The organism is Paracoccus fistulariae, assembly GCF_028553785.1.
Taxonomy (GTDB): Bacteria; Pseudomonadota; Alphaproteobacteria; order Rhodobacterales; family Rhodobacteraceae; genus Paracoccus; species Paracoccus fistulariae.
In genome coordinates, this window is the sequence record NZ_CP067136.1 from 57,672 (window position 1) to 510,713 (window position 453,042).

Genomic DNA, 453,042 nt, shown 5'->3' on the forward strand with positions numbered 1-453,042 from the left:
CTTCGGCTCGCCCGGCAGAACGTGCAGGATCGCGTCGATCCGATCTGTCGGCGCGTGCAATTCGGGCGACAGGATCATGTCGCCGCGATGGATCGCCTCTTTCGTGATGGCATCGCCCGCCAGATTGAGCGCGCAGCGCTGCCCGGCAAATCCCTGCCCGGCGCTGCGGTTCTGCGCATGGATGGCGCGCACCCGTGCCGACAGGCCCGAGGGGCTGACCGTCACCCGGTCCCCGATGGCGACGGCGCCGGTCAGGACGGTGCCGGTGACGACGGTTCCGGCGCCTGACAGGGTAAAGCAGCGATCCACGGCCATGCGCAACGGCCCGGCGGCGCGGCGCAGGGCGGTCTGCGCCTCTGCCGCGATCAGGGCGTCGCGCAACTGCGCGATCCCTTCGCCGGTCACGGCCGAGACGGGGATGACCGGCGCGCCCGCGATCGCCGAGCCGGCCAGAAGCGCTTCGACCTGGCCGACCACCTCTTGCCGCTGCGCGCTGTCGGCCAGATCGCATTTGGTCAGCGCCACGATCCCGCGATCCAGCCCCAGCAGGTCAAGGATCGCGACATGTTCGCGGGTCTGCGGCATGACCCCGTCATCGGCGGCCACCACCAGCAATGCCAGATCGATGCCGCCCGCACCGGCCAGCATGGTGTGGATCAGCCGCTCATGCCCCGGCACATCGACGAATCCGGTGATCGCCCCGCCGCCCAGATCGGCATAGGCGAAGCCCAGATCGATGGTGATGCCGCGGGCCTTTTCCTCGGCCAGCCGGTCGGCATCCTGTCCGGTCAGCGCCTTGACCAATGCGGTCTTGCCGTGGTCGATATGCCCCGCCGTGCCGATGATCATAGCGCGCGCAGGGCCTTTATCAGGTCGTCATCGGATTGCAGGCAGCGCAGGTCCAGGATCAGCGCGCCGTCATGGATATGGCCGATCACTGGCAGCGGCAGGGCACGCAGCCGCGCCGCCAGCCTGTCGGGCGCGTCGCCGCCCGGTCCGGTCAGGCGCAGTCCGGCCGAAGGCAGGGTATCGGTCGGCAGCGCGCCCGAGCCGATCTGGCTGGCACAGTCGCAGGCGCTGACCTGAAACCCATCGGGCAGCAGATCCTGGACCAGCGGCACCAGACGCGCGGCCATCGCTGCGATCTGATCGCGCGGGCGCGAAAGATCACGCAGTGTCGGCAGGCTCTGCGCCAGCCGGTCCGGATCGCGGTAAAGCCGCAGGGTTGCCTCAAGCGCGGCGATCCGGATCTTGTCCAGCCGCAGGGCGCGTTTCAGCGGGTTCTTGTTGATCGCGGCAATCAGATCGCGCCGCCCGACGATAAAGCCCGCCTGCGGTCCCCCCAACAGCTTGTCACCCGAGAAGGTGATCAGATCGGCGCCCTCGGCCACGGCTTCGGCGACGGTGGGTTCGCGCCGCAGCCCGTAATCGCCCAGATCGATCAGCGAGCCCGCGCCCAGATCGTTCAGCAACGGCACCCCCGCCGCAGACGCGATTGCGGCCAGTTCAGGGGCCGCAACCTCGGCCGTAAAGCCCTCGATCCGGTAATTCGAGGTATGGACCTTCATCAGCAAGCCGGTTTCGGCGGTGATGGCGGTTTCATAGTCACGCGGATGGGTGCGGTTGGTGGTGCCGACCTCGACCAGCTTTGCCCCGGCCCGTGCCATGATATCGGGCATGCGAAAGGCGCCGCCGATCTCGATCAACTCCCCGCGTGAGACGATGGCCTCGCGGCCCATGGCCAGCGTGTTCAACGCGATCAGCACGGCGGCGGCGTTGTTATTGACGATGGTGGCGTCCTCGGCCCCGGTCAATTCGCAGAGCAGGCCGCGCAGGTGATCGTCACGCTGGCCGCGCCCGCCGGTTTCAAGGTCGAATTCCAGCGCCAGCGGGGATGCCATCGCGGCGCTCGCGGCAGAAATGGCCTGATCGGATAGGATAGCACGACCCAGATTGGTATGCAGCACCGTGCCCGTCAGGTTCAGGATCGGGCGCAATTGCGACCGGCTGTCCAGGTCCAGACGTTCTGCCACGCGGATGGGCAGGGCGTCGGCCAGGGCCTGCGCCTGCGCGCCGTCACGGATCGCCGCGCGCGCCGCATCCAGTTCCGCACGCAGCGCGCCGGTCACCATCTGGCGACCATGCATCTCGATCAGCGCCTGTCCGGGATCCGATTTCAGGAACTGATCGACTGCGGGAAGCCGTCGAAATCCCTGCATCAATAGCCCGCGATAAAGGGATCGAACCCGCCACGGCGATAATCGCTGTCCTTCATCAGCAGATCCAGCCCAAGGCTGCCGACATTATCGGCGATCGGGTCCAGGCTGTGGTTCTTGACCTGATACAGGATCTTGACCCAGCTGTTGCATTCGCTGCACAGCTCGGCCTTGACAGTCGCCTCATCGGTTTCGACCGAGCGATAGCTGATCCCCTTGGTCGATCCGCAGCACAGGCATTTCACCCGCACCTCATTCCATTGCGTCGCGCAGCAGCCGCAGGTCGCATAACGGGCGTTATCGACACCCGCAGCCCCCGCGATGACCGAGGATGTCGCGGGTTTGCCGCCGCAGGCCGGGCAGACGCCGGTCTTGATGCGCACCAGCTGTCCCGCATCCAGCAAGGCGGCGATCCGCGCCAGATGCACCTGCACCGCCGCCGCCACGAACAGATGCGGCGCGATGCTGTCTTCGGGAATGCGATCCGACAGGATATTGTCCAGCAGCCAGTGGCGATCCGCGATCCCCGCCGATTTCAGCGCCTGCAGCGCAAGGCGGGCAGGTTCGGGCATCTTCAGTGCCTCGGCCGCGTCGATGAATTGCGACAGGGTGTTGTACAGCGCCTCATCCGTGGCCAAGGCAGCGCGGTCGATGGGCGGCATGCGGCTGGCGCGCGCCAGTTCAATCCGCTGAGGCGACAGCGGGGCAGGGGCGGGCAACTGATCGGCAAGACGGGCCTGCAACTGGCTCAGATCCGCCAGAAAGCGCAGATAGGGCGACAGGTTGCCATCCTGCGCCGCCAGAAAGGCAAAGCGCTTGGCGCGCCTGGTGAAAAGTTCGGCGGGTTTGGGTGAAAAAGTCAGCGGCGCCTCTGGGACGCCGCCGATAACACCGGGATCGGGTTGAACTGTGGTGTTCATGTTGTCTCCGGGCCGCACGGGCCACTGCTTTGGATGTTGCGGCTATTTTGCCGGACCGTTGCGCTGGCGTCCAGCAACCTCGCGCAGCCATTTGCGATGGTGCCGCCAGGCCCAGCCACCGGTGACATCGCCCCGCGTCATGGCCCGCAACGTGCCGCGGACCCAGAAGGCCGCATAGACATGCATGATAAAAACCAGCACGATGGCGACCGCCGCCAGCGCATGGATCAGCACGGCCCAACGGCGCACCGGGATCGAGACCAGATCCGGGAAATATTCCTGCCAGATCATGATGCCCGACCCGATCAGCACGACGATCAGCGCGGACATGGCCCAGAAAACGAATTTCTGACCGGCATTGTATTTGCCAAGCTCGGGCAGGTTTTCCTCGTTCCCCTTCACCACCTCGTCGATATTGGCCACCCAGGTCGTATCCTCGGGCTTGGGCAGGTTCAGCCGCCACATCTGCAGGAACAGAAGCAGGAAGCTGAAAAACAGGACGACGCCCACGATGGGATGCAGCCAGCGCGCCGTCTGTCCGCCGCCGAACAATCCCGTCAGGAAGTAGAGCGAGGGCGAAAAGAAGGCCAGCCCGGACAGCAGCAGGATGATCATGCAGCCTGCCGTGACCCAATGGTTCAGCCGGGTGATGCCACGATAGCGGCTGACGCGGACCGGATCGGTGCTTTCGATATGATCACCGGGTTCGGAATAATACGGTCTTGGCATCAGACATCCCCCCGACGGTCATGAAGATCGGCATCGACCAGCGCCTCGGCCTGTTCGGTATCCTCCTCGGTCACCTTGTTCCCGCGAGAGAACAGCCCGTGCAGCGCCACGCCGACAGCCGCGATCCCCATTGCCGCCAGACCGGCGGTCTTGGTGACGCCCTTCCAGCCCTCCACGATCGGAGAGATCCGCGGATTGTCCGGCAGGTCGCTGTAGATCGAGGGCTTGTCGGCATGTTGCAGCACATACATCACATGCGTGCCGCCGACGCCTGCGGGATCGTAAAGCCCGGCATTGTCATAGCCGCGCGATTTCAGATCCGCGATCCGCTCATCCGCATGGGCCTTCATATCCTCCTTGGTGCCAAAGACGATGGCCTGAGTCGGACAGGCCTTGGCGCAGGCCGGCCCCTGACCCACGGCGACACGGTCGGAACACAGGGTGCATTTATAGCTTTTGTGATCCACCTGGCTGATGCGCGGGATGTCGAAGGGACAGCCCGTTACGCAATAGCCGCAGCCGATGCAGTTTTCATGGATGAAATCCACGATCCCGTTGGAATATTGCACGATGGCGCCGGGCGCCGGGCAGGCTTTCAGGCAGCCCGGATCCTCGCAATGCATGCAGCCATCCTTGCGGATCAGCCATTCCAGATTATCGGTTTCAGGGTTCACCCATTCGCTGAACCGCATCAGCGTGAACATCGCCGGTGTCAGGTCATGCGGGTTTTCGTAGCTGCCGATATTCGTCCCGATCTCGGGCTTGGTATCGTTCCATTCGATACAGGCCGATTGGCAGGCCTTGCAGCCAATGCATTTCGAAATGTCGATCAGCTTGGCCAGCTTGTCCAACTGGCGATCGGGCTGCGGCACATCCGAGGTGGCCGAGATGCGCACGACGTCGCGCGCATCAAAGCCAACTTCCAGCGGTTGAACAGGCGGGTTCGAAACCGCGGTTTTGGGTTGAGCTGCGGTCTCGCTCATGCCACCGGCTCCTCTGCTGCGGGTTCAATATTGACAAGGAAGGCCTTGAATTCAGGCGTTTCCACATTGGCGTCGCCGACAAAGGGCGTCAGGCTGTTCGGCCCGAAACCTTTCTTGGCGGCCCCCATGAAGCCCCAATGCAGCGGGATGCCGACGACATGCACCGTCTTGCCCCGCACCGTCAGCGGCTGGATCCGCTTGGTCACGACCGCCTTGGCCCAGACCTCGCCCCGTTTGCTCCAGACACGGACGCGACCGCCATTCCGGATGCCCTTTTCATTGGCAAGTTCCACGCTGATCTCGACGAAGAATTGCGGCTGAAGCGTGGCGTTGACCGGGTTGTGCTTGGTCCAGTAGTGGAAATGCTCTGTCAGGCGATACGAGGTGCCGACAAAGGGGAACTCATCGCTGGTGGCGAATTGTTCGGCATCGTCAACGAAGACCCGCGATGCCGGGTTGCCCCGCATCTTGGCGTTGAAGACGTTTTCCACCGGGCTTTCGAACGGTTCCATATGCGTCGGGAAAGGTCCGTCACGCATCATGCCACGCGTGAAGAGCCGAGAGGTTCCCTCGGGGTTCATGATGAAGGGCATGACCTCGCCGGGTTTCGCCGTGGGCGAGATATCCGGCACGTCCGGACCTTCCCAACGTTCGCCGTTCCACGCCAGCAAAGCGCGTTCCGGATCCCAGGGCCTGCCCTGCATATCCGCAGAGGCGCGGTTATAGAGGATGCGGCGGTTCACCGGCCAGGCAAAGGCCCAGTCGGCAAAGACGCCAAGCCCGCTTGGGTCGCTGTTGTCGCGGCGCGCCATATTGTTGCCGTCTTCATTCCAGCAGCCGGAATAGATCCAGCAGCCGCACATGGTCGAGCCGTCGTCGCGCAGCTGGGAAAAGTTCTTCAGCTGCTTGCCCGCCTCGACCACCACCTTGGTCGGATCGGCCGTGTCGTAAACGGGCGTCAGGGCGCGACCGTTCATCTCGCGGGCCAGTTCGTCCGGCATCGGCTCGTCCGGATCGGCATAGTTCCAGGTCAGGTTCAGGATCGGATCGGGGAAAACCCCGCCCTCTTCCTCATAGAGCTTGCGCACGCGGCGGAAGATCTGTGCCATGATCCAGGTGTCATGCTTGGCCTCGCCCGGCGGGGTCGCCCCGGCCCAGTGCCATTGCAGCCAGCGTCCCGAATTGACCAGCGCGCCTTCATCCTCGGCAAAGCAGGTCGTGGGCAGTTCCAGAACCTCGGTCTGGATGCTGGCCGGGTCCACGTCATTATAGATGCCGTGGTTCTCCCAGAAATGCGACGTTTCCGTCGCCAGCGGATCCATGACCACCAGCATTTTCAGCTTGGACAGCGCCTCGGTCAGCTTGCCCCGGTTGGGGAAGGACAGAAGCGGATTGAAGCCCTGGCAGAAATACAGGTTGATCTGGCCCTGGTTCATCAGTTCGAACATGCGCAGGACGTCATAGGTCGGCACGTCCAGCTTGGGCAGGTAGTGGAAGGCCCAGTCATTTTCCGCCGTGGCCGCATCCCCCCACATGGCCTTCATGAAGCTGACCATGAATTTCGGGTAATTCTGCCAATAGCTGGTCTGGCCCGGCCGCAGCGGCACGAAGCTCCGCGACGAGATATAGGTCTGCCAGTCGGTTTCCTTTTCGGTCGGGATGTTCAGATAGCCCGGGATCAGGTTCGACATCAGACCGATATCGGTCAGGCCCTGGATGTTGGAATGCCCGCGCAATGCGTTCATGCCGCCACCGGCCATGCCGATATTGCCCAGGATCAGCTGGATCATCGCCATGCCGCGAATGTTCTGCGCGCCCTTGGAATGCTGTGTCCAGCCAAGCGCATACATCGAGGTCATGACCTTGTCCGGCGCGCTGCATTCCCCGATCATCTCGCAGATATGCAGGAACTTTTCCTTCGGCGTTCCGCAGATATCCTCGACGAATTCCGGCGTATAGACATCGACATGGGCCTTGAGCAGGTTCCAGACGCAGCGCGGATCCTTGAGGGTCATATCGACCTGCGCGTAGCCTTCGGCATCCTTCTTGTAGTCCCAGCTTGACTTGTCGAAGTCGCGCTTTTCCTCGTCATAACCGCTGAACAGCCCGTCGCTCCAGCCGAACTCATCCTTCACCAGGAAGGCTGCGTTGGTGTAGTTGGTGACATATTCCCAGTTGACCTTGTCGTTTTCGATCAGCCAGCGGATCACCCCCATCAGGAAGCTGATATCGCTGCCCGGACGGATCGGGGAATAGTAATCCGACACGGCGGCCGTGCGGTTATAGCGCGGATCGACCACGATCAGCCGCGCGCCACGATGGGCCTTGGCCTCGGTCACCCATTTGAAGCCGCAGGGATGCGCCTCGGCTGCGTTACCGCCCATGACGATAACAAGGTCAGTATTCTTGATGTCGGTCCAGGAGTTGGTCATCGCTCCACGGCCAAAAGTCGGGCCCAAACTGGACACCGTGGGGCCGTGTCAAACGCGCGCCTGGTTATCGAATCCGACGATCCCCATGGAACGGACCGTCTTATAGGTCAGCCATGCGGTTTCGTTTGTCGTTGCCGAAGCAGCCAGGAAGCCTGCGGTCGTCCAGCGATTGACCGGGGTGCCGTCCTCGTTGACCTGCACCATATTGGCATCGCGGTCGTCCTTCATGGCACGCGCAATCTTGTCCAGCGCTTCGTCCCAGCTGATCTCGACCAGTTCGTCCGAGCCCGCGGCGCGGTAGCGCGGCTTGGTCAGACGAGTGGGGGCCTTGACGAAATCCTTCAGCGCCGCGCCCTTGGGGCACAGCGTGCCGCGGTTCGTCGGGTGATCGACATCGCCTTCGATATGCAGCAGGTCGGCCTGCTCGCCCGCTTTCACGTCGCCCTTGGAATACATGATGATGCCGCAAGCGACCGAGCAGTAGGGACAGGTATTGCGGGTTTCCGTGGTGGTGGTCAGCTTGAAGGCGCGCACATGCGCGGTTTCCGCCGCCTCAGCCTCGCCGAAGCCCATGGCCCCAAGCGACGTTGCCGCAACCCCCGCACCCGCCAGCTTCAGAAAGCCGCGCCGCGAAAGGTCGATATTCATAGAAGACCCTCCTTTTGCCTGTCGAATAGATAGGTACGCTGCGATGTTGCGCCGCAGGTTTTTCAAAGTCAAGCTGAACGGGCATGTGCGGATTTGAAGGGAGTTTTTGTACTTCCTTGTAAACAAAGGGAATTTATGCCATTTTCTGAACCGGCCTTTGCAGGGGAAGTTCGTATTTATCAGTTCTGCATCCCGTGCTTACCCTTTGACTTCGTGGGCGTTCCTTTCTAAGGATATCCGGCGTGCGCGATTGGCGGAATTGGTAGACGCAGTTGGTTTAGGTCCAGCCGCTTCGGCGTGGGGGTTCGAGTCCCTCATCGCGCACCATAGCCGAAAGAAAAATGGCCAGCAAAAGCTGGCCTTTTTCGTTTTTCAGTTGCGGCGGTTCCCCACATCGTCCCCCCCATCCTGTCACATGTCGGCATTCAGCCGTCCGTGCGACGTTCGACAAAATTCTTATGCCGCAGCGATGCGAATGAACCTTCGGTTCCGCGCGTTTGGTCCGCGTTGCAGAGTTACCCTAACGAAAAAAGAACGCAGATCGCGCAACCGTTGAGTTCGCGCCCCGTGAGCAATATCAATCTTGCCAGACCTGACTTTTCACGATGATGAGATCATGGATATTGATTCAAAGACACGCTTGGCAAGAGTGAACGATATGAGCGTCGAGGCGAGCGCAATCAGATTGCGCGCCGCCTTTCTCGTAACGGGCCTTGATCGGCGGAACGCGCTGGCGAAAGCCGCCGGGGTGTCGAAAACTGTCTTGAGCAATGCTATGGCCGGATTGACCTATCCCAATCGGGACCTGATGAAATATCTATACCTAGCACATCGAATAGATTTCAATTTCCTCATGAACGGTGACTTTTCCCAACTCCCTGGCGATGTCCAGGACAAGCTGTTCCCCGCACTTTTGACCGCAACCAAGGCCTGGGGCCAGACAGAGGATTGAGATCGAACCCGACTTTCGCCAGCCCATGCCTTTTGCGCGCGTGCAGGACGTGGAACACCGTTTCCTCCGACATGCGCGCGTTTCTCGACCCTGTCTCGACATTCGGTCTGACGACGATCCGGCCGCACAGGGCGATGAAGAGATCCTCTGCGCGAAGTGGGATTCCAGCAGCGAAAACATGGGAAAGTCCGTGCCGTCAGTCCAGCGGCTGATGTGCGTCGCTTTCGCCAAGCAGCCAATAGCCCGAGGCCTTAAGCCATTCCTTCGGGTGGCCGAGCTCCGACAGCACGTGGTCGCGGGCGGCGCGGGCGACGCCTGCTTCGGCGGCGATCCAGATAAAGCCCTTGCCCGGCGGCAGGGTGATCTGGCGCAGCGCCTGCAGCAGGGGTGCGGGGTCGGCGGCAAGGTTCAGCGGGCGATGCACCCAGATCGGCTGATGGGTGGCGGCGGTGTCGAACTGCTGCTGCTCGGCCTCGGATTCGACCGTCGCCAGAGAGGTGACATGGGTTCCCGCAGGCATTTCCTCGATCCAGCGGCCGATGGCGGGCAGGGCGGTTTCATCGCCGATCAGCAGATACCAGTCAAAGACCGGCGCCACCACGGCAGAGCCGCGCGGCCCCCCGATATGCAGCAGGTCACCCGGTTTCGCCGCCTCGGCCCATTCCTGCGCCGGACCCTCGCCATGCACGGCGAAATCCAGCGTCAGCGTTCTTGCGGCGGTGTCGAAGGCGCGCGGGGTGTAGTCGCGCATCTCGGGCTTGTCGCCATCGCCCTGAAAGAACAGCTTCACGTGGTCGTCGGGGCCAAGGCTGACAAAATCGCCCAGATCGTCGCTTTGCAGCGTGATGCGGATCATGTTGGGGGTGATGCGGCACGTCTCGGTGACGGTCAGCACGCGGCGTTTCAATTCGTGCCGGTGGCGGGTGATGATCTGGTCCATATGGCCTCTTTCTGCCCTACTGCGAATGGCTGGGTCAGGGGGCAGATGGTCCCGTCTTACCTGGCGATACGGGGCCGGTGCTAACGGGAATTCGGGGCCAGATGCAAGCCCCGGGCGCGGAACCGAGCTGGCGTCAGCCGCCTGCGACGAAGGGCAGGCGATAGCTGATCGCCTCGGCGATATGGGGCGCGCGCAGATCCGCCGCGCCATCCAGATCCGCGATTGTGCGCGCGCTGCGCAGGATGCGGTGATAGCCGCGCGCCGTCAGGCCCAGCCGTTCCGAGGCTTTCAGGATCAGGTCCCGACCCTCGGCATCCGGTGTCGCGATCTCGTCCAGCACGCGCCCCGAGGCGTCGGCATTCACGCGGATATGGGGGTGGTCGCGAAACCGCCGCGCCTGGATATCACGCGCTGCCGCCACCCGTTCGGCGATCCGGGCCGAGCTTTCGCCGCGTTCGGGCAATTCAAGATCCAGAAAGCTGACCGCCGGGACCTCCAGCCGCAGATCGAAACGGTCCATCAGCGGCCCCGAGATGCGGCCCAGATAATCCCCGCCGCATCCGGGCGCGCGGGAACAGGCCTGCGCCGCATCCGCCAGATGGCCGCAGCGACAGGGATTGGCCGCCGCCACCAGCAGGAAGCGGCAGGGATAGCGGATATGGGCATTGGCGCGGGCCACGACGACCTCTCCGGTCTCGATGGGTTGGCGCAGCGTCTCCAGAACCTGACGGGGAAATTCGGGAAATTCATCCATGAACAGCACGCCGTTATGGGCCAGGCTGATCTGCCCCGGCCGGGCGCCGCGCCCGCCTCCGACAATCGCAGGCATAGAGGCGGTGTGATGCGGCTCGCAAAAGGGTGGATGGCGCAGGATGCCACCCTGATCCAGCGTCCCGGCCAGCGAATGGATCATCGAGCTTTCCAGCGCCTCGACCGGGGCCAGCGGCGGCATCAGGCCGGGCAGGCGCGCGGCCAGCATGGATTTCCCCGCGCCGGGTGGGCCGACCATCAGCAGATGGTGCCGACCTGCGGCGGCGATCTCCAGCGCGCGTTTGGCGCGTTCCTGCCCCTTTACCTCGGACATGCAGCCATGGCTGGCGCCCGTGCCGATGCTGCCCGGCGCGGCACGCGCAAGGGGCGCGCGATCGGTCAGATGGTCGATCACCTCGCGCAGATGGCGGGCGGCCAGCACCGGCACGGCATCGACCCAGGCCGCCTCGGCCCCGCAGGGCTGCGGACAGATCAGCGCGCGGTCATCCTCGGCGGCGGCCATGGCGGCGGGCAGGGCACCCGTCACCGGCGCCAGCCGCCCGTCCAGAGCCAACTCTCCCAGACAGACGCAGCGCGCCAGCTCATCGCCCGGCAGGATCTCCAGCGCCGCCAGCACGGCCAGCGCGATGGGCAGATCGAAATGAGAGCCCTCCTTGGGCAGATCGGCGGGCGACAGGTTCACCGTCACCCGCCGGTTCGGCAGCGCAATGGAGAGCGCGCCAAAGGCGGCTTTGACCCGTTCCTTTGCCTCGCTGACCGCCTTGTCCGGCAGGCCCACGATGGCGAAACCGGGCAGGCCCGCGGCGACCGAACACTGAACTTCGACCAGTCGCGCCTCGATCCCCTCGAAGGCGACGGAATAGGCGATGGCGACCATGGCATTTCCGGTATCCCTTGCCCGGAAATGGTTAACGCTGGCGCTGTTAAGAAATGGTTAACATCCCGGGTGCAGCTTTCCTTGCGACTTGGCCGTTGCGCGACTATTTCTGTGCCAGCACAGCCCGGGGGCGATAATGGACGGAAAACGCATCCTTTTGATCATCGGCGGTGGCATTGCCGCCTATAAGATCCCGCAGCTGATCCGGCTGATCCGCGCCGAGGGCGCCCATGTCACGCCGGTTCTGACGCAGGCGGGCGCGCAGTTCACCACGCCGATGACGGTGTCGGTGCTGGCGGGCGAGAAGGTCCATGACGGGCTGTTCGATATCGAGACCGAGGCCGATATCGGCCATATCCAGTTGTCGCGCGACGCCGATCTTGTGGTCGTGGCCCCGGCCACCGCCGATATGATGGCCAAGATGGCCAATGGGCTGGCCGATGATCTGGCCTCGACCCTGCTGCTGGCCACTGACAAGCGCGTGCTGATCGCGCCCGCGATGAATGTGCGCATGTGGCACCACCCGGCGACGCAACGCAATCTGGCCACGCTGAAGGATGACGGCATCCTGATGGTCGGGCCGGATGATGGCAGCATGGCCTGTGGCGAATTCGGCACCGGTCGCATGTCCGAACCCGACCAGATCGTCGCGGCCATCCGCGATGCGTTGCAACAGCCTGTCTGGCCCAGCCTGCCGCCGACGCGGGCGCTGACATCGGAAATTCCGCTGACCCTGGCGCGGCTGAACGGGCGGCATGTCATCGTCACCTCGGGTCCGACGCATGAGCCGATTGATCCGGTGCGTTATATCGCCAACCGCTCTTCCGGGTCGCAGGGCGCGGCGATTGCGGCGGCGCTGCGCGATCTGGGCGCGCGGGTCAGTTTTGTCACCGGCCCGGCCAGCGTTCCCCCACCCGCGGGCGTCGAGGTGATCCGGGTCGAGACCGCCCGCCAGATGCGCGACGCGGTCGAGGCCGCCTTGCCGGCCGATGCCGCCGTCATGGCCGCCGCCGTGGCCGATTGGCGTGTCACCAATGCCTCGGACAGCAAGATGAAAAAGGACGGCTCGGGTCGGCCGCCCGCGCTGGAAATGTCGGAAAACCCCGACATTCTGGCCTGGATCAGCCATCTGGAACAGGATCGTCCGCGCCTTGTCGTGGGATTTGCCGCCGAAACCAACGATGTGTTGCGCCATGCCACGGAAAAGCGGCTGCGCAAGGGCTGCGACTGGATCGTGGCGAATGATGTCAGCCCCGAAACCGGCATCATGGGCGGTCAGGAAAACGCCGTCACCCTGATCTCTCAGCACGGCCCCGAGGAATGGCCGCGCATGTCCAAGGCCGAGGTTGCCCGCCGTCTGGCCGACCGCATTGCCGAGGAAATCGGATGAGAACCTATCTGGACTGGAACGCGACGACCCCTCTGCGTGACGAGGTGAAGGCCGCGATGCGCGCGGCGATGGAGATCAGCGGCAACCCCTCTTCGGTGCATAGCGAGGGGCGGGCGGCCAAGATGGCGCTGGAGGCCGCGCGCGAAGAGGTTGCGACCGCATTGGGGGCCGAGGGTGCGGATGTGATCTTCACCTCGGGCACGACCGAGGCGGCGGCCATGGTGCTGGCGGGCAAGGGCGTGCATTGCGCCCCGGTGGAACACAGCGCCATCAAGGCCTGGTGCGACGACGATCTGGCAGTCGATGGTGATGGCATCGTCACCGTGACCGACCCGGCGAATTCGACGCTGCAGATCGCCAATAACGAAACCGGCGTGATGCAAAGCTTGCCCGCCGGTCTGGCCTCGTCCGATCTGACGCAGGCCTTCGGCAAGGTGCCCTTTGCCTTCAACTGGCTGGATATCACGGCAGGCTTTGTCAGCGCGCACAAGCTGGGCGGGCCGAAGGGGATCGGTGCGCTGATCCTGAAGAAGGGCACCGATATAGAGGCCTTGATTCGCGGTGGCGGGCAAGAGCAGGGCCGTCGCGGCGGAACGGAAAACCTGATCGGCATCCTTGGCTTTGCCGCCGCAGCCACCGCCGCGCAACGCGATCTGGAGGCCGGGTTGTGGGATCAGGTGGCCGAACGCCGCGACGCGCTGGAGGCCAGGCTGCTGGCAGCCGCGCCGGGATCGCGCATCGCCGGTCATGGGGCCAGACGGTTGCCGAACACGACCTGCATTCTTACATCGGGCTGGAAGGGTGAAACCCAGGTGATGCAGATGGATCTGGCAGGCTTCGCGATCTCGGCGGGCTCTGCCTGTTCCTCGGGAAAGGTCCGGGCCAGCGGGACGCTGCAGGCCATGGGATTTGACGATAAGGAAGCGCAATCCGCGATCCGAATTTCCATAAGCCCCGATTTGGCTGAGGATCAGATGAACCGATTTGCGGATGCATGGGAAACCGCGTATGGACGCTGGCGCGACAGAAATGGCTAGGCAATCTGGCCGGCCTTAGGAAGGACAAAGGATGAACTCGACCCCCGATCTTGAAGTGCGCGAAGGTGTCGACCGCGAGACGGTTGAAACCGTGCAGAACATGGGCAGCTATAAATATGGCTGGGATACCGAGATCGAGATGGACTATGCCCCCAAGGGGCTGAACGAAGATATCGTCCGCCTGATCTCGCAGAAGAATAACGAACCGGAATGGATGACCGAATGGCGGCTGCAGGCCTTTCGCCGCTGGCTGACCATGACCGAACCGAAATGGGCGATGCTGAACTATCCCGAAATCGATTTTCAGGATCAGTATTACTATGCCCGCCCGAAAAGCATGGAAGAAAAGCCGAAATCGCTGGATGAGGTCGATCCCAAGCTGCTGGCGACCTATGAAAAGCTGGGTATCCCGCTGAAAGAGCAGATGATTCTGGCAGGCGTCGAAGGCGCGGGCGAGGTCCCGGCCGAGGGCCGCAAGGTCGCCGTGGACGCCGTGTTCGACAGTGTCAGCGTGGGCACCACCTTCAAGGATGAACTGGCCAAGGCGGGCGTCATCTTCTGTTCCATCAGTGAGGCGATCCGCGAACATCCCGAACTGGTCAAGAAATATCTGGGCAGCGTCGTGCCGCAATCGGACAACTTTTTCGCCACGCTGAACAGCGCGGTGTTTTCCGACGGCTCATTCGTCTATGTGCCGCCGGGGGTGACCTGCCCGATGGAGCTGTCCACCTATTTCCGCATCAATGCCGAAAATACCGGGCAGTTCGAACGCACGCTGATCATCGCCGACAAGGGCAGCTATGTCAGCTATCTGGAAGGCTGCACCGCGCCCAAGCGCGACACCAATCAGCTTCACGCCGCCGTGGTCGAGATCGTGATTCTGGAAGATGCCGAGGTGAAATACTCGACCGTCCAGAACTGGTTCCCCGGCGATGAAGAGGGCAAGGGCGGCATCTATAACTTCGTGACCAAACGCGCCGATTGCCGCGAGGATCGGGCCAAGGTGATGTGGACGCAGGTGGAAACCGGCAGCGCGATCACCTGGAAATACCCGTCCTGCATCCTGCGCGGCCATGAATCGCAGGGCGAGTTCTATTCCATCGCCATCGCCAACAACTTCCAGCAGGCGGATACCGGGACCAAGATGATCCATCTTGGCAAGAACACCCGCTCTCGCATTGTGTCCAAAGGGATTTCGGCCGGTCAGGCGCAGAATACCTATCGCGGTCTGGTGACGATGCATCCGCGCGCCACCAACAGCCGCAACTATACCCAATGCGACAGCCTGCTGATCGGCGACAAATGCGGCGCCCACACCGTGCCCTATATCGAGGTCAAGAACACCAGCAGCCGCGTGGAACATGAGGCCACGACCAGCAAGGTCGATGACGACCAGATGTTCTATTGCCGCCAGCGCGGCATGGATGAGGAAGAGGCCGTGGCCCTGATCGTCAACGGCTTTGCCAAGGAAGTGCTGCAGGCGCTGCCGATGGAATTCGCCATGGAGGCACAATCGCTGGTCGCGATCTCTCTGGAAGGTTCGGTGGGATGATCGTCACCACCACCCCATCCGTCGAAGGGCGCAGGATCAGCGCCTATCACGGCGTCGTCACCGGCGAGACGATCCTGGGCGCGAATATCTTCCGCGATATGTTCGCCGGGATCCGCGACATCGTCGGCGGGCGTTCGGGCAGCTATGAAAAGGCGATGTCCGAGGCGCGCCAGACGGCGTTGAAAGAAATGCAGGACCGCGCCCAGGAGCTGGGCGGCAACGCGGTCGTCGGAGTGGACCTTGATTACGAGGTCATCAACAACATGCTGATGGTGTCGGCTTCCGGCACCGCCGTCACCATCGACTGAGGTAAGAATTATGCTGAAAATCAATAATCTGCACGTCAAACTTGAGGACGAGGATAAGCAGATCCTGAAAGGTCTTTCGCTGGAGGTTCCGGCCGGTCAGGTGCATGCCATCATGGGGCCCAACGGCTCGGGCAAATCGACGCTGTCCTATGTCCTGTCGGGCCGCGACGGCTATGAGGTGACCGAGGGCGAGGCGGCGCTGGATGGCGAAGACCTGCTGGACATGGAGCCCGAGGAACGCGCCGCCGCCGGGCTGTTCCTGGCGTTCCAGTATCCGGTCGAGATTCCGGGCGTTGGCAACATGACCTTCCTGCGCACCGCCGTGAATGCACAGCGCAAGGCGCGTGGCGAGGACGAACTGTCGGCCGGCGAATTCCTGAAAGTCGTGCGCGCCAAGGCCGCCGATCTGAAGATCGATGCCGAGATGCTGAAGCGTCCGGTGAATGTCGGTTTCTCGGGCGGTGAGAAAAAGCGCAACGAGATCCTGCAAATGGCCATGCTGGAGCCGCGCATGTGCATCATGGACGAGACCGACTCGGGCCTTGATGTCGATGCCATGCGTCTGGTGTCGGACGGCGTGAATGCGCTGCGCAGCCCCGATCGCAGCTTTCTGGTCATCACCCATTATCAGCGCCTGCTGAATCATATTCAGCCCGACGTGGTCCATATCATGTCGAATGGCCGCATCGTGAAGACCGGCGGTCCCGAACTGGCGCTGCAGGTCGAAGAAGAGGGCTATGGCGATCTTCTGTCGGAGGCCGGCTGATGGCGGAGAGCGCAGTGAAGACCGCAGAGGTCACACCGCAGGTGACGGGCACCGCCAAGCCGGCTGATGCGCTTGGCGCGCGGCTGTCGGCGCTGGATTTGCCCAACGGCGGCTTTACCGCCGCAGCCCGCAGCGATGCGCTGTCGCGCCTGCAACAGATGGGCCTGCCCGCGCCGCGCGATGAATATTGGCGCTATACCGACCCGAAACCCTTCAACGCCGCGCAGCCTCAGCCGATGGCGGTCGATGCGGCGGCCGGGGATTCGCCGCTATTTACCGATCTGGACCGGCTGAATCTGGTCTTTGTGGACGGCGCCTTCGATGCGGCAGCCTCGGATGATCTGTCGCTGGAGGGCGTCGAGATCGAGATTCTCTCCGCCGCCGATACCGGGTCCGATCACTGGGCCGCCGGGATCTATGGCGCTCTGGAAGCCTCGGGTCAGGTGCCGGTCAAGCGTCCCTTCGCGGCGCTGAACACGGTTGCGGCGCGCGACGGCGTGCTGATCCGGGTGACGGGAAAACCCTCGAAACCCGTGCATATCACCCATCGCCGCGCGGCTGACGATGCCGATGCGATCTGGCACCATGTCATCAGGATGGAGCCGGGCAGCGAAGTGACCGTTCTGGAAACCGGCATGTCGGGCGCACGCTCGAACGGGCTGATCGAGGCCGATGTCGCCCAAGGTGCGAAGCTGCATTACATCGCCTCGAAGCGCGCGAACCATCAGACCGTGGGCCTGTCGCACCTGTTTGCGCGCGTTCACGCCGAGGCGCAGTTGAAGGCCTTTACCCTGTCGGTGAACGGGTCGGTCATGCGTCAGGAAGGCGTGATCGAAATCGTCGGCGACGACGCCGTGGCCCATATCGCGGCGGCGGTTCTGGGCGATGGTCATGTCGGTCCGTTCCACCATGACGACACGGTCTTCATCACCCACGCGGCCGAGCGCTGCGAAAGCCGTCAGGTGTTCAAGAAGGTGCTGAAAAACGGCGCGAAAGGCGTGTTTCAGGGCAAGATCCTGGTCAAGCCGGGTGCGCAGAAGACCGACGGCTACCAGATCAGTCAGGCGCTGCTTCTGGACGAGGACAGCCAGTTCCTGGCCAAGCCAGAGCTGGAGATCTATGCCGATGACGTGATCTGCTCGCATGGCTCGACCACGGGTGCCATCGATGAAGAGGCGCTGTTCTATCTGCGCTCTCGCGGGGTGCCGCATGACCGGGCGATCATTTTCCTGGTCCTGTCCTTCCTGGCCGATGCGCTGGAAGAGGTCGAAAGCGACGAATTGCGCGACCAGATCAATGGCAGGCTGGAAGCCTGGCTGACCGACCGGTCGGGAAAGTAAGCCGTGTCGGGGGGGATCCTGCCGCGGGTTCTGAAAAGCTGGTGGGCGCCGCGCCCTGTGGTGCGGAGCCTTGCCGCGATGAGCGAGGCGCAGAAGGTCGTCCTGCTGATGGTCGCGATGCTGATCTTTCTGATCGCGCAGATGCCGTCGCATTCGCGTGCCGCGACCCTTGACCCCTCGATCCCCTTCGAGGCGCGCTTTGGCGGCGCGCTGCTGGCGGTGATGTTCGTCATGCCGCTGATCGCCTATGGGCTGGCCTGGCTGGTCTCGGTCCTGTCGCGGCTGACGCCCTGGCGGATCAGCGGGCCGGATTCGCGGCTGGCGCTGTTCTGGGCCTTGCTGGCGGTCGCGCCTGCGATGCTGTTGCAGGGGCTGGTCGCGGGCTTTGTCGGGCCGGGCCCGGCGCTTGGGCTGGTGCAGGTCATCTGCGGCCTGGGCTTTCTGTTCATCTGGGGCGCGGGCCTTTCGGCTTTGGCGAGGCGCAAATGACCTTCGAAGATCTCAAGATGCTGTTCCTGTCGACCTTCCGTGACCCGCAGGGCACGGCCAGATGGCTGATCGGACAGAATTTCCCCATCGGCGCGCGCTGGATTGCCATGCTGCTGATGGCGGTCGTCTCGGCCCTGCTGGGCTTTCTGTGGAATGCGATCCTGATGCTGCGAATGCCGGTCGAGGTGACGGCGGTCGCCGCCGGATCCTCGCCGCTGGATAACCCGCTGATGATGGCGGCGATCCAGATCTTTGCCATTGTCCTGTCGGCCGGCGCCATGGCCTATGTCGGGCGGCTGTTCGGCGGCAGGGGCCGGTTCGAGGATGCGATGGTCCTGACCACCTGGATCGAGGCGGTGATGATCCCGGTCGAATGCATCAATCTGGTGATGGTGCTGATCCTGCCCGCGCTGGCCTCGATCACCGGGATCGTGGTGATCGCGCTGTTCTTCTGGCTGACCGCGCAATTCGTCATGGCGCTGCACGGGTTCCGCAGCGCGGGCAAGGTGGCGCTTGGCATGTTCGGCACGCTGCTGGCGCTTGGCCTGTTGCTTTATCCCCTTGCCGCGATGCTGGGAATGCTGCCGGAGTTACCGCAATGAGCTTTGATATCGACAAGGTCCGCGCCGATTTTCCGATCCTGTCTCGGCAGGTGAACAACCGCCCGCTGGTCTATCTGGACAGCGGCGCCAGCGCCCAGAAGCCGCGTCAGGTGATCGGCGCCATCACCCGCGCCTATGAGGGCGAATATGCCAATGTCCATCGCGGTTTGCATTACCTGTCCAACCTGGCGACCGATCATTACGAGCGTGTGCGCGGCATCATTGCCCGTTTCCTGAACGCCCCGCATGAGGATGAGGTGATCTTTACCAGCGGCTCGACCGAGGGGATCAATCTGGTCAGCTATGGCTGGGCCGCGCCCCGGTTGCAGGCGGGGGATGAGATCCTGCTGTCGGTTCTGGAACATCACGCCAATATCGTGCCGTGGAACTTCCTGCGTGAACGTCAGGGCGTGGTGCTGAAATGGGTCGAGCCGGAACCCGATGGCAGCCTGCCCGCGGAAAAGGTCCTGGCTGCGGTCGGGCCGCGCACGAAGCTGATTGCCCTGACGCAGATGTCCAATGTGACCGGCACGATCATCGATGTCGCTGCGGTGGCGCGGGGCACCGATGTGCCGGTGCTGGTCGACGGGTCGCAGGGCGCGGTGCATATGCCGGTGGATCTGGCCGAGCTGGGCGTGGATTTCTACTGCATCACCGGGCATAAGCTCTATGGCCCCTCGGGCTCGGGCGCGATCTGGATCCGGCGCGACCGTCAGGCCGAGATGCGCCCCTTTATCGGCGGCGGTGACATGATCCGCACGGTGTCGCGCGACGGTGTCACCTATGCCGATCCGCCGCTGAAATTCGAAGCAGGCACCCCCGGCATCGTCAACCAGATCGGTCTGGGCGCGGCACTGGAATATCTGATGGGCCTGGGCATGGAAAATGTCGCCGCCCATGAACGCAAGCTGCGCGATTACGCCCGCGACCGTCTGCGCAGCCTGAACTGGTTGCAGGTTCAGGGCGATGCGCCCGACAAGGGGGCGATCTTTTCCATGACCATGCAGGGCGCGCATCCCCATGACATGTCGACCATTCTGGACAAGCGCGGCATCGCCGTGCGTGCCGGATCGCATTGCGCCATGCCACTGATGGATTTCTATGGAATCACCGCCAGCGCCCGCGCCTCTTTCGCGATGTATAATACCATCGAGGAAGTGGATGCTTTGGTCGAAGGATTGACCTTCTGTCGCGAGCTTTTTGGTTGAATCTTGCAAAGATTCAGCCACTCGCCGAAGAATGCCCGAAAATTCTTGCCCGACGCGGTTCATTTCTGCACAGGGTGGCCTCGATTTACCAAGGGGGGCAGGAATGGCTGAGATTCTGGTTCTGGGCGCGGGGATGGTTGGTGTCAGCACCGGGCTGGCCTTGCAGGCGCGTGGGCATCAGGTCACGATTGTGGAACGCGGATCGCCGGGGCGCGAGACCAGCTATGGCAATGCCGGGCTGATCCAGACCGAGGCGGTCGAACCCTATGCCATGCCGCTGTCGCCCTGGGTTCTGGCGCAGATCGCGCTGGGGCGCGGCTATGACGTGCGCTGGAACATTCCGGGCCTGATGTCGCAGGTGGGCGCCGTTCTCAGCTATGCGCGCAACTCTCTGCCCTCGGCCCATCGTCGGGCGACGATCACCTGGGGCAAGCTGATCCGGCAATCGACGGAACGCCACGCGCCGCTGGTGCAGGCGGCCGGTGCCGACAACCTGATCCGCCGCGATGGCTATATCGAGATCCACCGCACGCCCAAGGCCATGGCCAAGGCGCGCATCGCGGCCAAGCGTTTCCTGGATGAATTCGGCGTCGAGGCCAAGCTGATGGACGGGGCCGAGTTGCGTGGTCTGGAACCCGCCATCAAGGTCGAGGTCGAGGGCGCGACCCATTGGCGCGATGCCTGGGCCTGTTCGGATCCGGGCGGGCTTGTCGCGGCCTATGCGAATCTGTTCGAAAAGCAGGGCGGGCGGATCGTGAATGGCGATGCGGGCGATCTGCATCGCGATGGCAACGGCTGGCGGGCCGATGACTATACCGGCGAACATGCGGTCATTGCGCTTGGCCCCTGGTCGCCCATGCTGCTGGCGCGCTATGGGCTGAACGTGCCGATGGTCTACAAGCGCGGCTATCACCGCCATTACCACATGGAAACGCCGCCCAATCACCCGATTGCGGATTTCGGCAATTCGGTCGTGCTGTCGCCGATGCGGCGCGGTTTGCGCATCGCCACGGCGGCGGAACTGACCTCGCATCCGCGTCTGGCGCCGCCGCAACTGCGCCACGGGGAAGAGGCCGCCCGCGAATTGTTCGACATCGGTGCCCCGGTCGAGGCCGAACCCTGGACCGGCCGCCGCCCCTGCATGCCCGACATGCTGCCGGTGATCGGCAAGGTTCCCGATCAGCCGAACCTGTGGGCACATTTCGGCCATGGTCATCAGGGCTTTACCCTTGGCCCGGTCACGGCGGAAATTCTGGCCGACGAGATCGACGGGGGCGAAGGCTGGGCCGCCTTGCAGCCGGCGCGGCTGAAGCATTAGGACCGACACGGCGCGCCCGGCTCAGCTTTCGGCGAAAGCGATTTCCTGCAGCTGGGCGACAGAGCTGATCCGGGCCTGATTATGGTCGATCTCGACCCCGAATTTCCGCAATCGCCCGAAGGCCCGGCTGAGGCTTTCGGGCTGCATTCCCAGCCGTCCCGCGATCAGCGCCTTGTCATAGGGCATGGTCACGACGGCGCTTTCGACGCCCTGCGGGCACAGTTCCAGCAGAAATCCCGCAACGCGCTGCGTGCCGGACCGGGCTTTCAACTGCTCGATCTGTTCGACAAGGCCCTGCAGATGGATCAGCATCGAGGCGATGATCGAAATCGCGACCTTGGGATGCGCGTCCAGCGTCGATAACAGCGCATCGGCGGGCACGCAGATCACATGGCAATCGGTGGCCGCCTCGGCCGAGACGGGATAGGCCGACCGCTGCAGCGCGATCGGCTCACCAAAGGACTGACCCCGGCTGAAGATATGCACCACCGTCTCGGTCCCGTTCTGCGTGATCCGGTACAGCTTGACCCAGCCATCGGTGACGATATGCAACGCGTGCGCCTCATCGCCCTGATAGAAGATGGCCTCGCCGCGCTGAAAGTGAACGACCCGTGCGGCGTCCAGCAGGGGCTCTCTCATATCTATCGGCAGCGTCGCCAGAAAGCGGGATTGCCGCGCGATCTGGCGCTGATTGTCGGTAAGGGTCTCGGACATGTGGGGTCGGATGCAGGACGGTCAGGAAAGGGGCATACGGAAAAGGCGCGCTGTGGCCAGCTTACGCCGCGCCGCGCCGCTTTACCATCGTCCTGATGTCGCAGCCATGCCATCGGCGGATCAGAACAGTCCGTGCGATCCGCCCACCGCGCCGATCAGGGCGATCACGGCCAATGTCAGAAGCACCCGATGCGCGATCATCACGACGCGGAAGGCACGGGGTGAGATCTGGGGCTTTCCGCGCCTGATGCGTCTCAGAACGGGTTCGATCACGAACAGGATCAGCATGAAGATCAGCCAGACCAGCAGCATGGCATGCATCCACCAGAAGCCCGGTTCCTGAAAACGCGACCACATCTGCCCGCGCCAGACCATCCAGAAGCCGCTGATCCCGGCCAGCAGCACCCAGATCCGCGCCTGCGGGGCGAAATGACGCTCGATCCGGCCAAAGCTGGCCAGCCGGTCGCCCTGCGCCGCGCTGTCGCGGATCGCGGGCATGATGACCAGCGTGACAAAGCCGACGCCGCCGATCCAGAAAAGGACGGCGGCGACATGCATGATCCGGGCGATGGTCATGTCAGCCATGCGCGGTCTCGAATGCCTGCGCCATGTGATCCCGCGCCGCGTCGCGACAGGCGGCAAGGCACCATTCGGTGATTGCCTCGGCACTGGCGGGCAGGGGGGTGGCCAGTTGCCCGGCGAAATCCAGAAACGGTTGCAGGTTCAGCCCGTTGACGCCGACCAGAACCGGGATGCCCTGTTCCAGAGCCTTGGCAATCGCGGTTGTCAGGCCACGGCCCTCGGCCTCTTGCTTGCCGAATTTGTTGACGACCAGCAGATCGGCGCGCCTCAGCGCGGCTTCGGTCCACATGACCGAGCGTTCCAGCGCATCCGCGTCCAGCCGACAGCCCCGGGCCTCGGGGCCGCGATCGACGCTGATCCGCACCTCTGGCCCATCGGGCAGAAGCCGCAGGTCCATATCGCAGAGCGGTCGGTCAGCGCGGTCGATATTGGTCTGCACCGTGCCCGCCAGCGCAAGGCCCGCGGCCTCCAACTGGCCCACCGCCTGGGCCAGCAGGCGGTCGATGGCGCCGCGACCCGAAAGCGTGACATAGGCGATCTGCATGCTCATCCCTCCTGCCGGGCAAAGGGAAGGGCGCTGTCGGTGTCGATGGTCAGGCCGATGATCTTTGCCTTGCGGATCAGCCCGGCGATGAAGGCGTGACAGGCGCGCAGCCATGCGGCCTTGTCATGGGCTTCGCGCAGCCGGGGCAGGACGGTGTCGAAGGGCAGCACCTCGCCCCGGACCATCGCGTCCAGCCGAACGACATGCAGGCCATAGCGGCTGCGCACCGGCTGATCCGCGATGCTGTCTTCCTGCATCCGCGACAGCGCCGCTTCAAATTCCGGCACCGTGTCGCCCGAACTCAGCTGACCCAGCACCCCACCCGCGTTTTTCGACGAACAGGCGCTGTATTCTTCCGCCATCGCGGCGAATTTCTGCGGTGCGGTCTTCAGGTCCGCGATCAGGGAGCGGGCGGTGTCTTCGGCCTCGGCCCGTGCCTTGGGATCATCCGGCGCGACCGGCAGCAGGATATGCGCCGCCTCATAAAGCGACGGGGCGCGAAAGCGGTCGGGATGGGCGTCATAGAGCGCACGCAGCTGGCCCTCATCGGCGGGCTCGGGGGTGATGGCGGCGTCCAGCAGCGCGGCGATCCGGGCCTCATCCTCGGTTTCCCACTGGCCGGGCGCGATCTCGGCCGGGGTGGCGTCAAGGTCGCGGCGGGCGACCTCTTGCAGCAGCAATTCCCGGATGGCCAGCGCACGGGCGGCGGCTTTCCACGCCGCGCCGGGCTTGCCCTTGGGGGCAGGATGGTTCTGCGCCTCGGCCGCGATGCGGGCGGGGTCCAGCGTGACGCCGTTGACGATGATCGGGGGCAGAAGGGGTTTGATCTGCATGGCGCACCTATTCGGCCGGATGTTGCGGGGCGGGGCTGTCTTCGGGATCGTGACGCTTGCTGCGCACGATCTGATAGCCGGGTCGCCACAGATAGCGGATCGGGGCCGAGGCCATATGCACAAGCCGCGTGAAGGGCACCAGCATGAAGATCGTCAGGCCCAGCAGGATATGCAGCTTGAACAGCCAGTGGACATCCTGAACGCTAAGCCAGGCATCGGGCCGGAACAGCATGATCGCATTGGCCCATTGCATGAACTTGACCATTTCTTCGCCATCCAGATGCTGCATCGACACGATGATCGTGGCCAGCCCCAGCAGAAGCTGGACATTCAGCAGCACGAGGATGGCGATATCGGCAAAGCTGGAAATCGCCCGGACGCGCGGGTTGAACAGCCTGCGATGCAGAAGGATCAGCCCACCCGCAATCGCCATCAGCCCGGCAATGCCGCCGATGACAATGGCCATCACCTGTTTGAAGCCATGGCCGATATGCAGGAAGTCGAAAACCTGGATCGGCGTCAGCATCCCGACCAGATGGCCGAAGAAGATGATGATGATGCCGACATGGAACAGCACCGAACCGATCACCAGCTGGCGGCGGGCCAGAAGCTGGCTGGATTTCGATTTCCAGGTAAAGGGATCGCGCTCGTAACGGATGATCGAGCCCAGAAACATGACGGTCAGCGCCACATAGGGCAGGACCTGAAAGATGAAGAATTCCATAACTTATCCTTTCTGGCGTTCAGGGCGGGCTAGCGCGCGTCCATACGGGCAAGAAGATCGCGGCTGACGGGGCAGCCGGCATTCGGGTCGGGGCCGAAGGTGACCTGGGCTTCCTCCCAGACGGCATCCAGCGCGGCCAGATCCTCGGGGTCGTCATCGGGGATCCCGGCCAGTTCGGCGGGCGGCTCGGCATCGGCTTCGGACAGCGCGACCAGCGTGGTCATCACCGCCGCATAGGCCGCCTCGCGCCGGTGCAGGCGTTCGGCCAGCGCGGCGATGATATGGGCGGCATCGGCCAGAATGGCGCGGGCCTCGGGCAGGGGGCGGGTGGACAGGTATTCCAGCAGCACCGGCAGATGATCGGGCAGTTCCGGACCGGCCAGGTCAAAGCCGCCCGCGCGATAGGTTTCCAGCAGATCGACCATCGCCCCGCCCCGGTCGCGGCTTTCGCCGTGAATATGCTCGAACAGGTTCAGCGACAGCGTGCGCGAGCGATCGAACAGCAGCACATAGCGTTCCTGCAATTCGTACAGATCGCGATCGGCAAGCTGATGCAGCAACGTGTCAAGCTCGGCCAGGCGGCGCGGGCCGATCAGCCCTTCCTGATGCAGCACGTCGCGGATCTGGGGGATGGCCGCGCAAAGCTCGGCCGAGGGATAGCTGAGAAGGGCAGAGAGCGCCTTGAAACTTTTCATGCCAGAAACTCCTGCGGACTGCGGAATTTCTTGTTCCCGAACAGCGAGCCGCCATCGCCCGAGGAACAGCCATGCCCATCGGTAAAGCCGCAGCCGCCGCGCAGGTCATAGGCGTCCTCGACCAGTTCGCGATGCGTCGTCGGGATGACAAAGCGGTCTTCGTAATTGGCGATGGCCAGCAGCTCATACATCTGATCGATCTGCAGCGGGGTCAGTCCGACGCGCTGCGCGGCGCCAAGATTGATGACGCCGTCGATGGATTTGGCCCGCATATAGGAGCGCATCGCCATCATCCGTTCCAGCGCCAGCGCCACGGGCGCCTCATCCCCGGCGGTCAGCATATTGGCCAGATAGCGCAGCGGAATGCGCAGGCTGCGGATGTCGGGCATGTCGTCCTGCGCGGCGATCCGGCCCGCCTCGGCCGCGTTCTGGATGGGCGACAGCGGCGGCACATACCAGACCATCGGCAGGGTGCGGTATTCGGGATGCAGCGGGAAGGCGATCTTCCATTCCATCGCCATCTTCCAGATGGGCGAATTCTGCGCCCCGGTGATCCAGTCTTCCGGCACGCCCTCGGCGCGGGCGGCGGCGATCACCTCGGGATCGTTCGGGTCCAGAAAGATGCCCATCTGCGCATCGTAAAGCTGCTGTTCATCCTCGACGCCGGCGGCCTCTTCGATCCGGTCCGCATCGTACAGCATCACCCCAAGATAGCGGATCCGCCCCACGCAGGTTTCCGAACAGACCGTCGGCTGCCCGCTTTCCAGACGCGGATAGCACAGCACGCATTTCTCGGATTTGCCGGTCGACCAGTTGTAATAGATCTTCTTGTAGGGACAGCCCGAGACGCACATCCGCCAGCCTCGGCACTTGTCCTGATCGATCAGCACGACGCCGTCATCCTCGCGCTTGTAGATCGCGCCCGAGGGGCAAGAGGCGACACAGGCCGGGTTCAGGCAGTGTTCGCACAGGCGCGGCAGATACATCATGAAGGTGTTTTCATATTCTCCGTAGATCTCTTTCTGCACGCCTTCGAAGTTGTAATCCTGAGAGCGTTTTTCGAATTCGCCGCCCAGGATCTCTTCCCAGTTCGGGCCCCATTCGATCTTCTCGATCCGCTCGCCCGAGACCAGCGAACGCGGGCGGGCCGTTGGAAAGGCCTTGCCCTCGGGCGCGGATTTCAGGTGGTCGTAATCGAAGGTGAAGGGCTCGTAGAAATCGTCGATTTCCGGCAGGTCGGGATTGGCAAAGATATTGGCCAGAATGCGCCATTTGCCGCCCTGTTTGGGTTGCAGATGGCCCGCGCTGGTGCGGGTCCAGCCGCCCTTCCAGCGCTTCTGGTTTTCCCAGTCCTTGGGATAGCCGATGCCGGGCTTGGTTTCGACATTGTTGAACCAGGCGTATTCGACCCCTTCCCGAGAGGTCCAGACATTCTTGCAGGTGACCGAACAGGTGTGACAGCCAATGCATTTGTCCAGGTTCAGGACCATGCCGATTTGTGCGCGTACTTTCATTCTGCTGCCTCCGGGCTTGGGGTGGCTGACGCGGCTTCATCCGTCTGATCAAGCCAGTCGATCTTGTTCATCTTGCGGACGATGACGAATTCGTCGCGGTTCGACCCGACCGTGCCGTAATAGTTGAAGCCATAGGACAGCTGCGCATAGCCGCCGATCATATGGGTCGGCTTCAGGATCGTGCGGGTGACCGAGTTGTGGATGCCGCCACGGTTGCCGGTGATCTGGCTGCCGGGCGTGTTCACGATCTTTTCCTGCGCGTGATACATGAACAGCGTGCCTTCCTTCATCCGCTGGCTGACCACGGCGCGGGCGGTGATGACGCCATTGCTGTTAAAGACCTCGACCCAGTCATTATCGGCCAGCCCGGCTTTTCTGGCGTCAGTTTCTGACATCCAGACGACCGGGCCGCCCCGGTTCAGCGTCAGCATCAGCAGGTTGTCGGAATAGGTCGAATGGATGCCCCATTTCTGGTGCGGGGTGATGAAGTTCAGCACGACATGCTTTTCACCCGCCTGCAGCGACCGCGTCGCATCCTCGCCCACGGTTTTCAGATCGACCGGCGGGCGCCAGGTCACGAAAGCCTCGCCAAAGGCGCGCATCCATTCGTGATCCTGATACAGCTGCTGTCGGCCCGACAGGGTGCGCCAGGGGATCAACTCATTCACATTGGTCCAGCCGGCATTATAGCAGACCTCTTCGCTTTCGATGCCCGACCAGGTGGGAGAGCTGATGATCTTGCGCGGCTGGGCGGCAATGTCGCGGAAGCGGATCTTTTCGTCCTCCTTGACCTCGGCCAGATGCGCATGGTCGCGGCCCGTGGCCTTGGTCAGGGCCTTCCATGCCTTGACCGCGACCTCTCCGTTGGTTTCGGGGGCCAGCATCAGCACCACCTCGGCGGCGTCGATGGCGGTGTCGATCCGGGCATTGCCCTTGGTCGGCCCGTCCTCGGTCACCGTCCCGTTCAGCGCCTTCAGGTGATGCACCTCGGTTTCGGTGTTCCAGCTGATCCCCTTGCCGCCATTGCCCAGCTTTTCCATGAGCGGCCCAAGCGAGGTGAAGCGGCGGTAAAGGTTGGGATAGTCGCGTTCGACGGCGATATAGGCGGGCGCGGTCTTGCCGGGCAGCAGATCGCATTGCCCCCGCTTCCAGTCGCGCACATCCATCTGCGCGATCTCGCCGGGGCTGTCATGCTGCAGCGGCAGTTGCACCACATCGGTTTCGACGCCCAGAACCTCGGGCGAGATTTCCGAGAATTTCTGGGCGATGGATTTGAAGATCTCCCAGTCGGATTTCGATTCATAGGCCGGATCGACCGCCGCCTGCAGCGGGTGGATGAACGGATGCATGTCCGAGGTGTTCATGTCGTCCTTTTCGTACCAGGACGCGGTCGGCAGCACGATATCGGCATAGACCGCCGTGGTGGACATGCGGAAATCGATGGTCACCAGCAGGTCCAGCTTGCCTTCCGGCGCATCCTGGTGCCAGGCGACCTCGACCGGTTTGCGGCGCCCCTGCTGACCCAGATCCTTGCCCTGCACGCCGTGATCGGTGCCCAGCAGGTGTTTGAGGAAATATTCATGCCCCTTGCCCGAGGATCCCAGCAGGTTCGAGCGCCAGACGAACAGGTTTCGCGGCCAGTTTTCCGGCGCGTCGGGATCTTCGCAGGACATCTGCAATTCCCCCGATTTCAGCCGCTGGGCGACGTAATCCTTGACCTCGATCCCGGCATCCTTCGCGGCGCGGCCGACCTTCAGCGGGTTGGTCCTGAGCTGCGGGGCCGAGGGCAGCCAGCCCATGCGTTCGGCCCGCACGTTATAGTCGATCAGGCTCAACTCGGTCCAATCGCCGCGCGGTGCGGTGGGCGACAGGATTTCGGACGCGGTGACGGTCTCATAGCGCCACTGATCGGTATGGGCGTACCAGGCGCTGGTCGAGTTCATGTGCCGGGGCGGACGCGCCCAGTCCAGCGCAAAGGCCAGCGCGGTCCAGCCCGTTTGCGGGCGCAGCTTTTCCTGCCCGACATAATGCGACCAGCCGCCGCCGGATTTGCCGACGCAACCGCACATCACCAGCATGTTGATGACCGCGCGATAGTTCATATCCATGTTGAACCAGTGGTTCATCCCCGCCCCGATAATGACCATCGAGCGGCCATTCGTCTTTTCGGCATTGGTGGCGAATTCGCGGGCGACCTGAATGATCTTGTCGCGCGACACGCCGGTGATCCGTTCGGCCCAGGCGGGGGTGAAGGGGACATCGGAATCGTAATCCGTGGCGACATTTTCGCCGCCCAGGCCACGATCCAGACTGTAATTGGCGCAGAGCAGGTCAAAGACCGTCGCCACCAGCGCCTCGGTCCCGTCGGCCAGCGTCACCCGACGCGCGGGCACGTGGCGGGTCAGGATATCGCCGCGGTCATCGACCTCGAACCCGTTGCTGGCCGCGCCGCCGAAATAGGGGAAATCGACCGGCACGACCTCGTCGTGATCCTCATCCAGCAGCAGGCTCATCCGCAGCTGCGTCTCGGCCCCACTGGCCTTGGCCTCAAGGTTCCAGCGCCCGGCCTCTTCGCCCCAGCGGAACCCGATCGAGCCGTTGGGGACGACCAGATTGCCGCTGTCATCGTCAATCGCGATGGTCTTCCATTCCGGGTTGATCTTCTGGCCCATGCCGTCGGACAGATCCGAGGCGCGCAGCTGTTTGCCCGGCACGATCCGGTCGCCGACATGATCCAGACGGACCAGCATCGGCATGTCGGAATAGCGGCGGCAGTAATCCTCGAAATAGGGGACCTGACGGTCCAGATGGAATTCGCGCAGGATTACATGGCCGAAGGCCATGCCAAGTGCCGCGTCGGTGCCCTGCTTGGCATGCAGCCAGATATCGCTGAACTTCGCGGCCTCGGAATAATCGGGGCAGATGACAGCGGATTTCGTGCCTTTGTAACGTACCTCGGTATAGAAATGCGCATCGGGCGTCCGGGTCTGTGGCACGTTCGAACCCCAGAGGATCAGATAGCCCGCATTATACCAATCCGCCGATTCCGGCACATCGGTCTGTTCGCCCCAGGTCTGCGGGCTGGCGGGCGGCAGGTCGCAATACCAGTCATAGAAGGACATGCAGGTGCCGCCCAGCAGCGACAGATAGCGGGTGCCCGCCGCATAGGAAATCATCGACATCGCCGGGATGGGCGAGAAGCCGAAGACCCGGTCGGGCCCATATGTCTTGGCGGTATAGGCATTGGCGGCGGCCACCATCTCGGTCGCTTCGGCCCAGCTTGCGCGCACAAAGCCGCCCTTGCCGCGAATGCGGGTATAGCTGGCCCGCGCCTCGGGGTCGTTCTGGATCGCGGCCCATGCCTGAACCGGCGACATGCTGCGGCGCTTTTCGCGCCACAGCTTCATCAGCCGCCCGCGGATCAGTGGCGTCTTTACCCGGTTGGCGGAATACAGATACCAGCTGTAGGAGGCACCCCGCGCGCAGCCGCGCGGTTCGTGATTGGGAAGATCGGGCCGGGTGCGCGGATAATCCGTCTGCTGCGTTTCCCAGGTCACGATGCCGGATTTGACATAGATCTTCCACGAACAGGACCCGGTGCAGTTCACCCCGTGGGTCGAGCGCACGATCTTGTCATGGCGCCAGCGCGAACGATATGTGTCCTCCCAGTCACGGCTTTCCGTGGTGGTCTGGCCATAGCCCTCGGCAAAGACGTCCTTTCGGTTGGATTTCAGGAAATTCAGGCGATCCAGAAGATGGCTCATGTTGCTGTCTCCGTCAGGGTGTCAGGCAGGTTGAGATGTCGGGGCGGGGGGCAGGCGGCGGTTTTCCACATCGTGCAGAAGCCCGCCGCGCCGCGTGTAGTAGAACCAGGTCACGGCAATGCAGAGCGCATAGAAGATCACAAAGCCCCACAAGGCGCCGACCGGCGATCCGGTCATGGTGATCGAGGTGCCATAGGCCATCGGGATGAAGAAGGCGCCATAGGCCGCGATGGCCGAGGTAAAGGCGATGATCGCCGCGCTTTCGCGTTCCGATTGCTTGCGCAGCGCCTCGCCCGTCAGGTCGGGCATCAGGCGCGGAACCTCTTTCGACATGATCGTGGGGATCATCTGGAAGGTCGAGGCATTGCCCACGCCGGTCAGGAAGAACAGCGCCATGAAGCCCGCGAAGAAGCCGATAAAGCTGCCTGCGCCAAGCGCGGTGATGACGCAGAAGGTCGCGATCATCATGCCGATGAAGGTCCAGAAGGTGACCCGCCCGCCGCCGAACCGGTCGCTGATCCAGCCCGTCCCGGCCCGGCTGAGCGCGCCAAGGAAGGGGCCGATGAACACGAAGTTCTGCGCATTCACGCTGGGGAAGGCCAGATTGATCAGCAGCGGGAAGCCGGCGGAAAAGCCGATGAAGCTGCCGAAGGTGCCGGTATAAAGCAGGCACATCAGCCAGTTATGCTTGCGGGTGAAGATGATCGCCTGCTCGCTGAAGCTGGCGCGGGCATCGGCGATATCGTTCATCCCGAACCATGCCGCCGCGGTCGAGACCAGAATGAAGGGCACCCAGATGAAGCCCGCATTCTGCAACCACAATTCGCCGCCATCCTGCAACGTCTCGGGCGCGCCGCCCATGGCGCCAAAGACGCCTGCGGTGATCACGATGGGCACCAGAAACTGCATCAGCGAGACGCCCAGATTGCCCAGACCCGCATTCATGGCCAGCGCGTTCCCTTTTTCCGATTTCGGGAAGAAATAGGCGATATTGGCCATGGATGAGGCGAAGTTCCCGCCCCCGAAGCCGCAAAGCAGCGCCAGGATCAGGAAGATCATATAGGGCGTTTCAGGGTTCTGGACGGCATAGCCGATGCCAAGGGCCGGGATCATCAGCGACGCGGTCGAGATCGTCGTCCACAACCGGCCCCCGAAGATCGGCACCATGAAGCTGTAAAAGATCCGCAGCGTCGCGCCGGACAGGCCGGGCAGGGCGGCCAGCCAGAACAGCTGATCGGTCGAGAAGTCGAAACCGATCAGCGGCAGCTTGGCCACCACCATCGACCAGACCATCCAGACCGAAAAGGCGAACAGCAGCGCCGGGATCGAGATCCACAGGTTGCGCCGCGCGATCTTGCGGCCCTTTTGTTGCCAGAATTGCGGATCCTCGGGGTGCCATTCCTCCAGCGTGTGCGGCATGGCGGTACGGGCGGGGTCATGGACCTCGGCAAGCTCGGGGAAGCTGGGCAGATTGTCCAGCGCCGTGCCATGGGCCTTGCGCTCCATATTGCGGATCGACAGGTGCATCCAGCCCATCGACACGACGACGATGACCAGAAGCAGCACGAAGCAAGAGGTATAGATCCCCGTCAGATCCAGCAGGCCGCCAAAGACGATGGGCAGGATGAACCCGCCCAGACCGCCGATCATGCCCACAAGCCCGCCGACCGCGCCGACATGGTTGGGATAATAGACGGGGATGTGCTTGAACACCGCCGCCTTGCCCAGGCTCATGAAGAACCCAAGCGCGAACAGCGTGATGACGAAGGGCACAAGCCCCATCTGCGTCGAGAAAGAGATCGGACCGTTACGGCCGTGGATCACGTAATCCGTCGGCGGATAGGACAGCATGAACAGCAGCAGCCCCGAAAAGCCCAGCGTCCAGTACATGACCGCGCGGGCGCCGAACCGATCCGACAGCACGCCGCCATAGGCACGGAAGACGCTGGCCGCCAGGCTGAAGACCGCCGCGCAGATCCCCGCCACCCGGACATCGACGCCGTAAACATCGGTCAGGTAATGCGGCAGCCACAGCGCCAGCGCGACAAAGCCGCCGAAGACGAAAAAGTAATACAGCGAAAAGCGCCAGACCTGCAGGTTCTTCAGCGGGGCAAACTGCTCGGCCAGCGACGGGGCGGGCAGGCCCTGTTCACGCCTTGCGCGAAAGGCCGGATCGTCCCGCGCGACCAGAAAGAACACCAGCCCCATCAGGCCGATGGCCACCGCCCAGATCTGCGCGACGCTTTGCCATCCCCAGGCGACCAGCACAAAGGGCGCCAGGAATTTCGTCACCGCCGCGCCGACATTGCCCATGCCAAAGATGCCAAGCGCGGTTCCCTGCCTTTCCGGCGGAAACCATTTCGACACATAGGCGACGCCGACGATGAAGGACCCGCCCGCAAGCCCCACGCCAAGCGCGGCCAGCAGGAAGGTTGCATAGCTGTCGGCCCAGATCAGCGCCCATGTGGCCGCCGCCGTCAGGATCATCTGCAGGGCAAAGACCAGCCGCCCGCCATAGCGTTCGGTCCAGACGCCAAGGATGAAGCGCGACAGCGATCCGGTCAGGATCGGGGTTGCGATCAGCAGGCCGTATTGGAACTCGGACAGGCCGAGTTGCTGTTTGATCTCCAATCCGATGATTGAAAAGATGGTCCAGACCGCGAAGCACAGAGTAAAGGCGAATGTGCTAAGCCAAAGGGCGCGGCTTTGGGCCGCCGGGTCGGGTGTGATCTGCGCTGGCATATCGTTCTCCCACTACGCTGGCTTCCGCAACGGAATCCTGTCGCGGATATTGACCTGCACAAAACACGCCCTGAAATCCGGCGCCTTGATGAAAGTCAAAAGGGCCCGGAAACTGGTTAATAAATCCGCGATGATCTAGTTAGTTTATTGAATTTATTTGTGAATATTTTTAATCCGCACATGCGCGGGCCAATCGCGCCCTTACCTGCGCTGATTCGTCGCAGGTAAAGCAAATGTGATCGGTGGCCGGGCCCGAACCCGCCCAGCGGTCTCACCTTTCCGCCACGCGGGGGCTTGCGCCGTGTTCGCGGCTCGACGGCAGATCTTGCGGCGCGTAGGTTCTCGGCTTTGACACGTCGCTCTGGGGGCAGGATGAAGATCGGTGAACTGGCAAGCCAGACGGGGCTGTCGATTTCGCGCATCCGCTATTACGAGCGGATCGGCCTGCTGAAATCCGTCTATCGCATGCCCAATGGCTATCGCGCCTATCCGCCGGAATCGGTGCTTGCGCTGAAGCTGATCCTTGCCGCGCAGGTGGCCGGGTTCAGCCTTGAAGAGATCCGCATCCTTGTGCCGCCGGATGTCGTCAGCTGGGATCACGACCGCCTCTCCGCGATGCTGGAGGACAAGCTGGCCCAGATCGCGGCGCAAGAGGCCCGGCTTGCGGACAGCAAGGCCCGCATCATGGCCCTCCGGCAGGCTTTCTCGACCCGGCCCGAGGGGATGGATTGCGCGGCCAATGCAGCGCGGATGCTGTCGCTGCTGATCCCCGATGCAGCCGATTACCTGCCAAAGCCACGGCGCGGCAGCAATTCCGGCGACAACTGACGCAGGATCCGCCGGTCGGAAACGAGCCCTCATCGCCGCCCGGCAGGATTTTTCAGAATCTGCAAATTTAGCGCTTCGGGTCGCTTGACCCTGAACCATGCTTCACCCTTATGTTTCGCGCTGTTCGCTCGAATCACGTCATGGTTGAGGGCGGGAAACGATCAGCAAAGACTGATGATCGGGCGACCATCGGGGATCTGTTGGACAAACGGATGCCCTGACCCGATCACGGTGGCGCCGGCGCATCCCGCCGCAATCACGGCATAAGGCCCGCGCGACACAACGAATGACACGTGAATAAAGGAGTCACCAATGGGCTATGTTACCACCGACGATGGCGTCGAAATCTATTACAAGGACTGGGGCCCGAAAGACGCTCCGGTCATCTTTTTCCATCACGGCTGGCCGCTGAGCGCCGATGACTGGGACGCCCAGATGATGTTCTTCCTTGGCCAGGGTTTCCGCGTCGTCGCCACCGATCGCCGCGGCCATGGCCGTTCCCAGCAGGTCTGGGACGGGCATGACATGGACCATTACGCCGATGACACCGCCGCCGTGGTCAGGCATCTGGGCGTGCAGGGCGCGGTGCATGTCGGCCATTCGACCGGCGGCGGTGTCGTGGCGCGCTATATCGCCCGGCACCCCGAGGACAAGGTGGCCAAGGGCGTGCTGATCAGCGCCGTGCCGCCGCTGATGGTGAAGACCTACGACAATCCCGATGGGATCGACAAATCGGTTTTCGACGACTTCCAGAAGAACACCGCCGAAAACCGCGCGCAGTTCTTCCACGACGTGCCCGCAGGCCCGTTCTATGGCTATAACCGCGACGGGGCAGAGCCGTCCGAGCCGGTGATCCTGAACTGGTGGCGTCAGGGCATGATGGGCGGCGCCAAGGCGCATTACGACAGCATCGTGGCCTTTTCGCAGACCGATTTCCGCGAGGATCTGAAGTCGATCACCACCCCGATGATGGTCATGCACGGTCTGGACGATCAGGTCGTCCCCTTCGAGATTTCGGGCCGGAAATCGGCCGATCTGCTGCAGAACTGCGTGCTGAAGACCTATCCGGGCTTCCCGCATGGCATGCCGACGACCGAGGCAGAGACCATCAACAAGGATCTGCTGGAGTTTATCCGCAGCTGATCCGACAGGAAGCCGGCGGCGCGTTCCGTCGGCTTCACCGCCTTTAGATCGCGCTGTCCGCCGCGTCCTTGTTGCGCTGCAACTCGGCCATCAATGCCTCGATCCGCGCCTTGCGGTCCCTGGCTTCGGCGATCAGGGCGGTGATGCTTTTGTGCTTTTCGGCCAGCATCGCCAGCGCATCTGTGCAGGATACGATATGCTCGCCGGTCCGGATCTCGATGCTGGCGATCTCTTTCAGTGAAAAGCCAAGGCCCTGCGCCTGCTCGATGAAGCGCAGCAGCGCGATCAGATCGGGCGCATAGTCGCGATAGCCGTTCACCCCACGCTCGGCCGACGGAATGATGCCCTGACGTTCGTAAAACCGGATGCGAGAGGTGGTCACCCCTGCGGCTGTCGCAATTTCTCCAATTTTCATCGGCGGGCCCCTTGACCTTAAACATAGGTTCAAACCCTATATCCTCAGCAGGCCGATCACAAGGATTGCAAGAATGTACGATATTTCCATGTCTTCACTGCTGTTTTCCCCCCTGACCCTGCCCAGCGGTCAGGTCATTCCCAACCGCATCGCCAAGGCGGCGATGGAAGAGAATATGGCGGATGAAAATCACCTGCCGGGTCAGGCGATGCAGCGCCTTTATCAGAAATGGGGCGCGGGCGGTGCGGGAATGCTGCTGACCGGCAATGTCATGGTCGCCGCCGATGCGGTGACCGGTCCTGCCGGTGTCATCCTGGACGCGACCCAGCCGTTAGAGCCTTTTCGCCAATGGGCGCGCGCGGGCAAGGCCCAGGGCGCGCGGATGTGGATGCAGATCAACCATCCCGGCCGACAGGTCTTTGTCGCGGCCAATCCGACGGCCATTGCCCCCTCGGCCATCCCGGTCGAGCTTGAGGGCGCGTCGGGGCTGTTTGCCCGGCCCCGCGCCATGACCGAAGAGGATATCCAGCGCGTCATCGCCCAATTCGCCGAAACGGCAGAGCTGGCGCAGAAGGCGGGCTTCGACGGCGTGCAAATCCATGCCGCCCATGGCTATCTTCTCAGCCAGTTCCTGTCGCCGCGCACCAACAGGCGCGAGGATCAATGGGGCGGATCGCTGGAAAACCGGGCGCGGATTCTGATCCGGATCCTGCGTGCCGTGCGTGCCCGCGTCGCCGCGGATTTCGGGGTCGGCGTGAAGCTGAATTCGGCGGATTTCCAGAAGGGCGGTTTTGACGCGGCGGATGCCGTGGCGGTGGTGCGGCTGCTGAATGACGAGGCCGTCGATCTGGTCGAGATTTCGGGCGGCAGCTATGAAAGCCCCGCCATGCATGGCCGCCCCGCCCATGCCAGCACCCGCGCCCGAGAGGCCTATTTCGTCGATTTCGCCCGCGATATCGTGGCCGAGGCCGCCATGCCGATCATGGTCACGGGCGGCATCCGCCGCCGCGCGACCGCTGCCGAAGCCCTGGCGCCCGAGGAGGGCCGCGAGGGCGTCGCGATGGTCGGGATCGGGCAGGCGCTGGCCTATGATCCCGATCTGCCGAATGCATGGCGCGGGGGTGAAAAGGTCGTCACCGTGCCCTCGGTCCAATGGAAGAAACGGGCGCTGGCCAGTCTGGCGACGATGGCCATGGCGCGGGCGCAGCTGCGCCGTATGGGGGCGGGGAAATCGCCCCGGCGGGTCTGGCCTGTTGGCGCCGTGCTGTCCGACCAGATCCGGACCCTGCATCGCAATCGCAGCTATCGCGCATGGCTTGGCAAGCGGCGGTGAGAAAAGATCAGATGAGCAAGCGTATTCTGCATGTCGTGACCAATGTGTCGCATTACGATGATCCGTCCCACCCGACCGGTCTGTGGCTGTCTGAACTGACCCATGCCTGAGATGTTCTCGAAGCGCAGGGCTATCAGCAGCGGATGGTCAGCCCCCCGGGGCGGGCTCTCGCCGCTGGAGCCTCGGGCGCTGAAATGGCCCTTGCTGGATGGCTCGGCCCGGGCCTGGTTGCGGGACGCGGCGCGGATGGAACTGCTGCAGCAGACCGCCGCGCCGGATCAGATCGACCCGGCACAGTTCGATGCGATCTATTTCACCGGCGGGCACGCGGTGATGTGGGATTTTCCCGACAGCACCGGTTTGCAGCGGATCACCCGCGCGATCTGGGAAGGGGGGCATCGTCTCGGTCGTGTGCCACGGCTATCGTGGGCTGCTGAACACCACCCTGTCCGATGGAACGCTGCTGGTCGCGGATCGTCGGCTGACCGGGTTTTCCTGGCGTGAAGAGGTGCTGTCCTTTGCGTAGCGGATCCTGCCCGGGGATGTGGTGCTGCAACGGGGCGAGGGGCCGCTGAGCCAGCTTCTGGACGATCTGGGGTCAGGGCGGATCCTGCGCTTTGACCTGATCAAGGATGCGCAGATGGTGCTGAACCTGCCCACCCAAAGCGCCATCGCCCGGGATCTGTGACGGTGACGGGCGGGGCGGCGACATGGCAGAGCCATTGTATCGCCCCGCGCTTTGGTCCAGAATTTCGGCATACCCCGATGCCCGCCATCTCTTTGACCGGGCAGATGATTTGTCGAAAGATCTTTTCATGGCACCACGTCGCGACCTGACCACGGGACCGATTGGCCCGGCATTGCTGCTTTTCGCGCTGCCGACGCTGGGCTCTTCGATCCTGCAATCCGCGAACGGATCGGTGGATGCGGTCTGGGTCGGGCGCCTGCTGGGCGAACATGCGCTGGCGGCGACGACCAATGGCAATCTGATCATGTTCCTGCTGACGGCCTTTGTCTTTGGCTTCGGCATGGCCTCGACCATCCTGATCGGGCAGGCGGTCGGGCGGCGGGACATGACCGGCGCGAAAGAGGTCGTGGGCACCGCCATCGGCACCTTCGCCCCGCTGGCGCTTGCCCTGGCCATTGGCGGCTGGTTCGTCGCGCCGCATGTGCTGGCGCTGCTGGGCACCGGCCCCGAGATCACGCCGCTGGCGCGTGATTTCCTGCGCGTCACCTTTCTGGCGATGCCTGCGATCCTGATGCAGACCATGATCATGATGGCGCTGCGCGGGGCAGGGGATTCGGTGACGCCGCTGATCTTCATGGCGCTGGCGGTCGCGCTGGATGTGGTGCTGAACCCGCTGTTCATTCTGGGCAAGGGCCCGCTGCCCGCCATGGGGATCGGCGGGTCGGCCTTTGCCATGGCGGTGGCGAATTACATCAGCCTGACGGCGATGGTGGGCTATCTTTATGCCAGCCGCCATCCGCTGCGCCTGCAGCGGGACGAGCTGCATTTCCTGATCCCGGAGCGGAGCATCCTGCGGCTGATGCTGTCCAAGGGCCTGCCCATCGGGCTGCAGATGGTGGTCGTGTCCAGCGCGATGCTGACGGTCATGCGGCTGGTCAATCGCGAGGGCGTGGACACCACCGCCGCCTTTGGCGCGACGCAGCAGCTGTGGACCTATGTGCAGATGCCCGCGATGGCGCTTGGCGCGGCGGTCAGCGCGATGGCGGCGCAGAATATCGGCGCGGGCAACTGGGAACGCGTCTCTCGGATCACGCGCATGGGCATCCTTTTCAATCTTGTCCTGACCGGCGGTCTGGTGGTGGCGCTGATCCTGGTCGAGGAACGCGCGCTTGGCTTTTTCCTTGGGCCCGACAGCGCGGCGATTGCCATTGGCCAGCATATCCTGCGCGTGGCGACATGGGGGTTCATCGCCTTCGGGGTGACGATGGTGCTGTTCGGGACGGTGCGGGCGAACGGGCAGGTGGTCTGGCCTGTGATCATCCTGGCGATCTCGCTTTACCCGATCCGGCTGGGCGTGGCTTACGGCCTGCGCGGCTGGCTGGGTGTGGATGCGCTGTGGATCAGCTTTCCGGTGGCGATGGTGGCGACCATGATCATGGCCATCGCGCTGTATCGGCAGGGGGGCTGGCGGCGTAGCCGGGATATCGCCCAGCTTGACGATGCCGAGGCGACCCCGGCCATGTCGCTTGCCTCCGAGGCCGGTCCGCCGACCAGCCCGCGCAACCCGGCGGTTCCGCCCGCGCGGGCGGATAATAGGGTCGATGCGGTCTGAATTCTGATGAAAATTTGGGCCGCGCAGAAATTCCGACGTAAAAACCTGTCAAATTGGTCAGGGCTTGGGTCAATCCTGTTGACGTGAATCCGAAAATCTCTCTACATTCGCGCCCAAGACGAACGGCGCGGGTCGCGGATTCGACCGTACCGGACGTTTGATTGCCTAGGTCGTTGGTTCTGGCGGAAAATCTATCTCTGCCGGGTGGCGTCTGACGACCTTTCGAGAGAAAGCATGGCTGGAGAGACGGATATCCTTTCACAGGCTGATATCTGCACATTGCCCCGCAATGCCTTGGGGTATGTGAAGAAGGGATTGGCATTCAGTCTGCGCTGATCGGGCAATCGGAAAGTCACCACTCACTGTAGTTAGTGCTGTCGCGCGGATCCTCAGGCAACGGGATCCGCGCTTTGCATTTCAGACGGTGTCATGACCCGGCGAATCCCGCCTGTTAGCGCAGCAAGGCCGATCCGGCGCCACATGGGCGCATTCGTGACATTTCGCGCCATATCGGGGGGATTCACGACCCTTGGGGCAATTGACCCTGCCCGCTGTCAGGTCTAAACCGGCCTAAGCCAACCCGTCGCGGGCAGCCAAGTTACCCCGCGACCGAAAAGGGGAACTTGCCCGTGGAATATTTGCTGCAGGAATATCTGCCCATTCTCGTTTTCGGCGCGATGGCGTCGGCATTGGCCATCATTCTGATGCTGGCCGGTGCGCTGATTGCGATCCGCAATCCCGACCCCGAGAAGGTCAGCGCCTATGAATGCGGCTTTAACGCCTTTGACGACGCGCGGATGAAGTTCGATGTGCGATTCTATCTGGTCGCGATTCTGTTCATCATCTTTGACCTTGAAGTCGCCTTCCTGTTCCCCTGGGCGGTGAATTTCGCCGGGCTGACCGATGCTGCATTCTGGTCGATGATGGTGTTCCTGGGCGTTCTGACCATCGGCTTTGCCTATGAATGGAAGAAAGGGGCGCTGGAATGGGCGTGATGACCGGAGCCAATACCGCAGGCCCCGACCGCGAGGTTGCCACGGCGGCGCTGAACAGCGAATTGCAGGACAAGGGTTTCCTGCTGACCTCGACCGCCGATATCATCAACTGGGCGCGCAATGGCTCCCTGCACTGGATGACCTTCGGTCTGGCCTGCTGCGCGGTCGAGATGATGCAGGTGTCGATGCCGCGCTATGACGTGGAACGCTTCGGCACCGCGCCCCGCGCCAGCCCGCGCCAGTCGGACCTGATGATCGTGGCGGGCACCCTGACCAACAAGATGGCGCCCGCGCTGCGCAAGGTCTATGACCAGATGCCCGAGCCGCGCTATGTTCTCAGCATGGGAAGCTGCGCGAATGGCGGCGGCTATTACCATTACAGCTATTCCGTCGTGCGCGGCTGTGACCGCATCGTGCCCGTCGATATCTATGTGCCGGGCTGCCCGCCCACTGCCGAGGCGCTGCTTTACGGCATCCTGCAATTGCAGCGCCGCATTCGGCGCACCGGAACGCTGGTGAGGTAACGATATGGCTGTTTATCCCGATATCGACGCCCTGAGCCAACTGGCCGAGCATATTCAGCTGCGTCGCGGACAAGAGGTCGAAGGCACCTCGGTCGAATTTGGCGAGCTGACCATCACCAGCACCGTCAGCGGCATTCTGGATCTGATCGATTTCCTACGCTCGGATTCCAGCTGCCGGTTCTCGACCCTGATCGACATTACGGCGGTGGATCACCCGTCGCGCCCGCAGCGTTTCGACGTGGTCTGGCATTTCCTGTCGATGTATCAGAACCAGCGGATCCGGGTGAAGGTTGCCATCCGCGAGGATGAGATCGTGCCCTCGCTGACCGGGATTTTCCCCAATGCCAACTGGTACGAACGCGAGGTGTTCGACCTTTTCGGCATTCTCTTCGGCGGCCATCCCGACCTGCGCCGCATCCTGACGGATTACGGCTTCAGCGGCCATCCGCTGCGCAAGGATTTCCCGACCACGGGCTACGTCGAGGTGCGCTATAGCGATACCGAAAAGCGCGTCGTCTATGAGCCGGTGAACCTGACGCAGGAATACCGCCAGTTTGATTTCCTCTCTCCCTGGGAAGGCGCGAAATACGTGCTGCCCGGCGATGAAAAGAGCAAGGGGTAAGGCCATGGACGGCGATTTCCGCAAGAACGAATATGATGATGGCAGCCAGGACATTCTGGCGGGCGAACAGAATATCCGGAATTTCAACGTCAATTTCGGGCCTCAGCACCCGGCGGCGCATGGCGTGCTGCGCATGGTGCTGGAACTGGATGGCGAGGTGGTCGAACGCGCCGATCCGCATATCGGGCTGCTGCATCGCGGCACCGAAAAGCTGATGGAAAGCCGCACCTATCTGCAGAACCTGCCCTATTTCGACCGTCTGGATTACGTGGCGCCGATGAACCAGGAACATGCCTGGTGTCTGGCGATCGAGCGGCTGACCGGCACGGAAATTCCGCGCCGCGCCAGTCTGATCCGGGTGCTGTTTTCCGAAATCGGCCGCATTCTGAACCATCTGATGGGCCTGACCACCGGGGCGCTGGATGTCGGCGCGCTGACCCCGCCCTTGTGGGGGTTCGAGCCGCGCGAACAGCTGATGATCTTCTATGAGCGGGCCTGCGGGGCGCGTCTGCACGCGGCCTATTTCCGCCCGGGCGGCGTGCATCAGGACCTGCCCCCCGATCTGATCGACGATATCGAGGCCTGGTGCGATCCCTTCCTGAAGGTGGTTGACGATCTGGACGGGCTGCTGACCGAGAACCGGATCTTCAAGCAGCGTCTGGTCGGCATCGGCGTCGTGTCCGAACAGGATGCGCTGGACTGGGGCTATACCGGCGTGATGGTGCGCGGATCGGGCATGGCCTGGGACTTGCGCCGCGCGCAGCCCTATGAATGCTACGATGAATTCGAGTTCCAGATCCCGGTCGGCAAGAATGGCGATTGCTATGATCGCTTCCTCTGCCGGATGGAGGAAATGCGCCAGTCGGTCGGCATCATGAAACAGGCGATCGCGAAGCTGCGTCAGGAACCGGCCGGTGACGTGCTGGCGCGTGGCAAGCTGACCCCGCCAAGACGCAGCGACATGAAGCGCGACATGGAAAGCCTGATCCATCACTTCAAGCTTTACACCGAGGGCTTCAAGGTTCCCGCGGGCGAAGTTTACGCCGCGGTCGAGGCGCCCAAGGGCGAATTCGGCGTCTATCTGGTCAGCGATGGCACCAACAAGCCCTATCGCGCCAAGCTGCGCGCGCCGGGCTTTACCCATCTGCAGTCGATGGACTGGATGGCGCGCGGTCATATGCTGGCCGATGTGCCGGCGCTGATCGCAACGCAGGATATCGTTTTCGGCGAGGTGGACCGGTGACACGCTCTGCCTTCGCCGCGTCCCTGACCGGGGCGCTTCTTGAAATGTCGCGGCCCGGCACGGTGGTGCAGGGGCGCAATGCCGTTAAGCCAGGGGCCTGATCCATGCTTCGTCGTCTTTCACCCGTTCAGCCCGACAGCTTCGAATTCACCTCCGCCAATCTGGAATGGGCGCAGGCGCAGATGACGAAATACCCGGAAGGCCGCCAGCAATCGGCGATCATTCCGGTCCTGTGGCGCGCGCAGGAACAAGAGGGCTGGCTGTCGCGCCCGGCCATCGAATATTGCGCGAACCTGCTGGGCATGCCCTATATCCGGGCGCTGGAAGTGGCGACATTCTACTTTATGTTCCAGCTTCAACCCGTTGGCAGCATTGCAAATATCCAGATCTGCGGCACGACCAGCTGCATGATCTGCGGGGCCGAGGCGCTGATCGAGGTCTGCAAGCGCAAGATCGCGCCCGCGCCGCATACCGTCTCGGCTGATGGCAAGTTCAGCTGGGAAGAGGTGGAATGTCTGGGCGCCTGTTCGAACGCGCCGATGGCCCAGATCGGCAAGGATTACTACGAGGATCTGACGCCCGAAAAGCTGGAACAGCTGATCGACGCCCTGTCGGATGGCAAGGTGCCGCTGCCGGGGCCGCAGAACGGGCGTTTCGCATCAGAGCCGGTGACCGGGCTGACCAGCCTGACCGAGGTGGCGGGCAATGATCTGAATGCCAGCGCGGCGCTTGCCCGCGAGATTGGCGAGACGGTCAAGCGCATCGACGGGACCGAAGTGCCGATCCTGACCAAATGGCTGAACCGCGACCGGCCGGCCAAGGCCGCCGATCAGAAAGAGGGCCGCGACGGCGTGCCAGAGGATGAGCCGCGCCCCGCAGATGGCAAGCCCGCCGACAAGACCGGCGTGACCGAGCAGGCCGCCACCGCCGATTCCGCCGCGAAGCCTGATGAAACCGCGCCCGAAACCCGTCGTCCGCAGGGGCTGGACGCCGCGCGCGGTGACAAGGCCGATGATCTGAAGCTGATCAAGGGCGTCGGGCCAAAGCTGGAAGGGCTGCTGAATAGCCTGGGCTTCTGGCATTTCGATCAGATCGCGGCCTGGGGCCCCGAAGAACTGGCCTGGGTCGATGACAATCTGGAAGGCTTCCACGGCCGCGCCTCACGCGATGAATGGGTCGCACAGGCGAAGATTCTGGCCGAAGGTGGCGAAACCGAATTTTCGAAGCGGGCCGAAGGCGGCAACCGTTCGGACGAGGAGTAAGCAGAAACGCTTCTAGCGACGAGGAGACGTGAAGATGCCGACAGCTGAAGCCACCAGAAGAGCCTGGATTTCCGGCGCCATCCTAGGGCTGCTGATCCTGATCTCATTATGGGGCATCGGTGATTACTCTTTCCTGGCGGGCCTGTTCCTTGGCATCGTCGGGGCGGTGATCACGGCGCTGGTGCTGATCTGGATGTCTCTGGGTGGCGAAGGCATGGATGCGGCGCAATGGGAACCCGACGCGCTGTCCGGCACCGGTCAGGCCGCGGCGCGGACGCTGGATGTGATCGAGCCGCAGCCGAGCCCGAAACCCGCCGTGCAGGAAACCGCGCAAGAGATCTCGGACCTGAAGGCAAAATCCGCTTCGGCCCCGGCAAAGCCTGCGGGCAAGGCCGAGCCGGATGATCTGAAGCTGATCAAGGGCGTCGGGCCGAAGCTGGAAGAGTTGCTGCACGAAAACGGCGTGACGCAGTTTTCGCAGATTGCGGCATGGGATGATGCGCAGGTGGACCATTTCGCCGAATTGCTGGGGCGCATGGGCGGTCGGATCCGCAGCGATGATTGGGTCGCGCAGGCACAGACGCTTGCCAGTGGCGGCGAAACCGAGTTTTCCGCCCGGGTCGAGAAAGGCGAAGTCTATTGATGGCCGGACCGCAACACGATCGGGATGCAGGGCAGATGCGCCTTGTCGGCGGCGTGATTGCGGCGACGATGGTGATCTGGCTGCTGGTCCAGTTTCTGGGCCGCGAATATAATTGGGCGGCGCGATGGGCTTTTCTGGCCGATCTTGCCGCAATCGGAGCTTTTGTCTGGTCGCTGATCGTGACCTGGCGTATCTGGCGTCGCAGAAACGTGTAGCGCCCGGATGAGAGGAAGAAGAACCTGATGCTGAAAGACCAGGATCGCATTTTCACCAACCTCTATGGGATGGGCGACCGCAGCCTTGCCGGTGCGCAAAAGCGCGGCTGCTGGGACGGTACTGCCGGGATCATCGGGCGTGGCCGCGACAAGATCATCGAAGAGGTCAAGGCGTCCGGCCTGCGTGGCCGGGGCGGCGCCGGCTTTCCGACCGGTCTGAAATGGTCCTTCATGCCGAAGGAAAGCGATGGTCGCCCGGCCTATCTGGTGATCAATGCCGACGAATCCGAACCGGCGACCTGCAAGGACCGCGAGATCATGCGCCACGATCCGCATACGCTGATCGAGGGGGCGCTGATCGCCAGTTTCGCGATGAATGCCCATGCCTGCTACATCTATCTGCGCGGCGAATATATCCGCGAGCGCGAGGCGCTGCAGGCGGCCATCGACGAATGCTATGATGCCGGTCTGCTGGGGGCGAATGCGGCCGGGTCCGGTTGGGATTTCGACCTTTACCTGCATCACGGGGCGGGCGCCTATATCTGTGGCGAGGAAACCGCGCTGCTGGAATCGCTGGAAGGCAAGAAGGGCATGCCCCGGATGAAGCCGCCGTTTCCCGCGGGGGCCGGCCTCTATGGTTGCCCGACCACGGTGAACAATGTCGAATCCATCGCCGTCGTGCCGACGATCCTGCGTCGCGGCCCGGAATGGTTCGCCAGCTTCGGTCGTCCCAACAATGCGGGCGTCAAGCTGTTCGGCCTGACCGGCCATCTGAACGCCCCCTGCGTGGTCGAGGAAACCATGTCGATCAGCATGAAAGAGCTGATCGAGAAGCATGGCGGCGGCGTGCGCGGCGGTTGGAGCAACCTCAAGGCGGTCATTCCCGGCGGCGCGTCCTGTCCGATCCTGACGGCCGAGCAATGCGAAACCGCGATCATGGATTACGACGGCATGCGAGAGCTGAAATCCAGCTTTGGCACCGCCTGCATGATCGTCATGGACAAGGATACCGACGTCATCAAGGCTGTCTGGCGCCTGTCGAAATTCTTCAAGCATGAAAGCTGCGGTCAGTGCACGCCCTGCCGCGAAGGCACCGGCTGGATGATGCGCGTCATGGAACGTCTGGTCCGGGGCGAGGCAGAGGTCGAAGAAATCGACATGCTGCTGGACGTGACCAAGCAGGTCGAAGGCCATACGATCTGCGCCCTTGGCGATGCCGCCGCCTGGCCGATCCAGGGCCTGATCCGCAATTTCCGCGAAGAGATCGAGGACCGCATCAAGGCCAAGCGGACCGGTCGCATGGGCGCCCTGGCGGCCGAGTAAGGAGAAACAGCGATGATCCGTCAGACAGCAATTGGACAGAAAACGGGCCGGGGCAGCCAGGCCCTTGCCTTGCTGTGCCTGTTCGGTCTGGCCGCATGTATCGCTGGTCCCTCGGACCGGGTGCCCTTCACCATCGAAGGCCGCAGCTTCATCGTCTCGCGCGATGCGGCGGCGCCGGGCGGGCTGGTCAGCGCGCCTGCGGGCGGTGCGCTGTCGCAGGCCGATGGGGCGCTGGCGGATCGCGCCTTCCACGAATATTGCCGCACGCAGGGCCGCAATGGCGGTCCCGGCAGCTACGTCGTGATCGGTGGTGTCGGGATGTGGGAATATGGGGGATGTCGCCGATGACCCTCACGAAAGCCTCACCCCACCGTGTCGGGCGATTTCCGGCGGGCTGTGATAGCCCTGCTTCCGTAGTGAAACGGAGGCTTATGCCATGAAAAACCTGATCCCGACCCTGCTTGGCGCAGCAATCCTGACCGGCGCGACCCTGTCCGCCGGACCGGCCCTGGCGCTGGAACCGCTGAGCCAGGAAAAATACGTGAATGACCGGCTGATCGCGGCGCGGATCGCCGACCGTATCCGCCGCGAATGCCCGGGCTATGGCGCCCGCATGATCTATGCCTTCAACGAGGCGCGGGCGCTGAAACGCTATGCCCGCGACAAGGGCTATAGCGAGGCGCAGATCGACGCCTTTCTGGACAGCAAAGAGGATCGGCGCCGCATCTATGCCGTGGCCGAGGATTATCTGACCGGCAAGGGCGCGAAATTGGGCGATACGCAAAGCTTCTGCACCGTGGGGCAGCAGGAATTTGCGAATAATTCCTACATCGCGACATTTCTGGTGGCGCGATGAAACGGGCGACGCGCATCATGGCCGGACTGCTTCTGGCGCTTGCCGTGTTTGCGATGGTTGCCGGGGATCTGCTGCTGGCCAGCGCCGCAGATCTTCCGGTGCAGGATGTGACGGTTCTGCAGCGCGCCGACCACGCGCTGAATGACGATTTCAATTCCTTCGCCCGGATGGGCTAAGGCAAAGGACAGGCAGATGAGCGAACTTCGCAAGATCAAGATCGACGACAAGATCATCGAGGTCGATCCCAATTTGACCCTGATCCAGGCGTGCGAACAGGCCGGGATCGAAATTCCGCGCTTCTGCTATCACGAGCGTCTGTCGATCGCGGGCAATTGCCGGATGTGTCTGGTCGAGGTCGTCGGCGGCCCGCCGAAGCCTGCGGCGTCCTGCGCGATGCAGGTCAAGGATCTGCGTCCGGGGCCGGAAGGCGCGCCGTCCGAAATCCGCACCAATTCGCCCATGGTCAAGAAGGCCCGCGAGGGCGTGATGGAATTCCTGCTGATCAACCACCCGCTGGATTGCCCGATCTGCGATCAGGGCGGCGAATGCGATCTGCAGGATCAGGCCATGGCTTACGGCGTCGATTTCAGCCGCTATCGCGAGCCCAAGCGCGCGACCGAGGAACTGAACCTCGGCCCGCTGGTCGAAACCCATATGACGCGCTGCATCAGCTGCACCCGCTGCGTCCGCTTCACCACCGAGGTCGCGGGCATCACCCAGATGGGTCAGACCGGTCGCGGCGAGGATAGCGAGATCACCAGCTATCTGAACGAAACGCTGGCCTCGAACATGCAGGGCAATATCATCGACCTGTGCCCGGTTGGCGCGCTGGTCAGCAAGCCCTATGCCTTCACCGCCCGCCCGTGGGAACTGCGCAAGACCGAATCCATCGACGTGATGGACGCGCTTGGCAGCAATATCCGCATCGACACCAAGGGGCGCGAGGTGATGCGGATCATGCCGCGCAACCATGACGGCGTGAACGAGGAATGGATCAACGACAAGTCGCGCTTCATCTGGGACGGTCTGCGCCGTCAGCGTCTGGACCGCCCCTATATCCGCGAAAACGGCAAGCTGCGTCCGGCCGATTGGGGTGAGGCGCTGACCGCCGCCGCTGCCGCGATGAAGGGCAGGAAGATCGCCGGTCTGGTCGGTGATCTGGCCCCGGTCGAAGCCGCCTTCAGCCTCAGGACGCTGATCGAGGGGCTTGGGGGTCAGGTCGAATGCCGCACCGATGGCGCGCGCCTGCCTGCGGGCAACCGCAGCGCCTATGTCGGCACCGCCCGGATCGAAGATATCGACAGCGCCCAGATGATCCAACTGATCGGGACCAATCCACGTGAAGAGGCGCCGGTCCTGAATGCCCGGATCCGCAAGGCCTGGGCCAGGGGCGCGCAGATCGGGCTGGTCGGCGAACCCGTCGATCTGACCTATGATTACGCCCATGTCGGCAATGACCGCGCGGCGCTGGAAAGCCTGTCGGGGCGCGAGATCTCGCAGGAAACCCGGGACAAGCCCTCGCTGATCATTGTCGGGCAGGGGGCCATTCGCGAAGCCGATGGCGAGGCGGTTCTGGCCCATGCCATGAAGCTGGCCGAAAACAGCAATTCCAAGCTGCTGGTCCTGCATACGGCGGCCAGCCGCGTCGGCGCGATGGATGTGGGCGCGGTGACCGAAGGCGGCCTGACTGCCGCCATCGACGGGGCCGAGGTGATCTATAACCTTGGCGCCGATGAGGTCGACATCGCCGAGGGCGCCTTTGTCATCTATCAGGGCAGCCACGGGGATCGCGGGGCGCATCGCGCCGATATCATCCTGCCCGGCGCCTGCTATACCGAGGAAAACGGCCTGTTCGTGAATACCGAAGGCCGCCCGCAGCTTGCCCTGCGCGCCAATTTCGCGCCCGGCGAGGCCAAGGAAAACTGGGCCATCCTGCGCGCGCTGTCGGCCGAGCTGGATCAGACGCTGCCCTGGGACAGCCTTGCCGCGCTGCGCCACGCGCTGATCGAGGCGGTGCCGCATCTGAAACAGATCGATCAGGTGCCCGAAAACGACTGGCAGCCGCTGGCGGTTCGGGATCTGGGCAAGGCCGGTTTCGTCTATGCGATCAAGGATTTCTATCTGACCAACCCGATTGCGCGCAGCTCTCCGCTGATGGGGGAATTGTCGCGCATGGCGGCGGCGCGCAATGCGACCGCCATGGCGGCGGAGTAACCGGAATGCGGCCAGCGACCTGCAAGCCCCTCGCACTGACGGCAGCCCTTCTGGGGCTGGCGGCGCTTGCCGGGTGCGAACAGGCGGCCACCGATGACCGGCCCAGGGCCAAGCCCGAGACCTTGACGGCCAGCGTGCCCGCCTCGGGACGTCAAAGCGCGCTGTCGCGGGCCAGTATCTCGACCAAATCGGGGGATATCCTGATTCTGGAACCGGATGGCAGCGTCAGCAAGATGAAGCTGGACAGCCCGCAGGGCCGCGATGCCTTTGCCGTCAGCGAAGCCGATCTGATGGCGCTGAACAGCAATCTGGATCTGAACCTGAACGGGATGGTCGCGGCAAATCTGCCACGGCGCAAGACCGATCAGGAACGCGCGCTGGAGGCTTTTGCCCGGCGCACGCAGCCCGCCTTGCCCGCCTGGGATGGCCAGACCACGGTCGAGAAAGAGGCGTTTCTGGGCAGCAGGGTCGTGCCGCTGAACCCCGACAAGGCGGCCGATCTGGTCGAGGTCCAGGCGAATCTGCGCGAAGGGGTGGACGCCGATATCGCGTTCTCGTATGCCACCTGCGCGTTGGCTGCTTGGGCAAAGGAAAATGGCGGAAAATATGGCCGTCACATTCGCACGCTTCAGGACACACGCAACGGAAAATTGCTGATCGGCGCAGCTTTCACGCTGTCGGACAGCAAGCCGATGGGCCTGCGGGTGATGGAAACCAAAGAGACCCTGCAAGAGTGCAGGGCGCGCGGCATTCCCGCGGCGTAAAGAAGAGGGACGGACGTCATGGCTGAATTTTGGGCATCCTCCTGGGGCATTGCGATCCTCCTGCTGTTGCAGGGGCTTGCGGTGATCGCCTTTGTGATGTTGTCACTGATCTTCATGGTCTATGGCGACCGCAAGATCTGGGCCGCCGTGCAGATGCGTCGCGGCCCCAACGTGGTCGGACCCTGGGGCTTGTTGCAGACCTTTGCGGATGCGCTGAAATATGTCGTCAAAGAGGTCGTGGTGCCCGCAGGCGCCGACAAGTTCGTCTTTTTCCTGGCGCCCTTCCTGTCGATGACGCTGGCGCTGTTCGCCTTTGTCGCCATCCCCTTTGCGCCCGGCTGGGTTCTGGCCGATATCAATGTCGGCATCCTCTTCATCTTCGCGGCCTCCTCGCTAGAGGTTTATGGCGTGATCATGGGCGGCTGGGCCTCGAACTCGAAATACCCGTTCCTCAGCTCGCTCAGGGCTGCGGCGCAGATGATTTCCTACGAGGTCAGCATGGGGCTGATCATCATCGGGGTGATCATCTCGACCGGCTCTATGAACCTGACTGCCATTGTCGAGGCGCAAAGCGGGGCAGGGCTGCTGTCCTGGTACTGGCTGCCGCATCTGCCGATGCTGGTGCTGTTCTTTGTCAGCGCGCTGGCGGAAACCAACCGCCCGCCCTTCGATCTGGCCGAGGCGGAATCGGAACTGGTCGCGGGCTTCATGGTCGAATATTCCTCGACCCCCTACCTGCTGTTCATGGCGGGCGAATATATCGCCATGTGGCTGATGTGCGCGCTGATCAGCCTGCTGTTCTTTGGCGGCTGGCTGTCGCCCATCCCGGGCCTGCCCGACGGTGCCATCTGGATGTTCCTGAAGATGGTCTTCTGGTTCTGGATGTTCTCGATGGTCAAGGCCATCGTGCCGCGCTACCGCTATGACCAGTTGATGCGGATCGGCTGGAAGGTGTTCCTGCCGCTGTCGCTGGGCTGGGTCGTTCTGGTCGCATTCCTTGCAAGATATGAAGTGCTGGGTTCCTTCTGGGCCCGCTGGGCAGGAGCTTGATTGATGGCATATTCGAACAAGATCGCCGAGGTTCTGGCCAGCGCGTCGGAAACCGACAAGGCCGAACTGGCGCATTTCCTGGCCAATAATCTGGACAATGGCGAACATGCCAAGGACAGCGCCTTCGTGCGACAGATCGTGGCCGCCTTCGACCGTTTTGCCGCCCCCCGTCGTGGAGAGCATTTCTGATGGCTTTTGATATCGCCCGCGCAACCAAGTATTTTCTGATGGTGGATTTCATCAAGGGCTTCGGTCTGGGGATCAAGTATTTCCTGGGACCGAAGGCGACGGTGAACTATCCGCATGAAAAAGGCCCGCTGTCGCCGCGTTTCCGGGGCGAGCATGCGCTGCGCCGCTATCCCAATGGCGAGGAACGCTGCATCGCCTGCAAGCTGTGCGAGGCGATCTGCCCCGCCCAGGCGATCACCATCGACGCCGAGCCGCGCGAGGATGGCAGCCGCCGGACCACCCGCTATGACATCGACATGACGAAATGCATCTATTGCGGTTTCTGTCAGGAAGCCTGCCCGGTGGATGCGATTGTCGAGGGGCCGAATTTCGAATTCGCCACCGAAACGCGGGAAGAGCTGTTCTATGACAAGGCGAAGCTGCTGGATAACGGCGCTCGCTGGGAATCCGAAATCGCCCGTAACCTAGCCATTGATGCGCCCTACAGATGAGTAACGATCCGTTCCAGAAGCTGTTCCAGCAGATGCTGCAATCCGGGCAGGAGATGGCGCGTGCCTTCAATCCCGCGTTGGAAAGCATCGACACCAAATCGCTTGAAAAGATGTTTCCGACCATGCCGGCCGACATGCTGGAAATGTGGTTCGGGCGCACCTTCAACCGCGACGGGCTGGATGCCAAGACCCGGCTTCTGGTGACGATTGCCGCAATGACGGTGCAGGGCGCCCATGCCGAGCCGCAGATGCGCATGACCATCCGCCACGCCATCGAGGCCGGGGCAACGCCGCGTGAAATTGCCGAGGTGATTTATCAGATGGGCATGTTCGGCGGCCTTCCCGCGATGCAGAAGGCGCTGGAAATCGCGCAGGGCGTCTTTAACGAACAGGAACAAGGGGAACAGTCGGAATGATGACCTTTGCCTTCTATCTTTTCGCCGTCTCGGCCTGCGTCGCGGGCTTCATGGTGGTGCTGGCGCGGAACCCGGTTCACTCGGTTCTGTGGCTGATCCTGGCTTTCCTGTCCGCGGCGGGGCTGTTCGTCCTGCAGGGTGCGGAATTCGTCGCCATGCTGCTGGTCGTCGTCTATGTCGGCGCGGTCGCCGTGCTGTTCCTGTTCGTGGTGATGATGCTGGATGTCGATTTCGCTGAGCTGAGAAGCGAATTTGCGCGCTATCTGCCGCTGGGCGGCCTGATCGCCATCGTGCTTCTGGCGCAGCTGGCGATCGGCTTTGGCGCCTGGCAAAGCTCGGATCTGGCGGAATTGCAGCGCATCGCCCCGATCACCGGCGAGGTGCAGAATACCAATATGATCGGCACGGTGCTGTATGACCGCTATCTGCTGCCGTTCCAGCTGGCCGGTCTGATCCTGCTGGTGGCCATGATCGGCGCGATCACCCTGACCATGCGCCACCGCCGCGACATTAAGCGCCAGGACGTGCTGGCGCAGATGCATCGCGATCCGGCCAAGGCGATGGAACTGCGCGACGTGAAGCCGGGCCAGGGCCTGTAAGATGCGGATGCCCGACGGGGCATCTGCGGCGAAGGAATATTTCAACGGGTAAACCGCCCGGAGGGACAGAAACGATGATAGGTCTGACACATTATCTTGTCGTGGGGGCGATCCTCTTCGTCGCCGGGGTGTTCGGTATCTTCGTGAACCGAAAGAACGTCATCGTCATCCTGATGTCGATCGAACTGATGCTGCTGGCGGTGAATATCAACTTCGTGGCCTTCTCGACCCATCTGGGCGATCTGGCCGGACAGGTCTTTACCATGTTCATCCTGACCGTCGCCGCCGCCGAGGCCGCCATCGGTCTGGCGATCCTGGTGGTGTTCTTCCGCAACCGCGGCACGATCGCGGTCGAAGATGTCAATGTGATGAAGGGGTAAGCGAACATGGTGCAATTCATCCTCTTTGCCCCGCTTCTGGGCGCGCTGATCGCGGGCTTCGGCTGGCGCATGATCGGAGAGCGGGCGGCACAGCTGCTGACGACGGGTATCCTTTTCGCCTGCGCCGCCTTCAGCTGGATCGTGTTCCTGTCCTTTGACGGCGTGACGCAGCAGATCCCGGTGCTGGACTGGGTCGTTTCGGGCGATCTGCAGACCAACTGGGCGATCCGCCTGGACCGGCTGACGGCGATCATGCTGATCGTGGTCACCACCGTTTCGGCGCTGGTTCACATGTATTCGATGGGCTACATGGCCCATGACGAGAACTGGGAACATGGCGAGCATTACAAGGCCCGCTTCTTCGCCTATCTGTCCTTCTTCACCTTCGCCATGCTGATGCTGGTGACCGCCGATAACCTGCTGCAGATGTTCTTTGGCTGGGAAGGGGTCGGCGTCGCCTCCTATCTGCTGATCGGCTTCTATTACCGCAAGCCAAGCGCCAATGCTGCCGCGATGAAGGCGTTCATCGTCAACCGCGTTGGCGATTTCGGCTTCCTGCTGGGCATGTTCGGTCTGTTCTGGATGACCGGCTCGATCCAGTTCGACGAGGTCTTTGCACAGATCCCCGAACTGGCGCAGACGCAGATGCATTTCCTCTGGGCGGATTGGAGCGCGACGAACCTGCTGGCTTTCCTGCTGTTCATCGGCGCGATGGGCAAATCCGCGCAGCTGTTCCTGCACACCTGGTTGCCCGACGCGATGGAAGGCCCGACCCCGGTCTCGGCGCTGATCCACGCCGCGACCATGGTGACCGCCGGTGTCTTCCTGGTCTGCCGCATGTCGCCGCTGTTCGAATTCGCGCCCGAAGCCAAGATGTTCGTGACCATCATCGGCGCGACCACGGCTTTCTTTGCCGCGACCGTGGGGCTGGTGCAGAACGACATCAAGCGCGTTATCGCCTATTCGACCTGTTCGCAGCTGGGCTATATGTTCGTGGCTGCCGGTGTGGGTGTCTATTCGGTCGCCATGTTCCATCTGTTCACCCATGCCTTCTTCAAGGCGATGCTGTTCCTGGGCGCCGGTTCGGTGATCCATGCGATGCATCACGAACAGGACATGCGGAACTATGGCGGGCTGCGCAAAAAGATCCCGCTGACCTTCATGGCCATGCTGATCGGCACGCTGGCGATCACCGGGGTCGGCATTCCGCTGACCTATATCGGCTTCGCGGGCTTCCTGTCGAAAGATGCCGTGATCGAAAGCGCCTGGGCGGCCAATAATTATGCCTTCTGGATGCTGGTCGTCGCGGCCGCCATGACCAGCTTCTACAGCTGGCGCCTGATGTTCATGACCTTCTGGGGCAAGCCGCGCGGCGATCAGCATGCGCATGAGCATGCCCATGAATCGCCGCCGGTGATGACCATTCCGCTGGGCGTTCTGGCCGCGGGCGCGATCTTTGCCGGGATGATCTGGTATCAGCCCTTCTTCGGCAGCCATGACCGCGTGCTGGAATTCTTTGGCATCGGCCATGGCGAGGCTGCGGTTTCCGCCGAGGCGGGCGAGGGCGAAGCGACCGCCGCGGCAGGGCATGGCACCACCGACGCAGCGTCCGAAGAAGCCGCCGAGGGCGAAGACGGTTCTGCCGAAGCCGGGATCGTCGATGGCGTGGTCATGGTCGATCCGTCGCAGACGCCCGAGGCGCTTGGCGGTGCGATCTACATGGCCCCCTATAACGAGGTCATGGACAAGGCGCATTACGCCCCGAAATGGGTCAAGCTGTCGCCCTTCTTCGCGATGCTTGGCGGGCTGGCGCTGGCCTGGCTGATGTATATCCGCTATCCGACCGCTCCTGCCAGACTGGCGGCGCAGCAGCCGGTTCTGTACCGCTTCCTGCTGAACAAGTGGTATTTCGACGAAATCTACAATTTCCTCATCGTCCGTCCGACGCTTTGGCTGGGCCGCAAGCTGTGGCTGATCGGCGACGGAAAGATCATCGACGGCACCATCAACGGCATCGCCATGGGGCTTATCCCGCGCCTGACCCGTTTCGCGGGCCGGTTGCAGTCGGGCTATCTGTTCCACTATGCCTTTGCCATGGTTCTGGGCGTCGTGGGCTTGCTGATCTGGGTGATGACGCGGGGAACGCACTGATATGACGAACCTACTTTCGATCATTACCTTTCTGCCGATCGTAGCGGCGGCCATCCTTGCCCTGTTCCTGCGCGGCAATGACGAGGCGTCGCAGCAGAATGCCAAATGGCTGGCGCTGATCGCCACGACCGCGACCTTCCTGATCTCGCTTTTCGTGCTGATCGGGTTCGAGCCTGCCGATACCGGCTTCCAGTTCGTCGAGCAGCATGACTGGATCATGGGGCTGCAATACAAGATGGGCGTGGACGGGATCTCGGTCCTGTTCGTGATGCTGACCACCTTCCTGATGCCGCTGGTCATCCTGTCGGCCTGGCAGGTCGATACCCGCGTCAAGGAATACATGATCGCCTTTCTGGTGCTGGAGGGGCTGATGATCGGCGTCTTCACGGCGCTGGATCTGATCCTGTTCTACCTGTTCTTCGAGGCCGGTCTGATCCCGATGTTCCTGATCATCGGCATCTGGGGCGGGCAGAACCGCATCTATGCGGCCTTCAAGTTCTTCCTCTACACCTTCCTCGGCTCGGTTCTGATGCTGGTCGCGATGGTGTCGATGTACTGGATGGCCGGAACGACCGATATCGCGGTGCTGCTGGACTTCGACTTCCCGTCCACCACGATGCAGGTGCTGGGTTTCAGCGTGATCGGCGGGGTTCAGACCCTGCTGTTCCTGGCCTTCTTTGCCAGCTTCGCGGTGAAGATGCCGATGTGGCCGGTCCATACCTGGTTGCCCGATGCCCACGTGCAGGCGCCCACCGCCGGTTCGGTCGTGCTGGCCGCCGTGCTGCTGAAGATGGGCGGCTATGGCTTCCTGCGCTTCAGCCTGCCGATGTTCCCGGTTGCCAGCGATCTGCTGCAGCCCTTCGTCTTCTGGCTGTCGGCCATCGCCATCGTCTACACCTCGCTGGTGGCGCTGGCGCAGACCGATATGAAGAAGCTGATCGCTTATTCCTCGGTCGCGCATATGGGCTATGTCACCATGGGCATCTTTGCGGCCAATCAGCAGGGCCTGGATGGCGCGATCTTCCAGATGCTGTCGCATGGCTTCATCTCGGGCGCGCTGTTCCTTTGCGTCGGCGTGATCTATGACCGCATGCATACCCGCGAGATCGACGCCTATGGCGGTCTGGTGAACCGGATGCCGGTCTATGCGCTGGTCTTCATGTTCTTCACCATGGCCAATGTCGGCCTGCCGGGCACCTCGGGCTTCGTGGGTGAATTCCTGACGCTGCTGGGCACGTTCAAGGTCAACAGCTGGGTCGCGACCGTTGCGGCGACCGGGGTGATCCTGTCGGCGGCCTATGCGCTGTGGCTTTATCGCCGCGTCACGCTGGGATCGCTGATCAAGGAAAGCCTGAAGACGATCACCGACATGACCCCGCGGGAACGCTGGATCTTTGCGCCGCTGATCGCCATGACCCTTTTGCTGGGCGTCTATCCGCGCCTGGCGCTTGACATCACCGGCCCCGCCGTCGAGGCGTTGCTGGTCAATTACAATGATGCCCTGCCGCATGCGCCGGCCGACGGTCTGGCCGTCGCCGAACCCGCAGCCGCGGCAGAAGCAAGCCACTGAGGTAGCAAGATGACCGCGCTTGATTTCTCGACAATCCTGCCCGAGCTCTTGCTGGCGATCTTTGCGCTGGCGGCGCTGATGGCCGGGGCCTATCTGGGCAAGGACAAGATCGCCAAACCGGTGCTTTGGGCGACGGTGGCAGCGCTGCTGCTGGCGGCCTTCTATATCGGCTATGGGGACCGGGCCGAGGGCGTCGGCTTCTATGGCATGTTCATCGACGATGGCTTTGCCCGTTTTGCCAAGATCACGGTGCTTCTGTCCGCAGCCACGGTTCTGGCGATGAGTGCGGATTACATGCACCGCCACGGGCTGCTGCGCTTTGAATATCCGATCCTGATCGCGCTGGCCTCGACCGGGATGATGGTCATGGTCTCGGCCGGGGATCTGCTGTCGCTGTATATGGGGCTGGAGCTGCAATCGCTGTCGCTTTATGTCGTCGCCGCGATGCGCCGCAACAGCGTCAAATCCTCGGAAGCGGGCCTGAAATATTTCGTGCTGGGCGCGCTGAGCTCGGGGATGCTGCTTTATGGCGCCTCGCTGGTCTATGGCTTCTCGGGCACGACCAGCTTTGCGGGGATCATTGCCGCCGTGACGGCGGATCAACTGCCCATCGGGCTCCTCTTTGGTCTGGTTTTCCTGATGGTCGGTCTGGCCTTCAAGATCTCGGCCGTGCCCTTCCACATGTGGACACCCGACGTCTATGAGGGCTCTTCCACGCCGGTGACGGCCTTCTTTGCCACCGCGCCCAAGGTCGCGGCCATGGCGCTGCTGGCGCGGCTGATGTTCGACGCCTTCGGCAATGTCACCGGGGACTGGACGCAGATCGCCGCCGCCCTGGCCGTCATGTCGATGTTCGTCGGCGCAATCGCCGGTATCGGTCAGCGCAATATCAAGCGGCTGATGGCCTATTCTTCGATCTCTCACATGGGGTTTGCGCTGGTCGGTCTGGCTGCGGGCGATGCCGATGGCGTGCAGGCGATGCTGATGTATATGGTGATCTATGCGATCATGGGCATCGGCACCTTTGCCTTCATCCTGTCGATGGAACGTGACGGCCAGCCGGTCTCGGATCTGGATAGCCTGAACCGCCTTGCCAGTGCCGAGCCGCTGAAGGCCACCGCCATGCTGTTCCTGATGTTCAGCCTTGCGGGCGTGCCGCCCTTCCTGGGCTTCTTTGCCAAGCTGGGCGTGCTGTCGGCGGCTGTCGGGGCAGGGATGACATGGCTGGCGGTGGCGGGCGTGATCGCCTCGGTCATCGGCGCCTTCTATTACCTGCGGATCGTCTATTACATGTTCTTCGGCGCGGAATCCGAAGGCGTGGAAAGCCGCATGAGCCCGGTGCAATTCGTCGCCCTGATGGCGGCGGCCGCCATCCTGCTGCTGGGCGCCTTCGGCATGTTCGGTCTGGACGAGGCTGCCGCCACCGCCGCCGAGAAGCTGGTGGGAGAGCCGGTGACGGTCTCGGCCGCCTCGGGTGACGCCACGGCCAACCCGTGAGCGAAGCGGCCCCCGCCACCTGGCCCGACGGGGTCGCGCGTCACATTCTGGACCGCGTCGACAGCACCAATGCCGAGGCAATGCGCCTTGCGCCGCATTTAAGCGGCCCGGCCTGGATCCTGGCGCATCGGCAAGAGGCCGGTCGCGGTCGCCGTGGCCGCGCCTGGGCCGATCCGCCCGGCAATTTCGCGGCCTCGCTGGTGCTGCGCCCGGCAGGCGGCGCGGCAGAGGCGGCCAAGCTGTCCTTCGTGGCGGCGCTTGCGCTGCACGAGGCGCTGATCCACCTGTGCGGGCCGCATCTGAACGTGGCGCTGAAATGGCCCAATGACGTGCTGCTGAATGGCGGCAAGCTGTCGGGCATCCTGCTGGAAAGCGCGGGTGCGGGGGGGCAGGTCTCGACCCTTGTGATCGGCATCGGCGTCAATCTGGCCGGTGCCCCCGAGGCCGCGCAGGTCGAGGCGACGGCCCTGCGCCCGGTCAGCCTGAAGGGCGAAACCGGGCTGACCATCACGCCCGAGGAGTTTCTGGACGCGCTGGCCGTGGCCTTCGATCAGTGGCAGCGGCAGTTGCAGACCTATGGTTTCGCGCCGATCCGGCAGGCATGGCTGGCCCGCGCGGCCAGGCTGGGCGAAACCATCACTGCCCGGACCGGCAAGGTCGAGGTGACCGGCGTTTTCGAGGGCATCGACGAATCCGGCGCCCTGATCCTGGCGACGCCACGCGGCAAACAGGCGATCCCGGCGGCCGACATCTATTTCAGCGGGGGCTGATCTCATGCTGCTCTGCATCGATACCGGCAATACCAATACGGTGTTCTCGATCTGGGATGGCGAGAAATTCCTGGCACATTGGCGGATCTCGACCGATCACCGGCGCACGGCGGATGAATATTTCGTCTGGCTGTCCACGCTGATCGCAGTGCGCAGGTTCGATCTGGACATCAATGCCTGCATCATCAGCGCCACCGCCCCGCGCGTGGTGTTCAACCTGCGCGTGCTGTGCAACCGTTATTTCGATATCCGCCCGCTGGTCGTGGGCAAGCCTGAATGCCTGCTGCCGGTGGAACCCCGCGTCGATCCGGGCACCAAGGTCGGGCCGGACCGTCTGGCCAATGCCGTGGCGGCCTTTGACCGGCATGGCGGGCACAGCGTCGTGGTGGATTTCGGCACTGCCACGAATTTCGACGTGGTCGATGCCGATGGCGCCTATGTCGGCGGGGTGATCGCCCCCGGCGTCAACCTGTCGCTGGAGGCGCTGCACATGGCGGCCGCCGCGCTGCCCCATGTCGATGTGACCATGCCCGAACGGGTGATCGGCACGAATACGGTTGCCTGCATCCAATCGGGCATCTACTGGGGCTATATCGGCCTGATCGAGGGGATCACCAGGCGCATCAAGCAAGAGCGCGATCACCCGGTCAAGGTCATCGGCACCGGCGGGCTGGCGCCACTGTTCGACCAGGGATTTGACCTGTTCGATGCGATCGAAGACGATCTGACGGTACATGGATTAAGATTGATACACGATTACAACAAGGAGATGGGCAATGGCTGACCGCCTGATCTATCTGCCGCTGGGCGGCGCGGGCGAAATCGGCATGAATGCCTATGTCTATGGCTATGGCGCCCCGGGCAAGGAGCGTCTGATCCTTGTCGATCTGGGCGTGACCTTTGGCGATATGGACAGCACGCCGGGCATCGACCTGATCATGCCGGAAATGGCCTGGCTGGAACAGAACCGCGACCGGCTGGAAGGAATTTTCATCACCCACGGGCACGAGGATCATCTGGGCGCGCTTGGCCATCTGTCGGCGCGGCTGGATGTGCCGATCTATGCCCGCAAGTTCACCGGCACGCTGTGTCGGCTGAAGCTGGAGGATCAGGGCCTGTCGCCCGACATGGTCCGGATCGTCGGTCCGCGTCCCGAAGCGACGCAGCTTGGCCCCTTCAAGGTGCAATTCGTCCCGATCAGCCATTCGATCCCCGAAAGCTCGGCGCTGACCATCGACACGCCTGCCGGGCGCATCGTGCATACGGGCGATTTCAAGCTGGACGGCACCCCGGTCGTGGGCGATGCCTTTGACCCGATGATGTGGCGCGACATCGCGCAGGAAGGTGACGGGATCAAGGTGCTGACCTGCGATTCCACCAATGTCTTCTCACCCCATCCCGGCCGGTCCGAAGCGACGCTGGCGCAGCCGATCCTGGAATGGGTCATGGCGCAGAAGAACATGGTGGTCGCCACCACCTTTGCCAGCAATATCGCCCGGCTGAAGACGCTGGCGGATGCGGCGCGGGCCTCGGGGCGCAAGGTCTGCCTGTTGGGCCGCGCGATGCGGCGCATGGTCTCGGTCGGGTTCGACACCGGCATCCTGACCGATTTTCCCGAGACCATCGGCCCGGAAGAGGCCGCGGGCCTGCCGCGCGATCAGGTCATGCTGATCGTGACCGGATCGCAGGGCGAACGCCGGGCGGCCAGCGCGCAACTGTCGCGCGGGCGCTATCTGGGTCTGTCGCTGAAAGAGGGTGACAGCTTCCTGTTCAGTTCCCGCACGATTCCGGGCAATGAGCGCTCGGTCATCCGGATCATGAATGCGCTCAGCGAATTGGGCGTGAATGTCTTTGATGCCGATGACGGCGTGTTCCACGTCTCGGGCCATGCCAACCGCCCGGATATCGAGGCGATCCACGATCTGCTGAAGCCCGGCATGGTGGTGCCGATGCATGGCGAACACATGCATCTGCGCGCGCATATGAAGCTGGCGCAGGATCGCGGCACGCCCTCGGTCATTGCGACGGATGGGATGATGGTCGATCTGACCGGCAATGCGCCCAAGGTCGTCGATCATGTCGAAACCGGGCGGATCTATCTGGATGGCTCGGTGCTGATCGGGGCGATGGACGGGATCGTCCGCGACCGGATCCGCATGGCGCTGAACGGTCAGGCCATGGTCAGCGTGATCGTGGATGAGGATGACAATGTCCTGCCCGATGCCTGGGTCGAACTCAGCGGTCTGGCCGATCGTACCCGCGGGGGCGATGATCTGGCCCAGCATATCGAGGGCGAGCTGGCCGAGTTTCTGGACGGCGCCGATGCCCGCGTCGTCCGCGACGATGCCAAGATGGACGAGGCGATCCGCAAGATCACCCGTCAGGTCGCGATGGAAGAGATCGGCAAGAAGCCCGAAGTGACGGTCATCATCAGCCGCCTGATGGCCGACTGAACGATTGGGGCGCCCGTTGCGGCGCCCCTTTGCCCTTGACCGCGACCGTGCCCCGGTGCACATCCCGCCGCCATGAGTGACGAATCCAAATCCCCCTTCGATCCGAACCCGCCCCGGCGGAATTTCTATGGCCGCCGCCACGGCAAGACGCTGCGGCAAAGCCAGAAGGGCTATCTGTCCGAGGATCTGGGCGATCTGCGTCCCCGCAACATCACCATCGAGGAAAATCCGGATCGTCGGCCGATCGACCCGGCGGCGATCTTTGGCGATGATCGTCCGGTCTGGCTGGAGGTGGGTTTCGGCGGTGGCGAGCATATGGTGCATATGGCCGCGACCTATCCCGAGATCGGCATCATCGGCTGCGAGCCCTTTATCAATGGCGTCGCCATGCTGTTGGGCAAGATCCGGGCGGCGGGGGTCGAGAATGTCAGCGTGCATCCGGGCGATGCGCGCGATCTGATGGATGTGCTGCCCGATGCCAGCATCGCGCGCGCCTTTCTGATGTATCCCGATCCCTGGCCCAAGGCGCGCCACCACCGCCGCCGCTTTGTCACGCCCGAACATCTGTTGCCGCTGGCCCGCGTGATGCGGCCGGGCGGGATTTTCCGCGTCGCCAGCGATATTCCCGATTACATCCGCCAGACGCGGGAAGAGGTGCCGCTGGCCGGGTTCGACCTGATCGCGGATACGGATCAGGCCTGGGATGACTGGATCAGCACCCGCTATGAACAAAAGGCGCTGCGCGAGGGGCGCGTGCCCCATTACGTGACCTTCCGCCGTCAGGGATAGGGCGGCTGTCGGTCGGGCCAGTTGGTCATCTGGTGCCAGGCATGGCCCAAGCGCAGGATGGCCGCATCCGCGCCGACAGGTCCGGCCAGTTGCATCCCCATGGGCAAGCCCTGATCGCCAAAGCCCACCGGCACCGACAGGCAGGGCAGCCCGGCAAGGCTGACCGGGACGACGATCTCCATCCAGCGGTGATAGGTGTCGGCGGGTTCGCCCGCGATCCGGTCGGGCCAGCGCCATTCGATGGGGAAGGGCCAGAATTGCGCGGTTGGCAGGGCGATCACGTCAACCTGCTGAAACAGCTTTGCCAGACGCCGATACCACGCGCTGCGGATGGCGCTGGCCTCGTAAACCTGTTCCGCGCTCAGCGTCAGGCCCTGCTCAATCTCCCAAACGGCTTCGGGTTTCAGCAGCGCGCGTTTCGCCGGATCGTCATAGAGCGCGCGCTTGCCCCCGGCATTCAGGAAGGCGCGCAAGGTCAGCCAGGATTGCCACAGCTTCTCGGCCGGAAATGGCGCGGGCAGGGGCACGATCTGGCAGCCAAGCTCTTCAAACTGTTCCAGCGCGGTTTCGCAAAGTGGCAGGATCCCGTCTTCGCAGGGGTAGGCGCCGTCCCAATCGGCCAGCCAGCCGATCCGGGTGGGCGCAAGCGGGTCGCGCAACGCGGCGGGATAATCCTGCGCCGCGCGGTCAAAGGGCAGGGCAGGGTCCGGCCCGGCCATAACCGACAGCAGATGGGCGATATCGCCGGGGCTGCGCCCCATCGGGCCAAGGGTGGCCAGGGTGGCCATGAAACTGTCGCCTACCGGATCGCCCGGAACCAGCCCCCAGCTTGGCCGGAAGCCATAGATATTGCAGAACGCCGCCGGGTTGCGCAGGCTGCCCATCATGTCCGAGCCATCGGCCACCGGCACCATCCGCGCCGCCAGCGCCGCCGCCGCCCCGCCTGACGATCCGCCCGCCGTGCGGCCCGGATCATAGGGGTTGCGGGTCGCGCCAAAGACCTCGTTGAAACTGTGCGAGCCAAGGCCCCATTCGGGCGTATTGGTCTTGCCGATGAAGATCGCCCCCGCCGCGCGCATCCGTGCCACGACGATATCATCGCTGACCGGGATGTGATCGGCAAACAGCGGCGATCCCCATGTAGTGCGCAGGCCCCTGACCGCCGCCAGATCCTTGACCGCGACCGGCAGCCCGTGAAGCCAGCCCTGGCGCGGCGCCCTGTCGGCGGCGCGGGCCTCGGCCAGCAAATCGTCGCGGGGGCGCAGGCTGACAATGGCATTCAGCTGCGGGTTCAGCGCCTCGATCCGGTCAAGAAAGGCGGTCATCACCGCCTGGGATGTCAGGCGCCCATCCGCGATGGCGCGGGACAGATCGGCGGCGCTGTGATTGGTCAGATCGTCCATGGTACCCCCCTCATCCGGCGCAGATCTGTTGCAAAGCGCGCCACTGATCGCCGGTCAGCAGCGGCTTGGCGGGGCCGTTGGGATAGGGATTGCCCTCGATCAGCCCGATCACCGATTGCCCGGTCGGATCCAGCGACCGCGCATAGGGTTCCGAGGGCAGGCCACGCGTGCCAAGCGCCGCCAGAAGCTGACCATCATCGGGGCGCGGCGGCGGCTGGCGCAGCAATTCCTGACCATAGCCCGCCATTGCCCCTTGCGACAGCCCGCCAAGGGTCAGCAGCCGCAGCACCGGACGGAAACCCGCATAATGCAGCGCCTGCAGCCGCAGATCATCGTCATTCGCGCCCAGCCGGGCGGCGACCAGATGGGCGGCAGCGGTTTCGGGGCCGGGGGCAGTTTTCAGCAGATCGCTGCCCAGCACGTAAAGATCGCCGGGCAGTCGGCGCGCGCCGCTGATCGGGCCGGGCAGGACGCGGATCTCGGCCCCCTCGCCGATCAGGCGCGGGGCCAGCCAGTCCAGCACGGCCATGCCCGATTCGCGTTTGCAGACGGCGCCGACGGTGCTTTCCAGATCGGTCAGGATCTCTTGCCCGATCTTTCGGGCCTGCGCGGGCGGCGCGATATGGGCGGCGTGGCGGATGACCGCATCGGGCAGCCAGAAGACCAGCGCCGCCATCACCGCCAGCACCGCAAAGACCACCAGCCCGCCGCGCAGGCTGCCGGGGCGGTTGCGGCGGGATTCGATGGCGTGATGCACCCGCTCGATCGCCCGGATCATCAGCGTGTCCTCGACCTCCAGCGTTTCGTCGCTGCTGTCATCGGCGGGCGCATAGAGGGCGGGCAGCTTGCCGGGGTTCAGTCGCGTGACCGCGGGCAGGGACCAATGCGACAGCGGGGTTTCGGTCTTTGGATCGGACAGAATCAGCGTGGCATCGCCGAACGAGACGATGACCTCTCGCGCCACCGACTGCGGCGTTTCGCGCCACATGCCCTGCGCTTCCAGTCTTTGAAATTCCGTCAGCGCGGTGGTCATCTTATCCGGTCTGCCTGTGCTTCAGACGAACCATAGCGCCACGCCGGGGCAGGTCAATCGCAGCCGGTCGGATCGGACCGGCTGCGACAGGTGGAACGGGCGGGATCAGGCGTCTTCGGGGATCCGCATCCCCTTGTCGCGGGCAAGGTTGCGCATCCGCTCCTGCAGCTTTTCGAAGGCGCGCACCTCGATCTGGCGGATCCGCTCGCGCGAGACCTCGTAGCGTTCGGACAGATCCTCAAGCGTCATCGGATCGTCGCGCAGGCGGCGTTCCATCAGGATGTCCTTTTCGCGGTCGTTCAGCACATCCATCGCCTGAATCAGCATCTGGCGGCGGGTATCCAGCTCTTCGGTTTCGGCATAGGCTTCGGCCTGATTGGCATCCTCATCTTCCAGCCAGTCCTGCCACTGCGCCGTGGATTCGCCATCGCCCGCCCCGACCTGCGCATTCAGCGAGGCATCGCCGCCCGACATCCGCCGGTTCATGTCGATGACCTCTTGTTCGGTCACGTTCAGATCATTGGCGATCTGGGCGACGTTTTCGGGGCGAAGATCGCCGTCTTCCAGCGCGCCGATGCGATTCTTGGCCTTGCGCAGGTTGAAAAACAGCTTTTTCTGAGCGCTGGTCGTCCCCATTTTGACCAGAGACCAGGACCGCAGGATATATTCCTGGATCGAGGCGCGAATCCACCACATCGCATAGGTGGCCAGACGGAAGCCCTTTTCAGGGTCGAACCGCTTGACCGCCTGCATCAGCCCGACATTGGCTTCGGAAATCACCTCGGCCTGGGGCAGGCCATAGCCGCGATAGCCCATGGCGATCTTGGCAGCCAGGCGCAGGTGGCTGGTGACCAACTGATGGGCGGCCTCTGAATCCTCGTGATCGACCCAGGCCTTGGCCAGCATGTATTCCTGTTCCGGCTCCAGCAGGGGGAACTTGCGGATCTCCTGCAGATAGCGGTTCAGACCCTGTTCTGGACTGGGGGCGGGAAGATTGCCATAATTTGCCATGTAATTCGGCCTTTCGCAGAGTTCGGGAAACGCCTGACACGCTTTCGCGGTTCCGTGTAAACGGCGGCATATCCCGGGAATGGGACGGCAAAAGCCGTAAGCTGTTCTGTCTGGAATTTCGGGAAGATTAAGGTGGGTGTCCATCACGTTTTTGTCAAGCATCGGAGCCACGGCAGTGGCGGCTGGCCGGTCAGATGGGAAAAAACCGGCGGGAATGCTTGAAATTCGGGGGCAATCACGTTTATGCGACATGTTAGCGTAAGGACCCGGTGAAAGCCCGGGTGGCTCTTCCGGCCGCTGATCCGCCGGACAACCTGTTAATTATAGGCCCAAACTGCACTGCCGGACCGTCTTGCGAAAGACAATCCGAGGCCGGGTATTGGACTGCTCATATGATCTCTTTTTCTGAATACCGTCAGCAATGGTTCGGTAATATTCGCGGCGATGTGCTTGCCGGGATCGTCGTCGCACTGGCGCTGATCCCCGAAGCCATCTCTTTCAGCATCATCGCGGGGGTGGACCCCAAGATCGGGCTTTATGCCTCATTCTCGATTGCGGTTCTGATCGCCTTTACCGGCGGCCGACCGGGCATGATCTCGGCCGCGACGGCGGCCACGGCGGTGCTGATGATCACGCTGGTCAAGGATTACGGGCTGGAATACCTGCTGGCGGCGACGGTGCTGGCGGGGCTTCTGCAGATCCTTGCCGGGCTGCTGAGGCTGGGGCGGTTCATGCGCTTTGTCTCGCGTTCGGTGATGACGGGCTTCGTCAATGCGCTGGCGATCCTGATCTTCATGGCGCAACTGCCGGAACTGATCCCGGGCAATCCCGGCGTCAGCTGGCTGACCTATCTGCTGGTGGCGGCGGGTCTGGCGATCATCTATCTGTTCCCGCGCATCACGACCGCCGTGCCGTCGCCGCTGGTGGCCATCATGGTGCTGACGGCGCTGGTGCTGGCGATGGGCTGGGATGTCCGCACCGTCGGCGATCTGGGCGAGCTGCCCGATACGCTGCCGGTCTTTCTGATCCCGGATGTGCCGCTGAACCTGACCACGCTGCAGATCATCCTGCCCTATTCGGCGGCGATTGCCGTGGTCGGTCTGCTGGAAAGCCTGATGACGCAGAATATCGTCGATGACCTGACCGATACGAAATCGGATCGCGATCAGGAATGCGTCGGGCAGGGCATCGCCAATACCGTGACCGGCTTTATCGGCGGCATGGCGGGCTGTGCCATGATCGGCCAGTCGATCATCAATGTGAAATCCGGGGGGCGCGGTCGCCTGTCGGCCTTTACCGCCGGTGTGGTGCTGCTGATCCTGGTGGTGGGCCTGGGCGATTTCGTGGCCCGGATCCCGATGCCCGCGCTGGTGGCGATCATGATCATGGTCTCGATCGGCACCTTTTCCTGGTCCTCGATCACCTCGCTGCGGACGCATCCGCGCTCATCCTCGATCGTCATGATCGCGACGGTGGTGACCGTGGTTTACACCCATAATCTGGCCATCGGCGTGCTGGTGGGCGTCCTGCTGTCTGGCATTTTCTTCGCGGGCAAGATCGCCCAGCTGTTCCGCATGTCCTCGACCCTGTCCGATGACGGGCGGCAGCGGACCTATGTGCTGGAAGGGCAGCTTTTCTATGGCTCGGTCGAGGATTTCAGCAATGCCTTTGACTTCCGCGAGGCGCTGGACCGTGTCATCATCGATGTCAGCGGGGCGCATATCTGGGATATCAGCTCTGTTCAGGCGCTGGATATGGTGATCCTGAAATTCCGCCGCGAAGGGGCCGAGGTTCAGGTCGTCGGCATGAATGAGGCGACCGAAACGCTGGTCGATAAACTGGCCATCCATGACAAGCCGGGCGCCATGGACAAGCTGCTGGGCCACTGAGGAGAAAGACCTATGGACAAGATTCTGACATTGCTGGACGGTTCGGTCTATTCCGAAAGCCTGTGCCATTACACGGCCTGGATCGCCAGAAAGCTGAACACTGGGGTCGAGGCGATGCATGTTCTGGGCCGCCGGGAAGGCGCGGGTTCGACCGATCTTTCCGGCTCGCTGCGGCTTGGGGCCCGGACCGCCCTGTTGCAGGAACTGTCACAGCTGGACGAACAGCATGCCAAGCTGGCCCGCGAAAAGGGCTATGCGATCCTGGAGGATGCCAAGGCGATCCTGCAGGCCGACGGGGTGGAACAGGTCAGCACGCGGCTGCGCAACGGCGATCTGCTGGATGCCGTGCGAGAGCTGGAGGGCGATATCCGGGCCATCACCATCGGCAAGCGGGGCGAGGGGGCGGATTTCGCCTCGGGGCATCTGGGGTCGAATCTGGAACGGATCGTGCGGTCGTCAAAGGTGCCGGTCTTTGTGGCCTCGCGGGAATATCGCCCGATCGCCAAGGTGCTGATCGCCTATGACGGCAGCGCCAGCGCCAAGGCCGCCATCCAGCGCATGGCGACCAGCCCGGTCTTTGGCGATCTGGATGTGCGCGTGCTGTGCGTCGGCCCCGATGAGGCCGAGGCCTGGGCCACCGCCGAAGAGGCTGTCGCACGGCTGAAAGAGGCGAATGTCACCGCCTCCCCGCGCATCGCCTCGGGCGAGCCTGAACAGGTGCTGGAAAAGATCGTGGCCGAGGAAGGTTTCGACCTTCTGGTGATGGGCGCCTATGGCCACAGCCGCATCCGCAGCCTGATCATCGGATCGACCACCACGGCGATGATCCGCTCGGTCAAGATCCCGGTACTGCTGTTTCGCTGATAGGGCGTAGGGCGATATGGTCAGCCCTGATCCCGCAACGCGTCCAGCAGGGCCTGCATATCGCCGGGCAGGGGGCTGTCGAACTGCAGCGCCGCGCCGCTGACGGGATGCTGAAAGCCCAGATGCGCGGCATGCAGCGCCTGACGCGGAAAGCCCATCGCCGCTGCCGCTGCTGCCGGACCAAGCGCCTTGGCCGAGGCGCGCCGCGCCCCGCCATAGACCGGATCGCCGATCAGCCCCAGACCGGCATGGGCCATATGCACGCGGATCTGATGCGTGCGCCCGGTTTCCAGACGGCATTCGACCAGCATGGCCGAGGGCGGCGTGCCGAACTGTTCCAGCAGCCGCGCCCGCGTCACCGCATGGCGGCCCTTGTCGAAATAGACCGCCTGTTTCTGCCGGTCGGTGGCATGGCGGGCCAGCCGCGACGTGATTTTCAGGACGCCGCCTTCTTCGAAACTGATGCCGGGCGTGCCGCGCAGACGCGGATCGGCGGCGTCGATCACCCCATGCGCCAGCGCCAGATAGCGGCGGGTGGCGCTATGCGCCTCGAATTGCGCGGCCAGACCGTGATGGGCGCGGTCGGATTTCGCCGCCACCAGCAGGCCAGAGGTATCCTTGTCGATCCGGTGCACGATACCGGGCCGCTTTTCGCCCCCGATTCCCGACAGCGAGTCGCCGCAATGGGCCAGAAGCGCATTGACCAGCGTGCCATTGGGGCTGCCGGGGGCCGGGTGCACGACCATCCCCGCCGGTTTGTCGATCACAATCAGGTCAGCATCTTCATAGACCACATCCAGCGGAATCGCCTCGGGCCGGGTCTCTGTCTCTTCGGGGGGTGACAGGGTGATGCGGTATTCCTGCCCCTCGGCCACGCGGGCCTTGCCATCGCGCACCACGCCATCGGGGCCGCTGATCGCGCCCTCGGCAATCATTTTCGACAGGCGCGACCGTGACAGGGCGGCTTTCTCTGGCACTGCAAGGGCAAGCGCCTTATCAAGCCGGTCAGGCGGATTGGCCGGGATGGTGACAATAAGGTTCGACATGGCGCAGGATGATAGCGACTGGAAACAGGTGGCGAAAGACGTGCCCGAACTGCGTTTGCTGAAAACGCTTGTGACCGGGCTGGCGTTGGTCATGGGGCTGGGCATGATCGCCCTTGTGGCCCTGTTATGGCTGCGTTTCAGTCAGCCTGTTCTGCCCGACTTGCCGCTGAATATCACGCTGCCCGAAGGGGCGCAGGCACAGGCCGTGACCTTCGCCCGCGACTGGATCGTCGTCGTGACCGATGCGGGCGAGGTGCTGCTCTATGACCGCGCGGGCAAGCTGCGCGACAGGGTTCAGCCCTGACGACCGGCCTCAAGCGTGTCCAGACGGGCCTTCAATTCGGCATTTTCGGTGCGGGCCTTGATCGCCATTTCGCGCACAGCCTCGAATTCCTCGCGGGTGACGAAATCGCGCTCGGCCAGCCAGCGGTCGATCCAGCTGTTAAAGGCGGTCTCGGCCTCGGTCTTGGCGCCCTGGGCCACACCCATGGCATTGGTCATCATCTTGGACAGATCGTCAAAGAACTTGTTCTGTGTGGTCATGTATCATGGCCTTCTGACTTTGCGTTGGCCCCTATATGGGCGGCTTCGCCCCCGGGTTCAATGTTGACACCGCCCTCTGCGTGACTAGCGTGCGCGGCGAATTGAACCCCGAGGTCGCATGATCCCCTTTCCCGATATCAGCCCCGAGATCTTTACCATCAATCTGGGCGGGCTCAGCCTGTCGCTGCGCTGGTATGCGCTGGCCTATCTGGCCGGTCTGATCATCGGCTGGCGCATCCTGATCTGGATGATGCGCAGGCCCGCGATCTGGGGCGATGCGGCGCCGATGAAGCCCGAAGAGGTCGATGACCTGCTGACATGGGTGATCGTCGGGGTGATCCTGGGCGGTCGGCTGGGCTTCGTGCTGTTCTATGAGCCCGCCTATTACCTGGCCAACCCGGCCGAGATCCTGCAGGTCTGGAACGGCGGGATGAGCTTTCACGGCGGTTTTGCCGGTGTCATTCTGGCGACCTGGTTGTTCTGCCGCGCGCGGGGCATTGCGCCGCTGCGTCTGGCGGATGCGATGGCGGTCGTGGCACCGATCGGGCTGTTCTTTGGCCGGATCGCGAATTTCATCAATGCCGAACTGTGGGGCCGTCCGACCGATCTGCCGTGGGGGGTGATCTTTCCCGGTGCCGCCGCGCAGGATTGCCCCGGCGTTCAGGGTCTCTGCGCCCGCCATCCCAGCCAGCTTTACGAGGCCGGGCTGGAAGGTCTGCTGCTGGGGCTGATCCTGTTTCTGGTCATGCGGGCGGGCGGGTTGCGTCGTCCGGGTCTCAGCTTCGGGATCTTTCTGGCCGGTTACGGTCTGGCCCGGATCTTTGTGGAACTGTTCCGCGTGGCCGATGCGCAATTCATCACTCCGGGTAATCCGCTGGGCCATGTGATCGGCGGGCCGGTGATCGGCCTGACGATGGGGCAGGTGCTGTCCCTGCCGATGGTCATGCTGGGGCTGTTTTTCATCGCCCGTGCCCTTCGTCGCCCCGTGATCGCCGCCGCCGCATGACCCCGCTGGCCCAGATCATCGCCGGGCGTATCCGCGCCACCGGTCCGATCTCGCTGGCCGATTACATGCAGATCTGCCTGCTGCATCCGCAGCATGGCTATTACAGCACGCGCGATCCCTTTGGCAGGGCGGGCGATTTCACCACCGCGCCCGAAATCTCGCAGATCTTTGGTGAGATCTGCGGGCTGGCGCTGGCGCAGGCCTGGATGGATCAGGGCAGCCCCGCACCCTTTACCCTGGCCGAGATCGGGCCGGGCCGGGGCACGCTGATGGCCGATATGCTGCGCGTGATCGCCCGCGTGCCGGGCATGGCCGATGCCGCGCAGCTGGTGCTGATCGAAGCGTCCCCGCATCTGCGGCAGGTCCAGCGCGACAGGCTGGGCGACGTGACCCATCTGGATCATGCCGCCGATCTGCCACAGCAGCCGCTGTTCCTGATCGCGAATGAATTTTTCGATGCCCTGCCGGTCCGGCAATATCAGCGGGGCGATCAGGGCTGGGCCGAGCGCATGGTGGGTCTTGGTCCGGATGGGCTGCAATTCGGGCTGGGTCCGACTGTCGATCTGCCGCGCCCCGGCAAGATCGGTGATGTGGTCGAGGATTGCCCCGCCGCCCCCGCCATCATCGCAGCGATTGCAGGGCGCATCGCCCGGCATGGCGGCGCGGCAATCGTGATCGATTACGGCGGCTGGAACGGCTATGGCGACACATTTCAGGCGCTGCGCAATCACCGGGCCGAGGATCCGCTGGCCCATCCCGGTCAGGCCGATCTGACCGCCCATGTCGATTTCGCACCGCTGGCGGCTGCGGCGATCCGGTCGGGCGCAATGTCGTCGCGGATGGGCATGCAGGGGCCGTGGCTGTTGGCCCTTGGCGCGGCGCAGCGCGCGCAAAAACTGCTTCAGGCAGGTGATCGGGGCGCGCCCGCGGCACTTCGCCGCTTGACCGACGGACAGGAAATGGGTCAGCTATTCAAAACACTGGCCATTTGGCCGGAAGGGGCGCCGCCGGTGCCCGGTTTCGATCCGCTGAGGCTGCATGCAGACGACGCTTGAGATATTGACCCATCCGCTTCTGGACGACGTGAAACACGGGTTTTTCACGCGCAAGGGCGGGGCGTCCTCGGGCCTGTTCTCCGGGCTGAATTGCGGCCGCCGCTCGACCGATCAGCGCGACATGGTGCAGGTCAATCGTGCGCGCGTCGCCACCGCGATGGGCGTCCCGGTCGAAAATCTGGCGACGGTGAAACAGGTGCATTCGCCCGATGTGGTGACCCTGGCCGAGGGCGACGATATCGCCGTGATCTGCGATATCGAGGCGGACGGGCTGGTCACCACCCGCCGCGATGTGGCCATTGCCGTGCTGACGGCGGATTGCCAGCCGATCCTGCTGGCCGATCCCGGGGCCGGGGTGATCGGTGCCTGCCATGCGGGCTGGCGCGGCGCGATCAGCGGCGTGATCGAGGCGACGGTGCAGAAGATGCGCGAACAGGGCGCAACCCGGATCGTCGCCGTGATCGGCCCCACGATCAGCCAGCGCGCCTATGAGGTCGGCGAGGATTTCATGGAGGATTTCATCGCCGAAGACGCCGATTACGCCCGGTTTTTCAGCGGCGGCCCCAACGGCCGGCCGATGTTCGACCTGCCGTCCTTCGGCCTGTCGCGGCTGCGCGACGCGGATGTCGAGGCTGAATGGATCGGATATTGCACCTATTCCGATCCGGACAGGTTCTTCAGCTATCGCCGTTCGACCCATGAGGGGCAGGTGGATTACGGGCGCCTGATCTCGGCCATCGCGCTGTGATATTCGCCGCGCTGTGAGGGCGGACAATCGGCCGTGCCAGAAAAATTAGACCTGCCCCGTAAGGTTGTCAGCTTGGTTACCCGGCCTCGCGCACCCGCTCTTCGACGATTTCAAAGGGGACGCTGGGCTCATCCTTGGCGGCGCGGATCACCAGCGAGGTCTTGACGCTGGCCACGTTCGGCGCGGCGGTCAGGTCGTCGGTCAGAAAGCGCTGGAAGGTCGACAGGTCCGGGGCGAAGCATTTCAGGATGAAGTCGATCTCGCCATTCAGCATGTGGCATTCGCGGACCAGCGGCCATTCCTGCGCCTTGGCCTCGAAGGCCGAAAGGTCGCGCTCGGATTGCGAGGCGAGCCGTACCATGGCAAAGACCTGCACCTCGAAACCCAACTCGCGGGCATCGACATCGGCGTGATAGCCGCGGATGAAGCCCAACTCCTCAAGGGCGCGGACGCGGCGCAGGCAGGGCGGGGCCGATATCCCGACGCGGCGGGCCAGTTCGACATTCGTCATCCGCCCATCGGCCTGAAGCTCGGCAAGAATCTTGCGGTCGATGTCGTCCAGTTTCGCGCCGGCCATGCTGCTCTTTCTGTTCGCGGGTCTTATCGTTGCCGGAAACTACAATGCCCGCCCTGCCTGCGCAACATTCTTTCTGCGGCTCTGGAACGTTGCAGTTGCGGGTCGGGGCGATTACCTAAGGTGTGAACACAGATTGGGACGCAAGATGACTGACCGCACGCATGTGAAACTTCTGATCGTGGGCTCTGGCCCAGCGGGCTATACCGCCGCCGTCTACGGGGCCCGTGCGATGCTGGAACCGATGCTGATCCAGGGCACGCAGCCCGGCGGGCAGCTGACCATCACCACCGAGGTCGAGAACTGGCCGGGCGAGACCGAGATTCAGGGCCCCGAACTGATGGTCAAGATGGAAGAACACGCCCGGCAGATGGGGACCGAGATCGTCTTTGACACGGTGACCGATCTGAACCTGCAGCAGCGACCCTTTGTCGCGACCTGCGACAGCGGGCGCGTGGTCACGGCGGATGCGGTGATTCTGGCGACCGGGGCGCAGGCGCGCTGGCTGGGCCTGCCGTCCGAGGAAAAGTTCAAGGGTTTCGGCGTCAGTGCCTGCGCGACCTGCGACGGATTTTTCTATCGCAACCGGCAGGTGCTGGTGATCGGCGGCGGCAATACCGCAGTCGAAGAGGCGCTGTTCCTGACCAAATTCGCCTCGAAGGTGGTGCTGGTGCATCGTCGCGACAGTCTGCGCGCGGAAAAGATTCTGCAACAGCGTCTGTTCAAGAACCCCAAGGTCGAGGTGATCTGGGATCACGAACTGACCGAGGTGATCGGGGCCGAGGATCCGCTGGGCGTGACCGGTGCGGTGCTGCGCTCGACCAAGGATGGCAGCAGCCAGGAGGTCAAGGCAGATGGCGTCTTTGTGGCCATCGGTCATGCGCCGGCCAGCGAATTGGTCAGGGATCAGCTGGAACTGCATAATGGCGGCTATGTGAAGGTGCAGCCGGGCACGACGCAGACCTCGATCCCCGGTGTCTTCGCGGCGGGCGATCTGACCGATCACGTCTATCGGCAGGCCGTGACCAGTGCAGGCATGGGCTGTATGGCCGCGCTGGATGCCGAACGCTATCTGGCCGAACATCACGAGGCGGGCGAGCCTGAACCCGACGCCGCCCAGATCGAAGAAGCCGAGGCCTGATGTGACGCGCCGCGTTCAGGTTGATGACAAGATGCAGCAGGGCTATTCCTACGCCCTGTCTGCCCCCATGGGCGAGGATTTCGCCGAGGGGTTTTCGCCCGATCTGACACCTGCGCAGATGCTGGAGCTTGGCGTCTTTGGCGGCTGCTACATGACCGATTGTCGTGACGAGTTTCCCGCCGACTGGTTCGAGGAGGCGAAACTGTCGCCGGGCAAGCCTGACAAGGAACTGAACTATTTCGGCATCCATGCCAGCCAGCCGCTGTCGGAATGGCAGCGCAAAGGGTGGCTGCATCAGGATGACCCGCGCGGATGGTTCCAGTGGTATTGCCGCTATTTCATGGGCCGCAGGCATGACGATGATGAACGCCAGATCGGCCGCTGGCGGGCGATGCGTCGCCATGTCGGGCAATTGCGATCCGCCTGCGATACGGGCGATCTGTCCTGCCGTCCGCGCCAGCGTCAGGCGCTGCTGCACTGGGCCTATGACAGCCGCAAGCTGTGATCGGGGCCGTGACGCAATTCCCGCCGCAGCCAGTCGCGAAACCGGGCAATGGCAGGCTTGCGACGGCCTTGGGTGGCGGTGACGAACCAATAGCCCTGACCTGTCTCGGCGCGGCCGGGCAGGGGGGCTGACAGGCGTCCATCGGCCAGCGGATCGGCGGCCAGGGTCTCCCACGCCATGAACAGACCCTGACCCGAAATCGCCGCATCGACGCAGATTCCGCCATCGGCATATTCCGGCCCGTCGCGCAGATCCCCGGGCGACAGGCCATGCGGCGCCAGCCATTCACGCCACCCCTGCAGCCGGTCGTTCTCGCGGATCACGGGCAGGCTCAGCAGATCCGCCGGTTCGCGGATGCGCGCGGCCAGCGCGGGGGCGCAGACCGGCATCACCCGCTGGTCCAGCATCTTTTCGGACCGCAGCCCCGGCCAGTCCCCCCGGCCCACGCGCAGGGCGATATCGATCCCGCCCAGACCCGGCATGGCCATCTGCACCGAAGGCTCGATCCGGACGCGGATATCGGGATGGGCCGCCTGAAAGCGCGGCAGGCGCCAGATCAGCCAGCGGCTGGCGAAAAGCGGCGCGGCGGAAATGTTCAGAACATCGTCCTGCAGCGGATCGGCCAGCGCCACGGCGGCGGCCAGTTCTGCCATGCCGCGCGACAATCTTGCAACGATCAGCGCCCCGGTTTCGGTCGGACGCAGGCCCTGCGCGCTGCGATGAAAGACCGGCTGGCCCAGCTGCGCCTCGGTCCGCGAGATGCGCTGGCTCAGCGCGCCGGGCGTCACGCCAAGCTCTGCCGCGGCGGCGTTCAGGCTGCCCAGACGGCCCACCGCTTCGATGGCGCGCAGCCCGTTCAACGCGATACGGTTCAGGTCATGCATTTAGAAAATCTAAAACAGATGCGCAATCTTCACAATCCCAGTTGGGTGCGCGAACATCTATATTTAACCCATGACACAGATACTCCGCCATCTTGGACGCCGCCTTCTTCGGCGTCTGGCCCCGCCCCTGCCGCCTTGCGATCCGCTGGATCACCCCGACCTGCGCCGCATGAACCCGCATGAACTGGACGACCTGCCTTTGCCCCGGTTCCGCATCTGCGAGGGTCGATAGCCCCCCGATCCCCATGCAGTGACGGTATTGCGGCCTTGCAGCGGGAATCGGCGAAATCAGATGGCCCAAGGTTGATTGTCAGGGCGCAGAGGTCTATTCGCGGCGGCAAGTAGCGCCGGTCCCAGTGGCCGGCCGCCGATGTAACGCTTCCGAAGTTGACCGAGCACCCAGATGACAAACCCGAACCACCTGCCGATCCCCGAACTCTATGTCTCGCCCGAGGCCTCTGCCGCGCTGAAAGATGACGCCGGCAATATGCCCAGCTGGGATCTGAGCCCGCGCCAGATCTGCGATCTTGAACTGCTGATGAATGGCGGTTTCAGCCCGCTGAAAGGGTTCCTGACGCAGGCCGATTACGATGGCGTCGTGAATGAGATGCGGCTGAGCGATGGGTCGCTGTGGCCGATGCCGATCACGCTGGACGTGTCCGAGAAATTCGCCGAAGGGCTGGAGCCGGGCACCGATATCGCGCTGCGCGATCAGGAAGGCGTCATTCTGGCGGTCATGTCGGTCACCGATAAATGGGTGCCGAACAAGTCGCTGGAGGCCGAAAAGGTCTTTGGCGCCGACGATCTGGCCCATCCGGCCGTGAACTACCTGCATAACGTCGCAGGCCCGGTCTATCTGGGCGGCCCGGTCAAGGGTCTGCAACAGCCGACGCATTACGATTTCCGCGCCCGCCGCAATACGCCCAACGAATTGCGCGCGATGTTCAAGAAGCTGAACTGGCAGCGCGTCGTGGTCTTCCAGACCCGCAATCCGCTGCACCGCGCCCATCAGGAACTGACCTTCCGCGCCGCGCGTGAAGCCCAGGCCAACCTGATGATCCATCCCGTCGTCGGCATGACGAAGCCCGGCGATGTCGATCACTTTACCCGCGTGCGCTGCTACGAGGCGGTGCTGGACAAATATCCGCAGGCCACCACCACGCTGTCGCTGCTGAACCTGGCCATGCGCATGGCCGGCCCGCGCGAAGCGGTGTGGCACGGCATCATCCGCCGCAACCACGGCGCCACCCATTTCATCGTCGGCCGCGACCATGCCGGCCCCGGCAAGAACAGCGCGGGCGAGGATTTCTATGGCCCCTATGACGCGCAGGACCTGTTCCGTCAGTATGAGGATGAAATCGGCGTCGAGATGGTCGACTTCAAGCATATGGTCTATGTGCAGGAGCGCGCCCAATACGAACCCGCAGACGAGATCGAAGAGGGCGTCACCGTCCTGAACATCAGCGGCACCGAATTGCGCCGCCGCCTGCGCGAGGGTCTGGACATCCCCGAATGGTTCAGCTTCCCCGAGGTCGTGCGCGAATTGCGCCGCAACTCTCCGCCGCGCGCGCAGCAGGGCTTTACGGTCTTCTTCACCGGCCTGTCGGGCTCGGGCAAATCGACCGTCGCCAATGCGCTGATGGTCAAGCTGATGGAGATGGGCGGGCGTCCCGTGACGCTGCTGGACGGCGATGTGGTGCGCAAGCACCTGTCCAGCGAGCTGGGCTTTTCCAAGGAACACCGCGACATCAACATCAAGCGTATCGGCTATGTCGCCTCGGAAATCACCAAGAATGGCGGCATCGCCATCTGTGCGCCCATCGCGCCCTATACCGCGACCCGCCGCGCCGTGCGCGAGATGGTTGAACAATATGGCGCCTTTGCCGAGGTCCATGTCTCGACCAGCCTGGAAGAATGCGAGCGCCGCGACCGCAAGGGCCTGTACAAGCTGGCGCGCGAGGGCAAGATCAAGGAATTCACCGGGATCTCGGACCCTTATGAAGAGCCGACCAATCCGGAACTGCGCGTCGATACGCAGGGCATCGACGTCGACAGCGCCGCGCATGAGGTGCTTCTGACGCTGGAAAGCATGGGCCTTATCGGTCTGCGCTAAGCCCTCCGGCATTCCTTTTCAGACATTCCCTTTTCGCAGCCCCGCCCGTAACAAGGCGGGGCTGTTTCTTTTTTACGCCCGGCTGTGCGCGCATTTTTGGGGCAAACACGCAATGACCGATCAAAATTACAACCCCTGGGCGGCCGCCGTCGTGCTGCTGCTGGGGAATTTCATGAACCTGATCGACGTGACCATCGTGAATGTCGCTCTGCCCTCGATCCGGGCGGATCTGGGGGCCACGCCCGCACAGACCGAATGGGTGGCGGCGGGCTATGTGCTGGCCTTTGCGGCCGGGCTGCTGCCCTTTGGCCGCTTTGGCGACATGCTGGGCCGCAAGAGGCTGTTTCTGTGGGGGATCGGCCTGTTCACGCTGGCCTCGGCGCTTTGCGGTCTGGCGCAGAGCATGCCGACGCTGATCGCCGCCCGCGCCTTGCAGGGGTTCGGCGCATCGATGATGGTGCCGCAGGTGATGGCGCTGATCCATGTGATGTTCGAACCCGACGCCAAGGCCAAAGCGCTGTCGCTGTCTGCGGTCATGATCAGCGTGGGCGCCGTGTCGGGCCCGATGCTGGGCGGGGCGCTGATCGGGGCGGATCTGTGGGGCCTGGGCTGGCGACCGATCTTTCTGGTCAATCTGCCGGTCGGGCTGGGCGCGGTCCTGTTCGGCATGCGGCTGATCCCGGAGATCAGATCCGATGTGGCGATGACCATCGACTGGCCCGGAGTCGTGCTGTTTTCGCTGACCATCACCCTGATCGTCCTGCCGGTGATCGAGGGCACGCAGCTGAACTGGCCCTGGTGGTGCATTGCGATGCTGACGGGCGCGCTACCGATGGCATGGCTGTTCATTCACCGCCAGATCCGGCTGGAGCGCGCGGGGCGTACGCAGCTTTTGCCCATGCGCCTGATGCGCAGCACCAGCTATATGTCCGGGCTGCTGATGGTCATGCTGCATTTTTCGGCCATTCCGGGCATGTTTCTGGTGCTGGCGATCTATCTGCAGACGGGATTCGGGCTGACGCCGCTGCAATCGGGGATGACGACGGCGCCCTTTCCGCTGGCGCTGATGCTGGGCAGCACGGTCACGGGGCGTTTCGGGCAGCGCGGTCTGGTGCGGCGTATCGCGGTGGGGACGGCCTGCCTGTTCTGCGCGATGCTGTATCTGCGCCACGTCGCGGGCGAACCGCCGCAGCCCTTCACGGCGCTGGTCTTTGTCGCGCCGCTGGCCCTGGGTGGTTTTGGCGCCGGGCTGCTGATTCCGCCGATGTTCCAGCTGGTGCTGAATTCCGTGCCCGGCAATGACGCCGGGGCGGGCGCGGGCACCATGCAGACCTTTCAGCAGACCGGCACCGCGATGGGCATTGCGATGACCTCCAGCCTGTTCTTTGCCTTTCTGCAGCTGCCGCAGAATGCGGGTGATTATCCGGGCGCGATGCAGCAGGGATTGCTGTACCCGCTTGCGGCTTTTTCCGGGGTGCTGATCGTCCTGTCGCTTCGCAGTCATCTGCTGCGAAAGGCGGGCGCCTTCGAGGGGGCCTGAGCGCAAGAAAAACCCCCGCCGCAGGGCATGCGGGCGGGGGCCGTGTCCGTCCGGTGCGGTTCAGTGAACGCTGACCGGCGTCAATTCGTTCTGGCGCGCCAGCATGAAGGCCTGCGACCGGTCGCGGACCAGCGCCAGGCGTTCGCCATCGGCATCGCACATGGCATAGAGTATCTCGACACCCGGGATCTGTTCCCGGATCTCATGCGGCAGCGTGCTGGTCTCGACCGAGCGGATATAGACGGTGTTGTTTGCGGCGTCGGTTTCGCCGAAATCGAATTTGGTATCCATGATGATCCCCTTATTTGCGGCTGATCGGAATGGTCTGGACGACCTGCTGCGTGGCGACGCGGCGCAGATCGACATGAAGCAAGCCGTTTTCCATCGAGGCCGCCACGACCTCGACCCCGTCAGCCAGCACGAAGCTGCGCTGGAAGGCGCGGCCCGCGATGCCACGGTGCAGGAAAACGCGATCCTCATCGGGTTCGGCCATGCGACCGCGCACGACAAGCTGGCGATCCTCGATCGTGACAGTCAGGTCGTCTTCGGAAAACCCTGCGACGGCAAGGCTGATCCTGAAACCATCCGGTGCCACATGCTCGATATTATAGGGCGGATAGCCCTCGGCACCTTTGGCGGCACGCTCGGCCAGCCGTTCAAGCTGATCGAACCCCAGAAGATAGGGATGCGCGCCCAGTGAAATCTTGCTCATATTCAGCCCTTCGAGTTCTAAGCGACTGGTGATGACAGGCCCCGTTCGGCGACCCGCTTGGCATGAATATGTGGATGAAAGTCGCATGAAACAAGTCCCCGGACGGCTGCCGCAGGGGCAGGCGATGGTTTGTTAACGATGTCGTCAAATAGTGATCGCTCCCCCGCAGGATTCGGTTAACACATTGCCCCAGACTGCGTATAAACAGTTAAAATACCATCAACTTGTCCAGCAGAGCCGCCAGATGAATAAGCAGAATACCATGTCGCACGAGGAAATCGTCCGCTCGAAGCTGACGGCGCTGCGCTGCGAGCATCGCGATCTGGACGAGGCCATCGCCGCGCTGTCGGATCAGCAACTGACCTCATCGCTGGCGCTGCAGCGACTGAAGAAGCAAAAGCTGGTGCTGAAGGATAAAATTGCACGGCTTGAGGATGAACTGACCCCCGATATCATTGCCTGAGATTGCGAAGCGCGGGCCTGCGGGTTATGGCCTTTTGCAGCAAGAACGGGGGCAAGCGATGGACAAACCGGTCGGGATCATCATGGGCAGCCAGTCCGACTGGCCCACCATGCGCGAGGCTGCGACAATTCTGGACGAATTGGGGATCGGCTATGAGGCCCGCATCGTCAGCGCCCATCGCACGCCGGACCGGCTGTGGGATTACGGCAAGACCGCGGTATCGCGCGGGTTGAAGGTGATCATTGCCGGGGCCGGGGGCGCGGCGCATCTGCCGGGGATGATGGCGTCGAAAACCCGCGTGCCGGTGATCGGCGTGCCGGTGCAGACGCGGGCGCTGTCGGGGGTGGATTCGCTTTATTCCATCCTGCAGATGCCCAAGGGCTTTCCGGTCGCGACCATGGCCATCGGATCGGCGGGGGCGGCCAATGCCGGGCTGATGGCGGCAGGGATTCTGGCCATCAGCGACCCGGATCTGGCACAGCGGGTGGAGGATTGGCGCGAGGCGCTGTCAGCCTCGATCCCCGAGGAGCCTTCGGATGACTGAGATCCGCACCATCGGAATTCTTGGCGGCGGCCAGCTGGGTCGGATGCTGTCGGTCGCGGCCAGCCGTCTGGGCCTGCGCTGCCATATCTACGAGCCGGGCGCCGCGCCTGCTGCCGATGTCGCCCATCAGGTCACCACCGCTCCTTACGAGGATGAGGCCGCGCTGCGCGCCTTCGCCGATTCCGTCGATGTGATCACCTATGAGTTTGAAAACGTGCCGACCTCGGCGCTGGATCTGCTGGAATCGATCCGCCCGATCCGTCCGAACCGGCGCGCGCTGGCCGTGTCGCAGGACCGGCTGAGCGAAAAGAGCTTTCTGAATGAGATCGGGCTGGCGACCGCGCCCTTTGCCGATGTGCCTGACGAAGCCGCGCTGGCCGGGGCCATCGGGCAGATCGGCGCGCCCTCGATCCTGAAAACGCGGCGTCTTGGCTATGATGGCAAGGGGCAGGTGCGGATCACGGATCCGGCCACGGCGGAATGGACCGGCGCGCCCTCGGTCCTGGAAGGCTTTGTCGATTTCAGTGCCGAGATCAGCGTGATCATCGCGCGGGGTGAGGATGGCCGGGTGGCGGCCTTCGATCCAGGGCTGAATGTGCATCGCGACGGCATCCTGCATACGACCACGGTGCCCTGCGGCCTGCCCGCGCGCGCCACGACCGATGCCGTTCTGATCGCCGCCCGGATTGCCAATGCACTTGATTACATTGGCGTTCTTGGGGTCGAGCTGTTCGTGACGCCTGCCGGGCTGATCGTGAATGAGATCGCCCCGCGCGTGCATAATTCCGGCCATTGGACCCAGGCCGGTTGCGCCGTGGATCAGTTCGAACAGCATATCCGCGCGGTGGCCGGGCTGCCGCTGGGCGATGGCAAGCGCTATGCCGATGTGGTGATGGAAAACCTGATCGGCGAGGATGTGGCCCGCGTCCCTGAACTGCTGCAGAGCCCGAACACCCAGCTCCATCTATACGGCAAGGGCGCGCCCCGGCCCGGCCGCAAGATGGGGCATGTCAACCGGATCACCGGATGAAGCCGGGCCGCCCGCGACTGGCCGTCCGCGCCGCGATCCTTCGGGAAGAGCGGTTGCTGATGGTCAATGCCTATCCGGGGCAGGATTCGGATCTGTGGACATTGCCCGGCGGCGGGGTCGAGACCGGCCAGTCGCTGCCCGAAAACCTGATCCGCGAGGTGCGCGAGGAAACCGGGCTGGACATCAAGGTCGGCGCGCCGATCCTGATCAATGAGTTCCACGATCCCGACAGCGGCTTTCACCAGATCGACATGATCTTTCGCGCCAGCCTGCCGGGCGGCGATACGGTCCGGCTGGAAGATCCCGAAAAGGTCGTGAACCGCTATTGCTGGGTCACGCGGCCGGAACTGGCGCGGCTGCGGCACAAGCCCTCGACGCTGGCGCGGGCCGTCTGGGGGCTGCATGCCGCCTGGTACGACCCGCTGGAAACGATCCTGCCGCGCTGACGATCGTGACCGCGGATCCGTGCTGAACCGCCCCAAGGCAAAATTCCTCGCCTTGCCCCGCGCGGGTGGATCGTTACCATCGCCCTCAGGTTGAGGGGGATCATTCACAGATGCTTACATTTCTTACCTTCGTGCATATGGTCATCTTCATATCGCTGACCCTGCACGCGCTGTCTCGTCAGGATCTGAGCTCAACCACCAGAATTGCCTGGATTTTCACGCTGCTGGTTCTGCCCTTCGCAGGCATCGTGCTGTATTTCCTTTACGCAACGATCCGCTTCAACGGCCGCGCCGGGCGGGCGCATCGCATGGCCGAAAAGGCCACGGCAGAGCTTGTCCGGGCCAGCGGCGATGCCCCGGATGCAAGCAAATACGGTCCGGCCAGCAGCTTTGCGACGGCCATCAACGGCTTTGGCGTGACACAGGGCAACCGGGCGGAGCTGCTGGACAGCCCGGATGAGCAGCGCGCGCGGATGATCGAGGATTTCGACGGCGCGACACGATTTATTAACGTTTTCTATTATATCTGGGTCGATGATGAGACAGGGCGCGCGGTGGCTCAGGCGCTGATGCGGGCGGTGAAGCGCGGCGTAAAGGTGCGTGCGGGCGTCGATCAGATCGGGTCCCGCGCCTTTTTGACGTCGCAGACATGGAAGGAGATGAAAGCCGCCGGGATCGAAACGCAGGTCGCCTTGCCGATCGGCAACCCCTTTGTGACAGCCTATATGCGTCGGCTGGATCTGCGCAATCACCGCAAGATCACGGTGATCGACGGGCAGATCCTTCATTGCGGCAGCCAGAACTGCACCAATTTCTTCTATCCGATCAAGCCGAAATACGCCCCCTGGATCGACGTCATGGTCCGGTTCGACGGTCCGGTGGCGCGGCAGATGGACCTGCTTTACGCGCAGACCTGGTTCGAGGATAAGCCCATCGATCTGGAGCCTTGGCGCTATGAGGTGACATCCTATGAGGACGGCATTCCGGCGCAGGTCGTGGGCACCGGGCCGACGCTGCACAAGGGTGTCACCGCGCAGCTTTTCGCCCGCCTGATCTCGGAGGCGCGGCACGAGGTGATCCTGACCACGCCCTATTTCTCACCCGGCGAGGTCGTCGTCGATGCGATCATGGGCGCAGCGGTGGCGGGGGTGGATGTGACGCTGAACGTGCCGCGCCGCAACGATTCCGGCTTTGTCGGACCCGCCAGCCGCGCCTATTACCCGCAACTGACCGAGGCCGGCGTCAAGATCGCCGAATATAACGGCGGCTTGCTGCATTCGAAGATCCTGACCGTGGATGGCGAGATGGTTCTGTTCGGATCGACCAATCTGGATTATCGCAGCTTCGACCTGAATTTCGAGAATGATATCCTTGTGCGGGATCCAAAGCTGACCCGCGATCTGCGTGCAAGACAGCAGGAATATCTGAGATCCTCGACCCCCGTCGATCCGCAGGCGGTGAAAAACTGGCCGACGTGGAAGCGGATCTGGTTCAACGCCTTCACCGTGATCGGACCGCTGATTTAGAGCTTTTCGGATTTGGGTTGATACATACCCGCTCAGCCTGCCTGTCGCGCCAGCGGCAGGCACGCGTCCGCCCGCCCCACGGCGGGCAGACGCTCGACACGAAGCAAGACTGCCTCACCCTTGAGCCGAAACGCTTTAAGCGCCCACATCGCCAGCCGCGTGTCAGGCGGCGGTAGTTACGATGGGATTAGCAGGGCGACCGCGTGCAGCCACCCGCGACGGGCGGCGAGGCCGATCCTATTCCGCCGCCTCGTTCATCGCTGTCTCTGATCCGGGCTTCATGCTGAAACCACGCTCCAGCTGATCGAAGGGCGCGACCGGATAATCGCCTGAGAAGCAGGCATCGCAATATTGCGGGCATTTGTCATTGCGGCCCTTGGCCTCGCCCACGGCGCGATAAAGGCCGTCCAGCGACACGAAGGACAGCGAATCCACGCCGATCCATTCGCGCATTTCCTCGGGCGTCATATTCGCGGCCAGCAGCTTTTCGCGATCCGGCGTATCGACGCCGTAGAAACAGGGCCATGCCGTCGGCGGAGAGGCGATGCGGAAATGCACCTCGGCAGCGCCGGCATCGATGATCATATCCTTGATCTTGCGGCTGGTGGTGCCGCGCACCACGCTGTCATCGACCAGCACCACCCGCTTGCCACGGATCAGCGCGCGGTTGACGTTCAGCTTCAGGCGCACGCCCATATTGCGGATCTGGTCCGTCGGCTCGATGAAGGTGCGGCCCATATACTGGTTGCGGATGATCCCCATGCCATAGGGAATGCCCGATTCCTGCGCGAAGCCGATGGCCGCCGGGGTGCCGCTGTCGGGCACGGGGCAGACCAGATCGGCCTCGATCGGGGCCTCGCGGGCCAGTTCCACGCCGATCTGGCGGCGGGTCTCATAGACCGACCGTCCGCCGATGATCGAATCGGGGCGGCTGAAATAGACATGTTCGAAGATGCAGAAACGTCCGGTCGACGGCCCGAAGGGGCGCGAGGATTCGACCTTGCCCTTGGTGATCACGACCATCTCGCCCGGTTCGATCTCTCGCACGAATTCGGCGCCGATGATGTCCAGCGCACAGGTTTCCGAGGCCAGCACGAAGCCATCATCGCCCACCTTGCCCAGAACCAGCGGCCGCACGCCCAGCGAATCGCGCACGCCGATCAGCTTGGTGCGGGTCATCGCAATGACGCTGAAGGCGCCTTCGACGCGGCGCAGCGCATCCTTCATCCGTTCGGGAATGTTGCGCTGGATCGAGCGCGCCATCAGGTGGATGATGCATTCGCTGTCGGATGAGGATTGGAAGATGCTGCCCCGCTCGATCAATTCGCGGCGCAGGGCGGCGGCATTGGTGATATTGCCGTTATGGGCCACCGCGCAGCCGCCCATGTGAAACTCGCCGAAGAAGGGCTGCACATCTCGGATCGCCGTGGCCGCCTTTGAACCCGCCGTCGAATAGCGCACATGGCCGATGGCCAGCGATCCGGGCAGCGTGTCCATGACATCGGCTTTGGTGAAATTGTCCCGGACATAGCCGAAACGATGGGCGCTGTTGAACCCGTGATCGGGGTCGAAGGCCACGATCCCGCCCGCCTCCTGTCCCCGGTGCTGCAGCGCGTGCAGGCCAAGGGCGACGAAGCTGGAGGCATCTGCCACGCCGATCGCCCCGAAAACGCCACATTCTTCGTGAAGGCGATCCGAATCGAACGGATGGGCCAAAAAGGGTTGCATCATGGCATCCTGAATAGCTTTGGGCTGTCAGGGGCTATGTAGTGTGGCTTACACAAAAAGTCACGCCCCCGCATGCAGGGCGGGGGCGCTTTTTCGTCATGGATTTGTCACAGGCCGGAAAGCGGATCCGGGGATCAGTTGCCTGCCGGGGCCTCGGGCGCGACGGTTGGCGAGACGGTTTCGGTGGCGGTGCAGCCCTGAACCATCTGTTCGTAGCGGCTGACGATCCAGCTTGGCGCATCATCGGGCAGTTGTTCGTCCATCTGGCCGCGCATCCGCTCGAACACCTGGGCCGAGCGTGAATTTTCGACCATCGGCACCTGCTGCGATGTCATCACCCGGTCATAGACGATAAAGGCAATGGCCACGATCAGCACGCCGCGCGCGACGCCGAACAGGAACCCCGCGCCCTGATCGATCCCGCCAAGGGCCGAACGCTGCACGACCGAGGAAAACAGCGGCGTCAGGATGGAAAACACCACCAGCGCCAGCGCAAAGACCACGGCGAAACCGGCAATTGTTGCCAATTCGCAGCTATCGCCCAGAAATTTGTCCAGATAGGGCAGTTGCGCAATCAGCGGCCGCATCTGTCCGGCAAAGATAAATGCCAGCACCGCAGCCGCGATCCAGCCCAGAATGGCCAGCGATTCGCGCACGAATCCGCGCGACCATGCCAGAATGGCCGAGAGGATGATGACAGCAGCCACCACTGCGTCGATGATCGTGAAACCGTCCATAGTCTTGTCCCTGTGCCGGTTTTCATTGTCATTTCAGGCGGTTCAGCCGGCGCCGAAAACCTCACCCACGAAGCCAGTCAGATCGGCAATCCGTCGCAGACTTGTACCGTCCGTGCCCTCTACCTTTTGGGCATCGGGCAAAATCGCCTGTGAAAAACCAAGTTTCCGCGCCTCTTTCAACCTGTTTTCCGCCTGAGCGACAGGTCGCAGAGCGCCCGAAAGGCTGATTTCCCCGAAAAGAACGGCCTCTGGCGGCAGGGCGCTGTCCTCTCTGGCCGACAGCAGCGCGCCCGCAATTGCCAGATCGGCGGCGGGTTCGCTGACCCGCATGCCGCCTGCCACGTTCAGAAACACATCCAGCCCGGCAAAGGGGATGCCGCATCGCGCCTCCAGCACGGCAAGGATGGTGCTGACCCGGCCGCTATCCAGCCCCACCACCGTGCGGCGCGGACTGGCCAGCGTCGAGGGCGCGACCAGCGCCTGAATTTCGGTCAGCACCGGGCGCGTGCCCTCGATCCCGGCAAAAACCGCGCCGCCCGCGATGGGCTGGCCGCGCTCGGACAGGAACAGGGCTGACGGGTTGGCGACCTCGGCCAGTCCCATGCCGGTCATCTCGAACACCCCGATCTCATCGGCGGGGCCGAAGCGGTTCTTGACGCTGCGCAGGATGCGGAACTGGTGGCCGCGCTCGCCTTCGAAATACAGCACGGTATCGACCATATGTTCGACCACGCGCGGTCCGGCGATCTGGCCGTCCTTGGTGACATGGCCGACAATCACGATAGAAACGCCACGCCGCTTGGCAAAGGTCACCAGCTCATGCGCGGCGGCACGGACCTGGGCCACGCTGCCCGGCGCGGCCTCGACCCGATCCGACCACAGGGTCTGCACGGAATCGATAATGGCCAGATCGGGGCGTTCGCTGTCCAGCGTGGTCAGGATATCGCGCAGATTGGTGTCCGATCCCAGTCGGACAGGCGCATCCGACAGGCCCAGCCGCTGCGCCCGCATGCGGACCTGTGCGCTGGCTTCCTCGCCACTGATATAGACGGCATCCAGCCCGGCGCGGGCGAAGGCGGCCGCGCCCTGCAGCAGAAGGGTGGACTTGCCGATGCCCGGATCGCCCCCCACAAGCACGGCCGAGCCCGGCACCAATCCGCCCCCCAGCACGCGGTCCAGTTCGGCCATTCCCGATTGCTTGCGCGGCGGCGGCGCTTCGGTCGTGTGCAGCCCGGTCAGCGGCACCGCGCGCCCCTTGGCCGCGCCCAACCCGCGACCGGGACCCTGCGACAGCGGCGCCTCTTCGATAATGGTGTTCCAGGCGCCGCAGGCATCGCAGCGCCCGGCCCATTTCTTGTGGGTCGCGCCGCAGGCGGTACAGGTGAAGGTGGTGACGGATTTGGCCATGCCACATCTTGTGGCATCTGCGCCTTCCCGCCGCAATATCGGTATTTGCCGAATTCACGGCATTGTCGGCTTGATCTTTGCAGGCCGCCCGCTAGGGTCTGCGCGCAAATCAAAGGCCCCACCCGATGTCCAGCCCCGCGCCCTTTTCCCGATATGAATTCCTGATCGCCTGGCGATACCTGCGCGCCCGCCGGGCCGAGGGCGGGGTCAGCGTCATGACCTGGATCAGCATGATCGGCATTGCCCTGGGCGTGATGGCGCTGATCGCGACGCTGGCGGTGCGCGCCGGTTTCCGCACCGAATTCGTGGACACGATCCTGGGCGCCAATGCCCATTCCACCGTCTACATGGCGCCGCAGGAAATCAGCAACGACTATACCGATGATGTCTATGTCGTGCCCGGCCGGATCGCGGATTACGATGCCATGTCAAAGACGCTGGCACAGGTGCCGGGTGTGACCCGCACGGCGGCGATCATTCGCGGGCAGGTCATGGCCTCGGCCAATGACAGCTCGAACGTGGCCGAGGTGTTCGGCGTCTCGCGCGCGGATCTTGAGGCGATGCCCCGGATCGTCGATCCGCAGACCTCGGTCGGCACTCTGGACGATTTCGATCAGGGCATCGCGATCGGTTCGGGGATTGCGCGGGAACTGGCTGTCGGGCTGGGCGACAAGATCCGGCTGATCGCCCCCGAAGGCGCCAAGACCGCCTTTGGCACCACGCCACGGATCACCGCCTATACCGTCACCTATATCTTCAGCGCCGGTCGCTATGATATCGACCGCACCCGGATCTATATGCCCATCGCCGAGGCGCAGAGCTATTTCAACCGCGAGGGCGTCGCCGATGAGATCGAGGTTTTCGTCAGCGATCCCGAGCAGGTCGGCGACTGGACGCTACCGCTGCTGCAGGCGGCGGGGCAGGGGGCGCAGGTCTGGACATGGCAGGATGCCTCTGGCTCATTCCTTTCGGCGCTGGATATGGAGGATGACGTGATGTTCGTGATCCTGTCGGTGCTGGTGCTGATCGCCTCGATGAACATCACCTCGGGGCTGATCATGCTGGTCAAGAACAAGGGCCGCGATATCGGCATCCTGCGCACCATGGGCCTGACCGAGGGCGCGGTGCTGCGTGTCTTTTTCCTCTGCGGTGCCTTTACCGGGGTGATCGGCACCATCGCCGGGGTGATCCTGGGGATTCTTCTGGCGCTGAATGTCGACAATATCATGGCGGCGCTGAACGCGATCACCAGCGGCGGCGCCTGGCAGCCAGAGGTGCGCGGCATCTACCGCCTGCCTGCGGAACTCAGGGCCTGGGATATCTTTCGGGCGGTGGCCCTGTCGCTGGGCCTGTCTTTCATCGTCACCATCTTCCCCGCGCGCCGCGCCGCGCGCATGAACCCGGTCGAGGCTTTGCGCTATGAATGAGGTTCTGCGCCTTCACGCGATCACCAAGACCTATGGCAAGGACGGCCCCTCGCCCGTCACCGTGCTGGACGGGATCGACCTTTCGGTGGATCGGGGCGAGGTCGTGGCGCTGGTCGCACCCTCGGGCGCGGGGAAATCGACGCTGCTGCATATTGCCGGGCTGCTGGACACGCCCGACACGGGACAGGTTCTGCTGAACGGGCGCGACATGACCGGATTGCCCGACAAGGCCCGGACCGAGGCGCGTCGCGTCGATGTGGGCTTCGTCTATCAGTTTCATCACCTGCTGCCGGAATTCAGCGCCGCCGAGAATATCGTTCTGCCCCAGCTTGCCAATGGCACGGCGCAGCGCGCGGCGGCGGATCGCGCCGCTGACCTGCTGGCGCGTGTGGGCCTGTCGCATCGCGCCGATCACCGCCCCGCCGCGCTGTCGGGCGGAGAGCAGCAGCGGGTGGCCTTTTGCCGCGCGTTGGCCAATGCGCCCGCGCTGCTGCTGGCGGATGAGCCGACGGGAAATCTGGATCCCGCGACCTCGGATCGGGTCTTCGATGTGCTGATGGGGCTGGTGCGCGAAACCGGGCTGTCGGCGCTGATCGCGACGCATAACCTGGATCTGGCGCAGCGGATGGACCGTGTGATCCGGCTGGGGGATGCCTGATGCGCGCTGCGGGTCTGTGTCTGTCGCTTGCACTGATGGCGCAGCCTGCGGCGGCGGATCCGCTGGAAAGTTTTGGTACGGCGATGAAATACGGCTTGCCGCTTGCCGCTGCCATCTGCGCCGAACGCGATGACCGGCTGGAGGATTTCGCGGTCCGGGGCGTGTTGCAGGCGGCCATCGTGCTGGGCATGAAAAGCTATTTCGACGGTCGGCCCATCTCGCGCCGCCCGACGGGTGAGGGGCGGGGCTTTCCGTCGGGCCACGCGGCGGCGGCGTTTTTCGGGGCCTCGGATCTGGCGGGGAAATGCTTTGCCGATGATGTGGCGGCGGGTGCGGCCAGCTATGGCGCGGCGGCGCTGACGGGCTACAGCCGCATCCACGCGGGCGAACATACCGTCCCGCAGGTCACGACCGGCGCCCTGATCGGCTTCAGCTTCGGCGCGGCCAGCTTTGGCATCGGCAGCGAAGAGGTCAGCTTTTCGGTCGGGATGCGGTTTTAGGCGCGATCCGGGCCCTGACGCTCGATCGCGGCGGCGACGCGCTCCTGCAATTCCCAGATATAGGGATCATAAAGGCCCGCCGCATCCAGCCCCTGTGCGGTGCGCAGCAGATATTCGCTGCCCGATCCCGCCGCGCCATTGGCGAATGCCAGCCGCTGCGCCTGATCGTCAATGGACAGATCGGCCAGATCGATCCCCACCGGATCGGCATAAAAGGTCAGCGCCTCGCTGATGCCCTGATCGGTCTCGATAGTGATCCAGCAGGCATTCGCGGCCAGTTCCCGCGCGACCAGTTCACGGGCCAGGATCGAGCGCATCGAATCGGTTTCGGTGCCCGGCTGGATTTCCAGCACAAGCCCCTCGCACGCGCCGCCCGAGGCCAGCGCCAGCATCAGCCCCGGCTGTTCGGGCGAGCCGCGAAACCGGTCCAGCGGGATGCTGAAGGCGCGATGCCAGCCAAGCGCCCGCGCCCGGTATCGACGTCCCACGGCGAAATCCGGGTTCCAGATCAGCGATCCATAGGCAAAGATCGGGATCGGGCGGGGCCGGTCCGCAATCAGCGCCGCGCTGAGCTGATCCAGATCCGCCTCGTCCAGAATCTGCCAGTCGGGGTCATGCAGCGGCCCCTCGACATGGCGGGTGACGCGACGGACGTGATCCTCGGTCAGGCGCAGCGGCGGACGGCCCGCGTCCGGCAGGCCATCAGACATCCAACTCATCCGCATCGGCGAAACGCGCGTTTTCCTGAATATATTCAAAGCGCAATTCCGGCTTCTTGCCCATCAGCCGTTCGACCAGATCGCCGGTTTCGCCGCCTTCGTCATCGTCGATGCTGACCCGGATCAGCTTGCGCGTCTTGGGGTTCATCGTCGTGTCCTTCAGATCCTTGGCGTCCATTTCGCCCAGACCCTTGAATCGCTGCACGTCGATTTTTCCCTTTCCGCCCAGTCCCTTGGCCATCATCCGCTCTTTCTCGGCATCGTCCGAGACATAGATGCGATGGGCGCCCTGCGTCAGCCGGTACAGCGGCGGGCAGGCCAGATACAGATGGCCGCGATCGATCATCGGGCGCATCTGGGTAAAGAAGAAGGTCATCAGCAGGCTGGCAATATGCGCGCCATCGACATCGGCATCGGTCATGATGATGACCTTGTCATAGCGCAGATCGTCGACATTGAATTTCGTGCCCATGCCGACGCCAAGCGCCTGACACAGATCGTTGATTTCCTGGTTCTGGCCCAGTTTGGAACTGGCCGCACCCAGCACGTTCAGGATCTTGCCGCGCAGGGGCAGCAGCGCCTGATTGACCCGGTCGCGCGCCATCTTGGCGCTGCCGCCCGCGCTGTCGCCCTCGACGATGAACAGCTCGGTCCCGTCGCGATTGGTGGCGCTGCAATCGACCAGCTTGCCCGGCAGGCGCAGCTTTTTCGTTGCCGTCTTGCGCGCGGTTTCCTTTTCCTGCTTGCGGCGCAGACGCTCTTCGGCGCGCAGGACCAGGAAGTCCAGAATCGCGCCGGCCGATTTCGTATCCGCCGCCAGCCAGTTGTCGAAATGGTCGCGAACGGCGTTTTCCACCAGCCGCTGCGCCTCGACCGTGGCCAGACGATCCTTGGTCTGGCCGACGAATTCCGGCTCTCGGATGAAGCAGCTGACAAGGGCGCAACCGCCGACGATCAGATCCTCTCGCGTGACCTGGGCGGCCTTCTTGTTGCTGACCCGCTCGCCATAGGCGCGGATGCCCTTCAGGATCGCCGCCCAGAAGCCGGCCTCATGGGTGCCGCCCTCGGGCGTGGGCACGGTGTTACAATAGGACTGGATGAAGCCGTCGCGCGACGGCGTCCAGTTGATCGCCCAATCGACCTTGCCGGGCGTCTTGAAACGCTCGGTGAAATCGACGCTGCCTGCGAAGGGACGCTCGGAATAGGTGCTGGCGCCGGTCAGGGTCTCGGTCAGGTAATCGGCCAGACCGCCGGGGAAATGGAAGCTCGCCTCGGTCGGGGTCTCGCCATCATCGATGGCGGATTTCCAGCGGATCTCGACGCCCGAGAACAGATAGGCCTTGGATTTCACCATCTTCAACAGCCGCGCGGGCTTGAAGCGGTGATGGCCGAAAATCTCTTCATCCGCGTGGAAGGTGACGGTCGTGCCGCGACGGTTCGGGGCGGCGCCGATCTTTTCGACCGGCCCCTGTGGGATCCCGCGTGAGAAACGCTGTTCGAACAGTTCCTTGTTGCGCGCGACCTGCACCACCATCCGATCCGACAGCGCATTCACGACCGAGGCGCCGACGCCATGCAGCCCGCCCGAGGTCTGATAGGCATCGCCCGAAAACTTGCCGCCCGCATGCAGCGTGCACAGGATCACCTCAAGCGCGGATTTGCCAGGAAATTTCGGATGCGGGTCGATGGGAATGCCGCGGCCATTGTCGCGGATCGTCACGCTGTAATCGTCCTGCAGCTCGACCTCGATGCGGCTGGCATGGCCTGCCACGGCCTCATCCATCGAGTTGTCGAGGATCTCGGCGACCAGATGGTGAAGCGCGCGCTCATCCGTGCCGCCGATATACATGCCGGGGCGCTTGCGGACAGGCTCCAGCCCCTCCAGCACCTCGATCGAGGCGGCGGAATAGCTGTCGGTCTGCGCATCGGCGGCGGAAAGAAGATCGTCTGCCATCTGGCCTGCTCTTGTTCTTGTGCGGATTTGACCCGTTATCTCATGCCGGGGCAGGGCGCGGCAAGGGGTAGGGGCAACTGCGGGGGATGACGCTATCCCTTGCGGGCATCCTATTCCGGTTCGGCCAGCCTGCGTTCCCACATGCGGCGAAAGGCCGGGCGGGCCTGACAGCGATCCAGCCAGGCGCTGGTGGCGGAAAACTGACCCATCAATTCGTGATTCGTCTGGGCATAGCGCAGGACCTCGGCCATGTTCAGATCGGCGACGGTAAAGCGGTCCGCGACCAGATATTCATGGCGGCTCAGGTGCTGTTCCAGCACGCGCAAGGGCCGGACCAGACTTTCGGCGGCATTGGCAACGATGGCGGCATCCTCTCCGCGCTGCGCCTGACCGGGATTGTGCAGAAAGAGGATGGTCAGGGCGTCGGGTTCGATGCTGGTTGCGGCATAAAAGCTCCATTGCATCATCAGGGCGCGCTCGGCCGGGCTTTCGGGGCCGATCGGAGCGCCCGCCTTCTGCGCCAGATGCAGGGTGCTGGCCAGCGATTCCGTCAGTTGCAGATCGCCATCCTGAATGACCGGGATCGCCCCTGCGGGTGACAGGGCAAGAAATTCGGGCGATTGCGTGTTCAGCGGCGCATCGGGTGCCGAGGGATCGGCCAGGCGATAGGCCTGGATCACCGGGACCTGTTTGAAATCCAGATCCAGTTCATAACAAAGCCAGACGATGCGCGAGGCGCGCGACCGGGTAACGCCATGAATAACCAGCATGGATTCGTCCTTTTTGCAGCTGTCGCCAAGGCTATGCGCTGTCAGGGGCGGGGAAAAGCCCGATTGCTGCGGGCGCGCCAAGGCTGCGGCATGAAAAAAGGCGGGCCGTGCCCGCCTTTGTCAGGAAACACCGCGATGCAGCCCTCAGGGGCCGACGATGCGGCATTCATTCGCGCGGGCCTTGAAGCGCTCGCAGGTCAGTTGCGCATCGGCCTTGGTCAGATTGACGAAGCTGGCCTCGAACCCGCGCTTGGTATCCGCGACATGCCGACGCGCACCCTGCAGGGTTGCCCCGTCCCGCAGCGCGCTTTGCATCAGCAATTCCTCGGCCGCCGCCCGAGAGCGGTGAAGCCCCAGAACGACCCCCCAGTTCCGGCCGCTATTGGCGGGACGCGACACGATCTCGACCGCTTCGGGCTCGGCCAGGTCGCCTTCGCCCATGGCCGCCAAGATCACCGTTTCCGAACGCGGCTTCGGCGCCGAGGATTGCAGCAGCGACAGCGAGGTTCCGCTGTCGGGCACAGCCTCGGCCACGGCGCGGGCGATATCCTCGGGATTGGCGCCCGGATTGGTTTGCGCGCTGGCCACCAGCGATCCGTTTGCGCGGGCGCGCGGCGCGGGAACCGGGCGCAGCGAGGCCGACAGGACCGGCGCGGCCAGGCTGGGCGATTGCGCAGTTTCCGCCGAGGCCACAGCGGTCGCCACCGCCGCTTCCAGAGCATCGGTTCTGGTCGCTCCGGGCCGCGCGCTTGGGCGGGCGCTGGAGGCGAGCGTCAGGTTTGATGCGGCGGGGGTCAGCGCCATCGCCTGCGCCTGCCTGACAGCTGCAGCCAGCGGATCGGGCTGAGGGGTGGCGGCGGTCGATGCGCTGCGATTGGCGCGAGCCGGTTTGTCCGAGGTTTCCAGAACCAGACGCTGCGGGCTGGCCTGTGTGGCGGCCGGGGTCGGCTCGACCTGCGCGCGGCGCACGGTGCGCTGCACCAGCAGGCGCGGCGCGCGCGGGCGCGTTTCGCGCACCCGGCTGGGCACGCGGCCAAAGCTGGAATCCAGCAATTGCGCCATGGTCTGGTTACGCTGCGCGGTCGAGGTGCCGCCAAAGACCGTCGCGATCAGCCGCTTGTTCCCCCGGCGGGCCGAGGCGGTCAGGTTGAAGCCAGCGGCACGGGTATAGCCGGTCTTGATGCCGTCGGCACCCTGATAGCTGTCCAGAAAACGGCGGTTGGTCGAAGACACCTTGGCGATGCCGGCATCGGCAGAGCGGCGCGAGAACAGGTTATAATATTGGGGAAAATCGTAAAACAAATGCCGCCCCAGGATCGTCATGTCCTTGGCGCTGGAATAATGACCCTCTTGCGTCAGGCCGTGGGCGTTGCGGAAATTCGTGTTCCGCATCCCAAGCGCGCGGGCCATCTGGGTCATTTGCTGAGCAAACGCCTCTTCCGAGCCGGCGAGGTTTTCGCCGATCGCCGTGGCCGCGTCATTGGCCGATTTGATCGCGGCGGCGCGGATCAGATAGCGCAGCTCGATTCGCTGCCCGGCCCGCAGGCCCAGCTTTGATGGCGGCTCTGCCGCCGCATTGGTCGATACCAGGAATTGCGTATCCAGCCGGACCTGACCACGTTCGATGGCGGTAAAGGCCATGTACAGCGTCATCATCTTGGTCAGCGATGCGGGATGCAGCCGGGTATCGGCGTTCTGTTTATAGATCGGCTGGCCGTTCCGGGCATCCATCACATAAGCTGCGAAGGGAGCAGCCGACAGGCTGGCCGGTAAAAATGCTGCCAGCAAGAGTAATGCCCACAGCCGGGCTGTCAGGGAAAGTCGGGTCACTGTCGCGGTCTCTCTGCCTCATGCGGGTCTGTCATTTGTTGCACACCCGTCGTTGATAAAGTGATAATAGCATGCAAATTTCCATCGCGAAACCACGCAGTGAATGAAATTTCCTTACCGGTGCAATCTCTTGCGCAGGGCTTTCATCGACTGCAAAATGACCTATATTGCAGCGAGACATCGACAGGCGCCCATGCCGGGCGGCCAGCAAACGCAACCTTACCTCTGCCAATGGCGGGCTTCAGCGCGCGAACCGGATTGCAATGACCCATGTGATGAGCGACAGCGACAAAACCGATGGTCAGGCCGAACTGGCCGTGAAGCCGAAGACGAAGCAGCAGCGCCCGCCCATGTACAAGGTGCTGATGCTGAACGACGATTTTACCCCGATGGAATTCGTCGTCCACGTTCTGGAACGCCTGTTCAACATGACCCACGCTCAGGCGATCGAGATCATGCTGACCGTGCATCGCAAGGGCGTCGCGGTGGTCGGCGTCTTTTCGCATGAGGTGGCGGAAACCAAGGTCGCGCAGGTGATGGAACTTGCCCGCCGACAGCAGCATCCGCTGCAATGCACCATGGAAAAAGAGTAGCCGCATAATGGCATCACGTATCTCTCTGGCCCTTCCGGATGGACATCCAGAAGGCGAATTTCTTGTCATTGGCGCACGTGCGGGCGATGATTTGTCTGCGCTGGACCCGGCCCGGACGCGGATCCAGCAGGGCTATTTCCCGGATCATCAACATTTCAAGGCACGCGGTTTCGAGGTCGCGCCAAAGATCGACGGCGATTTCACGGCCGCTTTGGTCTTTCTGCCACGGGCCAAGGCGCAGGCGCGGGCGCGGATTTTCGATGCGGCGCGGCGGCTGCAGCCGGGTGCCAGCCTGTGGATCGACGGGCAGAAAAGCGACGGGGTCGATGCGATCCTGAAGGAAATGCGGGGGCTGATCACGGTGGACGAGGTGATCAGCAAGGCGCATGGCAAGATCTTTCGCGTCGTGATCCCGGACGGCGACTGGCTGCCTGCCGACTGGGCCGCCGCCCCGAAAGAGGTCGCGCCGGGCTTTGTCACGCGGCCCGGGGTGTTTTCGGCCGATGGGGTCGATCCGGCCTCGGCCATGCTGGCGCAGCACCTGCCCGAGAAACTGCCGACGCGGCTGGTCGATCTGGGGGCCGGCTGGGGCTGGCTGTCGGCGCAGGCGCTGACCCGCGCGGGGGTGACGCAGATCCATCTGGTCGAGGCGGATCACGACGCGCTGGCTTCGGCCCGCGACAATGTCACCGATGCCCGCGCGCAATTTCACTGGGCCGATGCCCGCAGCTTTACCCTGCCGGAGCCGGTGAATGGCGTGATCATGAACCCGCCCTTCCACGAAGGCCGCACCGCCGACCCCCGCATCGGTGCCGATTTCATCGCGGCGGCCGCGCGGCTTCTGACCGGCGCGGGGCGGTTATGGATGGTGGCCAATCGCCATCTGCCCTATGAAACCGTGCTGCGCCAGCATTTCGCGCAGGTCAGCGAACTGGGCGGCGACAACCGCTTCAAGGTGATCGAGGCCACCGGCGCGGGGCGCGGCAGCGATATGCGGAAGGGACGCAAATGACATTGTCTATCCAGGGCAAGACAGCCATCGTAACCGGTGCGGGGCGCGGCATCGGGCGTTCGATTGCGCAATATTTCGTCGAACGCGGCGCCAATGTCGTCTTCGCGGACGGGGACGAGGCCGCGCTGGATAAATCGGTGCTGGATTTTGGCGCCGACAATCCGCAGGTCCGCCGCTTTGCGGGCAATATGGCCGAGCGTTTGTCGATCGCGAACCTGCTCTCGACCACATTGGACGCCTTTGACCGCGTCGATATTCTGGTCAATGCGCATCGCATGGTGAAGCCCTCGGACGCGCTGAATACCGATGTCGATACGCTGGACGAGATGCTGCGCCAGAACCTTCTGGCCGGGCTGCGGCTGACGCAATTCGTGGCCAAGCGGATGATCAAACAGGCCGAGGAATCGCCGGATGAGCCGCAAACCGGTGCGATCGTGAATATCTCGGCCATGGCGGCGGATCGGCCCGCGCCGACGCTGCTGGGCTATTCTATCGCAAGCGCCGCGCTGGAACAGGCGACGAAGGGCATGGCGCTTGTCCTGGCGCCGCACCGGATCCGGGTCAACGGCGTGCGCTTTGGCAGCGTCATGTCACATGAGTTGCAGACCGAGCTGAAGGAACAGCCCGAACTGCGTCAGCAGGTGATCAATGGCACGCCCATGGGGCGGATCGCGGCGGCGGATGAGTTGTCGGAAACCGTGCACTATCTGTGCAGCGAAGGCGCCCGCTTCGTCACCGGCCAGATCCTGACCGTCGATGGCGGGCGCAGCCTGCTGGACCCGGTTGCGGCCCAGCTTGCCTGATCAGCTTTCTTCCGGGAAGGCCGCCTTGCAGGCCTTGATCACCTCGGCTGTGCGACCCGACAGCGCAGCCTTGCGCGCCGCCAGATTGTCGCGGCGGCGCTGTTCGGCCAGCGGGTCGATGGGAACGCGGTAACGCTCGGTATCGATATAATCGCGCCAGCAGGGCTCGTAATAGGTCGTCACCTCGCCATCCTTCTTGCGCGTATAGGCACGGCATTCGGTCAGCCGGGTGCGCACGACCTCGCGTTCTTCCCAGGCATAGCCACGCGCCAGGTTGCCCTCGACCGTGCTCAGCAAATTGCTGATGGTGCGATATTCGTCGGTATTGCGGCTGATGCAGCGTTCTTGCGGCGTGCCACAGGCGGATAGCATAAGAAGGGGCGCCATGGCTGCGACAATAGCGACGTTGCGATACATAAAAGGCCTCTTTAAGCAGTCTCTCGATGATCACGATGTCGAATCCGGCATCGCAAATCAACGATAGGGTGTTCCATGGATGACCAACGCCGAGAGGCTGCAATCTGGTTCCGCGAATTGCGCGATCGCATCACATCTTCCTTTGAGGCGCTGGAGGATCGCGGGCCGGGCGACACTGCCATCGGGCGGTTTGTCGTGACCCCGACCGAGCGTGGCGAAGATGGCGGGGGCGGGCTGATGTCCGTCATGCGCGGCGGGCGCGTCTTTGAAAAGGTCGGCGTCAACTGGTCCGAGGTCCACGGCACCCTGTCGCCCGGCGCGCAAAAGGCCATGGCCGCGCGCGGCGTTCCGGGGATCGAAGGCGATCCGCGTTTCTGGGCATCCGGGATCAGTCTGGTCGCGCATATGCAGAACCCGCATGCGCCGGCGGTTCACATGAACACCCGCATGTTCTGGACGCCCGGTGCCTGGTGGTTCGGCGGCGGTGCCGATCTGAATCCCTGCATCGAATATCCCGAGGATACCGCGCATTTCCATGCCGAGCTGCAAGAGGCCTGCGACCCCTTTGATTCAGAGTATTATCCTCGCTTCAAGGCCTGGGCGGATGAGTATTTCTTTATCCCGCATCGCGGGCGCGCGCGCGGTGTCGGTGGCATCTTCTTCGACGATCTGAACAGCGGCAACTGGGAGGCCGATTTCGCCTTTACCCGCGCGGTCGGCGAGGCGTTCCTGCCCGCCTTCCTGCCGCTGGCCGAAGCGCATATGGATCAGCCCTTCTCCGAGGCCGACAAGGATCAGCAGCTGATCCATCGCGGGCTTTATGCCGAATATAACCTTGTCTATGACCGCGGCACGAAATTCGGGCTTGAGACCGGTCATAATGCCGATGCCGTGCTGATGAGCCTGCCGCCACTGGCGAAATGGGTCTGATCTAGGCCCGCTCATCCTTGGGGCTGCTCATGACGACATGGGTGGTGATCCTGGCGATCCAGGGGAATGCCCCCAGGACATCGGCATGGAACTGTTTATAGGCTGCCAGATCGGTCAGTTCGACCCGCAGCAGATATTCGACCGTGCCGGTGATATTGTGGCATTCCCGAACGGCCGGCGCGGCGATGCAGGCGCGTTCAAAGGCCCGCTGGGCATCGTTGGAATGCTGCGACAGACCCACCGTGACATAGGCGACAAAGCCCACATTGCGCGCGTCTGGTGCGATGATTGCACGATACCCGCTGATGATGCCGCGCCGCTCCAGCTCCTGCACCCGTCGCAGGCAGGCCGAGGGCGACAGCCCGACCCGCGCGGCAAGCTCGGTATTGGGCTGGCGGGCATTCCGCTGCAGCTCTTGCAATATGCGTGCGTTAATTCTGTCATCAGCCGTCATAGGTTGTTGAGATAGTGCATATGCGCGCATCTTAGCAACCATATTGCGCGATTCACGGCATATCGTTGTGCCAAATTGGAGCACAGATGATGACGGACCTTATCCTGGCGCTTTGCGCCTTCGCCTTTGTCACCTCGGTCACGCCGGGGCCGAATAATATGATGCTGATGGCCTCGGGGGCGAATTTCGGTCTGCGCCGCACCGTACCGCATATGCTGGGCGTTTCGCTGGGCTTTGGGGGGATGGTATGGGTTCTGGGACTGGGCTTTGACCGGGTGATCGCGGCGAACCCGGCACTGTCGCAGGCGCTGACCTGGATCAGCATGGTCTATATGCTGTGGCTTGCCTGGAAGATCGCCACCGCCGCGCCGCCCGACAGCGTCGGAACACAGGGCAGGCCGATGACATTTCTGCAGGCGGCGGCTTTTCAATGGGTCAACCCCAAGGCCTGGGCCATGGCGCTTGGCGCGCTGTCGGCCTATGCGGCGGGGGTCGGCGGCGCATTGGTCGTGGCGCTGATCTTTGCGCTGGTGAACCTGCCAACGGTGGCGATCTGGGCGATGGCCGGGCAGGGGCTGCGCGGCTTTCTGGCCAGCCCGGGGCGGCTTCGCCTGTTCAATGCCGTCATGGCGTTTTTGCTGATTGCGTCAATGCTGCCCGTGCTGCTGGATTAGCGGGCGGCCACGGCCAGAAGCCAGCCGACGCCGATCACGATCAGCGCCATGCCAAGGATCTGTACGGGCCGCACCTTTTGCCGCAGGACCCGCCCCGACAGAATTTGCGCGAACACCACCTCGATCAGCGCCAGCGTGCGGACATTCGCCGCCGAGGTCAGCGCGAATCCGATGAACCAGAACAGCGAGGCAAAGGCGCCAAGCGCCCCCGCCGCCAGCGAGGTTTTCCAGTCGCGGGCGATGCCGCGCAGCGCCGCGCGGTCGCGCCAGACCAGCCAGATCAGCATCGCCGCCGCCTGCATCGCCAGCGTCAGGGACAGCACGGTCAGCGCGCGCAGGAAGAACCCGCCCGACGGCAGCGCCAGAATCGCGCCGCGAAACCCGATGGCGGACAGGCCGAAGAGCGCCCCGGCCGTCACGCCATTGACGACCGGCATGACCCCCGCCCGCGACCAGCTTGCGCCCGAGGACAGCACCACCCCCACCGTCGCCAGCAGGATCGCGCCCATTCGCGCGGGGCCAAGCGGTTCGGCCAGGATCAGCGCGCCGATCAGCGCCAGCGTCACAGGCTCTGTCTTCATCAGCGCGGTGGCGACGCCAAAGCTTTGGCCGCGCATGGTCATCAGCATGAAGGCCGTCGCAGCAATCTGCGCGGCGGCGCCCATGGCCGCAAATCCGACGGCCCGGAGATCGGGCGGCGGGATCTGCCAGAACATCGCGGCCAGCGCCAGCGCGATCACCGCAAATGGCAATCCGAACAGAAAGCGCACGGCGGTCGCGCCGATGGTGCCGACCCGCGCGGTCAGCCCCGCCTGTGCGGCATTACGCCCGGTCTGGGCCAACGCCGCAATGACCGTCGCGGCGACCCAGATCATGCGCTGCGCACCGCCTCGATCATGGCGGCGACGTTGTCGGGATCGGCGTCCGGGGTGATGCCGTGGCCAAGGTTGAAGATATGCGGGCGCCCGCGGAACGCACGGGTGATCCGCTGCGCCTCTGCCACCAGATCGGGGCCGCCCGTGACCATATGCTGCGGCGCAAGATTGCCCTGAACGCAGCCGTCGATCTGGACATGTTCAGCAGCCCAATCGGCCGCGACCGAATTATCCAGCGCCACACAATCCGCCCCGGTCGCACGGGCAAAGCCGATATAGCGCTGACCCGCTTCGCGCGGGAAAGCGATGACGGGGATGTCCGGATGCCGCTGTTTCAACGCCTCGATGATGCGGCGGGCCGGGGCCACGGCGAAATCGTCGAAATCGGCGCCCTTCAGGCTGCCCGCCCAGCTGTCAAAGATCTTGACGACCTCGGCCCCGGCCTCGATCTGCGCCGAAAGGTAAAGAATGGTCGCCTCGGTGATGCGGTCGATCAGCGCGCTGAAGGCGGCTCGATCCGCCTGCTTGAACGCATGGGCCGGACCCTGATCCGGCGTGCCCCGACCCGCGATCATGTAGGTCGCCACGGTCCAGGGGGCGCCGGCAAAGCCGATCAGCGCCGTTTCGGCGGGCAATTCGCGCGACAGGATGCGCACGGTTTCATAGATCGGCGACAGCTTGTCATGGATCGCATCGGCGGGCCTCAGGGCGGCAACCCCGGTCGCGCTGGTAATGGTCGACAGCCTTGGCCCCTCGCCGGTCACGAACCACAGATCGGCGCCAAGCGCCTGCGGGATCAGCAGGATATCGGCAAACAGGATCGCCGCGTCAAAGCCAAAGCGCCGGATCGGCTGCAGCGTCACCTCGGCCGCCAGTTCGGGATTGTAGCACAGCGACAAAAAGTCGCCGGCCTTGGCACGGGTGGCGCGATATTCGGGCAGATACCGCCCCGCCTGACGCATCATCCAGATCGGGGGGGTGGGCAGGGCCTCGCCGGCCAGCGCGCGGAGCAGGGTTTTGGTCATGATTTCTCCTTCGGCCCCATCAAGGATAGGGGCGGGGCGTTGTCAAGCACCGGGCCTGCGGATAACGTCCCGCGCATGAATACGATGCCCACCCCCTCCCGTCCGTTGAAAATTGGCACCCGCGGTTCCGCGCTGGCTTTGGCGCAGGCGCATGAGACGCGCGACCGGCTGATGGCGGCGCATGGTCTGGCCGCCGATGCCTTCGAGATTGTCGTGATCAAGACCACGGGCGACCGGGTGACGGACCGGCCGCTGAAAGAGATCGGCGGCAAGGGGCTGTTCACCCGCGAGATCGAAGAGGCGCTGAGCGCCGGAGAGATCGATATCGCCGTGCATTCGATGAAGGATATGCCGACGCTGCAGCCCGGCGGGTTGATCATCGATTGTTTGCTGCCGCGAGAGGACGTGCGCGACGCCTTTGTCAGCCCGCATCACGGCTCGATCGCGGATCTGCCAGAGGGCGCTGTGGTGGGAAGCTCCAGCCTCAGGCGGCGCGCACAGCTGGCCCATCGCAGGCCGGATCTGCAATTGGTAGAGTTTCGCGGCAATGTGCAGACCCGTCTGCGCAAGCTGGAAGATGGCGTGGCGCAGGCGACTTTTCTGGCCATGGCGGGGCTGACCCGTCTGGATATGCTTCATGTGGCGCGCGGTCCCATCGATCCGCAGGATATGCTGCCCGCCGTGGCGCAGGGCGCCATCGGCATCGAGCGGCGTGAAAGCGACGAGGCCATGGCGCAGCTGCTGCAGCCGATCCATGACGTCGAAACCGGCCAGCGCATCCTGGCAGAACGCGCCTTTCTGTCGCGGCTGGATGGTTCGTGCCAGACGCCCATTGCAGGTTTGGCCGAATTGTATGACGGGCAGTTGATCCTGCAGGGTGAGATCCTGCGCCCCGATGGCTCCGAGGCTGTCAGGGGCCGCCGCGAAGGCGATATTTCGGACGGCATCGCCATGGGGGTTGATCTGGCAGAGGAACTGCTGTCGCGTGCAGGACCGGGTTTCTTGGCGGAATAACCTGCCGCGGTAGCTGCGAATGGTCGCGCCTATTGCAGAACGGTCTATCCGGCTTCTGGCGGGCGGTTCGGCGAAGGCCGGTCCGCCGTCAATAGCTGCGGATCAACCCCACCAGACGCCCCTGAACCCGGACACTTTCTTCGGGCAGGATGCGGGTCTCATAAGCTGAATTCGCGGCTTCCAGCGCGATCATCGCGCCTCGGCGGCGATAGCGTTTCAGCGTCGCCTCGTGCCCATCGACCAGCGCCACGATGATATCGCCATTATCGGCCGTGTTCTGTTCGCGGATGACAACGACGTCGCCGTCATTGATCCCGGCCTCGATCATCGAATCGCCTTTCACCTCAAGCGCATAATGGTGTTCGCGGCCCGATAGCATGGTCCCGGGGACCGAGATGTTATGCGACGCTTCCGAAATCGCCTCGATCGGGACACCTGCCGCGATGCGGCCCATCAGCGGCAATTCGACCGCGCCGCTATCCACGACGCTCATCGCGCCGCGCGGCTGCGGCGAGGGGCGGTTGTTCGAGACCACGCGCGGTGTGAAACTGGTCACGGATTTGTCGCGCGCAGGCGCCAGATCGGCCAGCGCCTCTGGCAGACGCACGATTTCCAAAGCGCGCGCCCGGTGCGGCAGACGACGGATGAAGCCGCGTTCTTCCAATGCCGTTACCAGCCGGTGAATGCCGGATTTCGAGCGCAGATCCAGCGCATCCTTCATTTCGTCGAAAGAGGGCGGGACACCGTCGCGCGTCATGCGCTTCTGAATGAATTCCAGCAGCTGGATTTGCTTCTTGGTCAGCATTGGCGCCATTCCCGCATCATTATGTTCCATTTATGTTCTAGCCCAATGAACGAATCGCGTCAATAAACAGAACAAGTCGCGGTGAAAAAACGGTTAATTTCCGCCGCGAAGAGGCAGGTAATCGACGATCTCGCCCGCGCCGCGTGGCGCGTCATGCGCCGGGCGGAAAAGCAGCGCATCGGCCTGTGACATGAGCGACAGCTTGGCCGAATCCTGATCCTCGAAAGGGGCGATCGCGGGCAGATCCCCGCCCGGTTCCAGCCGCGCGCGCAGATAATGCTGACGGTCGCCCTCGGCCGGGATATCGATGGCCAGTCTTGCGCGATGCAGCCTGTTTCCCACCGGAAGGCCCTGCATCCGGCGGATCAGAGGTTGCATGAACAAGATGCCACAAGTGATTGCAGAAACTGGATTTCCAGGAAGGCCAAGCATGGCCGATCTGCCGATCCGGCCGGCCATCAATGGCTTGCCCGGACGCATGGCCAGCTTATAGAAGGCGCGCTCCATCCCCAGCTCTTCGGCAACCCGCGCGATCAGGTCGTGATCCCCGACCGAGGCGCCGCCAATGGTCACGATCAGATCGGCCGTCGCGGCCTGCCGGAACCGGTCGCGCAGGCTTTCCAGACTGTCGCGGGCAATGGGCAGGATCGTCGGAAGCGCCCCGGCCTCTGTCGCCAGCGCCGCAATCGCCAGATCGTTGGAGCTGATGATCTGCCCCTCTTTCGGCGTCTGGCCGGGGCGGACAAGCTCATCCCCGCCTGCCAGAATCGCGACCGAGGGACGGCGCGCGACCGTCACCTCGGGGATATTCATCGCCGCCAGCAATCCGATATCGGCGGCGGTCAGCAGGCGGCCCGGCGCAAGGCTGTCGCCAAGGGCGAAATCGCCGCCACGCGGGCGGATATGGCTGCCGCGCGGCGGTTCCGTCACGGTCAGCATCTCGCCATCGCGGCGGGTCATTTCCTGCATCACCACCTGATCATAGCCCGCAGGCACGGGCGCGCCGGTAAAGATGCGGATGGCGGTGCCGGGGGCCGGCTGGCCGGTCCAGGGGTGGCCAGCCGCAGATTCGCCGATCACCCGCAGCGATTGCCCGATATCCTGCGCGCGCAGGGCATAGCCGTCCATGGCTGCGGCATCGAAGGGGGGCTGCGTCAGCTGCGCCGTGGCCGGGGCCAGCAAGGCACGTCCTGCGGCCTGTTCCAGCGAAAGAACCTCGCCATCGGCGCTTTCGGCCAAGGCCAGAACGCGGCTCAGGGCATCTTCGACGGTGATCACCGATCTGCCTCGTAAATGCCTGATTTTCCGCCTTCTTTTCGCAGCAGTCGGATGCCCTCGATGCGCATGGATTTCTGTGCGGCCTTCAGCATGTCGTAGATGGTCAGGCAGGCGGTCGACACGGCGGTCAGCGCCTCCATTTCGACCCCGGTGCGGCCGGTGGTGCGCACAGTGGCCGTCACGCGGATGCCCGGCAGGGCGGGATCCGGCGTCAGGTCCAGAGAGACCTTGGCAATGGGCAGCGGATGGCAGAGCGGGATCAGATCGGCGGTGCGTTTGGCGCCCATGATCCCGGCCAGCCGGGCCACGCCCAGAACATCGCCCTTGGCCGCGCCACCCTGGGCCAGGGCCAGCGTTTCGGGCGACATGATCACGCAACCCTCGGCAATGGCCTCGCGCGCGGTATCGGCCTTGCCCGAGACATCGACCATATGCGCCTGACCGGCACTGTCGAAATGGGTCAAGCTCATGGCGTGGCCTGCGCGGGGACGGCAAGGATATCGCGGGTCGCAGCGGCGACGTCCTGCTGTCGCATCAGGCTTTCGCCGATCAGGAAGCGACGCGCGCCGACCTGCATCATCGCGGCCAGATCCTGCGGCGTGAACAACCCGCTTTCGCAGACGATATCGCGATCCGAGGGGATGCGTGGCGCAAGCTGTCGTGTAACATCAAGTGTAACCTCGAAGGTCTTGAGATTGCGGTTGTTTATCCCGATCATCGGGGATTTCAGGCGCAGGGCGCGATCCAGTTCGGCGGCATCATGCACCTCGATCAGCGCATCCATGCCCCAATGTGTCGCGGCGTCCTCCAGTTCCGCGGCCAGCGCATCATCGACCGAGGCCATGATGATCAGGATGCAATCGGCACCCCAGGCCCGCGCCTCGGCCACCTGATAGGTGTCATAGAGGAAATCCTTGCGCAGGGCGGGCAGGTCGCAGGCGGCGCGCGCTGCGGTCAAGAATTCGGGCGCGCCCTGAAAGCTGGGCGCGTCGGTCAGCACCGACAGGCAGGCCGCGCCGCCCTGTTCATAGGCACGGGCCAGCGCGGGTGGATCGAAATCGGGACGGATCAGGCCCTTGGAGGGGCTGGCCTTCTTGATTTCCGCGATCAGCGCCGGTCCGGTTTTCGCCTTTTCCGCAAGCGCACGGGCAAAACCGCGCGGGGCCGTGGCGGCGCGGGCGTCGGCTTCGATATCTGCCAGTGGCCGGGCACGCCGCGCGGCGGCGATTTCATCCAGCTTATAGGCCTTGATCTTGTCGAGAATATCCATGCCGATCTTCTAGCCGCTTGCACGGGGTGAGGGAAGGGGCATCCGCCCCGCCCCGCGATGCAGGTCCGCGCATCGCGATCAGCCGCGACGCTCGGCAATCACGGCCAGACAATCGCCCATCTGCACCAGTCCGGGGAAATGTCGCGCCGCAAGGATACCGTCGCGATTGGCCGGAATCTCGACCGGGGGCTGACCCGTGCGGTCGGCTGGCCAGATCCGCGCGATGGGCTGGCCCTTGCGGACCTGATCGCCCAGATCGGCCAGCGGATGCAGAAGCCCGTCACGGGTGGCGAAGTGGAAGCAGTCGCCATCGGGCATATCCAGCATGATGCTGTTATCCGCCGCCTCGGGTGCGCCCGACAGGATACCGCTGTGGCGCAGCAGGTTGCGCGCGCCGCGAATGGCAATCTGGGCGGATCTGGCCGTCGCCGTACCGCCGCCGCCAAGCTCGGTGGTGACAAAGACCTTGCCCTGGTTCTCGACGGCCGTGTCGAACATGCCAACCGCGTCAATTTCCAGCATCATCATGCTGTAGGGTGCGGCAAAGGCCTGCATTGCCGCCACACATCTTTGCTGCTGATCCGCGTCATCCAGATAATGCGCTGCCGCATAGGGCAGGAAATCCAGCGTCTTGCCGCCCGAGTGGTAATCCAGCACGATATCCGCCATCGGCACCAGCACATCGTTGAAATAATTGGCAATCTTCTGGCTGGGCGTGCCATCGGCCCGACCCGGAAAGGCGCGGTTCAGATTGACCTGATCGATGGGGCTGACCCGTGTGCCCGCCCGGAATGCCGGGTAATTCATGTAAGGCACGATAATGACGCGGCCCGAAATATCGGCGGGCTCAATCTGCCACGCCAGTTGCTGCAGCGCGATCGGGCCTTCATATTCATCGCCATGATTGCCGCCGGTCAGCAGCGCGGTGGGGCCGTCGCCATTGGCAATCACCGTCAGCGGGATCATGATATTGCCCCAAGCGCTGTCATTGCGCGAATAGGGCAGGCGCAGGAACCCATGCGCCTTGCCCGGCCCGTCCAGCGGGATCGTTGGCGTGATCGGATTGCGGGTCATGACTTCACCAGCATCCGGCGCGGGATATTGCACAGCAATTCCGGCTCTCGTTCCGTGATGACGATGGATTCGGTCGTCTCGTACCCCCAGTCATCCATCCACAGCCCGGTCATGAAATGAAAGGTCATGCCCGGCTGCAATTCGGTCCGGTCGCCACGGCGCAGCGACATGGTGCGCTCGCCCCAGTCCGGCGGATAGCTGAGCCCGATGGGATAGCCGGTGCGGTTGTCCTTGACGATGCCATAGCGGTCCAGAACGGTGAAAAAGGCCGCCGCGACATCTTCGCAGGTATTGCCCGCGCTGGCGGCGCGCAGCCCAGCCTCCATCCCTTCCAGCACCGCCTTTTCGGCCTCCAGCATTTCCTGCGGCGGCTTGCCCAGAAAGATCGTGCGCGACAGCGGGCAGTGGTAACGCTGATAGCAGCCGGCGATTTCGAAAAAGGTGCCCTCGTTCAGCTTCATCGGCTGATCGTCCCAGGTCAGATGCGGCGCGGCGGCATCCGGACCCGAGGGCAGCAGCGGCACGATGGCCGGGTAATCGCCGCCATGCTGGGACCATTCGTCATAGCGCAGCCCGGCATCATAGATCTCGGCCACCAGATCGCATTTGCGCATCCCGACCTCGATCCGATCCGCGATCCGGCGGTGCATGCGTTCGACGATGCGGGCGGCCTTGCGCATATAGGACAGCTCTTTCGGCGTCTTGACGGCGCGCTGCCAGTTCACCAGACCGGTCGCATCCAGGATCTGCGCATCGGGCAGGCCGTGGACCAGACGCTCATGCGCCTTGGCGGAATACCAGTAATTGTCCATCTCGACGCCGATAAAGCCGCGATGCCAGCCGCGATCGGCCAGCTGCGCCCAAAGGTAATCCATCGGGTGATGCTCGACCGATTGCACATAATGATCGGGATAGCCGATGATGTGATCTTCCGACATCCAGACGGTGCGCAGCGCGCCATTCGCATCCTGGCTGCGGCCGAACCAGATTGGCTGATCGGTGGGGCCGATGATCACGCATTGATGTACATAGAAGGACCAGCCGTCATAGCCGGTCAGCCAGGCCATGTTCGAGGGATCGCTGACAATCAGCATATCCAGCCCCAGCTTTTCCATGCTGGCCCGGGTCTTTTTCAGGCGCTGTTCATATTCCCCGGTCGAGAAACGCTCGGGCGTCCGTTGCAATTCTGGCATTCACTGGCCTTTCGAGAACGCGGCAAGCGCGTGGGTGGCAATGGCGGTGTCCTGAACGCCGGTTCCGGTCAGGTCGGCGATGGTGATCTGATCGGCCGAGAGGCGGCCCGGATGCTGGCCCGCGATGATCTGGCCCAGTTCCGGCAGGCCGTTTTCGGTGACGGTCCCGGCCGCAAGGGCGGCGCGCAATTCCCCCATCAGGCGGGTCTGGCCAAGGCGGTCGGCGACATAAAGATCGGCGCGTTTCAGGCACAGGGGATCAAGTTCGTTCTTGCCCGGCTGATCGCTGCCCATGGCGGTGACATGCTGCCCCGGTTGCAGCCAGTCGGCCTGCAGGATCGGTTGCCGCGCGGCCGTGGTCGTGACGATGATATCGGCGGATCGGGCGGCGGCCTCGGGATCGGGTTCGGCGCGGGTCGGCAGGTCCTCCGCCGTCATCTCGCGCGCCAGCGCCTGCGCCTTGGCGGGATCGCGGGCCCAGATCACGGCCCGATCCACCGGGCGGACCAGCCGCAGCGCCTGCAATTGCATCCGCGCCTGCATTCCGGCCCCGAAGATCGCAACCCTGGTGGCATCGCATCGCGCCAGATGGCGTGCGGCGACGGCCCCGGCGGCGGCGGTGCGCAGATCGGTCAGATAGCCATTATCCAGCAGCACGGCGCTGACCCGCCCGGTTTGCGCCGACAGTACCACCATCAGCCCCGAGGTCGAGGGTAAGCCTTTGGCAGGATTATCAAAAAACCCCGGAGAGATCTTGACCGCAAAGCCCGGAAGCCCGGGCACATAGGCGGTTTTCACATCCACCTCGCCATTCACATCGGGCATATGCATGGAAAGGATCGGCGGCATCTCGACCCCGCCGCGGGCCAGCGTGGCAAAGGCATTCTCGACCACGTCAATGGCGGCCTTGTCCAGATGAACATGCCGGCGCAACTGGTCTTCGGTCAGGATCAGGATATCGCTCATGTGGTTTGCCTCAGAATGGCGGCGTGGCGGTCGGGGTCGATATTCCGGCCCGACAGGATCAGGACCAGCGGGGCGTCTGTGCGCAGTTTGCCGGCAAGGATCGCGCCTGCGCCGACCGCTGCGGCGCCTTCGACGGTCTCGCCATCTTCCAGCGCCAGATGGCGGATGCCTGCGGCAATCTCATCCTCGGTCAGCAGGATCAGATCATCCATCAATTGCCGCACCATCGGGAAGGTCAGCCGGTTCTGCAGCCCGATGCCGCCGCCAAGGCTGTCGGCAAGGGTTTCCAGTTCCGTGACCTCGACGGGCCGACCTGCGGACAGGCTGGCCGCCATGGCCGCGCCGCGCTGCATGCTGATGCCGATGATGCGCAGATCGGGGCGCCGCGACTTTGCTGCCAGCGCCACACCGGCAAGCAGACCGCCGCCCGACAGCGGGATGGCGATGCTGGCGGCATCGGGGATCTGGTCCAGGATTTCCAGCCCAAGCGTGCCCTGACCGGCGATGACATCGGCATGATCGAAGGGCGGGATCAGGGCAAAGCCCTCGTCCCGTTTCAGCCGCAGCGCCTCGCCGAAGGCCTCATCCTGACTGTCACCGGTCACGCGCGGCTCTGCCCCCAGGGCGGCGATGGCGTCCAGCTTGTTCTGCGGCACCAGACGCGAGACGCAGATGATCGCGGGCAGGCCCTGCGCGCGGGCCGCATGGGCCAGCGCCCGCCCATGGTTCCCGGTCGAGGCCGTGGTGACGCCCGCCACCCGGCCCAGCCGCAGAACCGCGTTCGCGGCCCCCCGCAGCTTGAAGGCGCCGGTCTCTTGCCGATGTTCGCATTTCAGCCAGACCGGGCCGCCCGCAAGCGCCGACAGGCTGGGCGAGGGCCTGACCGGCGTCACCCGCACCAGATCGCCGATGCGGTCCCGCGCGGCCAGAATATCCGCGATCACGACCATGTCCGGACCCCGAACAGCTTTCCCGGCCCCTCTGCGGGGATCCTGGCTTCGTCCAGCATGGCCCAGAACAGGGCCAGATTGGCGCTGATCACGGGTTTGCCCAGCCGCGCCTCCAGCCGGTCGATCATTCTGACAGCGGGCAGGGCGGTGCAGGACAGAAACAGCGCCTGCGCCTGCGGATGATCGGACTTTTCCGCGAATTCCATCAGCGCCGCGTCATCCAGCAAGGCCATGTCGCGATCATCGGCGTATCCCATCGACCGGCGGGACACGACCTCCAGCCCGCCTGCCTGCAGATAGTCCCCGACCAGATCGCTGGTCTGGGGCAGATAGGGCGTCATCAGCGCGACCCGCTGAACGCCAAGCGCGCGGAACCCGCGAATGGCCGAGGCGGCAGGCGTGGCAACCGGGGCGCGCCCGCCAATCGCGGCCTGCACCTCATCGCCCAGCACCGCCGAGGCCGAGGTGCAGCCAAAGCCGATCCCCTTCAACTCGACGCCGGGCACCAACAGATCCGCCGCCGCCCGCAGCCGGGGGCCGGTCTTGCGCAGGTTTTCAGGCGTGGTCGGATTATCAAAGGCGATCCGGGTGACATGCAGACGGCAACCCGGCGGCAACAGCCGTGCCGCATCGCCCTCGATCGTCAGATCGGTTGCCAGGGCAATCAGCCCGAAGCGGTGCAGATCGTCGCGCCACATGCCCGGATCCGCCCCGCGCTACACGACCATGACCGGGCATTTCGCAATGCCGGTGACCTTGTGACTGACCGAGCCCAGAAGATAGCTTTCCGTCGCCCCCAACCCGCGAGAGCCGACCACGATCAGGTCGCATCCCTTTTCCTGCGCCACCTGCACGATGGTCCGCGCGGGCTGTCCGGTCTTGATGAAGGCGCTCACCTGTTCCAGCCCGGCATCGCGCGCCTGACGCTTGGCATGATCGGCGGCCTCGCGCGCGGTGTCGCGCATCGCCTGATCCAGATTGCCGCCGGGATCCAGATTGCCCCGGACCATCGACAGCGACGCCTCCAGCATCGAATGGTGGCGATAGACGGTCAGCACCACCAGATGCGCATCGCACAGTTTCGCCAGCGCCGTTGCCTTGTCCAGCGCACGCTGTGACCCGTTCGAGCCGTCATAGGCGATCATGATCCGTTCAAACATCGCGGCCCCCTTATTTCGCAAAGGCCAGATCGCGCAGGAACAGGGCGATCTGCGGGAAGACAATCAGCAGTGCCGCCGTCGTCAACAGCATGAAGATGAAGGGCGGGGTGCCGCGAACGACCTCAAGATAGGGGCGCTTGAAGACCGCGATGGCGGTGAAGATATCGCAGCCAAAGGGCGGGGTCGCGCTGCCGATGGCGACCTGCAGCGTGATGATGGTGCCGACCAGAACCGGATCCAGCCCGACATCCTTCACCACCGGGGCAAAGATCGGCACGAAGATCAGGATCACAACGATCGGATCGACGAACATGCAGCCGACGAAAAAGGCGATCGAGATCGTTAGCAGGACGCCATAGGGGCCCATCTGGTCGATGCCGACGCCGCCCAGGATCGCCTGCGGGATCTGCGCAAAGCTGATCACATAGGAAAAGGCCTGACCTGCCCCCACGAGGATAAAGACCACGGCGGTGATCAGCCCGGTCGATTTCGCCGTGGCGTAAAGCTGTTTCATGTCCATTTCGCGAAACACGACCATCTCCAGAAACAGCGCGTAAAGCACGCAGGCCGCCGCCGCTTCGGTCGGAGAGAAAATGCCGCCATAGATGCCGCCGATGATGATCGCCGGAAAGCCCAGCGGCCACAGCGCGCGGCGGATCGCGACCCCGCGTTCGGGCCATGTCGCCTTCGGCTCGACCGGGACATTGTTCCGCACCGCGTAGAAATAGCTGTAGACCGAGAACATCAGCAGGATCAGCAGCCCCGGCCCGATCCCGGCGATGAACAGCTCCGAGATCGAGGTGCCCGAGACCACGCCATAGATGATCATCCCGATCGACGGCGGGATCAGGAAGGCGATATCCGAGGCATTGACGATCAGTGCCAGCACGAAGCTGTCATTATAGCCCGCCTTCAGCATGCGCGGACGCAAGGGACCGCCCACCGCCACGACCGTCGCCTGGGTCGAGCCTGACACCGCGCCGAACATGGTGCAGGCCCCCGCGGTCGAGATCGCCAGCCCGCCCTTCAGATGGCCCACAAATGCCATGACCAGATCGATCAGACGGCTGGCCGATTGCCCGCGTGTCATGATGTCGGCGGCAAAGATGAACATGGGCACGGCGATCAGGCTGGCCGGGCGGATGCCGCCCAGGATCTGCTGCACCATCGTGTCAAGCTGACCGACGCCGCCAAACAGCGCCACGAAGCCGATCAGCGAGCCCGCGATCAGCGGGATCATCATCGGAAAGCCCAGCAGAAGCAGCACGATCATGGTGCCGAAGATGGCGAATGCCATGGCCTATACCTCCTCTTCGGCGCTGTCGTCATAGCCTTCCAGCGTGCTGGTCGACAGCCAGATATCCTTGTCGATCACGTTCTTGATCGCGGTCAGCGCGTATTGAAGACCGGTCAGCAGAAAGCCCAGCGGCACCCAGACGATGATCCACCATTGCGGGATCTGCAGCGCCGGCAGCAGCCGCCCGCGCTTGGCCTGCGTCAGCACGTAATCCAGCGCATACCAGGCCAGCATCAGCATCGCCGCCGCCGTGACCGCAGCGATGATCACCATCATCAGCTTGCGCATCCGGAAGGGCATGGCGTCGAAAAAGGCCGACATGCGGATATGGCGGCCGTGGCGCGCGGCATAGGAAATCCCCGCGAAGGTGATCAGGATGATCAGCGCCTGATTCAGCTCTTCAGAAAAGAAGATGCTCTCGCCCAGCACGTAACGCCCGACCACATTCGCCACCGTGTTGACCGCCATCAGCAGCACCCCAAGGGCCAGCAGCACGGCCTCGATCCGGGCAATGGCGGCGTCGATCACGCCCAGAATGCCCGGCAGGCCCGACACATAGGCCGAATCGTCGATGTCGTTATCCAGTTCTGCCGCTTCGGCAGCGGCCAGCACATCGGGGTCGGGCACCGGTGCGTGAGGGTCGTCAAGCTTCATCTGGGCCGTCCGTCTCGGCTGTTTTCGGTGATCCTCCGGCACCGGCAATGCGGCCCCGGAGCGTTCATGTCAGAAGGATGCGCCCCCGGAACCCGGCGGCGCAGGCGATCAGTCGCCAGAGACGGCAGCCAGATCGGCCTTCATCTGGTCCAGAATTTCCTGTGCCTTCGGACCGCCGATCTTCAGGAATTCCTCTTCGACGGCGGGGGCGGTGTCGATAAAGGGCCGCCGCTGTTCCTCGCTCAGCGTGGTGATGGTCATCGAGGGCTTGGCCTCCATGATCTTCTTCAGCGACTCTTCGGTCAGGCCGGTCTGATAGTCGATGATATAGTCGAAGGCGGCGGCGATGGCGTCCTGAACGACTTTCTTATCCTCGTCAGACAGACCCTCATAGAAGTCCAGATTGGCCATGACGGCGGTGGTGAAATTGTTGTGGCCGGTGCGGGTGATGTAATCCGTCACCTCGTACATCTTGGTCGATTCGATGAAGAAGGCGGGGTTTTCCTGACCCTGGATGATCCCGGTCTGCAACGCGCCATAAACCTCGCCCCAGGGCAGCGGCGTCGGTGTCGCGCCGAAGGACTGGTAGCTGCTGACCAGAAGCGGGTTGGTCATCACCCGGAACTTGACCTCATCCAGATCCGCAGGCGCCTGCACCGCAGAGGTGGTGGTCATCATCACCTCGCCCTCGGGGAACATGGTCAGAAGCTGCAGCCCCTGATCGGCATAAAGCGGCGGGAACAGCTCGTGGATGGTCTTCGATTCGCGGAAGAATTTCACCAGCTGGTCCTGATCGGCAGGCAGCAGATAGGGCACGAAAAAGACCTGCGCCTCGGGGATCAGCGCGCCGGTAAAGCCGGGCGATTGGTCAACGAATTGCAGGATGCCGGATTGCGCCTGCTCCATGATATCGGCGGATTCGCCCAGCGTGCCAAAGGGGAACAGCTGGATTTCGTGATCGGAATTCGCCTCGACCTCTTCCTTGAACTTCTGCGCGAATTTGCCCTGCACCTCGTCCATCGCCTCTTCAAAGGCATAGCGCCAGGTATCCGCAAGCGCGCCACCCGAGCCAAGGATCAGGGCAACCAGGCTGGCAGCGGTCAATGTCTTATAGGTCATTTTACCTCCTGTTTCGGGCCAAAGCGGGGCCGTGGCCCGGGTTATGGAATCAGGTCTTCTTGCCTGAACTGCATGAGTCGACAGTTCGGCCCAACCGATTTCCAAGTCAATTTCTATATTAAACCATGACAATTTTGGCCGTCGGCGTCAAATCGACCGGATCAGCCAGTGCTTCTGCCTGCGTCAGAATCGGGCAGGACTGCCGCCAGCGCGGTCAGCCCGCGTTCCAGTTCGCGCAGTTTGGGCGCGCCCAGGCAGATGCGCAGCGCGGGGCTGCGGTCGATCACGGCGAATCCGCTGCCGGGGGCGACGGCGACCTCGTGCCGCAGCGCCTGTTTCAGCACGGCGCTTTCGTCGCAGGTTTCGGGCAGAGGCAGCCAGCGATGCAGCCCGTACAGATGGCCGCTGCAATCCGGGCCCAGAATGCGCTGCGCCAGCCGGTTGCGAATCGCCAGTTCCGACCGCTGCGCGGCCAGCAGCCGGTCGGCCGTGCCCGATGCGATCCAGTCCGACGCAATCTCGGCCACGATGGGCGTCGCCATCCAGGACAGCGACAGATGCCGGTTCAGCGCCCGCTCGGCCAGCCGCTCGGGCATGGCCAGAAAGCCCAGCCGAAGGCCCGGTGACAGGCATTTCGACAGACCGGTGAAATAGAAGCTGCGATCCGGCGCAAAGCTGGCAAGGGGCGGCGGGCGGCGCGGCGCAACAGGCCCGGTCGGATCGCTTTCCAGAATCATCAGCCCGGCGCTTTCCGCCGCTGCCGCCAATGCCGCGCGCCGGTCGCGGTCGATGATCCGCGCAAATGGCCCCGCGCCCGAGGGCAGCAGGAACACCGCCTTCATCCGTCCCGCCGAGGCCTGCGCGGCAGCAATCAGCGCCTCGGGCAGCATGCCGCGCGCATCGCCCTCGATCCCGCGCAGCCGCAGGTGCAGATAGCGCGCGGCGGGCCTGATCGTGTGGCAGGTCGAGCTTTCGGTCGCGATCTCATCGCCCGGCTGGGTGACCGACATCATGGCCACGATCATCGCGGGCGTGGTGCCATTGGTGATCAGGATGCGCTGCGCCGGCACGACCATGCCGCAGCGCGCCAGCCAGCCCGCCGCCATCCCGCCATAAAGCGACATGGTCTGGCGCGGGCGAAAGGACAGCATGGCCGATTCCGGCAGGCGGTCGGCAATGCGGTGCAGGCTGTCGCGCCAGGCTTCGGGCAGGTCCGGAAGGCTGACCGGGGTCATCATCGACAGATCAATCGGCGGCCGGTCGGTGGCGGCGCGGAACCACGGAACCTCGACCGTTTCGCGCGGGCCGGATTTCACGAAACTGCCGCGCCCGATCTCGCCCGAGATCAGGTCGGCGCGGATCAGTTCCTCATAGGCGCGGCTGACGGTCTGCACCGACAGGCCCAGCCGCCAGGCCAGATCGCGATGCGGCGGCAGCCGGTCGCCGGGGCGCAGGCTGCCCGAATCGATCGCCGCCGCAATGCCCTGGGCCAGGCTGCGATAGGCGGGGCGAGAGATATCTTCTTTGCTCAGCGGCCAGTGCGACATGGTCCCAATTGAGACAAGCGGCAGCTGCTTGTCCAGATTGACAAAGCGCCGGGCGGGCGAAACAAGCGTGATATGAACAGATTGCGTCTCGATGACCGTGACATCGCCCTGCTTGCGACGCTGACGCGCGAGGGGCGGATTTCCAAGACCGAACTGGCGGCACGGGTGAACCTGTCGCCGACGCCCTGCTGGGAACGGATGAAGCGGCTGGAACAGGCCGGGCTGATCCGCGGCTATCGCGCCGAGGTCGATCTGGCTGCGCTTGGCCCGCATGTGCAGGTTTTTGTCACGGTCGAGTTGGACAGCCACAAGGCCGAAAGCTTTCAGCGCTTCGAACGCAGCATCGCACGGCTGGATGAGGTGACCGGCTGCTGGGCCATCGGGGGTGGCTATGATTACCTGATGCAGGTGATTGCGCGCGACATCTCGGCCTTTCAGGATCTGATGGATGGCCTGCTGGAAAGCCGGGCCGGGCTGCGGCGCTATTTCAGCTATATCGTGACAAAACCGATCAAGGAACTGCCGCCGGCGCTGGCGCTGTTGCAGGCTTAGCCCCCGAAGAAACGCGCGCTCGGTCGTGTGGATACAGAGGATTCCTCTGCCCCGGACGCGGCAATTGGTGAAATCCTCGGCACGCGCGGGGGCATCCTGTCTTCGAACACGGAGGTGCGCGATGCGGGATAGTCCAGGGGCAGAGCTTGCAGATCAGATCGACGATGCCGGGCTGCTGCCCGGTCGCGGTGACTTTGCGGGGCAGGGGCGGCTGGCGGTGCGCGATCCGGCCACGGGGGCATTGATCGCGCAGGTGGCGATCAGCGATGCGACCGGGGCGCGGGCGGCGGTGGATGCCGCCCATGCCGCCTTTCCCGGCTGGATGGCCATGCTGCCGCAGGACCGCGCCCGGATCCTGCATCGCTGGCACGCGCTGATCATGGCCGCGAAAGAGGATCTGTCGCGGATAATGGTGGCCGAACAGGGCAAGCCGATCAGCGAGGCGCGCGGCGAAATCGACTATGCCGCCAGCTTCGTGCGTTTCTATGCCGAAGAGGCGCTGCGCCCGAATATCGAGGGCGTGACCAGCCATCTGCCCGATGCCGAGATGGAACTGTGGCGCGAACCCGTCGGCGTGGCGGCGCTGATCACGCCCTGGAATTTCCCCGCCGCGATGATCACCCGCAAGGCCGCAGCGGCGCTTGGCGCGGGATGCACCGTCGTCATCCATCCGTCAGCCGAAACGCCGCTGTCGGCACTGGCGCTGGCCGAACTGGCGCGGCGTGCGGGATTTCCGGACGGCGTGGTCAATACCGTGATCGGCGATGCCGCCAGCATCGTGGGCGAATGGACGGGCGATGCGCGCGTGCGGGCGCTGTCCTTTACCGGCTCGACGGAAATCGGGCGGCTGCTCTATCGTCAATCCGCCGAGACGGTCAAACGGCTGGTTCTGGAACTGGGCGGCCACGCGCCTTTCATCGTCTTCAAGGGCGCCGATCTGGACCGCGCCGTGGCCGAGGCGGTGAAGGCGAAATTCGCGACCTCGGGTCAGGATTGCCTTGGCGCGAACCGCTTTTACATCCACCGCCCGCTTTACGACGATTTCTGCGCCCGCTTTACGGCGGCGGTGCAGCGGCTGACGCTGGGCCCGGGGATGGAGGATCCCGATATCGGTCCGCTGATCCATGACCGCCAGATCGACAAGCAAAAGGCCCATGTCACGGATGCGCTGGAGCGTGGGGCGCGGCTTCTGTGTGGCGGGCAGGTCGATGCGCGCGGTCCGCTGTTCTTTCAGCCGACGGTGCTGGCCGATGTGCCCGACGATGCTGCGATCATGCGCGAGGAAACCTTTGGCCCCGTCGCCGCGCTGACCCCCTTTGACGATGAGGCAGAGGTTTATGTCCGCGCCAATAACAGCGAATACGGGCTGATCGCCTATGTCCACAGTCTTGACCCGCGCCGCATCTATCGCGCCACCCGCGCGCTGCAATATGGCATGGTGGCCGTGAACCGCACCAAGGTGACCGGCGCGCCGATCCCCTTTGGCGGGATGAAACAGTCGGGGCTGGGCCGCGAGGGTGCGCGGCAGGGCCTCGAAGCCTTTACCGAGATCAAATATGTCTGCCGTGACTGGGGATGAGAAAGGAACCGAGATGCTGACCAATGACGAGCTTGCGAAATGGGACCGCGAGAGCTTTTTTCATCCTTCGACCCATCTGGGCCAATTCGCGCGGGGCGAGGCTGCGCAGCGTATCGTGACCGGCGGCGAGGGCGTCTTTATCACCGATCGCGACGGCAACCGGCTGCTGGACGGCTTTGCCGGGCTTTACTGTGTGAATGTGGGCTATGGCCGCCCCGAAATCGCTCAGGCCATTGCCGATCAGGCCAAGGAACTGGCCTATTACCACGCCTATGCCGGCCACGGTTCGGAAGCGAATATCACCTTGGCGAAGATGGTCATGGACCGCGCGCCCGATCACATGGCGCGGGTCTATTTCGGTCTGGGCGGATCGGATGCGAATGAGACCAACATCAAGCTGGTCTGGTATTACAACAATATCCTTGGCCGGCCGGAAAAGAAGAAGATCATCAGCCGCTGGCGCGGCTATCACGGATCCGGGCTGATGACCGGCAGCCTGACCGGGCTGGAGCTGTTTCACAAGAAATTCGACCTGCCGCTGGCACAGGTGATCCATACCGACGCGCCCTATTACTATCACCGCCCCGATCTGGCCATGTCCGAGGCCGATTTCGTGGCCCATTGCGTGGCCCGTCTGGAAGACCTGATCGCGACCGAGGGCGCCGACACCATCGCGGCCTTCATCGGCGAGCCGGTTCTGGGCACGGGCGGCATCGTGCCGCCGCCCGAGGGCTACTGGCCCGCGATCCAGAAGGTGCTGGACCGTCATGAGATCCTGCTGATCGCGGATGAGGTCGTCACCGGCTTCGGGCGTCTGGGCAGCATGTTCGGATCGGATCATTACGGCATGAAGCCGGATCTGATCACCAGCGCCAAGGGTCTGACCAGCGCCTATGCGCCTTTGTCCGCCAGCATCGTCGGCCAGCGCATGTGGGATGTGCTGATGCAGGGCACGGATGAATACGGGGTGCTGGGCCATGGCTGGACCTATTCGGCCCATCCCATCGGCGCGGCGGCGGGGATCGCCAATCTGAAGCTGATCGACGATCTGGGGCTGGTGCAGAATGCCGCAGAGGTCGGTGCCCATCTGCTGGCCGGGATGCGCGAGGCCGTGGGCGGTCATGCCCATGTCGGCGAGGTCCGGGGCGAGGGCATGCTGTGTGCGGTGGAACTGGTCGCGGATCGCGACAGGCGGCGTTTCTTTGAGGCGTCCGAGACGATGGGGGCCAAGGTTGTGGCGGCCATGCTGAAGCGCGGCGTGATCGCGCGGGCGATGCCGCAGGGCGACATCATCGGCCTTGCGCCGCCGCTGTGCCTGTCGCGGGAGGAGGCCGATCAGATCGTTACGGTCACGCGGGACGCCATCGTCGAGGTGCTGGGCCCGGGCAGCGCCTGATTTCGGATATTTGACCACAGAAGATGGGCAGGTCACGCGACCCAGTCGATGGGGGCGTGGCCCTGCGCGACCAGCCAGTCATTGACGCGGCTGAAGGGGCGGCTGCCGAAAAAGCCGCGCCGCGCCGAGAGGGGCGAGGGATGCGCGGTGGCCAGTGTCAGGTCGTTCCTGCGGGGCAGGCCGGACAGCGCCTTCTGTGCATGGCCGCCCCAGAGGATGAAGGCCAGCGGGCCGTGTTGCTGGGCCCGGGCCACGGCCTGACGCGCCAGTTCGGCCCAGCCCCATCTGGCATGGGCCCCTGCCTGACCGGGCGGCACCGAAAGCGATGTGTTCATCAGCAAGACGCCCTGATCTGCCCAATGCGACAGATCGCCGGTTGCGGGAGAGTGGCCCAGATCGTCCCGCATTTCCCGGAAGATGTTTTTCAGCGAACGCGGCAGGGGGACGTCAGGATTGACCGAAAAGGCCAGCCCATTGGCGTGGCCGGGCGTGGGATAGGGGTCCTGACCCAGGATCACGACTCGGGTTCGGGCGGGCGTCGTTGCGGCCAGGGCGGCGAAGATCCGGTCCGGGCCGGGCAGCCAGCCGGGTGTTTCGGACAGGCGCTGTTGCAGTGCGGGCCAATTGTCGCGGAAGAAGGGCAGATCTGCCCATGCGGCAGGGGGTGTCACGGCTCTGGCGGGCCGGTGACTTCGGCCAGCGCGGCCAGTTTGGCCTTGGCCGCGCCGCTGTCGATGGATCTGGCGGCCAATTTTGCGCCCTCGGCCAGGTCTGCGACTTTTTCCGCCACCAGAAGGGCGGCGGCGGCGTTCAGCAGGACCGCGTCGCGATAGGCGCCCGGCTCTCCGTCCAGCAGGCGGCGGAAGGCGGCCGCATTATAGGCGGGATCGCCGCCGATGATGGCGTCGAAAGGATGGCGGGGCAGGCCCGCATCCTCGGGCGTGACGGTGAATTCAGTGACCTCGCCATCTTTCAGCGCCGCGACCGCGGTGTCGCCGACGATGCTGATCTCATCCGTGCCATCGCTGCCATGGACAAGCCAGGCGGCCTCGGAGCCCAGATCGCGCAGCACCTCGGCCATGGGACGGATCCAGTCGGTGCTGAAGGCGCCGGTCAGTTGCCGCCGGGCCGAGGCTGGATTGGTCAGCGGGCCCAGCAGGTTGAAGACGGTGCGGGTGCCCAGTTCCGCGCGCGGCGGGCCGACATGACGCATGGCCGGGTGATGCATGGTGGCCATCATGAAGCAGATCCCCGCCTGCGCCAGCGCCTGTTCGGCGGTTTTCGGGCCGCCCATCACATTGATGCCCATCTGGGTCAGCGCATCGGCCGAGCCGGATTTCGAGGACAGGTTGCGATTGCCATGTTTGGCCACCGGCACGCCTGCGCCCGCCACCACAAAGGCGGTCGCGGTCGAGATGTTCAGCGTGCCTTTGCCATCGCCGCCGGTGCCGACGATATCCATCGCATCGGCGGGGCCAGCGATCCGGTTCATCCGTGCCCGCATCGCCCGCGCGGCGGCGGCGATTTCATCGACCGTTTCGCCGCGCACGCGCAGTGCCATCAAAAGCCCGCCGATCTGGGCCGGGGTGGCCGCGCCGTCGAACAGGGCGGCAAAGGCGGCCTCGGCCTCGGATCCGGTCAGCGGGCGTTCGGCGGCGATGCCGATCAGCGGGCGGATATCGGTCTGGCTCATGCCGCTTCCTCGTGCGTGGTGCAGCGGTCGAGGAAGTTGCGGATCATCTCGTGCCCATATTCCGAGGCGATGGATTCGGGGTGGAACTGCACCCCCTCGATCGGCAGGGCTTCGTGCACCAGACCCATGATCGTGCCGTCATCGCTGGTCGCGGTGACGCGCAGGCTGTTGGGCAGGCTGTCAGGCTCGACCGTCAGCGAGTGATAGCGCGTCGCCGTCAGGGGCGAGGGCAGGCCCGCGAAAACGCCGCTGCCGTCATGGCTGATCTGATCGGTCTTGCCATGCATGATGCGCACGGCGCGCACGACCTTGCCGCCGAACGCCTCGCCAATCGCCTGATGGCCCAGGCAGACGCCCAGCAGCGGAATTTCACGCTCTGCCGCCGCGCGGATCAGATCGAGGCAAATTCCCGCCTGTGCGGGATCGCAGGGCCCCGGAGAGATCACGATCCCGTCAGGGTTCATCGCCAAAGCCTCTTCCACGGTCAGCGCATCATTGCGCCAGACAGCCACATCTGCCCCCGCTTCGCCCATGTAATGAACGAGGTTCCAGGTAAAGCTGTCATAATTGTCGATCAGAAGGATCATCTTTGGCGCCTTGCTTTTGGGGCGGTTTCCCCTTTGAAACGGGTTCGCTATAGATGGGGCATAGCGCGGCAAAGGGTCAAGACCGGCAGGAACAAGAAGAGGCAAATGACACGCGGTTTCTGGAAAGGTCTTCTGCATGGCGGACTGCTGAGCGCTGCTGCGCTGGCGGTTCTGTCTTTGCTGTCCCCCCTGCCTTCGCGCGATGAGCTTGCGGTCGGGACGCCCGCCGATGTGCCCGTGCCAGAGGTGTCGCCACCGGATGACAGCGCGGATGCCGCGCCCGCGCCGGAGATGGTCGAACCCGTCACGACAGAGGTGTCGCCGGTTGTGACCGGGGCGCCCTCCGCCGTCGCACCCCCCGAAACACGTGACGAATCGGTGATCAGCGCGGTGGACATGCCTGTCGGCTCTGAATTCGGGCGCGGCGGCGATCTGCCGCCGCTGATGCCGCAACCGCTTGAGCAGCCCCAAGGCGCGCAGGGACAAAGCGAGGCCCCCGGCGTCGTCGCCCCATCCGAGGAGACAGCCCCCGTTACCGAGGCCGTGAATGATGCACGGCCCAAGGCGGGCGAGGGTGCCCCCGCCGGGCTGGTCACGGAAACCGCCGAGGCCGCGCCGGAAGTCGATCTGCCAAGCGCGCTGCAAATGCCTGCGGCCTTGTCCTCGCCTCAGGCTCTGGGCGCGACAGAGCGTGACAGCGCGCCGGATATGTCGGCGCTGAGCGAGCCGCGCGATATTGCCGCGCTAGATGCGGTCGAACCGCAGCCAGAGCCCGGAGCCCCGGTTGCCGTGATCGCCCCGCAGCCCGTGCCGCCCGTGGCCGAGGCCGAGCCTGATGCACCGACGGAAACGCCGGCGGTTGACGAGGATCCACCAGCGCAGACCGAAGCGCCCGTGACCACCGCTGAGGCCCCGGTCGAGGATGTGACCGTGCCGACGCCGGATCTGTCGCTGCCCTGGATCGCGCCCGAAGTGACCGGAACGGAGGTGGCCGAAACTGCGGCGGCAGAAGAGGCGGACGGGACCGTTCTGACCGAGGTTGTCGTGCAGCGGCCCGCGACCGACGCGCCCGATCTGTCGCTGCCGCCCGATATCACCAGCCTGTGGGCGACGGAGCGCAACTGACATGAGACCGATCAACCCCGCGCTGGCCGCCACATTCGCGCCCCCGGTGATGGAGGCGCGCCGCTGGCTGCAGGGCGTCAGCTTTCCCCCGGAACGCCCGCTGATCAATGTCAGCCAGGCCGCGCCCGTCGATCCGCCGCCCGAAGGTCTGCGCCGCGCCATCGCCGATGCCGCGCTGAACCGGCCCGACGCGCATCTTTACGGCCCGGTGCTGGGCAATATGGATCTGCGAGAGGCCGTGGCCGCCGAATTCAGCAGCGCCTATCGTGGGCAGGTGCAGCCCGCGCAGGTGGCGATCACGCAGGGCTGCAATCAGGCCTTTTGCGCGGCGATCGAAACGCTGGCCGGGGCGGGGGATCAGGTTATCCTGCCAACGCCTTGGTATTTCAACCATAAAATGTGGCTGGATATGCAGGGGATCGGCACAGTGCCGCTGGCCTGCGGCGAGGATATGTTGCCCGATCCCGACCGCGCCAGATCGCTGATCGGGCCGCGCACGCGGGCCATCGTGCTGGTTACACCGAATAACCCCTCGGGCGCGGAATATCCGGCGGAACTGGTCGGGCGCTTCTTTGATCTGGCGCAAGAGGCAGGGATTGCGCTGATTCTGGATGAAACCTATCGCGATTTCGACAGCCGCAGCGGCCCGCCCCACGATCTGCTGACCCGCCCTGACTGGGACCAGACGCTGATCCAGCTTTACAGCTTTTCCAAGGCCTACCGGCTGACCGGGCACCGGGTCGGGGCCATCTTGGCCTCGGTCGCGCGGATGGAAGAGGTCGAGAAGTTTCTGGATACGGTCGCCATCTCGACCTCTCAGTTGGGGCAGATCGGCGCGCTGTGGGGGATGCAGAACCTGCGGCAATGGCTGGCCGGGGAACGCGACGAGATCCTGTCCCGCAAACAGGCGACGATCGCCGCCTTTGCCGGATTGCCGGGCTGGCGGATGAAAAGCGCGGGCGCCTATTTTACCTGGATTGAGCATCCTTTTGACCTGCCCAGCAATGATCTGGCCCGGCTGATGGTGGGGCAGGCGGGGGTGCTGGCGCTGCCGGGGACGATGTTCACCCCGGCGGGCGATCCGATGGGGGCAAAACATATGCGCATTGCATTTGCCAATGTGGATCTGCCCGGCATCGCCCAACTGGCCGAAAGACTTGCAAACTTCCAGCCCTGACAGGCTTGTCGCCGCCGCCTTGCCGCCCTAAAGACAAGGGCGACTAGACTGCTAAGGAAGGCCGGGCCATGAAAAACCTGCGCACGCATGGAAAATCGACCATCGTATGGATCCTGATGGGTCTGATGGTGCTTGGCCTGGGCGGCTTTGGCGTGACCAGTTTTTCGGGCGGGTCCAGCGCCATCGGATCGGTCGGCGATACCAAGGTCACGGCCGAGGAATATCTGCGTGCGCTGCGCAGCCAGATGCAAAGCTATCAGCAGCAGACCGGCCAGCAGCTCAGCATGACGCAGGCGCAGGCCATCGGCCTGCCGCAGGCCGTGCAGGCGCAGTTGTTCACCGCCGCCGCGCTGGAGGAACAGACCCGCAAGATCGGGATCTCGGTCGGGGATGACAGGGTCCGCCAGACCATTCTGGAGGCGCCTGCCTTCCGCGGCCCCAATGGCAATTTCGACCGCACCGCCTATGGCGAGGTGCTGCGCCGCGAGCAGATGTCGGAAGCCGAATTCGAAAGCGCCATCCGCGTCGAAGAGGCCCGGATGCTGCTGCAGCGCGCCGTCTCGGACGGGGTTGTGGCGCCCAAAGCCATGGTCGACACCACCGTGCAATGGCTGTTGGAACGTCGCGATATCGCTTGGCGCGAACTGACCGCCGATCAACTGCCCGCGCCGATTGCGGATCCTGACGAGGCGACGCTGAAAGCCTGGCACAGCGCCAATGCCGACCGTTTCACCGCGCCCGAATTGCGCCGGATCTCTTACGTCTGGCTGACGCCCGACATGCTGGCCCCCGATGTGCAACTGGACGAGGCCGCGCTGCGCGCCGCCTATGACGCGCGCATCGACGAATATCAGCAGCCAGAGCGGCGCATGGTCAGCCGTCTGGTGATGCCCTCGGCCAACCTTGCCGAAACTGCCCGCGCCGATATCGAGGCCGGACGGCTGAGCTTTGAGCAGCTTGTGACCCAGCGCGGGCTGACCCTGGACGATGTCGATCTGGGCGAGGTCAGCGAGGAAGAACTGGGCGATGCCGGCGCCGAGGTCTTTGCGCTGGACCAGCCGGGCGTCGTGGGGCCGATCCAGACCAATCTGGGCCCGGCGCTTTACGCCATGCACGCGATCCTTGAGCCGGTGAATGTCTCGTTCGAAGAGGCGCAGGACGATCTGCGCGGCGATGCCGCGCTGGACCGGGCCGCGCGCATGATCGAGGACCGGATGCAGGAATATGAAGACCTGCTGGTCGGCGGCGCGACGCTGGAAGAACTGGCGCAGGACACCGATCTGCAGCTTGGCCAGATCGACCTTGCCGCCGACAGCGCCCCGGAAGGTGGCAGTATCGCGGGCTATCAGGATTTCCGCGATCTGGCCAATGAAGTGACCGAGGCCGATTTCCCCAGCATCACCCGCCTGGACGATGGCGGCGTCTTTGCCCTGCGCCTTGACGAAATCGTTCCGCCCGCCCTGCGCCCCTTCGAAGAGGTTCGCGACGAGGTTCTGGAAGATTGGCGTCAGGGCGAGGCGCAGCGGCAATTGCTGGCTTTGGCGGATGAACAGCGGCTTCTGGACGCATCGGCCGCCGCTGCCCCGCAGCCGAAATCGCGGGCCAATACCGGTGCGGGCGGCGTTGTCGCCAATCCTGCCCTGCCTGCCGAATCCTCGCCCGACGCGACCCCCGCCGCGCCCGAATCGGCTTGGACCAGCGTGGCGGATCTGACGCGCGATGGCTGGATCGAGGAACTGCCGCCGGAAGCCGTCGTCCATGCCTTTGAGATGAAAGAACCCGGCGAGATCGAGATCGTAGATGCCCAGAACCGCGTGATTCTGGTGCGTCTGGACGCGATCAACGCCGCCGATCTGGAGGGCGAGGACGCGCAGCGCGTGACCGATGCCGTCAGTTCCCGGATCAGCGAAAGCCTGGGCGCGGATATCTTTGACTATTACGCCCGCGAGGCGCAGCGCAGCGGTGGCTTGCAGGTCAATCAATCGACCATAAACGCCGTGAATACGCAGGTTCGCTGATGGATCTGCAGCCGGATTTCCAATCTTTCGAGGCCGCGTGGAAGGCAGGGCAGAACCAGCTTGTCACCATGCGACTGGCCGCCGATCTGGACACGCCCGTCAGCCTGATGCTGAAACTGACCGATGCCGCCCCGATGAGCTTCATGCTGGAATCGGTGACCGGCGGAGAGGTCCGTGGCCGCTATTCCATCGTCGGCATGAAGCCGGATCTGATCTGGGAATGCCGCGACGGTGCGGCCCGGATCAACCGGCAGGCGCGCTTTTCGGACCAGTTCCAGGATGATGACCGCCCGGTGCTGGACAGCCTGCGGGCGCTGATCGCGGAAAGCCGACTGGACAAGATGCCCGATGGTGTGCCGCCCGCCGCTGCGGGGCTGTTCGGCTATCTGGGCTATGACACGATCCGGCTGGTCGAGGATCTGCCCGATGTGAATCCCGATCCGCTGAACCTGCCCGATGCGATGTTGATGCGGCCCTCGGTGGTTGCCGTGCTGGACGGGGTGAAGGGCGAGGTGACCCTCTGCGCCCCGGCCTGGAATGACGGCGTCGATACGGCGCGCGCCGCCTATACCCGCGCCGCCGAGCGTGTGATGGACGCGCTGCGTGCGCTGGACCGTCAGCCCAGCGAGCCGCGCGCCCTTGGCGATGACGCCCGCATTGGTGAGCCGGTGTCGAATTTCACCAAGCCCGATTATCTGGCCGCGGTCGAGCGTGCCAAGGATTACATCCGCGCGGGCGATATCTTTCAGGTCGTGCCATCGCAGCGCTGGCGGATGGACTTTCCGTTGCCGCCCTTCGCGCTTTATCGCAGCCTGCGCCGCACCAACCCCTCGCCCTTCATGTTCTTCCTGAACATGGACGGGTTCCAGATCGTCGGCGCCAGCCCCGAAATTCTGGTCCGGCTGCGGGACGGCGAAGTGACGATCCGCCCGATCGCCGGGACCCGCCCGCGCGGCAAGGATGAGGCCGAGGATCGCGCCCTAGAAGCTGATCTGCTGGGGGACCAGAAGGAACTGGCCGAGCATCTGATGCTGCTGGACCTGGGCCGCAACGATGTCGGCCGCGTGGCGAAGCCGGGCACCGTCCGCCCGACCGAGAAATTTGTGATCGAGCGCTATAGCCATGTGATGCACATCGTCTCGAACGTGGTGGGCGAGCTGCGCGAGGGCGAAGACGCGCTGTCGGCGCTGCTGGCCGGTCTGCCTGCGGGCACCGTCTCGGGCGCGCCCAAGGTCCGCGCGATGGAGATCATCGACGAGTTGGAGCCGGAAAAGCGCGGCATCTATGGCGGGGGGGTCGGCTATTTCGCCGCCAATGGCGAGATGGACATGTGCATCGCGCTGCGCACCGGCATCGTGAAGGATGGCGGGCTGTTCATCCAGGCGGGCGGCGGCGTGGTTTACGACAGCGATCCCGAGGCTGAATTTCAGGAATCGGTAAATAAAAGCCGGGCTTTGCAACGGGCTGCGGAAAGTGCCGCGCGATTTGTGCGCGGCGGAAATTCCTGATTTTCCTTAGTGAAGGCAGCGAGGCAGAATTTAAGCGATTCTGTCCTGCTGCATTCCGCTCCTGCTATTTCCAATTCGAAAATCGAGATGATCGCGGGGGCCTGCACGGTCAAAACAGGGATTATTTACGCAGGCCTTCTTGTAAATGACGTAACGTAATTTATCGGTCCTGTTCTTTTCGAAAATCTAAGCATCTGGCCGAATAAGGCTGAATTGTTTCTACAATAATCTTACGGAATGTTAAGAATAAGAAAGGCGGCCCAAAGGCCGCCTCGCAGATTTATAGATCAAAAGCGATTAATTGGTTGTTTCAGGGGCTTCGCCCTCGGCCGGCATATCGCCGCCATCTGCAGGCATTTCTGACGTTTCCGCAGGCATTTCCGCCGGCATTTCCGTCGGTGCCGCGGTTTCGGCCGGCATTTCGGCGGGTGCCGCATCCGTGGCAGGCATGGTCGAGGGCGCGGCCTCACGCTCGCGGAAGACATATTCCGGCGCGGCATCCGCCTCTTCCTGCGTCAGATCGCTGGTGATTTCCTGCGCGTCATAGTTCAGCGTCAGCTGATCCCACGGCACGGCGATCTGCTTTTCACCAATGCCCAGGAAGCCGCCCACGCCGATCACGGCGGCGATCATCTGGCCGGTGCCGCTGTCGACGATGATGTCGTTGATATCGCCGATCGGCGTGGCGTCGCCGGTGACCACGGTGGCGCCGGTGACCCAGTCGAGGCGCAGCTCATTCATGGCCTGCTCTTGCACGATCTTGCCGCTGGCGGCCAGTTCGGCAGTGGCTGCGGCCTTGGCGGCTTCCTCGGCGGCAGCTTCGGCTGCGGCGGCATCCGCAGCCTCTCCGCCTTCCATCGCGCTGCCCGCCTCGGGCGCGGCTGTCGGATCGCTTGCCGGATCCGCAGGCATGTCCGTCGCGGGCGTCTGGGCCATGTCGGACGGCTCTTCGGTCGCGGGTTCGGCCGCATCCTGAGCGAAGGCGGAACCCATGGAGAGGGGCAACAGAATTGCAGTGGTCAGCATGAACTTACGCATGTCTTTTCCTCCTTGAACGATTGCACGTTGCCGCCAGAGCGCGACTGCCAAGAACAAGACATTACCCCCCGGGCGAGTTCCGGGGGGCAGGGCGATTTCATGGAAAGAGCTGAATTGATTTAGATCAGTCTGTGCCGCGATAGGGCTGCACATATTGCAGCGCCATATCCCAGGGGAAAAAGATCCAGGTATCCTGACTGACCTCGGTCACATAGGTCTGAACCATCGGCTTGCCCTTTGGCTTGGCATAGACGGTGGCGAAATGGGCTTTCGGATACATCTCCCGGATCAGTTCCAGCGTGCGGCCCGAATCGACCAGATCATCGACGACCAGGATGCCTTCGCCATCGCCCATCAGCGCCTCGTCAGGCTTTTTCAGCACTTCCAGCGCGCCCTGACCGGCCTCGGATCCCACGCCTTTGTAGGACCGGATCGAGATCGTATCGATGGTGCGGATGTCCAGTTCGCGCGCCACGATCATCGCCGGAACCAGCCCGCCGCGCGTCACCGCGACCACCGCCCGCCAGTCTTTCCCATCCAGCCGCCAGGACAGCGCCCGTGCGTCGCGATGCAACTGATCCCAGCTTACGTGAAAACCCTTTTCGTGGGGCAGGCGGTCCATCATCTTGCGGCTCCTTCGTCCGTCGCGTCAGGGGCGCAGGATCAGCGTCAGGCCCAACAGGCCGATCAGCAATCCCGCACCACGATCAATCCAGAATTTCGCCGCATAATAGCGACGTCGCGGCCAAGGCAAAGCCATCAGACAGGCCACGGCGGTATAAAATACCATCTCCACGCTGACCGCCGTGCCGTAAATCGCGATTTTATCCAGGTTTGTCAGGGCGGAAGGGAAAACCGACAGCAGGACCGAGGAATAGAACAGCGCGGGCTTGGGGTTGGACAGATTCAGCGTCACGCCACCCCAGAAGGTGATTCCGCCGCTGCCTTCGGCCGGATCGGGCAGGGGGTCGCGGGCATGTTTCCACATCTTCCAGCCGATCCAGGCCAGGTAAATCCCGCCCAGCACCGACAGCGCCCGATAGGTCCAGGGCATGGTCTTGAAGATCAGCGTCAGTCCCAGCAGGGACACCGCGCACCACAGCGAGGCGCCAAAGGCCAGCCCCCACGCATAGGGCAGGGTGCGTGCCCGCCCAAGCGCGAAGGCGCTTTGGCTGGCGGCAATGACGGCGGGGCCGGGGGCCAGAATCGCGGGAATCAGGATCCCCGCGAAGATCTGCAATTGCTGGGCGGTCACCGTCATCATCGGCTGTGCGATCGGGCGGGGCGGATCAGTCTTTCTTGACCACGGAAATATCCGGCGCATCGACGGCTTTCATGCCGACAACGTGATAGCCGGCATCGACGTGATGGGTTTCCCCGGTCACGCCCGCACCCAGATGCGACAGCAGGTAAAGCGAGGAATTCCCGACATCTTCCTGCGTGACATTGCGACGCAGGGGCGAGTTCAGCTCGTTCCATTTCATGATGTACCGGAAGTCCCCGATGCCCGAGGCCGCCAGCGTCTTGATCGGTCCGGCGCTGATCGCATTGACCCGGATGCCGTCCTTGCCGAAATCCTCGGCCAGGTAACGCACGCTGGCTTCCAGCGCGGCCTTGGCGACGCCCATCACGTTGTAATGCGGCATGACGCGTTCGGCCCCGTAATAGGTCAGGGTCAGCATGCTGCCGCCATCGGGCATCATCGCTGCGGCGCGGCGGGCGACCGCGGTAAAGGAATAGACCGAAATATCCATTGTCATCAGGAAGTTATCGCGCGTCGTATCGGCATATTTGCCGCGCAACTGCTCTTTGTCGGAAAAGCCGATGGCATGGACCAGGAAGTCGATCTTGCCCCATTCCTGCTGCAGGCTTTCGAACAGCGCGTCGATCGAGGCGCCCTCGCTGACATCGCAGGGCAGCACCAGATCCGAGCCCAGCTGCGCCGCCAGCGGAGCAACGCGCTTCTTCAGCGCCTCGCCCTGATAGGAAAACGCCAGTTCGGCCCCTTGGGACGCCAAGGCCTTCGCGATGCCCCAAGCGATGGATTTGTCATTGGCCAGACCCATGATCAGTCCACGTTTTCCTGCCATCAGGCCGTTTTTCTGCTCGCTTGACATGTTGTGACTCTCGCGCTTTCAACCTTTTAAGAAAATTGCTTATGGCAAAGGTCAGGCGGCATCAAGCGCAAGGAACGGTTGAATGAGTGATAGAGAAGGCCTGTTTGCGGGCGATGACCCGTTCGAAATCGCCCGGCGGTGGCTGGCCGAGGCGGAAAAGACCGAACCCAACGATCCCAATGCCATCGCGCTGGCAACCGTGGATGAGGACGGTCTGCCGGATGTCCGGATGGTATTGCTGAAAGAGATCGAAGGCAGCGGCACCGACGGTTCATTCGTATTTTATACAAATTATGAAAGTGCCAAGGGTCGGCAATTATCTGCGACTGGTAAGGCCGCTTTCGTGCTACACTGGAAATCGCTGCGCAGGCAGATCCGCGTCCGCGGCACAGTGACGCGGGAAGACGGGCCGCAGGCGGATGAATATTTTGCAAGCAGGTCGCTGCAAAGCCGGATCGGGGCATGGGCTTCGCGGCAGTCCCAGCCTTTGACCAGCCGTGGGCGACTTTTAGCCGATGTGACGAAATGTACGGTTCGGTATGGAAATTTTCCCAAAAGACCCCCATTTTGGGGTGGGGTGAGAATAAACCCCTTAAATATCGAGTTTTGGGCTGATGGAGTGTTTCGCTTGCATGACCGCTTTCTTTGGGACATACAAAAGGAAACAGGTTGGACTGTTCAAAGATTGTATCCTTGACAGCTTGACCTTCGGGGTAAGATGCCTGACGATATTTTTTTCGTCGGCAGCAGGTTATCTTCGTGGAGTCCTGATAGAGTGGCACGCGGAACACGCTAAGCAGGCGAATGCTGTCGGTGAACTGAAGAATAGCACGAAATGTGCGATGCGGTGATAAAGACGATGACGGACGAAAATGGACTGAAACTAATCTTCGGCGTGGTCAAATGGTTTGACCCGGCGAAGGGCTATGGTTTCATCTTGAATTCCGAGGGTGGCGCAGACATCCTCTTGCACGCGAACAAGCTGCGAAACTTCGGGCGCAGTTCGGTTGCCGACCAATCGCGGGTGGCGGTCTGGATGCAGCCCACCAAACGCGGGCTTCAGGCAACCGAGGTGGTCTCGATCGAGCCCCCCGTCACCGATGGCAGCGCACCGATTGCGGATCTGGAAAACGGTGTCATCGAACAGCTTGACAGCCTGCCGCTTCGTCCGGCGCGGGTGAAATGGTTCGATAAGGCCAAGGGCTTTGGTTTTGCCAATATTTTCAGCCTTCCCGACGATGTTTTCCTGCATGTCGAGGTGCTGCGCCATTCCGGCTTTGCCGATCTGGCGATTGGCGAGGCGATTGGCATTCGCGTGGTCGAAGGTCCGCGCGGGCTGATGGCCGCTCAGGTCACCAGCTGGGACAGCGGCGTGCCGCAAAGCGACAGCCTGTTTGGCGCGTCGGATGATGATCACGACCGGGATGATGATTTTCTAGCCCATGTCGCTGAATAAGGTCGCTACGGCGGCCTTTCTTGTTTGCGGTTTCTTCCTCGCTGCGCCTGCCCTGGCGCAGCCTGTGACATGCGCGCCGGATCTGGTGCAGTTCAGGACGCCGGAGGCTGTTCGAAGTTTCCGCGTCGAAATCGCCGATGACGCGGCAGAGCGCGCACGCGGGTTGATGTATCGCCGTGAGCTGGCGGATGATTCGGGCATGCTGTTCATCTATGACAGTCCGCGCCCCGCCAGTTTCTGGATGCGAAACACCTATATTCCGCTGGATCTGATCTTCCTCGATTCGGTCGGCGTGATTCGGCATATCCACCGCAACGCCCGTCCGATGGATGAGACACCGATCCCCGGCGCGGCTTTGGGCGATCCCGACCCGGACCGCCTGATGGTTCTGGAAATCCCGGCGGGTCAGGCCGATGCGAATGGCCTTGGCGTCGGGCAGCCGATGGCCTATCCGGCCTTGGATCAGGAACTTGCGGCCTGGCCATGCGACTAGGGCTTTCCTCTGCCCGACCTATCGGCTAGAAGCCGCCAAGTCGGGGCGTAGCGCAGCCTGGTAGCGCGACGGTTTTGGGTACCGTAGGTCGGAGGTTCGAATCCTCTCGCCCCGACCATCAAACACCACCCCTGTTGCAGCGACTTCTGGTTCGGCGGTTGGAAAAGGCCGCCCGCCTGCTTTGGGACGTTTCTTTTGGGTTGCGCCCCTTTGAACAGATCCGATGATTTTCGAAAGAAACGCGACAGTGGTGGTCTGATGAGGCGCATTCTTTTTCGATTTTCGCTGGCTCTGGCCGTCTTCATCGGCCCGTCCGCTGTCGGGCAAGAGCCTGACTATGCCGCGATGATGGCCGAGGCTGCCTGGGATTGGCGACCCGGAGACCTGATTTTTCGCAATGGGATCAACGAAATTGACGGGATGCTACAGCGTGCATTTGATCTTCGATGGGAATCGGTCGGGATCCTGCGCGCCAGCAGCGGTGGCCCCCGCGTGGTCTACGCCGATCAGACAGAGGGCGTGACCGAAGAGATGCTCTATGAGCATGTCGAAGGACTGTCACCTGATGATTACGCGGTCTATCGGTTACGCGATTACGGCACGGCGCAGGACGCTTATGGACAGATGTTGGCGGGGCCGCTGGCGCGGCTGGCGCTGTTGATCTCTTACGGTGCGCCCTTCGATGATCTGTTCCTCCTGGGGGACGGTGCTTTCTACAACGCGGAGCTGGCATATCAGGGCGCGTTGAATGAAGGGATCGTGCTGGGCGCCCCGATCCGGCTTCGACAGCTTGCGGCAGGCCCCGGCGATCTGGATCCCGAATTCCGCGCGATCCTGCAGGAACACCGTTACTGCCGCTATGAACTTTCCTTCGACGATTGCTGGGACAACAGCCTTGGCGATCAGGCCATCGTGACGACCGATGGCTTGATCTCGTCGGGGGCGCTGGAGCAGGTTTATCCCTAGCGTCGGGCAGCCCCCTGTCAAGCGGCGTGTCAGCGCCGCCCGATCCCCAGGATTTGATACAGTACCAGCGCGGCCAGCGTTGACGTGCCGATGCCACCCAGGGCGAAGCCGCCGATATTCACGGTGAAATCGCCCGCGCCCAGAATCAGCGCAACGCCCACCGTGAACAGGTTCCGCGAATCCGAGAAATCGACCCTGTTATCCACCCAGATCCGCGCCATGGCCGAGGCGATCAGGCCAAAGACCGACACCGCCAGACCGGCCAGAACAGGCGCCGGAATGGTCTGCAGGATGGCGCCGAATTTCGGCGACAGGCCCAGAAAGATCGCAATCATCGCCGCCAGCGGAAAGATCAGCGTCGAATAGACCCGTGTCATCGCCATCACGCCGATATTCTCGGCATAGGTGGTGACGCCGGTGCCGCCGCCAGAGCCGGCGATCATGGTGGCAATCCCGTCGCCCAGAAAGCCGCGGCCGATATAGCGGTCCATATTCTGCCCGGTGATTGATCCCAGTGCCTTGATATGGCCCAGATTCTCGGCCACCAGCACGATGGCGACCGGGGCGATCAGGCTGATCGCCTGCCAGTCGAAGACCGGCGATTCGAATTTCGGCAGGCCCAGCCAGGGCGCATTCGCCACGCGGGCGAAATCGATGCCCGGCACCAGCCCCGCGCCATTGCCGAAGACCAGCACCAGCGCATAGCCAAAGACCAGCGCCATCAGCACCGCGACCCGGCGAAGCGCCCGTGGCCCATAGGCCGAGATCATCGCCATGCACAGCACGGTGCCAAGCGCGATGGCCATATGCGCGATGCTGCCATTCAGCTGGCTGACGGCCACAGGCGCCAGGTTCAGCCCGATGGCCACGCCGATGGCGCCGGTGACGGCGGGCGGCATCAGCTTTTCGACCCAGCCGGATCCCACCGCCATCACGATCAGCCCGATCAGCGCATAGACCGCCCCCGCCGCGATGATCCCGCCAAGCGCCACGCCGATATTCGGATTGGCGCCGCTGCCTGAAAATCCGGTCGCCGCGATCACCACCGCGATAAAGGCGAAAGAGGATCCCAGATAGCTGGGCACCCGGCCGCCGGTGATGACAAAGAACAGCAAGGTGCCGATGCCCGAAAAGAACACCGCGACATTGGGATCGAACCCCATCAGCAGCGGCGCAAGGATGGTCGATCCCGACATGGCTAGCAGATGTTGCAGGCTCATCGGCAGCGCCGCCGCCAGCGGCAGTTTTTCGTCGGGCAGGACGGTGGCGCCGGTCGCGCGGCGCCAGGTGGGGAAATAGGCCATGATATCCCTTAGGTCGTGATGCTGCGCGGGTTTAAGGGCATTTCACCGCGAAATGCCAGCGACCTTCTGCCGCTTCGCTTGGGCGACGTGCAGTCAGATCGCCTCATTCTCGCGCCGCAGGGCGGGCAGCCCCACGCCGGTCGCGTCAAAGCCGCCATCCACCGCCAAAGTCTGGCCGCTGATGAAACTGGCCTTGTCCGAGGCAAGGAAGACGACCGCTTCGGCGATCTCTTCCGCCTCGCCATAGCGGTTCAGCGGGATGGCGTCGTAATAGGCGGCGATGATCTCGGGCGCGTGGACGGCCATGGCCAGCTTGGTGCGCACCGGGCCGGGGGCCACGCAATTGACGCGGATGCCGGCCTCGCCCAACTCGGCCGCGAATTGCTTGGTCAGGTGGATCACCGCCGCTTTCGAGGTGCCATAGGCCACCCGCAGGGTCGAGGCCCGCAGCCCCGAGATCGAGGCGATATTCACGATCGCGCCCTTGGTCTTGGCCAGTTCCGGCGCGACCGCCTGCGTGCACAGGAAGACGCCGTCCAGATTGGTCTCCATCACCTCGCGCCATTCCTGAAGGCTGGTCTTGCCCGCGCGGGAAAACAGCGCGACGCCCGCATTGTTGATCAGCGCGTCGATGCGACCAAAGCGCGCCAGCGTCTCTTGCGTCATCCGCAGGACCTGTTCGGGGTCCGAGATATCGGCCTCGACCGCCAGAACGCCGTCCAGCCCGGAGGTGGCCGCGTGCAATTCGTCGCGGTCGCGGTCCACCACCGCCACCTGCCAGCCCTGATCCAGAAAGATCCTTGTAGTGGCCAGTCCGATCCCCCGGCATCCGCCGGTCACAATGGCAATCTTCTTCATGGTTGCGGTCCTTTATCCTCGATCATCAATTCCAGCGTGACGCCCACCGGGTTCGTCCCGCGTGCCAGCCTGCCGCGATGGATGCGGCCCGCGATATCGACCACCTCGATGGGAATATCGGCCGTGCCATCGCTCAGCCGCGCGCCGGTGAAATGCAGTTCCGTCGCAAGGCAATCGACCCGGCTGTGATCCGTAAAGCGGATATGGTCGATGCTGCCCACGGCATGCAGGCGCGCATTGCGGATCGCGTGTCGGCGGGCAAGGGTTTCGATCGCGGTGACCACATCCTCGCCGGGCAGAAGGCGGGCCAGCAGCGCGCGCCCCTCGCCACCGCCCTGGGGCGTGAACAGCGTGAAGGCGGTTTCCGCATCGGGCAGGGCCTCGAACCAGGCCTCGGTCGCGCCCATCCCGCTGACCGTGGCATCGGCGGCCACCACGCTGTCCAGCGGCAGCAGATGGCCCATCCGCTGCGCGGCGCCATCCGACCAGATCCCGTGGCAATGCAGGAAGGCCGAGCCGTCTTTCTGTCCCACCGTGGCGGTGGCGCTGTCGATGCGCCAGCGGCCGGGCGGGGCGTGGATATCCGAATACCATGCCGCATGCAGGCCGTCGGTGGACAGCGCGGGCAGCACATAGCGCAGCGGATCGCACAGCGCGCCGTCCAGCCGGACCATCCCGCCCTTGCAGCCATGGGCGGCAAACAGATCGCCCACCGCCTGCAGGATCGTCGCACCGGCGGGCAGCGTACCGTGGATCGGGATCAGCCCGGTCCGCAGCGCCTGCAACCGATCCGCGGCGCGCGGGCCGGGATGGATCATGCGCGCCGTCACGCCCGCGCCTCTTCGTCGATCAGCCCGCGCGCGCCCAGTTCTGCCCGGATCATCTTCTTGGTGATCTTGCCATAGGCCGATTTCGGCAGTGCCTCCCAGAAGACGAACCGTTTCGGCATCTTGTAGCGCGACAGCTTGCCGTCCAGAAATGCCGCCAGTTCCCCCGCCTCGACCGGGGCAGAGGTCACGCAGATCGCCCAGCCGACCTCACCCCAGACCGGGTCCGGCATGCCCAGCACGGCGACCTCGTTGATGGCCGGATGGGTCAGGATCTTTTCCTCGATCTCGCGCGGATAGATGTTCGAGCCGCCCGAGATGAACATGTCGGATTCGCGCCCGGTGATGAACAGGAACCCGGCCTCGTCCATATGGCCCAGATCGCCGGTACGGAACCAGCCGTTGCGAAAGGCTTTCGCATTGGCCTCGGGGTTCTGGTAATAGCCCGCAAAGACGGCGGGACCGATGCAGCAGATCTCTCCGGTCTGGCCGGGGGGCAGTTCGCGGCCCTGATCGTCCTGGATCTGGATCTCGATCCCGGTGCGGGCATAGCCGCAGGTGCCGATGCGGGCCTCTGGCCCGTCCTCGGCCTGATGCAGATAGGCCGGCAGCACGGTGATATTGCCGGTGCATTCGCCCAGCCCGAAATATTGCACCAGAACCTTGCCCAGCGTGTTCAGCGCGTTTTGCTGATCCACCCGGTACATCGGCGCGCCCGCATAGATGACATAGCGCAGCGATGAGGTATCGGCGGTGGCGGTGGCCGGATCCTCGACCAGCCTTTTCAGGATCGTCGGCACGGTGAACATGGTCGAGACGCGCCAGTCCCGCACCAGATCCCAGACCGTGGCGACGTCGAAACGCTCGGTCGGCATCAGGATGGTTTTCACGCCGCGCGCCACCTGTGTCAGCTGATGCACGCCCGCGCCATGCGACAGCGGCGCCACCACAAGCGAGGCATCCTGCGGCGTCAGCCCCGGCATCAGATCGGCCAGATGGTTGGTGACGACAAAGCCCATCTGCCCATGTGTCAGGACCGAGGCCTTGGGCCGCCCCGTCGTTCCCGAGGTGAAGAAGAACCAGCAGGGATCGTCACGATCCACCGCAGCCACCTGCGGGCGCTGCCCCATGGCGCTGGCCGTGACCTCTTGCACCGAGGGGCCGAATTCCGCGCTGTCAAAAGACAGGATCGCGGCCAGTTCGGGGCAATCGGCGCGGCAGGCGGCGGCGTGATCGGGAAAGGCCGCGTTGCACAGCAGGATCCGCGCGCCCGAGGATTGTGTCAGATAGACAACCTCTTCCGGGGTCTGGCGGAAATTGGCGGGCACCCAGACTCCGCCCGCCCGCCAGACTGCGAACATGGCCTGCATCATCTCGGGGCAGTTCTGCGACTGGCACATGACCCGGTCGCCCTGTTGCAGGCCAAAGCGGTGTTGCAGCGCATGGGCCAGCGCATCGGTGCGGGCGTCGAATTCCGCCCAGTTCCAGCGCCGGTCACCCATCACCAGCGCAATCCCCTCTGGGTCGCGCCGGGCGGCCTGCGTCAGGAAGGTGGCCAGATTCATCACCCGGGTCGAGACGGGCACCTGCTGGATCATCTGACACGCTCCAGCACCGAACAATAGCTGGCCACGGCCGCGCCGCCCATGTTGAAGACCCCGCCCAGCGTGGCGCCGGGCAGTTGCATCGCGCCCGCATCCCCGGCCAGTTGCATCGCCACCATGACATGCTGCGACACGCCGGTCGCGCCGATGGGGTGGCCGCGCGATTTCAGCCCGCCCGAGGGGTTCACCGGCAAGGCGCCGTCAAAGCGGGTCACGCCGTCGCGGATGGCCCGCCAGCCCTGACCGCGCGGGGTCAGGCCCATCGCCTCGTATTCGATCATCTCGGCGGTGGTGAAACAGTCATGCGTTTCCACCAGATCCAGATCCGTGATGCCCAAGCCCGCCTGATCCAGCGCCGCGCGCCATGCCCGGTGCGGCCCGTCAAAGGCGATCGGATCGCGCCGCGACAGGGCCAGCATGTCGCCCGCCTGCGCGCGGGCGCGAAAGGCGATGGCGCGCTGAAGATCGGCGGCAACCTCGGGCGCGGCCAGCACCAGCGCCGCCGCCCCGTCCGATACCAGCGAACAATCCGTGCGCCGCAGCGGCCCCGCCACGCGCGGATTCTTGTCCGAGATGGTGTTGCAAAAGGCCAGATCGAAGGGCTTTTGCAGATGCGCCAGCGGGTTGCGCATGCCGTTTTCGTGGTTCTTGGCCGCGATCATCGCCAGTTCTTCCGATCGGTCGCCGTGGCGCTGAAAATAGGTGCTGGTGATGCGGCCAAAGACACCCGCAAAGCCGCCCTCGATCTGGCCTTCCTCGGGGACGTAGCTGGCCGACAGAAGGATATCGCCGACCTCTGCCCCCGGCGTCGCGGTCATCTTTTCCGCGCCGATGACCAGCGCCACCTTGCCCCGACCCGAGGCGATGAAATCCGCCGCCGCATAGATCGCCGCCGATCCGGTGGCACAGGCATTTTCGGTCCGCATGAAGGGAACGCCCGCCAGTTCCGGCGTGCCCATCGCCACCAGCGCGGCCTGAAAATCCTGCCGCGAGAAGCCGTTGTTATAGACGCCCACGAAGATGCCATCGACGGCGTCTGCGCCAAGCCCGGCGTGATCCAGCGCAGGGCGGGCGACCTCTTGCATCAGGGTCAGCGTATCGGCGGCGTCGGATTTGCCGAATTTCGTATGGGCCCAGCCCACGATCAGGGGATCTGTCATTCGGTTCTCCTTTTGGCTTTGGTGTCAGGGGGGATATCCAGCGCCGCCAGAGATCCTTCGACGATGCGCGCCTCGCGCTGAAGCGCGGCGATCAGTTCGGGGCGGCGGTCCGGGCGCATCCGGTCCTCGATGGCGGCAATCGACAGCGCGGCGGCGGGGCGGCCATCGGGCCACAGGATGGCGACGCCAAGCCCCCAGGACCCCGGCACGATCCGGCCCGGGTTCAGGGCATAGCCCTGTTGCCGGGCGGCGGCCTCGTCCTGCGACAGGGCCGGGGCCAGATCGCCTGTCAGATGGGCCACGCGCCGTCTCAGGGCTTCTGCCTCGGCGGGGGGCAGGGCGGCCATCAGGGCCAGCGCACCCGCGCCGACCCCCGCGGGCTTGCGGTCGCCGCGCATCAGTGCGTGGGTGCGGATCTGGAAATCGCCCTCGACCCGTTCCAGGCACAGGGTATGGTCATCCTGCGGAATGGTCAGCAGCACGGTATCGCCGCTGTCGCGGGCCAGCCGCTGCATCGAGGGCCGGGCATGGGTCAGGATGCCGTGGCGATGTTCGGCGAAGCTGCCCAGAAGATAGGCTTCCGGGCCCAGATGATACCGCCGCGTCTGGCGGTCCTGTTCGACCATCCGCGCCGTGCCAAGCGCCAGCAGCAGCCGCCGCACCGTCGGCCGCGACAGCCCGCTGGCCTGCGCAAGCTGACCAAGGCCAAGCCCTTCGGACCCGCCCCGGCCAACCAGCGATAGCAGCGACAACGCCCGCACCACCGCCTGCGCCCCGCCCGGAGCGGGCTCGGCAATGCCGGTGGAACTGGTCAGGGCGTTGCGCATCCGTGTCAGGCCAGCGACCGGCCGATGGCGGCTTCCAGAATGGCCCAGGCTTCCTCGCCATAGGTGTTCTTCCATTCGGCATAGAACCCGGCCTCGCGCAGCTTGTCTTCGAATGGCTTGGGATCGACATCGTTGAACATGAAGCCCTGGCTTTCCAACTCGCCGCGCAGCCCCGCGTTCAGCGCCATCACATCGGCGCGCTGTTTGTCGGCGGCGGCATTGAACTGATCGGCCACGATCTGCTGGCTTTCCTCGGGCAGGGCGGCCCAGGCGCGGCGGTTGCCCAGCAGCCAGAACCCGTCCCACATGTGGTTGGTCATGGACAGGTATTTCTGCACCTCCCACAGCTTGGCGACCTTCATGATGGCCAGCGGATTTTCCTGCCCGTCGACAATGCCGGTCTGCAGCGCCGTATAGACCTCGGCAAAGTTGATCGAGGTCGGCGCCGCGCCAAAGGCGGTGTAAAGCGACGTCCACAGCGGGCTGACCGGCACGCGGATCTTGAAGCCCTCCAGATCGGCGGGCCCGGTGATGGGCTTGGTCGAGGATGTCGTCTGCCGGAAGCCGTTATCCCAGATCTTGTCCATCACGATCAGACCGGCATTTTCGATCTGGCCGCGCTCATAGGCGCCCAATTCGCCGTCCATCGCCTTCCAGACGGTGTCGTAATCGGGGAAGGCAAAGCCCACCCCGTTGATCGAGGCATTGGGCACCAGCGTCGACAGGATGATCGGCGAGAGCTGGAAGAATTCCACCCCGCCCGCGCGCAGCTGGCCCAGCACATCGGTATCCGCGCCAAGCTGATTCGAGGGGAAGATCTGGATATCCACGCTGCCGCCGGTCTGGTCCAGAATCGCGGCCACGGCCTCTTGCAGGCGGACATTGCTGGGATGTTCCAGCGGCTGGTTATTGGCGATCTTGTAGCTGAATTCGGCGGCGCGGGCGATGCCGGGCCGGATGAAGGGCGCGGCCAGCGCCGTCGTGGCGGCGGTCAGCAGGATCTTGCGGCGATTGATGGTCATGGGGTCCTCCTCCCAGGGGATGTTGGTTATGGTTAAAGCAGCGCGGTCGAAAACCACGGCACGGCGGCGATCAGGAAAAGCCCGATGATCAGCGCCGCCAGATAGGACCAGATGCGCCGCATTACCTGTTCGGCGGGCACATTGGCGATCTTGCAGGCGATATAGAAGCCGATGCCGATGGGCGGGGCCATCAGCCCGATATTCATCGCGGTGACGATGACCATGGCGTAATGCACGTCATGGATGCCCAGACCGCGGGCAATGGGGAACATGATCGGCGCCAGCAGGACTATGGCAGGCAGGCCTTCCAGCACGCAGCCCAGCACCAGAAAGATCAGGATCGAGGCCAGCATGAAGACCACCCAGCCTCCGGGCAGGCCGGTGACCAGCGCCATCAGATCGCGGGCAAAGCCCGATTGCGTCAGCGCCCAGGCCATGGCGGATGCGGCGCCAAGGATCAGCAGGATCGCCCCCGACATGGCGGCGGTTTCCACCAGCATCGTCCCCATCTTGCGGACCGGGATGCCGCCATAGAGCACGATCCCGATGATAAAGGCGTACAGCACGGCGATGGCCGACACCTCGGTCGCGGTGGCGATGCCGCCGCCCACAAGGCTGCGGATCATGAAGGGCAGCACCAGCGCGGGTGCCGAGATCAGCGCCGTCCAGCCGATCAGCGACAGGCTGGCGCGTTTGACGCCGCTCATATCCTCGTCCCGCGCCTTCCAGCGGGCCAGCAGCGCCAGCACGATCAGCAGCACCAGCGCAATCGCGAACCCCGAGGTGAACAGCCCCGCGATCGACACCCCCGCGACCGAGCCCAGCACGATCAGCACGATCGAGGGCGGGACCGTATCGGCCATGGCCGCGCCGGTGGCCAGCAGGGCCGTCATCTCGGGGCCGGAATGGCCACGGCGGCGCATCTCGGGGAACAGCGCGGGGGCGACGGTCGCCATATCCGAGACTTTTGACCCCGAAATCCCCGAGACCAGGAACATCGAGCCCAGCAGGACATAGCTCATCCCCGCCTTCACATGGCCCAGCAGCGAGGCCAGGAAATTCACGATGGCCTTGCCCATGCCGGTCGCATCCAGAATGCAGCCCAGCAGCACGAAGACCGGCACCGACAGCAGGATCAGCGATGACATGCCCTCATCGATCCGCCCCATCATCACGAAGATCGGAGAACGGCTGGCAAAGGTCAGATAGCTCAGCGTGCCAAGCGCGAAGCAGAAGGCGATGGGCACGCCGATGCACAGCAGCACGGCGACGAACAGGCCCAGATAGATTGGCAGGTTCCAGTTGCCCAGGGCCAGCAGCTCGGGTTTGAACTGCCATAGCAGCGCCACCGTCACGCCGGTCACGATCAGCGTGCCGATGATCACCGCCCATTCCCGCGTGCGGATCAGCGCCAGCACCGACAGCAGCGTCATCAGCGCGAAACCCGCCGGAATGGCCGAGGCCCGCCAGGACATCGGGATCCCCAGGGCGGGAGAGGTGACATAGCTTTCCTCATAGGCATATTCGAACGCCACCGGCAGCAGCCGCAGCAACAGCAGGCAGACCAGCACCTGACCCGCAACCTCGGCCACGCGGGCCACGCGGTCGGGCATCATCTGCAAAAATACCGTCAGCCGCATATGTTCATGCCGGTCCACCGCCAGCGCCGCGCCCAGCATGGCCATCCAGATAAAGCTGATCGAGGCGACCTCATCCCCCCAGATCAGCGGCTTGCTCAGCACATAGCGGAAAAAGACATTGGCCAGCACGGTGCCCATCATCACCAGCAACAGGGCCGAGGCCGCGATCTCGACCGGGCGCATCCAGATTTCGGCGCGTTTGGGTTCGGTTGTGGCTTCGATCCCGCCAAGCGCCAGTTCGGCGCCGGATTCGCTGTCGCTGATCTGCATGGATCCCCCCTCCGTTGCGGCGGCTTCTCCTAGCCCTGTCCATGATGTGGACTATATTTCCGCGTGTCCCCGCCGATACTGGTCCGAAATTCTGGCCAGCGGCAAGGAAAAAACGGTTAGATGGGCAAAATTAGCTTCTGACGGCCTGAGATTTGCAAATTTCATTCCGTATTGTGGAATTGCAGGGCGAGGTCGTCAGGTGCATCCGTCGATTTCCCACGCCATGCCGACAGCAGGACGCCCTTGGTACCCGGCTGCGATCTTGCAAGAGTCCGGCCCTTGCAGGATGTGCAATTTCTGGTCACCTTCTTGTGCCCCGGCGATAGCTGAACCGATATGTCCGTTTTGAAAAATCCGGCAAGATCATGAAAACCATGGGTAATCACACTCAATTTCCGGTGAGGCCCCCGTTCCGACTGCGGGCGCGGGTTGTGGTGTCGCGGCAACGACGGCGCGCTGCGCCCCCGGTCCTGCCTTTCCGCAGCCGGTGTCCGGGCATAGCTCTGTCGGCACAAGCAAAGGAGTTTGTAAGATGAAAAAACTGATCCTTGCATCGGTCGCGGCACTGACCGCAACAGGCGCTTATGCGGGCGGATATACCGCCCCGGTCGAGCCGACCCCGGTGGTCGTTGCCCCGGCCGTGCCGGAAGCGCCCGCCTATAGCTGGGACGGCTTCTATGCCGGTCTGCAATATGGTCAGGGCACCGCTGAATTTGACGGCGGCAGCGATCAGGATCTGGGCGATAGCGAGGCATGGGGTGTCCATGGCGGCTACACGCGCGGCGTCGGCAACTGGGTTCTGGGCGGCGAGCTGGACTATAACCGCACCAGCCTGGACGATTATGACGGCGATGGCGACATGTTCCGCCTGCGCGGTCGTGCCGGTTACAATATGGGGCAATTCCAGCCCTATCTGACCGCAGGTATCGCACATCTGTCCACGGATGCGGATGCGCTGGATATTTCGGAAACCGGCTGGACCTATGGCGTCGGCGTTGAATATCTGGTCAGCCAGAAAGTCTCGGTCGGGCTGGAATATACCCGCAACGATTTCTCGGATGTGACCAGCGGTGCGAATGGCGATATCGACCTGGATTCCGATCTGGTCTCGTTGCGCGCCTCTTTCCGCTTCTGATCGCGCGGCAAGGGAATGGAAACGCGGCCCCGATGCGGGCCGCGTTTTTCTTTTGCCCTCGCGGCAGGGGCGGCCTAAAGCAGCAGGGACCACGCAAAAGGCCGGAGAGTGACGTGACCCAAGATAATGGCTGGGAAGCCTCGGCGCAGGCATGGATCGCGACGCTGGGCGATCGCGGCGATTTCGCGCGGCTGCATGTGATCGACGCGCCGCTGCTGCAGCGCCTGCGCGAGGGCGGGTTTCGGCAGGCGCTGGACGTCGGCTGCGGCGAGGGGCGGATGTGCCGCGCCATGCAGCAGATGGGGATCGCGACGACCGGCGCCGAGCCGACCCGCGCCCTGCGCGAGGCGGCGATGCAGCGCGATCCGTCGGGCCGTTATGTCGATGCGCGGGCCGAGGCGCTGCCCTTTGACGATGCCAGCTTCGATCTGGTCCTGTCCTGCCTGACGCTGGTGGATGTGGACGGGATCGAAGAGGCGGTGTCCGAGATTGCCCGTGTCCTGACACCGGGCGGCGCGGCGCTGATCGTCAATCTGAACAGTTTCGCGACGGCGGGCGGATGGCAGGGCAGCACGCCCGGACAGCAGCGCTTTGTCATCGACAATTACATGCGGCCCCATGCCGAATGGGTGGGCTGGCAGGGCATCTATATCCGCAACTGGCATCGCCCGATGAGCCTGTATATGCAGCTTTTCCTGCAAAGCGGGCTGCAACTGACCCATTATGACGAGCCGATGCCAGACGGGCAGGGCGACCCGGACAAGACGGCACGCTACAGCCGCGTGCCGTGGTTTCATCTTATGGAGTGGCGCAAGCCCGCGTGATCAGGCCGCGTAATCAGGCCGCGTCCAGCGCGGTGATGATGGCGCCGAAATCACTGGCCTTCAGGCTTGCCCCGCCGACCAGCGCGCCATCGACATTTGCCAGGGCAAAGATCTCGGCCGCATTGGCAGGCTTGACGCTGCCGCCGTAAAGCAGGCTGACATCCGCCGCGCCGTCCACCTGACCCTGCAGCTTGTCGCGCATCAGGGCGTGAACCTCGGCGATCTGGTCATTGGTGGGCGTGCGGCCGGTGCCGATGGCCCAGACCGGCTCATAGGCGATGACCGTATTCCCGGCGCTTGCGCCTGCCGGGATCGAGCCTGCCAGTTGCGTCGCAATCACCTCCAGCGTTTCACCCGCATCGCGCTGCGCTTCGGTCTCTCCGACGCAGATAATGGCGATCAGTCCCGCGGCATGGGCGGCGGCGGCCTTGGCGGCGACATCGGCATCGCTTTCACCGTGATCGGCGCGACGCTCGGAATGGCCGACGATCACATGGGTCGCGCCCGCATCCATCAGCTGCGCGGCCGAGATATCGCCGGTATGCGCGCCCGCGCTCTCCGCGTGGCAATCCTGACCGCCGATCTTGATGATGCCCTTGCCATGCTGCACGGCGGGCAGGATCAACTGCGCGGGCGGGCAGATCAGGATATCGCAGGCCGCACCGCCATGACCTTCGGCCAGGGCGTCGATCTGATCCATGGATCCCAGGGTGCCGTTCATCTTCCAATTGCCAGCGGCCAGCTTGCGCGGTGCCATTCACTATCCTCCTGTCAAACCTGACATGGGCTTAGGGCGAACGGCGTCGCGGTGCAATTGGGATCGCCCGGCAAAGCGCCGATTCGCGCGGATCGGCGACGGCGATGCGGGCAAAACAACCTGTCGAGGAAAAATTATCCGACGCACCCGTTAACGGTGCCTTTGCGCCGGGCTAACGCCGTCACTTCGTCGCGCGGCTGCCTTCCAGCGGCTCGAACCGCACGGATTCACCGCAGCCGCAGGCGTCGGTCACATTGGGATTGGTGAATTTGAACCCGGATTCCAGCAGGTCGGTCTTGTAGTCGATCTGGGTGCCGAACAGGAACATCTGCGCCATCGGCGCGATCATCACCCGCGCGCCGCCCTGTTCCACGACCTCTTCATTGGGCGCAGGCTCTGCCGCCAGTTCCATCGTATATTCCATCCCCGCGCAGCCGCCCTTTTTCAGCCCGATCCGCAGGCCAAAGGCGTCCTTGCCCGCCATCAGCTTGGCGATCTGACGCTCGGCAGCGGGGGTGATGGTCACGGGCGCGGCCCCGGGAATGGAAAACATGATCGACCTCTGTTCCTGCGCAGCCTTCGGAACATTCCGCTGCGACAGTCCTGAAAATAAGAGTTCGCGCCCCTCAACTCAAGGTCCGGCGCGCGTCTGCTGCGATCACCCGTGGCTAACGTCAGGCTGACGGCGGAATCACGGCGGGGTCACGGCGCGGCTGTCAGCCTTTGCGGCATTGGCTCTTACATATGGAAAATCCAATGACCAACCTGATCAATTACACCATTTCTATGCGGATCAAGGATGACGAAAACTGGCCGCAGCGCGATGAATATGAAAATCGCAGCGTGTCGGGAATCGTGCGGCTGGACGATGGCACGCCCACGCGCCAGATCCTTGATATCGGCCGCTGCGGCGGAGAGGTCCGCGTCGAGGCGCGCTTTACCCTGACCCGTGCCGCTGGCGGGGCAGTGCGCGTGAATGGCGATCTGCGCCTGTACGAGGGCACCTCGACCAACAGCAATGACCTGGATGGCCGCGCCAGTATCACGGGAACCGTGGCGGCCGGCGGGCGTCAGAGTTTCAGCCAACGCGTGCGCAATACCGATGAGGGCGGCGATTGGGCCGATGTTACCTTGCGCATCGACAATGCCGCGCTCAGCAGCAGCGATCCCTGTGCCCATATCGACGCCAAGGCGGCCGAACTGGGCAGCGCCTTTACCGGCAATGCCGTTTCTGGCTGCGAGACCGTCCGTGGCGGGCATCGCAAGCGTTTTCACGGCTGCGATATCTATTACTCACCCTCCACCGGCGCGCATGAGGTCCACGGCGATATCCGCCGGAAATATAATGACATGGGCGGCCCGGACAGCGACCTGCGCCTGCCGGTCACGGATGAGACCAAGACCCCGGACCGCGTCGGACGCTATAACCACTTCAGCGGCAATGGCAGCATCTATTGGCATCCCCGTACCGGCCCGATGGAGGTGCGCGGCGGCATTCGCGGCGCCTGGGCCGCCCAGGGGTGGGAGCGTGGCGGCCTTGGCTATCCGACCAGCGACGAGATGCGGATCCGCCAGTCGCCCGCGCAATGGTTCAGCGATTTCCAGAACGGCGTGCTGTTCTGGCAGGAACGCGCCGCCATCGATCCGGCGACGGCCAGCCTGCCGCGCAACCGGGTGCTGGCCGCCTTTGATGCGGCCTTCCGCAGCCGGGTGACGGATTCGCGGGTCGATATCCAGTCCGTCTCGATCGTGAATGTCTCTTCGACAAGCTATGATTTCCGGCGCAGCGGCAATCGCGTGATTACCTTCCGCATCGCGGGCGAGGTGTCCTCGGGGCGTTGGTATGTGCCCGATCCCGACTGGTGGGTGGAACTGCCGATCCTGTTCCAAGGCACGCCCCATCCCAATGCGGCCAATGATGTCGAATTGCGCGTTCGCCGCGCAGGTGCGCCCCGCGTCCATGTCAGCAATTTCGCCGGGATCGGGGTTCAGGAAACCATGGACGGGCTGAGGACCGCGCTGGACGAAGGCTTTGCGTCGCCGATCACGCTGGCCGAGATTCCGGCTGCGGCAGGGCTGCTAAGCGCCAAGGTCATGCCGGACGGCGCCATCAGCCTGTATTTCCGTCCCGATAATTTCGGACGCTTCGCCGCCGCCGTGGCGCAGGACAGGCTGGACAATATCGAAATCTGATCCCCTCGGGGATCCGTCACCGGTCGGGCAAGATGCGGCCCGGCCGGTCGCCGCTTACATGAAGCCCAGTTCCAGCCGGGCTTCGTCGGACATCATGTCCATGCCCCATTGAGGCTGGAAGGTCATTTCCACATCGACCTGCTTGACGCCGGGAATCGCCTCGACCGCATCGGCCACCCAGCCGGGCATCTCACCCGCCACCGGACAGCCCGGCGCCGTCAGCGTCATGATCACCCGAACCTCGTTCTGGTCATTGATCTCGACCGTGTAGATCAGACCCAGATCGTAGATATTGACCGGGATTTCGGGATCGTAAACCGTCTTGCAGGCTTCGACGACGGCGTCGTAAAGCTCGTGTTCAGTGCTTGAGGGCGCAATCAGCGGTGCGCCTTCCTTCAGATCGGTCATGGCGGGTTCCTGTAAATTCCGACTGTTTATATAGGGTGGCATCCCGCGCGGGTCCAGTGCGCGCGCTTTGTTGCAGCGCCTGCCGTCAGGGGCTAGACATGCCCGGTTCCAGCCCGCTGTTCCAACCAAGGCATGCCCAGAATGAGCGACCGTTTCCAGTTTTCCGTCAATGCCACCGACGGCCGCGCCCGAACCGGCGTCATCTCGACCCCGCGCGGCCAGATCCGGACCCCGGCCTTCATGCCGGTGGGCACGGCCGCCACGGTCAAGGCGATGCTGCCGGAATCGGTGCGTGACACCGGCGCCGATATCCTGCTGGGCAATACCTATCACCTGATGCTGCGCCCGGGGGCCGAGCGCGTGGCCCGTCTGGGCGGTCTGCATCGCTTCATGAACTGGGATCGCCCGATCCTGACCGATTCCGGCGGCTTTCAGGTCATGAGCCTGGCCAGCCTGCGCAAGCTGACCGAAGAGGGGGTGACCTTTTCCAGCCATATCGACGGCTCGAAACATATGCTCTCGCCCGAGAGCAGCATGGAGATCCAGCGGCTTCTGGGCTCGGATATCGTGATGTGTTTCGACGAATGCCCGGCGCTGCCCGCCGATGACAAGGTGGTGGCCGAATCGATGCGGCTGTCGATGCGGTGGGCGCAGCGGTCGCGCGATGCCTTTGGCGACCGGCCGGGCCACGCGCTGTTCGGGATCATGCAGGGCGGCGTGACGCGCGATCTGCGCGAGGAATCGGCCAGCGCGCTGACCCGGATCGGGTTCGACGGCTACGCGGTCGGCGGTCTTGCCGTGGGCGAGGGGCAAGAGGCGATGTTCGGCGTGCTGGATTACGCCCCCGGTTTCCTGCCCGCCGACAAGCCCCGCTATCTGATGGGGGTGGGCAAGCCCGACGATATCGTCGGCGCCGTGCAGCGCGGCATCGACATGATGGATTGCGTGCTGCCCTCGCGCTCGGGGCGGACCGGGCAGGCCTGGACGCGGCGCGGTCAGGTCAATATCAAGAATGCCCGCCATGCCGACGATCCCCGCCCGCTGGATGAGGATTGCACCTGCCCGGCCTGCCGCAGCTATTCCCGCGCCTATCTGCACCACGTGTTCCGCGCCGGAGAGATGATTTCCGGCATGCTGCTGACCTGGCACAATCTGCATTACTACCAGGAGTTGATGGCGGGCCTGCGCGAAGCCATCTCGGCGGGCCGTCTGGACGGTTTTGCCGCCGATTTTCGCGCCATGCGCGAAGCGGGCGATATCGAACCTCTTTAACGCGCATTCCCGGCGAAACTCACCGGATCGCTGCCCGCGCCTGGGGCGATATCGCCGCGGACGGCGACGGCGATGCCGCCTGTTGCAGGGGCAGGAGGCGTTTCAGGATGGCGGGCGGCGGCGGAAGATTTCGCGCCGCCGTGCGGATTTTTCGCGTCATTGCTCTGCCAATGGCATTTGCTGGGATCGGACGATTATTGCGAAAATCACCGTATTTTTGAAACATCATTTGTCCGGGCAGGCTGCATCCAGACAAACGATCCTATCGGCGCGGGCTGCGATCCGCCAAATTCAGGCAGCCGGAACGGCGTTTCAGAACGATGCCGCGCCCCTCGTCCCGGATCGCTGCGGCACAGTGGCGCAGAGCGCTGCGCGTTTCCTCTTCGTGGATTTGCGCATCCCGTTCATTTGACTGCATTTATAGGGGCTGAACGGCGTATTTCCGCAGAATTATCATTTTTTATACGCGATTTTGCAACAAATGATGCGTTTTGCTTATATTTGTCCTAACATACATGTTTTCAACCAGCGCGCTAGCGCCTATGGCTGGGTACATGGTGAACGACCCGCTGCGTTTAAGAGTCGAGTGAACAACGATATTATGGCGATTACCCGTACAGAAGATCTGGCACGCTTTTGTGATGCCGCAAAGAACCAGCCTTATGTCACTGTCGATACAGAGTTCCTGCGCGAGCGGACCTATTGGTCCAAGCTTTGCCTGATCCAGCTTGCGATTCCGCCTGCGTCCAAGGTGACGGGCGAAGGCGGGCAGGCGGTGCTGGTCGATCCTCTGGTCGAGGGGCTGTCGCTTGAACCGCTTTATGATCTGTTCCGCCATGAAGGCACCGTGAAGGTGTTCCATGCCGCGCGTCAGGATCTGGAAATATTCTTCCACGATGCCGGGCTGTTTCCCAAGCCGCTTTTCGACACGCAGGTGGCAGCGATGGTCTGCGGCTTTGGCGAACAGGTCGGCTATGAGACGCTGGTGCGCAAGATCGCGCGGGCCAATCTGGACAAATCCTCGCGCTTTACCGACTGGTCGCGCCGTCCGCTGTCGGATGCGCAAAAGGCCTATGCCCGCGCCGATGTCACCCATCTTCGCCAGATCTACGAATATCTGTCCGCCGAGTTGAAGCAGAACGGGCGCGAAGGCTGGCTGGCCGAAGAATTGCGCGTGCTGGAGGATCCCGAGACCTATACCAACCGCCCGGAAGAGGCCTGGCTGAAGGTGCGCACCCGCACGAATTCGCCGCGCTTCCTGGCGATCCTGCGCGAATTGGCGAAGTTCCGCGAATCCTATGCCCAGCAGCGCGATATCCCGCGCTCTCGCGTGTTCAAGGATGACGCGATGATCGAGCTGGCCTCGACCAAGCCGACAAGCGAAAACGATCTGGGCCGGTCCCGCCTTCTGCTGCGCGAGGCGCGCAAGGGCGAGATCGCCAAGGGCATTCTGGCCGCCGTGAAGGCGGGGATGGAGACGACGGACCTGCCGCAGCCCAAGAACGACGTTCCCGGCAAGCCCGGCAATGCCGCCCTGTCGGATCTGCTGCGCGTGCTGCTGAAGGCCAAGGCCGATGCGGCGGGGGTCGCGCCCAAGCTGATCGCCTCATCCTCTGATCTGGATGCGATTGCCACCGGCGACCGCGACATGCCGGCGCTGAAGGGGTGGCGTGCCGAGGTCTTCGGCAGCGATGCGCTGCGCCTGGCCGAGGGCAAGATCGCCCTGTCGGCCAAGGGTGGTTCGGTGCGGGTGGTCTCGACGGAATAAGGGGCGCGCATGACGGAAATGGTTCTGACCACGCCCCGTCTGGTCATCGACGCCTATCGCCCGTCGGATCTGCCCGATCTCTACCGCATTGCCACGCTGCCGCAGGTCGCCCGGATGTTGCTGCGCTTCTATCCCGGCATGCCAATGGCCGAGGCCGAGGCGATTCTGGCCACGGATGCGACGACACCGCCAATCCGGCTTGTGGTGCGCCATCAGGGCCGGGTCGTGGGCTCGATCGGCATCAGCGACAAGCACCCGCCCGAGATCTTCTATTTTCTTGATCCGGCAGTCGCCGGGCAGGGGCTGGCGCAGGAAATGACCCGCGCCTTTCTGTCCGAGGTCCAGAGGCGCTTCGATCCGCCGACGCTGGTCGCGACGGTCTTTGCCGACAATGCCGCATCTTCAAAAGTGCTTGAAAAAATTGGGTTTCGCGCCAGTCGCAAGCATGAGGCGCGGTCGCTTGGACGCCCATTCCCCGCGCCCTGCATCCATTACGAATGGCAGCGCACCGGTTGACTTGATGACGGCTGGTTTGATGACGGCTGGCTTAATGCTGCCGGTCGTTGCGGTTCCCCTCGCCGGGAAGAGAGACCAGCTTGAACAGCGCGCGCCGGGCCTCTGGCGAATCGTCCTGAACCTGATCGGTCGAACTCATCTGCGGCATTTTCGCGACATCGGTGGCATGCGAATAAACCGGGGTCGAGCCACGCGACGTGCGCTTGGAGATGAAGCTGTTCCCGGCCGAGGGCGAGGGGGCCAAAGTCTTGCCGCCCTCGATGATCGGCAGCATCTTGTCACCGACCAGATCGAACCGGCGTGGCGCCATGCCGACGCGCCCTTCCGAGACCAGACAGCCAAGCGCCCGGGTGACATCGCCCAGATCGGATTTCAGCGGCAGCAGCAGAACCTGCGCGCGCATTTCCGGACGGCCATATTCGGCCTTGGCAAACAGCTCCAGCTCGGCGATTTGCGGCGCCTTGAAGACGGCTTCCAGAATATCGGACAGCCGCCCGCGCGAGGTCGGGTTCAGCACCGCGCACAGCGGCATGCCGCGCACCTCCATCCCCATCAGGTCGATCAGATGGCGTCCGGCCAGACGGAAACGCGCCGCGCCCGGCGCCATGCGTTCCAGAATGAAGGCGTGATCCAGTCCGATCTTGATGCTGCGCGGTTCGATATCCGAACGCTGCGGGATCGCGCGGCCCCGGCACAGGGTCTGCCAATAGGCGCGCATCTCTGCCATGATCTTGGAGGGGGCATGGGGGTCGAAATCCGCCAGCCGCAACACATCGGCCGAGCGTGGTTGCGCCTGGATCTCAGTCCCGTCCTCAAAACAGTCTTCAGACAAAAGGCCAACCCTCACCCAATCGTACAACCTGCGCCGCGAACCAGCGGCCTAAAACATATCACACCATAGGACGTTTTGGGGGATCAAGCCGAGTCGTTTCCTAATCATTGGTTAAGAAAAACGCTCACCGTCACTTAAATGCACGGTCGGCGAATATGTGCCACGGGCTTGACCGGCGCCCGCGACTGGTCCATTCCCGCCAGTAAAATGCCATAAAAAGAAGGGAAAGCCGATGGATCATACCGGGTTGCTGGTCATCCTCTCTTCGCCCTCGGGGGCGGGAAAATCGACGCTGGCAAAGCGGCTGATGGAGTGGGATTCTTCCCTTCAATTTTCCGTTTCGGCGACAACCCGCTCACCCCGGCCGGGCGAAATCCACGGGCAGCACTATTATTTTACCTCGCCCGACGAGTTTCGGGACATGGTGAAGAACGAACAGATGCTGGAGCATGCCGAAGTGTTCGGAAACTATTACGGCAGCCCGCGCGGTCCGGTGGAACAGGCCATGCGCGAGGGGCGCGATACGCTGTTCGACGTCGACTGGCAGGGCGGGCAGCAGATCCGCGCCTCGGCCCTGGGGGGGCATGTGGTGTCGATCTTCGTGCTGCCGCCCTCTTTGCCCGAGCTTGAACGCCGCCTGCGCACGCGCGGGCAGGACAGCGATGAGGTGATCGCCGGGCGCATGGAAAAAAGCCGTGCGGAAATCAGCCATTGGGCCGAATATGACTATGTGCTGATCAATGAGGATCTGGACGAGACCGAGGCGCAGTTGCGCTCGATCCTGACGTCGGAACGGCTGCGTCGCGACCGTCGCGCCGGTCTGGGGGCATTCGTCAAACAACTGATGGCAGAGGAGCAGTCATGATCTGGGAACTGGACGGAATCGCGCCGCAGATTGCGGCGGACGCCTGGGTGGCGCCCGATGCGCAACTCATGGGGCGGGTGGTGCTGGAGGCGGAAAGCTCTCTCTGGTGGGGTGCGGTCCTGCGTGGCGATAACGAAGAGATCCGCGTCGGGCGCGGCAGTAATGTGCAGGATCTGTGCGTCTGCCACACCGATCCCGGCTATCCGCTGATCATCGGCGCGAATTGCACCATCGGCCATCGCGCGATTCTGCATGGCTGCCAGATCGGTGATGGCGCATTGATCGGGATGGGGGCCACGGTGCTGAACGGAGCGAAGATCGGCGCGGGCGCGCTGATCGGGGCCGGGGCGCTGATCGCCGAGGGCAAAGAGATCCCGCCGGGCGCGCTGGTCATGGGCGCACCGGGCAAGGTTGTCCGCATGCTGGATGACGAGGCGCAGGCCCGTTTGCTGCGATCCGCCGAACATTACCGCGCCAATGCGGCCCGCTTCCGGTCAGGTTTGCGTCCGGTCGCGGAATGACGGACCGGGTTCGGCAACGGGCCAGGGGATTGCTGGACGGCGTGCCGGTGGCGATGCTGGCCGTTGACGCCTCGGCCCGGACCATCGCCGCCAATGGCGCGGCCGAGGCGCTGTTCGGGCGCAACCTGCTGGATCGGCCCTTTGTGACGGTGCTGCGCCACCCGGCCGTGGTCGGGGCCGTCGATTGGGTGTTGGATCCCGACAATCATCCCGCGCCGGTCCCGGATCCGGCGCTGCCCAGCCCGGCCGAGGGTGTCGCGACGATGCGGGCCCAGATCGGCGCCGACGGGCGCGAGGTTGTCGCCGAAATCACCGTCGCCCCATTGCCCGCCGCCATTGGCAAGGGTGCCACGATTGCCGTGCTGGACCTGTCCGTGGCCGAAGAGGCCGAACAGATGCGGCGCGATTTCGTCGCCAATGTCAGCCATGAACTGAAAACACCGCTGACGGCGATGATCGGCTTTATCGAAACCTTGCGCGGTCCGGCGCGCAACGACGCCAAAGCGCGGGATCGCTTTCTGGACATCATGGAGCGCGAGGCCGGGCGCATGAACCGTCTTGTCAGCGACCTGCTGTCCCTGTCGCGCGTGCAGGCGGAAGAGCGTCGCCGCCCGACCAGCCCGCTGGATCTGCCCCTGCTTCTGCGGGGGGTGGTGGCGACGATGACGCCGGTGGCCGAAACCGCGGGTGTCAGCATCGAAACCGATGGCATCGCGGGCAGCCAGATGGTGCCCGGCGATCCCGACCAACTGGTGCAGATCTTTCAGAACCTGATCGAAAACGCGCTGAAATATGCGGCATCCGGCGGCTATCTGGGCGTGCGGATGCGCCGCATCCCGCATGAGCCGCTGCTGCGTGGCCCGGCCTGGGCGGTCGAGATCAGCGACCGGGGCGAGGGGATCGACGGTCGCCACCTTCCGCGCCTGACCGAGCGGTTCTACCGCGTCGATACCCATCGCTCGCGAGAGCAGGGCGGCACCGGTTTGGGCCTTGCGATTGTCAAACACATCATCAACCGCCATCGCGGGCGGCTGCGCATCGACAGCGCGCGCGGTGCGGGCAGCACCTTCACGGTGATCCTGCCCGAAGTCGCGGCCCCGGTGGCGTAAGGGAAAACAGGGAAGATGTCGGGAAAAGTAAGTGCCGTTGAACTGCTGGCCTATGTGCTGGCTTTTGTCGCCGGGGTCGCGGTGACCTATCTTGTCGTGACGCTGTCGGCGCAGATGATGCTGGGTCCGGGCATTGTTGGCGGCGGTGGAATGGCGGCGGGCGTGATTCTCAACTGGCTCAGCCCGCTGGCCGGTATGGCGGTGTTTCAACTGCTGTTCGGCTTTGGCACGGGCCGCTGGCGGAACGCGCGTTTCTGGATGATCGCGCCGCTGGTGACCTATGCGATCGTCGGGCTGTCCTTTCTGCTTATGGGGACCGGGCTGACGGACCTGCGCGCCACGGTCATTCTGGCGCTGGTGGCCCTGTTTTCCGCCGGAATCGTCGCGCTGACGCTGTCTGCCCGCGATTGATCAATGACCGGATGGCCGCATTTGCGGGAATTCATCCTCGCCCTTTGATTGACCATTCAGTATACATTCGCAGACCCAATCCCGGAGGAGCCGAACATGTCGCATTCCATCGAACCCGATCCCGCCAAGCAAGCCGCCGCGCGTGCCGCCGTGTCCATGGTTCAGGATGGCATGAGGCTGGGACTTGGCACCGGCTCGACCGCGAATATCATGGTGCGGGAACTGGCCCAGCGGATCCGGGCCGAGGGGCTGTCGCTGCGCTGCGCGGCGACCTCGGACGCGACGGCGGCTTTGGCCGAAAGCCTGGGCATCCGGATCGAGAAACTGGATGAGATCGGCTGGCTGGACCTGACCATCGATGGCGCCGATGAAATCGACCCCGACCTGCATCTGATCAAGGGCGGCGGCGGGGCGCATCTGCGTGAAAAGATCGTCGCGGCGGCCAGCGACCGGATGGTGGTGATCGCCGATCCGGGCAAGATCGTCGATCAGCTTGGCGCCTTTCCCCTGCCGGTCGAGGTGCTGCAATTCGGGTTCGAGACCACCCACCGGCTGATCCGCCGCGCGCTGGACAAACAGGACATGGCCGAGGTCGAGGTGCTTCACCGGCTGAAGGGCAGCGACCCCTGGGTCACCGATGAGGGCAACTGGATCCTGGATCTTCACCTGGGCGCGATCGAGGATCCGCTGACCCTGGCGCGGTCGCTGTCGGCGATTCCGGGTGTGGTCGAACACGGGCTGTTTCTGGGCATGTGCTGCAAGGCGATCATCGGAAAACCCGACGGGACGGTTGTGGAACTGGACCGAGAGGCCGATATCGATGCCGATATGCTGATCGGAGAGGGAGAATAATCCGTGACATTCGACTATGACCTGTTCGTGATCGGCGGTGGCTCGGGCGGTGTGCGCGCCGCGCGGATCGCGGCAAGCCAATATGGCGCCCGCGTGGCGCTGGCCGAGGAAAGCCGCATGGGCGGCACCTGCGTCATCCGTGGCTGCGTTCCCAAAAAGCTGATGATCTTTGCCGCCACGGCGCCGCTGATGGCGCAGGAAATGCAGGGCTATGGCTGGCAATCGGCCGCGACCGGCGATTTCGACTGGCCCGGCTTTCGCACGAAACTGCATGCGGAACTGGACCGGCTGGAAGCGGTCTATACCTCGGGTCAGCAGAATGCCGGGGTGGATCTGTTCATGCAGCGCGCCACGATCGCCGATCATCACACGGTCGAACTGGCGGATGGCACGCTCAAGACCGCCAAACATATCCTGATCGCCGTCGGCGGCCGTCCCGTGCGGCCTGACATTCCGGGGGCAGAGCATGGGCTGATCTCGGACGATCTGTTCCTGCTGGACAGGCTGCCGCGCCGCGCGCTGCTGATCGGCGGCGGCTTCATCGCCTGCGAATTCGCGACCATCCTGAACGGGCTTGGCGTGCAGACGGTGCAGGCCTATCGCGGCGATGCAGTGTTGCGCGGCTTTGACCGGCAGGGCCGCGATCTGGCCACCGCGCAGCTGCGCGATATCGGCGTGGACCTGCGGCTTGGGATTTCGCCCACGCGTCTGGACCAAGAGGGCGATCAGACCGTCGTCACCTTCGACGATGGCAGCACCGACCGCTTCGACGCTGTGTTCTTTGCGACCGGCAGGGCCCCCTATACCAAGGAACTCGGCCTGGAAAATACCGAGGTCCGGTTGCAGAAGAACGGCGCGATTGCGGTCGATGAATGGTCGCAAAGCTCGGTCCCGTCGATCTTTGCGGTTGGCGATGTGACCGACCGGGTCAACCTGACCCCGGTGGCCATCCGCGAGGGCCATTCCTATGCCGACACCGTCTTTGGCGCAAAACCGCGCAAGGTGAACCACGATATCGTGGCCAGCGCGGTCTATATGCGCCCGTTCGAGCTGGCCAGCGTCGGGCTGACCGAAGAGCAGGCCAAGGCACGCGGGGATGTCGATGTCTTCGCCACCACCTTCCGGCCCATGCGCTCGGGCTTTGCGGGCTCGAAAGAGCGGATGATGATGAAGCTGCTGGTCGATCCCGACACCGACAAGGTGCTGGGCTGCCACATCTTTGGCCCCGAAGCGGGCGAGATGATCCAGCTTGCGGCGATCCCGATCACGATGGGCGCGACCAAGGCGGATTTCGACGCCACCATCGCCGTTCATCCCACCGCATCCGAGGAACTGGTGACCATGCGCCAGCCCAGCGAACAGTATCGCGGGCAGGGTGGCGATGACTGACAGCGGGGCGCTGGCGTCCTTGTGTCGCAGCGCAAGCGGGACTGACAAGCACGTGGACGGGTTGACATTCCCCGTCCCGGCCCCAGTTTCAAGCAAGATATTCTAACGACGAAAGAAGGTCTGACATATGGCAAATCAGGGCCCTTGGGGCGGCGGCGGAAGCGGCGGAGGAGACGACGAGGATCGCGACAAGCGTCCGTCGAACCGTCCTTGGGGGGATCAGCAGCCACCGCGCGGGCAACGTCGGCCCGGTCAGGGCGGCGGCCAGCAGCAACTGCCCGAGATCGAGGAACTGATGAAAAAGGGTCAGGACCGCCTGCGCGTGCTGATGGGCGGTCGCGGGAATGGCGGCGGCACCGGCGGCGGGCGTCCTGGCGGCGGGGGCGGCGGGTTCCGCATCAACCGCACCACGCTGACGCTGGGCGGTCTGGCGCTGATCGCGGTCTGGGCCTTTTCCAGCTTTTACCGCGTGCAGACCAACGAACAATCGGTCGAATTCCTGTTCGGCCGCTCGATTGCCGTACGCGGCGAAGGTCTGAACTTCGCGCCCTGGCCGGTGGTCACCGCCGAGGTCATCCCCGTCACCAACGAACGCGTGACCGAGATCGGCACCGGCGGCGAAGGCTCGGCCGATAGCGGGCTGATGCTGACCGGCGACCAGAATATCGTCGAAATGGAATATCAGGTCGTCTGGAATATCAGCGACCCGGAAAAATACCTGTTCAACCTGGCCGATCCGGGCGACACCGTGCGCGCGGTGGCCGAATCCTCGATGCGCGACATTATCGCCCGCAGCGAGCTTGGGCCGATCCTGAACCGCGACCGGGGGGCGATCGGCACCGATCTGCAGGCCTCGGTTCAGCAGACGCTGGATGCCTATCAGTCGGGGATCAATGTCATTCGTGTGAACCTGGCCCGGGCCGACCCGCCCAGCCAGGTGATCGACAGTTTCCGCGAGGTGCAGGCCGCCCAGCAGGAGCGCGACCGGCTTGAGAAAGAGGCCGACGCCTATGCCAACCGCGTTCTGGCCAAGGCCCGCGGTGACGCGGCTGCGGCGCTGGAACAGGCCGAGGGTTATCGCGCCGAAGCGGTCAACACCGCCGAGGGTGAGGCCGCGCGCTTCAACTCGATCTACGAGGAATATGTGAAGGCGCCGGATGTGACCCGCCGCCGGATGTATCTGGAAACCATGGAGAATGTTCTGGGCGGAATCGACAAGGTGATCCTTGACGGTGGCGCGAACGGGCAGGGCAGCGGGGTGCTTCCCTATCTGCCGCTGGACCAGCTGCGCCGTCAGGGCGCCAGCATCACGAATTCGACCGGAGGGAATAACTGATGGCCGCACGTAGCAGTAACATCCGCTCGACCATCTTCGTTGGCGTGCTGGCCGTGATCGCGGTCCTGTTCGCGCTGTCGGTCTTTATCGTGGACGAACGCGAAAAGGCGCTAGTCATGCGCTTTGGTGAGATCGTGGCCGAGAAAGAGGATCCAGGCATCGGCTTCAAGCTGCCCCTGATCGAGAATGTCGAGAAATTCGACGGCCGTATCCTGGGCCTGCCCACGACGCCGCTGGAAGTCACCCCGGCCGATGACCGCCGCCTGGTGGTCGATGCCTTCGCGCGCTGGCGGATCAGCAATCTGCGCGCCTTCCGTCAGGCCGTCGGCTCTGGCGGGATCGAGGTCGCGCAGAACCGGCTGCAGCCCATCGTCGGCAACGCCATCCGCGACACGCTGGGCACCGTGCCCTCGACGGCGGTGCTGTCGGATGACCGGACCGCGCTGATGAACCAGATCCGCGACGAGGCCCGCGCCAATGCCGCCGGTCTGGGCGTCGATGTGATCGACGTGCGTCTGACCCGCACCGACCTGCCGCAGCAGAACCTGGAGGCGACCTATGCCCGGATGCGGGCCGAGCGGGAACGCGAAGCCGCCGATGAAATCGCCCGTGGCGGCGAGGCCGCGCAGCGTGTCCGCGCCGCCGCTGACCGGACCGTGGTGGAACTGACCTCGGAAGCGATGAAGCGGGCCGAGATCGTGCGCGGTGAGGCCGATGCCCAGCGGAACGCGATCTATGCCGATGCCTTTGGCCGCGATCCGGAATTCTTTGCCTTCACCCGGTCGATGCAATCCTATCAGCGCGCCCTGCGCGGGCAGAACAGCTCGATGGTGATGCAGCCGGATGGCGAATTCTTCAGCTATCTGCGCGACGATGGCGCGGCGAATGCCAACCCGCCCTCGACCCCGGTGCCTGCCGGCAATTCGGCGCGGACGGTCGCGCCGGCCAGCTCTGCCGCGCAGGACAGCGGCGAGGAACTGGTGACGCCCGAAGTCACCGACCGCGAGGGCAACCGTCTGGGTGAATCCGCAGGGGTCAAGCTGACGCCGGTGCCCGAAAGCCTGGTGACACCCCCGCAGGATGAGGCCGAGGTGATCCCCGATGCCGGTGCAGAGACGCCGCAGCAGGATCAGGCACCTGCCGCTAACTGATTGATAAACGGGGCGAATGGCGACATTCGCCCCGTTTCGTAACAAAAGTCACGATCAGTTCACTGTCCGAGAGCGTGCTTTATTTGCAACTCGCGCTTATTTTTCATTCATATCAATCCCGTTCCGGCCCGGATGCGACCGGCTAAGAAAAAAGAAAGATGAGGAAACCCAGCATGAAATCGCTTTCTCCTCGGTATCTCCTGTCGGCTTCGGCCTTGGCGATGACTGTCGGGCTTGGCATTGCGGCCGCGCAACAGGCGCAACAGGCCCCGCAGGACGATGTCTCGCCCGAAGCCAGCCAGCGGGCGCAGGAGGCTGCCAATAATAACGAGCCGCTTGGCGCCGTGGCCACCGATGCAGCGCCCGGTCAGGTGATGCCCGACAGCTTTGCCGATCTGGTCGAACAGGTCGCCCCGGCGGTGGTGAATATCACCACCACGGCGGTCGTGTCGCGCCCGACCGGCGGCAATGGCCCGAACTTCCCGGAAGGCAGTCCGTTTTCCGATCTGTTCCGCGATTTCGGCTTTCCCGGCTTCCCGAATGAAGGCGGCCCGGGCGATCGCGGCATGCCGCAGCGCTCGAACGCGCTTGGCTCGGGCTTCGTGATTTCCTCGGATGGCTATATCGTCACGAATAACCACGTCATCGACGGCGCCGATGAGATCGAGATCGAATTCTATTCCGGCAAGACGCTGCCCGCGAAGGTCGTCGGCACCGATCCGAATACCGATGTCGCGCTGCTGAAGGTTGACAGCGACGCCGCCATTCCCTTCGTCAAATTCGGCAATTCCGATAGTGCCCGCGTCGGCGATTGGGTGCTGGCGCTTGGCAACCCGCTGGGGCAGGGCTTCTCGGCCAGTTCGGGGATCGTGTCGGCGCGGAACCGCGAATTGTCGGGCACCTATGACGATTACCTGCAGACCGATGCCGCGATCAACCGGGGCAATTCGGGCGGTCCGCTGTTCAATCTGGACGGCGAGGTGATCGGCGTGAATACCGCGATCCTGTCGCCCAATGGCGGCTCGATCGGGATCGGTTTCTCGATGACCTCGAATGTGGTCTCCAGCGTGGTGGATCAGCTGAAGGAATATGGCGAAACCCGTCGCGGCTGGCTGGGCGTCAAGATCCAGGACGTCACCCCGGACATGGCCGAGGCGCTTGGCCTGACCACCGAAAGCGGCGCGATGGTCACGGATGTGCCCGATGGCCCGGCCAAGGATGCGGGCATGCGCGCGGGCGATGTGATCATCGGCTTTGACGGTCAGGACGTGGTCGATACGCGCTCGCTTGTGCGCCGCGTGGCCGAGGCCCCTGCGGGCGAGGCGGTGGATGTCGTGGTGCAGCGCCAGAACGGTCCCGAAACCCTCAGCGTGACGCTGGGCCGTCGCGAAACGGCCGAGGGCACGGGCGACGACAATTCCCGCAACCAGCCGCAGGAATCGAAGACCGATCAGATGCTGGGCATGACGCTGGGCTCGATCACGCCAGAGATCGCGGCGGATATGGGCCTGCCGCGCGACACCAGCGGGCTGGTCGTGCAAGAGGTCGATCCCGAAAGCGAAGCGGCTGAAAAAGGGCTGATGCCGGGGGATATCATCACCGAGGCGGCGCAGCAGCCGATTGCCAGCGTCGCGGATCTGAAGGACCGGATCGCGCAAACCCGCGATGCGGGGCGCAAATCCCTGCTGGTGCTGATCCGCCGCGATGGTGAGCCGCGCTTTGTGGCGCTGCCGGTGGACGAGGAATAAGATCACGACAGCACGTGAGACGAAGGGGCGGTCCGGTTGGGCCGCCCCTTTTCAAATCCGGCGCAATGGCCTATCTCGCCTTGCGTAGCAAAGGAAACGAGCCATGGCGAAAATCACCTATATCGAGCATAACGGCACCCGGCACGAGGTCGAGGTCAAGCCCGGCATGACGGTGATGGAGGGTGCGCGCGACAATGGCATTCCCGGGATCGACGCCGATTGCGGCGGGGCCTGCGCCTGTTCCACCTGCCACGTCTATGTCGCGCCGGAATGGATCGACAAACTGCCCGCCCGCGATCCGATGGAAGAGGATATGCTGGACTTTGCCTATGAGCCCGATCCCGAACGCTCTCGTCTGACCTGCCAGTTGCAGGTGACCGAGGATCTGGACGGGCTGGTCGTGCAGATGCCCGAACGCCAGATCTGATCCGCGCGGCTTTTCGGGCGCGCTATTGCCCCAATCGCCCCAGATGCAGGTCCAGCGCCTGATCCATCATGATACCCGGCAGCGATCCGTGGGTTTCGTCGGGATAGGACTGATAGGTCACGTCCAGCCCGTCGATGTCGCGCAGGATCTCGACCAGTGCGGGCAGGGATTGCAACCGGCTGTCATTGCTGAGTGCCGCTGAGCGCGCGACCAGCACCTCACGTGGCGGAACGACATCGCCGCCTGCCGCCCTGATCCCGCCCGCGAAAGCTGCAGCCTCGCGCAGGGCCTCGCCATTGTTCCACCAGATCGAGGGGTCAGATGCGACATAGCGCGCGAAAAGCGTCGGCCGCGTATACAGCGCATGCAAGGTGAACAGCCCGCCCAGAGAATGCCCGTAGAGCGTCAGATCCTGCATGTTCAGCGCCACCCGGCTTACGACGGCGGGCAGGATGCCATCGGCAAGCGCCTGCAGGAAATTGGCGCGCCCGCCGGTGCGGCGTTCAGGGCGGGTCTGCATCATCAGTTCCGCCGGGCTCGTCGGCGGCTGACCGGGCGAGGTCAGATCGAACCAGCGCCGTTCGGTATCGACGGTGTATTCGGTGGGATAGCCGATGCCGATCACCACCACGGGCGCGTCGGGGGCCAGCTTCTCTCGCCGGTCCCACAGGCCCGGAAAGCTGGCATTGCCGTCGGTAGCGATGATGGCGGAATATCCATCGGCGGGGGCGGGCATGCGGGGCAGGCCGACAAAGACGCGCCAGCCCGCATCCTGCGGTCCGATGTCAAAGCTGCTGGCGCGCTCATCCGTGATGACGCGGGCCCTTCTGGGCTCCGGCTGGGCGCGGGCCTTGCTGGCTATGCCGCCCATGGCAGTCGCGGTCAGCGCGGCAAGGATATCTCGGCGTGAGGGGGGCATCGGCAGTCGCTTTCTGAAAACAGGTCAGGGCTGGCGTCACGCTGGCGAGGATATGTTAGGGGGCCGCCCGGCGCCGGGCAAGGCGGGCGCGGCGCTATTTCAGCAGCGCCAAAGCCTGCGACAGGTCGATCGCGCCGTCATAGAGCGCGCGGCCCGAGATCGCCCCGGCAATCACGCCGGTCGCGTTCAGCGCCTGCAGATCGTCCATCGAGGACACGCCGCCCGAAGCGATCACCGGGATATCCACCGCGCGGGCCAGTGCCTCGGTCGCGGGGATGTTGGGGCCCTGCATCGCGCCGTCGCGGTCGATATCGGTATAGATGATCGCGGCCACCCCGGCATCTTCAAAGCGGCGGGCCAGATCGGTGGCCATCACATCGGTCTCGGTCGCCCAGCCACGGGTCGCGACCTTGCCCGCGCGTGCGTCGATGCCGACGGCGATCTTGCCCGGAAAGGCGCGGGCGGCATCGCGCACCAGATCGGGGTCCTCGACGGCGACGGTGCCCAGGATCACCCGGCTCAGCCCGCGGCTGATCCAGCTTTCGATGGTGGCCATGTCGCGGATGCCGCCGCCCAGCTGCGCGGGCACGGTAATGGCGGCCAGGATCGCCTCGACCGCCTCGGCATTGACCGGATGCCCGGCAAAGGCGCCGTTCAGATCGACCAGATGCAGCCATTGCGCCCCGGCATCCTGAAAGGCCCGCGCCTGCGCCGCCGGATCGGTGCCGAACACCGTCGCCGCCTCCATCTCGCCGCGCAGAAGGCGCACGCAATTGCCGTCTTTCAGGTCGATGGCGGGATAGAGGATCATGGCAGGCTCTCTTCTGCAGGAATTTGCCTTCCTTTGACATGCACGGGCACGAAACGGAAGAGGCGGACCCTACGTCATGCTTGCCAGAAGCAAAATCGGCGCGCAGCATGCGCATATCCTGAGGAGGAGGATTCATGCGCAAACTTATCATCGCTGCGGCCCTGGCCGTGGCGGGTACCGCCGTAGCCGCAGACCCGATCGAGGGCGTGTGGCAAACGCAGCCCGATGAAGGCTCTTTCGCCTATGTGACCATCGCGCCCTGCGGCGGGGGCTTCTGTGGCACGATCAGCCGGACCTTCAAGGACGGGGCAGAGTACAAATCCCCCAATATCGGTCGGCAGATCGTGCGGAACATGTCCGCACAGGGCGGCGGCAATTACAGCGGTCAGGTCTGGCGCCCCGCCAATGACAAGATCTACAGCGGCAAGGCCACCGTGTCGGGCAACCGGATGAGCCTGTCCGGCTGTGTCGCCGGCGGCCTGATCTGCAAAAGCCAGACCTGGGCCAAAATTCAGTAATTTCTGATGCGTGACCACTCACGTTGAAAGGGCGGGATTCGTCCCGCCCTTTGTTTTGGCTGTCAGGCCGTGCGCAGACGCGCCCATCCCATCATCGACAGCTCCAGCGCCGCCACGACCAGCAGCGACAGCCCGACCAGCGGAAAGAACAGCCCCGCCGCCACCGCGATCAGCAGCACCATGCGCGGAATGCGCCAGTCGGTCGGCAATTGCGGCGCGCCCAGCGATCCGGCAGGGCGGCGCTTCCACCACATCACCACCGCCGAGACGGCCATCAGCACCATCGCAACGCAGACCAGCAGCAGAACGATCTGATTTGGCAGGCCGAACGCCTGACCCATATGCAGGCTGACGCCCCATTCCGCCGTCTTGCCAAGCGCGCCCAGATCGTTCAGCCCCATGTCGAACAGCACCTTGCCGCTATACTGGTCCAGATGGATCATCCGTTCCTGCGTGATGTCATCGGGATAGACCGAGGCGGTGAACACCCCTTCCGGCGTCGTCGGGATATTCAGCGCATAGCCCGGCGTGATGCCGCGATCCTCGACCGTCGCGACCACCGCATCCAGCGCGGCAGGAACGCCCTTGGCCGTGGTCGAGACGGGCATGGGCTGACCCTCCATGATCCAGGGCGCGCGGTCGATGGCATCGGCCACCGGCTGGGTCGAGACGGGCAGCTTGTCCCAATAGCCGTCCGGCATGCCCAACCCGGCCTGATAGGACAGGTCATAGAATTTCGCCCCCCAAACCCCGGACCAGGGCAGGCCGCTGAGCACCAGAAAGATGATGAAACCCGATGCGATCAGTCCGGTCACGGCGTGGGTATCGCGCCAGAAGACCCGGCGGGCGGGCTTGCCGCGTACGGTCACGACGCCGCCTTTCTGCCCGCGCGGCCACCACAGATAGATGCCGGTCGCCACCAGCAGCACCATCCAGCCGGCCACAGCCTCGATCAGGCGATTGCCCAGCCAGCCGGTATAGGCAAGGCTGTGCAGGTCCCGCACCAGCTTCATCGCGGGCGTGGCCGATGCGCCGGCATCGGCATGGCTGCCCAACACCTTGGCCGAATAGGGGTTCATATAGACGATCTGTTTGGCCCCGTCCGCATCCTTGATCTTGACCGCCGCCGAACGCTCCGCCGATGCAGGCGGCAGATAGGCGAAAACCGTGCCCTGTTGCGCCTGCATCGCCGTCGCGACCAGCGCCGAGGGGGGCTGCATCGCCCGATCCTCGGCGGTGACGATCCGTTCCTGCCGATGCGTCAGGTCCGCGATTTCATCCTTGAACAGATAGATCCCGCCGGTGACGGCCAGAAGGATCATGAAGGGCAGGACGATCAGCCCCGCATAGAAGTGCCAGCGCCAGATGGCACGATAGAGCGCGGGCGCGTCGCCGCCCCGCCGATTTGTATTTTCCATGATAGATGTCCCAAGACGTGATATCCGTCGTGCCCCTTGCGGGCACGCCGATGCGATATTGTTCTGTCAGGACAGGGCGGGTGGCCCGCGGGCATGGAACGCGGGGGCTGGCCGCTGATCGCCGCGTTGATCGGCCCGGATGCGGGCGGCCTGCCGCACATAAAGGCGTTGCCCCGCATCCGGCGTCGTGGTCGCGGCCAGTTCGACCGCGTACAGGCCCGAAAACCACAGACAGGCTTCGGCCTGATGATCCCGATCCGGGCTGTCGGGGCTTTTTTCGGTGGGAAAGCCAAGGCTTGCGGCCTCGACATAGATGATCTCGGTGCCGGTGCAGATGGCCAGATAGCCATCCCTGGCGGGCAGGGCGCCGGCGGGACCGAACAGCCGCAAAAGTAGCGCAAAGGCGATCAGCAGCCCAAAGGCCGCCCTCGTCACTCTGCCATATCCGGTCGCGTCGCGAAACATGGCGATCTTATTGGCCGATCATGTCGATTCTGGCCAGCCGGATTTTCACGCTCGGCGCCATTGTGACAGACAGGGGATTTTGGATCGGTCGCAGCGTGCGGAATATCGCCGGGCGATCTGCTGAACCTCGGCCAGCAGACCGTCCTGCAGCCGGATCGGCTCCAGCCCCAGACCCAGAAAACGGTCATTGGCGACATGCAGATCGTTTTCCTCGGCCTCGTTGCGGGGATTGGTCAGAAAGGCGATCTCGGCGCCGGTCTGCTCGGCGATCATCCGCGCCAGATCGCGCACCCGGTGGGTTTCGGTCATCTGGTTCAGGATGCTGACCCGGTCGCCCGGTTTCGGCGGGTTGGTCAGCGCCAGTTCGATGCAGCGGCAGGTGTCCTGGATATGGATGAAGGCGCGGGTCTGCCCGCCGGTGCCATGCACGGTCAGCGGATAGCCGATGGCCGCCTGCATCAGGAAACGGTTCAGCACCGTGCCGTAATCACCATCATAGTCAAACCGGTTGATCAGCCGTTCATCCATGCCGGTTTCTTCGGTCTGCGTGCCCCAGACGATGCCCTGATGCAGATCGGTGATCCTGACACCGTCATTCTTGTTGTAATAGAAGAAGAACAGCTGATCCTGCGTCTTGGTCATGTGATAGATGCTGCCGGGATTGGCCGGATACAGGATTTCCTGCCGATGGGGGCCATTCTCGGTTTCGACCACAACGTCCAGATAACCTTCGGGAATTTTCATCCCGGCGGTGCCATAGCCGTAGACGCCCATGGTGCCCAGATGCACCAGATGGATATCCTGCCCGCTTTCGACGATCGCGGCCAGCACGTCATTGGTCGCATTCAGATTGTTGTTGACGGTATAGCGCTTGTGCCAGCTGGATTTCATCGAATAGGGCGCGGCGCGCTGTTCGGCGAAATGGATCACCGCGTCGGGCTTTTCCTGCTGCAACAGCGTCAGAAGGCGGTGATAATGTTCGCCGATGGTGAAGTTCTCGACCCGGATCCTCTGGCCGGTGATCTCTGTCCAGGCGGCGACACGCTCGCCCAGCGGACGGATCGGGGTCAGCGATGTCACCTCTAGCTCGACATCGATTTTCCGGCGCGACAGGTTGTCCACGATGATGACGTCATGGCCGCGTGCCGACAGGTGCAGTGCGGTCGGCCAGCCGCAGAAACCATCGCCGCCAAGAACAAGAATCTTCATCCGAATGCCCCAAGTTCCAAAGGTTCGCGCCGTTGTAATATGCAGCTTTGGCGGGTGCCAGCCTTGCCGTGCGGGTGACATGAACCTGTCACGATCCGGCGGTTTTCAGCGCTTGCCCATGGCCCGTTCCATATTGGTCAGATGGGCGTCGATGGCGTCTTCGATATCGTGGAAATAGGACAGCGTGCCATTTTCCAGCACCGCCCCCGCCTGACAGGTGCGGCGCAGCATCATCATCGAATGCGACACCACGATGGCGCCCGCCGATGACATGCGCTCGGCAAAGACGCGGTTCGATTTTTCCTTGAACGAGGCATCGCCCACCGCCGAAACCTCATCGACCAGATAGGTGTCGAAGGGCACCGCCATCGACACGCCAAAGGCCAGCCGCGCCCGCATCCCCGAGGAATAGGTGCGGAAGGGCAGATAGAAATGTTCGCCCAGTTCCGCGAAATCCTCGACGAAATCGCGCATCTCGTCGGTATCCACGCCATAGACCCGCGCGACGAAGCGGCAGTTCTGTTCGCCCGTCAGCTGGCCGTTGAAGGATCCCGCAAAGCCCACCGGCCAGCTGATCGTGCCGGTCGACAGGATCTGCCCCGAAGTGGGCAGCATCGCGCCGGAAATCATCCGCAGAAGCGAGGATTTCCCCGCCCCGTTCCGCCCCAGAAGCGCGACCGAGACCCCGGTGGGAAAGACCGCGTTGATATTGCGGGCCACCACCTTGGTCCGGCCATTCAGCTTATAGCTTTTGTGCAGGTTCTGCAGCTTGATCATCGCCGGTCGCGCAGGCTGTAGAAGATCAGCACGCCGATCACCCAGATCACCAGCAGAAAGCCCCCGATCATGAACAGCAGCTTGGCGCGCTGCGGGAATTCGGGCTCTTGCGCCAGCGTGGGTTTGACATAGGCGGCCAGATAGCGCGACTGCCGCGCGGCCTCGGCGCGGGCGGTGTCATAGGTGGCGCGCGCCGCGATATAGCTTTGTTCGGCAAATTCGCGATCCACGGCCAGACCTTCGAACTGGCCGACGATTTCCGACAGCGCCTCGCCGGTTTCCGAGCCGAATTTCTGGCGCTCGGCGGCGATCTGCTCGCGGATCACCTGAATGCGCAGCTCGCTTTGTTCGATCCGCGGGTCATTGGCCTGCGCATTGGCCTGTAGCAGGCCAAGCTGGACCAGTTGTTCGGCCAGCTGTGTCTGCAATGTGCTGACCACGCCCACCTGACCCTGCACATCGGCGGTCGGATCGACAAGCTGATGGCGGTTGCGGAACTCGGTCAGCGCCTGACGCGCCTCTTTGACGCGCTGGCCTGCACGCTCCATCTCATCGCGGGCATAGCGCAGCCCGTCCTCGCGGGCGACATCGTTCAGCTGGTTGATCAGGATGGTGCTTTCATCCAGCACCGCCTGACCGATGGCCTGGGCATCCCCGGCGTCGAAGGCCAGGATGCGCAGGTCGATCATGCCATTGTCGTAATAGATGCGGACCTTGCTTTCCCATTCGTTCAGCAGATCCTCCAGCGCCGGGCCGCCGGTAAAGGCAAAGACCGGATCGCCGGGCGCCTTGGACCAGATCTGGCGCAGATCCAGCCGCGCATCCACCTTTTCCACCAGATCGTGGCTTTGAATGAACTTGTAGAGCACATCGGTATCGGTGGTGGTGGTGCTGGAGCCGCCGACCAGCGTGGACAGCCCGCCCAGCAATTCGGCCGAGGTGCCGCCACTTTCGCTGCGCACCGAAAACCCCACGTAAGAGGCATATTGATCGGCGGCCCGCGCATAAAGATACCAGGCGCTGACCAGCAGCGGCAGGATCACGATCAGGAACAGGCTGGCGGCCTGAATGGCATGGCGGCGCGCAAATCGTGCGGCGGCGGCTGTGGGGCGGACCGGGCCCTTGGCGCGCGGGGCAGGGCGGGCGGCGGCGACGATCGCCTTTTGCCGCCGCTTGTTGGCGCGGCGGCGGACGATGGCCTCATCCGTATCCTCTTCCTCGGCGCCCTCCATCAGGGCGCGGCGCTGCTGTCTTTGCTGACGGCGCTGCGCGGGCGTCAGGTTGGCACCCGGTCCCGGCTTTTTCGCCGGTTGGGGCGGAGGGGCGGCCTCTGCGCCTTCGCCGCCATCCTTCGCCACCAGCGGGGTGTTGAAATTGGGGCGACGCGGTGTCTCCTGTACCGACGGGTCATTTTGCGGGGGCGCGTCATCGCGATGGCCCGTTACGTCTTTGCTGTCTGACATGCCCGGGAACTCTTGCCTGCTGTTCATCTGCTTCCGGCTGTCATACATAAACCGTCAAAGCAGTTCCAGCGCGTATCCTTTACGGATGCGTGACCCATAACCCCGTCGGAGCCATGCAATGGCCAATGCCCCCTTGCCCCAACGGCGCGCCGCCAGCCCGGATCAGGGCGAATTGCGCCCGGTCCACCAGCAGCGCTCCTTTGCCAGCCTGCGATCCATCGGCGCCCTGATCCTGCGAGAGATGGCGACGACGAATGGCCGCAGCGCCGGCGGCTATCTGTGGGCCATTGCCGAGCCGGTGGGCGGGATCGCCCTGCTGACGATCATCTTTTCGATGGGGTTCCGCTCTCCTCCCATCGGGACGAATTTCGCGATCTTCTATGCCACCGGCTTTCTGCCCTTCAGCATCTTCATGGCGATGTCGGGCCGGATTTCGCGCTCGATCATGAATTCCAAGGCATTGCTGGCCTATCCGGCGGTGACCTTCATGGATGCCCTGATCGCGCGCACGATCTTCAACGCGATCACCCAGATTCTGGTCTGCTATATCCTGTTCTCGGGGATCCTGTTGCTGATGGAGACGCGCACCGATCCGCAATTCGAAGGGATCGCGCTGGCCACGCTGATGGCCTTTGCCTTCGGGATCGGGGTCGGGGTGATCAACTGTTTCCTGTTCGCGGCCTTTCCGTCCTGGGAAAATATCTGGTCGATCCTGACCCGGCCGCTGTTCCTGCTGTCCTGCATCTTCTTCATGTTCGACGACATGCCCGCGGTGGCGCAGAAATATCTGTGGTATAACCCGCTGGTGCATGTGGTCGGGCAGATGCGGAAATCCTTCTACCCGTCCTATATCGGCGATTATGTCAGCCCGATCTATGTCTTCGCGGTCAGCCTGACGCTGATCGCCATCGGCATCGCGCTGTTGATCCGTTACCACCGCGACCTGCAGAACAGCTGACGAAAAAGGGCCGCATCGCGCGGCCCCCTTGCGTTACTGGTTGGGATCGACAAGCCGGGACAGAACCGCCTCTCGCGTGACGCGGCCGCCGCCCTCGATGGGCACCGAATCCACATCGGTCAGCCGCCGCATGACGTCGCGCACCGGCATGTCGCGGGGCACGGGCTGGCCGAATGCCTCGCCGGTTTCAAGGAAATCGGCCGCGGTCAGCACGCCCAGCGGGTTCATATGGGCGACGAAATCGGCAACATATTCGTTGATCGGATTGGCAATGATCTGTCTTGCGGTGCCGATCTGGACGATGCGCCCGCCCTCCATCAGCGCGATGCGGTTGCCCAGCTTGAAAGCCTCGTCCAGATCGTGGCTGACGAAGATGATCGTGCGCTTGGTCCGTTCCTGCAGTTCCAGCAGCTCATCCTGCAGGCGCGAACGGATCAGCGGATCCAACGCGCTGAAGGGCTCATCCATCAGCAGGATCGGCGCCTCGGTCGCAAAGGCGCGGGCCAGACCGACGCGCTGCTGCATGCCGCCCGACAATTCGCCGACCTTGCGATCCGCCCAGTCCGACAGGCCCACCGTGGCAAGCTGGTCATCGACCTTGCCCTTGCGGTCCGCAGCGGACATGCCCGCCAGTTCCAGCCCAAGCCCGACATTTTCCCGCACGGTCCGCCAGGGCAGAAGGCCGAATTGCTGAAAGACCATGGCCACGGTGCGCAGGCGGATGTCGCGCAATTCCCTGGCCCCCGCCGCTGTGACCGAGACCATCTGATCGCCACGGCGCACGCGCACATCGCCGCGAACGACATGGTTCAGCGCATTCACCGCCCGCAGCAGCGTCGATTTGCCGGAACCCGACAGGCCCATGAGGACCAGAATCTCGCCCTCGGCCACGTTCAGGCTGCAATTATGGACGCCCAGAACCTGTCCCGTGCGCTCTTTCACCTCGGGCCGTTCCATCCCCTCATCCATCAGCGGCAGGGCGGCTTCGGGCTTGTCGCCAAAGACGATATTCACATCCTCGAATTCGACGGCATTGGGGGCGCTGTTGTTCATCTGGCTCATTTCCGGCCCTCCATCCGCAGCATCCGGTCAAGCAGGATGGCGACCACCACAATCACGAAGCCCGATTCAAAGCCAAGCGCGGTGTTCACGCTGTTCAGCGCCCGGACCACCGGCACGCCAAGGCCAGAGGCCCCGACAAGCGCCGCGATCACCACCATCGACAGCGACAGCATGATGGTCTGGTTCAGCCCGGTCATGATCTGGGGCAGGGCGCTTGGCAATTCGACCTTCCACAGCAGCTGGCGGGGCGTCGCGCCAAAGGCGGTCGCCGCTTCGACCAGCGAGGGCGGGGTCGAGGAAATCCCAAGCTGCGTCAGCCGGATCGGCGCGGGCAGCACGAAGATCACCGTGGCCAGCAATCCGGGCACCATGCCGATGCCGAAAAAGACGATGGCCGGGATCAGATAGACAAAGGTGGGCAGCGTCTGCATCAGGTCCAGCACCGGCCGCATCCAGGCGTAAAGGCGCGGGCGATGCGCGGCGGCGATGCCGATGGGCACGCCGATGGCCATGCAGACGATGCATGCCGCCAGAACCAGTGTCAGCGATTGCAGCGTCTCTTCCCAATAGCCCTGGTTCAGCACGAACAGCAGGCCAAGCGCCATCAGCACACAGGGCTGCCAGCGCCGCTGCAGCAGCCATGTCAGCGCCACGGCCAGAAGAATGAAGAGAAAGGGATGCGGGGCCTCCAGCGCGGTCAGAATACCGCTGATCAGCCAGTTCATCGCATCCGAGATCGTATTGAAAACGCCGGCCGCATGGGTGTTCAGCCAGTCAAAGAAAGTTTTCGCCGTTCGACCTACCGGGATCTTGTTATCTGTTACCAGATCGGTCAACTGCTCCATATGTGGATCGTCCCTCTGTCTTGCGGCCGTGACGCCCGGGACGGCACGGCCTGTTTCTTTTCTGTTCTGTCACCGACCCGACCGCCATCGAAAAGACGGCGAGGCGGTGGGACCGATCAGCCCTGCAGGGCCTCGGTCAGCGCGGCATGCGCGTCATTGCCGTCAACGGTGGTCACGCCGTCCAGCCACATGGTCGCGGCATCGGGATTGGCCTGCAACCATTCCTTTGCGGCCTTCATCGGATCCTGACCGTCATTCAGGATCTTGCCCATGATCTCATTTTCAAGCGCCAGAGTGAATTCCAGGTTTTGCAGGAACTTGCCGATATTGGCGCATTCCTCGACATAGCCGGAACGGGTGTTGGTGCGCACCTCGGCGCCGCCCAGATTGGGGCCGAAGACATCGTCGCCACCTTCCAGATAGGTCAGCTCGAACTGGGCGTTCATCGGATGCGGTTCCCAGCCAAGGAACACGATCGGCTTGTCGCCGCTGACCGCGCGCGACACCTGCGCCAGCATCCCCTGTTCGCTGGATTCGACCAGTTCGAACGTGCCGGTGCCGAACAGATCCTCGCCGATCATTTCCAGAACGACGCGGTTGCCGTCATTGCCCGGCTCGATGCCATAGATCTTGCCGTCCAGTGCATCCTTGTGCTCGGCCAGGGACTGAAAGCTGGTGATGCCCAGATCGGCACCCGCCTTGTTGGTGGCCAGCGTGTATTTCGCCCCGGTCAGGTTGGTGCGCACGGTGTCCACGGTCCCTGCCTCGTTATAGGCGGCGATGTCGTTTTCCATCGTCGGCATCCAGTTGCCCAGAAAAACATCGACATCATCGGTGGACATGGCAGTATAGGTGACCGGAACCGACAGAAGCTTGGTTTCGGTTTCATAGCCAAGCGCCTGCAGGATCGTGGCGCTCAGCGCGGTGGTCGCCGTGATATCGGTCCAGCCGACATCAGCAAAGACCACCTTGCGACACTCATCCGGCTCTTGCGCCTGTGCTGCGGTACCAAGCGCCGCCGTCATGGCAAGCGCGGAAATACCGATTAGTTTTGACAAAGTCATGCGGCATGTGCTCCCTGTTCTTGATTGATTAGTCAATTAAAGATAAATACAGTTCGTATTGCAACCCAAAACACAACGCAGGTGCAATGATGCCAAAGATTGGTGCAGAGCCTATCCGAAAAGCTGCGTTAATCAACGCCGCAATATATGAAGTCGGCCGTGCCGGTTCGCTGGAGGTCACGGTGGCGCAGATTGCCAAGCGGGCGGGGATGTCGCCTGCGCTGGCGCATCACTATTTCGGCTCGAAAGAGCAGATCTTTCTGCAGGCGATGCGTTATATCCTGCGCATTTACGGCAATCAGGTCCGCGATTCCCTGCCCGGCCACGGCCCGCGCGGGCGGCTGGATGCGATCGTGAATGCCAGCTTTGCCCCGCAGAATTTCCAGCGTGAAACGGTCAGCGCCTGGCTTAATTTTTACGCACTTTCCCTGCGTCACGAAGAGGCTGCGCGGCTGCTGCGGGTCTATCACCGCCGTTTGCGGTCGAATCTGGTGCTGGCGCTGCGCCCGCTGACCGACCGGCCCGAAGCCATCGCCGAGACGCTTGGCGCGCTGATCGACGGTGTTTATCTGCGCGCGGTTCTGAGGCGGGGCGATACCGATGCCAAATCCGCCCGCACCATGGTCATGAATTATCTACAGGAGGCCCTGAAGTGAGCCTGAACGTCCAACCCGCTGCAAGTCTGTTCCTGAATGGTCGCCCGGTCGAGGGCGAGGGCGACGCTCTGCCGGTTCTCTACCCCTATACCGGCGAAGAAATCGCCAGCCTGCGCGAAGCCACGACCGGGCAGGTGGCCGAGGCCTGCAAGGCCGCTGCCGCCGCACAGGTCGAATGGGCGGCGCTGGCCCCGGTTGAACGTGGCCGGGTGCTTCTACGCGCCGCGGCCATCATCCGCGAACGCAATGAGGAATTGTCGCGGCTGGAAACGCTGGATACCGGCAAGCCGATTCAGGAAACGCTGGTGGCCGATTGGGAATCGGGTGCCGCCGCGCTGGAATATTTCGGCGGTCTGGCCGCGACCGTGACCGGCCAGATGATCCCGCTGGGCAGCGACTGGGCCTATACCATCCGCGAGCCGCTGGGCGTCTGCGCGGGGATCGGCGCGTGGAACTATCCCAGCCAGATCGCCTGCTGGAAGGCCGCGCCGGCGCTGGCCATGGGCAATGCGATGGTCTTCAAACCCTCCGAGGAAACGCCGCTGGGCGCCCTGAAACTGGCCGAAATCCTGATCGAGGCCGGGTTGCCCGCGGGCGTGTTCAACGTCGTGCAGGGGCGCGGTGCCGTGGGGGCGGCGCTGGTCACCGATCCGCATGTGGCCAAGGTCTCGCTGACCGGGTCCGTGCCGACCGGGCGCAAGGTCTATGCCGCCGCGGCCGAGGGGATACGCCATGTGACGATGGAACTGGGCGGAAAATCCCCGCTGATCGTCTTTGACGACGCCAATCTGGACGATGCCGTAGGCGCGGCAATGCTGGCGAATTTCTATTCCTCGGGGCAGATCTGTTCCAATGGCACCCGGGTTTTCGTGCAAAGCGGCATCCGCGAGGCGTTTCTGGACAAGCTGCAGGCCCGGATTGCCACGATCAGGATCGGCGATCCGCTGGATCCCGACACGCAGCACGGCCCGATCGTCAGCGCCGCGCAGGCCGGCAAGATCCGCGCCGCGATCGCGGCGGGCGAGGCCGAGGGCGCGCGGCTGGTCTGTGGCGGCCCGGGCGAGGGTGCCTTTGTGCCGCCCACGGTCTTTGCCGATGCCACCGATCAGATGGCGCTGGCCCGGGAAGAGATCTTCGGCCCGGTCATGACCACGCTGGCCTTCGAGGACGAGGATGAGGTCATCCGCCGCGCCAATGCCACGGGCTACGGGCTGGCGGCGGGGGTCTTTACCCGCGATCTGGCCCGCGCCCATCGCGTCGCCGCCAGGGTCGAGGCGGGCACCTGCTGGATCAACGCCTATAACCTCACCCCGGTCGAGATGCCCTTTGGCGGCGTCAAGATGTCGGGGGTGGGGCGCGAAAACTCGGCCGCCGCGATCGAGCATTATTCACAGTTGAAGACGGTTTACGTCGGCATGGGCAGCGTCGACGCGCCCTACTGACGTCAGGAAAGGAAGAACGGTATGACACCGGATTATGTCATTGTGGGCGCCGGATCGGCGGGCTGCGCGCTGGCCTATCGCCTGACCGAGGCGGGCCATCGCGTCACGCTGATCGAATATGGCGGCAGCGACCGCAGCATCTATATCCAGATGCCCGGCGCGCTGTCCTATCCGATGAACATGTCGCGCTTTGACTGGGGCTTCAGCACGGTGCCGGAACAGCATCTGGGCGGGCGCAGTCTGGTCACGCCGCGCGGCAAGGTGCTGGGCGGGTCGTCCTCGATCAATGGCATGGTCTTCGTGCGCGGCAATCGCAAGGATTTCGACCATTGGCGCGATCAGGGCGCCGAAGGCTGGGGCTATGTCGATGTGCTGCCCTATTTCAAGCGGATGGAGACATGGCACAGCGGCAGTTCGCCCTGGCGCGGCACGGAAGGGCCGCTGAATGTCACGCGCGGCAATCGCCGCAACCCGCTGTTCAACGCCTTTATCGAGGCCGGGCAGCAGGCCGGATGGCCACGGACCGACGATTACAATGGCGAGCATCAGGAGGGCTTTGGCCCGATGGAGGCGACGATCTGGCGCGGGCGGCGCTGGTCGGCGGCCTCGGCCTATCTGCGGCCCGCGATGCGCAGCGGCCGGCTGACCGTGCTGCGCGCCATGGCCCGTCGCGTGCTCTTTCGAGATAACCGCGCCTATGCCGTTGAAATCGAACGCGATGGCAAGGTCGAACAGATCGAGACGGGCAAGGAAATCATCCTCTCGGCCAGTTCGATCAACACGCCCAAGCTGCTGATGCTGTCGGGGATCGGCCCCGGCGATCACCTGTCGCAGCACGGGATCGAGGTGCGCGCGGACCGTCCCGGTGTCGGGTCCAACCTGCAGGACCATCTGGAAGTCTATATGCAGTATAAGTCACTGAAAAAAGTGACGCTTTACACCTATTACAACCTGCTGGGCAAAGGCCGCGTGGGGATTGAGTGGCTGTTGCAGAAAACCGGCCTTGGCGCCTCGAACCAGTTTGAAAGCTGCGGCTTCATCCGCTCGTCGGATGCGGTGGATTATCCCGATATCCAGTATCACTTCCTGCCGCTGGCCGTGCGCTATGACGGCAAGGCGGCGGTCAGCGGGCATGGCTTTCAGGCCCATGTCGGACCGATGCGATCAAAGTCGCGCGGGACGGTGCGTCTGGTCTCGGACGATCCGGCGGCGGCGCCTCAAATCCACTTTAATTATATGTCGCATCCCGATGATTGGAAAGAATTTAGGGCCTGTATCCGTCTGACGCGGCAGATTTTTGATCAACCGGCGATGGCGGAATATCGCGGCGATGAAATCCAGCCCGGAGCGCGGGTGCAGTCGGATGAAGAGATCGACGCCTTCATCCGTGAACATGCCGAATCCGCCTATCACCCCTGCGGAACGGCCCGCCTGGGCGCGGCGGATGACCCAGAGGCGGTGGTGGATCCCGAGTTGCGCGTGATCGGGGTCGAGGGGCTGCGCGTGGCCGACAGCTCGATCTTTCCGCGCATCACCAATGGCAATCTGAACGCCCCCTCAATCATGACGGGAGAGAAGGCGGCGGATCACATTCTGGGGCGTTTTCAGCGCAAGGCGGCGGTTTAGGCGGTCGCGCCGGGCACCTGCGCTGAGAAGATTAAAACGGGGCGGGGCGGATACCGGCCCCGCCTTCATCGGACCTGACGCGTTCAGCCGTCCTGCTTGTCGCGGGCGGCCTGGATGTAATCTTCCAGCCCGTTCTGCGGCACGCCGCGCAGCATCTCATCGCCGATGATGAAGGTGGGCGTGCCCATGATCGCCATGGTTTCGCCCAGCTGGCGATTGGCGCGCAGGACGGCGTTCACGGATTCGGTGTTCATCAGATTGATGACCTCTTCCCGGTCCACGCCGATCTCATCCGCGATCTTGCCCAGAGCCTCAAGCGAGGCTTCGCCGCGCAGCGCCATCAGCGCGTGATGGGCTTTCAGATAGGCCTCGTCCCCCGCGATCTGCTTGACCGCGACGGCAAACCGGGCCGAGCTGTCGCTGTCCTGACCCAGAATGGGATATTCCTTCAGGATCAGCCGCACATTCGGATCATCCTCGACCAGCGCCTGCACCTGATCGTTCACGCGGCGGCAATAGCCACAGCGGTAATCCAGAAACTCCACGACGGTCACATCGCCATAGGGATTGCCGCCGACCCAGCTATGGCCGTCATTGAAGATGGCGTCCTGATTGGCGGCCACCAGCAGCCGGTCATTATCGACCGATTGTTCCTGACGACGCGCTTCCAGCACGCCGATGGATTCGACCAGCACTTCGGGATTGGCCATCAGGTAATCGCGCACGGCCTGACCGAAGGCCTCTTTTTCCTGTTCGTTCATGGCGGAAATGTCGAAGGCGAAGGCAGGGCCTGCCAGGGTCGAGCCAAGCAGCAGGGTGGCGAGCAGACGTTTCATGGGTGTCCTCTGGGTTCGGGGTTGAGGGCAACTTGGCGTCTGCGGCGGGCGAAGGCAAGAAACGACGCGACACGGATACGTGACATCCTGTGGCAGAAAGGCTTGGAGTGCCGGGGCGGGACGCGCTAAGACACCCGCAAAACAAGACGTCGAGGTCAGAGCATGCGACATTCCGCCCGTGGTCAGGTGGACCCGTTCATCGTCATGGATGTGATGCAGGCCGCCGCCCGGGCCGAGGCGGCAGGCCGCCATATCGTGCATATGGAGGTGGGTCAGCCCGGCACGCCCGCGCCGCAGGGCGCGCGCGACGCGCTGGCCCGCGCTTTGTCGCAGCCGTTGGGCTATACGGTCGCGCTTGGCCTGCCCGCGCTGCGGCAGGGGATCGCGGATCTGTACCGCCGCTGGTACGGGGTGGATCTGGATCCGGCCCGCGTGGTCGTGACCTCTGGCAGCAGCGGGGCGTTCCTGCTGAGCTTTTCGGCGCTGTTCGATGCGGGCGACCGCGTCGCCATGGGCTATCCGGGCTATCCCAGCTATCGCCAGATCCTGCGCGCCATGTCGCTGCAGCCGGTGGGGATCCCGACCCGCGCGCAAGACCGCTATCAACCGCGCCCCGGTGATCTGCCCGAGGATTGCGCCGGGCTGATCCTGGCCTCGCCCGGCAACCCCTCGGGCACGGTGCTGCGCAAGGATGAGTTGCGCGATCTGACACAGGCCGCGGCGGGCCGGGGCATGGCGGTGATCTCGGACGAGATCTATCACGGCCTCAGCTATGGAGATCGCTGCCATTCCGCGCTGGAGGTCACGGATGATGTCGTCGTCATCAATTCCTTCAGCAAATATTTCAGCATGACCGGCTGGCGCGTGGGCTGGATGGTGGTGCCCGAGAGCCATCTGCGCACGGTCGAGCGGCTGGCCCAGAACATGTTCATCTGCCCGCCCCATGCCAGTCAGGTCGCGGCGCTGGCGGCGCTGGATTGCATGGACGAGGCCGAGGCGAACCTGGCCGTCTATGCCGAAAACCGCCGCCTGATGCTGGAGGGGCTGCCCCGCGCCGGATTTGACCGGATCGCACCGCCGGAAGGGGCCTTCTATATCTATGCCGATGTGTCGCATCTGACCGATAATTCGGTCGAGCTCGCGGCAGAGATTCTGGACAAGGCCGGGGTTGCCGTGACGCCGGGGCTGGATTTCGACCCCGAACGCGGGGCGCAGACCCTGCGGTTCAGCTATGCCCGGGCGACCGAAGATATCGTCGAGGGGCTGCGCCGTCTGGAAGGGTTCATGGCCACCCGATGAGATGTCTGGCGCTGATATTTGCCTTGCTGATGTCGCTGTCGCCCGCCATGGCGCAGGAGCCCGCGCGCCTTGATCTGGGCGCCTCGTCGCTGGTGCAAAGCGGGCGCGCCTGGTGGGGCGATCCGCCGCTGGATCTGCGCCTGACGCTGAGCCGTGCGGTGCCGTTTCGCACCTATATCGTCGGCGATCCGGTACGGCTGATCGTGGATCTGCAAGGCGTCGATCTGCGTGGCGAGAAGCCCGGCGATCTGTTCGGTGCGGACCGGGTGCCCGATATCCGATGGGGCAGCCAGCGGCGCGGATGGTCGCGGATCGTGATCGAATTGCCGGGGCCTTATCGCATCGACAGCTCTGCCATGAAGACCGGCGGGCCGAGGGCAGAACTGCAACTGGCCCTGAAGCCCGTCGGCCAGAAGGATTTCGCGCCACCGCCAAGCGCCACCGCCGCGTTGCGCAATCTGCCCGACCCGGCACAGGTCGATGCGGCCCCGGTGGATGAGGAATTCTTCATCATGCTGGATCCCGGTCATGGCGGCTTTGATCCCGGCGCGCAGGCGCAGGACCAGACCGAGGCAAACCTGGTCCTGACCTTTGCCATGGAACTGCGCAAGGCGCTGCAGGATCGCGGTGTGACGGTGATGATGACGCGCGACGATGACAGCTTCGTGCAGCTGGAGCAGCGCATGACGGCGGCGCGGGCGGCGGGGGCGGATCTCTTTATCTCTCTGCATGCCGATGCGCTGCCGCAGGGGCAGGCGGCGGGGGCCACGGTCTATATCTGGAACCCCAAGGCCGATGGCCGCGCGGCGCAGCAACTGGTGGCGCGTCACGATGCCGACGACCTGATCAGCGGGCTGGATCTGGGCGGATATGACGATGCGCTGTCGGCCACGCTGATGGATTTCGCCCGCACCGATACGCAGCCCAGATCGGAAAACTTCGCGAAATGGCTGACCTCTCGCATGGCGCTGATGGGAATCGGGCTGCATAACCGTCCGGTGCAGGGCGCGGCCTTTTCGGTGCTGAAATCGCCCGACATCCCGTCGGTTTTGCTGGAACTCGGCTTCATCTCGGACGATAATGATCGTGCAAATCTGCTGAATCCGCTTTGGCGTCAGCGGATGGTCAACGTGATTTGCGAAGCGATCATGGGCTGGAAGCAGGACGAAACCGCAAGGCGCGCGGTTCTGCGCCGCTAGGCTGGCGCACAGCTTCGTGAACGGGCGTTGATGTTTTGACCGTCACGCGCACGGACGCTATAGACGGGCCCATAACACATAAAGGCGACAATCTGTGCTGCGCAGCTTTCTTTCTTTCTTCGGTTCCATCTTTTCGTGGGTTGTCACCGCGCTGTTCTTTGCTGCCCTGACCATTGGCGGCATTTTCTGGATCTATTCGCGCGATCTGCCCAGCCACGAGGCGCTGGCCCAATACGCCCCCAAGACCATCAGCCGCGTCTATTCCGGCGAGGGCCGCCTGATCGACGAATTCGCCGAAGAACGCCGGATCTTTGTCCCAACCGAGGAGATTCCCGATCTGGTCAAGGAAGCCTTCGTCAGCGCCGAGGACAAGAATTTCTATCGCCATCCGGGCTATGACCTGACCGGGATCATGAAGGCGGGGTATGAGGCGGTGTCCTCGGGCGGCTCGAATGTGCGGGGCGCCTCGACCATCACCCAGCAGGTGACCAAGAACTTCCTGCTGTCCAGCGATCGCAGCGTGGAACGCAAGGTGAAAGAGATCATCCTGGCCGCGCGTCTGGAACATTCGCTGACCAAGGATGAAATTCTGGAGCTGTATCTGAACGAGATCTATCTGGGTCAGAACAGCTATGGCGTCGCCGCCGCCGCGCAGACCTATTTCAACAAATCGCTGGCAGAGCTGACACCGGCCGAGGCGGCGATGCTGGCCGCCATGCCGCAGGCGCCCGGCCGCTACCATCCTGTAGATGCGAAAGAGCGCGTGACGCAGCGGCGCAACTATGTCCTGCGCGAGATGTGGCAGAACGGCTATATCGATAAGGCTACCTATGAGGCCGAGGCCAAGCTGCCGCTGAAATCCGTGCAGAATGGCGATTTCCCCTCATTCCGGGGGCAATTGCCGCCGCGCGATTACTTTACCGATGAGATCCGTCGTCAGCTGAGCCGCGAATTCGGGCAAGAGGAATTTTTCGGCGGCGGCCTGACGATCCGCGCCACCGTCGATCCCGGCATGCAATCGACCGCCGCAGGCGCGCTGCAAAAGGCGCTGGAGCAATATGATCGCGGCATCGGCATCTGGCGCGGCACCGGCCAGACCATCCCGGCCGCGCAATTGACCGATGAGGCCGCATGGCGCGGCGCGCTGTGGGATCTGAGGATCCCGCGCGATATCCCGAACTGGTCGCCCGCCGTTGTGCTGGAGGTCGGCGCCTCGGACGCCCGCATCGGCATCGAAGGCATCGAAGAGGACAGCGACGGCCACTGGATCCCCGCCGCCGATGTGCAATGGGCGCGCAAGCGCAATGCAGATGGATCGCTGGGCCCGCGCGCGCGGGTTGCGGGCGATCTGCTGGAGGTCGGCGATGTGGTGCTGGTCCGCCCGATGACCAGCGATGGCGATGGCAGCTTCATCCGCTGGACCCTGCGGCAGGTGCCGCAGGTGCAGGGCGGTTTCATGGCGATGGACGTCAATACCGGCCGCGTTCTGGCGATGCAGGGCGGCTTCAGCTATGAATCCTCGGTCTTCAACCGCGCGACCCAGGCGATGCGTCAGCCCGGCTCCAGCTTCAAGCCTTTCGTCTATGCCGCCGCGCTGGACAATAACTACACCCCCGCCACCATCGTCGTGGACGAGCCGATCAGCATCAACACCCCCTATGGGCTGTGGGAGCCGAAAAACGCCAGCGGCCGCCATTACGGTCCCTCGCCCCTGCGGACGGGGATCGAGCAGTCGCGCAACCTGATGACCATCCGGATCGCGGATGATATCGGCATGCAGACCGTGGCCGATTATGCCGAACGCTTCGGCGTCTATGACGATCTGAAACCCTTCCTGGCCAATGCGCTTGGCGCGCAGGAAACCACGCTGTTCCGCATGGTCGCCGCCTATGCCATGTTCGCCAATGGCGGCGAGCGGGTCGAGCCGACGCTGGTGGACCGCGTGCAGGACCGTCGTGGCCGGACCATCTATCGCCACGACCAGCGGGTGTGCGAAACCTGCGGCATGCAGGCGCTGCCGGCCGGTTCCGGCCCCGTCATCGACACCAATCGCGAACGGGTCATGGATGCGGTCACCGCCTATCAGTTGACCTCGATGATGGAAGGTGTGGTCAAGCGCGGCTCGGGCAAGGGCGTGAACCTGCCGGTGCCGATCGCGGGCAAGACCGGCACCACCAATGATGCCAAGGATGTCTGGTTCATCGGCTATTCCTCGAACATCGTGGCGGGCTGCTATCTGGGCTATGACCAGCCGCGCTCGCTGGGGCGCAATGCCTATGGCGGGACGCTGTGCGTGCCGGTCTTCAATGAATTCATGCGTCAGGCCGTGGCGCGGTTCGGCGGCACCGATTTCGCCGTTCCGCCCGGCGGTTACTGGGTCAAGATCGACCGCATCACCGGTCAGCGCCTGCCCGACGACGCAACCGGCGACAATGTGATCGCCGAATATTTCCGCGACGGCACCGATCCGGATTGGCTGTCGCCGCTGATCGTGTCGGGCTTTGGCGATGGCGAGGTCGTGCTGCCCTGGAAGGCGGGCGGCGGTTCGGGCGGCGGCACCGCCGTCACCACATCGACGGGCGAGCGCAAGGTGATCCCAAGCCGCACGGATTTCGGCACCATGTCCTCGGGCGGGCTCTACTAGCCTGTCCGGCGGCGCGCCTGATCGGTGAGGCGAGGCGGTCGGCTCTTTTCGGGTTCGACCGCGGAAAATGACGTAATGTCGGGTTTTTGCACGAAGCGTCATGCCGGGTGGCGGCTGCTGTGGATTTCCGCCCGTCTTGGATGATATAGACGCGTACCATATTGCGTCGGGGACCAGACAGGACAGGCGGCAGAAAGCCCCTGACCGCCAGCGCCTGTGTCAAGAGGGATAGTTCCTTCAATCCTTGGGACTTTGCGCAATTGAACGTCCGGTCACGCTTGCCGAGTTAGCATATTTTTTAGACAATAATGCCCCTCGGCGGCATCGCAACGCGAGCTTCCGATAAGGCCGCTGACGGTCGAAGCGGCGGTCTGCCAGAGGCTGGACCAGATATCTGCTGATGCCGCGGTGGGCAATTCGCGGCGCCTTGTTGAACGGAGCCCGTGCTGAATGGCGATCTATAATCTGAATAACCTTTATTCGCCGTCGGATTTTCTGGGCGGGCTGACCGGTTTGCAGACTGGCACCTTCACGCTGAGGGCCAGCGCCACCCCGGATTCCATCCAGATCACCGATGACGACCCGATTCTGGAGGACAATGTCAACGCTCCTCCGCAGACCTTGGATTCGTCGCAGCAGTTTTTGACAAACGCCTATGATTCGCACCCTGCGGGCACGGGACTTTATTCCCGCGCCACGGGTGAGATTACGGTCACGCAACCGGATGGGACGATTTACACGCTTGAAATGAATCAGGTCATCATCGGGGGGCAGATCTATTATGCCTTTCAGCATGATGTCCCGCCCGGATCGCTGTTCAATATCTCTGCATGGGTCGCCTCCGGCAATACGCCCTATAGCGAACTTGAAAGTGGCGAACCCATTGTCGAATATGAATATAATCAGGTCATTTCCAGCGCGCTTGGCAATTCCATCATCTGGGGGACGGGGACTGGCGTCGTCAACGAATCCGATCTGACATCGATGTTCGTCAATGATCAGGACGTCGTGCTGGAGGATAACAACTCTGCCACGCCGCAGTCACTTGACGACAATATTCAGAACCTGGCGCAACCATATGGCCCGCATTCCGCCGGCGCCTATGTTCATGCACGGGGCTATTACAACGTCACCAATACGACGACGATGGAGACCGGTCGCCTTTATCAGATCAGGGTCAGTGACACTTACAACGGGCAGGGCGTTCCCCCGACAAATGGTGAATATTGGGCGTTCAGCAATGACTTCGAAGTGGGAGATGGCGATGTCATCATCATCACCCCGAACACGTCGTTCAACGGGCTTGGCAATGTGGATCACGTCGATCTGTTTGTCTGCTTCGCAAGCGGTACGCTGATCGACACGAAAGAGGGGCAGCGGCAAGTTCAGGACCTGCAACCGGGCGATCTGGTCCTGACGCTGGATCACGGATATCAGCCGATACGCTGGATTGGGATCCGGCGGCTGGACAGGCTGGATCTGACCGCCAGCCCGCATCTCCGCCCGATCCGGATCCGTGCCGGGGCCTTGGGTGACGGGGCGCCGTCGCGGGATCTGGTCGTGTCGCCGCAGCATCGGATCCTGATTTCGTCGCGCATTGCCCAGCGGATGTTCGGCGCGTCAGAGGTGCTGGTCGCGGCCAAGCATCTGGTCGAGCTCGACGGCATCGACACGGCGCAGGACATGGCCGAGGTCACCTATGTCCACCTGCTTTTTGACCGCCACGAGGTCGTCTTTTCGAATGGCGCCCGATCGGAAAGCCTTTATGTCGGGCCTCAGACATTGAAATCGGTCGGGGCAGAGGCGCTGGACGAGATCTTTGCGATTTTCCCCGAACTGGAACGGCAAAGTCAGGATCCTGAACCCGCGCGACTGCTGGCCAATGGGCGCATGGGGCGCAGGATCGCCGCGCGGCATGCCAAGAACAACAAGCCGTTGATCATGTAGCGGCCCGGCCCCTGTGCGCCGGGCGTGCCACCGCACATGGCCCGACCGACGGATCGCGGGCGACGGGCATCGGCCTGCGCCCCTGCGCCTGCGGCACCGCAAACCCGCCCGCCCTTGTTCCTGTCGCCGACAAGGGCTATCTCTGCGGCCTGATAAAGCATGAGGATCCGACTATGCGCGCCGAGACGCAGTCCACTATCGAAGCCATCCGCAAATCGCTGAGCCTGCTGGGTCAGCGGATGGACTGGAAGACCGCGCCGCATCGCCTGGAAGAGATGAATGCGATGATCGAGGCGGGGGATCTGTGGTCCGACCCGGCGCGGGCGCAAAAGCTGATGCGCGAAAGGCAGGCGCTGTCGGATGCCATCGAAACCTATCGCCGGATCGACGCCGATCTGACCGCCAATGCCGAGATGGTCGAACTGGCCGAGGCCGAGGGCGATGCCGAACTGGTGGCCGAGGCCGAAGAGAACCTGAAGACACTGGCCCAGCTTGCCGCGCAGAAGGAACTGGAAGCCCTGCTGAATGGCGAAGCGGATGCCAATGACACCTTTCTGGAGATCAACGCCGGCGCGGGCGGGACGGAAAGCTGTGACTGGGCCAGCATGCTGGCGCGGATGTATGTCCGCTGGGCCGAGAAACAGGGCTATGACGTCGAATTGCTGTCGGAAACGGCGGGGGATGAGGCGGGCATCCGCAGCGCGGCCTATAAGATCAGCGGTCACAATGCCTATGGCTGGCTGAAATCGGAATCGGGCGTGCACCGCCTGGTCCGCATCAGCCCCTTTGACAGTTCGGCCCGGCGCCATACCTCGTTCAGTTCGGTCTGGGTCTATCCGGTGGTTGACGACAATATCGAAATCACCGTGCCCGATAATGAAATCCGCATTGACACCTATCGTTCCTCGGGTGCGGGCGGGCAGCACGTGAACACCACGGATTCGGCCGTGCGGATCACCCATATTCCGACCGGGATCGTGGTCACCAGTTCCGAAAAATCGCAGCACCAGAACCGCGCCAATGCCATGGCCGCGCTGAAGGCACGCCTGTATCAGATGGAACTGGACAAGCGGAATGCCGAGATCAACGCCCAGCATGCCGCCAAGGGCGAGGCGGGATGGGGCAACCAGATCCGGTCCTATGTCCTGCACCCCTATCAGATGGTCAAGGATCTGCGCACCAGCGAGGAAACCAGCGATACCCAAGGTGTTCTGGACGGCGATCTGGATGCCTTCATGGCGGCGACGCTGGCGCTGGATGTGGCGGGCAAAAGCCGGGCAGAGGCCCAGGCCGAGGATTGATGAAGCCCGACAGGCGACGGCAATCCGCGGCCTCTGACCGGGGCAGGCCTGCCGTGACGGCCCGGGCTTTTCATCGCCGTCATGCTGCGGCATCATCGCGCCACTGACAATACGGGGTGCGCAATGTTGCAGCGGCAACTGGGCCGGGATGGTCCGATGGTGGGGGCGGTCGCGCTTGGCACGATGAATTTCGTGGGGGCCTATGGCCCGGCGGATCGCGATGACAGCCTGCGCTGTCTGGAAGATTGCCTGGAGCTGGGGATCAACCATCTGGACACGTCAGATGTCTATGGCGCGGGCCGGGCCGAGGAATTGCTGGCGCCCTTTCTGAAACGCCATCGCGACCGGATCGTGCTGGCCAGCAAATGCGGTATCACCCGCAATCCCGACCGCCCTTTCGACAATTCCACCGCTTATATGCAACAGGCGCTTGAGGCCTCGTTGCGGCGGATGCAGGTCGATCATATCGACCTTTATTATGTGCACCGGCGTGAGGCCGGGCGGCCCATAGAAGAGGTGATGGAAACGCTGCTGCGCTTTCGCGATCAGGGCAAGATCGGCGCGATCGGCCTGTCGGAAATCGCGCCCGCGACGCTGGAACGGGCGGCGGCGGTCGGTCCGGTGGCGGCGGTGCAGTCGGAATATTCGCTGTGGAGCCGTCAGCCGGAACTGGGCGTCCTGCAGGGCTGTCAGACGCATGGCGCGGCGCTGGTGGCCTTTTCCCCGGTGGGGCGCGGTGTCTTTGCCCGCGATCTGCCCGATCCGGCGGATTTCGGCCCCGATGATCTGCGGGCGGGCATGCCGCGCTTTGATGCCGAAAACTGGCCACTGAACCTGATCCACCTGCGCCGCTTTGCGGAACTGGCGCGCGATCATGGCGAAAGCCCGGCCTCGGTCGCGATTGCCTGGGCGCTGGCCCGCGCGCCGCATGTCATCGCGCTGCCCGGATCGCGCAGCATCGCCCATATGCGCGAAAACGCCCGGGGTGCCGCGCTTCTGCTGACGCAGGCGCAACTGGATGAGATCGACCGGATCCTGCCCGCAGGCTGGGCGCATGGCCCGCGCTATGGCGAGAAGATGTCGCGCGGACCCGAGGCTTATTGCTGACGCCGCGACACCACCCCGCGAAGGGAAACTTTTCCGGGAACCCGACGTTTTGGGGCCTTGCGGCGGGGCAGGGTCTGCATATCGGGCGAGGTTGGGATTAAGTTGCAGCGACCGGGTCGCGCAAGAAGGACGGCTATGGAACAGAAGAACATCAATCTCGCGCTGCAGGGCGGCGGCTCTCACGGGGCCTTTGCCTGGGGCGTGCTGGACCGCCTGCTGGACGAAAACTGGCTGACCATCGCGGCGATCAGCGGAACCTCGGCCGGGGCGATGAACGGGGCGGCGCTGAAGGCGGGGCTTGCGCGCTACAAGGGCCTGCGGGGCCGACGTGCGGCGCAGGAAAATCTGGACGCACTTTGGGCCAGCGTGGGAAAGGTCAGCGATAACCGCATGGTGCATTGGATGCATTCGCTGATGCCGGTCCCCTCCAGCCTTGGGCGGCTGACAGAGCTGTTTTCGCCGGCCGCCTGGCTGGAAAACCTGACCCGCATCTTCAGCCCCTATGATTACGGCCCCTTCTATGTGAACCCGCTGGCATCGGTGCTGCGCGATCTGCCCTATCCCAGCTTTGACGTCGAGGCCGGGCCGCAACTGTTCATCTCGGCCACGAATGTGCGTACCGGGCGCATCCGCGTCTTTACCGGCCGCGCGGCGACGCGGGATGCGGTGATGGCCTCGGCCTGCCTGCCGAACCTGTTCCGCGCGGTCGAGATCTATGATCCCGATACCGAACGGGTCGAGGCGTTCTGGGATGGCGGCTTCATCGCCAATCCGGCGCTTTATCCGCTGTACCGGCCCGATCTGCCGCGTGACATCGTGATCGTGAACATCAACCCGCTGATGCGCGACGGCCTGCCGCGAACGCCCAGCCAGATTTCTGACCGGGTGAATGAGGTCAGTTTCAACAGTTCACTCATGGCCGAACTGCGCTCGATCAATTTCGTCAAGCGCCTGTTTGCCGAAGGGCGGCTGGAAAACCGCGCGATGAAGAACCCGCTGATCCACATGATCCTGGATGACATGCTGATGAACGATCTGACGGCGCGGTCCAAGGTGCTGCCGGATCCGGGCATGCTGGACCGGATGAAAGCGGCAGGGCAGGTGGCCGCCCACAGCTTTATCGAAGAGCATGCCGATGCGCTGAACACGCGCGATACGGTGGATCTGGCGGCGCTGTTCAACGGGGCGGGGATCATCGACCGGGTCGGGGTCTGACGAAAAACGGGCCGCTGCTGACAGCGGCCCGCCTGGGTGTGTCGTCAGGCTCGGGCTTAGCTGCGGCGCCGACGCCCGGCTGCCGCAAGGCCGCCCAGACCTGCGATCAGGAACCATGCCGCGGCGGGAAGCGGCACCGGGGCGATGTTTTCCTCATAGGTGAAGCGCGCCAGAAGGTCTGCCGTGTTCGATTGACCTTCCAGAGTCCAGAAGCTGTCGCCGATATCGAACCCCTCGACATCAAAGACATAGGTAAAGGTCGAGCCGGTGCCATCGGTGATGGTAAAGGTCTCGCTGGTGGCGGGGTTCGTCGTCGGCGTCACCCGGTCCGAGCAACCGCCGGTATTGCTGGGGTCGTTATTCGGCAGCGTATTGGCACAGGGGTCATCGTTGTTCGGCGTCTCGAAGTGATCAAAGACGAACTGCGAGGTGCGCGTATAGGATGTGCCCGGATCTGCGCCCAGATAAAAGGTGAAGGACACATCAAGCGTCGCGCTGCTGATGCCAGAGCCAGCGCCGATCGGGAAGTTGTGATGCGTGAAGGTGCCGATCTTGAAATCGGTATCCTGGGCATGCGGTCCCGAAGGGGCAAGCGGATCGAAATCATAGCCGCTTTGCGCCTCTGAGGTTGTCCCCCAACGCAATTCTGCGGTGCCCGCATTGTCGGCGCTGGTGACATCAGAGCCGTCAGTCCAGCTGCTCCATGTCGCGGTGACGTCAGTGATATTCAGGGTGGCGGCTTGCGCTGTTGCTGCTGCTAGCGTCAGAGCAGTGGAAGCGCAAAGAAGGTTCAAACATTTTCTCATTTTTAATCTCCGATAGGTGGGACCGGACAGCACGCAAGAGGTCAGACAGCCCGAAAAAGCGGAAAAACGCACTCTCTATGTAACGCGGCTATAATAGCGCAAATTTAAACAGAATTGTCTGTTTTATTCGTTCTGATGTGAAATACATCCTGTGATTGTAAATGATACTGCTCAATTTGCATATTCACCAATTTCAGTGTCAGGGGAACAACTTATAGGCGTGGGATACGACGTCGTTTTTGTGCATCTGATTCGCTGAGCGCGAATCATCCCGCAATCGAGAATATAATGTTACCGCAGGTTTAAAAGGTGACGTTCAGGTAATGTGCAGATAATGCAATTGGCATGCCCATCTGCTGCTCCGGGATAATCGCGGAACATGGTATCATTAAATGAAAAGGGGGCCAGACGCATCTGACCCCCATTCAAGCTGTGAATTCGTTCAGGCTTTGCGGCGACGGCGCGCAACCGCGCCCATACCGGCGACACCTGCCAGCAACAGCCAGCCCGCGGCGGGCAGCGGAACCGGGGGAAGGGGCACGTTTTCCTCATAGGTGAAGCGTGCCTGCAGCTGGGCGCTGTTCTTCTGGTTCTCGACCGTCCAGAAGTTCTCGCCGATATTGAAGCCGGTCACATCGAACAGATAGGTTCTGGTCACGCCGTCTTCGGTGATCGTGAAGCTTTCGCTTTTTCTGGGATTGGTGATCGGGGTCACGCGGTCTTCGCAGCCGACCTGCACGCCATTGGGTTTGCTTTCCTTGCCATCCACGCAGATGCCGCTTTCGGGCACGTTCGGCGTTTCCCAATGCTCGAACACGAATTGCGACGAACGCGTGTATATATTGGACGAATCCGTTCCCAGATAGAACGAGAAGGTCACATCCAGCGTGGCGCTGCTGATCCCCTTGTCGATGACAAAGTTGTTGTGGGTAAAGGTGCCCAGCGTGAAGGTCTGATCCTTCTGATGCGGACCCGAGGTCGGCACCGGCGCGAAATCATACCCGCTTTGCTGCTTGGTATAGCCAGGCGTTCCCCAGCGAAGTTCAGCAACATCCCCGTTCATGGTGGAGCTTTGCTTCACACCACCGGTCCAATCGGACCAGACGCCGGAAACGTTGGTGACGGTCAGGGTGGCTGCCTGCGAGGCGGCGGCGCCCAATACGAGAGTGGAGACGGCAAAAATTGCCGAGGCATACTTGTTCATAACTGTAAAACTCCGAACTGGTCAAAGCCGCAAAAACGCGCGGATACTGGTCGTTACAGGGGTACAAAGACTACTTCTAGTCCTTTTACTGTAAACTAATTATTCTACCTTTAAAAATGTAATTTTAAGACTTCACGCGTAAGTGCATATATTTACCATCTGCAGTTGTTATTTCTGCCTTTTACAGGTTTGGATGCAACTCTCGCGTTCTGTTAATGCCACATATTTGCAACTTCATTTGAGTTTTTTTAACCTCCGGCGGGCCGGGCGTGGCGATTTTGACACGGATTTTTGATCTTTCCGGCGGGCGCGCGCGACTGCATCCGGGGCAGGAGGGGGCAAGACGGCGACTCACCCATCAGGCCTGTCGAACCATCCGGGCCGCGATATCGGCGGCAAGGCGGGCATTGTTCAGCACCAGCGCGATGTTCGAGTCCAGCGACCGGCCCCCGGTCAGCTCGAAGATCCGCTGCAGCAGGAAAGGGGTCACCGATTTGGCGGCGATCTTCTGCGCCTCTGCCTCGGCCAGGGCCTGTTCGATGACCGGCATGATCTGGTCGCGGGGGATTTCGGCCTCGGGCGGGATCGGGTTGGCGACCAGCTGGCCGCCCTTCAGGCCCAGCCGCGCGCGCATCGCGGCGGCGGCGGCGATCTGGTCGGGGCTGTCCATCCGCAAGGGCGCGGCGATGCCGCTGTTGCGCGACCAGAAGGCGGGCAGGTCGTCCTGCCCATAGGCGATGACCGGCACGCCCAGCGTTTCCAGCACCTCCCACGTCTTGGGCAGGTCCAGGATCGCCTTGGCCCCGGCGGCCACGACCGTGACCGGGGTTTGCGCCAGTTCCTGCAGATCGGCCGAGATGTCGAAGCTGTCTTCCGCGCCGCGATGCACGCCGCCGATGCCGCCGGTGGCAAAGACCCGGATTCCGGCCAGATGGGCGCAGATCATCGTCGCCGCCACGGTCGTGGCGCCGGTGCGGCCGGTGGTCAGGCAGACGGCCAGATCGGCGCGCGACAGCTTCATCGCCTGATCGGGTGGGGTCCGGGCCAGCGCCTCTAACGTGTCATCGGTCAGGCCGATATGGATCTGGCCGCCCATCACCGCGATGGTCGCGGGCACGGCCCCGCCATCACGGATCACGCCTTCGACCTTGCGCGCCATGTCCAGATTCTGCGGATAGGGCATGCCATGTGTGATGATGGTGCTTTCCAGCGCCACGACCGGCTTGCCCGTCGCAATCGCGTCGGAAACTTCGGGCGAGAGGTGCAGCGGGGCATCGGTCATGGGACATCCTTTCCGGAAACATGGGCCGCCGAGGCCTGAACCGCCTGATGCAGCGCGGCCTCGCGGGGGGTGTTCTTCAACTCGGCCGCCAGATGTGCGGCCAGAAAGCAATCGCCCGCGCCGGTGACACGGGCGACGGTCACGCTGGGCGGGGCCAGGGTCAGGGTCGGGCCGTTGGTGATGGCATCGGCGGCGGGGTTCGGGCCATCTGTGACCAGCACCCGGGCCGCGCCCCGGCGGACCACGGCCTGCGCGGCGCTGGCGGCGTCGGGGCAGGCGTGACCGGCAAGGATCTGGGCCTCGAACCGGTTCAGGTAAAAACAACCGCGGCGGGCGGCGATCAGCGGCTCCAGCCGCTCGGCCTTGCCGGGGCTGGCGGGCACGACGCGCAGATCGGCATGGGCCAGGCGCGGATCGGTCGCGACCTGCGCCAGAAGCCGCTCGGTCAGGTTGCCGTCCAGCACCGCCGGGCCGCGCCAATCGGCCAGCGCCTGATCCAGCGGGTGCAGGATCGCCGCGCCCGCCTCTTCAAGGCTGTGGGCATCGGCAATCGCGGCGATCAGGCCTTCGCTATCCTCGATCCCCATATAGCAGTCGGTCGGCAATCCGGTATCGCGCGCCAGCCAGCCGGTCATAACGCCCAGACGCCCGGCCTCGCGCACCAGCGCCTCGCCCTCGGGGTCGCGGCCCACGGCGGAGAGGACGGCGGGCTTCAGCCCCCACCGGGCCAGCGCGATGGCCACGTTCAGCGCCACGCCGCCGGGGATATGGCGGATGCGGCCGGGCACATCGGCCCCCGCCGCCATCCGGCGCGGGGCGCGGCCGATCACGTCCCACAGCATCGCCCCGATGCACAGAATATCGGGCCGGGCCTCCTCTTGCGCGGGGGTCATTCTTCGCTCCATTCCCTTATCTGGCCTTCCAGAAAGCGTTCGAAATCGTCCAGATCCACCGGGTCGAACTGCCCGAAACCCTGCATCCAGACCGAGGCCGCCCGCATCCCGTCCGGATCCAGCTTGCACCAGGTGATCCGCCCGCGGCGCTCCTGCCGGATCAGGCCGGCGGCGGCCAGGACAGAGAGGTGCTTGGAAATGGCCGCAAGGCTCATCTCGAAGGGCTGGGCGACATCGCTGACGGCCATGTCATCTTCCAGCAGCATGGACAAGACCCGGCGTCGCGTCGGATCGGCCAGAGCGGCGAAGATCAGGTCCAGCCTGTCGGGTGCGGGGGCGGTCATGGCATCAAAAATCGCGATTTCAGGCCGGGGATAGTCAACTTGGCGGTTGAATAATGTAGGGGCATGGCGCGGATTGCAAGGGGCATGGCGGAATCCCGTGATTTCGATATGCCTTCGGAATCAATGCCTTATAAGGTGCGCTGGCTTGCTTGACTCGGGCCGCGTTCCACCCTAGACACCCCATCGACGAATAACGGGGGCGTGAGAGATGGCCAAAGAGCCCCGGAACGACAGCGACCGGCAGCAAGACGCCGCCCGCTTGCGCGATCTGGAGGACAGGCTGTCCCGGCTTACCAAGGCGCCAGAGGTCGGCGGACCGATGGCAGGCTATGACAAGGCGCATGTCGCCTGGCGCATGGTCACCGAGATCGTGGCGGGCATCGTGCTGGGCTGCGGGATCGGATACGGATTGGATTGGATGTTCGGCACCACGCCGTTCCTGATGATCCTGTTTATTCTTCTTGGCTTCGCGGCCGGTATCAAAGTGATGATGCGCACCGCGGCCGAGCTTGGCAACAATCCCGGCAAGCCGCCGGAGACCGATGAGGGAACAGATCGTGGCGACTGAAGCGGAAGCAGCAACTGGCCTTTCCTTTCACCCGATGGAACAGTTCATCGTGAAGCCGCTGTTCGGCGATGGCCCGGTTCACTGGTACACGCCGACCAATGTGACGCTGTGGCTGTTCCTGATCATCGTCGCCACCGCTGCGCTGCTGATCTGGGGCACGCGCGGCCGCTCGATCGTTCCCAACCGCTCGCAATCCATGGCCGAGCTGTCCTATGGCATGGTCCATAAGATGGTCGAGGATATCTCGGGCAAGGACGGCCTGAAATATTTCCCCTATATCATGACGCTGTTCATGTTCGTGCTGTTCGGGAACTTCCTGGGCCTGCTGCCCAAGGCCTTTACCGTCACCTCGCATATCGCGGTGACCGGCGTGCTGGCCTTTGCCGTCTTCTTTACCGTGACCGCCATCGGCTTCATCAAGAACGGCGCGCATTTCCTGGACCTGTTCTGGGTGCGCTCGGCCCCGCTGGCGATCCGCCCGGTGCTGGCCGTGATCGAGGTGATCAGCTACTTCGTGCGTCCGGTCAGCCATTCGATCCGTCTTGCCGGTAACATGATTGCCGGTCACGCCGTGATCAAGGTTTTCGCGGGCTTCGCGGCCATCGCCGCCGTCGCCCCGGTGTCCATCGTGGCCGTGATCGGCATGTATGCCTTTGAGGTGCTGGTCGCCTTCATCCAGGCCTATGTGTTCACCATCCTGACCTGCGTTTACCTGAAAGATGCGCTGCACCCGTCGCACTAAGCGACGGCAGGCAGCAGCGGGCGGCGCGCTTCCGTGCCGTCTGTGACTTAACCCGAATACCAAAACTTCCAACCGCAAGGAGTATCATCATGGAAGGCAATATCGGAGAACTGGGCCAGTACATCGGCGTCGGCCTGACCGCCATCGGCATGGGCGGCGCAGCCATCGGTGTGGGCAACGTTGCCGGCAACTTCCTGGCAGGCGCCCTGCGCAACCCGTCGGCAGCCGCCGGCCAGACCGCCACGCTGTTCATCGGCATGGCCTTTGCGGAAGCTCTGGGGATCTTCTCGTTCCTCGTCGCGCTTCTGCTGATGTTCGCAGTCTGATCCCACGCCATCCTTGCGGCGGGGTAGGGGTTCGCCTCTGCCCCATCGTGACCTGAAAGGCCAAGGGGTAGGAAATGATCAGCCTGTTGCAAGAGGCCGCCACCCAGGTGGTCGAACATTCTGAAGACGCTGCCGCTGCTGCGGTTGCGCAAGGCGATGCCGCAGGGCATGCCGCCGAAGCGGCTCAGGCCGCCGAATCGTCGGGTCTGCCGCAGCTGGACGTCAGCACGTTTTCCAACCAGATCTTCTGGCTGGTCCTGTGCCTGCTGGTGCTGTACTGGGTGCTGGCCAAGGTCGCGCTGCCCCGGATCGCCGCCGTTATCTCGGATCGTCAGGGGGCTGTGACCGGCGACCTGATGGCTGCCGAAGAATTCAAGCAGAAAGCGAAAGACGCCGAAGCTGCCTATGACAAGGCACTGGCCGATGCGCGCTCGGAAGCTCAGAAGATCGTGGCCGCGAACCGCGCCGAGATCCAGAAAGAGCTGGATGAGGCGATTGCCCATGCTGACGCCGAAATCGCCGCCCGCAGCGCGGAATCGGAAAAGCGTATCGGTGAGATCCGCGAATCCGCCGCGACCAATGCCCGCGAAGTTGCGCGCGACGTGACGGCCGAACTGGTCCGTGCCTTCGGTGGCAATGTCGATGAGGCTGCGGTCAATTCGGCTGTGGATGCGCGCATGAAAGGGGCCCTGCAATGAAAAAGCTGAGCACCGTTGCCGTTGCCGCCGCGCTTGTCGCGGGCCCGGCTGCTGCCGCGTCGGGGGCGTTCTTCTCGCTCCGCAATACCGACTTTATCGTCACGCTGGCCTTTATCGGCTTTGTCGCGCTGCTGATCTATTTCAAGGTGCCCGCCAAGATCGGTGCCCTGCTGGACCAGCGCGCCGAAGGGATCCGCAAGGATCTGGACGAAGCCCGCCGTCTGCGTGAGGAAGCGCAAGAGATCTATTCCAGCTATGAGCGCCGTCAACGCGAAGTTGCGGGCCAGGCAGAGCAGATCGTGGCCAATGCCAAGCGCGAGGCCGAAGCACAGGCCGCCAAGGCCAAGGATGATCTGAAAACCTCGATCGAGCGTCGCCTGAAGGCCGCCGAAGAGCAGATCTCCAGTGCCGAAAATGACGCGGTGCGCGCAGTGCGCGACCGTGCCGTTCAGACAGCGGTCGCCGCAGCCTCGGAGCTGCTGGGCCAGCAAGTCGAAAAAGGCCAGCGTTCTGCTGGTATCGACGACGCCATCGCAGATGTGGCGCGTCGCCTGAACTGAGGAAAACTTGGTCAGGAACGTCTAAGAACGACGGGACAGTCTTCGCCCCCGGCCTGAACAGGTCGGGGGTTTTTTCTTTCGCCTCAGCTGCGCTTGTTCAGGCGGCGGCGGGCCAGTTGGTCATGCTCGTCGGCCAGCCGCTGTGCGCGCAGGCAGTCGGCGATGAAATCCAGATGCGCCTCGACCATCGCCCGGGCGCCTGGCCCGTCGCGGCGCTGCAGGGCATCGTTGATCTGGCCATGCTGCTGCAGCAGCCGGTTGCGATTGTCGGGCAGGGTGAAGATGCGGGTGCGGTTGTAAAGCACCCCCTGTTGCAGCAGATCGTTCATCGACCGCATCATATGCAGCGCCACGATATTATGGCCGGCCTCGACGATGGCCATGTGAAAGGCGGCGTCCAGCGCGGCTTCGCGTTCCGGATCGGCCTTGTCATGCGCCTCGGCCATGCGGCGATAGCTTTGATCGATGACGGCCAGATCCTCGTCCCCCGCCAATGTGGCGACCCGCTGGGCGGCCATGCCTTCAAGCTCTCGCCGGAAGGACAGGTAATCATCGGCGGCGCGCTCATGTTCCGACATCAGCCGCACCAGCGCGGGCGAAAAGGCCGAGCCCAGCACATCGGCCACATAGACCCCCGAACCCGCCCGCGCGATCAGCAGGCCGCTCTCTTGCATCTCGGCCAGGGCCTCGCGCAGCGAGGGGCGCGAGACGCCCATGGTTTCGGCCAGTTCCCGCTCTGCAGGCAGGCGGTCGCCGGGTCGCAGGATGCCCTGAAGGATCAGTTCTTCGATCTGACGCATCACGGCATGCGACAGTTTTTCGGCGGTGATCTTCTGGAAGGGCATGGGGCGGACCTGACAAGAGTATCGTACTATTTACGGCCTAAAGCGCGTAAAATCAAAGGGCCGGTGTGATCCGGCCCCCGATTATGCCATGCAATCCGACGTCGCTTAGCGGGTCGGACGGATCAGGATCTCGACCCGGCGGTTCTGCGCGCGGCCGGTGGCGGTGTCGTTCGAGGCGACCGGCTGGCTGAAGCCGCGCCCGGTGGCCGTCAGGCGGCCCGCATTCACCCCTGCGGCGGCCAGGATATTGCTGACCGATTGCGCACGGCGCACCGAAAGCTGCTGGTTATAGGTGGCCGAGCCGGTATTGTCGGTATGGCCCACGACCTCGACCAGGCTGTTGGGATATTCGTTCAGGTTGCGCGCCACGGCGTAAAGGTCGTTCTGCGCCACGCCCGACACGGCCGAGGAATCGGTGGCGAACAGGATGCCCTCGGGCATGATGACCTGCAGGTAAGAGCCGCGATTGACGACCTGGATATTCGGGTTCGACAGCGATTGTTGCAGCGATTTCGCCTGACGGTCCAGGATGTTGCCCGCAACCGCGCCCGCCGCCGCGCCCAGGATCGCCCCGCGCGCCGCATCGCGGCCTTCGTTATTGCTGTCATCGTCACGCGACACACCGTAAAGCGCGCCCAGTGCCGCGCCGGCCAGGGCGCCCTGCTGGGTGCGGCTCATCCCCGTGCCGGTGCCGGTGCCCGTCATGGACGGGTCGGTGCAGGCGCCCAGGGCCATCAGCCCGGATGCGGCAAGAAGAGTGGGGACGCGGAAGTTCATGGGATATCCCTTTCAAATTCTGTCTTCGGGCGTCTTGCCGCCCGGCTGTGTTGGTGGATGCGGTGACCCGGCATCGCGTGGTAACGCAATCCAGCCTGCCGAAGTTCCTGGGGAAAGAAAAGGCGGCTTTCGCGCGCGCCGGATCATATCGCGTCACGTTCCGGCGATGGTGGCGGGGGCTTGCATTACCGGTCCGTGACCGCCAAAAGCGGGACCATCATGGCCCAGACCCGTCGCTTGCCGCAGCCCTTGCCCTTCGATCAGCAGGTCGCGATCTTTTCGCGGCTGGCGCAGTCGAATCCGGACCCCGTGACCGAGCTGAATTTCGTGAACCCCTATACGCTGGTCGTTGCGGTGGCGCTGTCGGCGCAGGCGACCGATGTGGGGGTGAACAAGGCGACCAGGGGGCTGTTCGCACTGGCCGATACGCCGCAGAAGATGCTGGATCTGGGCCTTGAGGGCGTGACCGAGCATATCAAGACCATCGGCCTGTTCCGGCAGAAGGCCAAGAACGTGATCGCCCTGTCGCGCATCCTGGTCGAGGATTACGGCGGCGAGGTGCCCGACAGCCGCGCCGCGCTGATGTCGCTGCCCGGTGTCGGGCGCAAGACCGCCAATGTGGTGCTGAACAGCGCCTTTCGCTATCCGTCGCAGGCCGTCGATACGCATATCTTCCGCGTCGGCAACCGCACCCATATCGCGCCCGGCCGCGATGTCGATGCGGTCGAGCGCGCGATCGAGGATAACGTCCCCGTCCGTTTTCAGCAGGACGCCCATCACTGGCTGATCCTGCATGGCCGCTATATCTGTCAGGCACGCCGCCCGCGCTGCGGGATCTGCGTGATCCGTGACCTCTGCCCTTTCGAGGAGAAGACCGAATGACCACCCCCTATGTGATTGGCATCGGCAATGCCGTGATGGATGTGATCGCGCCGACCGAGGATCAGCGGCTGGCCGATCTGGGCATCCAGAAGGGCATCATGCAGTTGATCGAGCGTGAGCGGTCCGAATTCCTGATGGCCGCGCAGGCCGATGATCACAGCGCCGCGCAGGCGAAGTCGCGTCTGGTGCCCGGCGGCTCGGTCGCCAATACGCTGGCGGGGATCGGCAGTCTGGGGCTGAAGACCGCATTCATCGGCCGGGTGGCGGATGATGAGCTTGGCCGCGCCTATGCCCGACAGACCGAAGCCGCAGGCACCGCCTTCGTGAACGCTCCGGTGGCGGGGGCGGAACTGCCGACCTCTCGCAGCATCATCTTTGTGACGCCGGATGGCGAACGCTCGATGAACACCTATCTGGGCATCTCGGCCGAGCTTGGCCCGGAAGACGTCGATCCGGCAGTGTTCGATGGCGCGGGCTGGCTGTTTCTGGAGGGCTATCTGTTCGACAAGGCCAGGGGGAAGGACGCCTTTCTGAAAGCCACGGAATATTGCCACGCGGCGGGCGGGCAGGCGGGGATTGCGCTGTCCGATCCCTTCTGCGTCGACCGCCATCGCGACGATTTTCGCAAGCTGGTCGCCGGGCCGATGGATTACGTCATCGGCAATGTCCATGAATGGCAGTCGCTGTATCAGGTCGAGGATCTGGACGAGGCGCTGCGGCTGGCCGTGGCCGATTGCGACACGGTGATCTGCACGCGGTCGGGAAATGATGCGATCCTGATCCGAAAGGGCGAACGGGTGACGGCGCCGGTGCATCGCGTGGTGCCGGTGGATGCGACAGGGGCGGGCGATCAGTTCGCGGCGGGGCTGATCTATGGTCTGGCGACGGGCGCGGCGCTGGCCGATGCCGGGCGCATGGGCTGCATCGCGGCGGCTGAGGTGATCGGCCATGTCGGCCCGCGCCCCGAGCGTGACCTGCGCGAGGATTTCCGCGCCGAGGGGCTGATCCAGGGCTGAGGTTGCGGGCCTTTGGACAGGCTTTCAGGTGAAGGGCCGGAGGGAAACTAAACCGGCAATTCATCCTGCCCTGCACATATCAAATCGCTCTGCGCCTTGACGTCTGAAAATGCCAGGCGACGTCGAGTTAATTAAACATTTTTTAATTGATCGGCTGTAGATCTCATGCCTAATTGAATCACGTATGGCGTTTTGACTTTGTTTTGCTTGCACTTTTTTCGCGCAATTCCAGTCCGGCGTCGGTGGTGAGTTTATTGGTGCAAGAGGTTCCCTGTGGCCGTTTTCGACGCAATCTACCTTGGGAAATTGACGACCTTCATCGATGGCGCTGAAGGAAATATCGCGACCGAGAATGCCTCGGCGCTGCTGGGCAGGACATTCGGGGGACGCGCGGATGCGCTGGCCGGCAGGATCGTCTCGGTCTCGACCCGCGATCTTGGCGGGCAGTCCAATCATCTGGACAATGACAACAGCCTGACGAATGACGAACTGACCTTCGATCTGGGCGATGGCAGCGGGCCGCAGACCACGGTGCATGACGGGCTGGCGGTTTACGGCGCGAAGGTCACCTTTACCGATGGCACAAGGGCCAGCGTCAGGGCGGTGCTGTTTCAGGACAAACAGGGCAACCTGTTCCTGGCGCCGTCGCTATTTGCCAATGACGGCACCTATAACGCGCTGAAATCGGGGCCGATCCGGTCGCTGACCCTGAACAACGTGCATGAGCGCCCGTTCAATCTGCGCGTCGACCGTGCGACGGATAATTTTGTGACCTGCTTCACGCCGGGCACGATGATCGACACGCCAGAGGGCCCGCGCGATGTGGCCAGCCTGAAAGCAGGCGATCTGGTGATCACGGTGGATCGCGGCGCGCAGCCCTTGCGCTGGATCGGCAAGACCACGGTTCTGGTGGCGGATGAGGCGCATTTGCGGCCCGTTCGCATTGCGGCGGGCGCGTTGGGCGAGGGGCAGCCGCATGCGGATCTGGAGGTGTCGCCGCAGCACCGGATCCTGGTCCGCTCTGCCATTGCGCGGCGGATGTTCGGCGCCGAGGAGGTTCTGGTGGCGGCCCGGCATCTGGCCTCTCTTCCCGGGATCGAGATCCGCGAGGATCTGGGCGAGGTGACCTATTTTCACCTGCTCTTCGATCAGCATGAGCTGGTCATCTCGAACGGGGCGGCGACCGAGTCGCTTTATGTCGGGCCGCATGCGCTGATGGCGGTGCCCGAGGCCGCGCGAGAAGAGATCCTGACGCTGTTTCCGGCCCTGGCCGATGGGGGCTGTGACGTATGGTCGGCGCCGGTCCGGCAATTCGTGCCCGGTCGGCGCGGGCGCCAGCTGGCCTTGCGGCATGTGAACAACAGCAAGCCCGTGCTGGGGCAGATGGCCGGCAACGTTCCCTGACCTCGCATTCGGAGGGGCGAACCTGTCCGGAACTCCGTGCAGCATTTGCCGCCGTGTCATGCGGGGCGATGTTGTTTTCTGGATATTTATGCACAAAAGATGTGAAGAGCTGCGTCCGGCTGGTGCGGTCTGCGCATGGTTGAAAAGGTCATGGGTGTTGACTTTGTTTTCCCATTATGCGCCACTTCCCCGGCGTCAGGTATGGGAGGGGGTGATGGTGAAGGGGGAATTGCTGGCATCGCGGATACCGCGGATGCGGGCGTCGGAGATCCGGGAATTGCTGAAGCTGCTGGATCAGCCGGACATTATTTCATTCGCGGGGGGAATCCCCGATCCGGCATTGTTTCCGGCGCAGGCCTATCGCGATGCGATGGCGGCGGCGCTGGCTGACGATATTTCCGGGGTGGCGCTGCAATATTCGCTCAGCGATGGCTATGGTCCGCTGCGTGACTGGCTGGCCGGGGAGATGGCGAAGATCGGGATTTCCTGTGGGCGGGAGAATATCCTGATCACCTCGGGGTCGCAGCAGGCGCTGGATTATCTGGGCAAGCTGCTGTTGTCGCCGGGGGATACGGCGCTGGTGGGATGGCCGACCTATCTGGGCGCGCTGGGGGCCTTTAATGCCTATGAGCCGCGCTATGATCGTTTGCAGCCCGGTGAAAACCGGCCGGTGGCGGATGTTGCGGCGGCGGCCGAAGCGGCGGGCGGGCGGGTGAAATTCGCCTATCTCTCGGCCGATTTTGCCAATCCGACGGGGCGGACCGTGGATCGTGCCGGGCGCGAGCAGGTTCTGGATCTGGCGGAGGCGCTGGATATCGCCGTGATCGAGGATGCCGCCTATCAGGCGCTGCGCTATGATGGTGAGGCGATCCCGCCGATCCTGGCGCTGGAGCTGGCGCGGCGGGGCGATATCGAGGCCTGTCGCACGATCTATTGCGGATCGTTTTCCAAGACCCTGGCGCCGGGGTTGCGCATGGGCTGGGTCTGTGCCGCGCAGGAGGTGATTTCGCGGCTGGTTCTGTTGAAGCAGGCCGCCGATCTGCATTCGCCCACGATCAATCAGATCGCCACCCATATCGTTGCCCGCGACCATTTCGACAGCCATGTGCCGAAGATCCGCGAGGTCTATCGGCGGCGGCGCGATCTGATGCTGGCGGCGCTGGCGCGCGAGATGCCCGAGGGCGTGGAATGGGTGCGGCCCGAAGGCGGGATGTTTGTCTGGCTGACCCTGCCCGAGGGCATGGACGGGGCCATGCTGCTGGTGCAATCGCTGGGAAGCGAGCGTGTGGCCTTTGTGCCCGGGCATGCGTTTTACGCAGATGGATCGGGTCGCAATTCCATCCGGCTGAGCTTTACGCTGCATGACAAGGCGATGATGGATGAGGGGATCGCCCGGCTGGGTCGTCTGCTGCGCAACAGCCGCCCGGCGTGACGGGCCGACAGGCGGCGGGATCGCGCCGAAGCGCAGCCTGTGCTGGCCGCAGTCAGGCTGACATTGCGTGATCTTGCCCTCGCGTGTATCAGGGCGGGAACGAGAGAGCAGCTTGAAGGAAGTGCTGATGCGCAGGGTCGTTGTTACCGGCTTGGGAATGGTTACGCCACTGGCCTCGGGTGTCGAGGCGACGTGGGAACGGCTGCTGGCCGGAAAATCAGGGGCGGGACCGATCACCCGCTTTGATCCCAAGGATGTCGTGACAAAATATGCCTGTGAGATCCCGCTGGGCGATGGCAGCGATGGTACGTTCAATCCCGATGACTGGATGGAGCCGAAGGACCGCCGCAAGGTCGATGACTTCATCCTGTATGGCATGGCCGCTGCGGCGCAGGCGGTCGAGGATTCCGGCTGGATGCCCGAAGGCACCGAGGATCGCGAGCGCACCGGCGTGATGATCGGATCGGGGATCGGCGGGCTGAGTTCCATTGCCGAGACTGCCGTGCTGATCAAGGAGCGCGGGCCGAAGCGTGTCTCGCCCTTCTTCATTCCGGGCGCGCTGATCAACCTGATCTCGGGTCAGGTCAGCATCCGTTATGGTTTCAAGGGGCCGAACCACGCGGTGGTGACGGCCTGTTCGACGGGCGCCCATGCCATTGGCGATGCGGCGCGGCTGATCATGCTGGGCGATGCGGATGTCATGGTGGCCGGGGGCGCCGAGTCCCCGATCAGCGAGATCGGGATTGCCGGGTTCAATGCCTGCAAGGCGCTGTCCACCAAGCGGGCCGACGATCCGCAGGCCGCCAGCCGCCCCTATGACGAGGATCGCGATGGCTTTGTCATGGGTGAGGGCGCGGGCGTCGTCGTGCTGGAGGAATATGAACATGCCAAGGCGCGCGGGGCCAAGATCTATGCCGAGGTGCTGGGTTATGGCCTGTCGGGCGATGCCTATCACATCACCGCACCCAGTGAGGATGGCGATGGCGGCTATCGGGCGATGCAGAACGCGCTGCGCTCGGCGCATCTGACGGCGGACCGGATCGACTATATCAATGCGCACGGCACCAGCACCATGGCCGACACGATCGAGCTGGGCGCGGTCGAGCGGTTGATGGGCGATGCGGCTTCGGGGGCGGTCATGTCCTCGACCAAATCCAGCATCGGGCATCTGCTGGGTGCGGCCGGCGCGGTCGAGGCGATTTTCTGCGTGCTGGCGATCCGCGATCAGATCTGCCCGCCGACGATCAATCTGGACAATCCCGCGGTCGAGCCGAAGCTGGATCTGGCTGCCAATGCCGCCGTCCGTCGCAAGGTCGATGTGGCGCTGTCCAACAGCTTTGGTTTCGGGGGCACCAATGCCAGCCTTGTTCTGGGGAAGGTGGCTGACTGATGTGGCGCCATATCGCCTCGAATTTTCTGACGCTGCTGGTGGTGTTGCTGATGGCCGCCGCCGGCGCCGTCGCCTGGGCGCGGCACCAGTTTTCCGGGCCCGGCCCCAGTGCGATTGCGCAATGCGTGCAGGTTGAACGCAACGCCACGCTGAATGCGGTCAGCCAGCAACTGGCCGATCAGGGCACCGTGACCAGCGCCTATATCTTTCGCGCGGGGGCCGATTATCTGGGCAAGGCGCGCGATCTGAAATTCGGCAGCTATCTGGTCGAGCCGCAGGCCAGCATGCAGGATGTGCTGGACGTGATCACGGCTGGCGGGCCTTCGACCTGCGGGACCGAGGTTCTGGTGCGTGTGGGCGTGCGGGGGAACACCATCCTGCTGCGCGACATGAACCCCGATACCGGTGCCTTCGAAGAGGTCGTGCGCTTTGATCCCGATTCCGAGGAACAGCCCGCCGAGGTGACCGAGGCCGTGGATCGCGATGGCTCTCGGCTGCGGGTGGCCATGGCGGAAGGCGTGACCAGCTGGCAGGTGGTGCAGGCGCTGCGTGCCGCCGGGTTCATGTCCGGAGAGATCGACGCGGTCCCGGCCGAGGGCAGCCTTGCCCCGGATACCTATGAGGTGGAAAAGGGCGCTGACCGGGCCGCATTGCTGGCCGAGATGGAGCGGCGCCAGGCGAATATCCTTGCCGAGGAATGGGAGGCGCGGCCCTTTGGCCTGCCCTATGAGACGCCGGAAGAGGCGCTGATCATGGCCTCGATCGTGGAAAAGGAAACCGGGCTTCCCGAAGAGCGGGCCGAGGTGGCCAGCGTCTTTGTGAACCGTCTGGAAGAGGGGATGCGCCTGCAGACCGACCCGACGGTGATCTATGGTATCACCAAGGGCGAGGGGATCCTGGATCGCGGCTTGCGGCGGTCGGAACTGGCCTCGCGCACGCCCTATAACACCTATCAAATCGACGGTCTGCCGCCGACGCCGATTGCCAATCCCGGACGTGCCGCCATCCGCGCGGCGCTGAACCCCGATGAGACGGATTACCTGTTCTTTGTCGCCGACGGGACCGGGGGGCATGCCTTTGCCCGCACGCTGGACGAACATAACGCCAATGTCCGCCGCTGGCGCGAAATCGAGGCGCAGCGTGGAGAGCCGACCGACACGCCGGTGCAGACCGGCGGATAGGCGAGAGACCGTCGCTTCGGTTTGACAAAGCCCGTCCTTTAGTCGCAGGGTTGTGAACAGGGCGGGCTTTTTCAATCGTTTCGTGAAGCGCCCGCGTTGGTTCGATTCTCAAATCGGGAGATAGAGATGAAGCTTTCAGAGATGTTTTCCAGCCTTGCCCGCAACGCGCAGGATTTCGAAAAGCGGCTGGATGAATGGCAGAAGGATCTGAGCAATCGCGGCGATGAGCTGAAGGCCAGCGCGAAGCAATGGTATGAATCGGCCGAGCAGCGCCAGAAAGAGCTGGATGCCGAGATCAACACCTATTTCGAGGATGCCAGCGAGCAGGTGAAGTCACAGTGGAACAAGGCCAAGGCGGATTGGGACGTCGAAGTCGCCAAGATCCGCGCGAAGGGCGAAGAGATGCGCCAGGCGGCCAAGGATATGCATGAGGAAGACGTGGCCGACTGGTCCGAAGCCTATGCTGCGAACATGGTCTCTTATGCGCAGCAGGTGCAGGAAGAGGCCAGCAAGGCCGTCGCTGCCGCCGCCGAAGCACGTGCAAAGGCGAATGAGAGCAAGAAGGCCTGAGGCCGTTCCGGGCTGAGTCCCCGGCGGTGATCATGGCTTCTTGGGGGTGGTGTTGCATATCGCGCGCTGCCCCCGTTGCATTCGATTAATGGTTTGTAATTGAATGTAAAAATATGATTACGATGCCCGCTTAAGTTGTTTCGCATTGACTTTGCGAACGCCCTTGAGTAGAACATTCACATGCTGGAAGAGGTGGGCAAGCGGCCAGGGGGTGACCCCGGGGCCGCTTTTTCATTTCGGGGCTCGTGCGGACAGGACACGAGGCGGGACAGTTTGCATGAATGATATGGAATGGGGCGGGACGGGGACTCCCGAAGGACCATTTGTTTCTGGTGAACGGGGTGAGGGGCAGGCCCAGGCGCAAGCGGGGGCTTCAGACAAGGCGGTCAGCGCAGAGGAGGCGCTGGCCGTCGCAGAGGGGTTGTTCTGGTCATATGTCAAGGATCTGGAACGCCACAAATCCGCGCTGACCGAGGAAAGCCACGGATCCGTCGATCCGGCGGAATTGAAACAGGCAATACGCACCGCAAAGGACATCCGCGAGGCGGTGCATCTGCTGATGGCGGAAAGGAACAGGGTTGAAAAACTTCGCAAGGACATCGCAGGCGGGGTCGGCGCAGGCTGCCTCGACCTTGACGCGGCACGAGATGAAATCGGGCGCCGCCTGGCTTGCCTCCGCCGCGCCGGAGGAGGTTGACGAATTTCTGGGCGGGCTGACGGAAAACGCGCTGATGGCGCTGCCCTGGCTGTTCGAGTTCTGGGCCCTGCCGCATCAGTTGCCGCCGGGCGGCGACTGGAAAAGCTGGGTGATCATGGGGGGGCGCGGTGCGGGAAAAACCCGCGCCGGGTCCGAATGGGTGCGGCGGATGGTTGAGGGGTCGACCCCCGCCGCACCGGGGAAATGCCATCGTGTCGCGCTGGTCGGAGAGACCTTCGATCAGGCGCGCGAGGTGATGGTGTTCGGGGAATCGGGCATTCTGGCCTGCTCTCCGCCCGATCGCCGCCCGGTCTGGGAGGCGGGGCGGCGGCGGCTGGTCTGGGCCAATGGGGCGACGGCGACGGTCTATTCCGCGCATGAGCCCGAGGCCCTGCGCGGCCCGCAATTCGACGCAGCCTGGGTCGATGAGCTGGCCAAGTGGAAAAAGGCCGAGGATGTCTGGGACATGCTGCAATTCGCGCTGCGGCTGGGGGATCATCCGCAGCAGGTGGTGACCACCACGCCGCGCAATGTCGGGGTGCTGAAACGGATCATGCAGAACGCCTCGACCGTGATGACCCATGCGCCGACGGATGCGAACCGCGCCTATCTGGCCGAAAGTTTCCTGGCCGAGGTTCAGGCGCGCTATGGCGGCACCAGGCTCGGTCGGCAAGAGCTGGACGGGGTGCTGCTGGACGATATCGAAGGGGCGCTGTGGACGACCGCGATGCTGGAGGGCGCGCGGGTGGACAAGCTGCCTGCGCTGAACCGGGTGGTGGTGGCGGTCGATCCGGCCGTGACCAGCGGCAAGGCCAGTGATGAATGCGGCATCGTCGTGGCCGGTGTCGTGAGTGAGGGTGAGCCGGGCAACTGGCGCGCCTTTGTGCTGGAGGATGCGACGGTCAGGGGCGGCCCGACGGATTGGGCCCGCGCGGCGATTGCGGCGATGGACCGGCATGGGGCGGAACGGCTGGTGGCCGAGGTCAATCAGGGCGGCGATCTGGTGGAAAGCGTGATCCGGCAGATCGATCCTCTGGTGCCGTTCCGGGCCCTGCGGGCGGGGCGCGGCAAGGGGTTGCGGGCCGAGCCGGTGGCGGCGCTTTATGAACAGGGTCGCGTCAAGCATGCACGGCACGGGTCACTGGGCGCGCTGGAGGATCAGATGTGCCAGATGACGGTGCGCGGCTATGAGGGGCGCGGATCGCCCGACCGCGTGGATGCGCTGGTCTGGGCGATCCATGAGCTGATGATCGAGCCGGTGAGCCAGTGGCGACGGCCGCAGATGCGGCGCCTGTAAGGCGCCGAGATGGATATTTGGACAAAGAAGAAAGGGCCGTCCGCTGGGGCGGCCTTTTTCATGCCGGACAAGGAGGCGATATGGCGTTTCGATTGTTTTCGCGGGAGGAAAAGGCCGCTCCTGCGCCAGAAAAGAAGGCCAGCGCCACGGGGCGCGTGGTGGCCTTTGCCAGCGGCGGGCGGGCGGTCTGGTCCGCGCGCGATACCGGGTCGCTGATCCGGGGGGGCTTTGTCGGCAATCCGGTCGGGTTCCGGTCGGTGCGGCTGATTGCCGAAGCCGCCGCGGCGGTGCCGCTGATCTGCGAGGATCGGGCGCAGCGCTATGAGACGCATCCGGTGCTGGATCTGCTGCGGCGACCCAATCCGGGGCAGGGTCGGGCCGAGCTGTTAGAATCGCTGTTCGGGCAGATGCTGCTGTCCGGGAATGGCTATCTGGAGGCGGCCGGGCTGGGCGGATCGGGACTGCCGGAGGAGCTGCATGTGCTGCGATCGGACCGGATGAGCATCGTGCCCGGCGCCGATGGCTGGCCGGTGGCCTTCGATTATGCCGTGGGCGGGCGCAAGCATCGCTTTGACATGACCGGCAGTCCCGATCCGATCTGCCATATCAAGAGCTTTCATCCGCAGGATGATCATTATGGCCTGTCGCCCATGCAGGCCGCGGCGGTCGCGGTTGATGTTCATAACAGCGCCTCGACCTGGTCCAAGGCGCTGCTGGACAATGCGGCGCGGCCCAGTGGCGCCATCGTCTACAAGGGCGTGGATGGGCATGGCACGCTGAGCCCGGAACAATATGACCGGCTGGTCGGCGAGATCGAGATGAACCATCAGGGCGCACGCAATGCCGGGCGGCCGATGCTGCTGGAAGGCGGTCTGGACTGGAAGCAGATGGGGTTCAGCCCCTCGGACATGGAGTTCCACGAGACCAAGATGGCCGCCGCGCGCGAGATTGCGCTGGCCTTTGGTGTGCCGCCGATGCTGCTGGGGCTGCCCGGGGATGCGACCTATGCCAATTATGCCGAGGCGCATCGGGCGTTTTACCGGCTGACGGTGCTGCCGCTGGCGACGCGGGTGGCGGCCTCGGTCGCGTGGTGGCTGTCCGAGCATCTGGGCGAAGAGGTCGATCTGCGGCCCGATCCCGATCGCATCCCGGCCCTGGCCGAAGAACGTGACCAGCAGTGGAAGCGGATCGGCGAGGCATCCTTCCTGAGTGATGCGGAAAAGCGCGCCCTGTTGGGCCTGCCGCCGCTGGCCGGGGGCTAGGCCGATGGAGGGGTCACGCTTCGTCAAGGAAAGCCCGGTCTGGCACGATCAGCGGTTCGAGGCGCAGGAACGGATCATGGCGCTGCAATTCGGCACCATGGAAAAGCGGCTGGAGCGGATCGAGGCGCTGATCGAGGGCCTGGAGCGGCGCCTGTGGATGACGGTTTACGGCGTGGTGGCCGTGATCCTGACGCAGGCGGTGCAGGGAATTTTGGAATTCGCGCCGAAAGGGGGGTGACAGAGATGGTTCCGGGTTTGGAAGTGAAATTTGCAGGCGGGGCGCCGGTGCTGACGGAAGGCCATGTGATCGAGGGCTATGCCAGCCTGTTCGGCCTGACCGATCAGGGCGGGGATGCGGTGCGACCGGGGGCCTTTGCGGCCAGTCTGGCGCGGCTGCAGGCCAAGGGCGACAAGGTGCGGATGCTGTGGCAGCACGATCCGGCCAAGCCCATCGGCGTCTGGGACGAGATCCGCGAGGATCAGAAGGGTCTGTGGGTCAAGGGGCGTCTGCTGCCCGATGTGGCGCAGGCGCGCGAGGCGGCGGCGCTGATCCAGGCGGGGGCGATTGACGGGCTGTCCATCGGTTATCGCACCTTGCGCGCTGAAAAGGATCAGTGCGGGCGGCGCATCCTGACCGAGGTCGAGCTGTGGGAAGTGTCGCTGGTGACCTTTCCGATGCTGCCCGAGGCCAAGGTGGGCCGCAAGGAGGCCGAGGATCTGCGGCAGGTGGCGGCGCTGCTGCGCGCGGCGACCGAGGCGCTGCGTACTGAGTAGGGTTCGGACTGCGTGGTGACGCGCAGTCCAGAGGGTTCGGATCGTCGCGGCGGCGATCCGGAAAACAGGGGCGGGTCGGCCCCGATCATCGCGATGAGGAGAAGACCATGACCGAGGTGAAGGCCGCGGGCGGCAGCGACATGGCTGCCGATCTGAACGGAGCCATGAAAGGGTTCGTAAATGAACTCAAAGGTTTCCGCGAAGACATTCAGAAAAAGATGCAATCACAGGAAGAGCGCATGAACATGATCGATCGTAAAACCGCCATTCGTGGCCGCACCCCTCTGTCGACCGTTGCAGAGGTTGAACTGCCCCATCAGAAGGCGTTCAACGCCTATCTGCGCAGCGGTGACGATGACGGGCTGCGTGGTCTGGTGATCGAGGAGAAGGGCCTGACCGTGGCCAGCGATGGCGGTTTCCTGGCGGCGCCTCAGGTCGCCGAGACGGTGCAGAATGTGCTGCGCAACGGTGCCTCGCTGCGTCAGCTGGCCAATGTGGTGACGGTGGAATCCTCGTCCTACGAGGTGCTGGTCGACAAGGGCGACATGGGCGCGGGCTGGGCAGATGAGGCGGCCTCGACCGAAACCGCGCCGGGCGGGATCGAGCGGATCTCGATCCCGGTGCACGAATTGTCGGCCATGCCCAAGGCCAGCCAGCGACTGCTGGATGATGCGGCCTTCGACGTCGAAGCCTGGCTGGCCGAGCGGATCGCGGACAAGTTCGCCCGTTCGGAAGCGGCGGCCTTTATCACCGGCGATGGCGGCTCGAAGCCGCGCGGGATCCTGTCCTATCCGGTCGCGCTGAATGCCGAGGCGGGCGAGGGGCAGATCGGCAGCGTCAACACCGGCGAGCTGGGCGATTTCAGCCCGACGGCCCCGGCTGATGCGCTGATCGATCTGATCTATGCGCTGGCGGCGGAATACCGGGCGAATGCGCAATTCCTGATGAATTCGAAAACCGCCGCCGCGATCCGCAAGATGAAGGATGCCGATGGCCGCTTCCTGTGGACCGATGCTCTGGCTGCCGGTCAGGCACCGCAGCTGCTGGGCTATCCGGTGCTGATCAGCGAGGACATGCCCGATATGGATGTGGAATCGCTGTCGGTCGCATTTGGTGATTTCCGCGCCGCCTATACCATCGTCGAGCGTCCCGATCTGCGCGTGCTGCGCGATCCCTTCAGCGCCAAGCCGCATGTGCTGTTCTATGCGACCAAGCGTGTCGGTGGCGGTGTGACCGACTTCCGTGCCGTCAAGCTGCTGAAATTCGCCTGATCCTGACGGGATAGGGTGAAGGAAAGGACCACGTCTGCGCCGGCCATCCTGGCTTTAGCAACTGTCCGCGCGTGCTCATGGCTGGCGCGGTGGCGTGGTCCTTTTTCCTGCAGGCAATGACAGGGCCTGTCACGGGCCGGTTTTGATGTGACCAGGCGGACGGCAGGACGGGAGGTTCGCGATATGATGCTGATAGAGGAAACGGCGCCTGCGGCAGAGGCGCTGCCGGTTGCCGCGTTGCGCGCGCATTTGCGGCTGGGATCTGGGTTCCAGATTGCCGATGACAATGCCGAGACGCTGGCGCTGACCGGGTTTCTGCGCGCGGCCATTGCGGCAATCGAGGCGCGCACGGGCAAGGTGCTGCTGACACGCCGGTTCCGGATGCAACTGGATGACTGGCGTGACCGGCTGGGTCAGACTTTGCCGCTGGCGCCGGTGCAGTCGGTCGATGGGATCTCGATCGACGATGGCGGCGGCACGGTCACGACGCTGTCGCCGGACAGCTGGCGGCTGCTGCCCGATGGGCAGCGCCCGATGATCCTGCCGACCGGGATCATCCTGCCGCATGTGCCGCGCCGGGGATTGGTGAATATCACCTTCACGGCAGGCTTCGGGGAAAGCTGGGATCAGGTGCCCGCAGATCTGGCGCAGGCGGTGCTGCTGCTGGCGACGCGATATTACGAGGATCGCAGTCTTGAGGGCAGCCGCGCTGCCATGCCCTTCGGGGTCAGCGCGCTGATCGAGCGCTGGCGGCAGGTTCGCACCCTGGCCGGGCGCGGCAATCGGGAGGCGCGGTGATGGCGGCGCCGCGATTGAATATCGAACTTGGGCTGGAGGCGGCTGAACGAGAGGGCGACGGCCTGGGCGGTTATCGCCTGGTCTGGCGTCAGCTGGGGAAGCTCTGGGCCGAGATGAGGGCGGGTTCGGGTCGCGAGCGTTTCGGTCAGGTCGGGGCCGAAAGTGTCGTGCCCTGGAAGGTGACCGTGCGCGGCGCGCCGTTGGGCGATCCGCGACGGCCCGCCGCCGGGCAACGCTTTCGCCGCGGCGATCGGCTTTTCCGGATCGAGGCAGTGGCAGAAGGGGGTCCGGACGGGCGCTGGCTGGTCTGTCACGCAAGAGAAGAGGAACTGGCATGAGCTATGCGGCAGGTCTGGCGCTGCAGGCGGCGGTCTATCAGGAACTGCGCGCCGATGCGGCTTTGACCGATCTGGTCGGCGACGCGATCTTTGACGCGATGCCCGCAGAGGCGCCAAGCGGCGTCTATGTCTCTTTGGGGCCCGAGGAAGTGCGCGACGCGGGGGATGTGACGGCGGGGGGATCGCAGCATGATTTCATCGTCTCTGTCCTGTCGGGCACGGATGAAAGCGCGGGCTTTGCGGCTGTCAAGGAAGCGGCCGTCGCAGTGTCCGAGGCGCTTGAGCGGCAAACGCTGCCGCTGGCGAAGGGGCAGTTGAGTGGAATCTGGTTCCTGCGCGCCAAGGCGCGCCGGGTGGAAAACGGGGCGGCGCGTCGGATCGATCTGACCTTCCGCGCCCGCATTGATCTGGGCTGAGGAGAGTGAACATGGCTGTGCAGAATGGACGTGATCTGCTGATCAAGATGGATATGACTGGGGATGGCGCCTTTGAAACCATCGCCGGGCTGCGTGCGACGCGGCTGTCGTTCAATGCCGAGACGGTGGATGTCACTAGCCTTGAAAGCGAAGGCGGCTGGCGCGAATTGCTGGGTGGGGCGGGGGTGCGCAGCGCCTCGATCTCTGGTTCGGGGGTGTTTCGCGATGCCGATACCGACAGTCGCGCCCGACAGATCTTTTTCGACGCCGAGGTGCCGCGCTTTCAGGTGATCATCCCAGATTTCGGCACTGTCGAAGGTCCGTTTCTGGTCTCGGCGCTGGAATATTCCGGCAGCTATAATGGCGAGGCGACCTATGAAATGACCATGGCCTCGGCCGGGGCGCTGACCTTCGTGGCGCTGTGATGGTCAATCCGATGCGGGGCGAGGTCGAGATCGTGCTGGACGGCGCGGCACATGTGGCGCGTCTGACACTGGGCGCGCTGGCCGAGCTGGAGCAGGATCTGGGCGCGGAAAGCCTGCTGGCGCTGGCCGAGCGGTTCGAGTCAGGCCGCTTCAGCAGTCGCGACGTGCTGGCGGTTCTGGTCGCCGGGCTTCGCGGCGGCGGCTGGCGCGGGCGTGTCGAGGATCTGCTGAGCGTCGAGATCGAGGGCGGACCGGTGGTTGCCGGGCGGCTGGCGGCCGAATTGCTGGCCCGCGCCTTCCGGATCGAGGCATGAGCCAGTCGGGCGGTCTGGACTGGCCCGGTCTGATGCGGGCCGGGATGCGCGGGTTGGGCCTGGCGCCGGACCAGTTCTGGGCGCTGACTCCGGCGGAACTGGCGCTGATGCTGGGGGTCGAACAGGGCACGGGGGCAATGACGCGCAGCCGCCTTGCCGATCTGGCCGCCCGCTTTCCCGATGGGGGCGCGGGCGCCGAAGACGAAATCATCTGAACAGGGGCAATCATCATGGCCAACAAGGACGGGTTCGGCGCTTCGCTGGACCAGCTGGATGAGGGATTCGGCCAGACCAGCCGGATGACGGCAGAGTTCGAGGCGGAACTGGCGCGGCTGCGGCAGTCCATGACCTATACCGCACGTGAGGTCGGAACGCTGAACCGGGGCATCGAATCCGGTCTGCGCCGGGCATTTGACGATCTGATTTTCGACGGGGCGAAACTGTCGGATGCGCTGAAGGGGATCGGGAGGTCGATCGCGGATACGGTCTATTCCATTGCGATGAAGCCGGTGGAAAGCGCGCTGGCCGGGACCATCGGCAACAGCCTGACCGGCATGGTGTCCGGCGCCTTGCCCTTTGCCAATGGCGGCGCCTTTGTGCAGGGCCGCGTGATGCCCTTTGCCAAGGGCGGTGTTGTCAGCCAGCCCACGCATTTCCCGATGCGCGGTGCCACGGGTCTGATGGGCGAGGCCGGACCAGAGGCGATCATGCCTTTGCGGCGTGGCGCGGATGGCCGTCTGGGCGTCGCGGCCGCGTCGGGGAACAGCCGTCCGGTCAATGTCACGGTCAATGTCTCGACCCCCGATGTGGCGGGCTTTCAGCGCAGCCAGTCGCAGATCGCCGCACAGCTTGGCCGGGTGCTGGCGCGCGGCAACAGAAACAGCTGATCGGAGGGCAAGATGGCATTTCATGAGGTTCGTTTCCCCACCAACCTGTCATTCGGCGCCATTGGCGGTCCGGAACGGCGCACCGAAATCGTGACGCTGGCCAGCGGGTTCGAGGAGCGCAACACCCCCTGGGCCCATGCGCGGCGTCACTATGATGCCGGTATGGGGTTGCGCTCATTGGACGATCTGGCGGCGCTGATTGCCTTTTTCGAGGCCCGCGCCGGTCAGTTGCACGGCTTTCGCTGGAAGGATTGGGCGGATTACAAAAGCGGCCTGCCCTCGGCCCCCGTGGCCTTTGACGATCAGGAGATCGCAAAGGGGGATGGCCAGACCGTCGCCTTTCAGATCGTCAAGAATTACGTCTCGGGCGCGTTCAGCTATGCCCGACCCATCGTCAAGATCGTCAAGGATACCGTCCGCGCGGGCGCAGGCGGGGTCGAGATGTTCCCGGGCGCGCATTTCCAGGTGGATCACCTGACCGGGACGATCACCTTCAAGGATCCGCCGCCCGTGGGCGCCGAGATCACGGCAGGGTTCGAATTCGACGTGCCGGTGCGGTTCGACATGGATCGGATCGCGGTCTCGGTCGCCTCTTTCCAGTCGGGCGAGGTGCCGCAGATCCCGGTGGTGGAGGTGCGGCTATGACGACGACGACCTGGGCACGTGCCTGGATGATCCGGCGCAAGGATGGGCTGGTTCTGGGCTTTACCGATCACGATGCGGCGCTGAATTTCGAAGGCATTCGCTTTCGCCCGGATCACGGCATGTCGGCGCGCGCGCTGGTGCAGGGATCCGGCCTGTCGGTCGACAATTCCGAGGCCGCCGGCGCCCTGTCGGATGACGCGATCAGCGAACGTGACATTCTGGCCGGTCGCTGGGACGCCGCAGAGCTGAAGATGTGGGAGGTTGACTGGTCCGATACCGGCAAGCGCCGCCTGACCTTCGCCGGGTCGCTGGGCGAGGTGTCGCGTGCGAATGGCGAATTCCGCGCCGAATTGCGTGGTCTGGCCGAGCCGCTGAACAGCGCGCGTGGCCGGGTCTTTCATCCGCGCTGTTCGGCGCGGCTTGGCGATGGCTGCTGCAAGCTGGATCTTGTGGCTGGCGGTTTCCAGACCGAGATTGTCGTCGAGGGTCTGGAGGATGGCCGTATCTTCCGCTTCTCGCAATTTCCCGATGCCGCGCCACGCTGGTTCGAGGGCGGGGTCCTGCGGGTGCTGAGCGGCGAGGCAGCGGATCTGCAGGGCAAGATCAAGAATGACGTTACGCTGAAAGGCGGCGGGCGCGAGATCGAGCTGTGGCAGTCGCTGGGCCTGTCGCCGCAGCCCTCGGATCGTTTGCGGCTGGTTGCGGGATGCGACAAACGCGCGGCCACCTGCCGGCAGAAATTCAACAATATGCTGAATTTCAGGGGCTTTCCGCATCTGCCCAGCGAAGACTGGCTGCTGGCGCCGCAGGTGGGGTCACGCAATGGATAAGGATGTGGTCGAATTGGCGCGCGGCTGGATCGGCACGCCCTATCAGCATCAGGCCAGTCTTCGCGGCGTGGCCGCCGACTGTCTGGGGCTGATCCGTGGGCTGTGGCGCGACCTTTATGGTGCAGAGCCTGAAATCGCGCCCGCCTATAGCCCGGATTGGGGAGAGGTCGGTCGGACCGAGGTTCTGATGCAGGCCGCCGTGCGGCATCTGCTGCCCTTGCCCGCGGATGCCGATCTGGAGCCGGGGCAGGTGCTGCTGTTTCGGATGCGGCAGGGGGCGATTGCCAAGCATCTGGGCGTGATATCGCAGGTTGGTGATCTGCCGCGTTTCATCCACGCCTATAACGGTCATGGCGTGATCGACAGCCCGCTGACAATGCCCTGGCGCAACCGGATCGCTGCCCGGTTCCGCTTTCCCTGACATGTTGAAGGAAGGAGGCCAAGATGGCCACAATCGTTCTGTCTGCCGTGGGCGCATCCATCGGCGGTGGCTTCGGTGGCGCGTTTCTGGGCCTGTCGGGTGCTGTCATCGGTCGCGCCGTCGGAGCGACGATCGGCAATGCGATTGACCAGCGACTGCTGGGCGGCGGCTCGAAGGCGGTCGAGACGGGTCGCATCGACCGGCTGCGCCTGCAAACGGCGGGCGAGGGGGCGCCGATCCCGCGTTTGTGGGGGCAGATGCGGATTCCCGGGCATGTCATCTGGGCCTCACCGCTGGAAGAGATTGCACGATCCGAGGATGCAGGCGGGGGCAAGGGATCGCCCAAGACCCGCGTGACCCAGATCAGCTATCGGCTGTCCGTGGCAATGGCCCTGTGCGAGGGGCGCATTCTGGGTGTCGGTCGCGTCTGGGCCGATGGCGAGGAAATCGCGCCCGCCGATCTGAATATGCGCGTCTATAATGGCGGCGAGCGTCAGCTGCCCGATCCCGCCATCGCCGCGCATGAGGGCGAGGCAGCGCCCGCCTATCGCGGGCTGGCCTATGTCGTGCTGGAGGATCTGAACCTTGAGCCATGGGGCAATCGCATGCCTCAGCTGACCTTCGAGGTGACCTGCCCGGCACAGGACGGGTCCGGTCTGTGCAAAGAGGTTCGTGCCGTCGCGCTGATCCCCGGGACGGGGGAATATTCGCTGGCGACGACCCCGGTGACGCAGGATCTGGGTCTGGGCGAGATGCGGTCCATCAATGTGAACACGCCGATGGGCGGGACCGATTTTACCGCCTCGATGACGACGCTTGGGCGTGAACTGCCCAATGTCGGCTCGGTTTCGCTGGTGGTGTCCTGGTTTGGCAACGATCTGCGGATCAACCATTGCGCGGTCAAGCCCAAGATCGAAAACAGCGATGGCGAGGGCAGCGAGATGGCCTGGCGCGCGGGTGGGATCGATCGCGGTGCCGCCGAGCGGGTGGCGCGGGTGAATGATCGTCCGATCTATGGCGGCACGCCCTCGGACCAGTCGGTGATCGAGGCGCTGCGCGCAATTGCGGGCTCCGGCAAGAAGGCGGTGTTCTATCCCTTCATCCTGATGGATCAGCTTGCCGGGAACGGGTTGCCCGATCCCTATGGCGGCACCGGCCAGCCCGTCATGCCCTGGCGCGGACGGGTGACGACCTCGGTTGCGCCGGGCCGGGATGGAACGACCGATGGCACCCCGGATGCGGTTGCCGAGGTCGAGGCTTTCTTTGGCAGCGCCAAGGCCAGCGATTTTTCCATCGATGGCGACAAGGTCGGCTATCATGGCCCGGAGGAATGGTCCTATCGCCGGTTCATCCTGCATTACGCGCATCTGTGCAAAGCGGCAGGCGGTGTCGATGCCTTCCTGATCGGCACCGAGATGGTTGCGATGACGCAGATCCGTGGACCGAATAACAGCTATCCTGCGGTCGCGCGGCTGATCCGGCTGGCGCAGGATGTCCGCGCCATCCTGGGGGCAGGCGTCAAGATCAGCTATGCCGCCGACTGGTCGGAATATTTCGGTCACCATCCGGGCGATGGCAGGTTGTTCTTTCATCTCGACCCGCTCTGGGCGCATCCCGATATCGATTTCATCGGCATCGACAACTACATGCCCCTGTCGGATTGGCGCGATGGCGAGGATCACAAGGACGCGCATTGGGGCCGGATCGACAATCAGGACTATCTGCAGGCCAATGTCTGCGGCGGCGAGGGTTTTGACTGGTACTACGCCAGCAAGGCCGACCGCGATGCGCAGCGCCGCAGCCCGATCACCGATGGCGATTATGATGAGGCCTGGGTCTGGCGCTACAAGGATCTGAAAAGCTGGTGGCAGAACCTGCATTATAACCGCCCGAACGGGCAGAGGTCGCGTCAGGCGACGGATTGGGTGCCGGGATCGAAGCCCTTCTGGTTCACCGAATATGGCTGCGCCTCGTTGGACAAGGCGACGAACCAGCCCAACAAGTTTCTGGACGCGATGAGTTCGGAAAGCACGCTGCCCTGGTACTCCAATGCGCAGCGCGATGATGCGATCCAGTCGGCCTATGTGCAGGCGGCGACCTCTTACTGGGCGAAGCCCGCTAATAACCCGGCGATGGAGGGCGGCGGCCGGATGGTCGATCTGTCGCGCGCCCATATCTGGTGTTGGGACGCGCGGCCTTTCCCGGCCTTTCCGGGGCGCGGCGATCTGTGGTCGGACGGTCCCGCATGGGAGCGCGGGCATTGGCTGAACGGGCGTGCCGGTGCCGTGCGGCTCAGCGCGGTGGTGGGCGATATCTGCCGCGAGGCCGGTGTGACCGCCTTTGACGCCCGCGAATTATCCGGTGTCGTGCGCGGCTATCACATCGGCGGAGGAGAGACGGCGCGTGCGGCCCTTCAGCCGCTGATGCTGGCGCATGGTTTCGATGTGGTCGAGCGGGATGGTCAGCTTCAATTCCTGCCCCGGGATGGCCGCGTCATGGCTGAACTGGGACCAGAGGATCTGGCCATCGCCGAAGAGGTCCGGGATTTCGAGACGGCCCGCGCGGCAGAGCCCGAAACGCATGGCTATCTGCGGCTGACCCATGTCGAGGCCGGGGCGGATTACGGCGTCGCCACCGCCGAAACCAGCCTGCCGGATGCGGATCAGGAGACGGTGACGAACAGCGAGTTTCCGATGCTGCTGACCCGCGATGAAGGCCATGCGATCGCCGAGCGTTGGCTGGCCGAGGCCGTGGTGTCGCGCGACACGGCGCGCTTTGCGCTGCCGCCGTCGCTGGCCGATCTGGGGCCGGGCGATGTTGTCCGCATGCGGCATGGCACCGCGCCTGCGAAACGCTGGCGCATCGACCGCGTGGAACGCGCGGGCGCGATCACCGTCGATGCGGTCAGGGTCGAGCCGGGCGTCTATCGTCCGGCACTGACGGTCACGCCGGAACGCCCGGTACGCCGCTATGTGCCGCCAATGCCGGTCTTGCCGCTGTTCATGGATCTGCCATTGCTGCGCGGGGATGAACGACCGCATGCGCCCTATCTGGCGGTGGCGGCAAAGCCCTGGCCGGGGTCGGTGGCGGCCTATGCCTCGGTCGATGAGGAAGGTGGTTACGATCTGAACGCGCTGCTGACCCAGCGGTCCTATATCGGGCGCACCGAAACCGATCTGGTGCGGGCCAGCCCGGCGCTGATTGATCGCGGTGCGCGGCTGCGGTTGCGGCTGAAGGACGCCTCTTTGCGGTCGGTGACGTCGAAGGCGCTGCTGGCGGGCGGCAATATCATCGCCATCGGCGACGGCTCGCTGGAGAATTGGGAGATCGTCCAGTTCACCAAAGCCGAGCCGGTTGCCCGGAATATCTGGCAGATCAGCGAATTGCTGCGGGGGCAGGCGGGCACGGACGGGATCATGCCCGATATCTGGCCCGCAGGGTCGCATGTCGTCCTTCTGGATGGCGGGCCAAGGCAGGTCAAACTGCCGCCGAATGCCCGTGGTCAGGAACGCTTCTGGCGCATTGGCCCGGCCAACCGGCCGCCGGATGATGCCAGCTATCGCGCACGCGTCACAGAGGCGCGCGGCATCGGGCTGCGCCCCTATGCGCCCTGCCATCTGCGGGCCAAAGGCAATCTGATCAGCTGGGTCCGGCGCAGCCGCGTCGATGGCGACAGCTGGGACGGGTCCGAAATCCCATTGGGCGAGGCCAGCGAGACCTATCGCCTGCGGATCATCAAGGGCGGCACCGTCCTGCATCAGGTTGATCTGGATCAGCCATTCTACAGCGTTCCGGCCGAGATCTGGGCAAGCGCCACCACGGGTGGTCCCTGCACGGTTGCCGTGGCGCAGCTTTCGGACCGTTTCGGTCCCGGTCCATTCGTCAGGAGGAAATTCGATGACCAGTGAAACCAAGCGTTTGGGAATGCCCCTGCTTCAGGCCGCGCAGGCGCAGAAACATGTGACCGTGAATGAGGCGCTGATGCGGCTGGACGGGGCGGTCAATCTGGTGCTGCAAAGCACGGATGCGACCTCGCCGCCCGGAGCGGTGATCGACGGTCAATGCTGGGGCGTCCCCGATGGTGCCCTTGGCGGTTGGTCCGGTCAGGGCGGCAAGATCGCCATCGGATCTAACGGAGGCTGGATCTTCGTTCCGGCGACGGCCGGCATGCGGGCATTCATTCTGGATCGCGGTGTCGAGGCCATTCATGGCGGCGCGGCCTGGGTCTATGGCGCGCTGAGCCTTGGGCGTCTGGGCTCTGGCCTGCTTTCCAATATGATCGAGGCCGATGTGACCGTGGGTGAGGGCGCCAGTTTCGACACCGGCGTGACGATCCCCGCGAATGTCATGGTGATCGGCGCCACGGCCAAGGTTCTGAACACGCTGACCGGGACGCTGAACACCTGGTCGCTGGGCACCGGCGGCGCGACGGATCGCTTTGGCAACGGGTTGGGGAAATCGGTGGGGTCTTATGCCCGGGGATTGCTGGGCGCGCCGATGACCTATTACTCCGCCGCCAACCTGATCATGACCGCGTCCGGGGGCAATTTCACGGGAGGAGAGGTGCGCCTGGCGGTTCATTGGCTGGAATTGCACATTCCGTAATTTTCGGTTTACCTCTGGCCTGCGCTTTTCCCCTGCCTACATATCGTTTAAGAAAAGGGTCCAGAGGGTAGCGCAGGGCAACCGAATGAACATGCAAACCAGCGACAAGAAAGCGCTGCGATTGGATCGGGATGCGATCTGGGCGCAGCTTTGCGATGAAGCGCAGCAAGCTGTTCAGGACGAACCCTTGCTGGGGTCTTTGATCCATGCAGGGCTGTTGCATCATCCCAGTTTTGAAGCGGCGCTGGCCTATCGGTTCTCGCTGAAACTGGCCAGCGGAGAGATGAGCGAACAGATTCTGCGCGAGATCGCGGATCAGGCTTATCGGACGTCGCCCGAATTGGGCGATGCGGCGCGCCGCGATCTGATGGCCGTCTATGATCGGGATCCCGCCACCCACCGGATGTTGCAGCCGGTGCTGTTCTTCAAGGGGTTTCAGGCCCTGCAAGCCTATCGCATGGCGCATTGGCTGTGGCAGCAAGAGCGGCGCGATATGGCCTATTTCGTGCAGATGCGCTGCTCGGAATGCTTTGGCGTCGATATCCATCCGGCGGCGCGTATCGGGACGGGTGTGATGATCGATCACGCCCATTCCATCGTTATCGGAGAGACGGCACGTGTCGGTAATGACGTGTCGATGCTGCATTCGGTGACGCTGGGCGGGACAGGCAAAGCCGATGGCGACCGGCATCCCAAGATCGAGGAAGGCGTTCTCATCGGTGCAGGCGCGAAGGTGCTGGGCAATATTCGCGTGGGCCATCATTCGCGCATCGCCTCGGGCTCGGTCGTTCTGCACGACGTGCCCGATTGCAAGACCGTTGCAGGGGTGCCTGCGCGGATCGTCGGCGACGCGGGCTGCCCGGATCCTTCGCTCAGCATGAACCAGCTTTTGGAAACGGATTAGACGCGCGAAAGCGCGTCAGAGCCAGTCGCGATAACCGCTGCCTGTCAGGTCTTGCAGCGTCATGCCCTGTTTCTGCAACCGGTCGTCCAGTCCGGTTGCAATCTCTGAGGCCAGCGAAAATCCCTGATAGATCAGCGCGGAATAGATCTGAATCGCGCTGGCGCCCGCAGCGAGCTTCATCCAGGCGTCATTGATGTTGGAAATTCCACCGACGCCGATCAGCGGGATCTCTCCGCCGGTCTCATGGTAAAGACGGGCCAGAACGCGGGTCGCGCGGTCAAAGAGCGGCGCGCCGGACAGGCCACCGGCCTGATCGGCCTGACTGTCGGAAATCCCGTCGCGTGACAGTGTCGTATTGGTCGCAATGATCGCATCAACCCCCGCCTCTTTCGCCACCGCGGCGATATCCGCGATTTCGGACATGTCCAGATCGGGGGCGATCTTGATGAAGATCGGGCGCCGTTCGGGCAGGCTGTCACGCGCCTCCATCACGCCATTCAGCAATGCGGCCAAAGCCTCGGGGCCTTGCAGGGCACGCAGCTTTTCGGTGTTGGGCGAGGAGACATTCACCGTCAGAAAATCGGCAGAGGCACCGGCGATGCGGACCACCTCGGCGAAATCTGCGGCGCGATCGGCGCTGTCTTTGTTCGCGCCGATATTCAGCCCCACCGGAATACCTGCCGGACGTCGCGACAGACGTTCCGCGATAGCCCGGGCACCCTCGTTATTGAAGCCGAAGCGGTTGATGATCGCGCGGTCGTCGCGCAGGCGGAACAGGCGCGGCTTGGGGTTGCCGGGCTGTGGTCGCGGGGTCGACGCCCCCAGTTCGATAAAGCCGAAGCCCGCGCGCATCAGCGGCGCGACGGCCTTGGCATTCTTGTCATAGCCCGCAGCCAGACCGACGGGGTTGGCCAGATGCAGCCCGGCGAAGCTGCAACGCAGCCGGTCCGATGTGACCGGCGCGCCCGGCAGGGGCACCAGCCCGCTGGCCAGCGCCTTGATCGACAGATCATGTGCCTGTTCGGGCGGCAGGGCATGCAACAGATGCAGCCCCATCTTTTCCAACATCTTCATTCCAGCGGTCCCGTCTCATGCCCGTTTTCGCCGCGCCTCAGCAACCGTGTCCAGACGATATCCGACATGCGCAGGGGGCGATAGAGATGGGGAAACAACGCGCCGCCGCGTGAGGGCTCCCACCTCAGATCCGCCGCCATGCTGCCTTCGCCGCAGGCCAGCAATTGCACCTCTTCCTCATCCGCGAAATGCTTGCGCAGGGTTTCCGCCACCTGCCCGGCGGTGGACAGATGGACATAGCCATCCGCCAGATCGACCGGCGCGCCATCGGTCTGACCGTCGCGCTGCATCCGGGCCCATTCGGCGGGGCGAAGTATCTTGTAAGCCAACATAACCGCATTTGCCTTGTCCCTTTCCCTGTGGTCAAGGGCTGCTGTTCTATTTGACGCATGCGATGCGCCGCGCCAATCTGTTGCCGGAGATACAATCGCACATGAAGGGAATCATGATGGCGCTTCGCTTTCTGACCGCAGCCTCTGTCGTCGCGCTTTGCGCGGGATCAGCGCAGGCCGAAACGGTGTTGCATATCTTGCATACGAACGACCTGCACAGCCGCGTCGAACCGATCAACAAATATGACAGCACCTGCGACGAAGAGACCAAGGCAGCCGGAGAATGCTTTGGCGGCGTCGCCCGCGTCGCGGCCAAGGTCAAGGAATTGCGCGACCAGATCACGGCGGATGGCGGCAATGTGCTGGTGCTGGATGCGGGCGACCAGTATCAGGGCTCGCTCTTCTACACGACCTACAAGGGCAAGGATGTCGCCGAATATATGAACGCCATCGGCTATGACGCGATGGCGCTTGGCAATCACGAATTCGATGACGGTCCCGAAGGTCTGCTGAACCTGGTGGATGGTGTGGATTTCCCCGTCGTGTCGGGCAATCTGGATCTGTCGCAATCCCAGATCCTCAAGGGCAAGGTCGGCGATGTGCTGACGCTGGAGGTTGGCGGCGAAAAGATCGGCATCGTTTCGGCATTGGCGATGGACACGCCGGAAACCGCCTCGCCGGGGCCGAATGTGATCTTCATGGATGATATCGACAGCATGAAGGCCGATGTTCAGGAACTGACCGATGCGGGCGTGAACAAGATCATCGCGCTGACCCATACCGGCTATCTGCGCGATCAGGAATATGCCAGCCAGGTCGAGGGGCTGGACGCGGTGGTCGGTGGCCATTCGCAGATCCTGCTGGGCGATCTGGAGGGGGCGAAAGGTCCTTATCCGACCATGGTAACCGGCCCGGACGGGACCGAGATCCCGGTCGTGACCGCCTATGGCTATTCCAAATATCTGGGCCATCTGGTGCTGACCTTTGACGATGATGGCAAGCTGCTGAAGGCCGAAGGCGCGCCGATCCTGCTGGACAGCAGCGTCCCCGAGGATGAGGCCCTCGTCGCCCGGATTGCCGAGATGTCCGGACCCATCAAGGCCCTGCGCGAAGAAACCGTGGCCGAAACGACGGCCTCGATTGACGGGGATCGTGCCAATTGCCGCGCCCGCGAATGCGAGATGGGCGTGCTGGTCGCCGATGCGATGCTGGACCGCGTCGCGTCGCAAGGCGTCAGCATCGCGATTGCCAATGGCGGCGGGCTGCGCGCCTCGATCGATGCAGGCCCGGTCACGATGGGCGAGGTCTATACCGTGCTGCCCTTCCAGAACACGCTGGCGACCTTCCAGTTGAAGGGCGCCGATGTGGTCACCGCGCTGGAAAACGGGGCCAGTCAATATGAGGAAGGCGGCGGCCGTTTCGCACAGGTTGCAGGGCTGAAATACACCGTGACGCCCACGGCCGAGGTCGGATCGCGGATCAGCGATGTGATGGTGCGGGATGGCGAGGATTGGGCACCCATCGACCCCGAGGCCATCTATGGCGTGGTGTCGAACAACTACATGCGCGGCGGCGGCGATGGCTATGACGTCTTTGCCACCAATGCTCAGAAAGTCTATGATTTCGGCCCCGACCTGGCCGAGGTGCTGGCCGATTACCTGTCGGGCTATGAGGGGAATTACAAACCCTACATGGACGGGCGCATCACCGTCGTCGAATAGACGGGCTTTTGTCGGGAAAAGCCTCTGTCAGGAAAAGGCCGCCGCAGCGCGGCCTTTTTTCATGGTTGCAGCCGCAGCCCCAGATAGATGACATCGGGCAGGGGGTTGGGGTAATAGGCCTCTATCCGCTGAAACCCCTGCCGCTCATAGATGCGGATCGCGCTGTCCAGCGATGTCAGCGTATCCAGCACCATGCGCTGATATCCGGCGCTTTTCGCAGCCTCAAGGATTGCCGCGCTCAGCGCCCGTCCAAGGCCCAGACCGCGCGCGGCGGGCCGCAGATACAGGCGCTTCATCTCGCAGGTCTGCGCGTCCAGCGGGCGCATCGCAACACAGCCAAGGGCCACGCCGTCCGCATCCTCGGCAATCAGGCATATCCCCTGCGGTTCCGCATATTTTCCGGGCAATCCGGCAAGTTCCGCCTCGAAGCCCTGAAAATCCAGATCCTTGCCCAGCCAGTCGGCATATTCGCGAAACAGCGCGCGAATGGTGTCGGCATCGTCGGGAAAGCGGGCGGGGCGGATGCGGTGCTGTGTCATGCGCCGAAACTATGCCGCGTCAAAACCGCGCGCAAGGCAGCTACAGCGGCTCGATCAACCGCCGGTGGGTGTTGCGGCTGAAGCGCTGGACCAGTTGCCGCGCCTCTCGCCCTGTCAGAAAGCGCCGCGCCCCGGCGGGACGAAAACCGGCCTGCGCCAGTTCCGGAAACAGGGTCAGGATTTCGCGCCGGGCCTTTGCGCCGACCGAATTCATCGCCTGCGGGCCGGTATAAAGGCTCTCGGTCCAGGCGCCGTTGGACAGAACCAACTCGTGCCGGTCGAACAGCATGTGGTAATAGGTGACGCCCTGCGGCGGGTTCAGGACCTCGATCCCCGGCAGCCCGACCAGATGTTTCGCCGCCACCAGCGCCTCATCCAATTCCAGCAGGCGGCGGGCGATGCGGCTGCGGATCAGGATGCGATGCTGCGGCGAGACCACCAGATCGCGCGCGGGCAGGCCGTCGCCAATCGCCCCGGCCCGGATCAGGATCGGGCGCAGGTTCGGTTGCAGGTCCAGCCGCGCCGCATCCACCAGCGTCGCGCCGATCCAGCGGATCGGGCAGGGGCCGTGATCGCTGGTCAGGATCAGATCGCCCGGTGCCAGATCCTCGATCCGGCGCGCGCCCTGCGTGGTGGCTATCAGCGTGCCTGCGGCGAAACAGGGCGCGGAGTCCTGCGCCGGATAATCCACCGCGTCATTGGTGCTGCCGATGCTTTGCAGGCCGACATAGCGATAGCCTTTGGTCGGATCGAAGACCGGTTGTTCGCCATTCGGCAGGGTCTTGGGGAAAATCAGGACTGAATAGCGGTCGCCCAATTCGCTGCCCAGCCCGCCCGAGGTGAAGCTGCGTGGAAACAGCACCAGAAATTCGTTGAAGCTGCCATCGGGATTGGGCGTGGTCTCGCGGATGATCGAGCTGAGATAGTTCGACAGTTGCGTGCCCGCGGGGATCACCGGCCCCGAGGGGTTGAAGGCCACGTCCTGGGCCAGGGTCTGCATCGTCTCATCCGGGGTATAGCGGCCGGATTCGAATTGCGTGTCATCGTCGATCAGGGTGATTTCGGACAGGACCGGATCGTTGAAACTGATCTCGCCGCTGCTGTTGGACCAGGGCACCCATCGTGCCGATCCGCTGGATGCCGATCCGATGGGCTGGCCCACCGTCAGCATCGTGACATTGTATTCCATCTTCCCCCCGGTCAGTTGCCATGACCAGTCCGATCTGACGCCGGACTTTCAAAGCTGCCTCAGCGGCCCTGATCCTTGGGGTTAGGAGCAATGGGTTAACGATTGGTAAAGATCGTTAACCCTCTCTTAAAAAAGGTTTATTATGTCTGATATGCCTGCGTATTATTGGCCGGTTTGCAAGGCCGGACCTGTGCCGCGCTCGCGATAGGGCGTGCCGCCATATTGCGCGCGATAGCATTTCGAGAAATGCGAGGGGCTGGAAAAGCCCGAGGCCAGCGCGACCTCGATGATCGACATTTCGGTCTGCATCAGCAGATTGCGCGCGCGGGCCAGACGCGTCTCCATGTAATAGCGTTTCGGGCTGCGGTTCAGATAGCGGCGGAACAGCCGTTCCAATTGCCGCGTGGACATGCCCGCATCCGAGGCTAGTTGCGCGGGGCTGATCGGCTCTTCCAGATTGGCCTCCATCCGCGCGATCACCGTGGCAAGGCGCGGATGGCGTACGCCTATGCGCGTCGGGATCGACAGGCGCTGCCGGTCCTGATCGGTGCGGATGGTGGTGTGCAGCATCTGGTCGGCGATCTCGGCCGCCAGCGCATCGCCATGCGACACCGCGATCAGATGCAGCATCAGATCGATCGACGAAGTGCCCCCGGCAGCCGTCAGCCGGTTGCCATCCTGCACGAAGACTGACCGATACAGATCGACCTCGGGGAAGGCCTCGGCAAAGCCGTCATGGTTTTCCCAGTGGATCGTCGCCTTGCGCCCGTCCAGAAGCCCGGCCTCGGCCAGGATCCAGGCCCCGGTGCAGACCGCCCCCATCGTCGCCCCGCCGCGCGACTGACGGCGCAGCCAGTTCAGCACCGGCTTGCAGATTTCCTTGGAAATCTCGGTGCCGCCGCAGACGATGACCACATCGCCATGTTCGACCGGGCTGTCCTGATCCAGCCCGCCATCCAGCATCACCCGCGTCCCGTTGGAACAGGTGGCCGACTCGCCGCCCGGACCGACCAGACGCCAGGTGAACAGATTGCCGCGTGAGGATCTGTTGGCCAGCCGCAAGGGCTCTATCGCTGCGGTAAAGGGCAGCATGGTGAACCGGTTCAGCAAAAGAAATGTGAATCGGCGGGGTTTCGTTGATGGCATCGGCGCTGTCTTCGTAACTCATTGATGATGATACATCAGCAGGGATCGCGATGCATAGCAAGACTTCGCGAATCACGGACCCCGCCGCGCAGCTTGCGAGAAAGCGGACTTTCGCTTGTCGGGCAATGCGCCTATATGAGGGTCAGTTTTCAAAGGAGCGTGAACGATGACGCAGGATATCCGCAAGACCGCCACCCAAAGCTGGGACAAGGCCGGCTGGCGCAACTATCCCCGCGTCCAGATGCCGGATTATCCCGATCAGGCGGCACTGGAGGCGGCAGAAAAGCAACTGCGCCGCTATCCGCCGCTGGTTTTCGCGGGCGAGGCAAGCCGTCTGAAGGCGGAACTGGCAGATGTCGCGGCGGGCCGTGCCTTCCTGTTGCAGGGCGGCGACTGTGCTGAAAGTTTTGGCGAATTCAGCGCCGACAATATCCGCGACACCTTCAAGGTGATCCTGCAGATGGCCGTCGTGCTGACCTGGGGTGCGCAACTGCCGGTGATCAAGGTGGGCCGTATGGCCGGGCAATTCGCCAAGCCGCGCAGCGCGCCAACCGAAACCGTGGGCGGGGTGGAACTGCCCAGCTATCGCGGCGACATCATCAATGGCTTCGACTTCTCGGCCGAGGCGCGGATCCCCGATCCGCAACGGATGTTGTCGGCCTATACGCAATCGGCGGCCTCGCTGAACCTGCTGCGCGCCTTCAGCACCGGCGGCTATGCGGATATGCACCGCGTCCAGAACTGGATCGCCGATTTCGTCGGTGGCCCGGAAGCCGCGAAATATCGCGATATCGCGGATCGCATCCGCGATGCGATGGCCTTCATGGAGGCCGCAGGCGTCAATTCCGATACCGCGCATCAGCTGTCCAAGGTCGATTTCTACACCAGCCACGAAGCCCTGCTGCTGGAATATGAAGAGGCGCTGGCCCGCGTCGATACGACCAGCGGTCTGCCGGTTGCGGGGTCGGGTCACATGATCTGGATCGGCGATCGCACCCGTCAGCCCGATGGCGCGCATGTCGAATTTGCACGCGGCGTGCAGAACCCGATCGGCCTGAAGACCGGTCCCTCGACCACTGCCGAGGATCTGAAGGTGCTGATGGCCAAGCTGAACCCGCAGAACGAGGCTGGCCGCCTGACCCTGATCGCGCGCTTTGGCGCGGGCAAGGTCGGCGATCACCTGCCGCGCCTGATCAAGGCGGTTGAGGAAGAGGGTGCGAATGTCGTCTGGTCCTGCGACCCGATGCACGGCAACGTCATCAAATCCTCGACCGGGTACAAGACGCGCCAGTTCGATTCGATCCTGCGCGAGGTCCGCGAATTCTTTGCCATCCACAAGGCCGAGGGCACGATCCCCGGCGGCGTGCATTTCGAGATGACCGGCAAGGATGTGACCGAATGCACCGGCGGCGTGCGCGCGGTCACGGATGAGGATCTGTCGGACCGCTATCACACCGCCTGCGACCCGCGCCTGAATGCCAGCCAGTCGCTGGAACTGGCCTTCCTGGTCGCCGAGGAACTGCGCGGCCGTCGCGAGGCCGCAGCCCCGACGCGGAACGCCCGCGCGGGCTGATCACGTCGCAGCCATTGAAAAAGGCGGCCGGGACACCCGCGCCGCCTTTTTTCATGCCCGCCGCCGCCGCGCGGGCTATTTCCAGCGCCGGTGCACCCAGAACCATTGCCCCATATTCTGCCGCACCAGCATTTCCAGATCGTCATTCAGCGCCTGCATCATCTCGGCAGGTTCGCCCTCGGGGATCGGACTGCCGACATGCACGCGAAAGCTCAGCCCGTCGGGCTGGCGGATCCCGTGGACCGGGATCAACAGCGCGTCATAGCGCAGCGCCAGTTCCGCAGGCGTCAGAACCGTGCGGCTGGGCAGGTCGAAAAAGCGCAGCTCGGGCGAGTGGCGGTCATATTGGTCAAAGCCAAGCGCCAGCCAGCCACCGCCTTTCAGAAACCGCAGCATCGAGGCCAGACCGGCGCGACCACGGGGGAACAGCGGCTCGGCGATGGCGGTGATGGCGGGGATGTAATGGCGGTTGAAGGCCTCATTGTTCATCGGCCGATACAGCGCGCCGACCGGATAGCCACGGCCCGACAGCGCCGCCCGCATGGCGTCGTAATTGCCAAAATGGGCGCAGGCGATAATGACCGGGCGCTGGCTTTCAAAAGCCTCTTCCAAAGCCTGCAGGCCCGGCCCTTCCAGCGGATCGGCCTCGTGAATGCGGCGGGTGAATTCATCGCCCGAATAGATCTCGGCGACGGAACGGCCCGTATTGTCGGGCACCTGCCGGGTCAGTGCCTTGACCTCATCCGCGCCCAGATCCGGGCGTGCAAGGGCCAGATTGTCGCGCACCCGTCCGCGCCATCCGGCGACAGGTGCCAGCACGCTTGAAAACAGCCAGCCGACGGCAGGGATACGCTTGTCATAGGGCAGAAGTCCCGCCAGCCTGATCACCGCCAGAAACGCCGCATTGCCGATCCGGTCAAGGAGTGAGGGTTTGTCGTTCTGGCTCATGGATCCCTTTGCGCCGCGTGGGCCTCGCGCGACCAGACATAAAGACCCGCGATCACGATAATCGCCGCGCCCAGAATCGTCCAGCGATCGGGCAACTGGTCAAAGAACAGCCAGCCCCAGAACCCGGCCCAGATCAGGCCGGTATAGCCAAAGGGCGCCAGCGACCCGGCCTCGGCCACCGAAAAGGCGCGCACCAGCAGCCATTGGCTGAGCGTGCCAAAGATCGCCAGCGCCGCGAACAGCCACAGATCCTGCGCGGCAATCGGCTGCCAGGTGAAGGGCACAAGGGCCGAGGTGACGATACTGCCAATCACCGCCGACCACATGACCGAGGTGGCGACCGAATCAGAGCGTACCATGCGCGTCAGCAGCGCCCCGGCGGCAAAGCTGAAGGCGCCGATCATCGGCAGCAGCGCGGCGGGCTGAAAAACGCCCAGGCCGGGGCGGATGATGATCAGGGCGCCGATCAGCGCGGCGACGATCCCCATGATCCGGCGGGGGCCGATCTTTTCGCCCAGAAACAGCGCCGCGCCCAGCGTGATCAGCACCGGATTGGTGTCCATGATCGCCGTCGCCTCGGCCAACCCGATGAATTGCAACGAGGTAAAGAACAACCCGATCGAGCATAGCTGCATGAGCGCGCGCGCGAATTGTAGCCCCGGCTGGCGCGTGCGCATCAGCGTCAGCACGCCCCCACGAAAGATCAGCATGAAGATCAGCAGGTTGCCCACGAAACGCGCCCAGACGACCTGCAGGACCGGATAGGTCATGGTCAGTTGCTTGGCCGCCGAATCCATCAGCGTGAACCCCACGATGGCCGCCAGCATCAGCGCAATCCCCGTCGCCTGATCCTGACCGGGGCGGTGCAGCCCGTCTTTTTCGCGGCCCATCAGGGCAAAGGCTCGCGCCAGCACGCGCATCGGCAGACCTCGTGATGTGATGGTTTCGGACAGGGCCGGGATTTGTTTCGCGACCGCCGCGCCAATGTCTTGATTTTCGGCGGGTTGTAAAGGCGGTGGCGGAAAACAACCCGCAGACCGTGCCATGGCGGCATCGCGGCAAACCCGATCCGCCGCATGGGGCGGGTCGGACAGATCTAGTCTTTCGGCTCCGGCTCAGGCTTCGGCGAGGGGTTCCGGGCCAGCGGATGGTGGTTCAGGACCAGATCGCGCATCCGCTCGTCCAGCACATGGGTATAGATCTCGGTCGTGCCCAGATCGGCATGGCCCAGCAGGGTCTGGATGCTGCGCAGATCGGCCCCGCCCTGCAGCAGATGGGTGGCAAAGGCATGGCGGATGATATGCGGCGTCACGCGGGCCGGGTCGACACCCGCCTGCACCGCCATCTCGTTCAGAAGCCTGCCGAAGCTCTGGCGCGGCATATGGCCGGCGGCGCCCGGGGCCGGGAACAGCCAGCGCGCACCATTGCCCGCGACCAAGCGGCCCAGCGGACTGTCCTTGGGCGCGTTGTCGCGCAGGTGCAGCCAGTCGGCCAGTGCGTTTCGGGCGGCGGGTGTCAGCGGCACCATGCGCTCTTTGTTGCCCTTGCCCCGGATCAGCAGCACCGCTGGATCGCCGCGCGTGCCCGCGACCGGCAGGCCGACCAGTTCGCTGACCCGCATGCCCGTCGCGTAAAGCAATTCGATCAGGCAGCGGTTGCGACCGCGTTCGACCGCGCCCCGGCCAAGGGTCGGCGCGGTGGCCAGCAGGGCCTCGATCTCGGCATGATCCAGCGTTTTCGGCAGGCGCTGCGCCCGGCCCGGCCCACGGATGCGGATGGCCGGATCGTCCTCGCGCCAGCCTTCTTCCAGCGCGAAACGGGTGAATTGCCGGATCGAGGACAGCCGCCGCGCCCGCGTCGCCCGCGACAGGCCCTGCGCGTCGCATCGGGTCAGGTAATCCTCGACCAGATCGCGGGTCAGATCGGTCAGCGCCTTGCCCCGGCCCGATAGCCAGTCCGACAGATCCTGCAGGTCGCGGCCATAGGCCAGAAGCGTGTTTCGCGCGGCCCCTGCCTCGGCCGCCTGCGCGTCCAGAAAGGCCGAGATGGCGCGATCGTCCCGCATCACTGTTCCAGAGGCGACATGACCGGCAGCAGCGAAATCTGCGCCTGCGCCAGATCCGCGTCGCTTTTCAGCCCGAAGGCGCGCAGCATCTGCAGCCCGCGACCCGCCCGCGCCAGATCGCCGTCAAGCGCGGCGTCGATATCGGCCATGGCCTCCAAGAGCGCCTCGCCCTTGCGCGTGTCCGGGGCGGTCGCAGGCGGGGCCGAGGTCAGGATTTCGGGCGGCTGGACCGGATCGGCGACCAGCAGCCCCTGCCATTGACGCAGCCAGGCGGTGATGTCCGCCGCGCGCCCGCTGCCGCCCTCGGGCAGATCGGTGGCGATCATCGCGGCCAGCACATCGGCCATATCGGCGCGGCGGAACTGATCGAAGGCAGCGGGCAGGGCGGCGGCGGGGTCATCGGCGGCCAGCGCGGCCTCAAGCGTGCGCATCGCGCCCGCGCGTTCCCAGACGCCGCCCGATGCGGCGGGCTTCTGTTCGGCATAGATGCTGCGCAGATCGCCCGCAGGGATCGCCCCGGCCCGGGCCAGACGCTCTGCCGCCTCCAGCCGGGCCTTCCAGCCATTGTTCACGCGCAGATCGGAATGGGCGAAGGCAATTGGCAGCGGCGCGGTGGGCAGCGGCTGGCCAATCGCCTCGCGGATACGGAAATCCAGCGGAGAGACCGCCGCCGGCAGGTCCAGATCAACCCCGGAATCGACAAAGGCATCGTCCAGAAAATGCGTCAGCAGCACCACCTGATCTTCGGGGATCAGCTGCAATGCCTCGGCGCCGTAAAGACTGATCGCGGCGGCCGCCCAGTCGCCGGTCTGCGCCAGACAGAAGATACGCGCGGCAAAGCTGGGCGCGATGCCGGGGGTGTTGTTCATGATATGGCAGGCGCGCGATTCATCGCCCTCCAGCAGGGCGATATCGAACAGGCGGCGAAAGCTCTCGGGGTCGTTCTGGCCCGCCGCGATCAGCAGCGATTGCGCGCGGTTCAGCGCCCCCATATCCAGCAGCCGGTTGGCGCGCGCCATGAACAGCGCGCCGCGCTGATCGGGGCCCTGTATCTGCGGCGGCATCAGCTGCGTGGTCAGCACCCGGTCCAGCAGCGCCGTCATGGCGGGCAGGCGGGCAGGGGTGCGCCGGATCGCCTCGGCCAGGGTGGCGGCATCGCTGCCCTGCCACAGATCGGGGGGCAGGCCGGCCCGCCGCGCGGTGGAAATTCCCGCCGCATCCGGGTCGCCACCATCCAGCCGTGTGACCTGCACCGGGCCGACAGTGCCGCTTTCCGCCACGGGCCGGGCGCGCGGCGTGTCAGAGGCGCGGGGCGGGCGTTCATCGCCGGGCCGCCAGGCCGAGGCCTCTCTCTGCGGGCCGCGCACGCTGCCCGACAGCCAGTCGCTGGCCGACAGGGGTTCCTGCGCCGCCAGCGGCAGCGCAAGGCAGGCCAGGATCGTCGCCGGGATCAGATATCGGCGCGGATCAGTCAAGATCACCGCTATCCGGGCTGTCATCGCCCGTTGTCTGCGCCGGTGCCGCGTCGCCCGCGCCCACCGCAATGGGTTCGCGCGTCTCTGTGCGGCTGGGCTCCATATCGCCAAAATAGGCATAGGCCGCAAGCGCGATGACCGCCAACAGAATCAGCGCTACCAAAACCTTCAAGAGCCGCATCGGATTTTGCCTCATTCGCGTAAGTTCAGACGTGTTTTCACCGGTCTTTCGCCGGTTCAGCCCGGAATATATATGGCAATTTCCGAAAGATCACGTCATTCAGTCAGCCAATTGACAATCGGAGGGTTCATGAAGCAGCGGTTAAGGCGGCATATCGTGCTGATCGGCATGATGGGTGCAGGCAAAACTGCGATCGGCACCGAACTGGCCCGCCGTCTTCATGTTCCCTTTACCGACTCGGATGCGGAAATCGAGTCGGCGGCGGCCATGACCATCTCGGAAATTTTCGCCCGCGACGGCGAGGCGTTCTTTCGCAACCGCGAGGCCGAGGTGATTGCCCGCATCCTTGACGGCACGAATGGCGTCATCTCGACCGGAGGCGGGGCCTGGCTTCAGGCCCGGAACCGAGAGGCGATCCGGGCGCGCGGCATGTCTGTCTGGCTGAATTGCGACCTGAACACGCTGTGGCACCGGGTCAGGATGCGCAGCACCCGGCCATTGCTGCAGACGGCCGATCCCAAGGGCACCTTGCAGCGGCTGATGGCGGAACGCTATCCAGTCTATGCCCGCGCCGATCTGGATTTCCCCGCACGCCCCGGCACGGTCGAAGACACCACCCTTCGCCTGATCGGCGCCATCCGCGACGCGGACCCCACCATGATAGAAGAGCCGACATGACCGAAAACGCCACCCTGATCCCGCCCGTTTCCGTTCATGTGCCTTTGGGCGCGCGGGCCTATGATGTGCGGATCGGTGCCGGGCTGATCCGCGATGCGGGCCGCGAAATCGCGCCTTTCCTGCGCCGTCCGCGCGTGGCGATCGTCACGGATGAGACGGTGGCGGCGCTGCATCTGCAGCAATTGCAACAGGCGCTGACGGCGCAGGGCATCAGCTCTGAGGCACTGACCCTGCCGACCGGGGAATCCACCAAAAGCTGGCCGCATCTGACGCGGACGGTGGAATGGCTGCTGGAACAGCGGGTCGAGCGGGACGATATCGTGCTGGCCTTTGGGGGCGGGGTGATCGGCGATCTGTTGGGCTTTGCCGCGGCGATCCTGCGGCGCGGCGTGCGTTTCGTGCAGATCCCGACCACGCTTCTGGCGCAGGTCGACAGCAGCGTTGGCGGCAAGACCGGCATCAACAGCGCGCAGGGCAAGAACCTGATCGGCGCCTTTCACCAACCCGTGCTGGTTCTGGCGGATATTTCCGTGCTGGACAGCCTGCGCCCGCGCGATTTTCTGGCGGGCTATGGCGAGGTCGCCAAATACGGGCTTCTGGGCGATGCCGATTTCTTTGAATGGCTTGAGGAAAACGGCCCGCGCCTGCGTGACGACATGGCGCTGCGCCAGCAGGCGGTGAAACATTCCGTCGCCATGAAAGCGGGCATCGTCACCCGCGATGAGACCGAGCAGGGAGAGCGGGCCTTGCTGAATCTGGGCCATACCTTCGGGCACGCGCTGGAAGCCGCGACAGGCTATTCCGACCGTCTGCTGCATGGCGAAGGCGTGGCCATCGGCTGTGCTTTGGCATTCGATCTGTCCGCGCGGATGGGCCTGTGCAGTCAAGAGGCCCCGTCACGCGTGCTGGCGCATCTGCGTCAGATGGGCATGCCCGCGGCCCTACGCGACATTCCGGGCGAATTGCCCGATGACGAGGCGCTGATTACGCTGATGGGGCAGGATAAGAAGGTGGTCGATGGCCGCCTGCGTTTCGTGCTGGCACGCGGCATCGGTCAGGCCTTCATCAGCGACGATGTGCCGCGCGACCTGCTGATCAGGACCCTGTCCGAATCGCGCTGAGCCGATTCGGCCGGCGCGTCCTGCCCGCTATTGCTGCAATTCGCGCTGCATGGCCATCAGATCCGGTTGCCCCGGATTGGCCTGCAGCGCCTCTTCCACCACCGCATTGGCAGCCTCGGCGCCATTCACGCTGGCCTCCAGCCGCACCAGCATGACCCAGGCATCCAGCAGTTGCGGATCCTGCGTCACCGCCTCGCGGAAGGCGCCGATGGCGGCGGGCGTGTTGCGCATGGTCAGCGCCGTGCCGCCCAGAACCAGATGCGTTTCCGGGAAATCCAGCCGATTGCCCAGCGAACGCTGCCATTCCCCGGCCACGCGGCCAAAGCGTTCCGCGATCCGTGGCGGCAGACTGGCCACCGGCGCACGCAGCAGATCGGGCGCGGCGCTGAGCCGGACCAGCCTTATGGGATCGCTCAGCAGATCCAGAAGGTTCTGAAACTGCTCTTGCGGCGGGGCGGCGCGTTGCGGACGGATGGCGGCGGCGCGCAGCAGCGGGCTGTCATCGCGCAACAGCGGTGCCGTGGCGCGGGCCGTCTGCTGATCCGCCGCCGCCCCCATCAGATACATCGCCGTGGCGCGGGCAATGTCGGACTGCCCCTCATCCCCCGCGATCTTCAACAGATCGGGCAGGGCGCCCGCCGGATCGACGGCGGATTGCGCAAAGACCGTGCCGAAATGCGGGCCGCGCTTGTCAGAGTCCGGATACCATGCCTCGATCTGCTGCGCGGCCCATTCCGGGGTCTGGTCCTGATGGCAATTGGTGCAGGCATCGGGCGCGCCGGTGATCGGCGTCAGATCGGGGCGCGGGATGCGGAAACTGTGATCGGCGCGGGCATCCACGCCCATATAGGTCTGGGTCGGCATGTGGCAATTCTTGCACTGTGCGCCCTCGGATCCCGGCTCGTGGAAATGGTGTTCGGGGGTGTCGTAATCCGCAATGGGCAGGCTGGGGAATTCGGTATTCCCGGCCTCGGAATGGCATTGCGTGCAGACGGCATTCCCCTCGGCCACCAGCTGCGCGGTATGGGGATTGTGGCAATTCATGCAGCTGACGCCATTGGCATACATTTTCGACTGCAGGAAAGAGCCGTAGACATAGACCTCTTCCCGGATCTGCCCGTCGGGGAAATACAGATCCGGGGTCAGCATCATCAGCCGGTAGGCATCGTGATAGGGCGTGCCGGGGACGGGATTGCCGTCGCCAAAGGCCTCTCTGCGCGAATGACAGCCCGCGCATTGCTGGATCCAGCCCTCTGAATCGGCGGTGCTGCGCATGGTCAGGCCAAAGGCATCGACGCCGGGGATCTCGACCGGCTTGCCCGTTTCCGCCCAGTCGATATGGGCCGAGCCGGGACCGTGACAGGCCTCACACCCCACACCGATCTCGGCCTGGGTCGAGGCATAGCTGCGCGTCGCCGGATCGTAGTTCTTTTCATAGCCGGTGGCGTGGCATTCGGCGCAGCGGGCGTTCCAGTTCTTGTAAGGCCCGGCCCAGTGCAGCCCGTCGCCCACCGGCAGCGACTGATCGGGATAGAGGTGATACCAGCGCTTCTCCTCGCTATCCCAGACCACGTCAAAGCTTTGCAGCCGCCCGGGCTCTGTCTCGAACAGATATTGCTGCAAGGGCTCGATCCCGGCCACGGAATGCACGCGGCGCATGGTGGTGGTGCCATCGGATTCGGTGATCTGCGCGTGATAGCCCGCCGCATCCTTCGAAAAAGCCACCGTCAGGTCGTCATTCTGAAAGCGCGTGCCATCGAAATCCGCGACCACAGTATCGGCTGTCGGTTCGGTCCAGGCCAGTTGGTGGTGCGATCCCTGCCATGACTGGCTTTCCGCCTCATGGCAGGCCGCGCATTGGCCCGATCCGACGTAATCGGGCAGGTCCTGCGCCCGCAGCACAGGCGCGGAAAGGCACAGGATCAGCGCGGCAGGGAAGATCGTTTTCAGCATGGATCCCGGCTCCGGTCGTCAGGTGGCGCTGAAGAAGCGGAAGTCCCGGACGAGCCAAGGCCAATTCAGCGGGCGTCTTGCCTGCATCTTAAACGGATCCGCCGCCGGTGAAAGGTCCGGACGGCTCTTGCAGAGGCGAAAAGGCGCGCGATGTGGCAAAGCGGTTCAACGAAAAACGGGCGCAGCATATGCCGCGCCCGCGTTTGCGAACTCATGCCGGGGTGACATGCCGCCCGGTCTTAGAACGGAATCTCATCGTCGTAATCGCTGCGCCCGCCACCCGAAGAGGAAGACGAAGACGAGGATTGCCCGTAATCATCCTGACCGCCGCCATAGCCGCCACCGCCATAGCCGCCGCGATCACCGCCGCCGCCGCTACCTTCGCCGCGACCGTCCAGCATCTGCAAGGTGCCATTGAAGCCACGCAATACAACCTCGGTCGAAAAGCGATCCTGACCGGATTGGTCCTGCCATTTGCGGGTCTCCAGCTGGCCTTCGACATAGACCTTGCTGCCCTTTTTCAGAAAACGCTCGACCACGTTGACCAGGCCTTCGGACATGATGGCCACCGAATGCCATTCGGTCCGCTCGCGCCGTTCGCCGGTATTGCGGTCCTTCCATTGTTCCGAGGTCGCAATCCGCAGATTGGCCACCTTGCCGCCGTTCTGGAAGCTGCGGATTTCAGGGTCACGACCCAGATTGCCGATCAGAATGACCTTGTTGACGCTGCCTGCCATGTCGGTGTCCTTGGTGTTGTCTCGTTTCCGGTGGTCTATCGCAGGCAGTTTTATGCGGCAAGCGCACAACACCGCCCGCATGAATTGACAGAGGATAAATGGATGGGCAGATTCCCGCCGACGGCGCTGCCGGTCCGGGCCGCAAAAACCTGCGGCTGGCGAAAGCGGCATTTTTCTGTATAGTTCCTGAAAAAGGAATAAGAACGAGGGCAGGCATGAAGATCATCCTTACTGTGAAGGCGGCTGTTTGTGCGACATTGATGACGGCTGTCGCCCTGCCAGCGGCGGCCGAAGGGCTGCGCCTGTCAGGCAGTTCGTCGAAATCACGCGCCGAACAGTTCGCGCGCCAGACCCGGCTGATGGATTCGCGGCTGGCCGGTCAATACCAGCAATCGGCAAGGCTGCGCCCCGGTGGCGCGAATCGCAGCGCGGTCGAGATTGCGCTGAACAGCGAAACCATTCCCGCCTATCGCGGCCGCAGCAGCGATTTCATTCCCCATGCCCGCGCCGCCGCGCGGCGCTATGGCATTCCGGAGGATCTGTTCCTGCGGCTTGTCCAGCAGGAATCGGGCTGGAACCCGCGCGCCCGCTCGCACAAGGGCGCGACGGGGCTGGCGCAGTTGATGCCGGGAACGGCGGCCAAGCTGGGCGTGAATCCGAATGATCCGGTCCAGAACCTGAATGGCGGCGCGCGCTATCTGCGCATGATGTATAATCAGTTCGGCAATTGGCGGCTTGCGCTTGCGGCCTATAATGCCGGGCCCGGCGCGGTGCAGAAATATGGCGGCATTCCGCCCTATCGCGAGACGCGCAACTATGTCCGTGTGATCGCGGGCGGCTGACCCCGCAGGGGGCTTTCGCCCCCGCCGCCTGACGGCGGCTCCCCCAAGGATATTTGACACAGAAGATGCAGGCTTGGCCCTGTCTTTCTTCTTTGCATAAATATCCAGAGAGAGGGCGGGGCCGTGCCTTTATGCGGGCGATCGGGGGCGGGCGCCCCCGTTTCATCTCAGACTTCTTCGATGCGCAGTTCTACCGGATCGCTGACGAGGACGCCGGTCTTGGGCAGGGTTTCGATGGCGTGATCGATGGCGTCGGGCGTGGTCTTGTGGGTGACGACGAGGACCGGAACGCTGTTATCGTCATGATGGCCGTATTGGCGCATGCGATCGATTGATATGCCCGCCTCGCCCAGGATTGCGGCGACCTTGGCCAGGGCGCCCGGTTTGTCCTGCAATTCCAGGCGGATGTAATAGGCCGCGGGGACTGCCGTGCGGGCGGTTTGGGCCTCTGTCAACTGATCTGCGGGCTGGCCGAAGACCGGCATGCGCACGTCGCGGGCGATCTCCACGATATCGGACATGATCGCGCTGGCCGTCGGACCTTCGCCCGCGCCTGCGCCGCGCAGGACGATCTGGCCGACCTGATCGCCCTCGACCACGACCATATTCGTACCGCCGACCAATTGGCCCAGCGGGCTGTCATCGGGGACGAGGCAGGGCGACATGCGTTGTTCCAGCCCGCGTGCCGTCATCTGCGACACGCCCAGAAGCTTGATGCGGTAGCCCATATCGGCCGCGCGGCGGATATCGTCGATGCTGATCCGTTCGATCCCTTCGATTTCGACCGCGCCGAAATTGACCTTGGTGCCGAAGGCGATGGAGGAGAGGATGGCCAGCTTGTGGCTGGCATCGATGCCGCCGACATCCAGCGTCGGATCGGCTTCTAGATAGCCCAGCTGGCGGGCCTCTTCGAAAACCGCCTCATAGGGCAGGCCCGCGCTTTCCATCCGGGTCAGGATATAGTTGCAGGTGCCGTTCATCACCCCCATGACGCGCTGGATCTGGTTGCCCGCCAGCGATTCCGTCATCGCCTTGATCACCGGGATGCCGCCCGCCACCGCGGCCTCGAAGCGGATCACGCGGCCCAGGCTTTCGGCCAGTTCGGCCAGTTCCTGGCCATGCACGGCCAGCAGTGCCTTATTGGCGGTGACCACGTCCTTGCCTGCGCGCAGGGCGGCTTCGATGCTGTCCTTGGCGATGCCGTCCTCGCCGCCGATCAACTCGATATAAAGATCGACATCATCGGCCGTCGCGACCGCCATCGCGTCATCTTCCCAGCGATAGGCCGACAGATCCGCGTCGCGGTTCTTCAGCCGGTCGCGTGCGGTCACCGCAGTGATCTCGACCGGGCGGCCGGTCCGCTTTGCAAGCAGGTCGGCATGTTTCTGAACGATCTTGACGACACCGATCCCAACGGTGCCAAGCCCGGCGATGCCCAAGCGGAGAGGGGACGACATGGAAGCCTCGTTTTTGCAATGTAGCGGGTGTTAGCGTGGACAGCGCCGCGTTGCAACGCGCTTGATCACCGTCACAGCCATCGCCGCGTCCGGCGGCGATAGGCGGCGAAGTCCTGGGGGAAGGTTTCGGCCAGCCGCGCCTCTTCCCGCCGAATGAAGCGGGTGGTGATCAGCCGGATGAAAAGCGGCAGCAGGATCAGCGCATATGGCGCCTGTGCCGCCAGGCAGAGCCCGGCCAGGACCATGGCATCGGCCAGATAGATGGGGTTGCGCGACAGGCGGAAGGGGCCGCCGGTGATCAGCGCAGTGGGCTGGCCATAGGGGCTGATCGAGGTTCGCGCGCGGCGGAAATGGATCGGCGCCCAGCCCATCAGCGCAAGGCCCGCGATCAGCAGGATCCAGCCGGGCGTTGCGAAGATGCCCGTATGGACCGGAAAAATCCTGCCCGCGATCCAGATCAGCAGGCAGAGGCCCAGAAACCAGACCTGCGGATAGTCTGCCGTTCTGTGCCATTCCTACCGTGGGCTCATCGCCTAGCCCTTTTTCTGATGCGGTTCATCATCATCGTCCCAGCCGACCCATTCGCCTTCGATCCCCGTGCCCCGCATGATCGAGACGACGCGCCGCGCAACGGCAAGCGTCTCGGCATGGATCGCGTCGATATCCTCGGCCCGCATATCGTCGGGATAGCGTTCGCCGCGGGTGTTGATGAAGGTCGGGTGCCAGTAGCCCTGTTCGCGGCCCGGTCGCCACGAGGCGTGGCACAGCAGGTTGCGCTGATTTCGCAGCTTGCGCAGCCGGGCGGACAGATCATCGGTCGCGCCCGCGCGGGTGCGGCGCATGGCGGCGATGAAGCTGTCGATAAGCGTGCCCAGACTGTCATCGGCGATATCCTCCATCCGCTTCAGCCAGCGCTGCAGCGCGGCATCATCCGCATCCTCGCCCAATCCCTGCCGCGTCAGGGAAAAGATCGCGCGTTTCAGCGCCTCTTCCAGAAAGCCGAAGCCAGAGACGGCGTGGCCGATGGCGCTGGCCATCTCGTCCGAGAGGCGGTCGGGGGCGCGGGGCAGGGTCATGGGACCATCACTCTTGCCACAGATCGCGGACCCATCCGGTCGGCAAGACATAGTGACGCAGATGTTTCACGAAGCCCTCGCGCCTGTCCGGCGAAAAGGCGGCGCGCAGATGATCGCCGGGGCTGCGGTGGCGGTCGTCCTCGCTCCAGCGGCCTTCGATGGCGTCCTGCGGATTGAGATTGCCGGGGAAGATCACGATCTTCGTGTCGCGCGGGATGCGGGGCTGGCGAAGATAGTTCAGCGGAAAGACCGGCACGCAATGCATGCGGAAATGGGCCAGCCAGCCCCGCGGCCAGAATTTCACCCCGCCCGGCGCGTTGCGGGTCACGAAGCGTTGTTCATAGCGGTATTCATCCGCCACGCCCTGCGGATCGGCGCGGAAGATATCCTGCAGCGACCGCAGATTGCCGACCTTCATGCGATAGACCGAGGTCTGGCCAAGCCGTTCGAAAGGCGTGTTCGGATTGCGGCCCAGGATGGTGTCCTCGGGATCGCCATAGGTGAAGAAATCATCCAGATTGCCGGTGATCACCACATCCAGATCCAGAAACAGCACGGTGCCGGTAATATCCCCCAGATCGCCCCATAGCCGCGATTTCGGCCATTTGCCGCGGGTGCGCTGCGGTGCCTCATAGTGGAATTCGGGCAAGGGGCGCGTGACGATATCGGGATGCAGGCCGGTGCCGTCATCGGTGAAGCAGATCAGCCTGAAGGGCGGGGTGATATTGCGCGCCACCATGCCATGCAGGCGATTGACATATTCGGGGCCGAATTTGCTGCCCCATTTGATGCAGATGATCTGCTTGATGTCCGACATGAATGACCCGGCCAATTGATACGCGTGGAAGCTGGCACAGCTGCCAGTGAAGGGCAAGCTGTGCCTCGGGGCCGTGCCTTGCGACCGGCCCCTAAGGGTCGCGCGTCAGCCCGCCCGCGCGTCGCGGATCAGGCGCAGGATATCGGCGGCGGCCGCCGGGATATTGGTGCCGGGGCCGAAGATCGCCTTGACGCCCGCCTGTTTCAGGAAATCGTAATCCTGTTGCGGGATCACGCCTCCGCAGATGACCAGGATATCCTCGGCGCCCTGCTGTTTCAGCGCCTCGATCAGCTTGGGCGCCAGCGTCTTGTGACCGGCCGCCTGAGAGGAGATTCCGACCACATGCACATCATTGTCGACGGCATCCTGCGCGGCCTCTTCCGGGGTCTGGAACAGAGGGCCGACATCGACGTCGAAACCGATATCGGCGAAGGCCGTGGCGATCACCTTGGCGCCGCGATCATGGCCGTCCTGACCCATCTTCACCACCAGCATGCGCGGGCGGCGGCCTTCCTCTTCGGCGAAGGCCTCGACATCGCGCTGGATCTGGGCAAAGCCCTCATCGCCCTCATAGGCGGCGCCATAGACACCGGCCAGCGTCTTCACCTCGGCCCGGTGGCGGCCGAATATCTTTTCCATAGCCATAGAAATCTCTCCGACGGATGCACGGGCGCGGGCGGCCTCGACGGCGGCCTCCAGCAGGTTGCCGCCCTCGCGGGCACGGCGGGACAGTTCGTCAAGCGCGGCCTGACAGGCGGCCTCATTGCGGCTGGCGCGGATCTTTTCCAGCCGCGCGATCTGGCTGTCACGGACCTTCACATTGTCGATATCCAGAATATCGATCGGGTCTTCCTTGTCCTTGCGGTATTTGTTGACGCCGACGATCACCTCTTCGCCGCGGTCGATCATGGCCTGACGGCGGGCGGCGGTTTCCTCGATTCGCAGCTTGGGCATGCCGCTGGCCACGGCCTTGGTCATGCCGCCCATCTCCTCGACCTCTTCGATCAGCGCCCAGGCCTTGTCGGCCAATTCGGCGGTCAGGCTTTCGATGTAATAGCTGCCCGCCAGCGGATCGACGACATGGGTGATACCGGTTTCCTCTTGCAGGATCAGCTGCGTATTGCGCGCGATCCGGGCGCTGAATTCCGTGGGCAGGGCGATCGCCTCGTCCAGCGCATTGGTATGCAGCGATTGCGTGCCGCCAAGCGCCGCCGACATCGCCTCATAGGCGGTGCGGATGACGTTGTTATAGGGATCCTGTTCCTGCAGGCTGACGCCCGAGGTCTGGCAATGGGTGCGCAGCATCAGGCTGCCCGGTTTCTTCGGCTGGAATTCCGACATGATCCGGTGCCACAGCAGCCGCGCGGCCCGCAGCTTGGCGATCTCCATGAAGAAATTCATGCCGATGGCAAAGAAGAAGCTCAACCGCCCGGCAAAGGCATCGACATCCATCCCCGCCGCAATCGCCGCGCGCACATATTCGCGCCCGTCGGCCAGCGTATAGGCCAGTTCCTGCACCAGGTTCGCTCCGGCCTCCTGCATGTGATAGCCGGAAATCGAGATCGAGTTGAAACGCGGCATCTGGGTCGAGGTATATTCGATGATGTCGCTGATGATCCGCATGCTGGGTTCGGGCGGATAGATATAGGTGTTGCGGACCATGAATTCCTTCAGAATGTCATTCTGAATGGTGCCCGACAGCACGCTGCGGTCATGGCCCTGTTCCTCGCCCGTGACGATGAAATTCGCCAGGATCGGGATCACCGCGCCGTTCATGGTCATGCTGACGCTGACCTTGTCCAGCGGGATGCCGTCAAAGAGGATCTTCATATCCTCGACGGAATCGATGGCGACGCCCGCCTTGCCGACATCGCCCACGACGCGGGGATGGTCGCTGTCATAGCCGCGATGCGTGGCCAGATCGAAGGCCACCGACACGCCCTGCTGCCCCGCCGCCAGGGCCTTGCGGTAAAAGGCGTTCGATTCCTCGGCGGTCGAGAAGCCGGCATATTGGCGGATGGTCCAGGGGCGGCCCGCATACATCGTCGCGCGCGGACCGCGGGTAAAGGGGGCGATGCCCGGCAGGCTGCCCAGATGGTCCAGCCCGTCGCTGTCTTGCGCGGTATAAAGCGGCTTGACCGGAATTCCTTCCAGCGTGTCCCATGTCAGGCTGTCGGGATCGCGGCCCTTCAGCTCTTTTTCAGCAAGCTTGCGCCAGTCTTCAAGCGTCGGTTTGGTCATCTTCTGTCCTTTCCCCCGGCCAGCTTCACCCTATATTCAGATAAGAATGAGGTGCCGATGAAATTCAATTTCCTGATATTCGCGATGATTGTGGCAGCGATGGGCCCGGCCCGGCAGGTCGATCCCCCGGCGGCCGAGGCGGTGACGCCCGAAGTGCTGCCGGACAGGCCCGCGCCGGTTCCTGACACGGTCCAGCCCCAGCCTGCGGCGCCCGAATTGCGGATTGTCGAGGCCCGGACCGTCAATCGGGGCGAGTTTCTGTGGAATGCGCGGCCGGTGGTGGTCTTTGCCGATACGCCCGACGATCCGTCATTCCGCCAGCAGTTGCGCGCTTTGCAGGCGCGGCCCGCCGAACTGATCGAGCGTGATGTCGTCGTTGTCGTCGATACCGACCCGGCAGGCAACAGTGCCTGGCGCCAGACGCTGCATCCACGTGGCTTTTCGCTGGTGATCATCGACAAGGACGGGCAGGTCAAGGCGCGCAAGCCCCTGCCATGGGATGCGCGTGAAATCACCCGCGCGATCGACAAGTTTCCGCTGCGCCGGCAAGAGATCGGGCGCGGCAGTGTGATCCGGTAGCGGCTTCGGCCAAGTGACGGTGCGACAAACAAAATATTGTGGATTCGGCCCGCGCGCCCTATATTATCTGCAACAGGCGGTACGGATGCCGCCGCGAGATGAGGTTTGGTCATGGCGAAATCCTCCACCGAAAGCCGCAAGCTGGCGCAGGACGCCCCGTCGCGCCCAACGCGGGCCTGGCGTGACAATCGCGAGATGTCGGAAGCCGCCCGTCCGGAACCGAAACCGGCCCGGCGTCGGGTGAATGAAATCACTGATTCCATAGGGTTGACGCCCATCAGCGGTCGCTCCGGTCCACGGATCGCTTATTAAGCCCGGCCCGTAATTCATCCAATTCGCGCGGCAGATCGGCAGCGATCTGGCGGATGACATTGTCCTTTCTGCGCTGCAGCATCGCCTTGACCTCGGCCTGACTGTCGGGCAGGCGCGGACCGCCCCGCAGGCTGGCGGTCAGGATCTCGACCGCTTCCAGGCCGGTATCCCAGGTCTCTTCCGTGATCTCCAGATAATCGTGAAACATCTGTGCCGCGCGGCGCGGATATTCCTTGGCATTGCTGCGGATATCCTGCGCCAGCGCCGCCCGCACCGCCAGCAGCCTGTAATAGCGCACCACCGGGTCAATGGCCCATTCGGGCAGCAGATGCACCTCTTCCACGATGGCGCGGAACATCCTGTCATTGGCATCATGGGGCAGGATGGGCAGGTAATCCTCATCCGTCACGGTCTTCAGCGCGGGCATTTCCCGCGCCGCCTGCTGTTCCTCCAGCGCAAAGACATGGGCGCGGATCTCGGCCAGCAGGGCGCGCTGGATATCGGCAATGCGCTCCTCGCGCAGGGCACGGTCACGGGCGCGCGACAGCAGATGGGTGATGACCCAGCCCGCCGCAACCACGCCGCCCCCGACCAGCGCGGTGACCAGCGCCGCAATGACGCGTTCATTGAGGAAAAGCGCGGCCCAGTCCATCGTCAGTCAAACCCCGCCATGGCCTTGCCGCTGGCATCCGCGCCGCGCAAAGGCGCAGGCGCGATGGCGCCCGCGCGATATGGGTGCGGCCTGATCACTCGAACTCCATGATGATCTCATCCACGGCCAGGCTTTGCCCCGGTTCGGCATTGACCGATTTGACCACGGATTTCTTTTCGGCGCGCAGGATGTTTTCCATCTTCATCGCCTCGACCGTGGCCAGGGCCTGACCCTCTTGCACCTCATCGCCGGGCGACACATTCACGCTGACCAGCAGGCCCGGCATCGGGCAGAGCAGGAATTTCGAGGTGTCGGGCGCGATCTTTTCGGGCATCAGCCGGGCCAGCTCGGCACTGCGGGGCCGACGGATATAGACGTCCATATCCGCGCCGCGCGTGCGCAGGCGCATGCCGCCCGCAATGCGGTCGGTCTTCATCACCAGCGGCCTGCCATCGACCGTCATCCGGGCCAGCGTCATGCCGGGGGTCCAGTTGCCCTCGACCCGCAGATCCTGCCCGCCCACTGTCACCGTGGCGCCTTCCCGGTCCGCGCGGATGACCACCGGAACCTCATCGGTGCCGAATGTCACCACCCAGTTCTGGCCGACCTTGCGTTCGTGATTGTCCAGACGGCCCGAGATCCGCGCACGACGGATTTCGCCCACGCGATGCATGGCTGCGACGGCGGCGGCGATGCGGTTGCGTTCCGCCTGATCCAGCGTCACGCCTTCGAAACCTTCGGGATATTCCTCGGCGATGAAGGCCGTGGTGATATCGCCCGAGGTGAATTTCGGATGATCCATCACCGCCGACAGGAAGGGCAGGTTATGGCCGATGCCTTCGACCTCGAACGTGTCCAGCGCGGTGCGCATCGCCTCGATCGCGCCCGCACGGTCAGGTGCCCAGGTGCAGAGCTTGGCGATCATCGGGTCATAGAACATGCTGATCTCGCCGCCCTCATAGACGCCGGTATCGTTGCGCACGGCCACCGGGCTTTCCCCGCCTGCGCTGTCATTCACCCAGTTGCCTGCCGCCAGAAGCGGACCGGCCGCAACCTCGGCCGGCGGGCGATAGCGGGTCAGCCGTCCGATCGAGGGCAGGAAGTTGCGATAGGGATCTTCGGCGTAAAGACGGCTTTCCATCGCCCAGCCGTTGATCTTCAGATCGGCCTGGGTGAAGGGCAGCGTTTCGCCATCGGCCACGCGGATCATCTGTTCGACCAGATCGACCCCGGTGATCAGTTCGGTGACCGGATGTTCCACCTGCAGACGGGTGTTCATTTCCAGAAAATAGAAATTCCGGTCGCCATCGACGATGAATTCCACCGTCCCTGCGCTGGAATAGCCGACGGCCCTGGCCAGGGCGACGGATTGTTCGCCCATCGCCTTGCGCGTGGCTTCGTCCAGGAAGGGCGAGGGCGCCTCTTCGATGACCTTCTGGTTCCGGCGCTGGATCGAGCATTCACGCTCGTGCAGATAGACCGCATTGCCGTGCTGATCGGCCAGAACCTGAATTTCGATATGGCGCGGCTGCGTCACGAATTTCTCGATGAAGATGCGGTCGTCGCCAAAGCTGTTGGCGGCTTCGTTCTTCGAGGATTGGAAGCCCTCGCGCGCCTCGGTGTCGTTCCAGGCGATGCGCATGCCCTTGCCGCCGCCGCCGGCGCTGGCCTTGATCATCACCGGATAGCCGATCTCGTTCGAGATCTTCACCGCCTCGTCGGCATCCGCGATCAGGCCCATATAGCCCGGCACCGTGCTGACGCCTGCTTCCTGCGCGATCTTTTTCGAGGTGATCTTGTCGCCCATGGCTTCGATGGCCTTGGCCGGAGGGCCGATAAAGGCCACGCCCTCTTTCTCCAAAGCCTCGGCGAAGGCCTTGTTCTCGGACAGAAAACCATAGCCGGGATGGACAGCCTCGGCCCCGGTCTGGCGGATCGCCTGCATGATCTTGTCGATCACGATATAGGATTGATTGGCCGGGGGCGGGCCGATGTATACGGCCTCATCCGCCATCTTCACATGCAGCGCGTGGCGGTCGGCATCGGAATAGACGGCCACGGTCTGAATGCCCATCTTGCGGGCCGTCTTGATGACGCGGCAGGCGATCTCGCCCCGGTTGGCGATCAGGATTTTCTTGAACATGGGCTACCCCCGGCCAGAAGACATGAAAAAACCGCCCGGAACGGCAGCGCCCCGGACGGTCGGAATGAATTGCCTGGCTTCCTTGTGAAAGCCGGAAACAGTCAGGCTGTTATTGGCACAGGCGAACGTCGTTGCACAACGCGCCGCCAGCCGCGCCAATGGCGGCATATTTATAGACGTCGCTTTCCTTGCGGTCGCCGACGGCTGCGATGGTCGCACCTGCCGCAGCGCCGATGGCTGCGCGGTCGACATCGGTCGGATTGATGTTCTGGGTGCAGCCGGCAATGGCAGTCGCGCCAAGGACAGCGGCCAGAAGATAGATCTTTGCCATGTTAGATATCCTTTCGAAGAGATGGCGCGGTGGTAACGCCCGCCGCGCCGGTTCGTTTCGCGATATCCGTCAGGATCAGTAACGACGCTGGCAGACACCTGCATCGTCGCACAGCGCGCCGGCCGCGCCGCCCAGGGCCGCACCGGTCGCGATATCTTCGTCCAGCGCCTTTGCAATGACGGCACCGGCGACAGCACCACCAGCCGCGCGCTGCGCGTCGGGCGAGATGCCGGACTGGTAGTTCGGATCGCATGCGGCCAGACCAAGCACGACCAGAGCGCCAGCGGAGATGCGGGAGATGAGAGAAATCTGCATGTTTTATTGCCTGTATATAGAGGCCCCTTTGGGGCCGGATTGCTATTCGGCATATCTATGCCATAGCTTCGGGGCGCGTCAAACTGACATAGCCGTGACTTCAAGGCGTTAGGCAGCAAGTCGCGCATTATCGCCCATCCTCGTCATCGTCCCAATCCGCATCATCATCCCAGCCGAAATCGGGCGGGGCATCCTGTGCGAAGATCTCGGGGAAGGACGCTTCGGCGGCGGCCATGTCGACCTGCAAAAGCTGGTCGTAATCGGCCGGATCGAACTCGCCCACCGGCTTGACCTCGCGGCCGATCAGCCAGCCCAGACGCCCGGCATCCAGATTGCCGCGCTCGAACGGTTCCTCGCCGAAATGCTGGATCAGGGCGGCCAGAAAGCCCGCATCGGCACGCTTGTCGGCGGGTTTGCGATCGCGAAAACGTTCCCGCCGCGTGATTGGGGTCGCGCCCTTCTTGCGGTTCTCGCGGCGGATGGTGAACTGGAAATCGGTGCCGGGAAGGCGGCCCGGAAAGCCGCGATGCTTCAGCATGTCATGCCCCTTTCGCGAATGGTGGCGCGCGTCGTGACAAGGGGCAGGATGCGCGGGCAGCAGGACCGCCCGCGCCTGTTCGACGTGATCAGACGATCAGAGCTTGCCCTGATAGACCGGCTCCTGGCTGATCGCCGCGGGGGCCGGCGGCACATAGACTTCGGGTTCCTGGCGCTGGCAGGCAGCGAAAGCGGACACCAGAACAAGGCCGAGGACGATTTTCTTCGACATGGATTGTCTCTCCTGTAATGCGGACGGTTTGCCGTCCGACTGCTCGGGTTATGGCCAGCGACTTGCTGCGCCGACACGGTCGCCATCATAGCGTCGCAGGACTCGGGCAGACAATCGGCGGCAATTGCCATCGGCAGAACGCCCGCGCCCTGTGGCGGCGCTGCATCATTCACGCTTTTGTGCATCAGCAAACGGGTCCGGACAGTTACAGCGGGATATTGTCGTGTTTTTTCCACGGGTTGCTTAGCTTCTTATTGCGAAGCGCGGCAAAGGCGCGCGCAACCCTGCGGCGAGTGGAATGCGGCTGAATCACCTCGTCGATGAAGCCTTTTTCCGCCGCCACGAAGGGATTGGCAAAGCGGTCCTCGTAATCGCGCGTGCGGGCCGCGATCTTTTCGGCATCGCCCAATTCGCTGCGATAGAGGATCTCGACCGCGCCCTTGGCGCCCATCACCGCGATCTCGGCGGTGGGCCAGGCATAGTTGAAATCGCCGCGCAGATGTTTCGAGGACATCACGTCATAGGCACCGCCATAGGCCTTGCGGGTGATCACCGTGACCTTGGGCACCGTCGCCTCGCCATAGGCGAACAGCAGTTTCGCGCCATGCTTGATGACGCCGCCATATTCCTGGCTGGTGCCGGGCAGGAAGCCGGGCACATCCACCAGCGTCAGGATCGGGATTTCGAAGGCGTCGCAGAAACGCACAAAGCGCGCGGCCTTGCGGCTGCTGTCGATATCCAGACAGCCCGCCAGCACCATCGGCTGGTTCGCGACCACGCCGACCGTGCGGCCCTCAAGCCGCATCAGACCGATGATGATATTGCCCGCGAAATCCTTCTGGATCTCGTAGAAATCGCCCTCATCCGCGATCTTGGTGATCAGCTCTTTCATGTCATAGGGCTGGTTCGGATTGTCCGGCACCAGCGTGTCCAGGCTGTCCTCGATCCGGTTCGGTTCGTCGAAGAAGGGTCGGACCGGCACGCCGTCGCGATTGTTCAGCGGCAGGAAATCGAACAGGCGGCGGATCTCGGTCAGCGCCTCGACGTCGTTTTCGAAGGCGCCATCCGCGACCGAGCTTTTGCGGGTATGGGTCGAGGCCCCGCCAAGCTGTTCGGCGGTCACCACCTCATTGGTGACGGTTTTCACCACATCCGGGCCGGTGACGAACATGTAGCTGGTATCCTTCACCATGTAGATGAAGTCGGTCATGGCCGGGGAATAGACCGCGCCACCCGCACAAGGGCCCATGATGACGCTGATCTGCGGCACCACGCCCGAGGCCATGATATTGCGCTGAAACACCTCGGCATAGCCCGCCAGCGAGGCGACGCCCTCCTGGATCCGCGCGCCGCCCGAATCGTTCAGCCCGATCACCGGCGCGCCGTTCTGCATCGCCATATCCATGATCTTGCAGATCTTCTGGGCATGGGTTTCCGACAGAGACCCGCCAAAGACGGTGAAATCCTGGCTGAAGACATAGACCATGCGCCCGTTGATCGTGCCCCAGCCGGTGATCACGCCATCGCCATAGGGGCGTTCGGCCTCGATCCCGAAATCGGTGCTGCGATGCGTCTTGAACATGTCGAATTCTTCGAAGCTGCCTTCGTCCAGCAGCAATTCGATCCGTTCGCGGGCCGTCAGCTTGCCGCGCGCATGCTGGGCATCGACGCGCCGCTGACCTCCGCCCAGCCGGGCCTCGTCGCGGCGGCGTTCCAACTCTTGCAATATGTCTTTCATGCAAATTCCTCCCGGCTGAGTTGTGTCAGCCTAGTTTGAGCCTGCGGGACATGAAAGCCAAAACCGGAAAATTTGCAAAATATTCTGCAGCGCAGAATAGTAAATTGCGAAATTGCAAAAGTAGCGCGGCGATGCGATCCGATCTTGGACAGGATCACGGGCTGCGCTAGCGTTTATTGTCTGTTGTAAAGGGTAGAGGACATGCCAGTCGAAAGCCAGCCGGCCGAAAGCCAGCCAGTCGAAGGCGCGCTGACCAGCGCCGCGATCTTCATTACGCTGACCGTCAACGAGGGCAGCGACAGCCTGCAGAAGCTGCGCGATCTCTGCGGCGATCTGCCCTCGCTGATCCGCGCCGTCGGCTTTCGCAGCGCCGAGGCCGGGCTGACCTGCATCATCGGGCTTGGCGCGGATCTGTGGCACCGTTTGGACGCGGGCGCCACACCGGCCGGGCTGCACCCGTTCAGGGAGATCCGGGGGCACCGCCTTGCGCCCTCGACCCCCGGCGATGTGCTGCTGCATATCCGCGCCAGCCGCCCGGATTACTGCTTTGAGCTGGCCACCCAGATCATGGCGCGGCTGGACGGGGCGGTGACGCTGCAGGATGAGACGCAGGGCTTCAAGTTCTTCGACAATCGCGATCTGATCGGCTTTGTCGATGGCACGGAAAACCCCACCGGCCCGGCCTTGGGCAAGGCGGTGCTGATCGGGGATGAGGATGCGGTCTTTGCCGGGGGAAGCTATGTCATCACGCAGAAATACCTGCATGACATGACCGCGTGGAACGCCATTCCCATCGAGCAGCAGGAACGCATCATCGGGCGGCACAAGCTGTCGGATATCGAATTTCCCGACGATCAGAAGGCCTCCTATGCGCATAACGTCCTGACGAGCATCGAGGATAATGACGGCAATGAGCTGAAGATCCTGCGCGACAATATGCCTTTCGGCAGCCCGGCCAAGGGGGAATTCGGCACCTATTTCATCGGCTATGCCCGAGAGCCGGGCCGGATCGAGCGGATGCTGAACAATATGTTCGTTGGCGATCCTCCGGGCAATTACGATAGGCTTCTGGATGTCAGCCACGTCACCACCGGCTGTCTGTTCTTCGTCCCGACCGCCGACATGCTGGCGGCGATCACCGACGGGCGGAAGGTGACCGGCTAGGGCAGGGCGGGGCGCGCCAGATTGACATTTCCGGGCAATGAAATAGGGGTTCGACGGGTGCGGGCATTCCCGCCTGCGGACAGGAAAGGCATGGGCGCATGAGCTTGCGGATCGATCTTGGGGCGATTGTTCAGAACTGGCGCCAGCTGGCCGCGATGGCGCCGAATGCGCGCCCTGCGGCGGTGGTCAAGGCCGATGCCTATGGTCTGGGGGCCGAGCCTGTCGTCCGCGCGCTCTATGAGGCCGGGGCGCGTGACTTCTGCGTGGCGCTGGCGCGGGAAGGGCGCGCGCTGCGGCCGGTCCTCCCGCAGGATGCGCGGATCAATATCCTGTCGGGCCATATGCCGAGCGAGGATCTGACCGGGCTGGTCCCGGTCCTGAACAGCGCCGAGCAGTTCTTTCGCGACCGCGCGATCCGGCAGGGTCAGCCCTTCGCGATCCAGTTGGACAGCGGCATGAACCGTCTGGGCATGGAGGCGGGCGAATGGGCCGCGCTGCGCGATGAGGCGCTGGCGGGCGACCCCGATTTCATCATGTCGCATCTGGCCTGCGCGGATGAGCCCGATCACCCGGCCAACGCGGCCCAACTGGCCGCCTTTCGCGAGATGACCGAGGGCTGCGACGTGCCGCGCTCATTGGCGGCGACGGGGGGAATCCTGCTGGGGCCGCAATATCACTTTGACATGATCCGCCCCGGAATCGGCATCTATGGCGGGTTGCCCTTTGCCGAGGCGCAGCCGGTGGTGACGCTGTCGCTGGACGTGATCCAGACGCGGCATGTGCAGGCGGGCGAATTCTGCGGCTATGGCGGAACCTGGGTGGCCGATGGTCCGCGCCGGATCGCGACGGTGTCGGCCGGTTATGCCGATGGGGTGCTGCGGGCGCTGTCCTCCAGCGGGTTCAGCCTTTATGCCGGGGCGACGGCCTGTCCGGTGGTGGGCCGCGTCTCGATGGATCTGATGACGGTGGATGTCTCCGACCTGCCAGAGGTGCCCGCGACGCTGGATCTGATCTGCCGCGAACAGCCCATCGACAGGCTGGCCGATTACGCGGGCACCATCGGATATGAGATTCTGACCTCGCTGGGCAACCGTTATCCGCGACATTACGTTTAGGTCAGGCATGGGCTGATTTTGGCCGATGCCGCCACGAAAATGTCATGGAAGCAGAACATTCTTGGACACATGACCTTGTGCGAATCCCCTTGGATCGCCACCATGGAAAGCAGACGCCTTAGTTGGAGAAGAATTTGGGCCTGACGCCGACGCCCCCCGTTTCGACCCCGCCCGCCGAAACCCTGCTGGAATTTCCCGACAATCGGTTGCTGATCGATCTGTGCGGCGCGAATGACCGCCACCTTGCCCGTATCGAAGAGGCGCTGAACGTGCATCTGCTGCGTCGCGGCAACCAGCTTGCCGTGGTCGGCGCCCCCGAGGCGCAGGCCGAGGCCGCGCTGATCCTGCGCGGGCTCTATGCCCGGCTGGAACAGGGCCGCAGCGTCGAAATGGCCGAGGTCGAGGCCGCTTTGCGCATGGGCGTGGATCCCGGCGATGAGACCAGCCCTTCGGAACAGATCGAGATGTTCGGGGCGGGCAATTACGAGTTGCGCACCCGCAAGAAATCGGTCGAGCCGCGCACGGAGGCGCAAAAGGCCTATGTCCGCGCGCTGTTCGAACATGAGCTGGCCTTTGGCATCGGCCCGGCAGGCACCGGCAAGACCTATCTGGCGGTTGCCGTGGGCGTGACGATGCTGATCGGCGGCCATGTCGATCGCATCATCCTGTCGCGCCCCGCCGTCGAGGCGGGCGAGCGTCTGGGCTTTCTGCCCGGCGACATGAAGGACAAGGTCGATCCCTATATGCAGCCGCTTTACGATGCGCTGAACGATTTCCTGCCCAGCAAGCAGATGCAGAAGCTGATGGAGGAAAAGCGGATCGAGATCGCGCCGCTGGCCTTCATGCGCGGCCGCACATTGGCCAACAGCTTTGTCGTGCTGGACGAGGCGCAGAACGCCACCACCATGCAGATGAAGATGTTCCTGACCCGTCTGGGCGAGGGCTCTCGGATGGTGATCACCGGCGACCGCACGCAGATCGACCTGCCGCGCGGGATGCAGTCCGGGCTGGTCGATGCCGAACGCATTCTGGATGGCGTCAAGGGCATCAGCTTCAGCTATTTCACCGCCAAGGATGTGGTCCGCCACCCGCTTGTCGCCCGCATCATTCAGGCCTATGACGCCGAGGATGCCGCCGCCCTGTCGCGCGGCGAAACAGAGGAGCACCGTGGCGGCTATGTTCCGCGGCGGGCAAAGCGCAGCGATGCCTGATGAGATAACGGCCGATTGCGTCATCGAGGATGACAGGTGGAACGATCTGGATCTTGAGGATCTGGCGCAGCGGGCCGTGGCTGCTGCACTGGGCTGGCACGATATCGGCGGCGAGGTCGTGGTTCTGGGCTGCGATGACCAGCGCATCGCCGCGCTGAACGCCGATTTCCGTGGCAAGCCGCGTGCGACGAATGTGCTGTCCTGGCCCTCTGTCGAGCATCTGCCGCATGCGCCGGGCGCGACGCCCGATCTGCCGGACGAAGAGGAACTGGGCGATATCGCCATCGCCTATGACACCTGCCTGGCCGAGGCGCAGGCGCAGGGCAAGCCCGTGGCCGATCACGTCACCCATCTGCTGGTCCATGCGACATTGCATCTGCTGGGTTACGATCACGAGAACGATCCCGACGCGGAAACCATGGAAGCGGCAGAACGTTCCATCCTTGAAACATTGAATATTCCCGATCCCTATCTAGAGAAGGTCCGATGAGTTCCGAACCCCGATTACCCGCCCACCCCCTTGGCGATGACGCCGCATCCGCGCCTGATGGCGCAGCGGGGGACGAACGGGACCAGCCCAGCTCTCGCAGCTTTTTCGGGCGCTTTTTCGATGCCCTGACGGGGGGGGAGGACGAACCCGCGCAGGAAGAGATCCTGCCGCAAAGCAGCACCGCGCCCAGCATCATCAACCTGCGCCGCAAGCGGGTCGAGGATGTCGCCGTCCCCAAGGCCGAAATGGTCGCCGCCTCCGAGGAAATCGCGCTGCATGATCTGGTCGAACTGTTCCGCGAGCACGGGTTTTCGCGCATTCCGATCTATCACGACAATCTCGACAGCCCGCTGGGCATGGTCCATCTGAAGGATCTGGCGCTGAAGCATGGATTTGGTGCCAGCGGCCCCTTTGAAATCCGCACCATGCTGCGCGAGGTGCTGTACGTGCCGCCCTCGATGTATATCGGTGTGCTGTTGCAGCAGATGCAGCAGCGCCGCATCCATATGGCGCTGGTGATCGACGAATATGGCGGGGTCGATGGTCTGGTCACGATCGAGGATCTGATCGAGCAGGTCATCGGTCAGATCGAGGATGAGCATGATGAGGCCGAAGGCAGCATGTGCGTGCTGGAAAAGCCCGGACAATGGCTGGTGCAGGCGCGGATGCCGCTGGATGAGCTGGAGGAAAAGACCGGTTTCCGGCTGGACGATGCCAGCGACGAAGAAGATGTCGATACGCTGGGCGGGCTGATCGTGGTCCTGGCCGAGCGCGTGCCGCAGCGCGGAGAGATCGTCACCAATGAGGCCGGGATCCAGTTCGAGGTGGTCGAGGCCGATCCGCGCCGGATCAAGCGTGTCCGCATGCGGCTGCCCGAAGAGCTGATGCCGGAAAGCTAGACCCGCCCTGATGCCGTCATAGCGGTTTTCCGGGCGGGCGGGATCAGCGATCCGAATGGCGGGCGAAATGGGCCAGCGCGGCGTCGAAAAAGGCCGCGCGGCGTTCGGGCAGGCACATCATCACCTCGTGCCGCGCGCCGTCGATTTCCAGCAATTCGGCGCCCGGCCAGCTTGCAACGCGATCCCTTATGGCACGCGCGGAGACGACCTTTTCCTCGCTGCCCAGGGACACCAGCGCGGGAACATTCGGCGCGTCCAGTTGCGACAGGCGGCTGCATTCGTTCAGCGCCTCTTTCACCCAGGTGAAGCTGGCGCCGGAAATGGTCATGTCGGGCCAGGCCGCATCTTCGCATAGCATGCGCGACCATTGCCCCGGATCCTCGGTCAGCAGATTGGCGCTGAAGGATTCGTCCAGCGTATAGGTGCCGCCCTTCCCGAAAACCGCGCGCCCGCCGCGGCCAACACGCCCGGCCAGATAGGCCAGTCCGATGGCAAAGCCCTGCGGCATGCGGCCCAGATTGATGCCCCACATGGGCGCCGAAAAGACGGCAGAGCTGACCTCCAGCCCCGCATGCAGCCCGGCCAATGTGATGCAGCCGCCCATTGAATGGGCCAGCAGATGCCAGGGACGGGGCAGGTCCAGTTCGGTGGCCGCGACCACCATTTCCACCAGATCGTGCTGATATTGGGCGAAGCTGTCGATATGGCCGGGGCGGGGATCGTCCTGCAGCCGCGCCGACAGCCCCTGACCGCGCCAGTCCAATGAGATCACCTCATAACCGGCGGCGGTCAGCCGGTCGGCGCTTTCGGCATATTTTTCGATATATTCCGTGCGGCCGGGGCACAGCAGCACGGTGCCACGCGGATCGCCCTGCGCCCGCCAATGGGCCACGCGGATGCGCAGCCCGTCTTCGGTCTGGACCCAATAGGCCTGCGCCGGGCGAAGCTGATCGCCCGGCAATTGGCGGAACGGGGCGGTTTGCATGATCCGCGCGGTCCGGGCGATCAGCCCAGAGCCTGACCCAGCTGCATCGCGACGGGCATCGAGCCGTCCAGCTTCAGCTTGCCGGTCATGAAGGCGGTGGCCGGGTTGACGCTGCCGTCCAGGATCGCCTCGAAGGTTTCGCGGCTGGCGGTCAGGGTGACCTCGGCCTCTTCATCGCCTGCACGAACGCCGTTTTCGTCGATCATGATCGCGCCCTCACCCTCGATGACGAATTTCGCCTTCGAGTCGAAGGTGCCGATCTTCTGGCTCAGCCGCTCGACCGCGGCGTTCACAACATCGCTCATTTCTTACCTCTCATCGCGCTATGGCTGGAAATGGACCAGCCGCTTGGTTACATTGCAGATATGTGCGCAAAGACCCACATTTTCCACCATATCGTCGCGGAACCCTTGCACAGAGTTCTGACCATTTTAACTATGACCGCAACGCTTTTTATCGCAACGATTGTGGCGAATGCGACATGGGCGCAGGAAAGCGCGGATATGGACGCGCTTTTTCAGCGGCTGGCAGAGCCGCAGGGCGAGGGCTGGCGCCTCGCCGAATCGGATATCCTGCGGGAATGGTCGAAATCGGGATCGGCGGCGATGGATCTGTTGCTGCAACGTGGCCAGCAGGCGTTGGATGAAGGCGAGGCCGAGGTCGCCATCGGCCACCTGACGGCCCTGACCGATCACGCGCCCGAATTTGCCGAAGGGTTTCAGACCCGCGCGGCGGCCTATGCGACGGTCGGGCAATACGGGCCCGCGCTGGCCGATCTGGCCCAGACCCTGCGGCTGGAGCCGCGTCACTTTGCCGCGCTGACGCAATTGGGCGCGATGCTGGAGGAAACCGGAGACCATGACAGGGCGTTGGCTGCCTATCAGGCAAGCCTGAAGATCCATCCGCATCAGCAAGAGGCGATTGACGGCGTGGCGCGCCTGCAACGTCAGCAAACGGGCACCGAAATCTAGCTTATGACAGTTCAACAACGTGGCCGGGTGACGGCTGTCCTTGGCCCGACCAATACGGGCAAGACGCATTACGCGATCGAGCGGATGCTGGCCCATCGCACCGGTGTCATAGGTCTGCCGCTGCGCCTGCTTGCGCGCGAGGTGTACGACCGCATCGTCAGGGCGCGCGGCCCCTCGGTCGTGGCGCTGATCACGGGCGAGGAACGGATCGTGCCCGACCGCGTGCAATATTGGGTGGCCACGACCGAGGCCATGCCCGACATTGCCGCCGATTTCGTGGCCATCGACGAAATCCAGCTTTGCGCCGATCCCGAACGCGGCCATGTCTTTACCGACCGGCTGCTGAACATGCGCGGCCTGCACGAAACGCTGCTGCTGGGCAGCGACACGATGCGCCCGGCCATTGCCGCGCTGCTGCCGGATGTGCAGTTCCAGCGCCGCGACCGGTTTTCCACGCTGTCCTGGGCGGGCTCGAAAAAGCTCAGCCGGATGCCCGCGCGATCCGCGATCGTGGGGTTCAGCGTTGATGACGTCTATGCCATGGCCGAATTGCTGCGGCGACAAAAGGGTGGCTGCGCGGTGGTGATGGGGGCGCTCAGCCCGCGGACGCGCAATGCGCAGGTCGCCATGTATCAGGCCGGAGAGGTCGATTACCTGGTCGCGACCGATGCCATCGGCATGGGGCTGAACCTGGATCTGCGCCATGTGGCCTTCAGTGCGACGCATAAATTCGATGGCCGCCGGGTGCGCCCGCTGTTCCCGCATGAGATGGGCCAGATCGCGGGCCGGGCGGGGCGACACACCGAATCCGGCACCTTCGGCGTCACCGGAGAGGCCGAGATCCCGGATGAAGGCCTGATCGACGCCATCGAGAACCACCGTTTCGCCCCGATCCAGCGGCTGACATGGCGCAATGACCGGCTGGAATTCGGCACCATGGACCGGCTGGTGGAAAGCCTTGAAGCGCCTTCGGGGCACGAGCTTCTGGGCCGGGGCCGCGAGGCGGATGACCTGCACGCCCTGAAAATCCTGCGCGAGATCCCCGAGATCCGGGACAGGGTGCAGGGCGGCGCCGATGTGCGCCAGCTGTGGGATGTCTGCCGGGTGCCGGATTTCCGGGGGATTTCTCCGGCGGAACATGCCAGTCTGCTGGCGCGAATCTTTGGTTTCCTGCAAGATGGTGGCGTTCCCTCGGAATGGCTGGCGCGCGCGATCAAGCGGATCGACCGGACAAATGGCGATATCGACGCGATCTCGAAACGGCTGGCCTATATCCGGACGTGGACATATGTCGCACAACGGAATGGCTGGGTTGCAGATGAAAGCCATTGGCGCGAGGAAACTCGCGCTGTAGAAGACCGTTTATCAGATGCCTTGCATGCGGCATTGACGCAAAGATTTGTGGACCGGCGCACCTCGGTGCTGTTGCGCCGGCTCAAGCAGAAGGAGAGCCTTGTGGCTGAAGTGAACGACAAGGGCGAAGTGACGGTCGAGGGCGAATTCGCCGGCCGTCTTGAGGGTTTCCGGTTCCGTCCTGATCAGACGGCGACCGCGGATGAGGCAAGGATGCTGAACCGCGCCAGCTATGAGGCGTTGCGCCCCGAGTTCAATCTGCGCGCAGACCGTTTCTACAACGCCCCCGATACCGAGCTTGATTTCACCGAACAGGGCGGCCTGATGTGGGGCGATGCGGCGGTCGGCAAGCTGGTCAAGGGCGCGGATGCGCTGAGCCCCTCGGTTCAGGTCTTTGTCGACGATGAGGCCGGGCCCGAGATCGCCGAAAAGGTTCGCCGTCGCCTGCAGCATTTCATCGACCGCAAGGTGGCCGCCCTGTTCGAGCCGCTGATCGCCATGCAGAAGGACGAGGCGCTGACCGGTCTGGCGCGCGGCTTTGCCTTCCGTCTGGCCGAGGCGCTTGGCGTGCTGCCCCGCGAAGGCGTCGCGGCCGAGGTCAAGGAACTGGATCAAGAGGCGCGCGGCGCGCTGCGCAAGCATGGCGTCCGCTTTGGCCAGTTCACCATCTTCATGCCCGCGCTGCTGAAGCCCGCGCCGACGCGGCTGCGTCTGGTGCTGTGGTCGCTGAACGAAAATCTGGATGAATTCCCCGAAAGCCCGCCGCCCGGTCTGGTGACGATCCCGCATATCCCGGAAGTGCCGGATGGCTATTACACGCTGTCGGGCTATCGTCCCGCGGGCGAACGCGCGATCCGCATCGACATGCTGGAACGTCTGGCCGATCTGTTGCGCGCGCAGGACACGCGCGGCGGGTTCGAGGCAAATCCCGACATGCTGTCGATCACCGGCATGACGCTGGAGCAATTCGCCGCCCTGATGCAGGGACTGGGCTATGCCGCCGAAAAGGGCGAGCGTGCCAAGGTCAAACCCGCCGAGCCGGTCGCCGAATCTGCCGCCCCCGAGGGTGAGGCATCGGAAAACCCGATGACCGAGGAGGAAAGCGTTCTGGCCGCCGAAACCCGCGCCAAATGGGAAGCCGAACAGGCCGAAAAGCGTCGCGCCGAGGCCGAAGCCGAAACTGCAGCATCCAGCGAGGATGCCCAGACCGCAGGCGAAGGCGAGCCTGCCGAGCAGGAGATGGAAGTCTTTTACACCTTCCGCTGGGCACCCAAGCCACGCGGCGGCAATCGCCGTGGTCATGGCGAAGGGCAGGGCCGCCGCAATGCGGGCGGTCAGGGTCAGGGCCAGCGCCGTGAAAACCGGGGCGAAGGCGGCGGCAAGCCGGGTCGTGAGGGCGGCAAGCCCGGACGCGGCAAGGGCGGCGGTGGCAAGAAGGGCGGCAAGCCCTCGGGCCCCAAGACCTACAGCGCGCGGCCCGAAAAGAAGGCCGATCCCGACAGCCCCTTCGCGGTGCTGGCGGCGCTGAAGGACAAGAAGTAAGCCGTTGCGCCCTGTCGTTCCCGCCGATCTGGTCCGCGACTTCTGGACCGCGATGAACGGGAACGACTGGCGCGACGTGGCGCGGCGTTTTCTCTCTGACGATTTCCAGGGCCTCTGGCCGCAATCGGCCGAGGTGATCGCGGGCCGCGATGAGTTCGCCGCCGTGAATGGCGCCTTTCCGGGGCAGGGCGGCTGGCGGTTCCAGATCATTAGCCTTCTGGGGGACGGGCCGCAGGTTGTCAGCGATGTGCGTGTGACGCAGCCTGACCTGCCCATGGTCGCGCGGGTCATCACCTTTCATGAGGTTCAGGACGGGCTGATCCGGCAGCAGACCGAGTTCTGGCCCGATCCCTATCCGGTGCCGGATTGGCGCGCGGGCCTGCTGCGGGTCGACCCGGATCTGGCGGCTTTCTAGCGCCGTTTCCAGATATTTCCCCGTAAAATCAAAATCTTTTGCCCTTCCGGCGCTTTCATGCTGCGGGAATCGGCCTGCCTCGGCAATCTTTCGAACAGCCCTTTGCTGAACCGTTTCGCGCGGCGCGAAATTGCCCGTTTGCATCTTTCCGCAGGCGCGGCATCGGCGGTTCGCACCAAACCGCAACCCGCAGAAAGGCGGCTTTGACAGGCTTCGGATTTGGCCAGAGCGTCTGCGGCGCCCGATTGGGGGCAATCCGGTTCTTGGCCTCATGGCCCATCGCGGCCCGCCACGAAAACCGGACATCACGCAGAAAAGGAAATGAGACAGAGATGGCAGAGAACAAACAGCAGGATCAGGACGTCAAGAACGCGGGAAAGGTCTATACCGTCGCGACGGACGGCCCCGATATCACCGATTTCGATCCGGCGGTGGACCGTCTGGATTTCGGCGAAAACTCGGTCCACGCGATGATCATGACCGAAACGACCGAAGGCGAAACCGCGATCTTCAACCCCTGGAACGCGGGCAGCCAGATCATCAAGGGCATCTCGATGAAGGATCTGCCGATCGAGGCCCTGGGCGTCGTGCAGAACGAACATATGCGCGAGGATGTCGGCGGCGCGCTGTCCTGGGAACAGGGCAAGGGTCCCCGCGATGAGGACACGACCTATATCCTGTCGCATCAGATGGACAAGACGACCGAGATCACCGATTTCAACCCCGCGACCGACAAGATCAGCTTCCTCTATTACGGCTCACGCGAAAATGTCAGCGTGCAGCAGGATGGCGGCGATCTGGTGATCGCGAATACCGCGACGGGGCAGAGCTTTGTCTTCAAGGGGGTCGAACTGGCCTCGATGAAGCGCTCGCAGCTTGAATTCCACCATGACCAGATCATGGAGGACGGGCTGGCGTCGAATTTCGGGCTGACCTCGGCCGATGTCACCATGGTCAGCCGCGAAGGGCTGCTGACCCCGGATGGCGGCGGCAGGTCCACCGACGGGCACCAGACGCAGGAAGGATCGGACGAGTTGATCGGCGCGGGCACGCTGGGCGCGGATGCCGATGATTTCCGCTTCTCGGCGGCTGCATCGCCGCAAGAGGATCCCGCCGGGGACGATCTGCCGATGCGTGTTGCCGAGGCCGGGGCGCAAGAGGACCCGGCCCTGGCATCGGATGGGCAAGAGGCCGAGGGGAACTGGGCCGACTGGCTGCAGGATCGCGGCTCTGATCTGGATTTCTGATCCGTGATCCGTCAGAATTGCGGCGTTACGTCGAAGCATGGGATGCCGTAATGATGACCGCCGATTCCGGCCCGCGCCCTGCGGGGCAAAGCGCAGCAGATGACTGATACGGCAGAGCTGCGGCTGGATAAATGGTTGTTCTTCGCGCGACTGTTCAAGTCGCGCGGAGCGGCGGCAGAGAGGGTCGAGGGCGGCGGCATCCGGCTGAACGGTCAACCCTGCCGCAAGCCCGGCAAGGCGGTACGGGTCGGGGATGAGATCGTCGTCTCGGCCTTTGGGCGGGTGCGGGCGTTGCGGGTGCTGGCGCTTGGCACGCGGCGCGGCCCGGCCAGCGAGGCGCAGGGCCTGTATCAGGATCTGGGCGAGGATCAGCCCGAAGACGCGATCTAACCCAGCGGACAGAAATTCGCCCCGCAGATATTTCCGCGAACGCCCGTTTTCGCAGCAAGTTGACGCGCGAAAATGCTGTCTTTTCGGATAGCGCGGCCTTGATTGATTGCGTGGCCGGGCGTAACTAGCCAGCGGATCAAGCTGGAGTACGCCATGACCTACGTCGTCACCGATAATTGCATCATGTGCAAATATACCGACTGCGTCGAGGTCTGTCCGGTGGATTGCTTCTACGAGGGCGAGAACACATTGGTCATTCACCCCGACGAATGCATTGATTGCGGCGTCTGCGAGCCTGAATGCCCGGCCGATGCGATCCGCCCGGATACCGAGCCGGACATGGACAAGTGGGTTGAATTCAATCGCAAATATTCCGAGCAATGGCCGGTGATCACCCAGAAGAAAGATCCGATGGAGAGTGCCGCCGAAATGGATGGCGTCGAAGGCAAGCTGGAGAAATATTTCTCGGAAGCGCCGGGCGAGGGCGATTAAGCGGCCCCGGATCGCTGCAATGGGTTGAAACCGTCATGAAAATGTAAGCGATTCGCGGGATAATGCGCTAACATTCGCGTGATCAAATTTGTTATCCTGCTGAAATGCATGTATATTATGTGTTTTTTGCGCCATGCAGGCGTCACTTTTTTCAGACGCGTTTTTGTGTTATATATTCGTTATAAACGCGTCTGACCCGTGTGCCGAAAAAGGAACGGGCGCGGCCATGATGCGTCGAAATCGTGACTCCCTCACCCTTTGCCGGGCAAGGGAAATACAACATGGAAATAAAGCGAACCGATGCGGTGAACGCCGCTCGCGGTTCTTTGTGTCCTGAATGCAAGGACGCCATCCAGAGGAAGCCAGATGTCGAAAGCCAAGAAGAACGAATTCCGCCCTGATGACTTTGTCGTGTACCCCGCCCATGGCGTTGGCCGGATCGTCTCGATCGAAGAGCAGGAAGTTGCCGGATTGCAACTGGAAATGTTCGTTATCTCCTTCGATAAGGACAAGATGACACTGCGCGTCCCGACCGCGCGCGCCACCGAAATCGGGATGCGTGGCCTGTCCACCCCCGACCTGATCGACCGGGCGCTGGACACGCTGAAAGGCAAGGCCCGCGTCAAGCGCGCGATGTGGTCGCGCCGGGCACAGGAATATGACCAGAAGATCAATTCGGGCGATCTGATGTCGATTGCCGAGGTCGTGCGCGACCTGCACCGCAATGACGACCAGCGCGAGCAGTCCTATTCCGAGCGTCAGCTTTACGAAGCCGCGCTGGATCGCCTGACCCGCGAAGTCGCGGCGGTGAAGGGGCTGGACGAAGGCGCCGCCCAGAAAAGCGTGGAAGAGGTCCTGACCTCGCGCGCGGCCTGATCGCCGGACCATAGCTGTTGCAGGGGCGTCCCACCGGGGCGCCCTTTGCGTTTCGGGATGAAATTCCGCGATCTGCGGTCGGGTCAGACCACCATCGGCGGCGGCAGGGCCGGATCCGGCACAAAGTCGCCGGATTGCGCGCCGGCCACCCTGTTCCGTCCCGCCGGAACGGGGCCTGAACCCGCTGAAACCCCGATCCTTTCCCGGCCCTTTCATGGACAAGATCGCGCGCGCGGCCTATAAGGCGCGCGATTTACAAATTCCCCCCAAGGAGCATCCATGATCAAGGTTTTCGGCCACACGGCCCCCGATACAGACTCGACCGGCTCTCCCCTCATCTGGGCCTGGTATCTGAATGAGGTTCGCAACACCCCCGCACAGGCCCTGCTGCAGGGTGAGCCGAATACCGAGGCCGCCTGGATGCTGAGCCGCTGGAACCTGGACAAGCCCGAAATCTTCTCGGACGTGGCTGCAGGCGATCAATGCGTGATCGTGGACACCAATAACCCCGGCGAATTGCCCGCCAGCATCAATGATGCCGATGTGATCGAGATCATCGACCACCACATGCTGGCTGGTGGCATCAAGACCCGCGCCCCGATCAATATCACCATCCGTCCGCTGGCCTGCACCGCCACGATCATGCATGATCTGATCGGCGACGACATGGCGCGTATGCCCGAAGGCATCAAGGGCGCCATGCTGACCTGCATCCTGTCCGACACGCTGGAATTCCGCAGCCCGACCACCACCGCGCATGACCGTGCCGTGGCCGAAAAGCTGGCGGGCGAGTTGGGCGTGAATGTCAGCGAATATGCGGCCGAGATGTTCGCGGCGAAATCCGATGTCAGCGCCTTCTCGGAAGAAGAGCTGCTGCGCATGGACAGCAAGGAATACGAGTTGGGTGGCAAGCAGCTGCGCGTCTCGGTTCTGGAAACCACCGCGCCGCAGGTCCTGCTGGACCGCAAGGACGCGCTGCTGGCAGCCATGCCGACCGTCGCGGCCGCCGATGGCGCCGATCAGGTGCTGCTGTTCGTCGTCGATATCCTGAATGAACAGGCGACGCTGCTGGTGCCCAATGATTACGTCAAGCAGGTCGCGGAGAAGAGCTTTGGCGTTTCGGTTCAGGGCGATACCGTGGTTCTGCCCGGCGTGATGAGCCGCAAGAAGCAGATCATCCCGGTTCTGGCCGTATAATGACGCGCATCGTTCCGTCCCTGTCGCAGATCTCGCTGAATTACGATGCGGTGTTCTGCGACCTCTGGGGCTGTCTGCATAATGGCAAGGCTGCCTATCCTGCCGCCGTGGCGGCGCTGCAGGAATATCGCCGCAGCGGCGGGCGCGTGGTGCTGATGACCAATGCGCCGCGGCCGAACCAATATGTGATCGCCCAGCTTGATCGTATGGGCGTGCCGCGCGATGCCTGGGATATGGTGGTCAGTTCCGGTGATGCCGCGCAAGAGGCGATGCTGGACGGCGCGGTGGGCCGCAAGGTCTGGCATGTCGGTCTGTCCAAGGATGATGGCTTCTTCGAGGACATCCCCCCGCAATGGGCCGATGCCCCCGCCGTGACGCGGGTACCGCTGGACGAGGCAGAGGGCGTGGTCGTCACCGGCCCCTTTGATGAGGTGAACGAGGCGCCCGAGGATTACCGCAGCCGCTTTCTTCAGGCGCGCGAGCGCGGGTTGAAGCTGCTTTGCGCCAATCCCGATGTCGTCGTGGATATGGGCGAGACGCGGATCTATTGCGCGGGTGCTCTGGCCGAGTTCTATGAGGAACTGGGCGGGACTTCACTGTATTTCGGCAAGCCGCATCCGCCGATCTACGAGCGGGCCAAGCGTCTGCTGAACCTGCCCGAGACTGCGCGTTTCCTGGCGATCGGTGATGGCATCAACACCGATGTGCGCGGCGCGCAGCAGGAAGGGATCGACTGTCTTTTCGTCACTGGCGGGCTGGCGGCTGACAATTTCGGCGCTGACGTCGAAAACCCCGAGCCGCAGCGGCTGGAGGAATGGCTGGCCAGCCACACGCTGTCGCCAGAATTCAGCATCGGCCGCCTGCGCTGACATGGTCTGAAACCTGATCGAACCCGCGTCTTTGGCGCGGGTTTTTTCGTGGTCCGGCGTCAAAATCGTTAAGCAAGAAGATAACAAAACACAGCGTAACTTTGTTATTTAGTTGCTTTCCGGGCCGTATGCTGCTATGCAGCATTTCAGTCAAACAGCCAAGGCAACCATGATGGGGCGACCAATGCTGGATAATCTGCCACGCGGCACGATCGTCATTGAAGACCTGGAAATCGGGATGATGCGCTATCTGCAAAAGCAGATCACCGATGAGGATATCGAAGGCTTTGCAAAGATCTCGACCGATCACAACCCGGTGCATCTGGATGATGATTATGCGCAGGATACCATCTTCGAAGGCCGCATTGCCCATGGCATGCTGACGGCGGGGCTGATCTCGGCCGTGATCGGGGAACAGTTGCCGGGGCATGGCACGGTCTATCTGTCGCAGACGCTGAAATTCATGGCGCCGGTGCGTCCCGGTGACATGGTCCGCGCCGAAGTCGCGGTCGAGGATATCCAGCATGCAAAACGACGTGTCACGCTTGCAACCTGCTGTTACGTAGGTGATACCGTCGTTCTGAAAGGTGAGGCTGTTGTATTGGCGCCAAGCCGCAAGTTCGACTGACGGGGCGACCATTGGCCCCAGTGGGGGCGCAGTGCAGATCCATCGCGATTGGACAGGATTATCGGCCGATGCCAGGGGGGCGTCGGTCGCCATGGGCAATTTCGACGGCATCCATCGGGGCCATCTGGCCGTCATCGACGCGGCCCGGCAGGCCAGCGATGCGCCGCTGGGCATCCTGACCTTCGAACCCCATCCCCGCCAGTTCTTCGCCCCTGACGCGCCGCCCTTCCGGCTGATGAATTCCGAATCCCGGGCCAACCGGCTGGCCCGTCTGGACGTGCAGCATCTGTATGAACTGCCCTTTGGCCCGGTTCTGGCCGGTCTGACGCCACGGGCTTTCGCGCAGCGGGTTCTGGTCGATGGTCTGGGCGTGCGCCATGTGACCGTGGGCTCTGATTTCTGCTTTGGCAAGGATCGTGCGGGCTCGGTGCAGACGTTGCGCGATCTGGGGGATGAGATGGGGTTCGGCGTCACCTCGGTGCCGCTTGTGGCGGCAGAGGACGGGCTGGATTACAGCTCGACCGCGATCCGCAAGGCGCTGTCCGATGGGCGGGTGGCGGATGCCAACCGCATGCTGGGCCACCTGCACCGCATCGAGGGAGAGGTGATCCACGGCAACAAGCGTGGCCGCGACTTCGGCTGGCCCACGGCGAATATGAAGATCGATGACCTGCACCTGCCGCGTCTGGGCGTTTATGCGGTGCTGGTCGATGTGCTGACCGGGCCGAACCGGCTGTCCTGCGGCGGCGTTGCCAGCATCGGCGTGCGCCCGATGTTTGGCCGCAATGAGCCCAATCTGGAGGTGCATCTGTTCGATTTCGACGGCGATCTTTACGGGCAGCACCTGTCGGTCGCCCTGGTCGATTTCCTGCGCGACGAAGAGAAATTCGACAGCGTGGATGTGCTGATCGACCAGATCGCCCGTGACGCCGAACAGGCGCGGGACATTCTGGCCCGGCTGTGATGCGCGACAGGTTCTGGGAACTGCCACTTGCCGATCTGGCCCCCGATGAATGGGAGGCACTGTGCGACGGCTGCGGCAAATGTTGCCTGAACAAGATCGAATATGAGGATACGGGCGAACTGGCCTTTACCCGCATCGCCTGCAAGCTGCTGGACGGGCAAAGCTGCCAATGCAGCAATTACGCCAACCGCCATCAATTCGTGCCGGAATGCGTGGTTCTGACGCCTGCAAAGGTGCGCGAAACCGCCTATTGGCTGCCCTCGACCTGCGCCTATCGGCTACGGCACGAGGGGCGGGCGCTGTATAAGTGGCATTACCTGATCTCGGGCGATCGCGAAGCGGTGCACAGGGCCGGGGTCAGCGTGCGCGGCTGGACGGTCAATGAGCTGACCATCAGCGAAGAGGATTGGGAAGATCACATCATCGAGGATCTGGCGTGAATTTTTCTTCGGATAATGCCTGGGGGGCGCATCCGGCGGTTCTGGCCGCGCTGACCGCCTGCAATGACGGCGCGGTCATGGCCTATGGCGCCGATGCCGTCACCGCGCGGGCCGAGGCGGTGTTTCGCGAATTGCTGCAGGCGCCGCAGGCGGTGCTGCGCTTTGTGGCGACGGGAACGGCGGCCAATGCGCTGGCGCTGTCGCAGATCGCGCCACCCTATGGCCGCATCTATTGCCACGAGGATGCCCATATCGAGACCAGCGAATGCGGCGCGCCCGAATTCTTTTCGGCCGGGGCCAAGCTGATCACGCTGCCGGGTGACGCGGGCAAGCTGACTCCCGAAACCCTCGCCGCCGCGATCCGTAGCGGAGAGAGCGAGGGGCTGAACGGCGGGCGCAATGCCGCCGTCTCGATCACCAATGCGACGGAATGGGGCACGGTCTATTCGGTGGGCGAGGTTGCGGCCCTTGCCGCCATCACCCACAAGGCCGGCCTGCCGCTGCATCTGGACGGCGCGCGCTTTGCCAATGCCGTGGCCTCGCGGGGCGCATCAGCGGCGCAGATGAGCTGGCAGGTGGGCGTCGATGCGCTGTGTTTCGGCGGCACGAAGAACGGTGCCATGGCGGCCGAGGCGGTGGTGTTCTTCGACCCGGCCCGGGCCGAGGGCTTTGACTATCGCCGCAAGCAATCGGGCCATGTCTTTTCCAAGCAACGCTTTCTGGCGGCGCAGATGCTGGCTTTGGCCAGTGACGGGCTGTGGCTGGATCTGGCGGCGCAGGCCAATGCGCGGGCCGCGCGGCTGGCCGAAGGGGTGCTGGCCGCCGGCGGCAGCCTGATGGTGCCGCGTCAGTCGAACGCGGTCTTTGCGCGGATTCCGGTCGAATTGCATCGCAAGGCGCAGGCGGCGGGGGTGATCTATCACCTCTGGCCGGATCCTTGTCCGGGCGGCGATGACATGGTGGCGCTGCGTCTTGTGACGGCGTGGAACACGCCTGACGAGGATGTGCTGCGCTTCTGCGCGTTGCTGGCTCAGGGCTGATCGCGCAGCGCGTCCAGCAGCAGGTTCAGCGCGTGATCGACGGTGGCGGCGCGGACATGGCTGCGCCCGATCGCGCTGAATTCGACCGTCTCGACCCTGACGCCATCCGGCTGCGCCAGCCCGAAGCAGACGCGACCCTCGGGTTTGTGATCGGATCCGCCCGGCCCGGCAATCCCCGTGACCGCCACGGCGATCCCCGCGTCAGAGCGGTGCAATGCACCACGGGCCATTTCCGCCGCGACCTCGGGGCTGACGGCGCCATGATCGCGCAGGCTTTCGGCGCGCACGCCCAGCATCTGCTGCTTGGCGGCGTTGGAATAGGTGATGAAGCCGCGATCTACGGCGTCCGAGGAGCCGGGCACCTCGGTCAGGGCACCGATGATCAGGCCGCCGGTGCAGCTTTCCGCCGTGGCGATCATCACGCCACGGTCGCGGGCGGCCTGCAGGACCCGGGCGGCCAGGCTCATGCCAGCATCATCGGGATGTGAAAGGCACCCGCCGCAATGACCGTGGCGATGCCCGCGAACAGCCCGGCCCACAGATCGTCCTTCATCACGCCCGCCACACCGCCGTCGCGATCCGCGCGCCCGACCAACCATGGTTTCCAGATATCGAACAGCCGGAAAAAGACAAAGGCCGCGACCCAGCCGGGATAGGGGAAATTATCGGCAGGCAGGCCCATCATCCAGAAGCCGAAGGACGGAAAGCACAGGGCAAGCCATTGCCCCGCGACCTCGTCGATCACGATTTCGCTGCGGTCGGGATCGGCCATGCCTGCCGTATAGCGCGGCACCGCCCAGAAGCCTGCCAGCGTGACCAGAACCGTCGCCACCGCCAGCAGCGGGAAATGCCCGATCCGGTGCAGGATCAGCCCAAGCGCCACCGCGATGGCCGAAGCCCATGTTCCCGGCGCCGGGCGCAGCAGGCCCGCGCCGAAACAGATGCAAAGAAGTCGTTCCATATCCTCAGCCCTTCATCAGCGCGACGGTGGCGATGCTGGCGATACCTTCGCCGCGTCCGGTGAAGCCCAGCTTCTCCGAGGTGGTGGCCTTGACGCTGATCCGCGTCTGATCCACCCCGATGATCTGGGCCAGACGCGCCTGCATCGCGGCGGCATGCGGCCCGATCTTGGGCGTCTCGCAGATCAGCGTCACATCGGCATTGCCGAAATCAAAGCCCCGCGCGCGGGCCAGATCGGCGGCATGTTTCAGAAAGACGGCACTGTCGGCGCCCTTCCATTGCGGGTCCGAAGGCGGGAAGTGCCGCCCGATATCGCCTTCGGCCAGCGCGCCATAGATCGCATCGGTCAGCGCATGCATGCCGACATCGGCATCGGAATGGCCGACCAGCCCGGCCGTATGAGGGATCTGAATGCCGCACAGCCAGACATGATCGCCCGGCCCGAAGGCATGCACATCGAACCCATTGCCCAGACGAATATCCATCGCAGTCCCCAGCAGGTTTTCGGCCCGGGCAAAATCCTCGGGCCAGGTGATTTTCAGATTGTCCTCGCTGCCTTGCGTGATGGCAACGCGGTGGCCCATGCGCAGGGCCAGTTCCACGTCATCGGCGGCCCCGTCGGGATGGGCGCGATGGGCGGCCAGAATATCCGGCAGGCTGAAGCCCTGCGGGGTCTGGGCGCGAAACAGCCCTTCGCGCGGCGCGGTCGCGGTAACATGGCCATCCTGCCCCCGCCACAGCGCGTCCGAGACGGGCAGGGCGGGCGCGGCGGCGATGGCGCCCTGTTGCAGCGCCCCGATCACGCCGCCGACCACCGCATCCGTGACCAAAGGGCGCGCGCCGTCATGGATCAGCACATGGCTTGCCTGACCTTCCAGCGCCTGCAGCCCTGCCATGACGCTGGCCGATCGCGTCTCGGCCCCGGTGACGATGGTGACACGGCCTGCGAATTCGGCCAGCGCCTGCGCCATGTCCTGCGCATGGACGACCAGCACGACACGCTCAAAGCCACCAAAGGCGTCAACCGCGCGCGCCAGCACGCTGCGACCTGACAGATCCTGCCATTGCTTCGGCCTGCCGCCACCCGCGCGCAGGCCGCGACCCGCCGCCGTGATGATGGCGGCAAAGCCCGCTGGCGCGCGGATCGTCATATGTGATCGGGCATGTCGCCCTTGATGGCGGCGGCAAAGGCGCTGCGATAAAGGCGCGACAGCGTGTCCAGCGCCGCGCTGTCATCGCCCAGCGTCACCTTGCTGCCGCCAAAGCTGCCAACCTGCGCCACGGGCACGCCAAGCGCCTGCCCGGCGGCGATCAGCAGCGCGGCATTTTCGGGCGTGGCGGCGACCAGATAGCGGGCCTGATCCTCGCCAAAAAGCTGGCCGATATCGCCATCCGTCAGGGTCACGCCGATGCCCGCGGCCTCGGCCATTTCAAAGGCTGCCAGCGCCAGACCACCATCCGACAGGTCGGTGGCAGCGGCGATCAGCCCGCGATTGGTGCGCAGGAATTCGCCGTGCATGCGCTCGGCCGTCAGATCGACATGGGGGGCATCGCCATCTTCGCGGCCAAACGCCTCATGGGCCAGCGCGGATTGGCCCAGATGGCCGCCCGTGCGGCCAATCACCAGCGCCAGATCGTCCTCAGCGGGCAGTCCCGCGATCAGATCGTCCAGATTTTCGATCAGACCGACCGCGCCGATGGTCGGCGTCGGCAGGATGCCCTTGCCATCGGTTTCATTGTAAAGCGAGACATTGCCCGAGACGATGGGGAAATCCAGCGCAAGGCAGGCCTCTCCGATGCCCTTCACCGCGCCGACGAACTGGCCCATGATCTCGGGCTTTTCGGGATTGCCGAAATTCAGGTTGTCGGTGGTCGCCAGCGGCAGCGCGCCCACGGCGCAGAGGTTGCGATAGGCCTCGGCCACGGCCTGTTTGCCGCCCTCGAACGGGTTGGCGCGGACATAGCGGGGGGTCACGTCGCTGGTAAAGGCCAGCGCCTTGTTCGTGCCATGCACGCGCACGACGCCTGCGCCTAGTCCGGGGCGGCGGATCGTGTCGGCACCGACCTGGGTGTCATATTGTTCCCAGACCCAGGATTTATGGGCATGGTTCGGGCTGCCGATCAGCGCCTTCAGCGCGGCAATCGGCGTGATCGCGGGCAGGGGGGCGGCCTGTTCGGCGGCGGGCGTTTCGACCCAGGGGCGGTTATATTCCGGCGCGCTGGAGGACAGTTTCGACAGCGGCAGATCGGCCATCACCTCATTGCCATGCAGGATCAGAAAGCGATCCTCGGCGATGGTTTCGCCGACAATGGCGAAATCCAGATCCCATTTTTCGAAGATCGCGCGGGCCTCGGCCTCTTTTTCAGGCTTCAGCACCATCAGCATGCGTTCTTGGCTCTCCGACAGCATCATCTCATAGGCGGTCATATTGGTTTCGCGCTGCGGCACGTGATCCAGCACCAGCTTGATCCCCAATCCGCCCTTGTCGCCCATCTCGACCGCAGAACAGGTCAGCCCGGCCGCGCCCATATCCTGGATCGAGATCACGCTGCCCGAGGCCATCAGCTCAAGACAGGCTTCCAGCAGGCATTTTTCGGTAAAGGGATCGCCGACCTGAACGGTGGGGCGCTTTTCCTCGATGCTGTCGTCGAATTCGGCACTGGCCATGGTCGCGCCGCCAACGCCGTCGCGGCCGGTCTTGGCCCCCAGATAGACCACCGGCATGCCGACGCCCGATGCGGCGGAATAAAAGATCTTGTCGGCATCGGCCAGACCTGCGGCAAAGGCATTCACAAGGCAGTTGCCGTCATAGCTGCGGTGAAAGCGCACCTCGCCGCCGACATTGGGCACGCCGAAGGCATTGCCATAGGCGCCGATCCCTTCGACCACACCCTTGACCAGATGCGCGGTCTTGGGGTGTTCGGGGCGGCCGAAGGACAGCGAATCCATCGCCGCGATCGGGCGGGCGCCCATGGTAAAGACGTCGCGCAGGATACCCCCCACGCCGGTCGCTGCACCTTGATGCGGCTCGATGTACGAGGGGTGGTTGTGGCTCTCCATCTTGAAGACCACGGCCTGACCGTCGCCGATATCGACGACGCCCGCATTTTCGCCGGGTCCGCAGATCACCTGCGGGCCGGTCGTCGGCAGGGTGCGCAGCCATGTCTTCGAGGATTTATAGGAACAATGCTCGTTCCACATGGCGCTGAAAATGCCCAATTCTGTAAAGCTGGGCTCGCGGCCTATGATCTGCAGGATCTGATCATACTCGTCGGGCTTCAGCCCATGAGCGGCGATCAGGTCGGGGGTGATCGACGGTTCCTGCATATGAGAGACCCTTCCAGCTGGCATGTTTGCCGCCTTTTATGGCGAGATGCCCTGCAGGGAAAGGGTTACAACGTCACCGATCCGGGCTGCGGATAAAAAAAAGCCGGGCACGGAGCCCGGCCTAAGTCCAACAGGGAGGTAGAAGGAAATGAGCGCCTGAGCGTTTCATCACCTTCACAGCCGGATTTATGTGCAGAGCGCGAAGTGATCAAGTGTTAACGCAATGCGCTAACGGCAAATCTGCTATGCAGTGGCGGAATGGCTACACGGATAGGTTGCAAATCAAGGGGTTCACGGAGGAATATGTATATGCAATAGGCGAAAACCTGCCGAAGCTTTCTTCAGGATGTCAAGTTTTCGCTTTGCATCCGGCGATAGCCCTGGATTTCTTCCAGCACAAAGTCGCGGAATGCGGCAACTCGGCGCGTCTGGCGCAGCTCTTCGGGATAGGCGAGGAAGACCGGCACCTCATCCGAATCGACATCGGGCAGAACGCGGACAAGGCGGTCGTGATCCGCTGTCAGGTAATCGGGCAGGACGCCGATCCCGACATCTGCCAGAACCCCCTGAAGAACCCCGAAATAATTGTTCACTGTGAGAGTCGAGGCGACATTCTGCGCCAGCACCTCTTGCACCAGCCGCGCGCCCGCTGCCACCTGCGGTTGATCGGGCTTCTGGCAGATCAGGCGATGTGGCGCCAGATCGCTGATCGATTCGGGGGTGCCCGCCTGCTCCAGATATTCGCGGGTCGCGTACATGCGCATGCGAATATTCAGCAATCTGCGCCGGATCAGGTCCGATTGCGTCGGCTCTTTCATGCGGATCGCCACATCGGCCTCGCGCATGGGCAGGTCCAGAACCCGCTCTTCCAGCAGCAGATCGATCTTGAGATCGGGATATTTCGCGTAAAGCTTGCCCAGTCGCGGGGCCAGCCACAGCGTGCCGAATCCGACCGCGGTGGTGACCTTCAATTCGCCAAGCACATGTTCTTCGCTGTCGCGGATTCGCGCCGCAGCATTGTCCAGCCGACGCGCCATGGACGATGTCGCGTCGAACAGGAATTCGCCCTGCTCGGTCAGGATCAGACCACGGGCGTGGCGGTGAAACAGCGTCGTGCCCAGCGATTCTTCCAGCGCGCGAATCTGCCTGCTGACCGCTGATTGCGACAGGTGCAACGTGTCGCCGGCATGGGTCAGGCTACCCGCATCCGCGACGGCATGAAATATTCGAAGCTTATCCCAATCCATGCTGTTACAATCCTAACACGAAAGCCATGCATTTTTTGCATATCTATCCCGAATGCTGCGTTCGGGCAAGGCGGCTTATCAGCGGCTTTTTTGGTTCATTAGTCAGCAATTCTGACCTATAATCAGGCGGGGCCATCAGGCAAGGGGATTCGAGGATGAGCAAGCAGGAATTTTCGCTAGCCGACCGTTTTGATTTGACGAAATCGCAGGTTTTGCTGAACGGCACGCAGGCATTGGTGCGGCTGATGCTGATGCAGGCGGCGCGCGACAGGCAGGCCGGGCTGAACACGGCGGGCTATGTGACGGGCTATCGCGGCTCTCCGCTTGGGGCGGTCGATCTGCAGATGATGCGAGAGCAGAAGCGGCTGTCGGCGGCCAATGTGCTGTTTCAGCCGGGCCTGAACGAGGATCTGGCCGCCACCGCCATCTGGGGCAGTCAGCAGGCCGAACTGCACGGAGAGGGGAAATATGACGGTGTCTTTTCGCTGTGGTATGGCAAGGGGCCGGGCGTGGATCGCAGCGGCGATGTGATGCGTCACGCCAATATGGCGGGCACCTCGCCCCATGGCGGCGTGGTCATGGCGATGGGCGATGATCATACGGGCGAAAGCTCGACCGTGCTGCATCAGTCCGATTGGGCGATGATTGACGCCTATATCCCTGTCCTGTCGCCTGCCGGCGTGCAGGAAATTCTGGATTATGGCCTCTATGGCTTTGCCCTGTCACGGTTTTCTGGTCTATGGACCGGATTGAAAACGATGAAGGACACGGTAGAAGCCACGGCCGTGGTGAATGGCGATCCCGGCCGACTAAGCTTTGTGACACCCGAATTCGACATGCCCGAGGACGGGTTGAACATCCGGCTGGGCGATACGCCGGTCGCGCAGGAAGCGCGGATGATCGACTATAAACGCTGGGCGGCGCAGGCTTTCAGCCGCGCGAACCGGATCGACCGCAAGGTCTGGGGCCAGAGCGGGGCGCGGATCGGCTTTGTCGCCGCGGGCAAGAACTGGCTGGATCTGGTCCATGCGCTGTCGCTGCTGGGCATTGACGAGGCCGAGGCCGAGCGTCTGGGCCTGAGTACCTACAAGGTCGGTCAGACCTGGCCTCTGGACATGAAGTCCATGCAGGAATGGTCTGAAAACCTTGAAATTATCATCTGCGTCGAGGAAAAGCGAAAGCTGATCGAGGTGCAGTTGAAAGAGGCGATTTTCGACAATCGCCATGGCCGTCGCGTTCTGGGCTGGAAGCACGACCGCACGGGCGAGGAACTGTTCCCCACCCGCTATGCGCTGGATCCGGTGATGATCGCGCAGAAGATCGGCAATATCCTGATCGAGGAAGGCCGCGGCACAGATCGCATCCGCGCCGGGTTGGAGCGCCTGAACGAGGTGCGTCGCAATGATAACGCACCCGAGATTGCGACCAGAACCCCTTGGTTTTGTTCAGGTTGCCCGCATAACAGCTCGACCAAAATTCCGCAGGGCAGCCGCGCCTATGCGGGCATTGGCTGTCACTATATGGTGCAATGGATGGGCCGCGATACGGATGGCTTCACCCATATGGGCGCCGAGGGCGTGAACTGGGTCGGCGAAGCGCCATTCAGCAAGCGTTCCCATGTTTTTCAGAACCTTGGCGACGGAACCTATAATCATTCCGGCTCGCTTGCCATTCGCGCGGCTTTGGCGGCGGGGACGAATATCACCTATAAGATCCTCTATAATGACGCGGTGGCGATGACCGGCGGGCAGCCCAATGAGGGCGAATTGACCGCGCCGCAGATCGCACGGGAACTGGTCGCGATGGGCGTCGATCCGGTGGTCGTCGTCTATGACGAGAAAGAGGATGTCGACCGCAAGCTGTTCCCCTCGGATCTGCGCTTCGAAGAGCGCGCGCAGATGCAGAATGTGCAGAAGGATCTTGAAAAACAAAGCGGTGTCAGCGCGATCCTCTATATCCAGACCTGCGCGGCGGAAAAACGGCGGCGGCGCAAGAAGGGGCAGTTCCCCGATCCCGACCGCCGCGTCTGGATCAATCCCGAGGTCTGCGAAGGCTGCGGCGATTGCTCGGTCCAGTCGAACTGCGTCTCGATCGTGCCGCTGGACACCGAACTGGGCCGCAAGCGCCAGATCGACCAGTCCAGTTGCAACAAGGATTACAGCTGCGTCAAAGGCTTCTGTCCCAGCTTCGTCTCGGTCAAGGGGGGCACGCTGCGCAAGCCACAGGCTCAGGCGCTGGATCTGCCGGACCTGCCCGCGCCCAGCCTGCCCGCGATCAGTGGCACGCATAATGTCGTGATCACCGGCGTCGGGGGTACGGGCGTCGTGACCATCGGTGCGGTGCTGGCGCAGGCGGCGCATATCGACGGCAAGGGCGCGGGCATGATGGAGATGGCGGGGCTGGCCCAGAAGGGCGGCGCGGTGCATATCCACCTGCGTCTGGCCGACCGGCCCGAAGATATCAGCGCCATCCGCGTCGCCGTGGGCGAGGCCGATTGCATCATCGGCGGCGATCTGGTGGTGACGGCGGGGGCGCGGACCATCGGGCTGATGACCAAGGACCGGACCGGGGCGGTGGTCAATGATCACGAGATCATCACCGGCGATTTCACCCGGTTCCGCGACTTTCAGGTGCCCGCCGACCGGCTGAAACTGTCGCTTCAGGCGCGTCTGGGCGATAATCTGGCCTTCTTCGATGCCAATGAGCTGGCCCTGCGTTTTCTGGGCGATTCCATCTATTCCAACATGCTGGTTCTGGGCGCCTGCTGGCAGCAGGGGCTGTTGCCGCTGAGTGAAGAGGCGATCATGGAGGCGATCCGCCTGAACGGCGCCAAGGTTGCGGAAAACCAGCATGCCTTCCGCGTCGGTCGCTGGGCGATGGCCTTTCCCGACCAGACCCGCAAACCGGCCGAGGTGACGCAATTGCCGCCCGATCCGGTCGAATATCGCGCCGCGCGGCTGGTCGATTATCAGGGCAAGCGCCTGTCCCGCAGGTTCCGCAAGCTGGTCGATCAGGCGCCCGCACCGCTGCGCGACAGCATTGCGCGCGGCTATTACAAGTTGCTGGCCTATAAGGATGAATATGAGGTCGCGCGGCTGCATCTGACCACCGCGCAGCAGATCGCCGACAGGTGGGAAGGCGAGACGCGACTGACCTTTCACCTGGCCCCGCCGATGCTGGGCGGCAAGGATCCCAATGGCCGCCCGAAAAAGCGTGATTTCGGGCCGTGGATGCTGACCGCCTTTCGGGCTCTGGCGGCGATGAAGGGCTTGCGGGGCACGCCGTTGGATCCCTTTGGCTATTCCGCCGAGCGCAGGCGCGAACGCGCCATGATCCGCAGCTATGAGACGGACATGGCAGAGGTTCTGGCCAAGGTTTCCGACGCCACCATGCCCATCGCCATCGAGCTTGCGGAACTGCCGCTGGGCGTGCGCGGCTATGGCCCGGTCAAGGAAGAGGCGATGGATCAGGCCGCGATCCGCCGCGCCGAATTGCTGGAACAGTTCCGCGCGGGCCGCGCGCCAAGACGTGAAGCGGCCGAGTGAAACGGGTCATTTCCAATCCTCGCGCGACATCCTAAAAGATGTCTCGCGATCAGCAGGAGATGCAGAATGGCAGTGGGCGTTTTCGATTCCGGTCTGGGTGGTCTGACGGTGCATCAGGCCATCGCCGCGCGGCTGCCCGACCTGCCGCTGGTCTATCTGGGCGACAATGCCAACGCGCCTTACGGGGTGCGCACGGCGGATGACATCTTCGATCTCACCTGTGCCGGGGTCGAACGTCTGTGGCAGGAAGGCTGCGATCTGGTGATCCTGGCCTGCAACACCGCCTCGGCCGCCGCGCTGAAACGGATGCAAGAGAAATGGCTGCCCTCGGACAAGCGCGTCTTGGGCGTGTTCGTGCCGATGATCGAGGCGCTGACCGAACGCCGGTGGGGCGACAATACCCCGCCGCGAGAGGTCGCGGTGAAACATGTCGCGCTGTTTGCGACCCCCGCCACGGTGGCCAGCCGTGCCTTTCAGCGTGAACTGGCCTTTCGCGCGGTCGGCGTGGATGTCGAGGCGCAGCCCTGCGGCGGGGTCGTCGATGCGATCGAACAGGGCGATGAGATCCTGGCCGAGGCGCTGGTCACCAGCCATGTCGAGGCCCTGCTGCGCCGCATGCCCTATCCCGAGGCTGCGATCCTGGGCTGTACCCATTACCCGCTGGTCGAAGAGGTGTTTCAGCGCGCGCTTGGCCCGCAGGTCAAGGTGTTCAGCCAGGCCGGGCTGGTCGCCGAAAGCCTTGCCGATTATCTGCAACGTCGCCCCGAATTCATCGGCAGCGGCAATATGACGCGGAACCTGACCAGCGGCGATCCGGTACGTGTGTCGGGCAAGGCGACGCAATTCCTGCGCCGCCCGATCCGTTTCGAAGCTGCCTGAGGAGAGGTCATGGCCGGGCTGAAATCACTCAAGAAACGCCGCCGGATACAGGTGCTGATGGTCGCCGCCATCGCGCTGGCGCTGTCGGTCGCGCTGATCGGTTTCGGCTTTCGCGACGGGATCAACCTCTACCGCTCGCCCACGCAGGTGACGGAAAAGGCGCCGGACGGGGACGAATATTTCCAGCTTGGCGGGCTGGTGAAGGAGGGCTCTATCGTCAATCGCGACGGCGTGGCGTTCGATTTCGTGATCACCGATGGCGCGGTCGAGATCCCGGTCAGCTATCTGGGCCGCGATCCGCGCCCGGATCTGTTCACCGAAGGGCAGGGCACCATCGCCAAGGGCTATTACCGCAACGGCCGGTTCGAGGCGCAGGATCTGCTGGCCAAGCATGACGAAACCTACATGCCGCGCGAGGTCGTCGATACGCTGAAGGAAAGCGGCGTCTATCAGGATCCGAACGGCTGATCGCGGCAACGCCCGCGTGGTTAACAGGGCGTTAACGCCCCCCCGTCACCCTTTTTCGTCGCGGCCGCATGGGCCGCTGGCTTTTGGGGGTGTCATGCAAACTGTCGAACAGATCGCGCAGCAAATCGTCGCGCGAGAGGGCGGCTTCGTCAACGATCCGGACGATCCGGGCGGAGCCACGAAATACGGCGTCACCATCGGGACAATGCGGTCGCTTGGGATGGATCTGAACCGCGATGGCCGCATCGATAACCGCGATGTGCGGGCGCTGTCGCGAAGTCAGGCGCAGGATATTTTTGTCGAGCATTACTTCCGCAGGCCGGGTCTGGCCGAATTGCCCGAAACGCTGCAGGCCAGCGTCTTTGACATGTATGTGAATGCGGGCGCGAATGCCGTGAAGATCCTGCAAAAGCTGATCTCGCGTATGGGTTTTGCCGCCCGCGCGGATGGCGTCGTCGGGCCCAAAACCATCGCGGCGGCCCGGCAGGCTGCGGGCGCGGCACCAGACCATCTGGCTGATGCCTATGGCATTGCGCGGCGCAATTATTACTACGCGCTGGCCGATCAGCGTCCGGCCAGCCGCAAATATGCGCGAAACCGCGCGGGCGGGAAGGGCGGCTGGATCACCCGCGCCGAGGAATTCATCGCCGACCGCTATCACCTGACCGAGGCCGAACATCGCGAAAGGACCGCAACATGGGCATGATCGACCGCTTTATTGGCATGGGCCCGACCGCCACCGCGCTTGGCAGCGCCGTCGGCGGGGTGGCCGAGGTCTTTACCCAGAACGCCACCCGCCGGATGGAACTGGACGAGGAAGCCTATGCCCGCGCCATCACCCAGCTGGGGCAAGAATTCCAGCAGGCGCCGCATGGCTGGTTCGATGGCTTCGTGAACGGTCTGAACCGGATGCCACGGCCCCTGCTGGCCCTGGGCACGATGGCGCTGTTCGTCTATGCCATGGTCGAGCCGATGGGATTCGGGCTGCGCATGCAGGGTCTGCAACAGGTGCCAGAGCCGCTTTGGTGGTTGCTGGGCGCGATTGTCGGCTTCTATTTCGGCGCGCGCGAGGCGCATTATTTCCGCAACCGCGCATGGCCGGGCCGCAGCGGCGCAGCGGCATCAGAAAGCCGCGATCCGCAGCCGTCATCGCCCGCGACCGCTGCGACACGTCCGCAGGACGATTTCGCCGATAATGCCGCGCTGCGCGACTGGATGGCATCGCTGCCCGATTGATCCTGTGCGCTTTGGTCGCAACCGGTTGCGGTAAAACAACCGTCAGCAGGGCAAGGGGGGACTTTCCCCCCTTTTTTCATGCGCCTATTCTGTCCGCCATGAAAAGGAGTGCTCATGATCGCTGAATTCGGCCATTTCGCCCTGATTCTGGCCTTTGCCGTGTCAGTCTTTCAGATGACGGTGCCCATGATCGGCGCCGCCCGGGGATGGCAGGGCTGGATGGACAGCGCCCGCCCGGCCGCCATGGTGCAATTCCTGCTGGTCGCGATATCCTTCATCGCGCTGACGATATCCTTCGTCACCTCGGATTTTTCGCTGAAGCTGGTCTATGAGAATTCGCATACGGCCAAGCCGATGCTGTACAAGATCACCGGCGTCTGGGGCAATCACGAAGGCTCGATGCTGCTATGGGTGCTGATCCTGGCCCTGTTCGGGGCAGCGGCGGCGGTATTCGGGGACAACCTGCCGCCGACCCTGCGGGCGCGGGTACTGGCGGTGCAGGCCTCGATCGGGGCGGCGTTCTTTGCCTTTATCATCTTCACCTCGAACCCGTTTCTGCGTCTGGTCACGCCGCCATTTGACGGGCGCGATCTGAACCCGCTGCTGCAGGATCCGGGTTTGGCCTTCCATCCGCCCTTCCTTTATCTGGGCTATGTCGGGCTTTCGATGGCCTTCAGCTTTGCCGTCGCCGCCCTGATCGAGGGGCGCGTGGATGCCGCCTGGGCCCGGTGGGTGCGGCCCTGGACGCTGGCGGCGTGGCTGTTTCTGACGGTCGGCATCGCGCTTGGATCCTGGTGGGCCTATTACGAACTTGGCTGGGGCGGCTTCTGGTTCTGGGATCCGGTCGAGAATGCCAGCTTCATGCCCTGGCTTCTGTCGGCGGCGCTGCTGCATTCGGCCATCGTCGTCGAAAAGCGCGAGGCGCTGAAAAGCTGGACCATCCTGCTGGCGATCATGGCCTTTGGCTTTTCGATGATCGGCACCTTTATCGTGCGTTCGGGGGTCATCACCTCGGTCCACAGCTTCGCCAATGATCCGGCGCGCGGCGTGTTCATCCTGGGGATTCTGGCCTTCTTCACCGGCGGCGCGCTGGTGCTCTATTCGCTGCGGGCCTCCAGCATGACGGCAAAGGGGGTGTTTTCGCCCGTCTCGCGCGAAGGGGCGCTGGTGCTGAACAACCTGCTTCTGGCGGTGTCGGCCTTTGTCGTCTTTGTCGGCACGATCTGGCCGCTGGTGGCCGAATTCCTGTGGGATCGCAAGCTGTCGGTGGGCGAGCCATTTTTCAACAAGGCCTTCACGCCCTTCATGATCGCGTTGGCGCTGGCCCTGCCGATCGGGGCGATCATGCCCTGGAAGCGCGCGGTGATCGCGCGGGCGATACGCCCGCTGCGCGGGGCGGCGATCTTCGCGCTGGCAGTGATGCTGCTGGTCTTTGCGGTATCGACCGGCCGGTCCTCGATTGCCGTGGTGGGCGCGGGTCTGGGCGCCTGGCTGATCGGGGGCGCTGTCGCCGAATTGCTGCACCGGACAGGGAAATCCGGGCTGTCGCGGCTGCTGCGCCTGCCACGGGCCGACTGGGGAAAGGCCATCGCGCATTCCGGGCTTGGCGTCACTTTCATCGGGATCGGCCTGCTGACTGCCTGGCAGCAAGAGGATATCCGCGTGGCCCAGATCGGCCAGCCCTTCGAACTTGGCGGATACGACTTCACGCTGCGGCAGGTCGAAGAGGTCGAGGGGCCGAACTATATCTCGACCCTGGCGACGATTGATGTCGGCCGCGACGGCGATCCGGTCGCCTCGCTGCACCCGGAAAAGCGGGTCTATCCGGTTCAGGCCATGCCGACGACGGAAGCGGCCATCGATAACGGCGTGTTCCGCGACATCTACGTGGTGATCGGCGATGCGCAGGAAAACGGCGGCTGGGCGGTGCGGACCTATATCAAGCCCTTTGCGAACTGGATCTGGGCGGGTGCCATCCTGATGGCGCTTGGCGGGCTGGTCAGCCTGTCGGATCGCCGCTATCGCGTGGCCGCCGGCGCAAGGCGCAGCGAGGTGAAGACAAAGGCGGTGCCTGCGGAATGAAACGTCTTCTTCTGATCCTGACGCTTGCCCTGATGCTGCCCCTGACCGCATTCGCCGTGCAGCCCGACGAGGTGCTGGACGATCCTGCATTGGAGACACGGGCGCGCGAGATTTCGCAGAAATTGCGTTGCCCGGTCTGTCAGGGCGAGAATATCGACGAATCCAACGCGCCAATCAGCCGCGATCTGCGCCTTTATGTACGAGAGCGGCTGGTCGCGGGCGACAGCGATGTGCAGGTGGTCGATGCGGTCGTGGACCGTTTCGGCGAATTCGTCCTGTTCGAGCCGCGCCCGCAAGGGGCCAATCTGCTGCTGTGGCTGGCCGGACCGCTGATGCTGCTGGTCGGGCTGGCCGTGGCCTGGGGTTTCCTGCGCAGCCGACGACGATCTTCGGACAGCCCGGCAGATGCGCTCAGCGCGTCGGAACAGGCGCGGCTGGATGAAATCATGCGCGACTGACGCGGGGTCGCACTTTTCCCCCGCGTGGGTTTTCGGGCATCATGGCGCCAGAAAAGGGGGGCACCATGAGCTTTGAAACCATTCTCTTCGCGATAGAGGACGGCGTCGCGACGCTGACCTTGAACCGCCCGCAGCTGATGAACGCGCTGAGCAGCCAGATGCGCCGCGAGATCACCGAGGCGCTGACCACCCTGCCGCCCGAGGTGCGCTGCGTGGTCATGACCGGCGCGGGCCGGGGGTTTTGTTCGGGGCAGGATCTGACGGATCGGTCGGTTGCGACCAGTGTCGAGGCGACCTTGCGCGATGAATACGAGCCCATGCTGCGCGCCATGACCGATTGCCCGGTGCCGATCATCGCTGCGGTGAATGGCGTGGCTGCCGGGGCGGGTGCCAATCTGGCGCTGGCGGCGGATGTGGTGATCGCCACCGAAAGCGCCAGCTTCATTCAGGCCTTCACCCGGATCGGCCTGATCCCGGATGCCGGCGGCACCTTTGTCATTCCGCGCGCCGTGGGCAATGCCCGCGCCATGGGCATGATGCTGTTCGCCGAGCCGGTCTCGGCGCGTCAGGCCGTGGAATGGGGCCTGATCTGGGAGGCTTTGCCCGATGAGGCTTTTGCCGAAGGCGTGGCCGCCCGCGCGCGCCATCTGGCCAATGGTCCGACGCTGGCCTATCGCGCCATTCGCGAGGCGGTCACCCAGTCGACGCAGAACGATCTGGACAGCCAACTGGCGCTGGAGGCGCGCCTGCAGGGTCAGGCCGGCAGTACGCGCGACTTCATGGAGGGCGTCAGCGCCTTTCTGGAAAAGCGCCCGGCGACATTCACCGGCGCCTGATCACGTGATCTGAGAGAATCGCGGCGACGGGCCGCGATTGTCGAAAAACGGCACCGTATCGGGGATCGGCAGCGGCGCGTCATAGGGCACGCTGCCGACCAGCTCCGACAGTTCGGCCAGCACCACTTCGGTGATGAAGGGCAGGTTCAGGGCGCGCACCTCGGACAGGGGCACCCAATGCAGATGCGACAGCTCATCGCAGGCGCGGCTGAAATCATCGGGATCGCCCGTCAGCGCATTGGCGTCGATCACAAAGAAATAGGCATCAAAGCGGCGCGGCCGGGCAGGCGGCGTGATCGCGCGGGCCAGATAGATCAGGGCCGTCGGATCGGGGCTGAGACCGGTTTCGGCATAGCCCGGCCAGTCACTTTTGGGGCCGTGATCGGCGCCGATGAGCTGGCCCGTTTCCTCGGCCAGTTCGCGCAGGGCGGCGGCGGCGATGGCATGGGGGTTCGGCGCAACGCCCGGGCGCGGCTCGGCCAGCAGGCGGTCGCGATGCGGCGCGGGCAATTGACCGGCCAGCGGCGCGGTCGCGTCCTCGGGATCGACGGCGCCACCGGGAAAGACATATTTCGACGGCATGAAGGCGGCCTTGGCGCCGCGCATCCCCATCAGCACGCTGCTGCCCTGTGCGGTGCGTCGCAACAGGATGATCGTCGCGGCTTCCCGGATCGGCGGGTCGTTCTCTGCCGCGCTCAATGCGTTTCCGCCCCGGCGCCTTCAAAGCCATGCATCCGGCGCGCCCATTGAAAGCCGACGAAGGCGCCCTTGATCCGTGGCAGCAGCAGCAGCGACGAGATCACCGTGCCCAGTCCGAAAATCGCGATCATGGTCATGGCCGAGGGCCGGAAGGCGATGAAATAGGCCAAGAGGATCGGCGCCGCCAGATGCGACACGATCAGGATGGTCAGATAGGCCGGCCCGTCATCGGCCCGCTGATGGTGCAGTTCCTCGTCGCAGTTCGGGCAATGATCCGACACTTTCAAATAGCCGCGAAACATCTTGCCCTGACCGCAAGAGGGGCAGAGGCCGCGCGTGCCGCGCCACATCGCCTGTCCGGTCGGACGGTCGTTCTGATCCTGAAGATGTATCGGCTGTGACATGGGAACCCTCGGTCAAACATGGCTGACGCCATGGCGTCACCGCTTAATCTAGGGGATAGATGACCGCTTCGCCAGTTCTTGTCACAGCAAAGTCGGGGAAATGCCCGCGGCTGCGGGCCCGGCATGGCTCAGGCGCGCAGCCAGGCATCGTCCGCGCCCATCATCACGCGGTTACGCCCCTGAGCCTTGGCCGCGATCAGCGCCTGATCCGCGCGTTCCAGCACCAGCTTTGCCAGATCGGTCGCTGTGTCATTGGCACCGTATCGATCGCCGATCGCGATCCCGACCGAGGCGGTGACCCTGATCTCACCACCGCCCGAAAGCCGGGGCAGGGGCGTGCCATGCATGCCGATCGCGCGGCGGATATCTTCGGCGATGCGATAGGCCAGACGCTCATCGGTCTGGGGCAGGACGACCAGGAATTCCTCGCCGCCCAGCCGTGCCAGGATACCGCGATCGGCCACCACCGCCTGCAGGCGGCGGGCGACTTCGCACAGGACGGCATCGCCTGCGGCGTGGCCGTAATTGTCATTGATGGATTTGAAGTAATCCAGATCCAGAATCATGGCCGCGAATGCCTGACGGTCGCGCATCGCGGCATCGGCGATCTTGGACAGGCGCGGCTCGGCATAGCGGCGATTATAGAGGCCGGTCAGCGGATCGGTGATCGCCCATTCCCGGTTGCGCCGCTCGGCATCGCGGCGGCTGTCGGCGCGGCGCTTGCGCTGCAATTGCTTTTGCAGGGTCAGCTTGGCAATCTCGATATCGCCGCCATCGGTCAGTTCCAGCGGCAGCACATCGCCCGCCCCAAGATCCAGCGCGATGGTCGAGAAATCGCCGCGTTCCTTGTTGTCGGCCACGATGAAGGCCGCATTCCGCGACCCCTGACGCGAACGCAGTTCCGACATCAGCCGCAGACCGTCGCCATTCCCGCCGATATGGGCCGCGATCAGATACAGATCGGCGCTGTGCCCGGCGGCTGCGGCGGCCAGGGCCTCTTCCGGGCTGTTGATGGAAAGTCGGCAGTTCAGCTGCGATTGCAGCAGATAGCGCCAGCGCAGGGCCCGGGCCGGCGAATCGGCAACCAGCGCGACATTGCCTGCCCAGCTGTCCTCGAACGGGGCAGGAGCCTCGGCCATCGAAAAGAGCAGACCCGAGCCCTGATCATCCTCGCGCAGCAGGCCGCGGATACGCGCCAGCAGCATCTGCTCATTCACCCCCGGATCAAGGGCACCCGTCGCCCCGGCCCGCAGGATCTGGATCCGCCCGGAGGCAGTGGTCAGCGCCAGAATGGTAATGCCCGGCTGCTGCTGCGTGATCAGTTTGCAGACCGAGACCTGATCGCAATCGGTCAGCGCCGAACCAAGGATCACCAGATCCGGCGTATCGTCGGCCAGTGAGCGAAGCAGTTGTTTCGAGCTTGATGCCGTCATCACCTCATAGCAGGCCGCCGCAAGGCGGACCTTCATCATGATTCGTGTCGTAGCCGATCCATCTGCTACCAGGATGCGCGCGGTCATTGTGCCGACGTTCCTTACCTTGCTAATTCCCCGTAAAATTTGACATGAATTTCTTAACAAACGGTTTCCCTGAATCGTATGATCCGGATGAGAGGTAAGGCAGGATGACATATTCCCGACAGGCTGCGGGCGATCTGGCAAGTTCGGCGCTGTTATATCTGCTGCAGACCCCCGAGCTTGCGGCGGGGTTCATGGGAAGCACCGGGCTGCGCCCCGAAGATCTGCGGCAACTGGCCGGGCAACCCGAACTGGCCGTGCATGTGCTGGATTATCTGCTGGAGGATGACGCGCGCGTCATTGACGCGGCCGAATCGTTGCAGGTGAAGGCCGCCGATTTCATGTCCGCCCGAACGGCGCTGGCCGGACCGGGCAGCTTTGGCTGGGAGCCGGACTGACATTTCTGATTTCTTCACCTTTCATGGCTAGTCTGCGTCGCAACTGAGGTAAGCCATGCAACTGATTGTCGATAACGCCATCAAGGACTTTCTGAAGTCCAACTATGCCGGGCTTTGGCGTGAACGCGAGCCGCTGACGCATCTTTGCCCACCCGATGGCAAGGCGGCGGGCAAGCACGGATTGCTGGATTGGGCTGCGGCCCAGACCGGCAAATCATCCGAGGAAATGTTCGAGGATTTCGGCGCCTGGCTGGCGCGGCAGGAACCGATCCGACGTTTGCTGCGCTTCTCGGGCCGTGATTTCGCCGATTTCGTCGCCAGGCTGGAAGAGCTGCCGGGCCGCGCCCATATGATCAGCGCGGATTTCGCCATGCCGCCCCTGCAGGTCTGCAGCCTGAACCCCGAGGAAATGCAGGTGATCCTGCCGCCGAACGCATTGCGCTGGTCGGCGCTGCTGGCCGGAATATTGCGGGTCATGGCAGATGATTACGGCGCACTTGGGCTGATTTCGCTGGAACAGAACAACATCACCGTCCAGATCTCGGACGGGAAATTCGCCGAGGGGCGCGATTTCAGCCTGAGCGCCATGGCCGCGGACTACATGCAGCGTGGTGCCTGATGCGTGACGAGGTTCTTTTGCTGGATCACCACGGCATGGCGCGCTTGTTGCCGATGCATCTGCTGATCGATCCGGCCGGTCAGATCAAAGCCTGCGGTCCGACGCTGCGCAAGTTCATCGGGCCTGCGGACAAGATCGCCGATGCGTTTCAGGATTCGCGACAGAACGCGGTTGGCTCGGTTCTTGATCTTCTGCAAGAGGCCGGGGCGACGGCAGAGCGGATATTTCTCAAATTGCTGGAACCGCCGCATCTGGTGCTGCGGGGACATGCGGTTTTCACCGCCTCGGGCGATATTCTGGTCAATCTGGGTCTGGGGATCGAATTGACCAGGGCGGTCAGTTGCTGTGATCTGACGGATAGCGATTTCGCCCCGCCGGAACTGGCGATGGAACTGCTGTTCCTGCACGAGGCGAACCGCGTGGTCATGGGGCAGCTGACCGATTCGCATACGCTGCTGGAAAAGGCCCGTGCCGCCGCCGAGATGCAGGCCCATACGGACGCGCTGACCGGCCTTGCCAACCGGCGCAGTCTGGATCTGGTGCTGGATGCGGTCTTCCGGGGCAGGGACGGGCAAGAGGAGGGCTGGGAGCGGGCCTTTACCCTGATGCATCTGGATCTGGACGGCTTCAAGCAGGTCAATGACTGTCTGGGCCATGATGCCGGCGATCAGGTCCTGTGTCGCGTGGCCGAGATCCTGACCGAGTTGACCCGGCATGACGATTTCGTCGCGCGTGTGGGCGGCGACGAATTCGTGCTGGTCCTGCCGGGGCTTTTTTCGCATGAGGATCTGCTGCAGTTTGGCCGCCGGATCATCGCCGCGATCGAGACGATCCCCAAGACGATCGGATGCTTCTCGCGCGTCTCGGCCAGTATCGGCATGACGCGGTCGGTCTTTGCCGCCGGACGCTCGGCCGAGCAGATCGTGAAGGATGCCGATACGGCCTTGTATCGTGCAAAAAATACCGGGCGCGGCAGGGCGGTGATTTTCGAGGGTGAGACCGGCGAAGGCGACGCAATCCTGCCCCCGATCCTGTGACATTTCGACCGGAAAACCCCGGTTGGCTTGGACGGATCGATGACTTAAAGCGAGCCTATGACAGAAGGCTTACCCTTGGCGCGCCCGGGCATGAAAATCGGGCTGCTGGGCGGATCGTTCGATCCTGCCCATGAAGGGCATGTCAATATCACCGAAGCCGCGATGCGGGCCTTTCGTCTGGATCGCGTCTGGTGGCTGGTCACGCCCGGCAACCCGCTGAAGGCGCGCGGTCCGGCCCCGCTGGCGCAGCGCATCGCGGGCGCCCGGGCGATGCTGAACGATCCGCGGATCGTCGTGACCGATATCGAAAGCCGCCTGCAGACCCGCATGACGGCGGATACCATCGCGGCGGTGCAGCGGCTTTATCCCGGCGTGCATTTCGTCTGGCTGATGGGGTCCGACAATCTGATCCAGTTCGACAGATGGGACCGCTGGCGCGAGATTGCCGAAAGCCTCCCTATCGGCGTGATGGCGCGGCCCGGCAGCAGGCTTGCGGCGCGAAACTCGGTGGCCGCGAACAGGCTGCAGCGCTGGCGTCTGCCGGTCGCACAGGCAGCCTTGTTGCCATTGCGGAAACCTCCGGCATGGGTTTTGATCAATTTGCCGATGTCCAAACTATCTTCGACCGCCTTGCGACAGGCGAAAGAGACCAAAGAATGACCTATCTTCACCGTCGTCATCTGCTGGCCGGCATGGCCGCGTCGGGGCTTTTGGCCCGCAGCGCATTCGGGCAGAACCTTGAGAGCCGCCCCCCGCTACGCCCGACGATAGATGCGGCAAGTCTGGCAAAGGCCTCGGGCTTGCCGGGGCAGGTCGGTTTCGCGCTGACCGATCCCGCCACGATGCGCCTGATCGAGGGGCAGGCAGAGGGCGCGCCGATGCCGCCCGCCAGCATCCTCAAGGCGATCACGGCGCTTTATGCCCTGTCGCAACTTGGTCCGCAGCATCGCTTCCGCACGCGGGTGATCCGCGCGGGCGATGCGCTGATCCTGGCGGGCGGCGGCGATCCGGTGCTGACCACCGATGATCTGGCGACGCTGGCCGGAAGGATCGTCGAGGCCGGGCAGACAACGCCCGCGCGCTTCTGCGTCTGGGGTGGCGCGCTGCCGCAGGTCGAGGAAATCACCCCCGATCAGGCCGATTATCTGGCCTATAACCCGGCGGTGTCGGGGATGATCCTGAATTTCAACCGGGTGCATCTGGGCTGGCGGCGGACCAATGGCGGGTTGCAGATGTCGCTGGAGGCGCGGGCGGCGCGTAACTCGCCCCGCGCCTATACGATCACCGCCGCGCCGGGCGATCAGCGTGACCTGTTTTCCTATCGCAGCGAGGGGCGCCGCGAAAGCTGGACGGTGGCGCGCTCGGCCATGGGGCGGGCGGGCAGCCGCTGGTTGCCGGTCCGCAAGCCAGAGCTTTACGCGGGCGATGTGTTCCAGACCCTGTGCCGTGCCAAGGGGCTGGTCCTGCCCAATCCCGAGGTCATTTCCGCCTTGCCGTCGGGCGACGAGGTCGCCTGGCTTGAAAGCCAGCCGCTGACCGACATTCTGCGCGACATGCTGCGCTATTCGACCAATCTGACGGCCGAGGTCGTCGGCCTGCATGCCAGCCGCGCCGCCACGCCGCGGCAATCGGCGCAGGCGATGCAGGCCTGGCTGGTCGCACAAGGGCAGGGGCTGAACTTCACGCTGGGCGATCATTCCGGCCTCAGCGATACCAGCCGCGTCACCGCGCAGGGCATGGCGAAACTGCTGGCCGGGCCGGGGCTGGCCACCGGGCTGCCCGCGCTGCTGAAGAAAAACCCGCTGGACGACGATCTGGGCGCCGATGCGGACCGCGCGGCGCAGGTTCTTGCCAAGACGGGAACGCTGAATTTCGTCTCGAATCTGGCGGGATATCTGCAGGATGCCGATGGCAGCTATCGCGCCTTCGCGCTGATGTGCATGGACAGGCCGCGACATGTGGCGACCTCGGGGCAGGAGCTTCCTGCAGGGGTCGCGACATGGACACGGGATGCCAAACGGCTGCAACGCCGCATCCTGCAAAGCTGGGCTGCGGCCTGACAGGGTCCGGTCACAAGACGCGGTGGCGCACCTGTGCTGACAGTTCGATCGCGGCCGCATGCAGGCGCGAGATCTTCAGCTCATGCCGGATCTCGGCCAGCATCGCGATCTCGCCCTCATAGAGCCGCCCATCCGCCGCGCCGACGTCGCAGGCCAGCGCATAGGCGGTTTCGTACAGCTTTTCCGGCAGCGCATCGAGGATCAGGCCGAACAGCGCGTCCAGCCCCTCTTCCTCTTCAAAGAGGGTCATCACCGTCTGGCTGATCGTGCGGATGCGGTCGTCGTCATATTGGGCAAAGACCGGGGCATGATCGACATTGCGCTGTATCGCCAGCAGCTCTGACGTGCGCATCGTCGAATCCGAGGCTGACACGGCGACCATCACCGCCACAAGGGCGTCGCAGGGCGTGAAAGAGGGAAGGTCGGCGGTCATGTCATTCTCCGTTCGTGTTTGGCGTAAATTATTGACGATCCATGTGGCGTTCAATAAGGCGAGTTCACCTTGAAACAGGAGAAATAGCGATGACAACCTTGCGCGATGCCGCATTGCAATCGAAGGCCTGGCCGTTCGAAGAGGCACGCCGGGTTCTGAAACGCTATGAGAAGAAGGATCCCGAGAAGGGATTCGTGCTGTTCGAGACGGGTTACGGCCCCTCGGGCCTGCCCCATATCGGCACCTTTGGCGAGGTCGCGCGGACCACGATGATCCGCCGCGCCTTCGAGTTGATCAGCGATATTCCGACGCGGCTGATCTGCTTTTCCGACGATATGGACGGCATGCGCAAGGTGCCCGACAATGTGCCGCAGCCCGAGATGCTGAAACAGCATCTGCAAGAGCCGCTGACATCGGTTCCCGATCCCTTTGGCGAATATGCCAGCTTTGGCGAACATAACAACGCCATGCTGCGCCGCTTTCTGGATACGTTCGGCTTTGAATATGATTTCATCAGCGCGACCGAATTCTACAAATCGGGCCGTTTCGATGACACGCTGCTGCTGGCGGCCGAGCGTTATGACGCGGTGATGGATGTCATGCTGGCCAGCCTGCGCGGAGAGCGTCAGCAGACCTATAGCTGCTTCCTGCCGATCAGCCCCAAGACCGGCAAGGTGCTGTATGTGCCGATCAAGCATGTCGATGCGCAGAACGGCACCGTGACCTTTGACGATGAGGATGGGCAGGAGCTGACCCTGCCGGTCACCGGCGGCAATGTGAAGCTGCAATGGAAGCCCGATTTCGGTGCACGCTGGGCCGCGCTGGATGTCGATTTCGAGATGTATGGCAAGGATCACAGCACCAATACCCCGATCTATGACCGCATTTGCGAGATTCTGGGCGGGCGCAAGCCCGAGCATTTCACCTATGAGCTGTTTCTGGATCAGCACGGGCAGAAGATCAGCAAATCCAAGGGTAACGGGCTGTCGATCGACGAATGGCTGACCTATGCGGCCACCGAAAGCCTGTCCTATTTCATGTATCAGAAGCCGAAGACGGCCAAGCGGATGCATTTCGACGTGATCCCCAAGGCGGTCGATGAATATCACCAGCAATTGCGCGCCTTCCCGGATCAGACGCCGGATCAGCAGGCCGCCAATCCGGTCTGGCATATTCACGGCGGCAAGGTTCCGGCCTCGGATATGGTGGTGCCGTTCCAGATGCTGCTGAACCTGGCCTCGGTCGCGGGGGCCAAGGACAAGGACGGGCTGTGGGGCTTTATCCAGCGCTATGCGCCCGAAGCCAGCCCGGAAACCCACCCGACGCTGGATCAGGCGGCAGGCTTTGCGGTGCGCTATTACAACGATTTCGTGGCCCCCACGCGGCAGTTCCGCGCCCCCACCGAGATCGAGCGTCGCGCGATGGAGGATCTGGCCGGGCGTCTGGCCGCATGGGACCAGCCCGCCGATCCCGAGGCGCTGCAATCCATGGTCTTTGCCATCGGCAAGGAGCACGGGTTCGAGCCGCTGCGCAACTGGTTCAGCGCGCTCTATCAGGTGCTGCTGGGCGCAGATCAGGGGCCGCGTTTCGGCGGCTTCATCGCGCTTTATGGCATCGATGAGACCCGCGCGCTGATCGAGCGCGCGCTGGCGGGCGAATTGGCCACTGCCGCCGAATAAGGCAAAACGGGGGCCTGTCGGCCCCCGCTTTGTTGCGTCCCGCGGAGATGCAACGGACGGGCCGGAAAGGCTGCGTTAACACTTCATCAACTATTTCTTCAGCCATTCACGCGGGCCGCGATCCGGCCTGTCCGCGCAATGGCTTGGGGAGTTAGGGAATGAATATCGCGATCACGAATGGCCTGTTGCTGATGCCGCCTGCCTTTCGCGCCGGGCTTGGGGTCTGGTCACGCAGCAATGGCACGCCGGGCAGTGCCAACTGGGCCAATACCGACAATGCGGCGCTGGTGCCCGCCGATCAGGATTTCGGCACCTGTCTGGAGATTCTGAAGCAATCCACCACCACCAGCCTGCGTTTCATGGGCGAGACGCCGATGATCCCGGGGGTCTATCTGCGCGTCTCGGCGCGGGTGAAGATCGTGGCGGGTGCGCTGTGCAGCGTGCGGATTGCGGGCTGGGCCGGGGACGGGTCGCGCAACCATGTCGGCGGGCTGGTGGAAGAGGGCGCGACGACCGCGCTGACCACCTATGGCGAGGTGGTCGAGGTCAGCGCGATTGTCGGCGTGGGGGCGCGGAACGGCGTCGATATGAGCTGGGGAACAAGTCCGATCTACGGGCATTTCGGGCTGGATCTGATCGGTTCCAACGGCGGCGCGATCCGTATTGAATCGATCCGGATCGAGGATATCACCTCGGCCTTCATCCCCTCGCTGATCGACTGGGTGGATGTGCGCGATTACGGCGCGCGGGGCGATGGCAGTTCCAACGACCGCTCGGCCTTCATTGCCGCCGACCAGGCCGCGAATGGCGGATCCATCCTTGTGCCAGAGGGCGAGTTCTTCATCAGCGGCGATATCTCGATCAACAGCCCGATCCGCTTCAAGGGCAAGATCCGGACCCCGGTCTCGACCCGCGTGGCGCTGATGAACAGCTTTGACTTTCCGACCTATGCCGATGCTTTCGGTGATGAAACCGAGGGGCTGAAAAAGGCGCTGCAGGCGCTGTTTGGCTATACCGATCATGTCACGCTGGATCTGGCCGGCCGCCGCGTCGATCTGACCGAGCCGCTGGATTTCGGCAGCTTCGCCCCGGATCTGAAAAGCTTCTCGAACCGCCGCACCATCCGCAATGGCGCGATTCTGGCCGTTCCCGGTCAGGCCTGGGAGACGGGGCGCTGGACCAGCAATGCAAGCTATGACCCGGCGGACGAGCTGAAGCTGAAGAATGTCGCCAATGTCGCCGCCATCGAGATCGGCAGCCGTGTCATCGGCACCGGTGTCGGACGAGAGGTCTATGTCAACGGCAAGGATGTCCGCAACAAGACGCTGAGCCTGTCGCAGCCGCTATATGGCGGGGCGGGGACGCGCAGCTACAGCTTTGAACGCTATCGCTACATGTTCGACTTTTCCGGCGTCGAGGCGGTGTCGCGCTTCAATTTCGTCGATCTGGATCTGAATTGCGAAGGCGTCTCAAGCGGGATCATGCTGCCGCCTGCGGGGGAAAGCTTCTCGATCCGCGACTGCTATGTGAAGGGCCCGAAGGATCGCGGCATCACCTCGATCGGGCGGGCCTGTCAGGGCATGCTGATCGACCGCTGCGATTTCCTGTCCAATGAGTTGCAGACGCCCGCCCAGCATCGCACCACCATCGGCATCAATGTGAACGCCAATGACGTCAAGGTACGCGACAACCGCTTTGTCCGCTTTGCGCATTTTCTGGTCGCGCATGGCGGCGGGCATATCATCTCGGGCAATCACTGGTTTCAGGGCGACGGCTCGGGCGATGGGCTGCGCTATGCGGGGCTGGTGCTGACGCTGTCCAATGTGCAGACGACGATCTCGGCGAATTATATCGACAATGCCTCGATCGAATGGACCAATGAACATGACGCCTATCCCGATTTCTCGGGAAAGGAATTCACCTTTGGCGGCCTGACCCTGACCGGGAATACCTGCCTGTGCAGCAACACGAAACCCTGGTTCACCTGGCTGACGGTCAAGCCCTATGGCAGCGGGCATTACATCCAGGGCCTGTCGGTGATCGGCAATGTCTTCAAGGCGCTTTACGGCGAGGTGGACCGGATTGAACGTGTCGATACCTCGATTGCCGATCTGGATTACGGCAATATGCGCAATATCCAGTTCGAGGGGAACCTGTTCAACGGCATCGTCAACTATGTCGCAAACCCGCTGATGGTGCAGCACAGGCAGAACACGGCGTCCAATACCTGGACCATCGATGCGACCGCGGGATTGCCGTTTCAGGGATGGGCGCGGACGGTGCAATCGGTGGTGTTCGAAACGCCGGTCACGACCGGGAACGGCACACGTTCGGACGCCTATCCCTTCGTCGAAACCGAGGGCGGCGGCGACAATCGCCAGATCCGGCTGAAATGGCGCCATGCCGTGAAAGGTTCTGTCAGCGTCTATGCCCGGATGGACCGTCCCTTGTAACTTTCGGGATCCAGCGAATTTTCCGGCCGGTGCCGCTTTGGCGCCGGCCTTTTGCGTTTTTTCGCTGCACTGCCGCATTGGTTGCGTTCACAACCGTCAGCGCACTTAACATGCTACGATCTTTGTGCTTATGATCGCGTCAAGGAACGCTTGGGGAGGATGCGTTTCCAGCTAGGTATCCGCCAGCCGGACCCCCGGGCGATGAGTGCGAGGAGGGCACGCATTGACGACAGAAACCATTGAAAAACATGCAGTTCCAGAGGGGTTTGAGGACGCTTTCGTGACCCCGGACACCTATCAGAAGCTGTATGACGAATCGATCAGCGATCCGGAGGGTTTCTGGGGCCGTGAGGGCAAGCGGCTGGACTGGATCGAGCCTTACACACGGGTCAAGGATACCAATTTTACCTTCGGGGATGTCAGTATCAAATGGTACGAGGACGGTATACTGAACGCCTCAGTCAACTGCGTCGACCGGCATCTGGAAAAGCGCGCCGATCAGACGGCGATCATCTTTGAACCGGACGATCCCAAGGAACCGGCCCAGCATATCACCTATGCCCAACTGTCCGAGAATGTGAACCGGATGGCCAATGTGTTGCTGAGCCAGGGCATCATGCGCGGCGACCGGGTGGTGATCTATCTGCCGATGATCCCCGAGGCCGCCTATGCCATGCTGGCCTGCGCGCGGATCGGGGCCATCCACTCGATCGTCTTTGCGGGCTTTTCGCCGGATGCGCTGGCCAACCGGATCAATGATTGCGGCGCCAAGGTGGTGATCACCGCCGACACCGCACCGCGCGGCGGGCGCAAGACGGCGCTGAAATCCAACACCGATGCTGCGCTGCTGCATACCTCGGACCGGGTGCGCTGTCTGGTGGTGAAACATACCGGCGACCAGACCACCTGGGTCGAGGGCCGCGACGTGGATGTGAAGGCGCAGATGAAGGCGGCCAGCCCGGAATGCCCGCCGCGGCCGATGAATGCCGAAGACCCGCTGTTCATCCTCTATACCAGCGGCTCGACCGGGAAACCCAAGGGCGTGGTGCATTCGACCGGCGGCTATCTGGTCTATGCCGCGATGACGCATCAATACACCTTCGATTACAAGGATGGCGACATCTTCTGGTGCACCGCCGATGTCGGCTGGGTGACGGGCCACAGCTATATCATCTATGGCCCGCTGGCCAATGGCGCCACCACGCTGATGTTCGAGGGCGTGCCGACCTGGCCCGATGCCGGCCGCATGTGGGAGGTCTGCGACAAGCACAAGGTCACGCAATTCTACACCGCGCCCACGGCGATCCGTGCGCTGATGGCGAAAGGGCCGGAATTCGTCGAAAAGCACGACCTGTCGACGCTGCGGATCCTTGGCACGGTGGGTGAGCCGATCAACCCCGAGGCCTGGAACTGGTACAACAACCATGTCGGCAAGGGTCGCTGCCCGATCGTGGATACCTGGTGGCAGACGGAAACCGGCGGCCATCTGATCACGCCGCTGCCCGGCGCGACGGAAACCAAGCCCGGCTCGGCCACGGTGCCCTTCTTCGGCGTCAAGCCGGTGGTGCTGGATCCGGAATCCGCCAAGGTGCAAGAGGGCAACCCTGCCGAAGGCGTGCTGTGCATCGGCGATAGCTGGCCGGGGCAGATGCGCACCGTCTGGGGCGATCACCAGCGTTTCATGGAGACCTATTTCCAGCAATATCCCGGTTACTATTTCACCGGCGATGGCTGCCGCCGCGATGAGGATGGCTATTACTGGATCACCGGCCGGGTCGATGACGTGATCAATGTCAGCGGCCACCGGATGGGCACGGCCGAGGTCGAATCCGCGCTGGTCGCCCATGACAAGGTGGCCGAGGCGGCCGTCGTCGGCTATCCGCACCCGGTCAAGGGGCAGGGCATCTATGCCTATGTGACGTTGATGAACGGGGTCGAGCCGACCGAGGAGCTGCGCAAGGAGCTGGAGACCTGGGTCCGCAGCGAGATCGGCCCGATTGCCAAGCCGGATCTGATCCAGTGGACGCCCGGCATGCCCAAGACCCGTTCGGGCAAGATCATGCGCCGCATCCTGCGCAAGATCGCGGAGAACGACTATGGCAGCCTGGGCGACACCTCGACCCTGGCAGAGCCCGAGGTCGTCGATGACCTGATCGAAAACCGGATGAACCGGGGATAACGGGATAGGGGGCTTTCTGCCAAGGAGGCCCCTTTTTCTTCGCCGGACCCCCGAAAATGCGGGGCGGCGACAAAAGCAAGAAAAAATAACATGTCTGAACAGGGAGGGACCAAAGACATGGCAATCGAAGGAAGAGGGAGTGGCTATTGGAAGGCCAATCTCAGAGTGATCTGGATATGTCTGATCATCTGGGCGCTGGTGTCCTATGGCTTTGGCATCATTTTTCGCCCGTTGATTTCGGGCATCAAGATCGGCGGCACCGATCTTGGATTCTGGTTCGCCCAGCAGGGGTCTATCCTTGTCTTTATCGTGCTGATCTTTTTCTACGCCTGGCGAATGAACAAGCTCGACCGTGAACACGGCGTGGATGAATAAGGAAGACTGGGAATGGACCAATTTACGCTAAACCTGATCTTCATCGGGCTCAGCTTTCTGCTGTATTTCGGCATCGCCATCTGGGCGCGCGCCGGATCGACCAGCGAATTCTATGCCGCCAACCGGGGCGTGCATCCGGTCATGAACGGGATGGCCACCGCTGCCGACTGGATGTCGGCGGCCAGCTTCATCTCGATGGCCGGGCTGATCGCCTTTACCGGCTATGACAACAGCACCTATCTGATGGGCTGGACCGGCGGCTATGTGCTTCTGGCGCTGTTGCTGGCACCCTATCTGCGCAAGTTCGGCAAGTTCACCGTGCCGGAATTCATCGGCGACCGCTTCTATTCCAAGACGGCGCGGATCATTGGTGTTGTCTGCCTGCTGGTCGTCTCGATCACCTATGTGATTGGCCAGATGGAGGGCGTCGGCATCACATTCGCGCGCTATCTGGAGGTCAGCAAGACCAGCGGTCTGCTGATCGGCGCCGTGGTGGTCTTCTTCTACGCCGTTCTGGGCGGCATGAAGGGCATCACCTATACGCAGGTGGCGCAATATGTGGTGCTGATCACCGCCTATACCATCCCGGCGGTCTTCATCTCGCTGCAACTGACCGGCCATGTGCTGCCGCAGACGGGTCTGTTCGGCACGCTGAACGAGGGCGGCGGCAAGTTTCTGGCGACGCTGGATCAGGTGGTCACGGATCTGGGCTTCAAATCCTATACCGGGCATCACACATCGACCCTGAACATGATCCTGTTCACCCTGGCGCTGATGATCGGCACGGCGGGCCTGCCGCATGTCATCATCCGCTTCTTCACCGTGCCGAAAGTCTCGGATGCGCGTAAATCGGCGGGCTGGGCGCTGGTCTTTATCGCGCTGCTTTATACCGTGGCGCCGGCCGTGGGGTCGATGTCGCGCTTTAACCTGACCACCACCATGTGGCCGGGCGCGGCGGGCGGCGATGTCTATAGCCAATCGGCGGTTTCGCTCGACTCGATCCAGAACGATCAGGACAAAGAGTGGATGCGCAACTGGCAGGTCACCGGGCTTCTGAACTGGGAGGACAAGAATGGCGACGGCCTGATCCAGTACTATAATGACGAAGCCGAACCGTCAGAGCCGCTGGCCACGGTCATTGCCGATCAGAACCTGCAGGGCAACGAACTGACCACCGTGAACCGCGACATCATGGTTCTGGCCAACCCGGAAATCGCCAACCTGCCCGGATGGGTCATCGCCATCGTGGCGGCGGGCGGTCTGGCCGCGGCGCTGTCAACGGCGGCAGGTCTGCTGCTGGCGATTTCGGGGGCGGTGTCCCACGACCTGATCAAGGGCGCGATCAATCCCGATATCAGCGAAAAGAACGAGCTGCTGGCGGCGCGGATCTCGATGGGGGCCTCGATCCTTGTCGCGACGCTGCTGGGGCTGAACCCGCCCGGATTTGCGGCGCAGACCGTGGCGCTGGCCTTTGGTCTGGCGGCAAGCTCGATCTTCCCGGTGCTGATGATGGGCATCTTCTCGACCCGCGTGAACAAGCAGGGCGCTATCGCGGGCATGCTGGCCGGTATCGTGTCGACCCTTCTTTATATCTTCACCTATAAAGGCTGGTTCTTCATTGCCGATACCAACATGCTGCCCGACACGCCGGATGCCTGGCTGATGGGCATCTCGCCCGCGTCCTTCGGCACCATCGGCGCGCTGATCAACTTTGGCGTCGCCTATCTGGTGTCCAACGCCACGGAAGAGCCGCCCGAGCATGTGCGCGACCTGGTCGAAAGCATCCGCGTTCCGCGCGGTGCCAGCGGCCCGACCGCCGACCACTGATTGCCATAACATCGCCGCGCCCCGATCCCCGGGGCGCGGCTTTTTCATGCCTGAGAGAGAGATATGATCGGCATCGGAACGGAACTTCTGGGTGTGATCGCCGTGGGCATCGGCGCTGCGGCGCTGATCTTTGCGCTGCGGCATCTGCTGTCGAAACTGGGCGTCAGGGTGCCGTCCTGGGCCTTGCCCGTGGGGATCGGCCTGTCCATGATCGTCTATTCGGTCTGGAACGACTATGCGTGGCATGGCCGCGCGGTTGCCAGATTGCCCGAGGGCGCGCAGGTTCTGCAGGTCGGGCGCGATAGTCAGGCCTGGGCACCCTGGACCTATCTCTGGCCGGTGGCGGTGCGCATGGCCGCCATCGATCCCGCGCAGATTTCCCAGTCTGACACCGGGATCCGGACGGCGCAGATCATGCTGGTGGATCGCCGCACGCCGACGCTGCTGGTGCCGCAGGATTTCGATTGTCAAAAGCGCCTGATCCGGCCCGCGAACCGCGATTGGGTCGCCGCTGCGGCCGACGATCCGGCGCTGGAATTCGTCTGTGCCAGCGTGGTCGGGCAGTAAGACCTGTTACAGCTCTATTTCCGGGGCATCCGGATCGACCGGGCTGGTCGGGTCGCCTTCCTCGCCGGGGGTGCTGTTCAGAGGCGGGGGCGGCGGCGCATCCGCCTTGCGCCGCAGGATGATATCGCCGTTTTCCAGACGCTCTGGCATCTGGTAATAGCGCAGATCGTCGATCTGGGCCGCCAGATCCGCCATGGCCGGGCCCAGCTTTCTGGCGATGCCGGTCATGCCATCCTCGACCTGACCCAGATCCGGGCCGATCTCATTCATCAGATTGTTGAACACATTGCCCATGATCCCGTCCAGCAAACCGGCACCGCCATCGCTGGGGGCATCGGCCTGTGGCGGCGTCCACTCTTGCGCGCAGGTCGCTTCGGCCAGCCAGATCGGGCTGGCAGACAGGGCGAGTGTAAAGACAAAATGCGGTTTCATCATGGCCCAAGGATGAACGCCTTACGCCAAAAATCAAGTATCACCTGCGCGAATCCGCGTCTTTGGACCGATTTTCTTCGATTTCCGGGGGATTGGGTGAGAGGCTGGACAACGACCCAAACGAGTCTCGTTACGGCTGCTTCCTTCCGGACCTGACCGGGTTGGCGAGGCGTTTACCCGCGCCAACCTCTCACCCCATCAGATAATCGCTGTCGGGCGCGGTTGCAACCCCGCAAGGCGGAGCGCCGCTAAAGATGCAGCCGAAAGCGGGCAAAGCCTTCATCCGTCCGGCCGGTGAAATCCAGGCGCTGTTGGCCGCTGTGCGGCAGGCTGTCCAGATGCCGCAGGCTGCCCGGGCCCGAATCGAAGGTGACCGAGGTGTCGGCCATGGGCTGAAATTGCCAGTTCGGGTGCGACGCGATATGGATCCGCCGCCTGCGCCGGACATAGTGGCGCAGGATGTCGCGGGTCAGCTGTTCCTCTTTCAGGGCGACCTGATTCTGGCTGACCAGAGGGCTGAACAGACCGCAGCTTGCCAGTCGGAAGGAATTAGTCGCCAGCAGGAACTGGTCCCCGTCCCGGACCGCCTCGCCATGCCATGTCAGTGCCGCGATGCGGTGAGCGTCGGGCGCCATCAGGCTGCCGCCGGGGCTGAACCGCGCCGGTTGCGACAGATCGATCTGCCACGTAACCCCGTCGATCACGTCGAAGTTGTAGCAGGGAAAAGCCGGATCCAGCAGGGATGCGTCCTTGCTGCCCGGCCTGATCTGCCGGAACAGGCTGGCCGAGCGTTCCAGCCAGTCGCGAAGTTGCGCACCGCTGATGCGGATCGCGCAGATCCGGTTCGGAAAGACATAGAGATCGGCCAGATTGCGCAGGTTCAGCCGACCTGCGGCGACATCCGTATAGTGATCCGGCCCGCCCCGGCCACCCGCCCGGAACGGAGCCGAGGCCGAGAGCAGCGGCAGGTTTGCCCATTCCGTGCCCTGCAACCGGCTGCGCACATGCCAGCGCTGCGCCATATTGATCAGGCGCAGCCCCGGATCATGCCCGATCAGCGAAAAATAGCTGTTCAGCGGCGTTTCCAGCCGCCCGACGCGGCGGCGCAGATGGCGCAGCGTCTGGCGATGCATCCCCATGACCGGCCTTGCGATATCCTGATGGGCGGGCAGGGCGGCATCGACCTTTTCGCAGCGCACCTCGAAATCATCGACGGCCCAGTCCTCGCCATCCGCCTTGCGCAGCCGCAGATCGATCACCCCTAGATGAGAGCCGCCGAAACCCGCCATCACCGCAGGTTTCCCGCAAAGCGTCCCGGCCAGCGGATCGACATCGGGGCCGGCGGGAAAATCGGGATGGGGAAAACGCTCATGCGTGTGGCCCGCAACGACGACATCGATTCCATCGACCGCCGCCAGCGCCGTGGCGGCATTCTCCATCCCCGGGGTCGGGCGGGGCGCGCCGATGCCGCTATGGGCCAGCGCAATGACGATCTGCGCGCCTTTCGCCCGCATCTGCGGGACGATGTGCCGCGCGGTATCGACGATATCGTCGCAGGATGCGAAATCCGACAGATCCTCATCCCATTCCGTTGTCTGCGGCGGCAGCAGCCCGATCACCCCGATATTCAACGTCTCGCGCGCGCCATCCGCCGTGGTGATGATCCGCGTCAGGATCACATGGCGCTGGAAGCCCGAGCCTTTCAGGATCTTCATATTCGCGGCAAGAAAGGGGAAGTTCGCCTGCGCGATCACATTGCGCAGATAGGGAATGCCGAAGCTGAAATCGTGATTGCCAAGCGCCGCCGCGTCATAGTTCAGCGCATTCATCGCCGCGATGGCCGGATGCGGCATTCTGGACGGCCTGTCCCCCCTTTGCTGCGCGGCGAAATCGCCGATGGGCGTGCCCTGCAGAAAGTCGCCATTATCCAGCAGCAGGTGGTTTTCCCGCTCGGCCCGCCGCATCGAGATCAGCGAGGCCGTCCGCGCCAGACCGACATGGTTGCAGGGTTCATTTGTGAGGTAATCGAAGGGCAGGACATTCATATGCATGTCCGTCGTGGTCAGGATCCGCAGATCCGCCAGCTGGACCCCGCAATCGGCAAGCTGGTCGGCGCTTGGGGCAAAAGAGTTAACGTCTTTCATAACCGCTCCGTCAGGCGCGGGATCGAACTGGCCGCCATCCCCATGCCCGTCTTTCCGGGTGAGCGTAGGATGCGCTAAGAATTTAAACAACTACAGATTGAAAAAACTATCGTTTTGGTTAGAAGAAATCTGCGGGAAACTTATTTAAGCTATGACGAATCTGTTTCTTATCTGTCCCGTGTGCTGGGTGAGTGTGTGTGTCATGTCGCATAGTTGGTTGAAATCTCGATCGCCCGTGGATTATTACGACACGCGGGCGGCGGCAGTCAGGGTGCTACCCGCTGTGTTCAGCGGTGGTCGGTTCATGAAATTCTCTACCCGTCTCAATTTTGACGAGCCTGCAGCGGTGCTGTTCGATCAGGTCGGAAATTTCGACAAGATGGAAAAGCTGCTGCAAAGCCGTGGCGCCAGCGTGGTGCGCCTGAACCCCGCGCATGAGGCCGGGGCGGCGCTTGGCTGGCTGATCGGGTTCGACTGGCGGGGCCGTCGGCGCGAATTGAACCTGAAGGTCACCCGTTTCGACCGGCCGGACCGGATCTCGATGCTGGGCCGGGGCGAATCCTTCGATGTCGATATCGATATAAGCGTTCTGGCGCTCAGCAAGACGCGCTCTCGCCTGATCTTCGAGACGGATGTCCGTCCCCGCAACATGCGCGCGCGGCTGCTGGTTCAGACGGCCAAGCTGGCCAAGGCGCAGATGGATCACAAATTCGCCCTGCGCGTCAGCGACATGATCCATCAGATGCGGGCTGTCTGAGGCTTACTCTTGCGTCAGTTGCAGCTCTCTGGCGCGTAGCGGATCGGCGGGATAGACGCCGAGGATGTTCAGCTGGCTGGAAAAATAGGACAGCTCTTCCAGGGCACGGCGGACATTGGCATCGCCCGGATGGCCCTGAATGTCGCTGTAGAACTGCGTCGCGGTGAAGACGCCATCGACCATATAGCTTTCCAGCTTGGTCATGTTGACGCCATTGGTCGCAAAGCCGCCCATTGCCTTGTAAAGCGCGGCGGGAATGTTGCGGACGCGAAAGACGAAGGTGGTCATCATCATCTCGGCCCGGCGCGAATGGTCGGCATCGCGCGCCATGACCAGAAAGCGCGTGGTGTTATGGGCGTGATCCTCGATATGGCGGGCAAGGATGTTCAGCCCATAGATCTCGGCCGCCAGATCCGAGGCCAGGACCCCGGCCGTCATGTCGCGGCTTTCGGCCAACTCCGCCGCGGCGCCGGCACTGTCGGCTGCGGATTCGCCGCGAATGCCATAGCCTGACAGGAAGGCCGCCGATTGCGGCAACAGCACCGGATGGGCGCGGACCTTGCGGACCTCTTCGATGGCGACGCCCGGCATGGCCATCAGGCTGATATGGACGCGGACAAAGGCTTCATCGACGATATGAAGGCCGGATTCGGGCAGCAGCCTGTGGATATCGGCCACGCGACCATAGGTGGTGTTTTCGACCGGCAGCATGGCCAGATCGGCCTGTCCATTGCGCACCGCATCGATCACATCCTCGAAAGTGCGGCAGGGCAGCGGCTCCATATCGGGGCGCGCCTTGCGGCATGCCTCGTCGCTATAGGCGCCCGGTTCCCCCTGAAAAGCAATGCGGTTTGTGGTCATTTGGGTCACCCGCTTTTTATTTTGACGGTCAAAGGGCTAACTATACCTTGATCCCGGAAAGAGAAAGCGGATAGATACGCCACGAATTGACGAGCTTACCAAGGCGGGGATTGCACGCGATGTTCGACACCATGACCGTGACCAAGGCGGCCGGCGCGCTGATCGGCGCGCTGCTCTTTTTGATGTTGGCCAACTGGGCTGCCGACGGACTGTTCCATGTCGGGTCGTCCGAATCCGGCGATCACGGAGAGCAGGCGCAGGCCTATACGATCCCTGTCGAGGATGCCGGTGGCGGTGCCGAAGCCGAAGAAGAGCAGATCGACTTCGAGGCGCTCATGGCCGCAGCAGATCCGGCTGCGGGCGAGAAGGATTTCGGCAAATGCCGCGCCTGCCACAAGCTGGATGGCAGCGATGGCGTCGGGCCGCATCTGAACGGCGTTGTCGGCCGCGCGGTGGCTTCGGTTTCGGGCTTTGCCTATTCCTCGGCCATGGTGGATCACGTCGCCGAAGAGCCGACCTGGACGGTCGAGGCGCTGCAGGAATTCCTGGCCAATCCGAAGGCCGACGTGCCGGGCACCAAGATGACCTTTGCCGGTCTGAAAAAGCCGGAAGATCGCGCCGACCTGATCGCCTATCTGCAAGCGCAGCAGTAAGCGTCGCCGGAACAGAGCAGCCGGAACTGGATTGCATGACGGGCGCGGCATTTTGCCGCGCCCGTTTCGCATGTCACGCATCGGTTCACGAAATCGCGGCTTGAACAGGCCGGGGTCTGCGTCCTAGCTTGTCGGCCAAACAAGACGGAGCTTGCGATGCGTTTGATTTCCCCGGTTATCGGTCTGATCCTTGGTCTGGGTAGTGCCGCTGCGCTGGCCCAGGAACCCGAACAGGGGACAGCCTCGGGCCCGAATGATGAGCGCATCGTCAAATCCCATGGGATCAGCCTGTTTGGCGAACCGAAGCTGCCCGCCGATTTCACGCATCTGCCCTATGTGAACCCGAACGCTCCGAAGGGCGGAGAACTGTCCCAGCACGGCATCGGTGGCTTCGACAGCTACAACCCGTTTACCTTTAGGGGCCGGGCCACGGCACCCAGCATTCTCATGCTGGAAAGGGTCATGGAATCCACGCTGGACGATCCCCTTTCGCAATATTGCCTGCTCTGCGAGACTTTGGAATATCCCGAAAGCCGCGATTGGGTGATCTTCAATCTCAGGCCCGAGGCGAAATTCAGCGATGGCACGCCCTTGACCGCCGAGGATGTCAAATTCTCGTTCGAACTGCTGCGCGACTATGGATTTTCGTCATATCGTCAGGCGATCCAGCAGATGGTTGAAGGCGTCGAGGTGCTGGATGATCACCGGATCAAGTTCACATTCCAGCCCGATTTTCCGCGACGCGACGTGATTGGACAGGTTGGCGGCCAGATCGTCTTTTCGCGCAAGGACTTCGAAGAGAACGACCGGGATATCGAACAGCCCAGCAACAAGCCCTTTATCGGCTCGGGTCCATATATGTTTGACAGCGACGATTTCGGAAAATCCGTGACGCTGGCGCGTAACCCAGATTACTGGGGCAAGGATCTGCCAATCAACCAGGGGCGTCACAATTACGACCGCCTGCGCTTCGAGTATTTCGGCGATTACGATGCCGCCTTCGAGGCCTTCAAGGCGGGTGTCTATACCTTCCGGAACGAGGTTTCCGAACAGCATTGGGCGTCCCGCTATGATTTCCCGGGTTTCCAACAGGGCTATGTCGTCAAGGAAGAAATTCCGGATGGCAATATTGCCAGTGGCGATGCCTGGGTGTTCAACCTGCGACGCGAAAAGTTTCAGGATCCGCGCGTTCGCGAGGCGATCGGGCTGATGTTCAATTTCGAATGGTCGAATCAGGCGCTGTTTTACGAGATGAACAGCCGGGTCGACAGTTTCTGGCCCAACAGCGATCTGAAGGCCACGGGGCTGCCATCGGAGGCCGAACTGGCCTTGCTGGAGCCATTGGCTGAGGATTTGCCGCCCGGTGTGCTGACCGAGGAAGCCGTCATGCCGCCGGTTTCGGGTGACCGGCAGCTTGATCGCCGCAATCTGCGAAAGGCGGCGGCGCTGCTGGAAGAGGCCGGTTGGGTCACGGGCGATGACGGCATGCGCCGCAATGCCGAGGGAAAGAAGCTTGAGGTGCGCTTTCTGGATTTCAACCAGAGTTTTGACCGCATCACCAATCCCTTCGTTCAGAACCTGCAGGCATTGGGGGTGGATGCAAGTCTTGAGCGGGTCGATCCGTCCGAAATGGAAACCCGCAAACGTGCGCATGATTTCGATATCGTCCGCGATGCGCTTGGTAACAGCTATGCGATTGGCGGAGGTACGGGACAGGTCTTCAGCTCGGAAGACGCGGATGATGTCTTCAACCCGATGGGTCTTGCCAACCCGGCGGTCGATGCGCTGATCGAGATCGGCAGCAACGCCCAGACCGAGGAAGAGACGCGGGTGGTCATCAGCGCCCTTGACCGCGTCCTGCGCGCGCTGCGCTTCTGGGTGCCGCAATGGTACAAGACCAACTACACCTTTGCCTATTACGATATGTACGAGCATCCCAAGGATCTGCCGCTTCTTTCGGCCGGGGTCACCGACTTCTGGTGGGTCAATCCCGAGAAAGAGGCCGCGCTGCGCGAGGCGGGCGCGTTGCGTTAGGCAATTTCCTTGATTTCCTTGGCCGGATTTCCGACAAGGCATGAAACTCGAACAGGGTCGGCAAGGCCCGGACAGGGTGAAGGGCAGAGAGTATGATCTCGTATATCCTGCGGCGTTTGCTGCTGATCATTCCGACATTGTTCGGGATCATGCTGGTCAATTTCACATTGACCCAATTCGTGCCGGGTGGCCCTATCGAACAGATCGCAGCCCAGATCCAGGGCGAGGGCGACGTGTTCCGCAATATCTCGGGCGGGGGCGGAGAGGCCGGGCAGGGTGCCACCGAAGAGGTCTATGCCGGCGCGCGCGGATTGCCGCCGGAATTCATCGCCCAGCTGGAAAAGGAATTCGGCTTCGACAAACCCCCGGTCGAGCGGTTCTTTTCGATGCTGGGCAATTACCTGCGTTTCGATTTCGGCACCTCGTGGTTCCGGTCGATCAGCGTCGTCGATCTGGTGCTGGAAAAGCTGCCCGTCTCGATCACGCTGGGCCTGTGGTCGACGCTGCTGGCCTATGTGATCTCGATCCCGCTGGGCATCCGCAAGGCGGTGCGTGACGGGACGCGGTTTGACACCTGGACCTCGGGGCTGATCATCATGGCCTATGCCATCCCGGCCTTTCTGTTCGCGGTGCTGCTGATGGTGCTGTTCGCGGGCGGCAGCTATTGGCAGATCTTTCCGCTGCGGGGCCTGACCAGCGATAATTTCGCCGATCTCTCGACCTGGGGAAAGATCAAGGATTACGCCTGGCACGCCACCTTGCCGGTGATCGCCTCCAGCATTTCGGGCTTTGCCACACTGACGCTGCTGACCAAGAACAGCTTTCTGGATGAGATCAACAAGCAATATGTGATGACCGCGCGCGCCAAGGGCCTGACCGAGCGGCGAGTGCTGTATGGCCATGTCTTCCGCAACGCCATGCTCATCGTGATCGCAGGCTTTCCGGCGCTGTTTCTGGGCGTCTTCTTTGGCAGTTCGATCCTGATCGAGACGATTTTCTCGTTGGACGGTCTGGGCCGACTGGGCTTCGAGGCGGCGGTGCAGCGTGACTATCCGGTGATCTTCGGCACGCTTTACGTCTTTGGCCTGCTGTCGCTGGTGGTGGGGATCCTGTCTGACATGATGTATGTATTCGTCGATCCGCGCATCGACTTTGACTCGAGGGCGGGCTGATGGCGATATCCGAGCTGAACCGCCGCCGCTGGCGCAATTTCCGCCGCAATGGCCGGGCCTTCTGGTCGCTGGTGATCTTTTCGATCCTGTTCGTGATCGCGATGTTCGCCGAGGTAGTGGCCAATGACAAACCCATCGTCGTCAGCTATCGCGGAGAGCTGTATTTCCCGGTCTATAATTTCTATCCCGAGACCACCTTCGGCGGCGATTTCAAGACCGAGGCGATCTATCGCGATCCGGCGGTGCAATGCCTGATCGTCACCGGAGGAGAGCAGGCCTGCTGGGACGAGCCCGAAGCACTGATCGAGGCGGTCGGCAGTGGCAGCAGCGACGTGGCCGAGGCCGATCAGGGCTGGATGATCTGGCCGCCGATCCCCTATCATTTCCGCACCATCAACAATGTCGGCACCGCGCCAAGCGCGCCGGATGGCGATCACCTGCTGGGCACCGATGATACCGCGCGCGATGTGCTGGCGCGGGTGATCTATGGCTTCCGGCTGTCGATCCTGTTCACGCTGATCGTGACGGCGGTTGCCTCGGTCATCGGGATCGCGGCGGGGGCCATTCAGGGCTATTTCGGTGGCCGGGTCGATCTGTTCTTTCAACGCATTCTGGAAATCTGGGCCTCGACCCCGTCGCTTTACGTGATCATCATCCTGTTCGCGATCCTGGGGCGCAGTTTCTGGCTGCTGGTCGGCGTCAGCATCCTGTTCGGCTGGCCCGCGCTGGTCGGTGTGGTGCGGGCCGAATTCCTGCGCGCGCGGAATTTCGAATATGTCCGCGCGGCCCGTGCGCTTGGCGTGGGCGATGGCACCATCATGTTCCGCCATATCCTGCCCAATGCGATGGTGGCGACGCTGACCATGCTGCCCTTTGTCGTGGCGGGGACGATCAGCAGCCTGGCCGCGCTGGACTATCTTGGCTATGGCCTGCCCAGCTCGGCCCCGTCGCTGGGCGAACTGGCCTTGCAGGCCAAGCAGAACCTGCAGGCGCCCTGGCTGGCCTTCACCGCCTTTTTCACCTTTGCCATCATGCTGTCGCTGCTGATCTTCATCTTCGAAGGTGTGCGCGACGCCTTCGACCCGCGAAAGACGTTTAGATGAGCGGTAACGACGATCCGACGGACCTGCAGCCGATCATTCCCGCGCCCGGCGCCCCGGCGGCGGTGAGCGAGGATCATGGCGGTTCCATGCCCGGCACGGAAGATGCGCATGCCACGCCGTCGCCCGACAGCGATGCGGTGCTGGCCGTCGCGGATCTTCGGATCGGCTTTCGCCAAGAGGGGCGGACAGTCCCGGCCGTCAAGGGGGTCAGCTTCCACATCAACAAGGGCGAAACCGTCGCGCTGGTCGGGGAATCAGGCTCGGGCAAGTCGGTGACGGCGCTGTCCACGGTGCAATTGCTGGGCGAATCGGCGCAGGTCGAAGGCTCGGTCAAATATCTGGACCGGGAACTGGTCGGCGCGCCCGACCGCGTTTTGCGCGACATTCGCGGCAATGATATCAGCTTCATCTTTCAAGAGCCGATGACCTCGCTGAACCCGCTGCACACGCTGGAAAAGCAATTGGGCGAAAGCCTGGCGCTGCATCAGGGGCTGACCGGGCAGGCGGCGCGCGACCGGATCGTGGATCTGCTGAACCGGGTCGGCATCCGCGACGCCGAAACCCGGCTGGCGGATTACCCGCACCAATTGTCCGGGGGGCAGCGGCAGCGGGTGATGATCGCCATGGCGCTGGCCAATGGTCCTGACCTGCTGATCGCCGATGAGCCGACCACCGCGCTGGATGTGACCATTCAGGCGCAGATCCTTGACCTGCTGGCCGATCTGAAGCGCGATGAAGGGCTGTCGATGCTGTTCATCAGCCATGATCTGAACATCGTGCGCCGGATTGCCGACCGCGTCTGCGTGATGAAGGATGGAGAGATCGTCGAACAGGGCCCGACCGCGCGGATCTTTGACGATCCGCAGCATGACTATACCCGGATGCTGCTGAATGCCGCGCCGACAGGCCATGCGGATCCGGTGCCCGAGGATGCCGAAACGCTGGTCCGGACCGAGGATCTGAAAGTCTGGTTCCCGATCAAGCGCGGCCTGCTGCGCCGCGTGACGGGCCATGTGAAGGCCGTGAATGGCGCCACCCTGTCGGTGCGCGCGGGCGAGACGCTGGGCATCGTCGGCGAATCCGGCAGCGGCAAGACGACGCTGGCGCTGGCGATCATGCGGCTGATCGACAGTGACGGTCCGATCATCTTCATGGGTCAGGATATCGCGGGCTGGACGGCCAAGAAGCTGCGGCGGCTGCGGCGCGATATGCAGATCGTGTTTCAGGATCCCTTTGGCAGCCTGTCGCCACGCATGACGGTGGAACAGATCATTGCCGAAGGTCTGGGCGTCCATGGCATCGACAAGGGGCAGGACCGCCGCCAGATGGTCGCCGATATCATGTCCGAGGTAGGCCTGAAGCCCGAGACGATGCACCGCTATCCCCATGAATTCAGCGGCGGCCAGCGCCAGCGCATCGCCATTGCCCGCGCCATGATCCTGCGACCGCGTGTCGTGGTGCTGGATGAACCGACCTCGGCGCTGGACATGACGGTGCAGGTGCAGATCGTGGCGCTGCTGCGCAGCCTGCAGCAGAAATACGGGCTGGCCTTTCTGTTCATCAGCCACGATCTGCGCGTCGTGCGGGCCATGTCCCACAAGATCATGGTCATGCGCGCGGGCGAGGTGATCGAGCAGGGCACCGCGGAACAGATCTATGACCATCCCCGCGATCCCTATACCCGCGCGCTTCTGGATGCGGCATTCGTTGGCGCGGAATGAAGATCCTTTTCGTGCATCAGAATTTTCCCGGCCAGTTTCCGCATCTGTCGCGGGCGCTGGCTGAACGCGGGCATCAGGTGTTGGCGCTGACCGATGAAAAGAACCAGCGGCCCAGCCCGGTGGATACCGCACGCTACAAGACGCCCGAGGCGGTGCAGACCAGCGGCGCGCTTGGCCGACCCTATTCCAACTTCATGGAGCGCGCCTATCTGGCGGCGCGGGGCGCGCGCGCGCTGCGCGATCGCCATGACTTCGTGCCCGACGTGATCCTGGGCCATACCGGCTGGGGCGAAACCCTGCTGCTGAAAGAGATCTGGCCCGATGCACGTCTGCTGGTCTATGCCGAACTGATGTATCGCACGCGCGGCCATGATGTCGGCTTCGACCCCGAGACCGGTTCGGCGACCGATGAGGGGCGCTTCATGACCGTTGCCCGCTCGGCCCATCTGATCCAGGGCATCGTGCAGGCCGATGCTGCCATTTCGCCCACCCGCTATCAGGCCGACAGCTTTCCGCCCGAATTGCGCCAGAAGATCACCGTGATCCATGATGGCATCGACACCGGCACGGTCTGCCCGAACCCGCAGGCCAGCCTGACCCTGCCGGGCGGGCACGTGCTGAAGCCGGGGGATGAGGTGCTCAGCTATGTCTCACGCTCGCTGGAGCCCTATCGCGGCTTTCATATCTTCATGCGGGCGCTGCCGCAGGTGCTGGCCCAGCGACCCGATGCGCAGGTGGTGCTGATCGGCGGTGACGGTGTCAGCTATGGCGGTGCGCCACGCGATGCCGAGACATGGAAACAGAAGATGCTGCAAGAGGTCGGCGACCGGATCGACCCGGACCGTGTGCATTTTCTGGGCCGCGTGGGGTATCGCGATTATCTGTCGCTGATGCAGTTGACCCGCGTGCATTGCTATCTGACCTATCCCTTCGTTCTCAGCTGGTCGCTGACCGAGGCGATGGCGACGGGCAGCTATATCGTCGCCTCGGACACCGCGCCGGTGAAAGAGCTGATCCGGGACGGCGAAAACGGGCGGCTGGTGCCGTTCTTCGATGTCTCTGCGCTGTCGGCGGCGCTGGTGCGCGGGCTGGCGGGCGATCCCGACGCGCCGCGCCTGAAACAGGCCGCGCGACAGACGATTCTGGATGGCTACGACCTGAACCGTCACAGCCTGCCGCGCCAGATCGAGTGGCTGGAAAATCAGATGGCGGTGCGCTAGACAGGCGCGTATTTTCTGATGAGGCACGTCATGGTCCAGATCCGCCTGACCAATACCCGCACCCGCATGAAAGAGGAATTCGCGCCCATCGATGCCGATGATGTGCGCATCTATCTGTGCGGGCCGACGGTTTATGATCGCGCCCATCTGGGCAATGCCCGTCCGGTTCTGGTGTTCGACGTGCTGACCCGGCTGCTGCACCATGTCTATGGTGCGGATCACGTGACCTATGTGCGCAATTTCACCGACATCGATGACAAGATCAACGCCGAGGCGCAGCGCCGCAAGGGCCTGGGCAGCCCGCTGTCGCTGGAGGAACTGATCACCGAGCGGACGGATGAGACCATCGCCTGGTATCATGCCGATATGGATGCGCTTGGGGCGATGCGTCCCGATCACGAACCGCGCGCGACCGATTATATCGGGCAGATGATCGCGATGATCCAATCGCTGAACGACAAGGGCCATGCCTATGCCGCCGAAGGCCATGTGCTGTTCGATGTACGCTCCTTTCCCGAATATGGGCGGCTGTCAGGACGCTCGGTCGATGACATGATCGCGGGTGCCCGGGTCGAGGTCGCGCCCTTCAAGCGCGATCCGATGGATTTCGTGCTGTGGAAGCCGTCCGACGCGGATCTGCCCGGCTGGGACAGCCCCTGGGGTCGCGGTCGGCCCGGCTGGCATATCGAATGCTCGGCCATGTCCGAGGCGCTTCTGGGAACCTCCTTCGATATTCACGGCGGCGGGATCGATCTGCAATTTCCGCATCACGAGAATGAGGTCGCGCAAAGCTGCTGCGCCCATCCGCAGGCGGATTTCGCGCGCGTCTGGCTGCATAATGAGATGCTGCAGGTCGAAGGCAAGAAAATGTCCAAATCGCTGGGCAATTTCTTTACCGTCCGCGACCTGCTGGACAAGGATATCCCGGGCGAGGTGATCCGCCTTGTCATGCTGTCCACGCATTACCGCAAGCCGATGGACTGGTCGCAGGCCAAGGCCGATGAGGCGCGCAAGACGCTGTGGGACTGGCACCAGCTGACCCGCGACGTGACGCCCGCGGACAGCCCCGATCCGCGCGTGGTCGAGGCGCTGGCGAATGACCTGAATACGGCCGGGGCGATCTCGGTCCTGCATGGGTTGCGGGACGATCCGGCAGTGCTTCTGGCCTCGGCCCGGCTGCTGGGGCTGCTGCAACAGGATGCGGGCGATTGGACGGCAGCCGGTGCGGGCGGGCATGACGGGATCGGCAAGCTGCTGGAGCGGATCGTGGCCGGTTTCGATCAGATCCGCGCCGAGGCGATGCAAAGCAAGGATTTCACCCGTGTGGACGAGCTGAAATCGGCGCTGAGCGATGCCGGGCTTGACGTGCGCATGTCCAAGGCCGGTGTCGAACTGGTCCGGCGCGCCGATACCGATCCGCAGCAGGTTGCCCGCATTGCCGACGCGCTGTCATCGTGACGCTTGACGCCTGCACCGAGGCGGTCCGGACACAGGATCCGGACCGTTTCGGCGCCGTTCTGGTCGCGGATCCTGTCGACCGTCCGGCGCTGATCACGCTCTATGCGCTGAACCTTGAAATCGCGCGCGCGCCCTTTCAGTCGAACGAACCCATGCTGGCCGAGATGCGGCTGCAATGGTGGATCGAGCGGCTGGCCGAGATGGGGCAGGGCCGGGAACCGCCCCTGCATGACGTGCTGACGCCGCTATGGGACTGTTGGGGCCGGGATGCCGGCGATTTCGTCGATCTGGCCGAGGCGCGCCGCCGCGATTGCGCCCGCGAGCCCTTTGCGGATGGCAGCGCCGTGATCGGATATATCGACGCCACGGCAGGCGGGCTGATGTGGTGCGCGGCCCGTCGTCTGGGCGCGCCCGACAGGGCAAGGGACACGGTCGCTTTGCAGGCGCGCGGGGCCGGGATTGCCAATTGGCTGCGCGCGTTGCCGCAATTGCAACCGCTTGGTCTGGGGCTGGCAGGCGGCGATCCCGCGCAACTGGCGCAGATCGCGCTGACGGCGCTGACATCCGCCGCTGCCCATCATTCGGATGTTCCGAAAACGGCGGCCGCGGCGCTGTATCCCGGACCGCGGATCCGCCCGTTTCTGACGCAGATTGCCCGGAAAAAGATCGACCCGCGACAGCAGCAGCAAGAGATCACGCCCTTTCAGCGGCGCGCCTCTTTCGCGTTGCTGGCGATGACGAACAGATGGTGGCGTTAGGCAATGGGCGAATAAAAACCTCTTCCCATCTTGTTCATCCTGTGGAAACTATTGCGATAACAATCGCGAATAACGCGTATCAGGGTAGGTGACCATGGCCAAAGCCAGTTGGGACAAAGAAGCACGTCAGGGTCTGACCCTGATATCGCCGCCGTTTCTCTATGCCCTTCTTGTGCTTGCCGCACCGATCCTGACCATCCTGACCTACAGCTTTCTGACCGACGGCTATCTGACCGTGCTGTGGGAATTCACCTGGGACAATTACATCTATGCCTGGACCGATCCCATCGTCCGGCTGGTGATGATCCGATCCCTTGGGGTGGCGGCGCTGGTCACGCTGGTGACGGTGCTGCTGGCCTTTCCGGTCGCCTATTACGTCAGCTTCATGGTCCGGCCCGAACGGAAATCGATGTGGCTGTTCCTGATCACCATTCCCTTCTGGACCAGCTATCTGATCCGGGTTTTCCTGTGGAAGGTGATCCTGGGCTATAACGGGGTCATCAACTCGACCCTGACCGGGCTGGGCATCATCGATCAGCCGCTGACCTTCATCCTGTATAACGTCAACTCCATCGTGCTGACGCTGGCCCATGCCTATGCGCCCTTTGCGATCCTGCCGATCTTCATCGCGCTGGAAAAGATTGACCGTTCCCTGCTGGAGGCCGGGCGCGATCTGGGGGAAAGCAAGGCCATGACCTTCTGGCGCGTCACGCTGCCTTTGGCCATGCCGGGGGTGATCGCGGCGACGATGATCGTCTTTATCCCGACCATCGGCGATTACGTGACGCCCGAACTGATCGGCGGCGGCAAGATCCCGATGATCGCCAACCTCATTCAGGTGCAGATGCTGGCGCTGGATGACCGGCCCAAGGGATCGGCGCTGGCCGTCAGCGCCATGCTGATCGTGGCCATCGTCTGCCTGATCTTCCTGTTCCTCAACCGGCGTTTCCTGAAGGTGCGGCAATGAGCAATCGTCGTTTTCAGGGCAGCGGGCTGCGCATCTATACGGTGCTTTACCTGCTGTTCCTTTATGCTCCGATCATCCTGCTGCCGATATTCGCCTTTAACTCGGGCACGATCATCGCCTTTCCGCTGGAAGGCTTCACGATGAAATGGTTCGACCAGATGGTCGGCAATGCGACGCTGCGTCAGGCGCTGTTCAATTCGCTGACGATTGCGGTCTCTGCCTCGGTGCTGGCGACCTGTCTGGGGGTCTTCGCGGCCCGTGCCTCGACCCGGTTCGAATTCCCCGGCAAAAGCGGCATCATGGGCTTTATCATGCTGCCGATGGTTCTGCCCGAAATCATCGTGGCCATGTCCCTTCTGGTGGTGCTGCTGGGCATGGGGATCCAGCTGTCGATCCTGACCGTGATCGTCGGCCATACGCTGATGTGCATGCCCTATTCCATCGCGGTGCTGTCCACCGCCTTCGGAACGCTGGACAAATCGCTGGAAGAGGCCGCCTATGACCTTGGCGAAACGAAATGGAGCGCGTTCCGGCTGATCACCGTGCCGCTGGTCATGCCGGGCATCATCTCGTCCCTGCTGATCTCGTTCACGATCAGTCTGGATGAATTCATTATTGCCTTCTTCCTGGCGGGCAATCAGCCGACCTTGCCGACCTATATCTTCAGCCAGCTGCGCTTCCCCAAGGCGATCCCGATGATCATGGCCCTGGGGACGGTGCTGGTTGCCCTGTCCATCATCCTGCTGGCACTGGGTGAATATTTCCGCCGCCGCGGCAATGCGCGGATCGGCGCCAAACCTACCGGGGGCTTCCTGTGAGCGATACTGCCAAGCCGATGATCGAATGCCGTGATCTGAACAAGTATTACGGCGATTACCACGCCCTGCGGGACATCGATCTGACCATCAATGCGGGCGAGTTCTTTTCGCTGCTGGGCCCGTCGGGCTGCGGCAAGACCACGCTTCTGCGCACCATCGCCGGGTTCGAGGATATCAGCTCTGGCGTGGTGATGATCGACGACAAGCATATGGAGGACGTGCCCGCGAACAAGCGGCCCACCAATATGGTGTTTCAGTCCTATGCCATCTTTCCCCATCTGACGGTGGCGGAAAACGTGGCCTTTGGCCTGCGCCGCGATCCGCGCAGCAAGGCAGAGAAAGCCGCCGCGGTCGAAGAGGCGCTGACCATGGTGGGGCTGAAGGGCTTTGGCGGGCGAGCGGCCCATGCGCTGTCCGGCGGGCAGCGACAGCGTGTGGCGCTGGCACGGGCGCTGATCCTGAAGCCCAAGGTGCTGCTGCTGGATGAACCGCTATCGGCCCTGGACCGCAAGATGCGGGAACAGATGCAGGTCGAGATGATCAAGCTGCAGCGGCAGGTCGGCATCACCTTTGTTCTGGTCACCCATGATCAGGAAGAGGCGCTGGTCATGTCCGACCGCATCGCCGTCATGTTCGAGGGCGAGATCGCCCAGCTTGACGGGCCCGAGGCGCTTTATGCCCGCCCGTCGACCCGTCGCGTCGCGGATTTCATCGGCGTGATGAATTTCCTGCCGGCCAATGTGCTTTCGGATTCGGGCGACAGCGTCTCGGTCGAGGTCGCCGGGCTGGGCAGGGTCGATCTGCCGCAGAAACAGGTCAGCCGCGCCAATCCGGATGATGACGGCCCGACCATCGGCTTCCGGCCAGAGACCATGACGATTGTCGGCGCGAACCAGACGCATTCGCAAACGCATGAGACAGATGCCGTGATTGATGAGGTCGTCTATTACGGCGACATGACCTATTACGATCTGCGGCTGGAAGGTCCGGGCGGTTCGGCGTCGAAACCGGTGCGGATCTCGATGCGGAACCTGTTCGGACGCGATGTGCCCGATGTCGGCACCCGCGTGCGCGTGGCCTGGTCGCCGGGATCGCTGGTTCTGTTCCGCTAGAAATCTTTCAGCGTGATCTGAAGTTTTTTCGGTAACGCCTTGCGAATGATGCGGTAACTGGTCTCGATCCGGTGGCGAAGCTCATCTTCAGGGGCGTTTAGCGGCAGTTCGACCCAACTGCGATGGAAATAGGCTGCGCGACGGGCGGGGCCGGCCTCGATCAGCATTTCGGCGGTTTCGATGCTGTCGGTCTTGACCGCCACGGCCTGATTGACCGCGCCTGTGACGGAGAACATCTTGCCGCCGACCTTCCAGCAATCATGCCCGCCACCCCAAGGGTCTGAGCGTTCGGCACCGGGCAAATCGGCGCAGATGCGGTTCACTGTCTCGCGGCTCATTCCGGCCTCCGGCGTTCCAGCCGGATCAGGATGCCGTCGCGTCCGCGCACGGTCAATCGCGCGACCGGAACCGGGGGCGTGTCACCCGGGGACAGGCGAAAGGCAGCGCAGATCCGCGCCAGCATGGTCACGCCCTCGATCATCGCGAAACCCGCTCCGGGGCAGACGCGCGGCCCGGCAGAGAAGGGAATGAAGGCATCACGCGCGCTGGCCTTGCCTTCGGGGCTGGCCCACCGGCCAGGATCGAACTCATCGGGCCGGTCCCACAGGCGCTGATGGCGGTGCAGATGCCAGGGCGACAGCACCAGCTGCGCCCCGCGCGGCACCCTGCGGTTGCGGAAACGCGCGTCCTGCGCGGCTTCGCGCACCATCATCGGCACGGGCGGATACAGCCGCAGCGCCTCGCGATAGACGGCGCGGGTGGCGCGCAACCGGCTTAGCGACGCCAGATCGGTCAGCGCCGCAGCCTCGGCCGCGACCCGGTCCTGCCAGTCGGGATTGCTGGCCAGCAGCCACAGCGCCCAGGCGATCGAGGAGGCGCTGGTCTCATGCCCGGCCAGAAAGAAGATGGCGATCTGATCGACCATCTCTGCCTCGGTAAAACACCTGCCGCTGTCGGGGTCGGGGGTGGTCATGATCCGTGTCGCCAGATCGTCGGGCGCCGTGCCATCGCGGATCGCCTTGGCGCGGCGCTGGACAAGCGTATCGATCAGGCCCCGGATCTCGGCGGCGCTGCGGCGGGTGCGGGCGGAATGCCAGCGCGGCATCCAATCGGGCAAGGGTAGCAGCGCGGCCAGATTGACGATGGGCTGCGCGTCCTGATGGGCGCGAAAGGCGGCAAAGACGCGGGCGGCCAGGTCATGTTCGATGGGCATCGAGAACATCGCCCGAAAGATCGCATCCGCCGTGCCAAGGCTGGTCAGCGGCTCGATATCGACCTGCCCCTGTGGCAGATGCCCGACCAGCGCGCGGGCCGCATCGTCGATGGCATGAAAGGCCTCGCGCAGGCGCCCGCCTTCGAAAGCGGGGTCGATGATGCGGCGCTGAAACGCCCATTCGGGGCCGTTGGTCACAAAGACCGATTTGCCCAGCAGCGGGGTCAGCCCTTCGCGCAGGCGGTTCGATTTCGGAAAATCGCCCGGACGCTGTTGCAGGATCAGCCGCACCAGTTCGGGATCGTTGCAGAAAAAGCTGTGGATCAGCGGATTGCGATATTCCGCCATCCAGGCGCGGTACAGCCGTTCGGGCAGCGCCGACAGCAAGTCGCGCCGGAAACCGCGGATATAGCGCAGCAGGCTGGCGCGGCCCTTTGCCGTTTCGGGGCGCGGCGGGATCATGGCAGGCCCGGCCCGGCGGGGGTGGTGATGCGTCCGGGCGAATGGCTGCGATGCCCGAAGCGCTGCGACAGGGTTTTCGGCCCGCAGGTGATGGCGAAGTAATCGTAATCGCCCGGTCGATCGAAGGCGCAGAGATATTGGAAATGCAGTTTGAACCAATGACCGCGCAGGGCGCGCTGCCGTTCGGCGGATAGGGTCTGGCGATAGGCTGCCGAGATGACCAGCGGCCAGCGCTGATCCGGCCCGGCGACGCCCGTCACCGCCACCGGATCGCAAAGCGCAAAGCTGCAGGCATCGCCGGGCGCGGTCACATCCAGCCAGAACAGATCCGCGCATTCCGACAGCCAGGCCAGATCGGCGCGCAGCCGCTGCGCCTTTGGCAGAAACGCGGCCATCGGCACCACGTGGCCCAACGTCAGCAGCGACAGCACCGGCGCGCCTGCCGGCAAGGGCTCGTCGCGCAGCAGGTCGGCCAGCGCAGAGACCGCGATATAGGCGCCCGAGGAATGGCCGACGATCAGCACCTCATCGACATCTTCGCGCAGCGCGGTGCGGATCCGCGTCACAAATTCCGTGATTTTCTGTTCCAGTTCAGGCGGGTAGGCGCCGTTCAGCTTGGCCGTAAAGGCGTAGTCATGCATCAGGTAATAGGCGAAAATCCGGTGATCCTGCGATCTGAACGCCCACAGCGTGGCCCCGCAGATCGCCACCGCGACCAGCCAGCCAAGCCATGCCAGACCGCTCAGCGGGGCCAGCAGCCACCCCGCCAGCCATCCCAGCAGCAGCCCCGCCAGCAATTGCAGGATCAGCACGACAATCGGATACAGCGCCGCCAGCACCGGCCCCCGCCGCAGCCTGATCAGCCGGAACAGCGCGCCAGAGGCGATATAGGCCCACGCGGTCTGCAGAAGCTGGCGATAGGTGCCGGGGATCCCTGCCACCATTGAGGCCTGAACCAGATCCGCCCAGGGCAGAACCTCGAACCGGGTCTCGGCCGGACCATCGGGAAAGTCAGCCGAGGCCGCCCAGCCGAACCTGCCCGCCGCAGGCTGTCCCGCCATCCGCAGCGCATAGCCCGAGATCCGCGCCTGATCTTCGGATTCACGGCGAAACAGCTCGCGATAGCGTCGGGGCGGGAAGGGATCGAAGCCCGGAAGATACAGGACCAGACGTCGGAAAGGGCGCGTCATAAAGGGCTTACCGGGGCATCGGAAGGAAAAGGAACCGTGGCGGAACGTGTAAACAGATCAAGGGGTTGTCCAGCGCCGCTCATGCGCTTCGATGGCGGCGATCCGCTGGGCCGCCGGCGGATGGGACAGGAACCAGGCGGGGGTGGTGCCGCGCCGTCCGCCGGTCCAGCCTTCCAGCTTGCGAAACAGCGATTTCTGCGGTTCGGTGCCCAGTCCCGCCTTGACCATCAGCGCGCTGGCAAACAGATCGGCCTCGAATTCATCCTGCCGCGACAGTCGGGCCGAGACTGCGGAGGCGACAAGATTGCCGATCCAGACCCCGATCCCCGGCAGAAAGCGGCCCAGCACCCCCGCCAGCGTCAGGCGGATCGCGTTATGCCCGGCGAAATCGATCATCCGGCGTTTGCTGTGGCCATGGGCGACATGTCCCAGTTCATGCGCGATGACGCTGGCCAGTTCTTCGGGGCTGACCTCTCCCCTGTCCAGCTTGCGCAGAAAGCCACGGGTCAGGAAGATCCGCCCGTCCGGCGCGGCCAGACCGTTGATCGGCTCGATCTCGTAAACATGCGCCTGCACCGCCGGCAGGTCCATCGCCGCACCCAATTTCGTCAGCATGGGCGTCAGACGGGGATGCTGCAGGACCGAAGATTTCTCGGCCAGTTCGCGCTTCAGCCGCCATGCGGAAAAGAACCACATCAGCGCCATGTAGCCGAAGAGAAGCAGAAGGGGTGTGAACTTCAACATGGGAATAATGTGGAGAGGGTCAGGCCCCGCGTCAATCGCGCAAACGCCTAGCCCAGCACGCGCATGGCCTGTGTCAGGCCTTCCAGCGTCATGGGCATCATCCGGTTCTCGAAGATCTGGCCGATCATGCCGATGGATTGGGTATAGCGCCAATGCGTCTGCGGCACCGGGTTCAGCCAGATGTGATCGGGCCACGTCTCGCAGGCGCGGCGCAGCCAGACCTCGCCCGATTCCGGGTTCCAATGCTCATTCGCGCCGCCGGGCATGGCGATCTCATAGGGCGACATCGAGGCATCGCCCACGAAGATGCATTTATAGTCGCGGCCAAAGCGATGCATGATGTCCCATGTGGCGGTCTGTTCGGTCCAGCGGCGGTGATTGTCGGTCCAGACGCCCTCATAGAGGCAGTTATGGAAATAGAAATGTTCCATATGCTTGAATTCGGCCCGCGCCGCGCTGAACAATTCGTCCACGATGCGGATATGGTCGTCCATGCTGCCGCCGACATCCAGAAACAGAAGCACCTTGACGGCATTTCGCCGCTCGGGCCGGGTCTGGACGTCGATATAGCCGTGATCGGCAGTGGCGCGGATCGTCGCGGGCAGGTCAAGCTCTTCTGCGGCGCCATGGCGCGCCCATTGCCGCAGCCGTTTCAGGGCCACCTTGATATTGCGGGTGCCCAGTTCGACATTATCGTCAAAGTCGCGGAATTCGCGCTTGTCCCAGACCTTGACCGCGCGACGGTGGCGGCTTTCATGCTGGCCGATCCGCACGCCTTCGGGGTTATAGCCATAGGCGCCGAAGGGGCTGGTTCCCGCCGTGCCGATCCATTTATTGCCGCCCTGATGGCGGCCCTGCTGCTCGGCCAGCCTTTCGCGCAGCTTCTCCATCAGCGCTTCAAAGCTGCCGCTGCCCTGGATCTGGGCCTTTTCCTCATCGGTCAGCAGCTTTTCGGCCAGCTTTTCCAGCCATTCCTGCGGGATGGCCTGTTCGGTGACCAAAGCCTCGGTCGGGATCTGTTCCACCCCGGCAAAGGTCTCGGCAAAGGCGCGGTCGAAGCGGTCGATATGGCGTTCGTCCTTGACCAGGACCAGCCGCGCGAAATGGTAGAACCCATCGGCGGACCAATCGGCCACGCCCGCCTGCAGGCCGCCCATCAGATCCAGCCATTCCCGCAGCGAGATCGGCACCCCGTGCCGACGCAGGCTGTCAAGAAATGGCAGGAACATCAGAAGACCATCCGGTCAAGAAGAACCGTGACGAACAGGCCCAGCACGGAAAAGATCAGCGCGAAGACAAGGGCATATTGGATCCGGTCGCTACGGTTGCCGCCCACCTTGCCGGCGCGGCGCCAGCCAAGGAATGCGCCGATGACAAGTGCTGCGATAAGGATCATCCTGGCCTTCCGGGTTATTCTGTGATGCCAACGCAGATAGCCGCTGACAGCGACCGGCGCAACCTTCTGCAGTTGCAACTGGCCCGGCGATCGGGCATCTAAACCGCATGAGCGAAGAGCGGGCAACACAGTTGGAACAGGCCTTGCGGGCGGCCGGCGTACGTGTGACGCGGCAGCGTGCGGCGCTGTTGCGCGTCATCGCGGCCAGCGACGATCACCCGGATGCCGCAGAATTGCACGCCCGCGCCGAGAAAGCCGGGGTCGGGGTGTCGCTGGCGACCGTCTATCGCACCCTGACCACCCTGCAGGCCCAGGGCGTGATCGAGAAGCTGGAATTCCAGGGAGAGCCCGCCCGATGGGAGGCCGCCGATCAGACCCATCACGATCATATGATCGATCTTGATACCGGCGAGGTGATGGAATTCACCAATGAGCGCATCGAAAGGCTGCAGGCCGAGATCGCGGCCGAGATGGGCTATGACATCGTCCATCACCGGCTGGAGCTTTACGTCCGCCGACGCCGGGATTAGCGGCTGGACAAGCCGGGCGCGGCACCGTTTCATATGCTCAATTGAAATGGAGGGAAGCCGATGCGCCTGATCCTTTGCACCGTCGCCATGCTGGCCGGACCGGCCATGGCCTATGAGCCGCTGGTCCAGAAACAGGAATTCACGCTGACCGATTTCGTCACTCGCGGCGGCGAGACGATCCCCGAAATGCGGCTGGGCTATGAAACCTATGGCACGCTGAACGAGGCGCGCGACAATGCCATCCTGATCCCGCATTTCTTCAGCGGCAACAGCCATGCGGCGGGGCGATATTCCGCGGATGATCTTGCGCCCGGCTATTGGGACGCGCTGATCGGGTCGGGCAAGGCCATCGATACGGATAAATGGTTCGTCGTCTCGGTCGACAGCCCGGTCAATCTGGGCGCGAATGATCCCAATGTGATCACCACCGGCCCGGCCAGCATCAATCCGGCGACGGGCGAACCCTGGGGCATGGATTTCCCGATCATGACCATTGGCGATTTCGTCGAGACGCAGAAGGGGCTGATGGATCAGCTGCAGATCCCGAAATGGCATGCGGTGATGGGTGCCTCGATGGGGGGCTTGCAAAGCTTCGAATGGGCGGCGCGCTATCCCGACCGGCTGGAACGGGTGATCCCGGTGATCGCCTCGGGCTGGGCGGATGCCGGTCTGATCGCCTGGCTGGATGTCTGGGCGGCGCCGATCCGTCTGGATCCGAACTGGAATGGCGGCGATTATTACGATGCCGAGCCGCCCGAGGCCGGGTTGGCGCAGGCGCTGAAGATCGTGTCCCTGCAGGCCAATTCCGCAGAATGGGCGAATGCCACCTTCGGGCGCAGTTGGGCCAAGCCGGATGCCGATCCGGGGCAAAGCTGGGACAATGACTATATGGTGGTGGACCGGCTGAACATGGCCGGCGCCACGCGGGCGCGGACCTCGGACGCGAACCACTTCCTTTATCTGGTGCGCGCCAATCAGCAATTCGTCGCGGGCCATCCGGATGGCAACCTGTTTCAGGGCCTGCTGGATATCGACGTGCCGGTGATGCTGATCCATACCGATGAGGATCTGGTCTTTCCCGGCAATGCCGTGCGGGAAACCGGCGCGATCATCAAATCCGACGGCACCCCGGTGAAGATCGTCGAGCTTGAGGGGACGAATGGCCATCTGGACGGGCTTGCGAACCTTGCCCAGGCCGAAAAGCAGATCAAGAGTTTTCTGGAGGAAGAATGACCCTGTGCCGTTTCCTCAGGGCGCGTGATGCAGGTCTTTGACAAGATCATCTCGGACCGGGGATCGCGCTATGCGGTATCGGGCGGGCCAGCGCGCGACCGGGCCGGGGTCGAGGCCCTGCTGGCCGAGTTGAAGCGGAACAAGCGCTTCGCCAAGGCCACCCATCACAGCTGGGCCGCCATTCTGAGCGGAGAGCCGGTCAAGGATGACGATGGCGAATCCGGCGCTGGACAGTTGATGCTGCAAATGCTGGAGCGCGCGGATCTGCACGATCACGTCATCATCGTGACCCGCTGGTATGGCGGCAAGCACCTGGGCGGCGACCGCTTCCGCCACATCGCCGATGCAGTGCGCCATTACCTGTCCGAGACCGGGCTTGGGCAGGGCTGACGCTGGTAGCCGCTGGATAGTGACCATGGGACGTCGAAATATCATTGGGCAGAAGGTGAAAATCTCGACGCCAAACCGAGATTGCCTCTCAGATGCCGAACGCCGCGTGCCGCCGCGATAGCGAACGTTCAGGCAGCGCGCGGCGAAGGTTTAAAATGAGCCAAATTTGACCGATGCTGCGGGAAGTGTGAATGACCGCTACGGAGTTACAAACTTCTCAGGTAGTCTGCAAACTCTTTGCCCTTTTCCTTCTTGAATACATCGCCCGTTTCGCTGACTGAAACGAGACGGTCCAATCTGAAGTTTCTGAAGCTTTGCCTGAGTTCACACCATCCGGTGAGTATCCAAACAGTTTCGAACGCGGTCAGCCCAAGTGGTCTGACGACACGCTCGCTCCGGTTTTCGTGAACATCCTCATAAGATACGGCCAGCTTTTTCCTGTGTCTGATTGAGGTTCTGAGGGCACTCAAACCCGAAGCGGCATCTGATTTATTCGGTCCGCAAACAGCCAACAGTGGTTGTTGCAGGTGCTGCCGGTCCTCCGACAAGACGGTTTCGATCTTACCCAAGAGCCGATACGCGGCTTGCCCAAGGGCATCATCGCCACGCGCCGTAACCATTCGAACACCCAAGAGCAACGCATCGAGCTCGTCTGCATCGAAATGCAGTGGCGGCAAAAAAAAGCCTGCCTCGATTTGATAGCCGATGCCACCCTCACCCCGAATGGGCGCGCCCATGGACTGCAGGGTGGCGATGTCGCGATAGATGGTTCTTACCGAAACCTTCAGGTCGGCGGCGAGCGTATCTGCGGTCATCGGCGTACGCCGCCCGCGCAGATAATCAAGGATCGAAAAAAGTCTCGTAGTTCGCATCACCACCCTGACAGTAATTGTCAATCTTTTCCAATAGAACGCCAGTCAGCATCAATTGAAAGGACTTTCTATGCTACGAAAAAACATTGGCCCGGTGACAGTGATGGGATTTGCGCGGTACTCTGCCAAGCCTGACGTTGATCCTGCGGACCTAATTGCAGCCACCCGGCTTTGGCAGAGGGATTTTCTGGCGCATCAACCGGGTATCGCTATGCATTGCTTTCTCGGAAACCTGAAAGGTGAGTTTGCGGACGCAATTCTTGCGACCGATGAAGCCTCATTTATCGCTATGGCGCAGGAACATCCCAACGCCCCCTCCACGCGACCTGTCATGGATTTACTCGACAGAGACAGTATACGACTGACCAAAAACAACCTGCTTGGTGGACCTGTACCGTTGCCGGTTGAGTTCTCTTGCGTCGAGTTCGGCACATTCACGCCAAAGGACCTTAAGTCGTTCTCAGAAGAGGCATTGCTGGATGCATCCAGCAACGTCGAGAGTGCTTACCTTGCGAACTTTGATGAAGCGAAGTCCCACTTCGTTGCTCGGGTAGATGAGAGCATCTACTCGGAAATCGCCTTCGTAGAGACATCGGGCGCAGCTCGTGAAATCTGTGGGGGATACATGGACAACAAAGACTGTACCCCCATGCTGGAGATGTTCGATCCGAAGTCAGTAGATTTGGATTTCTGGCACGTATTGGCTTAAATGAACCTAAGCTGCCGTTGGTGTGCCAGCAACTAACGGCAGCAAAGTCCGCACTGCCGACGCTCGCGCTAGTCGCAGCGAAATGCCGGTTTGGCTGTCTGGTCCTGTCCGGGTAGTGCTTCTGGAAAGATGGGCAGGGCTACTTGCTGTCGTTGATCAAAGCAGCATCCCAGACCAGTCGGCCTGCCGCAGCAGCCAGCCTGCCATCGCGGGCAGGGTATCGCTGGCGATCAGCAGCGCGAACAGGATCAGCATCGCTCCGCAGGCCCGCTGGACATGGCGAAAGGCTCGCCTGTGTCGCGCGATCCGGTCAAGCGCCGGTCCGGCCATTGCCGCGATGGCGACAAAGGGCAGCGTCATCGCCAGCCCGTAGCTCAGCAGCAGCGTGGCGCCACGCCAGGCGCTGTCCTCTAATGCCGCCAGAAACAGGATCGCGGTCAGCGTCGGGCCGATGCAGGGCACCCAGCCAAAGCCGAAGGCAAGGCCCGCAAGCCAGGCGCCGCCCAGCGAGGCGGGCCGGGCTGGCGCAAAGGGCTGACCGTGGCGGGAAAGCCGGGGCAGGGGCAGCGCGCCCATCAGATGCAGGCCTAGAATCAGCAGCATCGCGGCGGCCAGATAGCGCAGCGGGTCGCGCCATTCCAGAAAGATCCGGCCCGCCGCGCTGGCCCCCAGACCCATCAGCACGAAGATCGTCGTCACCCCGGCGGCAAAGCCACAGGCCCGCATGATCAGCCCGCGCCCGCCGCGCCCCGCCCTCAGGTCCTGCGGGCCGAGCCCGGTCAGGTAGCACAGGTAGAAAGGCAGCATGGGCAGGATGCAGGGCGACAGAAAGGCCAGAAGCCCGGCCAGCACCGCCGCGGGATAGGTGAGATCAGCCACGCGCGGCGATCTGGTCCAGAAGCCCGGGAAACTCGCGCCAGTCGTCGAAGGCCTGCACATCCTCGATCGGCCGGGGCTGATGCGCGCCACCGCGATAATGCAGCACCCGCATGCCTGCGGCGCGGGCAGCGGTCACGCCTGCGGCGCTGTCCTCGATCACCAGACAATCGGCGGGATCCGTCTGCATCTGCTGCGCGGCAAACAGGAACAGATCCGGCGCGGGCTTGCCCCGGTCGACCTGAGAGGCGGTGAAGACATTCGGGCCAAAGACATCGGCCAGTTGCAGCGGCGACAGCGTCCGGGCGACCCGTTCCGGCGCCGAAGAGGTCGCCACGCAAGAGGGTATGCTCAGCCGGTTCAGCATCACGGTGAAACCCGGCGTCGTGCGCAGATCCTTTTCAAAGCGCCGCGCCAGTTGTGCGCCGTAATCCTGCTGAAACCCTTCGGGCAGGCCGCGACCGAAACGTGCCTCCAGTTTCGAGGCCATCGACAGGTAGCTTTGACCCAGAAAATCGCGCTGCACATCGTCAAAGGTGATCTGCATGCCAAGCGCCGACAAATCTTCGACCAGCAGATCGGCGGCCAGCCTTTCGCTGTCGGCAATGACCCCGTCGCAATCGAAGATGATCAGCTTGACCGGGGCCGTCACAGCTTTCTCCGCGCGCGCAGGGCGGCGCTGATCGTGCCGTCATCCAGATAATCCAGCTCTCCACCGATCGGCACGCCCTGGGCCAGCCCGGTGACGGTAATGCCGCTGCTGTCCAGCGCATCGGCGATGTAATGGGCGGTGGTCTGGCCATCGACGGTGGCGTTCAGGGCCAGGATCACCTCGGACACGCCCTCGCGCGTGACGCGGTCGACCAGCGCGGGAATGCCCAGATCCTCGGGCCCGATCTCATCCAGCGCCGACAGCGTGCCGCCCAGCACGTGATAGCGGCCGCGAAAGACATGGCCGCGTTCCAGCGCCCAGAGATCCGCCACATCCTCGACCACGCAGATCTCGCCGCTGGCGCGGGCGGGATCGGTGCAGATCGCGCATTCGTCGCGGTCGGTGATATTGCCGCAGGTCAGGCATTCGCGCGAATTCACCGCCACGCTGTCCAGCAATTGCGCAAGCTGGGACATCTGCCCGCTGCGCTTGCGGATCAGATGCAGCACGATGCGCCGGGCCGAGCGTGGCCCAAGCCCCGGCAGCCGCCCCAAAAGCGCGATCAGCGCCTGAATATCGTCGCTGCCCTCGGCCATGCGCCGGATCAGAAGGGCAGTTTCATATCGGCGGGCAGACCCAGTTCCTGCGTGATGCGGGCCATTTCGGACTGCATCTTGTCCTGCGCGCGCTTCTGGGCGTCCTTGATGGCTGCCAGGATCAGATCCTCGACCACTTCCTTTTCGCTGGGCTGAAAGATCGAGGGATCGATCTCCAGCGCGGTCAGTTCGCCCTTGGCGGTGGCCGTGGCCTTGACCAGACCGGCGCCGGATTCCCCGATCACCGTGACGGTGGCCAGATCGTCCTGCATCTTCTGCATCTTGTCCTGCATCTCTTTGGCGGCCTTCATCATCTTGGTCATGTCGCCAAGTCCGCCCAAACCCTTCAGCATTCTTTCTCCTTTCGGCGTTTCCGCGCCGTTATTGCATTTCCAGCCGCGCGGGGAATGTCAGCATTTCGCGCTTGATCGCAAAGGTGACTTCGCCCGTCAGATCGGTGCCGTCCAGCGTGAAAACGCCAACCGCGTCATTATAGCGGAACTGCACCGTCCTGCCATTCACGCTGACATGATAATCGCCGCTGCATCTGTCATCATAATAGATCGACAGGCAGTTTTTCGTCGGATCGCGATACTTGATCGTATAGGCCCGCATCGGGGCCGCGCGGATTTCGTTGTAATGCGCTTCTGACAGGCCAGAGCGGTCCAGAAGCCTGATGGTGACCGCGTTATTCGCCGCCAGATCGTAGTAAAGCGCCGCTGACTGGATGTCGACGGTCGCGGTCTTTCCATCCTCGATGGCGCGTTTGCGCACGGCGGGCTGTTCGGAACAGACCAGCGTGGAAAAGGCCACGATGCGGTCAACCGGATCGGCCTCGGTATTGTTGAGGGTGGCGAAATCCTCTTTCAGCTGGATCGGGTCGATCTCTTGATAGCGATCGCAGGCCAGCGCCGGTGCGGCGGCAAAGAGGGCAAGGGTCAGGCAGCAGGCAGACAGGCGCATGGGTTACTCCGGAACAGAAAAACGTGCGTAGTCGTTCGAGCTCTCTTCAAAGCCGAGAAAGGTGACCCGACATCCCGGGTCGATCTCTTGCGGTTCATGCTGGCCCAGCCTGAGATGTTTGTCACCCCGTCGCAGATAGACCGCATCGCCAAGACCAGAGCCGCGCTTGCGGAAGGTGACGACATAATCGATGCCGCAGAAATTGTCGCTGTCATGGGCCATGACCCGGATCTGTTTCATCGCGCCGCTGCGATCTTGTCCGGGTTGCGGATCGGGTGCCGTCGGGCGGGTGTCCTGCACTGGCGCCACGGGGGCTTTGGCGGGATCGATTGGCGTGGGCGGTGCCGTATCCTCGGCCCCTCCGATCCAGCTTGCGGCCTTCCTGGCGAAAGCCGGGATCTGGCCGTCTTCGGTCGCGACAATCACCGCGACCAGCACCCCGATGGCCGAGACGAGCAGCGTGGCCCAGCGATAGAAACCTCCGCCGGACTGTCTGCTCATGCCTCATCCTCGAAAGGATCCCATTCCTCGACCTCGGCCACGGGACCGTCGCTGTCATGGGGATTGACCGCGCCTTCGGCGTCGATTTCCGCGACCGCCTCTGGCTTGGGTGCCGCGCGAGAGACCTTTTTCAAATCGGCCCCCGGAAAGGCTGCCAGCACCTGCTGCACGATCGGCAGTTCCAGCGCGCGGGCGCGCATCGCCTGTTCCTCGGCCGTTCGGGTTTCGGCGATGGTGGGCTGGCCGCCGCTATTGGTGACACTGACCGCCCAGCGATTGCCACCGGTCCAGCCACGCAGGCGTTCGCCCAGACGCTGCGCCAGATCGGCGGGGGCGTTCCCGCGCGGCTCGAACTCGATCCGGCCGGGGCTGTAGCGGACCAGCGCGACATGGTTTTCGACCTGCACCAGCAACAGCATGTCGCCCATGCGCCGGATCAGTTCCAGCACCGAGGCGAAATCGGGATAGGCGGCAAAGGCATCGGGCGACAAGGCCAGCGCAGTCGCGGCCCCGTTCGGCTGGGCGGCGACACCGGCGGCGATACTGGGGGCGGGACGCGCGGCGCGCGGCGCCTGCGACGGCGCGGCGCCTGGGGCTGCGCCCTGACGCGCGAAATCGCCTGCGGCCTGCGCCTGCTGCACCTTGCGGATCAGCGCCTCGGGATCGGGCAGATCGGCCACATGGGTCAGACGGATGATCGCCATCTCGGCCGCCATCATCGCATTGGGCGCGGCCGAGACCTCTTCCAGTGCTTTCAGCAGCATCTGCCACATGCGGGTCAGCACGCGCATGGGCAGCTTTTCCGACAGGTCCTGCCCGCGACTGCGCTCATCGGGGGAAATCGTCGGGTCTTCGATGGCGCCCGGCGTGATTTTGACCACGGAAATCCAATGCGTGATCTCGGCCAGATCGCGCAGGACCGCAATCGGGTCGGCGCCATCGGCATATTGCGCCTGCAATTCGGTCAGCGCGGCTGCCGCATCGCCGCGCAGGATCATCTCGAACAGGTCAATCACGCGGCCACGATCAGCCAGCCCCAGCATGGCGCGCACCTGATCGGCGCTGGTTTCGCCCGCGCCATGGCTGATCGCCTGATCCAGCAGGCTGGTCGCATCGCGGGCGCTGCCCTCGGCCGCGCGGGTGATCAGCGCCAGCGCGTCATCGGTGATCTGCGCCCTTTCCGCCGTGGCGATCTTGCGCAGCAGGGCGATCATCACCTCGGGCTCGATCCGGCGCAGGTCGAAACGCTGGCAGCGCGACAGCACGGTGACCGGCACCTTGCGGATTTCGGTCGTGGCAAAGATGAATTTCACATGCGGCGGCGGTTCCTCCAGCGTCTTGAGCAGCGCGTTGAACGCGCTGGTCGAGAGCATGTGCACCTCGTCGATGATATAGATCTTGTAGCGCGCGCTGGCCGCCCGGTAATGTACGCTTTCGATGATCTCGCGGATATCGCCCACGCCGGTGCGGCTGGCAGCATCCATTTCCAGCACATCGACATGGCGGCCTTCGCTGATCGCGACGCAATGTTCGCAGACCCCACAGGGCTGCGTCGTCGGCCCGCCCTGACCATCGGGGCCGATACAGTTCATGCCCTTGGCGATGATCCGCGCGGTGGTGGTTTTGCCGGTCCCGCGAATGCCGGTCATGATGAAGGCCTGGGCGATGCGGTCGGCGGCAAAGGCGTTTTTCAGCGTGCGGACCATGGCATCCTGCCCGACCAGATCGGCAAAGGTCTCGGGCCGGTATTTCCGGGCAAGCACTTGATAGGTCGGCGCGGGTGCGGCGTCGTCGCTGGCAGGCATTCTGTCGTCCGTCTGAGGGTCGCAGAAAGACTAATCCGCGTGGCGGCAGGGAACAAGGGCGCGAAATGGGAAAGGGCGCCGCGGGGGCGCCCTTTTGAACCATCATGCCTTGCGGATCAGGCCTCGCGCTTTTTGCGCCGCCGCATCGCGCCGATGCCGCCAAGCGCGGTTCCCAGCAGCCAGACCCCGGCGGGCAGCGGCACGGGCGAGGGCTCGCCACTGATTTCAAGGGCCAGCTTTTTCTGGATGGCGTTGGAGAAGTCACCGAACGTCGCAGCCGCGATCAGGAATGACCCGCTGCCGCCGACGACCGAGTTCGCGTAGAAATTTTCGACAGTGGCCCCGCCACCGATGGGCAGGCCATTGATCCGGTCGATACCTGCGGCAAGCGCCGCATCGCGGGCCGCCTCGGTGGCCGCGGCGCCGCTGGTGCCATCACCGGAGACGTCCATGACCTGCGACTTGCCGTCGTAATCATTCAGCGCGAAACGCTGATAGCCAAAGTTGATCGCGGAATCGACACGTGTTCCGGCGCTAAATGGCCGGGCGTAATTTGCGATGTCATCTGCAAAGGTGTTGATCGCTGCGGCGCTGTCAAGCAAGGTCCAGCCAACAGCGGCGATCTGCTGGCTTGCGCTTGACCAATAGATCAGTTCCGCGGCGATTTTTCCCAGACGGCCATTGGATGTGTTCAGAATGGCGTTCTGGATCGAGGCGCTGCGGAATGCACTGACATATCCATCGCGCTGCAACTTGAATTCGTTACTGTCGACGCTGCCCGATACGTCGACAAGCATTTGCAATTCGACATCGACACTTATGGGTGCGGCATCGCCTTTATTGATCGGGGCCGCGATCAGGGCAATCGCGGCGGTGACTGACAAAAGCAGACTCTTCACGGCGTTATCTCCATCCTTGGATATTCGTATAATCGTACGAAGTCATTCGACCCGGTATTGAATTGGGGAGGGTCGTGAAGATGGTAACTTTATTTTTATTTATTTTTATGAAATTTTTATTTTAATATGTACGCTAATATAGGGGAAATATAAAAATTAAAATTAAAACATAAGATGATCAAGGCCTTACATGACTGACCCGTTCAGTTTTATTTTGCGATGGCATGCCTAGGTGGCTAAGCTACTGTGCATATTGCGAAAGTTGTCCCAGGCTTCATTCAATCGGCGCGTGCGCGCTTCGGCCAGGCGAATCGCTTCGGGGGGCAGGCCGCGGGCGATGGCGCGATCGGGATGGGATTCGCGGATCAGCTTGCGCCAGCGCTTGCGTGCCTCGGGCAGGGGGGTCTCGATCGGGATGCCAAGGATGTCGCAGGGCGGGCATTCGACCGAGGAATCGTGACGCATGCGGATCTTGGTGATCTCGGCCGGGGACATCTGGAAAATCGCGCCGACCGTGTCGATGAAGTCGATCTCGGACTGGTGCATGTCGCCATCGGCCAGCGCGATGATGACCAGACCTTCGACCACATCGCTCAGCACAGGGTCGCCGGGCTTGAACATCTGCGCGATGCGCCGTGCCCAGGCGTCATATCCGGCCACGTCCTGACGCGCCAGATCAAAGACGCGGGCGGCGTTCTTTTCCTCGGCGCGGGGAATGACGAACAGCCTGCGGAATGCCGAAACCTCGGACCGGACCACGGTGCCATCGGCCTTGGCCAGCTTCGCGCCAAGGGCAATCACGGCGATGGTAAAGGCGACCGAGCGCTCGGGCGGGACCGCCGCGCGCTTGCTGCCCATCAGTGCCGCAAGGCGGTCGCCGATGCGCTGCCAGAAGCTGCGGGGCTTTGGCAGGTCGGGGCAGGAAGGAGAGGCGCTGTTAACCATGTGGCAGAGACTATCCGCTAACGCAGCCGAACGATAGGGGCAGGATCGCCCTTGCCGATGACGTTCAGGTCAGCTTGTGGCCCATCAGGACAACATCATGATATGTCCCGAATTTATAGCCGGCATCCGGTATCCGGCCCCAATCGTCATATCCCATGCGACGGTGAAAGCGGATGGAGTCGTCATTCGATCCGGTGACCGCGCCGATCATCAGGTTATGGCCCGCCGCGCGAGCGTGATCTTCCACCGCACGCAGCAGCGCCGCGCCCAGACCGGCGCCCTTGGCCTCCGGCGCGACATAGACGGTATGTTCCATGCAATGCCGATAGCCGCCGCCATCGCGGAATTGCTTATAGGTCGCAAAGCCTGCAACCTGCCCATCCCGCAGGGCGACGAAAAAGGCGTGATCGGCAAGACGCTGGGCAATGATGGCGGCGACCTCGGCCTCGCTGCGTTCGGTGGGCCAGAAGGTGATGGCGGTGTCGCGGATGATCTGGTTCCAGATCGCGGCCACCGCAGGGGCATCTTCGGCACGGGCAGGGCGGATCGCGCTCATAGAAGGACGGTTCCCTGCGGCGTCCACAGGCTGGCGGTGAACGCCGCGCCCGTCACGATGCGCGGATCGTCCAGCGGGGTGGTTGGCAGGGGCAGGGTCAGGCGCTGCAGGCGGATGCCGTGATCGGGCAGGCTGTCCGCCGGGTGGCGGCTGTCGCCCCAGTCGATCAGCATCGGCGCCGCGCCGGCATGAGGCATCTGTCCGCTGTCGGGCAGGGTCAGCCGCCAGTGCAGATCGCCCCGGCTCAGCGCGACGGCACGGCTGCCCGGCGGCGCGGGCGTCTGGTCCAGATCGGCGCGCATGACCCAGCCGGCCAGACGCGGTGCGCCATCGAAATCATCCAGCCCGAACCAGCGATATTGTGGCGCGGCAACGGCATCGGGATCAAAGGCCAACAATTCCAGATAAGCCCCCGGACCAAGTGACAGCAGCCTGTTATGCGTGCCCATCAACGGGTGCTTGCCGCCCGGGCTTGCATCAACGCCAAGCCTGTCGCGCAGCCATGCGGCCCCTTCGGTCAGGCTGCGCGTGGCGATGGCGATATGGTCGAAGGCGAAAGCCGGTGTCACCCGCGATGCGCCCCCTGAGCCAGTTCCCCGACGAAAGAAAGGATCTCGGCCACCGGACGGCCTTCGGCGATGCGCTTGACGATGGCGCTGCCGACCACGCAGCCATCGGCCACCGCAGCGATCTGTTCGGCCGCCTCGGGGGTCGAGATCCCGAAGCCCACCACCACCGGCAGATTTGCCGCCCTGGCGACGCGGGCAACCTCTGGCGCGATCTCTGCCGCATTGGCGGAGGGTCCGCCGGTGATGCCCGTGACGCTGACGTAATAGACAAAGCCGCTGGTATTCTTGACCACGGCGGGCAGGCGGCGGTCATCGGTCGTGGGCGTGGCCAGACGGATGAAGTTCAGACCGGCCTTCTGGGCGGGAATGCACAGTTCGTCATCCTCTTCCGGCGGCAGATCGACGATGATCAGCCCGTCCACGCCCGCATCAACCGCATCCGTCAGAAACTGATCGACACCACCCGGGCGCGCATAGATCGGGTTGTAATAGCCCATCAGCACGACCGGCGTTTCGTTATCGGTCTTGCGGAACTCTTTCAGGATCGACAGCGTGCGGGTGACGCTGCCCCCGGCGGCCAGCGCGCGCTGACCTGCCGCCTGGATCGTCGCGCCATCGGCCATCGGATCGGTAAAGGGCATGCCCAGTTCGATCACGTCCACGCCAGCCTCTGGCAGGCCGCGCATGATCTCCAGCGTGGTGGCATCATCGGGATCGGAGGCCATGATATAGGTCACGAAGGCCTTCTTGCCCTGGGCTTTCAGCGCCGCAAACTTGTCGTCGATTCTGGTCATGTCCTCACCGGTCCCGTCCCGTCCTTTGGCCAAGCACTAGCCCGCATGGCCGCCATGCGCAATGCAGACGGGCGGGACATGCGGACGGGCGGTCAGGCTGGACTTGCGCGGGTGCGCATCTTATGTGTGCGCGGAACTGAGACAAGGGTGATGACATGGGCTTTCGCATGGGGATCGTCGGGCTTCCGAATGTCGGAAAATCGACGCTGTTTAATGCGCTGACGAAAACCGCCGCCGCGCAGGCCGCGAATTTTCCCTTTTGCACGATCGAGCCGAATGTCGGTGAGGTCGCGGTTCCGGATCCGCGACTGGACAAGCTGGCGGGCATTGCCGGGTCGAAACAGATCATCCCGACGCGGATCACCTTTGTGGATATTGCCGGTCTGGTGAAGGGCGCGTCCAAGGGTGAGGGGCTGGGCAACCAGTTCCTGGCCAATATCCGAGAGGTTGACGCCATCGCCCATGTGCTGCGCTGTTTCGAGGATGGCGACGTCACCCATGTCGAGGGCCGCGTCGATCCGCTGGCCGATGCCGAGACCATCGAGACCGAGCTGATGATCGCGGATCTGGAAAGCCTGGAAAAGCGCCTGTCCAACCTGTCACGCAAGATCAATGCGGGCGACAAGCAGGCCAAGGAAGATGCGCGGCTGATGAATGCCGCCAAAGAGGCGCTGGAAGCCGGGCGTCCCGCCCGCACGGTCGAGGTGGCCGAGGACGACCTGAAAGCCTGGAACATGCTGCAATTGCTGACCGCGAAGCCCGTGCTCTATGTCTGCAATGTCGAAGAGGACAAGGCCGCCACCGGCAATAGCCAAAGCGACCGCGTGGCCGAAATGGCGGCCGGGCAGGGGGCGGGACATGTGGTGATCTCGGCCAAGATCGAAGAGGAAATCAGCCAGCTGTCCGATGACGAGGCGGCGATGTTCCTGGAAGAGATGGGCCTGCAAGAGGCCGGTCTGGATCGTCTTATCCGTGCGGGCTACGACCTGCTGGGCCTGCAGACCTATTTCACCGTCGGCCCGAAAGAGGCCCGCGCCTGGACCATCCGCAAGGGCACCCTTGCCCCGCAGGCGGCGGGCGTGATCCATGGCGATTTCGAACGCGGCTTCATCCGTGCGGAAACCGTGGCTTATGACGATTACATCGCCGGTAATGGCGAGGCCGGTGCGCGCGAATCGGGCAAGTTCCGGGTCGAGGGCAAGGGCTACGAGGTGAAGGACGGCGACGTGCTGCACTTCCTCTTCAACGCCTGAAACAGGCAGCGGAAGACAAAGCCTGATCAGGGAGGAAGAACTCAGGCTTTGTCCTCCCGATCCGATATGCGGGTCGGGATTACGAGTTAAGCGAGGCCGTGCAGGCGCTGGCTTCCTCGATGGCTTTCTTGGTGCCGGTCAGGTCCACCACGATCCCGTCACCGCGATCCGAAAATGCTATCATCGCCTCGCCATTCTCTATATCGGCGACGAAATTCGGATTGTTGGCCAGAATATAGCCGCCATGATAGCCACGGGCCAGGCGCTTCGTTTCCATCTCGCCTTCACCGGTATAGACATTGCCATTCACGGTGATCACCAGCGGCGCATCCTTGGGCGCGTCGCCGCCATAGATATCGGCCTGCGTGAAGACCCCGATATAGCCCAGATCGCGGTCCTTGTTCAGCCCCATCTGCACCACGGTCCCGGCGGCATCGACAGCCTCGGCAAGGCAGGTCATGCGCTCTGCATTGGCATAGATCGTGTAGTTTTCCACCTCGCCATAGACGGCGAAGCCGGATCCCTGCTTGGAAATCACCCCGCTTTCGGCCCAGGCTGCGCTGGCCATGGTGCCAAGTGAAAGGGCAAGAATGATGTGACGAAAATGCATGCGGAAGCCTCCTTCGAATTGAAAAAACCTCGGTCACTGCGGACATCCTGATGCCTGCAATGTGATCTTAGGTGAATTACCGTGATTTGACAGGGGTATTTGTATGTTTTGTTTGTATGGGTTCGCGATTCGCAAGAATCCGCTGCCGCAGCCATATGTTGCACCGCGCGATCACGGCATCTGCTCCGCCGAAAAGGCTTGATTTTCCGCTTGTCATCCCCGGCGAGGATCCATAAACAAGCCAGCGGAGTGGTGGCCGAGTGGTCGAAGGCACACCCCTGCTAAGGGTGCAGGCGGGAAACCGTCTCGAGGGTTCGAATCCCTTCCACTCCGCCACTTGCCCCTGCGAAAGCGTTCTCCCCATCCGGCTGCGGCCGGATTTTCTCGTTGTATTCGAGGGTTATGCGGCTGGGGCTGAGCACCGACCTCCGCACCAAGACGCCCGAAAGCGGTCTCTCAGGGCCGATATTCTCCGGACCTCATGACTGCGCCATTTTGGTGAATTTTCTCCAAAGTACTGGAAAGACGACAATAATAGAGCGTCGTCGCTGAGCACTTCGATTTCAGGGGCGTTCACTGAAAGCTCCTGAAATCCAACATCTGTCGGCTGAGACCAGGCGCATCAGCATCGCCTTGATCTGTCGTAGCAATGGCCGTCGACGCCAACGAGTTCCGGATTGTGAAATCGGACTCTTTTGTCCATTGTGACCCAAAGCGGGGAGCAATGCCATGAAGGCCATGTCCGCACGGGACGCGAAGCATCAGTTCGGCCTGCTCATCGACACCGCCCGAGCCGAACCGGTGGTGATCGAGAAACATGGCCGCCCGGTCGTGGTGGTCGTGGCCGTGGAAGAATTCGAACGGCTGAAGGCGCTGGACGACGCAGCGACTGACAAGCCGCGGAAAAATTGAGGGGAAGAGAAAATGGCCGAGCAGGCGCAAAAGGACGAGTTTCTAGCTGCTTTGACAGGCCTTGGGGGCTCGGCGGGGAACGGAAAGCTGCGGGAAACGCTCGGCTGGGATGATGCCGCCTACGACGAGGTCAAGCAGGCCCTGATTGACGATGGGGCAATCGTCCCGGGTCGTGGACGTGGCGGCTCGGTCGCCATGGCAGCCCAAGGCGATGCAGTCCCGGCGGCCGCGCAGGCCGCTCAGGTCGACAGGCAGGTGCGAGCGGCCCGCCCTAACACCTCGGCGGCCAACGTGGGCTACGAGGCCGAACTCTGGCGAATGGCCGATGCCCTTCGCGGCAGCATGGACGCGGCGGAATACAAGCACGTCGTCCTCGGGCTGATCTTCCTCAAGTACATCTCCGACGCCTTCGAGGAGAAGCACGCGGCGCTGGAAGCTGAGCGCGATCAGGGCGCCGATCCGGAGGATCCGGACGAGTACCGCGCGGAGAATATCTTCTGGGTGCCAACTGAAGCGCGCTGGGCGCATCTCAAGGCTCAGGCACGGCAAAGCACTATCGGCCAACTCGTCGACGATGCGATGACGGGTATCGAACGTGACAACTCAGCGCTGAAGGGCGTGCTGCCGAAGGACTACGCGCGGCCGGCGCTCGACAAGACCCGGCTTGGCCAGCTGATCGACCTGATCTCGAATATCAAGGTTGGAGACGCCGAGGCCCGGGCGAAGGACGTGCTCGGCCGCGTCTACGAGTACTTCCTGTCCCAGTTCGCCAGCGCCGAGGGCAAGAAGGGCGGTGAGTTCTACACCCCCCGCTGCGTCGTCAAGCTACTGGTCGAGATGCTGGAGCCCTATCGGGGCCGGGTATACGACCCCTGCTGCGGCTCGTCGGGCATGTTCGTGCAGTCGATGGAGTTCATCCACGCTCACCGCAACGGAAACGGCAATGGTGGCAAGGCCAAGGCCGATATCTCGATCTACGGGCAGGAGTCGAACTACACCACCTGGCGGCTGGCCAAGATGAACCTCGCCATCCGGGGTATCGACGGACAGATCGCACATGGCGACACGTTTCACAACGACCGCCACCCCGACCTGAAGGCCGACTTCATCCTCGCCAACCCGCCTTTCAACATCTCCGACTGGGGCGGCGAGCGGCTGCGCGGTGACAAGCGCTGGCAGTATGGGGATCCGCCTGCGGGCAACGCCAACTATGCTTGGGTGCAGCACATCGTGCATCACCTCGCGCCCTCGGGCGTCGCCGGCTTCGTGCTTTCGAACGGCTCGATGTCGTCGAACCAATCGGGCGAAGGGGAGATCCGCAAGAAACTGATCGAGGAGGATGTCGTCGACTGCATGGTCGCCCTGCCGGGCCAGCTATTCTATTCGACGCAGATCCCCGCCTGCCTCTGGTTCCTCGCCCGCGATCGCAAGAACCACAAGTTCCGTGACCGACGCGGCGAGGTGCTGTTCATCGACGCTCGCAAGATGGGCTTCATGGTCGACCGCACCCATCGGGACCTTTCGGACGAGGACATCGCGAAGATCACGGGCATGTACCACCTCTGGCGCGGTGAGACCGACGTGCCGCCCGAGTCTGTGGACGGACTGACCGCTTATGAGGACATCTCCGGGTTCTGCATGGCGGCCCCGCTTGATGAAATCCGCAAGCGCGGGCACGTGCTCACCCCCGGCCGCTATGTCGGCACCGAGGCGGCGGAAGAGGACGACGAGCCGTTTGCCGACAAGATGGCTCGGTTGGTAGCCGAATTGCGTGAGCAGCAGCAAGTGGCTGCCAGGCTGGATGCCGCTATCGCAGCCAACCTGCGGGAGCTCGGATATGGCGGGTGACTGGAACGAAGTAACCCTCGGAGAAATCTCTGATTTCCGGGCGGGCTCAGTTTTCAAGCCGTCACATCAAGGGAACGCCGATGGCGAAATTCCGTTCATCAAGGTCAGTGACATGAACCTCCCCGAGAATGCTGTTCGCATTCTTAGTGCAAATAACTGGGTTTCTAAGGCGGTTGCCCGAGACCTGCGGGCAAAACCTCTCCCACCGGGTGCAGTAGTTTTTGCTAAGATTGGCGAAGCGCTACGTCAAAATCGTCTACGCCAAGTCGTGCGTGATACAATTGTCGACAATAATATGATGGGTGCCATTCCGCGTCGAGATCGTGTGGATGAGGGCTTTTTCTACTACACTCTCTCCCAGTTCGACTTCGCCGAAATCGCACAGGGAACAGCGCTACCGTATCTCACGGTTTCGTCGATATCGAACCTAAAACTAAGTCTGCCGGAATTGCATGAGCAGCGGGCTATCGCGCACATTCTAAGTTCGTTGGACAACAAGATCGAGCTGAACCGGCGCATGAGTGCGACGCTGGAGACAATGGCACGATCGCATTTCAAAGCGTGGTTCGTCTATTTTGCACCCGTCCGCGCCAAAGCCGAAGGCCACGATCCCGGCCTTCCTCCGCACCTCGCTTCCGTCTTTCCCGATCGATTGATTGTTACTGAGCATGGGGAGGTTCCGGAGGGGTGGGAAGTGAAGCCACTGTCGGAAATTGCAGAATTCCTCAATGGTCTCGCGCTGCAGAAGTATCCCGCCACCGACCCAGCCGATAGCTTGCCCGTCATCAAGATTGCCGAACTACGCAATGGCGTGACAGCAAAAAGCGACAGGGCATCGCGAGATGTTCCAGACAAGTATATCGTAAGGGACGGAGACTTCCTATTCTCATGGTCAGGCAGCCTTCTTGCTAAATTCTGGACAGAAGGCGACGGAGCCTTAAACCAGCATCTATTCAAAGTATCATCGGACCGCTATCCTACCTGGTTTATTGCGGAATGGGTTCAGGTTCATCTCGAGGAATTCCAGAACATCGCCGCTTCGAAGGCAACGACAATGGGCCACATTCAGCGTGGTCATCTGAATGCAGCAATGACAAACTGCCCACCAAACAGTGGTCTCGCTGATCTCGGATCCGTCATCTCGCCTTTGGTGGAGCGGAGAATCCAGATTGATTTGGAGTCCCGTACCCTAGCCGCAATACGCGACACGCTTCTGCCTAAGCTCATTTCCGGCGACTTGCGTGTGAAGGACGCCGAAACCTACCTCGACCGGGTGTTGTGATGGCCGCGCCTGCGCCTCAACCCTTCGTCATGCATGGTGCCCGTGACGCCATGTCGGCGGGCCTAGCGCATATCGAGGAACAGGTGAAGGGGATCGAACAGGCCGTAGTGGAGAACCCCGGCCTCGCGTTCGACCTAGCAAAAACACTGGTCGAGAGCACGTGCCGCGCGATCCTCGACCAACGGACCATCACCTACAGCCACAAGGATGATCTGCCGAAGCTCTTCAAGGCAGCTGCCCGTTCAGTGCCCATGTTGCCTCCGACAGCCGCTGCGGCGGCGAGTGTGCGCGCAAGCCTCGACCAAACCATCGGCGGGCTGCACACGGCCATTCAGGGCATCTGCGAGTTGCGCAACCAATGCGGCTTCGCCTCGCATGGCGCAGGAGAGCCGCGCCCAGTCATGGAGGCGGTCCAGGCGTTGCTCGCGGCCGAGGCGGCCGACGCCATCGTCGGCTTCCTCCACCGGGTTCACCGGCAGGATCGGACACCCCCGCCGCCCGCCGGTCCGACCTTCGACGACAGCGGCCCCTTCAACGATCATGTTGACGAAACGTTCGGGCCGGTTCGCGTCTTCGATGTCGAGTTCAGAGCTAGTGAGGTCCTGTTCCGTTTGGAGCCCGAGACCTACCGCATCTACCTCGCAGAATTCGACGGCACCAGTGCCGAAGCTGACGCCGAATCCCCAGCCGAAGAGGAGGCCCAGCCATGACCGCCCGGGGCATAACGGAGTCCGTCGTCGAGCAAGCAGCCCTCGCCTGGTTGGAGAGCATTGGCTGGCAGGTCGTCAATGGCGCAGAGATCGCGCCGGGTGAGCCGGATGCCGAACGCGACAATTATGGGCAGGTCGCTCTCGAACGTCGCCTGAGAGACGCCCTGGCGCGGAACAATCCAAAGCTGCCATCCGAGGCTCTCGAGGACGCGCTGCGAAAGCTTATCCGCCCCGAAGGCGTGGAGCTGATCCTGCAGAACCGCGCCTTGCACCGGCTGCTTGTGGACGGTGTCACCGTTGAGTATCGCGATGTAGACGGGGCGATCCGCGGCGCGCAGGCGCGCGTGATAAATTTCGACCGGCCCGAGGCCAATGACTGGCTTGCCGTCAACCAGTTCAGCGTGGCTGAGAACAAGCACGCGCGCCGTCCTGACGTGGTTCTGTTCGTCAATGGTCTTCCACTGGGCGTGATCGAGTTGAAGAACGCCGCGGGCCAGAACGCAACGATCTGGAGCGCGTTCCAGCAGCTCCAGACCTATCAGGCCGAGGTGCCGTCGCTCTTCGCGACCAACGCACTTCTGGTTGCCTCCGACGGCGTTGAGGCTCGCGTCGGCGCCATCGGCGCTGGGCGGGAGTGGTTCAAGCCTTGGCGCACGATTGCGGGTGAGGCTCTGGCCGATACGCATCTGCCGGAACTGCAGGTCGTGATTGAAGGCTTGTGCGACAAGCAGCGCTTTCTCGATCTGATCCGCGACTTCATCGTGTTTGAGGACGATGGCGGACGTGTCATTAAGAAGATGGCTGGCTACCATCAGTTCCACGCCGTGCAGGCGGCAGTGGGCGAAACGCTGCGCGCGGCTGAGATGGTGCGAGCCGTGTCCGGTGAAGACAGCGGGCGGCGTGGGGGCAAGCCCGGCGACCGCAGGGTCGGCGTTGTCTGGCACACGCAGGGCTCGGGCAAAAGCCTGACAATGGCATTCTACGCTGGGCGGATCATCCGTGAACCCGCCATGGAAAACCCAACCGTCGTGGTGCTGACCGACCGCAACGATCTCGACGATCAGCTCTTCGGCACATTCTCACGCTGCGCCGGATTGCTGCGCCAGCCACCCGCGCAGGCGGATTCCCGAGCGAACCTGCGCGACCTTTTGGCGGTCGAAGCTGGCGGTGTCGTCTTCACCACGATCCACAAGTTCTTCCCTGAAGAAAAAGGCGACCGTCACCCCACGTTGTCAGAACGGCGCAACATCGTGGTAATCGCGGACGAGGCGCACCGCAGCCAGTACGATTTCATCGACGGCTACGCCCGGCACATGCGCGATGCACTGCCCCACGCATCGTTCATCGGCTTCACGGGAACGCCTATCGAACTCCAGGATGCTAGCACGCGCGCGGTTTTCGGCGATTACATCAGCATTTACGATATCCAGCGCGCGGTGCAGGACGGCGCGACGGTGCCGATCTATTATGAGAGCCGCTTGGCAAAGCTGGTTCTGGACGAAGCCGAGCGGCCGAAGATCGATCCGGAGTTCGAGGAGGCAACAGAAGGCGAAGAGGTCGAGCGCAGAGAGAAGCTCAAGTCGAAGTGGGCGCAGCTTGAGGCCGTCGTTGGAGCGGACAGACGGCTGGAACTGGTTGCGCGAGATATCGTGGAGCATTTCGAAAAGCGCCTGGAGGTTATGGACGGCAAGGGCATGGTCGTCTGCATGAGCCGCCGCATCGCGGTGGAATTGTACCGCGAAATTTCGAAGCTGCGACCCGAATGGCACGACGAAGCAGACGAAGCTGGCGCACTGAAAGTCGTGATGACTGGCTCCGCTTCCGACCCCCTCGACTGGCAAGGTCACATCCGAAACAAGCCCCGCCGCGAGGCGTTGGCGAACCGCTTTCGCAATCCGAAGGATCCGTTCCGGCTCGTGATCGTGCGCGACATGTGGCTGACGGGGTTCGATGCCCCCAGCCTGCACACGATGTATATCGACAAGCCAATGCGGGGGCATGGCCTGATGCAGGCCATCGCGCGGGTCAACCGCGTATTCAAGGACAAACCAGGCGGTCTCGTCGTCGACTATCTCGGCTTGGCGCAGGAGCTGAAGCAGGCACTGGCGACATATACTGAAAGCGGCGGAACGGGACGGACCGCGCTCGACCAGGACGAGGCGGTCGCATTGATGCTGGAAAAGCACGAGGTGTGCAGCGCGCTATTCCATGGGTTCGACTGGTCGAAGTGGACAACGGGAACACCACAGGAGCGGTTGAGCCTGCTTCCGCCGGCACAGGAGCATATCCTCGTCCAGGACAACGGAAAGGATCGGTTTCTCCGCACTGTACGCGAGCTGTCACAAGCCTTCGCACTATCCGTGCCGCACGACGAGGCAATCCGGATCCGCGATGACGTCGCGTTCTTCCAAGCCGTACAAGCCGTTCTGGCCAAACGCGCTCCCGGAGATGCTCGGCCGGAGGAAGATCTGGATCATGCCGTGCGGCAGATCATCTCGCGCGCGGTCAACCCGGAAGGCGTGGTGGACATCTTCGCCGCTGCGGGACTTGAGAAGCCTGACATCTCGATCCTGTCGGACGAGTTTCTGGCCGAGGTCCGAGGCATGCCGCAGCGCAACCTAGCGGTCGAACTGCTGCAGAAACTTCTGAAAGGGGAGATCAAGACCAGGGGCCGGAAGAACGTCGTGCAAGCGCGCTCATTCGCGGAAATGCTGGAACAGACCCTGCGCCGCTACCAAAATCGTGCCATCGAGGCGGCGCAAGTCATCGAGGAACTAATCGCGCTGGCGCGTGACATGCGCCAAGCCGCAGCTCGGGGGGAAGAGCTCGGCCTCAGCGAGGACGAGATGGCGTTCTACGACGCGCTGGAGACCAACGACAGCGCGGTACAGGTGCTCGGTGATGAGACGCTACGTGGCATCGCGCGGGAGCTGGTGGAGACAGTCCGTAAGAACGTCACCATAGATTGGACAATGCGTGAGAATGTGCGTGCGCAATTGCGAGTTCTGGTGAAGAGAATTCTCCGGAAGTACGGATATCCGCCGGACAAGCAGGAGAAAGCGACGCAGACGGTACTTGAGCAGGCGGCACTGCTTTCCTCTGGCTGGGCTAATTGAAACCGTGCATCGAGAAAAAGGTATCTATGTTTAGGATGAATCAAACTTCGGTTTTTACCTTCAACGGGGGGCTTTGATTGACTATTCAGCGCATTCAGAGCGAGGACTGCTCAGTCGCCAGCCTCTTGCAATCATTCTACGCGGTGCCGGATTATCAACGTGAATACGTCTGGGACACGGACGAGGTCGAACAACTTCTGAAAGATGTTTGTGAAGAGATGGGCGACGGCGAAGCTCAGGATGCGCCCGAGTACTTCATTGGCAGTATCGTTGTCTGTCCTGGTCGAGATGGTGTGCTCGATCTCATCGACGGGCAGCAGCGCATGACGACCCTCTACATTATGCTATGCGCCATCCGGGATCGCCTGGAAGAGCTCCGTGCACCTGCTTCGTCCGTACTAAATGCCCAGATCGCAGATGCTGCCGTGGACGTATCGGGCGAGGAACGGCTGCGATATCGGCTGGATTTGCAGTATGAGGACAGCGGCGACGCGCTAACATCCCTTGCCGACGGTAAGGCTATAGAAACGCCATCGACGCAATCGATGCGCAACATGCAAAATGCGCACCACGTCGCACTCCGCTTCCTGCACTCGGAATTCGGTGAGGACGTCAAGGCCGTCCGCAAGTTCTATGGTTATCTCACAAACAAGGTGAAACTGATCCGCATTCAGACCGAAGATGTAGCCAAGGCACTGAAGATATTCGAGACGATCAATGACCGTGGCGTCGGCCTAAACTCCATGGACCTGTTGAAGAACCTACTCTTCATGAAGACACCCAAGGGGCAATTTGACCGGCTCAAGCACACATGGAAGGAGCTGCAGGACACGATTTTCCGCATGGGTGAAAAGCCCTTGCGTTTTCTGCGATATTTCATTTTCAGCCGCTACGATGTTGAACTCCTGCGCGAGGACGAGATCTACGGATGGCTCTCAAAGAACGACGCTTTGGTCGGATATGGGCGCGATCCCGTCGGCTTCGCCAAGGAACTTGTTTCGGCGGCTAGAGCCTACGAGTGCTTCCGTGCTGGCAAGAATGAAAAGGGCGAGCGGAATCGATTCCTCGACAACATCCGGTTTCTCGGTGGCAAAGCCGCGCGTCAGCATTTGATCTTATTGCTTGCGGGTCGTCATCTCGGCCCCGCGCTTTTCGATCGTCTGACCGCCGAGGTGGAAAATTTGTTCTTCTGCTACGTGATTACCCGAGAACCGACGCGAGATTTTGAGCGGGATTTCGCGAAGTGGGCGACTGAGCTTAGGCAGATTACATCTGAAGATGAACTCGACGTTTTCATCGTTGCGCGCTTTGACAGAGCGAAGGCCGACCTAGTCAACAGGTTTGATGATGCAATGGGACGCCTCGCGCTCAGCAGCCTGCAGCTCTACCGGTTCCGGTATGTTCTGGCAAAACTAACGCAGCAGGTGGACCTGCGAGCCTACGGGGATACCGAGGGCACGATGTGGCTCGGAAACTATGTCAGCGGCGGGTACGAGGTCGAACACATCTTTCCACAGACACCAAGCGCAGAGGCTGCTGCGGAGTTCGGCGGGGTAAGCGATCCCGAAGTCGTTCAGAGGCTAGGCAATTTGGTTCTGGTTGAAAAGTCCATCAACACGTCACTTGGCAATCGGCCATACAGCGAAAAAAGGCCGGTTTACCAGCAGTCTAAATTATTGCTCACGCGGGCGTTGAGCGAACGGCCGCAGGTTGGCGCAAATACTCGGATCGACAGAGCCGTAGCCTCGATTGAACCTTATGCCGAATGGAACGAGACATCTTTGCATAAACGTCAGCGCTCCCTTGTAACGCTTGCGCGAGCGGTTTGGGGGCTTCCTGAGCAAGCTCCTTCATTGCCTTGAATGCGGTAAGGCTGAAGCATTCCTTTCGACACCGATGTCCGACAGCTGCTCATTCCATTTCAATGAATTCGGCTCCAACACCCGCGCCAGCGTGACTTCCGGCCCCTGCTTCCCGTCCAGGATCGTTTCGATGATGTCGGGCGCGAGCAGCGTTAGCCGCAGGACCCGGGTCATGTAGGACGGCGCGATCCCCTCGCGCTCGGCCAGTTCGGCGATGGTGGCGAACTCGCCCGACTCGAGCATCCGCTTCCAGCGGAAGGCGCGGGCCAGCGCCTTGAGCAACGTGCTGTCCGCCTTGCACGGCTGCACGGCGCCATGTGGTAGCTGCATCTCCTTCCGTCCGCCGCGCTTAACGATGCGGAACGGGACGTGCAGCGTCACCGTCTCGGGGATTGGCGCCCAACGGGTCATGCAGCTTCTCCCATTCCGCCGGCCAGCATATCGCGCGCGAGGTCGCGGAGGCCGTCGACGCGGAGGCGGACGTTCAGCCCGTCCGTGCCGATGTCCACGCGCTCGACCAGAAGCGCCACGATGCGGGCCTGCTCTGCCGGGAAGAGTTCGTCCCACAGCGGGTCGATCTGCTGAAGTGCCGCGCGGGCATCTGCCTCAGTGATGTCGTCGGCATGCGTGCGCGCCGCCTTCCACGTTCCCGCCACGATCTCCGGCTGGCGGAACACGACGCGGAGCTGGTCGATGACGGCCGCCTCGATCTCGCCCGCGGGCACGCGGCCGACAGGACACGAACCCGCACCATGCTTCAGCACCGTCTGGCTGACATAGTAGCGGTAGAGCCTGTCGCCCTTCTTGGTGTGCGTTGGCGAAAAGGCTGCCCCGTCTGGGCCGAACATCAGTCCCTTAAGCAGCGCCGGTGTCTCGGCGCGGGTCCGTGCGGCGCGCTTTCTTGGGCTCTCCTGCAGGATGGCGTGGACACGGTCCCATGTCTCTCGGTCGACGATCGCGTCGTGCTCGCCGGGATAGCTGTCGCCCTTGTGGACCGCCTCGCCGATATAGGCGCGGTTGTTCAGCATCCGGTAGAGGTACTTCTTGTCGATCCGGTTGCCGCGCGGCGTCCGGATGCCGCGTTTGGCAACCCCTCGCGCGAGCTCCGTGCCCGATCCGATCTCGACGAAGCGGGCGAAGACCCAGCGGACATGCTCGGCGGCGTCCTCATCGATCACCAGTTTCCGGTTCTCGACGCGGTAGCCGTAGGGCGGCACCCCACCCATCCACATGCCCTTCTTGCGGCTGGCGGCGACCTTGTCGCGGATGCGCTCGGCCGTCACCTCGCGCTCGAACTGGGCAAAGCTGAGCAGAATGTTCAGCGTCAGCCGCCCCATGGACGTGGTCGTGTTGAACGATTGCGTGACCGAGACGAAGGTAACTCCGTTTCTGTCGAACACCTCGACCAGCTTGGCGAAGTCGGCCAGTGACCGCGACAGTCGGTCGATTTTGTAGACCACCACCACGTCGACCAAACCGTCCTCGATGTCTTCAAGCAGCCGCTTCAATCCGGGCCGTTCCAGCGTGCCGCCGGAGATGCCGCCGTCGTCATACTGATCGCGGACCAGCACCCAGCCCTCGGAACGCTGGCTGGCGATGTACGCCTCGCAGGCCTCCCGCTGGGCGTGGAGGCTGTTGAACTCCTGCTCCAGCCCTTCCTCGGAGGATTTCCGGGTGTAGACCGCGCAGCGCTGCTTGCGGACGACCTTCGATTTTTCCGGCGGCCTCATCATGTCCGACCCCTGTGATTCTTGAGGCCGAAGAAGACCCACCCGTTCCAGCGCGTGCCGGTGATGGCCCGGGCGATGGCAGACAGCGACTTGTAGGGCCGCCCCTGCCATTCGAAGCCGTCGGCGGTGACGGTGACGATGTGTTCGACGCCCTGCCATTCGCGCAGGAGGCGCGTGCCGGTGATGGGGCGGTCGCGGTCGAGGCACATTCCGCGCTTCTTCTTGTCCCCGCCGTCCAGTTCCTCACCCAGCCGTTCCAGCCGCCGGATGGTCTCCGGCTTCAGCCCGCCATAGGCGAGTTCCTGGATGCGGTAGGCCAGGCGGCTTTCCAGGTAGCGGCGATTGAACGGCGGCGGCTCGCTGTCGAACAGGTCGCGCCACTGTTTCTTCAGGTCCGGCGTTGGCGTGGTCTTCAGCGTGGCCAGGCGCGCGGGGATGGGGTCGGGCTTGTTCATGCATTTCTCCGATGAGTTGGAGTTGCATGACGGCATTGGTCGCTGGACAAGTGTAGGCAACCTTCTCCAGTATCGTCAGATGCTTCGCCTGTATCCCGCATGCGCAACCGAACCAGCCCGAGCGCCAGCAGGCCGCACAGCTCGGCGCGGCGTTCTGCGGGCGTCATCGCCGAAGGGGCGAGTGGGTTGGGGCGGCGAATGGGACCGGGATCGAACATCATGATCCATCGGTGCCGGATTGCGCCGATGACCGCGACCTCGGAACGGGTCAGCCCGTGCCCGGCCGGAAAGGGTGAACCCCTCCGGTGTTGCAACACCGCGATGGGTTGAGGGGTCAGGGCGTTCCCATTATGTTCGAACTGTCCCCTATCGATTCACGAGGCCGCCCATGTCGCTGCAGACGCTCGACCGTACCCAATGGAGTTTTGCAGAGGCGCTGGCCCATGTGCAGACCGTGACGGTCGCGCGGCGCGCCGTGGAAGCGGCAAAGCTGCCGCCGAAGCCAGCGCCGGCATACCAGACTTGGAACCCGCCGCAGGATCCCGCGGTGGCTTGGAAGGCAGAGGCGGAGACGGAGCTGCTCGTCGCGCTGCGGGACGGCGATCTTCTGGCACAGGGGCGCTTCACCGAGGAGCGGACCCATGGCTGGGGCCATGGCGGCAGCAGCAGCGGCTTCGGTCTGCATTCGGGCTATCACACCAGCATCCGCCCGGAGCAGTGGCGCGAGGGCAAATACTCCTTCGGTCGTCTGACCGCGCGGGATTGGGAATTCATCGACATCCGGGTGGCGCGTTTTCTCGTGAAGGCGATCTGGCCAGATTTTATTCCGGAGCCTATGCGGTCAATGCAGGGCGCGGCGGATGCGATTTACACGACGCCTTATCTCGACCTGATGCAGGCCGCGATTGCGCATTTCGGGATTTCGCCGCGGAACCAGGGCAAGAAGGAATGCCTGATGGACTGGTTTCTCGAGCAGCAGATCGAGGGCGAACCGGTGTCGAACAAGCTGGCCGACGCCATGGCCACGTTGATCCGGCTGCCGTCGGCACAGCGCGGCGGCGCGAAGCGGGTGCTGGGGCCCGATCTGCGCCAGACCGGATAGAATCGGCGAAGGCGTCGGCAAACGCGTTAACGACGACAACGCGACTATGACGGCGGCTGACTTGGGCCCGTCCCGTTAGCCTTGCCCTCAATACGTCTGGTATAGATGCGGCCCCCGGACGCTGGGGGTCTCGATGAAGGGCGGAACCGTTCAACCTGTTCGCGCGGACGAGGGGTCACCCCACTGAACGGCTGCGGCCGCCATGGGCATTGCAAACGGCTCACTTGACCCTTTGGGGTCCACCCATGATCTGACCTGATTCCAATGCCTTGCCGGAAGGGGTCACCCCTTTCCGCTGAGGCTTCGCGTGACCGGGCGGACCGGTTCCGACGTCGCGAGGGTGGTCTGATGCGCGGCAGAACCGGGGGCAACGACGCCCTCCATCCGGTTCCGCAGCACCCGTGTCCGCCCGTCTCCGCCACCTCCTGCGCCCCGCCGCATCGGCCAATCGGCCGACCGGTTGGGATGCGGCCGTTCCGCGGGGCCGGCGATGAGCGGACGGGACTGGCAGGCCTTCGACGCTGAGCTGCGCGCCCGCGTGCCGGAGCTGGCGGTGGAGCTTCTGGGCAAGCCGACATTTCGTGCCGGCCAGGAATGGCGATGGGGCCGCAAGGGCAGCCTTTCGGTCGTGATCGGCGGCGCCAAGGCGGGCATGTGGTTCGACCACCAAGAAGGCCGGGGCGGCTGGTTCTCCGACCTTGTCGGCCGCGACCTCGGGATGGCGCGCGAGGATGCCACCGACTGGATCGCCGACCGGATAGGCATGGAGGCGCTGCCCCGACCGGCTCGTCAGCGGTCAACACCAGGCGCAACGCCCGCGAACGATCCGGGCGAGCCGCCAACGGCACCGGCCACGGCGCCGCCCGAGACCATCCCCGATGACGATACTGCGTCTGCGCCAAACCGGGCGGTTGAGGCAGCCGTGCGGGCCACCCGGATCTGGTCCAGCGGGCGTCCCGCCCTGAACGACCATCCCTATCTCGTCGCCAAGCATGCCGCGCCTCTCGCTCTGCGCATGGATACGAGCGGCCGGCTCGTCGTGCCGCTGCAGGACATCGACGGCAGGATCCACAGTCTGGAAAAGATCGCTCCGGATGGGGCCAAACGTTTCCTAGCCGGTGGCGCCAAGAAGGGGCACTTCGCGGTGGTGGGCGCGGAGCCCGGGCCGATTGCCAAACCCACCGGCCCCATCCTGATCTGCGAGGGCTGGGCGACCGGCGCCAGCCTGCACATCGCCACGGGCCATACCGTGATTGCGGCCATGGACGCGGGTAATCTCATGCCGGTGGCTGAGGCGCTGCGGGCGCGCTTTTCGGTGGCCGACCTCGTCCTGGTCGCCGACAACGATAAGAAGCCCGACCGCGATACCAATCCTGGCGTCGAGGTCGCGCGCAAGGTGGCGCTTGCGGTCAAGGGCCGTCTTGCCGTGCCGGACAGCCCGGGTGATGCCAACGATCTGTTCTGCGCCGAGGGACCGGAGGCCGTCGCGGCACTTGTCGCCGGCGCGGCCGGGATCCCGCCGCCACCGCCGACCTATCCCGCACCGGTCCTCACGCCCGACGAGGCCCGCGCCAGCCTTGCCGAGGCCATCGCCGGCTTCATGGCCGCGATCCCGGATTACTGGGCAGCCGTGGAGGCGGCGCAGGAGGAGGCGAAAAACCCCGACGCGGACCGCGACCCGCTGGATTTCAACATCGTGGCGCGCGCCGCGCTGCCGCCGCTCCTCGGCCTGCCGGTGGACGTGGGTCTCGGCAAGACCTCGAGCGCGCGCGCCGCTATCGCCGAGCTGATCGCTGCGGGCGCCCTCGGCAAACGCAAGGTCGTCTATGCCGTCCCCCGCCACGATCTCGGAGCCGAGCAGGTCGCGGCCGTCGAGGCATTGGGTGTCAGCGCCATGCTCTGGAAGGGCCGCACGGCGCCCGATCCCACCGACGACAAGCCCGACCGGCTCATGTGCCTCGACACCGAGGCCACCTTCGACGCGCTCGAGATTGAGCACCCCGTCGAGCAGAGCTGCTGCAAGGTCAAGAACGGGGCGGAACTGCTCCTCTGTCCACTGTTCCACGACTGCGGTTACCAGCGCCAGAAGCCGCTGGCGCAGGCCGCGCAGGTCATCGTCTGCGCCCATGACAGCCTCTTCCACATGAAGCCCGAGGCCATCGGCGAGGTCGGGCTCCTCGTCATCGACGAGGCCTTCTGGCAGTCGGGCCTGCGCGGTCTCGACGGCAAGGCGACGCTGACGCAGGACGGGCTCGAGCCCGGCCGGACCTCGCTCACCTGCTACAACGGCAAGGGAAAGATGGATGTCGGCGCCACGGCCGACCTGGTCGCCGCGCGGGAGCGGCTCTGCAAGGCGCTGCGGGTCACGGAGCCGGGGCCGCTGCGTCTGGGCTTGCTGGAAGCCGTCGGCCTCACCCCGGACGACTGTCGCCATACCGCGACGCTGGAACGCCGCCGGATGCGCGACGCAGGCCTCCGCCCCGGCATGTCGCCTGTCGAACGGCGCAAGCGCATCGAGGCGATCCTGCCGCAAGCGGGCGAGCCATGGGCGCCGCCCGGGCGCTGCGCCACGCTCTGGCTGATCCTCGCCGAGGCGCTGGAGAACGGCCATGACGCCGCCGGCGCGGAACTCGTGCACGAGATGACCGAGGCCGGTTCGGTCCGCGCGCTGCGCCTGCGCTGGCGCAGCACAATGAGGAAAGGTTGGGCCGCCCAGGCAGCGATCCTGCATCTCGACGCGACGCTGCGGCCGGAGCTCGTCCAGACCTACCTGCCACGGATCGACATCGGCACGCCCGTCGCCGCGCGCCAGCCCCATGTCCGCGTGCGCCAGGTGACCGGCAGCCCGACCTCGGCCCGCGCCCTGACGCCATCCCCCGACGCACCCGAGCGGGACCGCAAGGCCGCCGCCACCCGGCTGCGCGATCTCCGGGCCTGGATCGACCTCCGGGCGCGGCAGTGCCATCGCCCCGGCCGGGCCATCAATCTCCTGGTGGTGGGCCAGAAGGCCGCCATCGATGCGCTCAGGTCGGCCGGGCTGCCGCCGCGGGTCGAGGCGGTGCATTTCAACGCGCTGAGCGGGCTCGACCGCTGGGGCGGGATCGGCGGCATGGTCGTGCTCGGCCGCACACTGCCCACGCCACGCACGGTCGAGCTGATCGCCATGGCCCTGACCGGCCGCGTGCCCGCGCCGAACCCGGACGATGCGGGCTGGTGGTATCCCATGGTCGAGCGCCGCATGCGTCTCGCGGGCGACCGGACCGCGCCGCTCGCGATGGAGGCACATGTCGATCCCATCGCCGAGGCCGTGCGCTGGTGCATCTGCGAGGGCGAGCTGATCCAGGCGATAGGCCGCGGGCGTGGCGTCAACCGCACCGCCGCCACGCCGCTCGAGATCGACCTGCTCACGGATGTGGTCCTGCCGGTCACCGTGGATGCGCTGGTGCCCTGGTCCGACTTCCGCCCGACCCGGCGCGACCTGATGGCGCTGACCGGCATGGTGCTCGAGAACGCCGCCGACATGGCGGCTTGCTTTCCGGAGCTCTGGCCAACCCGCGAGGCCGCGAAGAAGGACGGCCAGAGGAAGGGGACAAATGACTATTATAGAGACCTCTATAATAGCAGATTGTCCCCATCCTCTGCGGAAGTGACCTACCGCCCGACAGGTGCTGGCCATCGCACCCGGACCGCCCGCGCCGATCTCACCCGCATCCCTGATCCTGAAGCCTGGCTCACCAACCGCCTCGGGCCACTCGCCAGCTTCGAGCTGACAGTGTGCAACAGCGATGCATCCGAGGCCAATGGTCCGTCAAGCGCGGTGCGTCTCGACGCCCTCGCATCCCGTCTGACCGCCAGCATGCAGGCCGTCCTCGTCGCGCGCCGCGCCGCCCTCGATGTGCTCTCGGCACGGCTGGAGGCGGCGAAGCCCGTCGCTCCGAGGCGGTCCGTTCACCCCAAACCCACAGAGGAGATAGATGCATGATGTTCGACCGGATGCGCCTTTACGACGCCGGCCGCTTCCATGACACGGAACTGCCCGACTGGTATCGCGAGGCCCAACGCCTCAGCCAGGCGGAACGCATTGATTGGCATTGCGCCCTCGAGCGTGTGCTCGATTGCGAATACACGCTGCTGACGGAGGACTGCACGGCCAGCGCCGGCCTCGAAATCCGCTTCTGGCCGAGCGAGATGAACGGCATCCTTGTCCTGATCGAGGCCCCCCTCGAGCTCGTCGAGCAGGTCGTCATCCTGAACCCGACCGACTGGCTGCCGTTCCTCTCGAAATACCTCGCACCCCTGATCGCAACCTCGACGCAGAGCGCCGTGCTGCAGATGCAGAGCAAGATCGGGAACGCCTTCATCGCTTGGGCACGCCATGGCGAAGGCAGCCATGTCGATCGCGGCACCGGCCTCAGCCGCATCGATCTCGACAACGACCGGAACCGGCGCCGGGCCGAACAGGTCCGTCAGGCCATGGCAAAAGGCGGCAAGGGGTCCGCCGCATGACCGGGATGCGGTTCATGCCGAACGGCTACGGCGGCCAACGCCGGGATCCCGAGCAGGTCAAGCGCGAGGGCTGGCAGGAACAGGGCGTCCTCGCGGTCTCCGCCGATGACGACCGCCTCACCTGGCCCGAGCGTGAACTGGTCCGCCAGCTGGGTGAGAAGCTCTACGGCCCGCGTCCGTCCGACAGGGAGGCGCGCCATGGCTGATCGCGAATGGACCGCCGACTGCGTCGCCGACCATTTCGAGGAAGCGTTCAGCACCCTCCGCAAGCTGCCGCCCGTCAAGGCGCAGGGCTACTTCAACACCTGGCCCGACATCGTGCGGACCAGCCGCGAGATCGCGGCGATGGAGCCGCAGCCGATGCGGGTCTGGCCCTCGGCCGCCGCGATCACCCGGCTCGAGCAGACCTTCGACTGGGTGCTCTGGATCGAGGAGGCGGAGCGCAAGCTGGTCTGGTCGCGCGCGGCTCGGGTGCCGTGGAAGCAGATCAGCGGCGAACTCGGTTGCGACCGCACCACCGCGTGGCGTCGCTGGCAGCTGGCGCTGACCAAGATCGCCGCGCGCCTGAATGCGCAGTGACTCCAATGTGTTGCAACACTTTTCCCTTCGACATCTGCAACAGATCCATGCTATTCCGAAGGCAAGATGGGGAGAGTGCGCTGGAAAGCTCGCTCTCCCCTTTGCGTTGACGGGGGCCACTTGGACCCCGGTATCCAGCGAGGGTCCGGCCGGGGTCCAGCCCACGGCAGTTTCCGGTTCCTTCCTGGCGATATTCGTATGCTGGCGGGCGCAGCTCGGCATTTCGCCAGCGACAGGGCCGGAATTTTGGGAAGCCGCCGGAATCCAGCATCCACCCGCGGCGTCCTGAAAGCCTCGTGAATTCAAACATCTGACCGGCCGCCCGGGGTGGATACCCCGCGGATACCGGAGTCCAGCCGGAAGCCGGTGGACCCCGCCGTGCCGGAGTCCACCCGGCGGATGCCGATCGACCATCGACAGGAACCTTCATGACCCTCGCCCACGGCACTGCGGCGGGCACGGACGCCGTCGCGACGCGCGCCAGGTCGCGCAACCGCGGGATGCGCCTCCGGACCTGCGCGGAGTGCGGCAAGGTCGAGGAGGTGCGCGCCGACAACCCCGCCACTCGGTGTCGAGCCTGCGGCTCCCGACCAGCGCTGGATAGAGGCCACTGCAGGCGATCCGCGGATCGGAACCATGAGACGTGCCGGCACTGCGGCAGGGTCTTCCCGGCGCCGCCGAGCAGCCGCCAGCAGTTTTGCTGCCTCGCGTGTCGTCGCGCCGCGCAGTCGGTCGAACTATGCTGCGCGACCTGCGGGAGCTCGTTTCACATTCCCCGGTCGGTCCTGTCGGGTCGCACCAACGCCAGCGGACGGTTCTGCTCGCGGTCTTGCTACGAGCGCCATCTGTGCCGGACGCCGCGCATCCGCGGGCGCGGCTCGCGATGGAAAACGATCCGCAAGGCTGCGCTCCGGCAGACGCCCTTCTGCGCCTGCTGCGGAAGGACCAGGCACCTTCAGGTGCACCACATCATCCCGTTCCGCCTGACGCGGGACAACTCGCCGACCAACCTGATCCCGCTCTGCCGCGCCTGCCACAAGCGCGTGGAGAGCGTGTTCCACGATGTCGAGGCGGTCGATCCGCCGCTCCCAGTCACCAAGCTCGTCCTGTTCTGCAGCATCCATGCGCGCCGGACGGTGACCCTTCACATGCTCAAGAGTTCCGCCCATGCCGGCCAACGCGCTGCAGCTTGAACAATGGCCCATCGGCCGCCTCGTCGAATACGAGCGCAACCCGCGCAAGAACGACGATGTGGTCGACCGGATGGCGCAGGCCATCGTCGAGTTCGGCTTCCGCATCCCGATCGTCGCGCGCAGCGACGGGCTGGTGGTCGACGGGCACCTGCGGCTGAAGGCGGCCCGTCTGCTCGGTCTCGACACCGTGCCGGTGGTCCTCGCCGACGAGCTGTCGGAGACGCAGATCAAGGCGTTCCGTCTGCTGGCCAACCAATCGGCGAACTGGGCGGAGTGGGATGAACTGCTCCTCTCGGCCGAGCTGCAGGACCTGCTCGCGGACGACTACGACCTGTCGCTGGTCGGCTTTTCGGACGGCGAGCTGGACAAGCTTCTGGCGTTCGATCCGGACGGGGGCGGTGAAGAAGAGGGTGGCGCCGGGGGCTCCGTGCCGCCGGTGACCATCCCCGAACCGCCGCGCAATCCTGCGTCGCGCACCGGCGATCTCTGGATCCTCGGCGACCACCGCCTCCTCTGTGGCGACAGCACCAGCGCTGCCGACGTGCGCCGTCTGATGAATGGCGAGCGGGCGATCCTGTTCGCGACCGACCCACCGTATCTCGTCGATTACGATGGCTCGAACCATCCGACCCGCAACAAGGACTGGTCGGCGTCCTACGGCACGACCTGGGACGACAGTTCGCAGGGGGCGGAACTTTACGACGGGTTCATCGCGGCGGCCGTGGCCGAGGCGATCACCGAAGACGCCGCCTGGTACTGCTGGCACGCCTCGCGCCGCCAGGCGATGCTCGAAGCCTGCTGGGAGAAGGCGGGCGCTTTCGTCCACCAGCAGATCATCTGGGTGAAGGACCGCGGCGTCCTGACCCGCTCGCACTACCTCTGGAAGCACGAGCCCTGCTTCATGGGCTGGCGCCGCCCCAACCGTCCGCCGAAGGTGGCCGAGGAAACGCTGCCATCGACATGGGCGCTTCCCAGCTTCGCCAAGGATGACCGGCCTGACCATCCGACGCCGAAGCCGCTCGACGCCTTCGGGATCCCGATGCGCCAGCATGTGGCGCGGGGCGGCCTCTGCTATGAGCCGTTCTCCGGCTCCGGGTCGCAGATCATGGCGGGCGAGGCCAATGGCCGCCGCGTCTTCGCAATGGAGATCAGCGCGGCGTATGTCGATGTCGCCGTGGAGCGTTGGCAGGCCGAAACCGACAAGGACGCGATCCTCGACGGCGACGGCCGGACCTTCGCGCAGGTGAAGGCGGAGCGGCTGGGCGACGTCACCGATACGCCGGACACGGACGCCGAACCCGAACCCGCGCGAAAGCGCCAGACCGCCGCGTGACATGCATGACCTGGCTCTACCTTCCTCCGGAGACGCTTCCGGAGCCGGAGACGCATGTCTGTTCGGCCTCTCCCTCTGCTCCGGCGCGGGCGGTATCGACCTCGGGCTCACCATCGCCATCCCCGGATATCGTGCTGTGGGCCATGTCGAACGGGAAACCTTCGCCGCAGCCACTCTCGTGGCGCGGATGGAAGACGCGTCCCTGGATCAGGCTGTTGTCTGGGACGATGTTGCAACTTTCGACGGCCGCCCGTGGCGCGGCGCGGTGGACATCGTCACTGCGGGCTATCCGTGCCAGCCGTTCTCCGTCGCGGGCAAACGCCGGGGCGCCGACGACCCGCGCCACCTCTGGCCGCATGTCGCCCGCATCATCGGCGAGGTCGAACCGCCCTTCGTCTTCCTCGAGAATGTCGCCCATCATCTCCGCCTCGGCTTCCCCGAAGTCGCCGCAGGACTGGTCGGCATGGGCTACCGCCTTGCGGCAGGCCTCTTCACGGCGGCGGAAGTCGGCGCGCCCCACAAGCGCGAGCGGCTCTTCATCCTCGCCATCCGCGAAGGGGACGAGCTGGCCGACCCCGCGCGCCTGCTCTGGCACCCGGTCGAGTGGCGGGAACCGGACGGAACTGCTGCGGCTCTGGCCGACGCCAAGGGCCAGCGCCAACGAGAACAGGCAGACAATACCGACGCCGTCGCAGAAAGCGGGCCAGCACGGCATGAACCTGGCGACCACGGCTGCGATGTGGCCCACGCCGCAGACCGACAGTTTCCGCAGCCGGGGCGGCGAACGACGAGACGAGAAGGGTCTGGACCGCATGGCGCGGGACTGGCCGACGCCGATGGCGAACGACGGCTGCAAGCCGAGCGCGGGCAACCGCAAGACGGCCGATCTGACCCATGCGGTGGGATTGTGGATGACGCCGACGGCGCGGGATCACAAGGACGGGGCGACGACACTCGCGAACACGCCGGTGAACGGCCTGCTTGGCCGCCAGGTCCTGGTGACGCCGATGGCTGGGAGCGATACCTCCGAGCCGCGCCGGACCTTGAACCCGCTGTTCGTCGAGGCACTGATGGGTTGGCCCACCGGGTGGACCGGCTTCGCCTCTGTGGCAACGGCGTGGTCCCCTTGGTTGCGGCGCATGCGCTGCGAACTCTCGCGGCTGAACTGCTGGCCGATGGATGAGGCAGCGGCATGAAGCAGACCCGCCTCATGTCGCTGGTCGAGTCCGTCGCCAACGTGATCGTCGGCTACGGCGTCGCGGTCGTGACGCAGATCCTGATCTTCCCGATCTTCGGGCTGCACACGACGCTGGCGCAGAACCTGAAGATGGGCGCCATTTTCACCGTCGTCTCGATCGCCCGTTCCTTCGCCTTGCGGCGGGTGTTCGAGGCGATCCGGATGCGGAGCGCCAAATGATCGACCGCCGCCCCGTAGGGACGGCGGTCATCAGCTTGTCGGGGTCCGGCGCGTCAGGCGGCGGGGAGTTTGTACACGCGCCCCCGATCCTCGACCTTCTCCGAGGTCACCTCGAGCCCGAGCTTCTTCTTCAGCGCCCCCGCCATCGCGCCGCGCACCGTGTGCGACTGCCAGCCCGTCGCGGCCATGATCTCCTCGATGGTCGCGCCGTCCGGTGCGCGCAGCATGGCGATCAGCGTGGCCTGCTTGGTGCCCTCGCGCGGTGTGCGCGTCTTGGGCGCGGTTTCGGCTACGGTGGGGGTGTCCGGCGCGGCCTCCTCGGTAGGCGCGTCCGTCGCGCCCGCAGGCGCGGGGTTCGCGTCCTCGGTCTCGATCCCGATGGCGGCAAGGCCCGCGTCGGTGGCAACCAGCGTGACGCCGTGGCCGTCTCCGGTCTCGCGCCACATAAGCTCGCCCTTGCGCGTGTCGGCGTCGACCTCCTGCAGGAAGTTCTTCGCGAGCATCGCGCCGACCACCTTGGCAGCGGCGCCGCCGCGCAGGCTCTCGGGCAGCGGCAGTGCGATGCGGTCCTCGCGCTGTGCGGCGGCGCTGAGGATGATGGCTTGGGTGTCAGAAAGCTTGGTCATGGGATCGTCTCCGTATTCGGGCCCGCGTCATGCGGCGCCTCCTACGACCCCGAGCCGCGCAGGGCGCGCGGCGGGAGTTCCGGCAGTGCCGGAGATCAGCGGGCGTGCTCGCCCTCGCCGAAGGCGCTGTCGGTGATGCGCTTCAGGAGGCTGGCGTAGTGTTCGAGGGTGCCGACATGGCCCCAGTTGATCTCGTCGGGGTGGGCGTTGAAGTGGTCGTCGCTCAGCGTCTGCAGCCGGGCGAGCATCTCGTCGATCTCGGCCTTCTTGCCGATGAAGGCCGCGAGCGCGGCTTCCTTATTCCGGCGCGCCTTCTCGGCGCGGAGTTCGTGGCGCGGGGTGGTGATCGGGTTCAGGCGCGTGGTCATCGTGATGGCTCCTTGGTGAGTTGCATCGTCCTTCTGAACGGACGTTCGCTCCGGTCGCGCTGCTTATCAACTCGATAAGAACATGATTTCGATAGATAATCGGAGCCGTCGATGCAGGGCATGAGCGAGCGCCAGTACGCCGCGCATGTCGGGCTGTCGCGGGGCGCGATCCAGAAGGCGAAGACGGCCGAGCGGCTGGTCCTCTATCCCGATGGCAGCATCAACGCGGCCGCCAGCGACGCCCGGCGGGCAGAGACAACGGACCCTTCGAAGACGAGGAAGCCGCCCGCGCCGAAGCTGAAGCCCGTCCCCGAGGCGGCCGTGGCCGCTGTTGGCGACACGCTGCGTGAACAGGGGCTGGCAGTCCCGGCCGTCGGCGGCGGCACGACCTTCCTGCAGGCGAAGACCGCGAACGAGGTGCTGAAAGCGCAGGAGCGGCGCATCCGGCTCCAGAAGCTGAAGGGGGAGTTGATCGAGCGGGCCCGCGCGCTGGCGCTGGTGTTCCGGCTGGCGCGGGAGGAACGGGACGCGTGGGTGAACTGGCCTGCACGCGCGGCGGCGCTGATGGCGGCCGAACTGTCAGCCTCGTGCGCCGACGTGACCGGCCAGCAGATCACCGTGGAGCCAGCCGCGATGCAGAAGGTCCTGGAGAAACATGTACGCGCCCACCTCGACGAACTCGCCGAGGTCCGGCCCGACTTCCGGTGACGATGATGGCCTGATCGACTTCGACGGCGCGGGCGAGATCCTCCGCGCCTGGGGCAACGGGTTGCGGCCCGACCCGGACCTGACCGTTTCGGAATGGGCGGACCGGCACCGGATGCTCTCGGGGCGGGCTTCAGCCGAACCGGGGCGGTATCGCACCGTGCGCACGCCCTACATGCGCGAGATCATGGACCGGCTGTCGCCGGGGGATCCCACGCAGCGGATCGTGTTCATGAAGGCGGCGCAGGTCGGCGCGACCGAGGCGGGCAACAACTGGATCGGGTTCGCGATCCACCAGGCGCCGGGTCCGATGCTGGCGGTCCAGCCGACCGTGGAACTGGCCAAGCGCAACTCGCGCCAGCGCATCGACCCGCTGATCGATGAAAGCCCAGAGCTGCGGGAGCGGGTGAAGCCCGCGCGATCCCGCGATGCGGGCAACACGATGCTCTCGAAGGAGTTCGCGGGCGGCATCCTGATCATGACGGGCGCGAACTCGGCGGTCGGGCTTCGGTCCACCCCGGCGCGCTACATCTTCCTCGACGAGGTCGACGCCTATCCCGCCTCGGCCGACGAGGAAGGCGATCCGGTCACGCTCGCCGAGGCGCGCTCCCTGACCTTCGCCCACCGGCGCAAGGTGCTGCTGGTCTCGACGCCCACGATCCGGGGGCTGTCGCGCATCGAGCGCGAGTACGAGGCCAGCGACCAGCGTCGGTTCTTCGTGCCGTGCCCACAATGCGGCCACGCACAATGGCTGAAGTTCGACCGGCTGCGCTGGCAAAAGGGCCGCCCGGAGACGGCCGAGTATCACTGCGAGGGCTGCGACGCGGCAATCGCGGAACACCACAAGACGGCGATGCTGGAGGGCGGCGAATGGCGGGCGACCGCCACGGCCGCCGATCCGACCACGGTCGGGTATCACCTTTCGGCGCTCTATTCGCCGATCGGCTGGCTGAGCTGGGAGCGGATCGTGCGGTCATGGGAAGCAGCCCAAGGGTCGGACGAGGCGATCAAGGCGTTCCGCAACACGATCCTCGGCGAGACATGGGTCGAGACCGGGGAAGCGCCCGACTGGCAGCGGCTCTACGACCGGCGCGAACGCTGGAAATCCGGCACGGTGCCAGCAGGCGGGTTGTTCCTGACAGCCGGAGCCGACGTGCAGAAGGACCGGATCGAGGTCGATGTCTGGGCCTGGGGTCGCGGCTTGGAAAGCTGGCTCGTCGATCACGTCGTCATCGAGGGCGGGCCCGACCGCGTCTCCACCATTTACGATCTGGCCGGGCGGCTGAACCTCGAGCGCGGCTTCGCCGAGGATCTGGTCAAGCGCGGCGTCAGCATCGACGAGTCCCGCCGACTGATCCTCGACCAGGTCGCCGCGAAATCCGACGAGACCCGGAACTTCCCCCATGTCTCCGTCCCGCTCGGCGGCCGAGACGAGTGCATCACCCGCCGTGACGCGGTGGCGAACGCACTGCTGCACCGCTACAGCCCAACGCTGTTCCAGCTCGAGGACGCCGCGCGCCAGTATCGCGGCATGACGCTGCTGGAGCTCGCCCGCGAAAGCCTCGGCAATGCCGGGGTCAACACGCGCGGCCTGTCGCGTGACGAGGTGGCGACGCGCGCGCTGCACTCGACCTCGGACTTCCCCGAGATCCTGTCGGCCGTCACCAACAAGACGCTGCGGCAGGCCTACGAGGCCTATCCCCGCACCTTCATGCTGTTCTGTCGCCAGGTGCTGGCGACCGACTTCAAGGCGATGCATCGCGTCCAGCTCGGCGAAGCCCCGCAGCTGCTCGAGGTCGGCGAAAGCGGCGAGTTCAAGCGCGGCACGCTGGGCGAGAGCAAGGAGAGCTACAAGGTCAAGACCTATGGCCGGGTGGTCGCCATCACCCGTCAGACGCTGATCAACGACGATCTCGACGCCTTCACCCGCATCCCGGCGATGTACGGCAACTCCATCGCCCAGCTGGAGTCGGACGTGGTCTGGGGCATCATCACCGCCAACCCGGCGATGGCCGACGGCAATGCGCTCTTCCACACCACCCACAAGAACCTGGCAGGCACCGGCGCGGCGCTCGATGTCAGCAGCGTCGGAGCGGCGCGCGCGGCGATGGCCAAGCAGACCGGCCTCGACAAGAAGACGGTGCTGAACGTCCGGCCTGCCTTCCTGATCGTGCCGGCCTCACTGGAACTGAAAGCCGAACAGCTGGTGGCCCAGAACCTCGTGCCCGCCGCGACGTCCAGCGTGGTGCCGCAGTCGATCAGGACGCTGGCGCCGATCAGCGAGCCCCGGCTCGACGCCGCTAGCGAGACCGCCTGGTATCTGGCGGCCAGCCCGAACCAGATCGACACCATCGAGTACGCCTATCTCGAGGGCCAGCAGGGCGCCTATATCGAGACGCGCAACGGCTTCGACGTCGACGGGGTCGAGATCAAGTGCCGCCTCGACTTCGGAGCCAAGGCCATCGACTGGCGCGGCCTCTACAAGAACCCGGGCGCGTAAGGCGCGCTTCCTGAACCCTGACACACGGGCGGTCCTGACGGGCCGCCCTTCGTCTTTCCACGAGGATCCCCATCATGAAAACCTACGTCCAGCCCGGCAACACCATCACCCTGACCGCGCCCTATGCCGTCGCCTCCGGCGATGGCCTGCTCGTCGGCTCCATCTTCGGCATCGCCGCGGGTGCCGCCGCCATTGGCGAGCCCGTCGAGACCGCGCTCGTCGGCGTGTTCGACATCACCAAGGTCGGCTCCCAGGCGTGGACGGTTGGCGCCAAGGTCTATTGGGACGACACCAACAAGCGCACCACGACCGTCGCGACCGACAACACCCTCATCGGCGCGGCCGTCGAGGCGGTGGCGAGCGGCGCCGGCGACACCATCGGCCGGGTGCGCCTGAACGCGACGTTCTGATGTCGGCCTTCGCCGCCGCCATCGGCGCGCTCTTCGCCGATCCGAACATCGGCCGGGACGCGGTCTACATCGCCGACGGCGGTACACCCGTGCTGGTGCGTGCCGTCGCCCGTCGCGCCGACGCGGTCACCGACTTCGGCGACGCGCGGCTCTGGTCCGAAACCACCCGGATCGACCTGCGCGTGGCCGAGGTGGCGAACCCGCGTCCCGGCGACCGCATCGAGATCGACGGCGACGCCTTCCTCATACAGGGCGAGCCGGTCCGCGACCGCGAGCGGCTGGTCTGGACCGTCGACCTGAGGCCCGCGTGAAACTGAAGCTCGACATCGATCCCGACATCGTCGCGATGATGGCGGCCGAGGTCGCGGCGGGTGAACGGGCCGTCACCGCCGCCATTCGCGAGGCCGGGACTGGGCTGAAGACGGCGTGGCGGTTGCAGATCACCGGCGCGGGGCTTGGTACACGGCTCGCCAACTCGATCCGGAGCCAGAACTTCCCGAGGTCGGGCGAGAGCCTTGAGGCTGCGGCGCTGGTCTGGTCGAAGGCGCCGGTAATCGTCGGTGCGCATGACACCGGGCCGCTGATCCGATCGAAGAACGGGTTCTGGCTGGCGATCCCGCTGCCCGCGGCGGGCAAATCCCTGCGCGGCGGCCGGATCACCCCCGGTGAATGGGAGCGGCGACGCGGCCTCCGCCTGCGTTTCGTCTATCGCCGGACGGGCCCCAGCCTGCTGGTCGCCGAGGGGCGGCTGAACACGAAAGGCCAGGCGGTGGTGTCGCGGTCGAAGACCGGGCGCGGAAAGGTCACTGCGCCGATCTTCCTGCTGGTGCCGCAGGTCAAGCTGCCGAAGCGGCTGGATCTGGCGCGGGATGCAGACCGGGCGTTGGACAGCGTGCCGGGGCTGATCGTGGCGAACTGGGTGGGGGGTAGGTTGTGATCGCATCGATGCGCAATCTTGCTCGGCAGCCACGAAACCGACGGCTCGGGTTACCCCGCGCAGCACGACAGCTTCGCGACATCCTTGTCGAAGGTCTGCGCGGCGAGCTTCAGCCCCTCTACCGTGGTCAGATAGGGGAAGATCGTCTCGCCGAGCGCCTTTGTCGTCATGCCGAACTTGAGCGCCATGGCGAGCGTCTGGACACTGTCGGCTCCCTCCGGCGCCATGATCACGCCGCCCAGGAGGCGGTCGGTCGCCCGGTCCGCGACGAGCTTGATCAGGCCGCGCGTGTCGCGGGCGGCGAGCGCGCGGGGCACGTTGTCGAGCGTCAGCACACTGGTCTTGACGTCATGACCCGCGGCGCGCGCCTGCGCCTCGGTCAGCCCGACGCCGGCGACCTGCGGATCGGTGAACACCACCCACGGCATCGCGGCGTTGTCGTAGCGCTCCGCCCCGCCCAGAACGGCGTTGCGGGACGCGAGCTTGGCGCCATAGGCGGCCATGTAGACGAACTGGTCGCGGTCGGTCACATCGCCCGCCGCGAAGATGCCGGCCTTCGTGGTCTGCATGTCGTCGCCCACCCGGATCGCGCCACGCGCGTCGGTCTCGACGCCCATCTCCGCGAGGCCCAGCCCCTCGGTGTTGGCTGCGCGTCCCGTCGTCAGGACGAGGCGGTCGGCCGTCAGATCGCGGTCTGCGCCGTCCACCGTCACCGTCAGGACCGCACGGGCCCCGTCGCGCCGTGCGGCGTCGTAGGTCGCGCCATCGACAACCGCGACGCCCTCGGCGCGCAGCGTCTCCGTCAGCGCCCGGGACACCTCCGGCTCTGTGCGCGGCAGCAGGCGCGAGCGGCAGACAATGGTGACGCGGGTGCCCATCCGCGCCATCATCTGCGCCAGCTCCACGCCGATGTAGCCGCCGCCGAGGAAGATCAGGCTTTCGGGCAACCGGTCCAGCTCCAGCAGCGACGTGCTGTCGAGCGTTGGTGCGTCCTGGATCCCAGGGATGTCGGGCACGGCGGGTCGGCCACCGGTCGCGACGATCACCTTGGGAGCCGTGATCCTGCGCCCGCCGACCTCGACCCCGCCGAGGACGAGACGCGCCGGACCCTCGTCGAGATAGGTCACACCGCCGTAGCCCGGCAGCAGATCGGCGTACTTCTTCTGGCGCAGTGTCGCGACAAGATCGTCCTTGGCCGCAATCAGCGCCGACCAGTCGGCGACCTGCGCCTCGCTGTTCAGGCCCGGGAACCGATGTGCTGTCTGCGCACCGTGCAGGGCTTCCGCGGCCCGGATCATCGTCTTGGAGGGCACACAGCCCACGTTCACGCAGGTCCCGCCGATGGTGCCATGGCCGATCAGCGCGACGCGCTTGCCTCCCTCGGCGGCGGTGATCGCGGCCGAGAACCCGGCCGATCCGGCGCCGATCACGGCAAGGTCGAAATCGCCCTTGGGCGCGCAGCAATCGTCTTTCATCAAGTCATCCATCCGTTCGAGTGGTCTGGCGCCGCTGCCGTCTCCAGACCGCGTACACGGTCAGCGCGACGAAAAAGGCGAGCGCGGGCAGCAGAACGTAGTCGAGCCAACCCAGCCAGGCCGACAGGCCCACGGCACCCAGAAGCACCACCAGCACCGGAGTGAAGCAGCAGAGCGCCGCGATGACGGTGCCGACGATCCCTGTCGCGATCAGCTTGCGGTCGGACTGCTCGGTCATCTCGTCAGCCCGCGACACGCGCCGGGTAGCCTGCATTGGCCGACGCGGTCGCGATGGCGTCGGCGCTCGTCGCGGCGGTGTCGAAGATCACCGTGGCGGTGCGGGCATCGAAGTCGATCTCGACGGCGCGCACGCCCGCGACGCCCTCCATCGCACGCTTCACGGTGACTGGGCAGAGCGCGCAGGTCATGTTGTCCACCGCGAAGGTGACGGTCTGCTCGGCGGCGACGGTCTGCGCGGCAACAGGGATGGCGGTGATCGGCACAACGGCGGTCAGGCCGAACAAGGCGAGTGCAAGGATCTTCTTCATGTGGATGTCCTTTCGGGGTCAGTAGAGAAGCGGGGCCCACCAGTCGATGGTGAGGGCTGCGAGAACGAGGATCAGGGAGGCCCAGAGAGCCGACTTGGTGATGCGCGCCGATGCTGGCCTTGCGCAGTAGGAACCGGGTTCGCAGACGGTTGGCTTGCGGAAATAGACCTGCCAGAAACCCGCCGCGATGAAGCCGAGCGCGATCACGGCGAAGATCGGCTTGTAAGGCTCCAGAGCCGTCAGGTTGCCGATCCAGGCGCCCGAGATGCCGAGAGTCAGAAGCACCAGCGGCCCGATGCAGCAGGCCGAGGCGAGAAAGGCGCCCACCACACCGCCCGCCGCGAGCCAGCCCTTTCGGGCGGGGCGATCCGCGCCCGTGCTGTCCGTTCTGTCGTCTGTCAGCGCCATGTCGCGCACCTCTCGTCTGTGATTGACGATGGGTGTAGGGTCTGTAGCAACTACAGGCTCAAGAGGAAACTTGCCCATGACCGATCACGAGCGCGAGAGCGGCTTCACACGCGGCGACCTGGCCCGGGCGACCGGCTGCAACATCGAGACGATCCGCTATTACGAGAAGACCGGCCTGCTGCCCGACCCGCCCCGCACGGACGCCGGCTACCGGGTCTATTCCGCCGCACACGCCACACGCCTCCGCTTCATCCTGCGCGCCCGCGAACTCGGGTTCTCGATGGAGGACATCCGCGGGCTGATGGGGCTCGGCGACGGCGCCGCGCCGACCTGCGCCGAGGTCAAGGAACGGACGGAGCGGCACCTTGCCGATGTCCGCGCGAGGATCGCGGATCTTCGGCGTATCGAATCCGTCCTCGCTACAACTGCATCCAGGTGTTCGGGCGCCGAAGTCCCCGATTGTCCGGTGCTCGAAGCGATTTCCAACTCGGCCGACCCATGACACCTCGCGAAACCATCCTCGTCGCGCTGCACGCGCGGCTCTCGGCGCTGCCCGCCACCGCTCTGCGCGGGGACGTGCTGCCCGAGCGCATGCCGGTCGAGGGCCTGATGATCCTGCGCGATGGCGAACCAGGTGCGCCCGAAGTCACGCTGTCGCCGCTGCGCTATCACTACCAGCACCGAGCCGAGATCGAGGCGGTCGTTCAGGGTGCCGATCGCGACGCCGCCTTTGACACGCTGACCGCCAGCATCGGCGCAGCGCTCGCCGCCGACCGGACGCTGGGCGGGTTCTGCGACTGGGTCGAGGCCGAAGCCCCGCGCCCGGTCGATCTGCCGGTCGAGGGCGCGGCGAGTCTGAAGGCCGCCGTTATCCCGGTCGTGCTGCACTATTCCACGGCCGACCCGCTGGCCTGACCCAACCGACCACAGGAGACGAACATGGCACGAGCCCAAGGGGCGCGAGCGCTGATGGCGCTTGCGTTCGAGACGACCTATGGAACGCCGCCCGTCAGCGGCTTCACCCGCATGCCCTTCGCCAGCACGTCGCTCGGCGCGGAGCAGCCGCTGCTGAATTCGGAGCTTCTCGGCTACGGCCGCGATCCGCTAGCGCCGATCAAGGACGCCGTGACGGCCGACGGCGACGTCGTCGTGCCGCTGGACGCCGAGGCGTTCGGCTTCTGGCTGAAGGCAGCCTTCGGCGCGCCCACGACCACGGGCGCGGAGGCCCCGTACAGCCACGAATTTCAGTCGGGGTCCTGGACGTTGCCCTCGATGTCGATCGAGACCGGCATGCCCGAGGTGCCCCGCTATGCGATGTACTCGGGCTGCGTGCTCGACCAGATCACCTGGCAGATGCAGCGCTCGGGCCTGCTCACCGCGACCGCGCGGCTGGTGGCGCAGGGCGAGACGGTCGGCACCACGACCAGTGCCGGAACGCCCGCCGCACTGGAGTTGAAGCGCTTCGGCCATTTCAACGGGGCGATCACCCGGAACGGCACCGCCCTCGGCAATGTGGTCTCGGCCGAGATCACCTACGCCAACAACCTCGACCGGATCGAGACCATCCGCTCGGACGGCCGCATCGATGGCGCGGATCCATCCATTGCCGCGCTGACGGGCCGGATCGAGGTGCGCTTCGCCGACCAGACGCTGGTGACGCAGGCGATCAACGGCGAGGCCTGCGAGATGGAATTCGCCTACGTCCTGCCTTCAGGCGAAAGCTTCTCCTTCACCGTGCACGCCGTCTACCTGCCGCGTCCACGGATCGAGATTTCCGGGCCGCAGGGCGTCCAGGCGACATTCGACTGGCAGGCCGCGCGCGACAGCGTCGTCGGCCGGATGTGCACCGCCACCCTCGTGAATGACGTGGAGACGTATTGATGCTGACGCTCGACCTGACCAACGCGCCGCGCTGGCATGACCTCGCCCCCGGCGTCCGGGTGCAACTGCGCCCGCTGACGACCGCCCTGATGGTCGCGACGCGCAGCGACCCCGCCGTCGAGGCGGTGCCCGAGGAGGCTTCCGACGAGGAGCGCGCCGTCGCCTTCGCCAAGGCGCTGGCGCGACGGGCTGTGCTCGGCTGGGAGGGCATCGGCGATGCCGACGGCAACCCGATCGATCCCACCCCCGAGGCCATCGACGCGCTGCTCGACGTCTGGCCGATCTTCGAGGCCTTCCAATTGACCTACGTGTCCAAAGGCCTGCTGCTGGAACAGGAAAAAAACGCCTCCGCGCTCTCGCCGAGTGGTCCTTCGGCGGGGGCGAGCGCTACTGCGAAGCCTGCGCGCAAGCGTGCGAAGACTGCCCGACGCGCCTGAACCGGCCGCTTACCCATGAGGGCTGGCAGGTCTGGGATCTCGTCGGCCGCCTCGGCGGTCAGTTGCGCGTGCTGCCCGGCGCGGTGGTCGGCTGGGACCTGTCCGCGGCCCTCGCTCTGGGAAATGCGCTCGGCGTCCCGCCCGCTGCTGCGGGTGAACTCTTGCCCGTCATCGAAGCGGTGATGGTGGCCAAGCTCAACGAAAAGATGGATCATTCCCATGGCTGAGAAGAGGGTCAGCGTCCGCCTCGCGGCCGTGGGCGGACGGCAGGTGCGCGCCGAACTCGAAGGCGTGGGCGAGGCCGGGTCGCGCGGCTTCGGACGGCTGAGCCGGGAGATGGAAGCCGCGAACGCCCGGCTCGCGGCCTTCTCGCGGCGGGTGCGGGTCGCGGCTGCCGCTGCCGTGGCCGCCGCAGCCGCTGCTGGCGTGGCGATGATCCGGTCCAGCCTGCAGACGGTCGATGCGCAGGCCAAGCTGGCGCAGTCGCTCGGCACCACCGTCGCCTCGATCCAGACGCTGGAGCGCGCGGGCGATCTGGCGGGCGTCTCCATGTCCGGCATCGAGCAGGCCACCAAGGATCTGACGCGCCGTCTCAGTCAGGCGGCCGCCGGGACCGGCCCTGCTGCCGACGCGCTCGACCGGCTGGGGCTTTCAGCAAATGAGCTGATCGCCTTGCCGCTGGACCAGCGCGTGGGCGCGATCAACGCGGCGATCGAGAGCTTCGTGCCTGCCGCCGAGCGCGCGGCGGTCGCGGGCCAGCTCTTCGGCGAGGAAGGCTCCATCGCGATGAGCCGGATCGACACCGCGACGCTGCGCCAGGCGACAGAGGACGTCCTCGCCTTCGGGGTTGTCGTCTCCGAGCAGGACGCCGACCAGATCGAGCGGACGAACGACGCCATCTCGCGGCTCGGGTTGGTCTGGCGCGGGCTCTCGAACCAGTTGGCGGTCGCAGCGGCACCTGCGCTGGAAGCCGTCGCCGATGCCATGGCGGCGGTGGCCAGCCGCACCGGGCCGCTCGGCATCGCGATCCGCGGTCTCTTGGACAACATCGGCCGCCTGACCACCTATGCCGCCACCTTCGCGGCGTTCCTCGCGGGACGTTGGGTCGCCGGCATGGCGGCTGCGGCGCTCTCGGTCCGGGGCCTCGCCACGGCGCTCGTTGTCCTGCGCGGGGCGCTGATCCGCACCGGCATCGGCGCGCTGATCGTCGGCGCGGGCGAGCTCGTCTACCAGTTCACCCGGCTCGTCTCCGGCGCCGGCGGTTTCGGAGAAGCGATGTCGCTCCTGAAGGACCTCGCGGTCGAGGTCTGGGAACGCATCAGTATGGGCGCGGCGGCGGCGGGCGCGGCCGCCACGGCGATGTTCTTCGACCTGAAGGCGGATGCCGCATCGGGCATGCAGAGCGCCATCGAGAGCGTGGTGGGCTTCGGCAACACGGCCGCGAACACCTTCGAAGGCGCCTACGAGGCGATCAAGGCGATCTGGGGCCTGCTGCCCGCCGCCATCGGCGATCTCGCGTTCCAGGCGGCCAACAGCCTGGTCGATGGCGTCGAGGCGATGCTGAACGGGGTGGTCTCGCGGATCAACGGCTTTATCGGCGGCATCAACCAGGGGCTCGAAGCGCTCGGGTCGGAGCGGCGCATATCGCTGGTTCCGGACCTCGACCTCGGCGAGATCGAGAACCGCTTCGAGGGAGCGGCGACTGCCGCAACCACGGCAGCTCAGGCGGCCTTCGATCGGGCCTTCGAGGACAATCCGCTCTCCGCGCCCGATCTCGGTCTGACCGAGGCGGCGAACAGGGCGCTCGAGTCCGCCAACCTTTACCGCGGCGCGGCGCGCGACCTGGCGGAGGGGGCCCGTGCGCCCCTCGAAAGCTGGCAGGCGCTGCGCGATGCCGTACGCGGCACCGACGAGGACGGCGCCGACGCACTGGCCGAGACCACCGCTGCGGCGGAGCGCCTGGAGACGTCCCTCGGCGACGCCGGGCGCGCCGCAACAGATGCAGGTGTGGCGGCCGGAGCTGCTGCTGCGGTAGCGGAGCCCGCGACCGACGCGGCCGTCACCGGCTGGCGGGCGGTCACCGCCGCGCTCTCCGACTACGCCAGCAAGGCCCGCGAGATCGGTGGCGACATCGGCCAGAGCCTCGTCGGCGCCTTCCAGTCGGCCGAGAACGCGGTGGGCCAGTTCGTGAAGACCGGCAAGCTCGACTTCCGCGATCTGGTGACGTCGCTGCTGGCCGATCTCGCCCAACTGGCGGCGCGGCGGTTCATCCTCGGGCCGATCGCCAATGCGCTCTCCGGCGTCTTCTCCGGGGCGGGCGGCATCTTCGCCAACGTCCTGCATGCGGGCGGGATGGTCGGATCGGCTGGACCCTCGCGGATGGTCCCGGCCATGGCCTTCGCCGCCGCGCCGCGGATGCATGGTGGCGGCATGGCCGGGCTTCGTCACGACGAGGTGCCCGCGATCCTGCAGCGCGGGGAACGCGTGCTGTCGCGGCGGGAGGCACAGAGCTACGGCGCGGGCGGCGGGGTCAACGTGACCATCATGGCCCGCGACGCCGAGAGCTTCCGGCAATCGCGAACGCAGGTCGCCGCGGATATCGCCCGCGCCGTGTCGCTCGGTCGGAGGGGCATGTGATGGCGTTTCACGAGGTCCGGTTTCCCGACAACATCAGCCGAGGTGCGCGGGGCGGACCGGAGCGGCGCACGCAGATCGTCGAGCTCGCCTCGGGCGACGAGGAGCGCAACGCCAGCTGGGCCAATTCGCGCCGCCGCTACGATGTCGCCTATGGCATCCGCCGCGCCGACGATCTGGCCGCCGTCGTCGCCTTCTTCGAGGCGCGCAATGGCCGCCTGCATGGCTTCCGGTTCAAGGACTGGGGTGACCACAAGTCCTGCCTGCCTTCGGGCACGCCGTCGCCCACCGATCAGTCTATCGGCACGGGCGACGGCGCGACGACCGCCTTCCAGCTGGTCAAGCGCTACGCCTCGGGTGCGCAATCCTGGACGCGCGCCGTCGCGAAGCCGGTGACCGGAACCGCGCGCATCGCGCTCGGCGGGGTCGAGCAGCCTTCCGGCTGGTCGGTCGACACCGCCACCGGCGTCGTCACCTTCAGCACCGCGCCGGGCGCTGGCGCCGCCATCACCGCGGGCTTCGAGTTCGACGTGCCGGTCCGTTTCGACACCGACGCGCTCGACGTGACGCTCGACCTCGAGCGGCTCGGCTCGATCACCTCCATCCCGCTTCTGGAACTGCGCCGATGAAGTCCCTCGACCCCGACCTGCAGGCCCATCTCGACGAGGGAACGACGACGCTCGCCTGGTGCTGGCGGATCGTGCGCGCCGACGGCACGAGTTTCGGCTTCACCGACCACGATCGGACGCTCAGCTTCGAGGGGACGGATTTCGAGCCCGAGAGCGGGCTGACGGCCTCCGAGGTCCGTTCCGGCTCGGACCTCTCGGTCGATGCGCAGGACGCCGAGGGCGTGCTGACCTCGGACCGGATTACCGAGACCGACATCCTCGACGGCCGCTGGGATAACGCCGAGGTCGAAGTCTGGCGGGTGAACTGGGCCGACACGAACCAGCGCGTGCTGATGCGGCGCGGGGCCATCGGCCAGATCCGGCGCGGGCGGCTGGCCTTCGTCGCCGAAGTCCGCTCGCTCGCGCATGTGCTTGGCCAGACGATCGGGCGGACGTTCCAGGCGACCTGCGATGCCGCGCTCGGCGATGCGCGCTGCGGCGTCGATCTGGAGAACCCGGCGTTCAAGGGCACGAGCGTCGTGATCGACCTTCTGCGCGACCGCGCCTTCACCGCTTCGGGCCTCGGCGGCTTCGCCTCCGGCTGGTTCACCTTCGGGACCATCGAATGGACCAGTGGCTCCAACGCGGGGCGTCGGGCCGAGGTTCTCGGCCATGATGTGACGGACGGCATCGCCGTGCTGACCCTTCTCGAGGCGCCGGTGCGCGAGATCTCCGAGGGCAATGCCTTCACCATCCGTGCGGGCTGCGATAAGCGGATCGAGACCTGCGGCGCCAGGTTCGCCAACACGGCCAACTTCCGGGGGTTCCCGCACATCCCCGGCCAGGATGCCGTGCTGCGCTACGCCACCAAGGATGGCGGCCACGAGGGAGGCGTGCTGTGACGCAACCTCTCGCATCGGCCGACCCCGCGCGTGTCGTCGCCGTCGCACGCTCCTGGCTCGGCACGCCGTACCACGACCAGGCCAGCCTGCGCGGCGTCGGTTGCGATTGCCTCGGGCTCGCGCGGGGGGTCTGGCGCGACGTGGTGGGGCCGGAGCCGTTCCCGATTCTGCCTTACAGCCGCGACTGGGGCGAGACCGGCCCGCGCGAGGTTCTGGCCGAAGGCGCGCGGCGCATGATGATCGAGGTGTCGCCTGCCGAGGCCGGTCCCGGCGCGCTGGTCCTCTTCTGCATGAGGCCCCGCGCCATCGCCAAGCATGTCGGGATCCTGACCGGTCCCGATTCCTTCCTCCACGCCTACGAGCGGCTCGGCGTGATCGAGGAACCGCTCATCCCATCCTGGCGGCGGCGCATCGCCTTCGCCTTCCTGTTCCCGCAACGCTGAGACCCCTACATGGCAACGCTTGTCCTCGGTGCCGCTGGCGCCGCCATTGGCGGCAGCATCGGCGGGGCGATCCTCGGCGTGAGCGCCGCGACCATCGGCGGCTTCATCGGCTCGAGCATCGGCTCGGTCGTCGACAGCTGGATCATCTCGTCGCTGGCGCCTACGCAACGCATTGAGGGCGCGCGGCTCGACACGCTGCGCATCACCTCGGCCACCGAGGGCGCGGTGATCCCGCGGCTCTATGGCCGGATGCGGATGGGCGGCAACATCATCTGGGCGACCGATTTCCGCGAGGAGACGAAGACCACGACGCAGGGCGGCGGCAAGGGCGGCGGGGGCGGCAAGGTCAAGACCACCGAGTATCTGTACTACGCCAGCTTCGCGGTGGCCTTGTGTGAAGGCCCGATCACCGGCATTGGCCGGATCTGGGCCGACGGCAAGCCGATGGACCTCTCCGGCGTCACCTGGCGCTGGTATCCCGGCGACGAGGCGCAGACGGCGGACCCGTTCATTGCGGGGAAGATGGGTGCGGCCGGCACGCCCGCCTATCGTGGTACGGCCTACGTGGTCTTCGAGGAGCTGGCGCTCTCGACCTACGGCAACCGCCTGCCGCAGCTCTCCTTCGAGGTCTTCCGCCCACTCGCCGATCCCGACACCGCCGAGGGGCTGACCCGCGCCGTCACCATGATCCCGGCCTCGGGCGAGTTCACATATGCCACGCAGGCCATCCGCAAGACCGATGGCGGCGCGACGATGCCCGAGAACCTGAACGCGCTGGCCGACTCCACGGACATGGTCGAAGCGCTCGACCGGCTGCAAGCGATGGCGCCTGCGGTCGAGAGCGTCAGCCTCGTCGTCGCGTGGTTCGGCGACGATCTTCGGGCGGGATCCTGCAAGGTGCGGCCCGGCGTCGAGGTCTCGGCCAAGTCGACCACGCCCGCCAGCTGGTCGGTTAGTGGCGTCAGCCGCGCCAACGCCTTTCTGATCAGCCGCGACGACCAGGATCGCCCCGTCTATGGCGGCACCCCGTCCGATTTCGCCGTGGTGCAGGCGATCCAGGAGATGAAGGCGCGCGGGCTGCGCGTGACCTTCTACCCGTTCATCCTGATGGACGTCCCGCCCGGCAATACCCTGCCGAACCCGTATTCCGACAACGCCGCCGAGACGGGGCAGCCTGCGTTCCCGTGGCGCGGGCGGATCACATGTTCTCCGGCGGCGGGGTTCGCCGGGACCGTGGACAAGACCGCCACGGCCGCAAGCCAGGTCGCGGCACTGTTTGGGGCTGCAACGCCTGGGAGCTTCAACGTCTCGGGCGAGAGCGTCAGCTGGACCGGGTCATCTGGCGATTGGGGTCTGCGCCGCATGGTGCTGCACTATGCCCATCTCTGTGTCGCGGCGGGCGGGGTCGACGCCTTCCTGATTGGCACCGAGATGCCGGGGCTGACGACGATCCGCTCAGGTGCCAGCGCGTATCCGGCGGTGCAGGCCTATCGGGACCTGCTTGCGGATGCGCGCTCGATCCTGGGGTCCGGGACGAAGATCGGCTATGCCGCCGACTGGAGTGAGTATTTCGGGCACCAGCCGGGCGACGGCAGCGGCGACGTGTACTTCCACCTCGATCCGCTCTGGGCCGACGCCAACACCGACTTCATTGGCATCGACAACTACATGCCCCTGTCGGACTGGCGCGACGGGTTCGAGCATGCCGATGCGCAGGAGGGGTGGCCCGCCATCTACGACCGCGCCTACCTGCAGGGGAACATCGCGGGCGGCGAAGGCTTCGACTGGTTCTACGCCAGCGCCGCCGACCGAAGTGCGCAGGTCCGCACTCCGATCACGGATGGTGCCGCCGGCAAGCCATGGGTCTTCCGCTACAAGGATCTGCGCGCCTGGTGGTCGAACCCGCACTACAACCGCCCGGGCGGGGTGGAGAGCGGAACGCCGACGGCGTGGGTGCCGCAATCCAAGCCGATCTGGTTCACCGAGTTGGGCTGCCCGGCCATCGACCGGGGAACGAACCAGCCGAACGTCTTCTTCGACCCGAAATCATCGGAGAGTTTCACGCCGCATTTCTCGCGGGGCTGGCGCGATGACGCGATCCAGCGGGCCTATCTCGAGGCGACGTATCTCTGGTGGGCCGCCCCGGCGAACAACCCCGTTTCGTCCGTCTATGGCAGCCGGATGGTGCAGGTGCCGGAATGCGCCGCCTGGACCTGGGACGCGCGGCCGTACCCGTTCTTCCCGGCGCTGACCGACGTCTGGACCGACGGCGCGAACTGGCGGCTCGGCCACTGGCTGACCGGGCGGCTCGGCGCGGTGTCGCTTGCCGCGCTCGTCCGGCACCTCTGCCTGCGCGCCGGGCTGCCCGAGGCCCGGATCGACGTCACCGGCCTCTGGGGCGCGGTCGAAGGCTACGCCATCACGGCGCTGGAAAGCCCACGCGCCTCGATCACAACGCTGTCGCGGCATTTCGGCTTCGACGCCGTCGAGACAGAGGGGGGGATCCGCTTTGTCATGCGCGGCCGGGCCTCCGTCGCCACCCTCGCGCCCGACGATCTGGTGGCCACCCGCGAGGGCGATGTGCTGGAACTGACGCGCGGCCAGGAGACCGAACTGCCGCAGGCCCTGAAATGGCAGGTCGCCCGCGCCGACGAGGATTACGACGCGGCCCTCGTCGAGGCCCGGCGCATCACCGTGGACACGACCCGGATCGCGTCCGAGTCCTTTCCAATGGCGGTGCCGCCCGAGGAGGCCGAGAGGCGCTGCCGCCGCGCGCTGATGGAGGCGTGGGTGGGCCGCGAGACGGCGGCGTTCCGTTTGCCACCCTCGCGCCTCGCGTTCGATCCGGCCGATGCGATCCGGCTCGCGCATGACGGGCGTCTGGTCGATCTGCGGCTCGTCTCCATCGCCGACGCGGCAGCGCGCGGCATCGAGGCGGTGCGGCAGGACCGTGCGACTTACGATCTGCCGCCCGGCGATCCCCGCGCGGCGTCGCTGACGCGGGCCGTGGTGTTCGGCGCGCCGGACGCGGTGCTGATGGACCTGCCGCAGCTGACCGAGGACCAGCCCGCGCATCGACCGTTTGTCGCGGCGCACGCTCTTCCCTGGCCGGGCGAGATGGCGGTGTTCCGCAGCCCCTCGACGGACGGGTTCGAGTTGCTGACCACGTTCGGCAGCCGCGCCCGGATCGGAGCGCTGGTCTCGGACTTCTATCCGGGCCCCACCTCACGCTTCGACCACGGCAATGCGCTTGTGGTCGATCTGCTCACCGGCACGCTGGAGAGCGTCACCGACCTGACGCTGTTGGGCGGCGCCAATGCGCTGGCTATCGAGAGCGCGCCCGGCACCTGGGAGATCGTGCAGGCGGGCGCGGCCGAGCTGCTGGCGCCGGGTCGATACCGGCTGACCCGGCTCCTGCGCGGCCAGCGCGGCACCGAGGGCGCGATGGGCAATCCGGCGCCTGCTGGCGCTCTTGTCGTGGTGCTGGACGCGTCGCTGGCGTCCCTGCCGATTGCCGAGGCCGATCTCGGATTGCCGTGGAACTGGCGCATCGGTCCGGCGAGCCGCCCCGTCAGCGACGAGACCTATGTGGCGCAATCCTTCACGCCCGCGGGCGTCGGGCTGCGGCCGTTCTCCGGCGCCCATGTCGAGCAGCCGTGGCGCAGGCCGCGCACGCCCGGCGATCTGACGATCCGCTGGACGCGCCGGTCCCGAGCTCTCGCGGCCGACAGCTGGGGCGGGCTAGAAGTGCCGCTCGGAGAAGAGCTCGAAGCCTACGAGGTCGAGATCCTTGATGGCGCGACCGTTAAGCGGGTGCTGAGCACCGCCACCACCAGCGCGGTCTACACCGCCGCAGACCAGACCGCCGATTGGGGCGCGCCGCTCGGCCCCGGTGACACGCTCGACAGCCGCATCTACCAGCTCTCCGCCCTCGTCGGGCGGGGCGCGCCCAAGACCCTCACGCTGATACTCTGAAGGCCATCCCATGTCCGACGCCACGACCCATCTCCTGCTGCCCTACATCCTGGCGGCGCAGGCCCAGAAGCACGTCACCCACAACGAGGCGCTGCGGCTGCTCGACGGGCTCGTGCAGCTCTCCGTGCTCGACCGCGATCTGACAGCGCCGCCCGGCAGTCCCGCCGATGGCGATCGCTACATCGTCGCCTCGGGCGCGACGGGCGAATGGTCCGGATGGGACCTGAACGTCGCGCTCTGGACCGATGGCGCCTGGCTGCGACTTCCCCCGCGGATCGGCTGGCGCGCATGGGTCGAGGACGAGGGCCTGCTGCTGGTCTACGATGGCGCGGGCTGGCTCGGGACCACACCGGCGGCGCTGCAGAACATGGCGCTCCTCGGGGTTGGCACCACGGCGGATGCATCGAACCCGTTCTCGGCCAAGCTCAACGCCGCGCTCTGGACGGCGAGGACCGTGGCCGAGGGCGGCACCGGCGACCTGTTCTACACCATGAACAAGGAGGCGGCCGGCGACGATCTCGGTTTGACCCTCCAGACCGGCTTCGTGACCAAGGCGCTGGTGGGGCTGTTCGGGTCGGACCGCTTCCGGCTCGCGGTCTCCGCCGACGGCAGCACCTTCTTCGACGGGCTGAGCGTCGACAACGCCACCGGCATTGTCGATCAGCCCCGGCTGCCGCGGTTCAAGGCTTACACGAACTACGACAACTACGTCGGCGTCGGCACCTGGACCAAGATCGGCCTTAACAACACCGACTACAACGATCAGGGCGCGTTCGACGCCGTGAACAACCACTTCGTCGCCCCCGTGGACGGCACCTACCTCTTCGGCGCGACTCTGCTGTACAAGATCAACGCCAGCGCCACCGCCCGCATGCGCGGGCGGCTCGTCCTGAACGGCACGACCGAAATCCGCGGCTCCCTCGGCGAAATCTCCGCCACTCATGTCTCGCTCGCTACCGCGATCTGGCTTCAGACCATGGTGCCGCTGACGGCAGGCGATACCGTCGAGCTGCAGGGGTATTTCCGGGTCGCGGACGGCTACTTCGCCGCCGACCACACGTCCTTCTGGGGCTGCAAGGTCGGCTGAGCGGCGGAAGGAGGATCCGATGAACCCACCCCGATCCGAGGGCTTCGTGCGCATGCCCGACGCCGAGTTCGAGGCGATCTTGACCCGGGCGGCGGAGGAAGGCGCCAAGCGTGCGCTGGCCGATGTCGGCCTCGACGGCGACGAGGCCGCGCTCGACATCCGCGATCTGCGCTCCCTGGTCGACTGCATCCGGCTGGTCCGCCGCACCGCGATGCAGACCGCCGTCCGCATGATCACCACCGGCGTCATGCTGGCGCTGCTCGCGGGTATAGCGATCAAGCTGAAGATCTTCGGCGGCGGCCCGTAGCCGCTCAACACCCCCGTTCACCAGCCCAACCGCACCCGCCCTCGAGGCGGTTTTTTTTCGTTTCGGAGGACCCTCATGACCACGACCTTCCACCGCCATTGGCGTGATGTGCCGGAGAGCGCCTGGCGCTGGCCGAATTTCTCGCCCGCCGAGATTGCATGCCGGGGCACCGGCAAGCTGCTCGTGAACGAAACCGCGCTCGACAAGCTGCAGGCGCTGCGCGACCGGCTGGGCAAGCCGCTGATCGTCCGCTCCGCCTACCGCAGCCCAGAGCACAACCGTGCCGTGGGGGGCGCGGGCCGGTCGAAGCATCTCGACGGCGCCGCCTTCGACATCGCCATGGCGAACCACGATCCGGTGGCCTTCGAGGCTGCGGCGCGCGAGGTCGGATTCCTCGGCTTCGGCTTCTACCCGCGATCGGGGTTCATCCATGTCGATCTCGGGCCCGCGCGGCAGTGGGGCGAGCGGTTCCCGGTCCGGGCGACGGCATTTGCAGCCGAGACGCCGCCCGCGCGCGAGGTGCTGGCTGACAGCCGCACCATGAAGGGCGGCGGGGCAGCCGGTGTGGCGACGCTGGGCGCGGCGGGCGTCGAGGTGGCGCAGCAGGTGCTGGCCGAGACCCAGACCGCGATCTTGCCGCTTGTGCCGTATCTCGACACGTTGCGTTGGGTATTCATCGCCGTGGCGCTTGGCGGCATCGCGGTCACGATCTACGCGCGTCTCGATGACTGGCGCCGAGGGCAGCGGTGATGGCCCCGCTCCTGATCGGGTTCGCCGCCAGCCCATGGATGCGGGCCGCTTTGCGCTACGGCGCCATCATCCTCGCCCTGCTCCTGTTCCTGCTTTCGCTTCGGCGGTCCGGCGAGCGAGCGGGACGCCTCGCTGAACGCCTTCAGACCACGGAGAAAGCCAATGATGTCCAACGCCAGATGCTCGAGGCGACGGCTCGTCGTCCTAGGTCTCGCGACGAGCTTGCTGAGCGGCTGCGCAACGGTCGGTTCTGAGCCCGGCATCGCGACCGTCTGCCCGCCCGTGGTAGAGTACAGCCGCGAGTTCCAGGCGCGCGCAGCCGAGGAGCTCGCGCGGCTGCCGCACGGGTCGGCCATCGCCGAGATGCTGAGCGACTACGCCGTGATCCGGGATCAGGTCCGTATGTGTTCTCGCCCCTGATCAAGAGCCGAATTGGAGCCTCAAGGTCAGGCAGCAGCGTAGCTGGTAAAGACCTCGTTCGATCCGTCGCGCCGGATCAGAAACACGTCGTAGGCCTCGCGCTGGCTTTCCGGTCCCATCCCGGGCGAGCCGTAGGGCATGCCTGGCACTGCGAGGCCGACCGCGTCGGGGCGTTCCAGCAGGAGACGGCGAATGTCGGCAACAGGGACGTGACCCTCGATAATGTAACCATCCACACGACCCGTATGGCAGGAGACCATCTCCTGCGGGATGCCGTTGTCCAGCTTGTAGCGCATCAGAAGCGTCCCGGCGCTCGCCTCGGTCGTGACGGCGAAGCCGTCGTTCTCGAGGATCTCGATCCAGGCCGAGCAGCAGCCGCAGTTGGGGTCCTTCATCACGTGGATCGCCGGACCGGCGCCTTGCGCCAGAGCCCTCAAGGGCGACGCAGCCGCCAGCGCAGCTGTGCCGATCAGGAGCTTGCGGCGGGAAAACATGTCTTGGGTCATCTGATGTTCCTTTCGAGGTTGGATGTGTGGGCTGGCAGATCAGAGGTCGACCCGCCTGAGCCGCAGGGCGTTGGTGATCACCGAGACCGACGACAGGCTCATCGCCGCCGCCGCGATCATCGGCGAGAGCAGAAGTCCGGTGACAGGGTAAAGCAGCCCGGCGGCGATGGGGACGCCAAGCGCGTTGTAGGCGAAGGCGAAGAACAGGTTCTGCTTGATGTTCCGCAGGGTGGCGCGGGCGAGCTTGCGCGCCCGCACGATGCCCATCAGGTCGCCGCCCAGCAGGGTGATGCCTGCGCTTTCCATCGCAACATCGGCCCCGGTGCCCATGGCGATGCCGACATCGGCGGCGGCGAGCGCGGGGGCGTCGTTCACCCCGTCGCCCGCCATGGCGATCTTGTGGCCGTCGCGGCGCAACTGGTCGATCAGGTCCTTCTTGGCCTCGGGCAGGATGCCTGCGCGCACCTCGTCGATGCCGAGCTTGCCCGCCACCGCCTGCGCCGTGCGTTCGTTGTCGCCCGTCGCCATGATCACCCTTAGCCCTTGGGCATGAAGTTCCCGAATGGCCTGCGCGGTACTCTCCTTGATCGGGTCGGCGACCGCCACGATGCCGACGAGCGCGCCGTCAAGCGCGACGAACATCGCCGTCTTGCCCTCGGCGCGCAGGGTGTCGGCCTTTGACTCGGCCTGCGCGGTGTCGAGCCCCATCTCCCGCATCATCGCCGCGTTGCCTAGCGCCACCGCGCGCCCACCGACCCGGCCCTGTACGCCCTTGCCAGTGACGGCGTCGAAGTCCGTGGCCTCCTGACGCGGCGCACCCTGCGCCTCGGCTCCCTCGACAATCGCCTCAGCCAGCGGGTGTTCCGAGCCACGCTCCAGCGCTGCGGCCAGCGACAACAGGTCGGTCTCGGTGACGTCCCCGAGCGCAACCGTATCGGTCAGCTTCGGCTTGCCCATGGTCAGCGTGCCGGTCTTGTCGACGATGAGCGTATCGACTCCTGCCATTCGCTCCAGCGCCTCGGCGTCCTTGATCAGCACGCCCGCCTGTGCGCCGCGCCCCGCCGCCGTGGTGATGGAGATCGGTGTCGCCAGCCCCAGCGCGCAGGGGCAGGCGATGATGAGGACCGACACGGCCGAGGCGATTGCGAAGACCAGCGCGGGCTCCGGGCCGAAGATCAGCCAGACCACGAAGGCGACGATGGCGATGACCACCACCGTCGGCACGAATATCGCCGACACCCGGTCGGCCAGCCCCTGGATCGGCGCGCGGGACCGCCGCGCGTTCGACACCATCGCCACGATCTGCGCCAGCACGGTATCGGACCCGACCTTGCCTGCCTCCATGACCAGAGAGCCGTTCTTGTTGATCGTGGCGCCCGTCACCTCATCCCCCGGCCCCTTTTCCACCGGCATTGACTCGCCGGTCAGCATGCTTTCGTCCAGCGACGAGCGGCCCTCGATCACCGTGCCGTCGACCGGAATGGCGTCGCCGGGACGGACCCGCAGCCGGTCGCCCTCCATGATGTTCTCCAGCGGCGCATCGTATTCAGTGCCGTCCGGCAGGATGCGCCGCGCGGTCTTCGGCGCCAGATCCAGAAGCGCGCGGATCGCATCCCCGGTGCGTTCTCGCGCTCGGAGTTCCAGCACCTGGCCCACGAAGACCAACGCGACGATCACCACCGCCGCCTCGAAATAGGTGCCGACGCCGTGGCCCATCCGGTACTGTTCCGGAAACACCCCCGGCAGGAACGTCGCGACGAGCGAGTAAAGGTAGGCCGCCGCCACGCCGATGCTGATCAGCGTCCACATGTTTGGGCTGCGGTTCACAATGGAGTCCCAGCCGCGCCGGAAGAAAGGCAAGGCGGCCCAGAGGATGATCGGCGTTGCCAGCACGAACTCGAGATAACTTGCGGTCTGATGCCCGATCCAGTCGCGCACTGGCAGCGCGACCAGTTCACCCATCGTCAGGATGATGAGCGGCACCGCCGCCGCCGCCGAAATCCACATCCGACGCGTGAAGTCGGTCAGCTCCTCGCTGGGCTCATCCGACGGCACCATCGGTTCCAGCGCCATGCCGCAGATCGGGCAGGACCCCGGCGCATCGCGGACGATCTCGGGATGCATCGGACAGGTGTACTGGACGTTGGCCGGAGCAGCCTTCTTCTGTCCGGCGGCCCGGCCCGAGGCGTAGAACCACGGATCCGCCTTGAACTTCGACTGGCATTTCTCCGAACAGAAATGAAAGGTCTCTCCCTGGAACTCGGCGTGACGCCCGTCCGGCTTGACCGCGACCGTCATCCCGCAGACCGGGTCCTTTGCGGTATTCGCCCCCGCCGGAATGTCGGGCGCCGCGTGATGGTGATCGTGCTCCATAGTCTGCCAGCCTTTCGATCTCTTGTTTCAGCTTGCCGCTTCCAGCCGTTGGAAGCTCAAGCTCTTTTCAATGGTGGTCGTGAGCGCCTTCCAGGGCGGGATTCCGTGCGAGGAAGATTCCGACGAACAGGAACACCAGCGCCATGCCGATCGCACCCAGGACGACGATCAAGGGGTCGGACTGCCATTTCATCGCGGCGAAGGCGGCCAGCACCACGGCATCAAGTGCGATTGCCGTCAGCAACACCCAGCCCCGAGCGCCGATTTCTTCGCGCAGATGCCGGAACACGCCGAAATGGATGATCATGTCCATCACCAGATAGAAGAAGGCCCCGAGCGAGGCGATGCGGCTGAGGTCGAAGAAGACCGTCAGGAAGCCTGCGATCACGACGGTGTAGACGAGTGTGTGGTCCTTGATCGTGCCTGGCATCCCGAAATGGCTGTGCGGGATCATCTTCATGTCCGTCAGCATCGCCAGCATCCGCGAGACGGCAAACACGCTGGCGATCAGGCCCGAGGCAGTTGCCACCAGCGCAAGCGCCACCGTCAGGTAGAAGCCGGTTTGCCCGAGGGCTGGTTGGGCCGCTTCAGCCAGCGCGTAGTCCTTCGCCGCCACGATGCGATCGAGCGGCAGGCTGGAGCCGACCGCGAATGCGACCAGCAGGTAGACGACGACGCAGATGGCGATGGACAGGACTATGGCCCGGCCCACGTTCCGATGCGGATTGGTCACCTCGGCGCCGCTGTTGGTGATGGTCGTGAACCCCTTGAAGGCGAGAATGGACAGCGCGACCGACGCCACGAACCCACCCGCACGAAAATCTCCGCCCGACGCTTCGAACGAAATGCCGCTGGCCCACAGACCGGCCGCCCCGAACAGCGCAATGCCGCCCACCTTGAGAATGGCCATGATAATGGACAGCAGCCCGACCGACCGGTTGCCAGAGACGTTCACGAGATAGGCGAAGACGATCAGCCCCACGCCGAGGACCGGCACGAGAATGCTGTCCGGATCGCCGCCGAAGGCTCGCAGGGTGTAGGTTCCGAAGGTGCGAGCGACGAGGCTTTCGTTGATGACCATCGACAGCGCCATCAGGAGAGCTGCGCCCGCCGCGACCGTCGTCGGTCCGTAGGCTTTCTTCAGGATCATCCCGATGCCGCCCGCAGACGGGTATGCGTTCGACATCTTGATATAGGTGTAGGCGCTGAAGGCGGTCACGATGGCGCCGACCACGAACGAGAGCGGGAAGAGAGGCCCGGCGAGTTCGGCGATCTGGCCGGTCAGCGCGAAGATGCCCGCGCCGATCATCACGCCGGTGCCCATGGCTACCGCACCGGAAAGGGTGATGCTGTTCTTCTGGTACTCGCTTCCGGTCATGGATTTCCCTTTTCAGGCTTTTGCCGCATGGCTACCCAAAGCAGTGGCAGGCCCGTCAAGAGGCCGAGGCCAAGTACTGCCCATGTCGCCCGGCCCAGATCTCCGCTCACCGCCTCGCCGCCGAAATGGGCCAGCAGGAAGCTTGCCGGAATGATCCCCGCCAGTGTTGCCAAGGCGAAACGCCAGGCGTGCAATCGGCTCAGTCCGGCCGCGTAGCTGATCATGTCGAAGGACACGAAGGGCATCAGGCGGCTGGCAAGAACCGTCGCCGTCAACGCGTTCTGCGAGCCGAGCAGCCCGGCATCGACGCGGTCCCCGAACACCCGCCGCAGGACGTCATGCCCCAGAACCCGTGCGAGACCGAAGGCGATCAGCGCCCCGAGCTCGGCGCCGATGACGACCTGCACGGTCCCCCAGAGATGTCCGTAGGCCGCTCCGGCCGCCAGTGCGATGGGTGCACTCGGGATTGGGCTGGCCACGACCGCGATGGTCATAAGCGTGACGATCAGGACCGGCCCCCAGAGACCCGCACGCGCCACCAGCGTTTCCAGACGCTCGGGCTCCAGGAGGCTGCGCGCCTCGGCGAACACCGAAGGCGCGAACTGCCAGACAGCGAGCAGTCCGATGCCGAGGATCGCAAGGCCCGCGAGAATGGTGACGCGCAGGCTCATCTCAGACCGCCGCGACGGCCTTCGCCAGGAGGTCGCGCACCTCGCCCGCCACGGCCGTCAGTTCGGCGTTCTCAATCGCCTGCATCGACGCCACAGGATCGATGGCGCTGACTTCCACGCCACCGTCGACCTCGCGCAGGATGACGTTGCATGGCAGCATCGCACCGACGCGCGGTTCGATCCCGATGGCCTGATGCGCCATCTTGGGGTTGCAGGCGCCGAGGATGCGGTAGGCGGGCATCTCGACATCTAGCTTCTTCTTCATCGTCGCCTTGACGTCGATCTCGGTCAGGATGCCGAAGCCGTGGTCGGTGAGGGCCTTCCGCGCGCGAGCGTCGACGTCGTCGATACCGGCGTCGGGGAACATTCGATTGATCGTGTAGGTCATTGCCAACTCCTTTTTTCTATTTCCGAAGATACTTGATCAGCGCTGCTATGGCCAAAACCAGCAGCACGAGGATCAGCAGGCCGAAGAGCCAGCCAAACCCCATTCCGAAACCCATTCCGGGGCCCATGTCGTTCCAGTTCATCATCTCATCCTCCTGATTTTTACCCGCAGGGTGCGTCTTTTGGCCGGCCCTCACGACAACATGGGGCAGGACAGACCAGGATCGGTGCCGGGCGGGGCGCCATGTCCGGACGACCCGCTGGGATCAGACGGACGCCGTGACCGCGAATTCGGTCATCATCCCCGTCGTAAGGTGCGGCATGTGGTGGCAATGCAGCATCCATCGGGCGGCCTCACCGACATCGAGGGCGACATCGACCATCGACATCGGTGGCACGTGAACCGTGTCGCGTAGTGCACCGGCGACCCGACGCCCGTTCAGCCCGACGACCTGGAACACATGGCCGTGCAGATGCATCGGGTGCGCCATCATCGACATGTTGTGGAACGACAGCACGACCCGCTCACCGCTGCGTGCGGTGATCGGCTGGTGCTGGCCCCAGACTGCCCCGTTTATCGTCCAGACGTACGGCTGCATCGAACCGCCCAGCATCAGCATCTGGCTGCGGTCCACGGGTCGATCCGGCAGAGCGTCCAGCGCGATGAGGCGCGCCTCCTGCGCCAGATCGGTGTCGAACGCGGGCGCTTCGGCATCCGCCATTGCATCGAGACGCCGCACTTCGGCACCCTGCGTGGCGAGGATCAGGCCGGTGCGCTCGCGCGCGCCTTCGCGCAGGGCGAGGATCGGCCAGGCGCCGCCTTCGTGCGGCAGGTCGATCTCGATGTCCAGACGCTGGCCCATTGCCAGACCGAACCGCGTGCCGGCGAGAGGTTCGACCGCGTGCCCATCTACCGCGACCAGCCGCGCCTCGGCACCGCCGGTCTCGATCCAGAATACCGTCGCCGCAGCGGCGTTGATGACCCGAAGCCGGATACGGCCACCGCGCTCGACCTGGACCACCTCCGGGTCCGACAGGGTCCGGTCATTGGCGAGATAGGCGTCCCAGTCATAGTCGTTCAGGTCCATGGCCATGCCGCCCATCTGGCCGCCCATACCCATCATCCCGCCCATTCGGGGCATGTTGCCCATCGGCATGCCGCCCGTGGCGCCATGGCCCATGGCCCCGTGATCCATGCCCTGCATCGCCCCCATGCCTCCCATGGGAGCGCCCTGATCGGGCAATGCACCGGCACCATGGCCCGCGCCGTGCCCGCCGCCATGACCTGCGCCGATCTCGGCCAGAACCTCCTCGGGGGCCTTGAAGGAGAAGTCATGAAGGAACATCACGACGTCTTGCCGGTCGGCAGCAACGTCCTCGGCCGAGCGCACGATCAGCGGCGCGGCGAGCAGCTGCATCTCCTGGGTGGGCACATGGCTGTGCATCCAGTGCGTGCCGGGCCGTGCCTCGAAGTCGTAGGATCGGGTTTCACCCGGTGCGAGGAGGGGCATCGGCATGTCCGGCACACCGTCCTGCGCGTTGGGCGGGATCTGTCCGTGCCAGTGGATGATGGTACCGACGTCCAGGTCGTTGGTCAGATCGACCCGGAACCTCTGGCCGGGGTCGAGGATCAGTCCCTGACCGCCGGGGCCGGCAAGCCCGAAGACCGTGGCAGCGCGACCGTCGATGTCGAGCGTGCGCGTCGCAGCGGAGAGGCTGATCGGCGCCACCCCTTGCGCGAAGGCGATGCGGGGCAAGTGTGCAGCGCCAATGGCGGCCGCACTTGCGGCAAGAAAGCCGCGTCGAGAAAGCATGTTCATGGTCGTCTCCTCGGGACTTCCGTCCCGTTCATCAATACCGATGGGGCGCCTCGGGCGTCTGCCCGGGCGCGCTCAGAGGAGACGGAGCTTGGGAGGTCGTTCGTTCAGTCCCGGCGCACGGCTGACGTGGATTGCCGCGGACGGGACGTCATGACTGGCGGCGCCGTAGGCGTGCCCGGCTTCCTCGCCTGCCGACGTCAGGAAGGCAGAGAGGCCTGCGCATACGAACTCGCACATCTCGGCATCGGCCGATCCACAGTGCTCTCCAGCGTCACAGTCGAAGCCCGAAATGACCGGAGAGTGCATCATGTCGGCGACATGCATCGCGTGATCCACACCGGAATTCATGCTCATGCGTGTCGCATGCGCGGAGGTCACCGTCGTCACCACGGTGATCGCGAGTATGGCAAGCATGGTGACGACACGTTCGAGCATGCTGCAAAGATAGGCATTGCTCACGAGAATGTCCATTGTCGCAGGCGCCTCGCCGCTGGCACAACGTGGTCTCGACCAAACGCGAATGTTATTCCGCAGTGATCGGCGATAGACGTCTTGAAAAAAGCTCTCCGAAATACTGTCGTGATCGGTCTGGTCGTCGGAGGTGTGATCCTCGCGGTCTTTGCTGGCTGGCGTTATGCCGGTACCGCATCCACCGCCGTGGCGTCGGCGGACATCATCGCGCAAGGACGCCAGATCTATGCGGATCAGTGCGCCGCCTGCCACGGCGCGGAACTGGAGGGCCAGCCGGGCTGGCGCTCGCCGCTTCCGTCCGGCCGGTTGCCGGCGCCACCCCACGACGCCAGCGGCCACACCTGGCACCATCCTGACGATGTCCTGTTCCGCATCGTTAGGGAAGGCACCGCCGCCGTGGTCGGCGGCGGATACGAGAGCGACATGCCCGGCTTCGCAGACGTGCTGAGCGACGCGGACATCCGCGCCGTTCTCGACTACATCAAGAGCACATGGCCAGAGCGCGAGCGCCGATACCAAGAGAGGGTGTCGGAGGCAAACTGACATTCCCCATGGTCGTCGGCTGCTACTCGCGCCAGGCCAGTTCGCAGACCGAGTTAGAGGAACGTCGCCGACCAGGTCAGCACCATGAAGCCGCCGAGCGACTGCATCATGTTGACCATCCGTATCGGCCCGGTTGCCTCGATCTGCGTGTACCCGAGCGTGGCGAAGTTGACGCCGGAGAAGTAGATCAGGCCGCTCCAGCATGGGTCGTAGCTGCCGTCGAAGCCTCCCACGCCCCAGCCCTGCAGCGCCCTGTAGACTGCGGCGAAAGCCAGGATTTCAATCGTGTGGAGCGCGAGCAGCCCGACGAACGCCACCATGATCGCCGCCTGCGGTCTCTCTTTCGAGTTCGGCTTCACGCCCCGGACGGCCAATAGCCCCGTAGTGGTGCGCGACCAGATGGCGGCCACCAGCGCGAAACCGAGCAGAAGCCCGATTCCAGTTGCAGCATGTTGAGCACTCGCGGCGGAACAGTACCCCGAGGTTTATGTTCTCAGCGCTCGGCCCTGCGGCATGGCAGCGGAACCATCGCCCTGCCGATGATCTGATCTCAGGCCTCACGTTCCGGATCAAACGCAAGAAGCCGCAGCGCGTTCAGTGTGACGAGCACCGTCGCGCCGGTATCTGCAAGGATCGCGATCCACAGCCCGGTAATGCCGAGGATCGTCGTCACCAGAAACACCGCCTTAAGGCCGAGCGCGATCGCCACATTTTGCCTGATGTTCGCCATGGCTGCGCGAGCAAGGCGAATCTTGCCGGCCACATCGGTCACGCGATTGCGCAGGATCGCGGCGTCGGCGGTTTCAAGCGCGACGTCCGTTCCGGAGCCCATGGCAACTCCGATGTGGGCGGTGGCGAGCGCAGGGGCATCGTTGATGCCGTCGCCCACCATCATCACGCGGTCTCTGGCGGTCATCTCACGGATCGCGGCGACCTTGCCTTCGGGCATCAATTCGGCGCGATGGTCAATGCCCAGCCCAGCGGAAATGGCTGCTGCCGTGCGCCGGTTGTCGCCGGTCAGCATCACAGACGCGATGCCAAGCGCCTTGAGTTGCTGCACCGCGCGGGCGGCATCCTCTCGGGGTTCGTCCCGGAGCGCTACGAGTCCGACCAACTGGCTCCGGCGGAAGACCGCGACGACTGTCTTGCCTTCATCTTCCATGCCGACCACCGCCCGGAGCGCGTGGTCGTCCAACACACCGCGCTCCCCGGCGAACCGTGGAGAGCCCACCCAGGCGGTTTCACCCTCAACGACTGCTTCGGCCCCTTTGCCCGGAAGCGCTTTGGCGGCGGTCGCGGCCAGGAACGGCGCTCCCGCAGCTTCCGCGCGGGACAGGATCGCCTCCGCCAGAGGATGGCTCGACCCCGCTTCGACGGCGGCAGCCAGCGCCAGCACCTCTGTCTCCGATCCCGAGATCGGCACCACGTCCGTGACGCGCGGCCGTCCGTGGGTCAGGGTTCCGGTCTTGTCGAATGCGACATGCGTGGTGGCCGCCGCGGCCTCGATCACGGCGCCTCCTTTCATCAGCAGCCCGCGACGCGCGCCTGAAGAAAGCGCAGAGGCGATGGAAGCCGGTACCGAGATCACCAGCGCGCAGGGGCATCCGATCAGGAGAAGCGCGAGCGCCCGGTAGATCCACGTATCCCAGCCTTGCCCGAACGCAAGGGGCGGGACGATGGCCACCAGCACCGCAACTCCGACGACGGCCGGCATGTAGATGCGGCTGAAACGGTCGATGAAGCGCTCGGTCGGGGCCCGGGCGCTTTCCGCTTCCTCGACCAGCCGGATGATACGGGCAATGGTGTTGTCCTCGGCCGACTTGGTGACCCGAACACGCAGCGCCGCCTCGGAATTGATGGAGCCGGCAAAGACGGAGGCACCGGGTTCCTTCAGCTTCGGCACACTCTCGCCCGTGACGGCGCTCTCATCGACGCCCGAGGTGCCCTCGATAACTTCGCCATCTGCCGGGACCCGGTCTCCCGGGCGCACCAGAACGATCTGGTCCACCTGCAGCTGGTCGGCTGGTATCACCCGAGTCCGGCCGCCGATCTCCAGGATCGCGGTCTTCGGTACCAGACGAGCGAGCGCCCGGATCCCGTCGCGGGCCTTGTTCGCCGCAACACCTTCGAGAACCTCCCCGACGGCGAAGAGGAAGACGACGAGCGCCGCTTCCTCGGCGGCGTCGATGACGAGCGCGCCGCTGGCGGCGATTGTCATCAGCATCTCGATCGTGAACGGCATCCCCGCTCTGGCGGACGCGACGGCGCGGCGTGCGATAGGGGCGACACCAATGAGCGTCGCGAGGATGAATGCCCACGTTGCCACATCCTGGGAGGCGAGCAGTTTCACGGCCCATGCCGCCGCGAGGAGGAGACCGGTGCCGATCACCAGTCTGCCCTTCGCGGTCTGATACCAACGCGAACCGGGCCCGGGACCGCTCTCGGGCCCTGTCGATCCAGCGTTGGGCTCGAGTCCTGCGGCATCTCGCGAGCCGTCCGCACGGGACGCTTGCTCATCGTCCGGCAGCACGAAGCCTTTCCGATCGGGGCTCGATCCTTTCGCCGCGATCCCGTAGCCGAGCCGCTTGACGATTGCTTCGATCTGGTTGCGAGGGGTCTGCCCTTCATCCAGAGTCAGCCGAAGCCGCTCGGTCATTAGCGCCACATCGACGTCGCTCACGCCAGGCAGGCGTTCGACCGCACCCCGGACCTTGCCGGCGCACGACGCACAGTCCATCCCGGAAACCGTCCATTCGTAGGTTGCACTGTCGTTCGCCGTCATCACGCCCTTCCAACCCGCCCAGCGGGCAACATTGTATTTGCTGAGTCGGGAACCTAAGGTCTCTAGTAGCTATAGCTTCAAGAGGAAATCTGATGCTCACCATCGGAAAATTGGGCGAAGCGGCCGGCGTGAAGGTTCCGACGATCCGCTACTACGAGCAGATCGGGCTCCTGCCGGAGCCAGATCGCAGTGCCGGGAACCAGCGGCTCTATGGGCAGTCGGCACTGGATCGGCTAGCCTTCATCCGCCATGCGCGGGAGCTCGGTTTTCCGCTGGACGCTATCCGAGACCTTCTGAGTCTCTCTGACAGACCCGATCAATCCTGCGCAGCCGCCGATGTCATCGCCAGGGCGCAGCTGGCCGAGGTTGAAAGCCGCCTTGCGCGCCTGACTGCGCTGAAAGGCGAACTTGAGCGCATGGTCGTGCAATGTGCAGGCGGTCGGATTGCCGATTGCCGGGTCATTGAAGTTCTGGGCGACCATTCGCTATGCGCAACCGATCACCAGCATCCGGAGAGCGAGGCGGCATCGTGAAAGCACCCGGCACCCTCGCCATCTACATCGGTGCCGCTCTGGCCGAGATTGCGGGCTGCTTTGCGGTCTGGGCATGGATGCGGCAAGGCGCGAGCGCGCTCTGGCTGGTCCCCGGCCTCCTGAGCCTGGCCGTCTTCGCTTGGCTCCTGACCCTTGCCCCCTCCGATTTTGCGGGGCGGGCCTACGCAGCTTATGGCGGGGTCTATATCGCAGCCTCGCTCCTCTGGCTGTGGCTCATCGAGAAGCAGCGCCCGGACACTTGGGACCTGACAGGTGCCGCAATCTGCCTCGCCGGTGCGGCCGTCATCCTGTTGGCGCCGAGGGCGGCTGGTGGATGATCGGGGGTGCTCTCCAAGATCAAGGCAGCCGACTGCCGCTCATCGTTGCCGACATCACGATAGAGCCAACCTTTGCGGACGGACTCCCGCTCTTCCAGCGTAGCAGCTGTGCGCATCAAATAAAATCAATGACTTATACTGGAGAAGGTTGGACGTCAGACCCATCCCCTCCGCCACTTGCCCCTGCGAAAGCGTCCTCCCGATCCGGCTGCGGCCGGATTTTTCCGTTGTTTTCGAGGGTTGTGCGGGATGGGCTGAGCACTGCCCCTGCTGCCAAGAGGCCCGGAAGCGGTCTCTGAGGGCCGATATTCTCCGGACCTGATGACTGCGCCGTTAAGGTGAATTTCTTGCAAGTAACTGAAAGAGTATAACTTTTTGAGAGCGCCCGCTAAGCAGTTCGACGTGGGTGGCGTTCAGCGAGATGGAACAGAAATCCAACTTGCTACCGCCTTTAAGCGGCCTCACTGCGAGGCGCAGTCTGATATGCCCTGAGAGGCTTCCCAGTCCGCGTAGTTGCGCCCGTCCGGGAGCTTCCACAGGATCCGGCCATTAGCGCTCGCACCAATGACGGCCGCAGCCGCGGCAGAGGCAGACGTGAAGCTGTAGGCGCTTGTGAAGACAAGAAAATCGCCTTCCTCGCGGAGGACGCCCTTCTCAACAAGGGTGTTCCGGAGCGTGACCGTCCCCCTCGGTATCGTTCGCGTCGTCCGGACCCTTGCCCTCGAACCTGCTGTGACGACGAAATCCCCGGAGGGCCCAATCTCCATCTCTGCCGCGAAGCCGTCGCCTCGGAAGAAGAACCGAGGGCTTTCATGGATTTCAGCCTCTGGCAGTTCTCGCCCTGCGATCTGCTCCTGCGCACGACCGCGGACTTCTCGGAAGAGATCCCAGCCGAGGGCTCCAACCAGCGTTTTTGTCTGATCCACGAACTCGTCCATGGCTGCGCGGTCGGGGAGTGGTAGCTTGACCTGGCCGGCCAGTTTCAACAAGGCCGCGCCAGCCAACGACGCCAGCTTCGCCTTCAAGACCAACTGGTCGGCCCGGGCGCTGATCGGACTTCTGGGCAGCGACGATTTCAGCTTCAAGGTCAGCCCGGACGGGTCGGCCTTCTACGAGGCGATCCGCATCGACCGCTCTACGGGCCGGGTCGAGATGCCCGAACCCGTGGTGCTCCCGGCTATGAGCGCCGTTCCCGCGCCGCCGCCAACCGGCAAGCTCGCCCTCTATGCCTGCGACCGCGCCGGGGCCGGATGGCTCGACGTCCAGCGTCCCTCGGGGCGGTTCTTCCCGCTGCAGCCGCATTTCGGGGTGAACCGCATCGCGACCTGGGCGCCGTCCACCGGCACCACGGTCAACACCAACGGCATGCCACGCACCGCCGTCGGCACCGTCTCCACGCCGACGCTCGCCACCACCAACCTTTCGACCTCAATGCGCCGCTGGCGCGTGACCAGCGCCGCCACCGCCGATGCGGCGGCAGAGGAGCGGTCGGCGGGCTGGGTCTGTTGGCGCGGAAATGCGGACGGGTTGGGCGGCTTCACCTATGTGAACCGGCTTTCGCTCGTCACCCTGCAGGCGACCGGCATGGGCTTCTTCGGCCTCTACGGGTCGACGGCGGCGCTGGCCACGACGCTGACCCTCTCGGCCGTGGTCAACTGCATTGGCATCGGCTTCCAGCGCGGCACCCACACAAACTGGCAACTGGTCCAGAACGACGCCTCGGGCGCGCCGACGCTCAGCGATCTCGGGGCGAGTTTCCCTGTCGCGAGCACGACGAACGTCCTGACCCTCACGCTCTTCGCCGCCCCGAACAGCAGCGAGATCGGCGTCCGGGTGGTCGAGGAGGTCAGCGGGGCGGTGGTCGAGACCATGCTCGACACGGACATTCCTGCCGCGACGCAACTCATGAGCCCGCGCAACTTCATGAGCAACGGCGCGACGGCGGCGGCGGTCGCATACGATTGCTCGGGGGTGTATGTGGAGACGGACTACTGACCAATCATTCGGTTCTGTTCCACGTTCAAGGAGCGGAACGGAAGTCCAAGGTTTAGTCGCCAGAATCGCCGCGCCCAATTCTCACACGCTATCGCCATCTTGCTACAGCCCATAGTGCCGATGACGGAGGGCCACACGGACCCACCGGCGCGGTATCCCTCGACCGCAGATGACGACTTCGTCACCAACCACGCGTCGTTCTGGCGCTATGGGCTGGGCTGACAACCCGAGAAAATTGCTTGCCGAAGCCATGCATCGAGTGCTGTATTGTCTACATAGGTTACGGACGTGGGTCGACCGCCTCCCAACGAAGTAAACGTACAGGGACAGACTTCTTGATTTCAATCGAAGGGCTTGAGGCGAACGATCCAAGGCGGGTGTCCATAGAGGAAGCACTCGACCAATGGATTGCGGGCGCAGATGTTCACCTCGACGCAATTCCTGGCGGCTTTTCCGGTTCCGCAGTTTTTAAACTCGATGTCCGAAAGGCGCCAAAAGACACTATAAAAAGTGGTGTATATATCCTCAAGATTAGCGAAGCCCCCAAGTACCAGGATCAAAAGCCAGAGCAAAGTTCTCATGAGGTCGCCTACAACAGAGCGCCGGCATTTTCTGAAGAGCATATTCCACAACTAAGGTATAGTTACCGCTCTGAGCGGGATAGTCACTATGACGTAATGGTATTCGATATTGCAGGTCGTAGTTTGAATCGATACACGGCATCAGTGGGGAAACACGCCAACTTAATTTTCGATAACGCTGATGGAATTGTCAGCAATCTATTGTCCGCGTGGGCAGACGAAGAATTTCAACCCAGATCGAGTGCACATGAAGTGCTCAAGAATGCCTGCGGCTATCGCTCTGACCATACTAAAGCCTCGGAACTCCACGATTTCATAAATAGTTTTTGTGGCGGCGAGATATTTCCGATGGCGGGCGAGATACTAGTCAATCCGCTTCACTTCCTCGATTTGCTTTCGCAGAATGACAAGGAGTCCCTTTCCCCCCTTACTGGACTCAGTCATGGCGATCTTCATGGCGGAAACATTCTTTTTCACCGCTTCAATCCTGAATCCAATCCTTACTTTATCATTGATTTCGCGCTCTCATCGGAGAATCTGGTTGGATTTGATCTAGCATACCTCGAACTGTCATTTGCGTTATCATTCCTCGGCGCCAATGGGGCTTCACCGCTCATCGCTGTCCTAAATGCGCTCGATCCGGACAATACGACCGCAGTCGTTCCACCCAATGCAATGTGGATCGAGAAGCTATTCACAAAACTTAGGCTGCCACTTGAAACGTTTTTATCAAGCCGCTTCCCGGCAAGACAAGATGACTTCGAGAAGCAGATTCTTCTTTCACGTGTGGCCGCTGGCATCAACTGGGCCAACAAGCCAATTGATCGCTCGTTGAAGATTTCTGCATTAGCTTACGCCGGTTGGGCGGCCCGTCGCTATCTGGAAGTGTTCCTAGATGAAGAATGGGCCCGTCTATCACGCCTTGAACTAAGTGAGAGTGAGTCAAATTCATCTTCCGATGCACTGTGGCAGCAGTTGTTTCGCGAAGCCGGAAGTTTCACTCAGTCAGATGGCCTGTTTGTCCTTGTGACAGAAGGTCAGCACCCGGATCCTCACCTGAAGGCGCTTGGTCATCTGCCATGGTCAGCTGTCATAGACCTGGACCCAAATTCTGACGAAAACGGACTTTATCGGTTTAGCTCTGACGTGTTGGCAGCGAAGCGCAGTCTTCATCTCTTTACCTCAAATATCCCTGAATTTGATCCCCGAAGGTCGACCGCATGGATGCTTGCGGCGGGGTGGTCGACAAGAAAGGAGTTCTTTCCAGACTTCCACAAGTGGCGATGGGATCGCTTGCCAATAGTTCGACAGCTTGTGAAAAAAATTGCAGAAAAAACAAACCCAACCCCAATATACTGTCTTATTCTCCCAGGCCTCACACTCGATAAAAATAATCCATCTTCGAGAATCGAAAGCATAATTCGAGACATCGATGAGGCAACGAGAGGTCGAGCAAAGATATTCGTGCTCGGCGGAAGGGCAATCAACGAGTCGGCGACAAACCTTTTCACGGTTCCGCTTTCGGTAGGAGATTTTGTAAGGCACGCCGCAAACACCTTTGGCACTACGGTTGAAGCGGAAGGATGCAAGATTCCAGGGCCATCTGGTGAGTATCGGACTGTGCTGCCGGAGAAGATCCGAGCGCTCGAAGAGAACTTATCAGTACTACACTCAGAAGTTCTGAAAGACTTTTTGTCAGACGCAGACAATTCTTCTTCATCCGATTTCTGGCGTGGACGCCCCCCGACGTGGGAAGAAATCTCCGCGGATGTCGACATTAGGCGCGACGCTAATGAAGCCTTAATAAGTGAATGTCGAAAGTGGCTGTCATCTCATCGAAATCACACCATCGTAGTTGAACATCAACCCGGCTCCGGTGCAACAACTTTGGCGATGCGAGTGGCTTGGGAACTTCATTATGAGCACCCAACCGCATACGTTGAATCTTTTTCTCCTAGTCTTGGAGAGAGGATCAGGGAGCTATTTTTAATTTCTGAGCGACCAGTATTTGTTGTTGCCGATAGTTCCGTACTTACGGAAAGCAACCGCGAGGATGTTCAGAGATATTTGGCACAGAACAACTGTCGTGCAGTGTTGCTATATTTGCGGCGATCGTTCTTTCCATCTAAGAAGCGATCCTTCGAGATCATAGAGGGCCTCACTCCGAGAGAGGTGAAAAAATTTAAGTCAACCTATATGTCACTGACGGAAGATTCTCGAAAAAGGGAGCAAATCTCAAAAGTATCGACCAATGAAACTCTGAAGAAGTATCGTTTGCCATTCTTCTACGGATTGATAGCGTTTGAACGAGATTTCTTGGGGGTCGATAGTTATGTAAAACACCATATTGCCGGCGCCAGCCGAGATATTCGACGAGTGCTGGAGCACATCGCCGTGGTTACGATATTTTCGAACGGTACCATTCCAGAGAGCATAATATACTCGATTTCGGGTGTTGAACCGGATTCGAATCTGGAACTGAGGGATCTATTCGGTGATGGTGTCGCCAACCTTATATTGAGCTATGGTGGTGGCGTTCGGATAATGCACCAAATACTGGCCGAAGAGGTTCTAGAGCACTTTCGTCTGGGCCTCCAGGATGATTGGCGTCTGGATCTGAAGTCCTACTCTATCGATCTGATATCTGACTTGGTTAAGGCCGCGGGACCCTCTGCCTGTGTGGACCTTTTTCGACAGTTGTTCATCGACCGGTCGGGTTCAACCGATGGCGTGGAGGACAGAGAGGACTTCGCCCCAATCATTGAAAACCTTGATGCTATCGACGTCTCGCTCGGGCATTCTGTTCTACAGCACTTGTGCGACAACTGTCCAGACGAGTCACATTTTTGGAGCCACCTAGGCCGGCATCAAGTGTATCGCATGCGCCGTGACTTCGAAAAAGCAGAGGAGTACCTTCACCGTGCGATTTCACTCAGTAGCAATGATGCAGTTCACTACCATACGCTTGGTCTGATTATCCGTTCGCGTCTGCGGCATAACCTTAAATCTCTACCAAGAGTTAGTTCGCTGGATGATGTCTTTCAGGCGTTGGACCCACTTTATTCGGAAGCTGAGAGTGCATTCCAAGAGGCGCGGAGGCTTAGTCCGGATAACGTCTATGGCTACATAACAAACATCCAGTTGATTACCGCTTCAATTGCGCGTCTCAAGGTGGCGGCGGCGGTTGAATCGGTATCCATGATTTCCTCTGAATCTTCAGAGGTGGCTCTGTGGTTAGAAGAGAAGTTGTCAGAGGCAGAGGAGTTGTTGCGCGGCGCTACAAATCTCTACTCCACGCTTGAGCCCACAAATGACTACCTTGTCGAATGCGAAGCTGAGCTCGATCGCCTCTACGGAGACCTTGATGGTGTGGTCGAGAGATGGGAGTTGGCCAACGCAAGTGGAAAGGGCGCGAATACGCGTTCAAGGAACGCCTTGGCGAATGCGTATCTTGTTCGTGGAGAGAGAAAATGGAGCAATCTTTCAGCTTCGGAGAAGAGGAGAATAGCTGAACTGTCGGCTACGAATTTGCGTGAGGCTGGCAGGCGATCAGATGATTATTCACTTTGGTTTCACGCATTCTCGGGACTTCCTGAATTTGACTTCGACGAGGCAGTATCTCAAATAACGTTGTGGTCAAGGCGATTCCCATCCTGGGAAGCGCATTATTTTCTTTATATTCTCCATTTTTTGTTGTGGTTTGGTCAAAGGACTAATGATCTTGATTCCTATCGAGAGAGCCTTCGTCGATGCCAGGAATTGAGTTTTGCGAGAAAGTCGAGGTCGCCGGTTTGGTTTGGGCGAAGCGGCTCAGAGTGTCGCATCGTGTCGGAACTCGACTTAGGTGGATGGGATAGGGGCCACAATTTTTTTAGTAATGAGGAGCCGCTAATAAGGATAAACGGAGTCATTGACAGTATAAATGGACCAACCTCCGGGACGATAGTCATAGATGGAAAGTTTTCGGTCTTCTTTTCTCCAGGAAGAGACTATGCCCAGTATCGAAGTCTGAACGAGCGTGTAAACTTCTACTTGGGTTTCAGCCCGACTGGTCCAAGAGCTTGGCGGATTGAGACCGGGTTCGTAGAAGGCGGCAACCGGTCGAAAGAACCCGTTGCTGCTGAAGGATCTGTATTGGTGGACCCCTCCGATGAGGAGGCATCAAGAGATACTCAATTGGAGGTAGTCAGCAAGCTCAATTTTGATCGGATCTTGCGTTTTGCTCTTGAGTTTTCACAAGCCAAGGCGAGATTAGGTGCGCGGGTTGAACTAGAGAGCCTTCTTGAGCGTCTGGATGCAGTTCATAGAATGGGTGCTTTGTTCAGTCAGTCGATTGATGTGGCAACCCTTTTGGAAGGCCTCAAGAGCTACGGAGTATCGAATTACAAGGGCCAAGATGGCAGGATCATCCTGAATGTGAGTTTCGAGAATTCCGAAACTGACACTGTTTCTGTTGCGGTAAGCGAAAAGCGAATTTTTGGAAAGGTTACGCACGTTCCGGATGGAGAACGATATGGCTTCATTCAGGATAGGGACGAAAACGAGTACTTTTTTCACTTCAACTCAGTATTGCCGGCATTTCGCAGAGAAATTCACGGGGAAGGTGAAATCGTCTCTTTTGTTCCTGCGTTAGGTGAAAAGGGTCCGACGGCACAGGGCATAACGTTGCACAAGGAAACTGTTGTATCGTCGAGTGGTTGCATTTCCGCGGATCGTTTCTCAGACGCGTTTTGTGAATATGTCTTTGAGCGCATCGACGATTCCGGTGGCGTTGCGATCGATTTGGGTCAGCTGATCGACACGGCCAAAGCAGAGTTTTTGTCAACGCGACCGCTTGAGCAGCTACTTTCAACGAAGTCTCTGGGTTCATTCATAAATGGTATTGAGGGGATTGCGGTTTTTGGTCGGCCTCCGAACCTTTTGGTCGGAAGATCACACCATCCGTTTATCGGGCGTTTGCCCGCTGACGATGGTCGTGCCGATGCGGATCGGCCGGGGTCGAAGAGTGCCGGAGAGGGGAAGGTCGCTCTTAACAAGTCCAGTTTCAAGGCTTGGCTGTCGGATGAACTCTCAGAGGAACCTGCTGCGTCGGAGGGGATGCCGTTCACCTCCCTGGGTACTCGGGCGAAGGCGCACTTCGTGGTGAAGGGAAAAGTCCCGCAATCGCTCGGTTTCACGAGCTATGCCGAAATGATATCCGCTTTGGGAGGCTTCCGGATAGAGGGCCCTGACCATCAACAGCGCGTGTTTCGTGATCCGGATAGTTCAATAACGCCCGATTCTAACTAAGTAATTTTCTGAATACTATATCAGATCCAATATTAGCCAAATTAATACAGCGAGAGATATGATTGCCATCAACCATGAAAGAGTGCTCCAGATACTGTGAATCCTTAATCCTTCAACTAGACGGTAACGGTCCTTCCCGCGATCTATTTCATCGGCCTTTCCCATTAATTCTTCGAGGCTCGGAATTCCGAATTCCTTGTCAATTTCGGACCGAAGAACCCTATATCGCTCATAACGCCTCTTGAATGCGAGATAGAACTTGAGTGATGTCACGGAAACGAATAAATTCAATACTGTCGCTATGCCGGCCAGCAGCACATCAAAGCTCGTTGTGCTCACGTCGGAATATATTGCGGCAAGGATTGCGCCCGTAGCGACAAAGCTTAAACCGAGAAGGCGTTCACGCTGGTTCTCGTAGCGCCGCGCCTCTTCGTGCTCGATCTTGGCAAATTCTAATAGTATATCGCTTCTATTCATGTGTATGGCCCATCTCGTTGATATGCGCTATGTGTTTACGATACGGGACTTTCAGAGAAAGTGGGGGCGTGAGTCCAACATATCCTTTCAAGGCGTGGATTCCTCCATCCTGATTTTCTCTTGCGTTCGACGATTTCCTGTGCGGCATTGCCCTTTACGTAGCGAATGAAGTTAAGACAATCGGTTCTCATGTGTGAGATGCCCGACGCACGACCGACGGTAGACACTCTAGTTTGAACGCACAAGTCGTCTCTCAGAAGAGCTCGGTGCTACTGTCGCTCGCCTCAGAGCCAGAGAAGGTTTGACGTCAGGCCCATCATCGATGATCGCGGCTGTGTCTTCGGCAGGCGCACGGGCGTCGAGTGTGCCGCGCGTCACCGAAGCACCGTTCGCCTCCAACTCCGCCATGATCGCGGTCATGCCGGGGAAAGCCTTGGCGTCATCCTCCGACACGAGCGCCCAGAAATTTGCGCCTGCGACCGGGGCCACGAGCGAAGCATCCCACTGACCCGCGACACAGAACGTGCCGGCGAAGAGATCCGGGTGCGCGATGTTAAGCGCGATGGAGGTCATGCAGCCACCCGACTGCCCGGTCGTGTAGAGGCGGTTCGCGTCCAGGCCAGGCGTTGCGCGACCTGCTGGGCAAGACGCTGATCGTCCGTTCTGCCTATCGCAGTCCCGAACACAACCGCTCCGTCGGCGGCGCAACCCGCTCCAAGCACCTCGACGGCGCCGCCTTGGACATCGCCATGGCGAACCACGACCCGGTGGCGTTCGAGGCGGCGGCGCGCGAGGTCGGGTTCCTCGGCTTCGGCTTCTAACCGCGATCAGGGTTCATGCACATCGACCTCGGCCCTGCACGGCAGTGGGGCAAGCGCTTCCCGATCCGGGCCATGGCCTTCGCGGCGGAGACGCCGCCCGCCCGTGAAGTGCTGGCCGACAGTCGCACCAAGAAGGGCGGCGGTGCGGCTGGTGTGGCGACGCTGTGTGGCGGAACGCCTCGACACCAGGGAGAAAGCCAATGAAGTTCAGAGAAGGATGCTGGAGGCGGCGGCTCACCGTCCTCGTAATCGCGACGAACTTGTTGACCGGTTGCGTGACGGCAGGTTTTGAAGCTGGCGGCGTGGCAGCGTGTCCGCCAGTCGTGGAATACAGCAGGGAGTTTCAGGCCCGGGCGGCCGAGGAGATGGCGATGCTGCCTGACTTGTCTGCTCTCGTCGAGATGTTGGGTGACTACGCGGTGACGCGCGAGCAGGCACGAGCCTGCCGCGGATAGCGGGTCAATGTTCTGGACATCGCGCATGGGCGTAGAACGACGGTACGTCCTGCCAGCGCATCGCGTTGTGGTGCTTCACCTTGGCCCTCACGCGCGGCAACACCCGGGCATCCATCACGACCGTCACCGGATTTTCACCCTCGCGGTAGCCACGCGACCGGGCTCGAGCACAGCCTTCATCCGCTGCGCCACCCTGCGCGCGGTTTCGTGCTTCTCAGTCCAGATCGGGGACAGCACCTGTAAAATTTCCGGCTGGTCGATATCCGAGACGGGCATTCGGCCGATCTTGGGGAATGCATAATCTGCAAGTGTGTTGATCCACTGCTGTCCGTACTTCGGGTTCTTCCAAGTCGGCAGGCGCTCGATGTGGACCTGTCGGGCGACTTCTTCGAAACAGGGCACGTCCTGGTCCTTGTGATATTTCGGGTTGAGGCCCTGCTTGGCGAGGTGGCGATACTCCAGGGCGCGTTCGCGCGCCACGTCGAGCGTCACCACGTCAGCACCGCCGAGGCAGAAATCGGTGCGGAGCGGCTTTCCCTGCCGATTCCGCTGCCCCTTCACCGTGACGCGGACGATCCAGCGCCGCGCGCCGGATGGATCGACCACCAGATACAGCCCGTGGCCGTCGCCATGCCGACCAGGGCCGAGCGTTCGGACCAGATTCTTCGTCAGCTTTCCCGAGGTATAGGCCATAGGAAATACCACAGTTCGTACCACCAAATGAACAGAACCGAGCGCAATCGAAACGAAGCCAGTAAGAACAATGAACGCAGATGAGCGCATAAGTTCAGTAACTTATACGCTACCAAGCGGCGCTATGGGGTTCAATGAAAATGGTTAATGGCGGAGAGACAGGGATTCGAACCCTGGGAACCCGTGAAGGCTCAACGGTTTTCGAGACCGCCCCGTTCGACCACTCCGGCACCTCTCCGCGCTTTGGGTGGTGAGGCGGGGATTTAGAGGGACGGGGGTTGAAGTGCAAGGGGGTTTCGCTGAAAAATCGACGCAATCTGAAAAAGGCCGCATGATGCTTCGATTTCTTTGCCTCACCTTCACGCTGCTCTTTGCGCAGATCGGCTTTGCACAGGGGGCCGATCTGACCGCGCGGCTGTGGCAGGTCATGGATATCGAGGAATTGCTGCCGATCATGCGCGATGAGGCCGTGAGCGAGGCTGATGATATCCGCGATATGCTGTTTCCGCGCGGTGGGACCGGCAGCTGGACGCGCGATGTGCAGGCGATTCACCGGCCCGAGCGGCTGGCCCGACTGTTTCGCGGCGGGCTGGACGCCGCCTTGCCGGGCATGGATCGTGCGCGCATCGATCAGGGGCTGAGCTTCTATGACAGCGATCTGGGGCAGCGGCTGCTGGATCTGGAAAGCGCGGCCCGGATCGCGATGTTGGATGAGGAGGCCGAGGATGCCGCCAAGCTTGCCTATAGCCGCGCAGAGCAGGCTGGCAGCGAGCGGGCGGATCAGATTGCGCGCCTGATCGAGGCCGCCGATCTGATCGGGCATAATGTTGCGGGCGGCATGAACGTCTCGATCGCCTTTTCCCAAGGCTTTGGCGATGCGGGCGGCTTTGACATGACGATGGGCGAGGCCGACATTCTGGGCGATGTCTGGGCGCAGCAGGGCCAGATCGCCAGCGATGTCGAGGACTGGCTGCAGGGATATATGATGCTGGCCTATTCCAGCCTCAGCGATCAGGATCTTGAGGCCTATATCGATTTCGTCGCCTCACCGCCGGGGCAGGCGCTGTTCGGCGCCCTTTTTGCGGGGTTCGGTTCGGTGTTTCGCCAGACCTCTTACGAGCTTGGCGCAGCGGCGGCAGGGCAGCTTTCGGGGCGCGCGCTGTGAGTGAGCAATGGGCGCTGGTCGGGCCGCTTGCGCAGCCGGGGATGCTGCGGGCTCTGGGCCTGTCGGGGCAGGTGTTACGCCTTCCGGGGCGACTGATCGGCGGAGAGCGGGCAGGGATCGTGGCCGATGACTGGCCCGCGCTGCAGCAAGGCGACGGGATCGACGCGGTCAGCGTTACGCCGAACCAGGTGCTGCGCCGCTATGCGCAGGTGATGGGTCTGGCGCCGATCACCGTGGCCGGGCATCGGATCGTCGGGGTGCAGGTGCAGGCCGCCTCGGACGCGCCCTGGCCGGTGGCCGATTGGCCCAGCGATCTGGCGGCGGAAATTGCCGCGCTGATCGCCGAGGCCCCGGCCGAGCAATCGACCGAATTTCTGAACTGGCGCCTGCCGATGCTGGGCGTCTGGGCCGCAAGCCGGTTGCGGGGCAGGGCCAGTCCGCACTCGGGCGGCGATCTGGTCGTGCCGCGCGGGCCCGACGATCTGCGGGTGACGGCGCGGCAGCAGCCCTTTGCCGGGTTCTTTGCCGTGGATCGGTGGGATCTGTCGCATCGGACCTTTGCGGGCGGCTTTACCCCCACCGTGCGGCGCGAAGGCTTTGTGTCGGGCGATGCGGTGGTGCTGCTGCCCTGGGATCCCGTGCGCGACCGGGTGATGATCATCGAACAGTTCCGCCTGATCCCGGCCCTGCGCCACGATCCGCAGCCCTGGCTGCTGGAGCCGATTGCGGGTCGCGTCGATGCAGGTGAAAGCGTCGAGGATGCCGCAAGGCGCGAGGCGCTGGAAGAGGCGGACCTGCGGATCGGGCAACTGTTCCCGGCGGTGCATCATTATCCAAGCCCCGGAACGCTGGCGGAATACCTGTATCTCTTTGTGGGCATTGCCGATCTGCCCGATGGCAGCAGCGGCGTGCATGGTTTGGCCTCCGAGACCGAAGATATCCGCGGCCATGTTCTGACCCATGACGCCCTGCTGGATATGGTGTCGCAGGGGCAGATCGCGAATGGTCCGCTGGCGATGATTGCGCTGTGGTTGCAGGTGAACAAAGAACGGCTGCGGGCGGAACTGGCAGGCGACTGAGGGGTTGGCGCCCTGCGGCGGGGTTGTGCCCCATATGTCGCAACGTGTAGGTAAGCACGACAGAGAAACCCTTGAAGACAGGTCAATCGCCATGCGCATTTATTCTGACCTTGCCGATGCCATCGGCAATACGCCCCTGATCCGCCTGCGTCGCGCCAGCGAGGAAACCGGCTGCGAGATCCTGGGCAAAGCCGAGTTCATGAACCCCGGCCAGTCGGTCAAGGATCGCGCGGCGCTGTATATCATCAAGGATGCCGTGGCGCGGGGCGAGTTGAAGCCGGGTGGCACGATTGTCGAGGGGACGGCGGGCAATACCGGGATCGGTCTGGCGCTGGTCGGGGCTTCGATGGGGTTCAAATCGGTGATTGTCATTCCTGAAACCCAAAGTCAGGAAAAAAAGGACATGCTGCGGCTGGCCGGGGCAACCCTGGTCGAGGTGCCTGCCGCGCCCTACAAGAATCCGAACAATTACGTGCGCTATTCGGGCCGCCTGGCCGAGGAGCTGGCCAAGACCGAACCGAACGGGGCGATCTGGGCCAATCAGTTCGACAATGTCGCCAACCGTCAGGCGCATGTCGAAACCACCGGCCCCGAGATCTGGGAACAGACCGGGGGCAAGGTGGACGGCTTTATCTGCGCCGTCGGATCGGGCGGGACGCTGGCCGGGGTGGCCGAGGCGTTGCAGCCCAAGGGCGTGAAGATCGGTCTGGCCGATCCCGAGGGCGCGGCGCTGCATTCCTTCTATACCACGGGTGAATTCGACAGCCCCGGAAGCTCGATCACCGAAGGGATCGGGCAGGGGCGAATTACCAAGAACCTGGAAGGCTTTACGCCGGACTATTCATGGAGAATATCGGATGCCGAGGCGCTGCCGGTGGTGTTCGAACTGCTGGCCTATGAGGGTCTTTGCCTTGGCGGGTCTTCCGGGATCAATGTCGCAGGTGCCATTCGCATGGCCCGGGAAATGGGGCCGGGCCATACCATCGTGACGATCCTCTGCGATTACGGCACGCGCTATCAGACGAAGCTGTTCAACCCCGATTTCCTGCGTGCGAAGGGCCTGCCCGTGCCGGGCTGGATGACGCGGCAGGACGCCCGGTTGCCGGAAGTCTTCGAAGGCTGAACTGAATCATGATACGAATTTTTCTTGCCGTTCTTGTGACGGCCTTGTCGCTGTTTGCCCTCCCGCTTGCCGCTCAGGAAGCGCAATCCGGGTCAGGTGAGCAGTGGAGCAGCATTGCTTACGACGAATGGAACAGCGCCGCAGACCGTGCGGAAAAACTGATCGCAGATCGCGAAACCTCAAGCGAAGAATTGTCCGAGATCCGCGAGGAAATCGTACGGTGGCGGCAAAGCTTTCAGCAGGGCCAGAATGTCAACGGCCCGCGCATCAAATCCGTGCGCCAGCAGATCGAAGCCCTTGGCGCACCGCCTGCCGAAGGGCAGACCGAAGATGACGAGATCGCGCAGCGGCGCGAGGATCTGAACAAGCAACTGTCCGAGCTTCAGGCACCCCGCATCGCGGCGGCCGAAGCCGCAAGCCGGGCAAGCGCGATTATCGACAATATCGCGGAAATTCAGGCCTTTCGTGCCGCGGCCGAGCTGACCGAAAGCATGCCGCCGCCCTTCATGCCCTCCAGCTGGGCCGAGGCCGCCTCTTCCGGCGCTGAACTGGCCGCGCGCTATGCCGAAAGTGCGGATGCCGCCCTCAAGACCGACGGCAGCGTCTGGGAGCAGCTGAAAGAGCGTTTGCCCTCGATCCTCAGCTATCTGGTCGCGGCGGCCATCATCCTGACCTATGGACGATGGTGGGTTCTTTCGCTGCCCAAGAGGATCTCGGTAAGAGCCTCGGAATATTCCCGCGCCGTCGTTGTTTTCCTGGTCTCTCTTGGTCAGATCATCGTGCCGCTGATCGGGATCTACCTGCTGGTCAGCGCGATCGAAGCATCTAATCTGGCCGGGGAATGGACAATCCCGATTCTGGGTGCGCTGCCCTCTGCCGCGATGATCTGGTATGGGGGAAGATGGCTGGCGCAGATGCTGTTTCCGGCCAAGTCGATTGCCTATGACACGCTGGAAATGCCGCGCCCGCTGCGGATCAAGGCCTATCGGACGGCGGTGCTTCTGTCCTCGATCTTCGCGCTGCATCATATCATGGCATGGGCCATCCTGCCGCCCTCTGGCGCCTATAGCCGCGTCGGCGATCAGGTCACCCGCGTTCCGCTGGACATGTCAGATGGGGCCGCGTCGGTCTTTAACTTCATCCTGATCCTGCTGGCGGGTCTGACGGTGTTCCGTCTGGGCAATATCCTGCGCTCATTGACCAAGCGCGAGGATGCCAGTTCGCTTGCCTATCGGCACCGGCTGCTGTCCTGGGTTGGCAGCCTGTCGCGGGTGATCGCGGTTCTGTCGGTGCTGCTGGGCTTCTTCGGCCTGATCAACCTGGCCAATTACTTCCTCTGGCCGTGGATCCTGACGGTCGCGCTGATCTGCCTGCTGATCGTGCTGCAGGATTTCATCGCCGACGTCTTCGCCATGATGCATCGCGGGGCCGAGGGTGCCCGCGAAGGGCTGACGCCGCTGCTGATCGGCTTTGGCCTGATCATATTGTCGATCCCGCTGTTCCTGCTCATCTGGGGTGAGCGGAAAGAGGATCTGGCCGAGCTGTGGTTGCAGATCAGGAAGGGCTTCACCTTCGGCGGCATCACCCTGTCGCCGGGGGTGATCCTGACGCTGATTATCGTCTTTGCCATCGGCTACACGATCACGCGCGGTATTCAGGGCCTGTTCCGCAACTCGATCCTGCCCAAGACCAAGCTGGATAGCGGGGCGCAGAATGCGGTCGTGGCCGGCCTCGGCTATGTCGGGATCTTCATCGCCTCGGTGATGGCCATTACCTCGGCCGGGATCGACCTGTCCTCTCTGGCGATCCTGGCAAGTGCCCTGTCGGTCGGTATCGGTTTCGGCCTGCAGAACATCGTGTCGAACTTCGTCTCGGGCATCATCCTGATGGTGGAACGTCCGGTCAGCGTCGGCGACTGGATCGAGGCGGGCGGCCAGCAGGGCATCGTCAAGCGGATCTCGGTCCGCTCGACCATGGTCGAGACCTTCGACAAGACCGAGGTGATCGTCCCGAACAGCGATCTGATCAGCCAGCCGGTGACCAACTGGACGCGGCATAACAAGGTCGGGCGGATCATCGTGCCGGTGGGCGTGTCCTATGGCAGCGATACCCGCCAGGTCGAAAAGATCCTCAAGGAAATCATCGAGGATCAGCCGCTGGTGACCATCGACCCGCCGCCCTCCGTGCTGTTCCGCGCCTTCGGCGCCGACAGCATGGATTTCGAGATCCGGGCAATCCTGTCCGATGTCGGCGCGGGTCTGGGGGTGACCTCGGAAGTGCTGCACCAGATCGCTATCCGCTTTGCAGAAGAGGGGATCGAGGTGCCGCATCCGCAGCGCGATATCTGGCTGCGCAACCCCGAGGCCCTGCAGATGAAGCCCGGCGATCCCGACATGGGCGCAGAGGCGAAGGCTGAAGAAGAGAAGCCCGCAGAAAAGGCCGATGAGCAACTGTCGGATGATGAGTTCCACCGCCGCTATGACCCGCGCGTCACCTTTGACAAGGATGCGGATGATGCGGCGGGGCCGGACGCGGATGCGGATGGCGACGGGGATGGCGGCGACCGCTGATCCGCCGCGACAGATCAGAAGCCGGGGATCACATCCCCGGCTTTTTCAGTTTCGGTGCCAGCGGGGTGATCTGGTCATCCTCTTCCGTCTGGAAATCGGCGCTTGGCAGCCCCTCTCGTGACAGCATGATCGCGACGGGCCGCAGCCAGTTGATCTGCGAACAGATGATCATCATCGCCACCATGATCGGCACCGCCAGAAACATCCCCGCGATGCCCCAGACCACGCCCCACAGCGCCAGGCTGAGGATGATGCCAAAGCTGGACAGTTGCAGCGTCTGGCCCAGCAGCATCGGCTCGATCACATTGCCGATGGCGAACTGGCTGGCGGTGCAGGCGATGGCGACGATGGCCGTGGTGGTGCCGTCGCCGCTGAGCACGAAGGCAAGCAGGCTGGCGATGATCGTCGCGACGATGGACCCGATCGAGGGGATGAAGTTCAGGATGAAGGTCAGCAGCGCCACCGCCCCGGCCAGATCGAGCCCGGCGGCGTTGAAGATCATCCAGACGATCGCGGCCGTCACCGCGCTGACCGCTGCCTTGACCACCAGATAGCGGTTCACCCGATGCTTGATCGAGGCAATGATCTGCGTGACCTGCCGGGCGCGGGCGTGATCGCGGGTCAGGCGCTCTATCTTGGTGGCGAACCACAATTGTTCGACGAACATGAAGCCCACGAACATGATCACCAGGATCGAGCCCGACAGCAGCCCCGAGGCCTGACCGGCCAGCGATCTGATCCAGCCGGTGACGTTGAAATTGGTGATCGCGGTCAGGATGCGTTCCTGCACCTCGGGGCCAAGCCGTTCGGCCAGGGCGGGCAGGGCGGCCTGCGCCTGTTCGGTGTAGGAAATGGCGATGAAGATCACTTCGTTGATCTGGGCAACGATGGTGGTCGAGACCCATAACAGGCCCAGCGTGATGCCGATCAGCGCGATGGTCGTGGCCAGCCATTTCGGCACTTTCAGCCGCTTGGAAATGGCATGGATCGCATCCGAGGTCAGCGAGAACAGGATGATCGCGATGGCCAGCGAAATCAGGATGAACTTGGCCTGAACCAGCAGGAACAGGACCAGCGCGAAGGCAATGATGCCCAGAAACACCGTCTGCAATCTTTCGCGGACTATACTGTCGTCAGAATGGCGCAATCACACATATCCTTGTTGAAGTGATACGGGTCGAAGCATGCGCCCCGACCCGTGATCGCGTCAATTCTCGTCTGCGCCGCCCTGGTCGCTTTCCGCATCCTCGGGCGGCTCTTCGACACCCTGTTCTGCGATCCGCGCGACCGAGACGACGACCTCTCCGGCGGCGGTGTTGAAGACCCGCACACCGCCCGCGCTGCGCGACCGGAAGCTGATCCCGTCCACGGGCACCCGGATCGACTGCCCGTTCGAGGTCGCCAGCATGATCTGATCGTCCATCTCGACCGGGAAGCTGGCCACCAGCGCGCCGCCCCGCATCGCCTTGTCCATCGCCATCACGCCCTGACCGCCGCGCCCGCGCACCGGATAGCCGTGGCTGGAACTGATCTTGCCCGCGCCCTTGGCGGTGATGGTCAGGATCAGATCCTCGGCCGCCGACATTTCGGCATAGCGTTCCTGGCTGATGCTGCCTTCTTCGGCGATCTCTTCGTCCTCATCGGGTTCGGCCCCGTCATCCAGCGCACCGGCCACGGCGCGGCGCATCTTCAGATAGGCCACACGTTCGGCCGGATCGCTTTCGAAATGGCGGATCACGGCCATGCTGACGACGGTATCATCCTCGGCCAGACGGATCCCGCGCACGCCGGTCGAATCGCGGCCCTTGAAGACGCGCACGGCGGTGGTCGGAAAGCGGATCGCGCGGCCCTTGGCGGTGACCAGCATCACGTCATCATCCTCGGTCGCCATGCGCACGCCGATCAGGCTGACATCCGCGGGCAGTTTCATCGCGATCTTGCCGTTGGATTTCACATTGGTGAAATCGGACAGGGCATTGCGGCGCACATCGCCCTGATCGGTGGCGAAGATGACCTGATAATTGTCCCACTCATCCTCGGGCGCGTCCTGCGGCAGCAGCGCGGCAATCGACACGCCCGGCTCGATCGGCAGGATATTCACGATGGCCTTGCCCTTCGAGGTCCGACCGCCCAGCGGCAGCCGCCAGGTTTTCAGCCGGTAGACCATGCCGTCCGTGGTAAAGAACAGCAATTCCGTATGGGTATTCGCGACAAACAGCGTGGTGACGACATCGTCTTCCTTGGTGGCCATGCCCGACAGGCCCTTGCCACCACGCCGCTGCGACCGGAAATCGGCCAGCGGCGTGCGCTTGATATAGCCGCCCGAGGTGATGGTGACGACCATATCCTCGCGCTCGATCAGATCCTCGTCTTCCATGTCGCCGGACCATTCGGCGATCTCGGTCCGGCGCGGCACGGCGAAAAGCTCTTTCACCTCGCGCAGCTCGTCGCTGATGATCGCCAGGATACGCTCTCGCGAGGCCAGAATGGCCAGATATTCGCGGATCGCCTCGGCCAGTTGCTGCAATTCATCGGTGACTTCCTGCACCCCGATCTGGGTCAGGCGCTGCAGGCGCAGGTCCAGAATGGCGCGGGCCTGGGTTTCCGACAGGTTATAGGTGCCGTCTTCATTGACCGGATGGCGCGGATCGTCGATCAGCTTCAGGTATTCCAGAATGTCATGGGCGGGCCAGCGACGCTCCATCAGCCTTTCGCGCGCCTCGGCGGCATCGGCCGAAGAGCGGATCGTGGCCACGACCTCATCGACATTGCTGACGGCCACGGCCAGACCGCACAGGATATGGCTGCGTTCACGCGCCTTGCGCAGCTCATAGGCGGTACGGCGGGCGACGACCTCTTCGCGGAAGCTGATGAAGTAGGTCAGGAAATCCCGCAGGGCCAGCTGTTCGGGGCGGCCACCGTTCAGCGCCAGCATGTTGCAGCCGAATGTGGTCTGCATGGCGGTAAAGCGGAACAGCTGGTTCAGCACCACCTCGGGCGTGGCATCGCGCTTCAACTCGATCACGACACGCACGCCATGGCGGTCGGATTCGTCCTGAACCGAGGAGATCCCCTCGACCCGCTTTTCCTTGGCCAGTTCCGCGATCCGTTCGATCAGCGTGGCCTTGTTCACCTGATAGGGCACCTCGTCGATGACGATGGCATAGCGGTCCTTGCGCGGTTCCTCGATATGGGTCTTGGCGCGGACGATGACGCTGCCGCGCCCCTCAAGATAGGCTTTGCGCGCGCCCGAGCGGCCAAGGATCATGGCGCCGGTGGGGAAATCGGGGCCGGGGATGATCTCCAGCAGGCGTTCCGTCGGCAGGTCGGGGTTGTCGATCAGTTCCAGCGTGGCATCCACCACCTCGCCCAGGTTATGGGGTGGGATATTGGTCGCCATGCCGACGGCGATGCCGCCCGCGCCATTGACCAGCATATTCGGGAAACGCGCGGGCAGAACCGTGGGTTCACGGTCCTTGCCGTCGTAATTGTCCTGAAAATCGACGGTTTCCTTGTCGATATCCTTCAGCAGATAGGCCGAGGGCTTGTCCATGCGCACCTCGGTATAGCGCATGGCCGCCGCGCTATCGCCATCCATCGAGCCGAAATTGCCCTGACCGTCCAGCAAGGGCAGCGACATCGAGAAATCCTGCGCCATCCGCACCAGCGCGTCATAGATCGCGGCATCGCCATGGGGGTGGTATTTCCCCATCACATCGCCCACCGGACGCGCCGATTTGCGATAGGGCTTGTCGAATGTATTGCCCGATTCATCCATCGCATAGAGGATGCGGCGATGCACCGGTTTCAGCCCGTCGCGCAGATCGGGGATCGCGCGGCTGACGATCACCGACATGGCGTAATCCAGATAGGATGACTTCATCTCTTCCGAGATGTCGATCACCGGACCTTCATGGGCCATGACGGGATAACTTGCCCCGCCATTTTCCTCGCCCGTATCAGGGGTTTCCGGCAGATCGTCTTCTGGGGTGTCGGCCACGTCAGTACCTCAATATCTTGTCGAGGTTGATATAGCCGACACGGCAGGTTGGGGCAATGTTGACGCCCGCTTTTCATGCCCTTTTGGCGCCATATCGCGCGGTTATCGGGCGCGGCGCGCCGCCAGAAGCCAGATCCCCGCCAGCAGCGCCGAACAAATCGCATTCCAGGTCGCCATGGACAGCCCCAGAAAGCGCCAGGCAACCTCGTCGCAGCGCACCACCGGGGCGGATTGCAGCTTTTCCAGCAGTTGCTGCGGCGACATCTCGATCACGCTGATCGTGCCGGCAGAGCAGGTCGCCGGGCCTTCCCACCAGCCGATCTCGACCCCGGTGTGATAGATCGCGATCGCCATCGATGTCGCCACGGCCAGCGCCCCCAGAATGGCCAGGATGCGGACCCGGCCGGTCAGCACGACCGCCAGCGCAATGATGACCGCGACCACATGCGGCCAGCGTTGCAGGACACACAGCTCACAAGGGGCATAGCCGATGATCTGAAAGCCAAGTGCCGCCAGCAGCAGCGCGGCCGACCCGGCCCCCGCCAGACGTGAAAGCTGTATTCCGTTCATCGTAACCTCGAACCGTGACCTGATCGCCCGCCGTGGCGGGGCTGCCCGTGGATCGTCCCGGGGGCGGCAAAGGTCAAGTCTCTTGCGCTTATGTCGCGCGCCTGTGAACAATGGCGCAGCGCCGGATCACAGGGAACCCCGGACACCCGCCCGGGTTATGACAGGCAGGATCGGGCCTTGGCCCAACAGATGCGAGGGATACAGGATGCAATGGCGAGGGCGCCGCGGCAGCGGCAATGTCGAGGACAGGCGCAGCATGGGCGCGGCCGGTGCCGGTGGAATGGGGGTGGTCGGCATGCTGGCCGTGCTTGCCTTCGGCTATTTCTTCGGCGTCGATATCTCTCCCATCGTTCGGGAACTGGATCAGGCCCCGGGCGAGGGCAGCGGCCCGCTGACGCAGGAGGATGAGAAATGGGGCCAGTTCATGTCGGTCGTGCTGGCCGATACCGAAGAGGTCTGGGCGACGACCCTGCCCGAACAGGCCGGGATCCGGTATCGCGATCCGACCCTGGTTCTGTTTCGCGGCACGGTGCAATCGGCCTGCGGCACAGCAAGCTCGGCCATGGGGCCATTTTATTGCCCGGGCGATCAGAAGCTGTATCTAGACACCGATTTCTTTGACATGATGGCGCGCCGCATGGGCGCGGGGGGCGATTTCGCCTATGCCTATGTGATCGCGCATGAGGTTGGGCATCATGTCCAGAACCTGACCGGCGTGCTGCAACAGGTGAACAGCCTGCGCGCCCGTGTCAGCCGCAGCGATTCGAACAAGATCTCGGTCCTGACCGAATTGCAGGCCGATTGCTATGCCGGGATCTGGGCGCGCGGCGCGCAAGAGCGATTCGGCACGCTGGAGCCGGGCGATCTGGAAGAGGCGCAGCGCGCCGCACAGGCCGTTGGCGACGATGTGATCCAGTCAGATGCGGGCCGAGTGCCGGTTCCGGACAGTTTTACGCATGGATCGGCCGATCAGCGTCAGGAATGGTTGATGCGTGGCTTCCAATCTGGTGACATGGGGCAATGTGATACATTTGCTCAGGCGGGTCTGTGATCCGTCCGGGCAGGACGGAGGAAGAACCATGACGACGCTGATCCTTGGGCTTGGCCTGACCGCGACCCTGGGGCTGATCGCCCTCAGCGCCCGGCCCGTGCCGCGCAAGATTCGCGTGCGGGCACGCCGCTAGGGGCTGTTGGGAATGCGGGGCATGCGGCCCCGCTCCATCCGCGCCCAGTCGGGCCACAGGCCCAGCCAGTCCATGGCGACGATGACCACCGCCAAGATCAGAACCAGCAGGACCAGCTTTACCATCCGGGCGCTTGGTGGGTTTCGTGCCCATTTTGACGCCCTCAGCAACCAGATCAGGTTGTTCATCATTGCCTCTGCCTGCTACATCGGGCCCAGACGATCAGAGGCCCCGAGAAGTCTCAAGGCCGAAATGCAAGAGTGACCATTGCCGAACCATCAGGACTCCCGCGATCTGCCCTACACTGCGCGTCAGATGTATGACCTTGTCGCGGATATCGAAAGCTACCCGAAATTTCTGCCCTGGAACAGCGCGGCGCGCATCCGGTCGCGTCAGGTCCAGCCCGACGGGTCCGAGGTCGTGGCCGCCGATCTTGTGATCAGCTTCAAGGTGTTTCGCGAGAAATTCGGCAGCCGCGTGACGCTGTGGCCCGCCGATCCCGATACCGGAGAGATGAAGATCGACACGGATTATCTGGATGGCCCCTTCAAATACCTGCATAGCGGCTGGAGCTTTGTCGACCGCCCCGAAGGCGGCTGCCGCGTCCGGTTTTTCGTCGATTTCGAATTCCGCAACATGATCCTGCAAAAGCTGATCGGCGTCGTCTTCCAGGAGGCGATGTCGCGCATTGTCCGCGCCTTCGAGGATCGCGCGAAAGAGCTTTACGGCAGCCCCTGAACGCGCCCCGGATATGAACGAACCAGAAAGGTCAGACCATGACGATGCCTCCTGACAGCCCGACCGCGAAACAGATGAACAACGTCAAGATCATCTACGGTCTTTACGCGCTTGGCTATTTCGTCGCCATCACCACGCTGGTCGGCGCCGTGCTGGCCTATATGTGGCGCGGCAATGACCGGATGGCCGACAGCCATTTCACCTTCCAGATCCGCACCTTCTGGATCAGCCTGCTGATCGGCCTTCTGGCGCTGATCACAATGGTGATCGGGGTGGGCTTCCTGATCTGGATCTTTCTGACCGTCTGGGGCCTGTTGCGGGTCATCAGCGGCTTTCTGTTGGCCAATGACGGCAAGCCGGTCAGCAATACGAAATATCTGGGCATGATGGCGGAATAATCGCGCCGCACCCGATGATGTCAAAAAGGCCGCCCGGGTGGGGCGGCCTTTTTCGTGTCAGCTCAGCGCGGCTTTCAGCGCCTCGGCCCGGTCGGTCTTTTCCCAACTGAACGCGGTCGCGCCGCCCAGGGCATAGGGATCGCGGCCGAAATGGCCATAGGTCGCGGTCGGGCGATAGATCGGATGCAGCAGGTCCAGATCGCGGGTGATGGCAAAAGGACGCAGGTCAAAGACCTCGCGCACGGCGGCCACGATCCTGTCCTGCGGCACCGTCTCTGTGCCAAAGGTATTCAGCGAAATCGAGGTCGGCTGCGCCTCTCCGATGGCATAGCTGACCTGGATCTCGCAGCGGCGCGCCAGACCGGCGGCGACGATATTCTTGGCCACCCAACGTCCGGCATAGGCGGCCGAACGGTCCACCTTGCTGGGATCCTTGCCGGAAAACGCGCCGCCGCCGTGGCGCGCCATGCCGCCATAGCTGTCGACGATGATCTTGCGGCCGGTCAGACCGCAATCGCCCACCGGGCCGCCGATGACGAATTTCCCGGTCGGGTTGATGAAATATTTCGTCTCATCCGACAGCCATTCGGCGGGCAGGACCGGCTTGATGATTTCCTCGATCACCGCCTCGCGCAGATCTTTCAGCGCGATATCGGGATTGTGCTGCGTGGACAGCACCACCGCGTCGATGGCCTCGGGGCGGCCCTCGGCGTCATAGCGCAGGGTCAGCTGCGATTTCGCGTCCGGGCGCAGCCAGGGCAGGGTGCCGTCGCGGCGCACCGCCGATTGCCGCTCGACCAGGCGGTGGGCATAGGTGATCGGCGCGGGCATCAGCACGTCGGTTTCATCCGAGGCATAGCCGAACATCAGCCCCTGATCTCCCGCGCCCTGTTCTTCGAGGGTTTCCCGGTCAACACCTTGATTAATCTCAGGAGATTGCTTGCCGATGATATTGATGACCGAACAGGTCGCGCCGTCGAAACCGACCTCGCTGCTGGTATAGCCGATATCGTTGATGACATCGCGCACGATCTTTTCCAGATCGACCCAAGCGGTCGTGCTGATCTCGCCCGAGATGATGGCGACGCCGGTCTTGACCATGGTTTCGCAGGCCACGCGGGCGCGCGCATCTTCGGCCAGAATGGCGTCAAGGATGGCGTCGCTGATCTGGTCCGCGATCTTGTCGGGATGCCCCTCGGACACGGATTCCGAGGTGAAAAGGGAATATTCGCTCATGGGTCAGTACCGGTAATGCTCGGATTTGAAGGGGCCTTCGGGGGTGACGCCGATATAGTCAGCCTGTTCGGGCGACAGTTTCGTCAGCTTGACGCCGATCTTCTCCAGATGCAGCGCGGCCACCTTTTCATCCAGTGCCTTGGGCAGGATATAGACGCCGGGCTGGTAATCGTCGCCCTTGGTGAACAGCTCGATCTGGGCCAGCACCTGATTGGTGAAGCTGGCCGACATCACGAAAGAGGGATGGCCCGTCGCATTGCCCAGATTCAGCAAACGGCCCTGAGACAGCAGGATGATCCGCGCGCCCGAGGGCATCTCGATCATGTCCACCTGATCCTTGATATTGGTCCATTTGTGGTTTTTCAGCGCGGCCACCTGAATTTCATTGTCGAAATGGCCGATATTGCCGACGATGGCCATGTCCTTCATCTGGCGCATATGCTCCAGCCGGATCACGTCCTTGTTGCCGGTCGTGGTGATGAAGATATCGGCGCTGCCCGCCACATCTTCCAGCGTCACCACCTCGAACCCGTCCATGGCGGCCTGCAGCGCGCAGATCGGGTCAACCTCGGTCACCTTCACGCGGGCGCCGGCGCCACGCAATGACGCGGCGCTGCCCTTGCCGACATCGCCGTAACCGCAGACGACCGCGACCTTGCCCGCCATCATCACATCGGTGGCGCGGCGGATGCCATCGACAAGGCTTTCCTTGCAGCCGTATTTATTGTCGAATTTCGACTTGGTGACGCTGTCATTGACATTGATCGCGGGGAAGGGCAGCAGGCCTTTCTTGTGCAGATCATAAAGGCGATGCACGCCGGTGGTGGTTTCCTCGCTGACGCCGCGGATCGCATCACGCTGTTTGGTGAACCAGCCGGGGCTGGCGGCCAGACGTTTCTTGATCTGGGCGAACAGCGCCTCTTCCTCTTCGCTGGTCGGCGTTTCGATCAGATCGGTCTCGCCCGCCTCGACCCGCGCGCCCAGCAGGATATACATGGTCGCATCGCCGCCATCATCCAGGATCATGTTCGCGGTGCCTTCGCCGAACTGGAAGATCTGATCGGTATAGGACCAGTATTCGGCCAGCGTCTCGCCCTTGATGGCAAAGACCGGCACGCCCGAGGCCGCAATGGCTGCGGCGGCGTGATCCTGGGTCGAATAGATGTTGCAGGAGGCCCAGCGAACCTCGGCCCCAAGCGCGGTCAGGGTTTCGATCAGAACGGCGGTCTGCACGGTCATATGCAGGCTGCCCGCGATGCGCGCGCCCTGCAGCGGTTGCGACTGGCCGTATTCCGCGCGCAGCGCCATCAGACCCGGCATTTCCGTTTCGGCAATATCCAGTTCCTTGCGGCCATAATCGGCCAGCGCGATATCCTTGATGATGTAGTCGGTCACGCTGATACGCCCTTTGCATGTTGTATTTGCTGCAAGGGGATAGCCGATGGACCCGCTAACCGAAAGGGGGAAAACCCCTTGCGGTTGCGTCACATCGCTGCTGTCTGCGTCAATCGGAGGTGCGGCTGCGGGTGGGCTGACCCAGATAGCGGATGATGAAGTTGTTCAGCATCTCTTTGGCCGAGGCAAGCTGGATCTCACCGGGCTGCAGATCTCCCATCCGGGAATCGACGACATAGCGGGCCAGACCATGCGCAAAGACCCGGCTGCTGATGACGATCGTGGTGATGTCGTCTTCGTTGCGCAGCAGGCCGGCGGTCTTGGCGCGTTCCAGAATGCGGATCATCAATTCGTTCAGCGAATCCAGATAGCGGCGGGTCTGGGGCGTGCGGACGGTATCCAGCACGGCCGAATTGGTGATCAGGCGGAACTGTTCGCGATTATTGTCGGCCCAGTCCAGATAGGCATCGCCAAGCGCCATATACTGCCCGATGGGGTCGTCCTGATCCATCTTGACGATGGCCTTCGTGGTGGCGTCGATCAACCGGATCAGACCCTGTTCGGCAATGGCGACCAGCAGCCCCTGATCGTCCTTGAAGATCCGCCGCAGATCGGCGGCGGGCACCCCCACCATCTTGCTGACCTGCGACAGCGAGGGACGATGCTCACGGCTTTGCTGCAGCATCTGCATCGTTGCGACAAGCGCCTGACCGTGAAGGCCCAGGCCTTTCAGGACGTCATCATGTCTACTCATACCGGCACCGTTACCATTCGAAGTCATGTTTCACTGCCTTTACCGGATCCGCGCGGTCCCGCCGGACGGGCCGCTTTCGTATATTTATGTCGGAAAGGTGAGCAGCATCATTCCAAGGGCCAATTACCGAATAACCACGGACAGGTTGTCCCGCGCCCGACGGGGGCGCGATCAAAGCGATTCTGGACAGTTTCAAGCCATTCACAACATTACACCTATTGGCCGCTACGATAGCTCGACCGGTGATATGTTAGCATGGACCGATTTGGGCACGAACCTCACTAAATCGACAGGTTGCGACAAGCCGCTGAGAAAGCGGCTTTTTCGCGGCCCTATCCTTCGGAGCGGGCTTGACGTTTACGTTCATGCGGATCCAGATAACGCTTGCGCAGACGGATGTTGCGCGGCGTGACCTCGACCAGTTCGTCGTCGTTGATATAGGCGATGGCCTCTTCCAGCGACATCCGCACCGGGGGCGTCAGGCGGACGGCCTCATCGGTGCCCGAGGCGCGGACGTTGGTCAGCTTCTTGCCCTTCAGCGGATTGACCTCAAGGTCATTGTCGCGGCTGTGTTCGCCGATGATCATGCCCTGATAGACCTGTTCCTGCGCGCCGATGAACATCTTGCCGCGCTCTTCCAGATTCCACAGCGCATAGGCGACGCTGATGCCATCTTCCATGCTGATCAGAACGCCCTGACGGCGCCCCTGGATCGCACCCTTATAGGGGGCCCAGCCGTGGAAAATGCGGTTCAGAACGCCATTGCCGCGCGTGTCGGTCATGAATTCGCCATGATAGCCGATCAACCCGCGCGACGGCACATGCGCGACGATCCGCGTCTTGCCATGTCCGGCGGGCCGCATGTCGACCAGATCGCCCTTGCGGTCGCCGGTCAGCTTTTCGATCACGGCGCCGGTGTAATCGTCATCGACATCGATGATCGCCTCTTCGACCGGTTCCAGCCGCTGGCCGTCCTCCTCGCGGAAGATCACGCGCGGGCGGCTGATCGACAGCTCGAACCCTTCGCGGCGCATGTTTTCGATCAGCACGCCCATCTGCAATTCGCCCCGGCCCGAGACGATGAAGGCTTCGCCGCCCGGCGTATCCTCGACCTTGATGGCGACGTTGGATTCGGCCTCTTTCATCAGTCGTTCGCGGATCACGCGGGACTGCACCTTCTTGCCGTCCTGACCGGCCAGCGGGCTGTCATTGATGCCAAAGGTCACGCTGATGGTGGGCGGATCGATGGGCTGCGAGGGCAGGGCGGTTTCGACCTCGGGCGCGGCGATGGTATCGGCGACCGTGGCCTTGGCCATGCCGGCCAGCGTGACGATATCGCCCGCCTCTGCCACGTCGATGGGCTGCTGCGTCAGGCCGCGGAAGGCCAGCACCTTGCTGATGCGGAACTGTTCGATCCGCTCGCCATCGCGGCTCAGTGCCTTGACGGTGTCGCCCGCCTTGGCACGCCCGGCCTCGACCCGGCCGGTCAGCAGGCGGCCCAGGAAGTTATCGGCGCCCAGCGTCGTGGCCAGCATCTGGAACGGCTCGTCCTGGCGGGCGATCTGCTTGGGCGGATCGACATGTTTCAGGATCAGGTCGAACAGCGCCGACATGTCCTTGCGCGGCCCCTCCAGCGAGTCATCGGCCCAGCCGCCGATCCCCGAAGCATAGACATGCGGGAAATCAAGCTGCTCGTCCGAGGCGCCCAGATTGGCGAAGAGGTCGAACACGTCGTTCAGCGCGTTGTCGGGTTCGGCTGCAGGCTTGTCGACCTTGTTCAGCACCACGATCGGGCGCAGCCCAAGCGCCAGCGCCTTCGAGGTCACAAATTTCGTCTGCGGCATCGGACCTTCGGCAGCATCGACCAGCAGGCAGACGCCATCGACCATCGACAGGATGCGTTCGACCTCGCCCCCGAAATCGGCGTGGCCGGGGGTATCGACGATATTGATCCGGGTGCCTTTCCATTCGACCGAGGTGGCCTTGGCCAGAATGGTGATCCCGCGTTCGCGCTCGATGTCGTTGCTGTCCATCGCGCGTTCGGCGACGGCCTGATTTTCACGAAACGCCCCCGACTGACGCAGCAACTGGTCGACCAGCGTCGTCTTGCCGTGGTCAACGTGAGCGATAATGGCGATATTGCGGATATCCATGGGGCGGCCCTTTTACTTTCGCCGTCGCCCTAACGAAATACCAACCGAATTGCCAGAGTTATTCGCGTTGCACATGGCGTCATATGGCAAAGGCCAGCAGAATGGCGCCGCGTGGATCACGCAGCGCCGGAATGGATCTGGCTGTTCTCAGCCCGGTCCGGATGCCAAAGGCTCAGCGAAGCCCAAGGAATGACAGGACGAAAAGGACGATAACGACAAGACCGACGATATAGATGATCGAATTCATGGTTCTTTCTGCTCCCGAATAGATGATCCCGCTGCGGGGATATTTCCTGCTGCAAGGCAGCTATCGTCGAATAACGACGCTCGGCAGCGTCAGTTCCTTGTGATTGCAAAGAAAAAATCAGCGCCTTGTGGCATTGTCCAGCCAGCCCAGCCCAAGATCCGTCCGCGCCGATGGGTTATAGCGGGCGCTGACCCAGCCCTGAAAATCCTGGCTGTCCATATCCTGAAACAGCGCCAGGAATTCCGGGTCGTCCACCGCCGGTTCGTGCCGGTGCGGATGGCCTGCGATCTGGACGTGGCGGATCAGGGATGCATGCTCACGCCAGACGCTCAGCACGCTGCCGGTCATGTCCTGGGCATGAAAGCTGTCCAGCTGCAGGCCCAGATTGCCCGCCCCGACCTCGGCGATGATCTCTGCCGCCAGCCCGAAATCGCACAGGTAAGAGCCGGGCAGAATGGTGGGCGATACCGGCTTCATGACAAGATTGGCATGTGGCGCGCGCGCAGCGGCCCAGGTCAGGTTCTCGATCAGCGTTCGGCGCGCATGACGTCCCTGGGCGGCGCCCGGGATGATGCGGATATGCCGGATATGCAGCGCCTGCGCCAGCCGCAGCGCCCGGTCGAAATCGCTGCGAAACCGGCTTTCCAGACCGGGGACCGCCGCAAAGCCGCGCGGGCCGCCCGACCAGTTGGGCGGCGGGCAGTTCATCAGCACGATCTCTAACCCCGCCGATTGCGCGGCCTGAAACAGCGCGCGCGGGTCCATGTCATAGGGATACAGGATCTCGACCGCCCCGAACCCGGCCTCGGCTGCCGCGGCAAAGCGATCCAGCATCGGCAGTTCGGTAAAGAGATAGGTCAGGTTCGCGGCAAATCGCGGCATGATCTGCCTAGGGTTCCAGCGCGAAGAATTGCCCGGCAGAGCGCACGCCGGTCCTGCCATCCACCTCATCCGCCGCGGCGGCCAGCCGGTAGAAGGTCTTGCGGTCGATCAGGGCCTCCAGCCCGGCGCGGACATGGACATAGGGACGCGGTTCCTGCGCATCGCCGCGCATGATGATCGGGTGATCGGCATCGGCCAGGACCTCATCGCCGACATTGGTGGTAAAGGTGACGCGGTCCGGCAGAATCTCGGCATCGGTGGCGATGAACGGGGCATCCTGCACGCGAATGCCGACCTTCTCGACCGGGGTGACAAGAAAGAACTTGCCATCTTCGCGCTTCAGCACGGTGGAAAACAGGCGGACCATTGCCGGGCGTCCGATGGGCGTGCCCTGATAGAACCATGTCCCATCGGCGCGGATTTCCATGTCCAGATCGCCGCAAAACGGTGGATTCCACAGGTGAACCGGCGGCAGTCCGCCCTTGGCGGCCTTGCTGGCTGCGGCGGCGATGCCCTCGGCACTCACGTTTTTGTCACTCTCTTGCGGCATTCCCTGTGGTCGCCTTTCCTCAAACTCCCTATGTTCGGTTCTAAAGCAGCAAAAGGACAATGTCATGAGCTTGGATGAGAATCTGGTGCCCGAGGTCGAGCGGCTTGGCCAGCAGCTATCCGACGCGCGCGCCAGCATTGAGCGACGCTTTGTCGGGCAGCATGATGTTGTGGAACAGGTTCTGGCGGCGATTCTGTCGGGCGGTCACGCGCTGCTGGTGGGCCAGCCCGGTCTGGGCAAGACGATGCTGGTCGATACGCTGGCCACGGTGATGGGGCTGGACAGCCAGCGAATCCAGTTCACGCCCGATCTGATGCCCGCCGATATCCTTGGATCAGAGGTGCTGGACGTGCTGCCCGATGGCAGCCGCGCCTTTCGCTTTATCGAGGGGCCGGTCTTTACCCAGCTTCTGATGGCGGATGAGATCAACCGGGCCTCGCCCCGCACGCAATCGGCGCTGCTGCAGGCGATGCAGGAACGCGAGGTGACCGTCAGCGGCAAGCACCGTCCGCTGGGGCGCCCCTTTCACGTTCTGGCCACCCAGAACCCGATCGAGCAAGAGGGCACCTATCCCTTGCCCGAAGCGCAGCTTGACCGCTTTCTGATGCAGGTGGATGTCGATTACCCCGACCGCGACACCGAGCGCGACATCCTGCTGGCCACGACCGGCATTGAGGAGGCACAGGCCCATGCCGCCTTCACCGCCGATGCGCTGATCGCGGCACAGAAGCTGGTTCGCCGCATGCCGGTGGGCGAAACCGTGGTCGAGGCGATTCTGGATCTGGTCCGTGCCTTCCGCCCCGGCTCGGACGAGGCGGACAGATCCGTTGCCGATGCGCTGGTCTGGGGACCGGGGCCGCGCGCCGCGCAGGCGCTGATGCTGGTGACACGGGCGCGGGCCGTGCTGAACGGGCGGTTCGCGCCGGTGCTGGACGATGTGGCGGCCTTCGCGGCGCCGGTGCTGCGCCACCGCATGTCCCTGTCCTTCGCGGCGCTGGCGCGGGGCGAGACGGTGGATGGCGTGATCGCCCGCGTGCTGGATGCACGCCTGTTGCGCCAACAGGCGGCATGAGGCAGCGTTGAGCCTGGGGCCTGCCGAACTTCGCGCCGAAGCGCAGGGCGTCAGCGCCCATCTGCCGGGGCTGATCCTGTCGGCGGAGCGCCTGTCGCACATGGTCGCGCCGGGCGCGCATGGCCTGCGCCGGGCCGGTCCGGGCGAGGATTTCTGGCAATATCGCCCTGCCGAACGGGGCGAGGCCGCGCGCAATATCGACTGGCGCCGCTCGGCCCGGTCGGATGGCGAATTCGTCCGCGACCGCGAGGCGCAAAGCGCCCAGACGCTGAGCCTGTGGGTCTCGGGCGGGCAGGGCATGCGCTACAGCGGCGATCCCGAACGTGTCACCAAGGTGCAGCGCGCGCAGGTTCTGGCGCTGGCGCTTGGGATGATCGCGCTGCGCGGCGGGGAAAAGGTCGGCCTGCTGGGTCAGCCCGCCCGCGCCGGTCGGCGTCAGGTGGAACGGTTGGCGCAGGCGATCAGCGCCTCGGTCGCGGCGGAAACGGATGGCGACGCGCCCTTGCCGGATGTGCTGCGGCCCAATCAGCGGCTGGTGATCATCTCGGATTTCCTGACGGATCCCTCCTGGGTTCAGGCCTTGCTGGCGCGAGCGGGCAGCATCGGGTTGCGGGGCGTTCTGCTGCAGGTGCTGGACCCGGATGAGGAAGAGTTTCCCTTTTCCGGCGCCGTCGAATTCCGGTCGCTGTCTGGGACGATGCGCCATGACAGCCGCGATGCGGCGGGCCTGCGCGAGGCCTATCTGCTGCGACTGGCCGAACGGCGCGACTGGCTGCTGAAACATGCGCAGGGCGCGGGATGGCATTTCGGCCAGCACCGGACCGATCACTCGGCGGCGGTGGCGCTTGGCTGGCTGTATCAGGTTCTGGGGGGCTGATGCTGGTTCTTGGACCTCTTGGCTTTGCCGCGCCCTGGATCCTGTCGGCGCTGATCGCGCTGCCGGTGCTGTGGGTGATCCTGCGCGCCATGCCGCCCGCCCCGCGTCGCGTCAGCTTTCCCGGCGTCGAATTGCTGCAGGGGCTGGCCGACCGGGTGCCGATTGCGCATCGCACGCCCTGGTGGCTGCTGCTGCTGCGGATGCTGGCGATTGCGGCGCTGATCCTGGCCTTTGCCGGGCCGCTGTGGCGTCCCGTGCTGCAGGTGCAGGGCAACGGGCCGCTGCTGGTGGTGATGGATGCGGGCTGGGCCGCCGCGCCCGACTGGGCCAGCCGCCAGGGCCGGGCCGAGCGTGCGCTGACACAGGCCGCCGCTGCTGGCCGCCCGGCCGCGCTGCTGATCGCCGATGGTCAGGGCAAGGGCGCGCTGGAATTCGCCCCCGCCGATACGCTTCTGGCGCGGCTGCGCGCGGCAGAGCCGGTCTCCTGGCGCTCGACCCTGCCGCCGGACCCGTCTACGGCCCTTGCCAATCTGCCCGAGGGGGAATTGCAAAGCCTGTGGCTCAGCGACGGTCTGGACCATCCGGGGCGATCCGAATGGCTTGCCGATCTGACGGCGCGCGGGCCGGTCACGGTGGTGCCGCCCCTGCAGGCGGCGCGGGCGCTGACGCTGCATGGCGGCGATACGCCCTCGCTGACGCTGACCAGCGCGGATGACACGGCGCCCGAGATCCTGGCCGTCGGCCCTGATCCGCAGGGGATCGAGCGTCCGCTGGCGCGGCTGACGCCCGGCGATGGCGTCACCCAGGGCGGCGTGACCTCGCGCCCGACCGCCATCGACCTGCCGCCGGAATTGCGCAACCGCATCACCCGCTTCCAGATCGCCGAGGAAGGTCATGCCGGCGCGGTGGTGCTGGCCGATGACCGGGTCAAGCGGCGCAAGGTCGGACTGGTCGGCGATCCTGACCGGCAGGCCGAGGGGCAGCAATTGCTGTCGCCGCTGCATTACCTGCGCCGCGCTTTGGCGCCCAGCACCGATCTGGTCGAGGGCAATCTGGGCGATGTGCTGCGCAGCGCGCCCGATGTCGTCATCGTTGTCGATCAGGTCAATCTGCCCCGCATCGGCGAACTGGCCGAATGGGTGGATGCGGGCGGCTTGCTGATCCGCTTTGCGGGGCCGCATATGGCCGCCGATGAAGACCTGCTGTCCGAACCGCTTTTGCCCGTCGCGCTGCGACAGGGCGGGCGCGACATCGGTGGCGCGCTGAGCTGGGGCGATCCGCGCGGTCTGGCGCCGTTCCCTGCCGATGGCGTCTTTGCCGGGCTGAACGTGCCGGGCGATGTCAGCATCCGCGCGCAGCTGATGGCCCAGCCCGCGCCGGAACTGGCGCCCCGGACCATTGCCGCGCTCAGCGACAAGACGCCGCTGGTCACGCGGGATCGTCTGGGCAAGGGGCAGGTGGTGCTGTTCCATGTCACCGCCAATGCCGAATGGTCGAACCTGCCCATTTCCGGCCTCTTCGTCGAGATGCTGAACCGGCTTGTCGCCACGGCCCGCGTGACCCCGGCCGAGGCGCAGGCAGATGATCGCGACCAGCCTTTCTGGACGGCCGAGACGATCCTTGACGGATTCGGCCGGGCGCAGGCGCCCGATGGGCTGGCCCCGGTCCGGGCCGAGGATATCGCCCAAAGCCCCGGACCGGGCCACCCGGCAGGGATCTATGCCGCCGGGGAACGCCGCCGCGCCCTGAATGCGGGGCTGGAATATCGGCTGGCCGACTGGTCCGGCGCACAGGTCGAACGGCCCGAAGCCGCTCAGGGGCGCGATGTAAAGGGGATCCTGCTGGCGCTGGCCGCGCTGCTCTTGGCGGCGGATGCGCTTGGCTCCAGCCTGCTGGCGGGGCAAAGGCGGCGCGGCGCGATTGCCTCGGCGCTGGTGCTGGCGATGCTTTGGCCCGCGCCGCGCGCCACCGCGCAGGATCTGAACGCCGAACTGATCCGCGCCGCCGATGAGGTCGCGCTGGCCTATGTCACCACCGGCGATGGCGAGGTCGACGAAACCTCTCGTCAGGGGCTGGAAGGGCTGTCGGATATCCTGCGGCAACGCACCTCGGTCGAGCCGGGGGCGCCGGTGGCCATCGATCTGGACAATGACGACCTGTCCGTGCTGACCTTTCTGTATTGGCCGGTCACCGACGACCAGCCTCTGCCATCGCCGCAGGCCTATCTGCGGCTGAACCACTATCTGCGCTCGGGCGGGATGATCCTGTTCGACACCCGCGACGGCGATCTGGCGGGTCTGGGCGCGCCGGACATGTCACAATCGCTGCGCGATCTGGCCGCGCCGCTGAACATTCCGGCCCTGTCACCCGTGCCGCCCGATCACGTCCTGACCCGCAGCTTCTATCTGCTGCAGGAATTTCCCGGCCGCTGGCTGGGCGGCCCGGTCTGGGTCGAGGCCCCGCCCGCAGGGGCCGCGGCGGCCGAGGGCGTTCCCTTCCGGCAACTGAACGATGGCGTCAGCCCCGTGGTCATCGGCGGCAACAGCTGGGCCGAGGCCTGGGCCGTGGATGATGACGGCAACCCGGTCTATCCCCTTGGCACCGGCTGGGAAGGCGAGCAGCAGCGCGAGATGGCCTATCGCTTTGGCGTCAATCTGGTGATGTATGTGCTGACCGGGAATTACAAATCCGATCAGGTCCACGTTCCCGCGCTTCTGGACCGGCTGCGTCTGGAAGAGGAGGTCAGCCGATGACCCAGATCCGCTTTGATCCGGCGCTGCCCTGGGCGGCGATTGCGGTTCTGGCGGCGCTGGCGCTGCTGGTTGCGGTGTTCGCGCTGTGGCGCGGGCTGCGCGGCTGGGCCTGGCGCGGGCTGGCGGGGTTGGCCGCGGCGCTGGCGCTGGCGGGACCGGCGCTGGAACTGGGCAGCCGCGTGGCGCTGCGCGATATTGTGATCCTGCTGGATGACCGCTCTGCCAGCCAAAGCCTGCCCGGACGGCGCGAACAGACCGATGAAGCCGTCGAAAACCTGACCCACCAGATCGAGGCCATGCCCGGGACAGAGCTGCGCCGGATCACCTTGGGCGATGACAGGGACGGCACGCTTCTGGCCACCGAACTGGGCCGCGCCATCGCCGCCGAACCCGACAGCCGGCTGGCGGGCATCATCGCCATCAGCGACGGGCAGATCCATGACGCGCCGATGCTGCCCAAGACCGCCCCGGCCCCGACCCATCTTTTGCTGACCGGCCGTCCGCAGGACTGGGACCGGCGGCTGGTGGTCGAAGAGGCCCCGGCATTCGGGCTGATCGACCAGCAGGTCAAGATCCGGCTGCGCGTCGTCGATGAGGGCGCCGTCCCCGAGGATCTGCGCGGCAGGCCGGTGAACCTGCGCCTCAGCCTTGACGGAGAGAATGAGCGGCAGGTCGCGGTTCCCATCGGGGTGCCGCTGGAACTGCCGGTCACGCTGGACCATGCGGGGCAGAATATCGTGCAGATCGGCTTTGACGCGCCCGAAGGTGGCGAATTGACCGAGCGTAACAACTCTGCCGCGATCAGCATCAATGGCGTGCGCGACCGGCTGCGGGTGCTGTTGATCTCGGGCGCGCCGCATGCGGGGGAACGGACATGGCGCAATCTGCTGAAATCGGATGCGGCGGTGGATCTGATCCATTTCACCATCCTGCGCCCGCCGGATAAGGGCGATGGCGTTCCGGTCAATGAACTGGCGCTGATCGCCTTTCCGACGCAGGAACTGTTCATGCAGCGGATCGACGATTTCGATCTGATCATCCTTGACCGCTATCGCGTGCAGGGGATCCTGCCGCCCTCTTACTACCAGAACATCGTGCGCTATGTGCAGCAGGGCGGCGCGGTTCTGGTGGCGGCGGGGCCGGAAATGTCGGGGGTGGAAAGCCTGAACCTGTCGCCTCTGGGATCGATCCTGCCCGCCCGCCCGACCGGGCGCGTGATCGAAGAGCCGTTCTTGCCGCAGCTGACCGAAGATGGCCGCCGCCACCCGGTCACGGCCGATCTGCCCGGCGCGCCGCCCGCAGACGGGACGGCAGATGGGGACACGACCGATCAATGGGGCCGCTGGCTGCGCATGTCCGAGGCGGTGCCTGCGGGCGATGCGCAGGTTGCGATGTCGGGGCCGGATGATGCGCCGCTGCTGATCCTTGACCGCGTGGGCGAGGGCAGGGTGGCGATGCTGACCTCGGATCAGGTCTGGCTGTGGGGGCGCGGATTCGAGGGCGGCGGCCCGCAGCTGGAATTGCTGCGCCGCATCGCGCATTGGTCGATGAAGGAACCCGAACTGGAAGAGGAATCGCTGCGCGCCGAACTGCTGGGCGATCTGGATATCCGCATCACCCGCCGCAGCATGCAGGAACGCGCCGGTCCGCTGATCGTGACCCTGCCCGATGGCAGCGACAGCACCGTGACCCTGACCGAGGCCGCGCCGGGCCGCTTTACTGCCGACTGGACCGCGCCGGAACCGGGTCTGTACAGGCTGCGCGAAGGGCAGCAGCGCGCGGTGATTGCGGTGGGCCCTGCCGCGCCACGCGAATTCGAACGCACCCTTACGGATGAGACGCAGATTCTGCCGCTGGTTGAGGCAACCGGCGGCGCGGCGCTGCGGCTGTCCGACGGCATCCCCGATCTGCGCAGCGTGACCCCGGGCCGCGCCGCCACGGGCCGGGGCGTGGCGGGCGACTGGATCGGCATCACGCCGCGCGATGCGGGCACGGTCACCGGCCTGCAGCGCCGCCCGCTTCTGCCCGGCTGGGCCTGGCTTGTGCTGATCTCTGGCCTGATCCTGACCGGCTGGCTGGCCGAGGGTCGCCGGGGTGGCAATCCCGCGCCCAAGGGGCAGCCGCAGGGAACCGGTCCCGTCTGATCCGCTTGCCAAGGCGGGATGTCGTTGCTAACCCAAAGTAAATCGTGTGAAGGACAGAGAATGGCTGACGCAGAGCGCAACCCCGCACCCTATACAGAGACTGATCTGTCGCTGATCAAGCGGATCATCCCGCATCGCTATCCCTTCCTCTTCATCGACAAGGTGCGCGACATCGTTCCCTTCGAAGGCGGGGTCGGCATCAAGAATGTCACCAATAACGAGCCGCATTTTCAGGGCCATTTCCCCGATCAGCCGATCATGCCGGGCGTCACCATCGTCGAGGCGATGGCCCAGACCTCGGCCATCGTGGTGGGCATCAGCATGAACATCATCGACCAGCCCATGCTGACCTATTTCATGGGGATCGATAAGTGCAAGTTTCGCCGCATGGTGGTGCCGGGCGATGTGCTGGAACTGCATTGCAAGGCGCTGCGCGGTGGCGGCAAGATCTGGAAATTCGAAGGCAAGGCCATTGTGGATGGCGAAATCTGCGCGACAGCCGAATTCACCGCAATGATGGCACGCGCAGAAGATGGCTGAGGCACGCATCCATCCCTCGGCCGTGATCGAGGAAGGGGCGCGGATCGGCGACGATGTCGAGATCGGCCCCTTTTGCGTCATTGGACCGCAGGTCACGCTGGCCGACCGGGTGGTGCTGAAATCCCATGTCGTCGTCACCGGCGAAACCACGATCGGCGAAGAGACGGTGATCTTTCCCTTCGCCTCGATCGGAGAGGTGCCGCAGGATCTGAAATTCCGTGGCGAGCGGGCCCGGCTGGAGGTCGGCGCACGCAACCGCATCCGCGAATATGTGACCATGAACCCGGGCACCGAGGGTGGCGGCGGGATCACCCGCGTCGGCGATGACGGGCTGTTCATGGCGGGCAGCCATGTCGCCCATGACTGCCAGATCGGGGACCGGGTCATTCTGGTCAACAATGCCTCGGTCGCGGGTCATTGCCATCTGGAAGATGACGTGATCATCGGCGGGCTGTCCGGCGTGCATCAATGGGTGCGCATCGGGCGCGGCGCGATGATCGGCGCGGTGACCATGGTGACGGCCGATGTCATCCCCTACGGGCTGGTCCAGGGGCCGCGCGGCCGTCTGGACGGGCTGAACCTTGTCGGCTTGAAGCGTCGCGGCGCGACCCGCGCCGATATCATAGCCCTGCGCGAGATGCTGGGCGACCTGTCCCGCACCTCGTTCCGCGAAGGTGCCCGGCTGCGGGCGCAAGAGGAAGGGACAAGCCCGATGGTGCGCGATGTGCTGGAGTTCATCCTTGGCCCCTCAGACCGCTCTTTCCTGACGATGAAGACATGACCAGAACCGCTGTCATTGCCGGGCAGGGCGGGCTGTCCGCCGCTGTCGTCCAGAACCTCGACAATCCGCTGGTCTATGCGCTGGAGGGCTATGCGCCCGATTTCCCGGCCGAGCCCTTTCGCATCGAACGGCTGGTGCCCTTTCTGGACGGGCTGATCGAGGCCGATGTCAGCCGCGTGGTCTTTGCAGGCGCCATCCGCCGCCCGCGCCTTGACCCCGAACTGTTCGATCCGCGCACGGCGCAGCTGGTGCCGCGCATCCTGATGGCGATGCAATCGGGCGACGATGCCGCGCTGCGCGCCGTGCTGGACCTGTTCGAGGAATTCGGCCTGTCGATCCTTGGCATCGCCGAAGCCGCGCCGGATCTGGTGCCGGCTGCAGGGCTGCTGGTCGGTGAGCCCAGCGATGCCGACCGCCGCGACGCCGACCGCGCGGCCGAGCTTTTGGCCGCGACCGGGGCGCTGGATATCGGGCAGGGCGCGGTCGTGGCGCAGGGCCTGTGCATGGCGATGGAAACCCTGCCGGGGACCGAGGCGATGCTGGACTTCGCCGCCCGCCATGCCGGATTGCGCCCCCGTGCCGATGGCGCGAAAGGCGTGCTGTTCAAGGCGCCGAAACCGGGTCAGGACCGCCGCATCGACCTGCCCACCATTGGACCGGACACGGTCGCGCAGGCCGGAAAAGCCGGTCTTGCAGGGATCGCATGGCCCTCGGGAAGCGTTATCCTGTTAGAGCGTGACGAGTGTATCCGGCGTGCCCAGGATGCCGGGCTGTTCCTTTGGTCGCGAGGCTAGGCGATCGGTTGCACGCGGACCTGTATCGGTGCCGTGTCGTAGACAGTTAGAACAGGTTGGAAACGCATGAAATTCTTTCTCATTGCGGGGGAAGCTTCCGGCGATCAACTTGGCGCGGCGCTGATGGCCGGGTTGAAGGAACTGCTGCCAGAGGTGCAGTTCACCGGCATTGGCGGGCCGCTGATGCAGGCCGAGGGGCTGGAGAGCCTGTTTCCCATGGATGAGCTCAGCCTGATGGGGATCTGGGAGGTTCTGCCCAAATATCGCCATCTGAAGCAGCGCATCGCCGAAACCGCTTCCCAGATCGTGGCCCAGTCCCCCGATGCGCTGATCACCATCGACAGCCCGGATTTCTGCCTGCGCGTCGCCCGCGGCGCGCGCGAGGCACGGCCCGATCTGCGCACCATCCACTATGTCGCGCCCTCGGTCTGGGCCTGGCGCCCGGGGCGCGCCGACAAGATGGCGCAGGTGATCGATCACGTGCTGGCCATCCTGCCCTTCGAGCCACCTTTGATGCGGGCCGCCGGGATGACCTGCGATTTCGTCGGCCATCCGATTGCCGCCGCGCCGGTGGCAGGCCCCGAAGAGGCTGCCGCCTTTCGCCAGCGCCACGGCATTGCCAGCGACGCGCCGCTGGTCCTGTGCCTGCCCGGTTCGCGCAAATCCGAGGTCGGTCGCCTTGGCGCCCGGTTCGATGAGGCGCTGATGCGGCTGCGCGACCGCATCCCCGAAATGCGGGTGATCCTGCCCACGGTGCCCGGCGTCTCTCATATGATCCATGACATGACGCGGCGCTGGCCGACCGAGCCCATCGTGATCGAGGATCGTGGCGAAAAGCGGGCCGGTTTTGCGGCTGCCGATCTGGCGCTTGCGGCCTCGGGGACGGTCAGTCTTGAACTGGCGGCCAATCGCGTTCCGATGGTGATCGGCTATGACATGGCGGTGCTGAGCCGCTGGATCATCGGCATGATGATCCGCACCGACACCGTCACGCTGGTCAATCTGGTCAGCGAGACGCGCGCGGTGCCCGAATATCTGGGCCGCGATTGTCAGCCCGGCCCGCTGGCCGAAGCCTTGCAGAAGGTGCTTGAGGATAGCGAGGCGCGCCGGGCGCAATATGCCGCCATGGATCTGACCATGGAACGGCTGGGCAAGGGGGGTGAGGCGCCGGGCCTTCGCGCGGCGCGCTCGGTCCTGCAGGCGATCAGAGAACCGCGGTCACGATGATCTCGACCAGATAATCCGGGGTCGCCAGCGCCGATTCGCCGGTGGCGCGGGCCGGGGCATGGCCTTCGGGCACCCAGGCATCCCAGACCTCGTTCATGGCTGCGAAATGCGTCATGTCGGACAGCCAGATCACCGCCTGCACGATCTTGGTCTTGTCCGTGCCCGCCTGCGCCAGCAGGTTGTCGATCTGGTCCAGGATCTGGCGGGTCTGATCGGCGGCCGAGGCGCCCGGCTCTCCGACCTGACCGGCCAGCCAGACCGTGCCATTGGCGATGACGATCTGGCTCATCCGTTTGCTGGTATCGATGCGTTTGATATCGGTCATGTCATGTCCCTTTCGATGGTGTGATTTCGGCGCGACGCTATCCACAGGCGCGCGTCGCGGCAAGCGGTGGTTGACGGCTGTGGCGGTTCATGGGCAAGAGATGGCAGACGCATGCAGCCACAAAGACAATGCGCGAACCGACAGGAACGGAGTGACGATGATGGACAGCCTCAGCGCCTTTGGCCCCGATTTCCCCTATGCCTATGACGACTGGATCAAGCATCCCGCCGGGTTGGGACAGGTGCCCGCCGATATGCAGGGCGAAAAGGTTGCGATCATCGGGGCCGGCGCATCGGGGATTATCGCTGCCTTCGAGCTGATGAAGATGGGCCTGCGCCCGATTGTCTATGAAAGCGACAAATTCGGCGGGCGGCTTCGTTCGGAAACCTTCGAGGGCACGGATGGCATTATCGCGGAACTGGGCGGGATGCGGTTTCCCAGCTCGTCGCGCGGTTTCTTTCACTATCACGATCTCGTCGGCTGCCGCTCTGAACCCTTTCCGAACCCGCTCAGCGGTGCCGCCGGATCGACGGTCATCGACCTAGAGGGCGAGACGCTGTTCGCGCGCAAGCTGGATGATCTGCCCGCGCTATATGGCGAGATTGCCAAGGCCTATGATGCCGCGCTGGCCAGACATGCGGCCTATCCCGAACTGCGCGAGGCGATCACGGCCCGCGACGCGGATCGGGTCAAGGCGCTGTGGAATCCGCTGGTCGCGGAATGGGATGAGCGGACCTTCTATGATTTCGTCACCCGCTCCGAGGCGTTTCAGGCGCTGAGCTTCCGCCACCGCGAGGTGTTCGGTCAGGTAGGCTTCGGCACCGGCGGATGGGACAGCGATTTCCCCAATTCCATGTTGGAGATCCTGCGCGTCAACCTGTTGGGTTTCGACGATGAACAGCGCTATATCGTCGGCGGCGTGACCAATGTTCTGTGGCGCCTGTGGCAGGCGACCCCGCCCTGCGCGCATTGGCCCGAAGGCACCAGCCTTGCCAGCCTGAATGGCGGTGCGACCCGGTCACGCGCCACCGCGATTGCCCGCAAGCCGGGCGGGACGCTGGTGGTGACCGATCAATGGGGCAATGAAGATGAATACGCCGCCGTGCTGGCGACATGTCAAAGCCATCTGCTGACCACGGCCATGGATGTGGATGAGGATCTGTTCGAACAGAAGCTGTGGATGGCGCTGGATCGCACCCGCTACATGCAGGCGGCCAAGACCTTTGTCATGGTGGATCGCCCCTTCTGGAAGGATATCGACCCTGTCAGCGGGCGTCCGGGCATGTCGATGACCCTGACCGACCGGCTGACGCGCGGCACCTATTTCTTTGACAATGGCGATGACAGGCCGGGCGTGATCTGCCTGTCCTACAGCTGGATGACCGATGCGCTGAAGGTGCTGCCGCTATCGGCTGAAAAGCGCGTGGAACTGGCGCTGAAGGCGCTGCGCAAGGTCTATCCCGATGTCGATATCGCCAGCCATATCCGGGGTAAGCCGATGGTCGTCAGCTGGGAGGCGGACGAGAATTTCCTGGGCGCCTTCAAGGGCGCCTTGCCGGGGCATTACCGCTATAACCACCGGGTCTACGGGCATTTCATGCAGGACCGGCTGCCCGCCCATCAGCGCGGGTTGTTTCTGGCGGGCGATGGCGTCAGCTGGACCCCCGCCTGGGTCGAGGGCGCGGTGCAGACCGGGCTGAACGCCGTTTGGGGGATCATGACGCATCTGGGCGGCGCATCGCCTGCGGCCAATCCGGGGCCGGGCGATCTTTATCCCGAATACGGGCCGATCGCGCTGCAGGACTGATCAGTCGCGCAACTCCTTGAGCTGCGTGGACAGATGCGCCTCGGCAAATTCCGAGCGTTTGGGCAGATCGGCGATCAGGATCGCCTCTGCCTTGCCCGCGCTGGCCAAGGCGCGCCCGTCAGGCCCGACGATCAGCGAGCCGCCCCCGAAAGTCAGATCCCCGTCGGCGCCGATATAATTGGCATAGAGGATGCTGACGGCATTTTCATTTGCCCGCGCGGGAACCAGAAATTCGTTCACATGGCCATAGCCCGCAGGGTTCGCCGTCGGCACCACCAGAATCTCGGCACCCTGCCGTGCCAGCACCCGCGCATGTTCGGGAAATTCGATGTCATAGCAGACCAGCATGCCGATCCGGTGGCCGCGATATTCAAAGACCGGCGGCGTTTCGGCGCCATGCTGAAAACTTTCGCGCTCCATCGGGCCGAAAAGCTGCTTCTTGCGGTAATGGCCGCGCATCGACCCGTCCGCGCCGATGAAAGAGGCGGCGTTATAGACCTTGTCGCCGGACCGTTCGGCCCAGCCGAAGGTGATGGCCAGACCGGCGCTGCGTGCAATCGCGCCGACCTGCTGGATCCATTTTCCCGAAACGGGCTGCGCCTGTTCGCGATGGGCCTCGGGGCGGTTATAGCCCGGCAGGATCAGTTCTGGCACGACCATGATCTCGACGCCAAGCGCGGCCAGATTGCGGGCCACCGGCTCCAGCCAGCCGGGATCGGCGCTGTCGGCGGCGCTGCGGGGCAGTAATTGAAGAAGCGCAACTTTCATCGGAACCCAACCAGTTTTCAGGTCAGGATAAGGTGATCAAATTAGTTTGGAAACAGTCTTCTGTGGCTCCCCGGCCCGGAGCGCAGGCCGGGGAGATGTCGTTACGCCTGTGCCCGTGCGGCCTCACGCTGGGCTACGCGGGCGCGGATCGCGTCGATATTGGTCACCGGGGTCGCCGCGAAAAGCTGGCGGGTATAGGGGTGTTTGGGATCGGCAAAGACCTCATCCCGGCTGCCCTGTTCCACCGCTTCGCCCTTGTGCATCACCAGCACCTCATCGGCGATATAGCGCACCACCGACAGATCGTGGCTGATGAAGACATAGGCCAGGTTGAACTCTGTCTGCAGATCCGCCAGCAGGTTCAGCACCTGCGCCTGCACCGACAGATCCAGCGCCGAGACTGGCTCGTCCAGCACCAGCAGCGTCGGGTTCAGCATCAACGCCCGCGCAATCGCGATCCGCTGCCGCTGCCCGCCCGAGAACATATGCGGATAGCGGTTATAAACCTCTCGCGGGAGGCCGACCTTTTCCAGCATCTCTTCGGCGCGCTGACGGCGTTCGGGCCCGGGCACATCGGTGTTCAGCGCCAGCGGCTCGGTCAGCACATCGCCGATCTTCTGGCGCGGGTTCAGACTGCCATAGGGGTTCTGAAACACCATCTGCACGGTTGACCGCATCTCTCGCGTCGGTTTTTGCGACGCGATATCGACGGGTTTGCCCTCGATCAGCAATTCGCCCTCGGTCGCGGGGTCGATCAATGCGATGATCCTGGCCAGCGTCGATTTGCCCGAGCCGGATTCCCCCACGATGGCCAGGGTTTGCCCCCGGCGGACCGAAAAGCTGATCCCCTTGACCGCGCGCACGGTCGAGGCGCTGCGGAACAGGGATCCGGGCACCTCGTAATCGCGGATCAGGTTGCGGCCCTCTGCGACGACGCTCATGCCTGTTCCTCCTCGGCTTCGGGGTTGAAGAAATCGGCCACCGTGGGCAGCCGGTCGCCGGTGGCGTTTTCGGGCAGCGCCGACAGCAGGGCGCGGGTATAGGCGCTTTGCGGATTTTCGAACAGTGACAGCACGTCTGCCTCTTCCATCTTCCTGCCCTTGTACTGCACCGACACGCGATCCGCCGTTTCGGCCACCACGCCCATGTCATGGGTGATCATGATCAACGCCATGCCGTAATCCTCTTGCAGCTTCAGCAGCAGGTCGAGGATCTGTTTCTGGATGGTCACATCCAGCGCGGTGGTGGGCTCATCCGCGATCAGCAGGCGCGGATTGGTGGCAATCGCCATGGCGATCATCACCCGCTGGCTCTGGCCGCCCGACATCTGGTGCGGATAGACCTTCAGCTTCTGTTCGGGGTCGGGGATGCCGACGGCATCGAACAGCTCGATGGTGCGGGCGCGGGCGTCGCGGCGGCTGAGCCCGACCTTGAAGCGCAGCACCTCTTCGACCTGAAAGCCGACCGTGAAGGACGGGTTCAGCGAGGCGATCGGTTCCTGAAAGATCATGGTGATCTCATTGCCGATGATCTGCCGGCGCTGGCGTGCGCTGAGGCGCTGCAGATCCTGCCCGTCGAAGATCATTTCATCGGCGGTGATGGTGGCGGTGTCGGGCAAAAGCCCCATCACCGCCAGCATCGACACCGATTTGCCCGAGCCGGATTCCCCGACGATGGCCAGCACCTCGCCCTTGTCCACCGTCACGTCGATGCCGTCGACCGCCTTGAAGCTGCCGGTCGAGGTTGCGAATTCGACGGTCAGGTTCTTGATTGTCAGAATTGCCATGATCCGTCAGCTCCGCTTCAGTTTCGGGTCAAAGGCGTCGCGCAGACCGTCGCCCATCAGGTTGATGGCCAGAACCGAGACCAGGATCGCCAGACCCGGGAAGGTCACGACCCATGGCGCGCGGGTGATGAATTCGCGCGCTTCGGCCAGCATGGTGCCCCATTCCGGCGCAGGCGGCTGCGCGCCCATGCCCAGAAAGCCCAGGGCCGCCGCATCAAGGATGGCCGAGGAAAAGGACAGCGTCGCCTGCACGATCAGGGGCGCCAGACAGTTGGGCAGGATGGTCTTGAACATCAACCGCAGATTGCCCGCACCCGCGACCCGGGCCGCGGTGACATATTCGCGGCGCTTTTCCGACATCACCGCCGCGCGCGTCAGTCGCGCGAAATGCGGCTGATAGACGATGGCGATGGCGATCATGGCATTGGTCAGCCCCGGCCCCAGCACGGCGACCAGCACCAGCGCCAGCAAGAGCGAGGGGAAGGCCAGGATCACATCCATCACCCGCATGATGACGGTATCGACCCATCCGCCGTAAAAGCCCGCGATCAGCCCGATGACGATGCCGCCGACCAATGCGACGCTGACCACGACGATGCCGATGAACAGCGAATATTGGGCGCCAAAGATCAGCCGCGACAGCAGATCGCGGCCCACCGCATCGGTGCCCAGCAGGTAATCGGGATTGCCGCCCTCTTGCCAGACCGGCGGCACCAGCAGGGCATCGCGGAACTGCGTGGCGGGGTTATAGGGTGCCAGGATCGGTGCAAAGATCGCGGTCAGGACCAGCAGCACGAAGACCACAAGCCCGATGACCGCGCCTTTGTTGCGGCTGAAATAGAACCAGAACTCTTTCAGCATCTGCCGGCGGATCTGACCGCTTGAGAGCTTGGCCGGTGTGGTTGTATCGGTCATTTGTGACGGATCCTCGGGTTGATGAGACCATAGGTCAGGTCAACGATCAGGTTCACGATCATCACGATCAGCGCGATCATCAGCAGGCCGCTTTGAACCACGGGATAGTCGCGACGCGAGATGGAATCGATCATCCACTTGCCGATGCCCGGCCAGGAAAAGATCGTCTCGGTCAGGATCGCACCGGCCATCAGCGCACCGATCTGCAGACCGATGGTGGTGATGACGGGGATCATCGCGTTGCGCAGGGCGTGGATGCCCACGACGCGGCGGGGCGCCAGGCCCTTGGCGCGGGCGGTGCGGACGTAATCCTCGCCCATGACCTCCAGCATGGCGGAGCGTGTCTGCCGCGCGATCACCGCCAGCGGGATCGTCGCCAGCACGATGGCCGGCAGGATCAGGTGCGACACGGCCGAGCGGAAGGCGCCTTCCTGACCCGACAGCAGGCTGTCGATCAGCATGAAGCCCGTCACCGGCTGGACATAATACAGCAGCGATATCCGACCCGAGACCGGCGTCCAGCCCAGATGGCCCGAGAAGAAGATGATCAGCAGCAGGCCCCACCAGAAGATCGGCATCGAATAGCCGATCAGCGCGCCCGCCATCGAGATCTGGTCGAACCAGGATCCGCGCTTGATGGCGGCCATGACGCCGATGGGAATCCCCAGCAGCGCGGCCAGCGTGATGGCGACCAACCCCAGTTCCACCGTGGCCGGGAACAGCGCCATGAATTCGTCCAGAACCGGCTTTTTGGTGATCAGCGAGGTGCCAAGATCGCCCTGCAGCAGATTGCCCAGATATGTCAGATATTGTTGCCAGACGGGCTTGTCGAAGCCCAGCTGTTCGCTGATCGCCGCATAGCGTTCAGGCGAAACACCCCGTTCGCCCGCCATCAGCAGCACCGGATCGCCTGGCAATAACCGAATAAAGCCAAAGGCCACGATCGTGATCCCGATAAAGGTGGGGATCAGATAGAGCAGTTTAGAAATGATGAATTTGAACATCGCATCCTAGCCCAAAGGGCCGCGAAAGTGCGGTTTTTCCTCTTTCGCGGCCCCAGTGATGTTACAGGAAGATGGCGGCTATTACTCGGTCAGATCCACCGTGCCGAAGGCATAATCGCCAAGCGGGGACTGATGGAAGCCGGTCACGTTCTTGCGCATCGGGACATATTGCGTCGAATGCGCCAGCGTGGCCCAGGGCGCCTGCTCCTTGAAGATCACCTGTGCCTGCTCGTACAGCTTGGTGCGCTCTTCGACATCGCTGGTGGCCTTGGCCTGTGCCAGCAGATCCGAGAATTCTTCATTGCACCAGAATGCACGGTTGGCCCCGCCTTCGGTGGCGCTGGCGCAGGACAGAAGCACCGACAGGAAGTTGTCGGGATCGCCGTTATCGCCGGTCCAGCCCAGGATGACGGCACCCTTGCGGTCGGCTTCCATCGATTTGGCCAGATATTCGCCCCATTCATAGGACACGATCTCGGCATTCACGCCGATCTTGGCAAAGTCAGCCTGCATCATTTCGGCTGCGCGGCGGGCGTTGGGCATATAGGGACGCTGCACCGGCATCGCCCAGATCTCCATCGACAGATCGGTGACGCCTTCCTCTTCCAGCATCATCTTGGCGGCTTCGATATCCAGCCCGTCATCCTCGATGGCGTCGTTATAGCTCCACATGGTTGGCGGAAGCGGGTTCTTGGCCACCTCGGCGCTGCCTTGGAACACGCCTTCGATCAGCGCCTCCTTGTCGATGGCCATGTTCAGCGCCTTGCGGACCTTGGGATTGTCGAAGGGCGCGACGGTAGTGTTATAGGCCAGATAGCCGACGTTCAGGCCCGGCTGTTCGTCCATCTTCAGATCGGGGTTGTCGCGGATCATGTCCAGATCGGCCGGCGAGGGGTAGGGCATCAGGTGGCATTCACCCGCGCTCAGCTTTTGCAGGCGGACCGAGGCGTCGGGCGTGATCGCGAAGACCAGATCGTCGATCTTGGGCGCTTCGCCCCAGTAATCGGGGTTCTTCTTGTAGCGGATCACGGCGTCTTTCTGATAGGCCACGAACTGGAACGGCCCGGTCCCGATGGGATTGTTGTTCAGATCTTCGCGCGTGCCTGCTTCGGCAAGCTGGTCGGCATATTCCTTCGAAGCGATCGACACGAAGGGCATGGCGAGGTTGGCGATAAAGGGGGCCTCGGGCGTGGTCAGCGTGATCTTGACGGTGTAATCATCCACCTTCTCGATCTTCTCGATCAGCTTGTCCATCGACATCGAGCTGTAATATTCATAGGTCAGGCCCGGAATATACTGGTGCCATTCACTGTCGGTATCTGCCTGACGGGTCAGGCTGAAAATCACGTCATCCGCGTTGAAATCACGGCTGGGCGTGAATTTGTCATTGCTGTGAAACTTGACGCCCTTGCGTAGATTGAAGGTGTATTCCTTGCCATCTTCCGACACTTCCCAGCTTTCGGCCAGGCCGGGCTCGACCTCGGTGGTGCCGGGTTTGAATTGGGCAAGACGGTTGTAGATGGTATGGGCCGCGGCATCGAATGTGGTGCCCGAGGTATAAGGCGCAGGATCGAAGCCCTCGGGCGATCCTTCCGAGCAATAAACAAAGGTCTTGGCCGACAGCGGAGCAGCCGCGATCAGTGCAAAAGCTGATGCAGTCATCAAGGTGCGAATTTTCAAGTTACCCTCCCAGGTATTGTTTTTTTTACGTCAGCAAAAGCTGGCGCGAAGTGCTCAGAATGTGGGGTAAAGGCAAAAATGGTGCAAGTAAAAACCGGACAGGAATGTTGACTTAATCCGCAATTTGGACGGATGATTGCGCAAACAATTCAGGCGGATGCCGACAAAACCCATTAGACTCAAGGACAACCGCCTGCGGTAACGGCGGCGAAGAAAGTGATCCTTGCGGTTGCATTCCGGACGCCACCCGGCCCGATTGCAAAGACCACACCCCGCACACGGCCCGCGCAAGGCAGCGTGCCGCCGCGAAAACGCAGCCTGTGGCGGGCCAACAAGGGCGAAGATGCCGCGTCAGCAGCGGATGACGAATGCAACCGGGGTGGGGATGGTAGGCCCGGAGGGACTCGAACCCCCAACCAAGGCGTTATGAGCGCCCTGCTCTGACCATTGAGCTACAGGCCCATCAACAGTCCCGACCTGACTAGACAGACGGGCAGGGCCGGTCAAGTGGAACCGCAGATTGCGGCTGTGGATCGCCCCTGCCTGCATCGCGTGATTGCCAGATCGCGGGGCTTGCGGTATCGGGTGCCTGACTCAGAAACAGGGGGTGCCGATGACCGAGCGCAGGAACGGTCTGTCTTATGCCGAGGCAGGTGTTGATATCGATGCGGGCAATGCGCTGGTAGAGCGGATCAAGCCGGCCGCGGCAGCGACCCGGCGTCCGGGTGTGATGGATGCGCTTGGCGGTTTCGGCGCGCTGTTCGATCCGCGCGCGGCAGGTTTCGACGACCCGGTGCTGGTCGCGGCGACCGATGGCGTGGGCACCAAGCTGCGGATCGCAATCGACACCGGCCATCTGGATGGGATCGGTCAGGATCTGGTTGCGATGTGCGTCAACGACCTGGTCTGTCAGGGTGCAGAGCCGCTGTTTTTCCTTGATTATTTCGCGACGGGCAAGCTGTCCGTCGACGAAGGCGCGCGGGTTGTGGAGGGCATCGCGCGCGGCTGTACGGCGGCGGGTTGCGCGCTGATCGGCGGTGAAACGGCCGAGATGCCGGGCATGTATCACGATGGCGATTTCGATCTGGCGGGTTTTGCGGTCGGCGCCATGCAGCGCGGCACGGCGCTGCCTGCGGGCGTGGCCAAGGGGGATGTGCTGCTGGGCCTCGCCTCCGACGGGGTGCATTCCAACGGCTATTCGCTGGTGCGCAAGGTGGCCGAACGTGCCGGGCTGGGATGGGCCGATGCCGCACCCTTTGCCGATCAGACCCTGGGTCAGGCGCTGCTGGTGCCGACGCGGCTTTATGTCAAACCGGCGCTGGCCGCGATCCGCGCGGGGGGCGTGCATGCGCTGGCCCATATCACTGGCGGCGGGCTGACCGAAAACCTGCCCCGCGTCCTGCCCAAGGATCTGGGGGCCGAGATCGATCTGGGCGCATGGCAATTGCCGCCCGTCTTCCGCTGGCTGTCCGAGGCCGGTGGGATCGAGACGGCAGAGATGCTGAAGACCTTCAACAGCGGTATCGGCATGATCCTTGTCGTCGCGGCGGATCGCGCGGATGCGGTCGCGGCGCTGTTGCAGCAAGAGGGCGAGACCGTCACCCGTCTGGGTCAGGTCACCGAAGGGTCGGGCGTCCGCTACAGCGGGACGCTTGCGTGAAACGCGTCGCGATCCTGATTTCCGGCGGCGGGTCGAACATGGTTCGGCTGGTCGAGGATATGGCGGGGGATCATCCCTGCCAGCCGGTTCTTGTGGCCTCGAATGATCCGGATGCGGGCGGGCTGGCCAAGGCGGCTGCCATGGGCCTGCCTACGGCGGCGGTCGATCACCGCGCCTATCGCGGCGACCGGGCGGGCTTCGAGGCCGCCTTGCTGGAACCGATTCTGGCAGTCAGACCCGATATCATTTGTCTGGCGGGCTTCATGCGCATTCTGACGCCCGATTTCGTGGAGCGCTTTCAGGGGCGGATGCTGAATATCCACCCCTCGCTGCTGCCGAAATATACCGGGCTGCACACCCATGCCCGCGCCATCGAGGCAGGCGATGCCGAGGCCGGCGCCACGGTGCATCTGGTGATCCCGGATCTGGATGCGGGGCCGATTCTGGGGCAGGCGCGGGTGCCGATCATGCCGGGCGACACGGCTGACAGGCTGGCCGCGCGGGTGCTGATCCGCGAACATCAGCTTTACCCCGCCGTGCTGCGGCGCTTCGCAAGCGGCGATCAGACGCCGCTTTACCTGTAAGCCGCAGAGCCTATCCCCACAGGGTGGACAGCGCGGCGACCGGATCGTCGCCGGTCCAGATTTCCGGGCCGATGGCGATGAAATCCGACACCGGCGACAATTGCCGGATCAGATCGCGGGTGATCGCGCCCTCGGCCACGACGGGCAGTTCGATCATCTCAGACCACCACTGGAACAGATCGAGCGAGGCAGGCTCGCCTCGCCCAAGCGCCGTATCGCCGACCGGGCCAAAGCTGACGTAATCGGCCCCTGCCTCGCCCGCCGTCATGCCGTCATGGCGCGAGGATCCGCAGAACGCGCCGACAATCGCATCCGTGCCCAGTTCCTTGCGCGCCTCGCGCACGCCACGGGTGCCGTCGGTCAGGTGGATCCCGTCCAGCCCGTGCCGTTGCGCCAGTCGAAGATGGTCGTCGATCACCACGGCCACGTCGCGCTGATGGGCGATCTCGCGGTACAGATCGGCCAGCCGGCCCAGCTCATCCTCTTCCGCGCCGCCGCGAATGCGCAGGCAGGCCACCGCAAAGCGGTCCATCACCTCGGACAAAAGCGGCGCAAGGGTCGAGGCCTGCGCGCCTGTCGGGGTCATAAGGTAAAGTTGCGGTGCGTCCGTCATCAATGATCTCCGTCTTTAGACAGCAAATAGCGCAGCTTGCCGCGCGCGACCAGACGGACTATGCGGCAGGGCATGGAACAAATGCCCTCGACCCCCGTGATTATCCTGGTTCGCCCGCAAATGGGCGAGAATATCGGCGCCGCCGCCCGTGCGATGCTGAATTTCGGCCTGACCGAGATGCGGCTGGTCGATCCGCGCGATGGCTGGCCGAATCCCCGGGCGGTGGCCATGGCATCGGGGGCTGCGGGCAGGGTGCTGGACCGCGCCCGCGTCTATCCCACGCTGGCGCAGGCGATGGAGGGCATCGATTACGCCTTTGCGACGACGGCACGGGGCCGGGAACTGACCAAGCCCGTCTTCACCCCGGCCACGGCGATGGAGAGGGCGCGTCAGGAACAGGGCCGCTGCGCGATCATCTTTGGCCCTGAACGTGCGGGTCTGGAAAATGACGATGTCGCGCGGGCCAATGCCATCGTGACCGTGCCGGTCAATCCCGATTTCCCCTCGCTCAATCTGGCGCAGGCGGTGCTGCTGATGGGCTATGAATATGGCCGCGACATTTTGCCGCCCGAGCCCGCCCCCCATCACCGCCGGGCCGAGGCAGAGCTGCCCGCCGACCGGATCGAGATCGAAAAGCTGGGCGATCACTATGAAGAGCGCCTTGATCAGGCAGGATTTTTCTTTCCTGAACAGAAATCGGCAAATATGAAGCTGAATCTGCGCAACATGTGGTCGCGTCTTGCGTTGACCCGCAGCGATGTGCGCATGTTGCATGGCATCCTGCGGCAATTGACCCGCCGCTAAGCCCGACCTACTGTCCGCCCGTTCTGAAGGAGCAAGCGATGGCCAAACGCCCCGTATTCGAGGAAGTATCGGATCCGACCGCCAGCAGCCGCCCCATTGCCACCAAAGGCATGATCGACAGCGCGCCCAAGGGTGCCCGCAGGGGCATCCGGCTGTGGCTGGTCCTGTTATTCGTGCTGGTCTCGGTGATGATTGCCATCGGCGGCGCCACGCGGCTGACCGATTCCGGCCTGTCCATCGTGGAATGGGCGCCCGTCACCGGCACCTTGCCCCCGATGAACGAGGCCGACTGGCAGGCCGAATTCGACGCCTATCAGCAGATCCCGCAATATCAGGAACTGAATGCCGATATGGATCTGGCCGGGTTCAAGCAGATCTACTGGTGGGAATGGGGCCACCGCCTGCTGGGCCGGGTGATCGGGCTTGTCTGGGCGCTTGGCTTCTTTGGCTTCCTGCTGGCCAAACGCATCCCGACCGGCTGGACGCCGCGCCTTCTGGGCCTTGGCGTGCTGGGCGGCATGCAGGGGGCCATCGGCTGGTGGATGGTCAGTTCCGGTCTGGTCGAGGGGATGACCAGCGTCGCCTCTTACCGGCTGGCGATCCATCTGGGGCTGGCCTTTGTCATCCTTGGGCTGATCGCCTGGTATGTGCTGCTGCTGGGCCGGTCCGAGGCCGACACCATGCGCGCCCGCCGCGCGGGGGAAGCAAAGCTGTTTTCCATGTCCACCGGGCTGATGCATCTGGCCTTTCTGCAGATCCTGATCGGTGCGCTGGTGGCCGGGATCGACGCGGGCCGCACCTATACCGGCTGGCCGACCATGGGCGGCGAATGGATCCCCGAGGCGATCTGGGACCCCGCCCTTGGCTGGCGCAACCTGTTCGAAAACCCCGCTCTGGTGCAATTCGTGCATCGCATGACCGGCTATCTTCTGGCGATCTTTGCCGTCGTGGTCTGGCTGCGTGCGCGCAAATCGCCGCATCCGATGACGCGCGGCGCCTTTACCGCTATGCTGGTGATGGTCGCGGTTCAGGTCGGGCTGGGCATTCTGAATGTGCTGCACGCCTCGCCCCTGGGTCTGGCGCTGGCGCATCAGGTCGGGGCGGTTGCGCTGTTCGCGCTGATCATCCGCGCGCGGTATAACGCCCGCTATCCCTATGCCACATCAGTCCGGGGGACGATCCGATGAGTGCCATGAACGATCTTCTTGCCTTTCAACGCCAGACCGAGGCGCTGTCCTCGATCGCGGAACGGCTTGGCTGGGATCAGGAAACGGTCATGCCCCGGGGCGCGGCCGAGCAGCGTGGCGAAGAGATGGCCGCCATTGAATCGGTGCTGCATGAGCGCCGCACCGATCCGCGCATCGGCGAATGGCTGGAGGCCGCGACACCGCAGACCGAGGCGGAAACCCGCGTTGTCGAACTGATTGCGCGCGATTTCAACCGCGCCAGCCGGGTGCCTGCGCGTCTGGCCTCGGAACTGGCGCGGCTGACCTCGCTGTCGCAGGGCGTCTGGGCCGAGGCGCGGGCCAAGGAAGACCCCTCGGAATTCCTGCCGACGCTGGATCAGGTCCTGATGCTGAAGCGGGAAGAGGCGGCGGCACTGGCCGATGGCGGCGATCTGTATGATGCGCTTCTGGACGATTACGAGCCGGGAATGACCGGCGCCGAGATCGCGGGCCTCTTTGACGTCATGCGTCCGCGTCTGGTGACCTTGCGCGACGATATCATGGGCGCGGATGTGCAGCCCGACGCGCTGAGCGGGCATTTCCCGCAGGGCACGCAGCTTCGGCTGGCCCGGACCTGCGCGACTGCCTTCGGCTACGACTGGACGCGCGGGCGCATGGATCTGGCCGTGCATCCCTTCAGCAGCGGCCGTTGGCAGGACAGCCGCATCACCACCCGCGTGGTCGAGCCCGATCCCTTCAACTGCCTCTATTCCACCATCCACGAGGTCGGCCATTCCAGCTATGAGCTGGGCATCGACCCCGATTACGCCTTCACCCCGCTGGGCCGAGGCGTGTCGATGGGCGTGCATGAAAGCCAAAGCCGCATCTATGAAAATCAGATGGGTCGCGGCCGCGCCTTTACCGGCTGGCTGTTCAACCGCATGTCCGATGCCTTTGACGGGCTGAACATCGCCGATCCGGACGCCTTTTATGCCACCGTGAATCGCGTCGTCCCCGGCTTTATCCGCACCGAGGCGGATGAGGTGCAATATAACCTGCATATCATGCTGCGCTTCGATCTGGAGCGTGACCTGATCGCGGGGCGTCTGGACACGGATGATCTGGTCGAGGCCTGGAACAGCCGTTTCCAGACCGATTTCGGCGTGGCGGTGGATCGTCCGGCCAATGGTGTCCTGCAGGACGTGCATTGGGCGGTGGGCCTGTTCGGCTATTTCCCGACCTATGCCCTGGGCAATGTCTATGCCGGCTGCCTGAACGCGGCGATGCGCGAGGCCACCCCCGATCTGGAGGCCACGCTGGCCGAGGGCGATGCCGCGCCCGGCGTCGAATGGCTGCGAGAGAATATCCACCGCCATGGCGGCCTGCTGCCGCCGCGCCAGCTGATCGAAGAAGCGACCGACGACGACATCACGCCCGAGCCGCTGCTGGATTATCTGGAAGACAAGTTCTCGGCCATTTACCGGCTTTGATCTTCGGGAAGTGGCAAGCCGGGCGCTGACCTTGTGGCGCTGGTCCGGGGCCTTCTTTGCCGGGCCATATGAGACGATATGAAGTACCGCAACAAGCGGCCGTGAGATGGGCCGCTTGCCGCAGGACCTCCGGTGCGATCAGTCCTGATGATCTTCCGCGACATGGCTCATCATGTCGTTCAGCATCGCGCTGACATGGTGATCCGACGCCTGATAAAAGACCTGCTTTGCCTGCCGCTCTCCTCTGACCAGCCGCGAGCCCCGCAAAAGCCGCAGGTGGTGGCTGACAAGCGATTGCGACAGGCCAAGCCCCTCGACGATCTCACCCACCGATTTCGGCTCTGACAGGCAGTACAGCATGATGCGCAGCCGGGTGGGATCGCCAAGCAGGCGGAAGGTTTCGGCAAGAATGACGATCTCGGCCTGATCACGCTCGGTGCTCATTGAACTTTCGCCGCCTGTGCAGGTTCATGGCTGTGATCGCCATGCTCATGGTCGTGGTCATGGTCATGGTCATGGTCATGGTCGTGCGCATCCGCGTCTGACACGCCTGACAGGCTGCAGGTGCTGGCCCCATCGTTCCAGTCGATCGCAACGGTCGAATGCTCGACGCCGAAGCTTTCCTTCATCCGGTGCTCGACGGCCCGAACGACGGTGCGCGGATCGGCGTCGGGTGCCGGGCGAACCTCCATCGTGGCCAGAACCCGGCCGGAGGTGATCGACCAGACATGGATATGGCTGACAGCCTCCAGCCCCGGCACGTTTTGCGTCAGGTCGCTTTCGACCTCTTCGGCCGAGACGCCCTCGGGCGCGCCTTCCAGCAGGATATGCAGCGTATTGGCCAGAAGCTTCCAGGCGCTGCGCAGCACAAGGGCCGACACGACGACCGACAGGATCGGGTCGATGGGCGTCCAGCCGGTGAAATAGATGATGATGGCCGCACCAACCGCGCCGACCGAGCCCAGCATGTCGCTGAGAACATGCAGCGAGGCGCCCTTGATATTGACGTGATCATTGTCACCACGGGTGAGGATCCAGAAGACAAGGATATTGACCAGAAGACCCGCGATGGCGACGGCCATCATCGGCCCTGCCAGCACCACATGAGGGGCCTGCAGCCGCTGCCACGCCTCATAGAGGATCCATCCGACGATGGCGAACAGCGTGACCGCGTTCAGCAGACCTGCCAGCACCTCGAAACGGGCATAGCCATAGGTGCGGCGCGCATCTGCGGCGCGACGGCCAAAGCGAAAGGCCAGATAGGCCAGCGCAAGGGCAACGGCATCCGTCAGCATATGGCCGGCATCGGCAATCAGTGCCAGCGAGCCGGACAGAAGACCGCCGATCACTTCGACCACCATGAAGCTGGCGATCAGGAAGAAGGATATCAGAACCTTGCGTTCATTGTCGCTGGTGACCTCTGGCGCGTGCGAGTGGTCGTGACCCGCATGGTCATGAGAGTGGGACATCGTAAATCTCCGAAATTCAAAATCAATAGATGAATACTTGTTCATATATTGCGTGTCAACAGGCCGCGTAGAGAGCCTGACATCGGAGGAGGAGCGCCTTTGACGTGACCGCGCAACGGAGGATTTGTGCGTTGGATCCTAATGCGCGATCTGGTCAGGGCAGGGCACGCGCCAGATAAACCACCGCAGCGGCGCGTCAAACGGGGTGGCCGTGATAGGCCGAATTCCTGTTGTGTCGAACGCCGCGGATCTTTGGCACTATGCACCGGATTTTCTGAATCTCACCAATGGGTGGCGCGGCGCACTATTGGCCCAAACGTCATGCAATTCTAGCTGGACGGCCCTTTACCACTGCCTATGCCAAGGTCGGCAGCGCGGGACAAAATCGACTTTGAAGCCTTCCCTTCGAATGGCCGCTTTTAGCCATTATCGCCAATCGATATTCAATTCGTCATCGTAGTTGAGCGGCACCAGCATCATGGCTCCATGCGACGGAAATAGACGACCGGCACGTTCGCGCGAAACGTCATATCCAAACGTCGATTCCTCCATCATTAACTTCATCTCTGCTCTGGGCTTCTCCTCAAGTAGGTTCAGAACATAGTAAAAGAATGTATGAACATCGTGGTAACGAGTGAGCACACCGGCCACATCGAACACCGCCTCTTTGTTCCTGAATAATTCGAGGATCGGATCAGCGCCTCTTTCGTAGAGTGGCGTGGACTTGTCAAAAAACACTGTTTCGATAGCATCCTCA

The 453,042-nt window shown here is 63.8% G+C and carries 450 protein-coding genes, 5 tRNA genes, 1 other RNA gene, 3 pseudogenes and 1 other annotated feature (2 of these 460 running past the window's edge); of the genes and pseudogenes, 264 read left to right on the forward strand and 195 right to left on the reverse strand.

What is annotated here, in order from left to right; translation table 11 throughout:
- The 7 genes and pseudogenes from selB to JHX87_RS18550 all read right to left on the reverse strand — a co-directional run.
- Positions 1-849: pseudogene (gene selB, locus JHX87_RS00330) on the reverse strand (selenocysteine-specific translation elongation factor); its annotated part reaches 960 nt to the left of the window's first position; the annotation flags it as partial.
- A complete protein-coding gene (selA, locus tag JHX87_RS00335) occupies positions 846-2,219 on the reverse strand; it encodes an L-seryl-tRNA(Sec) selenium transferase (protein WP_271884327.1) in 1,374 nt (457 codons plus the stop codon). The gene selA and the pseudogene selB, both read right to left, overlap by 4 nt.
- Complete coding sequence (fdhE, locus tag JHX87_RS00340) at positions 2,219-3,136, reverse strand: formate dehydrogenase accessory protein FdhE (protein ID WP_271884328.1); 918 nt, start codon at positions 3,134-3,136, stop codon at positions 2,219-2,221. Before fdhE ends, selA begins: the two co-directional genes overlap by 1 nt.
- A gap of 42 nt (positions 3,137-3,178) precedes the next feature.
- Positions 3,179-3,865, reverse strand: a complete 687-nt coding sequence (locus JHX87_RS00345; protein WP_271884329.1) for a formate dehydrogenase subunit gamma — start codon at positions 3,863-3,865, stop codon at positions 3,179-3,181.
- Positions 3,865-4,848: a formate dehydrogenase subunit beta gene (gene fdxH, locus JHX87_RS00350; protein ID WP_271884330.1), complete on the reverse strand. Its 984-nt coding sequence runs from the start codon at positions 4,846-4,848 to the stop codon at positions 3,865-3,867. The genes JHX87_RS00345 and fdxH overlap by 1 nt, the downstream gene beginning before the upstream one ends.
- Entirely contained in the window at positions 4,845-7,280 is a 2,436-nt protein-coding gene (fdnG, locus tag JHX87_RS00355; RefSeq protein ID WP_473087569.1) for a formate dehydrogenase-N subunit alpha, read from the reverse strand. Before fdnG ends, fdxH begins: the two co-directional genes overlap by 4 nt.
- A gap of 48 nt (positions 7,281-7,328) precedes the next feature.
- Complete coding sequence (locus JHX87_RS18550; RefSeq protein ID WP_465119509.1) at positions 7,329-7,928, reverse strand: molybdopterin-dependent oxidoreductase; 600 nt, start codon at positions 7,926-7,928, stop codon at positions 7,329-7,331.
- Positions 7,929-8,172: 244 nt separating this feature from the next.
- Between JHX87_RS18550 and JHX87_RS00360 the strand changes: the two genes are divergently transcribed.
- Both JHX87_RS00360 and JHX87_RS00365 read left to right on the forward strand, forming a co-directional pair.
- Positions 8,173-8,255, forward strand: a tRNA-Leu gene (locus JHX87_RS00360).
- Positions 8,256-8,544: 289 nt separating this feature from the next.
- Positions 8,545-8,880: an XRE family transcriptional regulator gene (locus tag JHX87_RS00365; RefSeq protein WP_271884332.1), complete on the forward strand. Its 336-nt coding sequence runs from the start codon at positions 8,545-8,547 to the stop codon at positions 8,878-8,880.
- A gap of 196 nt (positions 8,881-9,076) precedes the next feature.
- Here the strand turns inward: JHX87_RS00365 and JHX87_RS00370 are convergent, their stop codons facing one another.
- Both JHX87_RS00370 and JHX87_RS00375 read right to left on the reverse strand, forming a co-directional pair.
- On the reverse strand, positions 9,077-9,820 hold the full coding sequence (locus JHX87_RS00370) for a siderophore-interacting protein (protein ID WP_271884333.1): 744 nt from the start codon (positions 9,818-9,820) through the stop codon (positions 9,077-9,079).
- 133 nt (positions 9,821-9,953) lie between these two features.
- On the reverse strand, positions 9,954-11,468 hold the full coding sequence (locus JHX87_RS00375; protein ID WP_271884334.1) for a YifB family Mg chelatase-like AAA ATPase: 1,515 nt from the start codon (positions 11,466-11,468) through the stop codon (positions 9,954-9,956).
- A gap of 133 nt (positions 11,469-11,601) precedes the next feature.
- Between JHX87_RS00375 and coaBC the strand changes: the two genes are divergently transcribed.
- The 10 genes from coaBC to JHX87_RS00425 all read left to right on the forward strand — a co-directional run bounded on the left by coaBC (position 11,602) and on the right by JHX87_RS00425 (position 21,478).
- On the forward strand, positions 11,602-12,858 hold the full coding sequence (coaBC, locus tag JHX87_RS00380) for a bifunctional phosphopantothenoylcysteine decarboxylase/phosphopantothenate--cysteine ligase CoaBC (protein WP_271884842.1): 1,257 nt from the start codon (positions 11,602-11,604) through the stop codon (positions 12,856-12,858).
- Positions 12,855-13,895: a cysteine desulfurase family protein gene (locus JHX87_RS00385; protein WP_271884335.1), complete on the forward strand. Its 1,041-nt coding sequence runs from the start codon at positions 12,855-12,857 to the stop codon at positions 13,893-13,895. Before coaBC ends, JHX87_RS00385 begins: the two co-directional genes overlap by 4 nt.
- A gap of 31 nt (positions 13,896-13,926) precedes the next feature.
- Complete coding sequence (gene sufB, locus JHX87_RS00390) at positions 13,927-15,447, forward strand: Fe-S cluster assembly protein SufB (protein WP_271884336.1); 1,521 nt, start codon at positions 13,927-13,929, stop codon at positions 15,445-15,447.
- On the forward strand, positions 15,444-15,755 hold the full coding sequence (locus JHX87_RS00395; protein ID WP_271884337.1) for a heavy metal-binding domain-containing protein: 312 nt from the start codon (positions 15,444-15,446) through the stop codon (positions 15,753-15,755). Before sufB ends, JHX87_RS00395 begins: the two co-directional genes overlap by 4 nt.
- 10 nt (positions 15,756-15,765) lie before the next feature.
- A complete protein-coding gene (gene sufC, locus JHX87_RS00400; RefSeq protein WP_271884338.1) occupies positions 15,766-16,521 on the forward strand; it encodes a Fe-S cluster assembly ATPase SufC in 756 nt (251 codons plus the stop codon).
- Positions 16,521-17,861 carry a SufB/SufD family protein gene (locus JHX87_RS00405; protein WP_271884339.1) on the forward strand — a complete coding sequence of 447 codons (1,341 nt, stop codon included), beginning with the start codon at positions 16,521-16,523 and terminating at the stop codon, positions 17,859-17,861. The genes sufC and JHX87_RS00405 overlap by 1 nt, the downstream gene beginning before the upstream one ends.
- Before the next feature lie 3 nt (positions 17,862-17,864).
- Positions 17,865-18,350, forward strand: coding sequence for a hypothetical protein (locus tag JHX87_RS00410; protein ID WP_271884340.1), 486 nt, complete (start codon positions 17,865-17,867; stop codon positions 18,348-18,350).
- The gene (locus JHX87_RS00415) at positions 18,347-18,952 is read left to right on the forward strand and encodes a YIP1 family protein (protein ID WP_271884341.1); all 606 of its coding nucleotides are present in this window, start codon (positions 18,347-18,349) and stop codon (positions 18,950-18,952) included. The genes JHX87_RS00410 and JHX87_RS00415 overlap by 4 nt, the downstream gene beginning before the upstream one ends.
- The gene (locus JHX87_RS00420; protein WP_271884342.1) at positions 18,949-20,160 is read left to right on the forward strand and encodes a cysteine desulfurase; all 1,212 of its coding nucleotides are present in this window, start codon (positions 18,949-18,951) and stop codon (positions 20,158-20,160) included. Before JHX87_RS00415 ends, JHX87_RS00420 begins: the two co-directional genes overlap by 4 nt.
- A 103-nt stretch (positions 20,161-20,263) precedes the next feature.
- Entirely contained in the window at positions 20,264-21,478 is a 1,215-nt protein-coding gene (locus JHX87_RS00425; protein WP_271884343.1) for an NAD(P)/FAD-dependent oxidoreductase, read from the forward strand.
- Positions 21,479-21,499: 21 nt separating this feature from the next.
- Here the strand turns inward: JHX87_RS00425 and JHX87_RS00430 are convergent, their stop codons facing one another.
- The 9 genes from JHX87_RS00430 to JHX87_RS00470 all read right to left on the reverse strand — a co-directional run bounded on the left by JHX87_RS00430 (position 21,500) and on the right by JHX87_RS00470 (position 33,590).
- Positions 21,500-22,192 carry a Crp/Fnr family transcriptional regulator gene (locus tag JHX87_RS00430; protein WP_271884344.1) on the reverse strand — a complete coding sequence of 231 codons (693 nt, stop codon included), beginning with the start codon at positions 22,190-22,192 and terminating at the stop codon, positions 21,500-21,502.
- A 120-nt stretch (positions 22,193-22,312) separates the two neighbouring features.
- A complete protein-coding gene (locus JHX87_RS00435; RefSeq protein ID WP_271884345.1) occupies positions 22,313-22,777 on the reverse strand; it encodes a hypothetical protein in 465 nt (154 codons plus the stop codon).
- Entirely contained in the window at positions 22,770-23,318 is a 549-nt protein-coding gene (locus JHX87_RS00440; RefSeq protein ID WP_271884346.1) for a DUF2478 domain-containing protein, read from the reverse strand. The genes JHX87_RS00435 and JHX87_RS00440 overlap by 8 nt, the downstream gene beginning before the upstream one ends.
- A 2-nt stretch (positions 23,319-23,320) precedes the next feature.
- On the reverse strand, positions 23,321-24,151 hold the full coding sequence (locus JHX87_RS00445) for a peptidylprolyl isomerase (RefSeq protein ID WP_271884347.1): 831 nt from the start codon (positions 24,149-24,151) through the stop codon (positions 23,321-23,323).
- A 7-nt stretch (positions 24,152-24,158) separates the two neighbouring features.
- The gene (narI, locus tag JHX87_RS00450) at positions 24,159-24,875 is read right to left on the reverse strand and encodes a respiratory nitrate reductase subunit gamma (RefSeq protein WP_271884348.1); all 717 of its coding nucleotides are present in this window, start codon (positions 24,873-24,875) and stop codon (positions 24,159-24,161) included.
- Positions 24,876-24,904: 29 nt separating this feature from the next.
- On the reverse strand, positions 24,905-25,570 hold the full coding sequence (gene narJ, locus JHX87_RS00455; RefSeq protein WP_271884349.1) for a nitrate reductase molybdenum cofactor assembly chaperone: 666 nt from the start codon (positions 25,568-25,570) through the stop codon (positions 24,905-24,907).
- Positions 25,567-27,084, reverse strand: coding sequence for a nitrate reductase subunit beta (narH, locus tag JHX87_RS00460; RefSeq protein WP_271884350.1), 1,518 nt, complete (start codon positions 27,082-27,084; stop codon positions 25,567-25,569). The genes narJ and narH overlap by 4 nt, the downstream gene beginning before the upstream one ends.
- Entirely contained in the window at positions 27,081-30,848 is a 3,768-nt protein-coding gene (locus tag JHX87_RS00465; protein ID WP_271884351.1) for a nitrate reductase subunit alpha, read from the reverse strand. The genes narH and JHX87_RS00465 overlap by 4 nt, the downstream gene beginning before the upstream one ends.
- Positions 30,849-30,869: 21 nt before the next feature.
- A complete protein-coding gene (locus JHX87_RS00470) occupies positions 30,870-33,590 on the reverse strand; it encodes a nitrate/nitrite transporter (RefSeq protein ID WP_271884352.1) in 2,721 nt (906 codons plus the stop codon).
- Positions 33,591-33,962: 372 nt separating this feature from the next.
- Here JHX87_RS00470 and JHX87_RS00475 point away from each other — a divergent pair, with 372 nt between their 5' ends.
- Positions 33,963-34,418 carry a MerR family transcriptional regulator gene (locus tag JHX87_RS00475; protein ID WP_271884353.1) on the forward strand — a complete coding sequence of 152 codons (456 nt, stop codon included), beginning with the start codon at positions 33,963-33,965 and terminating at the stop codon, positions 34,416-34,418.
- Positions 34,419-34,730: 312 nt separating this feature from the next.
- Positions 34,731-35,561, forward strand: coding sequence for an alpha/beta fold hydrolase (locus tag JHX87_RS00480; RefSeq protein WP_271884354.1), 831 nt, complete (start codon positions 34,731-34,733; stop codon positions 35,559-35,561).
- Between the two features lie 43 nt (positions 35,562-35,604).
- Here JHX87_RS00480 and JHX87_RS00485 read toward each other — a convergent pair whose 3' ends face one another.
- On the reverse strand, positions 35,605-35,976 hold the full coding sequence (locus JHX87_RS00485) for a MerR family transcriptional regulator (protein ID WP_271884355.1): 372 nt from the start codon (positions 35,974-35,976) through the stop codon (positions 35,605-35,607).
- Between the two features lie 88 nt (positions 35,977-36,064).
- On the opposite strand from JHX87_RS00485, the gene JHX87_RS00490 reads away from it, so the two are divergent.
- The 30 genes from JHX87_RS00490 to trmB all read left to right on the forward strand — a co-directional run bounded on the left by JHX87_RS00490 (position 36,065) and on the right by trmB (position 62,625).
- Entirely contained in the window at positions 36,065-37,309 is a 1,245-nt protein-coding gene (locus JHX87_RS00490; protein ID WP_272833784.1) for an NADH:flavin oxidoreductase/NADH oxidase family protein, read from the forward strand.
- Positions 37,310-37,411: 102 nt separating this feature from the next.
- Entirely contained in the window at positions 37,412-37,813 is a 402-nt protein-coding gene (locus tag JHX87_RS00495; RefSeq protein ID WP_271884357.1) for a type 1 glutamine amidotransferase family protein, read from the forward strand.
- A gap of 43 nt (positions 37,814-37,856) precedes the next feature.
- Complete coding sequence (locus JHX87_RS00500; protein WP_271884358.1) at positions 37,857-37,997, forward strand: hypothetical protein; 141 nt, start codon at positions 37,857-37,859, stop codon at positions 37,995-37,997.
- A 127-nt stretch (positions 37,998-38,124) separates the two neighbouring features.
- Positions 38,125-39,609 carry an MATE family efflux transporter gene (locus JHX87_RS00505; RefSeq protein WP_271884359.1) on the forward strand — a complete coding sequence of 495 codons (1,485 nt, stop codon included), beginning with the start codon at positions 38,125-38,127 and terminating at the stop codon, positions 39,607-39,609.
- Between the two features lie 629 nt (positions 39,610-40,238).
- The gene (locus tag JHX87_RS00510) at positions 40,239-40,604 is read left to right on the forward strand and encodes an NADH-quinone oxidoreductase subunit A (protein ID WP_271884360.1); all 366 of its coding nucleotides are present in this window, start codon (positions 40,239-40,241) and stop codon (positions 40,602-40,604) included.
- A complete protein-coding gene (locus JHX87_RS00515; RefSeq protein WP_271884361.1) occupies positions 40,595-41,128 on the forward strand; it encodes a NuoB/complex I 20 kDa subunit family protein in 534 nt (177 codons plus the stop codon). Before JHX87_RS00510 ends, JHX87_RS00515 begins: the two co-directional genes overlap by 10 nt.
- 4 nt (positions 41,129-41,132) lie before the next feature.
- Positions 41,133-41,750, forward strand: a complete 618-nt coding sequence (locus JHX87_RS00520) for an NADH-quinone oxidoreductase subunit C (RefSeq protein ID WP_271884362.1) — start codon at positions 41,133-41,135, stop codon at positions 41,748-41,750.
- Between the two features lie 4 nt (positions 41,751-41,754).
- Positions 41,755-42,993, forward strand: coding sequence for an NADH-quinone oxidoreductase subunit D (locus tag JHX87_RS00525; RefSeq protein WP_271884363.1), 1,239 nt, complete (start codon positions 41,755-41,757; stop codon positions 42,991-42,993).
- 104 nt (positions 42,994-43,097) lie between these two features.
- Positions 43,098-44,255, forward strand: coding sequence for an NADH-quinone oxidoreductase subunit E (locus tag JHX87_RS00530; RefSeq protein ID WP_271884364.1), 1,158 nt, complete (start codon positions 43,098-43,100; stop codon positions 44,253-44,255).
- Positions 44,256-44,289: 34 nt separating this feature from the next.
- Positions 44,290-44,898, forward strand: a complete 609-nt coding sequence (locus JHX87_RS00535) for a hypothetical protein (protein WP_271884365.1) — start codon at positions 44,290-44,292, stop codon at positions 44,896-44,898.
- Positions 44,898-45,113, forward strand: coding sequence for a DUF5337 domain-containing protein (locus JHX87_RS00540; RefSeq protein WP_271884366.1), 216 nt, complete (start codon positions 44,898-44,900; stop codon positions 45,111-45,113). Before JHX87_RS00535 ends, JHX87_RS00540 begins: the two co-directional genes overlap by 1 nt.
- 27 nt (positions 45,114-45,140) lie before the next feature.
- Positions 45,141-46,436 (forward strand): NADH-quinone oxidoreductase subunit NuoF, encoded by a 1,296-nt coding sequence (gene nuoF / locus JHX87_RS00545; RefSeq protein WP_271884367.1) that lies wholly within the window; start codon positions 45,141-45,143, stop codon positions 46,434-46,436.
- Positions 46,437-46,448: 12 nt separating this feature from the next.
- Positions 46,449-46,784, forward strand: a complete 336-nt coding sequence (locus JHX87_RS00550) for a hypothetical protein (protein ID WP_271884368.1) — start codon at positions 46,449-46,451, stop codon at positions 46,782-46,784.
- Between the two features lie 88 nt (positions 46,785-46,872).
- Positions 46,873-47,292: a DUF5333 domain-containing protein gene (locus JHX87_RS00555; protein WP_271884369.1), complete on the forward strand. Its 420-nt coding sequence runs from the start codon at positions 46,873-46,875 to the stop codon at positions 47,290-47,292.
- On the forward strand, positions 47,289-47,468 hold the full coding sequence (locus JHX87_RS00560) for a hypothetical protein (protein ID WP_271884370.1): 180 nt from the start codon (positions 47,289-47,291) through the stop codon (positions 47,466-47,468). The genes JHX87_RS00555 and JHX87_RS00560 overlap by 4 nt, the downstream gene beginning before the upstream one ends.
- Before the next feature lie 16 nt (positions 47,469-47,484).
- On the forward strand, positions 47,485-49,506 hold the full coding sequence (nuoG, locus tag JHX87_RS00565) for an NADH-quinone oxidoreductase subunit NuoG (RefSeq protein WP_271884371.1): 2,022 nt from the start codon (positions 47,485-47,487) through the stop codon (positions 49,504-49,506).
- A gap of 5 nt (positions 49,507-49,511) precedes the next feature.
- A complete protein-coding gene (locus tag JHX87_RS00570; RefSeq protein ID WP_271884372.1) occupies positions 49,512-50,270 on the forward strand; it encodes a hypothetical protein in 759 nt (252 codons plus the stop codon).
- Between the two features lie 18 nt (positions 50,271-50,288).
- On the forward strand, positions 50,289-51,320 hold the full coding sequence (gene nuoH / locus JHX87_RS00575) for an NADH-quinone oxidoreductase subunit NuoH (RefSeq protein WP_271884373.1): 1,032 nt from the start codon (positions 50,289-50,291) through the stop codon (positions 51,318-51,320).
- 3 nt (positions 51,321-51,323) lie between these two features.
- Complete coding sequence (locus JHX87_RS00580; RefSeq protein WP_271884374.1) at positions 51,324-51,509, forward strand: hypothetical protein; 186 nt, start codon at positions 51,324-51,326, stop codon at positions 51,507-51,509.
- On the forward strand, positions 51,509-52,000 hold the full coding sequence (gene nuoI, locus JHX87_RS00585; protein ID WP_271884375.1) for an NADH-quinone oxidoreductase subunit NuoI: 492 nt from the start codon (positions 51,509-51,511) through the stop codon (positions 51,998-52,000). The genes JHX87_RS00580 and nuoI overlap by 1 nt, the downstream gene beginning before the upstream one ends.
- Positions 51,997-52,416: a carboxymuconolactone decarboxylase family protein gene (locus tag JHX87_RS00590; protein ID WP_271884376.1), complete on the forward strand. Its 420-nt coding sequence runs from the start codon at positions 51,997-51,999 to the stop codon at positions 52,414-52,416. The genes nuoI and JHX87_RS00590 overlap by 4 nt, the downstream gene beginning before the upstream one ends.
- The gene (locus JHX87_RS00595) at positions 52,413-53,015 is read left to right on the forward strand and encodes an NADH-quinone oxidoreductase subunit J (RefSeq protein ID WP_271884377.1); all 603 of its coding nucleotides are present in this window, start codon (positions 52,413-52,415) and stop codon (positions 53,013-53,015) included. The genes JHX87_RS00590 and JHX87_RS00595 overlap by 4 nt, the downstream gene beginning before the upstream one ends.
- A 74-nt stretch (positions 53,016-53,089) precedes the next feature.
- Positions 53,090-53,395 (forward strand): NADH-quinone oxidoreductase subunit NuoK, encoded by a 306-nt coding sequence (gene nuoK / locus JHX87_RS00600; RefSeq protein ID WP_187791814.1) that lies wholly within the window; start codon positions 53,090-53,092, stop codon positions 53,393-53,395.
- Between the two features lie 6 nt (positions 53,396-53,401).
- Complete coding sequence (nuoL, locus tag JHX87_RS00605) at positions 53,402-55,546, forward strand: NADH-quinone oxidoreductase subunit L (protein WP_271884378.1); 2,145 nt, start codon at positions 53,402-53,404, stop codon at positions 55,544-55,546.
- 1 nt (position 55,547) lies between these two features.
- Positions 55,548-57,116 carry an NADH-quinone oxidoreductase subunit M gene (locus JHX87_RS00610; protein WP_271884379.1) on the forward strand — a complete coding sequence of 523 codons (1,569 nt, stop codon included), beginning with the start codon at positions 55,548-55,550 and terminating at the stop codon, positions 57,114-57,116.
- Positions 57,117-57,125: 9 nt separating this feature from the next.
- Entirely contained in the window at positions 57,126-58,613 is a 1,488-nt protein-coding gene (gene nuoN / locus JHX87_RS00615) for an NADH-quinone oxidoreductase subunit NuoN (protein ID WP_271884380.1), read from the forward strand.
- Between the two features lie 80 nt (positions 58,614-58,693).
- Entirely contained in the window at positions 58,694-59,383 is a 690-nt protein-coding gene (locus JHX87_RS00620) for a biotin--[acetyl-CoA-carboxylase] ligase (protein WP_419182193.1), read from the forward strand.
- A gap of 4 nt (positions 59,384-59,387) precedes the next feature.
- The gene (locus tag JHX87_RS00625; RefSeq protein WP_271884382.1) at positions 59,388-60,167 is read left to right on the forward strand and encodes a type III pantothenate kinase; all 780 of its coding nucleotides are present in this window, start codon (positions 59,388-59,390) and stop codon (positions 60,165-60,167) included.
- Positions 60,160-61,836, forward strand: a complete 1,677-nt coding sequence (locus JHX87_RS00630) for a ribonuclease J (RefSeq protein WP_271884383.1) — start codon at positions 60,160-60,162, stop codon at positions 61,834-61,836. The genes JHX87_RS00625 and JHX87_RS00630 overlap by 8 nt, the downstream gene beginning before the upstream one ends.
- 72 nt (positions 61,837-61,908) lie before the next feature.
- Positions 61,909-62,625 (forward strand): tRNA (guanine(46)-N(7))-methyltransferase TrmB, encoded by a 717-nt coding sequence (gene trmB, locus JHX87_RS00635; protein WP_271884384.1) that lies wholly within the window; start codon positions 61,909-61,911, stop codon positions 62,623-62,625.
- Here the strand turns inward: trmB and JHX87_RS00640 are convergent.
- From JHX87_RS00640 to rpoH, 3 genes are all read right to left on the reverse strand, one after another.
- Positions 62,616-64,028 carry an amidase gene (locus JHX87_RS00640; protein WP_271884385.1) on the reverse strand — a complete coding sequence of 471 codons (1,413 nt, stop codon included), beginning with the start codon at positions 64,026-64,028 and terminating at the stop codon, positions 62,616-62,618. The genes trmB and JHX87_RS00640 overlap by 10 nt on opposite strands.
- A 10-nt stretch (positions 64,029-64,038) precedes the next feature.
- On the reverse strand, positions 64,039-65,061 hold the full coding sequence (locus JHX87_RS00645; RefSeq protein WP_271884386.1) for a hypothetical protein: 1,023 nt from the start codon (positions 65,059-65,061) through the stop codon (positions 64,039-64,041).
- 105 nt (positions 65,062-65,166) lie between these two features.
- Entirely contained in the window at positions 65,167-66,072 is a 906-nt protein-coding gene (rpoH, locus tag JHX87_RS00650) for an RNA polymerase sigma factor RpoH (protein ID WP_271884387.1), read from the reverse strand.
- 259 nt (positions 66,073-66,331) lie between these two features.
- Positions 66,332-66,387, forward strand: a sequence feature (sul1 is cis-regulatory element that is thought to sense ions involved in sulfur or methionine metabolism; They are found in Alphaproteobacteria).
- Positions 66,388-66,464: 77 nt separating this feature from the next.
- Here rpoH and JHX87_RS00655 point away from each other — a divergent pair.
- Positions 66,465-67,961, forward strand: a complete 1,497-nt coding sequence (locus JHX87_RS00655; RefSeq protein ID WP_271884388.1) for a SulP family inorganic anion transporter — start codon at positions 66,465-66,467, stop codon at positions 67,959-67,961.
- A gap of 12 nt (positions 67,962-67,973) precedes the next feature.
- On the forward strand, positions 67,974-68,825 hold the full coding sequence (locus JHX87_RS00660; RefSeq protein ID WP_271884389.1) for a universal stress protein: 852 nt from the start codon (positions 67,974-67,976) through the stop codon (positions 68,823-68,825).
- 20 nt (positions 68,826-68,845) lie between these two features.
- Here the strand turns inward: JHX87_RS00660 and JHX87_RS00665 are convergent, their stop codons facing one another.
- Entirely contained in the window at positions 68,846-69,871 is a 1,026-nt protein-coding gene (locus tag JHX87_RS00665) for an RluA family pseudouridine synthase (protein ID WP_271884390.1), read from the reverse strand.
- Between JHX87_RS00665 and JHX87_RS00670 the strand changes: the two genes are divergently transcribed.
- Positions 69,870-70,175, forward strand: coding sequence for a DUF6476 family protein (locus tag JHX87_RS00670; protein WP_271884391.1), 306 nt, complete (start codon positions 69,870-69,872; stop codon positions 70,173-70,175). The two genes, JHX87_RS00665 and JHX87_RS00670, sit on opposite strands and share 2 nt — an antisense overlap.
- On the opposite strand, the gene JHX87_RS00675 is transcribed toward JHX87_RS00670, so the two are convergent.
- On the reverse strand, positions 70,166-70,414 hold the full coding sequence (locus JHX87_RS00675; protein ID WP_271884392.1) for an accessory factor UbiK family protein: 249 nt from the start codon (positions 70,412-70,414) through the stop codon (positions 70,166-70,168). The genes JHX87_RS00670 and JHX87_RS00675 overlap by 10 nt on opposite strands.
- Positions 70,415-70,532: 118 nt before the next feature.
- Between JHX87_RS00675 and lgt the strand changes: the two genes are divergently transcribed.
- Genes lgt through pgeF form a run of 3 tightly spaced genes read left to right on the forward strand, consistent with a single transcriptional unit; the run spans position 70,533 to position 73,223 of the window.
- A complete protein-coding gene (gene lgt, locus JHX87_RS00680; RefSeq protein WP_271884393.1) occupies positions 70,533-71,420 on the forward strand; it encodes a prolipoprotein diacylglyceryl transferase in 888 nt (295 codons plus the stop codon).
- Positions 71,417-72,475, forward strand: a complete 1,059-nt coding sequence (locus JHX87_RS00685) for a class I SAM-dependent methyltransferase (protein ID WP_271884394.1) — start codon at positions 71,417-71,419, stop codon at positions 72,473-72,475. Before lgt ends, JHX87_RS00685 begins: the two co-directional genes overlap by 4 nt.
- On the forward strand, positions 72,459-73,223 hold the full coding sequence (pgeF, locus tag JHX87_RS00690; protein WP_271884395.1) for a peptidoglycan editing factor PgeF: 765 nt from the start codon (positions 72,459-72,461) through the stop codon (positions 73,221-73,223). Before JHX87_RS00685 ends, pgeF begins: the two co-directional genes overlap by 17 nt.
- A 76-nt stretch (positions 73,224-73,299) precedes the next feature.
- On the opposite strand, the gene JHX87_RS00695 is transcribed toward pgeF, so the two are convergent.
- The gene (locus JHX87_RS00695; RefSeq protein WP_271884396.1) at positions 73,300-73,800 is read right to left on the reverse strand and encodes an Lrp/AsnC family transcriptional regulator; all 501 of its coding nucleotides are present in this window, start codon (positions 73,798-73,800) and stop codon (positions 73,300-73,302) included.
- 145 nt (positions 73,801-73,945) lie between these two features.
- Here JHX87_RS00695 and trxB point away from each other — a divergent pair, with 145 nt between their 5' ends.
- Together trxB and JHX87_RS00705 are read left to right on the forward strand one after the other, a co-directional pair.
- A complete protein-coding gene (gene trxB / locus JHX87_RS00700) occupies positions 73,946-74,938 on the forward strand; it encodes a thioredoxin-disulfide reductase (protein ID WP_271884397.1) in 993 nt (330 codons plus the stop codon).
- A gap of 1 nt (position 74,939) precedes the next feature.
- Positions 74,940-75,443, forward strand: coding sequence for a hypothetical protein (locus tag JHX87_RS00705; protein ID WP_271884398.1), 504 nt, complete (start codon positions 74,940-74,942; stop codon positions 75,441-75,443).
- Here JHX87_RS00705 and JHX87_RS00710 read toward each other — a convergent pair.
- Positions 75,422-76,327 carry a LysR substrate-binding domain-containing protein gene (locus JHX87_RS00710; protein ID WP_271884399.1) on the reverse strand — a complete coding sequence of 302 codons (906 nt, stop codon included), beginning with the start codon at positions 76,325-76,327 and terminating at the stop codon, positions 75,422-75,424. The genes JHX87_RS00705 and JHX87_RS00710 overlap by 22 nt on opposite strands.
- 403 nt (positions 76,328-76,730) lie before the next feature.
- Between JHX87_RS00710 and JHX87_RS00715 the strand changes: the two genes are divergently transcribed.
- A complete protein-coding gene (locus tag JHX87_RS00715) occupies positions 76,731-78,440 on the forward strand; it encodes a bifunctional sulfate adenylyltransferase/adenylylsulfate kinase (protein WP_271884400.1) in 1,710 nt (569 codons plus the stop codon).
- Between the two features lie 112 nt (positions 78,441-78,552).
- Complete coding sequence (locus JHX87_RS00720; RefSeq protein WP_271884401.1) at positions 78,553-79,980, forward strand: MFS transporter; 1,428 nt, start codon at positions 78,553-78,555, stop codon at positions 79,978-79,980.
- A 60-nt stretch (positions 79,981-80,040) separates the two neighbouring features.
- Here the strand turns inward: JHX87_RS00720 and JHX87_RS00725 are convergent, their stop codons facing one another.
- Positions 80,041-80,271: a DUF1150 family protein gene (locus tag JHX87_RS00725; RefSeq protein ID WP_271884402.1), complete on the reverse strand. Its 231-nt coding sequence runs from the start codon at positions 80,269-80,271 to the stop codon at positions 80,041-80,043.
- Between the two features lie 10 nt (positions 80,272-80,281).
- Positions 80,282-80,692, reverse strand: coding sequence for an Hsp20 family protein (locus tag JHX87_RS00730; RefSeq protein WP_271884403.1), 411 nt, complete (start codon positions 80,690-80,692; stop codon positions 80,282-80,284).
- A 244-nt stretch (positions 80,693-80,936) separates the two neighbouring features.
- Between JHX87_RS00730 and JHX87_RS00735 the strand changes: the two genes are divergently transcribed.
- The 5 genes from JHX87_RS00735 (at position 80,937) to cls (ending at position 84,701) form a co-directional block, all read left to right on the forward strand.
- Positions 80,937-81,155, forward strand: a complete 219-nt coding sequence (locus JHX87_RS00735) for a YdcH family protein (protein ID WP_271884404.1) — start codon at positions 80,937-80,939, stop codon at positions 81,153-81,155.
- A 58-nt stretch (positions 81,156-81,213) separates the two neighbouring features.
- Positions 81,214-81,699, forward strand: coding sequence for a 5-(carboxyamino)imidazole ribonucleotide mutase (purE, locus tag JHX87_RS00740; RefSeq protein ID WP_271884405.1), 486 nt, complete (start codon positions 81,214-81,216; stop codon positions 81,697-81,699).
- A complete protein-coding gene (locus JHX87_RS00745) occupies positions 81,692-82,729 on the forward strand; it encodes a 5-(carboxyamino)imidazole ribonucleotide synthase (RefSeq protein WP_271884406.1) in 1,038 nt (345 codons plus the stop codon). The genes purE and JHX87_RS00745 overlap by 8 nt, the downstream gene beginning before the upstream one ends.
- Positions 82,726-83,175, forward strand: a complete 450-nt coding sequence (locus tag JHX87_RS00750) for an NUDIX domain-containing protein (protein ID WP_271884407.1) — start codon at positions 82,726-82,728, stop codon at positions 83,173-83,175. The genes JHX87_RS00745 and JHX87_RS00750 overlap by 4 nt, the downstream gene beginning before the upstream one ends.
- A 110-nt stretch (positions 83,176-83,285) precedes the next feature.
- Positions 83,286-84,701 (forward strand): cardiolipin synthase, encoded by a 1,416-nt coding sequence (gene cls, locus JHX87_RS00755; protein WP_271884408.1) that lies wholly within the window; start codon positions 83,286-83,288, stop codon positions 84,699-84,701.
- Positions 84,702-84,938: 237 nt separating this feature from the next.
- Here cls and purF read toward each other — a convergent pair whose 3' ends face one another.
- The 3 genes from purF to radA all read right to left on the reverse strand — a co-directional run bounded on the left by purF (position 84,939) and on the right by radA (position 88,573).
- Positions 84,939-86,429 carry an amidophosphoribosyltransferase gene (gene purF, locus JHX87_RS00760; RefSeq protein WP_271884409.1) on the reverse strand — a complete coding sequence of 497 codons (1,491 nt, stop codon included), beginning with the start codon at positions 86,427-86,429 and terminating at the stop codon, positions 84,939-84,941.
- Between the two features lie 134 nt (positions 86,430-86,563).
- Positions 86,564-87,166: a CvpA family protein gene (locus tag JHX87_RS00765; protein ID WP_271884410.1), complete on the reverse strand. Its 603-nt coding sequence runs from the start codon at positions 87,164-87,166 to the stop codon at positions 86,564-86,566.
- Between the two features lie 42 nt (positions 87,167-87,208).
- Complete coding sequence (radA, locus tag JHX87_RS00770; protein ID WP_271884411.1) at positions 87,209-88,573, reverse strand: DNA repair protein RadA; 1,365 nt, start codon at positions 88,571-88,573, stop codon at positions 87,209-87,211.
- A gap of 125 nt (positions 88,574-88,698) precedes the next feature.
- On the opposite strand from radA, the gene JHX87_RS00775 reads away from it, so the two are divergent.
- The 3 genes from JHX87_RS00775 to JHX87_RS00785 are packed head-to-tail and all read left to right on the forward strand — an operon-like array spanning position 88,699 to position 91,158.
- The gene (locus JHX87_RS00775) at positions 88,699-90,000 is read left to right on the forward strand and encodes a lipoprotein-releasing ABC transporter permease subunit (protein ID WP_271884412.1); all 1,302 of its coding nucleotides are present in this window, start codon (positions 88,699-88,701) and stop codon (positions 89,998-90,000) included.
- Positions 89,993-90,658: an ABC transporter ATP-binding protein gene (locus tag JHX87_RS00780; protein WP_271884413.1), complete on the forward strand. Its 666-nt coding sequence runs from the start codon at positions 89,993-89,995 to the stop codon at positions 90,656-90,658. Before JHX87_RS00775 ends, JHX87_RS00780 begins: the two co-directional genes overlap by 8 nt.
- On the forward strand, positions 90,658-91,158 hold the full coding sequence (locus JHX87_RS00785; RefSeq protein ID WP_271884414.1) for a phosphatase PAP2 family protein: 501 nt from the start codon (positions 90,658-90,660) through the stop codon (positions 91,156-91,158). Before JHX87_RS00780 ends, JHX87_RS00785 begins: the two co-directional genes overlap by 1 nt.
- Here the strand turns inward: JHX87_RS00785 and JHX87_RS00790 are convergent.
- The 4 genes from JHX87_RS00790 to JHX87_RS00805 all read right to left on the reverse strand — a co-directional run bounded on the left by JHX87_RS00790 (position 91,155) and on the right by JHX87_RS00805 (position 96,431).
- Positions 91,155-91,868: a gamma-glutamylcyclotransferase gene (locus tag JHX87_RS00790; protein ID WP_271884416.1), complete on the reverse strand. Its 714-nt coding sequence runs from the start codon at positions 91,866-91,868 to the stop codon at positions 91,155-91,157. The genes JHX87_RS00785 and JHX87_RS00790 overlap by 4 nt on opposite strands.
- Positions 91,861-93,831 (reverse strand): DNA topoisomerase IV subunit B, encoded by a 1,971-nt coding sequence (parE, locus tag JHX87_RS00795; protein ID WP_271884418.1) that lies wholly within the window; start codon positions 93,829-93,831, stop codon positions 91,861-91,863. The genes JHX87_RS00790 and parE overlap by 8 nt, the downstream gene beginning before the upstream one ends.
- Before the next feature lie 110 nt (positions 93,832-93,941).
- Positions 93,942-94,601: a glutathione S-transferase family protein gene (locus tag JHX87_RS00800; protein ID WP_271884420.1), complete on the reverse strand. Its 660-nt coding sequence runs from the start codon at positions 94,599-94,601 to the stop codon at positions 93,942-93,944.
- A gap of 144 nt (positions 94,602-94,745) precedes the next feature.
- A complete protein-coding gene (locus JHX87_RS00805) occupies positions 94,746-96,431 on the reverse strand; it encodes a serine hydrolase (RefSeq protein ID WP_271884421.1) in 1,686 nt (561 codons plus the stop codon).
- A 275-nt stretch (positions 96,432-96,706) separates the two neighbouring features.
- Between JHX87_RS00805 and clpS the strand changes: the two genes are divergently transcribed.
- Genes clpS through JHX87_RS00820 form a run of 3 tightly spaced genes read left to right on the forward strand, consistent with a single transcriptional unit; the run spans position 96,707 to position 98,839 of the window.
- Complete coding sequence (gene clpS, locus JHX87_RS00810) at positions 96,707-97,024, forward strand: ATP-dependent Clp protease adapter ClpS (RefSeq protein WP_271884423.1); 318 nt, start codon at positions 96,707-96,709, stop codon at positions 97,022-97,024.
- Positions 97,025-97,031: 7 nt separating this feature from the next.
- Positions 97,032-98,036, forward strand: a complete 1,005-nt coding sequence (locus JHX87_RS00815) for a class I SAM-dependent methyltransferase (protein WP_271884425.1) — start codon at positions 97,032-97,034, stop codon at positions 98,034-98,036.
- The gene (locus JHX87_RS00820; protein WP_271884427.1) at positions 98,033-98,839 is read left to right on the forward strand and encodes an SDR family NAD(P)-dependent oxidoreductase; all 807 of its coding nucleotides are present in this window, start codon (positions 98,033-98,035) and stop codon (positions 98,837-98,839) included. Before JHX87_RS00815 ends, JHX87_RS00820 begins: the two co-directional genes overlap by 4 nt.
- Here the strand turns inward: JHX87_RS00820 and JHX87_RS00825 are convergent, their stop codons facing one another.
- Complete coding sequence (locus tag JHX87_RS00825) at positions 98,840-99,256, reverse strand: hypothetical protein (RefSeq protein WP_272833786.1); 417 nt, start codon at positions 99,254-99,256, stop codon at positions 98,840-98,842. It lies immediately after the preceding gene.
- Between the two features lie 75 nt (positions 99,257-99,331).
- Here JHX87_RS00825 and hemF point away from each other — a divergent pair, with 75 nt between their 5' ends.
- Positions 99,332-100,186 (forward strand): oxygen-dependent coproporphyrinogen oxidase, encoded by an 855-nt coding sequence (gene hemF, locus JHX87_RS00830; protein WP_377776044.1) that lies wholly within the window; start codon positions 99,332-99,334, stop codon positions 100,184-100,186.
- A gap of 1 nt (position 100,187) precedes the next feature.
- Here hemF and JHX87_RS00835 read toward each other — a convergent pair whose 3' ends face one another.
- Entirely contained in the window at positions 100,188-100,640 is a 453-nt protein-coding gene (locus JHX87_RS00835) for an Lrp/AsnC family transcriptional regulator (protein WP_271884431.1), read from the reverse strand.
- 86 nt (positions 100,641-100,726) lie between these two features.
- Between JHX87_RS00835 and JHX87_RS00840 the strand changes: the two genes are divergently transcribed.
- Positions 100,727-101,314, forward strand: coding sequence for a LysE family translocator (locus JHX87_RS00840; protein ID WP_271884432.1), 588 nt, complete (start codon positions 100,727-100,729; stop codon positions 101,312-101,314).
- Here JHX87_RS00840 and JHX87_RS00845 read toward each other — a convergent pair.
- The gene (locus tag JHX87_RS00845; RefSeq protein WP_271884434.1) at positions 101,311-102,189 is read right to left on the reverse strand and encodes a DMT family transporter; all 879 of its coding nucleotides are present in this window, start codon (positions 102,187-102,189) and stop codon (positions 101,311-101,313) included. The genes JHX87_RS00840 and JHX87_RS00845 overlap by 4 nt on opposite strands.
- Entirely contained in the window at positions 102,186-103,217 is a 1,032-nt protein-coding gene (gene hemE / locus JHX87_RS00850; protein WP_271884846.1) for a uroporphyrinogen decarboxylase, read from the reverse strand. The genes JHX87_RS00845 and hemE overlap by 4 nt, the downstream gene beginning before the upstream one ends.
- Before the next feature lie 72 nt (positions 103,218-103,289).
- Here hemE and hemC point away from each other — a divergent pair, with 72 nt between their 5' ends.
- Positions 103,290-104,228 (forward strand): hydroxymethylbilane synthase, encoded by a 939-nt coding sequence (gene hemC, locus JHX87_RS00855; protein ID WP_377776043.1) that lies wholly within the window; start codon positions 103,290-103,292, stop codon positions 104,226-104,228.
- Positions 104,229-104,316: 88 nt separating this feature from the next.
- On the opposite strand, the gene lexA is transcribed toward hemC, so the two are convergent.
- The 14 genes from lexA to ehuR all read right to left on the reverse strand — a co-directional run bounded on the left by lexA (position 104,317) and on the right by ehuR (position 117,541).
- Entirely contained in the window at positions 104,317-105,033 is a 717-nt protein-coding gene (lexA, locus tag JHX87_RS00860) for a transcriptional repressor LexA (RefSeq protein WP_271884847.1), read from the reverse strand.
- Positions 105,034-105,126: 93 nt separating this feature from the next.
- Positions 105,127-106,311 (reverse strand): molybdopterin molybdotransferase MoeA, encoded by a 1,185-nt coding sequence (locus JHX87_RS00865; RefSeq protein ID WP_271884438.1) that lies wholly within the window; start codon positions 106,309-106,311, stop codon positions 105,127-105,129.
- Positions 106,308-106,781: a cyclic pyranopterin monophosphate synthase MoaC gene (gene moaC, locus JHX87_RS00870; RefSeq protein ID WP_271884440.1), complete on the reverse strand. Its 474-nt coding sequence runs from the start codon at positions 106,779-106,781 to the stop codon at positions 106,308-106,310. Before moaC ends, JHX87_RS00865 begins: the two co-directional genes overlap by 4 nt.
- A complete protein-coding gene (trpC, locus tag JHX87_RS00875) occupies positions 106,778-107,581 on the reverse strand; it encodes an indole-3-glycerol phosphate synthase TrpC (RefSeq protein ID WP_271884442.1) in 804 nt (267 codons plus the stop codon). Before trpC ends, moaC begins: the two co-directional genes overlap by 4 nt.
- Positions 107,582-107,659: 78 nt before the next feature.
- Positions 107,660-108,655 (reverse strand): N(2)-acetyl-L-2,4-diaminobutanoate deacetylase DoeB, encoded by a 996-nt coding sequence (doeB, locus tag JHX87_RS00880; protein WP_271884443.1) that lies wholly within the window; start codon positions 108,653-108,655, stop codon positions 107,660-107,662.
- A complete protein-coding gene (gene doeA / locus JHX87_RS00885; RefSeq protein WP_271884445.1) occupies positions 108,652-109,848 on the reverse strand; it encodes an ectoine hydrolase DoeA in 1,197 nt (398 codons plus the stop codon). The genes doeB and doeA overlap by 4 nt, the downstream gene beginning before the upstream one ends.
- Positions 109,849-110,814 (reverse strand): cyclodeaminase, encoded by a 966-nt coding sequence (locus tag JHX87_RS00890; RefSeq protein WP_271884447.1) that lies wholly within the window; start codon positions 110,812-110,814, stop codon positions 109,849-109,851. It abuts the gene before it with no gap.
- The gene (gene eutB, locus JHX87_RS00895; protein ID WP_271884449.1) at positions 110,811-111,764 is read right to left on the reverse strand and encodes a hydroxyectoine utilization dehydratase EutB; all 954 of its coding nucleotides are present in this window, start codon (positions 111,762-111,764) and stop codon (positions 110,811-110,813) included. Before eutB ends, JHX87_RS00890 begins: the two co-directional genes overlap by 4 nt.
- The gene (locus tag JHX87_RS00900; protein ID WP_271884451.1) at positions 111,755-112,462 is read right to left on the reverse strand and encodes a maleate cis-trans isomerase family protein; all 708 of its coding nucleotides are present in this window, start codon (positions 112,460-112,462) and stop codon (positions 111,755-111,757) included. The genes eutB and JHX87_RS00900 overlap by 10 nt, the downstream gene beginning before the upstream one ends.
- A gap of 18 nt (positions 112,463-112,480) precedes the next feature.
- Positions 112,481-112,924, reverse strand: coding sequence for a universal stress protein (locus JHX87_RS00905; protein WP_271884453.1), 444 nt, complete (start codon positions 112,922-112,924; stop codon positions 112,481-112,483).
- 10 nt (positions 112,925-112,934) lie between these two features.
- Positions 112,935-114,221 carry a TRAP transporter large permease gene (locus tag JHX87_RS00910; protein WP_271884455.1) on the reverse strand — a complete coding sequence of 429 codons (1,287 nt, stop codon included), beginning with the start codon at positions 114,219-114,221 and terminating at the stop codon, positions 112,935-112,937.
- 3 nt (positions 114,222-114,224) lie between these two features.
- Positions 114,225-114,875 (reverse strand): TRAP transporter small permease, encoded by a 651-nt coding sequence (locus JHX87_RS00915; protein ID WP_271884457.1) that lies wholly within the window; start codon positions 114,873-114,875, stop codon positions 114,225-114,227.
- 108 nt (positions 114,876-114,983) lie between these two features.
- On the reverse strand, positions 114,984-115,994 hold the full coding sequence (gene dctP, locus JHX87_RS00920; protein ID WP_271884459.1) for a TRAP transporter substrate-binding protein DctP: 1,011 nt from the start codon (positions 115,992-115,994) through the stop codon (positions 114,984-114,986).
- A 161-nt stretch (positions 115,995-116,155) separates the two neighbouring features.
- A complete protein-coding gene (gene ehuR / locus JHX87_RS00925) occupies positions 116,156-117,541 on the reverse strand; it encodes a MocR-like ectoine utilization transcription factor EhuR (protein ID WP_271884461.1) in 1,386 nt (461 codons plus the stop codon).
- 72 nt (positions 117,542-117,613) lie between these two features.
- Here ehuR and JHX87_RS00930 point away from each other — a divergent pair, with 72 nt between their 5' ends.
- The 3 genes from JHX87_RS00930 (at position 117,614) to JHX87_RS00940 (ending at position 121,068) form a co-directional block, all read left to right on the forward strand.
- Positions 117,614-118,093: an Lrp/AsnC family transcriptional regulator gene (locus JHX87_RS00930; RefSeq protein ID WP_271884463.1), complete on the forward strand. Its 480-nt coding sequence runs from the start codon at positions 117,614-117,616 to the stop codon at positions 118,091-118,093.
- Between the two features lie 121 nt (positions 118,094-118,214).
- The gene (locus tag JHX87_RS00935) at positions 118,215-119,672 is read left to right on the forward strand and encodes an NAD-dependent succinate-semialdehyde dehydrogenase (protein ID WP_271884465.1); all 1,458 of its coding nucleotides are present in this window, start codon (positions 118,215-118,217) and stop codon (positions 119,670-119,672) included.
- Between the two features lie 13 nt (positions 119,673-119,685).
- Positions 119,686-121,068, forward strand: coding sequence for an aspartate aminotransferase family protein (locus JHX87_RS00940; RefSeq protein ID WP_271884467.1), 1,383 nt, complete (start codon positions 119,686-119,688; stop codon positions 121,066-121,068).
- Between the two features lie 32 nt (positions 121,069-121,100).
- Here the strand turns inward: JHX87_RS00940 and JHX87_RS00945 are convergent, their stop codons facing one another.
- Genes JHX87_RS00945 through JHX87_RS00955 form a run of 3 tightly spaced genes read right to left on the reverse strand, consistent with a single transcriptional unit; the run spans position 121,101 to position 123,348 of the window.
- Positions 121,101-121,739 carry a uracil-DNA glycosylase gene (locus JHX87_RS00945; RefSeq protein WP_271884469.1) on the reverse strand — a complete coding sequence of 213 codons (639 nt, stop codon included), beginning with the start codon at positions 121,737-121,739 and terminating at the stop codon, positions 121,101-121,103.
- Complete coding sequence (gene trpD, locus JHX87_RS00950; RefSeq protein WP_271884471.1) at positions 121,736-122,761, reverse strand: anthranilate phosphoribosyltransferase; 1,026 nt, start codon at positions 122,759-122,761, stop codon at positions 121,736-121,738. Before trpD ends, JHX87_RS00945 begins: the two co-directional genes overlap by 4 nt.
- Positions 122,758-123,348 carry an anthranilate synthase component II gene (locus JHX87_RS00955; RefSeq protein WP_271884472.1) on the reverse strand — a complete coding sequence of 197 codons (591 nt, stop codon included), beginning with the start codon at positions 123,346-123,348 and terminating at the stop codon, positions 122,758-122,760. The genes trpD and JHX87_RS00955 overlap by 4 nt, the downstream gene beginning before the upstream one ends.
- Positions 123,349-123,453: 105 nt before the next feature.
- Between JHX87_RS00955 and JHX87_RS00960 the strand changes: the two genes are divergently transcribed.
- From JHX87_RS00960 to trpE, 4 genes are all read left to right on the forward strand, one after another.
- The gene (locus tag JHX87_RS00960) at positions 123,454-124,473 is read left to right on the forward strand and encodes a hypothetical protein (protein ID WP_271884473.1); all 1,020 of its coding nucleotides are present in this window, start codon (positions 123,454-123,456) and stop codon (positions 124,471-124,473) included.
- Position 124,474: 1 nt separating this feature from the next.
- Positions 124,475-125,650: an aminotransferase gene (locus tag JHX87_RS00965; RefSeq protein ID WP_271884475.1), complete on the forward strand. Its 1,176-nt coding sequence runs from the start codon at positions 124,475-124,477 to the stop codon at positions 125,648-125,650.
- 68 nt (positions 125,651-125,718) lie between these two features.
- Positions 125,719-127,668: a peptidylprolyl isomerase gene (locus JHX87_RS00970; protein ID WP_271884476.1), complete on the forward strand. Its 1,950-nt coding sequence runs from the start codon at positions 125,719-125,721 to the stop codon at positions 127,666-127,668.
- Positions 127,668-129,176: an anthranilate synthase component I gene (trpE, locus tag JHX87_RS00975; protein ID WP_271884477.1), complete on the forward strand. Its 1,509-nt coding sequence runs from the start codon at positions 127,668-127,670 to the stop codon at positions 129,174-129,176. Before JHX87_RS00970 ends, trpE begins: the two co-directional genes overlap by 1 nt.
- A 297-nt stretch (positions 129,177-129,473) precedes the next feature.
- Here the strand turns inward: trpE and JHX87_RS00980 are convergent, their stop codons facing one another.
- From JHX87_RS00980 to fabI, 4 genes are all read right to left on the reverse strand, one after another.
- A complete protein-coding gene (locus JHX87_RS00980; RefSeq protein ID WP_271884478.1) occupies positions 129,474-130,214 on the reverse strand; it encodes a PRC-barrel domain-containing protein in 741 nt (246 codons plus the stop codon).
- Positions 130,215-130,338: 124 nt separating this feature from the next.
- Positions 130,339-130,839, reverse strand: a complete 501-nt coding sequence (gpt, locus tag JHX87_RS00985) for a xanthine phosphoribosyltransferase (protein ID WP_271884480.1) — start codon at positions 130,837-130,839, stop codon at positions 130,339-130,341.
- 24 nt (positions 130,840-130,863) lie between these two features.
- A complete protein-coding gene (locus JHX87_RS00990) occupies positions 130,864-131,475 on the reverse strand; it encodes a LysE family translocator (RefSeq protein WP_272833787.1) in 612 nt (203 codons plus the stop codon).
- Positions 131,476-131,503: 28 nt separating this feature from the next.
- Positions 131,504-132,331, reverse strand: coding sequence for an enoyl-ACP reductase FabI (gene fabI / locus JHX87_RS00995; protein WP_271884483.1), 828 nt, complete (start codon positions 132,329-132,331; stop codon positions 131,504-131,506).
- A gap of 82 nt (positions 132,332-132,413) precedes the next feature.
- On the opposite strand from fabI, the gene pdxH reads away from it, so the two are divergent.
- The 5 genes from pdxH (at position 132,414) to JHX87_RS01020 (ending at position 135,246) form a co-directional block, all read left to right on the forward strand.
- Positions 132,414-133,028, forward strand: coding sequence for a pyridoxamine 5'-phosphate oxidase (gene pdxH, locus JHX87_RS01000; protein ID WP_271884484.1), 615 nt, complete (start codon positions 132,414-132,416; stop codon positions 133,026-133,028).
- Positions 133,029-133,190: 162 nt separating this feature from the next.
- Complete coding sequence (locus tag JHX87_RS01005) at positions 133,191-133,787, forward strand: cold-shock protein (RefSeq protein ID WP_271884485.1); 597 nt, start codon at positions 133,191-133,193, stop codon at positions 133,785-133,787.
- The gene (locus JHX87_RS01010; protein ID WP_271884486.1) at positions 133,774-134,280 is read left to right on the forward strand and encodes a DUF192 domain-containing protein; all 507 of its coding nucleotides are present in this window, start codon (positions 133,774-133,776) and stop codon (positions 134,278-134,280) included. The genes JHX87_RS01005 and JHX87_RS01010 overlap by 14 nt, the downstream gene beginning before the upstream one ends.
- Before the next feature lie 41 nt (positions 134,281-134,321).
- Positions 134,322-134,398 (forward strand) — tRNA-Pro (locus tag JHX87_RS01015).
- Positions 134,399-134,538: 140 nt separating this feature from the next.
- A complete protein-coding gene (locus JHX87_RS01020) occupies positions 134,539-135,246 on the forward strand; it encodes a C40 family peptidase (RefSeq protein ID WP_271884488.1) in 708 nt (235 codons plus the stop codon).
- A 29-nt stretch (positions 135,247-135,275) separates the two neighbouring features.
- On the opposite strand, the gene JHX87_RS01025 is transcribed toward JHX87_RS01020, so the two are convergent.
- From JHX87_RS01025 to JHX87_RS01060, 8 genes are all read right to left on the reverse strand, one after another.
- Positions 135,276-136,550 carry a solute carrier family 23 protein gene (locus JHX87_RS01025; protein ID WP_271884489.1) on the reverse strand — a complete coding sequence of 425 codons (1,275 nt, stop codon included), beginning with the start codon at positions 136,548-136,550 and terminating at the stop codon, positions 135,276-135,278.
- Between the two features lie 93 nt (positions 136,551-136,643).
- Positions 136,644-137,408 carry an SDR family NAD(P)-dependent oxidoreductase gene (locus JHX87_RS01030; protein ID WP_271884490.1) on the reverse strand — a complete coding sequence of 255 codons (765 nt, stop codon included), beginning with the start codon at positions 137,406-137,408 and terminating at the stop codon, positions 136,644-136,646.
- Positions 137,405-138,238, reverse strand: a complete 834-nt coding sequence (locus JHX87_RS01035) for a PCC domain-containing protein (protein WP_271884491.1) — start codon at positions 138,236-138,238, stop codon at positions 137,405-137,407. Before JHX87_RS01035 ends, JHX87_RS01030 begins: the two co-directional genes overlap by 4 nt.
- Positions 138,235-139,833 (reverse strand): acyl-CoA synthetase, encoded by a 1,599-nt coding sequence (locus JHX87_RS01040; RefSeq protein WP_271884493.1) that lies wholly within the window; start codon positions 139,831-139,833, stop codon positions 138,235-138,237. Before JHX87_RS01040 ends, JHX87_RS01035 begins: the two co-directional genes overlap by 4 nt.
- A complete protein-coding gene (locus tag JHX87_RS01045) occupies positions 139,830-140,999 on the reverse strand; it encodes an acetyl-CoA acetyltransferase (RefSeq protein WP_271884495.1) in 1,170 nt (389 codons plus the stop codon). The genes JHX87_RS01040 and JHX87_RS01045 overlap by 4 nt, the downstream gene beginning before the upstream one ends.
- The gene (locus tag JHX87_RS01050; protein ID WP_271884497.1) at positions 140,996-141,826 is read right to left on the reverse strand and encodes an IclR family transcriptional regulator; all 831 of its coding nucleotides are present in this window, start codon (positions 141,824-141,826) and stop codon (positions 140,996-140,998) included. The genes JHX87_RS01045 and JHX87_RS01050 overlap by 4 nt, the downstream gene beginning before the upstream one ends.
- 5 nt (positions 141,827-141,831) lie before the next feature.
- Positions 141,832-142,848, reverse strand: coding sequence for a TRAP transporter substrate-binding protein (locus tag JHX87_RS01055; RefSeq protein WP_271884499.1), 1,017 nt, complete (start codon positions 142,846-142,848; stop codon positions 141,832-141,834).
- A 32-nt stretch (positions 142,849-142,880) separates the two neighbouring features.
- Positions 142,881-144,758, reverse strand: coding sequence for a TRAP transporter large permease (locus tag JHX87_RS01060; protein ID WP_271884500.1), 1,878 nt, complete (start codon positions 144,756-144,758; stop codon positions 142,881-142,883).
- Between the two features lie 532 nt (positions 144,759-145,290).
- Between JHX87_RS01060 and JHX87_RS01065 the strand changes: the two genes are divergently transcribed.
- Together JHX87_RS01065 and JHX87_RS01070 are read left to right on the forward strand one after the other, a co-directional pair.
- A complete protein-coding gene (locus tag JHX87_RS01065; RefSeq protein WP_271884501.1) occupies positions 145,291-145,893 on the forward strand; it encodes an outer membrane protein in 603 nt (200 codons plus the stop codon).
- Between the two features lie 113 nt (positions 145,894-146,006).
- Positions 146,007-146,717, forward strand: coding sequence for a class I SAM-dependent methyltransferase (locus tag JHX87_RS01070; protein ID WP_271884502.1), 711 nt, complete (start codon positions 146,007-146,009; stop codon positions 146,715-146,717).
- Between the two features lie 13 nt (positions 146,718-146,730).
- Here the strand turns inward: JHX87_RS01070 and tpiA are convergent, their stop codons facing one another.
- Together tpiA and JHX87_RS01080 are read right to left on the reverse strand one after the other, a co-directional pair.
- A complete protein-coding gene (gene tpiA / locus JHX87_RS01075) occupies positions 146,731-147,474 on the reverse strand; it encodes a triose-phosphate isomerase (RefSeq protein WP_271884503.1) in 744 nt (247 codons plus the stop codon).
- Between the two features lie 181 nt (positions 147,475-147,655).
- Positions 147,656-148,027, reverse strand: coding sequence for a HesB/IscA family protein (locus JHX87_RS01080; protein ID WP_271884505.1), 372 nt, complete (start codon positions 148,025-148,027; stop codon positions 147,656-147,658).
- Positions 148,028-148,230: 203 nt separating this feature from the next.
- Here JHX87_RS01080 and JHX87_RS01085 point away from each other — a divergent pair, with 203 nt between their 5' ends.
- Positions 148,231-149,667, forward strand: coding sequence for an LGFP repeat-containing protein (locus JHX87_RS01085; protein WP_271884507.1), 1,437 nt, complete (start codon positions 148,231-148,233; stop codon positions 149,665-149,667).
- Positions 149,668-149,721: 54 nt separating this feature from the next.
- Here JHX87_RS01085 and JHX87_RS01090 read toward each other — a convergent pair whose 3' ends face one another.
- Positions 149,722-150,075, reverse strand: coding sequence for an SUF system Fe-S cluster assembly protein (locus JHX87_RS01090; RefSeq protein ID WP_271884509.1), 354 nt, complete (start codon positions 150,073-150,075; stop codon positions 149,722-149,724).
- A 141-nt stretch (positions 150,076-150,216) separates the two neighbouring features.
- Between JHX87_RS01090 and tgt the strand changes: the two genes are divergently transcribed.
- The 4 genes from tgt (at position 150,217) to JHX87_RS01110 (ending at position 153,631) form a co-directional block, all read left to right on the forward strand.
- The gene (gene tgt / locus JHX87_RS01095) at positions 150,217-151,347 is read left to right on the forward strand and encodes a tRNA guanosine(34) transglycosylase Tgt (protein WP_271884510.1); all 1,131 of its coding nucleotides are present in this window, start codon (positions 150,217-150,219) and stop codon (positions 151,345-151,347) included.
- Between the two features lie 82 nt (positions 151,348-151,429).
- A complete protein-coding gene (locus JHX87_RS01100) occupies positions 151,430-151,759 on the forward strand; it encodes a hypothetical protein (RefSeq protein WP_271884511.1) in 330 nt (109 codons plus the stop codon).
- A gap of 186 nt (positions 151,760-151,945) precedes the next feature.
- Complete coding sequence (rnd, locus tag JHX87_RS01105; RefSeq protein WP_271884848.1) at positions 151,946-153,115, forward strand: ribonuclease D; 1,170 nt, start codon at positions 151,946-151,948, stop codon at positions 153,113-153,115.
- Positions 153,116-153,124: 9 nt separating this feature from the next.
- Positions 153,125-153,631 carry a GNAT family N-acetyltransferase gene (locus tag JHX87_RS01110; RefSeq protein ID WP_271884512.1) on the forward strand — a complete coding sequence of 169 codons (507 nt, stop codon included), beginning with the start codon at positions 153,125-153,127 and terminating at the stop codon, positions 153,629-153,631.
- A 31-nt stretch (positions 153,632-153,662) separates the two neighbouring features.
- Here the strand turns inward: JHX87_RS01110 and JHX87_RS01115 are convergent, their stop codons facing one another.
- Positions 153,663-154,463, reverse strand: a complete 801-nt coding sequence (locus tag JHX87_RS01115) for a PAS domain-containing protein (protein WP_271884514.1) — start codon at positions 154,461-154,463, stop codon at positions 153,663-153,665.
- A 232-nt stretch (positions 154,464-154,695) separates the two neighbouring features.
- Between JHX87_RS01115 and gmk the strand changes: the two genes are divergently transcribed.
- The 10 genes from gmk to JHX87_RS01165 all read left to right on the forward strand — a co-directional run bounded on the left by gmk (position 154,696) and on the right by JHX87_RS01165 (position 164,272).
- Entirely contained in the window at positions 154,696-155,328 is a 633-nt protein-coding gene (gene gmk / locus JHX87_RS01120; RefSeq protein ID WP_271884515.1) for a guanylate kinase, read from the forward strand.
- On the forward strand, positions 155,325-155,849 hold the full coding sequence (locus JHX87_RS01125; RefSeq protein WP_271884517.1) for a gamma carbonic anhydrase family protein: 525 nt from the start codon (positions 155,325-155,327) through the stop codon (positions 155,847-155,849). The genes gmk and JHX87_RS01125 overlap by 4 nt, the downstream gene beginning before the upstream one ends.
- Positions 155,846-156,958: a sensor histidine kinase gene (locus tag JHX87_RS01130; protein ID WP_271884519.1), complete on the forward strand. Its 1,113-nt coding sequence runs from the start codon at positions 155,846-155,848 to the stop codon at positions 156,956-156,958. Before JHX87_RS01125 ends, JHX87_RS01130 begins: the two co-directional genes overlap by 4 nt.
- 15 nt (positions 156,959-156,973) lie before the next feature.
- Positions 156,974-157,369, forward strand: a complete 396-nt coding sequence (locus tag JHX87_RS01135) for a hypothetical protein (protein ID WP_271884521.1) — start codon at positions 156,974-156,976, stop codon at positions 157,367-157,369.
- 96 nt (positions 157,370-157,465) lie between these two features.
- Positions 157,466-158,221, forward strand: coding sequence for a ribose-5-phosphate isomerase RpiA (rpiA, locus tag JHX87_RS01140; RefSeq protein WP_271884522.1), 756 nt, complete (start codon positions 157,466-157,468; stop codon positions 158,219-158,221).
- A gap of 3 nt (positions 158,222-158,224) precedes the next feature.
- A complete protein-coding gene (gorA, locus tag JHX87_RS01145; protein ID WP_271884524.1) occupies positions 158,225-159,610 on the forward strand; it encodes a glutathione-disulfide reductase in 1,386 nt (461 codons plus the stop codon).
- 127 nt (positions 159,611-159,737) lie between these two features.
- A complete protein-coding gene (hflK, locus tag JHX87_RS01150; protein WP_271884525.1) occupies positions 159,738-160,946 on the forward strand; it encodes an FtsH protease activity modulator HflK in 1,209 nt (402 codons plus the stop codon).
- Positions 160,946-162,097, forward strand: a complete 1,152-nt coding sequence (hflC, locus tag JHX87_RS01155) for a protease modulator HflC (protein WP_271884526.1) — start codon at positions 160,946-160,948, stop codon at positions 162,095-162,097. The genes hflK and hflC overlap by 1 nt, the downstream gene beginning before the upstream one ends.
- A 173-nt stretch (positions 162,098-162,270) precedes the next feature.
- On the forward strand, positions 162,271-163,845 hold the full coding sequence (locus JHX87_RS01160; protein WP_377776042.1) for a DegQ family serine endoprotease: 1,575 nt from the start codon (positions 162,271-162,273) through the stop codon (positions 163,843-163,845).
- A gap of 103 nt (positions 163,846-163,948) precedes the next feature.
- Positions 163,949-164,272: a 2Fe-2S iron-sulfur cluster-binding protein gene (locus JHX87_RS01165; RefSeq protein WP_271884528.1), complete on the forward strand. Its 324-nt coding sequence runs from the start codon at positions 163,949-163,951 to the stop codon at positions 164,270-164,272.
- Positions 164,273-164,294: 22 nt separating this feature from the next.
- Here the strand turns inward: JHX87_RS01165 and JHX87_RS01170 are convergent, their stop codons facing one another.
- Positions 164,295-165,191 (reverse strand): alpha/beta hydrolase, encoded by an 897-nt coding sequence (locus tag JHX87_RS01170; RefSeq protein WP_271884529.1) that lies wholly within the window; start codon positions 165,189-165,191, stop codon positions 164,295-164,297.
- A gap of 94 nt (positions 165,192-165,285) precedes the next feature.
- The gene (hisA, locus tag JHX87_RS01175) at positions 165,286-166,002 is read right to left on the reverse strand and encodes a 1-(5-phosphoribosyl)-5-[(5-phosphoribosylamino)methylideneamino]imidazole-4-carboxamide isomerase (protein ID WP_271884531.1); all 717 of its coding nucleotides are present in this window, start codon (positions 166,000-166,002) and stop codon (positions 165,286-165,288) included.
- 134 nt (positions 166,003-166,136) lie between these two features.
- On the opposite strand from hisA, the gene JHX87_RS01180 reads away from it, so the two are divergent.
- Entirely contained in the window at positions 166,137-166,520 is a 384-nt protein-coding gene (locus JHX87_RS01180; protein WP_271884533.1) for a DUF2147 domain-containing protein, read from the forward strand.
- A 62-nt stretch (positions 166,521-166,582) separates the two neighbouring features.
- Here JHX87_RS01180 and JHX87_RS01185 read toward each other — a convergent pair whose 3' ends face one another.
- The 5 genes from JHX87_RS01185 to JHX87_RS01205 all read right to left on the reverse strand — a co-directional run bounded on the left by JHX87_RS01185 (position 166,583) and on the right by JHX87_RS01205 (position 171,852).
- Entirely contained in the window at positions 166,583-167,938 is a 1,356-nt protein-coding gene (locus JHX87_RS01185) for a PepSY-associated TM helix domain-containing protein (RefSeq protein WP_271884534.1), read from the reverse strand.
- Between the two features lie 66 nt (positions 167,939-168,004).
- Entirely contained in the window at positions 168,005-168,403 is a 399-nt protein-coding gene (locus tag JHX87_RS01190) for a hypothetical protein (protein ID WP_271884536.1), read from the reverse strand.
- Between the two features lie 45 nt (positions 168,404-168,448).
- Entirely contained in the window at positions 168,449-169,612 is a 1,164-nt protein-coding gene (locus JHX87_RS01195) for an NAD-dependent epimerase/dehydratase family protein (protein ID WP_271884537.1), read from the reverse strand.
- Positions 169,613-169,717: 105 nt separating this feature from the next.
- On the reverse strand, positions 169,718-170,389 hold the full coding sequence (locus tag JHX87_RS01200; RefSeq protein WP_271884538.1) for an ABC transporter ATP-binding protein: 672 nt from the start codon (positions 170,387-170,389) through the stop codon (positions 169,718-169,720).
- Complete coding sequence (locus JHX87_RS01205; protein ID WP_271884539.1) at positions 170,386-171,852, reverse strand: KpsE/RkpR family capsule polysaccharide export protein; 1,467 nt, start codon at positions 171,850-171,852, stop codon at positions 170,386-170,388. Before JHX87_RS01205 ends, JHX87_RS01200 begins: the two co-directional genes overlap by 4 nt.
- A 118-nt stretch (positions 171,853-171,970) precedes the next feature.
- Between JHX87_RS01205 and JHX87_RS01210 the strand changes: the two genes are divergently transcribed.
- Entirely contained in the window at positions 171,971-172,810 is an 840-nt protein-coding gene (locus tag JHX87_RS01210; RefSeq protein WP_271884540.1) for an ABC transporter permease, read from the forward strand.
- Between the two features lie 33 nt (positions 172,811-172,843).
- On the opposite strand, the gene choV is transcribed toward JHX87_RS01210, so the two are convergent.
- The 3 genes from choV to choX form a co-directional block, all read right to left on the reverse strand.
- Positions 172,844-173,872, reverse strand: a complete 1,029-nt coding sequence (choV, locus tag JHX87_RS01215; RefSeq protein ID WP_271884542.1) for a choline ABC transporter ATP-binding protein — start codon at positions 173,870-173,872, stop codon at positions 172,844-172,846.
- Complete coding sequence (gene choW / locus JHX87_RS01220; RefSeq protein WP_271884543.1) at positions 173,869-174,717, reverse strand: choline ABC transporter permease subunit; 849 nt, start codon at positions 174,715-174,717, stop codon at positions 173,869-173,871. The genes choV and choW overlap by 4 nt, the downstream gene beginning before the upstream one ends.
- Before the next feature lie 116 nt (positions 174,718-174,833).
- Complete coding sequence (gene choX / locus JHX87_RS01225) at positions 174,834-175,781, reverse strand: choline ABC transporter substrate-binding protein (RefSeq protein WP_271884545.1); 948 nt, start codon at positions 175,779-175,781, stop codon at positions 174,834-174,836.
- Between the two features lie 89 nt (positions 175,782-175,870).
- On the opposite strand from choX, the gene betI reads away from it, so the two are divergent.
- Genes betI through betA form a run of 3 tightly spaced genes read left to right on the forward strand, consistent with a single transcriptional unit; the run spans position 175,871 to position 179,505 of the window.
- On the forward strand, positions 175,871-176,437 hold the full coding sequence (betI, locus tag JHX87_RS01230) for a transcriptional regulator BetI (RefSeq protein WP_271884548.1): 567 nt from the start codon (positions 175,871-175,873) through the stop codon (positions 176,435-176,437).
- 2 nt (positions 176,438-176,439) lie between these two features.
- Positions 176,440-177,879 carry a betaine-aldehyde dehydrogenase gene (betB, locus tag JHX87_RS01235; RefSeq protein WP_271884852.1) on the forward strand — a complete coding sequence of 480 codons (1,440 nt, stop codon included), beginning with the start codon at positions 176,440-176,442 and terminating at the stop codon, positions 177,877-177,879.
- A gap of 21 nt (positions 177,880-177,900) precedes the next feature.
- Positions 177,901-179,505, forward strand: coding sequence for a choline dehydrogenase (gene betA, locus JHX87_RS01240; RefSeq protein ID WP_271884550.1), 1,605 nt, complete (start codon positions 177,901-177,903; stop codon positions 179,503-179,505).
- 83 nt (positions 179,506-179,588) lie between these two features.
- Here betA and JHX87_RS01245 read toward each other — a convergent pair whose 3' ends face one another.
- A complete protein-coding gene (locus JHX87_RS01245) occupies positions 179,589-180,341 on the reverse strand; it encodes a DsbA family protein (protein WP_271884552.1) in 753 nt (250 codons plus the stop codon).
- 162 nt (positions 180,342-180,503) lie between these two features.
- On the opposite strand from JHX87_RS01245, the gene JHX87_RS01250 reads away from it, so the two are divergent.
- From JHX87_RS01250 to JHX87_RS01280, 7 genes are all read left to right on the forward strand, one after another.
- Entirely contained in the window at positions 180,504-181,640 is a 1,137-nt protein-coding gene (locus JHX87_RS01250; protein ID WP_271884554.1) for a pyridoxal phosphate-dependent aminotransferase, read from the forward strand.
- Positions 181,637-182,839, forward strand: a complete 1,203-nt coding sequence (locus tag JHX87_RS01255) for an N-acetylmuramoyl-L-alanine amidase (RefSeq protein ID WP_271884555.1) — start codon at positions 181,637-181,639, stop codon at positions 182,837-182,839. The genes JHX87_RS01250 and JHX87_RS01255 overlap by 4 nt, the downstream gene beginning before the upstream one ends.
- A gap of 94 nt (positions 182,840-182,933) precedes the next feature.
- Positions 182,934-185,483 (forward strand): penicillin-binding protein 1A, encoded by a 2,550-nt coding sequence (locus JHX87_RS01260; RefSeq protein WP_271884557.1) that lies wholly within the window; start codon positions 182,934-182,936, stop codon positions 185,481-185,483.
- 450 nt (positions 185,484-185,933) lie between these two features.
- Positions 185,934-187,430 (forward strand): Hint domain-containing protein, encoded by a 1,497-nt coding sequence (locus tag JHX87_RS01265; protein ID WP_271884559.1) that lies wholly within the window; start codon positions 185,934-185,936, stop codon positions 187,428-187,430.
- Positions 187,431-187,603: 173 nt separating this feature from the next.
- Complete coding sequence (gene prfB / locus JHX87_RS01270; RefSeq protein ID WP_271884561.1) at positions 187,604-188,731, forward strand: peptide chain release factor 2; 1,128 nt, start codon at positions 187,604-187,606, stop codon at positions 188,729-188,731.
- A gap of 123 nt (positions 188,732-188,854) precedes the next feature.
- Entirely contained in the window at positions 188,855-189,838 is a 984-nt protein-coding gene (locus JHX87_RS01275) for an aldo/keto reductase (RefSeq protein ID WP_271884562.1), read from the forward strand.
- A 135-nt stretch (positions 189,839-189,973) separates the two neighbouring features.
- Positions 189,974-191,053: a patatin-like phospholipase family protein gene (locus JHX87_RS01280; protein ID WP_271884564.1), complete on the forward strand. Its 1,080-nt coding sequence runs from the start codon at positions 189,974-189,976 to the stop codon at positions 191,051-191,053.
- A 56-nt stretch (positions 191,054-191,109) separates the two neighbouring features.
- Here JHX87_RS01280 and JHX87_RS01285 read toward each other — a convergent pair whose 3' ends face one another.
- The 5 genes from JHX87_RS01285 to JHX87_RS01305 all read right to left on the reverse strand — a co-directional run bounded on the left by JHX87_RS01285 (position 191,110) and on the right by JHX87_RS01305 (position 195,582).
- Positions 191,110-191,847, reverse strand: coding sequence for a THxN family PEP-CTERM protein (locus JHX87_RS01285; protein WP_271884566.1), 738 nt, complete (start codon positions 191,845-191,847; stop codon positions 191,110-191,112).
- Positions 191,848-192,301: 454 nt separating this feature from the next.
- Complete coding sequence (locus tag JHX87_RS01290; protein WP_271884568.1) at positions 192,302-193,063, reverse strand: THxN family PEP-CTERM protein; 762 nt, start codon at positions 193,061-193,063, stop codon at positions 192,302-192,304.
- A 358-nt stretch (positions 193,064-193,421) separates the two neighbouring features.
- The gene (locus JHX87_RS01295) at positions 193,422-194,345 is read right to left on the reverse strand and encodes a pseudouridine-5'-phosphate glycosidase (RefSeq protein ID WP_271884570.1); all 924 of its coding nucleotides are present in this window, start codon (positions 194,343-194,345) and stop codon (positions 193,422-193,424) included.
- Positions 194,342-195,238: a PfkB family carbohydrate kinase gene (locus tag JHX87_RS01300; RefSeq protein WP_271884571.1), complete on the reverse strand. Its 897-nt coding sequence runs from the start codon at positions 195,236-195,238 to the stop codon at positions 194,342-194,344. Before JHX87_RS01300 ends, JHX87_RS01295 begins: the two co-directional genes overlap by 4 nt.
- Positions 195,235-195,582: an ArsR/SmtB family transcription factor gene (locus tag JHX87_RS01305; protein WP_271884573.1), complete on the reverse strand. Its 348-nt coding sequence runs from the start codon at positions 195,580-195,582 to the stop codon at positions 195,235-195,237. The genes JHX87_RS01300 and JHX87_RS01305 overlap by 4 nt, the downstream gene beginning before the upstream one ends.
- 208 nt (positions 195,583-195,790) lie before the next feature.
- Between JHX87_RS01305 and JHX87_RS01310 the strand changes: the two genes are divergently transcribed.
- The 5 genes from JHX87_RS01310 to JHX87_RS01330 all read left to right on the forward strand — a co-directional run bounded on the left by JHX87_RS01310 (position 195,791) and on the right by JHX87_RS01330 (position 198,476).
- On the forward strand, positions 195,791-196,150 hold the full coding sequence (locus JHX87_RS01310) for an AtpZ/AtpI family protein (protein WP_271884574.1): 360 nt from the start codon (positions 195,791-195,793) through the stop codon (positions 196,148-196,150).
- Positions 196,125-196,892, forward strand: coding sequence for a F0F1 ATP synthase subunit A (locus tag JHX87_RS01315; RefSeq protein ID WP_271884576.1), 768 nt, complete (start codon positions 196,125-196,127; stop codon positions 196,890-196,892). Before JHX87_RS01310 ends, JHX87_RS01315 begins: the two co-directional genes overlap by 26 nt.
- An 89-nt stretch (positions 196,893-196,981) precedes the next feature.
- Complete coding sequence (locus JHX87_RS01320) at positions 196,982-197,218, forward strand: F0F1 ATP synthase subunit C (protein WP_090611015.1); 237 nt, start codon at positions 196,982-196,984, stop codon at positions 197,216-197,218.
- A 74-nt stretch (positions 197,219-197,292) separates the two neighbouring features.
- Positions 197,293-197,916, forward strand: a complete 624-nt coding sequence (locus JHX87_RS01325) for a F0F1 ATP synthase subunit B' (RefSeq protein WP_271884578.1) — start codon at positions 197,293-197,295, stop codon at positions 197,914-197,916.
- Entirely contained in the window at positions 197,913-198,476 is a 564-nt protein-coding gene (locus tag JHX87_RS01330) for a F0F1 ATP synthase subunit B (protein ID WP_271884580.1), read from the forward strand. Before JHX87_RS01325 ends, JHX87_RS01330 begins: the two co-directional genes overlap by 4 nt.
- Before the next feature lie 83 nt (positions 198,477-198,559).
- Here the strand turns inward: JHX87_RS01330 and JHX87_RS01335 are convergent, their stop codons facing one another.
- Both JHX87_RS01335 and JHX87_RS01340 read right to left on the reverse strand, forming a co-directional pair.
- Positions 198,560-199,321 (reverse strand): FCD domain-containing protein, encoded by a 762-nt coding sequence (locus JHX87_RS01335; protein ID WP_271884582.1) that lies wholly within the window; start codon positions 199,319-199,321, stop codon positions 198,560-198,562.
- Between the two features lie 105 nt (positions 199,322-199,426).
- The gene (locus JHX87_RS01340; RefSeq protein WP_271884584.1) at positions 199,427-200,098 is read right to left on the reverse strand and encodes a YiaD family glycine zipper/OmpA-like lipoprotein; all 672 of its coding nucleotides are present in this window, start codon (positions 200,096-200,098) and stop codon (positions 199,427-199,429) included.
- A gap of 219 nt (positions 200,099-200,317) precedes the next feature.
- Here JHX87_RS01340 and nth point away from each other — a divergent pair, with 219 nt between their 5' ends.
- The 26 genes from nth (at position 200,318) to cysE (ending at position 223,857) form a co-directional block, all read left to right on the forward strand.
- Entirely contained in the window at positions 200,318-200,980 is a 663-nt protein-coding gene (gene nth, locus JHX87_RS01345; RefSeq protein WP_271884586.1) for an endonuclease III, read from the forward strand.
- Positions 200,977-201,996, forward strand: coding sequence for an adenosine kinase (locus JHX87_RS01350; RefSeq protein ID WP_271884587.1), 1,020 nt, complete (start codon positions 200,977-200,979; stop codon positions 201,994-201,996). The genes nth and JHX87_RS01350 overlap by 4 nt, the downstream gene beginning before the upstream one ends.
- Positions 201,997-202,269: 273 nt before the next feature.
- Positions 202,270-203,400 (forward strand): Hint domain-containing protein, encoded by a 1,131-nt coding sequence (locus tag JHX87_RS01355; RefSeq protein WP_271884589.1) that lies wholly within the window; start codon positions 202,270-202,272, stop codon positions 203,398-203,400.
- A 214-nt stretch (positions 203,401-203,614) separates the two neighbouring features.
- On the forward strand, positions 203,615-204,832 hold the full coding sequence (locus JHX87_RS01360; RefSeq protein WP_271884590.1) for an aminotransferase-like domain-containing protein: 1,218 nt from the start codon (positions 203,615-203,617) through the stop codon (positions 204,830-204,832).
- 127 nt (positions 204,833-204,959) lie between these two features.
- On the forward strand, positions 204,960-206,222 hold the full coding sequence (fabF, locus tag JHX87_RS01365; RefSeq protein ID WP_271884591.1) for a beta-ketoacyl-ACP synthase II: 1,263 nt from the start codon (positions 204,960-204,962) through the stop codon (positions 206,220-206,222).
- Entirely contained in the window at positions 206,222-207,403 is a 1,182-nt protein-coding gene (gene mltG, locus JHX87_RS01370; protein WP_271884593.1) for an endolytic transglycosylase MltG, read from the forward strand. Before fabF ends, mltG begins: the two co-directional genes overlap by 1 nt.
- 126 nt (positions 207,404-207,529) lie before the next feature.
- Positions 207,530-207,973 carry a hypothetical protein gene (locus JHX87_RS01375; RefSeq protein WP_271884595.1) on the forward strand — a complete coding sequence of 148 codons (444 nt, stop codon included), beginning with the start codon at positions 207,530-207,532 and terminating at the stop codon, positions 207,971-207,973.
- Positions 207,974-208,250: 277 nt separating this feature from the next.
- Positions 208,251-208,670 (forward strand): permease, encoded by a 420-nt coding sequence (locus tag JHX87_RS01380; RefSeq protein WP_271884596.1) that lies wholly within the window; start codon positions 208,251-208,253, stop codon positions 208,668-208,670.
- Positions 208,621-209,967, forward strand: a complete 1,347-nt coding sequence (locus JHX87_RS01385; protein ID WP_271884597.1) for a DNA-packaging protein — start codon at positions 208,621-208,623, stop codon at positions 209,965-209,967. The genes JHX87_RS01380 and JHX87_RS01385 overlap by 50 nt, the downstream gene beginning before the upstream one ends.
- A gap of 80 nt (positions 209,968-210,047) precedes the next feature.
- A complete protein-coding gene (locus JHX87_RS01390) occupies positions 210,048-211,229 on the forward strand; it encodes a phage portal protein (RefSeq protein ID WP_271884599.1) in 1,182 nt (393 codons plus the stop codon).
- A 4-nt stretch (positions 211,230-211,233) separates the two neighbouring features.
- Entirely contained in the window at positions 211,234-211,467 is a 234-nt protein-coding gene (locus JHX87_RS01395) for a GTA head formation protein, RCAP_rcc01685 family (protein ID WP_271884601.1), read from the forward strand.
- A 5-nt stretch (positions 211,468-211,472) separates the two neighbouring features.
- Positions 211,473-212,003: an HK97 family phage prohead protease gene (locus JHX87_RS01400; RefSeq protein WP_271884603.1), complete on the forward strand. Its 531-nt coding sequence runs from the start codon at positions 211,473-211,475 to the stop codon at positions 212,001-212,003.
- A gap of 107 nt (positions 212,004-212,110) precedes the next feature.
- Positions 212,111-213,274 carry a phage major capsid protein gene (locus JHX87_RS01405; protein ID WP_271884605.1) on the forward strand — a complete coding sequence of 388 codons (1,164 nt, stop codon included), beginning with the start codon at positions 212,111-212,113 and terminating at the stop codon, positions 213,272-213,274.
- Between the two features lie 183 nt (positions 213,275-213,457).
- Complete coding sequence (locus tag JHX87_RS01410) at positions 213,458-214,072, forward strand: head-tail connector protein (protein WP_271884606.1); 615 nt, start codon at positions 213,458-213,460, stop codon at positions 214,070-214,072.
- The gene (locus JHX87_RS01415) at positions 214,072-214,410 is read left to right on the forward strand and encodes a head-tail adaptor protein (RefSeq protein ID WP_271884607.1); all 339 of its coding nucleotides are present in this window, start codon (positions 214,072-214,074) and stop codon (positions 214,408-214,410) included. The genes JHX87_RS01410 and JHX87_RS01415 overlap by 1 nt, the downstream gene beginning before the upstream one ends.
- Positions 214,407-214,826, forward strand: coding sequence for a DUF3168 domain-containing protein (locus tag JHX87_RS01420; protein ID WP_271884609.1), 420 nt, complete (start codon positions 214,407-214,409; stop codon positions 214,824-214,826). The genes JHX87_RS01415 and JHX87_RS01420 overlap by 4 nt, the downstream gene beginning before the upstream one ends.
- A gap of 11 nt (positions 214,827-214,837) precedes the next feature.
- Positions 214,838-215,251, forward strand: coding sequence for a phage major tail protein, TP901-1 family (locus tag JHX87_RS01425; protein ID WP_271884611.1), 414 nt, complete (start codon positions 214,838-214,840; stop codon positions 215,249-215,251).
- On the forward strand, positions 215,251-215,565 hold the full coding sequence (locus tag JHX87_RS01430) for a gene transfer agent family protein (RefSeq protein ID WP_271884613.1): 315 nt from the start codon (positions 215,251-215,253) through the stop codon (positions 215,563-215,565). Before JHX87_RS01425 ends, JHX87_RS01430 begins: the two co-directional genes overlap by 1 nt.
- Positions 215,562-215,780, forward strand: coding sequence for a rcc01693 family protein (locus JHX87_RS01435; protein ID WP_271884615.1), 219 nt, complete (start codon positions 215,562-215,564; stop codon positions 215,778-215,780). Before JHX87_RS01430 ends, JHX87_RS01435 begins: the two co-directional genes overlap by 4 nt.
- A gap of 15 nt (positions 215,781-215,795) precedes the next feature.
- A complete protein-coding gene (locus tag JHX87_RS01440; protein ID WP_271884617.1) occupies positions 215,796-216,452 on the forward strand; it encodes a phage tail tape measure protein in 657 nt (218 codons plus the stop codon).
- Between the two features lie 12 nt (positions 216,453-216,464).
- Positions 216,465-217,097: a DUF2460 domain-containing protein gene (locus JHX87_RS01445; RefSeq protein WP_271884619.1), complete on the forward strand. Its 633-nt coding sequence runs from the start codon at positions 216,465-216,467 to the stop codon at positions 217,095-217,097.
- Positions 217,094-217,927: a DUF2163 domain-containing protein gene (locus JHX87_RS01450; RefSeq protein ID WP_271884620.1), complete on the forward strand. Its 834-nt coding sequence runs from the start codon at positions 217,094-217,096 to the stop codon at positions 217,925-217,927. Before JHX87_RS01445 ends, JHX87_RS01450 begins: the two co-directional genes overlap by 4 nt.
- Complete coding sequence (locus JHX87_RS01455) at positions 217,920-218,348, forward strand: C40 family peptidase (protein WP_271884621.1); 429 nt, start codon at positions 217,920-217,922, stop codon at positions 218,346-218,348. The genes JHX87_RS01450 and JHX87_RS01455 overlap by 8 nt, the downstream gene beginning before the upstream one ends.
- A gap of 23 nt (positions 218,349-218,371) precedes the next feature.
- Positions 218,372-222,256: a baseplate multidomain protein megatron gene (locus JHX87_RS01460; RefSeq protein WP_271884623.1), complete on the forward strand. Its 3,885-nt coding sequence runs from the start codon at positions 218,372-218,374 to the stop codon at positions 222,254-222,256.
- Positions 222,246-222,953 (forward strand): DUF2793 domain-containing protein, encoded by a 708-nt coding sequence (locus JHX87_RS01465; RefSeq protein ID WP_271884624.1) that lies wholly within the window; start codon positions 222,246-222,248, stop codon positions 222,951-222,953. The genes JHX87_RS01460 and JHX87_RS01465 overlap by 11 nt, the downstream gene beginning before the upstream one ends.
- A gap of 85 nt (positions 222,954-223,038) precedes the next feature.
- Complete coding sequence (gene cysE, locus JHX87_RS01470) at positions 223,039-223,857, forward strand: serine O-acetyltransferase (RefSeq protein ID WP_271884625.1); 819 nt, start codon at positions 223,039-223,041, stop codon at positions 223,855-223,857.
- A 15-nt stretch (positions 223,858-223,872) separates the two neighbouring features.
- On the opposite strand, the gene JHX87_RS01475 is transcribed toward cysE, so the two are convergent.
- Complete coding sequence (locus tag JHX87_RS01475; RefSeq protein ID WP_271884627.1) at positions 223,873-224,931, reverse strand: quinone-dependent dihydroorotate dehydrogenase; 1,059 nt, start codon at positions 224,929-224,931, stop codon at positions 223,873-223,875.
- Positions 224,928-225,263 carry a DUF952 domain-containing protein gene (locus tag JHX87_RS01480; RefSeq protein WP_271884628.1) on the reverse strand — a complete coding sequence of 112 codons (336 nt, stop codon included), beginning with the start codon at positions 225,261-225,263 and terminating at the stop codon, positions 224,928-224,930. Before JHX87_RS01480 ends, JHX87_RS01475 begins: the two co-directional genes overlap by 4 nt.
- Before the next feature lie 116 nt (positions 225,264-225,379).
- Between JHX87_RS01480 and JHX87_RS01485 the strand changes: the two genes are divergently transcribed.
- Positions 225,380-226,984, forward strand: a complete 1,605-nt coding sequence (locus JHX87_RS01485) for a bifunctional metallophosphatase/5'-nucleotidase (RefSeq protein ID WP_271884630.1) — start codon at positions 225,380-225,382, stop codon at positions 226,982-226,984.
- Between the two features lie 59 nt (positions 226,985-227,043).
- On the opposite strand, the gene JHX87_RS01490 is transcribed toward JHX87_RS01485, so the two are convergent.
- The 3 genes from JHX87_RS01490 to JHX87_RS01500 all read right to left on the reverse strand — a co-directional run bounded on the left by JHX87_RS01490 (position 227,044) and on the right by JHX87_RS01500 (position 229,858).
- On the reverse strand, positions 227,044-227,523 hold the full coding sequence (locus JHX87_RS01490; RefSeq protein WP_271884632.1) for a GNAT family N-acetyltransferase: 480 nt from the start codon (positions 227,521-227,523) through the stop codon (positions 227,044-227,046).
- A gap of 40 nt (positions 227,524-227,563) precedes the next feature.
- Complete coding sequence (locus tag JHX87_RS01495; protein ID WP_271884633.1) at positions 227,564-228,712, reverse strand: Hint domain-containing protein; 1,149 nt, start codon at positions 228,710-228,712, stop codon at positions 227,564-227,566.
- Positions 228,713-228,874: 162 nt separating this feature from the next.
- Positions 228,875-229,858, reverse strand: a complete 984-nt coding sequence (locus tag JHX87_RS01500) for a GlxA family transcriptional regulator (RefSeq protein WP_271884634.1) — start codon at positions 229,856-229,858, stop codon at positions 228,875-228,877.
- A gap of 166 nt (positions 229,859-230,024) precedes the next feature.
- Between JHX87_RS01500 and JHX87_RS01505 the strand changes: the two genes are divergently transcribed.
- Positions 230,025-231,431, forward strand: a complete 1,407-nt coding sequence (locus JHX87_RS01505; RefSeq protein WP_271884635.1) for a class II 3-deoxy-7-phosphoheptulonate synthase — start codon at positions 230,025-230,027, stop codon at positions 231,429-231,431.
- Between the two features lie 75 nt (positions 231,432-231,506).
- On the opposite strand, the gene JHX87_RS01510 is transcribed toward JHX87_RS01505, so the two are convergent.
- From JHX87_RS01510 to JHX87_RS01530, 5 genes are all read right to left on the reverse strand, one after another.
- On the reverse strand, positions 231,507-232,379 hold the full coding sequence (locus tag JHX87_RS01510; protein ID WP_271884636.1) for a lysophospholipid acyltransferase family protein: 873 nt from the start codon (positions 232,377-232,379) through the stop codon (positions 231,507-231,509).
- Positions 232,376-233,299 carry a DMT family transporter gene (locus JHX87_RS01515; RefSeq protein ID WP_271884638.1) on the reverse strand — a complete coding sequence of 308 codons (924 nt, stop codon included), beginning with the start codon at positions 233,297-233,299 and terminating at the stop codon, positions 232,376-232,378. The genes JHX87_RS01510 and JHX87_RS01515 overlap by 4 nt, the downstream gene beginning before the upstream one ends.
- Before the next feature lie 176 nt (positions 233,300-233,475).
- Complete coding sequence (locus JHX87_RS01520; RefSeq protein ID WP_271884640.1) at positions 233,476-234,444, reverse strand: tyrosine recombinase; 969 nt, start codon at positions 234,442-234,444, stop codon at positions 233,476-233,478.
- On the reverse strand, positions 234,444-235,925 hold the full coding sequence (locus tag JHX87_RS01525) for a hypothetical protein (RefSeq protein ID WP_377776041.1): 1,482 nt from the start codon (positions 235,923-235,925) through the stop codon (positions 234,444-234,446). The genes JHX87_RS01520 and JHX87_RS01525 overlap by 1 nt, the downstream gene beginning before the upstream one ends.
- On the reverse strand, positions 235,912-236,100 hold the full coding sequence (locus JHX87_RS01530) for a hypothetical protein (RefSeq protein ID WP_271884644.1): 189 nt from the start codon (positions 236,098-236,100) through the stop codon (positions 235,912-235,914). The genes JHX87_RS01525 and JHX87_RS01530 overlap by 14 nt, the downstream gene beginning before the upstream one ends.
- Before the next feature lie 129 nt (positions 236,101-236,229).
- Between JHX87_RS01530 and JHX87_RS01535 the strand changes: the two genes are divergently transcribed.
- Together JHX87_RS01535 and aroB are read left to right on the forward strand one after the other, a co-directional pair.
- Positions 236,230-236,778, forward strand: a complete 549-nt coding sequence (locus tag JHX87_RS01535; protein WP_271884646.1) for a shikimate kinase — start codon at positions 236,230-236,232, stop codon at positions 236,776-236,778.
- Positions 236,775-237,899, forward strand: coding sequence for a 3-dehydroquinate synthase (gene aroB / locus JHX87_RS01540; RefSeq protein ID WP_377776040.1), 1,125 nt, complete (start codon positions 236,775-236,777; stop codon positions 237,897-237,899). Before JHX87_RS01535 ends, aroB begins: the two co-directional genes overlap by 4 nt.
- Before the next feature lie 27 nt (positions 237,900-237,926).
- Here the strand turns inward: aroB and JHX87_RS01545 are convergent, their stop codons facing one another.
- Positions 237,927-239,852, reverse strand: a complete 1,926-nt coding sequence (locus JHX87_RS01545) for a multiheme c-type cytochrome (RefSeq protein ID WP_271884647.1) — start codon at positions 239,850-239,852, stop codon at positions 237,927-237,929.
- 239 nt (positions 239,853-240,091) lie between these two features.
- A complete protein-coding gene (gene ssb / locus JHX87_RS01550) occupies positions 240,092-240,589 on the reverse strand; it encodes a single-stranded DNA-binding protein (protein WP_271884649.1) in 498 nt (165 codons plus the stop codon).
- Between the two features lie 215 nt (positions 240,590-240,804).
- On the opposite strand from ssb, the gene JHX87_RS01555 reads away from it, so the two are divergent.
- A complete protein-coding gene (locus JHX87_RS01555; RefSeq protein WP_377776039.1) occupies positions 240,805-241,431 on the forward strand; it encodes a lytic transglycosylase domain-containing protein in 627 nt (208 codons plus the stop codon).
- Between the two features lie 167 nt (positions 241,432-241,598).
- Here the strand turns inward: JHX87_RS01555 and JHX87_RS01560 are convergent, their stop codons facing one another.
- The 5 genes from JHX87_RS01560 to scpA form a co-directional block, all read right to left on the reverse strand.
- Positions 241,599-242,888 carry a homoserine dehydrogenase gene (locus JHX87_RS01560; RefSeq protein ID WP_271884651.1) on the reverse strand — a complete coding sequence of 430 codons (1,290 nt, stop codon included), beginning with the start codon at positions 242,886-242,888 and terminating at the stop codon, positions 241,599-241,601.
- A 71-nt stretch (positions 242,889-242,959) separates the two neighbouring features.
- Positions 242,960-243,259, reverse strand: coding sequence for a methyltransferase family protein (locus JHX87_RS01565; RefSeq protein WP_272833796.1), 300 nt, complete (start codon positions 243,257-243,259; stop codon positions 242,960-242,962).
- Between the two features lie 162 nt (positions 243,260-243,421).
- Positions 243,422-243,964: a hypothetical protein gene (locus tag JHX87_RS01570; protein ID WP_271884652.1), complete on the reverse strand. Its 543-nt coding sequence runs from the start codon at positions 243,962-243,964 to the stop codon at positions 243,422-243,424.
- Between the two features lie 7 nt (positions 243,965-243,971).
- Entirely contained in the window at positions 243,972-244,781 is an 810-nt protein-coding gene (locus JHX87_RS01575; protein ID WP_271884653.1) for a glycosyl transferase, read from the reverse strand.
- A gap of 105 nt (positions 244,782-244,886) precedes the next feature.
- Positions 244,887-247,022, reverse strand: a complete 2,136-nt coding sequence (gene scpA / locus JHX87_RS01580) for a methylmalonyl-CoA mutase (RefSeq protein ID WP_271884654.1) — start codon at positions 247,020-247,022, stop codon at positions 244,887-244,889.
- A gap of 57 nt (positions 247,023-247,079) precedes the next feature.
- Here scpA and JHX87_RS01585 point away from each other — a divergent pair, with 57 nt between their 5' ends.
- Positions 247,080-247,601 (forward strand): DUF4174 domain-containing protein, encoded by a 522-nt coding sequence (locus tag JHX87_RS01585; RefSeq protein WP_271884656.1) that lies wholly within the window; start codon positions 247,080-247,082, stop codon positions 247,599-247,601.
- A gap of 277 nt (positions 247,602-247,878) precedes the next feature.
- Here JHX87_RS01585 and JHX87_RS01590 read toward each other — a convergent pair whose 3' ends face one another.
- From JHX87_RS01590 to JHX87_RS01620, 7 genes are all read right to left on the reverse strand, one after another.
- The gene (locus JHX87_RS01590; RefSeq protein WP_271884658.1) at positions 247,879-248,565 is read right to left on the reverse strand and encodes a hypothetical protein; all 687 of its coding nucleotides are present in this window, start codon (positions 248,563-248,565) and stop codon (positions 247,879-247,881) included.
- A 94-nt stretch (positions 248,566-248,659) separates the two neighbouring features.
- On the reverse strand, positions 248,660-250,708 hold the full coding sequence (locus JHX87_RS01595) for an acetyl-CoA carboxylase biotin carboxylase subunit (protein ID WP_271884660.1): 2,049 nt from the start codon (positions 250,706-250,708) through the stop codon (positions 248,660-248,662).
- A 109-nt stretch (positions 250,709-250,817) separates the two neighbouring features.
- Positions 250,818-251,039, reverse strand: coding sequence for a hypothetical protein (locus JHX87_RS01600; RefSeq protein ID WP_271884661.1), 222 nt, complete (start codon positions 251,037-251,039; stop codon positions 250,818-250,820).
- Between the two features lie 75 nt (positions 251,040-251,114).
- On the reverse strand, positions 251,115-251,354 hold the full coding sequence (locus JHX87_RS01605) for a hypothetical protein (protein ID WP_271884663.1): 240 nt from the start codon (positions 251,352-251,354) through the stop codon (positions 251,115-251,117).
- Positions 251,355-251,481: 127 nt separating this feature from the next.
- Positions 251,482-251,892, reverse strand: coding sequence for a hypothetical protein (locus JHX87_RS01610; protein ID WP_271884665.1), 411 nt, complete (start codon positions 251,890-251,892; stop codon positions 251,482-251,484).
- A gap of 96 nt (positions 251,893-251,988) precedes the next feature.
- Complete coding sequence (locus JHX87_RS01615) at positions 251,989-252,123, reverse strand: hypothetical protein (RefSeq protein ID WP_271884667.1); 135 nt, start codon at positions 252,121-252,123, stop codon at positions 251,989-251,991.
- A gap of 205 nt (positions 252,124-252,328) precedes the next feature.
- Positions 252,329-253,861: an acyl-CoA carboxylase subunit beta gene (locus tag JHX87_RS01620; RefSeq protein WP_271884669.1), complete on the reverse strand. Its 1,533-nt coding sequence runs from the start codon at positions 253,859-253,861 to the stop codon at positions 252,329-252,331.
- A gap of 201 nt (positions 253,862-254,062) precedes the next feature.
- Here JHX87_RS01620 and JHX87_RS01625 point away from each other — a divergent pair, with 201 nt between their 5' ends.
- From JHX87_RS01625 to JHX87_RS01645, 5 genes are all read left to right on the forward strand, one after another.
- Positions 254,063-255,025, forward strand: a complete 963-nt coding sequence (locus JHX87_RS01625) for a Dyp-type peroxidase (RefSeq protein ID WP_271884671.1) — start codon at positions 254,063-254,065, stop codon at positions 255,023-255,025.
- Between the two features lie 98 nt (positions 255,026-255,123).
- Positions 255,124-256,140, forward strand: a complete 1,017-nt coding sequence (gene alr, locus JHX87_RS01630) for an alanine racemase (protein ID WP_271884673.1) — start codon at positions 255,124-255,126, stop codon at positions 256,138-256,140.
- 134 nt (positions 256,141-256,274) lie between these two features.
- Positions 256,275-257,351, forward strand: a complete 1,077-nt coding sequence (locus JHX87_RS01635; protein ID WP_271884858.1) for a PhoH family protein — start codon at positions 256,275-256,277, stop codon at positions 257,349-257,351.
- Positions 257,344-257,841, forward strand: coding sequence for an rRNA maturation RNase YbeY (gene ybeY / locus JHX87_RS01640; RefSeq protein WP_271884675.1), 498 nt, complete (start codon positions 257,344-257,346; stop codon positions 257,839-257,841). Before JHX87_RS01635 ends, ybeY begins: the two co-directional genes overlap by 8 nt.
- Positions 257,838-258,740 (forward strand): hemolysin family protein, encoded by a 903-nt coding sequence (locus tag JHX87_RS01645; RefSeq protein WP_271884677.1) that lies wholly within the window; start codon positions 257,838-257,840, stop codon positions 258,738-258,740. Before ybeY ends, JHX87_RS01645 begins: the two co-directional genes overlap by 4 nt.
- Before the next feature lie 43 nt (positions 258,741-258,783).
- On the opposite strand, the gene JHX87_RS01650 is transcribed toward JHX87_RS01645, so the two are convergent.
- Both JHX87_RS01650 and JHX87_RS01655 read right to left on the reverse strand, forming a co-directional pair.
- Positions 258,784-259,725, reverse strand: coding sequence for an alpha/beta fold hydrolase (locus JHX87_RS01650; protein ID WP_271884679.1), 942 nt, complete (start codon positions 259,723-259,725; stop codon positions 258,784-258,786).
- 20 nt (positions 259,726-259,745) lie between these two features.
- Positions 259,746-260,030 (reverse strand): SCP2 sterol-binding domain-containing protein, encoded by a 285-nt coding sequence (locus JHX87_RS01655; RefSeq protein WP_271884681.1) that lies wholly within the window; start codon positions 260,028-260,030, stop codon positions 259,746-259,748.
- 198 nt (positions 260,031-260,228) lie between these two features.
- On the opposite strand from JHX87_RS01655, the gene JHX87_RS01660 reads away from it, so the two are divergent.
- From JHX87_RS01660 to JHX87_RS01720, 13 genes are all read left to right on the forward strand, one after another.
- On the forward strand, positions 260,229-260,696 hold the full coding sequence (locus tag JHX87_RS01660) for a tetratricopeptide repeat protein (protein WP_272833798.1): 468 nt from the start codon (positions 260,229-260,231) through the stop codon (positions 260,694-260,696).
- A 3-nt stretch (positions 260,697-260,699) separates the two neighbouring features.
- Positions 260,700-263,591 carry a helicase-related protein gene (locus JHX87_RS01665; protein ID WP_271884683.1) on the forward strand — a complete coding sequence of 964 codons (2,892 nt, stop codon included), beginning with the start codon at positions 260,700-260,702 and terminating at the stop codon, positions 263,589-263,591.
- Positions 263,592-263,595: 4 nt separating this feature from the next.
- Entirely contained in the window at positions 263,596-264,006 is a 411-nt protein-coding gene (locus tag JHX87_RS01670) for a nuclear transport factor 2 family protein (protein ID WP_271884684.1), read from the forward strand.
- Between the two features lie 332 nt (positions 264,007-264,338).
- Positions 264,339-265,253: a hypothetical protein gene (locus JHX87_RS01675; protein ID WP_271884685.1), complete on the forward strand. Its 915-nt coding sequence runs from the start codon at positions 264,339-264,341 to the stop codon at positions 265,251-265,253.
- 99 nt (positions 265,254-265,352) lie between these two features.
- A complete protein-coding gene (locus JHX87_RS01680; RefSeq protein ID WP_271884687.1) occupies positions 265,353-265,643 on the forward strand; it encodes an RNA-binding S4 domain-containing protein in 291 nt (96 codons plus the stop codon).
- A gap of 153 nt (positions 265,644-265,796) precedes the next feature.
- Positions 265,797-266,135, forward strand: a complete 339-nt coding sequence (gene fdxA, locus JHX87_RS01685) for a ferredoxin FdxA (protein ID WP_271884689.1) — start codon at positions 265,797-265,799, stop codon at positions 266,133-266,135.
- 366 nt (positions 266,136-266,501) lie between these two features.
- Positions 266,502-267,011, forward strand: a complete 510-nt coding sequence (locus JHX87_RS01690; RefSeq protein ID WP_271884691.1) for a CarD family transcriptional regulator — start codon at positions 266,502-266,504, stop codon at positions 267,009-267,011.
- A 279-nt stretch (positions 267,012-267,290) separates the two neighbouring features.
- A complete protein-coding gene (locus JHX87_RS01695; protein ID WP_271884693.1) occupies positions 267,291-268,208 on the forward strand; it encodes a manganese-dependent inorganic pyrophosphatase in 918 nt (305 codons plus the stop codon).
- Positions 268,208-269,077: a TIGR01459 family HAD-type hydrolase gene (locus tag JHX87_RS01700; protein ID WP_271884695.1), complete on the forward strand. Its 870-nt coding sequence runs from the start codon at positions 268,208-268,210 to the stop codon at positions 269,075-269,077. The genes JHX87_RS01695 and JHX87_RS01700 overlap by 1 nt, the downstream gene beginning before the upstream one ends.
- 184 nt (positions 269,078-269,261) lie before the next feature.
- Positions 269,262-269,705 (forward strand): MaoC family dehydratase, encoded by a 444-nt coding sequence (locus JHX87_RS01705; RefSeq protein WP_271884697.1) that lies wholly within the window; start codon positions 269,262-269,264, stop codon positions 269,703-269,705.
- 31 nt (positions 269,706-269,736) lie between these two features.
- Positions 269,737-270,669, forward strand: a complete 933-nt coding sequence (locus tag JHX87_RS01710) for a bifunctional riboflavin kinase/FAD synthetase (RefSeq protein ID WP_271884699.1) — start codon at positions 269,737-269,739, stop codon at positions 270,667-270,669.
- Entirely contained in the window at positions 270,669-271,109 is a 441-nt protein-coding gene (locus tag JHX87_RS01715) for a YcgN family cysteine cluster protein (protein WP_271884701.1), read from the forward strand. The genes JHX87_RS01710 and JHX87_RS01715 overlap by 1 nt, the downstream gene beginning before the upstream one ends.
- Positions 271,106-272,149, forward strand: a complete 1,044-nt coding sequence (locus JHX87_RS01720) for a threonine aldolase family protein (RefSeq protein WP_271884702.1) — start codon at positions 271,106-271,108, stop codon at positions 272,147-272,149. The genes JHX87_RS01715 and JHX87_RS01720 overlap by 4 nt, the downstream gene beginning before the upstream one ends.
- On the opposite strand, the gene JHX87_RS01725 is transcribed toward JHX87_RS01720, so the two are convergent.
- From JHX87_RS01725 to JHX87_RS01745, 5 genes are all read right to left on the reverse strand, one after another.
- A complete protein-coding gene (locus JHX87_RS01725) occupies positions 272,140-272,616 on the reverse strand; it encodes a CinA family protein (RefSeq protein WP_271884704.1) in 477 nt (158 codons plus the stop codon). The genes JHX87_RS01720 and JHX87_RS01725 overlap by 10 nt on opposite strands.
- Positions 272,613-273,110, reverse strand: a complete 498-nt coding sequence (locus tag JHX87_RS01730) for a phosphatidylglycerophosphatase A family protein (RefSeq protein ID WP_271884705.1) — start codon at positions 273,108-273,110, stop codon at positions 272,613-272,615. The genes JHX87_RS01725 and JHX87_RS01730 overlap by 4 nt, the downstream gene beginning before the upstream one ends.
- A 4-nt stretch (positions 273,111-273,114) precedes the next feature.
- A complete protein-coding gene (locus JHX87_RS01735; RefSeq protein ID WP_271884707.1) occupies positions 273,115-274,260 on the reverse strand; it encodes a bifunctional 2-C-methyl-D-erythritol 4-phosphate cytidylyltransferase/2-C-methyl-D-erythritol 2,4-cyclodiphosphate synthase in 1,146 nt (381 codons plus the stop codon).
- Complete coding sequence (gene purL / locus JHX87_RS01740; protein ID WP_271884709.1) at positions 274,257-276,437, reverse strand: phosphoribosylformylglycinamidine synthase subunit PurL; 2,181 nt, start codon at positions 276,435-276,437, stop codon at positions 274,257-274,259. Before purL ends, JHX87_RS01735 begins: the two co-directional genes overlap by 4 nt.
- Before the next feature lie 341 nt (positions 276,438-276,778).
- Positions 276,779-277,684, reverse strand: a complete 906-nt coding sequence (locus tag JHX87_RS01745) for a LysR family transcriptional regulator (RefSeq protein WP_271884711.1) — start codon at positions 277,682-277,684, stop codon at positions 276,779-276,781.
- A gap of 155 nt (positions 277,685-277,839) precedes the next feature.
- Between JHX87_RS01745 and JHX87_RS01750 the strand changes: the two genes are divergently transcribed.
- The 8 genes from JHX87_RS01750 to JHX87_RS01785 all read left to right on the forward strand — a co-directional run bounded on the left by JHX87_RS01750 (position 277,840) and on the right by JHX87_RS01785 (position 287,188).
- Entirely contained in the window at positions 277,840-281,229 is a 3,390-nt protein-coding gene (locus JHX87_RS01750) for an indolepyruvate ferredoxin oxidoreductase family protein (protein ID WP_271884713.1), read from the forward strand.
- Between the two features lie 66 nt (positions 281,230-281,295).
- Positions 281,296-282,108 (forward strand): glutamate racemase, encoded by an 813-nt coding sequence (locus JHX87_RS01755; RefSeq protein ID WP_271884714.1) that lies wholly within the window; start codon positions 281,296-281,298, stop codon positions 282,106-282,108.
- A gap of 18 nt (positions 282,109-282,126) precedes the next feature.
- On the forward strand, positions 282,127-282,576 hold the full coding sequence (gene ccmE, locus JHX87_RS01760) for a cytochrome c maturation protein CcmE (RefSeq protein ID WP_271884859.1): 450 nt from the start codon (positions 282,127-282,129) through the stop codon (positions 282,574-282,576).
- Positions 282,577-282,670: 94 nt separating this feature from the next.
- Complete coding sequence (locus tag JHX87_RS01765; protein WP_271884716.1) at positions 282,671-283,282, forward strand: holin-associated N-acetylmuramidase; 612 nt, start codon at positions 282,671-282,673, stop codon at positions 283,280-283,282.
- Positions 283,273-283,812 (forward strand): holin family protein, encoded by a 540-nt coding sequence (locus JHX87_RS01770; RefSeq protein WP_271884717.1) that lies wholly within the window; start codon positions 283,273-283,275, stop codon positions 283,810-283,812. Before JHX87_RS01765 ends, JHX87_RS01770 begins: the two co-directional genes overlap by 10 nt.
- Positions 283,813-283,926: 114 nt before the next feature.
- Positions 283,927-285,894 carry a heme lyase CcmF/NrfE family subunit gene (locus tag JHX87_RS01775; RefSeq protein WP_271884719.1) on the forward strand — a complete coding sequence of 656 codons (1,968 nt, stop codon included), beginning with the start codon at positions 283,927-283,929 and terminating at the stop codon, positions 285,892-285,894.
- Positions 285,891-286,352 (forward strand): cytochrome c-type biogenesis protein, encoded by a 462-nt coding sequence (locus tag JHX87_RS01780; RefSeq protein ID WP_271884720.1) that lies wholly within the window; start codon positions 285,891-285,893, stop codon positions 286,350-286,352. Before JHX87_RS01775 ends, JHX87_RS01780 begins: the two co-directional genes overlap by 4 nt.
- A gap of 65 nt (positions 286,353-286,417) precedes the next feature.
- The gene (locus JHX87_RS01785) at positions 286,418-287,188 is read left to right on the forward strand and encodes an enoyl-CoA hydratase-related protein (protein WP_271884721.1); all 771 of its coding nucleotides are present in this window, start codon (positions 286,418-286,420) and stop codon (positions 287,186-287,188) included.
- On the opposite strand, the gene JHX87_RS01790 is transcribed toward JHX87_RS01785, so the two are convergent.
- From JHX87_RS01790 to JHX87_RS01800, 3 genes are all read right to left on the reverse strand, one after another.
- On the reverse strand, positions 287,189-287,887 hold the full coding sequence (locus tag JHX87_RS01790) for an NUDIX hydrolase (protein WP_271884722.1): 699 nt from the start codon (positions 287,885-287,887) through the stop codon (positions 287,189-287,191).
- Entirely contained in the window at positions 287,884-288,291 is a 408-nt protein-coding gene (locus JHX87_RS01795; protein WP_271884723.1) for a DUF983 domain-containing protein, read from the reverse strand. The genes JHX87_RS01790 and JHX87_RS01795 overlap by 4 nt, the downstream gene beginning before the upstream one ends.
- 128 nt (positions 288,292-288,419) lie before the next feature.
- Positions 288,420-289,763, reverse strand: coding sequence for a diguanylate cyclase domain-containing protein (locus JHX87_RS01800; RefSeq protein ID WP_272833801.1), 1,344 nt, complete (start codon positions 289,761-289,763; stop codon positions 288,420-288,422).
- Between the two features lie 152 nt (positions 289,764-289,915).
- Here JHX87_RS01800 and JHX87_RS01805 point away from each other — a divergent pair, with 152 nt between their 5' ends.
- Genes JHX87_RS01805 through dacB form a run of 5 tightly spaced genes read left to right on the forward strand, consistent with a single transcriptional unit; the run spans position 289,916 to position 293,922 of the window.
- The gene (locus tag JHX87_RS01805) at positions 289,916-290,206 is read left to right on the forward strand and encodes a DUF3572 family protein (RefSeq protein WP_271884725.1); all 291 of its coding nucleotides are present in this window, start codon (positions 289,916-289,918) and stop codon (positions 290,204-290,206) included.
- Positions 290,207-290,261: 55 nt separating this feature from the next.
- Positions 290,262-290,825: a hypothetical protein gene (locus tag JHX87_RS01810; protein WP_271884726.1), complete on the forward strand. Its 564-nt coding sequence runs from the start codon at positions 290,262-290,264 to the stop codon at positions 290,823-290,825.
- On the forward strand, positions 290,825-291,862 hold the full coding sequence (locus tag JHX87_RS01815; RefSeq protein ID WP_271884727.1) for a GGDEF domain-containing protein: 1,038 nt from the start codon (positions 290,825-290,827) through the stop codon (positions 291,860-291,862). Before JHX87_RS01810 ends, JHX87_RS01815 begins: the two co-directional genes overlap by 1 nt.
- 57 nt (positions 291,863-291,919) lie before the next feature.
- Positions 291,920-292,522 carry a nicotinate-nucleotide adenylyltransferase gene (locus JHX87_RS01820; RefSeq protein ID WP_271884729.1) on the forward strand — a complete coding sequence of 201 codons (603 nt, stop codon included), beginning with the start codon at positions 291,920-291,922 and terminating at the stop codon, positions 292,520-292,522.
- Positions 292,519-293,922 (forward strand): D-alanyl-D-alanine carboxypeptidase/D-alanyl-D-alanine endopeptidase, encoded by a 1,404-nt coding sequence (gene dacB / locus JHX87_RS01825; RefSeq protein ID WP_271884731.1) that lies wholly within the window; start codon positions 292,519-292,521, stop codon positions 293,920-293,922. Before JHX87_RS01820 ends, dacB begins: the two co-directional genes overlap by 4 nt.
- A 10-nt stretch (positions 293,923-293,932) precedes the next feature.
- Here dacB and JHX87_RS01830 read toward each other — a convergent pair whose 3' ends face one another.
- Positions 293,933-294,355 (reverse strand): tellurite resistance TerB family protein, encoded by a 423-nt coding sequence (locus JHX87_RS01830; RefSeq protein WP_271884733.1) that lies wholly within the window; start codon positions 294,353-294,355, stop codon positions 293,933-293,935.
- A gap of 89 nt (positions 294,356-294,444) precedes the next feature.
- Here JHX87_RS01830 and JHX87_RS01835 point away from each other — a divergent pair, with 89 nt between their 5' ends.
- The 6 genes from JHX87_RS01835 (at position 294,445) to JHX87_RS01860 (ending at position 303,435) form a co-directional block, all read left to right on the forward strand.
- Positions 294,445-296,034, forward strand: coding sequence for a lysine--tRNA ligase (locus JHX87_RS01835; RefSeq protein ID WP_271884735.1), 1,590 nt, complete (start codon positions 294,445-294,447; stop codon positions 296,032-296,034).
- A 158-nt stretch (positions 296,035-296,192) separates the two neighbouring features.
- Positions 296,193-298,487, forward strand: a complete 2,295-nt coding sequence (locus tag JHX87_RS01840) for a glycosyl hydrolase family 28-related protein (protein WP_271884737.1) — start codon at positions 296,193-296,195, stop codon at positions 298,485-298,487.
- A gap of 280 nt (positions 298,488-298,767) precedes the next feature.
- Positions 298,768-300,666, forward strand: a complete 1,899-nt coding sequence (gene acs, locus JHX87_RS01845) for an acetate--CoA ligase (protein ID WP_272833803.1) — start codon at positions 298,768-298,770, stop codon at positions 300,664-300,666.
- A 90-nt stretch (positions 300,667-300,756) separates the two neighbouring features.
- Positions 300,757-301,041, forward strand: a complete 285-nt coding sequence (locus JHX87_RS01850) for a DUF4212 domain-containing protein (protein WP_271884741.1) — start codon at positions 300,757-300,759, stop codon at positions 301,039-301,041.
- A gap of 12 nt (positions 301,042-301,053) precedes the next feature.
- Entirely contained in the window at positions 301,054-302,868 is a 1,815-nt protein-coding gene (locus JHX87_RS01855; RefSeq protein WP_271884743.1) for a sodium:solute symporter family protein, read from the forward strand.
- A 63-nt stretch (positions 302,869-302,931) separates the two neighbouring features.
- Positions 302,932-303,435: a hypothetical protein gene (locus JHX87_RS01860; RefSeq protein WP_271884745.1), complete on the forward strand. Its 504-nt coding sequence runs from the start codon at positions 302,932-302,934 to the stop codon at positions 303,433-303,435.
- Positions 303,436-303,441: 6 nt separating this feature from the next.
- On the opposite strand, the gene JHX87_RS01865 is transcribed toward JHX87_RS01860, so the two are convergent.
- The 3 genes from JHX87_RS01865 to JHX87_RS01875 form a co-directional block, all read right to left on the reverse strand.
- Positions 303,442-303,867: an AAA+ family ATPase gene (locus JHX87_RS01865; RefSeq protein WP_272833804.1), complete on the reverse strand. Its 426-nt coding sequence runs from the start codon at positions 303,865-303,867 to the stop codon at positions 303,442-303,444.
- A 95-nt stretch (positions 303,868-303,962) separates the two neighbouring features.
- An RNA gene (ffs, locus tag JHX87_RS01870) (signal recognition particle sRNA small type) lies at positions 303,963-304,059 on the reverse strand.
- A gap of 56 nt (positions 304,060-304,115) precedes the next feature.
- Positions 304,116-306,011 (reverse strand): bifunctional 2',3'-cyclic-nucleotide 2'-phosphodiesterase/3'-nucleotidase, encoded by a 1,896-nt coding sequence (locus tag JHX87_RS01875; protein WP_271884749.1) that lies wholly within the window; start codon positions 306,009-306,011, stop codon positions 304,116-304,118.
- 304 nt (positions 306,012-306,315) lie between these two features.
- Here JHX87_RS01875 and JHX87_RS01880 point away from each other — a divergent pair, with 304 nt between their 5' ends.
- On the forward strand, positions 306,316-306,768 hold the full coding sequence (locus tag JHX87_RS01880) for a hypothetical protein (RefSeq protein WP_271884751.1): 453 nt from the start codon (positions 306,316-306,318) through the stop codon (positions 306,766-306,768).
- Between the two features lie 3 nt (positions 306,769-306,771).
- Here JHX87_RS01880 and JHX87_RS01885 read toward each other — a convergent pair whose 3' ends face one another.
- Positions 306,772-307,629: a prephenate dehydratase gene (locus JHX87_RS01885; protein ID WP_271884753.1), complete on the reverse strand. Its 858-nt coding sequence runs from the start codon at positions 307,627-307,629 to the stop codon at positions 306,772-306,774.
- Positions 307,630-307,748: 119 nt separating this feature from the next.
- Here JHX87_RS01885 and JHX87_RS01890 point away from each other — a divergent pair, with 119 nt between their 5' ends.
- The 11 genes from JHX87_RS01890 to JHX87_RS01940 all read left to right on the forward strand — a co-directional run bounded on the left by JHX87_RS01890 (position 307,749) and on the right by JHX87_RS01940 (position 320,645).
- The gene (locus JHX87_RS01890) at positions 307,749-308,282 is read left to right on the forward strand and encodes a c-type cytochrome (protein ID WP_271884755.1); all 534 of its coding nucleotides are present in this window, start codon (positions 307,749-307,751) and stop codon (positions 308,280-308,282) included.
- A gap of 156 nt (positions 308,283-308,438) precedes the next feature.
- Positions 308,439-310,316 carry an extracellular solute-binding protein gene (locus JHX87_RS01895; RefSeq protein ID WP_271884756.1) on the forward strand — a complete coding sequence of 626 codons (1,878 nt, stop codon included), beginning with the start codon at positions 308,439-308,441 and terminating at the stop codon, positions 310,314-310,316.
- Between the two features lie 92 nt (positions 310,317-310,408).
- On the forward strand, positions 310,409-311,488 hold the full coding sequence (locus tag JHX87_RS01900; protein ID WP_271884759.1) for a microcin C ABC transporter permease YejB: 1,080 nt from the start codon (positions 310,409-310,411) through the stop codon (positions 311,486-311,488).
- Positions 311,488-312,591 carry an ABC transporter permease gene (locus JHX87_RS01905; RefSeq protein ID WP_271884761.1) on the forward strand — a complete coding sequence of 368 codons (1,104 nt, stop codon included), beginning with the start codon at positions 311,488-311,490 and terminating at the stop codon, positions 312,589-312,591. Before JHX87_RS01900 ends, JHX87_RS01905 begins: the two co-directional genes overlap by 1 nt.
- Positions 312,592-312,677: 86 nt before the next feature.
- Positions 312,678-314,312 carry an ABC transporter ATP-binding protein gene (locus JHX87_RS01910; protein WP_271884861.1) on the forward strand — a complete coding sequence of 545 codons (1,635 nt, stop codon included), beginning with the start codon at positions 312,678-312,680 and terminating at the stop codon, positions 314,310-314,312.
- Positions 314,309-315,532 carry a glycosyltransferase gene (locus JHX87_RS01915; RefSeq protein WP_271884763.1) on the forward strand — a complete coding sequence of 408 codons (1,224 nt, stop codon included), beginning with the start codon at positions 314,309-314,311 and terminating at the stop codon, positions 315,530-315,532. Before JHX87_RS01910 ends, JHX87_RS01915 begins: the two co-directional genes overlap by 4 nt.
- Positions 315,533-315,562: 30 nt before the next feature.
- Positions 315,563-316,990 carry a cysteine--tRNA ligase gene (gene cysS / locus JHX87_RS01920; protein WP_271884765.1) on the forward strand — a complete coding sequence of 476 codons (1,428 nt, stop codon included), beginning with the start codon at positions 315,563-315,565 and terminating at the stop codon, positions 316,988-316,990.
- Complete coding sequence (locus tag JHX87_RS01925) at positions 316,987-317,748, forward strand: squalene/phytoene synthase family protein (RefSeq protein WP_271884767.1); 762 nt, start codon at positions 316,987-316,989, stop codon at positions 317,746-317,748. Before cysS ends, JHX87_RS01925 begins: the two co-directional genes overlap by 4 nt.
- A gap of 94 nt (positions 317,749-317,842) precedes the next feature.
- Entirely contained in the window at positions 317,843-318,715 is an 873-nt protein-coding gene (locus JHX87_RS01930; RefSeq protein ID WP_271884769.1) for an ABC transporter permease, read from the forward strand.
- Positions 318,712-319,533, forward strand: a complete 822-nt coding sequence (locus tag JHX87_RS01935; RefSeq protein ID WP_271884771.1) for an ABC transporter permease — start codon at positions 318,712-318,714, stop codon at positions 319,531-319,533. The genes JHX87_RS01930 and JHX87_RS01935 overlap by 4 nt, the downstream gene beginning before the upstream one ends.
- Positions 319,530-320,645 (forward strand): ABC transporter ATP-binding protein, encoded by a 1,116-nt coding sequence (locus JHX87_RS01940; protein WP_271884772.1) that lies wholly within the window; start codon positions 319,530-319,532, stop codon positions 320,643-320,645. The genes JHX87_RS01935 and JHX87_RS01940 overlap by 4 nt, the downstream gene beginning before the upstream one ends.
- Here JHX87_RS01940 and JHX87_RS01945 read toward each other — a convergent pair.
- From JHX87_RS01945 to JHX87_RS01970, 6 genes are read right to left on the reverse strand one after another with little or no spacing between them, the layout of a single operon-like run.
- Complete coding sequence (locus tag JHX87_RS01945; protein ID WP_271884774.1) at positions 320,642-320,983, reverse strand: MmcQ/YjbR family DNA-binding protein; 342 nt, start codon at positions 320,981-320,983, stop codon at positions 320,642-320,644. The genes JHX87_RS01940 and JHX87_RS01945 overlap by 4 nt on opposite strands.
- A complete protein-coding gene (locus JHX87_RS01950) occupies positions 320,980-322,320 on the reverse strand; it encodes a cytochrome P450 (RefSeq protein WP_271884776.1) in 1,341 nt (446 codons plus the stop codon). The genes JHX87_RS01945 and JHX87_RS01950 overlap by 4 nt, the downstream gene beginning before the upstream one ends.
- Positions 322,317-323,510, reverse strand: a complete 1,194-nt coding sequence (locus JHX87_RS01955; protein ID WP_271884777.1) for a hypothetical protein — start codon at positions 323,508-323,510, stop codon at positions 322,317-322,319. Before JHX87_RS01955 ends, JHX87_RS01950 begins: the two co-directional genes overlap by 4 nt.
- A 57-nt stretch (positions 323,511-323,567) precedes the next feature.
- Positions 323,568-324,254 (reverse strand): M48 family metallopeptidase, encoded by a 687-nt coding sequence (locus JHX87_RS01960; RefSeq protein ID WP_271884778.1) that lies wholly within the window; start codon positions 324,252-324,254, stop codon positions 323,568-323,570.
- Between the two features lie 47 nt (positions 324,255-324,301).
- The gene (locus tag JHX87_RS01965) at positions 324,302-325,483 is read right to left on the reverse strand and encodes a vWA domain-containing protein (protein WP_271884779.1); all 1,182 of its coding nucleotides are present in this window, start codon (positions 325,481-325,483) and stop codon (positions 324,302-324,304) included.
- A complete protein-coding gene (locus JHX87_RS01970; RefSeq protein ID WP_271884780.1) occupies positions 325,483-325,650 on the reverse strand; it encodes a hypothetical protein in 168 nt (55 codons plus the stop codon). The genes JHX87_RS01965 and JHX87_RS01970 overlap by 1 nt, the downstream gene beginning before the upstream one ends.
- A 107-nt stretch (positions 325,651-325,757) precedes the next feature.
- On the opposite strand from JHX87_RS01970, the gene JHX87_RS01975 reads away from it, so the two are divergent.
- The 3 genes from JHX87_RS01975 to JHX87_RS01985 are packed head-to-tail and all read left to right on the forward strand — an operon-like array spanning position 325,758 to position 327,803.
- Entirely contained in the window at positions 325,758-326,180 is a 423-nt protein-coding gene (locus JHX87_RS01975) for a Fur family transcriptional regulator (RefSeq protein ID WP_271884782.1), read from the forward strand.
- Between the two features lie 60 nt (positions 326,181-326,240).
- Positions 326,241-327,413, forward strand: a complete 1,173-nt coding sequence (locus JHX87_RS01980; protein WP_271884784.1) for an E22 family MetX-like putative esterase — start codon at positions 326,241-326,243, stop codon at positions 327,411-327,413.
- Between the two features lie 27 nt (positions 327,414-327,440).
- Positions 327,441-327,803: a YigZ family protein gene (locus tag JHX87_RS01985; protein ID WP_271884786.1), complete on the forward strand. Its 363-nt coding sequence runs from the start codon at positions 327,441-327,443 to the stop codon at positions 327,801-327,803.
- A 206-nt stretch (positions 327,804-328,009) separates the two neighbouring features.
- Here JHX87_RS01985 and JHX87_RS01990 read toward each other — a convergent pair whose 3' ends face one another.
- On the reverse strand, positions 328,010-328,618 hold the full coding sequence (locus tag JHX87_RS01990) for a helix-turn-helix transcriptional regulator (RefSeq protein ID WP_272833805.1): 609 nt from the start codon (positions 328,616-328,618) through the stop codon (positions 328,010-328,012).
- Positions 328,619-328,745: 127 nt separating this feature from the next.
- Here JHX87_RS01990 and JHX87_RS01995 point away from each other — a divergent pair, with 127 nt between their 5' ends.
- Positions 328,746-329,384, forward strand: a complete 639-nt coding sequence (locus JHX87_RS01995; RefSeq protein WP_271884788.1) for a hypothetical protein — start codon at positions 328,746-328,748, stop codon at positions 329,382-329,384.
- Between the two features lie 156 nt (positions 329,385-329,540).
- Here JHX87_RS01995 and JHX87_RS02000 read toward each other — a convergent pair whose 3' ends face one another.
- The 12 genes from JHX87_RS02000 to trpA all read right to left on the reverse strand — a co-directional run bounded on the left by JHX87_RS02000 (position 329,541) and on the right by trpA (position 338,540).
- On the reverse strand, positions 329,541-330,263 hold the full coding sequence (locus tag JHX87_RS02000) for a cytochrome c biogenesis CcdA family protein (protein ID WP_271884790.1): 723 nt from the start codon (positions 330,261-330,263) through the stop codon (positions 329,541-329,543).
- Complete coding sequence (locus JHX87_RS02005; RefSeq protein WP_271884791.1) at positions 330,256-330,912, reverse strand: HAD-IA family hydrolase; 657 nt, start codon at positions 330,910-330,912, stop codon at positions 330,256-330,258. The genes JHX87_RS02000 and JHX87_RS02005 overlap by 8 nt, the downstream gene beginning before the upstream one ends.
- On the reverse strand, positions 330,909-331,508 hold the full coding sequence (gene recR, locus JHX87_RS02010; RefSeq protein ID WP_271884793.1) for a recombination mediator RecR: 600 nt from the start codon (positions 331,506-331,508) through the stop codon (positions 330,909-330,911). The genes JHX87_RS02005 and recR overlap by 4 nt, the downstream gene beginning before the upstream one ends.
- Positions 331,509-331,516: 8 nt before the next feature.
- Positions 331,517-331,861: a YbaB/EbfC family nucleoid-associated protein gene (locus JHX87_RS02015; RefSeq protein WP_271884795.1), complete on the reverse strand. Its 345-nt coding sequence runs from the start codon at positions 331,859-331,861 to the stop codon at positions 331,517-331,519.
- A gap of 28 nt (positions 331,862-331,889) precedes the next feature.
- Positions 331,890-332,471 (reverse strand): hypothetical protein, encoded by a 582-nt coding sequence (locus JHX87_RS02020; protein ID WP_271884797.1) that lies wholly within the window; start codon positions 332,469-332,471, stop codon positions 331,890-331,892.
- A gap of 3 nt (positions 332,472-332,474) precedes the next feature.
- Positions 332,475-332,972, reverse strand: coding sequence for a hypothetical protein (locus JHX87_RS02025; RefSeq protein ID WP_271884799.1), 498 nt, complete (start codon positions 332,970-332,972; stop codon positions 332,475-332,477).
- Complete coding sequence (locus JHX87_RS02030) at positions 332,969-334,777, reverse strand: DNA polymerase III subunit gamma/tau (protein WP_271884801.1); 1,809 nt, start codon at positions 334,775-334,777, stop codon at positions 332,969-332,971. The genes JHX87_RS02025 and JHX87_RS02030 overlap by 4 nt, the downstream gene beginning before the upstream one ends.
- A gap of 116 nt (positions 334,778-334,893) precedes the next feature.
- A complete protein-coding gene (locus tag JHX87_RS02035; protein ID WP_271884803.1) occupies positions 334,894-335,676 on the reverse strand; it encodes a DUF1194 domain-containing protein in 783 nt (260 codons plus the stop codon).
- A gap of 228 nt (positions 335,677-335,904) precedes the next feature.
- Complete coding sequence (locus JHX87_RS02040; protein WP_271884805.1) at positions 335,905-336,621, reverse strand: molecular chaperone DjiA; 717 nt, start codon at positions 336,619-336,621, stop codon at positions 335,905-335,907.
- A gap of 64 nt (positions 336,622-336,685) precedes the next feature.
- Positions 336,686-337,177 (reverse strand): GNAT family N-acetyltransferase, encoded by a 492-nt coding sequence (locus tag JHX87_RS02045; protein WP_271884807.1) that lies wholly within the window; start codon positions 337,175-337,177, stop codon positions 336,686-336,688.
- Positions 337,174-337,746, reverse strand: coding sequence for a VOC family protein (locus JHX87_RS02050; protein WP_271884809.1), 573 nt, complete (start codon positions 337,744-337,746; stop codon positions 337,174-337,176). The genes JHX87_RS02045 and JHX87_RS02050 overlap by 4 nt, the downstream gene beginning before the upstream one ends.
- The gene (trpA, locus tag JHX87_RS02055) at positions 337,743-338,540 is read right to left on the reverse strand and encodes a tryptophan synthase subunit alpha (protein ID WP_271884811.1); all 798 of its coding nucleotides are present in this window, start codon (positions 338,538-338,540) and stop codon (positions 337,743-337,745) included. The genes JHX87_RS02050 and trpA overlap by 4 nt, the downstream gene beginning before the upstream one ends.
- Positions 338,541-338,695: 155 nt before the next feature.
- Between trpA and ychF the strand changes: the two genes are divergently transcribed.
- Positions 338,696-339,793 (forward strand): redox-regulated ATPase YchF, encoded by a 1,098-nt coding sequence (gene ychF, locus JHX87_RS02060; RefSeq protein ID WP_271884813.1) that lies wholly within the window; start codon positions 338,696-338,698, stop codon positions 339,791-339,793.
- Positions 339,794-339,872: 79 nt separating this feature from the next.
- Here the strand turns inward: ychF and JHX87_RS02065 are convergent, their stop codons facing one another.
- The gene (locus JHX87_RS02065; RefSeq protein WP_271884814.1) at positions 339,873-340,403 is read right to left on the reverse strand and encodes a hypothetical protein; all 531 of its coding nucleotides are present in this window, start codon (positions 340,401-340,403) and stop codon (positions 339,873-339,875) included.
- A 246-nt stretch (positions 340,404-340,649) separates the two neighbouring features.
- On the opposite strand from JHX87_RS02065, the gene JHX87_RS02070 reads away from it, so the two are divergent.
- From JHX87_RS02070 to JHX87_RS02100, 7 genes are all read left to right on the forward strand, one after another.
- Positions 340,650-340,739, forward strand: a tRNA-Ser gene (locus tag JHX87_RS02070).
- Positions 340,740-341,132: 393 nt separating this feature from the next.
- The gene (locus JHX87_RS02075; protein ID WP_271884816.1) at positions 341,133-341,315 is read left to right on the forward strand and encodes a type II toxin-antitoxin system Phd/YefM family antitoxin; all 183 of its coding nucleotides are present in this window, start codon (positions 341,133-341,135) and stop codon (positions 341,313-341,315) included.
- 12 nt (positions 341,316-341,327) lie between these two features.
- Positions 341,328-343,163, forward strand: a complete 1,836-nt coding sequence (locus JHX87_RS02080) for a class I SAM-dependent DNA methyltransferase (protein WP_271884818.1) — start codon at positions 341,328-341,330, stop codon at positions 343,161-343,163.
- Complete coding sequence (locus tag JHX87_RS02085) at positions 343,153-344,445, forward strand: restriction endonuclease subunit S (RefSeq protein WP_271884820.1); 1,293 nt, start codon at positions 343,153-343,155, stop codon at positions 344,443-344,445. The genes JHX87_RS02080 and JHX87_RS02085 overlap by 11 nt, the downstream gene beginning before the upstream one ends.
- Positions 344,445-345,155, forward strand: a complete 711-nt coding sequence (locus JHX87_RS02090) for an abortive infection family protein (protein ID WP_271884822.1) — start codon at positions 344,445-344,447, stop codon at positions 345,153-345,155. Before JHX87_RS02085 ends, JHX87_RS02090 begins: the two co-directional genes overlap by 1 nt.
- Positions 345,152-348,271 (forward strand): type I restriction endonuclease subunit R, encoded by a 3,120-nt coding sequence (locus JHX87_RS02095; RefSeq protein ID WP_271884823.1) that lies wholly within the window; start codon positions 345,152-345,154, stop codon positions 348,269-348,271. Before JHX87_RS02090 ends, JHX87_RS02095 begins: the two co-directional genes overlap by 4 nt.
- 77 nt (positions 348,272-348,348) lie before the next feature.
- Positions 348,349-350,133, forward strand: coding sequence for a DUF262 domain-containing protein (locus JHX87_RS02100; protein WP_271884825.1), 1,785 nt, complete (start codon positions 348,349-348,351; stop codon positions 350,131-350,133).
- Here the strand turns inward: JHX87_RS02100 and JHX87_RS02105 are convergent.
- The 3 genes from JHX87_RS02105 to JHX87_RS02115 are packed head-to-tail and all read right to left on the reverse strand — an operon-like array spanning position 350,122 to position 352,318.
- The gene (locus JHX87_RS02105; RefSeq protein ID WP_271884827.1) at positions 350,122-350,544 is read right to left on the reverse strand and encodes a hypothetical protein; all 423 of its coding nucleotides are present in this window, start codon (positions 350,542-350,544) and stop codon (positions 350,122-350,124) included. The two genes, JHX87_RS02100 and JHX87_RS02105, sit on opposite strands and share 12 nt — an antisense overlap.
- Positions 350,541-351,866, reverse strand: a complete 1,326-nt coding sequence (locus JHX87_RS02110; protein ID WP_271884829.1) for a recombinase family protein — start codon at positions 351,864-351,866, stop codon at positions 350,541-350,543. The genes JHX87_RS02105 and JHX87_RS02110 overlap by 4 nt, the downstream gene beginning before the upstream one ends.
- Entirely contained in the window at positions 351,863-352,318 is a 456-nt protein-coding gene (locus tag JHX87_RS02115; RefSeq protein WP_271884831.1) for a DUF2924 domain-containing protein, read from the reverse strand. The genes JHX87_RS02110 and JHX87_RS02115 overlap by 4 nt, the downstream gene beginning before the upstream one ends.
- A 388-nt stretch (positions 352,319-352,706) precedes the next feature.
- Between JHX87_RS02115 and JHX87_RS02120 the strand changes: the two genes are divergently transcribed.
- From JHX87_RS02120 to JHX87_RS02165, 10 genes and pseudogenes are all read left to right on the forward strand, one after another.
- Positions 352,707-353,420 carry a hypothetical protein gene (locus JHX87_RS02120; protein ID WP_271884833.1) on the forward strand — a complete coding sequence of 238 codons (714 nt, stop codon included), beginning with the start codon at positions 352,707-352,709 and terminating at the stop codon, positions 353,418-353,420.
- 490 nt (positions 353,421-353,910) lie between these two features.
- Positions 353,911-357,402, forward strand: coding sequence for a toprim domain-containing protein (locus JHX87_RS02125; protein ID WP_271884835.1), 3,492 nt, complete (start codon positions 353,911-353,913; stop codon positions 357,400-357,402).
- Entirely contained in the window at positions 357,399-357,926 is a 528-nt protein-coding gene (locus JHX87_RS02130) for a hypothetical protein (RefSeq protein WP_271884837.1), read from the forward strand. Before JHX87_RS02125 ends, JHX87_RS02130 begins: the two co-directional genes overlap by 4 nt.
- Entirely contained in the window at positions 357,923-358,132 is a 210-nt protein-coding gene (locus tag JHX87_RS02135; protein WP_452460510.1) for a hypothetical protein, read from the forward strand. Before JHX87_RS02130 ends, JHX87_RS02135 begins: the two co-directional genes overlap by 4 nt.
- A complete protein-coding gene (locus JHX87_RS02140) occupies positions 358,125-358,505 on the forward strand; it encodes a DUF6362 family protein (RefSeq protein WP_271884838.1) in 381 nt (126 codons plus the stop codon). Before JHX87_RS02135 ends, JHX87_RS02140 begins: the two co-directional genes overlap by 8 nt.
- A 959-nt stretch (positions 358,506-359,464) precedes the next feature.
- Positions 359,465-359,698, forward strand: a complete 234-nt coding sequence (locus JHX87_RS02145) for an HNH endonuclease (protein ID WP_177208250.1) — start codon at positions 359,465-359,467, stop codon at positions 359,696-359,698.
- On the forward strand, positions 359,673-361,031 hold the full coding sequence (locus tag JHX87_RS02150) for a DNA modification methylase (RefSeq protein ID WP_272833809.1): 1,359 nt from the start codon (positions 359,673-359,675) through the stop codon (positions 361,029-361,031). Before JHX87_RS02145 ends, JHX87_RS02150 begins: the two co-directional genes overlap by 26 nt.
- 1 nt (position 361,032) lies before the next feature.
- A pseudogene (locus JHX87_RS02155) lies at positions 361,033-361,542 on the forward strand (DNA cytosine methyltransferase); the annotation flags it as partial.
- Positions 361,543-361,744: 202 nt separating this feature from the next.
- Complete coding sequence (locus JHX87_RS02160; protein ID WP_177208252.1) at positions 361,745-362,227, forward strand: hypothetical protein; 483 nt, start codon at positions 361,745-361,747, stop codon at positions 362,225-362,227.
- Entirely contained in the window at positions 362,224-362,448 is a 225-nt protein-coding gene (locus JHX87_RS02165) for a DUF7220 family protein (protein WP_028720220.1), read from the forward strand. Before JHX87_RS02160 ends, JHX87_RS02165 begins: the two co-directional genes overlap by 4 nt.
- Positions 362,449-362,501: 53 nt before the next feature.
- Here the strand turns inward: JHX87_RS02165 and JHX87_RS02170 are convergent, their stop codons facing one another.
- Both JHX87_RS02170 and JHX87_RS02175 read right to left on the reverse strand, forming a co-directional pair.
- The gene (locus JHX87_RS02170; RefSeq protein WP_028720221.1) at positions 362,502-363,074 is read right to left on the reverse strand and encodes a DUF3489 domain-containing protein; all 573 of its coding nucleotides are present in this window, start codon (positions 363,072-363,074) and stop codon (positions 362,502-362,504) included.
- 95 nt (positions 363,075-363,169) lie between these two features.
- Complete coding sequence (locus JHX87_RS02175) at positions 363,170-363,442, reverse strand: hypothetical protein (protein WP_028720222.1); 273 nt, start codon at positions 363,440-363,442, stop codon at positions 363,170-363,172.
- A gap of 111 nt (positions 363,443-363,553) precedes the next feature.
- Here JHX87_RS02175 and JHX87_RS02180 point away from each other — a divergent pair, with 111 nt between their 5' ends.
- The 5 genes from JHX87_RS02180 (at position 363,554) to JHX87_RS02200 (ending at position 367,994) form a co-directional block, all read left to right on the forward strand.
- The gene (locus JHX87_RS02180; RefSeq protein ID WP_272833770.1) at positions 363,554-364,150 is read left to right on the forward strand and encodes a hypothetical protein; all 597 of its coding nucleotides are present in this window, start codon (positions 363,554-363,556) and stop codon (positions 364,148-364,150) included.
- Entirely contained in the window at positions 364,098-366,647 is a 2,550-nt protein-coding gene (locus JHX87_RS02185; RefSeq protein WP_336391084.1) for a prohead protease/major capsid protein fusion protein, read from the forward strand. The genes JHX87_RS02180 and JHX87_RS02185 overlap by 53 nt, the downstream gene beginning before the upstream one ends.
- Before the next feature lie 74 nt (positions 366,648-366,721).
- The gene (locus JHX87_RS02190) at positions 366,722-367,057 is read left to right on the forward strand and encodes a DUF2190 family protein (protein ID WP_062563543.1); all 336 of its coding nucleotides are present in this window, start codon (positions 366,722-366,724) and stop codon (positions 367,055-367,057) included.
- Positions 367,057-367,368, forward strand: coding sequence for a head-tail joining protein (locus JHX87_RS02195; RefSeq protein ID WP_062563544.1), 312 nt, complete (start codon positions 367,057-367,059; stop codon positions 367,366-367,368). Before JHX87_RS02190 ends, JHX87_RS02195 begins: the two co-directional genes overlap by 1 nt.
- Entirely contained in the window at positions 367,365-367,994 is a 630-nt protein-coding gene (locus JHX87_RS02200) for a DUF6441 family protein (RefSeq protein WP_062563545.1), read from the forward strand. The genes JHX87_RS02195 and JHX87_RS02200 overlap by 4 nt, the downstream gene beginning before the upstream one ends.
- 50 nt (positions 367,995-368,044) lie before the next feature.
- Here JHX87_RS02200 and merA read toward each other — a convergent pair whose 3' ends face one another.
- From merA to JHX87_RS02220, 4 genes are read right to left on the reverse strand one after another with little or no spacing between them, the layout of a single operon-like run.
- The gene (merA, locus tag JHX87_RS02205) at positions 368,045-369,469 is read right to left on the reverse strand and encodes a mercury(II) reductase (protein ID WP_228189482.1); all 1,425 of its coding nucleotides are present in this window, start codon (positions 369,467-369,469) and stop codon (positions 368,045-368,047) included.
- Positions 369,470-369,473: 4 nt separating this feature from the next.
- Entirely contained in the window at positions 369,474-369,707 is a 234-nt protein-coding gene (gene merF / locus JHX87_RS02210; RefSeq protein ID WP_123644184.1) for a mercury resistance system transport protein MerF, read from the reverse strand.
- 4 nt (positions 369,708-369,711) lie between these two features.
- On the reverse strand, positions 369,712-370,017 hold the full coding sequence (locus JHX87_RS02215) for a heavy-metal-associated domain-containing protein (RefSeq protein ID WP_062563548.1): 306 nt from the start codon (positions 370,015-370,017) through the stop codon (positions 369,712-369,714).
- 18 nt (positions 370,018-370,035) lie between these two features.
- A complete protein-coding gene (locus JHX87_RS02220) occupies positions 370,036-370,425 on the reverse strand; it encodes a mercuric transporter MerT family protein (RefSeq protein WP_062563549.1) in 390 nt (129 codons plus the stop codon).
- Positions 370,426-370,501: 76 nt separating this feature from the next.
- On the opposite strand from JHX87_RS02220, the gene JHX87_RS02225 reads away from it, so the two are divergent.
- From JHX87_RS02225 to JHX87_RS02290, 14 genes are all read left to right on the forward strand, one after another.
- Positions 370,502-370,927, forward strand: a complete 426-nt coding sequence (locus JHX87_RS02225) for a MerR family transcriptional regulator (RefSeq protein ID WP_272833772.1) — start codon at positions 370,502-370,504, stop codon at positions 370,925-370,927.
- Complete coding sequence (locus JHX87_RS02230) at positions 370,924-371,340, forward strand: acyl-CoA transferase (protein ID WP_083548833.1); 417 nt, start codon at positions 370,924-370,926, stop codon at positions 371,338-371,340. The genes JHX87_RS02225 and JHX87_RS02230 overlap by 4 nt, the downstream gene beginning before the upstream one ends.
- A 24-nt stretch (positions 371,341-371,364) precedes the next feature.
- Complete coding sequence (locus JHX87_RS02235) at positions 371,365-372,306, forward strand: phage tail tube protein (RefSeq protein ID WP_083548834.1); 942 nt, start codon at positions 371,365-371,367, stop codon at positions 372,304-372,306.
- A complete protein-coding gene (locus JHX87_RS02240) occupies positions 372,306-372,743 on the forward strand; it encodes a hypothetical protein (protein WP_083548835.1) in 438 nt (145 codons plus the stop codon). Before JHX87_RS02235 ends, JHX87_RS02240 begins: the two co-directional genes overlap by 1 nt.
- A gap of 68 nt (positions 372,744-372,811) precedes the next feature.
- Positions 372,812-372,970: a DUF7697 family protein gene (locus JHX87_RS02245; RefSeq protein ID WP_419181863.1), complete on the forward strand. Its 159-nt coding sequence runs from the start codon at positions 372,812-372,814 to the stop codon at positions 372,968-372,970.
- The gene (locus JHX87_RS02250) at positions 372,963-375,380 is read left to right on the forward strand and encodes a phage tail tape measure C-terminal domain-containing protein (protein ID WP_093359546.1); all 2,418 of its coding nucleotides are present in this window, start codon (positions 372,963-372,965) and stop codon (positions 375,378-375,380) included. The genes JHX87_RS02245 and JHX87_RS02250 overlap by 8 nt, the downstream gene beginning before the upstream one ends.
- Positions 375,380-376,006, forward strand: a complete 627-nt coding sequence (locus JHX87_RS02255; protein WP_083548837.1) for a DUF2460 domain-containing protein — start codon at positions 375,380-375,382, stop codon at positions 376,004-376,006. The genes JHX87_RS02250 and JHX87_RS02255 overlap by 1 nt, the downstream gene beginning before the upstream one ends.
- Positions 376,003-376,887 (forward strand): DUF2163 domain-containing protein, encoded by an 885-nt coding sequence (locus tag JHX87_RS02260; RefSeq protein WP_093359545.1) that lies wholly within the window; start codon positions 376,003-376,005, stop codon positions 376,885-376,887. The genes JHX87_RS02255 and JHX87_RS02260 overlap by 4 nt, the downstream gene beginning before the upstream one ends.
- Complete coding sequence (locus JHX87_RS02265; protein WP_271886940.1) at positions 376,884-377,330, forward strand: C40 family peptidase; 447 nt, start codon at positions 376,884-376,886, stop codon at positions 377,328-377,330. The genes JHX87_RS02260 and JHX87_RS02265 overlap by 4 nt, the downstream gene beginning before the upstream one ends.
- Before the next feature lie 9 nt (positions 377,331-377,339).
- Positions 377,340-381,305, forward strand: coding sequence for a baseplate multidomain protein megatron (locus JHX87_RS02270; protein ID WP_271886939.1), 3,966 nt, complete (start codon positions 377,340-377,342; stop codon positions 381,303-381,305).
- 10 nt (positions 381,306-381,315) lie between these two features.
- Positions 381,316-382,392, forward strand: a complete 1,077-nt coding sequence (locus tag JHX87_RS02275) for a DUF2793 domain-containing protein (protein WP_093359542.1) — start codon at positions 381,316-381,318, stop codon at positions 382,390-382,392.
- 19 nt (positions 382,393-382,411) lie between these two features.
- A complete protein-coding gene (locus tag JHX87_RS02280; RefSeq protein ID WP_075784372.1) occupies positions 382,412-382,699 on the forward strand; it encodes a DUF6127 family protein in 288 nt (95 codons plus the stop codon).
- Between the two features lie 75 nt (positions 382,700-382,774).
- On the forward strand, positions 382,775-383,449 hold the full coding sequence (locus JHX87_RS02285) for a YcbK family protein (protein ID WP_062563563.1): 675 nt from the start codon (positions 382,775-382,777) through the stop codon (positions 383,447-383,449).
- Positions 383,449-383,703: a hypothetical protein gene (locus JHX87_RS02290; RefSeq protein ID WP_203561091.1), complete on the forward strand. Its 255-nt coding sequence runs from the start codon at positions 383,449-383,451 to the stop codon at positions 383,701-383,703. The genes JHX87_RS02285 and JHX87_RS02290 overlap by 1 nt, the downstream gene beginning before the upstream one ends.
- Positions 383,704-383,895: 192 nt before the next feature.
- Here JHX87_RS02290 and JHX87_RS02295 read toward each other — a convergent pair whose 3' ends face one another.
- From JHX87_RS02295 to JHX87_RS02330, 8 genes are all read right to left on the reverse strand, one after another.
- On the reverse strand, positions 383,896-384,375 hold the full coding sequence (locus JHX87_RS02295; RefSeq protein WP_045685040.1) for a DUF411 domain-containing protein: 480 nt from the start codon (positions 384,373-384,375) through the stop codon (positions 383,896-383,898).
- 39 nt (positions 384,376-384,414) lie between these two features.
- Positions 384,415-386,748: a heavy metal translocating P-type ATPase gene (locus JHX87_RS02300; protein WP_062563565.1), complete on the reverse strand. Its 2,334-nt coding sequence runs from the start codon at positions 386,746-386,748 to the stop codon at positions 384,415-384,417.
- Between the two features lie 67 nt (positions 386,749-386,815).
- Positions 386,816-388,126: an APC family permease gene (locus JHX87_RS02305; RefSeq protein WP_045681289.1), complete on the reverse strand. Its 1,311-nt coding sequence runs from the start codon at positions 388,124-388,126 to the stop codon at positions 386,816-386,818.
- Positions 388,123-388,797, reverse strand: coding sequence for a TVP38/TMEM64 family protein (locus JHX87_RS02310; RefSeq protein ID WP_045681287.1), 675 nt, complete (start codon positions 388,795-388,797; stop codon positions 388,123-388,125). Before JHX87_RS02310 ends, JHX87_RS02305 begins: the two co-directional genes overlap by 4 nt.
- Position 388,798: 1 nt before the next feature.
- Positions 388,799-389,185, reverse strand: coding sequence for a DUF302 domain-containing protein (locus JHX87_RS02315; RefSeq protein ID WP_045681285.1), 387 nt, complete (start codon positions 389,183-389,185; stop codon positions 388,799-388,801).
- Between the two features lie 16 nt (positions 389,186-389,201).
- On the reverse strand, positions 389,202-389,330 hold the full coding sequence (locus JHX87_RS02320) for a hypothetical protein (RefSeq protein WP_264224588.1): 129 nt from the start codon (positions 389,328-389,330) through the stop codon (positions 389,202-389,204).
- 120 nt (positions 389,331-389,450) lie between these two features.
- Entirely contained in the window at positions 389,451-391,004 is a 1,554-nt protein-coding gene (locus tag JHX87_RS02325) for a multicopper oxidase family protein (protein ID WP_062563567.1), read from the reverse strand.
- 72 nt (positions 391,005-391,076) lie between these two features.
- Complete coding sequence (locus JHX87_RS02330) at positions 391,077-391,475, reverse strand: hypothetical protein (protein WP_045681279.1); 399 nt, start codon at positions 391,473-391,475, stop codon at positions 391,077-391,079.
- Positions 391,476-391,583: 108 nt separating this feature from the next.
- Here JHX87_RS02330 and JHX87_RS02335 point away from each other — a divergent pair, with 108 nt between their 5' ends.
- On the forward strand, positions 391,584-392,018 hold the full coding sequence (locus JHX87_RS02335) for a c-type cytochrome (RefSeq protein ID WP_123193412.1): 435 nt from the start codon (positions 391,584-391,586) through the stop codon (positions 392,016-392,018).
- A 53-nt stretch (positions 392,019-392,071) separates the two neighbouring features.
- Here JHX87_RS02335 and JHX87_RS02340 read toward each other — a convergent pair whose 3' ends face one another.
- A complete protein-coding gene (locus JHX87_RS02340) occupies positions 392,072-392,428 on the reverse strand; it encodes an ion channel (RefSeq protein WP_208990406.1) in 357 nt (118 codons plus the stop codon).
- A 140-nt stretch (positions 392,429-392,568) separates the two neighbouring features.
- Positions 392,569-394,800, reverse strand: a complete 2,232-nt coding sequence (locus JHX87_RS02345) for a heavy metal translocating P-type ATPase (protein WP_208997431.1) — start codon at positions 394,798-394,800, stop codon at positions 392,569-392,571.
- Between the two features lie 92 nt (positions 394,801-394,892).
- Between JHX87_RS02345 and JHX87_RS02350 the strand changes: the two genes are divergently transcribed.
- Positions 394,893-395,333, forward strand: a complete 441-nt coding sequence (locus JHX87_RS02350) for a MerR family transcriptional regulator (RefSeq protein WP_045681275.1) — start codon at positions 394,893-394,895, stop codon at positions 395,331-395,333.
- Positions 395,330-395,671 (forward strand): YnfA family protein, encoded by a 342-nt coding sequence (locus JHX87_RS02355; RefSeq protein WP_244304760.1) that lies wholly within the window; start codon positions 395,330-395,332, stop codon positions 395,669-395,671. Before JHX87_RS02350 ends, JHX87_RS02355 begins: the two co-directional genes overlap by 4 nt.
- Before the next feature lie 461 nt (positions 395,672-396,132).
- Here JHX87_RS02355 and JHX87_RS02360 read toward each other — a convergent pair whose 3' ends face one another.
- Positions 396,133-396,609: a DUF4357 domain-containing protein gene (locus JHX87_RS02360; RefSeq protein WP_271886175.1), complete on the reverse strand. Its 477-nt coding sequence runs from the start codon at positions 396,607-396,609 to the stop codon at positions 396,133-396,135.
- A 241-nt stretch (positions 396,610-396,850) separates the two neighbouring features.
- On the opposite strand from JHX87_RS02360, the gene JHX87_RS02365 reads away from it, so the two are divergent.
- Complete coding sequence (locus JHX87_RS02365; RefSeq protein ID WP_271886403.1) at positions 396,851-397,666, forward strand: hypothetical protein; 816 nt, start codon at positions 396,851-396,853, stop codon at positions 397,664-397,666.
- 335 nt (positions 397,667-398,001) lie between these two features.
- On the forward strand, positions 398,002-403,536 hold the full coding sequence (locus tag JHX87_RS02370; RefSeq protein ID WP_271886177.1) for a P-loop NTPase: 5,535 nt from the start codon (positions 398,002-398,004) through the stop codon (positions 403,534-403,536).
- A gap of 15 nt (positions 403,537-403,551) precedes the next feature.
- On the opposite strand, the gene JHX87_RS02375 is transcribed toward JHX87_RS02370, so the two are convergent.
- Together JHX87_RS02375 and JHX87_RS02380 are read right to left on the reverse strand one after the other, a co-directional pair.
- Positions 403,552-404,013 carry a hypothetical protein gene (locus JHX87_RS02375; protein ID WP_271886179.1) on the reverse strand — a complete coding sequence of 154 codons (462 nt, stop codon included), beginning with the start codon at positions 404,011-404,013 and terminating at the stop codon, positions 403,552-403,554.
- A gap of 228 nt (positions 404,014-404,241) precedes the next feature.
- Positions 404,242-404,586: a hypothetical protein gene (locus tag JHX87_RS02380; RefSeq protein WP_271886181.1), complete on the reverse strand. Its 345-nt coding sequence runs from the start codon at positions 404,584-404,586 to the stop codon at positions 404,242-404,244.
- Here JHX87_RS02380 and JHX87_RS18455 point away from each other — a divergent pair.
- Together JHX87_RS18455 and JHX87_RS02395 are read left to right on the forward strand one after the other, a co-directional pair.
- A pseudogene (locus tag JHX87_RS18455) lies at positions 404,574-404,999 on the forward strand (YcbK family protein); the annotation flags it as partial. The gene JHX87_RS02380 and the pseudogene JHX87_RS18455 overlap by 13 nt on opposite strands.
- A gap of 35 nt (positions 405,000-405,034) precedes the next feature.
- The gene (locus JHX87_RS02395) at positions 405,035-405,289 is read left to right on the forward strand and encodes a hypothetical protein (RefSeq protein ID WP_271886187.1); all 255 of its coding nucleotides are present in this window, start codon (positions 405,035-405,037) and stop codon (positions 405,287-405,289) included.
- A 123-nt stretch (positions 405,290-405,412) separates the two neighbouring features.
- Here JHX87_RS02395 and JHX87_RS02400 read toward each other — a convergent pair whose 3' ends face one another.
- Together JHX87_RS02400 and JHX87_RS02405 are read right to left on the reverse strand one after the other, a co-directional pair.
- The gene (locus tag JHX87_RS02400) at positions 405,413-405,982 is read right to left on the reverse strand and encodes a tyrosine-type recombinase/integrase (protein ID WP_271886189.1); all 570 of its coding nucleotides are present in this window, start codon (positions 405,980-405,982) and stop codon (positions 405,413-405,415) included.
- A 148-nt stretch (positions 405,983-406,130) separates the two neighbouring features.
- Positions 406,131-406,220 (reverse strand) — tRNA-Ser (locus JHX87_RS02405).
- Positions 406,221-406,313: 93 nt separating this feature from the next.
- Between JHX87_RS02405 and JHX87_RS02410 the strand changes: the two genes are divergently transcribed.
- The 4 genes from JHX87_RS02410 to JHX87_RS02425 all read left to right on the forward strand — a co-directional run bounded on the left by JHX87_RS02410 (position 406,314) and on the right by JHX87_RS02425 (position 411,919).
- Positions 406,314-407,147, forward strand: a complete 834-nt coding sequence (locus tag JHX87_RS02410; RefSeq protein WP_271886191.1) for a hypothetical protein — start codon at positions 406,314-406,316, stop codon at positions 407,145-407,147.
- On the forward strand, positions 407,144-408,226 hold the full coding sequence (locus tag JHX87_RS02415; protein ID WP_271886193.1) for an NUDIX domain-containing protein: 1,083 nt from the start codon (positions 407,144-407,146) through the stop codon (positions 408,224-408,226). The genes JHX87_RS02410 and JHX87_RS02415 overlap by 4 nt, the downstream gene beginning before the upstream one ends.
- Before the next feature lie 91 nt (positions 408,227-408,317).
- Positions 408,318-409,349, forward strand: a complete 1,032-nt coding sequence (locus JHX87_RS02420) for a cysteine synthase A (protein ID WP_271886195.1) — start codon at positions 408,318-408,320, stop codon at positions 409,347-409,349.
- 8 nt (positions 409,350-409,357) lie between these two features.
- Positions 409,358-411,919 (forward strand): mechanosensitive ion channel domain-containing protein, encoded by a 2,562-nt coding sequence (locus JHX87_RS02425; protein WP_271886197.1) that lies wholly within the window; start codon positions 409,358-409,360, stop codon positions 411,917-411,919.
- A gap of 28 nt (positions 411,920-411,947) precedes the next feature.
- Here JHX87_RS02425 and JHX87_RS02430 read toward each other — a convergent pair whose 3' ends face one another.
- From JHX87_RS02430 to JHX87_RS02440, 3 genes are all read right to left on the reverse strand, one after another.
- Positions 411,948-413,066 (reverse strand): AI-2E family transporter, encoded by a 1,119-nt coding sequence (locus JHX87_RS02430; protein WP_271886199.1) that lies wholly within the window; start codon positions 413,064-413,066, stop codon positions 411,948-411,950.
- A gap of 60 nt (positions 413,067-413,126) precedes the next feature.
- Entirely contained in the window at positions 413,127-415,841 is a 2,715-nt protein-coding gene (gyrA, locus tag JHX87_RS02435) for a DNA gyrase subunit A (RefSeq protein WP_271886404.1), read from the reverse strand.
- Positions 415,842-416,021: 180 nt separating this feature from the next.
- Positions 416,022-416,489, reverse strand: coding sequence for a disulfide bond formation protein B (locus tag JHX87_RS02440; protein WP_271886201.1), 468 nt, complete (start codon positions 416,487-416,489; stop codon positions 416,022-416,024).
- A gap of 205 nt (positions 416,490-416,694) precedes the next feature.
- Between JHX87_RS02440 and ypfJ the strand changes: the two genes are divergently transcribed.
- Positions 416,695-417,540: a KPN_02809 family neutral zinc metallopeptidase gene (ypfJ, locus tag JHX87_RS02445; protein ID WP_271886203.1), complete on the forward strand. Its 846-nt coding sequence runs from the start codon at positions 416,695-416,697 to the stop codon at positions 417,538-417,540.
- 129 nt (positions 417,541-417,669) lie between these two features.
- Here the strand turns inward: ypfJ and JHX87_RS02450 are convergent, their stop codons facing one another.
- Positions 417,670-417,861 (reverse strand): hypothetical protein, encoded by a 192-nt coding sequence (locus JHX87_RS02450; protein WP_271886405.1) that lies wholly within the window; start codon positions 417,859-417,861, stop codon positions 417,670-417,672.
- 79 nt (positions 417,862-417,940) lie between these two features.
- Here JHX87_RS02450 and JHX87_RS02455 point away from each other — a divergent pair, with 79 nt between their 5' ends.
- Both JHX87_RS02455 and JHX87_RS02460 read left to right on the forward strand, forming a co-directional pair.
- The gene (locus tag JHX87_RS02455; RefSeq protein ID WP_271886205.1) at positions 417,941-418,411 is read left to right on the forward strand and encodes a type II toxin-antitoxin system RatA family toxin; all 471 of its coding nucleotides are present in this window, start codon (positions 417,941-417,943) and stop codon (positions 418,409-418,411) included.
- Positions 418,412-418,449: 38 nt separating this feature from the next.
- Positions 418,450-418,809, forward strand: coding sequence for a DUF4870 family protein (locus JHX87_RS02460; protein ID WP_271886207.1), 360 nt, complete (start codon positions 418,450-418,452; stop codon positions 418,807-418,809).
- Between the two features lie 57 nt (positions 418,810-418,866).
- Here the strand turns inward: JHX87_RS02460 and metK are convergent, their stop codons facing one another.
- From metK to JHX87_RS02490, 6 genes are all read right to left on the reverse strand, one after another.
- Positions 418,867-420,045 (reverse strand): methionine adenosyltransferase, encoded by a 1,179-nt coding sequence (gene metK / locus JHX87_RS02465; protein ID WP_271886208.1) that lies wholly within the window; start codon positions 420,043-420,045, stop codon positions 418,867-418,869.
- A 3-nt stretch (positions 420,046-420,048) separates the two neighbouring features.
- Entirely contained in the window at positions 420,049-421,440 is a 1,392-nt protein-coding gene (gene ahcY / locus JHX87_RS02470; RefSeq protein WP_271886210.1) for an adenosylhomocysteinase, read from the reverse strand.
- A 109-nt stretch (positions 421,441-421,549) separates the two neighbouring features.
- Entirely contained in the window at positions 421,550-422,194 is a 645-nt protein-coding gene (locus tag JHX87_RS02475) for a TetR/AcrR family transcriptional regulator (protein WP_271886212.1), read from the reverse strand.
- A 332-nt stretch (positions 422,195-422,526) separates the two neighbouring features.
- Positions 422,527-424,347 (reverse strand): translational GTPase TypA, encoded by a 1,821-nt coding sequence (gene typA, locus JHX87_RS02480; RefSeq protein WP_271886214.1) that lies wholly within the window; start codon positions 424,345-424,347, stop codon positions 422,527-422,529.
- Positions 424,348-424,711: 364 nt separating this feature from the next.
- Entirely contained in the window at positions 424,712-425,476 is a 765-nt protein-coding gene (locus JHX87_RS02485; protein WP_271886217.1) for a hydroxypyruvate isomerase family protein, read from the reverse strand.
- Between the two features lie 7 nt (positions 425,477-425,483).
- Positions 425,484-426,026, reverse strand: coding sequence for a DUF1285 domain-containing protein (locus JHX87_RS02490; RefSeq protein ID WP_271886219.1), 543 nt, complete (start codon positions 426,024-426,026; stop codon positions 425,484-425,486).
- Positions 426,027-426,090: 64 nt separating this feature from the next.
- Between JHX87_RS02490 and JHX87_RS02495 the strand changes: the two genes are divergently transcribed.
- From JHX87_RS02495 to lpxB, 8 genes are all read left to right on the forward strand, one after another.
- Positions 426,091-427,098, forward strand: a complete 1,008-nt coding sequence (locus tag JHX87_RS02495) for an AAA family ATPase (protein WP_271886221.1) — start codon at positions 426,091-426,093, stop codon at positions 427,096-427,098.
- 7 nt (positions 427,099-427,105) lie between these two features.
- Complete coding sequence (locus tag JHX87_RS02500; protein ID WP_271886223.1) at positions 427,106-427,975, forward strand: DUF58 domain-containing protein; 870 nt, start codon at positions 427,106-427,108, stop codon at positions 427,973-427,975.
- Positions 427,975-430,728 (forward strand): DUF4159 domain-containing protein, encoded by a 2,754-nt coding sequence (locus JHX87_RS02505; protein ID WP_271886225.1) that lies wholly within the window; start codon positions 427,975-427,977, stop codon positions 430,726-430,728. The genes JHX87_RS02500 and JHX87_RS02505 overlap by 1 nt, the downstream gene beginning before the upstream one ends.
- Positions 430,725-432,872, forward strand: coding sequence for a hypothetical protein (locus JHX87_RS02510; protein ID WP_271886226.1), 2,148 nt, complete (start codon positions 430,725-430,727; stop codon positions 432,870-432,872). Before JHX87_RS02505 ends, JHX87_RS02510 begins: the two co-directional genes overlap by 4 nt.
- Positions 432,873-432,932: 60 nt before the next feature.
- Positions 432,933-433,412, forward strand: a complete 480-nt coding sequence (gene fabZ / locus JHX87_RS02515; RefSeq protein WP_271886228.1) for a 3-hydroxyacyl-ACP dehydratase FabZ — start codon at positions 432,933-432,935, stop codon at positions 433,410-433,412.
- Positions 433,405-434,193: an acyl-ACP--UDP-N-acetylglucosamine O-acyltransferase gene (gene lpxA / locus JHX87_RS02520; protein WP_271886230.1), complete on the forward strand. Its 789-nt coding sequence runs from the start codon at positions 433,405-433,407 to the stop codon at positions 434,191-434,193. Before fabZ ends, lpxA begins: the two co-directional genes overlap by 8 nt.
- On the forward strand, positions 434,190-434,987 hold the full coding sequence (locus JHX87_RS02525; protein ID WP_271886231.1) for an LpxI family protein: 798 nt from the start codon (positions 434,190-434,192) through the stop codon (positions 434,985-434,987). The genes lpxA and JHX87_RS02525 overlap by 4 nt, the downstream gene beginning before the upstream one ends.
- Positions 434,988-435,053: 66 nt before the next feature.
- Positions 435,054-436,214, forward strand: a complete 1,161-nt coding sequence (gene lpxB, locus JHX87_RS02530) for a lipid-A-disaccharide synthase (RefSeq protein ID WP_271886233.1) — start codon at positions 435,054-435,056, stop codon at positions 436,212-436,214.
- Here lpxB and JHX87_RS02535 read toward each other — a convergent pair.
- Positions 436,192-436,539, reverse strand: coding sequence for a RidA family protein (locus JHX87_RS02535; protein WP_271886235.1), 348 nt, complete (start codon positions 436,537-436,539; stop codon positions 436,192-436,194). The genes lpxB and JHX87_RS02535 overlap by 23 nt on opposite strands.
- A 157-nt stretch (positions 436,540-436,696) precedes the next feature.
- Here JHX87_RS02535 and JHX87_RS02540 point away from each other — a divergent pair, with 157 nt between their 5' ends.
- Positions 436,697-438,346 carry a flavin monoamine oxidase family protein gene (locus tag JHX87_RS02540; protein WP_271886237.1) on the forward strand — a complete coding sequence of 550 codons (1,650 nt, stop codon included), beginning with the start codon at positions 436,697-436,699 and terminating at the stop codon, positions 438,344-438,346.
- Here JHX87_RS02540 and JHX87_RS02545 read toward each other — a convergent pair whose 3' ends face one another.
- The 7 genes from JHX87_RS02545 to JHX87_RS02575 form a co-directional block, all read right to left on the reverse strand.
- Positions 438,347-439,114, reverse strand: coding sequence for a carbon-nitrogen hydrolase family protein (locus tag JHX87_RS02545; protein WP_271886239.1), 768 nt, complete (start codon positions 439,112-439,114; stop codon positions 438,347-438,349). It abuts the gene before it with no gap.
- A gap of 101 nt (positions 439,115-439,215) precedes the next feature.
- Positions 439,216-440,055 (reverse strand): ABC transporter ATP-binding protein, encoded by an 840-nt coding sequence (locus JHX87_RS02550; RefSeq protein WP_271886241.1) that lies wholly within the window; start codon positions 440,053-440,055, stop codon positions 439,216-439,218.
- Positions 440,052-440,900, reverse strand: a complete 849-nt coding sequence (locus JHX87_RS02555; protein WP_271886243.1) for an ABC transporter ATP-binding protein — start codon at positions 440,898-440,900, stop codon at positions 440,052-440,054. Before JHX87_RS02555 ends, JHX87_RS02550 begins: the two co-directional genes overlap by 4 nt.
- 6 nt (positions 440,901-440,906) lie before the next feature.
- Complete coding sequence (locus JHX87_RS02560) at positions 440,907-441,815, reverse strand: ABC transporter permease subunit (protein WP_271886244.1); 909 nt, start codon at positions 441,813-441,815, stop codon at positions 440,907-440,909.
- The gene (locus tag JHX87_RS02565) at positions 441,812-442,819 is read right to left on the reverse strand and encodes an ABC transporter permease subunit (protein ID WP_271886247.1); all 1,008 of its coding nucleotides are present in this window, start codon (positions 442,817-442,819) and stop codon (positions 441,812-441,814) included. The genes JHX87_RS02560 and JHX87_RS02565 overlap by 4 nt, the downstream gene beginning before the upstream one ends.
- 81 nt (positions 442,820-442,900) lie before the next feature.
- Positions 442,901-444,481, reverse strand: coding sequence for an ABC transporter substrate-binding protein (locus tag JHX87_RS02570; protein ID WP_271886248.1), 1,581 nt, complete (start codon positions 444,479-444,481; stop codon positions 442,901-442,903).
- Positions 444,482-444,885: 404 nt separating this feature from the next.
- A tRNA-Ile gene (locus JHX87_RS02575) sits at positions 444,886-444,961 on the reverse strand.
- Positions 444,962-445,112: 151 nt separating this feature from the next.
- Between JHX87_RS02575 and purM the strand changes: the two genes are divergently transcribed.
- Positions 445,113-446,159: a phosphoribosylformylglycinamidine cyclo-ligase gene (gene purM, locus JHX87_RS02580; protein WP_271886250.1), complete on the forward strand. Its 1,047-nt coding sequence runs from the start codon at positions 445,113-445,115 to the stop codon at positions 446,157-446,159.
- The gene (gene purN / locus JHX87_RS02585) at positions 446,156-446,743 is read left to right on the forward strand and encodes a phosphoribosylglycinamide formyltransferase (RefSeq protein WP_271886252.1); all 588 of its coding nucleotides are present in this window, start codon (positions 446,156-446,158) and stop codon (positions 446,741-446,743) included. Before purM ends, purN begins: the two co-directional genes overlap by 4 nt.
- A 10-nt stretch (positions 446,744-446,753) precedes the next feature.
- On the opposite strand, the gene JHX87_RS02590 is transcribed toward purN, so the two are convergent.
- Complete coding sequence (locus JHX87_RS02590; RefSeq protein ID WP_271886253.1) at positions 446,754-447,356, reverse strand: thiamine phosphate synthase; 603 nt, start codon at positions 447,354-447,356, stop codon at positions 446,754-446,756.
- 81 nt (positions 447,357-447,437) lie between these two features.
- Here JHX87_RS02590 and JHX87_RS02595 point away from each other — a divergent pair, with 81 nt between their 5' ends.
- Genes JHX87_RS02595 through JHX87_RS02605 form a run of 3 tightly spaced genes read left to right on the forward strand, consistent with a single transcriptional unit; the run spans position 447,438 to position 450,816 of the window.
- Positions 447,438-448,160, forward strand: coding sequence for an RNA methyltransferase (locus JHX87_RS02595; protein WP_271886254.1), 723 nt, complete (start codon positions 447,438-447,440; stop codon positions 448,158-448,160).
- A gap of 38 nt (positions 448,161-448,198) precedes the next feature.
- Positions 448,199-449,347 (forward strand): heme A synthase, encoded by a 1,149-nt coding sequence (gene ctaA, locus JHX87_RS02600; protein ID WP_271886255.1) that lies wholly within the window; start codon positions 448,199-448,201, stop codon positions 449,345-449,347.
- On the forward strand, positions 449,344-450,816 hold the full coding sequence (locus tag JHX87_RS02605) for a carboxypeptidase M32 (RefSeq protein WP_271886256.1): 1,473 nt from the start codon (positions 449,344-449,346) through the stop codon (positions 450,814-450,816). The genes ctaA and JHX87_RS02605 overlap by 4 nt, the downstream gene beginning before the upstream one ends.
- A 138-nt stretch (positions 450,817-450,954) precedes the next feature.
- Here the strand turns inward: JHX87_RS02605 and JHX87_RS02610 are convergent, their stop codons facing one another.
- The 3 genes from JHX87_RS02610 to JHX87_RS02620 all read right to left on the reverse strand — a co-directional run.
- Positions 450,955-451,260: an ArsR/SmtB family transcription factor gene (locus tag JHX87_RS02610; RefSeq protein WP_271886257.1), complete on the reverse strand. Its 306-nt coding sequence runs from the start codon at positions 451,258-451,260 to the stop codon at positions 450,955-450,957.
- Positions 451,257-452,285, reverse strand: a complete 1,029-nt coding sequence (locus JHX87_RS02615) for a cation diffusion facilitator family transporter (protein WP_271886258.1) — start codon at positions 452,283-452,285, stop codon at positions 451,257-451,259. The genes JHX87_RS02610 and JHX87_RS02615 overlap by 4 nt, the downstream gene beginning before the upstream one ends.
- 426 nt (positions 452,286-452,711) lie before the next feature.
- Positions 452,712-453,042, reverse strand: the end of a protein-coding gene (locus JHX87_RS02620) for a hypothetical protein (protein WP_271886259.1). It continues 860 nt past the right edge of the window; only the last 331 of its 1,191 coding nucleotides appear in the window; its start codon lies off the right edge, out of view — the gene reads right to left on this strand; it ends in the stop codon at positions 452,712-452,714.

Bases quoted from the DNA above. Each gene is read 5' to 3' on its own strand.
- selA (WP_271884327.1), bottom strand. From the start codon at position 2,219: ATGCAGGGATTTCGACGGCTTCCCGCAGTCGATCAGTTCCTGAAATCG.
- fdhE (WP_271884328.1), bottom strand. From the start codon at position 3,136: ATGAACACCACAGTTCAACCCGATCCCGGTGTTATCGGCGGCGTCCCA.
- JHX87_RS00345 (WP_271884329.1), bottom strand. From the start codon at position 3,865: ATGCCAAGACCGTATTATTCCGAACCCGGTGATCATATCGAAAGCACC.
- fdxH (WP_271884330.1), bottom strand. From the start codon at position 4,848: ATGAGCGAGACCGCAGCTCAACCCAAAACCGCGGTTTCGAACCCGCCT.
- fdnG (WP_473087569.1), bottom strand. From the start codon at position 7,280: ATGACCAACTCCTGGACCGACATCAAGAATACTGACCTTGTTATCGTC.
- JHX87_RS18550 (WP_465119509.1), bottom strand. From the start codon at position 7,928: ATGAATATCGACCTTTCGCGGCGCGGCTTTCTGAAGCTGGCGGGTGCG.
- JHX87_RS00365 (WP_271884332.1), top strand. From the start codon at position 8,545: ATGGATATTGATTCAAAGACACGCTTGGCAAGAGTGAACGATATGAGC.
- JHX87_RS00370 (WP_271884333.1), bottom strand. From the start codon at position 9,820: ATGGACCAGATCATCACCCGCCACCGGCACGAATTGAAACGCCGCGTG.
- JHX87_RS00375 (WP_271884334.1), bottom strand. From the start codon at position 11,468: ATGGTCGCCATCGCCTATTCCGTCGCCTTCGAGGGGATCGAGGCGCGA.
- JHX87_RS00385 (WP_271884335.1), top strand. From the start codon at position 12,855: ATGAGAACCTATCTGGACTGGAACGCGACGACCCCTCTGCGTGACGAG.
- sufB (WP_271884336.1), top strand. From the start codon at position 13,927: ATGAACTCGACCCCCGATCTTGAAGTGCGCGAAGGTGTCGACCGCGAG.
- JHX87_RS00395 (WP_271884337.1), top strand. From the start codon at position 15,444: ATGATCGTCACCACCACCCCATCCGTCGAAGGGCGCAGGATCAGCGCC.
- sufC (WP_271884338.1), top strand. From the start codon at position 15,766: ATGCTGAAAATCAATAATCTGCACGTCAAACTTGAGGACGAGGATAAG.
- JHX87_RS00405 (WP_271884339.1), top strand. From the start codon at position 16,521: ATGGCGGAGAGCGCAGTGAAGACCGCAGAGGTCACACCGCAGGTGACG.
- JHX87_RS00415 (WP_271884341.1), top strand. From the start codon at position 18,347: ATGACCTTCGAAGATCTCAAGATGCTGTTCCTGTCGACCTTCCGTGAC.
- JHX87_RS00420 (WP_271884342.1), top strand. From the start codon at position 18,949: ATGAGCTTTGATATCGACAAGGTCCGCGCCGATTTTCCGATCCTGTCT.
- JHX87_RS00425 (WP_271884343.1), top strand. From the start codon at position 20,264: ATGGCTGAGATTCTGGTTCTGGGCGCGGGGATGGTTGGTGTCAGCACC.
- JHX87_RS00430 (WP_271884344.1), bottom strand. From the start codon at position 22,192: ATGTCCGAGACCCTTACCGACAATCAGCGCCAGATCGCGCGGCAATCC.
- JHX87_RS00435 (WP_271884345.1), bottom strand. From the start codon at position 22,777: ATGGCTGACATGACCATCGCCCGGATCATGCATGTCGCCGCCGTCCTT.
- JHX87_RS00440 (WP_271884346.1), bottom strand. From the start codon at position 23,318: ATGCAGATCGCCTATGTCACGCTTTCGGGTCGCGGCGCCATCGACCGC.
- JHX87_RS00445 (WP_271884347.1), bottom strand. From the start codon at position 24,151: ATGCAGATCAAACCCCTTCTGCCCCCGATCATCGTCAACGGCGTCACG.
- narI (WP_271884348.1), bottom strand. From the start codon at position 24,875: ATGGAATTCTTCATCTTTCAGGTCCTGCCCTATGTGGCGCTGACCGTC.
- narJ (WP_271884349.1), bottom strand. From the start codon at position 25,570: ATGAAAAGTTTCAAGGCGCTCTCTGCCCTTCTCAGCTATCCCTCGGCC.
- narH (WP_271884350.1), bottom strand. From the start codon at position 27,084: ATGAAAGTACGCGCACAAATCGGCATGGTCCTGAACCTGGACAAATGC.
- JHX87_RS00465 (WP_271884351.1), bottom strand. From the start codon at position 30,848: ATGAGCCATCTTCTGGATCGCCTGAATTTCCTGAAATCCAACCGAAAG.
- JHX87_RS00470 (WP_271884352.1), bottom strand. From the start codon at position 33,590: ATGCCAGCGCAGATCACACCCGACCCGGCGGCCCAAAGCCGCGCCCTT.
- JHX87_RS00475 (WP_271884353.1), top strand. From the start codon at position 33,963: ATGAAGATCGGTGAACTGGCAAGCCAGACGGGGCTGTCGATTTCGCGC.
- JHX87_RS00480 (WP_271884354.1), top strand. From the start codon at position 34,731: ATGGGCTATGTTACCACCGACGATGGCGTCGAAATCTATTACAAGGAC.
- JHX87_RS00485 (WP_271884355.1), bottom strand. From the start codon at position 35,976: ATGAAAATTGGAGAAATTGCGACAGCCGCAGGGGTGACCACCTCTCGC.
- JHX87_RS00490 (WP_272833784.1), top strand. From the start codon at position 36,065: ATGTCTTCACTGCTGTTTTCCCCCCTGACCCTGCCCAGCGGTCAGGTC.
- JHX87_RS00495 (WP_271884357.1), top strand. From the start codon at position 37,412: ATGCCTGAGATGTTCTCGAAGCGCAGGGCTATCAGCAGCGGATGGTCA.
- JHX87_RS00505 (WP_271884359.1), top strand. From the start codon at position 38,125: ATGGCACCACGTCGCGACCTGACCACGGGACCGATTGGCCCGGCATTG.
- JHX87_RS00515 (WP_271884361.1), top strand. From the start codon at position 40,595: ATGGGCGTGATGACCGGAGCCAATACCGCAGGCCCCGACCGCGAGGTT.
- JHX87_RS00520 (WP_271884362.1), top strand. From the start codon at position 41,133: ATGGCTGTTTATCCCGATATCGACGCCCTGAGCCAACTGGCCGAGCAT.
- JHX87_RS00525 (WP_271884363.1), top strand. From the start codon at position 41,755: ATGGACGGCGATTTCCGCAAGAACGAATATGATGATGGCAGCCAGGAC.
- JHX87_RS00530 (WP_271884364.1), top strand. From the start codon at position 43,098: ATGCTTCGTCGTCTTTCACCCGTTCAGCCCGACAGCTTCGAATTCACC.
- JHX87_RS00535 (WP_271884365.1), top strand. From the start codon at position 44,290: ATGCCGACAGCTGAAGCCACCAGAAGAGCCTGGATTTCCGGCGCCATC.
- JHX87_RS00540 (WP_271884366.1), top strand. From the start codon at position 44,898: ATGGCCGGACCGCAACACGATCGGGATGCAGGGCAGATGCGCCTTGTC.
- nuoF (WP_271884367.1), top strand. From the start codon at position 45,141: ATGCTGAAAGACCAGGATCGCATTTTCACCAACCTCTATGGGATGGGC.
- JHX87_RS00550 (WP_271884368.1), top strand. From the start codon at position 46,449: ATGATCCGTCAGACAGCAATTGGACAGAAAACGGGCCGGGGCAGCCAG.
- JHX87_RS00555 (WP_271884369.1), top strand. From the start codon at position 46,873: ATGAAAAACCTGATCCCGACCCTGCTTGGCGCAGCAATCCTGACCGGC.
- JHX87_RS00560 (WP_271884370.1), top strand. From the start codon at position 47,289: ATGAAACGGGCGACGCGCATCATGGCCGGACTGCTTCTGGCGCTTGCC.
- nuoG (WP_271884371.1), top strand. From the start codon at position 47,485: ATGAGCGAACTTCGCAAGATCAAGATCGACGACAAGATCATCGAGGTC.
- JHX87_RS00570 (WP_271884372.1), top strand. From the start codon at position 49,512: ATGCGGCCAGCGACCTGCAAGCCCCTCGCACTGACGGCAGCCCTTCTG.
- nuoH (WP_271884373.1), top strand. From the start codon at position 50,289: ATGGCTGAATTTTGGGCATCCTCCTGGGGCATTGCGATCCTCCTGCTG.
- JHX87_RS00580 (WP_271884374.1), top strand. From the start codon at position 51,324: ATGGCATATTCGAACAAGATCGCCGAGGTTCTGGCCAGCGCGTCGGAA.
- nuoI (WP_271884375.1), top strand. From the start codon at position 51,509: ATGGCTTTTGATATCGCCCGCGCAACCAAGTATTTTCTGATGGTGGAT.
- JHX87_RS00590 (WP_271884376.1), top strand. From the start codon at position 51,997: ATGAGTAACGATCCGTTCCAGAAGCTGTTCCAGCAGATGCTGCAATCC.
- JHX87_RS00595 (WP_271884377.1), top strand. From the start codon at position 52,413: ATGATGACCTTTGCCTTCTATCTTTTCGCCGTCTCGGCCTGCGTCGCG.
- nuoK (WP_187791814.1), top strand. From the start codon at position 53,090: ATGATAGGTCTGACACATTATCTTGTCGTGGGGGCGATCCTCTTCGTC.
- nuoL (WP_271884378.1), top strand. From the start codon at position 53,402: ATGGTGCAATTCATCCTCTTTGCCCCGCTTCTGGGCGCGCTGATCGCG.
- JHX87_RS00610 (WP_271884379.1), top strand. From the start codon at position 55,548: ATGACGAACCTACTTTCGATCATTACCTTTCTGCCGATCGTAGCGGCG.
- nuoN (WP_271884380.1), top strand. From the start codon at position 57,126: ATGACCGCGCTTGATTTCTCGACAATCCTGCCCGAGCTCTTGCTGGCG.
- JHX87_RS00620 (WP_419182193.1), top strand. From the start codon at position 58,694: ATGCGCCTTGCGCCGCATTTAAGCGGCCCGGCCTGGATCCTGGCGCAT.
- JHX87_RS00625 (WP_271884382.1), top strand. From the start codon at position 59,388: ATGCTGCTCTGCATCGATACCGGCAATACCAATACGGTGTTCTCGATC.
- JHX87_RS00630 (WP_271884383.1), top strand. From the start codon at position 60,160: ATGGCTGACCGCCTGATCTATCTGCCGCTGGGCGGCGCGGGCGAAATC.
- trmB (WP_271884384.1), top strand. From the start codon at position 61,909: ATGAGTGACGAATCCAAATCCCCCTTCGATCCGAACCCGCCCCGGCGG.
- JHX87_RS00640 (WP_271884385.1), bottom strand. From the start codon at position 64,028: ATGGACGATCTGACCAATCACAGCGCCGCCGATCTGTCCCGCGCCATC.
- JHX87_RS00645 (WP_271884386.1), bottom strand. From the start codon at position 65,061: ATGACCACCGCGCTGACGGAATTTCAAAGACTGGAAGCGCAGGGCATG.
- rpoH (WP_271884387.1), bottom strand. From the start codon at position 66,072: ATGGCAAATTATGGCAATCTTCCCGCCCCCAGTCCAGAACAGGGTCTG.
- JHX87_RS00655 (WP_271884388.1), top strand. From the start codon at position 66,465: ATGATCTCTTTTTCTGAATACCGTCAGCAATGGTTCGGTAATATTCGC.
- JHX87_RS00660 (WP_271884389.1), top strand. From the start codon at position 67,974: ATGGACAAGATTCTGACATTGCTGGACGGTTCGGTCTATTCCGAAAGC.
- JHX87_RS00670 (WP_271884391.1), top strand. From the start codon at position 69,870: ATGGCGCAGGATGATAGCGACTGGAAACAGGTGGCGAAAGACGTGCCC.
- JHX87_RS00665 (WP_271884390.1), bottom strand. From the start codon at position 69,871: ATGTCGAACCTTATTGTCACCATCCCGGCCAATCCGCCTGACCGGCTT.
- JHX87_RS00675 (WP_271884392.1), bottom strand. From the start codon at position 70,414: ATGACCACACAGAACAAGTTCTTTGACGATCTGTCCAAGATGATGACC.
- lgt (WP_271884393.1), top strand. From the start codon at position 70,533: ATGATCCCCTTTCCCGATATCAGCCCCGAGATCTTTACCATCAATCTG.
- JHX87_RS00685 (WP_271884394.1), top strand. From the start codon at position 71,417: ATGACCCCGCTGGCCCAGATCATCGCCGGGCGTATCCGCGCCACCGGT.
- pgeF (WP_271884395.1), top strand. From the start codon at position 72,459: ATGCAGACGACGCTTGAGATATTGACCCATCCGCTTCTGGACGACGTG.
- JHX87_RS00695 (WP_271884396.1), bottom strand. From the start codon at position 73,800: ATGGCCGGCGCGAAACTGGACGACATCGACCGCAAGATTCTTGCCGAG.
- trxB (WP_271884397.1), top strand. From the start codon at position 73,946: ATGACTGACCGCACGCATGTGAAACTTCTGATCGTGGGCTCTGGCCCA.
- JHX87_RS00710 (WP_271884399.1), bottom strand. From the start codon at position 76,327: ATGCATGACCTGAACCGTATCGCGTTGAACGGGCTGCGCGCCATCGAA.
- JHX87_RS00715 (WP_271884400.1), top strand. From the start codon at position 76,731: ATGACAAACCCGAACCACCTGCCGATCCCCGAACTCTATGTCTCGCCC.
- JHX87_RS00720 (WP_271884401.1), top strand. From the start codon at position 78,553: ATGACCGATCAAAATTACAACCCCTGGGCGGCCGCCGTCGTGCTGCTG.
- JHX87_RS00725 (WP_271884402.1), bottom strand. From the start codon at position 80,271: ATGGATACCAAATTCGATTTCGGCGAAACCGACGCCGCAAACAACACC.
- JHX87_RS00730 (WP_271884403.1), bottom strand. From the start codon at position 80,692: ATGAGCAAGATTTCACTGGGCGCGCATCCCTATCTTCTGGGGTTCGAT.
- JHX87_RS00735 (WP_271884404.1), top strand. From the start codon at position 80,937: ATGAATAAGCAGAATACCATGTCGCACGAGGAAATCGTCCGCTCGAAG.
- purE (WP_271884405.1), top strand. From the start codon at position 81,214: ATGGACAAACCGGTCGGGATCATCATGGGCAGCCAGTCCGACTGGCCC.
- JHX87_RS00745 (WP_271884406.1), top strand. From the start codon at position 81,692: ATGACTGAGATCCGCACCATCGGAATTCTTGGCGGCGGCCAGCTGGGT.
- JHX87_RS00750 (WP_271884407.1), top strand. From the start codon at position 82,726: ATGAAGCCGGGCCGCCCGCGACTGGCCGTCCGCGCCGCGATCCTTCGG.
- cls (WP_271884408.1), top strand. From the start codon at position 83,286: ATGCTTACATTTCTTACCTTCGTGCATATGGTCATCTTCATATCGCTG.
- purF (WP_271884409.1), bottom strand. From the start codon at position 86,429: ATGCAACCCTTTTTGGCCCATCCGTTCGATTCGGATCGCCTTCACGAA.
- JHX87_RS00765 (WP_271884410.1), bottom strand. From the start codon at position 87,166: ATGGACGGTTTCACGATCATCGACGCAGTGGTGGCTGCTGTCATCATC.
- radA (WP_271884411.1), bottom strand. From the start codon at position 88,573: ATGGCCAAATCCGTCACCACCTTCACCTGTACCGCCTGCGGCGCGACC.
- JHX87_RS00775 (WP_271884412.1), top strand. From the start codon at position 88,699: ATGTCCAGCCCCGCGCCCTTTTCCCGATATGAATTCCTGATCGCCTGG.
- JHX87_RS00780 (WP_271884413.1), top strand. From the start codon at position 89,993: ATGAATGAGGTTCTGCGCCTTCACGCGATCACCAAGACCTATGGCAAG.
- JHX87_RS00785 (WP_271884414.1), top strand. From the start codon at position 90,658: ATGCGCGCTGCGGGTCTGTGTCTGTCGCTTGCACTGATGGCGCAGCCT.
- JHX87_RS00790 (WP_271884416.1), bottom strand. From the start codon at position 91,868: ATGTCTGATGGCCTGCCGGACGCGGGCCGTCCGCCGCTGCGCCTGACC.
- parE (WP_271884418.1), bottom strand. From the start codon at position 93,831: ATGGCAGACGATCTTCTTTCCGCCGCCGATGCGCAGACCGACAGCTAT.
- JHX87_RS00800 (WP_271884420.1), bottom strand. From the start codon at position 94,601: ATGCTGGTTATTCATGGCGTTACCCGGTCGCGCGCCTCGCGCATCGTC.
- clpS (WP_271884423.1), top strand. From the start codon at position 96,707: ATGAGCGACAGCGACAAAACCGATGGTCAGGCCGAACTGGCCGTGAAG.
- JHX87_RS00815 (WP_271884425.1), top strand. From the start codon at position 97,032: ATGGCATCACGTATCTCTCTGGCCCTTCCGGATGGACATCCAGAAGGC.
- JHX87_RS00820 (WP_271884427.1), top strand. From the start codon at position 98,033: ATGACATTGTCTATCCAGGGCAAGACAGCCATCGTAACCGGTGCGGGG.
- JHX87_RS00825 (WP_272833786.1), bottom strand. From the start codon at position 99,256: ATGTATCGCAACGTCGCTATTGTCGCAGCCATGGCGCCCCTTCTTATG.
- hemF (WP_377776044.1), top strand. From the start codon at position 99,332: ATGGATGACCAACGCCGAGAGGCTGCAATCTGGTTCCGCGAATTGCGC.
- JHX87_RS00835 (WP_271884431.1), bottom strand. From the start codon at position 100,640: ATGACGGCTGATGACAGAATTAACGCACGCATATTGCAAGAGCTGCAG.
- JHX87_RS00840 (WP_271884432.1), top strand. From the start codon at position 100,727: ATGATGACGGACCTTATCCTGGCGCTTTGCGCCTTCGCCTTTGTCACC.
- JHX87_RS00845 (WP_271884434.1), bottom strand. From the start codon at position 102,189: ATGATCTGGGTCGCCGCGACGGTCATTGCGGCGTTGGCCCAGACCGGG.
- hemC (WP_377776043.1), top strand. From the start codon at position 103,290: ATGAATACGATGCCCACCCCCTCCCGTCCGTTGAAAATTGGCACCCGC.
- lexA (WP_271884847.1), bottom strand. From the start codon at position 105,033: ATGCTGACCAAGAAGCAAATCCAGCTGCTGGAATTCATTCAGAAGCGC.
- moaC (WP_271884440.1), bottom strand. From the start codon at position 106,781: ATGAGCTTGACCCATTTCGACAGTGCCGGTCAGGCGCATATGGTCGAT.
- trpC (WP_271884442.1), bottom strand. From the start codon at position 107,581: ATGGATATTCTCGACAAGATCAAGGCCTATAAGCTGGATGAAATCGCC.
- doeB (WP_271884443.1), bottom strand. From the start codon at position 108,655: ATGACCCGCAATCCGATCACGCCAACGATCCCGCTGGACGGGCCGGGC.
- doeA (WP_271884445.1), bottom strand. From the start codon at position 109,848: ATGCCAGAATTGCAACGGACGCCCGAGCGTTTCTCGACCGGGGAATAT.
- JHX87_RS00890 (WP_271884447.1), bottom strand. From the start codon at position 110,814: ATGAGCGATATCCTGATCCTGACCGAAGACCAGTTGCGCCGGCATGTT.
- eutB (WP_271884449.1), bottom strand. From the start codon at position 111,764: ATGGTCGTGATCGCGGATATTCTGGCCGCGCGGGACCGCATCGGCGAT.
- JHX87_RS00900 (WP_271884451.1), bottom strand. From the start codon at position 112,462: ATGTGGCGCGACGATCTGCACCGCTTCGGGCTGATTGCCCTGGCAACC.
- JHX87_RS00905 (WP_271884453.1), bottom strand. From the start codon at position 112,924: ATGTTTGAACGGATCATGATCGCCTATGACGGCTCGAACGGGTCACAG.
- JHX87_RS00910 (WP_271884455.1), bottom strand. From the start codon at position 114,221: ATGGCATTCGCCATCTTCGGCACCATGATCGTGCTGCTTCTGCTGGGC.
- JHX87_RS00915 (WP_271884457.1), bottom strand. From the start codon at position 114,875: ATGAAGCTTGACGACCCTCACGCACCGGTGCCCGACCCCGATGTGCTG.
- dctP (WP_271884459.1), bottom strand. From the start codon at position 115,994: ATGACCTATAAGACATTGACCGCTGCCAGCCTGGTTGCCCTGATCCTT.
- ehuR (WP_271884461.1), bottom strand. From the start codon at position 117,541: ATGTCGCACTGGCCGCTGAGCAAAGAAGATATCTCTCGCCCCGCCTAT.
- JHX87_RS00930 (WP_271884463.1), top strand. From the start codon at position 117,614: ATGAACAGATTGCGTCTCGATGACCGTGACATCGCCCTGCTTGCGACG.
- JHX87_RS00935 (WP_271884465.1), top strand. From the start codon at position 118,215: ATGCGGGATAGTCCAGGGGCAGAGCTTGCAGATCAGATCGACGATGCC.
- JHX87_RS00940 (WP_271884467.1), top strand. From the start codon at position 119,686: ATGCTGACCAATGACGAGCTTGCGAAATGGGACCGCGAGAGCTTTTTT.
- trpD (WP_271884471.1), bottom strand. From the start codon at position 122,761: ATGAGCCAGACCGATATCCGCCCGCTGATCGGCATCGCCGCCGAACGC.
- JHX87_RS00955 (WP_271884472.1), bottom strand. From the start codon at position 123,348: ATGATCCTTCTGATCGACAATTATGACAGCTTTACCTGGAACCTCGTT.
- JHX87_RS00960 (WP_271884473.1), top strand. From the start codon at position 123,454: ATGACACGCGGTTTCTGGAAAGGTCTTCTGCATGGCGGACTGCTGAGC.
- JHX87_RS00965 (WP_271884475.1), top strand. From the start codon at position 124,475: ATGAGACCGATCAACCCCGCGCTGGCCGCCACATTCGCGCCCCCGGTG.
- JHX87_RS00970 (WP_271884476.1), top strand. From the start codon at position 125,719: ATGAAAAACCTGCGCACGCATGGAAAATCGACCATCGTATGGATCCTG.
- trpE (WP_271884477.1), top strand. From the start codon at position 127,668: ATGGATCTGCAGCCGGATTTCCAATCTTTCGAGGCCGCGTGGAAGGCA.
- JHX87_RS00980 (WP_271884478.1), bottom strand. From the start codon at position 130,214: ATGCGTAAGTTCATGCTGACCACTGCAATTCTGTTGCCCCTCTCCATG.
- gpt (WP_271884480.1), bottom strand. From the start codon at position 130,839: ATGATGGACCGCCTGCCCCACGAAAAGGGTTTTCACGTAAGCTGGGAT.
- JHX87_RS00990 (WP_272833787.1), bottom strand. From the start codon at position 131,475: ATGACGGTGACCGCCCAGCAATTGCAGATCTTCGCGGGGATCCTGATT.
- fabI (WP_271884483.1), bottom strand. From the start codon at position 132,331: ATGTCAAGCGAGCAGAAAAACGGCCTGATGGCAGGAAAACGTGGACTG.
- pdxH (WP_271884484.1), top strand. From the start codon at position 132,414: ATGAGTGATAGAGAAGGCCTGTTTGCGGGCGATGACCCGTTCGAAATC.
- JHX87_RS01005 (WP_271884485.1), top strand. From the start codon at position 133,191: ATGACGGACGAAAATGGACTGAAACTAATCTTCGGCGTGGTCAAATGG.
- JHX87_RS01010 (WP_271884486.1), top strand. From the start codon at position 133,774: ATGTCGCTGAATAAGGTCGCTACGGCGGCCTTTCTTGTTTGCGGTTTC.
- JHX87_RS01020 (WP_271884488.1), top strand. From the start codon at position 134,539: ATGAGGCGCATTCTTTTTCGATTTTCGCTGGCTCTGGCCGTCTTCATC.
- JHX87_RS01025 (WP_271884489.1), bottom strand. From the start codon at position 136,550: ATGGCCTATTTCCCCACCTGGCGCCGCGCGACCGGCGCCACCGTCCTG.
- JHX87_RS01030 (WP_271884490.1), bottom strand. From the start codon at position 137,408: ATGAAGAAGATTGCCATTGTGACCGGCGGATGCCGGGGGATCGGACTG.
- JHX87_RS01040 (WP_271884493.1), bottom strand. From the start codon at position 139,833: ATGATCCAGCAGGTGCCCGTCTCGACCCGGGTGATGAATCTGGCCACC.
- JHX87_RS01045 (WP_271884495.1), bottom strand. From the start codon at position 140,999: ATGACAGATCCCCTGATCGTGGGCTGGGCCCATACGAAATTCGGCAAA.
- JHX87_RS01050 (WP_271884497.1), bottom strand. From the start codon at position 141,826: ATGCGCAACGCCCTGACCAGTTCCACCGGCATTGCCGAGCCCGCTCCG.
- JHX87_RS01055 (WP_271884499.1), bottom strand. From the start codon at position 142,848: ATGACCATCAATCGCCGCAAGATCCTGCTGACCGCCGCCACGACGGCG.
- JHX87_RS01060 (WP_271884500.1), bottom strand. From the start codon at position 144,758: ATGCAGATCAGCGACAGCGAATCCGGCGCCGAACTGGCGCTTGGCGGG.
- JHX87_RS01065 (WP_271884501.1), top strand. From the start codon at position 145,291: ATGAAAAAACTGATCCTTGCATCGGTCGCGGCACTGACCGCAACAGGC.
- tpiA (WP_271884503.1), bottom strand. From the start codon at position 147,474: ATGGCACCGCGCAAGCTGGCCGCTGGCAATTGGAAGATGAACGGCACC.
- JHX87_RS01080 (WP_271884505.1), bottom strand. From the start codon at position 148,027: ATGTTTTCCATTCCCGGGGCCGCGCCCGTGACCATCACCCCCGCTGCC.
- JHX87_RS01085 (WP_271884507.1), top strand. From the start codon at position 148,231: ATGACCAACCTGATCAATTACACCATTTCTATGCGGATCAAGGATGAC.
- JHX87_RS01090 (WP_271884509.1), bottom strand. From the start codon at position 150,075: ATGACCGATCTGAAGGAAGGCGCACCGCTGATTGCGCCCTCAAGCACT.
- tgt (WP_271884510.1), top strand. From the start codon at position 150,217: ATGAGCGACCGTTTCCAGTTTTCCGTCAATGCCACCGACGGCCGCGCC.
- JHX87_RS01110 (WP_271884512.1), top strand. From the start codon at position 153,125: ATGACGGAAATGGTTCTGACCACGCCCCGTCTGGTCATCGACGCCTAT.
- gmk (WP_271884515.1), top strand. From the start codon at position 154,696: ATGGATCATACCGGGTTGCTGGTCATCCTCTCTTCGCCCTCGGGGGCG.
- JHX87_RS01125 (WP_271884517.1), top strand. From the start codon at position 155,325: ATGATCTGGGAACTGGACGGAATCGCGCCGCAGATTGCGGCGGACGCC.
- JHX87_RS01130 (WP_271884519.1), top strand. From the start codon at position 155,846: ATGACGGACCGGGTTCGGCAACGGGCCAGGGGATTGCTGGACGGCGTG.
- JHX87_RS01135 (WP_271884521.1), top strand. From the start codon at position 156,974: ATGTCGGGAAAAGTAAGTGCCGTTGAACTGCTGGCCTATGTGCTGGCT.
- rpiA (WP_271884522.1), top strand. From the start codon at position 157,466: ATGTCGCATTCCATCGAACCCGATCCCGCCAAGCAAGCCGCCGCGCGT.
- hflK (WP_271884525.1), top strand. From the start codon at position 159,738: ATGGCAAATCAGGGCCCTTGGGGCGGCGGCGGAAGCGGCGGAGGAGAC.
- hflC (WP_271884526.1), top strand. From the start codon at position 160,946: ATGGCCGCACGTAGCAGTAACATCCGCTCGACCATCTTCGTTGGCGTG.
- JHX87_RS01160 (WP_377776042.1), top strand. From the start codon at position 162,271: ATGAAATCGCTTTCTCCTCGGTATCTCCTGTCGGCTTCGGCCTTGGCG.
- JHX87_RS01165 (WP_271884528.1), top strand. From the start codon at position 163,949: ATGGCGAAAATCACCTATATCGAGCATAACGGCACCCGGCACGAGGTC.
- JHX87_RS01170 (WP_271884529.1), bottom strand. From the start codon at position 165,191: ATGCCCCCCTCACGCCGAGATATCCTTGCCGCGCTGACCGCGACTGCC.
- hisA (WP_271884531.1), bottom strand. From the start codon at position 166,002: ATGATCCTCTATCCCGCCATCGACCTGAAAGACGGCAATTGCGTGCGC.
- JHX87_RS01180 (WP_271884533.1), top strand. From the start codon at position 166,137: ATGCGCAAACTTATCATCGCTGCGGCCCTGGCCGTGGCGGGTACCGCC.
- JHX87_RS01185 (WP_271884534.1), bottom strand. From the start codon at position 167,938: ATGGAAAATACAAATCGGCGGGGCGGCGACGCGCCCGCGCTCTATCGT.
- JHX87_RS01190 (WP_271884536.1), bottom strand. From the start codon at position 168,403: ATGTTTCGCGACGCGACCGGATATGGCAGAGTGACGAGGGCGGCCTTT.
- JHX87_RS01195 (WP_271884537.1), bottom strand. From the start codon at position 169,612: ATGAAGATTCTTGTTCTTGGCGGCGATGGTTTCTGCGGCTGGCCGACC.
- JHX87_RS01200 (WP_271884538.1), bottom strand. From the start codon at position 170,389: ATGATCAAGCTGCAGAACCTGCACAAAAGCTATAAGCTGAATGGCCGG.
- JHX87_RS01205 (WP_271884539.1), bottom strand. From the start codon at position 171,852: ATGTCAGACAGCAAAGACGTAACGGGCCATCGCGATGACGCGCCCCCG.
- JHX87_RS01210 (WP_271884540.1), top strand. From the start codon at position 171,971: ATGGCCAATGCCCCCTTGCCCCAACGGCGCGCCGCCAGCCCGGATCAG.
- choV (WP_271884542.1), bottom strand. From the start codon at position 173,872: ATGAGCCAGATGAACAACAGCGCCCCCAATGCCGTCGAATTCGAGGAT.
- choW (WP_271884543.1), bottom strand. From the start codon at position 174,717: ATGGAGCAGTTGACCGATCTGGTAACAGATAACAAGATCCCGGTAGGT.
- choX (WP_271884545.1), bottom strand. From the start codon at position 175,781: ATGACTTTGTCAAAACTAATCGGTATTTCCGCGCTTGCCATGACGGCG.
- betI (WP_271884548.1), top strand. From the start codon at position 175,871: ATGCCAAAGATTGGTGCAGAGCCTATCCGAAAAGCTGCGTTAATCAAC.
- betA (WP_271884550.1), top strand. From the start codon at position 177,901: ATGACACCGGATTATGTCATTGTGGGCGCCGGATCGGCGGGCTGCGCG.
- JHX87_RS01245 (WP_271884552.1), bottom strand. From the start codon at position 180,341: ATGAAACGTCTGCTCGCCACCCTGCTGCTTGGCTCGACCCTGGCAGGC.
- JHX87_RS01250 (WP_271884554.1), top strand. From the start codon at position 180,504: ATGCGACATTCCGCCCGTGGTCAGGTGGACCCGTTCATCGTCATGGAT.
- JHX87_RS01255 (WP_271884555.1), top strand. From the start codon at position 181,637: ATGAGATGTCTGGCGCTGATATTTGCCTTGCTGATGTCGCTGTCGCCC.
- JHX87_RS01265 (WP_271884559.1), top strand. From the start codon at position 185,934: ATGGCGATCTATAATCTGAATAACCTTTATTCGCCGTCGGATTTTCTG.
- prfB (WP_271884561.1), top strand. From the start codon at position 187,604: ATGCGCGCCGAGACGCAGTCCACTATCGAAGCCATCCGCAAATCGCTG.
- JHX87_RS01275 (WP_271884562.1), top strand. From the start codon at position 188,855: ATGTTGCAGCGGCAACTGGGCCGGGATGGTCCGATGGTGGGGGCGGTC.
- JHX87_RS01280 (WP_271884564.1), top strand. From the start codon at position 189,974: ATGGAACAGAAGAACATCAATCTCGCGCTGCAGGGCGGCGGCTCTCAC.
- JHX87_RS01290 (WP_271884568.1), bottom strand. From the start codon at position 193,063: ATGAACAAGTATGCCTCGGCAATTTTTGCCGTCTCCACTCTCGTATTG.
- JHX87_RS01295 (WP_271884570.1), bottom strand. From the start codon at position 194,345: ATGACCGATGCCCCGCTGCACCTCTCGCCCGAAGTTTCCGACGCGATT.
- JHX87_RS01300 (WP_271884571.1), bottom strand. From the start codon at position 195,238: ATGACCCCCGCGCAAGAGGAGGCCCGGCCCGATATTCTGTGCATCGGG.
- JHX87_RS01305 (WP_271884573.1), bottom strand. From the start codon at position 195,582: ATGACCGCCCCCGCACCCGACAGGCTGGACCTGATCTTCGCCGCTCTG.
- JHX87_RS01310 (WP_271884574.1), top strand. From the start codon at position 195,791: ATGGCCAAAGAGCCCCGGAACGACAGCGACCGGCAGCAAGACGCCGCC.
- JHX87_RS01315 (WP_271884576.1), top strand. From the start codon at position 196,125: ATGAGGGAACAGATCGTGGCGACTGAAGCGGAAGCAGCAACTGGCCTT.
- JHX87_RS01320 (WP_090611015.1), top strand. From the start codon at position 196,982: ATGGAAGGCAATATCGGAGAACTGGGCCAGTACATCGGCGTCGGCCTG.
- JHX87_RS01325 (WP_271884578.1), top strand. From the start codon at position 197,293: ATGATCAGCCTGTTGCAAGAGGCCGCCACCCAGGTGGTCGAACATTCT.
- JHX87_RS01330 (WP_271884580.1), top strand. From the start codon at position 197,913: ATGAAAAAGCTGAGCACCGTTGCCGTTGCCGCCGCGCTTGTCGCGGGC.
- JHX87_RS01335 (WP_271884582.1), bottom strand. From the start codon at position 199,321: ATGCCCTTCCAGAAGATCACCGCCGAAAAACTGTCGCATGCCGTGATG.
- JHX87_RS01340 (WP_271884584.1), bottom strand. From the start codon at position 200,098: ATGAACTTCCGCGTCCCCACTCTTCTTGCCGCATCCGGGCTGATGGCC.
- nth (WP_271884586.1), top strand. From the start codon at position 200,318: ATGGCCCAGACCCGTCGCTTGCCGCAGCCCTTGCCCTTCGATCAGCAG.
- JHX87_RS01350 (WP_271884587.1), top strand. From the start codon at position 200,977: ATGACCACCCCCTATGTGATTGGCATCGGCAATGCCGTGATGGATGTG.
- JHX87_RS01360 (WP_271884590.1), top strand. From the start codon at position 203,615: ATGGTGAAGGGGGAATTGCTGGCATCGCGGATACCGCGGATGCGGGCG.
- fabF (WP_271884591.1), top strand. From the start codon at position 204,960: ATGCGCAGGGTCGTTGTTACCGGCTTGGGAATGGTTACGCCACTGGCC.
- mltG (WP_271884593.1), top strand. From the start codon at position 206,222: ATGTGGCGCCATATCGCCTCGAATTTTCTGACGCTGCTGGTGGTGTTG.
- JHX87_RS01375 (WP_271884595.1), top strand. From the start codon at position 207,530: ATGAAGCTTTCAGAGATGTTTTCCAGCCTTGCCCGCAACGCGCAGGAT.
- JHX87_RS01380 (WP_271884596.1), top strand. From the start codon at position 208,251: ATGAATGATATGGAATGGGGCGGGACGGGGACTCCCGAAGGACCATTT.
- JHX87_RS01385 (WP_271884597.1), top strand. From the start codon at position 208,621: ATGAAATCGGGCGCCGCCTGGCTTGCCTCCGCCGCGCCGGAGGAGGTT.
- JHX87_RS01390 (WP_271884599.1), top strand. From the start codon at position 210,048: ATGGCGTTTCGATTGTTTTCGCGGGAGGAAAAGGCCGCTCCTGCGCCA.
- JHX87_RS01395 (WP_271884601.1), top strand. From the start codon at position 211,234: ATGGAGGGGTCACGCTTCGTCAAGGAAAGCCCGGTCTGGCACGATCAG.
- JHX87_RS01400 (WP_271884603.1), top strand. From the start codon at position 211,473: ATGGTTCCGGGTTTGGAAGTGAAATTTGCAGGCGGGGCGCCGGTGCTG.
- JHX87_RS01405 (WP_271884605.1), top strand. From the start codon at position 212,111: ATGACCGAGGTGAAGGCCGCGGGCGGCAGCGACATGGCTGCCGATCTG.
- JHX87_RS01410 (WP_271884606.1), top strand. From the start codon at position 213,458: ATGATGCTGATAGAGGAAACGGCGCCTGCGGCAGAGGCGCTGCCGGTT.
- JHX87_RS01415 (WP_271884607.1), top strand. From the start codon at position 214,072: ATGGCGGCGCCGCGATTGAATATCGAACTTGGGCTGGAGGCGGCTGAA.
- JHX87_RS01420 (WP_271884609.1), top strand. From the start codon at position 214,407: ATGAGCTATGCGGCAGGTCTGGCGCTGCAGGCGGCGGTCTATCAGGAA.
- JHX87_RS01425 (WP_271884611.1), top strand. From the start codon at position 214,838: ATGGCTGTGCAGAATGGACGTGATCTGCTGATCAAGATGGATATGACT.
- JHX87_RS01430 (WP_271884613.1), top strand. From the start codon at position 215,251: ATGGTCAATCCGATGCGGGGCGAGGTCGAGATCGTGCTGGACGGCGCG.
- JHX87_RS01435 (WP_271884615.1), top strand. From the start codon at position 215,562: ATGAGCCAGTCGGGCGGTCTGGACTGGCCCGGTCTGATGCGGGCCGGG.
- JHX87_RS01440 (WP_271884617.1), top strand. From the start codon at position 215,796: ATGGCCAACAAGGACGGGTTCGGCGCTTCGCTGGACCAGCTGGATGAG.
- JHX87_RS01445 (WP_271884619.1), top strand. From the start codon at position 216,465: ATGGCATTTCATGAGGTTCGTTTCCCCACCAACCTGTCATTCGGCGCC.
- JHX87_RS01450 (WP_271884620.1), top strand. From the start codon at position 217,094: ATGACGACGACGACCTGGGCACGTGCCTGGATGATCCGGCGCAAGGAT.
- JHX87_RS01455 (WP_271884621.1), top strand. From the start codon at position 217,920: ATGGATAAGGATGTGGTCGAATTGGCGCGCGGCTGGATCGGCACGCCC.
- JHX87_RS01460 (WP_271884623.1), top strand. From the start codon at position 218,372: ATGGCCACAATCGTTCTGTCTGCCGTGGGCGCATCCATCGGCGGTGGC.
- JHX87_RS01465 (WP_271884624.1), top strand. From the start codon at position 222,246: ATGACCAGTGAAACCAAGCGTTTGGGAATGCCCCTGCTTCAGGCCGCG.
- cysE (WP_271884625.1), top strand. From the start codon at position 223,039: ATGAACATGCAAACCAGCGACAAGAAAGCGCTGCGATTGGATCGGGAT.
- JHX87_RS01475 (WP_271884627.1), bottom strand. From the start codon at position 224,931: ATGAAGATGTTGGAAAAGATGGGGCTGCATCTGTTGCATGCCCTGCCG.
- JHX87_RS01480 (WP_271884628.1), bottom strand. From the start codon at position 225,263: ATGTTGGCTTACAAGATACTTCGCCCCGCCGAATGGGCCCGGATGCAG.
- JHX87_RS01485 (WP_271884630.1), top strand. From the start codon at position 225,380: ATGGCGCTTCGCTTTCTGACCGCAGCCTCTGTCGTCGCGCTTTGCGCG.
- JHX87_RS01490 (WP_271884632.1), bottom strand. From the start codon at position 227,523: ATGACACAGCACCGCATCCGCCCCGCCCGCTTTCCCGACGATGCCGAC.
- JHX87_RS01495 (WP_271884633.1), bottom strand. From the start codon at position 228,712: ATGGAATACAATGTCACGATGCTGACGGTGGGCCAGCCCATCGGATCG.
- JHX87_RS01500 (WP_271884634.1), bottom strand. From the start codon at position 229,858: ATGCCATCAACGAAACCCCGCCGATTCACATTTCTTTTGCTGAACCGG.
- JHX87_RS01505 (WP_271884635.1), top strand. From the start codon at position 230,025: ATGACGCAGGATATCCGCAAGACCGCCACCCAAAGCTGGGACAAGGCC.
- JHX87_RS01510 (WP_271884636.1), bottom strand. From the start codon at position 232,379: ATGAGCCAGAACGACAAACCCTCACTCCTTGACCGGATCGGCAATGCG.
- JHX87_RS01515 (WP_271884638.1), bottom strand. From the start codon at position 233,299: ATGCGCGTGCTGGCGCGAGCCTTTGCCCTGATGGGCCGCGAAAAAGAC.
- JHX87_RS01520 (WP_271884640.1), bottom strand. From the start codon at position 234,444: ATGCGGGACGATCGCGCCATCTCGGCCTTTCTGGACGCGCAGGCGGCC.
- JHX87_RS01530 (WP_271884644.1), bottom strand. From the start codon at position 236,100: ATGCGGCTCTTGAAGGTTTTGGTAGCGCTGATTCTGTTGGCGGTCATC.
- JHX87_RS01535 (WP_271884646.1), top strand. From the start codon at position 236,230: ATGAAGCAGCGGTTAAGGCGGCATATCGTGCTGATCGGCATGATGGGT.
- aroB (WP_377776040.1), top strand. From the start codon at position 236,775: ATGACCGAAAACGCCACCCTGATCCCGCCCGTTTCCGTTCATGTGCCT.
- JHX87_RS01545 (WP_271884647.1), bottom strand. From the start codon at position 239,852: ATGCTGAAAACGATCTTCCCTGCCGCGCTGATCCTGTGCCTTTCCGCG.
- ssb (WP_271884649.1), bottom strand. From the start codon at position 240,589: ATGGCAGGCAGCGTCAACAAGGTCATTCTGATCGGCAATCTGGGTCGT.
- JHX87_RS01555 (WP_377776039.1), top strand. From the start codon at position 240,805: ATGAAGATCATCCTTACTGTGAAGGCGGCTGTTTGTGCGACATTGATG.
- JHX87_RS01560 (WP_271884651.1), bottom strand. From the start codon at position 242,888: ATGTCGTCCCCTCTCCGCTTGGGCATCGCCGGGCTTGGCACCGTTGGG.
- JHX87_RS01565 (WP_272833796.1), bottom strand. From the start codon at position 243,259: ATGGGCTGGGCGCCGATCCATTTCCGCCGCGCGCGAACCTCGATCAGC.
- JHX87_RS01570 (WP_271884652.1), bottom strand. From the start codon at position 243,964: ATGACCCTGCCCCGCGCCCCCGACCGCCTCTCGGACGAGATGGCCAGC.
- JHX87_RS01575 (WP_271884653.1), bottom strand. From the start codon at position 244,781: ATGTCGGACATCAAGCAGATCATCTGCATCAAATGGGGCAGCAAATTC.
- scpA (WP_271884654.1), bottom strand. From the start codon at position 247,022: ATGACCAAACCGACGCTTGAAGACTGGCGCAAGCTTGCTGAAAAAGAG.
- JHX87_RS01585 (WP_271884656.1), top strand. From the start codon at position 247,080: ATGAAATTCAATTTCCTGATATTCGCGATGATTGTGGCAGCGATGGGC.
- JHX87_RS01590 (WP_271884658.1), bottom strand. From the start codon at position 248,565: ATGGACTGGGCCGCGCTTTTCCTCAATGAACGCGTCATTGCGGCGCTG.
- JHX87_RS01595 (WP_271884660.1), bottom strand. From the start codon at position 250,708: ATGTTCAAGAAAATCCTGATCGCCAACCGGGGCGAGATCGCCTGCCGC.
- JHX87_RS01600 (WP_271884661.1), bottom strand. From the start codon at position 251,039: ATGGCAAAGATCTATCTTCTGGCCGCTGTCCTTGGCGCGACTGCCATT.
- JHX87_RS01605 (WP_271884663.1), bottom strand. From the start codon at position 251,354: ATGCAGATTTCTCTCATCTCCCGCATCTCCGCTGGCGCTCTGGTCGTG.
- JHX87_RS01610 (WP_271884665.1), bottom strand. From the start codon at position 251,892: ATGCTGAAGCATCGCGGCTTTCCGGGCCGCCTTCCCGGCACCGATTTC.
- JHX87_RS01615 (WP_271884667.1), bottom strand. From the start codon at position 252,123: ATGTCGAAGAAAATCGTCCTCGGCCTTGTTCTGGTGTCCGCTTTCGCT.
- JHX87_RS01620 (WP_271884669.1), bottom strand. From the start codon at position 253,861: ATGAAAGACATATTGCAAGAGTTGGAACGCCGCCGCGACGAGGCCCGG.
- JHX87_RS01625 (WP_271884671.1), top strand. From the start codon at position 254,063: ATGCCAGTCGAAAGCCAGCCGGCCGAAAGCCAGCCAGTCGAAGGCGCG.
- alr (WP_271884673.1), top strand. From the start codon at position 255,124: ATGAGCTTGCGGATCGATCTTGGGGCGATTGTTCAGAACTGGCGCCAG.
- ybeY (WP_271884675.1), top strand. From the start codon at position 257,344: ATGCCTGATGAGATAACGGCCGATTGCGTCATCGAGGATGACAGGTGG.
- JHX87_RS01645 (WP_271884677.1), top strand. From the start codon at position 257,838: ATGAGTTCCGAACCCCGATTACCCGCCCACCCCCTTGGCGATGACGCC.
- JHX87_RS01650 (WP_271884679.1), bottom strand. From the start codon at position 259,725: ATGCAAACCGCCCCGTTCCGCCAATTGCCGGGCGATCAGCTTCGCCCG.
- JHX87_RS01655 (WP_271884681.1), bottom strand. From the start codon at position 260,030: ATGAGCGATGTTGTGAACGCCGCGGTCGAGCGGCTGAGCCAGAAGATC.
- JHX87_RS01660 (WP_272833798.1), top strand. From the start codon at position 260,229: ATGGACGCGCTTTTTCAGCGGCTGGCAGAGCCGCAGGGCGAGGGCTGG.
- JHX87_RS01665 (WP_271884683.1), top strand. From the start codon at position 260,700: ATGACAGTTCAACAACGTGGCCGGGTGACGGCTGTCCTTGGCCCGACC.
- JHX87_RS01675 (WP_271884685.1), top strand. From the start codon at position 264,339: ATGGCAGAGAACAAACAGCAGGATCAGGACGTCAAGAACGCGGGAAAG.
- JHX87_RS01680 (WP_271884687.1), top strand. From the start codon at position 265,353: ATGACTGATACGGCAGAGCTGCGGCTGGATAAATGGTTGTTCTTCGCG.
- fdxA (WP_271884689.1), top strand. From the start codon at position 265,797: ATGACCTACGTCGTCACCGATAATTGCATCATGTGCAAATATACCGAC.
- JHX87_RS01690 (WP_271884691.1), top strand. From the start codon at position 266,502: ATGTCGAAAGCCAAGAAGAACGAATTCCGCCCTGATGACTTTGTCGTG.
- JHX87_RS01695 (WP_271884693.1), top strand. From the start codon at position 267,291: ATGATCAAGGTTTTCGGCCACACGGCCCCCGATACAGACTCGACCGGC.
- JHX87_RS01700 (WP_271884695.1), top strand. From the start codon at position 268,208: ATGACGCGCATCGTTCCGTCCCTGTCGCAGATCTCGCTGAATTACGAT.
- JHX87_RS01705 (WP_271884697.1), top strand. From the start codon at position 269,262: ATGCTGGATAATCTGCCACGCGGCACGATCGTCATTGAAGACCTGGAA.
- JHX87_RS01715 (WP_271884701.1), top strand. From the start codon at position 270,669: ATGCGCGACAGGTTCTGGGAACTGCCACTTGCCGATCTGGCCCCCGAT.
- JHX87_RS01725 (WP_271884704.1), bottom strand. From the start codon at position 272,616: ATGAGCCTGGCCGCCCGGGTCCTGCAGGCCGCCCGCGACCGTGGCGTG.
- JHX87_RS01730 (WP_271884705.1), bottom strand. From the start codon at position 273,110: ATGGAACGACTTCTTTGCATCTGTTTCGGCGCGGGCCTGCTGCGCCCG.
- JHX87_RS01735 (WP_271884707.1), bottom strand. From the start codon at position 274,260: ATGACGATCCGCGCGCCAGCGGGCTTTGCCGCCATCATCACGGCGGCG.
- purL (WP_271884709.1), bottom strand. From the start codon at position 276,437: ATGCAGGAACCGTCGATCACCCCCGACCTGATCGCCGCTCATGGGCTG.
- JHX87_RS01745 (WP_271884711.1), bottom strand. From the start codon at position 277,684: ATGGATTGGGATAAGCTTCGAATATTTCATGCCGTCGCGGATGCGGGT.
- JHX87_RS01750 (WP_271884713.1), top strand. From the start codon at position 277,840: ATGAGCAAGCAGGAATTTTCGCTAGCCGACCGTTTTGATTTGACGAAA.
- JHX87_RS01755 (WP_271884714.1), top strand. From the start codon at position 281,296: ATGGCAGTGGGCGTTTTCGATTCCGGTCTGGGTGGTCTGACGGTGCAT.
- JHX87_RS01765 (WP_271884716.1), top strand. From the start codon at position 282,671: ATGCAAACTGTCGAACAGATCGCGCAGCAAATCGTCGCGCGAGAGGGC.
- JHX87_RS01770 (WP_271884717.1), top strand. From the start codon at position 283,273: ATGGGCATGATCGACCGCTTTATTGGCATGGGCCCGACCGCCACCGCG.
- JHX87_RS01775 (WP_271884719.1), top strand. From the start codon at position 283,927: ATGATCGCTGAATTCGGCCATTTCGCCCTGATTCTGGCCTTTGCCGTG.
- JHX87_RS01780 (WP_271884720.1), top strand. From the start codon at position 285,891: ATGAAACGTCTTCTTCTGATCCTGACGCTTGCCCTGATGCTGCCCCTG.
- JHX87_RS01785 (WP_271884721.1), top strand. From the start codon at position 286,418: ATGAGCTTTGAAACCATTCTCTTCGCGATAGAGGACGGCGTCGCGACG.
- JHX87_RS01795 (WP_271884723.1), bottom strand. From the start codon at position 288,291: ATGTCACAGCCGATACATCTTCAGGATCAGAACGACCGTCCGACCGGA.
- JHX87_RS01800 (WP_272833801.1), bottom strand. From the start codon at position 289,763: ATGATGAAGGTCCGCCTTGCGGCGGCCTGCTATGAGGTGATGACGGCA.
- JHX87_RS01805 (WP_271884725.1), top strand. From the start codon at position 289,916: ATGACATATTCCCGACAGGCTGCGGGCGATCTGGCAAGTTCGGCGCTG.
- JHX87_RS01810 (WP_271884726.1), top strand. From the start codon at position 290,262: ATGCAACTGATTGTCGATAACGCCATCAAGGACTTTCTGAAGTCCAAC.
- JHX87_RS01815 (WP_271884727.1), top strand. From the start codon at position 290,825: ATGCGTGACGAGGTTCTTTTGCTGGATCACCACGGCATGGCGCGCTTG.
- JHX87_RS01820 (WP_271884729.1), top strand. From the start codon at position 291,920: ATGACAGAAGGCTTACCCTTGGCGCGCCCGGGCATGAAAATCGGGCTG.
- dacB (WP_271884731.1), top strand. From the start codon at position 292,519: ATGACCTATCTTCACCGTCGTCATCTGCTGGCCGGCATGGCCGCGTCG.
- JHX87_RS01830 (WP_271884733.1), bottom strand. From the start codon at position 294,355: ATGACCGCCGACCTTCCCTCTTTCACGCCCTGCGACGCCCTTGTGGCG.
- JHX87_RS01835 (WP_271884735.1), top strand. From the start codon at position 294,445: ATGACAACCTTGCGCGATGCCGCATTGCAATCGAAGGCCTGGCCGTTC.
- JHX87_RS01840 (WP_271884737.1), top strand. From the start codon at position 296,193: ATGAATATCGCGATCACGAATGGCCTGTTGCTGATGCCGCCTGCCTTT.
- JHX87_RS01850 (WP_271884741.1), top strand. From the start codon at position 300,757: ATGTCTGAACAGGGAGGGACCAAAGACATGGCAATCGAAGGAAGAGGG.
- JHX87_RS01855 (WP_271884743.1), top strand. From the start codon at position 301,054: ATGGACCAATTTACGCTAAACCTGATCTTCATCGGGCTCAGCTTTCTG.
- JHX87_RS01860 (WP_271884745.1), top strand. From the start codon at position 302,932: ATGATCGGCATCGGAACGGAACTTCTGGGTGTGATCGCCGTGGGCATC.
- JHX87_RS01865 (WP_272833804.1), bottom strand. From the start codon at position 303,867: ATGAAACCGCATTTTGTCTTTACACTCGCCCTGTCTGCCAGCCCGATC.
- JHX87_RS01875 (WP_271884749.1), bottom strand. From the start codon at position 306,011: ATGAAAGACGTTAACTCTTTTGCCCCAAGCGCCGACCAGCTTGCCGAT.
- JHX87_RS01880 (WP_271884751.1), top strand. From the start codon at position 306,316: ATGAAATTCTCTACCCGTCTCAATTTTGACGAGCCTGCAGCGGTGCTG.
- JHX87_RS01885 (WP_271884753.1), bottom strand. From the start codon at position 307,629: ATGACCACAAACCGCATTGCTTTTCAGGGGGAACCGGGCGCCTATAGC.
- JHX87_RS01890 (WP_271884755.1), top strand. From the start codon at position 307,749: ATGTTCGACACCATGACCGTGACCAAGGCGGCCGGCGCGCTGATCGGC.
- JHX87_RS01895 (WP_271884756.1), top strand. From the start codon at position 308,439: ATGCGTTTGATTTCCCCGGTTATCGGTCTGATCCTTGGTCTGGGTAGT.
- JHX87_RS01900 (WP_271884759.1), top strand. From the start codon at position 310,409: ATGATCTCGTATATCCTGCGGCGTTTGCTGCTGATCATTCCGACATTG.
- JHX87_RS01905 (WP_271884761.1), top strand. From the start codon at position 311,488: ATGGCGATATCCGAGCTGAACCGCCGCCGCTGGCGCAATTTCCGCCGC.
- JHX87_RS01910 (WP_271884861.1), top strand. From the start codon at position 312,678: ATGCCCGGCACGGAAGATGCGCATGCCACGCCGTCGCCCGACAGCGAT.
- JHX87_RS01915 (WP_271884763.1), top strand. From the start codon at position 314,309: ATGAAGATCCTTTTCGTGCATCAGAATTTTCCCGGCCAGTTTCCGCAT.
- cysS (WP_271884765.1), top strand. From the start codon at position 315,563: ATGGTCCAGATCCGCCTGACCAATACCCGCACCCGCATGAAAGAGGAA.
- JHX87_RS01930 (WP_271884769.1), top strand. From the start codon at position 317,843: ATGGCCAAAGCCAGTTGGGACAAAGAAGCACGTCAGGGTCTGACCCTG.
- JHX87_RS01935 (WP_271884771.1), top strand. From the start codon at position 318,712: ATGAGCAATCGTCGTTTTCAGGGCAGCGGGCTGCGCATCTATACGGTG.
- JHX87_RS01945 (WP_271884774.1), bottom strand. From the start codon at position 320,983: ATGAGCCGCGAGACAGTGAACCGCATCTGCGCCGATTTGCCCGGTGCC.
- JHX87_RS01950 (WP_271884776.1), bottom strand. From the start codon at position 322,320: ATGATCCCGCCGCGCCCCGAAACGGCAAAGGGCCGCGCCAGCCTGCTG.
- JHX87_RS01955 (WP_271884777.1), bottom strand. From the start codon at position 323,510: ATGACGCGCCCTTTCCGACGTCTGGTCCTGTATCTTCCGGGCTTCGAT.
- JHX87_RS01960 (WP_271884778.1), bottom strand. From the start codon at position 324,254: ATGTTGAAGTTCACACCCCTTCTGCTTCTCTTCGGCTACATGGCGCTG.
- JHX87_RS01965 (WP_271884779.1), bottom strand. From the start codon at position 325,483: ATGTTCCTGCCATTTCTTGACAGCCTGCGTCGGCACGGGGTGCCGATC.
- JHX87_RS01970 (WP_271884780.1), bottom strand. From the start codon at position 325,650: ATGATCCTTATCGCAGCACTTGTCATCGGCGCATTCCTTGGCTGGCGC.
- JHX87_RS01975 (WP_271884782.1), top strand. From the start codon at position 325,758: ATGAGCGAAGAGCGGGCAACACAGTTGGAACAGGCCTTGCGGGCGGCC.
- JHX87_RS01980 (WP_271884784.1), top strand. From the start codon at position 326,241: ATGCGCCTGATCCTTTGCACCGTCGCCATGCTGGCCGGACCGGCCATG.
- JHX87_RS01985 (WP_271884786.1), top strand. From the start codon at position 327,441: ATGCAGGTCTTTGACAAGATCATCTCGGACCGGGGATCGCGCTATGCG.
- JHX87_RS01990 (WP_272833805.1), bottom strand. From the start codon at position 328,618: ATGACCGCAGATACGCTCGCCGCCGACCTGAAGGTTTCGGTAAGAACC.
- JHX87_RS01995 (WP_271884788.1), top strand. From the start codon at position 328,746: ATGCTACGAAAAAACATTGGCCCGGTGACAGTGATGGGATTTGCGCGG.
- recR (WP_271884793.1), bottom strand. From the start codon at position 331,508: ATGGCCGAGGGCAGCGACGATATTCAGGCGCTGATCGCGCTTTTGGGG.
- JHX87_RS02015 (WP_271884795.1), bottom strand. From the start codon at position 331,861: ATGCTGAAGGGTTTGGGCGGACTTGGCGACATGACCAAGATGATGAAG.
- JHX87_RS02020 (WP_271884797.1), bottom strand. From the start codon at position 332,471: ATGCGCCTGTCTGCCTGCTGCCTGACCCTTGCCCTCTTTGCCGCCGCA.
- JHX87_RS02025 (WP_271884799.1), bottom strand. From the start codon at position 332,972: ATGAGCAGACAGTCCGGCGGAGGTTTCTATCGCTGGGCCACGCTGCTC.
- JHX87_RS02030 (WP_271884801.1), bottom strand. From the start codon at position 334,777: ATGCCTGCCAGCGACGACGCCGCACCCGCGCCGACCTATCAAGTGCTT.
- JHX87_RS02040 (WP_271884805.1), bottom strand. From the start codon at position 336,621: ATGGTTAACAGCGCCTCTCCTTCCTGCCCCGACCTGCCAAAGCCCCGC.
- JHX87_RS02045 (WP_271884807.1), bottom strand. From the start codon at position 337,177: ATGAGCGCGATCCGCCCTGCCCGTGCCGAAGATGCCCCTGCGGTGGCC.
- trpA (WP_271884811.1), bottom strand. From the start codon at position 338,540: ATGACCAGAATCGACGACAAGTTTGCGGCGCTGAAAGCCCAGGGCAAG.
- ychF (WP_271884813.1), top strand. From the start codon at position 338,696: ATGGGCTTTCGCATGGGGATCGTCGGGCTTCCGAATGTCGGAAAATCG.
- JHX87_RS02065 (WP_271884814.1), bottom strand. From the start codon at position 340,403: ATGCATTTTCGTCACATCATTCTTGCCCTTTCACTTGGCACCATGGCC.
- JHX87_RS02075 (WP_271884816.1), top strand. From the start codon at position 341,133: ATGAAGGCCATGTCCGCACGGGACGCGAAGCATCAGTTCGGCCTGCTC.
- JHX87_RS02080 (WP_271884818.1), top strand. From the start codon at position 341,328: ATGGCCGAGCAGGCGCAAAAGGACGAGTTTCTAGCTGCTTTGACAGGC.
- JHX87_RS02085 (WP_271884820.1), top strand. From the start codon at position 343,153: ATGGCGGGTGACTGGAACGAAGTAACCCTCGGAGAAATCTCTGATTTC.
- JHX87_RS02090 (WP_271884822.1), top strand. From the start codon at position 344,445: ATGGCCGCGCCTGCGCCTCAACCCTTCGTCATGCATGGTGCCCGTGAC.
- JHX87_RS02095 (WP_271884823.1), top strand. From the start codon at position 345,152: ATGACCGCCCGGGGCATAACGGAGTCCGTCGTCGAGCAAGCAGCCCTC.
- JHX87_RS02105 (WP_271884827.1), bottom strand. From the start codon at position 350,544: ATGACCCGTTGGGCGCCAATCCCCGAGACGGTGACGCTGCACGTCCCG.
- JHX87_RS02110 (WP_271884829.1), bottom strand. From the start codon at position 351,866: ATGATGAGGCCGCCGGAAAAATCGAAGGTCGTCCGCAAGCAGCGCTGC.
- JHX87_RS02115 (WP_271884831.1), bottom strand. From the start codon at position 352,318: ATGAACAAGCCCGACCCCATCCCCGCGCGCCTGGCCACGCTGAAGACC.
- JHX87_RS02120 (WP_271884833.1), top strand. From the start codon at position 352,707: ATGTCGCTGCAGACGCTCGACCGTACCCAATGGAGTTTTGCAGAGGCG.
- JHX87_RS02125 (WP_271884835.1), top strand. From the start codon at position 353,911: ATGAGCGGACGGGACTGGCAGGCCTTCGACGCTGAGCTGCGCGCCCGC.
- JHX87_RS02130 (WP_271884837.1), top strand. From the start codon at position 357,399: ATGATGTTCGACCGGATGCGCCTTTACGACGCCGGCCGCTTCCATGAC.
- JHX87_RS02135 (WP_452460510.1), top strand. From the start codon at position 357,923: ATGACCGGGATGCGGTTCATGCCGAACGGCTACGGCGGCCAACGCCGG.
- JHX87_RS02140 (WP_271884838.1), top strand. From the start codon at position 358,125: ATGGCTGATCGCGAATGGACCGCCGACTGCGTCGCCGACCATTTCGAG.
- JHX87_RS02150 (WP_272833809.1), top strand. From the start codon at position 359,673: ATGCCGGCCAACGCGCTGCAGCTTGAACAATGGCCCATCGGCCGCCTC.
- JHX87_RS02160 (WP_177208252.1), top strand. From the start codon at position 361,745: ATGAACCTGGCGACCACGGCTGCGATGTGGCCCACGCCGCAGACCGAC.
- JHX87_RS02165 (WP_028720220.1), top strand. From the start codon at position 362,224: ATGAAGCAGACCCGCCTCATGTCGCTGGTCGAGTCCGTCGCCAACGTG.
- JHX87_RS02170 (WP_028720221.1), bottom strand. From the start codon at position 363,074: ATGACCAAGCTTTCTGACACCCAAGCCATCATCCTCAGCGCCGCCGCA.
- JHX87_RS02175 (WP_028720222.1), bottom strand. From the start codon at position 363,442: ATGACCACGCGCCTGAACCCGATCACCACCCCGCGCCACGAACTCCGC.
- JHX87_RS02180 (WP_272833770.1), top strand. From the start codon at position 363,554: ATGCAGGGCATGAGCGAGCGCCAGTACGCCGCGCATGTCGGGCTGTCG.
- JHX87_RS02185 (WP_336391084.1), top strand. From the start codon at position 364,098: ATGTACGCGCCCACCTCGACGAACTCGCCGAGGTCCGGCCCGACTTCC.
- JHX87_RS02190 (WP_062563543.1), top strand. From the start codon at position 366,722: ATGAAAACCTACGTCCAGCCCGGCAACACCATCACCCTGACCGCGCCC.
- JHX87_RS02195 (WP_062563544.1), top strand. From the start codon at position 367,057: ATGTCGGCCTTCGCCGCCGCCATCGGCGCGCTCTTCGCCGATCCGAAC.
- merA (WP_228189482.1), bottom strand. From the start codon at position 369,469: ATGAAAGACGATTGCTGCGCGCCCAAGGGCGATTTCGACCTTGCCGTG.
- merF (WP_123644184.1), bottom strand. From the start codon at position 369,707: ATGACCGAGCAGTCCGACCGCAAGCTGATCGCGACAGGGATCGTCGGC.
- JHX87_RS02215 (WP_062563548.1), bottom strand. From the start codon at position 370,017: ATGAAGAAGATCCTTGCACTCGCCTTGTTCGGCCTGACCGCCGTTGTG.
- JHX87_RS02220 (WP_062563549.1), bottom strand. From the start codon at position 370,425: ATGGCGCTGACAGACGACAGAACGGACAGCACGGGCGCGGATCGCCCC.
- JHX87_RS02225 (WP_272833772.1), top strand. From the start codon at position 370,502: ATGACCGATCACGAGCGCGAGAGCGGCTTCACACGCGGCGACCTGGCC.
- JHX87_RS02230 (WP_083548833.1), top strand. From the start codon at position 370,924: ATGACACCTCGCGAAACCATCCTCGTCGCGCTGCACGCGCGGCTCTCG.
- JHX87_RS02235 (WP_083548834.1), top strand. From the start codon at position 371,365: ATGGCACGAGCCCAAGGGGCGCGAGCGCTGATGGCGCTTGCGTTCGAG.
- JHX87_RS02240 (WP_083548835.1), top strand. From the start codon at position 372,306: ATGCTGACGCTCGACCTGACCAACGCGCCGCGCTGGCATGACCTCGCC.
- JHX87_RS02250 (WP_093359546.1), top strand. From the start codon at position 372,963: ATGGCTGAGAAGAGGGTCAGCGTCCGCCTCGCGGCCGTGGGCGGACGG.
- JHX87_RS02255 (WP_083548837.1), top strand. From the start codon at position 375,380: ATGGCGTTTCACGAGGTCCGGTTTCCCGACAACATCAGCCGAGGTGCG.
- JHX87_RS02260 (WP_093359545.1), top strand. From the start codon at position 376,003: ATGAAGTCCCTCGACCCCGACCTGCAGGCCCATCTCGACGAGGGAACG.
- JHX87_RS02270 (WP_271886939.1), top strand. From the start codon at position 377,340: ATGGCAACGCTTGTCCTCGGTGCCGCTGGCGCCGCCATTGGCGGCAGC.
- JHX87_RS02275 (WP_093359542.1), top strand. From the start codon at position 381,316: ATGTCCGACGCCACGACCCATCTCCTGCTGCCCTACATCCTGGCGGCG.
- JHX87_RS02280 (WP_075784372.1), top strand. From the start codon at position 382,412: ATGAACCCACCCCGATCCGAGGGCTTCGTGCGCATGCCCGACGCCGAG.
- JHX87_RS02285 (WP_062563563.1), top strand. From the start codon at position 382,775: ATGACCACGACCTTCCACCGCCATTGGCGTGATGTGCCGGAGAGCGCC.
- JHX87_RS02290 (WP_203561091.1), top strand. From the start codon at position 383,449: ATGGCCCCGCTCCTGATCGGGTTCGCCGCCAGCCCATGGATGCGGGCC.
- JHX87_RS02295 (WP_045685040.1), bottom strand. From the start codon at position 384,375: ATGACCCAAGACATGTTTTCCCGCCGCAAGCTCCTGATCGGCACAGCT.
- JHX87_RS02300 (WP_062563565.1), bottom strand. From the start codon at position 386,748: ATGGAGCACGATCACCATCACGCGGCGCCCGACATTCCGGCGGGGGCG.
- JHX87_RS02305 (WP_045681289.1), bottom strand. From the start codon at position 388,126: ATGACCGGAAGCGAGTACCAGAAGAACAGCATCACCCTTTCCGGTGCG.
- JHX87_RS02310 (WP_045681287.1), bottom strand. From the start codon at position 388,797: ATGAGCCTGCGCGTCACCATTCTCGCGGGCCTTGCGATCCTCGGCATC.
- JHX87_RS02315 (WP_045681285.1), bottom strand. From the start codon at position 389,185: ATGACCTACACGATCAATCGAATGTTCCCCGACGCCGGTATCGACGAC.
- JHX87_RS02320 (WP_264224588.1), bottom strand. From the start codon at position 389,330: ATGATGAACTGGAACGACATGGGCCCCGGAATGGGTTTCGGAATGGGG.
- JHX87_RS02325 (WP_062563567.1), bottom strand. From the start codon at position 391,004: ATGAACATGCTTTCTCGACGCGGCTTTCTTGCCGCAAGTGCGGCCGCC.
- JHX87_RS02330 (WP_045681279.1), bottom strand. From the start codon at position 391,475: ATGGACATTCTCGTGAGCAATGCCTATCTTTGCAGCATGCTCGAACGT.
- JHX87_RS02345 (WP_208997431.1), bottom strand. From the start codon at position 394,800: ATGACGGCGAACGACAGTGCAACCTACGAATGGACGGTTTCCGGGATG.
- JHX87_RS02350 (WP_045681275.1), top strand. From the start codon at position 394,893: ATGCTCACCATCGGAAAATTGGGCGAAGCGGCCGGCGTGAAGGTTCCG.
- JHX87_RS02360 (WP_271886175.1), bottom strand. From the start codon at position 396,609: ATGGACGAGTTCGTGGATCAGACAAAAACGCTGGTTGGAGCCCTCGGC.
- JHX87_RS02365 (WP_271886403.1), top strand. From the start codon at position 396,851: ATGAGCGCCGTTCCCGCGCCGCCGCCAACCGGCAAGCTCGCCCTCTAT.
- JHX87_RS02375 (WP_271886179.1), bottom strand. From the start codon at position 404,013: ATGAATAGAAGCGATATACTATTAGAATTTGCCAAGATCGAGCACGAA.
- JHX87_RS02380 (WP_271886181.1), bottom strand. From the start codon at position 404,586: ATGACCTCCATCGCGCTTAACATCGCGCACCCGGATCTCTTCGCCGGC.
- JHX87_RS02395 (WP_271886187.1), top strand. From the start codon at position 405,035: ATGAAGTTCAGAGAAGGATGCTGGAGGCGGCGGCTCACCGTCCTCGTA.
- JHX87_RS02400 (WP_271886189.1), bottom strand. From the start codon at position 405,982: ATGGCCTATACCTCGGGAAAGCTGACGAAGAATCTGGTCCGAACGCTC.
- JHX87_RS02410 (WP_271886191.1), top strand. From the start codon at position 406,314: ATGATGCTTCGATTTCTTTGCCTCACCTTCACGCTGCTCTTTGCGCAG.
- JHX87_RS02420 (WP_271886195.1), top strand. From the start codon at position 408,318: ATGCGCATTTATTCTGACCTTGCCGATGCCATCGGCAATACGCCCCTG.
- JHX87_RS02425 (WP_271886197.1), top strand. From the start codon at position 409,358: ATGATACGAATTTTTCTTGCCGTTCTTGTGACGGCCTTGTCGCTGTTT.
- gyrA (WP_271886404.1), bottom strand. From the start codon at position 415,841: ATGGCCCATGAAGGTCCGGTGATCGACATCTCGGAAGAGATGAAGTCA.
- JHX87_RS02440 (WP_271886201.1), bottom strand. From the start codon at position 416,489: ATGAACGGAATACAGCTTTCACGTCTGGCGGGGGCCGGGTCGGCCGCG.
- ypfJ (WP_271886203.1), top strand. From the start codon at position 416,695: ATGCAATGGCGAGGGCGCCGCGGCAGCGGCAATGTCGAGGACAGGCGC.
- JHX87_RS02450 (WP_271886405.1), bottom strand. From the start codon at position 417,861: ATGAACAACCTGATCTGGTTGCTGAGGGCGTCAAAATGGGCACGAAAC.
- JHX87_RS02460 (WP_271886207.1), top strand. From the start codon at position 418,450: ATGACGATGCCTCCTGACAGCCCGACCGCGAAACAGATGAACAACGTC.
- metK (WP_271886208.1), bottom strand. From the start codon at position 420,045: ATGAGCGAATATTCCCTTTTCACCTCGGAATCCGTGTCCGAGGGGCAT.
- JHX87_RS02475 (WP_271886212.1), bottom strand. From the start codon at position 422,194: ATGAGTAGACATGATGACGTCCTGAAAGGCCTGGGCCTTCACGGTCAG.
- typA (WP_271886214.1), bottom strand. From the start codon at position 424,347: ATGGATATCCGCAATATCGCCATTATCGCTCACGTTGACCACGGCAAG.
- JHX87_RS02485 (WP_271886217.1), bottom strand. From the start codon at position 425,476: ATGCCGCGATTTGCCGCGAACCTGACCTATCTCTTTACCGAACTGCCG.
- JHX87_RS02490 (WP_271886219.1), bottom strand. From the start codon at position 426,026: ATGCCGCAAGAGAGTGACAAAAACGTGAGTGCCGAGGGCATCGCCGCC.
- JHX87_RS02495 (WP_271886221.1), top strand. From the start codon at position 426,091: ATGAGCTTGGATGAGAATCTGGTGCCCGAGGTCGAGCGGCTTGGCCAG.
- JHX87_RS02505 (WP_271886225.1), top strand. From the start codon at position 427,975: ATGCTGGTTCTTGGACCTCTTGGCTTTGCCGCGCCCTGGATCCTGTCG.
- JHX87_RS02510 (WP_271886226.1), top strand. From the start codon at position 430,725: ATGACCCAGATCCGCTTTGATCCGGCGCTGCCCTGGGCGGCGATTGCG.
- fabZ (WP_271886228.1), top strand. From the start codon at position 432,933: ATGGCTGACGCAGAGCGCAACCCCGCACCCTATACAGAGACTGATCTG.
- lpxA (WP_271886230.1), top strand. From the start codon at position 433,405: ATGGCTGAGGCACGCATCCATCCCTCGGCCGTGATCGAGGAAGGGGCG.
- JHX87_RS02525 (WP_271886231.1), top strand. From the start codon at position 434,190: ATGACCAGAACCGCTGTCATTGCCGGGCAGGGCGGGCTGTCCGCCGCT.
- lpxB (WP_271886233.1), top strand. From the start codon at position 435,054: ATGAAATTCTTTCTCATTGCGGGGGAAGCTTCCGGCGATCAACTTGGC.
- JHX87_RS02535 (WP_271886235.1), bottom strand. From the start codon at position 436,539: ATGACCGATATCAAACGCATCGATACCAGCAAACGGATGAGCCAGATC.
- JHX87_RS02540 (WP_271886237.1), top strand. From the start codon at position 436,697: ATGATGGACAGCCTCAGCGCCTTTGGCCCCGATTTCCCCTATGCCTAT.
- JHX87_RS02545 (WP_271886239.1), bottom strand. From the start codon at position 439,114: ATGAAAGTTGCGCTTCTTCAATTACTGCCCCGCAGCGCCGCCGACAGC.
- JHX87_RS02550 (WP_271886241.1), bottom strand. From the start codon at position 440,055: ATGAGCGTCGTCGCAGAGGGCCGCAACCTGATCCGCGATTACGAGGTG.
- JHX87_RS02555 (WP_271886243.1), bottom strand. From the start codon at position 440,900: ATGGCAATTCTGACAATCAAGAACCTGACCGTCGAATTCGCAACCTCG.
- JHX87_RS02560 (WP_271886244.1), bottom strand. From the start codon at position 441,815: ATGACCGATACAACCACACCGGCCAAGCTCTCAAGCGGTCAGATCCGC.
- JHX87_RS02565 (WP_271886247.1), bottom strand. From the start codon at position 442,819: ATGTTCAAATTCATCATTTCTAAACTGCTCTATCTGATCCCCACCTTT.
- JHX87_RS02570 (WP_271886248.1), bottom strand. From the start codon at position 444,481: ATGACTGCATCAGCTTTTGCACTGATCGCGGCTGCTCCGCTGTCGGCC.
- purM (WP_271886250.1), top strand. From the start codon at position 445,113: ATGACCGAGCGCAGGAACGGTCTGTCTTATGCCGAGGCAGGTGTTGAT.
- JHX87_RS02590 (WP_271886253.1), bottom strand. From the start codon at position 447,356: ATGACGGACGCACCGCAACTTTACCTTATGACCCCGACAGGCGCGCAG.
- JHX87_RS02595 (WP_271886254.1), top strand. From the start codon at position 447,438: ATGCCCTCGACCCCCGTGATTATCCTGGTTCGCCCGCAAATGGGCGAG.
- ctaA (WP_271886255.1), top strand. From the start codon at position 448,199: ATGGCCAAACGCCCCGTATTCGAGGAAGTATCGGATCCGACCGCCAGC.
- JHX87_RS02605 (WP_271886256.1), top strand. From the start codon at position 449,344: ATGAGTGCCATGAACGATCTTCTTGCCTTTCAACGCCAGACCGAGGCG.
- JHX87_RS02610 (WP_271886257.1), bottom strand. From the start codon at position 451,260: ATGAGCACCGAGCGTGATCAGGCCGAGATCGTCATTCTTGCCGAAACC.
- JHX87_RS02615 (WP_271886258.1), bottom strand. From the start codon at position 452,285: ATGTCCCACTCTCATGACCATGCGGGTCACGACCACTCGCACGCGCCA.